380 protein-coding genes, 3 pseudogenes and 1 riboswitch (1 of these 384 running past the window's edge) are annotated in these 461,373 nt (G+C 49.7%); of the genes and pseudogenes, 70 read left to right on the forward strand and 313 right to left on the reverse strand.

The genetic code is table 11. From position 1 onward, the window contains the following. The 5 genes from V5J77_RS14725 to V5J77_RS14745 all read right to left on the reverse strand — a co-directional run. Positions 1–1,487: the 5' portion of a family 43 glycosylhydrolase gene (locus V5J77_RS14725; RefSeq protein WP_338551589.1), read on the reverse strand. 508 nt of this gene lie to the left of the window's left edge; 1,487 of the gene's 1,995 nt are visible here — the first part of the coding sequence; the start codon lies at positions 1,485–1,487; its stop codon lies off the left edge, out of view. 78 nt (positions 1,488–1,565) lie between these two features. Further along, positions 1,566–3,476, reverse strand: a complete 1,911-nt coding sequence (locus V5J77_RS14730) for a carbohydrate-binding protein (RefSeq protein WP_338556819.1) — start codon at positions 3,474–3,476, stop codon at positions 1,566–1,568. A 699-nt stretch (positions 3,477–4,175) separates the two neighbouring features. Next, positions 4,176–6,278, reverse strand: coding sequence for a hypothetical protein (locus tag V5J77_RS14735; protein WP_338551590.1), 2,103 nt, complete (start codon positions 6,276–6,278; stop codon positions 4,176–4,178). A 69-nt stretch (positions 6,279–6,347) separates the two neighbouring features. Further along, positions 6,348–9,476: an ATP-binding protein gene (locus V5J77_RS14740; protein ID WP_338551591.1), complete on the reverse strand. Its 3,129-nt coding sequence runs from the start codon at positions 9,474–9,476 to the stop codon at positions 6,348–6,350. 222 nt (positions 9,477–9,698) lie between these two features. Beyond that, positions 9,699–10,568 (reverse strand): AraC family transcriptional regulator, encoded by an 870-nt coding sequence (locus tag V5J77_RS14745; RefSeq protein WP_338551592.1) that lies wholly within the window; start codon positions 10,566–10,568, stop codon positions 9,699–9,701. Positions 10,569–10,785: 217 nt separating this feature from the next. On the opposite strand from V5J77_RS14745, the gene V5J77_RS14750 reads away from it, so the two are divergent. The 3 genes from V5J77_RS14750 (at position 10,786) to V5J77_RS14760 (ending at position 12,958) form a co-directional block, all read left to right on the forward strand. Next, positions 10,786–11,655, forward strand: a complete 870-nt coding sequence (locus V5J77_RS14750; protein WP_338551593.1) for a hypothetical protein — start codon at positions 10,786–10,788, stop codon at positions 11,653–11,655. A 57-nt stretch (positions 11,656–11,712) separates the two neighbouring features. After that, a complete protein-coding gene (locus V5J77_RS14755; RefSeq protein WP_338551594.1) occupies positions 11,713–12,744 on the forward strand; it encodes an aminoglycoside phosphotransferase family protein in 1,032 nt (343 codons plus the stop codon). Between the two features lie 79 nt (positions 12,745–12,823). Next, positions 12,824–12,958 carry a hypothetical protein gene (locus V5J77_RS14760; protein ID WP_338551595.1) on the forward strand — a complete coding sequence of 45 codons (135 nt, stop codon included), beginning with the start codon at positions 12,824–12,826 and terminating at the stop codon, positions 12,956–12,958. Between the two features lie 107 nt (positions 12,959–13,065). Here V5J77_RS14760 and V5J77_RS14765 read toward each other — a convergent pair whose 3' ends face one another. The 3 genes from V5J77_RS14765 to V5J77_RS14775 all read right to left on the reverse strand — a co-directional run bounded on the left by V5J77_RS14765 (position 13,066) and on the right by V5J77_RS14775 (position 16,541). After that, positions 13,066–14,043, reverse strand: coding sequence for a hypothetical protein (locus tag V5J77_RS14765; protein WP_338551597.1), 978 nt, complete (start codon positions 14,041–14,043; stop codon positions 13,066–13,068). A gap of 19 nt (positions 14,044–14,062) precedes the next feature. Beyond that, positions 14,063–14,794 carry an SMI1/KNR4 family protein gene (locus V5J77_RS14770; RefSeq protein WP_338551599.1) on the reverse strand — a complete coding sequence of 244 codons (732 nt, stop codon included), beginning with the start codon at positions 14,792–14,794 and terminating at the stop codon, positions 14,063–14,065. Between the two features lie 76 nt (positions 14,795–14,870). After that, positions 14,871–16,541: a DUF6138 family protein gene (locus V5J77_RS14775; protein WP_338551600.1), complete on the reverse strand. Its 1,671-nt coding sequence runs from the start codon at positions 16,539–16,541 to the stop codon at positions 14,871–14,873. Positions 16,542–16,940: 399 nt separating this feature from the next. Here V5J77_RS14775 and V5J77_RS14780 point away from each other — a divergent pair, with 399 nt between their 5' ends. Next, complete coding sequence (locus V5J77_RS14780) at positions 16,941–17,363, forward strand: VOC family protein (protein WP_338551601.1); 423 nt, start codon at positions 16,941–16,943, stop codon at positions 17,361–17,363. A gap of 97 nt (positions 17,364–17,460) precedes the next feature. Here the strand turns inward: V5J77_RS14780 and V5J77_RS14785 are convergent, their stop codons facing one another. Beyond that, positions 17,461–18,201, reverse strand: a complete 741-nt coding sequence (locus V5J77_RS14785) for an SDR family NAD(P)-dependent oxidoreductase (RefSeq protein WP_338551602.1) — start codon at positions 18,199–18,201, stop codon at positions 17,461–17,463. A gap of 122 nt (positions 18,202–18,323) precedes the next feature. Between V5J77_RS14785 and V5J77_RS14790 the strand changes: the two genes are divergently transcribed. Next, complete coding sequence (locus V5J77_RS14790; protein WP_338556821.1) at positions 18,324–19,223, forward strand: LysR family transcriptional regulator; 900 nt, start codon at positions 18,324–18,326, stop codon at positions 19,221–19,223. Positions 19,224–19,369: 146 nt separating this feature from the next. Here the strand turns inward: V5J77_RS14790 and V5J77_RS14795 are convergent, their stop codons facing one another. The 12 genes from V5J77_RS14795 to moaA all read right to left on the reverse strand — a co-directional run bounded on the left by V5J77_RS14795 (position 19,370) and on the right by moaA (position 36,036). Further along, positions 19,370–20,230 carry a hypothetical protein gene (locus V5J77_RS14795; protein ID WP_338551603.1) on the reverse strand — a complete coding sequence of 287 codons (861 nt, stop codon included), beginning with the start codon at positions 20,228–20,230 and terminating at the stop codon, positions 19,370–19,372. A 470-nt stretch (positions 20,231–20,700) separates the two neighbouring features. Then, positions 20,701–21,147: a GNAT family N-acetyltransferase gene (locus tag V5J77_RS14800; protein WP_338551604.1), complete on the reverse strand. Its 447-nt coding sequence runs from the start codon at positions 21,145–21,147 to the stop codon at positions 20,701–20,703. A gap of 220 nt (positions 21,148–21,367) precedes the next feature. Beyond that, positions 21,368–22,540, reverse strand: coding sequence for a sugar ABC transporter permease (locus V5J77_RS14805; RefSeq protein WP_338556823.1), 1,173 nt, complete (start codon positions 22,538–22,540; stop codon positions 21,368–21,370). A 2-nt stretch (positions 22,541–22,542) separates the two neighbouring features. Further along, positions 22,543–24,066: a xylose ABC transporter ATP-binding protein gene (locus V5J77_RS14810; protein WP_338551605.1), complete on the reverse strand. Its 1,524-nt coding sequence runs from the start codon at positions 24,064–24,066 to the stop codon at positions 22,543–22,545. A gap of 85 nt (positions 24,067–24,151) precedes the next feature. Next, positions 24,152–25,261, reverse strand: a complete 1,110-nt coding sequence (xylF, locus tag V5J77_RS14815; protein ID WP_338551606.1) for a D-xylose ABC transporter substrate-binding protein — start codon at positions 25,259–25,261, stop codon at positions 24,152–24,154. Between the two features lie 133 nt (positions 25,262–25,394). Beyond that, positions 25,395–26,939: a response regulator gene (locus V5J77_RS14820; RefSeq protein ID WP_338551607.1), complete on the reverse strand. Its 1,545-nt coding sequence runs from the start codon at positions 26,937–26,939 to the stop codon at positions 25,395–25,397. A gap of 1 nt (position 26,940) precedes the next feature. Continuing rightward, positions 26,941–28,383 carry a histidine kinase gene (locus V5J77_RS14825; RefSeq protein ID WP_338551608.1) on the reverse strand — a complete coding sequence of 481 codons (1,443 nt, stop codon included), beginning with the start codon at positions 28,381–28,383 and terminating at the stop codon, positions 26,941–26,943. Beyond that, a complete protein-coding gene (locus V5J77_RS14830) occupies positions 28,380–29,357 on the reverse strand; it encodes a substrate-binding domain-containing protein (protein WP_338551609.1) in 978 nt (325 codons plus the stop codon). The genes V5J77_RS14825 and V5J77_RS14830 overlap by 4 nt, the downstream gene beginning before the upstream one ends. Positions 29,358–29,653: 296 nt before the next feature. Next, entirely contained in the window at positions 29,654–30,742 is a 1,089-nt protein-coding gene (locus tag V5J77_RS14835) for a low temperature requirement protein A (RefSeq protein ID WP_338556825.1), read from the reverse strand. 229 nt (positions 30,743–30,971) lie between these two features. Then, positions 30,972–32,693 carry an assimilatory sulfite reductase (NADPH) hemoprotein subunit gene (gene cysI, locus V5J77_RS14840; RefSeq protein WP_338551610.1) on the reverse strand — a complete coding sequence of 574 codons (1,722 nt, stop codon included), beginning with the start codon at positions 32,691–32,693 and terminating at the stop codon, positions 30,972–30,974. A 36-nt stretch (positions 32,694–32,729) separates the two neighbouring features. After that, positions 32,730–34,592: an assimilatory sulfite reductase (NADPH) flavoprotein subunit gene (locus V5J77_RS14845; protein WP_338556827.1), complete on the reverse strand. Its 1,863-nt coding sequence runs from the start codon at positions 34,590–34,592 to the stop codon at positions 32,730–32,732. A 433-nt stretch (positions 34,593–35,025) separates the two neighbouring features. Next, positions 35,026–36,036: a GTP 3',8-cyclase MoaA gene (gene moaA / locus V5J77_RS14850; RefSeq protein WP_338551612.1), complete on the reverse strand. Its 1,011-nt coding sequence runs from the start codon at positions 36,034–36,036 to the stop codon at positions 35,026–35,028. A gap of 161 nt (positions 36,037–36,197) precedes the next feature. Between moaA and V5J77_RS14855 the strand changes: the two genes are divergently transcribed. Next, the gene (locus V5J77_RS14855; protein WP_338551613.1) at positions 36,198–36,797 is read left to right on the forward strand and encodes a molybdenum cofactor guanylyltransferase; all 600 of its coding nucleotides are present in this window, start codon (positions 36,198–36,200) and stop codon (positions 36,795–36,797) included. Between the two features lie 3 nt (positions 36,798–36,800). Here the strand turns inward: V5J77_RS14855 and V5J77_RS14860 are convergent, their stop codons facing one another. The 5 genes from V5J77_RS14860 to V5J77_RS14880 form a co-directional block, all read right to left on the reverse strand. Further along, positions 36,801–38,519: an ABC transporter ATP-binding protein gene (locus V5J77_RS14860; protein WP_338551614.1), complete on the reverse strand. Its 1,719-nt coding sequence runs from the start codon at positions 38,517–38,519 to the stop codon at positions 36,801–36,803. Positions 38,520–38,819: 300 nt separating this feature from the next. Beyond that, on the reverse strand, positions 38,820–38,996 hold the full coding sequence (locus tag V5J77_RS14865; RefSeq protein WP_338551615.1) for a hypothetical protein: 177 nt from the start codon (positions 38,994–38,996) through the stop codon (positions 38,820–38,822). 38 nt (positions 38,997–39,034) lie between these two features. Then, on the reverse strand, positions 39,035–39,346 hold the full coding sequence (locus tag V5J77_RS14870; protein WP_338551616.1) for a hypothetical protein: 312 nt from the start codon (positions 39,344–39,346) through the stop codon (positions 39,035–39,037). Next, entirely contained in the window at positions 39,324–39,599 is a 276-nt protein-coding gene (locus V5J77_RS14875; RefSeq protein ID WP_338551617.1) for a hypothetical protein, read from the reverse strand. The genes V5J77_RS14870 and V5J77_RS14875 overlap by 23 nt, the downstream gene beginning before the upstream one ends. 51 nt (positions 39,600–39,650) lie before the next feature. After that, complete coding sequence (locus V5J77_RS14880; protein ID WP_338551618.1) at positions 39,651–40,250, reverse strand: molybdenum cofactor guanylyltransferase; 600 nt, start codon at positions 40,248–40,250, stop codon at positions 39,651–39,653. 233 nt (positions 40,251–40,483) lie between these two features. On the opposite strand from V5J77_RS14880, the gene V5J77_RS14885 reads away from it, so the two are divergent. After that, on the forward strand, positions 40,484–41,200 hold the full coding sequence (locus V5J77_RS14885; RefSeq protein ID WP_338556829.1) for a Crp/Fnr family transcriptional regulator: 717 nt from the start codon (positions 40,484–40,486) through the stop codon (positions 41,198–41,200). 241 nt (positions 41,201–41,441) lie between these two features. On the opposite strand, the gene V5J77_RS14890 is transcribed toward V5J77_RS14885, so the two are convergent. Next, positions 41,442–42,041: a GNAT family N-acetyltransferase gene (locus V5J77_RS14890; protein WP_338551619.1), complete on the reverse strand. Its 600-nt coding sequence runs from the start codon at positions 42,039–42,041 to the stop codon at positions 41,442–41,444. A 58-nt stretch (positions 42,042–42,099) separates the two neighbouring features. Further along, positions 42,100–42,612 carry a molybdopterin-guanine dinucleotide biosynthesis protein B gene (gene mobB, locus V5J77_RS14895; RefSeq protein WP_338551620.1) on the reverse strand — a complete coding sequence of 171 codons (513 nt, stop codon included), beginning with the start codon at positions 42,610–42,612 and terminating at the stop codon, positions 42,100–42,102. Positions 42,613–42,733: 121 nt separating this feature from the next. Between mobB and V5J77_RS14900 the strand changes: the two genes are divergently transcribed. Together V5J77_RS14900 and nrdD are read left to right on the forward strand one after the other, a co-directional pair. Beyond that, complete coding sequence (locus tag V5J77_RS14900; RefSeq protein ID WP_338551621.1) at positions 42,734–43,402, forward strand: radical SAM protein; 669 nt, start codon at positions 42,734–42,736, stop codon at positions 43,400–43,402. A 14-nt stretch (positions 43,403–43,416) separates the two neighbouring features. Continuing rightward, complete coding sequence (gene nrdD / locus V5J77_RS14905) at positions 43,417–45,384, forward strand: anaerobic ribonucleoside-triphosphate reductase (RefSeq protein WP_338551622.1); 1,968 nt, start codon at positions 43,417–43,419, stop codon at positions 45,382–45,384. A 210-nt stretch (positions 45,385–45,594) separates the two neighbouring features. Here the strand turns inward: nrdD and glp are convergent, their stop codons facing one another. Beyond that, positions 45,595–46,866: a gephyrin-like molybdotransferase Glp gene (glp, locus tag V5J77_RS14910; RefSeq protein ID WP_338551623.1), complete on the reverse strand. Its 1,272-nt coding sequence runs from the start codon at positions 46,864–46,866 to the stop codon at positions 45,595–45,597. 211 nt (positions 46,867–47,077) lie between these two features. On the opposite strand from glp, the gene V5J77_RS14915 reads away from it, so the two are divergent. Then, the gene (locus V5J77_RS14915; RefSeq protein WP_338551624.1) at positions 47,078–47,605 is read left to right on the forward strand and encodes a Crp/Fnr family transcriptional regulator; all 528 of its coding nucleotides are present in this window, start codon (positions 47,078–47,080) and stop codon (positions 47,603–47,605) included. Between the two features lies 1 nt (position 47,606). On the opposite strand, the gene hmpA is transcribed toward V5J77_RS14915, so the two are convergent. The 3 genes from hmpA to V5J77_RS14930 all read right to left on the reverse strand — a co-directional run bounded on the left by hmpA (position 47,607) and on the right by V5J77_RS14930 (position 50,731). Next, a complete protein-coding gene (gene hmpA / locus V5J77_RS14920; RefSeq protein ID WP_338556831.1) occupies positions 47,607–48,863 on the reverse strand; it encodes an NO-inducible flavohemoprotein in 1,257 nt (418 codons plus the stop codon). Between the two features lie 383 nt (positions 48,864–49,246). After that, positions 49,247–50,263 (reverse strand): glycoside hydrolase family 43 protein, encoded by a 1,017-nt coding sequence (locus V5J77_RS14925; protein WP_338551625.1) that lies wholly within the window; start codon positions 50,261–50,263, stop codon positions 49,247–49,249. A gap of 42 nt (positions 50,264–50,305) precedes the next feature. Then, positions 50,306–50,731 (reverse strand): DoxX family protein, encoded by a 426-nt coding sequence (locus V5J77_RS14930; protein ID WP_338551626.1) that lies wholly within the window; start codon positions 50,729–50,731, stop codon positions 50,306–50,308. Positions 50,732–50,881: 150 nt separating this feature from the next. On the opposite strand from V5J77_RS14930, the gene V5J77_RS14935 reads away from it, so the two are divergent. Beyond that, positions 50,882–52,399 (forward strand): methyl-accepting chemotaxis protein, encoded by a 1,518-nt coding sequence (locus V5J77_RS14935; RefSeq protein WP_338551627.1) that lies wholly within the window; start codon positions 50,882–50,884, stop codon positions 52,397–52,399. On the opposite strand, the gene V5J77_RS14940 is transcribed toward V5J77_RS14935, so the two are convergent. Further along, positions 52,377–53,267 (reverse strand): LysR family transcriptional regulator, encoded by an 891-nt coding sequence (locus tag V5J77_RS14940; RefSeq protein WP_338551628.1) that lies wholly within the window; start codon positions 53,265–53,267, stop codon positions 52,377–52,379. The two genes, V5J77_RS14935 and V5J77_RS14940, sit on opposite strands and share 23 nt — an antisense overlap. Before the next feature lie 121 nt (positions 53,268–53,388). Here V5J77_RS14940 and V5J77_RS14945 point away from each other — a divergent pair, with 121 nt between their 5' ends. Further along, positions 53,389–54,486: a branched-chain amino acid aminotransferase gene (locus V5J77_RS14945; RefSeq protein WP_338551629.1), complete on the forward strand. Its 1,098-nt coding sequence runs from the start codon at positions 53,389–53,391 to the stop codon at positions 54,484–54,486. Between the two features lie 162 nt (positions 54,487–54,648). Here V5J77_RS14945 and pdaA read toward each other — a convergent pair whose 3' ends face one another. The 4 genes from pdaA to V5J77_RS14965 form a co-directional block, all read right to left on the reverse strand. Then, on the reverse strand, positions 54,649–55,434 hold the full coding sequence (gene pdaA / locus V5J77_RS14950; RefSeq protein ID WP_338556833.1) for a delta-lactam-biosynthetic de-N-acetylase: 786 nt from the start codon (positions 55,432–55,434) through the stop codon (positions 54,649–54,651). An 83-nt stretch (positions 55,435–55,517) separates the two neighbouring features. Then, positions 55,518–56,423 carry a sigma-70 family RNA polymerase sigma factor gene (locus V5J77_RS14955; protein WP_338551630.1) on the reverse strand — a complete coding sequence of 302 codons (906 nt, stop codon included), beginning with the start codon at positions 56,421–56,423 and terminating at the stop codon, positions 55,518–55,520. Positions 56,424–56,488: 65 nt separating this feature from the next. Next, positions 56,489–56,935, reverse strand: a complete 447-nt coding sequence (locus V5J77_RS14960) for a carboxymuconolactone decarboxylase family protein (RefSeq protein WP_338551631.1) — start codon at positions 56,933–56,935, stop codon at positions 56,489–56,491. Between the two features lie 147 nt (positions 56,936–57,082). Beyond that, on the reverse strand, positions 57,083–57,271 hold the full coding sequence (locus tag V5J77_RS14965; protein ID WP_338551633.1) for a hypothetical protein: 189 nt from the start codon (positions 57,269–57,271) through the stop codon (positions 57,083–57,085). 133 nt (positions 57,272–57,404) lie between these two features. On the opposite strand from V5J77_RS14965, the gene V5J77_RS14970 reads away from it, so the two are divergent. Then, positions 57,405–57,734, forward strand: a complete 330-nt coding sequence (locus V5J77_RS14970) for a helix-turn-helix transcriptional regulator (protein ID WP_338551634.1) — start codon at positions 57,405–57,407, stop codon at positions 57,732–57,734. Between the two features lie 35 nt (positions 57,735–57,769). Here V5J77_RS14970 and V5J77_RS14975 read toward each other — a convergent pair whose 3' ends face one another. Further along, positions 57,770–58,345: a phosphatase PAP2 family protein gene (locus V5J77_RS14975; RefSeq protein WP_338551635.1), complete on the reverse strand. Its 576-nt coding sequence runs from the start codon at positions 58,343–58,345 to the stop codon at positions 57,770–57,772. A 148-nt stretch (positions 58,346–58,493) separates the two neighbouring features. Between V5J77_RS14975 and V5J77_RS14980 the strand changes: the two genes are divergently transcribed. The 3 genes from V5J77_RS14980 to V5J77_RS14990 are packed head-to-tail and all read left to right on the forward strand — an operon-like array spanning position 58,494 to position 61,439. Next, positions 58,494–59,360: a class I SAM-dependent methyltransferase gene (locus V5J77_RS14980; protein WP_338551636.1), complete on the forward strand. Its 867-nt coding sequence runs from the start codon at positions 58,494–58,496 to the stop codon at positions 59,358–59,360. Further along, positions 59,360–60,127, forward strand: coding sequence for an RluA family pseudouridine synthase (locus V5J77_RS14985; RefSeq protein ID WP_338551637.1), 768 nt, complete (start codon positions 59,360–59,362; stop codon positions 60,125–60,127). The genes V5J77_RS14980 and V5J77_RS14985 overlap by 1 nt, the downstream gene beginning before the upstream one ends. Beyond that, positions 60,111–61,439: a CapA family protein gene (locus V5J77_RS14990; protein ID WP_338551638.1), complete on the forward strand. Its 1,329-nt coding sequence runs from the start codon at positions 60,111–60,113 to the stop codon at positions 61,437–61,439. The genes V5J77_RS14985 and V5J77_RS14990 overlap by 17 nt, the downstream gene beginning before the upstream one ends. Positions 61,440–61,602: 163 nt before the next feature. Here the strand turns inward: V5J77_RS14990 and V5J77_RS14995 are convergent, their stop codons facing one another. Continuing rightward, positions 61,603–62,007, reverse strand: coding sequence for a MarR family transcriptional regulator (locus tag V5J77_RS14995; protein WP_338551639.1), 405 nt, complete (start codon positions 62,005–62,007; stop codon positions 61,603–61,605). Between the two features lie 204 nt (positions 62,008–62,211). On the opposite strand from V5J77_RS14995, the gene V5J77_RS15000 reads away from it, so the two are divergent. Continuing rightward, positions 62,212–62,379, forward strand: coding sequence for a hypothetical protein (locus V5J77_RS15000; protein WP_172455590.1), 168 nt, complete (start codon positions 62,212–62,214; stop codon positions 62,377–62,379). On the opposite strand, the gene gyrA is transcribed toward V5J77_RS15000, so the two are convergent. From gyrA to V5J77_RS15025, 5 genes are read right to left on the reverse strand one after another with little or no spacing between them, the layout of a single operon-like run. Then, positions 62,370–64,823: a DNA gyrase subunit A gene (gyrA, locus tag V5J77_RS15005; protein WP_338551640.1), complete on the reverse strand. Its 2,454-nt coding sequence runs from the start codon at positions 64,821–64,823 to the stop codon at positions 62,370–62,372. The two genes, V5J77_RS15000 and gyrA, sit on opposite strands and share 10 nt — an antisense overlap. 12 nt (positions 64,824–64,835) lie before the next feature. Further along, on the reverse strand, positions 64,836–66,806 hold the full coding sequence (parE, locus tag V5J77_RS15010) for a DNA topoisomerase IV subunit B (RefSeq protein WP_338551641.1): 1,971 nt from the start codon (positions 66,804–66,806) through the stop codon (positions 64,836–64,838). A gap of 57 nt (positions 66,807–66,863) precedes the next feature. Further along, the gene (locus tag V5J77_RS15015) at positions 66,864–67,850 is read right to left on the reverse strand and encodes an ABC transporter permease (RefSeq protein ID WP_338551643.1); all 987 of its coding nucleotides are present in this window, start codon (positions 67,848–67,850) and stop codon (positions 66,864–66,866) included. Further along, positions 67,843–68,802: an ABC transporter ATP-binding protein gene (locus V5J77_RS15020; protein ID WP_338551645.1), complete on the reverse strand. Its 960-nt coding sequence runs from the start codon at positions 68,800–68,802 to the stop codon at positions 67,843–67,845. Before V5J77_RS15020 ends, V5J77_RS15015 begins: the two co-directional genes overlap by 8 nt. A 14-nt stretch (positions 68,803–68,816) precedes the next feature. Further along, a complete protein-coding gene (locus V5J77_RS15025; protein WP_338551646.1) occupies positions 68,817–69,629 on the reverse strand; it encodes a GDSL-type esterase/lipase family protein in 813 nt (270 codons plus the stop codon). Positions 69,630–69,771: 142 nt separating this feature from the next. On the opposite strand from V5J77_RS15025, the gene V5J77_RS15030 reads away from it, so the two are divergent. Continuing rightward, complete coding sequence (locus V5J77_RS15030; protein WP_338551647.1) at positions 69,772–70,500, forward strand: TylF/MycF family methyltransferase; 729 nt, start codon at positions 69,772–69,774, stop codon at positions 70,498–70,500. Positions 70,501–70,809: 309 nt separating this feature from the next. Here V5J77_RS15030 and purT read toward each other — a convergent pair whose 3' ends face one another. The 11 genes from purT to leuC form a co-directional block, all read right to left on the reverse strand. After that, positions 70,810–71,991 (reverse strand): formate-dependent phosphoribosylglycinamide formyltransferase, encoded by a 1,182-nt coding sequence (purT, locus tag V5J77_RS15035; protein WP_338551648.1) that lies wholly within the window; start codon positions 71,989–71,991, stop codon positions 70,810–70,812. A 145-nt stretch (positions 71,992–72,136) separates the two neighbouring features. Next, positions 72,137–73,966 carry an ABC transporter ATP-binding protein gene (locus V5J77_RS15040; protein ID WP_338551649.1) on the reverse strand — a complete coding sequence of 610 codons (1,830 nt, stop codon included), beginning with the start codon at positions 73,964–73,966 and terminating at the stop codon, positions 72,137–72,139. Then, on the reverse strand, positions 73,966–75,747 hold the full coding sequence (locus tag V5J77_RS15045) for an ABC transporter ATP-binding protein (protein WP_338551651.1): 1,782 nt from the start codon (positions 75,745–75,747) through the stop codon (positions 73,966–73,968). The genes V5J77_RS15040 and V5J77_RS15045 overlap by 1 nt, the downstream gene beginning before the upstream one ends. Positions 75,748–76,055: 308 nt before the next feature. Continuing rightward, a complete protein-coding gene (locus V5J77_RS15050; protein ID WP_338551652.1) occupies positions 76,056–79,784 on the reverse strand; it encodes a dynamin family protein in 3,729 nt (1,242 codons plus the stop codon). Between the two features lie 3 nt (positions 79,785–79,787). Further along, on the reverse strand, positions 79,788–80,060 hold the full coding sequence (locus V5J77_RS15055; RefSeq protein WP_338551653.1) for an NAD/NADP transhydrogenase alpha subunit: 273 nt from the start codon (positions 80,058–80,060) through the stop codon (positions 79,788–79,790). Between the two features lie 43 nt (positions 80,061–80,103). Then, positions 80,104–80,784 carry an endonuclease III gene (gene nth / locus V5J77_RS15060; RefSeq protein ID WP_338551654.1) on the reverse strand — a complete coding sequence of 227 codons (681 nt, stop codon included), beginning with the start codon at positions 80,782–80,784 and terminating at the stop codon, positions 80,104–80,106. Positions 80,785–80,923: 139 nt separating this feature from the next. Further along, positions 80,924–83,398 (reverse strand): S-layer homology domain-containing protein, encoded by a 2,475-nt coding sequence (locus V5J77_RS15065; protein WP_338551655.1) that lies wholly within the window; start codon positions 83,396–83,398, stop codon positions 80,924–80,926. Positions 83,399–83,566: 168 nt separating this feature from the next. After that, positions 83,567–84,127, reverse strand: a complete 561-nt coding sequence (locus V5J77_RS15070; RefSeq protein WP_338551657.1) for a GerMN domain-containing protein — start codon at positions 84,125–84,127, stop codon at positions 83,567–83,569. A gap of 122 nt (positions 84,128–84,249) precedes the next feature. Next, on the reverse strand, positions 84,250–85,698 hold the full coding sequence (locus V5J77_RS15075) for an N-acetylmuramoyl-L-alanine amidase family protein (RefSeq protein ID WP_338551658.1): 1,449 nt from the start codon (positions 85,696–85,698) through the stop codon (positions 84,250–84,252). Between the two features lie 209 nt (positions 85,699–85,907). After that, positions 85,908–86,510, reverse strand: a complete 603-nt coding sequence (leuD, locus tag V5J77_RS15080; protein ID WP_338551659.1) for a 3-isopropylmalate dehydratase small subunit — start codon at positions 86,508–86,510, stop codon at positions 85,908–85,910. Positions 86,511–86,539: 29 nt separating this feature from the next. Then, positions 86,540–87,955, reverse strand: coding sequence for a 3-isopropylmalate dehydratase large subunit (gene leuC, locus V5J77_RS15085; RefSeq protein ID WP_338551660.1), 1,416 nt, complete (start codon positions 87,953–87,955; stop codon positions 86,540–86,542). Between the two features lie 160 nt (positions 87,956–88,115). Here leuC and V5J77_RS15090 point away from each other — a divergent pair, with 160 nt between their 5' ends. Further along, positions 88,116–89,009 carry a LysR family transcriptional regulator gene (locus V5J77_RS15090; protein ID WP_338551661.1) on the forward strand — a complete coding sequence of 298 codons (894 nt, stop codon included), beginning with the start codon at positions 88,116–88,118 and terminating at the stop codon, positions 89,007–89,009. Positions 89,010–89,066: 57 nt separating this feature from the next. Here the strand turns inward: V5J77_RS15090 and V5J77_RS15095 are convergent, their stop codons facing one another. Further along, on the reverse strand, positions 89,067–89,864 hold the full coding sequence (locus V5J77_RS15095; RefSeq protein WP_338551662.1) for a carbon-nitrogen family hydrolase: 798 nt from the start codon (positions 89,862–89,864) through the stop codon (positions 89,067–89,069). Positions 89,865–89,996: 132 nt separating this feature from the next. Here V5J77_RS15095 and V5J77_RS15100 point away from each other — a divergent pair, with 132 nt between their 5' ends. The 8 genes from V5J77_RS15100 (at position 89,997) to mtnB (ending at position 97,943) form a co-directional block, all read left to right on the forward strand. After that, complete coding sequence (locus V5J77_RS15100; RefSeq protein WP_338551663.1) at positions 89,997–90,449, forward strand: hypothetical protein; 453 nt, start codon at positions 89,997–89,999, stop codon at positions 90,447–90,449. A gap of 108 nt (positions 90,450–90,557) precedes the next feature. After that, positions 90,558–91,754 carry a pyridoxal phosphate-dependent aminotransferase gene (locus tag V5J77_RS15105; protein WP_338551664.1) on the forward strand — a complete coding sequence of 399 codons (1,197 nt, stop codon included), beginning with the start codon at positions 90,558–90,560 and terminating at the stop codon, positions 91,752–91,754. Between the two features lie 337 nt (positions 91,755–92,091). Continuing rightward, the gene (gene proB, locus V5J77_RS15110) at positions 92,092–93,192 is read left to right on the forward strand and encodes a glutamate 5-kinase (RefSeq protein ID WP_338551665.1); all 1,101 of its coding nucleotides are present in this window, start codon (positions 92,092–92,094) and stop codon (positions 93,190–93,192) included. A 39-nt stretch (positions 93,193–93,231) separates the two neighbouring features. Next, a complete protein-coding gene (locus V5J77_RS15115) occupies positions 93,232–94,482 on the forward strand; it encodes a glutamate-5-semialdehyde dehydrogenase (RefSeq protein WP_338551667.1) in 1,251 nt (416 codons plus the stop codon). Positions 94,483–94,526: 44 nt separating this feature from the next. Continuing rightward, positions 94,527–95,408 (forward strand): pyrroline-5-carboxylate reductase, encoded by an 882-nt coding sequence (gene proC, locus V5J77_RS15120; RefSeq protein WP_338551668.1) that lies wholly within the window; start codon positions 94,527–94,529, stop codon positions 95,406–95,408. After that, positions 95,405–96,625 (forward strand): 2,3-diketo-5-methylthiopentyl-1-phosphate enolase, encoded by a 1,221-nt coding sequence (locus V5J77_RS15125; protein ID WP_338551669.1) that lies wholly within the window; start codon positions 95,405–95,407, stop codon positions 96,623–96,625. Before proC ends, V5J77_RS15125 begins: the two co-directional genes overlap by 4 nt. Continuing rightward, positions 96,622–97,293 (forward strand): 2-hydroxy-3-keto-5-methylthiopentenyl-1-phosphate phosphatase, encoded by a 672-nt coding sequence (locus V5J77_RS15130; RefSeq protein WP_338551670.1) that lies wholly within the window; start codon positions 96,622–96,624, stop codon positions 97,291–97,293. The genes V5J77_RS15125 and V5J77_RS15130 overlap by 4 nt, the downstream gene beginning before the upstream one ends. Then, positions 97,293–97,943 (forward strand): methylthioribulose 1-phosphate dehydratase, encoded by a 651-nt coding sequence (gene mtnB, locus V5J77_RS15135; RefSeq protein ID WP_338551671.1) that lies wholly within the window; start codon positions 97,293–97,295, stop codon positions 97,941–97,943. Before V5J77_RS15130 ends, mtnB begins: the two co-directional genes overlap by 1 nt. Before the next feature lie 118 nt (positions 97,944–98,061). Here the strand turns inward: mtnB and argC are convergent, their stop codons facing one another. From argC to V5J77_RS15250, 23 genes are all read right to left on the reverse strand, one after another. After that, entirely contained in the window at positions 98,062–99,015 is a 954-nt protein-coding gene (gene argC, locus V5J77_RS15140; RefSeq protein ID WP_338551673.1) for an N-acetyl-gamma-glutamyl-phosphate reductase, read from the reverse strand. 239 nt (positions 99,016–99,254) lie between these two features. Continuing rightward, positions 99,255–100,130, reverse strand: coding sequence for a sugar phosphate isomerase/epimerase family protein (locus tag V5J77_RS15145; protein WP_338556836.1), 876 nt, complete (start codon positions 100,128–100,130; stop codon positions 99,255–99,257). Between the two features lie 329 nt (positions 100,131–100,459). Beyond that, positions 100,460–101,149, reverse strand: a complete 690-nt coding sequence (locus V5J77_RS15150; RefSeq protein WP_338551674.1) for a DnaD domain protein — start codon at positions 101,147–101,149, stop codon at positions 100,460–100,462. A gap of 36 nt (positions 101,150–101,185) precedes the next feature. Beyond that, the gene (locus V5J77_RS15155) at positions 101,186–102,409 is read right to left on the reverse strand and encodes an acetate kinase (protein WP_338551675.1); all 1,224 of its coding nucleotides are present in this window, start codon (positions 102,407–102,409) and stop codon (positions 101,186–101,188) included. After that, complete coding sequence (locus tag V5J77_RS15160; RefSeq protein WP_338551677.1) at positions 102,409–103,281, reverse strand: 3-hydroxyacyl-CoA dehydrogenase NAD-binding domain-containing protein; 873 nt, start codon at positions 103,279–103,281, stop codon at positions 102,409–102,411. Before V5J77_RS15160 ends, V5J77_RS15155 begins: the two co-directional genes overlap by 1 nt. Before the next feature lie 155 nt (positions 103,282–103,436). After that, complete coding sequence (locus tag V5J77_RS15165) at positions 103,437–104,936, reverse strand: AAA family ATPase (RefSeq protein ID WP_338551678.1); 1,500 nt, start codon at positions 104,934–104,936, stop codon at positions 103,437–103,439. Next, complete coding sequence (locus tag V5J77_RS15170) at positions 104,929–105,471, reverse strand: hypothetical protein (protein WP_338551679.1); 543 nt, start codon at positions 105,469–105,471, stop codon at positions 104,929–104,931. The genes V5J77_RS15165 and V5J77_RS15170 overlap by 8 nt, the downstream gene beginning before the upstream one ends. Positions 105,472–105,616: 145 nt before the next feature. After that, positions 105,617–106,144 carry a DUF5590 domain-containing protein gene (locus V5J77_RS15175; RefSeq protein WP_338551680.1) on the reverse strand — a complete coding sequence of 176 codons (528 nt, stop codon included), beginning with the start codon at positions 106,142–106,144 and terminating at the stop codon, positions 105,617–105,619. Continuing rightward, on the reverse strand, positions 106,144–107,454 hold the full coding sequence (locus tag V5J77_RS15180; RefSeq protein WP_338551681.1) for an amidohydrolase: 1,311 nt from the start codon (positions 107,452–107,454) through the stop codon (positions 106,144–106,146). Before V5J77_RS15180 ends, V5J77_RS15175 begins: the two co-directional genes overlap by 1 nt. Then, entirely contained in the window at positions 107,426–108,082 is a 657-nt protein-coding gene (locus V5J77_RS15185; RefSeq protein WP_338551682.1) for a redox-sensing transcriptional repressor Rex, read from the reverse strand. The genes V5J77_RS15180 and V5J77_RS15185 overlap by 29 nt, the downstream gene beginning before the upstream one ends. Next, the gene (dinG, locus tag V5J77_RS15190; protein WP_338551683.1) at positions 108,079–110,943 is read right to left on the reverse strand and encodes an ATP-dependent DNA helicase DinG; all 2,865 of its coding nucleotides are present in this window, start codon (positions 110,941–110,943) and stop codon (positions 108,079–108,081) included. Before dinG ends, V5J77_RS15185 begins: the two co-directional genes overlap by 4 nt. A gap of 18 nt (positions 110,944–110,961) precedes the next feature. Further along, a complete protein-coding gene (locus V5J77_RS15195) occupies positions 110,962–111,702 on the reverse strand; it encodes a hypothetical protein (RefSeq protein ID WP_338551684.1) in 741 nt (246 codons plus the stop codon). 113 nt (positions 111,703–111,815) lie between these two features. Continuing rightward, a complete protein-coding gene (gene panD / locus V5J77_RS15200) occupies positions 111,816–112,199 on the reverse strand; it encodes an aspartate 1-decarboxylase (RefSeq protein WP_338551685.1) in 384 nt (127 codons plus the stop codon). Then, positions 112,192–113,082, reverse strand: coding sequence for a pantoate--beta-alanine ligase (panC, locus tag V5J77_RS15205; RefSeq protein WP_338551686.1), 891 nt, complete (start codon positions 113,080–113,082; stop codon positions 112,192–112,194). The genes panD and panC overlap by 8 nt, the downstream gene beginning before the upstream one ends. Next, complete coding sequence (gene panB, locus V5J77_RS15210; RefSeq protein ID WP_338551687.1) at positions 113,057–114,001, reverse strand: 3-methyl-2-oxobutanoate hydroxymethyltransferase; 945 nt, start codon at positions 113,999–114,001, stop codon at positions 113,057–113,059. Before panB ends, panC begins: the two co-directional genes overlap by 26 nt. 376 nt (positions 114,002–114,377) lie before the next feature. Continuing rightward, a complete protein-coding gene (locus V5J77_RS15215) occupies positions 114,378–115,358 on the reverse strand; it encodes a biotin--[acetyl-CoA-carboxylase] ligase (RefSeq protein WP_338551688.1) in 981 nt (326 codons plus the stop codon). Next, positions 115,348–116,631, reverse strand: coding sequence for a CCA tRNA nucleotidyltransferase (locus V5J77_RS15220; protein ID WP_338551689.1), 1,284 nt, complete (start codon positions 116,629–116,631; stop codon positions 115,348–115,350). The genes V5J77_RS15215 and V5J77_RS15220 overlap by 11 nt, the downstream gene beginning before the upstream one ends. Positions 116,632–116,650: 19 nt before the next feature. Continuing rightward, positions 116,651–117,817, reverse strand: coding sequence for an N-acetyl-alpha-D-glucosaminyl L-malate synthase BshA (bshA, locus tag V5J77_RS15225; protein ID WP_338551690.1), 1,167 nt, complete (start codon positions 117,815–117,817; stop codon positions 116,651–116,653). Between the two features lie 88 nt (positions 117,818–117,905). Continuing rightward, a complete protein-coding gene (gene bshB1 / locus V5J77_RS15230) occupies positions 117,906–118,604 on the reverse strand; it encodes a bacillithiol biosynthesis deacetylase BshB1 (RefSeq protein ID WP_338551691.1) in 699 nt (232 codons plus the stop codon). Continuing rightward, positions 118,601–119,020, reverse strand: coding sequence for a methylglyoxal synthase (gene mgsA / locus V5J77_RS15235; RefSeq protein WP_338551692.1), 420 nt, complete (start codon positions 119,018–119,020; stop codon positions 118,601–118,603). The genes bshB1 and mgsA overlap by 4 nt, the downstream gene beginning before the upstream one ends. A 40-nt stretch (positions 119,021–119,060) precedes the next feature. Beyond that, on the reverse strand, positions 119,061–119,819 hold the full coding sequence (gene dapB, locus V5J77_RS15240; RefSeq protein WP_338556838.1) for a 4-hydroxy-tetrahydrodipicolinate reductase: 759 nt from the start codon (positions 119,817–119,819) through the stop codon (positions 119,061–119,063). A 49-nt stretch (positions 119,820–119,868) separates the two neighbouring features. Continuing rightward, positions 119,869–120,414, reverse strand: a complete 546-nt coding sequence (locus tag V5J77_RS15245) for a tetratricopeptide repeat protein (protein ID WP_338551693.1) — start codon at positions 120,412–120,414, stop codon at positions 119,869–119,871. Between the two features lie 56 nt (positions 120,415–120,470). Continuing rightward, entirely contained in the window at positions 120,471–120,806 is a 336-nt protein-coding gene (locus V5J77_RS15250; RefSeq protein WP_338551694.1) for a nucleotide pyrophosphohydrolase, read from the reverse strand. A 299-nt stretch (positions 120,807–121,105) separates the two neighbouring features. Here V5J77_RS15250 and V5J77_RS15255 point away from each other — a divergent pair, with 299 nt between their 5' ends. After that, positions 121,106–121,975, forward strand: coding sequence for a YitT family protein (locus V5J77_RS15255; protein WP_338551695.1), 870 nt, complete (start codon positions 121,106–121,108; stop codon positions 121,973–121,975). A gap of 19 nt (positions 121,976–121,994) precedes the next feature. On the opposite strand, the gene V5J77_RS15260 is transcribed toward V5J77_RS15255, so the two are convergent. From V5J77_RS15260 to V5J77_RS15585, 66 genes are all read right to left on the reverse strand, one after another. Next, complete coding sequence (locus tag V5J77_RS15260; RefSeq protein ID WP_338551696.1) at positions 121,995–122,897, reverse strand: sporulation protein YpjB; 903 nt, start codon at positions 122,895–122,897, stop codon at positions 121,995–121,997. Between the two features lie 52 nt (positions 122,898–122,949). Further along, positions 122,950–123,585: a DUF1405 domain-containing protein gene (locus tag V5J77_RS15265; protein WP_338551697.1), complete on the reverse strand. Its 636-nt coding sequence runs from the start codon at positions 123,583–123,585 to the stop codon at positions 122,950–122,952. 114 nt (positions 123,586–123,699) lie between these two features. Further along, positions 123,700–124,578 carry a c-type cytochrome gene (locus V5J77_RS15270; RefSeq protein ID WP_338556840.1) on the reverse strand — a complete coding sequence of 293 codons (879 nt, stop codon included), beginning with the start codon at positions 124,576–124,578 and terminating at the stop codon, positions 123,700–123,702. A 19-nt stretch (positions 124,579–124,597) separates the two neighbouring features. Beyond that, on the reverse strand, positions 124,598–125,269 hold the full coding sequence (locus V5J77_RS15275; RefSeq protein WP_338551698.1) for a cytochrome b6: 672 nt from the start codon (positions 125,267–125,269) through the stop codon (positions 124,598–124,600). Between the two features lie 16 nt (positions 125,270–125,285). Next, positions 125,286–125,819 (reverse strand): ubiquinol-cytochrome c reductase iron-sulfur subunit, encoded by a 534-nt coding sequence (locus tag V5J77_RS15280; RefSeq protein WP_046232066.1) that lies wholly within the window; start codon positions 125,817–125,819, stop codon positions 125,286–125,288. 322 nt (positions 125,820–126,141) lie between these two features. Then, on the reverse strand, positions 126,142–126,576 hold the full coding sequence (locus tag V5J77_RS15285) for a DUF2487 family protein (protein ID WP_338551699.1): 435 nt from the start codon (positions 126,574–126,576) through the stop codon (positions 126,142–126,144). A 256-nt stretch (positions 126,577–126,832) separates the two neighbouring features. Then, entirely contained in the window at positions 126,833–127,012 is a 180-nt protein-coding gene (locus V5J77_RS15290; RefSeq protein ID WP_056028751.1) for an IDEAL domain-containing protein, read from the reverse strand. A gap of 22 nt (positions 127,013–127,034) precedes the next feature. Then, positions 127,035–127,541 carry a gamma carbonic anhydrase family protein gene (locus V5J77_RS15295; RefSeq protein WP_338551700.1) on the reverse strand — a complete coding sequence of 169 codons (507 nt, stop codon included), beginning with the start codon at positions 127,539–127,541 and terminating at the stop codon, positions 127,035–127,037. A 106-nt stretch (positions 127,542–127,647) separates the two neighbouring features. After that, a complete protein-coding gene (locus V5J77_RS15300; protein WP_338551701.1) occupies positions 127,648–128,889 on the reverse strand; it encodes a hypothetical protein in 1,242 nt (413 codons plus the stop codon). Positions 128,890–129,136: 247 nt separating this feature from the next. Then, on the reverse strand, positions 129,137–129,733 hold the full coding sequence (locus V5J77_RS15305; RefSeq protein ID WP_338551702.1) for a histidine phosphatase family protein: 597 nt from the start codon (positions 129,731–129,733) through the stop codon (positions 129,137–129,139). Positions 129,734–129,813: 80 nt separating this feature from the next. Continuing rightward, complete coding sequence (locus V5J77_RS15310) at positions 129,814–130,416, reverse strand: hypothetical protein (RefSeq protein ID WP_338551703.1); 603 nt, start codon at positions 130,414–130,416, stop codon at positions 129,814–129,816. Then, positions 130,413–131,009, reverse strand: a complete 597-nt coding sequence (locus tag V5J77_RS15315) for a sigma-70 family RNA polymerase sigma factor (protein WP_338551704.1) — start codon at positions 131,007–131,009, stop codon at positions 130,413–130,415. Before V5J77_RS15315 ends, V5J77_RS15310 begins: the two co-directional genes overlap by 4 nt. Before the next feature lie 1,061 nt (positions 131,010–132,070). Then, complete coding sequence (locus V5J77_RS15320) at positions 132,071–133,165, reverse strand: prephenate dehydrogenase (RefSeq protein WP_338551705.1); 1,095 nt, start codon at positions 133,163–133,165, stop codon at positions 132,071–132,073. 4 nt (positions 133,166–133,169) lie between these two features. Then, positions 133,170–134,267 (reverse strand): histidinol-phosphate transaminase, encoded by a 1,098-nt coding sequence (hisC, locus tag V5J77_RS15325; RefSeq protein WP_338551706.1) that lies wholly within the window; start codon positions 134,265–134,267, stop codon positions 133,170–133,172. 138 nt (positions 134,268–134,405) lie between these two features. Continuing rightward, entirely contained in the window at positions 134,406–135,188 is a 783-nt protein-coding gene (locus V5J77_RS15330) for an ABC transporter ATP-binding protein (RefSeq protein ID WP_338551707.1), read from the reverse strand. Positions 135,189–135,210: 22 nt separating this feature from the next. After that, the gene (locus tag V5J77_RS15335; RefSeq protein WP_338551709.1) at positions 135,211–137,550 is read right to left on the reverse strand and encodes an ABC transporter permease; all 2,340 of its coding nucleotides are present in this window, start codon (positions 137,548–137,550) and stop codon (positions 135,211–135,213) included. Continuing rightward, positions 137,540–138,814, reverse strand: coding sequence for an MFS transporter (locus V5J77_RS15340; RefSeq protein WP_338551710.1), 1,275 nt, complete (start codon positions 138,812–138,814; stop codon positions 137,540–137,542). Before V5J77_RS15340 ends, V5J77_RS15335 begins: the two co-directional genes overlap by 11 nt. A 203-nt stretch (positions 138,815–139,017) precedes the next feature. Beyond that, positions 139,018–139,653 (reverse strand): TetR/AcrR family transcriptional regulator, encoded by a 636-nt coding sequence (locus tag V5J77_RS15345; RefSeq protein ID WP_338551711.1) that lies wholly within the window; start codon positions 139,651–139,653, stop codon positions 139,018–139,020. A gap of 264 nt (positions 139,654–139,917) precedes the next feature. Continuing rightward, positions 139,918–140,724, reverse strand: a complete 807-nt coding sequence (gene trpA / locus V5J77_RS15350) for a tryptophan synthase subunit alpha (RefSeq protein WP_338551713.1) — start codon at positions 140,722–140,724, stop codon at positions 139,918–139,920. Next, positions 140,711–141,916 carry a tryptophan synthase subunit beta gene (gene trpB / locus V5J77_RS15355; protein WP_338551714.1) on the reverse strand — a complete coding sequence of 402 codons (1,206 nt, stop codon included), beginning with the start codon at positions 141,914–141,916 and terminating at the stop codon, positions 140,711–140,713. Before trpB ends, trpA begins: the two co-directional genes overlap by 14 nt. Next, on the reverse strand, positions 141,913–142,671 hold the full coding sequence (locus V5J77_RS15360; protein WP_338551715.1) for a phosphoribosylanthranilate isomerase: 759 nt from the start codon (positions 142,669–142,671) through the stop codon (positions 141,913–141,915). The genes trpB and V5J77_RS15360 overlap by 4 nt, the downstream gene beginning before the upstream one ends. After that, positions 142,671–143,465, reverse strand: a complete 795-nt coding sequence (gene trpC / locus V5J77_RS15365; RefSeq protein ID WP_338551717.1) for an indole-3-glycerol phosphate synthase TrpC — start codon at positions 143,463–143,465, stop codon at positions 142,671–142,673. The genes V5J77_RS15360 and trpC overlap by 1 nt, the downstream gene beginning before the upstream one ends. Beyond that, the gene (trpD, locus tag V5J77_RS15370) at positions 143,452–144,507 is read right to left on the reverse strand and encodes an anthranilate phosphoribosyltransferase (RefSeq protein WP_338551719.1); all 1,056 of its coding nucleotides are present in this window, start codon (positions 144,505–144,507) and stop codon (positions 143,452–143,454) included. Before trpD ends, trpC begins: the two co-directional genes overlap by 14 nt. Further along, positions 144,504–146,096 carry an anthranilate synthase component I gene (gene trpE, locus V5J77_RS15375; RefSeq protein ID WP_338551720.1) on the reverse strand — a complete coding sequence of 531 codons (1,593 nt, stop codon included), beginning with the start codon at positions 146,094–146,096 and terminating at the stop codon, positions 144,504–144,506. Before trpE ends, trpD begins: the two co-directional genes overlap by 4 nt. A gap of 408 nt (positions 146,097–146,504) precedes the next feature. Further along, positions 146,505–146,873: a chorismate mutase gene (gene aroH, locus V5J77_RS15380; protein WP_338551721.1), complete on the reverse strand. Its 369-nt coding sequence runs from the start codon at positions 146,871–146,873 to the stop codon at positions 146,505–146,507. Position 146,874: 1 nt separating this feature from the next. Beyond that, on the reverse strand, positions 146,875–147,972 hold the full coding sequence (aroB, locus tag V5J77_RS15385; RefSeq protein ID WP_338551722.1) for a 3-dehydroquinate synthase: 1,098 nt from the start codon (positions 147,970–147,972) through the stop codon (positions 146,875–146,877). Between the two features lie 3 nt (positions 147,973–147,975). Next, positions 147,976–149,145 (reverse strand): chorismate synthase, encoded by a 1,170-nt coding sequence (aroC, locus tag V5J77_RS15390; RefSeq protein ID WP_338551723.1) that lies wholly within the window; start codon positions 149,143–149,145, stop codon positions 147,976–147,978. 368 nt (positions 149,146–149,513) lie between these two features. After that, positions 149,514–149,681, reverse strand: a complete 168-nt coding sequence (locus tag V5J77_RS15395; RefSeq protein WP_338551724.1) for a hypothetical protein — start codon at positions 149,679–149,681, stop codon at positions 149,514–149,516. 68 nt (positions 149,682–149,749) lie between these two features. Continuing rightward, the gene (locus V5J77_RS15400) at positions 149,750–150,535 is read right to left on the reverse strand and encodes a protein-glutamate O-methyltransferase CheR (protein WP_338551725.1); all 786 of its coding nucleotides are present in this window, start codon (positions 150,533–150,535) and stop codon (positions 149,750–149,752) included. A gap of 33 nt (positions 150,536–150,568) precedes the next feature. Continuing rightward, the gene (ndk, locus tag V5J77_RS15405) at positions 150,569–151,012 is read right to left on the reverse strand and encodes a nucleoside-diphosphate kinase (protein ID WP_338551726.1); all 444 of its coding nucleotides are present in this window, start codon (positions 151,010–151,012) and stop codon (positions 150,569–150,571) included. Between the two features lie 28 nt (positions 151,013–151,040). Further along, positions 151,041–152,015, reverse strand: coding sequence for a polyprenyl synthetase family protein (locus V5J77_RS15410; RefSeq protein WP_338551727.1), 975 nt, complete (start codon positions 152,013–152,015; stop codon positions 151,041–151,043). An 8-nt stretch (positions 152,016–152,023) separates the two neighbouring features. Then, positions 152,024–152,878 (reverse strand): menaquinone biosynthesis protein, encoded by an 855-nt coding sequence (locus V5J77_RS15415; RefSeq protein WP_338551728.1) that lies wholly within the window; start codon positions 152,876–152,878, stop codon positions 152,024–152,026. Continuing rightward, positions 152,868–153,503, reverse strand: coding sequence for a UbiX family flavin prenyltransferase (locus V5J77_RS15420; protein ID WP_338551729.1), 636 nt, complete (start codon positions 153,501–153,503; stop codon positions 152,868–152,870). The genes V5J77_RS15415 and V5J77_RS15420 overlap by 11 nt, the downstream gene beginning before the upstream one ends. Next, complete coding sequence (locus V5J77_RS15425) at positions 153,497–154,372, reverse strand: UbiA-like polyprenyltransferase (protein ID WP_338551730.1); 876 nt, start codon at positions 154,370–154,372, stop codon at positions 153,497–153,499. The genes V5J77_RS15420 and V5J77_RS15425 overlap by 7 nt, the downstream gene beginning before the upstream one ends. Continuing rightward, positions 154,369–155,085: a demethylmenaquinone methyltransferase gene (locus tag V5J77_RS15430; protein ID WP_338551732.1), complete on the reverse strand. Its 717-nt coding sequence runs from the start codon at positions 155,083–155,085 to the stop codon at positions 154,369–154,371. The genes V5J77_RS15425 and V5J77_RS15430 overlap by 4 nt, the downstream gene beginning before the upstream one ends. A 10-nt stretch (positions 155,086–155,095) precedes the next feature. Beyond that, positions 155,096–155,965, reverse strand: a complete 870-nt coding sequence (locus tag V5J77_RS15435; protein WP_338551733.1) for a heptaprenyl diphosphate synthase component 1 — start codon at positions 155,963–155,965, stop codon at positions 155,096–155,098. A 142-nt stretch (positions 155,966–156,107) separates the two neighbouring features. After that, the gene (locus V5J77_RS15440) at positions 156,108–156,731 is read right to left on the reverse strand and encodes a hypothetical protein (RefSeq protein ID WP_338551734.1); all 624 of its coding nucleotides are present in this window, start codon (positions 156,729–156,731) and stop codon (positions 156,108–156,110) included. A gap of 495 nt (positions 156,732–157,226) precedes the next feature. Beyond that, positions 157,227–157,448, reverse strand: coding sequence for a trp RNA-binding attenuation protein MtrB (mtrB, locus tag V5J77_RS15445; protein ID WP_046232031.1), 222 nt, complete (start codon positions 157,446–157,448; stop codon positions 157,227–157,229). Between the two features lie 127 nt (positions 157,449–157,575). Further along, a complete protein-coding gene (locus tag V5J77_RS15450) occupies positions 157,576–157,851 on the reverse strand; it encodes an HU family DNA-binding protein (protein ID WP_046232030.1) in 276 nt (91 codons plus the stop codon). 183 nt (positions 157,852–158,034) lie between these two features. After that, the gene (locus V5J77_RS15455) at positions 158,035–159,021 is read right to left on the reverse strand and encodes an ABC transporter permease (RefSeq protein ID WP_338551735.1); all 987 of its coding nucleotides are present in this window, start codon (positions 159,019–159,021) and stop codon (positions 158,035–158,037) included. Next, the gene (locus V5J77_RS15460; protein WP_338551736.1) at positions 159,021–160,535 is read right to left on the reverse strand and encodes a sugar ABC transporter ATP-binding protein; all 1,515 of its coding nucleotides are present in this window, start codon (positions 160,533–160,535) and stop codon (positions 159,021–159,023) included. Before V5J77_RS15460 ends, V5J77_RS15455 begins: the two co-directional genes overlap by 1 nt. Before the next feature lie 49 nt (positions 160,536–160,584). Next, positions 160,585–161,709 (reverse strand): sugar ABC transporter substrate-binding protein, encoded by a 1,125-nt coding sequence (locus V5J77_RS15465; RefSeq protein WP_338551737.1) that lies wholly within the window; start codon positions 161,707–161,709, stop codon positions 160,585–160,587. A gap of 282 nt (positions 161,710–161,991) precedes the next feature. Continuing rightward, on the reverse strand, positions 161,992–163,470 hold the full coding sequence (gene spoIVA / locus V5J77_RS15470) for a stage IV sporulation protein A (RefSeq protein WP_099519926.1): 1,479 nt from the start codon (positions 163,468–163,470) through the stop codon (positions 161,992–161,994). Between the two features lie 305 nt (positions 163,471–163,775). Then, positions 163,776–164,534: a hypothetical protein gene (locus tag V5J77_RS15475; RefSeq protein WP_338551738.1), complete on the reverse strand. Its 759-nt coding sequence runs from the start codon at positions 164,532–164,534 to the stop codon at positions 163,776–163,778. A gap of 29 nt (positions 164,535–164,563) precedes the next feature. Next, complete coding sequence (locus V5J77_RS15480) at positions 164,564–164,908, reverse strand: 2Fe-2S iron-sulfur cluster-binding protein (RefSeq protein WP_338551739.1); 345 nt, start codon at positions 164,906–164,908, stop codon at positions 164,564–164,566. After that, entirely contained in the window at positions 164,905–165,519 is a 615-nt protein-coding gene (locus V5J77_RS15485; protein ID WP_338551740.1) for a hypothetical protein, read from the reverse strand. The genes V5J77_RS15480 and V5J77_RS15485 overlap by 4 nt, the downstream gene beginning before the upstream one ends. A gap of 63 nt (positions 165,520–165,582) precedes the next feature. Then, positions 165,583–165,879, reverse strand: coding sequence for a 2Fe-2S iron-sulfur cluster-binding protein (locus tag V5J77_RS15490; protein WP_338551741.1), 297 nt, complete (start codon positions 165,877–165,879; stop codon positions 165,583–165,585). A 54-nt stretch (positions 165,880–165,933) separates the two neighbouring features. Beyond that, positions 165,934–166,113: a DUF2768 family protein gene (locus V5J77_RS15495; protein WP_046232021.1), complete on the reverse strand. Its 180-nt coding sequence runs from the start codon at positions 166,111–166,113 to the stop codon at positions 165,934–165,936. Between the two features lie 152 nt (positions 166,114–166,265). After that, positions 166,266–166,541 carry a stage VI sporulation protein F gene (locus tag V5J77_RS15500; protein WP_338551742.1) on the reverse strand — a complete coding sequence of 92 codons (276 nt, stop codon included), beginning with the start codon at positions 166,539–166,541 and terminating at the stop codon, positions 166,266–166,268. Positions 166,542–166,644: 103 nt separating this feature from the next. Then, the gene (locus V5J77_RS15505) at positions 166,645–167,679 is read right to left on the reverse strand and encodes an NAD(P)H-dependent glycerol-3-phosphate dehydrogenase (RefSeq protein ID WP_338551743.1); all 1,035 of its coding nucleotides are present in this window, start codon (positions 167,677–167,679) and stop codon (positions 166,645–166,647) included. A 7-nt stretch (positions 167,680–167,686) separates the two neighbouring features. Continuing rightward, a complete protein-coding gene (gene plsY / locus V5J77_RS15510; RefSeq protein WP_338551744.1) occupies positions 167,687–168,295 on the reverse strand; it encodes a glycerol-3-phosphate 1-O-acyltransferase PlsY in 609 nt (202 codons plus the stop codon). A gap of 12 nt (positions 168,296–168,307) precedes the next feature. Beyond that, positions 168,308–169,630: a ribosome biogenesis GTPase Der gene (gene der / locus V5J77_RS15515; protein WP_338551745.1), complete on the reverse strand. Its 1,323-nt coding sequence runs from the start codon at positions 169,628–169,630 to the stop codon at positions 168,308–168,310. Between the two features lie 78 nt (positions 169,631–169,708). Then, positions 169,709–169,888 (reverse strand): hypothetical protein, encoded by a 180-nt coding sequence (locus tag V5J77_RS15520; RefSeq protein ID WP_338551746.1) that lies wholly within the window; start codon positions 169,886–169,888, stop codon positions 169,709–169,711. Positions 169,889–169,890: 2 nt separating this feature from the next. Then, entirely contained in the window at positions 169,891–170,796 is a 906-nt protein-coding gene (locus V5J77_RS15525; RefSeq protein ID WP_338551747.1) for a YIEGIA family protein, read from the reverse strand. After that, positions 170,793–171,425, reverse strand: coding sequence for a hypothetical protein (locus V5J77_RS15530; protein WP_338551748.1), 633 nt, complete (start codon positions 171,423–171,425; stop codon positions 170,793–170,795). The genes V5J77_RS15525 and V5J77_RS15530 overlap by 4 nt, the downstream gene beginning before the upstream one ends. 332 nt (positions 171,426–171,757) lie before the next feature. Beyond that, complete coding sequence (locus V5J77_RS15535) at positions 171,758–171,988, reverse strand: hypothetical protein (protein WP_338551749.1); 231 nt, start codon at positions 171,986–171,988, stop codon at positions 171,758–171,760. A gap of 93 nt (positions 171,989–172,081) precedes the next feature. Beyond that, the gene (rpsA, locus tag V5J77_RS15540; protein ID WP_338551750.1) at positions 172,082–173,311 is read right to left on the reverse strand and encodes a 30S ribosomal protein S1; all 1,230 of its coding nucleotides are present in this window, start codon (positions 173,309–173,311) and stop codon (positions 172,082–172,084) included. Positions 173,312–173,417: 106 nt separating this feature from the next. Continuing rightward, entirely contained in the window at positions 173,418–173,996 is a 579-nt protein-coding gene (locus V5J77_RS15545) for a lysophospholipid acyltransferase family protein (RefSeq protein WP_338551751.1), read from the reverse strand. 3 nt (positions 173,997–173,999) lie between these two features. Continuing rightward, positions 174,000–174,695 (reverse strand): (d)CMP kinase, encoded by a 696-nt coding sequence (cmk, locus tag V5J77_RS15550; protein WP_338556842.1) that lies wholly within the window; start codon positions 174,693–174,695, stop codon positions 174,000–174,002. 173 nt (positions 174,696–174,868) lie between these two features. Continuing rightward, the gene (locus V5J77_RS15555) at positions 174,869–175,099 is read right to left on the reverse strand and encodes a hypothetical protein (RefSeq protein WP_338551752.1); all 231 of its coding nucleotides are present in this window, start codon (positions 175,097–175,099) and stop codon (positions 174,869–174,871) included. Between the two features lie 59 nt (positions 175,100–175,158). Next, positions 175,159–175,812, reverse strand: a complete 654-nt coding sequence (locus tag V5J77_RS15560) for a PilZ domain-containing protein (protein ID WP_338551753.1) — start codon at positions 175,810–175,812, stop codon at positions 175,159–175,161. A gap of 59 nt (positions 175,813–175,871) precedes the next feature. Then, positions 175,872–177,239, reverse strand: a complete 1,368-nt coding sequence (gene ypeB / locus V5J77_RS15565) for a germination protein YpeB (protein WP_338551754.1) — start codon at positions 177,237–177,239, stop codon at positions 175,872–175,874. Positions 177,240–177,313: 74 nt separating this feature from the next. Then, the gene (locus V5J77_RS15570) at positions 177,314–177,472 is read right to left on the reverse strand and encodes a hypothetical protein (protein WP_338551755.1); all 159 of its coding nucleotides are present in this window, start codon (positions 177,470–177,472) and stop codon (positions 177,314–177,316) included. 56 nt (positions 177,473–177,528) lie between these two features. Beyond that, positions 177,529–178,227 (reverse strand): glutamic-type intramembrane protease PrsW, encoded by a 699-nt coding sequence (gene prsW, locus V5J77_RS15575; RefSeq protein WP_338551756.1) that lies wholly within the window; start codon positions 178,225–178,227, stop codon positions 177,529–177,531. A 306-nt stretch (positions 178,228–178,533) separates the two neighbouring features. Next, a complete protein-coding gene (locus V5J77_RS15580) occupies positions 178,534–179,148 on the reverse strand; it encodes a genetic competence negative regulator (RefSeq protein ID WP_046232007.1) in 615 nt (204 codons plus the stop codon). A gap of 198 nt (positions 179,149–179,346) precedes the next feature. Beyond that, the gene (locus V5J77_RS15585; protein ID WP_338551757.1) at positions 179,347–179,667 is read right to left on the reverse strand and encodes a hypothetical protein; all 321 of its coding nucleotides are present in this window, start codon (positions 179,665–179,667) and stop codon (positions 179,347–179,349) included. A gap of 192 nt (positions 179,668–179,859) precedes the next feature. On the opposite strand from V5J77_RS15585, the gene V5J77_RS15590 reads away from it, so the two are divergent. Further along, entirely contained in the window at positions 179,860–180,738 is an 879-nt protein-coding gene (locus V5J77_RS15590; RefSeq protein ID WP_338551758.1) for a polysaccharide deacetylase family protein, read from the forward strand. Between the two features lie 253 nt (positions 180,739–180,991). On the opposite strand, the gene V5J77_RS15595 is transcribed toward V5J77_RS15590, so the two are convergent. Further along, on the reverse strand, positions 180,992–181,597 hold the full coding sequence (locus tag V5J77_RS15595) for a CPBP family intramembrane glutamic endopeptidase (protein WP_338551759.1): 606 nt from the start codon (positions 181,595–181,597) through the stop codon (positions 180,992–180,994). A gap of 108 nt (positions 181,598–181,705) precedes the next feature. Here V5J77_RS15595 and V5J77_RS15600 point away from each other — a divergent pair, with 108 nt between their 5' ends. Beyond that, positions 181,706–182,623 (forward strand): hypothetical protein, encoded by a 918-nt coding sequence (locus V5J77_RS15600; protein WP_338551760.1) that lies wholly within the window; start codon positions 181,706–181,708, stop codon positions 182,621–182,623. A 14-nt stretch (positions 182,624–182,637) separates the two neighbouring features. Here the strand turns inward: V5J77_RS15600 and V5J77_RS15605 are convergent, their stop codons facing one another. Beyond that, complete coding sequence (locus V5J77_RS15605) at positions 182,638–182,964, reverse strand: rhodanese-like domain-containing protein (RefSeq protein ID WP_338551761.1); 327 nt, start codon at positions 182,962–182,964, stop codon at positions 182,638–182,640. Between the two features lie 285 nt (positions 182,965–183,249). Between V5J77_RS15605 and serA the strand changes: the two genes are divergently transcribed. Beyond that, positions 183,250–184,839: a phosphoglycerate dehydrogenase gene (serA, locus tag V5J77_RS15610; protein WP_338551762.1), complete on the forward strand. Its 1,590-nt coding sequence runs from the start codon at positions 183,250–183,252 to the stop codon at positions 184,837–184,839. 168 nt (positions 184,840–185,007) lie between these two features. Here serA and V5J77_RS15615 read toward each other — a convergent pair whose 3' ends face one another. The 22 genes from V5J77_RS15615 to V5J77_RS15720 all read right to left on the reverse strand — a co-directional run bounded on the left by V5J77_RS15615 (position 185,008) and on the right by V5J77_RS15720 (position 206,249). Beyond that, positions 185,008–186,474, reverse strand: coding sequence for an ATP-binding protein (locus tag V5J77_RS15615; protein WP_338551763.1), 1,467 nt, complete (start codon positions 186,472–186,474; stop codon positions 185,008–185,010). After that, on the reverse strand, positions 186,474–187,190 hold the full coding sequence (locus V5J77_RS15620; protein ID WP_338551764.1) for a response regulator transcription factor: 717 nt from the start codon (positions 187,188–187,190) through the stop codon (positions 186,474–186,476). The genes V5J77_RS15615 and V5J77_RS15620 overlap by 1 nt, the downstream gene beginning before the upstream one ends. A 27-nt stretch (positions 187,191–187,217) precedes the next feature. Next, on the reverse strand, positions 187,218–188,480 hold the full coding sequence (gene ccsA / locus V5J77_RS15625; protein WP_338551765.1) for a cytochrome c biogenesis protein CcsA: 1,263 nt from the start codon (positions 188,478–188,480) through the stop codon (positions 187,218–187,220). Beyond that, complete coding sequence (locus V5J77_RS15630; RefSeq protein ID WP_338551766.1) at positions 188,477–190,138, reverse strand: cytochrome c biogenesis protein ResB; 1,662 nt, start codon at positions 190,136–190,138, stop codon at positions 188,477–188,479. The genes ccsA and V5J77_RS15630 overlap by 4 nt, the downstream gene beginning before the upstream one ends. A 12-nt stretch (positions 190,139–190,150) precedes the next feature. Beyond that, entirely contained in the window at positions 190,151–190,684 is a 534-nt protein-coding gene (locus tag V5J77_RS15635; RefSeq protein ID WP_338551767.1) for a redoxin domain-containing protein, read from the reverse strand. 90 nt (positions 190,685–190,774) lie between these two features. Beyond that, positions 190,775–191,518, reverse strand: a complete 744-nt coding sequence (locus V5J77_RS15640) for a pseudouridine synthase (RefSeq protein WP_338551768.1) — start codon at positions 191,516–191,518, stop codon at positions 190,775–190,777. Positions 191,519–191,572: 54 nt separating this feature from the next. Continuing rightward, a complete protein-coding gene (locus V5J77_RS15645) occupies positions 191,573–192,106 on the reverse strand; it encodes a spore maturation protein (RefSeq protein ID WP_338551769.1) in 534 nt (177 codons plus the stop codon). Then, on the reverse strand, positions 192,099–192,767 hold the full coding sequence (locus V5J77_RS15650; RefSeq protein WP_338551770.1) for a nucleoside recognition domain-containing protein: 669 nt from the start codon (positions 192,765–192,767) through the stop codon (positions 192,099–192,101). Before V5J77_RS15650 ends, V5J77_RS15645 begins: the two co-directional genes overlap by 8 nt. Positions 192,768–192,868: 101 nt before the next feature. Continuing rightward, entirely contained in the window at positions 192,869–194,047 is a 1,179-nt protein-coding gene (locus V5J77_RS15655) for a D-alanyl-D-alanine carboxypeptidase family protein (RefSeq protein WP_338551771.1), read from the reverse strand. 250 nt (positions 194,048–194,297) lie between these two features. Then, positions 194,298–194,786, reverse strand: coding sequence for a GerW family sporulation protein (ytfJ, locus tag V5J77_RS15660; RefSeq protein WP_338551772.1), 489 nt, complete (start codon positions 194,784–194,786; stop codon positions 194,298–194,300). 115 nt (positions 194,787–194,901) lie between these two features. Then, on the reverse strand, positions 194,902–195,588 hold the full coding sequence (locus V5J77_RS15665; RefSeq protein ID WP_338551773.1) for a DUF2953 domain-containing protein: 687 nt from the start codon (positions 195,586–195,588) through the stop codon (positions 194,902–194,904). Between the two features lie 77 nt (positions 195,589–195,665). Continuing rightward, complete coding sequence (gene scpB / locus V5J77_RS15670; protein ID WP_338551774.1) at positions 195,666–196,271, reverse strand: SMC-Scp complex subunit ScpB; 606 nt, start codon at positions 196,269–196,271, stop codon at positions 195,666–195,668. After that, positions 196,240–197,019 carry a segregation/condensation protein A gene (locus V5J77_RS15675; RefSeq protein ID WP_338551775.1) on the reverse strand — a complete coding sequence of 260 codons (780 nt, stop codon included), beginning with the start codon at positions 197,017–197,019 and terminating at the stop codon, positions 196,240–196,242. The genes scpB and V5J77_RS15675 overlap by 32 nt, the downstream gene beginning before the upstream one ends. Before the next feature lie 150 nt (positions 197,020–197,169). Beyond that, positions 197,170–197,640 carry a 6,7-dimethyl-8-ribityllumazine synthase gene (ribE, locus tag V5J77_RS15680; RefSeq protein WP_046231986.1) on the reverse strand — a complete coding sequence of 157 codons (471 nt, stop codon included), beginning with the start codon at positions 197,638–197,640 and terminating at the stop codon, positions 197,170–197,172. 41 nt (positions 197,641–197,681) lie between these two features. Further along, positions 197,682–198,932 (reverse strand): bifunctional 3,4-dihydroxy-2-butanone-4-phosphate synthase/GTP cyclohydrolase II, encoded by a 1,251-nt coding sequence (locus V5J77_RS15685; RefSeq protein WP_338551776.1) that lies wholly within the window; start codon positions 198,930–198,932, stop codon positions 197,682–197,684. A gap of 53 nt (positions 198,933–198,985) precedes the next feature. Further along, on the reverse strand, positions 198,986–199,675 hold the full coding sequence (ribE, locus tag V5J77_RS15690; protein WP_338551777.1) for a riboflavin synthase: 690 nt from the start codon (positions 199,673–199,675) through the stop codon (positions 198,986–198,988). Between the two features lie 15 nt (positions 199,676–199,690). Next, positions 199,691–200,797 carry a bifunctional diaminohydroxyphosphoribosylaminopyrimidine deaminase/5-amino-6-(5-phosphoribosylamino)uracil reductase RibD gene (gene ribD, locus V5J77_RS15695; protein WP_338556844.1) on the reverse strand — a complete coding sequence of 369 codons (1,107 nt, stop codon included), beginning with the start codon at positions 200,795–200,797 and terminating at the stop codon, positions 199,691–199,693. Positions 200,798–200,952: 155 nt separating this feature from the next. Next, positions 200,953–201,162, reverse strand: a riboswitch (FMN riboswitch). 194 nt (positions 201,163–201,356) lie between these two features. Further along, complete coding sequence (locus V5J77_RS15700; protein ID WP_338551778.1) at positions 201,357–201,788, reverse strand: peptidylprolyl isomerase; 432 nt, start codon at positions 201,786–201,788, stop codon at positions 201,357–201,359. A gap of 56 nt (positions 201,789–201,844) precedes the next feature. Further along, positions 201,845–203,176: a diaminopimelate decarboxylase gene (lysA, locus tag V5J77_RS15705; RefSeq protein WP_338551779.1), complete on the reverse strand. Its 1,332-nt coding sequence runs from the start codon at positions 203,174–203,176 to the stop codon at positions 201,845–201,847. Positions 203,177–203,292: 116 nt separating this feature from the next. After that, positions 203,293–205,122 (reverse strand): spore germination protein, encoded by a 1,830-nt coding sequence (locus V5J77_RS15710; protein ID WP_338551780.1) that lies wholly within the window; start codon positions 205,120–205,122, stop codon positions 203,293–203,295. Positions 205,123–205,177: 55 nt separating this feature from the next. Next, a complete protein-coding gene (locus V5J77_RS15715; protein ID WP_338551781.1) occupies positions 205,178–205,606 on the reverse strand; it encodes a stage V sporulation protein AB in 429 nt (142 codons plus the stop codon). Beyond that, positions 205,599–206,249 (reverse strand): stage V sporulation protein AA, encoded by a 651-nt coding sequence (locus tag V5J77_RS15720; RefSeq protein ID WP_338551782.1) that lies wholly within the window; start codon positions 206,247–206,249, stop codon positions 205,599–205,601. The genes V5J77_RS15715 and V5J77_RS15720 overlap by 8 nt, the downstream gene beginning before the upstream one ends. A gap of 305 nt (positions 206,250–206,554) precedes the next feature. On the opposite strand from V5J77_RS15720, the gene fabZ reads away from it, so the two are divergent. Then, entirely contained in the window at positions 206,555–206,980 is a 426-nt protein-coding gene (fabZ, locus tag V5J77_RS15725) for a 3-hydroxyacyl-ACP dehydratase FabZ (protein WP_338551783.1), read from the forward strand. A gap of 219 nt (positions 206,981–207,199) precedes the next feature. On the opposite strand, the gene V5J77_RS15730 is transcribed toward fabZ, so the two are convergent. The 13 genes from V5J77_RS15730 to V5J77_RS15790 form a co-directional block, all read right to left on the reverse strand. Further along, on the reverse strand, positions 207,200–215,014 hold the full coding sequence (locus V5J77_RS15730; protein WP_338551784.1) for an SDR family NAD(P)-dependent oxidoreductase: 7,815 nt from the start codon (positions 215,012–215,014) through the stop codon (positions 207,200–207,202). Positions 215,015–215,028: 14 nt separating this feature from the next. Continuing rightward, positions 215,029–227,472, reverse strand: a complete 12,444-nt coding sequence (locus V5J77_RS15735; RefSeq protein ID WP_338551786.1) for a PfaD family polyunsaturated fatty acid/polyketide biosynthesis protein — start codon at positions 227,470–227,472, stop codon at positions 215,029–215,031. A gap of 53 nt (positions 227,473–227,525) precedes the next feature. Continuing rightward, positions 227,526–228,275, reverse strand: a complete 750-nt coding sequence (locus V5J77_RS15740) for a polyketide synthase (protein WP_338551787.1) — start codon at positions 228,273–228,275, stop codon at positions 227,526–227,528. A 22-nt stretch (positions 228,276–228,297) separates the two neighbouring features. Then, positions 228,298–229,071 (reverse strand): enoyl-CoA hydratase/isomerase, encoded by a 774-nt coding sequence (locus V5J77_RS15745; RefSeq protein WP_338551788.1) that lies wholly within the window; start codon positions 229,069–229,071, stop codon positions 228,298–228,300. Continuing rightward, on the reverse strand, positions 229,071–230,330 hold the full coding sequence (locus V5J77_RS15750) for a hydroxymethylglutaryl-CoA synthase family protein (RefSeq protein WP_338551789.1): 1,260 nt from the start codon (positions 230,328–230,330) through the stop codon (positions 229,071–229,073). The genes V5J77_RS15745 and V5J77_RS15750 overlap by 1 nt, the downstream gene beginning before the upstream one ends. A gap of 11 nt (positions 230,331–230,341) precedes the next feature. Then, positions 230,342–231,568 carry a beta-ketoacyl synthase N-terminal-like domain-containing protein gene (locus tag V5J77_RS15755; protein WP_338551790.1) on the reverse strand — a complete coding sequence of 409 codons (1,227 nt, stop codon included), beginning with the start codon at positions 231,566–231,568 and terminating at the stop codon, positions 230,342–230,344. Next, positions 231,546–231,794 carry an acyl carrier protein gene (locus tag V5J77_RS15760; protein WP_338551791.1) on the reverse strand — a complete coding sequence of 83 codons (249 nt, stop codon included), beginning with the start codon at positions 231,792–231,794 and terminating at the stop codon, positions 231,546–231,548. The genes V5J77_RS15755 and V5J77_RS15760 overlap by 23 nt, the downstream gene beginning before the upstream one ends. Next, complete coding sequence (locus V5J77_RS15765; RefSeq protein ID WP_338551792.1) at positions 231,791–247,888, reverse strand: SDR family NAD(P)-dependent oxidoreductase; 16,098 nt, start codon at positions 247,886–247,888, stop codon at positions 231,791–231,793. Before V5J77_RS15765 ends, V5J77_RS15760 begins: the two co-directional genes overlap by 4 nt. A 295-nt stretch (positions 247,889–248,183) precedes the next feature. Further along, positions 248,184–256,508, reverse strand: coding sequence for an SDR family NAD(P)-dependent oxidoreductase (locus V5J77_RS15770; RefSeq protein WP_338551793.1), 8,325 nt, complete (start codon positions 256,506–256,508; stop codon positions 248,184–248,186). A gap of 93 nt (positions 256,509–256,601) precedes the next feature. Then, positions 256,602–272,144 (reverse strand): SDR family NAD(P)-dependent oxidoreductase, encoded by a 15,543-nt coding sequence (locus V5J77_RS15775; protein ID WP_338551794.1) that lies wholly within the window; start codon positions 272,142–272,144, stop codon positions 256,602–256,604. Between the two features lies 1 nt (position 272,145). Next, a complete protein-coding gene (locus V5J77_RS15780) occupies positions 272,146–283,668 on the reverse strand; it encodes an SDR family NAD(P)-dependent oxidoreductase (protein ID WP_338551795.1) in 11,523 nt (3,840 codons plus the stop codon). Positions 283,669–283,787: 119 nt separating this feature from the next. Continuing rightward, complete coding sequence (gene fabD / locus V5J77_RS15785) at positions 283,788–287,177, reverse strand: ACP S-malonyltransferase (RefSeq protein WP_338551796.1); 3,390 nt, start codon at positions 287,175–287,177, stop codon at positions 283,788–283,790. A gap of 36 nt (positions 287,178–287,213) precedes the next feature. Then, a complete protein-coding gene (locus V5J77_RS15790) occupies positions 287,214–287,894 on the reverse strand; it encodes an MBL fold metallo-hydrolase (protein WP_338551797.1) in 681 nt (226 codons plus the stop codon). A 736-nt stretch (positions 287,895–288,630) separates the two neighbouring features. On the opposite strand from V5J77_RS15790, the gene loaP reads away from it, so the two are divergent. Continuing rightward, positions 288,631–289,185: an antiterminator LoaP gene (gene loaP / locus V5J77_RS15795; protein ID WP_338551798.1), complete on the forward strand. Its 555-nt coding sequence runs from the start codon at positions 288,631–288,633 to the stop codon at positions 289,183–289,185. 80 nt (positions 289,186–289,265) lie between these two features. On the opposite strand, the gene sigF is transcribed toward loaP, so the two are convergent. The 10 genes from sigF to ald all read right to left on the reverse strand — a co-directional run bounded on the left by sigF (position 289,266) and on the right by ald (position 297,644). Further along, the gene (gene sigF / locus V5J77_RS15800) at positions 289,266–290,021 is read right to left on the reverse strand and encodes an RNA polymerase sporulation sigma factor SigF (RefSeq protein ID WP_046231980.1); all 756 of its coding nucleotides are present in this window, start codon (positions 290,019–290,021) and stop codon (positions 289,266–289,268) included. A gap of 19 nt (positions 290,022–290,040) precedes the next feature. Further along, positions 290,041–290,469 carry an anti-sigma F factor gene (gene spoIIAB, locus V5J77_RS15805; protein ID WP_338556846.1) on the reverse strand — a complete coding sequence of 143 codons (429 nt, stop codon included), beginning with the start codon at positions 290,467–290,469 and terminating at the stop codon, positions 290,041–290,043. A gap of 14 nt (positions 290,470–290,483) precedes the next feature. Beyond that, a complete protein-coding gene (gene spoIIAA / locus V5J77_RS15810; RefSeq protein ID WP_338551799.1) occupies positions 290,484–290,837 on the reverse strand; it encodes an anti-sigma F factor antagonist in 354 nt (117 codons plus the stop codon). A 170-nt stretch (positions 290,838–291,007) separates the two neighbouring features. Beyond that, positions 291,008–292,213, reverse strand: a complete 1,206-nt coding sequence (locus V5J77_RS15815; protein ID WP_338551800.1) for a D-alanyl-D-alanine carboxypeptidase family protein — start codon at positions 292,211–292,213, stop codon at positions 291,008–291,010. A 380-nt stretch (positions 292,214–292,593) separates the two neighbouring features. Next, on the reverse strand, positions 292,594–292,764 hold the full coding sequence (locus V5J77_RS15820; RefSeq protein ID WP_338551801.1) for an aspartyl-phosphate phosphatase Spo0E family protein: 171 nt from the start codon (positions 292,762–292,764) through the stop codon (positions 292,594–292,596). Positions 292,765–292,929: 165 nt separating this feature from the next. Continuing rightward, complete coding sequence (locus V5J77_RS15825; RefSeq protein ID WP_338551802.1) at positions 292,930–293,754, reverse strand: purine-nucleoside phosphorylase; 825 nt, start codon at positions 293,752–293,754, stop codon at positions 292,930–292,932. Between the two features lie 50 nt (positions 293,755–293,804). Beyond that, on the reverse strand, positions 293,805–294,989 hold the full coding sequence (gene deoB / locus V5J77_RS15830; protein WP_338551803.1) for a phosphopentomutase: 1,185 nt from the start codon (positions 294,987–294,989) through the stop codon (positions 293,805–293,807). A gap of 136 nt (positions 294,990–295,125) precedes the next feature. Next, positions 295,126–296,016, reverse strand: a complete 891-nt coding sequence (gene xerD, locus V5J77_RS15835; protein WP_338551804.1) for a site-specific tyrosine recombinase XerD — start codon at positions 296,014–296,016, stop codon at positions 295,126–295,128. A 107-nt stretch (positions 296,017–296,123) separates the two neighbouring features. Then, positions 296,124–296,357 carry a DUF4227 family protein gene (locus V5J77_RS15840; protein WP_338551805.1) on the reverse strand — a complete coding sequence of 78 codons (234 nt, stop codon included), beginning with the start codon at positions 296,355–296,357 and terminating at the stop codon, positions 296,124–296,126. A gap of 171 nt (positions 296,358–296,528) precedes the next feature. Further along, a complete protein-coding gene (ald, locus tag V5J77_RS15845) occupies positions 296,529–297,644 on the reverse strand; it encodes an alanine dehydrogenase (protein ID WP_338551806.1) in 1,116 nt (371 codons plus the stop codon). 192 nt (positions 297,645–297,836) lie between these two features. Between ald and V5J77_RS15850 the strand changes: the two genes are divergently transcribed. Beyond that, positions 297,837–298,997, forward strand: a complete 1,161-nt coding sequence (locus V5J77_RS15850; protein WP_338551807.1) for a S8 family peptidase — start codon at positions 297,837–297,839, stop codon at positions 298,995–298,997. A gap of 93 nt (positions 298,998–299,090) precedes the next feature. Here V5J77_RS15850 and V5J77_RS15855 read toward each other — a convergent pair whose 3' ends face one another. The 3 genes from V5J77_RS15855 to V5J77_RS15865 form a co-directional block, all read right to left on the reverse strand. Continuing rightward, positions 299,091–299,558, reverse strand: a complete 468-nt coding sequence (locus V5J77_RS15855; protein ID WP_046231973.1) for a Fur family transcriptional regulator — start codon at positions 299,556–299,558, stop codon at positions 299,091–299,093. Positions 299,559–299,663: 105 nt separating this feature from the next. Further along, positions 299,664–300,308 (reverse strand): stage II sporulation protein M, encoded by a 645-nt coding sequence (spoIIM, locus tag V5J77_RS15860; protein ID WP_338551808.1) that lies wholly within the window; start codon positions 300,306–300,308, stop codon positions 299,664–299,666. A gap of 90 nt (positions 300,309–300,398) precedes the next feature. Continuing rightward, on the reverse strand, positions 300,399–300,962 hold the full coding sequence (locus tag V5J77_RS15865) for an NUDIX hydrolase (RefSeq protein ID WP_338551809.1): 564 nt from the start codon (positions 300,960–300,962) through the stop codon (positions 300,399–300,401). 111 nt (positions 300,963–301,073) lie between these two features. Here V5J77_RS15865 and mciZ point away from each other — a divergent pair, with 111 nt between their 5' ends. Then, positions 301,074–301,214 (forward strand): Z-ring formation inhibitor MciZ, encoded by a 141-nt coding sequence (gene mciZ, locus V5J77_RS15870; protein WP_338551810.1) that lies wholly within the window; start codon positions 301,074–301,076, stop codon positions 301,212–301,214. Between the two features lie 133 nt (positions 301,215–301,347). Here the strand turns inward: mciZ and V5J77_RS15875 are convergent, their stop codons facing one another. Then, on the reverse strand, positions 301,348–302,475 hold the full coding sequence (locus V5J77_RS15875; RefSeq protein WP_338551811.1) for a M20/M25/M40 family metallo-hydrolase: 1,128 nt from the start codon (positions 302,473–302,475) through the stop codon (positions 301,348–301,350). Positions 302,476–302,523: 48 nt separating this feature from the next. Between V5J77_RS15875 and prli42 the strand changes: the two genes are divergently transcribed. Beyond that, a complete protein-coding gene (gene prli42, locus V5J77_RS15880; protein WP_150131586.1) occupies positions 302,524–302,649 on the forward strand; it encodes a stressosome-associated protein Prli42 in 126 nt (41 codons plus the stop codon). Here prli42 and lipB read toward each other — a convergent pair. The 5 genes from lipB to lpdA form a co-directional block, all read right to left on the reverse strand. Then, entirely contained in the window at positions 302,605–303,351 is a 747-nt protein-coding gene (lipB, locus tag V5J77_RS15885; protein WP_338551812.1) for a lipoyl(octanoyl) transferase LipB, read from the reverse strand. The genes prli42 and lipB overlap by 45 nt on opposite strands. Before the next feature lie 17 nt (positions 303,352–303,368). Then, positions 303,369–304,715, reverse strand: coding sequence for a dihydrolipoamide acetyltransferase family protein (locus V5J77_RS15890; protein ID WP_338551813.1), 1,347 nt, complete (start codon positions 304,713–304,715; stop codon positions 303,369–303,371). Between the two features lie 91 nt (positions 304,716–304,806). Next, on the reverse strand, positions 304,807–305,790 hold the full coding sequence (locus V5J77_RS15895) for an alpha-ketoacid dehydrogenase subunit beta (protein WP_338551814.1): 984 nt from the start codon (positions 305,788–305,790) through the stop codon (positions 304,807–304,809). Then, positions 305,790–306,824: a thiamine pyrophosphate-dependent dehydrogenase E1 component subunit alpha gene (locus tag V5J77_RS15900; protein ID WP_338551815.1), complete on the reverse strand. Its 1,035-nt coding sequence runs from the start codon at positions 306,822–306,824 to the stop codon at positions 305,790–305,792. The genes V5J77_RS15895 and V5J77_RS15900 overlap by 1 nt, the downstream gene beginning before the upstream one ends. Positions 306,825–307,041: 217 nt before the next feature. After that, positions 307,042–308,469 (reverse strand): dihydrolipoyl dehydrogenase, encoded by a 1,428-nt coding sequence (gene lpdA / locus V5J77_RS15905; protein WP_338551816.1) that lies wholly within the window; start codon positions 308,467–308,469, stop codon positions 307,042–307,044. A gap of 189 nt (positions 308,470–308,658) precedes the next feature. On the opposite strand from lpdA, the gene V5J77_RS15910 reads away from it, so the two are divergent. Together V5J77_RS15910 and V5J77_RS15915 are read left to right on the forward strand one after the other, a co-directional pair. Continuing rightward, complete coding sequence (locus V5J77_RS15910; protein ID WP_338551817.1) at positions 308,659–308,952, forward strand: DUF2627 family protein; 294 nt, start codon at positions 308,659–308,661, stop codon at positions 308,950–308,952. A gap of 373 nt (positions 308,953–309,325) precedes the next feature. Beyond that, positions 309,326–310,024 (forward strand): hypothetical protein, encoded by a 699-nt coding sequence (locus V5J77_RS15915; protein ID WP_338551818.1) that lies wholly within the window; start codon positions 309,326–309,328, stop codon positions 310,022–310,024. Positions 310,025–310,172: 148 nt separating this feature from the next. On the opposite strand, the gene V5J77_RS15920 is transcribed toward V5J77_RS15915, so the two are convergent. Together V5J77_RS15920 and V5J77_RS15925 are read right to left on the reverse strand one after the other, a co-directional pair. Beyond that, positions 310,173–311,939, reverse strand: coding sequence for a SulP family inorganic anion transporter (locus V5J77_RS15920; protein WP_338551819.1), 1,767 nt, complete (start codon positions 311,937–311,939; stop codon positions 310,173–310,175). 175 nt (positions 311,940–312,114) lie between these two features. Further along, a complete protein-coding gene (locus V5J77_RS15925; protein WP_338551820.1) occupies positions 312,115–312,444 on the reverse strand; it encodes a metalloregulator ArsR/SmtB family transcription factor in 330 nt (109 codons plus the stop codon). A 177-nt stretch (positions 312,445–312,621) separates the two neighbouring features. On the opposite strand from V5J77_RS15925, the gene V5J77_RS15930 reads away from it, so the two are divergent. Further along, on the forward strand, positions 312,622–313,260 hold the full coding sequence (locus tag V5J77_RS15930) for a hypothetical protein (protein ID WP_338551821.1): 639 nt from the start codon (positions 312,622–312,624) through the stop codon (positions 313,258–313,260). A gap of 239 nt (positions 313,261–313,499) precedes the next feature. Here the strand turns inward: V5J77_RS15930 and V5J77_RS15935 are convergent, their stop codons facing one another. From V5J77_RS15935 to V5J77_RS16070, 28 genes are all read right to left on the reverse strand, one after another. Then, positions 313,500–314,117 (reverse strand): DUF2185 domain-containing protein, encoded by a 618-nt coding sequence (locus V5J77_RS15935; RefSeq protein ID WP_338551822.1) that lies wholly within the window; start codon positions 314,115–314,117, stop codon positions 313,500–313,502. A 24-nt stretch (positions 314,118–314,141) separates the two neighbouring features. Further along, positions 314,142–314,381 (reverse strand): hypothetical protein, encoded by a 240-nt coding sequence (locus V5J77_RS15940; protein ID WP_338551823.1) that lies wholly within the window; start codon positions 314,379–314,381, stop codon positions 314,142–314,144. A 554-nt stretch (positions 314,382–314,935) separates the two neighbouring features. After that, complete coding sequence (spo0A, locus tag V5J77_RS15945; RefSeq protein ID WP_338551824.1) at positions 314,936–315,748, reverse strand: sporulation transcription factor Spo0A; 813 nt, start codon at positions 315,746–315,748, stop codon at positions 314,936–314,938. 259 nt (positions 315,749–316,007) lie between these two features. Further along, positions 316,008–317,339 (reverse strand): SpoIVB peptidase, encoded by a 1,332-nt coding sequence (gene spoIVB, locus V5J77_RS15950; protein WP_338551825.1) that lies wholly within the window; start codon positions 317,337–317,339, stop codon positions 316,008–316,010. A gap of 123 nt (positions 317,340–317,462) precedes the next feature. Further along, on the reverse strand, positions 317,463–319,175 hold the full coding sequence (recN, locus tag V5J77_RS15955) for a DNA repair protein RecN (RefSeq protein WP_338551826.1): 1,713 nt from the start codon (positions 319,173–319,175) through the stop codon (positions 317,463–317,465). 27 nt (positions 319,176–319,202) lie between these two features. After that, positions 319,203–319,655: a transcriptional regulator ArgR gene (argR, locus tag V5J77_RS15960; RefSeq protein ID WP_046231955.1), complete on the reverse strand. Its 453-nt coding sequence runs from the start codon at positions 319,653–319,655 to the stop codon at positions 319,203–319,205. Positions 319,656–319,683: 28 nt separating this feature from the next. Next, positions 319,684–320,136 (reverse strand): hypothetical protein, encoded by a 453-nt coding sequence (locus V5J77_RS15965; RefSeq protein WP_338551827.1) that lies wholly within the window; start codon positions 320,134–320,136, stop codon positions 319,684–319,686. Between the two features lie 191 nt (positions 320,137–320,327). Then, on the reverse strand, positions 320,328–321,158 hold the full coding sequence (locus V5J77_RS15970; RefSeq protein ID WP_338551828.1) for a TlyA family RNA methyltransferase: 831 nt from the start codon (positions 321,156–321,158) through the stop codon (positions 320,328–320,330). Between the two features lie 16 nt (positions 321,159–321,174). Continuing rightward, positions 321,175–323,073, reverse strand: a complete 1,899-nt coding sequence (gene dxs, locus V5J77_RS15975) for a 1-deoxy-D-xylulose-5-phosphate synthase (RefSeq protein WP_338551829.1) — start codon at positions 323,071–323,073, stop codon at positions 321,175–321,177. A 115-nt stretch (positions 323,074–323,188) separates the two neighbouring features. Further along, on the reverse strand, positions 323,189–324,103 hold the full coding sequence (locus tag V5J77_RS15980; RefSeq protein ID WP_338551830.1) for a polyprenyl synthetase family protein: 915 nt from the start codon (positions 324,101–324,103) through the stop codon (positions 323,189–323,191). 3 nt (positions 324,104–324,106) lie between these two features. Beyond that, positions 324,107–324,319 (reverse strand): exodeoxyribonuclease VII small subunit, encoded by a 213-nt coding sequence (gene xseB, locus V5J77_RS15985; protein WP_338556849.1) that lies wholly within the window; start codon positions 324,317–324,319, stop codon positions 324,107–324,109. 13 nt (positions 324,320–324,332) lie between these two features. Next, positions 324,333–325,715: an exodeoxyribonuclease VII large subunit gene (xseA, locus tag V5J77_RS15990; protein WP_338551831.1), complete on the reverse strand. Its 1,383-nt coding sequence runs from the start codon at positions 325,713–325,715 to the stop codon at positions 324,333–324,335. Positions 325,716–325,719: 4 nt separating this feature from the next. Beyond that, positions 325,720–326,580 (reverse strand): bifunctional methylenetetrahydrofolate dehydrogenase/methenyltetrahydrofolate cyclohydrolase FolD, encoded by an 861-nt coding sequence (gene folD, locus V5J77_RS15995; protein WP_338551832.1) that lies wholly within the window; start codon positions 326,578–326,580, stop codon positions 325,720–325,722. Positions 326,581–326,642: 62 nt separating this feature from the next. After that, positions 326,643–327,095, reverse strand: coding sequence for a transcription antitermination factor NusB (nusB, locus tag V5J77_RS16000; protein ID WP_338551833.1), 453 nt, complete (start codon positions 327,093–327,095; stop codon positions 326,643–326,645). Between the two features lie 282 nt (positions 327,096–327,377). Then, the gene (locus tag V5J77_RS16005; RefSeq protein WP_338551834.1) at positions 327,378–327,608 is read right to left on the reverse strand and encodes a DUF2273 domain-containing protein; all 231 of its coding nucleotides are present in this window, start codon (positions 327,606–327,608) and stop codon (positions 327,378–327,380) included. A 14-nt stretch (positions 327,609–327,622) separates the two neighbouring features. After that, the gene (gene amaP, locus V5J77_RS16010; RefSeq protein WP_338551835.1) at positions 327,623–328,180 is read right to left on the reverse strand and encodes an alkaline shock response membrane anchor protein AmaP; all 558 of its coding nucleotides are present in this window, start codon (positions 328,178–328,180) and stop codon (positions 327,623–327,625) included. Between the two features lie 99 nt (positions 328,181–328,279). After that, entirely contained in the window at positions 328,280–328,687 is a 408-nt protein-coding gene (locus tag V5J77_RS16015; protein WP_338551836.1) for an Asp23/Gls24 family envelope stress response protein, read from the reverse strand. Positions 328,688–328,796: 109 nt separating this feature from the next. Beyond that, positions 328,797–330,182, reverse strand: a complete 1,386-nt coding sequence (gene accC / locus V5J77_RS16020) for an acetyl-CoA carboxylase biotin carboxylase subunit (protein ID WP_338551837.1) — start codon at positions 330,180–330,182, stop codon at positions 328,797–328,799. A 48-nt stretch (positions 330,183–330,230) separates the two neighbouring features. Then, positions 330,231–330,731: an acetyl-CoA carboxylase biotin carboxyl carrier protein gene (accB, locus tag V5J77_RS16025; RefSeq protein ID WP_338551838.1), complete on the reverse strand. Its 501-nt coding sequence runs from the start codon at positions 330,729–330,731 to the stop codon at positions 330,231–330,233. Between the two features lie 498 nt (positions 330,732–331,229). Beyond that, a complete protein-coding gene (locus V5J77_RS16030) occupies positions 331,230–331,838 on the reverse strand; it encodes a SpoIIIAH-like family protein (protein ID WP_338551839.1) in 609 nt (202 codons plus the stop codon). Positions 331,839–331,873: 35 nt separating this feature from the next. Then, positions 331,874–332,524 (reverse strand): stage III sporulation protein AG, encoded by a 651-nt coding sequence (spoIIIAG, locus tag V5J77_RS16035; protein WP_338551840.1) that lies wholly within the window; start codon positions 332,522–332,524, stop codon positions 331,874–331,876. A 24-nt stretch (positions 332,525–332,548) separates the two neighbouring features. Beyond that, complete coding sequence (gene spoIIIAF, locus V5J77_RS16040) at positions 332,549–333,331, reverse strand: stage III sporulation protein AF (protein ID WP_338551841.1); 783 nt, start codon at positions 333,329–333,331, stop codon at positions 332,549–332,551. A gap of 38 nt (positions 333,332–333,369) precedes the next feature. Beyond that, positions 333,370–334,728 (reverse strand): stage III sporulation protein AE, encoded by a 1,359-nt coding sequence (spoIIIAE, locus tag V5J77_RS16045; protein ID WP_338551842.1) that lies wholly within the window; start codon positions 334,726–334,728, stop codon positions 333,370–333,372. Continuing rightward, positions 334,725–335,129 (reverse strand): stage III sporulation protein AD, encoded by a 405-nt coding sequence (gene spoIIIAD / locus V5J77_RS16050; protein WP_046231941.1) that lies wholly within the window; start codon positions 335,127–335,129, stop codon positions 334,725–334,727. Before spoIIIAD ends, spoIIIAE begins: the two co-directional genes overlap by 4 nt. A 36-nt stretch (positions 335,130–335,165) precedes the next feature. Beyond that, entirely contained in the window at positions 335,166–335,369 is a 204-nt protein-coding gene (spoIIIAC, locus tag V5J77_RS16055; RefSeq protein WP_046231940.1) for a stage III sporulation protein AC, read from the reverse strand. 15 nt (positions 335,370–335,384) lie between these two features. After that, complete coding sequence (gene spoIIIAB / locus V5J77_RS16060; protein ID WP_338551843.1) at positions 335,385–335,903, reverse strand: stage III sporulation protein SpoIIIAB; 519 nt, start codon at positions 335,901–335,903, stop codon at positions 335,385–335,387. Continuing rightward, complete coding sequence (gene spoIIIAA, locus V5J77_RS16065) at positions 335,897–336,952, reverse strand: stage III sporulation protein AA (RefSeq protein WP_338551844.1); 1,056 nt, start codon at positions 336,950–336,952, stop codon at positions 335,897–335,899. The genes spoIIIAB and spoIIIAA overlap by 7 nt, the downstream gene beginning before the upstream one ends. Positions 336,953–337,138: 186 nt before the next feature. After that, a complete protein-coding gene (locus tag V5J77_RS16070) occupies positions 337,139–337,405 on the reverse strand; it encodes a YqhV family protein (RefSeq protein WP_338551845.1) in 267 nt (88 codons plus the stop codon). Between the two features lie 162 nt (positions 337,406–337,567). Here V5J77_RS16070 and V5J77_RS16075 point away from each other — a divergent pair, with 162 nt between their 5' ends. Continuing rightward, a complete protein-coding gene (locus tag V5J77_RS16075; protein ID WP_338551846.1) occupies positions 337,568–338,284 on the forward strand; it encodes a 2-phosphosulfolactate phosphatase in 717 nt (238 codons plus the stop codon). A 70-nt stretch (positions 338,285–338,354) separates the two neighbouring features. On the opposite strand, the gene V5J77_RS16080 is transcribed toward V5J77_RS16075, so the two are convergent. From V5J77_RS16080 to V5J77_RS16110, 7 genes are all read right to left on the reverse strand, one after another. Further along, complete coding sequence (locus tag V5J77_RS16080; RefSeq protein WP_338551847.1) at positions 338,355–339,242, reverse strand: aminoglycoside phosphotransferase family protein; 888 nt, start codon at positions 339,240–339,242, stop codon at positions 338,355–338,357. 114 nt (positions 339,243–339,356) lie between these two features. Beyond that, complete coding sequence (locus tag V5J77_RS16085; protein WP_338551848.1) at positions 339,357–340,610, reverse strand: aspartate kinase; 1,254 nt, start codon at positions 340,608–340,610, stop codon at positions 339,357–339,359. Between the two features lie 116 nt (positions 340,611–340,726). Beyond that, positions 340,727–341,560 carry an amino acid ABC transporter substrate-binding protein gene (locus tag V5J77_RS16090; protein WP_338551849.1) on the reverse strand — a complete coding sequence of 278 codons (834 nt, stop codon included), beginning with the start codon at positions 341,558–341,560 and terminating at the stop codon, positions 340,727–340,729. Between the two features lie 157 nt (positions 341,561–341,717). Beyond that, entirely contained in the window at positions 341,718–342,275 is a 558-nt protein-coding gene (gene efp, locus V5J77_RS16095; protein WP_338551850.1) for an elongation factor P, read from the reverse strand. A 68-nt stretch (positions 342,276–342,343) separates the two neighbouring features. Continuing rightward, complete coding sequence (locus V5J77_RS16100; RefSeq protein ID WP_338551851.1) at positions 342,344–343,417, reverse strand: Xaa-Pro peptidase family protein; 1,074 nt, start codon at positions 343,415–343,417, stop codon at positions 342,344–342,346. Positions 343,418–343,440: 23 nt separating this feature from the next. Further along, a complete protein-coding gene (gene aroQ / locus V5J77_RS16105) occupies positions 343,441–343,881 on the reverse strand; it encodes a type II 3-dehydroquinate dehydratase (protein WP_338551852.1) in 441 nt (146 codons plus the stop codon). 92 nt (positions 343,882–343,973) lie between these two features. Next, positions 343,974–344,519 carry a YqhR family membrane protein gene (locus V5J77_RS16110; protein WP_338551853.1) on the reverse strand — a complete coding sequence of 182 codons (546 nt, stop codon included), beginning with the start codon at positions 344,517–344,519 and terminating at the stop codon, positions 343,974–343,976. Positions 344,520–344,747: 228 nt separating this feature from the next. Here V5J77_RS16110 and V5J77_RS16115 point away from each other — a divergent pair, with 228 nt between their 5' ends. Then, entirely contained in the window at positions 344,748–345,719 is a 972-nt protein-coding gene (locus V5J77_RS16115; RefSeq protein ID WP_338551854.1) for a DUF1385 domain-containing protein, read from the forward strand. Positions 345,720–345,732: 13 nt separating this feature from the next. Beyond that, positions 345,733–346,038, forward strand: coding sequence for a hypothetical protein (locus tag V5J77_RS16120; protein WP_338551855.1), 306 nt, complete (start codon positions 345,733–345,735; stop codon positions 346,036–346,038). 130 nt (positions 346,039–346,168) lie between these two features. Here the strand turns inward: V5J77_RS16120 and mntR are convergent, their stop codons facing one another. Then, positions 346,169–346,591 carry a transcriptional regulator MntR gene (gene mntR, locus V5J77_RS16125; protein ID WP_338551856.1) on the reverse strand — a complete coding sequence of 141 codons (423 nt, stop codon included), beginning with the start codon at positions 346,589–346,591 and terminating at the stop codon, positions 346,169–346,171. A 303-nt stretch (positions 346,592–346,894) separates the two neighbouring features. On the opposite strand from mntR, the gene splB reads away from it, so the two are divergent. Further along, positions 346,895–347,965 carry a spore photoproduct lyase gene (gene splB / locus V5J77_RS16130; protein WP_338551857.1) on the forward strand — a complete coding sequence of 357 codons (1,071 nt, stop codon included), beginning with the start codon at positions 346,895–346,897 and terminating at the stop codon, positions 347,963–347,965. A 10-nt stretch (positions 347,966–347,975) separates the two neighbouring features. Here the strand turns inward: splB and V5J77_RS16135 are convergent, their stop codons facing one another. From V5J77_RS16135 to V5J77_RS16180, 10 genes are all read right to left on the reverse strand, one after another. Continuing rightward, the gene (locus V5J77_RS16135) at positions 347,976–348,695 is read right to left on the reverse strand and encodes a cytochrome c biogenesis protein CcdA (protein WP_338551858.1); all 720 of its coding nucleotides are present in this window, start codon (positions 348,693–348,695) and stop codon (positions 347,976–347,978) included. Between the two features lie 21 nt (positions 348,696–348,716). Continuing rightward, complete coding sequence (locus V5J77_RS16140) at positions 348,717–349,526, reverse strand: metal ABC transporter permease (RefSeq protein ID WP_338551859.1); 810 nt, start codon at positions 349,524–349,526, stop codon at positions 348,717–348,719. After that, positions 349,510–350,355 carry a metal ABC transporter ATP-binding protein gene (locus tag V5J77_RS16145; RefSeq protein WP_338551860.1) on the reverse strand — a complete coding sequence of 282 codons (846 nt, stop codon included), beginning with the start codon at positions 350,353–350,355 and terminating at the stop codon, positions 349,510–349,512. The genes V5J77_RS16140 and V5J77_RS16145 overlap by 17 nt, the downstream gene beginning before the upstream one ends. 56 nt (positions 350,356–350,411) lie before the next feature. Then, positions 350,412–351,443 carry a zinc ABC transporter substrate-binding protein gene (locus V5J77_RS16150; protein WP_338551861.1) on the reverse strand — a complete coding sequence of 344 codons (1,032 nt, stop codon included), beginning with the start codon at positions 351,441–351,443 and terminating at the stop codon, positions 350,412–350,414. Positions 351,444–351,809: 366 nt separating this feature from the next. Then, positions 351,810–353,825 carry a methionine--tRNA ligase gene (metG, locus tag V5J77_RS16155; protein WP_338551862.1) on the reverse strand — a complete coding sequence of 672 codons (2,016 nt, stop codon included), beginning with the start codon at positions 353,823–353,825 and terminating at the stop codon, positions 351,810–351,812. 83 nt (positions 353,826–353,908) lie between these two features. Further along, positions 353,909–354,172: a hypothetical protein gene (locus V5J77_RS16160; RefSeq protein WP_338551863.1), complete on the reverse strand. Its 264-nt coding sequence runs from the start codon at positions 354,170–354,172 to the stop codon at positions 353,909–353,911. A gap of 48 nt (positions 354,173–354,220) precedes the next feature. Then, entirely contained in the window at positions 354,221–354,490 is a 270-nt protein-coding gene (gene yidD, locus V5J77_RS16165; protein WP_338551864.1) for a membrane protein insertion efficiency factor YidD, read from the reverse strand. Then, positions 354,490–354,951 (reverse strand): Fur family transcriptional regulator, encoded by a 462-nt coding sequence (locus V5J77_RS16170; protein ID WP_338551865.1) that lies wholly within the window; start codon positions 354,949–354,951, stop codon positions 354,490–354,492. The genes yidD and V5J77_RS16170 overlap by 1 nt, the downstream gene beginning before the upstream one ends. 92 nt (positions 354,952–355,043) lie before the next feature. Beyond that, positions 355,044–355,268 (reverse strand): hypothetical protein, encoded by a 225-nt coding sequence (locus tag V5J77_RS16175; protein WP_338551866.1) that lies wholly within the window; start codon positions 355,266–355,268, stop codon positions 355,044–355,046. A gap of 33 nt (positions 355,269–355,301) precedes the next feature. Then, positions 355,302–355,502 (reverse strand): hypothetical protein, encoded by a 201-nt coding sequence (locus V5J77_RS16180; RefSeq protein ID WP_338551867.1) that lies wholly within the window; start codon positions 355,500–355,502, stop codon positions 355,302–355,304. Between the two features lie 326 nt (positions 355,503–355,828). On the opposite strand from V5J77_RS16180, the gene V5J77_RS16185 reads away from it, so the two are divergent. From V5J77_RS16185 to V5J77_RS16195, 3 genes are all read left to right on the forward strand, one after another. Beyond that, positions 355,829–356,611: an aminoglycoside adenylyltransferase domain-containing protein gene (locus V5J77_RS16185; RefSeq protein ID WP_338551868.1), complete on the forward strand. Its 783-nt coding sequence runs from the start codon at positions 355,829–355,831 to the stop codon at positions 356,609–356,611. Between the two features lie 243 nt (positions 356,612–356,854). Continuing rightward, positions 356,855–357,541: a response regulator transcription factor gene (locus tag V5J77_RS16190; RefSeq protein ID WP_338551869.1), complete on the forward strand. Its 687-nt coding sequence runs from the start codon at positions 356,855–356,857 to the stop codon at positions 357,539–357,541. Then, positions 357,525–358,940: a HAMP domain-containing sensor histidine kinase gene (locus V5J77_RS16195; protein WP_338551870.1), complete on the forward strand. Its 1,416-nt coding sequence runs from the start codon at positions 357,525–357,527 to the stop codon at positions 358,938–358,940. The genes V5J77_RS16190 and V5J77_RS16195 overlap by 17 nt, the downstream gene beginning before the upstream one ends. Before the next feature lie 471 nt (positions 358,941–359,411). Here V5J77_RS16195 and V5J77_RS16200 read toward each other — a convergent pair whose 3' ends face one another. Then, on the reverse strand, positions 359,412–359,753 hold the full coding sequence (locus tag V5J77_RS16200; RefSeq protein ID WP_338551871.1) for a helix-turn-helix domain-containing protein: 342 nt from the start codon (positions 359,751–359,753) through the stop codon (positions 359,412–359,414). Positions 359,754–359,857: 104 nt separating this feature from the next. Here V5J77_RS16200 and V5J77_RS16205 point away from each other — a divergent pair. Both V5J77_RS16205 and V5J77_RS16210 read left to right on the forward strand, forming a co-directional pair. Next, a pseudogene (locus V5J77_RS16205) lies at positions 359,858–360,773 on the forward strand (arginase family protein). Between the two features lie 241 nt (positions 360,774–361,014). Next, positions 361,015–361,722: a hypothetical protein gene (locus V5J77_RS16210; protein ID WP_338551872.1), complete on the forward strand. Its 708-nt coding sequence runs from the start codon at positions 361,015–361,017 to the stop codon at positions 361,720–361,722. Between the two features lie 165 nt (positions 361,723–361,887). On the opposite strand, the gene V5J77_RS16215 is transcribed toward V5J77_RS16210, so the two are convergent. Together V5J77_RS16215 and V5J77_RS16220 are read right to left on the reverse strand one after the other, a co-directional pair. Further along, entirely contained in the window at positions 361,888–362,679 is a 792-nt protein-coding gene (locus V5J77_RS16215) for an IucA/IucC family C-terminal-domain containing protein (protein WP_338551873.1), read from the reverse strand. After that, on the reverse strand, positions 362,666–364,621 hold the full coding sequence (locus V5J77_RS16220; RefSeq protein ID WP_338551874.1) for an AraC family transcriptional regulator: 1,956 nt from the start codon (positions 364,619–364,621) through the stop codon (positions 362,666–362,668). The genes V5J77_RS16215 and V5J77_RS16220 overlap by 14 nt, the downstream gene beginning before the upstream one ends. Before the next feature lie 289 nt (positions 364,622–364,910). Between V5J77_RS16220 and V5J77_RS16225 the strand changes: the two are divergent. Then, a pseudogene (locus tag V5J77_RS16225) lies at positions 364,911–365,864 on the forward strand (endo-1,4-beta-xylanase); the annotation flags it as partial. A 24-nt stretch (positions 365,865–365,888) separates the two neighbouring features. After that, positions 365,889–366,338, forward strand: a complete 450-nt coding sequence (locus tag V5J77_RS16230) for a hypothetical protein (protein ID WP_338556851.1) — start codon at positions 365,889–365,891, stop codon at positions 366,336–366,338. A gap of 134 nt (positions 366,339–366,472) precedes the next feature. Here the strand turns inward: V5J77_RS16230 and V5J77_RS16235 are convergent, their stop codons facing one another. The 4 genes from V5J77_RS16235 to V5J77_RS16250 all read right to left on the reverse strand — a co-directional run bounded on the left by V5J77_RS16235 (position 366,473) and on the right by V5J77_RS16250 (position 369,376). Next, positions 366,473–366,922: a DoxX family protein gene (locus tag V5J77_RS16235; protein ID WP_338551875.1), complete on the reverse strand. Its 450-nt coding sequence runs from the start codon at positions 366,920–366,922 to the stop codon at positions 366,473–366,475. A 90-nt stretch (positions 366,923–367,012) separates the two neighbouring features. Continuing rightward, the gene (locus V5J77_RS16240) at positions 367,013–367,609 is read right to left on the reverse strand and encodes a TetR/AcrR family transcriptional regulator (protein ID WP_338551876.1); all 597 of its coding nucleotides are present in this window, start codon (positions 367,607–367,609) and stop codon (positions 367,013–367,015) included. 230 nt (positions 367,610–367,839) lie between these two features. Beyond that, on the reverse strand, positions 367,840–368,403 hold the full coding sequence (locus tag V5J77_RS16245; RefSeq protein ID WP_338551877.1) for an NAD(P)H-dependent oxidoreductase: 564 nt from the start codon (positions 368,401–368,403) through the stop codon (positions 367,840–367,842). Between the two features lie 136 nt (positions 368,404–368,539). Continuing rightward, entirely contained in the window at positions 368,540–369,376 is an 837-nt protein-coding gene (locus V5J77_RS16250) for an AraC family transcriptional regulator (protein ID WP_338551878.1), read from the reverse strand. 150 nt (positions 369,377–369,526) lie between these two features. Between V5J77_RS16250 and V5J77_RS16255 the strand changes: the two genes are divergently transcribed. Then, the gene (locus tag V5J77_RS16255) at positions 369,527–370,624 is read left to right on the forward strand and encodes a glycoside hydrolase family 88 protein (RefSeq protein WP_338551879.1); all 1,098 of its coding nucleotides are present in this window, start codon (positions 369,527–369,529) and stop codon (positions 370,622–370,624) included. A gap of 133 nt (positions 370,625–370,757) precedes the next feature. Here V5J77_RS16255 and uxaC read toward each other — a convergent pair whose 3' ends face one another. From uxaC to V5J77_RS16290, 7 genes and pseudogenes are all read right to left on the reverse strand, one after another. After that, positions 370,758–372,164: a glucuronate isomerase gene (gene uxaC / locus V5J77_RS16260; RefSeq protein WP_338551880.1), complete on the reverse strand. Its 1,407-nt coding sequence runs from the start codon at positions 372,162–372,164 to the stop codon at positions 370,758–370,760. Positions 372,165–372,242: 78 nt separating this feature from the next. Continuing rightward, positions 372,243–373,703: pseudogene (gene larC / locus V5J77_RS16265) on the reverse strand (nickel pincer cofactor biosynthesis protein LarC). Position 373,704: 1 nt separating this feature from the next. Then, positions 373,705–374,457 (reverse strand): nickel pincer cofactor biosynthesis protein LarB, encoded by a 753-nt coding sequence (larB, locus tag V5J77_RS16270; RefSeq protein ID WP_338551881.1) that lies wholly within the window; start codon positions 374,455–374,457, stop codon positions 373,705–373,707. A gap of 34 nt (positions 374,458–374,491) precedes the next feature. Next, positions 374,492–375,961, reverse strand: a complete 1,470-nt coding sequence (locus V5J77_RS16275; RefSeq protein ID WP_338551882.1) for a gluconokinase — start codon at positions 375,959–375,961, stop codon at positions 374,492–374,494. Between the two features lie 16 nt (positions 375,962–375,977). Further along, the gene (gene larE, locus V5J77_RS16280; protein WP_338551883.1) at positions 375,978–376,805 is read right to left on the reverse strand and encodes an ATP-dependent sacrificial sulfur transferase LarE; all 828 of its coding nucleotides are present in this window, start codon (positions 376,803–376,805) and stop codon (positions 375,978–375,980) included. 15 nt (positions 376,806–376,820) lie between these two features. Then, the gene (locus V5J77_RS16285; protein ID WP_338551884.1) at positions 376,821–377,591 is read right to left on the reverse strand and encodes an SDR family oxidoreductase; all 771 of its coding nucleotides are present in this window, start codon (positions 377,589–377,591) and stop codon (positions 376,821–376,823) included. Positions 377,592–377,624: 33 nt separating this feature from the next. After that, positions 377,625–378,893 carry a lactate racemase domain-containing protein gene (locus V5J77_RS16290; RefSeq protein WP_338551885.1) on the reverse strand — a complete coding sequence of 423 codons (1,269 nt, stop codon included), beginning with the start codon at positions 378,891–378,893 and terminating at the stop codon, positions 377,625–377,627. A gap of 240 nt (positions 378,894–379,133) precedes the next feature. Here V5J77_RS16290 and V5J77_RS16295 point away from each other — a divergent pair, with 240 nt between their 5' ends. Continuing rightward, complete coding sequence (locus V5J77_RS16295; protein WP_338551886.1) at positions 379,134–380,294, forward strand: ROK family protein; 1,161 nt, start codon at positions 379,134–379,136, stop codon at positions 380,292–380,294. A gap of 275 nt (positions 380,295–380,569) precedes the next feature. On the opposite strand, the gene V5J77_RS16300 is transcribed toward V5J77_RS16295, so the two are convergent. Both V5J77_RS16300 and V5J77_RS16305 read right to left on the reverse strand, forming a co-directional pair. Continuing rightward, positions 380,570–381,262 (reverse strand): DUF4367 domain-containing protein, encoded by a 693-nt coding sequence (locus V5J77_RS16300; RefSeq protein ID WP_338551887.1) that lies wholly within the window; start codon positions 381,260–381,262, stop codon positions 380,570–380,572. Then, a complete protein-coding gene (locus V5J77_RS16305; protein ID WP_338556853.1) occupies positions 381,243–381,803 on the reverse strand; it encodes a sigma-70 family RNA polymerase sigma factor in 561 nt (186 codons plus the stop codon). Before V5J77_RS16305 ends, V5J77_RS16300 begins: the two co-directional genes overlap by 20 nt. 138 nt (positions 381,804–381,941) lie before the next feature. On the opposite strand from V5J77_RS16305, the gene V5J77_RS16310 reads away from it, so the two are divergent. Further along, positions 381,942–382,556, forward strand: coding sequence for an Rpn family recombination-promoting nuclease/putative transposase (locus tag V5J77_RS16310; RefSeq protein ID WP_338551888.1), 615 nt, complete (start codon positions 381,942–381,944; stop codon positions 382,554–382,556). 408 nt (positions 382,557–382,964) lie between these two features. Here the strand turns inward: V5J77_RS16310 and V5J77_RS16315 are convergent, their stop codons facing one another. The 4 genes from V5J77_RS16315 to V5J77_RS16330 are packed head-to-tail and all read right to left on the reverse strand — an operon-like array spanning position 382,965 to position 386,646. Continuing rightward, positions 382,965–383,888 (reverse strand): DUF4435 domain-containing protein, encoded by a 924-nt coding sequence (locus V5J77_RS16315; protein WP_338551889.1) that lies wholly within the window; start codon positions 383,886–383,888, stop codon positions 382,965–382,967. Position 383,889: 1 nt separating this feature from the next. Continuing rightward, positions 383,890–385,239: an AAA family ATPase gene (locus tag V5J77_RS16320; RefSeq protein ID WP_338551890.1), complete on the reverse strand. Its 1,350-nt coding sequence runs from the start codon at positions 385,237–385,239 to the stop codon at positions 383,890–383,892. A gap of 19 nt (positions 385,240–385,258) precedes the next feature. Beyond that, positions 385,259–385,687, reverse strand: a complete 429-nt coding sequence (locus V5J77_RS16325; protein WP_338551891.1) for a hypothetical protein — start codon at positions 385,685–385,687, stop codon at positions 385,259–385,261. A gap of 20 nt (positions 385,688–385,707) precedes the next feature. After that, complete coding sequence (locus V5J77_RS16330; RefSeq protein ID WP_338551892.1) at positions 385,708–386,646, reverse strand: AAA family ATPase; 939 nt, start codon at positions 386,644–386,646, stop codon at positions 385,708–385,710. 429 nt (positions 386,647–387,075) lie between these two features. Between V5J77_RS16330 and V5J77_RS16335 the strand changes: the two genes are divergently transcribed. Both V5J77_RS16335 and V5J77_RS16340 read left to right on the forward strand, forming a co-directional pair. Next, positions 387,076–387,375, forward strand: a complete 300-nt coding sequence (locus tag V5J77_RS16335; RefSeq protein WP_338551893.1) for a hypothetical protein — start codon at positions 387,076–387,078, stop codon at positions 387,373–387,375. Beyond that, positions 387,335–388,455, forward strand: a protein-coding gene (locus V5J77_RS16340; protein ID WP_338551894.1) for an IS3 family transposase whose coding sequence is annotated in 2 segments (ribosomal slippage) — positions 387,335–387,584 and positions 387,584–388,455 — 1,122 coding nt in all. Because the reading frame shifts where the segments join, the coding sequence is not laid out codon by codon here. Before V5J77_RS16335 ends, V5J77_RS16340 begins: the two co-directional genes overlap by 41 nt. Before the next feature lie 62 nt (positions 388,456–388,517). Here V5J77_RS16340 and V5J77_RS16345 read toward each other — a convergent pair. Continuing rightward, complete coding sequence (locus V5J77_RS16345; RefSeq protein ID WP_338551895.1) at positions 388,518–389,744, reverse strand: MFS transporter; 1,227 nt, start codon at positions 389,742–389,744, stop codon at positions 388,518–388,520. A gap of 126 nt (positions 389,745–389,870) precedes the next feature. Between V5J77_RS16345 and V5J77_RS16350 the strand changes: the two genes are divergently transcribed. The 4 genes from V5J77_RS16350 to abc-f all read left to right on the forward strand — a co-directional run bounded on the left by V5J77_RS16350 (position 389,871) and on the right by abc-f (position 395,858). Next, positions 389,871–390,758, forward strand: coding sequence for a LysR family transcriptional regulator (locus tag V5J77_RS16350; protein ID WP_338551896.1), 888 nt, complete (start codon positions 389,871–389,873; stop codon positions 390,756–390,758). A gap of 221 nt (positions 390,759–390,979) precedes the next feature. Next, positions 390,980–391,597 (forward strand): TetR/AcrR family transcriptional regulator, encoded by a 618-nt coding sequence (locus tag V5J77_RS16355; protein WP_338551897.1) that lies wholly within the window; start codon positions 390,980–390,982, stop codon positions 391,595–391,597. 118 nt (positions 391,598–391,715) lie between these two features. Continuing rightward, positions 391,716–394,052 (forward strand): MMPL family transporter, encoded by a 2,337-nt coding sequence (locus tag V5J77_RS16360; RefSeq protein WP_338551898.1) that lies wholly within the window; start codon positions 391,716–391,718, stop codon positions 394,050–394,052. 321 nt (positions 394,053–394,373) lie between these two features. After that, complete coding sequence (gene abc-f, locus V5J77_RS16365) at positions 394,374–395,858, forward strand: ABC-F type ribosomal protection protein (RefSeq protein WP_338551899.1); 1,485 nt, start codon at positions 394,374–394,376, stop codon at positions 395,856–395,858. A gap of 141 nt (positions 395,859–395,999) precedes the next feature. Here abc-f and V5J77_RS16370 read toward each other — a convergent pair whose 3' ends face one another. The 12 genes from V5J77_RS16370 to V5J77_RS16425 form a co-directional block, all read right to left on the reverse strand. Next, entirely contained in the window at positions 396,000–396,533 is a 534-nt protein-coding gene (locus V5J77_RS16370; RefSeq protein WP_338551900.1) for a MarR family winged helix-turn-helix transcriptional regulator, read from the reverse strand. 32 nt (positions 396,534–396,565) lie between these two features. Continuing rightward, the gene (locus V5J77_RS16375; protein ID WP_338551901.1) at positions 396,566–397,375 is read right to left on the reverse strand and encodes a lysophospholipase; all 810 of its coding nucleotides are present in this window, start codon (positions 397,373–397,375) and stop codon (positions 396,566–396,568) included. A 176-nt stretch (positions 397,376–397,551) separates the two neighbouring features. Then, complete coding sequence (locus V5J77_RS16380; RefSeq protein WP_338551902.1) at positions 397,552–398,340, reverse strand: metallophosphoesterase; 789 nt, start codon at positions 398,338–398,340, stop codon at positions 397,552–397,554. A gap of 133 nt (positions 398,341–398,473) precedes the next feature. Further along, complete coding sequence (locus tag V5J77_RS16385) at positions 398,474–399,421, reverse strand: carbohydrate ABC transporter permease (protein WP_338556855.1); 948 nt, start codon at positions 399,419–399,421, stop codon at positions 398,474–398,476. A gap of 16 nt (positions 399,422–399,437) precedes the next feature. After that, a complete protein-coding gene (locus V5J77_RS16390) occupies positions 399,438–400,349 on the reverse strand; it encodes a sugar ABC transporter permease (protein WP_338551903.1) in 912 nt (303 codons plus the stop codon). Next, positions 400,346–402,898 (reverse strand): DUF5696 domain-containing protein, encoded by a 2,553-nt coding sequence (locus V5J77_RS16395; RefSeq protein ID WP_338551904.1) that lies wholly within the window; start codon positions 402,896–402,898, stop codon positions 400,346–400,348. Before V5J77_RS16395 ends, V5J77_RS16390 begins: the two co-directional genes overlap by 4 nt. Before the next feature lie 16 nt (positions 402,899–402,914). Next, positions 402,915–403,541, reverse strand: coding sequence for a YIP1 family protein (locus V5J77_RS16400; RefSeq protein WP_338556857.1), 627 nt, complete (start codon positions 403,539–403,541; stop codon positions 402,915–402,917). Further along, complete coding sequence (locus V5J77_RS16405; RefSeq protein WP_338551905.1) at positions 403,531–404,994, reverse strand: hypothetical protein; 1,464 nt, start codon at positions 404,992–404,994, stop codon at positions 403,531–403,533. Before V5J77_RS16405 ends, V5J77_RS16400 begins: the two co-directional genes overlap by 11 nt. Positions 404,995–405,010: 16 nt before the next feature. Continuing rightward, entirely contained in the window at positions 405,011–405,880 is an 870-nt protein-coding gene (locus tag V5J77_RS16410; protein WP_338556860.1) for a carbohydrate ABC transporter permease, read from the reverse strand. Between the two features lie 8 nt (positions 405,881–405,888). After that, positions 405,889–406,848 carry a sugar ABC transporter permease gene (locus tag V5J77_RS16415; protein WP_338551906.1) on the reverse strand — a complete coding sequence of 320 codons (960 nt, stop codon included), beginning with the start codon at positions 406,846–406,848 and terminating at the stop codon, positions 405,889–405,891. Positions 406,849–406,864: 16 nt separating this feature from the next. Then, positions 406,865–409,762 carry an extracellular solute-binding protein gene (locus V5J77_RS16420; protein ID WP_338551907.1) on the reverse strand — a complete coding sequence of 966 codons (2,898 nt, stop codon included), beginning with the start codon at positions 409,760–409,762 and terminating at the stop codon, positions 406,865–406,867. A 95-nt stretch (positions 409,763–409,857) separates the two neighbouring features. Continuing rightward, positions 409,858–411,279, reverse strand: coding sequence for an extracellular solute-binding protein (locus tag V5J77_RS16425; RefSeq protein ID WP_338551908.1), 1,422 nt, complete (start codon positions 411,277–411,279; stop codon positions 409,858–409,860). Between the two features lie 340 nt (positions 411,280–411,619). Between V5J77_RS16425 and V5J77_RS16430 the strand changes: the two genes are divergently transcribed. Further along, on the forward strand, positions 411,620–412,315 hold the full coding sequence (locus V5J77_RS16430) for a helix-turn-helix domain-containing protein (protein ID WP_338556862.1): 696 nt from the start codon (positions 411,620–411,622) through the stop codon (positions 412,313–412,315). A gap of 120 nt (positions 412,316–412,435) precedes the next feature. Here the strand turns inward: V5J77_RS16430 and V5J77_RS16435 are convergent, their stop codons facing one another. The 7 genes from V5J77_RS16435 to V5J77_RS16465 all read right to left on the reverse strand — a co-directional run bounded on the left by V5J77_RS16435 (position 412,436) and on the right by V5J77_RS16465 (position 423,328). After that, entirely contained in the window at positions 412,436–413,467 is a 1,032-nt protein-coding gene (locus V5J77_RS16435; RefSeq protein WP_338551909.1) for an endo-1,4-beta-xylanase, read from the reverse strand. Between the two features lie 34 nt (positions 413,468–413,501). Beyond that, the gene (locus V5J77_RS16440; protein ID WP_338551910.1) at positions 413,502–416,201 is read right to left on the reverse strand and encodes an endo-1,4-beta-xylanase; all 2,700 of its coding nucleotides are present in this window, start codon (positions 416,199–416,201) and stop codon (positions 413,502–413,504) included. A gap of 285 nt (positions 416,202–416,486) precedes the next feature. Continuing rightward, positions 416,487–417,476, reverse strand: coding sequence for a glycoside hydrolase family 43 protein (locus V5J77_RS16445; RefSeq protein ID WP_338551911.1), 990 nt, complete (start codon positions 417,474–417,476; stop codon positions 416,487–416,489). 113 nt (positions 417,477–417,589) lie between these two features. Continuing rightward, positions 417,590–419,233 carry a helix-turn-helix domain-containing protein gene (locus V5J77_RS16450; RefSeq protein WP_338551912.1) on the reverse strand — a complete coding sequence of 548 codons (1,644 nt, stop codon included), beginning with the start codon at positions 419,231–419,233 and terminating at the stop codon, positions 417,590–417,592. After that, on the reverse strand, positions 419,226–420,968 hold the full coding sequence (locus V5J77_RS16455; RefSeq protein ID WP_338551913.1) for a histidine kinase: 1,743 nt from the start codon (positions 420,966–420,968) through the stop codon (positions 419,226–419,228). The genes V5J77_RS16450 and V5J77_RS16455 overlap by 8 nt, the downstream gene beginning before the upstream one ends. Positions 420,969–421,049: 81 nt before the next feature. After that, complete coding sequence (locus V5J77_RS16460; RefSeq protein ID WP_338551914.1) at positions 421,050–422,723, reverse strand: extracellular solute-binding protein; 1,674 nt, start codon at positions 422,721–422,723, stop codon at positions 421,050–421,052. Positions 422,724–422,893: 170 nt separating this feature from the next. Continuing rightward, complete coding sequence (locus V5J77_RS16465) at positions 422,894–423,328, reverse strand: Hsp20/alpha crystallin family protein (protein WP_338551915.1); 435 nt, start codon at positions 423,326–423,328, stop codon at positions 422,894–422,896. A 210-nt stretch (positions 423,329–423,538) separates the two neighbouring features. On the opposite strand from V5J77_RS16465, the gene V5J77_RS16470 reads away from it, so the two are divergent. From V5J77_RS16470 to V5J77_RS16495, 6 genes are all read left to right on the forward strand, one after another. Then, positions 423,539–423,778: a spore germination protein gene (locus V5J77_RS16470; RefSeq protein WP_046229873.1), complete on the forward strand. Its 240-nt coding sequence runs from the start codon at positions 423,539–423,541 to the stop codon at positions 423,776–423,778. Continuing rightward, on the forward strand, positions 423,775–423,978 hold the full coding sequence (locus V5J77_RS16475; RefSeq protein WP_046229874.1) for a spore germination protein GerPB: 204 nt from the start codon (positions 423,775–423,777) through the stop codon (positions 423,976–423,978). Before V5J77_RS16470 ends, V5J77_RS16475 begins: the two co-directional genes overlap by 4 nt. 17 nt (positions 423,979–423,995) lie before the next feature. After that, a complete protein-coding gene (gerPC, locus tag V5J77_RS16480; protein ID WP_338551916.1) occupies positions 423,996–424,661 on the forward strand; it encodes a spore germination protein GerPC in 666 nt (221 codons plus the stop codon). Beyond that, complete coding sequence (locus V5J77_RS16485) at positions 424,654–424,869, forward strand: hypothetical protein (protein WP_338551917.1); 216 nt, start codon at positions 424,654–424,656, stop codon at positions 424,867–424,869. Before gerPC ends, V5J77_RS16485 begins: the two co-directional genes overlap by 8 nt. Further along, positions 424,866–425,393 (forward strand): spore germination protein GerPE, encoded by a 528-nt coding sequence (locus tag V5J77_RS16490; protein WP_338551918.1) that lies wholly within the window; start codon positions 424,866–424,868, stop codon positions 425,391–425,393. Before V5J77_RS16485 ends, V5J77_RS16490 begins: the two co-directional genes overlap by 4 nt. A gap of 245 nt (positions 425,394–425,638) precedes the next feature. Continuing rightward, entirely contained in the window at positions 425,639–425,731 is a 93-nt protein-coding gene (locus V5J77_RS16495; protein WP_099521728.1) for a dihydroorotate dehydrogenase, read from the forward strand. A 168-nt stretch (positions 425,732–425,899) separates the two neighbouring features. Here V5J77_RS16495 and V5J77_RS16500 read toward each other — a convergent pair whose 3' ends face one another. The 18 genes from V5J77_RS16500 to V5J77_RS16585 form a co-directional block, all read right to left on the reverse strand. Further along, entirely contained in the window at positions 425,900–427,576 is a 1,677-nt protein-coding gene (locus V5J77_RS16500) for an extracellular solute-binding protein (RefSeq protein WP_338551919.1), read from the reverse strand. Positions 427,577–427,611: 35 nt separating this feature from the next. Then, positions 427,612–429,027, reverse strand: a complete 1,416-nt coding sequence (locus V5J77_RS16505) for a response regulator (RefSeq protein ID WP_338551920.1) — start codon at positions 429,025–429,027, stop codon at positions 427,612–427,614. Beyond that, positions 429,020–430,774 carry a histidine kinase gene (locus V5J77_RS16510; RefSeq protein ID WP_338551921.1) on the reverse strand — a complete coding sequence of 585 codons (1,755 nt, stop codon included), beginning with the start codon at positions 430,772–430,774 and terminating at the stop codon, positions 429,020–429,022. The genes V5J77_RS16505 and V5J77_RS16510 overlap by 8 nt, the downstream gene beginning before the upstream one ends. Before the next feature lie 218 nt (positions 430,775–430,992). Beyond that, the gene (locus V5J77_RS16515; protein WP_338551922.1) at positions 430,993–431,136 is read right to left on the reverse strand and encodes a hypothetical protein; all 144 of its coding nucleotides are present in this window, start codon (positions 431,134–431,136) and stop codon (positions 430,993–430,995) included. A gap of 12 nt (positions 431,137–431,148) precedes the next feature. Next, positions 431,149–432,936: an ABC transporter substrate-binding protein gene (locus V5J77_RS16520; RefSeq protein ID WP_338551923.1), complete on the reverse strand. Its 1,788-nt coding sequence runs from the start codon at positions 432,934–432,936 to the stop codon at positions 431,149–431,151. 119 nt (positions 432,937–433,055) lie between these two features. Beyond that, complete coding sequence (locus V5J77_RS16525; RefSeq protein WP_338551924.1) at positions 433,056–433,955, reverse strand: carbohydrate ABC transporter permease; 900 nt, start codon at positions 433,953–433,955, stop codon at positions 433,056–433,058. A 27-nt stretch (positions 433,956–433,982) separates the two neighbouring features. Next, positions 433,983–434,936 carry an ABC transporter permease subunit gene (locus V5J77_RS16530; RefSeq protein WP_338551925.1) on the reverse strand — a complete coding sequence of 318 codons (954 nt, stop codon included), beginning with the start codon at positions 434,934–434,936 and terminating at the stop codon, positions 433,983–433,985. Positions 434,937–435,218: 282 nt separating this feature from the next. Further along, complete coding sequence (locus V5J77_RS16535; protein ID WP_338551926.1) at positions 435,219–436,013, reverse strand: Cof-type HAD-IIB family hydrolase; 795 nt, start codon at positions 436,011–436,013, stop codon at positions 435,219–435,221. Between the two features lie 131 nt (positions 436,014–436,144). Further along, on the reverse strand, positions 436,145–437,338 hold the full coding sequence (locus V5J77_RS16540) for an MFS transporter (protein ID WP_338551927.1): 1,194 nt from the start codon (positions 437,336–437,338) through the stop codon (positions 436,145–436,147). Positions 437,339–437,428: 90 nt separating this feature from the next. Further along, a complete protein-coding gene (gene pyrE, locus V5J77_RS16545) occupies positions 437,429–438,085 on the reverse strand; it encodes an orotate phosphoribosyltransferase (RefSeq protein WP_338551928.1) in 657 nt (218 codons plus the stop codon). Between the two features lie 19 nt (positions 438,086–438,104). Then, on the reverse strand, positions 438,105–439,124 hold the full coding sequence (locus V5J77_RS16550) for a cysteine synthase family protein (protein ID WP_338551929.1): 1,020 nt from the start codon (positions 439,122–439,124) through the stop codon (positions 438,105–438,107). Positions 439,125–439,128: 4 nt separating this feature from the next. Continuing rightward, entirely contained in the window at positions 439,129–440,325 is a 1,197-nt protein-coding gene (locus V5J77_RS16555; RefSeq protein WP_338551930.1) for a Xaa-Pro peptidase family protein, read from the reverse strand. A gap of 15 nt (positions 440,326–440,340) precedes the next feature. Further along, the gene (locus tag V5J77_RS16560) at positions 440,341–440,721 is read right to left on the reverse strand and encodes an NUDIX domain-containing protein (protein ID WP_338551931.1); all 381 of its coding nucleotides are present in this window, start codon (positions 440,719–440,721) and stop codon (positions 440,341–440,343) included. Continuing rightward, entirely contained in the window at positions 440,708–442,108 is a 1,401-nt protein-coding gene (locus tag V5J77_RS16565; RefSeq protein WP_338556866.1) for a 4-hydroxyphenylacetate 3-hydroxylase N-terminal domain-containing protein, read from the reverse strand. Before V5J77_RS16565 ends, V5J77_RS16560 begins: the two co-directional genes overlap by 14 nt. Before the next feature lie 586 nt (positions 442,109–442,694). Continuing rightward, positions 442,695–444,656: a glycoside hydrolase family 15 protein gene (locus tag V5J77_RS16570; protein ID WP_338551932.1), complete on the reverse strand. Its 1,962-nt coding sequence runs from the start codon at positions 444,654–444,656 to the stop codon at positions 442,695–442,697. Then, positions 444,638–446,095, reverse strand: coding sequence for a glycogen synthase GlgA (gene glgA / locus V5J77_RS16575; protein WP_338551933.1), 1,458 nt, complete (start codon positions 446,093–446,095; stop codon positions 444,638–444,640). The genes V5J77_RS16570 and glgA overlap by 19 nt, the downstream gene beginning before the upstream one ends. Positions 446,096–446,194: 99 nt before the next feature. Continuing rightward, complete coding sequence (glgD, locus tag V5J77_RS16580) at positions 446,195–447,304, reverse strand: glucose-1-phosphate adenylyltransferase subunit GlgD (protein ID WP_338551934.1); 1,110 nt, start codon at positions 447,302–447,304, stop codon at positions 446,195–446,197. After that, positions 447,301–448,467 (reverse strand): glucose-1-phosphate adenylyltransferase, encoded by a 1,167-nt coding sequence (locus tag V5J77_RS16585; protein WP_338556868.1) that lies wholly within the window; start codon positions 448,465–448,467, stop codon positions 447,301–447,303. The genes glgD and V5J77_RS16585 overlap by 4 nt, the downstream gene beginning before the upstream one ends. Before the next feature lie 1,145 nt (positions 448,468–449,612). On the opposite strand from V5J77_RS16585, the gene V5J77_RS16590 reads away from it, so the two are divergent. Next, entirely contained in the window at positions 449,613–450,509 is an 897-nt protein-coding gene (locus V5J77_RS16590) for a PAS domain-containing protein (protein WP_338551935.1), read from the forward strand. A gap of 37 nt (positions 450,510–450,546) precedes the next feature. On the opposite strand, the gene helD is transcribed toward V5J77_RS16590, so the two are convergent. Then, positions 450,547–452,889 carry an RNA polymerase recycling motor HelD gene (gene helD, locus V5J77_RS16595; RefSeq protein WP_338551936.1) on the reverse strand — a complete coding sequence of 781 codons (2,343 nt, stop codon included), beginning with the start codon at positions 452,887–452,889 and terminating at the stop codon, positions 450,547–450,549. A 179-nt stretch (positions 452,890–453,068) separates the two neighbouring features. Between helD and V5J77_RS16600 the strand changes: the two genes are divergently transcribed. Continuing rightward, entirely contained in the window at positions 453,069–453,770 is a 702-nt protein-coding gene (locus V5J77_RS16600; protein WP_338551937.1) for a queuosine precursor transporter, read from the forward strand. 207 nt (positions 453,771–453,977) lie between these two features. Here the strand turns inward: V5J77_RS16600 and V5J77_RS16605 are convergent, their stop codons facing one another. Together V5J77_RS16605 and V5J77_RS16610 are read right to left on the reverse strand one after the other, a co-directional pair. Further along, positions 453,978–456,296 (reverse strand): alpha/beta hydrolase, encoded by a 2,319-nt coding sequence (locus tag V5J77_RS16605; protein WP_338551938.1) that lies wholly within the window; start codon positions 456,294–456,296, stop codon positions 453,978–453,980. Further along, positions 456,293–457,081, reverse strand: a complete 789-nt coding sequence (locus tag V5J77_RS16610; protein ID WP_338551939.1) for an ABC transporter ATP-binding protein — start codon at positions 457,079–457,081, stop codon at positions 456,293–456,295. Before V5J77_RS16610 ends, V5J77_RS16605 begins: the two co-directional genes overlap by 4 nt. Positions 457,082–457,265: 184 nt before the next feature. Here V5J77_RS16610 and V5J77_RS16615 point away from each other — a divergent pair, with 184 nt between their 5' ends. Beyond that, positions 457,266–457,895, forward strand: a complete 630-nt coding sequence (locus V5J77_RS16615) for a GTP pyrophosphokinase family protein (protein ID WP_338551940.1) — start codon at positions 457,266–457,268, stop codon at positions 457,893–457,895. Between the two features lie 58 nt (positions 457,896–457,953). Here V5J77_RS16615 and V5J77_RS16620 read toward each other — a convergent pair whose 3' ends face one another. From V5J77_RS16620 to V5J77_RS16630, 3 genes are all read right to left on the reverse strand, one after another. Beyond that, complete coding sequence (locus tag V5J77_RS16620) at positions 457,954–458,409, reverse strand: hypothetical protein (protein WP_338551941.1); 456 nt, start codon at positions 458,407–458,409, stop codon at positions 457,954–457,956. 88 nt (positions 458,410–458,497) lie between these two features. After that, a complete protein-coding gene (locus tag V5J77_RS16625; protein WP_338551942.1) occupies positions 458,498–458,707 on the reverse strand; it encodes a DUF1540 domain-containing protein in 210 nt (69 codons plus the stop codon). 54 nt (positions 458,708–458,761) lie between these two features. After that, a complete protein-coding gene (locus tag V5J77_RS16630; RefSeq protein WP_338551943.1) occupies positions 458,762–459,262 on the reverse strand; it encodes a YpuI family protein in 501 nt (166 codons plus the stop codon). Between the two features lie 207 nt (positions 459,263–459,469). Between V5J77_RS16630 and V5J77_RS16635 the strand changes: the two genes are divergently transcribed. After that, positions 459,470–461,350: a S8 family peptidase gene (locus V5J77_RS16635; RefSeq protein ID WP_338551944.1), complete on the forward strand. Its 1,881-nt coding sequence runs from the start codon at positions 459,470–459,472 to the stop codon at positions 461,348–461,350. Positions 461,351–461,373 lie beyond the last annotated feature (23 nt).

The following is a 461,373-nucleotide window of genomic DNA, read 5'->3' on the forward strand; positions in this document are numbered from 1 at the left end:
CATTTTGTAGGGTCAGGATTGTGATTCCACTGCCACACCTTTGCAAGAGTCGCCCCTGACGAAGCCATTCCTGTAAACGAAACATCGTCTACATAGAAATTCATTAGGTCATTTGCCTGATTTGGGGTTGAATTGTAAGGTGTCTCAATAAAAATAAACGTTTGCGAGAGATCGGCGCCAGCCGGAAGCGTATAGGTTCCTTGAATCGTGCCCCACTGGCCTTTGGTTAGCGTACTAGAGCCAAGAATGGATATCCCCGTGTAGCTTGGACCGTTTTGGATATTAAAGTTGAAGGTTTTAGTGGCGGGTCCGTCGGTATATTTAACTTTTGCGGAAAATTGATAGACGCCGCCTGCCGTCACTTTACCCGTAATGACTTGCTTTAGGCCCGCAGCTGTTTGCTGCCTGCCGCTAACAAATAGGCTTTTTGATCCGCTGACATAGTCTGTCGTCGTTGCTGCAACCGTTGCCGTATTGTTATTCGTCCAAGGGCTTATGGTTGCATCCTCAAATCCTCCGTTTACAATGAGCTGACTCGGGGCTTGAGCCGAAGAAAACTCATCTGATGCATAAACCTTCTTCACCGGATATCCCTCAACAGGAAGATTCATCGTTAGAGGCGCCTTGCCATTAACTCCGAATACCGGCCAATTATTTGCCCAGGTAACCGGAACAAGATACGGCATACGTCCGATTGCCCCACTGTCTTTAAACAACATAGCGTACCAAGCGCCAGAAGCCGTATCCACAATCCCTCCCTGTGCTATGCCTGAATCCTTTAATGAAACCTGTCCTGTATAGGCTCCGGTCAAGCTGCTTGCACGATAGGTTAGTTGTGTACGCCCGCTTCCCGATGGCCAGCATATCAGGAATACATAGTACATTCCATTAATCTTTTGTATGTGTGCGCCTTCAGCCTTGACTATGAAGTTGGAGCCTGCAATGTTACTTGAACTCGGAATGATGATCTGATTGAGTCCACCCGATTTGATAGACTTTGCATCGGAGGAAAGCTCGATAATTCTAATATCATCACTGCCATAAACCAAAAATACACGATTATTATCAAAAAGCAGCGATGCGTCATGATAATAGCTGCCAAGCACGGATGAGGTCCAAGGCCCCGTTTCTATGTTGCTGGTCTGATAAATATAAGTTTTGCCGGTAGAATTAGAGCCGAAGGACACATAATAGATTCCGTTGTTATAGCGAAGACTGCTTGCCCATGAGCCTCTTCCATATTCGTTTTGTCCATTGTTAAGATTTTGCGCATCATTATTGGCGTAAGTATCGTAAACATAATTTACGATTTCCCAGTTCACAAGGTCATATGATTTCATAATGGGAACGCCGGGATTCATGTGCATAGTCGTGCTGGTCATATAAAAAGTATTGCCTACCCTGATCACATCGTTATCTGGCGCATCAGCATATATAAACGGATTTGTAAAAGTAGCCGCTGAGGCTAGCGGGATGCTTGACATCATACTCATGAGTAAAAGTAAGGCCGATAAAAAAAGGGATATTCGCTTATACATATTAAAGTCCTCTCCGAGTTAAAATGGTCATTGAGTAATTTCCAAATAATCGACGTAAGCATCCCACGTCCCATTATCAGTCGTTACAAGCAGGCTGATCTCTTGATTTCCCGTTCCATGCGTAATATTGGACAAGGTTTGGACGGTTGGCGTCGTTCCAGTAAAGTAAAAGGAACCCACTGTCGTTCCACCTATTTTCAAATCGACTCTGGCAGTGCCCGAGTTATTTGAAGCGCCCCTAACCGAAAAATGATGAGTAGGATTAGCAAAATACTGTGTGTACGTACTGCTGTCATCATTGGCGTATAGCGCAACGCCATTGAAAGGTGAACTTATAACCCCGGCATAAGTGCCGCTGAGCGTCATATTCTCAGCTTCAACCCTTGTTCCAGTAGGCGTAGTAGGGTTAGTAGGTGTAGTAGACGTATTAGGCGTAAACTGCCAGTAATCAATATTAAATAAGTTGCTAGCACCCGATCCGGTAAATACTAGAAACAAATTGTGCACTCCCGTTGCATTGCTCACGGTCGTTTCGATTTCCTGCCAGTTTTGCACGCCTCCAGTAGAACTGACATTAAGAGTCCCCACTAGCGTACCCGTTGCACTATCCAGACGTATTTCTATTTTACCTCCTACATTTGACGCCACATTCGCTTTAAACGTCTTTGCTCCGCTCGTACCAAAATCAGCTTTTCCTACAGCAATCCAATCCCCATTGTTCACGTTTGTCACATTCAGATTATTTGTAGGTCCGCCAGTTGCTTGACTCCGCTCGGTTGTAATGCCCGCATTCCACCCGATTGTTTCCGCTTCCGTTCTAATGTAGGGATTAAGGTTGGCAATCTGGGGTACGCCTGCCATATTTCCCTGTACCTCTTGGATCGTTCCATCCGCATTATGCGTAAGCTTATTAATATGAGGAGAGCGATAGCCTTTTCCGTCTCCCAGCAGAGCCTTGCTGACCGTTTGGGCATGATAGACAACATACCATTGGTTGTTAAAGTTAAATACAGCATGATGGTTATTTCCGCCAACTCCGAAGAAGGTATATGGATTTTTCAAGAAATGCCCCGTATAAGTAAAGGGACCCATCGGGCTGTTGCTCACCATATAACCAATCTCGCCTGCCGGGTAATTTGCTGGATGTGTGCCGGAGAAATTAATACAGTACGAATAATAATATTTGCCGTTATACTTATGAATACCTGAATCCTCAAACAAAAAAGGAGCATCAATCGTTACCGCACTTCCAACAACACTAGTCATATCAGCGCCTAATTTTAAAACTCTGGCTGTTTTGGGATTCGCAATTGAAGCTTGACTAGAGGTATTGGGTATGCCTCCACCTACATATAAATATCCTGTGCCGTCATCATCCACTAATACAGCAGGGTCAAACAGCCATGTAACGCCAGCCACGCCAGGTGTACTATGTGTCACTAGTGCTTTTCCGAGCGGGTCTGACCACGGTCCAATTGGAGTGTTTGCAGTTAACACGCCAATACCTGAAGCACCGTTCGAGAAATAAAGGAAAAATTTATCCTGACCATTTATATTTTTCTTTGCAACGGCGGGTGCCCACGAGAGTGAGGCCCATTTGGCAACTCCAGCTCCATTATTTGCATTGTTGAAGCCTGCAACTGGAATGGCGCCATGATCTGTCCAATTCACCATATCCGCAGAGGATATGACGTTTATTTTATTCAGCTCACTAAAATCATTTTCTTTAACGGTTCCGTTGCTGTTATATACATACGCATCGCTTGACATATAAACATACACTCTGCCATTATGAACCAACACATAGGGATCTGCTCCCAATTTATGATCCATAAGTGGATTCGAGTTCCCCGGCAGTTTTGCAGTTGCATTGTTAGCAGCATGAGCAGACATCATCGGCAGACCACCTAGCAATAGTATAAATGCTAGTAAAAACATAAATAAACTTCTAAACATATAACAATACCTCCATTTAAATTTTCAAACATTAAAAATTCCATTTAAAAACATTTTACAAAATTCTTCTTGAACGTAGAATTCATCGTCCTTTAGCTGTATCATTTTCCCCATTGCTTAACCCTCATCGCTCCCCCTCCTTCTTCGTCATTTTTATACACTCCAATTTTCCCAACATTATATTAATCCGAAACCGAACCAATCGTAATAGGTGTCGCAGAAGCCTATATAGAGGTCCGTGCTCCGATTGTTGGCGTTAATACATGATCCAGCAGAAATCTGTTCACCACAAATTGAAAGCGCTTGCATATTTCTGAAATAAAACATTTCATGGGAAGCAACGGAGATGGACAACGAATGTGCACCCCTACTCTAGAGGACTTTATTTGATAATTTTTCTAAATTTTGAAAACGGTTACTTCTAAATACTACCATATTTTCTCTATGGTTTAGTTGTACTTTTTTTGGAATTTGTTGTATTTTTTTGTTCGACATTAGGGGGGATTAGATTCATATTCGATCTGGAGGGTTAAAAAAAAGCCCATAGTAGATCCAAGTATAATGAAGTCACCTTAGCAACCATTACACCGAAGAATCAAACCATAGGCTATAATACGTATTCCATAATCCAATGCCGCGATTTTCTCTCTCTGCTAAGCTTATCGCCCCAGTCTCTAAAGCTTATTCCTTTGTTCCGGCCATAAAGCCGCGCCCGTTCGTGCCAATATATACTTTTCCGTATTCCTGACGGTCTGCCACCATAACCTGAGGCTCATTTCCGATTTGCATTTGCGGCGAATTAATTTGAATCCATGTGCTACCCCTATCATCCGAACGGAATATTCCCTTTATCCCGCCAACCTCTCCATATATATAAGCTGCCGGCTGTGTCTGTCCCGGAGCCGCTTTGCCGAATGCAAACAATTTAGCCTCCTTGATCTGATCGAGCTTGGTAAAAGAGGCTCCTGAATTGTCTGAGACATACACACCATTAGCACCTAAGCTAATCCAGAGCACGCCTTCCATTCCGGGAGCTGCCTCAACCTTCACGGGGCTTCCCCCTGGCAGCGGCGTTTGGTTAGCGATGGACCAGCTTTGTCCTGCATCCGAGCTCACATGCAAATAGCCCGATTTATAGGCATAAAATTTGCTTCCGTCCACCCGATCAGCAGCTATCGGATGATTGTATGAAAATATCATACTCCCGCCCACCGTGCCCGTCGGCGCCCCTGTCATGCTCTCCCATGTAGCGCCCCTGTCTGTTGTCCTCACTGGACTGCCGGATTGGGGGAACCATACAATCGTATTAGGATCTGTAGCGGAATAAGCCAGTCTGCCCAGCTTAGAGCCTGCAGGTACGGGGCGTGCTTCCATTGTCAGCCCATTATCTGATGAAACGAACATGCGGGTAACTGTTCCATACCAGTCATCACTCCCGATAAAGGCCATATATTGTGGATTAGCTTCGTGATAGTCAACACTAACCATCTCCCGCATCGAGCTCATCTCCAGCCTCGCAGCAGGCGAAGCAAACACATCCATATGACGAAAGCCAATAACATCAGCTACACCCGTAAATAGCGGTGCTCCTCCTGGCGGCGCAGCTGCTGTGAGGGCAACCACCTCTTCATGACCATTAGATAAGGTCTCCCACTTTGTCCATAACGTTCCGATGTCCTTTGTTCGGTAGACGCCGAACCAGTCTGCGGAATAAACGCTTCCGGCATGATGCGGGTCAAACACGACAGTAGACGTGGCTGAAAAGAACATATTAGGCTGCCACCAGCCGGGCTTTGTGGTTTGAGCCTTGTTCACTAGCGTCCAGCTCTCTCCCCTGTTGATAGAACGATACAGCGGAAGCTGGGCTCCGCCTGTCCTGACCGCGGCCAACAGATGGCTGTCATTATGAGGATCAATATCAATGCCGTAATAGGATGTATAGGCTGCATTAGGCGTAATATTGCTCCAGCTTTCATCCTTATACCTATGTACTCCGTTATTTGGCGTAGTTACATACAAAGACCCATCCTGTCCTGCGGCCAAACGAGCCGGATGTGCAGGGCTTCCCGGAATCAAATTCCAAGTAGACCCCTCATCTCGTGTCTCATATATTCCAATTCCCATTACACCGACATAAAGTGCTGTCTCAAAGTTAGCTGCCCCGGGAACGCTACCGAAGATCAAGCTGCGAATCCCTTTGCCGCTTGTCCCGGCGGGAACCTCATTTACTTTGGACCAGGTTTGTCCTGCATCCTGACTTCTATACAAGCCATCATAACGGGTACCCGCATACACCATGTTAGATAGATGAGGGTGAACGGCAATACTCTCCCCCATGGCCCGCTCCACATTGCCGTTAGCCTCATTGCGCTTGTTTAAATTTGTTCTGGACCACGTATTCCCGCGGTCGGTCGATTTCAGAATATCGCTGGGAGATGCGCTCCCTGTTTTTCCAGCGGATACATAGACGATATCTGGGTTTTGTGCATCAAGCGCTATTCCATCAATTCCATACAAATTACTCTGCTCTGGACCCAGTCCGTCCATTAGCGGAATCCAGCTTGAATCATCCGGGTCCAGACGGTATGCCCCGCCAACATCAGTACGGATATACACCAGATCCGGCTCAGAAGGATGAATCACAATTCCTGTCACGTATCCTCCTCCCCCGATAGATACATTTTTCCACGTATAGCTTTCCGATGATACCGCAAACGCTGTATTACCGGGCAGAAGCACAACAACAACGGTCAATAACACACCAAGCATTTTTCTCCAGTTCAAATCTGTTCCCTCCATTTTACGAGATTAGAACGCCATCATATTCCCAGCCCATCACATTTTGCGAAACTTCTATTCCTCAAGTCTTGAAATCTCAAACCCTACAACGGTTCCCTCCCCTACTTTACTCTCCAAATTCAACCCTCGGCCATAAAGCCGAGTCAAGCGGCTATGCGTATTCAGCAGCCCAATTCCGCGATGTTCTCTTTCCGCTGGTTTCAACAACCGGCTAATCTGCTCCTCATTCATACCAATCCCCGTATCCCTCACATAAAATTGCACCGAGTCCGCTTGCTGCTCAATACGAATGCCCAGCGTCCCGCCCTTGCGCCGGCTTAGCAGTCCATGCCTGACCGCATTTTCTACTAACGGCTGAATGGTAAGCGGAGGAATCGGCATATTCTTATCAACATCCTCCTGTACATCCCACTCGACCTTAAGCCGCTCGCCAAAACGCTGCTGCTCAATATATAAATAATTTTTCACCAGCTCAAGCTCCCGCGACAGCGGTACCAGCTTGCCTGCGGTGAGAAAGTCAAAGCTAATACGCAGATAAGCTGTAAACGCTTCTGCTAGATTTCTCATCTTATCCGCATCAATCTCGCTTAACGCCAAAATCGAATTCAAGGCATTAAATAAAAAATGCGGCTGGATTTGCGCCTGCAAATAAGCGGCCTCCATGCTTAATCGTTCATTAACCGCCTGCTTGAGCGAGGAAAGCGATCCCGCCCGATACCTCAGCTCCAGTGCATCAACGGGCTTGGTAACATAATCATTCGCTCCCGCCACAAAACCAGCATAAATATCTTCCGGCTCGCTGCGCGCGGTCAGCAAAATAATCGGCAGCTCATACAGCGTAAACCGCTCGCGAATGAACCGCGTTAATGCATACCCTGACATACCCGGCATCATAACGTCTGCAATAACAAGATCCCACTGCCCGCGATGGAGCTTGTCCACTGCTTCTTGCGCGGAAAACGCCATTTCAATATCGTACATATCCGCTGACAAAATATGAGCCAGCACCTTTAAATTGACGGGATCATCATCAACAGCCAGCACACGAATCCGATCTGTAGCTCCACCAGACTTCGAGGCAGGCAGAGCGACTTCGGTTAAATCATAACGGGCTGCTGCCATCGCGTCCGCTCCTGCTGCAAGCTGTGCGCCGACAGAAGCCAGTGATTCCGACTCTTTTTTCTCAAAAATCATCGGTTGAGTCGGTGCGTCTTCCACACTTTCATCAAACACGGACAAGTTAAAGCTGAACATACTGCCCTTGCCCGGCTGAGATTGAACGAGCAGCTCGCCGCCATGCAATTCGACCAAGTCCTTGCATATACTTAGCCCGAGCCCAATTCCCCCTCTGCCAGAAGCGCCTTGCTCGTAGCGCTGGAAAGCACGCTTTTGCATCAGCTCATCCATACCTACTCCTGTATCCGTCACACGTATTTGCACTTGTCCGTTTATGAGCTCAGCAGCCAGCTCCACGCTTCCTTCTTGGGTGTATTTCAATGCATTGTGCACCAAATTAATAATAATCTGCACGAGTCGTTCCTCATCGGCATAGACACACGGCAAATTTTCCTTCATATCCATCCGCAGCTTAACCCGCGTGCCCTCGGTCAAAAACCGCAGCATATCCAGCACACCAGCAGCTACTGACTGAACTTTTACCGCGGTCATCCGTACTTGAATCCTTTTATCCTGAAGCCTGACGACGTCCAGCAAATCATTCAGCATAAGCGACATCCTGCGGCTGATCATAATGAGCAGCTCCATATCGCGCTGGCTTTGCCCATCAAGCACATGTTTTTTTCTTGTCAGCACGCTTTGGGCAATGTTCATAATGCCGTGCAGCGGCGTGCGCAGCTCATGCGACGTATTAGCAAGAAAACGATCCTTCAAGCGATTCGACTCCGCCAATTGGGCGCTCAGTGAAACATTTTCATGCCAATTATGATAATATCTTTTAAACCAATGGGCCGAGAAGCTGGTAAGCGCTGCAATTAAATCGACCGGATAAAACATATATTGCGACGTTCCAGCGTAATACACCGATCCCCACAACATATTATTAATGACACATACGACGGAAAATAAGAGAAATAATGCACCTTCTGCCTGATTTAACACCATTTTTATAAAATAATAGGCTGTCCAGAACACGGGGAGGTAATATAGCAGCATGTATAGATTCGATTCAATCGAATACAGCACCAGCTCTAGCGGGCCGCATGCGACAAAAATCGTATACGCCGCTAATACGCAGACGTAGCTATAAAACAATAGGCCTTTGCGAGTAACCCCAATAAAAGCCCTGCCCATCATGAGGAGAAAAAAAGCGAACCATACATACGAAAAAACCTTCAGCTTCAGCGTCCATGCAAATTCAGCAGGGATTAGCTGGAATAAAAGCCCATGGTGATAGGTCGCAATCGTCATCGCCGCTGAAACCATCATGAGAAAAAACATAATAAATTCTGTTTTTCGAACATTAATGAAATAAATAATCAGCGCATATATCGCATGCAGTAGGAAAATGACAATGACGATTAGCTGAAAAGAACTGGAATAGGTATAGCTTCGGTCAATGCCTTCTTCTGTTCCCATTTGTACTGAACGAATAATGCCGCCATTCAGCGGCGCTTCATAATTGGATACTCGAACAAACAAATCCAGCTCCACTTGATTATCACCGTCATAGCTCACCTTGAATGACTTATTGTCAGAAACATGATCTTCCTGCCCCTCGGCAAGCTCGCCGTGCTTCGCAAGCAGCTCCCCGTTAATCTCCACCTCCGAAGCAGTATAAATAGATTGAAACCACACGCTAAATGGCTCCACCGATGGCCGATCAAGCAAAATTCGTACATAATACGTTCCAAATCCGTATGCCTCCTGAGCAGCATGGTCAAAGGCCGCATTCCATTTGCCTGGCACCTGAAGCAACTGTCCCTTAACAGTGCTTTCAACATTAGATGCGCCAACCCATTGCCCCGCATAAAACAACCATTGTCCGTCCAGCAGAAACGGCTTGGATTCATCCAAATCTACACCGCGTAAATCCAGCACGCCTTGCTTCACCATTGGCGGGTTCTCTACAGTGAGCTGATTTTGCCAGCTCCAGCGCACAGTAATCAGCAGTAAAACAAAAAATACTACGTAAATCACATGGCTTAATTTAATCTGTTTTCTCAAAATGATTATAAACCCCTCATTTACCTTTACATTCTATTTCTCTCAAATATAGCGCATGCCGCTAAAAATGAATATAGCGGGTATTATAGCTGCTGACTGAAGCGCTGCCCCTAGCTATGATTCAGCAATCTCAATGAATGAAGAAGGAGAAGCTCGGCTCCTCCCGGCTTCCCCTTCTTCTTCTTCTTCTTCTTCTTCTACGCTGCATCAATCGCTACTAACTTACAGCCGCTTCCTAACCGGAATCCATATCTCGCTTCTAAACGTCGCAGATGTGATGTCCTTGTGCTCATTCCACAATAGCTCCGGCCCCTCCACTTGCTCATAGCTGGAAGACGGAAACCACTCCGAATAAATGCGGCCCCAAATTTCTTGAAGCGTACCCGGGAATGGCCCGACTGCTTCAAATACAGCCCAGGAAGATGCTGCAACCTCCAATTGTGAAAATGGCTCGACACACGCGAGCGTCGTGGCCACGCCAATATAATGGTCCAGCTCGCCCTTCTCCTCCATCCGACCTTCCGAGAAATTCGCTGAGCCGCTAATCATGCCATACGGCTCCATATTGGATAGCTGCTTGAGCGCTGTTATTTTTTGCTCGTCCAAGCTTTGCCACATTGCTGCGATTTCCGGATTAACCCCGTTAAATTGGATGGGCACCCGCTTGTGAATGCCGACGATGCGAAAACCCGTTTTTTCCTCGATACGATAATTCATTTCGACTCCTCCTCTAACGATTAACTGGAAGGACATGCGAGGGCAAACCTTTAATGAGTGTCCGCTGCTTCTTGCTTCAGATGGCGTAACCCCATGGTAGAGCTGAAACGCCTTCGTAAATGCATCCGGTGATTGATAGCCATATTTCATCGCAACGTCGATGACTTTAATCTGACTTTGCTGTAGCTCAAAGGCAGCCAGCGTTAGACGACGGCGGCGAATGTATTCAGACATCGTAAGCCCGGCAAGGAATGAGAACATTCGCTTAAAATGATATTCCGAGCATAACGCTCGCCTTGCGGCCTCTGTAAAATCTATCTCCTCCGTCAAATGTTCTTCAATATAGGCCAATGCCCGGTTCATATGCTCAAGCATCTTTAGTCGCCCTCCCTTCCACTTCTGTAGAGTATCAAATTCTCCTCGAAGGAGTCCGACAGTTCATGCACCAAATTGACGGGTTCGTTTAATTGTACCAAACTATTAGCGTATTCTCCCAATTCTCCCTTCCCGATTTGCATTAGCGATGCGTTCCTATTAAGCTTATATTTGAGGGTCATTCCTGTTCATTTCTAATAAACAAGGAGTCTGCATAATGGATAAAAAATTGTTGAAAGCGCTCAAAAAGCTGTATAAATATAACAATTACCAATACGATTCCGTTCGCAGCATCAGTCTATATAACACGGATATTTTGGAGCCAAGTGAGCGTGAACTGCTGGACGAGTTTCATTGGGAGGCTAATAAAATCGAGCTGCTTACCCATGACGAGCTGAACCGCAAGCTCATTGCGCTTCAATCTATCCAAGCCTTTTCGTGGGTTAGCATGGCTGGCGTATTCATTGCTGGTGTCGGGGGCAGCTTTCCCGCAGGAATTTCTTCTTTAATTAATTATAAACAAATGATCCATATGCGGGAGCATCCTTATGAGCAGGCAGAGCGATTCATGTGCTGCAAATATTGCGGCTTCACTAATGACCAGTACGAGCATTTAGCCTATATTCGGTACGTCGTTCATTTAGGTAATGCCTATGATTCAACTGTTGGCGCTTATGCCCATTTGACTGAATTAGCTGAGCTGACAGCGCATCGCCCGATTGTGCCAACAGCCGAGGATATTCAGAAATTCAACCAGCTGTTGCACTTCATTGATCAGGCCGAAGATGATGAAACACCCGGCAAATTGGAGAAGCGCCTCACCGCAGCGAAGCTTCTGAAAGGAACGCCGGGCATGCGCCGAAGCATTCTGCAATCTCTAACATTGGTAGGTGTACTTCCCAATACGGTTCTCCCCCTGTCTCCTGATTTTTGGACGAACACAGAGGACGTATTAAAAAGCTATCTTCAAATGAAAAATACGAATGGACGCTCCGATTTGGAGATGCCATGGGCGGGCTGGAAGGGCGAGCTCGGCGTAGACTGGGATAAAGCGCGGCAGCTGTTCGGGGAATATATTTCTGGCTAATCCTATGCACAACGATTCGGAATGGACCAAAATATGCTGTGAAAGCAGGGTGTACATATGCAGGTACAACTAGTCGAAAAAATAATTGCGGAATGGGCTTCATCAAATGCCAATACCCTTGGTTTAGATCCTAAACCTATCAAGGCATCCTATATCTTTAACCCTGGAGGCTTCGGCAACTTGTCTGTCCGGCTGACGGACGGCCGCACCCAGCTTCATGTCAAGCTAGCCCCGCGTAGCAATGCCGCGCGTCTTCAGCAGTGGGCGAGCGTCAGTGATTATCTTGCCGAGAACTACACCGCGCCCAAGCTCGTTCATATCATTGAGGACGAAATCGTGCCGGAGTATGCCTATGGACTAGTTTTTGAATACATTGAGCAAGCGACCCCACTTATGGAAGCACCGAATCCCGAATTTGCGCTAACGGGAGTCATAGAGACCATTGCTAAGCTCCACCGCGACGAGCGTCTTAGCGGAATGCTGCCCAAGGCTGAGACCCGCACTTATGCGGAGGCGTTCGAGGACGAGTATATTACCCGGTTTACGGAGGATCTCGAAGAAATCCGAAGTTCGCGCGAGCTGCTCCGTGATTTTGTATCGGACGAGACGATTGTGTGGTTTGGGGACGAGATTCAAAGGCTGCGGGACATCGTTCGGCACACCCCTGCCTTTCTACATCCTGCAAGTGATGTTGTTCATAACGATCTGAACAGCAACAACGTATTGACATGCGACAATTACAGCTTCCGGATAATCGACTGGGACGACTTGACTGGTCAGGGCGATGCGGCGATGGACTACTCGGTGCTGCTTTGGCCACTAACGAAGTATCCTTCGTGGTCGGTATGGAGAGATAAAGTTCGGGCAGAAGCGGGGACTGCGACCCTCGAACGGTTGGAGCTTTATTTTCGGGCGAAGCTGCTTGATGACGTCATCGACGTGCTGGCTGATTATGTAGAGGCTGAGAAGGTTCCCGAACATCGAGAGGAAGCTCAGCGCACGGCAAGGGCTGTGCATCTTCATTCGTATCCGCAGTATCTCGCCAAATACGGTTTTGATAGTGGACAGCACTTCGGAACAAAAAAGTGAGGCTCCGAATTCTAGCTTCCTTCCTCACGTATTACTTTTCAACGGAAAAGCCGGTATATCGCACAATGCACAATGCACAATGGAAAACATTGATCCTAATGCCGCTGAGAAGCTGCTGCTCCAACTCGTAAGCTGTCTCAAATTTGGCGAAAGTGCTCTTCTGCCTGCCGAGCAGCATCATTCGCTGCGTTATTCCGAGCGAATGATGCGCTGAATTGAGAAGCAGTGCCATGATGAAACCCAGTTGGAGCAGTTGTTTCGAGCCTCTCTTTCGCTTAAATCCGAATCCGAGCCTAGCTAATCCACGCTCTGCCCTGCCTCTTACAACCGGATGATCCGTCTAAAACGCAAATTGCCGACTATATCCTCGAAGTCCAGCTCAAATACATGAGGATCGCGATAATAGACCGCTGTCGCTGGCAAGTAGCCTACAACGGGTCCTGTTCCCCCGCATACTAAGCTGCCGCCGTCTCCGCCCTTCGGAAAAAACGCCTCATCCTTCAGCGTCATTTCGTACTGATAAGGATCTCCTGAGAAGCAAATACCGAACGCATTCGGCAGCTCCAAATCATAAGGTCTGCTCTCGCCTTCGGCCAGCTCCTCAAAATGCCTGAGCTTCAGTCCATAATCAAAGCTGTCGCCCCAAGGATACAACGTTCGGCAGCCGCCGCCGTAAAGATATTCCCACTCATCCTCCGTAGGCAGGCTAAAGCCGGATTGCTCAATTTGCTCTGCGACGATATCCGCGTCCAGCTCATCATTAAACAAATAAGCGAGGATGTGCTCCCCTTCGCGTACGAAGCGAAAATTTTGATGACGCTCGTATTCGGAATAGGTGCTGAGCTTGAATTTTTCTAATTCCTCCTGAAAATCCTCATCCTCGGCCAAATCCTCGTCATCGAGCTCTACCCTGTACCAGCCTAACGAATGCGTCTCGCATTCCACGAGCATAGCGCCTATTTCCACCTCGCGAACCGGAGACATTTGATCACGGATAAACGCATCACGATCCTCAACGCCAAATTCGTTCATCGTCTCCTGAAAATCTGCGGCTGTTGCGGCATCCAAGCCTTGCTCCCAACGCTCCCAGCCTAGCGTTACCTTATCTCCCGGCACATAAACGAACTTATAGCCCTTATACACATAAACACCTGTTTCGAGTCCGCTGCCATAACGCTGAAACGCTTTCAGACCTTGATATTCAAACCCTTCCGGCAGCTTGTCCAGCAGTATTTTCAATACAATTTCCTTCTCTTGGCTCGGCAGACTGTTCCAGACGAATCGACTTAATGTTTCCATCTTATTTCCACCTTTTCGATTAGATTAACGATTTACAATTATGATTTTCCAAAAAAGCGGTTATTTGCTGCAAGAGCGGCTCCTGCCCCTCCTCATAGAAAATGGCAACCTCCAGCCGGTAAGCATAATTGAAACGAATATACCCGCCCAGACCCTGCAAAAACAATAGGCATGTATGGGCATTTTCGATCTGCAAATTCGGCTCAAAGCTTTTCTTGCACTCACGTGCCAGCTCAGGCAGCTCGAATCCGGCCTTATCCGGGTCAAAATGAAAAAATTGATGCTTCCGCATTTGTGTCCACGGCTCAAAATAAGCCGGAGCCGCCGCTTGCTGAGCAAGCTTTTCGCCATAAATCTGATTAAGAAATGCCGTATAGTCCTCATGCTCCATCCCATCCTCGGCATACAGCTCAATAATCTCCGAATGCCGCGGCAGCCAGATGATGCCCTTGACAGCCGGATGAACCGCGAGAAAGTCGCCATCAATCGTCGTGCCAATCGACACGCATTCGGCGATTTGCTGCTGCGTAATCGGGCTGGCAGCATCATGCTCCCAAAACTCCTCCTCCGCGAACGACTTCAGCACATGAGGATCAGGCGCTTCAATATTAAACCAGCCGCGATAAGTGCCTGGGCCGTGTACAACCAAGAAGCGGACATACGCTTCAGGCAGCGTCAACCGCTGCTCTTGTTCCAGCTGCCGCAGCTTTTCGGCTGATATAGGCGAACCATTATTTGATACGATATACATGGTCAGGCCCCCTTTTATAAAAAAAGCTTCACGCTGCCTATTGCTCATTTGCTCCTGCCTGCGCTCCTGCTCAAGCCTATGTATAAGCGGCTTGCAGCAGCTGCTCCATAAGCGGCTGGCGCGCGTCCTTCGTTTTGCGAGCTGCTGCCTTCAGCTTGTCTGTCCCGCCCCAGATCAAATAGAGGAGATGCTCCACTTCATAATCCTGCCGCCCCTCCACTTGCTCCAGCAGCAGCGCCAAATTGTTTTCCTCTTCGAAAGTCGGCTTGATTTTGAGCTTCAGCTCTTCCGTACTATGCAGCATGCATACAACAAGTGTTGCAATAGAATCGGCATTAACGCCGTAACGAGCCACAAACTCGGCGGTAAATTTATTTTGGACTGATTGATGCTCCACATCTACCAGCTTCATATATTGCTGAGCAAGCGGAAAATAACGGGGATCGGCTAAGCCTAGACCGAAAACAGCATAGCTTCCCGGCATGCAGCTTTTTTCATCCTCCGTATCGCTGTACCATTCGAACTCCTCCATTGCCTCGCGCGCATATTGCTCCAGCAGCGGATGCAGCTCTTCAAAAGCAAGCACATTCGCAAAGAAGCGGTGCGTATCCGATTTGGTTAGACCTTTCAGCGGTAAATATTGTTTAACGCTCGATTTGAGCTTGATCTTATAGCTTTTAGGGAACCCCTGCTGAAGCAACCGAATGATGAACGCCAACGCCTGTGTGTAGCTCTGCTGCTCCTCCTGCTTAATGACGATTGTTATCGTCGAAAAAACATCATTCGCCTTGCAGTGAACATAAGCATCGCTATAGTCGCTATCTTCCTTCGGATAAGCACCGCTGCCTTCTTCAAGCAGTTGCGCTGCTTTATCGCTTCCAAGCTGACGGGCACAGTCGATAAAGGCGAGTCCCCTCTGCTTGCTGTAGCTCGGCTCAAAGCGAAGAATAGCGACAGCCGTATAAAGCAGCAGCGAAATTAGCCCCGGTTGTACAGACTCGGCGGCAGCACCAGACTTCAATTTATACTGCTTCCGTCCGTCCTCGCCCTCCTCTATCGTAAAAAACGGCGGCAGCAATTGGTTTTCCACCCAGTCCTTCAGCCTGATAATGATGTTGCTGCGATGCTCCTGAAGCGCTTCTCTACGAGATTTATTGAGCTCTAAAATTTTCTCGAATTTGGCAATGATCCATTCGCCGTCCAGCTGTGGAAAAAGCTGCTCACTAAGCAAGTGGCGTGCTAGAAAAAACGTATCCAGCGGCTTCGTCGGAAACTTGCCCGCATCCAGCTTTTGCGCCACATAAGCTTGTAAATGTCCCAGCAGCTCTTGCTTTTTCGCCTCATTCACGTATGTCACAAGCGGGAGTTCTACGACGCTTTCCACAGCCCGGAACTTTCCGCAAAAAGTAAAGCGGTAATCCGTAACGGGTGATGCTTCCAGCCGTTTCAGTCGCTCCCCAATCTCCTCCGCAAGCTGCGGCTTAACAAGCGTCTCGATCTGCCCCGCTGTAAACAGCGCATGCGGGTCAGGCTGCTCATCCTTTTCATCCGGCCAGCCGATGCCCAGATCATGGTCGATAATGTCAATCTTTTGAGCGGTGCAGTCTATTTGTGCATAATCAAAGACCCCTACCTGCAGCTTGGTTCGCTTGATCACATCTGCTACATCCTGCTTCTCCAATTGGTCGAACCACTGGTGAATCTCTCGTTTCATCTCATCTATTGCCGCTATTTGTGCTGCTTCCATCGTCTATACTCACCTTTCCACTTTGCTTTTTTAAAAGTAAAGCAATAACCGTTATGTATCCCAACATTTAATACCCGATTTCATTAACCCTGAACACATCCGCTTTGAAAAAAATGAAAGGGCACCCGCTATGGGTGCCCGGCTTTGAGGTAAGCTATGGAGTGCTTCAGGCTATAAGCTCTCAGTGTCGACTGCTTTCGAAGCTTATTCTCTCATTTTATCCGTGGCGGGTGCTGAGAACAATAAGTCTTATGGACGGTTTAATTGCTTATTTTTGGTAAAAAAAGCCCTCAGCTTCCCTTCTCGGGTCGCAGTTTGAACAAGCTCGAATTCATGATACAATTGGAACGTAAATGACCATGCTTAACCCCAACACAACCTTATGAAGGAGTGACGTAAGTGGCTGTTCAGGCGTATTTGAATTTTAATGGCAACTGTCGTGAAGCGGTTTTGTTTTATGCAGAGGTTTTCGGAACGGACAAGCCTGAAATTATGACCTTCGGAGATTCTCCTCCAAATCCAGATTTTGAGATGCCAGAAGCAGTAAAGCCTCTGGTCATGCATACACGCCTGAAAATTATGGGCAGCACGGTTATGTTCTCCGACGTGTTCCCGGATATGCCTTTCGTTGAAGGCACAAACATCAGCCTCTCCATCGTCAGCAAGGATCTTGAAGAGCTGCGGGCAATCTTCAACAAGCTCAAAGAAGGCGGCACCGTCGAGATGGAGCTTGCGGAAACCTTTTGGTCTAAAGGGTATGGCAGCCTGAAGGACAAATTCGGCATTCACTGGCTCATCAACCAATCCGACGAGGAGCTTTAATCGAATCACATCCCTAAGGCTAAGGCTTTGGCTATTAATACCCGCCTGCCCTGTTTGGAATTCGACCGAGCAGCGGCAGGTTATCACATTCGTTACCCTACAACGTTTGACCGCTATCCACAGTAATGATTTGCCCCGTCATCGCTTCTTGCTCTAAGGTTGCACAGATCATGGAGGCAATATCTTCGGGTGTCGAAATGCGCTGCAGCAGCAGATTCGGGGCTAATCTCTGCATTTGTTCTTCTCTTCCAGACCACCATCTTGTTGCGACAGCTCCCGGTACGATGCAGTTGACCCGAATATCGGGAGCTAAAGCTCGCGCTAGTGATTTTGTTAAGCCATGAACGGCCGCCTTCGATACGGCGTAGGGAAGAGAAGAGCCTAATCCAGTTTGCCCGGCAATGCTGCCTAAGTTGACGATGGCTCCCTGTTTATTGTTCTTCATGTAAGGTGCGACAGCTCGCGCACAGTAAAACATGCCTTTTACATTCACATCGAACAATTCATCCCATATTTCTCCGGTAACTTCCTCCAGGTTGTACATTGGAATATGACTTGTCATACTGGCGTTGTTGACGAGCAAATCCACGGTCCCGAATTGCTGGATGATAGCTTCGACCATGCTCCGGACTTCCTTGTCCTTCGATACATCTGCTTGTACCCCTATAGCTTGGCCGCCCTCTTTGTTGATCGATCGAACGGTTTCTTCCGCATCGGCTTGCGAACGAGAATAGTTAACGATAACGGTCGCCCCTCGCTTGGCCAGCATGAGACTGGTTGATCTGCCAATCCCTGTACCGCCACCCGTAACAAGAACTACTTTGTTATATATCTGCATAACGGGTACACTCCTTATATTCTAATTTAATCTTTTCATTGTAAGTCCTCAGATCGCATTTGTATAATTGAACTATTTGAAGGAGTTGTTCAAATAGTTTGAACTATAAAGGAAGGTGTATCATGGATTTTAAGACGTTAAAAACGTTCCAAATGATCGTAAAATACGGCAGTTTTGCCCGTGCGGCTAAAGAAATGAACTATGTTCAATCTACCGTTACGATGCAAATACAAAAGCTTGAATTGGATTTAGGCGTTCAGTTGATCGAACGAGGACATGGAAAGGAGTTTCGGTTGACGGAAGCCGGGAGGTTATTTCATGACCAAAGCATGCAGATTGTAAAAAATATGGAGCAATTACAAACAAGCTTGTCGAATCTACAGTTAGGGGAGACGGGCCATATTCGCATCGGCGTCACGGAGCCAACAGGGAGCTATCGGTTGCCTGGCATTTTAAAGGAGTTTATGTCTATGTATCCGAACATCCGGATTTCTTTGGAATTTGCGAGCACTCCGACACTGACCGAGCGAATCCTCAGAGGAGAGCTTGATTTTTCATTATGCTCAGCACCGAATAGAGGGAACGATCTTTATTTTGAACGGCTATTTCAGGAAGAATTTGTGGCATTAATGCCTAAAGACCATCCGCTAGCGCTGAAAGCGGTTCTCGCACCGGAAGATATTCGAGGGTATCGACTGCTCATCACAGCTGAAACCTGTCCATATCGCAGAAGGCTGGAGATGGTTATGCAGGAAATGGGAAATCTGTCGCTTGATACTATGGAGATAGGAAGTATGACGGCCTTGAAGTTTTTCGTCGAGAATGGGTTAGGCATCGCACTGATCCCGAAGATTCTAGTGGAGCCCACTGCTGCGGGAACAACCATTCGAACGCTCAGTGGAAACCTTATATATATGACTGTTGGAATCCTGTGCAAAGCATCGGCCTACCCGTTGCAATTTGCTAGTCAAAGGCTTTATCAATTTCTCAAGCTCCACTTGAGCGAGCAATCTACTTTCTAGGAAATTAAACTTGCTGTTACAGACAGCGTGGATAACCGTAACCCAATTGTCAGGCAATAAAAAAAGGCTGTCCATATTCATAGTGCCTGCTCTGCCTGAAGTTCATCCAAGCAGCGGCAGGCTGATATTTTTTTCACTCGATACTATTAAGACTGAGAAGTTCTCGCGTTTTCCAACGTTCGTATAAAAGCCTCTATATTGTCTTTAATGTACCCCTTATTTTCATAACCGGCACTGGCTGCAATGTCCTTGATATCTTGGACAAATGCAGTCAAGCTGGCAGTTGAGGCCTTCTCGAATCTGTTCTCACCGACATTATCCCCGATCGGCTTGGCTGTCTCCTCTCTGTATGCCTTTATCCAATCCGTATTTTTCGCTGCTTTCTTAGCGAAGGATTGCAAGATGCCGCTCCAGTCTTTACCGTTCACAATAGCTTCTTGCAGCTTGTCCAGCGTATTCGGCTCGAATTTTTTCATCATATAGTTCAAATCAACATAATCATCTGGAGCTCCAACAGGCCTTTGCGGCGGGGTTTCGTAACGGAATCCTTTCGTTTCAGGGTCTACCGTTCTTGTTTTGGAGATGGCGCCGATTTGACGAATCGTATTCATAAATTCGACCGCTTCATCATCCTTCATATAGGTGTCCGCAATATACTTAGCTTGAGTAAGTCCCAATTCTAATAAAGCTGATCTTTCCTCATCTCCAGTTATGTCTGTAATGATATTGGATTGAATAATGCCGTAAACAGCTTCCTTTACCTTGGGCGGCTGGTCTGAGAGAAGGCGGTTCAGCGAATCATTAATTTGAACAGTTCCAAAGTATTTAGCCGAATGGTTCACAATATCGGATTGCGCCAGCTGTCTGGCGGCCGGGCTGATCTCTACTGTTTCGGTGTCATGTGAAAGCCCGGGTATCGTGCCTGTAACTAAAGCCGGCTTATCAGCCTGTTGTTTAGAGTTGGTATATAAATTCAAATCGTACTGGGCTGAGCTGTAAATCTTCATTTTTAACGCACCCCTATTCCATTCATTTATTTCGGTTATTCACTTCTATTTATAGTATCGGTATATTCTATTGTATTTTTTATATTAATTTACAAAAAAGGAGGCGAAGAGCAGGTAAAATGAGGATTCAATTTGTTAAATTATAATAAAATGAATGGAATCAATATTGAGCGGTGAGAGGAAAGAAATAGACAAAATTAAAATAGCGGAGTTTATAAACTGCCGCTTATGAAGCATAATATAAATTGATGATGAACAGCAAATAGGCTGCAATCGCTTAATGCGGCTGCAGCCTATTTTTTCACTATTTAAAGCTGCGCCAACAAACGATCTCCTTCAAACCACTCAGAGCCTCGTAATTTGCTTAAAGCATCAAGTACATAAAGTCCTTCATCGCTTTCTAGCGATGCTGCTCCCCATGATGCCATCGTATTACGCACCCTTCTATTAGTTTTTGAGAGACAAAAATCTCACACACAATAAGCCAAAATAATATCCCCATTTCCTTCTAACTCTCCCGTTTCTATAAACCCTAAGTGCTTATAAAGTTTATTTGCGGCCATATTATGTGGGATATGTGATACCCTAATTTGTTTACAGTCCACCCTGGCACTGAGCATCTTAATTACCTCTTCAATTGCTGCTTTTCCATAACCCATTCTCTGATATCTCTCGTCAATCATAAATCTCAGAATCCAATAATAACCGTCTTTATATATTTCATTATCAAAAAGTATAAACCCGACCATCTTTCCTTCAGAAAAAATACCGTATGGAACAGATGTAGGTTCATTTGCTGCATGTAACAGTGATTCTTCATTACTTGCGACCAAGTCAAGCTGTTGGCTGCTCACTTTTAATTGAGTACACTCGCTTTCAAACTCTTTTGTAATCTTATGTAATTTAATAATAGTCACAGAGTACACGACCTCCATTATGAAATGAATATTCAGTTGAGTTGTAATAGAATTATACTAATTAAATGATCCCCTCTCTGCAAGTACATTGCCTAATTGAACCTTAATTTCCTCTTCTTCGATCCATTTCAATACAAGCTCTTTTATCAAAATGAAAAGGGAGGTGCATGTTCCAAATGCGCCCCCCGTTCATCCAGCCTCCTGCTGCATGGCTGCAAGCTTAAACCTTCTTCCGCTGCCTCGTATAAATGTCCACATACACCGCGAGAATGAGAATGCCTCCTTTGACGATATACTGCCAAAAGGACTCTAAATTCATTAAGCTCATGCCGTTGTCCAAGCTCGCCATGACGAGCGCGCCAATAATAGCTCCTACGACGGTTCCGGTACCGCCCATTAGGCTTGTTCCCCCGATTACGCATGCCGCAATGGCATCCAGCTCGTAGTTTTGCCCAGAGCTCATCGTTGCCGCATTCAGTCGGGCTGTCAGAACAAGCGCAGCGATCGCAGCTAACGTATTACAGAGAACGAATACTAGCAAAATGCGCCGCTTGATATTGATGCCTGATAGACGCGCAGCCTCGGCATTTCCGCCAATCGCATAGACTTGACGTCCAAACGTCGTATTCTTCGAAATGAAAGTGAAAATGAGTGCCAGCACGATGACCATTACGAAGGGAACAGGAATGCCCTTATAGCTGTTCATCAAATACACGAAGCCGATGACAAGTGCGCCCATGACACCTAAACGCAGCACGCTTACCGCAAAAGGCTCGACATCGAACCCGAATTTCGCTCTAGCCGACCGTTTGCGCATGACCAAATAACCAGCCACCGCCAAAGCGGCAATGCCAAAAATCCAGCCCATTAAATCGCCTACATAAGATTGTCCAATCGCTTTCATGGAAGGCGTCAGCGGAGCAATCGTCACACTTCCTGTCGTTCCAAACAAAATGCCCCGGAAGATAAGCATCCCGCCTAAGGTGACAATAAACGCCGGAACAGCCCGGTAAGCAATGATCCAGCCCTGGATGAAGCCGATGGCAGCGCCAATAGCCATAGTGGCTATAATGACCGGAACTGTATTCCATTCGTACCACACATTCAGAATCGCTGCAATACCCCCAGTCAATCCTACAAGTGAGCCAACTGACAAATCAATCTGACCGGCAACGATAACGAGAACCATCCCGATAGCCAAAATAGACGTTACCGACATTTGCAAAAATAAATTCGAAATATTCGTTGGCGACAAGAAGCGCTCATGCAGCAATGAAAACAACACCCATATGGACAATAGCGCTCCAATCATCGTATAGGCACGGGCATCAAATTTAAACCAATTTGGACGCCGCTTTGTTTTCGTTTGGTTGAATACGGTTTCTTGATTCATGCTCATCGTCCTTTTCCTCCTGTGGCAGCCGTCATGATCATTTCCTGTGTCGCTTCCTCAGCGGTAAATTCCCCCATATGCTTGCCCTCCGCAATAACCATAATTCGGTGGCTCATGCCAAGCAGCTCCGGCAGCTCCGAGGATACCATAATGATGGAAACGCCCTGCGCAATCAATTCATTCATAATGTTGTATATTTCGAATTTGGCGCCTACGTCAATGCCGCGTGTTGGCTCATCCAAAATCAATATTTTCGGAACCGTCATCAGCCATTTGCCGAGCACCACTTTTTGTTGATTACCTCCGCTTAATGTGCCTACAATCGTCTCCACCGAGTTCGCCTTCACGCGCAGCGAGCGCAAATATTGATTGCCTGCCGCTATTTCTTCATTCGGGCGAAGAATGCCGCCAGAGGAAATCGCGCCAAGACTCGCTAAGCTCACATTGCTCTTGATATCCATGCCAAGCACAAGACCATATTTTTTCCGGTCCTCCGATACAAGCGCCAAGCCTGCCTTGATCGCTTGCTGCGTATTTTTGAGCTTGACTGGCTTTCCCTCAATTTCGATCAGCCCTTGGTTTTGCCCGCCATAGGAGCCAAACAAGCTCATAACAAGCTCCGTTCTGCCCGCTCCCATCAACCCGGCAATACCTAGAATCTCACCCTTCCGCAGCTCAAAGCTTACATTGTCAATGACCTTCTTCCCCTGACGCTCGGGATTCATAACCGTATAGTCTGTTACCTTCAACACAACCTCGCCTGGAATCGCTGCGATTCTAGGAAAGCGCTCCTTCAGCTCTCGTCCTACCATAAGCGAGATCACTTTATCCTCGTTGACTTCCGAGATCGGATAGGTGCCCACCGTCTGCCCGTCACGGAGCACCGTTACCGTATCCGCGATTGCAAACACCTCATTAAGCTTATGGGAAATATAAATACAGGTAACGTCTCGTTTCTTGAACTCCTGCAAAATGCCGAGCAGTATTTCGACCTCCTGCTCCGTCAATGCTGCTGTCGGCTCATCTAAAATCAGGATGTTTGCCCGCTTGGACAGGGCCTTGGCGATCTCAATCTGCTGCTGCTTTCCGATCCCGAGCGCACCAATCGGATGCTCTGGATTGACGTCATGCAGGCCAACCTCTTTCAGCCACCGCTCGCTTTCTTTGAACACCCGCTCCCAGTTGATGATGCCAAAGACTGCTGGCTCCTTGCCGAGGAACAAGTTTTCGCCAATCGACAGCTCCTTCACAAGGGCAAGCTCTTGATAGATGATAGCGATGCCCGCTTCCTCCGCATCTTTAATTTTGCCGAAGCGCTTCTCTTCGCCGTTGATTATGATTTGCCCATCGTAGGTGCCATGCGGATAAAGCCCGCTAAGCACCTTCATCAAAGTGGACTTGCCAGCGCCGTTCTCGCCGCATAACGCATGCACCTCGCCTTTTTTCACCAAAAAGGTTACGTCGTTCAACGCTTTAACGCCTGGAAATTGTTTTGTAATGTTGCGCATCTCTAATGCAGCCGTCATCCCTTAAACACCTCCGAAAATAACAAAGAGGGGAGGCGCGTCATGTTGCCCATCGCTTCATCCCCTCTTTCTTCGTCGCAAGTCTCTATTTCGCGTTTTTGTATACATCCTCTTTGGAATGGAAGCCGTCCGCAATCACTGTCGCATCAATATTCGATTTGTCGACAGCAACAGGATCAAGCAAGACCGAAGGCACATCGATTTTACCGTTATTGACCGATTTATCCGCGCCAACGTCTTCGCCTTTGGCAAGCTTCACCGCTAGCTCGGCCGCTTTCTCAGCTAAATCCTTGATCGGCTTGTAAACCGTCATCGTTTGGGTGCCTTCAACGATACGCTGCGCTGCCGCAAGCTCCGCGTCTTGGCCGGATACTGGAATTTTGCCAGAGATCCCTTGAGCGGCCAGCGCTTGAATAACTCCGCCTGCCGTACCGTCATTTGCGGCAACAACGGCGTCGATTTTATTATCGTTTGCCGTAAGCGCATTCTCCATATTCGTAAGTGCATTCGCCGGATTCCAATCCTTCGTCCATTGGTCGAAGACAACCTGAATGTCACCGCTGTCAATAAGCGGCTGCAAAATATTAAACGCGCCTTTTTTGAACAAATGAGCATTATTGTCGGTTTCCGAGCCGCCAATGTAAACGAATTTCCCTTTTGGCGCTAGCTTCACGATAGCCTCAGCCTGCATTTCGCCTACTTTTTCGTTATCAAATGAAATATACAGATCGAGGTCGGAGTTTTTGATCAAGCGGTCATACGCTAGCACTTTAATGCCTGCAGCATGGGCTTTTTCTACGATAGCAGCGGTAGCCTCCGCATTATGAGGAACAACGACCAGCACGTCTACGCCCTGGCTGATCAAATTTTCCGCTTGCGAGATTTGCTTCGCATCATCGCTATTCGCTGCCTGTACTTCTACTTTGGCGCCCAGTGCCTCGGCCGCTGCAATGAACAAATCGCGGTCACGCTGCCAGCGTTCCTCTTGCAGCGTATCCAGCGAGAAGCCAATGACCAGCTTATCATCCCCTGACTTGGCATTGCTTTCCTTCTCAGTCGTTTCTTGCGCGCCTGATCCAGAGCCTTCTTTTCCGTTGCCGTTACCGTTGCTGTTGCCGCCCGAGCAAGCTGACAGAACAAGAATCAAAGCTAATACAATGGATACAACCCCGCCTCTTGTCAAACGTTTCCCCATTTTCTTCGCTCCCTTATCTTACAAAATGTAACTGCTTACATTTTAAAATATAGCATACATCTGGAAGTGTTGAGCGACCCACTTCCAGCACTCTTTTGCGATCATCTGCATTTTTTTAAGATGGGCTGCCCTCTCATCGCTTACTGCTTATAATTGCCCGTCGGTAATCGGTGGGAGATGCGCCGCACACCTTTTTGAACACCTTGCTGAAATAATTGGGATCGTTATAGCCCACTTCAAACGTGATCTCCTTTAAGCTGCGCTGCGGGTCAGCCATCAGCTTCTTCGCTTTCTCAATTCTGCACTCGGTGAGAAAATCTATATAGTTGATGCCCTCCTGATCCTTGAACATTTTACTCATATAGAAGGGACTCAGCCCAATACGATTCGCCATCATCTCCAGTGAAATCTCTTTCTCGGAATGTTCTATAATGTACTGCTTCATTCGACCTACCGCATCGGGCTGTACATTTGCTTGATGGATTTCAAGCGTACATATCATCTTGCTGAGCAAACCCTCGGTTTCGGCGCGCAGCTGCTGATACTGACGTACTTGAAAGGAAAATAACGGCTTCTCAATCTCAATTCCCATTTCCATAGCTACACGGGCGATGAGCCATAACCGCTCCAATACATATTGGCCCGCTTCCGTCAGGGATGCCTGATTCTGGTCACAGCGGTCAATTAAGCCCATAATCATTTTCCGCACCTCCGCCCACTGCCCTAAACGAATTCGGTCGATGAACAGCCTCTCTGTTTCTTTATCCTGATAACCGCTTCCGAAGGTGTCTTCCCTATCCATCTCTCCATAAAATTGATGCTTGGCGGGCTGCTCCGTATTGGCGCTTGCAAGCAGCGCCTCCTGATAGGAAAACCGAATATTTCCAAGTCCCGCGTAGCAGCTGCCTATGCCTATGAAAAAGTCTCCTCCGGCGAAACGCTGCAGCAGCAGAAGCTCCTGCACGAGCGATGCCGCCTGCGCACGGAACGTTTTGGCAGCCTCGCGGAACACAATAATCGGAATTTGACGGCCCGACATGGCTCCTACCCAGCCTTTTCCTCCTTCCCTCACCTTTACTTTCAATGTGCTATAAAGCGGTTCTACCGCTCCTTCGCTTGGCAGTATCAAGAGCAAGACGAATGCCTCACTTGTCACTTCTCCACCTAGAAGCTGAAGCATGTCATCAATATGTACTTCATGGATATGGTCGAACAGCAGCTGCATGACAACATCCGATTCCACTAGCGGCAGCATCTTCCTCAGCTTCTCCTCGTCAAGCAAACGCTGCTCCAGTATAGCTTTTTCCTGTAAAATTTCTTCAATAACCTTGCCGATGACGGCTATAATTTCACTCGCCTTACTAGGCTTGAGCAAATAATCCTTAACCCCCAGCTTAAGCGCCTTACGGGCATAATCAAATGTGTCGTAAGCCGTTACCATAATAAATTTTGCAGCTGGCAAAAAGACCGATATCCGCTCAATGGCTTCAATTCCGTTTACGCCTGGCATTTTAATATCCATGAGAATAAGGTCCGGCTGCCACTCGCTTGCCAGCTCAATCGCTTTTGCGCCATTTCTCGCTTGCTTAAATTCACAGGTGGGAAAGCCCTTGTGCAAAATCGCCTGCAAGCCTTCGCGTTCTATCTGTTCGTCATCCACAATTAATAGTTTAAGCATGCTAGCCCTCGCTCCCCGCCAATGGTATTTTTATCGTTACCTTGGTTCCGCAGCCGGGCTGACTGTCAATGGAAATGACATCCTCAGCGCCGACGAACAGCCGCAGCCGTTTAACGACGTTGCTGAAGCCGATTCCCGTAGAGTGACCCAAACTATCGGCGTTGCCGCCCTCCATCAAAATATGGTTCACCTTCTCAGCCGTCATGCCAGCTCCGTCATCTTTAATTTCAATCCAGACGCAATGCTCTCTTTCATAAATCCGAAGCGTTATGCTCCCCCCATCCTCAAGCGGCTCCACGGCATGAATGACCGCATTTTCAATAATGGGCTGAAGCGTAAGGCAGGGAAGCTTGAGCTGAAGGCAGCTCTCATCGACCTCCTGCTCAAATCGAAGCCGATCGGTGAAGCGTGCACCTTGAATCTCAATATATTTCAAAGCAACCGACAGTTCTTCCTCAAGCGTTACCGCTCGATCCAGTCGGCGCAAATTATAGCGCAGCAAGCCAGCGACGCTTGCAATTAAATCGCTTGTTTCTTCGGAACCATCGAGATAAGCTTTCTTGGAGAGGGTATCTAGGGTGTTAAACAAGAAGTGGGGGGTAATCTGGCTTTGCAGGCTGATCAACTGGCTTTCCTTCAGGAGCAGCTTGCTTTGTTGCAGCTCACTTTCAAGCTGAGCCTTCTGTTGAATCTCGGAGATTAAATTGTTGATATTTACGCGCATACGGTCAAACGTCTTTGCGAGGAATGAAATTTCGTCGTTGGAGTGTACTTCAATCGGTTTGTCGAAGCGCCCGCGCGATAGCTCCTTGGCGGCCACCGTCAGCTTCTGAATCGGCCTAGTAATGCTGAGGGAAAACCAGTAGGTAAACAGTAATAGTATAATCGTAATCAAGGAGAGCAGCCAAGCGCCAAGCCGTTTGAGCTCCGCGCTTTGCTCAATAATACTGCGGTAAAACGCATCGTACGTCCGCACCTCTTTGTCTATAAGGGTAACCGTCGTCTCGGCAATATATTTATCAATGCGGGTTGCCTCCTCGAACTTCTCAGTCGATTGCTCCGCGTTTCCTTGTTCAAGAAACATAACCGTCAAATCCGCTGAAGCGATCAGGCTATCCATCATATTGATATAGCTCGTCAAGGTAAAAGCGTTGTCTTTATTACGCAGCGTGACCGCCCTCAGCTTTGCCATCAGCATGTTTTTTTTGTTCTGGTCAAGCTTGCTCAGCTTATACGCAGATGGCTTTTGCATATAGTCATTTAAAGCAATAATCGTCTGGTGGCTGTGATCAGTCACTTCATTCATGCGCAAATAACGCTGAAGTATATCATTATATTGCGCTTGTGTTTTCTGATTATAGTAAGTGAGCACGACCCAAATCAAAACCATAATGGACAGGACAACAATCGACATTGTCAAAATTTTTCTCTGTATGCTGTTCATCGTGTTTCCCCCGCCCGCAATACCTTGATGTCCGTAAAATAACCATCAGGGTTTAGCGGCACCTGCTCGCCAGTCAGCCACTTGATCATATGGGTGACGCTTTCCTCTCCCATCGCCTCCGGGGACTGTGCGATTAACGCATCAATTTTGCCCTGCTGCATCAAGGTCAACGTTTCTGGCGAATCGTCGAAAGAATAGATGTAAAATGGCTCGACCTGCATCCGTTTGCTAATTTCCTGAATAATAGAGCCTGCATGATTCGCGGATACGGCAACAAAGGCATCCACGTCAGGAGCCTCGTTCAACAGCTTATTCGTAGCGCTGGCTACATCCACACGCGAATCGCCTGCCGCAACGATCAGCGTTTCGATCTGGCGATACGGCTTTAGCACATTTAAAATGCCCAATAGGCGCGAGCGCTGGAAATATTCCTGACGATCCGAGACGATCAGCACCACTCTGCCCGCGAAGCCCATATCCGACAAAAGCTGGCGCGCGATCATACTGCCTGCCTCCAAATGATCAGAGCCGACATAGGTCCGGCGCAGGCTCTCATTCATCGGAACATCGTTTGCAACGGTAATAATCGGAATGCCGCTGCCTGCGGCCTTCACCTTGGTCAAGCTTTTGAATTCATCCGTATCGAGTCCCTGCACAATAATGCCATCTACCTTCGATACAATTGCAACCTCAATATTTTTCAGAAAATCATCGCGATTCGAGCCGTAGGTGCCCCATACCTCCAAGCTTGCACCATAGCGCTCGGCTGCTGCCATAGCCCCATTTTCCACCTTCGCCCAAAACGGAGTATCCAGCTCGCTTGTAATGAGTACGAGCCGGTAGCTGCTATGCTGCTCCGATGTAAGCGCCGGCTCGATTAATTTGGAGGAGAACACCTTTATCATCGAGGTTAGCGTGAAAAACAAAATAATCAAGCATCCAGCAAATAAGCTGACGAACATCCATTTGCGCAAGCCCCTGACCCCCTGCCCGCATAATAACGCATCCATTTTGATAACGTTTTCATATTTAAATCATATTGAATGCCGCGCTTGCTGTCCAGCTGTGCCACCTTCTTTGGTGACACTTATTCGTTCCAATTAGGTGAAATCCGTTCTTCTGCACAAGGGCACAAGCGATTTTTGAAGGTCGAAAAACAGTTCACATAATAGTCTGCGAACGAGCTACGATAGTTAAACATAAGGGCTCTACATATGAGATATGACAAATAAATAGAACCCTCAGCCGCTTAGCGTTCATCCTTCGAATGTTAAGCCGTTGTTTTGGCAAATACGATAAAAAACAGCACAAGCTCCACAAGCACAACCGTCGGCGGCACTACTACAAGCAAGTTCACGCTGAACAAAGCAATTAAAAGCAGCAAGAGCAGCGATATATGCTTCACGGTCGGGCGCAAATGCTCAAAGCGGTAGCTGTATAACACGCACATAACCGATAGAAAATAAATAAACACGGAGCCAAAAACAAACCCCAGCATAAAGCCATATTCCAGTTTGTCCAAAAACACCAGCTGGATCGAAGCAGCGATCATACAAAGCGACAAATAAATAAACAAATGGCCGTAAATAATCGTCTGCCCCGCCGTTCGCTTCGTTTTATCCACATTTTTCTCCATGTTCTCGAAATATTGCCACCAAATTGCAATGACGAGAATAAAGGAGAGTGCAACGAATGCGATGGAAGTAAAGCTCATATCTCCAGCATCCAAAATCGAAAGCAGGCTAACGACCGATTCCCCCAGCAAAATTAGTGTAAACAGCGAAAATCGCTCCAGTAAATGAGGGGTATGGATCGGCGTGACAACGAGATGCTTGCGGCCTATTAATGGAACGATGATGTCCAAAATAATGCCCGCATACAAAATCGCGTAACGCAGCCACGAATCAAAAAACAAGGAGCATGACGATATCGCTATCCCCAGCCAAAAATAAGTGCCGAAAAATCGTGCGGTTTGCAGCTTGTGCAGCACCTCTGAACGTGCCGTCAGCAAATATTGCACGGTCGTTATTATACGAAGCCCTATATATCCAATAAAAAAGGGTACATAATAGGCGTCAAAATCCACATTCAAGCTTGCGGTCATAATCAGGACGAAAAACATTTGCATTACGATAAATAACCGGTGCTTCAGCGTGTCCTGTCCAAAACGATTATTATACATCGTCTGTCCAACCCATGCCCACCAAATCGGCACAAAAATCAAGATGAATTTGGATAAATGCTCCCAAGTAATGCTGCTATGCTCTACATGAAGCAGTACATGTGTGGCCTTGGAGACGGCCGCGACAAACAATAAATCATAAAACAGCTCCAGCCACGTTACTTTTTTCTCCGGCATCATCGCTTTGACGTGCTCCTCTCTTTGCATACGTCCAATAGTATTCTCTATCTCTACATCGACTCAATTATTATAAGCATCGGCCGCTCAATAGGCAATATGCGAAATAAGGCCTGGAGCCAATGCCCCAGACCTTATTTCCTATCTATCGTTTTGAGAAAATAGAGCAAACGGCAAGCGCATCATTCGCTTCTCCTAAGCTTGCCTGCTATAGCCCGCAGCGGAGCCTCTAGTCGTGGAAATTAAGCCCCGAAGTCGTAGCCTTCACATAACCGCTTCGAATGACGAAATCGCCGAAATGCTCGCCCTGCTCGCGCTCTTTCGCGAAGCGGTTAATAATAGGCGTCAGCGTGCTGATAATTTCCGTTTCATCAATATTTTCCTTGTACATCTTGTTAAGGCGGTCGCCGTTGAAGCTTGCGCCCAAGTACATATTGTATTTGCCCGGCGATTTTCCGATAAATGAAATTTCGCCCAGCGCTGGGCGGCCACAGCCGTTCGGGCAGCCTGTCATGCGAATAACGATGGACTCGTCACGCAGACCAGCCTCATCCATGACCACATCCAGCTTGTCGATCAAAGTCGGCAAATACCGTTCCGCTTCCGCCATCGCAAGGCCGCAGGTAGGCAGCGCTACGCAGGAAATCGAGCTGCGGCGCAAAGCCGAATAATGCGAGCCGTCTGTCAGCTTATATTGCTCAATCAGCTCCAAAATTTTGCGTTTTTTCTGCGTCGTAATATTGGCAATAACGAGATTCTGGTTCGGCGAAAGGCGGAAGTCTCCGGTATGGATCTTCGCAATTTCACGGAGGCCCGTCATCAGCTTGTAGTCGCCGTCATCTTGAATCCGCCCGCTTTGAATGTACAGCGTCAGGTTCCATTTGCCGTTTGTGCCTTTAAGCCAGCCATAGCGGTCGCCATTGCTGTCAAAGTGGAAATCGCGCGGCGCTTCCAGCTTCCAGCCCATTCTTTTGTGCAGCTCGTCAACAAACCAGTCCAGACCGTGGCGGTCAATCGTGTATTTGAAACGGGCATTTTTACGTACAGAGCGATTGCCATAATCGCGTTGAATCATAACCGTTTTCTCGGCAACGTCAATCGTTTGCTCAGGCGTACAGAAGCCAATAACGCGGCCAAGCTGCGGATAGGTTGCCGTATCGCCATGCGTCATGCCCATGCCGCCGCCAACGGTTACGTTGAAGCCGACGAGCTTGCCCTTTTCCAAAATCGCGATGTAGCCCAGATCCTGAGAGTAAACATCTACATCGTTGGATGGCGGTACGGCCATCCCGATTTTGAACTTACGCGGCAAGTAAACCGGTCCATAGATCGGCTCCACTTCGCCAGCCGCCTCCGAGCTTTCTACCTTCTCGCCATCCAGCCAAATTTCATGATAGGCAGGCGTGCGCGGCGCGAGGTGATTGTTAATGCGTCTTGCCCATTCATTCACTTGCTCATGAGCCTCAGATAGATGCGGGTTAGGATTGCTCATCACATTACGATTAACATCGCCACAAGCAGCAAGCGTCGTCATGAGCTTGTCGTTGATCGTACGGATCGTCTTCTTCAAATTCCATTTCAACACGCCGTGCATTTGGAAAGCCTGACGAGTCGTCAGACGCAGCGTTCCGTTGCCATACTTATGAGCCAGTTCGTCCATCGCCAGCCATTGCTCGGATGTCGCTACACCGCCAGGCACAACGACGCGGAGCATGAACTGGTACGCAGCCTCCAGCTTCTGCTTCTCGCGCTCATTGCGCAAATCCCGATCATCCTGCATATAGCTGCCGTGGAATTTCATCAAGCGGTTGTCGTCCTCCGGCAAGCTTCCTGTAATCGGATTGCGAAGCGTCTCTACGAGCGCTCCGCGCAAGTAATTGCTCTCTATTTTTATAATTTCAACGTCGCTCGGCGGTCCGCCGATCGGCTTTACGATTTGATCATTTGCCATTGCTGCTTGCTCCTCTCGCACTCGCTTTAAGTCGGTTTAATACACGTCACGCTGGTAGCGCTGCTGCTGCTGCATGTCAGCGAGATAAGCCTCGGCTTTCTCGCGGCTGATGCCGCCTTCCTGCTCAATGACCGTAAGGAGTGCGGCATGCACATCATGTGCCATATGCTTCTCATCACCGCATACATATACATGAGCGCCGGCTTGCAGCCAATTATACAGCTCCTTGCCTTGCTCCAGAATACGGTGCTGTACGTACACCTTCTCTTCAGAATCGCGTGAGAACGCGACGTCAAGCTTCGTCAATACGCCGTCCTTCAGCATGCGCTGCCAGTCCGTTTGGTACAGGAAGTCCGTTACGAAATGACGGTCGCCATAAAATAACCAAGATTTCCCTTCCGCACCGGATTCCTCGCGCTCCTCCATAAATGCCCGGAATGGCGCCACGCCTGTTCCCGGACCAATCATAATAATCGGAGTTTCGGCGCTTGCCGGAAGCTTGAAATTCGGGTTGTTCTGAATGTAGATCGGAACCGTATCGCCTGGCTCCAGACGCTCTGCCGTATGAATGGAGCATACGCCGTAACGCTCACGGCCATTTGCTTCATAGCGCACAGCACGAATCGTCAGATGCACCTCGTCTGGATTAGCTTGGAAGCTGCTTGCAATGGAATAAAGACGTGCTGGCAGCTTACGCAAAATACCGACAAATGCAGCAGGCGACCAGTTCCAAGGTGCGAAATCCTGCACCAGATCAAGCAAATCGCGGCCGTTCGTATATTCCTTCAGCTCTTTCTCCTTGCCTGGCGCTGTAAGCTCTTGCAGCCCGGTATTTGCACAAAGCTTCGCAGCCTGCTCCAGCAGCGGCTTCGTTAATACGGTAATTTCATAATGCTTCAGCAGCGCTTCACGCAGCGAGCCCTCTTCGCCTTTTTTATTAAATGGAACCTTCTCATCCGCGCTCCAGCCCAAAACCTGAATCAGCTCGTCTACAAGCCTCGGATGATTTTCTGGGAAAAGACCTAGACAATCGCCCGGCTCATATTGCAGGCCCGATCCGTCAAGCGACAGCTCCAGATGACGCGTCTCGCGGTCTGAACCGCGGCCGTTCAAGTTAATGTTCGCGAGTACTTCCGCATGAAATGGATTTGTCCGCGAATATTCGGATTCAGTCGAGCTAACCGAGGCGGTTGTTGATACTGCTGCTGGCTGTGCTGCTGCCGATCCATTCAAGCGCTCGTTTAGCGCTGCCGTAACTTGATTGAACCACTCTGCTGCCGGCTCATCATAATCCAAGTCGCAATCGACACGCGGTGTCAGGCGCTTGCCTCCTAGCTCCTCAAGACGAACGTCGAAATCTTTACCCGTCTGGCAGAAAAATTCATACGAAGTATCACCGAGCGACAGAACGGAGAAATACAATTCATCTAGCTGCGGTGCTCTTTTGCTATAAAGAAACTCATGGAAGGAGATTGCATTATCCGGCGGTTCGCCTTCTCCATGGGTACTTGCAATAATCAATAAATTTTCAATCTTCTTCAAGCCATTAGGCTTGAATTTGTTCATAGCGGCCAACGTAACCTGGAAGCCGTCTGCCTCAAGCTTGCTTGCAAGCTTGCCGGAAAGCCGTTGACTGTTGCCTGTCTGTGATCCAAATAAAATGGTCACTTCGCGGGAGCCTGCTGGCAGAGCGGGTGCAGACAGCGCTTGCCCTTCTACAGCAAGCGCCGCGCTTAATTGCGGCTCTGCACTAATAGGTGCAAAAGCTGCTGTACTCTGAACTGCGGACAAATATCCGCATAACCATATATGCTGCGATTCCGTCAAAGTTGGAAGAAGACGGTTAAGAAGCTCCACCTGCTCCTGATTAAAAGGACTGTTCGTCACCTGAAGTTGCAACAAAATCCACCTCTCATAAACATGAAATCATACTGTTTTTAAAATATAGGAAAGGATATCATTCACTCATCCTTGCTCTATATTTCTCGGACTGAAACGCACCGCGCCGCCAAAGGACGGCTTTCGGCCGTTTCACCTTGAAACTGCGCTTACACACTTTAGTCCATCATTAATATTCAAACTAACATATTAAGTGCAATCGGGCAATGCGTGCATTACCCCCTAATTTTTCCCAAATATCCGATTCTGAAGCAAAATGTGGCTGAACCCGAGTGAAATGGGGGCATTTCACCCTAATTTAGCCTTATAAATTAACAATTATGATGATTTCCATTAGAAAAAGTGATAGACGATTATGATGTTTTTTTGTGAAAAAAACCACGCTTCTCGCAGAAGCGTGGTGGGATGGCCTTAGCGGTCATTCTTAAATAGATTAGCCGCCGATATGAGACATTTCAATTTTCGCTGGCGACTGGGTGCGGGTAGCCCGTTCCTCCGAATAACGATCATCACGCTTTGTCCATATGCGGGTAATGGATTCGCGAATCGACTCATCTGTTTCGTCACCGCGCAGCAGCTCCATTAAATTATAGCCCTTCGAGGCAAACAGACATGTGTACAGCTTGCCTTCCGCAGAAATGCGTGCCCGTGTACAGGTGCTGCAAAACGCATCGCTTACGGAGGAAATAAAACCGATTTCCCCCGATCCATCCAGGTAGCGATAGCGTGAAGCAACCTCGCCTATATAATGAGCCTCCACCGGCTCAAGCGGCAGATGCTCTTTCAGAAGCTGCAAAATCTGCTTGCTTGAAAAAACGTGATCCCACTTCCAGCCATTCGAATTACCCACATCCATATATTCAATGAACCGAAGAATATGTCCCTTTTCACGAAAATAAGCTGCCATTGGCCATATATCCTGATCATTGACGCCCTTCTGGACCACCATATTGACTTTGACTGGCATGCCTGCAGCAGATGCCGCTTCAATGCCATCCAGCACGGCCTGTACGCCGCTGCGGTTGCCGTTCATTAGCCGGAACCGCTCGTCATTCAGCGAATCCAGACTGACCGTTACCCGCCGCATTCCAGCTTCCGCAAGTGCAGCAGCCGATTTGGGCAGCAGAACCCCATTGGTCGTAAGCGCAATATCCTCAACGCCCGGAATGGCATTCAAGCGCTTGATCAGCGTTGGCAAATCCTTTCTAAGCAACGGCTCTCCGCCAGTAATTCTAAGCTTCTTCACGCCGAGTGATACAAAAATCGTTACGAGCCGTTCTATCTCATCAAAGCTGAGCACCTTGTCCTCAGGCAAAAACGGATAGTCCTTGCCAAAAATTTCGGCCGGCATGCAATAACGGCAGCGGAAATTACAACGGTCAGTAACAGATATACGCAGGTCCCGCAGACCACGGTTCAATTGATCCTTTATTGAATGCTCCAAGCTCCTCACCTCAGGTTATGCAAAAGAGAATGTTGTTTAATGATAGCCTCATCCTTTACACTAGGGTAAATAGCGAACAAGTTCCTTACATTATGAATAGAGGTCAAGTATTTGTCAATGTTCCTGACATCAACGAATGATGGAAAGCAAGGTGAACGAGAATGAACCTGGAAGCTATTGTACTTGCCGGAGGAGAAAGCCGCCGCATGCAGCAGCGCAAAGAATTGCTCCTTATTAATGACAAGCCTGTTATTCAAATGATAACCGAGCAGCTAAGTGTTCTAACAGACCGTATTTCTATCATTACGAATGAGCCTGAATTATATCCCTTCCTTGCTCCCTCTATTACCATTAAGCCTGATATCTTTCCAAGTCTTGGCCCGATTGCCGGACTGCATGCCGGAATGAGCGATCAGGAACCGGACACCCTTTACATTGTCGCGGCCTGTGACTATCCACTGCTCACCGCTGCGCCTTTTATTGAAATGCTGGCGCTGCTTGGCAGCCATCCAGCCAAGGATGCTGTCGTTCCCATCATCGAGGAGCGAAGCCATCCCTTGTTTGCCATCTTCCATGGACGAACGCTGGGCAAATGGGCGGCCGCGCTGTACAGCCGCAATCTGAAGGTCATGGATGTGCTGCCGCAGTTGTCCGTCATTTCCTACAAGCCTGACAATCCAGCCATAATAGAGCAATTCATTAATATGAACACGCCAGAGGATTATCAAGCCATTTTATTAAAGAAGCAGCTCGCGCCTTAACGGTTAGACCGTGCTGTATTGGGCTTGATGCAGCTTGCTGTAAATACCCCCTGCCGCAACCAGCTCTTGATGCCTTCCTTGCTCGGCTATGCCGCTCTCGTCGACGACAATGATGCGATCCGCATTTTTAATCGTCGTCAGGCGGTGGGCAATGACTAGCGTTGTTCTGCCTACGGACAGGTCGGACAGCGATTTTTGAATGGCGACTTCCGTCTCCGTATCCAGTGCCGAGGTCGCTTCATCGAGGATGAGAATCGGCGGATTTTTCAAAAACATGCGAGCAATCGACAGGCGCTGCTTCTGTCCGCCCGAAAGCTTGACGCCGCGCTCTCCAATAATGGTATCTAGCCCTTCAGGCATTTTTCGGATTAAATCTTCGAGCGATGCCCGGCGCGCCGCCTCCCAAATTTCGTCCTCTGTTGCGAGCAAGTTGCCATAAGCAATATTTTCACGAATGGTGCCTGAGAACAGGAACACATCCTGCTGCACGATTCCAATATTTTTGCGCAGCGATGCCAGCTTAATGTCCCGAATATCTTTGCCGTCTACCGTAATACTGCCCGCAAGCACATCATAAAACCTTGGCAATAAACTGCAAATCGTCGTTTTCCCTGCGCCAGACGGCCCGACGAAGGCCACCGTCTCTCCAGCGTTAATATCCAAATTGATTTTCTGTAAAATCATATTGTTCGTTTCGTAACCGAAGCTCACGTCATGAAAACGGACATTGCCGACGACTTTTTTGAGCTCTGTCGCATTTGGCCGATCTTCAATGTCAGGATCTGTATCAATGATTTCCGTGTAACGCCTAAAGCCGGCGATGCCTTTTGGATAGCTTTCGATAACCGCATTAATTTTCTCAATCGGGCGGAAGAAAATGTTCGATAGCAGGATGAACGCCATAAATTCACCCATATCCAGCTTGCCCTGAATAAAGAAATAAGCGCCGCAAATCATAACAAAAATCGTAACGAGACGCATCATCATGTAGCTGACGGAAATGCTTTTCGCCATCGTTTTGTAAGCGAGCAGCTTCGTCAGGCGGAAATTTTGGTTGTCTACCGAAAACAGCTTTTTCTCATGCTCTTCGTTTGCAAACGATTGAACGACACGAATGCCGCCGACATTGTCTTCAATACGGGCGTTAAAATTGCCGACATCGCCGAACAAGCGACGGTACGTTTTGCTCATTTTGCCGCCGAAGACGATAATCAGCCAAGCCATGACTGGAATGATGATGAAGGTTATAAGTGCAAGCTCGAGGTTTATGTAGGCCATTAAAGAGAAGGAGCCAATAAGCGTCATAACCGCAATAAATATATCCTCTGGTCCGTGATGCGCTACTTCGCCAATATCATTCAGGTCATTCGTAATGCGGCCGATCAAATGCCCTGTCTTGTGATTATCGAAGAAGCGAAAGCTGAGCTTTTGGATATGGTCGAACATTTTGCGCCGCATATCCGTTTCAATGTTAATGCCTAGCATATGCCCCCAGTAGGTAACTACATAATTTAAAGCCGTATTGAGCGCATAAACGGCAAGCAGCCCCGCACATGCGGCTAAAATTAACGGCCAGTTCTGGCTCGGCAGCAAGTCGTTAATAAATTGACTAACTGCCAGCGGGAAGGCCAGCTCCAGCAATCCAGCAACAATAGCGCAGCCGAAATCAAGAAAGAACAGCCCCTTATAGGGACGATAATACGAAAAAAATCGACGCAGCATTTTAAAATCACTCTCTCATCTGTAGATTAGGTTCACAAGCGTATTCCGGCTAATCCGAATCATCCCCAGCAACCCATTTCTCAATTATAGCATGATTGCTGCGGACTGGCGTGCGAATCCCCCTATAGATTCCCAAATTGATCGCGCCCTGCTGCCTCTTCTTAATTCTTTTCTAGTTCTTGTCTAGCTCTGTTCTAGTGCTTAATTCTGTTTCTCGTTCTAAAAACCGATATTATAAAAACAAGCCCCGCCGTCGCGAACCCAGCGACGTCGGAGCTTTATAGTAAAGACTGTACTCACCTATAAAAAATACACCCAATCATGCAGCTGCATTCCGTCACTCGCCGCCTTTCCCTTAAACAGCGTGTATGGCTTCGGCAAAGTTTGCTTTTCCGCCGAACGATCCTCCATCCATACCTTAATACTGCTGCCTGCATACGACATCAGCTCATCCACCAAGCGCTGCAGCTCCATCATGAGGCTGCACCTGCTCCCGTATTTGAACTGGCCGCTTTCTAACCGCAGTGCTTGCATTCCACGGGACGCTTCAAATCCAGCTCAAGCCTGTATCCATGAATCCAATCCCAAAATTCCGGCGGTGCCTGCTCCTCAATAAACAACAGCACCTCCTCATCCTTCTCCCAGTCACTGTAGCCCTTCACCGCCGCATTGACGACCTCAAGCTCCCCCTCCTGCTTCTCTTCCAGAAACCAGGAGAATTTCTTGGCGAACAGCTGCTGGAGCAGCCCTTCAATGGATTTTGCAAATGAGCTTCTCGGCTCCTGCTTGCGGATGAAGCATAAATCAAGCATAAATTCCGATTTCATCGTCAATTCCTCCCAGTGCATCTATGGTAAATGTCTGTTCCGCCTTCACCTGAGTCAAATTGATACCGAAGGCGACGACGGTGTACAGACCATTTTCTCCCATCGTAAAATACATCCAGCCGAACACGAGCGGAAACGAAACGCAGCTGGATAAAATACTTCCCCGGCCAAGCAGCACGTGCTGTGCCCAGCGGTTAACGCCACGCTTGAAGATGAAGCGATAGGTCGCCAAATGCTCAACCGATGTTTGCATGGTTGAACCATCGGGTGCCGACGCACACGAGAATCGGCAGCGCTACTACGGTCATTCATACAAGCGGATGATGCGCTCGTATTCCTCAGGCGTGTTCACATTCGTCACACAGCTAAGCGGCTCGGCGGGCGCTTCAAGCTGCTGCAAATCAACTCCGTTATAGCAAATTCCGTTCAAAAACGTCATCACCCGATATTCTTTTATTTCGAGCAGCTTCTCTATTTCGACAGCGCTGCGCTTGTCATAGACGCCATGCAGCGGATGCAGCTTGCCAGCCGCAAACGGAATGGCCGCCGCAGAGCGATGTTCCCGCTTCACCTTCCACAGCTGCTCGGCAACCGTGCTTGAAATAAGCGGCATGTCGCAGCCCACGACCCAAATGTCCGAATGTGTCGCTAGGGTCAAGGCGGCATGCATGCCGCTCAGCGGCCCTTTGTCTGGAATGTAGTCTGTAATGATGCGAATGCTGCTCCCCAAAATCGGCAAAAAACTTCGCGGGTCATTCGTTACTAAAATGACTTCAGCGCAAAGCTGCTGCATCGTGCGGATCTGCCGCTCAACGATGCTTTCGTTTACAAAAGGAAGCAGACCTTTATGGCGACCGCCCATTCTGCGGCTTTGCCCGCCGGCCAATATGGCTCCCGTCAGCATATATGTCCCTCCGTTCTGTAGTGGACACCCTTTTCTGGCTACATTATAGAAGGTTTTATAAGGCGATACTGTTACAAATATCACTCTCTTAGGCTTTATTTACAATTAATATGGCCAAAGTGTGATTTTAGTCACCTTGGCGATGATGGACTTCTGTTACATTGGGAATAAGTTATTTCAAGCGGATAGTCCCGCTATACTAGCAGCAAAGGCGGTAATTGGGGATGAAACAAATGACAGTAGCGAGACCTTACACACAAACCGTATACAATACATTTTGTTTTTCAGAGACAAGCTTTGAGAAGCTCAATGAAATTATGTATACCCATCATATTCCGGCCGGCAGCCATATTTTCTGGGAGGGCGATGCCGACGACAAGCTCTATTACATTATGGAAGGCCGCGTTAAGCTCATTAAAAACAACACCGAGGGCAAGGAGTTTGTTTTCTCGCAATATCAAACAGGTGATATGCTGGGCCAGTTCGATCCTTTTAACCCTACTTGCCACAGCTCAAGCGCAAAAGCCGTGCTGGACTGCACTATCGGCATTATTCAAAAAAGCGATTTGGAAATTTTATTGTGGCAGCATGGCGATTTGGCAATTGAATTTATGAAGTGGATGGGGCTTATGCATCGTCTCACCCAATCCAAATTTCGCGACCTCGTCATTTATGGGAAGCAGGGAGCTTTAGCCTCAACACTTATTCGGCTAGCGAATTCTTTCGGGAAGCAAACGGAGGATGGCGTGCTGATTTCAGAGAAAATAACAAACACCGAGCTTTCCGACTATATTGGCGCTGCCAGGGAAAGCGTCAACCGCATGCTCGGCGAGCTAAAAAAACAAGAGGCATTGTCATTCGATCACGGCTATATCGTGCTGAAGGACATGGAGCATCTGAAAGCGATTTGCAATTGCGAGCAATGTCCGAAGGAGGTTTGCCGCATTTAATTAAGCCTTCCTGCAAGGGTTCAGCCTGTAGGAAGGCTTTTTTCCGTATGATTTATTTGGTTTATACAATTTGTTCTATATTACCTATTCTCTACATAAGTGAAGCTATGCGCTATACGTACGACATGCCCCTTCTGGAAGCTTGAAATGATGCTCAAGCTTCATTTCGTGGAAGAAACTATGCAGGCTTATTGATTATATTCCAAGCGTAAACGGCTTTGCTCGCCCTCAGGCGGCAAAGCTAACGTTTGCCGGCCCAATCCTTTTTATCAAGCTTATAATAGTTGTATTTTTCGTTATCCATTTCAATAATACTGTGAAAGCTAAAACCAGATTTTTGTATGACCTTATTGGACGGAACGTTATCTAGAAGCGCAATTGCACTAAGCACCTTAACGTTCGTACTCTCAAACAAATAATGGATCAGTCCTTGTGACGCTTGGGTTGTAAATCCCTTACCTCTATGATCCTTAGAAATGGCATACATGATTTCTCGATTTGGCGATGGCAATTCATCTTTCATTCCTGAACAGCACCAACCGATAAATTCTCCTGTCTCTTTCAATATTATTCCTAATCGGAGACGGAGCTCACCAATGTCTCCAGTTGTTGATACAGCATTCAAAAACTGTTTGTTTTCTGGAAGCTCATAGTTGATAAACCAATCTTCCCGTTGCTCTTTCGATACGTTCCAGCCTGGCAAAAATTCATGTATTTCGGGTTGCCAGGTGAGTGAATGAAAATCATCTAAATCAGCAACTAAAAATTCTCGTAAAATGATATCCTTGCATTCTATCGTAAAAATGTTTTCTAATGAATCGAAACGAGCATTTGTGTTCATAATGAATCTCCTTCATTTACTTTAATTTACTTTAATTCACTTTACCCCGCTTATACGCTTACGTTGGCTCCCCCAGCTCGAATGCTCCCTTGCCGCGCCCCTCCTGCATCCAAGCCGCCATACCCGCGCTGTCCTGCACAGCGAATACCGGAAGCCCTTCAAAGCGTACCGGATACCACGCTGCAACCGCAACGACCTGCTCTAATTGCTTAACGAGCGCCTCGTCCTCCTCCTCGCGAATCAAGACAATTTTCGGATAGCACTCTTGTTTAAAGCCCTCGACAATGACCCAGTCCATGTCACTAAACTGCTGAAGCAGCTCCTTCAGCGGTGTCGGCCGCTGCTCCATAATCGCCGTGCGATGCGGCGAGGTGATGGCGATTTTATGCGCACCCGCCTCGCGATGCTGCCATGTATCGGTGCCCGGATGATCTATGTCAAAATGATGTCCGTCATGCTTAATCGTGCCGACGCGGAAGCCGGCTTCGGCGAGCTGCTTGACCAGCGCGGCAGTCAATGTCGTTTTTCCGGTGTTTTTAAAGCCGACAATTTGAATAATGGAAGTTGACAATGGTCCCTCTCCTTCTTTTTCTCACGCCGCTGTGATCCCTATCACTTCACGACTACCACATGTTGTATTATCATTAACTCCTGAAACTAAATGTAGTTATTTCAGTAGGAAGGAGACTATAATGCTGACCTTCTACCCCCGGTTCATCCGTACCTTTACAGATTTGCCCGGGCATCTCTCTCTGCTGATTCACGCCTGGAACGGCTGTAATATGCGCTGCTATGGCTGCCATAATGATGCGGAATTAATCGCGCAGAAGCCGGTTCCGCATTTGCTGTTAACCCCAGAGCAGACGCTTGAGCGGCTAAGCGGCAGCGATGGGCTGTTCGACGCCGTGCTGTTCAGCGGGGGCGAATTTTTAATCAGCAGCGCGGCCGAGCTGGAAAGCTTCCTGCGGCGTGTGCGCCTTATTTTCAGCGGGAAAATCATTGTGATGACGAATGGCACGTTCCCTGGCAAGCTGAAGCATCTGCTTGAACTTGCGCTAATCGACGGCGTTCATATTGATATGAAGCTGCCCTTTCACCTGCTGAACCCAGCGGAGGATGCCGAGGTGTTCAAAGCGATTATCGGCGCTAAGCCTACCGTCCGCTTCTGTGAGGACATCCTCGACTCCGTCGATCTCGTCATTCGCCACAACAGCATTCTTAGCCAAGTAAGGACGGTTCGTTATCCGCTGCTGAGCGAGGAGTTTTTCGTCCAGATTGCCTCCTATATTGAGCAGTTGAAGGACAAGTATGACAGTATTGTACCTTATTACCTGAATCCCTACCATCCACCGCAAAAATAGAACGGAGGCCGATAATGTTTACCCAATCTACCGATATTATCCGCACGTTTACTTCTAGGTCCGAGACGAAGCAAGCCGACTACTTAAAAAGAGAAAACAGCAACTTTGTCTACTCGCTGCCGCTGCTGCGCCATAATTTAAATAATTTTGCCGAGGAGGAATATTTGCTGGAGCATATTTTGCCGCCTGCGCTTACCGAGCTCTATTGGGACGGCGTTGTGTACATTCACGACAAGCAACTGAGCCCTTATTGCCTAAGTGTAGGCTGCAAGGATATTGCGGCGAATGGCATCCCAACACTGGCGAAAAATATGATGTCCTCGCACCCGACGAAAAAGCTCGACACGCTGCTGCGTCATTTCAGCAATCTGGTCGTTCTTATGTCGCAGCAGGTATCCGGCGCTGTCATGCTTTCGCAAATGACGACGGTATCCGCCTCCTATCTCTATTATGAGGAGACGGTCAGAGGGCATAGCTTCACCGCCGAGGAGCTTGAGCAGCTGTTCCAAAGCTTGATCTGGGAAATGAATATGCCGCTGCGCGGCGGCTCGCAATCTGCCTTCACCAACATTACGCTGGAATTTGGCAAGCCTTCTGACGAAATCAAGGATGATTTTGTCATCATTGGCGGCTCGCCGCTGGACATGCGCTACAAGGAAATTCCATCCGCCTACTTTGACCGGATTAACGAGGCGGTTATTGCGGTGATGAAGCAAGGTACAGGCAATGGCATCCCGTTCACCTTTCCGCTAATGACAGTACCGATCGACGATCATTTTGACTACAGCAATCCGTTGTTTCTAGAGCTGCTTGATGGCATGTACCAATGGGGCGGCGTTTATTTCGAAAACTTCCGCAGCAAGCCGTTCGAAAGCGAGCATTATCGCCGTCTGAACCCTTATATAAAACCGCGTGATCCCGAGGTCAGCCGCAGCTTGTGCTGCCGCCTGCAAATCGACTTAACGATATTGTCACGTCTCGGAAGCGGGATTTTTGGCAGCTCCACTGGCTCTACAGGTGCCGTACAAGTTCTTAATTTAAACATGAACCGCGTCCTCATGGAATACGGCGGACATGAAGCTGCGCTGCTTGCGAAAATCAAGGAGCTGTTGAACATTATGCAGGAAGGCCATATGGCCAAGCGCAAGTGGATTGAGCAAAATAAAGAGCTATATCCAACCTTTTTTGCCTTAAACCGTGATTTGTCCAATTATTTTAATGTGTTTGCCGTTACTGGCATGCATGAGGGGCTCATCAATATCGGCTTTGAGGGCGGGATGAACAATGAGGCAGGCAAGCAGCTCGCCCACCGAATCATGCAGTTCATGACAGAGACGATCCATGCATTTATCGTTCGCGATCAGGTTGCCTGCGGCATTGAATATGCTCCGGGTGAAAATGCCGCAATCAAGCTGGCCCGTCATGATGTGAAATGGGCAAAAAAACATGACCGCACAATTTTCGTACAGGGTACAGGGGATAATGTTTATTTAACCTCAGGCTGCATGCTGCCGTTCAGCGAGGATGATTTTCTGCAACAGGTGGAGAACAGCGCTGAATTTCAGGCTTATGCGACCTCTGGCAGCATTTTGCATCATTTCCTTGAAACGAAGCTGGCTCCAGAGAGGCTGGCCGAATATTTAAGAAAAATTTTCGAGAAGCCGATTCAATATATTACACTCACTCCGACTCTGACAAGCTGTCTGACTTGCAGCCAGCAAATTGTCGCTGAGGATGGAAAAAACATCTATTCCTGTCCTGTATGCGGCAGCGACGATATCGCCACCTTCAGCCGCGTCATTGGTTATGTAAAAATGATTGCCCGCAAAAAGCTTGAGGTAGATGAACAAGGCTACTATACAGGAGATTATAATTTTTGGAGCAATGCGCGGCGTTTTGACTGGAATACACGCAAACGTATGAAGGAGGACGCTATTGACCGCGTCAGCACTGCCGCTGCCGTCTCCGTAGCGGACTCTTGATTTAAACTAAAACGTCAGGACGACCAAGTAGGCGGCTGCACAATAATCCATGCACATCAACCACTCATTATGCTGAGCCGCACAACGCCGCCCTTCTTCCTTTCCGAATGTATTTCGGGATGTGTATGGGCGGTGCTTTTTCCTTTCATACGCTATAGGGCAAATTTGTGCATTACATTACAGTGCAGTGTATTGCAGCACTGCCCAATCTTATAAAGTAGAGGCGGCAAGAGGAATGACACTAACCAGCGTCCCCGCCTTGATGCTCGTCTTCGCAGGCGGAATGACGATTAGGCAGTTGGCATCCTTTAACGTAACGAGCGCGCTCGACATATCCACTCCCTCTTGCTTTACGTACACCAGTCCGTTGTTGAAATATCGGATGCCCCGTACATAGCGGGGATAGGCATTAACCTTGTTATAATCGGCAGCAAGAAAGGCATCATGCCGCTGAGCATCAGCTGACTTGCGCTCCCCCTGCATAGCGAGCAATACGGGACGCACCAATAATTCACAGCCGATAAAGCACGCTGCTGGGTTGCCGGACAGCCCCAAGAACAGCTTGTTTTTCCACACGCCTGCGCTCGTTGGGCTGCCTGGGCGCATCGCAATTTTATTAAACAGCGTTTCCCCTTCCCACTGCTGGAAGAAATCAGCGATAATATCATAATCCCCGACAGACACGCCACCCGTTGCAATTACAATATCCACATCGCTTGCGAGCAGCTTGTACAGCATGCCTTCAGCGATTGCATAATCATCCGCAATGTGCTCCACGAAAAGCGGCTCAGCGCCGCATGCCCGCACTTGGGTCGCAAGCATATAAATGTTGCTGTTTCTGATCTTGGCGCCTTCCAGCGGCTCATGAATAGACAATAGCTCGCTCCCGGTTGAAATGATGGCAACGAGCGGCTTGCGGTACACAAGAACCTCCGCGCAGCCGAGTGCGCTCAGCAAAGCCATCTGCCCCGGCCCGATCCGTTCGCCCGCCTCCACCATCCTTTCACCAGCAAATGCTTCTTCGCCTATTGGCGATATATTCGCTCCGGCAGGCACTGCTTTGCGCAGCATGACATAGGGCTGGCCAGCCTTTTCGGCCTCCTCGGTCATTTCCAGCATCATGACGGCATCGGCACCGTCCGGCACCATCCCGCCAGTCATAATACGCGCCGCCGTGCCAGGCACAATCGCTTTTGTCGGCACAGTACCGCTTGGCAGCTGTTCTATAACTTCAAGCATAACAGGTAGCTGCTGCAAATCAGCCGTTCTAATGGCGTAGCCATCCATACCGGAGCGGCGAAAATGCGGAATCGCTTCGCGTGCGTGAATAGTTTCGGCCAAGCAGTAGCCTGCGGCATCGGCCAGAGCTATTTTGACCGTACCGGCCTGATGAACCCGAGCGAGCAAGGCCTGCTGCGCATCGCCAAGTGACACTGCTTTTCTCTGATGCTTGCTATCGTTCTTCTCCTTGAATATGTTCATTAAGAAGGTCATCCTTTCACAAGCTGTTCTTATTTATTTGAATGTACCAGTATAATGTGCCAAACTACTGTGAGATAGATCACTAAAGAATAGCTTATGCATGTCTATATTACAAAAAAAAAGACCAATCAGCCTGACACTGATTGATCCCGACTAGGAAATGCCGCTATCATTTATATAATAAGAAATACTAGAAAGGATGATACTCGTTATGCTGCTTCATAAAGGAGAAACACTATTCCGTCAAGGAGAGCTAGGACCGCTCTACCACATTAAAAGCGGGATGCTCAAAATTATTCGCTTGCATGAGGATGGCAATCCGATTCTAATGAATATTATTACCGCTGGAGAAATAATTCCTCATCATTCGCTCATAACCCAGCAGGCATATCACGGAACAGCTGTAGCGCTGGTCACCAGCAATATTGAGGTGTTGCCGCCCCAAGAATGGTACCAAACGCTGGAGACCGAGCCGGAAAAATGCCGCGATATTGCGCTGCTGCTGCAAAACAAGCTGCGCATGATGCAGCAGCGCATTGATCAATTGACACAGGCCGCACCGATTGATAAGCTTCGCAAGCTGGAGCAATGGTTCGACCAGTATATTTCACCTGCTACTCTTTGCGATGTGCTGACGCAGGATGAAATTGGACAACTGATCGGGCTGCGCCGCGAAACCGTCAATCGTCTACTGCGCGCAAAGGTACACGAGAGCGCAGTGAACAAAGCATCCTTCTAAATTAAATGGTATCGGTTGTTTCCTGCTCCTCGCCCTGCCCATCGTTCAAGCTTTCAGCCGGACCAAAAAACTCAAAATGAATATCGGAATCCTGAACGTCAAACACCCGCAGTGCTCGATTGATCATTTTCATAAACGGCTGTGGTCCGCAAAAATAAAAGCTGGCATCCGTCGTCGGAATAGCTGTGCGAAGCCATGGAAAATTGATCAGCCCTTCCTTGTGGTAATCTCTAAGCGCCTTGTCATGTGCCGTTGGCTGCGTATAACAGAAGAAGACGGACAATTGCGGGTGACGGCCAGCCAGCGCGATTACCTGCTCCTTCATCGCGTGCGTGTCTCCATTCGTGGTCGCATGGATAAAGGTAACCTGTCGCTCTGGATTAGCTTCTACTACAGCATGCAGCATACTCATCATCGGTGTCAGCCCAACGCCGCCGCTAATGAGCACGACAGGCCGCGTATCCTCCAAATCCACGGTGAAATCGCCAGCCGGTGCTGACAAATGAACGATATCTCCCTCGCGCAGTTGCTCGTGCAAAGACACGGACACCTTGCCGGCAGGCTGGCCATCCCGCCCGTCCTCGCGTTTGACTGAAATGCGGTAATAAGGCTTGCTTGGCGAGTCCGATAAGCTATATTGGCGAATATGGGTATATTCATCATTCGGCAGTTCCCTCTTCATGCTCACATATTGCCCAGCTTTAAAGCCTGCAATTGCACCGCCGTCCTCCGGCAGAAGGTAGAAGGATGTAATGTTGTCGCTCTCCTGAACCTTTTTATTGACCACAAAAGCCCGGAACCCTTCCCAGCCGCCATGCTGCTGCTTTGCCTGCTTATACATTTCCTTCTCCACGCCGATAAACGCATCAGCAATGACACCGTATGCTTCAGCCCATGCCTGCAAAATATCATCCGTAGCCGCATCGCCCAGCACATCCTTGATTGCAGCTAATAAATATTTTCCAACGATCGGATAATGCTCGGGCATAATGCCCAAGCTTCTATGCTTATGAGCAATTTGCTTCACGACTGGCAAAATAGCAGCCAAATGATCAATATGAACAGCGGCGGCGTAAACCGCATTTGCAAGAGCATTTTGTTGCTTGCCTTGTTTTTGATTGGCATGGTTAAAAATATGAAGCAGCTCCGGATGAGCCGCAAACATCGTTTCATAGAAACGCTTCGTAATGGTCGTGCCGTGGACTTCCAATACAGGAACAGTAGATTTAATTGTAGCAATGGTTTTCTCGCTCAGCATCATCGCACTCTCCTCACAGGTTTCAGTATCCTTCAAACTTGATCTTCACCAGTATAAACAAGGAATGCGTTTTTGATTGTGATTGAAATCACAATCAAAAATGCTGAATTGTGACCGTTTCCCTATGGGTTAGTCGGGCAGCGGCTGGATTCGAGCCATTTTTCAACCATATAGCGTTTTTTGTCACATTTGACGTCAATCATTCACGTTTTAGACAATCGTTAGACAAAGTTCTTTAAGGTTCGACTAAGGTTTTGTTTATATAATAATAACTATCAACCCCACAGTTGATCATATAACTAGGACAGGCCCACAGCGATGTGGGCCGCTTTTTTTTGAAAATATAATATAGGAAAGGCTATATATAACGCTGCCATCCTTTCTCACACCTGAAAATCTGGTTTGCCATCCTCTGACCAATGCAGCTGCTTAATGAACGTATGACGATTCGGATCATTGAGCGGGTCGCCCTCAATCTCCTTATAAATGCGGGCATGATACACGAATACATCCGTCTCGCCATCCTCCGCTACAGTGAAGCTGTTATGGCCTGGTCCATATTGCCCGCGCTCCTCATCCGTCTTAAATACCGGCTCCGGCGATTTTGTCCACGAAGCAGCAGCAAGCAGGTCGCTTTCCTCCGATGCCGTTAGCAAGCCAACGCAATAATTAAAATCGGTAGCGCTTGCCGAATAGCTGATGAAAATACGCCCGCCCCGCTTGATGACCGCTGGTCCCTCATTCACCAAATAACCGATTTTTTCCCAATCGTATTCCGGGGTTGAAATCATAATCTGAGTCCCGCGAATCGTCCAAGGATTTTCCATCGCCGCGATGTACAGGTTTGTATTGCCTTTAATCGCCGGATCATTTTGCGCCCAAACCAGATAACGCTCTCCCTTATGCTCAAACGTCGTAGCATCCAGGTTAAAGGACTCCCAGTTCATTATGATTTTGCCCTTCTCCGTCCATGCGCCCTCCAGCGGATTAGCGCTTTCATTTTCAAGGACATAGGTACGATGAGCAAAGCTTGCATCCGTCCTGCCCGAAGCAAAATAAATGTACCAGCGGCCGTCGATAAAATGAATTTCCGGCGCCCAAATTTTCTCGCTCATCTCGCCGCTCTCATGCTTGTGCCAGATCGCAACAGGCTCCGCATCAGCAAGCCCTGCAATCGTCTGCGAACGACGCAGCTCAATATAATGATAATCCGGCTCTGTCGCCGTAAAATAATACCAGCCATCTACATGCTTATAAATCCACGGATCCGCGCGCTGTAGAACGATTGCTTTACCTTCATTTTGCTTCAATTGCGTTGAAATTGGTTGTAAACTCTTCGATAAATTTGTCTCTTCCGTCTTTTCTCCATTTGGCAACTGCATCAATCCAACCTTTCTCATCAAGTTCACCCATATGTATTTGGTCACACAAATCGTAAAAGCTTAGGCTTCCTCTGACTGGACCCTTCTTCTGCCGCCGTGAAACACATTGTCGAGCGATAGCCAGCTGCTGCCATTCATCATCAAATGGACACAGCAGGCAAAGAGCAGCAAATCGATTTCAAAGCCATTAATTAAGCCGCTTCCACTCGTTACATACAAGAACGCTACAATCATTTGAATGGCGAATAGGGCCGCAAAAATTTTAGTTTCAAGGCCGAGAATCAATGCTGCTCCGCCTACTACCTCAAGTGTTGCTATCACATAGGCGAAAAATCCCGAAATGCCAAAGGTATTGAACATCGTCGAGACGCTATCCATCCCCATAACAAACTTGTCAACACCGTGAAATAAGAAAATAATCCCCATTACGATTCTTAATACAAAAGATCCAATTTCAAGCCTTTTCAAATGCTTTTGTTGATACACGCCTTCAGCTCCTTAGTCCTTAAGAATCACAAAAATAGTATTAACGGTACAAAATGATTATATTGTACAATAACATTAACTGACAACAATAGTTATTTTACGACAAGAAACTGCCGAGAAATCATTCTATACCTATCAGGAGGAACTGCGGTGTACGACTTTAAATCTGAATTCAATCAGTTGCTAACCTTTACGCTTCGCAAAAAAATCATGGCCGGATTTTCAATCATTCTCGTCTTGATTATCGGTTTGTCAGGCCTCTCCTATTTTGAGCTTAATGTCAAGGATAAGGATTATGCCGCATTGAAGCAAAGCATCGTTAATACAGAGAGACAACAGCTTCTGGCCGATGCGGCTGCCGCAGCCACAAATTCTGGAGCATCCGATAAAGTCACCGAATGGCTTGATTATGAGCAGCAACAGCTGAACACCCTTCTTCAGGACGACCGTTCGGAGAAAAACGCTAGCGCTGCCGAACTGCTTTTTCCACTTCTAACATGTCTCATTATATTACTTGGCTTAATTGTGGCAAGAGCCATTAGTCATTACATAGCAGAGCCTGTCGTTCGTATATCGCGAAATATTGAACAAATCGCCGACGGCAACTTACTCGTTTCTGAGCTGACCTTGAAGCAAAATGACGAAATTGGTGAAACGGCCAGGGCCATCAACCGCATGAAGCAATATTTATTGCAGCTCATCGGACAAATCAACCAAGGGGCTGAGCAAGTAGCTGCCTCTTCCCTGCTTTTACATGACGGCTCGGAGAAAAATACAGCAGCCGCGAAGCAGCTAACGGCTCATATCATTACGATATCTGGGCAAGTCCAGCAGCAGCATGAGGGCATGCTGGGTGCACGTCATAAAGCTGAAAGCAACTTCGAACGGGCTGAAAGGATAAAGCAGTCCGCGGACATCAGCCTTAATGCTTCTTCCCTAGTCGTTCAAGAGGTAAATTATGGCGGCTCCGTTATTGAGCAAACCGTCATACAAATGGAGAAAATAAAACATTCGACGGAGGAGACCTTCGCGATTATTCATCAGCTCTCGGCAAGATCGCAGGAGATTGGCGCCATTGCCGATGTGATTACCGCAATTGCCAGCCAGACGCATCTGCTCGCTTTGAATGCATCAATAGAAGCGGCCCATGCTGGCGAGCAAGGCAAAGGTTTTGCCATCGTTGCAAGCGAAGTGCGCAAGCTCGCAGAGGAAGCTCGCGTATCCGCAGAACAAATCTTCGAGCTGATCGCCAATATTCAAAAGGATACGAATACCGCCTCCCATTCGATTGGCGTAGGAATTGAAGAAACGGATGCGGGCATGAAGGTTGTCCAGCAGGCCGGCCAGTCGTTCCGTAATATCGACGCTTCCGTACAGGAGGCGACGCTTCATATTGGAGAAATTACAGCGGCCGTCAGCCATTTTGGCGATGACTCGCGCACGATGGCTGATTTGTCGGAACGCCTGGCTACGATGTCGCAAAGCATTGCCGAGGACATTCGCAACATTTCCTCCTTCTCGGAGGAGCAAATGGCGACCGTTCAGCAAATGAGCGCTTCATCAGAAGCGTTAACCTCGCTCTCTACTGAGCTGCGGGAGGAAACGCGCAAATTCAAAATAACGCCTAAAGAGCCCGAAGCGGCGGCTATTGCTGAAACATTTGAATAAAATGACGAGAGGCATTGGAAAGATAACGATTTTTAAGCCAAACGATACCGACATCAGATTGAAAATCTGTGTCCGTGATCGCCAGCATGCGAATCGCTGGCAGCGGGAAAGAGGCCATGACCGATTTTGGAAAGACGGTAACGCCGATTCCAGCTGCCACAAGCGCCATTATAATGGCAACGCTGGAGCATTCGCATATAATTTTTGGCTCAAAGCCGTGAGCGCGGCATTCAATCATCACCTTCTCATGCATCGCCGTTGTCCGCTCTGTCTTGAGGGCAAGAAACGGCAAATCCTTTAGCTCGCTCATCTGCATGGATTGCTTGCGTGGATCTGTGCTCCACTTCGAAGGCAGTACGGCAACGAACGGATCGGATGGCAGCGGCAAAATCGAGTAAGGCAAGGAATCAGACGCCGACTCAAACGGAAGTCTGGCAACGACAAGCTCAATGCTGCGCTTCTCGAGCTGGCTGCCGAGCAAATAATGATCGCCCTCCCAAATTTTAAACGTCACCTCGGGATGCTTGTCTCGAAACCGCTCAATGACAGGCGGCAGCAGCGAAATGCAGGAAACGACCGAGCCAATGGGCAGCACGCCCTGTATGCCCGCATCGAGCTCTCTCACCTCCTGCATCGTTTCATTAAATTGGTTGACTAGGCTTTCCGCCTTATCGCGCAGCAGCTCTCCCGCGTGGGTCAGCACTAGACTTTTGCCATTGCGGTCAAATAAAGTGACGTTCAGCTCCTGCTCCATTTGCTTTAGTTGTCGACTCAGCGGAGGCTGCTCCATATTCAGCAGCTTGGCGGCGCGCGTAATTTGCCCCTCCTTGGCAATCGCCAGAAAGTATTTGAGCTGACGTATGTCCATATGCATTCTCCTATACCTAAAAAGTATGATGATCCGACAAAACAGATATTATCAATATACTTGGTTAAGTGGTACGATTCAACTAAACGATTATCACGTATATATGTGGGAGGATTCTAAAATGAGCAAACCGATTGCCATTGAATTAACTGCTACCAAAAAAACAAAGCCCCAAACCGATCAATTAGGGTTTGGAAAACATTATACCGATCATATGTTCATAATGGACTATGAAGCATCGAAGGGCTGGCATAGCCCAAGAATCGTTCCTTACCAGCCGATTACGCTCGACCCTGCCTCCAAGGTGTTCCATTACGGACAAACGGTGTTCGAAGGTTTGAAAGCGTATCGCACAGATAACGGCAACATATTGCTATTCCGTCCAGAAGAAAACTTTAAACGGCTAAACCGCTCTAACGAACGTCTGAGCATTCCGCATCTTGACGAGGAAATTGCACTGGAAGCTTTGAAGCAGCTCATTATTGTTGATCAGGACTGGATTCCTAATGAGGATAAAACATCTCTATACGTCCGCCCGTTCATTATTGCGAATGAACCATCACTTGGTGTAGCCCCGTCGCAAAACTACATGTTTATGATTATCCTTTCGCCAGTCGGCTCGTATTACGCGGAAGGCATTCATCCGGTGAAGATTTTTGTAGAATCCGAATATGTACGTGCGGTTAAAGGCGGCGTCGGCAATGCCAAAACAGCCGGCAACTATGCCGCAGGCCTGAAGGCTCAGGAAGAGGCAGCAGCTAAAGGCTGTACGCAGGTTTTGTGGCTGGACGGTGTTGAGCGTAAATACGTAGAGGAAGTTGGCAGCATGAATGTCTTTTTCAGCATCAATGGCACTATTGTAACCCCGGCGCTGAACGGCAGCATTCTCGACGGCATTACGCGCAAATCCATTATTGAGCTGCTTCAATCGTGGAACATTCCCGTTGAGGAGCGCAAGCTGTCCATTGAGGAGCTTGTCGAGGCTTATCATAACGATACGCTGGAGGAGGCTTTCGGTACGGGTACGGCCGCGGTTATTTCTCCAATTGGAGAGCTGCATTACCTCGATGAGCAGCTGCTGCTGCGCGGCGGTAAGACAGGACCGTTGTCACGCAAGCTGTATGAGACGTTAACAGGCATCCAAACGGGCGTCATTGCCGACCCATTTGGCTGGACCGTTGAACTTCCAAGTGCCCAATATACCGCTGGAACAAAATAACATTTATCGGCGCTCTTCTTGCGCACAGCATGCCTTTTATACAAATAAAACCAACCCCGTGCTGCACTAACTAAGCACGGGGTTGGTTTTATTTGTATGTCTTCCATTTTTACTCATCGTATTCGGCTGCCGCCCTTCCACTTGCAATGCAGCCAGCAGCTATTAATAGCTGCGACTCGTCAGCTGATCCAAGCTTTTGAACGTATAGCCTTGTGCCCTCGCACCGTCTATAATGGCTCCTAAAGCCCCCGCATTGTCGGAGGAAACCGAATGCAGCAATATAACGGCTCCGGGATGAAGCTGGCGCATCACTTGGTCCTGAGCGTATGCCACGCCCTTCTGGCTGTTAATGTCCCAATCCTTGTAGGCAACCGACCAGAATACGCTTGTATATCCAGCTTGCTTGCTTACTGCAAGCACCTGATTGCTGAAAATGCCTCTTGGCGGTCGCAAATACGCCATTTGCTGCTGGCCCGTCAGCAGTGCCGACTGCTCCTCCACCTTTTGGAGCTCGCTCTGGATTTGTTCTGAGCTTAACTGTGTCATATCCGGGTGGCTCCAGGAATGGTTGCCCACGATATGCCCTTCCGACGCCATACGCTTAATTAGCTCCGGCTGATCTTTAATGAAATGACCCGTTACAAAAAAAGCGGCAGGAACACGCTTGGCCTTGAGCGTATCCAATACTTTGGCTGTATAGCCATTTTCATAGCCATTATCGAAGGTTAGATAGAGCTCCTTTTGCTTCGTATCGCCGAGGAAAATCGCCCCATTTTGCTGGACGATGCCTTTAAAGCCCTCCTCATTAATGGAAGGCAGCTGTCCTCCTGCGCTTTTCTTAAACCCAAAATGATAAACCCCCGGCTGCGCCAGCGCACTGCCCATGCCAAGGCAGCCTAGCCATACAGCCAAGCACAGGCTTAGCAGTCGGAGTGTTATACGCTTCATCATGCTGTTCCTCCTCATTCATTTGCTGCTTACTAAGCTTTATGTTCTGCATCCAGCAAGCAAATTATGAGTAGAGCCCCACATTAAATAAGCGATAGCTTATCTGGATTATACATCGTATAAATACGCTTGATACGGCTGCCGGCCTCCGTATGAACCCATTCCAGACATATTACCGCCTGTACAGCCTTTTCACGGCGAAATACGAGCGCTGGCTGCCCATTTATAATGGAGATAGATAGGCTCGCAGCGTGCAGGCTGTGCGTAGACATTCTCCGCAGCAGGATGACAGCGCGGCGTGCGCTAATAACGGGCCGTCTCACAGCAGTAACTTTGCCCCCGCCGTCGGTGATCAGCACAGCATCTTGCCGCATCAACGCAAGCAGCTTTCCAATATCAGCCTGTTCAAATGCGGCAACAAACGGCTCCAATGCAGCTGCGTCCACCATCAGCTCTCGCTCGTCAGCATGCGATTGTGGAAGCTGGCGGTACAGATCAAGCGCCTGCTTGGCACGACTCAAAATTTTGCGGCAGTTTGCCTCTGACTTGCCTACCAGCTCCGCAAGCTCCTCGTAGCCAAAGCCATAGCCTTCACGCAGCACAAATACGGCACGCTCTAATGGGGATAAATGCTCCAGCATGACGAGCATCGCATAGCTGATCGTTTCCCTGCGCGCAAGCTGCTCCAGAGGCTCATCGTCATAATCGCCGCTCCATGGCTCTGGCAGCCATTCACCGACATAAGCTTCTCGCTTGCTGCGGGCAGATTGCAGCACATTCATGCAGCGATTGACCGTCATTTTGCACAAATAGGCTTTGACATTACTCAGCGGATAAGGCTCCGCTGACTGAAGCTTCACAAAAACATCCTGAACGACATCGTCCGCCTCCTGACGTGATCCAAGCAGCTTGTATGCAAGCGAGCTAAGCAGCGACTTATAATCCGCATACCACTCTGCGACTTTCCACAATATCTGTGTATCCGCCATCTCGCTTCCCATTCCTCCTTTCCCTAATCAAAAAAAACCAAATATAGCATTTCTATACTATTCCTTTAATCAAAGCAGCCAGGAAACATGCTGGTTGAAATGGCCATTCGATTCCAGCTGTTAATCGTAATAATGGCTAAAATTAATGCAGCATATTCCGCTTCATCATAATAGTCTCTCACCCGATTGTACAGCTCATCCGGCACTCCTGCTTCCGAAACCTGAGTCACATGCTCGGTCAATTCCAGAACGGCACATTCCTTCTCCGTATAAATGGGCGCTTCTCGCCATACGCTTAGCAGCAAAATGCGCTGCATGCTTTCACCCTTGTTCATAAGATCCTCACTATGCATATCCAGACAAAAAGCACAGCCGTTAATTTGCGATGCCCGAAGCTTAATAAGCTCATAGGTGATAGGATCAATGCCAGAGCTTGATGCTGCTTTCTCCAATTCCATCAACGCCTTAAATACAGCTGGGTTCGCCGTGCGATAGTTTATTCTTAATTTCATTTTTAATTCCTCCTGGAAGATAGGTGTTTTTCGGTTCTCATAAGATAAGACAATCCAGTCTCCGTTTTTGTGACAATCAAAAGCAAAAAAAACCGAGCTTTACGCGTAAAGCGTAAAATCCGGTTTCTTCTTGCCTCTCCCGACAAGCTATTGCTTCTCTAATCGGTACGTATGACCGCAGAAGGAGCATTTGAACAATATACCGTTCTCGCCCATGATCCAGCTGATGCGATCATCGTCCTCCGCTTCCAAATATTCTCGTCCCTGATCATCTCGATCTCCGGTTGCGAACAGTCCGGTCTGATTGCCGCAAACACATTCAAAGGTTAGTACCACTGTTTTTCGCCCTCCCTAAATACAAATATTCCCTGCTAATTTCGCTAAAACTATTGACAATGATACATTTTGTATCATAAATTAATAGTTAAGCTTGTATTATTATTTCAGCTTTTTTGAAGGAGCCACTAAAATGACGATGGGAGACCGATTGAAGGAACTCCGCCTGCAAAAAAATCTTTCGCAAGAAGCCGTTGCCCGTGCAATCGGGATCACTCGCTCAGCTTACAGTCATTACGAAATTAACAATCGCCAGCCTGTATATGAGACGCTAATTAAGCTCGCCTTCTATTTTCATGTGACGACGGATTATATTATTGAAGGTGAAACCCGCCAGCAAGAGGCTGGGCTAGCCAGAGAAGAAACGCAAGAGCTGCTGCGGCTGCTGAATCATATGGATGAAGATAAGCGCAAAGCATCCATTGACAAGATGCTTAGTGTACTACGCGAATCGGAATCATGATTAGCCGTCTGGTCTGAATGCCCTTGCCGCCTGCTTTAGCGGCGAGCCGTCAGAATAGCCATCATAAGTGCGAGGATAGCAAAGCTGGCTGCGAACCCGCCAATAATGTCGGTTGCATAATGGACGCTGAAATAGAGCCTCGAGGCGCCCATCAATAAAATAAGCAATGCTGCGATTACATAGCTGATCCGCTTCGTCGTTTGACTGAGCCAGACATCCCTTCCAATCCATATAGCTGCCAGCCCGTAAAGCGAAAGCGCCAGCATCGCATTTCCGCTTGGGAAGCTTGCGCCAGCTGCCTCTATACCCCAAGCCTCCTCTGGCCGGCCTCGGCCAAAGGCCATTTTGGCCAACGTATTCGTTATGTATACAAGTCCAGTGCCCATTATAATGGGTGCTGCTTTCAGCCAGCCGCTGCGCCAGCCGAACCATGCAAAAAGCGCAAAAGTCGCTGCAATAATAAATAACGAAGAACCTAAATAAGATACCGCTTTGAAAAAAGCTGTCCAGCCTTCTCCCCGCATTTGCTCAGCGAATGCGGCTATTTCTTTGTCGAGCTGTGACGGCTCTGTACGTGAAGCCAGCTGTGCTGTTATTGCAAATAGAAGCACACTTGCGGCAAATCCAGCAACCCATCCCCAAAATCCCTTTCGAATAAATATCCTCTCCTAATTGCTTCAACTTGTTAGCTTCGCTATAATAAGCGTTGACCTTAATATTATAATACAAATTTTAAAATTGGGAAGGAATACTAAAATCATGTACGTATCAGATAAATGGAGAGATTACGAGGTTATAGATACAGGAAATGGAGATAAGCTGGAGCGCTGGGGCTCCTATATTTTGCGCAGACCAGACCCGCAAATTATTTGGCCGATAGCGAAGGAGAATGGCCTGTGGAAAAAAACCGATGGCCACTACCATCGCAGCTCCTCAGGCGGCGGCGAATGGCAGTTCAATTCCCAGCTGCCTGAGCGCTGGACAATTTCATATGGAGAGCTGTCCTTTCATATTAAGCCGACAAGCTTCAAGCATACGGGGCTATTTCCTGAGCAAGCGGTAAACTGGAGCTGGATGATGGACAAAATTCGCACGGCAAACCGTCCGATTCGCGTGCTGAATCTTTTTGCCTATTCCGGTGGAGCTACGGTTGCCGCTGCGGCAGCCGGTGCAGAGGTTGTTCATGTGGATGCCTCCAAGGGCATGGTGCAGTGGGCAAAAGAAAACGCTCAGCTTTCCGGGCTTTCCGATAAGCCGATTCGTTTCATTACCGATGATGTATTCAAGTTTGTGCAACGCGAGCAGCGTCGTGGCCGGCAATATGATGCTATTATTATGGACCCGCCATCCTATGGACGCGGCCCGAATGGCGAGACATGGAAGCTGGAAGAGAACCTGTTCCCGTTCCTTGAGTTTTGCACGACGATTTTATCCGATAATCCATTATTTATGCTCATTAATTCGTACACGACGGGATTATCCCCTTCCGTGCTTCATAATCTGCTCCATATGACGATGGCGAAACGCTTTGGCGGAGCTATTCATTGCGGCGAAATCGGCCTGCCGATTACCGCATCCGGGCTTAATCTGCCTTGCGGCATATTGGGCCGCTGGGAGTCTGTCTAATGGCAGGCTCCTCTGGGGACAGCATTGGCGAAATTCCAGTGCTGTTTGAGGACAATCATATATTGGCCGTTGTAAAGCAGCCGGGCATTCCCTCCCAAGAGGATCACACCGGTACGCCGGATATGCTCACGCTGCTCAAACGCGATTTAAAAAAACGCCACAATAAGCCGGGAAATGTATTTCTCGGCCTTATTCACCGGCTTGATCAGCCTGTAGGCGGCGCCATGCTGTTCGCCAAAACCTCCAAAGCGGCCTCGCGGCTCTCCGAAGCTGTACGCAGCCGAAATTTTGGCAAAACCTATGTGTGCGTCGTACATGGCAAGCCTCATGCCGCAAGCGGCAAGCTTCGCCACTTTATACGCAAGGATGCGAAGCTGAATCAAGTGACCGTATTCAAGCAGGAAGCGCCTGAGGCGAAGGAGGCTGTGCTGGAGTATACTGTTATATCCAGTACAGACCGTTATTCTTTGATAGCGGTCATGCTGCATACGGGTCGGCCTCATCAAATTCGCGCGCAAATGGCCTTTATTGGCTGCCCGCTTGTAGCTGACCGCAAATATGGAGCGCCGCAAACGAGCGGCGTTGCCGATATCGCGCTGTGGTCTACTTCCGTTTCGGTTTCCCATCCTATAACGAAGGAGCACGTCTGCTTCCGTTCCATCCCTTATGGCTCGAAAGCTTGGGGCTGGTGGCCGCAAGCTGAGCTCAAAGCCGCAGCAGACGTTTACTTGGCTGAAGGAGATTCCGCATATGCGCCGAAGGACTAAAATTCATCTTGCCGTCAATTTGCTCCTGCTGCTGCTCGCAGCAGCAGGACTCCTTATAATTTTTTACCCGACGCTAGCAAGCTCATTACCGTTTACCGCTCATTTTACTGCTAACAGCGGCGATTCCTCGCTGGAAGTGGCGTCGGAAGCAGGCGCCGGCGCACAACAGTCAGCAGCTCCTAGTGCAACAACCTCCCCTGTGCCTTCATCTGATCCATCACCAGTACCTACAACAACGAAGGAAGCCGCCTCTCCCCTACCCAGCCCTTCTAATAGCTATCAGGAAGCGCTATGGGTCGCAGTTGGCGATATTATGATGCACTCCCCGGAGCTGCCTGGCGCTTATAATAAGAAGACGAAAAGCTATAACTTCGATCCTTTCTTTCAAGATGTAGAGCCGATATTGAAGGAAGGCGACTGGGTTTTGGCGAATTTAGAAACGCCTGTTGCCGGATCAGCATTCGCTTATACGGGTTACCCGACGTTTAATGCGCCTGTTGCCCTGCTTGATGCGCTGCAAAACGCCGGCTTCAACATATTGACCAATGCCAACAACCATGTGCTCGACAAAGGCGAGAAAGGGCTGCTGCTGACGCTTAAGCATATGAAGGAGAAGGGCTTTATTACAAAAGGCTCCGCCGCCACACAAAAGGAAGCGGATACAAATATGATCGTCGAAAAAAACGGGATTCGCATGGGGCTGCTCGCATACACATACGGTACGAACGGCATTGCTATTCCTAAAGGAAAACCTTATATGGTTCCGCTAATTGACGAGCCAAAAATGATAGGTGACATTAAGAAGCTGAAAAAAGCAGGCGCTGATTTCGTTACGGTGGCGCTCCATTTTGGAACGGAGTATCAGACGAAGCCAAATGAGGAGCAGAAGAGGCTTGCCCGCAAGCTGATTGCGGAGGGCGCCGATATTATCGCCGGCTCGCATACGCATGTTATTCAGCCCTATGAGGTGCTGGAGGCTACGGATGACAACGGGCGCGAGCGCCAAGGACTTATTATTTATTCGATGGGCAATTTTATTTCCAATCAACGTGGAGACACGAAGGATTATGGCGTTATTTATCAAGTGCTTATCCGCAAAAATAACGGGGACGGCAGCATCCAGCTTGCCGATATTGAAGCGATTCCGACTTGGGTTTACCGCTACAAGCCAGATCATCATTATCGCTATCGCATATTGCCTGTCGAGCAAACGCTTGCGGAGCAGTCAAGCAAGCTGCTCACCCCGGATTTATATGCTTCTCTGAAAAAAAATCTCACCCTGCTGCGAACTCGGCTCGAGTCCATGTCCTAAGCGTCGCTGCTGCAACGGGCAGGCAAAGAAGCTGACGGAAGGATGAGCATGAATAGGCGTTGCTGTCCTAAGACGGCAACGCCCGTTTCATGTACAGAATATAGTCCCGACGTCTTCCTTTACTCGCCTGTTCACTTGCCTTCTGCAATGGCCAAACTATCTATTATCTATTCGCTACCTTGCCTAATAAGTAAACAAGCAGCTGCTGATTATGAGAGGAAATCCGATCCAGCGCTTCAGAAATGAGCTTTGTGCGTACTTCCTTGCCACGCTGTGCCTCTGATTTCCCTTTGCTGGAAACAGATATCCATACAATTCGTCTATCAGCTGTATCTCTTGTACGTACAATTAGTTCATTACGCTCCATACGATCGAGCAAAGTAGTAATCGCTGCCGGTGTCGTGGCCAAATGCTGCAATAGATCAGATGGCTTCATCGGTTGGTTCTGCAGCAATAAATCCAGCACATTTAGCTGACCTTCAGTGAGCGGCGCCAGCCCCTCTTCCAGACCTGTCCTCCATTCTCTGCTTAGCTTCGTCCACAATCGAGTAAATTCATCAGAAACCATTTATGCACCCGCTTCCTGTCCCATTTCTCTTTAATTCCAATTATACCATCCGAGATTGTCGAATAAAAGGTTAACCCAATTAATAATTTCCCTCACAAACTGCGATATACCCGAACGTTTTGACAAGAGTAGACATACAATGAATCTGGGCGCTTTCCCTATTTCGCCATCCACAATCCACAGCCTCATAAGGAGTGAACCTCAATGGACAACGAGAAAGCCGAAATTATTCGCAAAATTAAAGCTTACGGCATAATAAAAAACCCACAATGGCTCGATCGCCCGGATGAGCTCGTACCATTGTGGGTTATGCTGGATGCGATGATCCAGTTAATTGAACGCTTTGATCCGCCTAATCGCCCTTATGATTGAATGATATCAGATGGACGGACGATGACCGCTGATATGGCATCATTTTTCTCAAGTGGAACGATCGCTCGACCAATCGATCTGCGATCATCAATTGGCGATTTCTCCGTCGTTAGCGGCAGCTTAGCGCCGGATGACGTGAGCGCTACGAGATCAATCGCTTCCTTGCAATAAACAGCATACACAATTGCCGAGCCATTCGGCTTCACGCGCTTGCCTTCTTTAAATTCAAATGTCTGAACGCCTTTGCCGCCTCTGCCCTGAACAGGGTAATCCAGCAGCAGCGAGCGCTTGGCATATCCAAGATCGGAGACGACGAATAATTCTCCTTCGTCCTCGGAGACCCATTCCGCTGCGATCAGTTCATCGTCTTCCTTCAGCTGCATGCCGCGTACGCCTCCAGCGACACGGCCCATCGTGTTCACTTCGCTTTCGGAGAAGCGAATGCTCCAGCCCTGCTTGCTCACAAGCATTAGCTGCTTCGTGCCATCGCTTGGCATAATTTTAATGACCTCGTCGCCCTCAGCTACCTTGCAGGCCGCAATCGCAGTTGAGCGCGTTGACATATAATCCTTGAGTTCAGTCCGCTTCACCTGTCCACGCTTCGTTACAAAGACGAGAGAAGCGCCTGGAACATTAAAATCCTTCACGGGAATGACGCTAATAATCGCATCATCCTTCGGTATAGGAACAATATTGACGATTGCAGTCCCTGTATCCTTCCATTTAAACTCTGGAATTTGATGAACCGGCAGCGTGTAATATTGCCCTTTTTTCGTGAAGAGCAGCAAATTATCTATCGTGTTGACGGCGTACAAGCCGCGGATAATATCGCCTTCCTTAACGCCGGCATTGCTAACCTCTCCGCCGGAACGCGTGAAGGACAGCATGCTTGTCCGCTTCATGTAGCCTTCATTGCTCAAGGTGACGAGCACTTCCTCAGGCGTAACCATTACCTCAAGGTTAACCTTAAGCTCCTCAACCTCTCCTTGAATATCGGAACGACGGTCCATTCCGAACTTCGTATGAATTTCCATCATCTCGTCACGAATGACTCCGATCAGCTTCTTATCGCTGTTCAGAATACTGCGCAAATAGGCAATGCGCTTCATGACTTCCTTATGCTCTTTCTCCAGCGACGTAATTTCCAAATTCGTCAGACGATACAGCTGCAACGTCAAAATCGCATCCGCCTGGCGCTCGCTGAACGCAAACTTCTGCACGAGATTTTGCTGGGCATCGGCACGGTTTTTCGACGCTTTAATCGCAGCGATCACTTCATCAAGCAAATTTAGCGCCTTCACAAGCCCTTCCAGCACATGAGCACGATCCTCGGCCTTTTCCAGATCATATTGCGTACGGAAGGTTACAACTTCCTTCTGATGGGCAATATACGCATCAAGCATTTGGCGAATGCCAAGCTGCTGCGGCGTTTTATTCACGATAGCGACCATATTAAAGCTATAAGCAACCTGCAAATCGGTCTTTTTCAGCAAATAGGCCAAAATGCCGTTTGCATCCGTATCCTTCTTCAGCTCAATTACGATTCGCAGGCCGTTCCGTCCACTCTCATCGCGAACCTCCGCAATGCCTTCGACCTTTTTCTCCAGACGAATATTTTCCATTGCCGTCACAAGACGTGATTTGACGACCTGATAAGGAATTTCAGTGATCACGATTTGCTGGCGTCCGCCACGCATATCCTCAATCGCTGTTTTGGCGCGCAAATAAATGCGGCCTTTGCCGGTCGCATATGCATCGCGTATGCCTTCCTCACCCATAATGAGTCCGCCCGTTGGGAAATCAGGCCCCTTAATAATATGCATCAGCTCTTCGAGCGTCGTCTCAGGGCGGTTCATAACCGCGATACAGCCATCAATGACCTCACGCAAGTTATGGGGCGGGATTTCAGTCGCAAAGCCGGCAGAGATGCCGCTGGCCCCATTTACGAGCAAATTGGGATAGCGTGACGGCAGCACAACCGGCTCTTTCGTCGTATTATCAAAGTTATCCTTGAACATAACCGTACGCTTATCAATATCTCTCAGCAGCTCAATAGCCAGCGGAGATAAACGAGCTTCCGTATAACGCATCGCCGCTGCGGGATCATCATCCATAGAGCCCCAGTTGCCGTGACCGTCAACGAGGATATGCCCCATTTTCCAAGGCTGCGCCATCCGCACCATGCCTTCATAAATTGACGAGTCGCCGTGTGGATGATAGTTGCCCATTACATCTCCGACTGTTTTGGCAGACTTGCGATATGGCTTGTCCGGCGTATTGCCGGAATCGTACATCGCGTACAAAATACGCCGCTGTACCGGCTTCAAGCCATCGCGCACATCGGGAATCGCGCGGTCCTGAATAATATATTTAGAGTAGCGGCCGAAGCGGTCGCCCACGATTTCTTCAAGAAAAGCTGGAAGAAACTGTTCCAAAATGCTCATGCTGCTTGCCTCCTATTCCTCATATTCCGCAAAATCAACATTTTCCAAAATCCAGCGCTTGCGTGGATCAACCTTGTCGCCCATCAGCGCAGACACACGGCGCTCCGCCTTCGCAGCATCCTCGATCTGCACTTGCAGCATCGTCCGCGTCTCCGGATTCATCGTCGTTTCCCACAGCTGCTCCGGATTCATCTCGCCAAGTCCTTTATAGCGCTGAAGCTCAAAGTTTTTGCCGAATTCCTTTAAATAATTTTGCAGTTGCTCATCCGTCCACGCATAACGCACCGTCTCCAGCTTGCCGGATTTCCGCGTCAGCTTGTAAAGCGGCGGCTGAGCAATATATACGCGTCCGCTGTCGATGAGCGGCTTCATATAACGATAGAAGAACGTCAGAAGCAGCACCTGAATATGGGCACCGTCCGTATCGGCATCCGTCATAATAATAATTTTGTGATAGTTGCATTCCTCGGAATCAAATTCCGGGCCTACGCCTGCGCCAATCGCGGCGATGATCATTTTATACTCGTCGTTTTTCAAAATATCATGCAGCTTGGCCTTCTCCGGATTCATCGGCTTACCCTTAAGCGGCAAAATCGCCTGATGCTTCGAATCACGCCCCTGCTTGGCCGAGCCGCCCGCCGAGTCGCCTTCGACGATAAACAGCTCATTGCGCGTCACATCCTTCGACTGCGCCGGCGTCAGCTTGCCGCCAAGATTGGAGCTTTCGCTCTTCTTCTTGCCGCTGCGCATATCCTCGCGCGCCTTGCGCGCCGCTTCCCGCGCCTTCGAAGCCTGAACAGCCTTCTTGAGCAGCAGCTGCGCTACCTGCGGATTTTCTTCGAGAAACACTTGCATTTTCTCCGTTACAATGGCATCAACGACGCCACGAGCAGACGCGCTCCCAAGCTGATCCTTCGTCTGCCCGACGAATTCCACCTCAGACATCTTGATGTTGATGACCGCCATCATGCCTTCTCGCAGGTCATTGCCTTCCAGGTTTTTGTCCTTCTCCTTGAGCATCGCGGTTTTGCGCGCATAATCGTTCATGACGCGCGTATACGCAGTCTTGAAGCCCGTTTCATGCGTACCGCCGCCGCGTGTAGGAATGGCATTAACGAATGAAGCCAGCGTTTCCGTATAGCCATCATTGTATTGAAGCGCCACCTCAACCTCAATTTCCTCACGCTCGCCAGCAAAATGAATGACTTCATGCAGCACCGACTTATCCTCGTTGAGAAACTCAACAAATTGACGCGCCCCGCCTTCATAATGGAAAACATCGTTTTTGCCGCTGCGGTCATCCTTAATCGTCACCTTTAGCCCTGAGTTGAGGAAGGCGATTTCCTGCAGCCGTTCCGCCAAAGTATCGTAATTCAGCGTAGTTCCAGCCTGAAAGACGCGTCCATCCGGTTTAAAAGTAACCTTCGTTCCCGTGCGTGACGTCGTTCCCGTTACAACAAGTCCCGTTGTCGGCTCACCAACATGCTCCTTGCCATCCTCATCTACCCAATATTCGAACCGAAGCTTATGTATTTTTCCATCACGGAAAATTTCCACTTCCAGCCATTCGGATAGCGCATTTGTGACCGATGCGCCGACGCCGTGCAGGCCGCCTGATTTTTTATATCCCCCGCCGCCGAACTTTCCGCCTGCGTGAAGGATCGTAAATACAACCTGAGGCGTTGGAATTCCGCTTTTGTGCATCCCTGTCGGAATGCCTCGTCCATTGTCATAGACCGTAATGGAGCCGTTTTTGTGCAAAGTTACCTCAATGGCGGAACAAAACTTTGCCAAATGCTCGTCGACAGCATTGTCGACGATTTCCCAAACGAGATGATGCAGCCCTGAGCTGCTCGTAGAGCCTATATACATTCCCGGACGTTTCCGTACGGCTGTCAAGCCTTCAAGAATCTGTATATCATCGGCTTCATAATTTCGATCCGCAGCCGGTGCTTGTGTAAAAACATCTGTATGCTCTGCCATATGCGCCCCCCTTATCTGCAGCACTTGTTACTACGGTTACCGTATCTTCAAGCTATTTTAATTCAAGATGTCCTGTTTAGTAAAGACGCTGAACGAGACAATAAGCCCCGCAATCGCCCAAATCGCAAGCACGATAAGGGAAAAAGAAAATGACATTCCCTCAATCGGCGGCGGCGACCCTTCCAAATATGCCGGTAAATTGAGGTTCACGGCGAATAAATATTTGGCATTTTCCCATGAGGAGGACATGCTCGAAAGGATGGTTCCTGCAATAACGGAAGCCATCATAATGACCATGCTTGCCGCTGTGCTTCTTACAAGAACCGACACCATCAAGGCGAGAATCGCTACCGTCATGGCGGACAGCCATACGAGTCCCGTCTGCATGAGCATATACAACCACTGGGGCACAACATGCACAAAGCTTGTGTCAACCTCGCTGCCATTGATTATAAAACCGGTAAAGATTGGCAAGCCCCAGCCTCCATAGCCGAAAAACATGCCCGATATCAAATAACAAAGCAGCACCATCACGCCGACAAGCAGCGATACATAAAGCGTAAGCGCCGCAAGCTTGCTAAACAGCACCTTCCATCTGCGAACCGGCTTGGTCAGCAGCATTTTGATCGTTCCGGTGCCGCGTTCGCCGGATACGAGATCAGAGGCAATGGTCAAGACAAGCAGCGGAATAAACAGCCCAACCGCATTATTCATAAACTCCCGCGTGAACGTCACGCCGTTCGGGCTGCTCGGATTGACATCATGATCTAAATAATATTGGAGCTGCTGTACGGCTATACGCTGCTGTTTTTTCCACTCCTCAGGAATCCGATTGCTCGACAGCCTGTTTTGCATATCCGTAATTTGCTGCAGCACCTCGTTGCGCCAGTCAGCAAACTTGTCTTTATTGTTCTGGGCTACGGTTAACTGAGCATACGTGAACATTGGAATAATAACAAGGAGTACGAGGATAATGACGAGAAACCTTCTTTTTTTCCACATCTTCAAGGTTTCATTCTCGGTCAGAAGCAGTAGTTTATGCAAGGCTTTTCCCCTCCGTCATGTTCAAAAACAATTCTTCCAGTGTAGGAGCGGCTTTGTGCACCCCTTCTACGCTAATGCCCGCTGCCACGAGCCTCTTCACGGTACCTGCAATATCCTCCAGCGGCATCGTTGTCACGACGGCACCCGGCATGCTGGCAAGCACGCTTTCATCAATACGGTGCTCCTCCTCCGAGACGATGGCTGCCTTGCCGCCTTGCAGCAGCAAAGCAATCCCTTGCTCCCGAGGCTCCAGCTGCCATAATACATACGTTCCAGCCTGCTGCACCAGCTCGTCCACCGAGCCAACGGCAAGCACTCGGCCTTTGTTGATAATGGCTACTCTATCGCACATCAGTTGAATTTCACTTAGCAAATGACTTGAAATAAACAGGCTGATGCCTTCGCCGGCAAGCATTCGCACAAAAGCTCTCAGCTCCTTGATACCTAGAGGATCAAGCCCATTTGTCGGTTCATCAAGTATAAGCAGCTTCGGACGTCCTAGCAACGCTTGGGCAATGCCTAAACGCTGCTTCATGCCGAGCGAGTATGTTTTGACTTTTTCATGAATACGCTCTGTCAAACTGACGATTTCAACAACCTCGCTAATTCTCGCCTCATCCACATCATTAAGCATATTGGCAAAATACTGCAAATTGTCCCAGCCCGTCATAAATCCATACATTTCAGGGTTTTCTACAATGCTCCCGATATGGCGAAGCGCCAGCTCCGGCTGCTTCTGGACATCATGCCCGCAAATTCGTATTTGCCCGGAGGTCGGCTTAATCAGATCGACCAGCATGCGAATCGTCGTCGTTTTGCCAGAGCCATTCGGCCCAAGGAAGCCAAAAATTTCACCCGCTCGCACCTCGAAGCTGACATCGTGAATAATTTGCTTGCCGCGAATTTTTTTGCTTAGATTTGTCACTTGCAGCACTACATTTGTCTGTTCCATAGCGACTCCTTCTGCTACAACGCCTGCACGAACCGCTGCGCAATTTGTTTGTAACCTTCATGATTCGGGTGAAAATGATCGGAGGACAAGTAGCTGCCAATCCGTTCCTCAAATAAATCAAATGTCGGTACCATCGTCATATTCGAATAGCCGTGCAGCATTTCATAAGCTCGTTCATTCCACTTCTGCACCTGCAAGCTGCCATCCCGCAGCTCTTTCACATCAAAAAACGGATTATAGAGGCCCATATAAATGACGCGGGCGTCCGGATTAATCCTGTGCAGCTCCGACAGGACATCATTCAGCCGCTTCAAGCCCTCCTCAAGCCCCTTCTCTACCTGCTCCAGCGACATGCTTTGATCGGCTCCGGCAGAAGTGTTGGACTCACCAGCTCCCTGAAGCGATTGAAACAGGTCATTGCCGCCAATCGTCAGCAAAATGACATTGGCCTGCTGAAGCGCATAGGCAATGCCCTTATCCGTCTTTAAATTTTCTGCTAGCTGGTCGGCTCTCAGGCCGCTAATGCCCAAATTGTTGACGAGCTCCGCTTGCTTGTCCGGTTCAGCAGCCAAGCTATCTACGACCTGCTTAACATAGCCCCCGCCTGTAGAATCACCAACACCCTTGGTCAGAGAATCGCCAATCGCTACAATGCGAAGCTGATTTTTCTCAGGCGTCTGGTCTGGAAGCACCGTACCCTGCGGCTGTGCGGAAACAGAGGGAAACAACTGATCCTTAATCGAATAACCAATGCCTGCAAGCATTAATATCGTGATTAACAGGGAGCAGCTTCCAATTATAATGCCTAATCTTTGAGATGAACGCATCGCTTGTTTCTCTCCTTTTCACAATCATTTACAAATGATGGGCGATGTATAAGTTTTTCGCGCCAATGGTCGTACACACAAGCCATTTTCAACCTTGATTCATATTCATACGTTAACCATAAAAAAGAAAAGGACTGTGATTATGAGCAATAATACACCAAAAGAGATGTATTTGGAAATGTTGAAAAAAGCAATATTATTTGAAATTTGGCTGGAGCATGAGCCTGGCGCGACGAAGGAAAATCGCTTGCAAGGTCTTGATTGGCCTCTCATTGCACATAGTATGATTGGACGTATTCGCATGAATCATCTGCATCAGCTTATGAATGCCGTCATTACCAACAACATCGAGGGCGATTTTATTGAAACCGGCGTATGGCGCGGCGGGACCTGTATTTTCATGCGCGGCTTCCTGAAGGTGCACGGCATAACGAACCGGAAAGTCATCGTCGCCGATTCCTTTGAAGGACTGCCCAAACCGGAGGCTCGCTGTCCCATTGACGAAACCTCGAAATTTCATGAACAGGACTTTTTACGCGTTTCCCTGCCCGAAGTCGTCAGCAATTTTCAAAAATACGATTTGTATGACAATGGCATAATCTTTCTTAAAGGCTGGTTCAAGGATACGCTGCCGTCGGCGCCAACGAATAAAATAGCAATTGCCCGCCTCGATGGCGACATGTATTCCTCGACAATGGATGCGCTGACCCATCTGTATCCCAAAGTAACCATCGGAGGCTTTATCGTCATTGACGATTATTCCATCGGCTATTGCTCCGCAGCTGTAACCGATTTCCGCAACGCCCATCATATTACCGATCCGCTCGTCACAATAGATTCTACAGGCGTGTATTGGAAAAAAACAAAGTAGGGCAAGGTGAAACGGCTATTGCCGACCTTTGGCGGCAAGGCGCGTTTCAATCCGAGAAATATAAGCCTAATGATAAGTGGGAAACTTGTAAATGCTTATATTTCAAGCAAAAACGACTTCGTAGCCCTTCTAGGGCGAACGAAGAGCTTTGACGGAGAATTCTAAGTGAATATAAGAATAAAACTTATACAGTCTTAGAATTCAAGGTGAAACGGCTATTGCCGACCTTGGCGGCAAGGCGCGTTTCAATCCGAGAAAGAAGGGCTGCTGCGCCCATACGATAACTGGACGCGGCAGCCCTTCTGCATTTTATTCTCCGTATGTGACGTGCAGCAGCTCCGCCGCTTGCCGCGCCGTTTCACGTGCTTGCTCCACATCTGCAGCCGTGCTGAGCGCAACAGCCATCCGGCGCCCAACCTTCGTCTCCGGCTTGCCAAATATACGCACCTGCGTATGCGGCAGCGCCAGCGCTTCCTTCACACCGCCAATACGGAACTCGCTGCTTTCGCGATCCGCTTTGAGCGTGTGAGAAGCACCTGGAGACAGCAATCTAATCGTTGGAATCGGGAAGCCTAATATAGCGCGAACATGCAACGCAAACTCCGATAAATCCTGCGTTGCCATCGTAACCATACCTGTATCATGAGGACGCGGAGAAACCTCGCTAAACAGCACGCCATCCTTTGTTAGGAACAATTCAACGCCGTAGAGGCCGTAGCCGCCCAGCTCTTCCGTCACCTTGCGGGCAATTTCCTCTGCCTGCTCGATTTGCTTCACGCTCATGGCATGAGGCTGCCACGATTCGATGTAATCGCCATCCTTCTGCACATGACCAATCGGCGCACAGAAGCTTGTCCCTGATACAGAGCGAATCGTAAGCAGCGTAATTTCCGATTCAAACGTAATAAAGCCCTCAACGATAATCCGCTGCTTCTTCGCACGACCGCCTTCCATGGCATAGTTCCAGCAGGCTTCAATTTCTGCCTCGCTGCGGCAGACGCTTTGCCCTTTGCCAGATGAGCTCATAATTGGCTTAATTACACATGGAAAACCTAGCGCTGCTGTCGCTTCACGCAGCTCCTCCAGCGTATCGGCAAAACGGTAGGCGGCCGTCGGCAGGCCAAGCTGCTCGGCAGCAAGGCGGCGAATGCCTTCCCGGTCCATCGTCAGCCATGCAGCCCGAGCTGTTGGAATGACGCGGAAGCCCTCCTGTTCAAGCTCCAGCAGCGTTTCGGTTGCAATCGCTTCAATTTCCGGCACAATATAGTCTGGGCGTTCCTCTTCAATGATACGTCTAAGTGCTGCTCCATCCAGCATATCAACCACATAAGAGCGATGAGCAACCTGCATCGCCGGCGCGTTCTCATAGCGATCAACTGCAATCGTCTCAGCTCCGAGCCGCTGCGCCTCAAGCGCAACCTCCTTGCCAAGCTCTCCTGATCCCAACAGCATTAGCTTACGCGAAGCCCCGGACAATGGTGATCCATACATAATAAAAAGAACCTCCTGGAAGCAAACCGGATAATTGTCGGCGGCTGCCCCTTCAGGGCAACGATTCCGATTCCGAATTGTTTTTTCTTCCATTGTGGAGGTTCCTGCAGTAAAAATCAAGACCTTGACCGCGCTTCGATTCGACTTAAGCTGACAAGAAGCGATATTGGGCTTCTATCAGTCCATTGTATACGCCCTTTTTGGCTATAAGCGTTTCATGCTTGCCCTGCTCGACGATGCGGCCGTGATCCAGCACGATAATTTCATCGGCATTGCGAATCGTTGACAGACGATGGGCAATCATGAAGGAGGTCCGTCCAGCAAGCAGCGTCTTAAGTGCCTCCTGAATTTTCAGCTCCGTATCGGTATCAATGCTTGCTGTCGCTTCATCGAGAATGAGAATGCGCGGATTGGCGAGCAAGGCTCTGGCAAAGGAGAGCAGCTGGCGCTGACCCATCGACAAAATGTTGCCGCGCTCCTCTACTTCCGTATCATAGCCATCCGGCAAATTCATAATGAAATCATGGGCATGTACCGCTTTAGCTGCTTCCACAATATCTGCATCCGCTGCATCCAGCTTGCCATAACGAATATTGTCGCGGATCGTGCCCGAAAATATGAACGTGTCCTGCATCACGATGCCTACCTGGGAGCGCAAGCTTTCGATTGTGACATCGCGAATATCCTTCCCGTCAATTTTCACGCTGCCGCTAACTGGATCGTAAAATCGGCAAAGCAGATTGATGATCGTGCTTTTGCCCGAGCCTGTATGTCCAACGAGAGCGATGGATTGACCAGCCTTTGCCTCCAGACTAATGCCCTTGAGCGCTTGGCGTCCTTTTTCATATTCAAAAATAATGTTGTCAAACACAACGTCGCCGCGAATATTCGGCAGCGCCTTCGCTGCATTCTTTTCGCTTACGTTTGGCTCCTCATCAATAAATTCAAAAATTCGCTCGGAGGATGCCATCGCAATCAGAAGCTGGGAGTACATTTGGCCGAGCCGATTAATCGGGTCCCAGAAGTTGCCGATATAGTTGGCAAAGCCGACGAGCAAGCCGATTGTAATCGCGCCTTGTTGAATCAAATGTGCGCCATACCAGAACAAAATAAAGGTACCGAGCGCTGAGGTGATTTCAATGACTGGACCAAACGCTTGGTTGAGCGCCGATGCTTTATTCCATGATTTCACATTTACCGTATTCATATAGTCGAAAAAACGCATATTGTCTTTTTCCTGAACATAAGCTTGCGTTACTTTCATCCCCTGAATGCTTTCGTTCAAGTGAGCATTAATGCGTGATTGCTTCATCCGAACGTCCTGCCAGGCAAAGCGAATCCGTTTGCGCAGCGCAGTCGAAACGATAAACATCAGCGGCACCGTCACCATAATGGCAAGCCCCAGCTTGAAGTTCCAGACCAGCAAAATGACAACGATTCCGAGCAACTGCACGCAGTCCATCAGCAAATTGACGACACCGTTCGTGAACAAGTCCTGAAGGGCGTTTACATCATTCGTAATCCGCACAAGCACGGAGCCTGCCGGACGCTTGTCGAAGAAGCGGAAGCTGAGCTTCTGGATATGCTTGAATAGATCATGGCGCAGATCATAAATAACCTTTTGTCCAATAATGTTTGTATATTTGATTCGGTAGCTGTTGGCAGCCCATTGGATGACATACAGCAGCAGCATCAGGCCCGCGTAAAGGTAAAGCTTGGGCATGCTTGCCGCGCCTTCCGCTGGCTGAATCGCCTCGTCAATCGCGAGGATGACGAGTGCCGGAGTCGCCAGGCGTGTCAATGTACCAACAAACATCATGAAAATGGCTGGAATCAGCTGACGCTTGTAAGGCTTCATGTATACAAACAGTCTGCTCACCTGCGCCCAGTTAAACGGCTTCTCGATGGCATCATCATCTTTGTAAATAAATCGTTCCTTCTTATCATATTTATCTGTCCCGGATGTACTGCTCATTAGAACGCCCCCTCCTTCCGCTGCACGTCCGCCTGCTGAAGCTCTTCGAGCGGGAAGTCGGCGTATTGAATTTTGTAAGTATCGCGATACGGGCCGTGCTGTGCCAACAGCTGCTGATGCGTGCCGCGCTGCACGACTACGCCTTGATCCAGAACGATAATTTCATCCGCATGGCGCAGCGAGGAAATACGGTGGGCAATAATGAAAGTCGTGCGCCCCGCCATGAGCTCCTTGAAGCCCGCCTGAATTTCATGCTCCGTCTCCATATCTACAGCGCTCGTCGCATCATCAAGAATGAGAATATGCGGATTTTTAATGAGGGCGCGGGCAATCGCGATTCGCTGCTTCTGTCCGCCAGACAGCCCCATTCCTCTTTCACCGACAATGGTGTCATAGCCTTCTGGCATTTCCATAATAAAGTCATGTGCCTTCGCCAGCTTCGCAGCGCGTTCAATCTGCTCATCCGTTACGTCCTGCATGCCGTAAGCCAGATTGGTGCGGATGGAAGCGGAGAACAGAAACGTTTCCTGAAAAACGGGAGCCATCTGTCTGCGGAGACTGGACACGTCAATGTCGCGAATATCCATGCCATCAAGCGTAATGCTGCCCTCTTTCACATTGTAGGCGCGCATGAGGAGCTGGATGACCGTCGATTTTCCAGAGCCTGTAGCTCCCAGAAAACCAATGACCGAGCCTGCCGGCGCATCAATAGAGAGATTGCTTAACGCCGGAGCCTTATCAGGATATTGAAAGGTTACATCGTTGAAGCGGACATGCCCTTTAACCAATTGATCGTCCAGCACAATAGCATGCTCAAGGTTTTTCACATGGACATGCTCATTCAGCAGATTCAGCACCCGCTCGCCGGAGGCTTTGGATTGCGTATAGTTGTTAATATGGAACCCAATGCCCCACATGGGGCCGATAATGTACCAAGTTAAGCTGAAAAAGGCCACCAGCTCGCCTAGCTTGAGCTCTCCTCTAATGACGAGCATTCCGCCTGCTAGAAGCAGAATGACTGCGCTTATGTTGGCGCACAACTCCATAATAGGGAAATAATGCGCCCATATTTTCGCTGCACCGATCTGGTTCGTCTGATAGGCTTCGTTTTTCACTGAAAATTTGTTCACTTCATGCGGCTCGCGGGCAAAGGATTTCACCGTGCGAACACCCGTAATGTTTTCTTGCACGGCTGTCGTCAGGCTGCTGAGCGCGCGGCGCATTTCCTGAAAGGCCGGGTGGATTTTGCGCTCGAAGCGCAAAGCTGTAAACACCAGCAGCGGGATCGTAACCAAGGTAATGAGTGTCAGCTGCCAGTGGATGGACAGCATCATCGCTCCGCCAAACACGACCATCAGCACTACGTTCAAAATTTGGGCGAAGCCAAAGCCGATAAAATTGCGGATCGCTTCCAAATCCGCGGTCAAGCGCGACATGAGATCGCCTGTTTTCGCTTTGTCATAATATTGAAAAGATAGCGATTGCAACTTGTCATAACAAGCATTGCGAAGTCTAAAAGCTACTCGGTTGCCGATCCTTCCCCCAAAAAAACCATGTAAAAATTGCATGAAGCCCTTTAACGTCACAACCCCCACAACGGTTAGCGCTAACGCCGGCACCTTGCCATACTGCTCTTCTTTAATGACATCGTCGATTAAAATGCGAAGCAAATTCGGATATACGAGTCCGAGCGCCGTCGCAAACATCAGGCAGACGATGGAGGTCAGAAGGAATTTTCGTTCGACCCAGTAAAATCGTTTCAGTTGCCTAAAGACGTCCAAGCAAATACCCACTCCCTGTTCTTTTTTGTAAGCATGAATGAATATTATCAGCATCCCATGACAGGAGCAATCTGAGTAAATTTCCGTATATTACATTTAAACAGCCGATTATGGCAATTTGGAAACACTAACTAACCTATGCTCAAGTATCGTCTTAAATCATCCCTAAAGTGTGGGTCTTACGCCATTTTTGCACAAAAACACACAAAACAAGCCCAAACAATTTCACTTGGCTTGGCCAAATAAAAAATGCTTTCAGCAACTTTTATCAGTCGCTGAAAGCATTCAGATTATTATTAGATGAAAGCTTATGCAATTGTTGCGCTATGAAGATGAATTAATTGCTGATGCAGCTCACGCAATTGGCCCACATCGGCATTGTCCGCCAGCGAGACGCGCTTGCCCTCTACATAGTTGACAACGTCCTGCTGTAGCTGCTCGCCTGACTGCTCAGCGTACTTTTTCCAAAGCGCGCTGTAGCGCTCGGTCCACTGCCTGTTCTCAGCAGCCATCCACTGCTGGAGCGATGGAATGAGCAGCGCTTCAAGCTCCTTGCGCAGCTGTCCTTTACCGTCGCCCTCGAAAAAATGCCGCGGCGATTTAAAGCGACTCCACAGCCACTTGCTTGTAATATCCGTTGTCGTCCAATCAACGTCGATTTCCGGAGTAGGAATGGCCGCATTTTCATAAGGGATAGATTGGTAGCCGGTTAGCAGAGCGGCAAGCTCGGAAGCGCAGCTGTCATATTGCTTACGCAAAAGGCCATTCAAAATTCTCTCCAGACGCAGCGAGGTCGCTTGCAGCTCCTGCGCCAGCTCCATCTGAATTTGCCGCTGCAAATCAAGCCAAGCCGTCCAAATCATCTTCTTCAAATCGCGACCATCATCCTGCAAGGCAGAAGGATTAAACGCATAGTTGTAAAATTCACCGAATCGAAGCTGCTGGCGCTGCACGACGTAATAAAGCAGCTCGCTTAGCTCCTGTGCCTGCTGAGGCGGCGCCTCGCTGGAGCGGTAGGAGGCAAGCAGCAGCTCTGCCTGCTGTTGCAGGGCAGCCAGCCCTCTGCGCTCCTGCTCTCTCGTGGCCGCATCGCCTGCGGCACTGTTCAGCCAGCCATTTACGGTAGCTGCCGCCCTCACAATTTCCTGCTCAGCTGCGTCAATCGCAAGCCGGCCTAAATCCTCGCTAACGAAATGCAGGAAGGAGCGCTCAAACGCGTCAATGCCAGAGCGTGCCAGCAGCTCGCTATCGCCATTTTGCTTCGCGTCGAGACCATCCAGACTTGAAACCGGATAGAGACGCGGCGAACGAATGCCATGCTGGAGCAAATTATGCTCCACATGCTTCAGGACACCCGCAAGCTCCTCCTGGTCCGCAGCCAAATCAGCCGCATTGACGAGGAAAAACATTTTGTCGAGCTCGAACTGGTCCTTGACCCGTCCAAGCTGCATAAGAAACTGACGGTCTGCCTGTGAGAAAGCATGGTTGTAATAGGTGACGAACAGGACAGCGTCGGCATTTTTAATGTAATTGAACGCAACGCCCGTATGACGGGCGTTCACGGAATCGGCTCCCGGCGTATCTACGAGAACGATGCCCTGCCGCGTCAGCTCGCAATCGTAATAAAGCTCGATTTCGCTGACATAGCAGGAACGCGATTCCTCCGCTACGAAGCGCTCGTACTCCGCCTGAGAGACGGTGAGGCGCTGGTCAAGCAGCGCCTCATGCGCTTCCCAGCCCGCGCGTGCTGCACGCAGGAAGCTGTAGTGCGGACGTCCGCCAGCGTGAATCGCATCTGGCGACAGGCGGTCGATTGCGCGCATGAGAGCGGCAGCGTCCGGCAGCGCAGTGTCCGTTGCGTCTTCGCCGAGCAAAGCGAGCGAATAGCGCAGGTCTTCAAGGACGGCGCCCAGAGATTTCATGACGACGCCCGCCGTGCCATGCTCGCAGCCGTCCGATGGCGGCATGAGACGGTTGATCGCCGCCGTCGTCGGATTCGGCGACACCGGCAGTACCGGCTCGCCAATAAGCGCATTGGCGAGCGAGGATTTGCCCGCGCTGAACGCTCCGAACAGCGCGATTGTGAACCGGCTGCTGCGGAGCCGGTTCGCCTTGTCCTGCATCGCCTGCGCGGCCGCGGCTAGCGGCGCGTGCGGCATCAGCAGCGCGGCTGCGCTGAGCAAGCGCGCTGCTGCGCCATGCTGCTGCGACAGCGCTTCACCGCTGCCGAGCGCAGCCTGCGCTCGCGGCGCGCGGGTGCCCGCGCCGCCTGCCCTTGCGGCAGCAGCGTCGCCCGCTGCCGCCCCGTCGCCGCGCGGCGAAGCTTCGCTCGCGCGGCCACCCCCGGCGGCGCCCGCTGCCGCGCCGCCGTCTACACCAGCGTGCGCGCGCACATCCGCCGCTGCACGCTGCGGCGCAGGCAGCGCCGGCCGCGCCACCGGTTGCGGCAGCGTCCCCGCAACCTGCGCCGCATGCTGCGCGGCGCGCTCCGCGAGCGCCTCAAGCCGCCCTAGCGCTCCAGCTTGCGCATCAAGCGCCGCAAGCCGTCCGCGAACGTCTGCAGCGGCCGTCTCGCTCGCTGCCGCCACATGCGCCGTCAGCGCGTCTATCAGCTCATTGCCGCGCTTCCGGTAAAGCTCCTTCACCTCTGCGGCTAATTCGCGCGTATACGTCATCGTATATTCGTTGCCGAATACCGCTCCCGTATTTACGCGCTGAATGAGCCATGACGTATCCGGCTTCCAGCTAAACTGCTCGGCAAGCTGCTGCTCCAGCGTTTCCGCTGCGTAGCTAACTTTCTCAGCGGCACGGCGCAGCAAATCCTTTACATGCCAATCAACTGCCGCATTCACTTGGCCAGCGAAATCATGACAGAACAGCTCCGCACGGCGCTCCTGCTCAGCAGCCGTCTTCGCTCCAGCGAACAGCAGCCCCGTCTTGAAGCCAGGCCTTCTGCTTTCCAGAAACGCATGAGCCAAGTCGCGCACCGGAGCTGGCGTAATGATTGCATTGTCTACCAGCGCCTGCAAATCCCGGCGCAGCTCCAGACGCAGCCTTTCCGGCTCTGCTTCAAGCTGCTTCGTTTGCAGCGTCAGCTCGCCTTGCTCTGCCTTGACCCGCTGCGCTTCCTCTTCTCCGCCTGCCTCGTCAAGCAGCCGCTCCTTCTCCGGTTCATCCTGCATCTCGCACCATTTCAAATGCTCCGCTGCAAGATGGCGCAGCGAAGCATCGACGCTATAAGCTGCGAGCGGCTCGCGCAGTTCCTTCAGCTCGTCAAGCAGCCGCGTAAGCGCCTCCCACTCCTGATGCGGATGATCCGGCTCGCGCAACGACAAATAAACGATTCCCGCTGGCTCCAAATGCCAAGCTTGAAACGCCTCTTCTACGCTTTTGCGATACTCAGCAAACGTTAGCTCGCGTTCCCTGTGCTTATCAATCTGATTCACAATAAAATATAACGGCTTGCCCCAATCCTTAAGCTGCTTGGCAAATGCAAAATTAATTTCCGATTGCACATGATTATAATCCATGACATAAAACACGACATCCGCCAAATGCAGCGCTGATTCGGTTGCCATCCGGTGGGCATCATCCGTAGAGTCAATGCCCGGCGTATCCAGAAGCACCGTATGATTGCCTAATCTTTCAGTTGGATACGTAATCGAGACCGATTGGAACTGCTCACCGTCTACGCAATAGCGGTCCAACTCCTCCAAAGGGACACTGAGGCTAGACGCCTTGCCATCCTTCTCCGTGATGATGCTTGCCCGCGCCTCTGCTCCGCCTCTTATGGACACTACGTTCGCACTGGTCGGAATCGGACTCGAGGGCAGAAGCTGAGCCCCGCACAGCCGATTGATCAGCGTGGACTTGCCTGCGGAAAAATGACCGCAAAAAGCAACAGTAAGCCGACCCTCGGCCAGCTTACTGTGTACCTCCATAACTTGTTTGGCGTGCAGCGCATCACCTGCGTCCGTCATTTTGCGGGCTGCCAGGATTGTTGCCTCTTCAATGCGTTGTACCGTCATTTCAGCCATAATCTATGCAATTTCCTCATCATCGGAAGGCATGCAAATTTCGAATACATTGCCATGCTGCAAAATCATAATGTTACGCTCTTTTTCACGCATAACAACGACTTCCGGTTTTTGACGCATACGCTCGATGTATTGGTCAGGCACGTCGCCAGAGCCGCTAACGGTTACGCCTTCCACTACGATATCCTCGTTTTCTTCTGGCGGGGAGCTAAGCACTTGCTCATAAATATCAGAGAAAAGCTCAAAACTATTTGTATACACGGAAATACACTTCACTGTCATCATCCTTCATTTTAAAAGTATTGGTTATTAGCCAACCTTATTTAGCCACTCTCTTAACAGTTTTCTTGTTTAAGCCTGGCTTCATACGTTGTTTTCCTTCTTTGCACAAATCCAGCAGCGGACAAACCTCGCATTGTGGATTTTGCGCCTTGCAATGATAGCGGCCGAAAAATATGAGCCGATGATGGGTAAGGGTCCATTCGTCTTTGGGAACAAGCTTCATGAGCTTCTTCTCAACTTCCAGCACAGAATCATCAGGCTTCGCTACACTAAGGCGCTTGGATACACGTTCAACATGGGTATCGACTGCAATAGCCGGCACATTAAACGCATTAGACATGACGACATTCGCCGTCTTGCGTCCAACACCCGGCAGCTCGACCAGCTGCTCATGCGTGGAAGGAGTTTCTCCATCGTATTTATCAATGAGAATGCGGCACAATTTTTGAATATTGGAAGCTTTGCTTCGGAATAAACCGATCCTTCGAATATCCTGCTCCAGCTCTTCCAGCGGAACCGCCACATAGTCCTCCGGCTGCTTATACTTTTGAAATAGGCTCTCGGTTACCTTATTCACCATCTCATCGGTACATTGCGCAGACATTAAGACGGCAATCGTCAGCTCAAACGGATTAGAATGGTTCAGCTCGCAATGTGCGTCTGGAAACATCTCCGCAAGAGTATCCAATATGTGCCGCATCTTCTGCTTCGCATTCATCGTCCTCTCTCCCATTCCAACACTATCGTTCAAAGTGTAGCGAAAATCGTCTCTCCATGCAACTATAATCCACCATAAATATTGAAAAAACAATAAAAAAACTGCCCCGCAGGGCAGTTTGTCACATAACCTTACCAATTTACACTTTTACGATTTCCACCGCTTTATTTTTGAAGGCATAAACGATGATCTGATCGCCGTATATGATGTCCTGTAGCGAAATCGCTTTTCCATCCTTCAACAGCTTCGTTGTACCTGTCACATAAAAATAATTGCCATTGTCCGCATCGGTCGTTTTGAGTGTCCACAGCTGTCCAGCCGTAGCGTCATACTGCCAAAACGTTCTTGTCTGGCCAACGGCTACGGTGACCAGCACCACATCATTTTCATTTTTGCTCAGTTGGACCCGATCTCCCGTTGCGAGCGTCGATGTAGTTGCAGAAGTAGATGTGCCCTTCGTAATGAAAAATGTTTGACCAAGCGCAGCCGTTGTTGTCTGACCGTTCTCATTCGTCAGCGTAATGCTGTTTGTGCCTACCGATTGAACGGTTCCATAAGATACAACGATGGATTTCACGGCAGTTATTTGCTTGCCAATGTAGCTGACATTAATCAAAGTACCCGGAACAAGTGTATCAATCGCCACCTTGCTTCCTGTCTCATTCGTAATATCGATTCCCGACAGCACTAGATCTGTCTGTACATTTTGCGCATTAACGACCGTAACCTTTTTGGTGCCAGTGTTTACTGCGCGCACTTCATATTGGATTGGACGATGAACCTGAATGAGCGTTGCCCGATCCTGATTCACATTCATAACCGTTGTAATCGTATCGCCAACTTTAAGATCAGTCAGAGATGCTGCTGAAATGCCTGGAACCTCCACCGTTGGTGCCGAATAAGCAACCGTAACATCTACGCCGCCAGGCACGCTTAGTGTAACGGAGTTGCTGGAGGCATTAATGGAAACGAGTTTGCCCGTGTATTTGCTTGCGATCGACAAGGACACAACCTTGTCTCCACTGTAAGTAATCGTCAGCTTGCGGTTTTTAGTCAGCCAAGTGCCGATATCCTCCAGCTTGATTGCGTTACCGTTGTTGTCAATTCTCGTCTTGTCTGTCAAATAAAGCGGGTAAGCTTTATTCCCGGCAGAGTCAAAAACGACAAGGAATTTTTTGTCCGCGTTGTAGCTTTCCACCTGAGCGCCAACAAGCGTCTGAACGTTGCGGTTTATGACTTCGATTTTTGTAATCTGATCCTGATCATTCGTTGTAATTTGCAGTTGATCCACATCTTTAATCAAATCGCCAATCGTTGGCCCTACGATGCCTTCGATTATAATTTCAACCGTGCTGCCCAAAAATTTAGAGTTCAGCTTGCCTGCGCTGTCTTCATACGTAAGGACGCTTGCATCGCCAGAAATAAACGTACCTTTCAGCACGGCTGCTCCTGTCTGCTGATCAACTGTAATTTTCAGCGCCTTAGGGGACGCACGGAACGTATCCTGCGTCACTGTAATTGCGCTGTTTTCCTTCAAGTCGCTAATGGCAATCGTCTTGCCAGACGTTTCGGTTACGATAAGCGAGTCGTCGTAATAAACCTCTACCGGCTTATTATCAATCCACACGTATAGCAGCTTCTGATCCGGCAGCACGCGGCCAACCGTGCCTGTTAGCGTCTTTATTTGCGGCTTGTCATCCTGAAGCTCCACGTACGCAGCCGTACCCGATTTCGTAATAACCGTTACATTCGCATATTGTACAAGATCCTTAGCTGCAATAGGCGTTTCCGAGTCATAACGATAAATGGCCGTATTTGCGCTGAGCGTGTATACAGCCGACTGCTCCTTGCTGTAAATCGTAATGCCCGTGTCGCTGGCTTGCAGCAGCACACCCGTTGCTTGTCCTGCATATTCAACCGGGTACAGCTTCTCAGCACGGCTGAACAGTGTTGCAAGGCTTGCACGGTTTACATTCGCTTTAGGATCGAACTTGACGGCTGTTACGCCTTTAACCAAATCTAGTGAAACAGCAGCATTGACATAGCCGCGGTAGCTGCTGGCAATTTGGTCTGCATCATTAAACGATGAAACGGCATTTTGCAGGCTGTCCGCTGTACTCTTCTGATTAATAGCACGAATGAGCAGCTTCGTTACCCATTCCCGTGTAGCTGGGCGTTGTCCCCAGCCTACAGCTTGATCGCCGGAAGCGGCAAGCGCATATTCTTCAGCCTGATCCAGCAAGCCTTTATCGAAAGCAAGCTTCACTTCGCCCTTAAAATCGCTCTTAATGACAAATGTTTCCGGAAACGCAACCGTATCATCAGCCGGCGCTTCATTTGCTGCACCAATAAAACGCAAAGCCATAAGAACGGCTTCCTGCTGCGTCACATTGTCAGCCGGACGAAATAAACCGTTTGAGCCATTAATGATGCCTTGAAACGAAAGCTTTGTAATATGCTTTTGCGCCCAGTGATTCGATGCTACATCGTTAAACGGATTGGAGCTTACTGTCGCCGCATACGAAATAGGCGCGGGAACTACAAACGGCCCCGCCAAAACGGAAAATGCAATCGTACCTGCAATAATAGATTTTGATGATCGTGACAATGCCATAATTATCGTTCCCCTCGAATAGTTTCATAACGTCAAGCGTAAACGGCTGATAGCCTCCTCTGGCGGTAAAGCTTCCGTTTCGCGTAGAAATATAGAGAATGAATCAAAAATCAAGTTCTTTCCTATATTTCAAGCGCAAACGGCTGATAGCCTCCTCTGGCGGTAAAGCTAGGGCCTGAATGTTGGATGCTCAAGCTCAACATGGCCCATCAGCGTATCAGCGCTGTCTCCATCGACGAGCAAATCATAGGCTTTTACAAAATCGAACTGGAACAATGTTTTCTGGAGCGTCTCCAGCACTAATACTTCGCCTGGCGAACCGAGCCGGGATTCATCAGACAGATGGAGATCAATCGTCACCTGGCCATCGCTTCCCAGCAGCACCGATTTAACCTCGATCAGCTTCCACAGTGATACAGCGCCTTCGCCCTCCACATGCTGCAGTGCTGTTATTGCGTTTTGAACAAGCTCCAGCTCTGAGCTATAGGCAACCTGAACCTGCTGCTCCACTAAACCGTCCAGCTCTTCATTTCCCCCGTATACCTTTATTTCCGCTGTCTGTTTTTCAGGCTCAATTGACGGCTCGGCTGTCGGAGCAGCAGATGGCTGAATAGAAGGCGACGGGCTGCTGCCCGCGCCTGATTCAGTCGGCTTATTTACCGCACCGCAGCCCGCTACAAGTCCAACTATACATAAAGTTACCATGAACTGGCTTACTGTTCGCAGCATCTGTTATCCCCCCGTCTCTACGATAGCTCAAGCGTAAACGGTTGAAGCTTGTCTTTGGCTGCCAAGCTTCCGTTTCGCAGGTGAAATATAAGTCTATGAATAAATGTAAAACTTATAGATGCTTATATTTTTAAATAATCCTTGATTCCTGCGACAATTCCAGCAGCTATGTTATTTTGCACCGCTTCATCAAACAGCTTCTTGTAATCGTCGGCATTAGACAAAAATCCTGCTTCGAGCAAAATCGCCGGCATCGTCGTTTCTCTCGTTACATGCAGGCTTTGCTGCTTGACCCCGCGGTCCTTAAGACCTGTTGCTTTAGCAAACTGCTTATGCACCGCATCGGCAAATGCCTTGCTGCTAGCTCTTGTGTAATAGGTTTCCGTACCTGTTGCGGCACTGCTTGGATTGCTATTGGCATGAACAGACAAAAATAAATTGGCTTTAAGATTTTCAGCAAACTTTACCCGATCCTCTAGCTTCACGTAATTGTCATCCGGGCGGGATAAATAAGCTTTTATTTTCGATTCCTTATCCAGCAAGGCCTTCACTTTCAAAGAAATACTGAGATTAAATTCTTTCTCCCATCTGCCGTTAATTCCTTTGGCACCTGGATCAGAGCCGCCATGCCCCGCGTCAATTACGATCGAATAAACACCGTTTGCTGGCAGTGTTGGACCCGCAGTTGGCGTTGGCGTTGCAGAAGGCATTGGAGTTGGCGTTGGTGACGGTGTAGCTTCCACAGGCAGCGGATCAATGACATTCACGCGAATTTCGCCTAACGCGCTGTTTATGATATCCACATCGGCATCTGCTTTCAGATCAAGCACAATGCGGACGGTTGCCGGGCTAGTCGAGAACAACGAATAGCGTATGCCATTCAAGTAAGGATGCTCGCCTACTTCAAGATTGATCTGCCCTGAGCTCAGCTGTGCCAAAAGCGTATCCGAGTAAGAGGCCTTTGGAATGTCCATTACGATCCGTTTCGGGTTTTCTAGCTTAAAGGGCTGATTGTAGACTGCGCTTCCCTCGTAATGAATAATAATTGCATTTTCATTGTCATAGGAAATACCTGTTACAATGCCATCAGGCTGTGTGACAACCGGATCTGCTGTTGGAGTTGGAGTGGGCGTTGGATCTGGTTCTTTAAACAATTGGACGGATTTTGTCGATTGATCCCAATTGACCTTCATCCCGAGAGATTCACCAACAAACCGCAGCGGAATAAGGGTTGTCCCTTTTTGCAGCAGAGCTGGGGTATCGAGCTTCACCTGCTCATTGTTAATAAAGGCGACATCCTGGTTAATCGTAAGTACGATGGAATCAGAACCATTATGTACAGTAACTGTCTGTGTAGCTGACGACCAGCCTACATTGTAGCCGATACTCTCCGACACAAGCCGAATCGGCACAAGCGTATACTTGTTGTCGACGATTTGCGGCGCTACCTTCGAATCTAATAAAGCCCCATTCAAATAAAGCTTTGGCACAACCTCGGCAGCATGTCCTGCACTGGAAAACAGTGTAAATAACAACGACATGAGCAACAGAATCGGTACAAATTTCTTCATTTTCCACCTCGATGACTGAAATTGCCCTCATCGAATGGGGTGCATTCGACTTAAACAGACTAAAATATTAGACGCATAGCGTAAGAAAAAGTTGCGTATAGAGGAAAAAAGAGGACAAATTTTCCGACAGGAAATTGCCCTCTTTTTTAAAAGGTAGAAACGTATATCGTTTTTCCATCCTTCTCTATACGTTTCACCTTATTTGCAGCTTATGCTTGCGCTTTTGCAGCGCGTTTTTGCTCGTAAGCTGTAATTTTATCTTCGTGCTGAAGCGTCAGACCGATATCATCAAGACCTTGCAGCAAAAACTGGCGACGGTGCTCATCAAGCTCAAAGTTGATTTCCAATCCGTAATCATCAGTCAGACGATTGTTTTCCAAATCAACATTCAGCATGTAGCCATCATGCTTCGCTGTGCGCTGGAACAAGTCTTCAACCTGCTCTTCGCTCAGCTTAAGCGGCAAAATGCCGTTTTTGAAGCAATTGTTGTAGAAAATGTCCGCATAAGATGGTGCGATAACGACTTTGTAGCCATAGTCGAGAATCGCCCATGGCGCATGCTCACGGGAGGAGCCGCAGCCAAAGTTAGCGCGAGAAATGAGAACGGAAGCACCTTGATAGCGTGGCTTATTCGGCTCAAACTCCGGGTTTACTTCGCCGTTTTCAAAAAAGCGCCATTCGTAAAACAAAAACTGTCCAAAGCCGCTGCGCTCAATACGCTTCAAAAATTGTTTAGGAATAATCGCATCTGTATCTACGTTGACACGATCGACTGGAGCAACGATGCCCTTAAACTGTTTAAATGGTTCCATATCGGTAATACCCCTCTCGCACGTTCTGATTAGTTCAACACTTCTGTTTTGACATTCCAATCACGCACATCTGTAAAGCGGCCCATAACAGCTGCAGCAACAGCCATTGCTGGAGATACGAGATGCGTACGGCCTCCGCGGCCTTGGCGGCCTTCGAAGTTGCGGTTCGATGTCGAAGCGCAGCGTTGTCCTGGCTCCAGAACGTCCGGGTTCATCGCCAGACACATCGAGCAGCCTGCTTCACGCCATTCGAAGCCTGCATCTATAAATACTTTATCAAGGCCTTCTTTTTCAGCCTGAATTTTAACGCGGCCCGAGCCTGGAACTACGATTGCCGTAACTCTATCGCTAACTTTGTAGCCGCGAGCGATTTCAGCAGCAGCGCGAAGATCCTCAATCCGTCCATTTGTACAAGAACCGATAAACACGTAATCAATCTCGATTTCGTTCATAGGCGTGCCTGGCTTCAAATCCATATATTCAAGTGCCTTCTCAGCAGCTTTACGCTCGTTTTCTGTAGGCAGCTGATCCGGGAAAGGAACCGAAGATGTAATATCTGTACCCATACCAGGGCTTGTACCCCAAGTTACTTGCGGGATCAGAGAATCTACATCAAACTCAACAACCGTATCATAAGTTGCGCCTTCATCAGTGGAAAGCAATTTCCACTCTTCTACTGCTGCATCATAATCGGCTGGAGCATATTCGCGTCCACGAAGATAGTTGAACGTCGTTTCGTCAGGAGCGATCAGACCTGCGCGAGCGCCGCCTTCGATCGACATGTTGCAAACTGTCATGCGCTCTTCCATCGTCAGCGAGCGAATCGCTTCGCCTGTGTACTCGATAACGTAGCCAGTAGCGAAGTCCGTACCGTATTTTGCGATAACGCCCAAAATCATATCTTTTGCCGTTACGCCCGGTTTACGGCTGCCCGTGAAGCGAACTTCCATCGTTTTTGCTTTCGATTGCTGCAAGCATTGTGTTGCCATTACATGCTCAACCTCGGAAGTTCCAATACCAAATGCCAGCGCGCCAAACGCACCATGCGTGGAAGTATGGCTGTCGCCGCAAACGATCGTTTTGCCCGGATGCGTAAGACCAATTTCTGGACCCATAACGTGTACAACGCCTTGGTCGATATTATCAAGATCAAACAGCTTTACACCGAAATCTTTACAGTTTTGCGTCAGTGTATCAATTTGCTGCTTGGAAATTGGATCTTTAATGTTGAAGCGGTCTTTCGTAGGAACGTTGTGATCCATCGTTGCGAATGTCAAATCTGGACGACGTACTTTACGACCAGACATGCGAAGACCTTCGAATGCTTGCGGCGAAGTTACTTCGTGCACTAATTGAAGATCAATATAAATAATGCTTGGCTTACCTTCTTCTTGATAAATGACATGATTGTCCCAAATTTTCTCAAACATCGTTCTTTTAGCCATTACATTCACCCCATTGTTCGACTTCTGTTCAAAAATGATGCTCTAAGCATACCATCTGGCACTTGATTGATCCAAGATATAATATCTATAATGTCTATAGGTAACAACTATAACGGTAAATGAAGAAGGTCTTCCCAGACAAAAAGAAAGCAGGTTGCCAATGGAGCTCAGACAACTGCAGTACGTGCTGCAAATCGCAATTGAAAAAAATTTCTCCCGTGCAGCGGAAAAGCTGCATATCGCCCAGCCCTCGCTCAGCCAGCAGCTGTCGAAGCTGGAGCAGGAGCTTGGCGTGCTGCTGTTTCGGCGCACGACCAATTCCGTTGAATTGACGCAGGCCGGGCAAGTTTTTGTCGACAAATCCCAAACGATCCTTGATGCAATCGAGCAGCTCAAGCAGGAAATGGACGATATGGCACAAATGCGGCGCGGACGCCTCGTCGTCGGAACGCTGCCGATTACGGGCTCGCATATATTGCCGCTTGTCCTTCCGGTATTCGGCGCCCAGTATCCTCAAATTGAAGTTGTGCTCGTGGAGGATACTTCAGCAAAGCTGGAGCAGCTAACAGCAAGCGGCGGCACCGATCTCAGCTTGTTGTCTCTTCCGTTAGCTGACACCTCGCTTGCATGGGAGCCATTAATGGAAGAAGAAATTTGCCTCGCGATCCCGCCGCAGCATCCGCTTGCGGAAAGCACGGAGCCTGTGCCGATTAGCCTATTGCGCAACGAACCCTTTATCGGATTAAAAAAAGGCCAGGGCTTCAGGCAAATTACAGTCGAGTTGTGTCAGGCTTCAGGCTTTACGCCGCAAATCGTATTTGAAAGCAGCAATATTGAAACCGTCCAATCGCTCGTCGCGGGCGGCATGGGCATCGCTTTCGTCCCGAAAATGCTGACACGCCAAAGAGGGAGCGAATTCGCTCCCATCTATTTGCCGCTATCGCCCAAAGCATCTCGGACGCTGGTCATCGCCAGCCGCAAAGGCCGTTACCTGTCTAAAGCTACAGAAGCTTTCATTAGGACGATGAACAAAACCATTGTCCACTATAAATAATAAATGTACTGGGGAGCATGATGAAATAGGCAGCGGAGCTGATTTTTCATCATGCTTCTAATAGAGTCCAGGCCTGCGGTCTTCGAAAACGGGAATTTTGCCTCGAACGGCATCAACTAGCGACAAATCGATTTCCGCATAAATAATCGCTTCTTCCTCCCCACCCTCAGCAATCGTTTCCCCCCACGGATCAAGCACGAGTGAATGGCCGAAAAAGCTCGTTTCGCCGCTTTGCCCCACCCGATTGCAGGCAATGACGAACATTTGATTTTCAATCGCTCTTGCGGTCAGCAGCGTTTTCCAGTGATGCAGGCGCGGATTAGGCCATTCGGCTGGAACAAATAACAGCTTGGCGCCTCCAAGCGCCAGCTTGCGAGCAAGCTCAGGGAAACGGATATCATAACAGATCATCATGCCGGCTTCCTGACCGCCGAGCTGGAAGAAGCCTAGCTTATCGCCAGCCTGCAAATATTTTTCCTCGTCCATTAAACGAAACAAATGAATTTTAGAATAATCCGCAATCGTTTCCCCCGCACGGTCGAAAGCAAAGATCGTATTATAAATCCCATCCGCCCTGCTTTCCGCGATTGAGCCCGCAACAATATTCACTTGATGCTTGGCCGAGAAGGCTGACAATAACTGCTTCGTACGTTCTCCATTCACATCGGCTAGCGTTTCAATTTCCGTCAGCGCGTAGCCCGTGTTCCACATTTCGGGAAAAATAATAACATCCAGCTTTCGCTCACCGCTAACCGCTTTCTCAAGCATTTGCTCCAGCTTGGCAAAGTTAGCCTCTGGATTACCTGCATCTATATCCATTTGCAGCAGCGCAACGTTTAATTTCTCAGTATTCATATTCATCGAGCCTCCTATTATCATGCAACCATTCATTTTCCCTAATGATACCTTCACATGGTTCTGTGTCAAGATGGGGATAATAATTCAAGTACAATTACTAAGCCATATACAGATAAGGAGCATGCCAACATGAAGCTGCAAAAATGGATAGCTGCCCTGTGCGCAGCTTGCTCACTATTTATTTTCGCCTCCACTGGCTTTGCTGAGGAGAAAGCGAAAGAGCATTCAACCGTAGGACCGGTTCAAGTTTTTGATGTAAAGGCCGGTAAAGTCGTTCTGACCGTACCGAATGACAAGAACTACCAAAAAATGGCAAAAAGCTGGCTAGGCTCTGTTACAGGTCTCGCCCCTCAATTGACGAATGACAATACCTGTACCTATGTGTATCGCGTTCCACTCGCAGAGCCCTACAAGCTAAGCACAAACAATCTTTCACTCCAAGTAAAAGAAGTTTTTTTATTCGTATGTGCCGGCAAGGCGCCACAGCTGTTAGTTTTTGATGATCAGCGCAGGCCGCTGCTTCTATTGTTTAAGGAGGATATCGCCGCATTTATTAAAAAAGTTGGCATTCCGGCCACTTAAAAATTCATTCCAACTGAATCACTCGACATAAATGGTTTTTGCGTGCTACAGTAATGCTTAACGGCTTATTGTTCATGAGCAACTATTGGATGTGGAGTGTGAATAAAAATGGAAACAAAGCTGGAACAGCATATCATTAAACCAGCAGATCGTATGACGGGCTTGCCTACGCAATTTTTTGCTAAATTGGTTGCGAAGGCTAATGCCCAAGTCGCCAAAGGCCGCGACGTTATTAACCTTGGACAAGGCAATCCCGATCAGCCGACACCGCCGCATATTGTGGCAAAGCTTCAGGAAGCTGCTACTAACCCTATGTATCACCGTTATCCGCCTTTTAGCGGCTACCCTTTTCTCAAGGAAGCCGTCGCAAAACGTTATAAGGAAGATTATAACGTTGATATAGACCCAACCACGGAAGTCGCCATTTTGTTCGGCGGGAAAACAGGCCTGGTGGAAATTAGCCAGTGCCTGCTCAATCCCGGCGATGTCTGTCTCGTGCCTGATCCGGGCTATCCCGATTATTGGTCAGGCGTGGCACTCGCTGGAGCGGATATGCACTTTATGCCGCTAACGGCGGAAAACCGCTTTTTGCCCGATTATAGCGCCATTGACGAAGCTGCGCTCGAGCGGGCCAAGCTGATGTTTATGAACTATCCGAATAATCCGACTGGAGCGGTCGCTAACGCACAATTTTATGCACAGACGGTTGAATTCGCCCGCCGCACAGGTGTCGTTGTTGCCAGTGACTTTGCTTATGGCGCGATTGGCTTTGATAACGAGCGCCCGATCAGCTTCCTCCAAACGCCGGGAGCAAAAGAAGTCGGCATTGAGTTTTATACATTGTCCAAGTCCTATAACATGGCGGGCTGGCGCGTAGGCTTTGCACTAGGCAACTCACAGATCATTTCCTTAATTAATCTTATGCAGGATCATTATTATTGCAGCCTGTTTGGCGGCATTCAAGAAGCGGCTGCCGAAGCGCTGACTGGACCGCAGCAATGTGTAACGGAGCTCGGTGCCATGTATGAGCGCAGACGCGAAGCTTTGTTCGGCGCCCTTGACCGCATCGGCTGGAAAGCAGAGCGCCCTGGAGGCTCCTTCTTCTGCTGGCTGCCTGTTCCGGAAGGCTACACGTCTGAGTCTTTCGCGGATCTTTTATTGCAGGAAGCGGATGTCGTTGTCGCGCCGGGTGTCGGCTTCGGGTCCTTCGGCGAAGGCTATGTGCGGCTTGGTTTGCTTACGAGCGAAGCTCGGCTGGAGGAAGCGGTTGAACGTATTGGCAAGCTTGGCATTTTCAAAGCCTAGCCGCCTGCGAATGCCTCTCTTTACAGCAGCCAGTCGATCATGATATGCTTGCATCAACTGAACATGAAACGTGATGACGGGATTAGTAAGCTTGACTAGGTCGTGCCCAGAGAGTGAATTCCAGAGGCTGCAAGAATTCACCTCGACTGCTCGCTGAACCTGCCCCTGAACGGCCGATGATGAATCGGACAGCACCTCCTGTTACGAGGCCCAAGCAGGATTGTTTGCCTTAAGCGGCATACAGTCAATTAAGGTGGTACCGCGGAAGCTTATAAGACTTTCGTCCTTTACGGACGGGAGTCTTTTTTATTTTGTCAGGAAATGGGATGATGGATAAATGGCGGAACGAATCATAGTAAAAATCGGCAGCAGTTCGCTAACCTCCGAGGAAGGCGGACTGAATAAGGAACGCATCGCTTATTTTGTATCCGAGCTTGCCGCGCTGCACGAAGCAGGCCGTTCGGTCATATTAGTTACCTCTGGCGCGGTAGCCGCTGGCTTTCGCCAAATTGGCTATGAGTCTCGCCCCAAAGCCGTGCATGAGAAGCAAGCGGCCGCCGCAGTTGGGCAAGCGCTGCTTATGCAGGCTTATCAGGAGGCTTTTAGCAAGTTCAATATCGGGGCTGCACAAATTTTGCTGACTCGGGCCGACTTCTCGAACCGCAAGCGAATCCAGAACGCTTTGATGACCATTGAAGAGCTGCTCAGGCTGCGTACGATTCCGATTATTAATGAGAACGATACTGTTGCAACCGATGAGCTGAAATTTGGGGATAATGATAATTTGTCAGCGCTGGTTGCAACGATGACTAAAGCCGGTCAGCTCATTATTATTACAGATATGGACGGCTTGTATACCGAGGATCCACGCAAAAATCCTTTAGCAGTCAAAATCGAGCGTGTCGACAGCATTTCCGCAGACATTATGAAGTTCGCTGGCGGTGCTGGCTCGGCAGTCGGAACAGGCGGCATGCGCTCCAAAATTGAAGCGGCCCGCATTGCCATGCGCGGCGGCGTGCCCGCTTTTATCGGGAAAGTACAGCAGCCCGGGGATCTGTCGCTTGCTACAAGCGGTTCCGGCAAAGGTACGTATTTCGATACGGAAATGCATAGCCTGCCGATGAAGAAGCAATGGCTCGGCTTCCACTCCATGCCGCAAGGCACGATTACAGTTGATGCAGGAGCAGAGCTTGCCCTGCTTACAGGAGGAAAAAGCCTCCTTCCCGCCGGCATTACAGACAGCAGCGGAGATTTTCATTCTGGCGATATCGTTGAAGTGCTCAGCGCCAGCGGCGATACGATTGGACGCGGGGTTGTCAATTACGAGGCCTGGCAAACTAAGGCAGCAGCTGGACTTGGCAGCGAGGAAGTGAAGCGCAGAATTGACGTAAGTCGAATCGAAGTAATCCACAGGGATGAATGGGTTTCGTTAAAATAAGCTCGCCGTTTCATTAATTATATTTAGGAGGAACAAACTATGACAAGCGAAGTCGTCCAAAAAGCCACATTGGCAAAACGTGCCGCCAGCATCATGAATACCGTTACGACTGATCAGAAAAATGAGGCGCTGTACACGATCGCTGACGCTTTAATCGCGCATACAGCTGACATTATTGAAGCGAATAAGCTCGATTTGCTAAGCGGAGAAGCAGCAGGCACTAGCCGCTCCCTCCTCGACCGTCTTGCTCTCGATGAGGGAAGAATCGAAGCGATTGCCCAAGCGCTCCGTGAAATTGCTCAGCTGCCTGACCCTGTTGGCGAGCTGCTGGAGCAGTTCGACCGTCCGAATGGACTGCATATCGAGAAATCTCGTGTTCCGCTCGGCGTGATTGGCATCATCTATGAAGCACGTCCGAATGTGACGGTCGATGCAGCTGGATTATGCCTCAAAACAAGCAACTGCGTCGTGCTCCGCGGCGGCTCGGCTGCACTTGAATCCAATCGTAAAATTATCGAGGTGCTGCGCAATGCGCTTGAAGCGACGGCGCTGCCAGCCGACGCCCTCCAGCTCATTGAAGATTCCAATCGCGCATCGGTTAATGAAATGCTCAAGCTAAACGGACTGATTGATGTCATTATTCCACGCGGCGGTTCGGCGCTTATTCGTACCGTCGTCGAAAATGCTACCGTCCCTGTTATTGAAACTGGCGCAGGCATTTGCCATACTTATATTGATGCAAGTGCGGATTTCGATATGGCGGCAAACATTTCTCTCAATGCAAAAGCACAGCGCCCTTCCGTATGCAATTCCATGGAAACGCTGCTCGTTCACGAGTCTTTTGCCCGCGAATCGCTCACTGCTCTTGCCAAGCAGTTTACAGCAGCAAAGGTAGAGCTTCGCGGCTGCGAACGCGTTATGCAATTGATTTCAGAAGCCAAGCCAGTAACCGAAGAAGATTATGCGACAGAGTACAATGACTACATTTTGAACGTAAAAATAGTAAATAGCCTAGATGAGGCCATTTCCCATATAAGCACCTACGGCACGCAGCATTCCGAATGCATCGTGACCGAAGACGCGAGCCATGCTGCACGCTTTATGCAGGAGGTTGATGCGGCCGCTGTCTATCACAATGCTTCGACTCGCTTTACGGATGGGTTTGAATTTGGCTTTGGCGCAGAAATCGGCATTAGCACGCAGAAGCTCCACGCGCGCGGGCCAATGGGCTTGCCTGCTCTCACATCAACCAAATACCGGATTAAGGGCTCAGGACAAATTCGCGGCTAATGCCGCATTCCCTTTACGATTTCAAAATACTGGAGGAAACCGTTATGCCACTAGATACAGACACCAAGACGATTGATCGTATTCAATCCCTGCAAATCGCGTTCTACGGCGCTGGCTCCATGGCAGAAGCCATCGCCCGCGGCATGATTAATCAGAAGCTGACCCAGCCGGGACATATTGCGATGCTCAATCGGCAAAATGCCGATCGCCTCACCGAGCTTAACAGCCAGTATGGCGTTCAAACGATTTTGCAAGGCTCCTCGAACGAAGCGTTTCTGAAGGAAGCCGACATTATTTTTCTCGCCATGAAGCCTAAGGATGCTGTTGAAGCGATCACGAGCATTAAACCGTTTATTTCAGAGCATCAGCTTATTATATCGGTTATAGCCGGACTATCCATTGCTTCAATTGAACTGCTGCTTGGTCATAAGCTTTCGATTGTACGCACAATGCCGAATACCTCCTGCACGATCGGGCTTGGCGTTACTGGCATCAGTTATTCCGCAGCGGTCACGAAGGAGCAGCAGCAGCTGGCGGAAGCTATTTTCCAATCCGTTGGCATCACCTCAGTCGTTGAGGAAAACGCTCAGGATGTTATTACTGGCGTATCGGGCAGCGGCCCAGCTTATGTTTATTATTTTATGGAATCCATGATTGATGCAGCGAAGGCCATGGGTCTTAGCGAAACGGCGGCCAAGGAGCTTGTTACGCAGACCGTGCTCGGTGCTGCCGAAATGGTTCGTGCAACTGGCGAGGAGCCTGCCGAATTGCGCCGCAAGGTGACGTCCCCGAACGGTACGACGCAAGCAGCCCTTGAGGTGATGAGCCAGAAAGGCTTAGCCGAGGCCATTGCCAGCGGCATGAAGCGTTCCGCCGAGCGCGCAGGCGAAATTGGTGCCGATATTGAGAGGAGCTTGAAATCATGAGTGAATATTGCATTGCTACTTACCGCAGCTTTGATGACAAAGCGGATTTTAATAAAAAAGCGTTATCCATCGCCGTCGGCCTGACGGTTGGAAGCTGGACCGACCTGCCGGAAGCCCGCAAATCCGAAATGGAGAAGCATCTCGGCAAAGTATTGTCCGTTGAGGTTCATGAAGGCGGAGAAGGCAATCGCTACGCAGATATTCGCATTGCTTATCCAGATATTAATTTCAGCCGCGACATCCCTGCCCTGCTCGTTACGATTTTCGGCAAGCTGTCGATGGACGGTCGCATTAAGCTGATTGATATTGAGGTTTCACAATCGTTCGGCTCTGCTTTCCCGGGTCCGAAGTTTGGCTTGCAGGGTGTTCGAAATCTGCTCGGTGTTCAGGAGCGTCCGCTGCTGATGAGCATTTTCAAATCCGTTGTCGGACATGATCTGGCGAACCTGCAGGAGCAATTTTATAAGCAGGCGCTTGGCGGCGTGGATCTGATTAAAGATGATGAGATTTTGTTTGAAAATCCGCTGACTCCGCTGGAAAAACGCGTTGAGGCTTGTATGGAGGCTGCCGAGCGCGCCCAGCAGGAAACAGGCCAAAAGCTGCTTTATGCCGTCAATTTGACTGGACCTACTTCGCAGCTAGCTTCTCAGGCGCGCAAAGCTATTGCTGCTGGCGCTAACGCCCTGCTCTTTAATGTGCTGGCATACGGCTACGATGTGCTGCATGAGCTGAGCAAGGATGCATCAATCAATGTGCCTATTGCTGCCCATCCGGCTATGGCGGGCGCGATGTATCCATCGCCGCACTATGGCATTGGTGCTTCTGTGCTGCTAGGCAAGCTCATGCGCCTTGCGGGAGCTGATCTCGTATTGTTCCCTTCTCCTTACGGCTCGGTCGTCATGCCGAAGGAAGAAAATCTCGCCGTCAAGGATGCGCTGCTGGCACCATCTAGCGGTCTGCTTACTAGCTTCCCGGTTCCATCCGCAGGCATTCATCCGGGCCTTGTTCCGCTTATTTTGCGCGACTTCGGCACCGAGGTAGTTGTTAATGCGGGCGGCGGCATTCACGGTCATCCAATGGGCACCGCTGCTGGGGGACAAGCCTTCCGTCTGGCGATTGATGCGGCGATGAACGGCGTTCATCTGCGCGAGGCTGCCGCGGCTCCTGGCGGCGAAGCATTACAGGCTGCCATTGATGCTTGGGGGATTAAAGAATGACAGCATCAAAAAAACGCATCATTTTCTGCGACTTCGACGGGACTATTACGATAAACGATAATATTATTGCGATTATCCGCCATTTTAACCCGCCAGGCTGGGAGCCTATTGTGGAGCAGACGATATCACAGCAAATTTCGATTCGTGATGGAGTTGGCCAGCTGTTTCGCCTCCTCCCTTCCTCAATGATGAGCGAGGTTGTTCATTTTGGCATTACGAATGCGCGCATTCGCGAAGGCTTTGGAGAGCTCCTCTCCTACTGCCGGAAAAAGGATATTGAATTTTACGTAACAAGCGGAGGCATTGACTTTTTCGTCTACCCAGTGCTTGAGCCCTTCGATATTCCGCAGGATCATATTTATTGCAATGGCCACGATTTTAGCGGCCCTAATATTGAAATTACATGGCCGCATCCTTGTGACGGACAGTGCAGCAACGCATGCGGCATGTGCAAAACGACCATTATGCGACGCTTCCCCGCTGAGCAATATGAACGTATTGTCATTGGCGACAGCGTGACGGACTTTGAAGGCGCAAAGCTGGCGGATACGGTATTTTCCCGCTCGCATCTGACGACGAAATGCCAAGAGCTTGGCCTGCCTCATTCCGAATATGAGACATTCCATGATATTATTCGCGTGCTTGACAAGGGAAAGGATGAATCGTAATGACATTTGAGCAAATTACAACGGAGCAGAAGCAGAAGGCGCTGGCTGATCTGCGTGAAGTGAAGGAGCTGTTCGCCTCGCGCGGCTGGTTCCCTGGCACGAGCGGCAATCTGTCGGTACGCGTCGGCGATTTCGACCCCGAGCAGTTCCATTTTGCCATTACGGCAAGCGGCAAGGATAAAACGGCTCATACACCAGAAGACTACTTGTTCGTCGATAAGGAAGGCAAAGCTGTCGAAGCGACGAAGCTGAAGCCTTCAGCGGAAACGCTGATTCACTGCGAAATTTATCGGCAGACGGGCGCAGGCGCTATTTTTCATGTGCATACCGTCTTTAACAGCGTCATCTCGGAATGGTTCTGGGATCGCAAATCTGTGCCGGTTGACGGTGTAGAGCTGATTAAGGCGTTCAATATTTGGGATGAGGAGGCACATATCGACATTCCAATTGTGTCCAACTTCGCCAACATACCGCAAATCGTTCCTGAAGTAACTCAGCGGCTGCAGCCGGAAATTCCCGGCATTTTGCTGCGCAAGCATGGTATTTACGCTTGGGGAGCAAATCCGTTTGAAGCGAAGCGCCATTTGGAGGCGTTTGAGTTCATATTTGAATATGTATATCGCTGGGAGCTGTTGAACGGCCGCAAATAACATGCCGCTTCAAGCGCGTACTGTATAAAGATGAAGACGAATAAGAGCTGTCTCGATGCATAAAAGTGCAGAGGCGGCTCTTTTTTTTATCGTCTTGGAGCATTTGTTATAAAATAATTTAGTTCACCAAGCTGTTACCTTCATCCCATCCAAGCATGATATTCATGTTTTGTACAGCAGCACCCGACGCACCCTTGCCTAAATTATCGTATCTGGACATTATATTTACGTTGCCCTCTTGTCCAAAAACAAATATCTCCATTCGATTCGTGTTATTACACTCAGAAATCATGAAGCAGCCTTCATCCAGATATGCGTCTGAATCGTATGGCATCACATGAACGAAACGCTCCGCTTCAAAATACGCTGATAATACGTCGTGTACATCTTTTGCAGAAGCATTTTTGGACAACATCCTACTCACTAAAGGAACTGACATAGCTATCCCTTGTGCATAATTCGCTTTTATGGGCGTAAATAATGGCTCAAAGGAAAGTCCTGAATACATCAGCATCTCGGGTATGTGCTTATGCTTATGTTGAAGCGCATAATGCCTTGGAACATGGAGCTTTCTTTCAGCCATTAACGCTGAATTTTCATATTCCTCTATCCCGCTTTTGCCAGCTCCAGAGTAGCCTGTCACAGAATAACATGTAACAGGATAATCCTTTGGGAGAATGCCTGCTTCAATTAGCGGTTTAATGGTCAGAATAAAGCCAGTTGCATGACAGCCAGGAACGGACACTCTTGATGCGGACTGTAGGAGCTCTCTTTGATTTTTCAACTCAGGCAGTCCATAAACCCAGTCTTTATCCGTTCTAAAGGCAGTGCTGGTATTTATAATTTTTGTTTTTTCATTTTTTACAAGCTCAGTGGCTTCTTTTGCAGCTGCATCGGGCAGACAAAGAAAAACGATATCTGCATCATTAAGGAATTTTCTTCGTTCTTCAGCATCTTTTCTTTTGGCGGAATCAATCCGGAGAAATTCAATGTCTGATCGTTTTGATAAATACTCAAAAATCTTCAAGCCTGTCGATCCTGCTTGTCCATCAACAAAAACTTTGTATGGCATAAAGCTCCCCCTTGATATGAATATTAATACTTAACAATGAATAATTATACATAATTTCATGACTATAATCAAATTTCATTTACAGGTTCAAGGCAAGGGAAACGGCCTGCATTAGGCCATGGACTTACACACAGCCCAAATAACCTCTCCACGACCTAATGGAGAGGTTGCTCGGGCTAATGAAGAGGTAAGGGGATGCTTGGCAAACTGTGTGTACATTCAGACTTAAGTTCAAGTTGCTAGCGGTATCGTTTAATAAACTCGACAGCTTTGCGAATATCCGCCTCTGGCTGCGAGCCGACCTCTCGCTCAATTGTCAAATAGCCCTTGTACCCAATCGTTTGAATCATGTTAAAATATGCAGTGAAATTTACACTGCCCTCGCCAAGCGGCAGCTCTGAAAAATCTGGACCTTCGGACGCCATTCGCGCGATTTGTCCATGATCCATTTTGTCATAGCCTAACGCTCCATAGACTTGGCGGGGGTCCACCATTCGGTGGCGGACGCCATCCTTCACATGTGTATGTACAACGTAATCCCTCAGTATATACAGCCCATTAACAGGATCATCCCCCGTGACCATGACCATATTCGCCGGATCAAAATTAACCGATACGCCACGCGAGCCTAACGTATCCAGAAATGCCTTCAAATGCGCTGCTGTTTCCGGCCCCGTCTCAATTGCAAAAAAAGCCTGCTGACTAGTTGCATAGTTCGCCAGCTCCTCACATGCCTGCTGCATGGAGGCGTAAATTTCACTGTTCGGATCATCCGGCACAATGCCAATATGGGTCGTCACAATGTTTGTACCAAGCTCAACCGCCAAATCCAAAATGCGCTTGGATTTTTCGATTTTCAACGGATTGGCCCGTTTATCTTGAAAGCCATGCCCACCTAAGTCGCCGCATAGCGCCGAAATTTCAAGACCAAGCTGAGCGATCTCCTCCTTGAGCTGCTTACGCCTGGCTCCTGTCAGTACAGCAGGCTCCATCTCCCCATCTACTGCATATATTTGCACGCCCTCCGCACCAACATCCTTCGCCAAACGCAGACCTTCGCTTACGCCAACGCCAAAGCTATCGACGATGACGCCAATTTTGTTTGTAAGCCGCATGCTCTGCTCATCTCCTTTCATTATGCTCCCCCTTACATTCGCTTTCTGCCATCCCTGTTCCTACCACTTTATAAAAAATGGATACAGTTACACGCCAACAGCGGCCCGCAGCCAGGAAGCAAGCAAAAACGACCTTGTCGTCCTTCCATGACGATGAAGAGCTTTGCCTTAGAAATATAAGCCCATTTATAAGTGTGAAACTTATAAATGCTTATATTTTCAAAAAAAACGGCCGCCACCCTATTAAGGCTGACGGCCGCTGCTATATTAACCCCTAATACTCATTATCTCACTGACTTATAGACAAAAATAACAAGCCGTTCGTGCCCTTATCCCCTGCCGCCGCGAAAACGCTGCGCATGGGCGCGGGCTTCATCCTCGTTCGTCACACGATTGCGGCTCCACTCAATTAAGATGCGGTCAATGTAGCGGAAGCTCAGCTTCCCAGCAAATACTGCTTCCTTAAGCGCAAAGCGAATAAGCTCTTCCGCATATTTATCCTCATCCATCCAGCCGCTGATGGTTTCGCATTCGATTGGCGACAGCAGCCGGCCAAACTCCTGCTCAAAAATATGAAACAGATTGACCGGATTTGCTGCGCGCTGCACCGGCTGGCGCTGCGCCTTCTCGGCTTTTTTCGACTCGCGTTTTTCCAGAGCCGCCCACTCCGCTGCCTTAAGCAGCCAGCCGCTCCAGTTATACTGCTCGGATTGGATGCCTGTTTGGGAGTCCAGATGCTCATCAATCGCTAGAAAGCCTTCTTTCATCAGCTTTCCAAGCTGCTCGACGATACTATGCTCGCTTGCGTCCATACGCTCTGCCAGCTCATCTGGCGTCGGGAAGCCATTTCCCTCCACATCCCGAAATGCCTTAAGCTGCAGCAGCAGCAGCAGCTCGCTATCCGTTAGCCCAAGCTGCCGATAAGAACGAAGCAGCACGGCGTAAATGTGCACACCGCCCTCCTCCATTACAGCCGCCATACCGCGCGAATAAGCTTTCCAGATGTCATCATTGCTCACTGCTTGCCCGCCTTTCCCTTAAAACCTGCTTTAAAATTAAACGTTTGCTGCACCCGCTGCCTGAGCCTGCACCAGCGTGTAAGTATCACGAGCGATCAGCAGCTCTTCATTTGTAGGAACAACCAGCACCTTCACACGAGAAGCGTCTGTCGAAATAACCCGCGCATCCTTGCTGCGCTTTGCATTTTTCTCTTCATCCAGCTCAATGCCCAGGAAGGTAATGCCATCGCATACCGCTTTGCGCAATGCCGAAGAATTTTCGCCAACGCCAGCCGTAAACAACAGCACATCAATGCCGTTCATCGCCGCCGCATAGGCGCCAATATATTTACGAACACGATACGTATACATATCAAAAGCAAGCTTCGCATTGCGGTCGCCTTCCTCCATCGCCTCCGTTACTTCGCGCATGTCGCTGCTGATTCCAGAAATCGCCAGCATGCCGCTATGCTTATTCAGCATGGAATTGACTTCACTGAGCGTCAGTTCTTCTTTATTCATGACAAAAGGAACGATCGCCGGGTCAAGATCACCACTGCGTGTACCCATCATCAAACCTTCAAGCGGGGTCATGCCCATGCTTGTATCGAATGATTTGCCATTCAAAATCGCCGTACAGCTTGCGCCGTTGCCAATATGTGCCGTAACCATTTTAAGCGACTCCAGCGGCTGTCCAAGCAGCTCTGCGCCTTGCTGGCTCACATACTGGTGCGATGTGCCGTGGAAGCCGTAGCGGCGCACCTTGTGGCGACGGTAAAGCACCTGAGGAATTGGGTACAGATAAGAAGTGTTCGGCATCGACTGGTGGAAGGCTGTATCGAATACAACAGCCTGTGGAACACCCGGCATATTCGCTTCAACCGCAGTAATCCCCATCATATGGGCTGGATTATGCAGCGGCGCTAGATCAAACAAGCGGCGAATTTCAAGCTTAACTTCCGTTGTCACAAGCGTCGAGCTGTTGAATACTTCGCCGCCATGCACGACGCGGTGGCCGACCGCCTCTATTTCATCCATTGTCGCGACTGCTCCATATTCCGGATGCGTCAGCATGTCGATAACCTTTTTAACTGCCGTCACATGGTCCAAAATTTCGCTCACATCGCGCACTTCCGGCTTGTTCGCTGGTTCATGCGTCACGATGGAGGAGTCCATCCCGATTCGTTCAACCCGGCCGCTGGCCAGCACCGATTCATCACGCATGTCGTATAGCTGATACTTCAGAGAAGAGCTTCCTGCGTTAATAACGAGTACTTTCATTAGATCCGATCTCCTTCCTTGTCATATTTGAAGAAGCCAACGCCCGTTTTTGCTCCCAGTTGACCAGCACGCACCATTTTTTTCAATACGATGGAAGGACGATATTTAAGCTCGCCATATTCACGGAACATCCGGTCCAGTGCCGCAAGGACGGAATCGAGGCCAAAGCGATCCGCCATTTCGAAAGGACCATGCTGGAAGGAATAGCCGACACGCATCGCGCTGTCGATGTCTTCAGCAGAAGCGACGCCTTCCTCCAATACGTGCAGAGCTTCGTTTATGAACAAGCAAATAAGGCGGGAGGTTACGAATCCAGGGGATTCAAATACCATGACGCCTTTTTTATGAATAATTTCTTCAACGAAATGCTTGGTGCTTGCGAAGGTATCTTCGCTCGTTTTAAGACCACGGACAATTTCCACCAAATCGATTTTGAGTACCGGATAGATGAAATGAAGCCCGATAACCCGCTCCGGATGTGCAGAGGCGCTAGCAAGCTCCGTCAAGCTAAGTGTGGACGTATTGCTCGCCAAAATAATTTCAGCGCCGCAAATGTCATCAATTTGGCTAATGACAGCCTTCTTGCTTTCCAAATCCTCCGTAATCGTCTCAATGACCAGCTCGCATTCAGCCAGCGCATCATAAGACAGGGTCATATGAATACGATTCATAATCAATTTCTTCTCGGCCTGCGTCAAAGCCCATTTCTCAATTTGCTTATCCAGACTAAGCTCAATCATTTGCCTGCCATATGTCAATCTTTCTTCCGAAATCTCGATTAAATGAACGTCCAGCCCTTTCGAGGCCAACATTTCGGCAATGCCCTGGCCCATTGTACCTGCTCCAACTACGCCAACTTTTTTAATAGACATGATTCTCTCCTTGTCGTTTCCCTACACCATGTAAATGAGAAACATTCTCTTTGTAGTTATGTTCAATGTTAATTATAACGGTTTTCTGAAAAAAAAGAAGACAGACATGTCGTCTGCCTTCAAATTGTAATAAATGGAGGGGTTTTCATGCTTTATTATGATGCGCTATGTGACAACTTCTTAAGCAATTCACGAAACTCAGCGCCGCTGAGTGTTTCTTCACGAATCAGGACATCTAGCGCGTCCAGAAAAACCTGGCGCTTAGTTGCCAGCATTGCAATCGTCTTGCCCATTAAATCGTCAAGGATGGAGCGATTAATTTTCGCCCACGCATCAGGCGTCATCATTTCGGGATGAATAATGCCTAGCTCCGTTAAGCCCGACTCAACAAGTGTGCGGACAATGTTCATCGCCTGGTCAAAGTCGCCACGCGACCCTGTGCTGCGATTGCCGTAGAAGATTTCCTCAGCCGCCGCCCCGCCAAGCGCAATCATAATTTGCCCATTTAGAAAATCCCTTGTGTACAAGTAACGGTCCTGCTCAGGATTATGGCGTACGTAGCCTAAAGCTTGTCCTCGTGGTGACAAAGCAACCTGAGATACGCTGCCCGGGCGGAGCAGCTCTGCTGAAATCGCATGGCCTAGCTCATGCAGCGCCACACGCTCGCGCTCCTCCTTCGTCGCCTCGCGGTCCGTCTTCTCGCCCATCATCACCTTGTCAATCGCCATAGCCAGATGCTGCTCATCAATGACCTCGCTTTGCTCCCGCATCGCGTAAATCGCACCTTCGTTCATGACGCTCTCAAGCTGCGCACCGGAAAAGCCAAATGACTCGGCCGCTATCTTCCCAAGCTCCACCGTATCGGCAAGCGGTTTATTAGCCGCATGGATATTCAATATTTGAAGGCGCGCTTTTTTGTCTGGCAGTTCTACCCCAATATGGCGGTCGAACCGACCGGGCCTAAGCAGGGCGCTGTCGAGCATTTCTTTCCGGTTCGTTGCTGCAATAATGAGCAGCCGCGGCGCTGTATCGGCATGAATACCGTCCATTTCCGTGAGCAGCTGATTGAGCGTTTGATCATATTCTCGATGCTGCCCGCCGTCGCGTTTGCCCCCGATTACCTCGATCTCATCAATAAAAATAACGGCGTTTTCCTTACCCGCTTTTTTCGCCTTCGTCCGGGCTTCTTTGAATAAATCGCGTATCCGGCCAGCGCCAACGCCGACGTACATTTCTACAAATTCACTGCCGGAGGCAGCCAGATAAATCGAATCGGTATATTGAGCTGCGGCTTTCGCCATTAGCGTCTTCCCGGTTCCCGGCGGTCCCGTAAGCAAAATCCCCTTCAAGGGCCGAATGCCAAGCTTGCTCAGTTCCTCATGACGGACGAGAAAATCAAGCGCCTCGATCAACTCCTGCTTGGCACGCTCCTGTCCGCCGATTTGCTCAAAGGAGAAGGGTATGCTGTCAGACACCTTCCGCCGCTTCGTTCCGGAAGCATGCGCGAGCTTTCCTCTGCCCGTCGCTAAATACGCGACAGCAGCGGCGATCAGCACAAGCAGTACGAAAGGCATTAAATTCACATTTACAAATATAAGAAAAGCAATCAATACCGGGACAAAGCCAATCGCCATCTCGATGCTGTATTTACGCATAACTGGACACCTCCAGCTGCGGGGCAACCCGCGGAAGGATGATATACTTCGTAGCATTGCCATCTTTCAGCGTAATATAGACATTGCTATCATCAATATCGGTAATAGCCTCCACACCAGAATGTGCGTCTGCCAAAGCTTTAAGTGTATCTGGAATAGCAGAATAGTTTTTGTGCTCCATCGCTTCGGCCACTTTGAATAAGGACGACGACCACAGCTGATCCAGCTTCGCATTCGAATCGGTATTCGCTATATCGAGCTGAATGTCGCGGCTCTTGGCGACAGCTTTGCTTTGCTCGACTATCGTTTCATATACATGCTTTAAATCCGCTCCGGCTGTAAGCGTCAGCGGAAAAGTAATACGGTCCGTATCCATAATAGGTGTACCCGATGATTTAATGCCTTCTATTTGATCAACCGCCTTGGCAAGCGGAGCTGCAAAGGCAACCTGATGATAAATGAGCCAGCCTCCAAACAAAACGAGGGCAGACGCAGCAGCTGTTAGCAAAATCGGCATAAACCTGAGTTTGAACATCGAAAAATCCCCCTCTCAAAATGACGGTGATATACTTCGCGTATATCAACTCCGATACACGAAAGTATATCACATCGTCTTCTGAATGAGGGGGTGTAATAATAGCCAGCAATTCCAACTGTTACAGCTAAAGCAGCATTTACAGCTAGGACGCTTTGTCACCGACTAAACGATATTGCTTCACAAATACGCCGTCACGGAATGAATAAAAAGCGTAATAATATTTCGTTATCGCTTCATCACGGCTATAAAAAATTTCCCAAACGGGCTCGCCATTCAGCAATCCCGGCTGTGTCCTTTTTATAGCCGCATCCGGCTCGCTGCTCTGTAAAGCCGCTTCCGCCTGTTCTGCTGTAATATGTTCCGTTGGTTTCAGTGTAAGGACAGGACCTTCGGCTGCTGTCAGAAATACGTAAACTTCTTGTTCATCCGCGGTTTTCCCTTGTACGACCCAGGAAATGCCATCCCACACCTGCTTCGTTATGCCTGTAACTTCCGTTAACTTTGCAGCCTCTATAGCATACGCCTTAATTGGAGCTTCCTCTGCCCATAATTCCTTATGCACATCGCGGTAATAAACAATCGTAACGGTCAACAAGGCGATAACAAAAACAAATGAAATAAAGACAGCCCGTTTTACCGTCCAAAACGGCTTTCTCGTTCTCGCCCGCATTATGCCTTCAACAACCTCTCGAAGCTCGCCTGGGCATCATGACGAATTTTCTCCTCATCGAGCAATGTGCATTCGCCATCCCGTACAACCTGACGCCCGTCTACCCATACATGCTTAACGTCGCGGCCAGAGCCTGCATATACCAAATGGGATACAATATCCGTCTGTGGATAAAAATGCGGCTGTTCAATATCAATAGCGATGAAATCAGCCTTCATGCCTACACGCAGGCGGCCAATGGAATCCTCTTGCCATATCGAACGAGCGCCGTATACGGTACCCATACGCAAAGCTTCAATCGCTGGCACAACCGTCGGATCTCCAGAAACGCCTTTATGCAGCAGAGCCGCAAGGTTGATCTCCTTGAACAGGTCAAGATTGTTGTTGCTCGCCGCACTGTCCGTACCTAGAGATACGGTTACACCTGCGCGGAGCAAATCTGGAACGCGAGCAATGCCGCTTGCCAGCTTGAGATTGCTGACTGGATTATGCGATACAGCTACATTGCGTTCAGCCAGCAGCGCAATTTCCTCGTCATTCAAATGAACAGCATGAGCAACGAGGGCAGGACGCGAGAAGAAGCCTAAATTGTCGAGATGCTGAACAGGACGAACGCCATAGTCGCGAACGTTTTGCTCAACCTCAGCGATTGATTCTGACATATGCGTATGCAGCGGCAAATTATAATCATGAGCAGCCTGCACAAATTTTTCAATATAATCTGGTGGGCAAGTATAAGGGGCATGCGGCGATATCATCGTCGTGATACGGCCATTTGCCTTGCCATTCCAATCGCGTGCAAAAGCAATCGCTTCCGCCAGCTTCGCCTGCTGCACATCCTCTGGGCAGAGGCCAATAACGCCGCGCGTCAGACAGCCGCGAATGCCGGACTGTTCCACAACTTCAGCTAGCTGATCCATACGGTCATACATATCCACGAAAGCCGTTGTACCGGATTTCAGCATTTCTACTACGGCCAGCGCGCTGCCCGCACGTGTATCAAGGTCGATGTATTTCCCCTCCATCGGCCACATTTTTTGCTCCAGCCAGACTTGCAGGTTTTGATCATCGGAGTAGCCGCGCAGCAAGGTCATAGCTGCATGCCCATGCGTGTTTATGAGGCCAGGCATAAAAGCAAGCTTGCTGCCGTCCAGCTTCTGAACATCGGCTTGCAGCCCAGTTGGAACCTCTGCTCCAATATATGTAATGCGATCATCGGTCACAACCATATGCCCTTGAAGCACATGCTCGCCGTCCTCCATCGTTACAAAACGTCCATTTTCAATCCAAATTTGGCTCATTATCGTCATCCCTTTCCCTCTCCAAGTAATACGCCAGACTTAGCAGCTCTTTCGTAAAGTCGGCATGATGAATGCGAATTTCCTCTGGTACCTTCAATATTGCAGGGGCAAAATTGAGCAAGCCTTCAATGCCCGCGTCAATAAATTGATTAGCAACGTTTTGCGCTTCAAACCCGGGAACGGTAATAATGCCGATTCGGATATTGTTTTCTTCGACGGTCTGTTTCAGCATATCCATCGGCATGACGGTCAAATTATTAATTTGCGAGCCTATTTTAGATGGATGCACATCAAACACAGCAATAATTTTCATATTGTCTTTAGAATATTTATTATAATTGCATAGAGCATGACCCAAGTTACCCGCACCGACAAGCGCCACATTAATCGTCTGATCAAGCTTGAGTATTTGGCGAATCTTTTCGATCAAATACGTCACGTCATAGCCGATGCCCTTGCGGCCAAAATCGCCGAAATACGCCAAGTCCTTGCGGATTTGCGCCGGATTTAAATCCAGCTTGACGCCAAGCTCCTGGGACGAAACGGTCTGCACCTCCCGGTTGTTCAGTTCGTTCAGCACTTGCAGGTAAATGGGGAGGCGTCTTACGACGGCCTCCGATATTTTCGTCTGCTTCACCCGTTCTCCTCCTCCTTCTCAGCACCAAGCCATTCTCTCATTCTCGGGACAATTTGTTCGATATGCATATGCTCAATTTTCGGTCCAGGCAAAGAATAGAGAAAATGCTTGCCATAATACGTTTCAATAACCCGCGTATCATAAATTATAACAATCCCTTTATCCTTCGCGGTTCGCACGAGCCTGCCAAACCCTTGCTTGAAGCGAATAACCGCTTGCGGGATGGACAGCTTCATGAATGGATTTTGCTTCTGGCGCTGGAGCAATTCCGACTTCGCCTCCAGCAGCGGGTGATTCGGCGGTTGGAACGGCAGTCTGACGATAGCAAGGCAGGTTAAGGCTTCGCCAGGAATATCAACGCCTTCCCAAAAACTGCTTGTACCAAGCAGCACAGACTCTGGCTGCTGTAAAAACCGCCGCGTCAGCTTCGTACGATTACCGCTGTCAATGCCTTGACCCAGCACTTGAATGCTGGTGGCTGCAAGCGCCGCCTTAAGCGGATCGTATACCTGCTTGAGCATTCGGTAAGAGGTAAACAGCACTAGCATTCGGCCATTTGTCTGCTGCACCGCATCTGCCAAGGAAGAGACGAGCATGGAAATAAATGCAGGCTCTCCCGCTGAGCCTTTAAGTACAGGGAAATTGCGCGGAATAATAACGAGCGCTTGTTCACGATAATTAAAGGGCGATGCCAACTGCACGGTACGCAGCCTGCCCGCTTCTTCAAAGCCGCCAAGTCCAAGCTGCTCTTGAGCGAACTGGAATGATTTTTGCACCGATAGAGTGGCGGACGTTAAAATAATGCTGTCCTTCACATCAAATAAATACTGCTGAAGCTGGCTGCTCACATCAATAGGCACCGCATAAAGATGCAGCGAGCGATGCTTATAGGTCATATTAGCCTCCAGCCAGAACACGTCCGTCGTCTGATCGACCTTCATAAAGCTGCGCAGATCATCCTTGACTCTCGTCAAATCGCGCAAGGCGCCATTCAAGTCCGTTACAAGCGCCTGCACAGCCAGCTCATCTATACGATCTTTAATTTCCTCGGACATTTTCTCAGCCGTCTTCAGCACGCGAATGAGCTCCGTATGAATATTGGTCTCTTCAGCGAGCACTTCCGACCAGCCTTCCGGGAGGCTATCGCCTCGCAACCGGTAGACCGATTGATTGTTTTCCCCCGTCGCATCAGGAGAAGCTTGAACAAAGCTGAATAGCATTTCAAACAGCCTCTCCCAATGCTCCTTCACTTCCGTAAAGGCGGGAATAATCGTATCAATCGTTTCCAGCCAGCCTTGCACCCGCTCATCGCTTTCCTGCTGGAGATGAATGCGCAGCGATGGCAGCAGCCCGGAACGAGTGTCCTTAAACATACGTGTAAACGCATTGGTTATCGTATAGTAGCCTAGCTGCATGCCCAGATGCTTGCTTGCTACTTCCTCCACATGATGCGCCTCATCGACAATCAAATGGCTGTAGGTCGGCAGCAGCCGATGATCGGCCTGAATGTCTGTAAACAGCATGGAATGATTCGTAATACATACATCCGCAATATTGGCTTCATGCTTAGCGCGATGATAATAACAGCGTTTAAACCAAGGACATGCCCGGTTCAGGCAGGAATCTGCATCGCTGGCTACGGTAGACCAGAAGTCGGTTCCCTTGTTGCTAAAATTCAGCTCCTCCTGATCGCCCGTTTCCGTCTCGCCTAGCCACACGACCATTTGCGAGGCTGTAATCGCATCGTCAACAGGAGACATCATATCCCTTGTATTTATTTTACTTTCAAACTTGCGCAGGCACAAATAATTCCCTCTGCCCTTGAAGATTGAAGCCCGAAACGGTATCGGCAAAATCTGCTTAAGCAGCGGTACATCACGATGCCTCAGCTGCTCCTGCAAATTAATGGTATGCGTGCTAACGACTATCTTCTCATCCTGGCGGATACCATAATAGAGCGCGGGAATTAAATAGCCGAGAGACTTTCCTGTCCCCGTTCCTGCTTCAATAAGCAAATGGCGTTTGCTCTCCAGCGAGTCAAACACTTCACGGAACATGGCCGTCTGCGCTTCGCGTTCTTCATAATTAGGAAACAGCTCCATAAAGCGGTGCTTGATTTCATCCAAATATTGCTCGAATGACATCTCCTGTAAATGCGAGGCTCCCTCTTCGCCGCGTGCGGGCTTTTCCTCTGTCCATTCTCTAGCTTTCAGTGCAAACTGGTTGAAAAAATCATAATCAGGGACGCCCATTACGATGTTTTGTTCTACCTGCTTCAGCGTAACCGTAATAAACCAGCTTAAATCGCTGCCATTGTCCACAAGCGAAGATAGCCGCTGCAAAGTCAGCAGCGGCAGGCTCCGAAGCTTTTGTACAGATTTGGCGAATATAATGGCGGTCGCCATTGCATCGCTATCAGCGCGATGGTGATGCTCATGCGTAATGCCGAACTGCTCAGAAACAGCACCAAGCTGGTAAGAAGTAATTGATGGAAAAAGAATGCGGAGCAGCTCAATCGTATCGAGCCTGCGCCCTGCAAACGTATGATAGCCGCTGCGATCGAGCGCTTGGTTTAGAAAACCAGCGTCAAAATTGACATTATGCGCCACAAGCACCGCATCATCAAGCAGCGGAATCATATCCATCAGCACATCAGAAAGCTCCGGCGCATCCGCCACCATCGCCTCGTCAATGCCGGTAAGCTGCGTAATAAACGGCGGTATGGCAATCGTTGGCTTTACAAAGGAATTATACGTATGAATAACTTCAAGATCATCATCAAGGAGGACCAGCCCCACCTGTAAAATATCATCGGAGGCGCTGTGTCCAGTCGTTTCCAAATCAAGCACTGCATATTTCATAAAATAAATCCGATCCTCTCACAAGCAGCATAGCTCCGTACTGCCGAACAATAATGACAACTGCTGCGGACGTTCCCGGCAGCTCTGCAAATTATTCAGCGGGTCCTTAAAGCTTGGGTCCAGCTCATAGGCTTTAAGGAAAAATTGCTCTGCCTGCTCCAAGTTTAAATGAACCGCTTGAATGCACCCAAGGGCATTATAGCTTAAAGCGAGCCATTTCGGATAGTCCGTAAGTTCAATTAGCAGTTGAAAATGACGCTGCGCCTCACTCCAATTTTGCAGGTGCATATTCGTCATAGCCAAAAACAGCCTTGCCAAATTACATTCCGGCAGATGGTTTACAGCAAGCTGGAACTGCTTTGCAGCATGGGAAAACATAAATAATTGATAATAGCCCTGTCCTTTGGAAATGAGCTCCGCTTGCTCGACAGTCATGCCAGATATTGGCTGCTGCGATACGCTTGGTTTTTCTGCCTTCTGTGGTGACGACATAGGCTGTAGCCCCATTAATGCTTGACCTTGACCATCCGCTGCTGCTGTAAGCAGAGATGGATGGGATTGCTTTGCTTCATCCTCAGTAAAACCGGCAAACTTTTCTTCAAAATCAATCCATTGCTCAATTAAAGCGTCGCTGATCTGCTTTAAAGCGTTAAGCTGCTCATCATAATATTGCTTCTGTTCCTCCGCCGCCAGAGGGTAGGAATCAATAATGCTGTCGAGCATTTCGTTCATGGTCGCAAACATATGCTGGAACATCATGCATCCCGCCTTCACCAAAGAATTGAGGAGTGATAACCTCATTCTTTGTTAAGCGGGTGCTTTTCATACTTGGAACCAGCCTTTACATAACGGAGGAATTGACAACTGCCTGTTTACAAAATCGTCGCATGTATTTCTTCTGTCAATTGCGAAACTGGCCGGTTCGCCTCATCCAAAATAACGACTCGCGGCTTGTAATTTCTAGCCTCTTCCTCCGTCATCGAAGCATATGAAATGATAATGACCGTATCGCCTGGCTGTACGAGGCGGGCGGCTGCGCCATTCAGGCAAATAACACCAGAGCCTCGTTCCCCTTTTATAACGTACGTTTCAAGTCGGGCACCATTGTTATTGTTAACGATTTGTACCTTTTCATTGGCCCAAACATCAGCCGCATCCATTAAATTCTCGTCAATGGTAATGCTCCCGACGTAATTGAGGTTTGCCTCCGTTACCGTCGCGCGGTGCAGCTTTGATTTCATCATTGTTCTAAACATTGCCATTCACCTCCAAAGGTTCAAACAGCTCATTATCAATTAAACGGGTCGTCCCGAATTTTACGGCTAAAGCCAAAATATAACGCTGTTGGGCGCTTTGAAAAGGAACGTCAGCAGCAGGTGCAGCAAGCGCTGGGTATTCCAGCACTTCGACATAATCAATATTTGCAAGCGGCGCTTCGTTAATTGCAGCACGAACTTTATTCACAAGCGCTGCTGGCGTTATCGAGGCGTCCTTCATCCATTCCCGCGCTTTTGCAAGCGATGAAGAAAGGACAGCAGCCTGTGCCCGCTGCTCCGAATTCAAATACACATTGCGCGAGCTGAGCGCAAGGCCATCCGGCTCCCTTACAATCGGGCAGGGCACGATCGTTATCGGAAAATTTAAGTCATCGGTCATTTGGGCAATGACCGCGACCTGCTGAGCATCCTTCATGCCAAAGTATGCCCGTTGTGGCTGCACCAGATGAAACAGCTTGCTGACAACCGTCCCAACGCCGTCAAAATGTCCCGGGCGCGATGCACCGCACAAGCGGTCTGTCACCTCGCTGACGAGCACCTTCGTCAGCACCTTGCGCGGATACATTTCGCTGACGGCTGGCATAAATACCAGATCGACACCATTTTCAGCAGCAATGGAAAGATCGCGCTGCTCATTGCGCGGGTACGTTTCAAAATCCTCGTTTGGCCCAAATTGCAGCGGATTGACGAAAATTGAAAGCACGGTGATATCATTTTCCGCTGCTGACTGCCTCATTAAACTGGCATGTCCTTCATGCAAATAACCCATCGTCGGCACAAAACCGATACTTGGCTTGCTGCCTCCGTTCCACATTTTCTTTTGCTGCTCTTTTAGCTCATCTATGGTTCGGCACAAAATCACGCCGCTCAGCCTCCTCTACAGCTTGCTTCATTCCACCCGCACTTTGATCATCACTTGCATGCTCACGGGTCGCTGATCCGCCATAGAGGCTGTCTACAGCGTTCTCAGACCTTTTGCCGAAAACATGCTCCTCCGCTGGAAACGCACCGGATTTGACTTCACCTACAAAAGCGCCGATAGCATCGCGTATCGTCGAGCCGATATCGGCGTAAACCTTCACCATTTTTTTCTTAATGACGGGTGATGAATATTGCAGGATGTCGTGATACACCAGCACCTGTCCATCACAGCCACGGCCAGCCCCGATTCCAATCGTCGGAATGGACAGCTCGCGGCTAATACGGTCCGCTATCGTCTCCGTGACCAACTCCAATACAATAGCGTAAGCACCCGCCTGTTCAAGCGCCTTGGCATCCCGCAGCAGTTGCTCTGCCTCCGCCTCCTGTTTTCCTTGCACCTTAAAGCCGCCATGCGTATGAATCGACTGCGGCTTCAGCCCAATATGCCCCATCACAGGTATACCCGCTTTAACAAGCGCTGCGACCTCGTCTGCAATTTCTTCTCCGCCCTCAAGCTTAAGCGACTGGCCGCCGCCCTCCTGCATCATTCTAGCTGCATTGCGCAGCGTAGCTTCACGCCCGATGCCGTAAGTCATAAATGGCATATCTGTCACAATAAACGTATTGCGCGCTCCGCGTGCTACCGCCTTCGTATGATAGATCATATCGTCTAACGTGACCGGAAGCGTCGTCTCATAACCGAGCACCACATTGCCGAGCGAATCCCCTACAAGAATAATATCGACGCCCGCCTCCTCCGAAAGCATAGCTGAAGGGTAATCATAAGCGGTCATGACCGTAAGCTTATTGCTCTCCACTTTCATTTGCTGCAAGTTCGTTATCGTTAAACGTTTCCTCATCTTGGCCTCATCCCTTCTTCACTTCTGTTTTAGGATAAACACAAAAAAACCTTTTAGCCGTCGCTAAAAAGGTCCCAAAACAAGGTGAAACGGCTGTTCCCGTCCTTTGGCGGCACGGCGCATTTCAGCCCGAGAAATATAAGCCTATTTATAGGTGTGAAACTTATAAATAGTTATATTTCGAGAAAGGAAACGTATATCACTTTGCTGCTTCCTTCTGTCTCGGTCCTTTCGGCTCAGAGCAGACTACCTTTACTACATTCCATTCCTTCTTGCAAATCCATACCGATGCTGGCATGAGGTATAGCACAGTGCAGCTCTTTTCAGATACCGCCTGTTAACCCCATACTAGCAAAAATATGTTGATTCGTAAATATTACTTGCTCCGGGGCTCGCCCATTTCTGCTGAAAAAATAAGCGACCGGCTGCCGTCCGGCTTTTCCACAATAAGCGCTCCGCTGGCATCAAGCCCCCTCGGCGTGCCTTCAACGACGCCTTGCGGGGTTATGAGCGTTGCTGGCTTATGAAGCGATATCGAAAGCGATTCCCATAGCGTCACAATCGGGGCAAAGCCCTCGCTTTGATACAGCTCATAAAGCTGCTCCCACTCCAGCAAAAAATCGGCGATTATCGCTTCACGCACCTGCTTCTCGCCGCTTGCCAAACGCAGGGAGGTCGCTTTCTCCAAAAGCTCCTCGGGATAATCGGCCTGCTGCAAATTCACGCTGATGCCAATTCCAGCGATGACATAGCGCAGCCGTTCATCCTCTGCGGCGGATTCCAGTAATATGCCGCTAATTTTTTTTCCATGAATGAGCAGATCGTTTGGCCATTTGATGCCAATGTCAAGCTTCGTCAGCCGCTTTAGGCTGCGGCATAACGCGACTGCCGTAAGCAGGGTAAGCTGCGGGGCAAAATAAATCGGCACCGTCGGGCGCATGACCATACTCATCCATATCCCTTTGCCCAGAGGCGAGATCCAGCCACGCCCCATTCGGCCACGCCCGCTTAGCTGCTGCTCAGCAACAACGAGCGTACCTTCTTCTGCACCATCTTCTGCGAGCATTTGTGCAATATTTTGCGTCGATTCAACCGATTCCAGCACCTGCAGCTTTTGGCCGAAGCTTCTGGTTTTAAGACTGGTTAGCAAAGCTGCCATATTGAGCTTGTCCGGCATCGAAAGCAGACGATAGCCGAGCCTGCGTGAAGCTTCAAATTCATATCCTTGGGACTCCAGCTTGCGTATTTGCTTCCACACTGCTGTACGGCTTACATTCAGCTCACGGCTAATATGTTCGCCTGATACATATTCGCCTTCACGATCCGCAAACAAACGCAGCAAGTTTTCATGGCTCATCCGTCTCTTCCTTCCATCTGTCAACTTGATTCTGCAGCTGTTCCTGCGAATTAGAGAGCTCGCCAAGCGCAACTAACAGCAGCAGCCGTTTCAGCGTCTCGCCCATCCAGACGCCCGGTTTGCGATCCAAGTAGGCTGCAAGCTGATTACCGTTTATCGCCAGCTCCTTGAGCGAGGTAATTTCCAGCTCCGACAACCAATGCTTCATACTCGGTACATCAGCGGAAAAAGGGTGCTCTTGCCCATTGGCTTCCGCAATATGCAGCCAGCTTTCGGCTGCATCTCGCCCATAGCGCAGCACGGCTTCAATCCAGCTTGTCCGAAGCTTCTCTCCGGTCAGTCCTCGGTCTGCGAGCAGCTCATGATGAAGCGTTACAATCGCCATTATAACGCTGCTGCGGCTTCCTGACATGCGCAGTGCCTGCAGCGTCGCCTTGGCCTCCGCTTGTGTTACGCCTGGCCGCGTCATCAATGCGGCATAACGAATGTCCGTACCTCTAAGCGTGGTCAAATAATCCAGCTGCACACGCTCCATCTTCGCAGCCTCAGCTAGCAAGGCGCGAGCTCCCGGCAAAGGCTCAAGCGTGTAAGCAAGCAGCCCGCTGCCAGCGAGCAGCGCTGCAGCATAATGAGGAGCGGGGCCGCCAATCATTTTATCGAGCTCAGCCTGCACACGCTCCATCGCTACGTAGCGCAGCAGCTCGCGATGCTTAATCAGCGCCCGCCAAGTGCGATACACGATCCGAAAGCGAAACTGCGAAGCGAAGCGAAGGGCACGCAGCATACGAAGCGCATCCTCTTGAAACCTTGCTTCCGCGTCGCCTACACAGCGCACCTGCTTGAGCTCAATGTCGCCCATGCCGCCATAAGGATCGAAATAATCGCCGTTTACGCGCATCGCCATCGCATTAATCGTTAAATCCCGCCGCAGCAAATCTTCCTTCAGCTCCGAAATAAAAGCCACGCTTTCCGGCCTGCGATGCTTCTCATATACCGATTCCTTGCGATACGTCGTCACCTCATAACCGGTTCCATCCTGCATCACTGTCACCGTCCCATGCTGTAGGCCGGTTGGAATACAATACGCAAATAAGGCAACTACCTGCTCTGGTGTCGCCGACGTCGCAATATCTACATCTTTAAGCGCGAGGCCCATTACGGTATCCCTCACGCAGCCTCCAACGAACACAGCTTCATAGCCGTGCTCGTTCAAGGTTGCGAGAATGGGCAGCGCCTCTCGCATCGCATTTGGAATCGAGGTGCAGCGCTCCATCTTCTCACCCTCTATCCACTTATTCGCAAACGACCGCAGAGGCAGGAAGCTCAGCTTCTAGGCCTAGCACGCGATAATAAATTTCTTCATATTCAGCCGTAATGCGATCATTGCAGAAAGCATGACAGGAGCGGTAGATGCATGCTTCTTTAAACTTCGCATGCAGCTCTTCATCTGTTAGCAAACGAATGGCATTGGCCGCCATGCTGTCCACATCGCCAATCGGGCTAAGGAAGCCCGTTTCACCATGCGTCACCAGCTCAGGGATACCGCCTGCTGTCGAGCCAATTGTCGGTACGCCGCAAGCCATGGCCTCCAGCGCTACCAGACCGAAGCTCTCCTTCTCTGACGGGAGCAGCAGCACATCAGCGAGCGATATCACTTGCGCCACATCCTCCTGCTTGCCCAGAAACACGACGCGATCCTCCAGTCCCATTTCACGGATTTTGCACTGAATTTTTGATAGCTCTGGTCCTTCTCCGACTAATAGCAGCTTCGAAGGTACCGTCTTAGCAACCTGCTGGAAAATTTCAATGACATCTGATACCCGCTTTACAGGACGGAAATTGGAAATATGCATTAATATTTTTTCATTCGGGCTGGCGTAATCCAGTCGCAGCGAGGCGACGTCCCGCGGATAATAAATGCGCTTGTCAACAAAATTATAGGTGAGATCAATCGGCTTCGTAATATCAAGCAGCTTTCTTGTCTCCTGAATCAAATCTTGGGAAACCGCCGTTACAGCATCACTTTTATTAATGGCAAGTCTGATCAAGTCCTTAAGCGACTCATCCTGCGCGAGCACTGTAATATCTGTTCCATGCAGCGTTGTAACCGTCTTGAGCTCCTCGCCAATCATCTGCTTGGCAAGATGAGCACAGACGGCGTGCGGAACCGCATAATGCACATGAAGCAAATCCAGCTTCTCCATCTTGGCAACCTGTGCCATCTTGCTTGCCAGTGATAAATCGTAAGGCGGAAAACGAAACACATAATAATCATTGACTTCAACTTCATGAAAAAAAATGTTTTTATTAAAATGGCCTAGCCGGAACGGAATGCTGTGCGTTATAAAATGAATTTCATGTCCTCGCTCTGCAAGCAGCTTGCCGAGCTCAGTCGCAACGACACCAGAGCCGCCAAGCGTAGGATAACAGGTTATCCCAATTTTCAACTTACGTGCCATGTCCTGCTCACTCCTGCCGTCTCTAGCTTTTATAATCCATTCTATTCCTAATGGTTTGTATATCTTGTCAAATTTGTTGCCTGACCTTCTAAAACATCTTCACTTCATGGGGCCGTTTCAAAGCAAAGCCTTCCGCATATTTCCAGGAGCGTGCTTGACCAAGCAGCATATCTCTCGCTTCCACCCGTTCCACATAGCGGTCGGTGAGCGGCGTCGACACGCGGTCTTCCTCCCCGGAAATGGCCTCAAACTGCGAGCGATAAGCAAGCAGCGATTGGCGCTTCGTTTCGTATTGCTCACTGATGTCTACAACGAGTGAAACCTGCTCCATGTCATTTATGTAATAATATATGAGCTGCTGCACCTGAACAGGCGGCAGTTCCGGCATATATTTTCGCAGCTTGGCATTAAATACAGCCTCCTCGACCAGCTTGCTGCATGCAATATGATCAGGATGCCGATCAACCCAATACGGCGCAAATACGATGCGCGGGCGGCTGCGGCGGATTTCAGCCACAATGCTGTCGATGTTGCTGCGGGTAAGCTCAAGTCCGCGATCCGGCAGCTGCAAATTGGTCCGTGAATAAAGACCAAGCACCGCAGCGGCGTTATCGGCCTCTCGCCTTCGCTGCTCTACGGTGCCGTTCGAAGACATTTCCGCTTCCGTTAAATCACAAATACCAACCAGCATGCCTGCCATCGTATGTTTGGCAATGGTACCGCCCATTCCAATCTCAGCATCATCTGCATGTGCGCCAAATACGAGAATATCTAACGGCTCACTCATAGCGGCAATTCAGGCTTGTACTTATGAACAAGCTCTCTCCAGGCAAAATCTCCGCGTTCCAGCGCCTTGACCAGCAATTCGGCTGTCGCTACGTTTGTCGCAACCGGAATGCCCTGCACATCGCAAAGACGAAGCAGTGCAATAATATCTGGCTCATGCGGCTGCGCCATAAGCGGGTCACGCAGGAATATAATCAGATCCATTTCGTTTTGAGCAACAAGGGCGCCGATTTGCTGGTCGCCGCCAAGCGGGCCCGACATGAAGCGGTGGATGCTCAAATCCGTCTGCTCCATAATTCTCGTGCCGGTCGTACCTGTTGAATAGAGCTCATGCCCTACAAAAACCTTCTCGTAAGCAATAACAAAGTTGACGATCTCTTCTTTCTTTCGGTCGTGCGCGATGAATGCTATTTTCATAGGTGAGGCCCCTCTTCCACTGTCTAATTCAATCCTTCTACTAATCCATCAAATGCTCGAAACCGTATATTAATCCACTGTAACCCATCACTTTCTTGATTGCGACATTAACGCCCGGCATATAGCCCGCACGGTCATAGGAGTCATGGCGAATTTTGAGCGATTGGCCATAACCGCCAAATACAACTTCCTGCTGCGCAAATACGCCAGGCAGTCTCACACTATGTATACGGAAGCCATTATAGTAGCCGCCTCTTGCTCCTTCGATCGTTTCCTTCTCGTTAGGATTGCCTTGGCGCAGCTCTTGGCGAGCCTCTGCAATGAGCTCTGCCGTCTTGATCGAGGTGCCAGAAGGGGCATCAAGCTTGTGATCGCCATGATATTCGATAATTTCAACATGCGGCAAATATTTGGATGCCTGTGCTGCAAACTTCATCATCAGAATAGCGCCAATTGAAAAGTTAGGCGCAATGAGCCCGCCAAGCTGCTTCTCGATACAACGCTGGTTAAGCTCTTCAATTTGCTCAGGCGTAAAACCCGTCGTTCCCATTATAGGACGAACGCCGAATTCAATGGCTGTTTTTGTATGTTCATAGGCAGCATGCGGAGCCGTAAAATCTACCATAACATCGGCCTTTGCGCTGCTAAGCGCCTCTTCAATCGTCTTGCAAGCGATAATTCCCGTATTAGGCTTATTCGCAAAGCTTCCTGCATCTACAGCGCCTGCTGAAGGCGCGACGGCGGATACGAGCTCCAGCGCCTCATCCTCCAGCACCATTTTTACCACTTCACGGCCCATAAGACCGCCTGCTCCGATAACTGCTACTTTAATTGTATCCACTTATCCATCACCTGTTCCTTCGTCTATGTTGTCCGTTAATCCGGTAGCGCATCAAGCGCCGCCGACGGCTCACATCAGCAAATAGCCTCCTGGCGGCTGAATGCCCCGGGTCAAGCCGAATCGCTTCGCGCGCATGCTCAGCAGCTTCATCCAGTTGCCCAAGCTCAGCATACGTCATTGCGATCCAATAAAAAGCGTCAAAGCACAGCGGATCAAGCTCTACTGCCTGCTTCAGCATCAACAGAGCCTCTTCCAATGCCGGCGGTTGTTGTGTCAGCAACTGCTGCGCATTCGAAAGCTGCAGCCTTGCTTTAATCGTCTGAAAATGATAAATATATTCCGGTTCATCCTCCGCAAGCTCAAGCGCCCTATGGGCATGCTCATAAGCCTTCGACCATTTCCCGCTTCGCGCGCATGAAATAGCGCACTTATGATAATAACTGGCATTGTCAGGCTCTGCGGCAATCGCTTGCTCAAACCAGACAATAGCCTGTTCAAAATCGCTGTTCAAAATGAAAGCATACGCCTTTTTGATACAAGCATCCCCATTCATTACCGCCCATCCTCCTTGTACACAGGTTGATGGTACAGCATATGTGAGGAGCGGTATTACTGTTCAGCGTTTTTTAAAGTCCAGCGGTTTTTATCACGTGTATTGAATTTATCCATGACTTTATTGTGTGCTTCCGTTAAATCAATATCGAGCGAATTGGCAAAGCAGGATAAAAGAAATAAAATATCGCCAAGCTCCATTTCAATGGAGTTGTCAGCTTCATCCGCCTTTTTGCGTTTCTCGCCGTAGGAATGGTTCACTTCACGCGCAAGCTCGCCGACTTCCTCACTCATTCTTGCCATCAGTGCCAGTGGACTAAAGTAGCCTTCTTTAAATTGAGAAATATAATCATCCACTTCTTGCTGGATATCTGCTAACGTTTTTTGAGCCATACGTGCAATTCCCTTCTTTCAAGACTATCTTTTTCCACAGCTATGGAAGCCCGAAAAGCAAGTCAAAACTAATTGTTGTCAATAATTCATATGTTAACGCAAAGAGACGATGAAAACAATGTTTTTGAACGATGAAAATTGCGCTATACTACAGAATGGAAACCGCCATCGGATCATCATCGCCGTTTTTCGGCTCCCTACTCTACAGGATTATCGCCAGCAGTAGACAGCGAAGCGAATAAGTGAAATAATGGATTTTTTATGCTTATATGCTTATATTTTAAAAAAGGGGATTTTTAATGATGCTTCGTAAAGCAACTAAGCAATTGCAAATTATTTTGCCCATTCTGCTAGGCACAGCGATATATGCTTTTGGGCTGCACTATTTTCTTATACCGAATATGCTTATGGAGGGCGGTGTAACGGGTATAGCGGTTCTTCTCAATTACGCAGCCGGATGGCCGCTGTCCATTACAACGCTTGTCCTCAACATTCCTTTGTTTCTACTGGGCTGGAGGACGCTTGGCCGTACCGAAATGCTTTATACGCTCGCTGGCATCGTTTCACTTTCCTTTTTCCTTGGCGTCATGGAGCAGCTTATTGCCAAAGGCTGGGTCGTAACGTTTCACACTTCAACCGATTACATACTTGCTGCTTTATATGCGGGGGTAACGCTCGGCGCAGGGCTTGGCATCGTCTTTCGTTTTGGAGGGACGACGGGCGGTGTCGATATTATAGCCCGAATCGTATCACGCCGCAAAACGCTTAGCATGGGACAAATTATTCTCATTCTCGATATTGTAATAATCGGAGGCTCGCTCTTTTTTATTCCTATCGAAAAAGTGCTGTACACGCTCGTAACGGTATTTGTTGCCGCCAAGCTCATTGATTTTATTCAGGATGGCGCCTATGCCGCCAAATCCTTCTCCATTATTACTGACAAAGGGACCCCGATGGCGCAGCGCATTACGATTGAGATGGAACGCGGTGTGACGCTAATGCCGGCAAAAGGCGCTTTTTCCGGTCAGCAAAAGGAAATCGTATATTGCGTCGTTCAGCGGCAGGAGCTGCGACGCCTTAAAGCAATCGTTCGCAGTGTAGATCCTCGTGCATTCGTCATCATAAATGATGTCCATGATGTGCTGGGTGAAGGCTTCAATGAGGAATAGATGCATAAAGCCGCTCCCATCAAGGGAGCGGCTTTATGCCGTAAGGCTGCTGCTTGTATTTACGCCAGCTTTTATAGGCAAGCACCGCCATAATAATAGCTCCGAGCAGCAGCGTCCAGCTTACCGGGTTAGCCGATGCGGGTGGCGCAAGCGCAGGCTCATCCGTAACTGATTGCGGCTTGTCCGTGAACAATCTGCTTACGGCTGCTCCAAGCTGCGTCAGCGCCTCGTCGACTCGTCCCGCTTGAGCCTGATCCTTAGGCCCCGCAGATAACAGCACATTCGTATAACGAATCCGCTCATGCAGCTCTGCTGTCCGTCCTTCAGGACGCAGCATAAAGGCGGGACCTTCAACGAGTGCCAAATGCGCGCTTAAGTTGTCCATCGCCGCCCTTGCAGCAGCCGCCCGCTCTTCATACGGGCGCTTCCATGCTTTACTCACCCGGCTTACATCCTCGAGCATAACTCGCTCATATTGCATCCATAACCCACTGGCTGGTCTAAGCATTGCATCCGCAGTTAGATGAATGCGAGCAGAGGCAGCCAGCCACCCTGCGGGCTGCCTTTTGCTCAGAAGCTCATCCGAGACAGCCTCTATGCTTTGCTGCAGCCTTGTCCAACCAGTTGGGCGACCTTCTATACCTGTCTCCAGCTGCGGAAGCAGGCGCTCCAGCTGCTGGACATATTTATAGCCAGCTTGGCGGTTGTCTGCATAAGAAGCTTTATATAATGAATTAGCCGCTTCCTCGAAACGAGCCAAAAGCACCCTAGCCTCTGTACCCTCTGTTGCCTCTGTTGCCTCTGTTGCCTCTGCATATCTGGCGCCAAGCGGCTCTTTGCCTGCATAAGCCCAAGTCGCAGAAACGGAACCAAGCAGCATGGCGATACTTAATACAATGGGTATTGCAATGCGTAATCTCATGGACATCCCCCCATAATAAAGCTTATGAGGGGATGTCCATCGTTATGCTTTTTTATACTTGTTTTCTTGCCCGGAGCGCAAGCCAGCCCACTACAAAGCTAAAGATGGATAAGCCGTAGGTAAACAAGCGAACTTGCGGCAAATCGTCCATCAGCTCATCAGCGAGCCAAGGGAATACGCCGAACGTATAATCAATGGTGTCATTAAGCAGCAGCCAAGCAGTTGCGACAACGACCGCCTTGAAACCAGCTTTCATAAAACGGGCATACAGCAGCACCTCTACAGCCATGCCAAGATGAGAAAGCACGAGCATGCCGTGCTGCCAATTCAGCTCCCCACCCTGTGCTCCTGTTGCCACAATCATGGACACCGCCCACAAGCCATATTTTACCGACGTAACGACTGCAAGTCCTTCAATTGCCATTCTAGTCATCTGAACAAATCTGGATGCCGATTCGGGCGGCGGGAACAGCAAGTAAAGCAGCGTAAGCGTAAAAAACAAGCTAGCCGTCGGACTGTCCGGCACAAATACAAGCAGCCAGGACGGAAACCGTTCGTATGTATAAACCAATTGATTCCAATACCATATGTAACCGTAAACGGTCCCTAGAAAATTAACGATGAACAGCAGCCACAAGATCGTGCGATTCATCCACAGCATGCGGCTCCATAACCATGACAATCCCATTGTTTTCAACCCCTATTTCCCTAACCTTGTTGTGCCGTCCGAGCAGTGACTTGCCTAATAAGTTTGAAAAGAACCTGATTGCAATGAAGCAATCAGGTTCTTGCTGTTACTTTTTTATTCAGTTGCAGCTTTCTGTTTGGAGAGCCACGTTGCAATTTGATCAATCTGCTCAGCGCTCAGGCTGTCTTTGAAGGAAGGCATACCGCCATTACCGTTTGTAACGGTAGCAACAATCTCTTCCTTGGACAACACATCACCTATACCGCGAAGCGCAGGAATTTGCGGTGGATTACCCTTCATATCTGCTGCATGACAAGTTAAACATTTGGATTGCTCAAGCAGCTTATGTGCAGGATCGTCCGCTTCTACAATTGCAATGGATGCGGTCTCAGGCTTCTTCGTCGTACTAGGAGCCTCTTCACCTTTAGCTGCTGCTTCTCTTGCTTTCTCTTCACGAACGTGATGCTCAGGTATTGTATTGGTAATTTCCAGTTGATGCTGGTAATGATCCCAAGATATAACCGTTAAATACACCGTCGCGATCAATGATAAAATCATGAGCGAGGAAGCAATTGGACGACGATAAAATCTACGCTCTTTGCCTGTATCAAGGAAAGGAGCAAGCAGCAAACCGCCGAACATAACGCCAGGAACACCCATCGTACCGAGTACGATATAATCCTGTGAAACATATGGATATTTCAAAAATTGATACAAAAACAAGAAATACCAGTCCGGCATCGGAATAAACGCCGCATTTGTCGGATCTGCCGGATAGCCAAGCGGAGCTGGCTCTGCAATCGTCCATACGAGAAACCCGACGAGTACGACGCAGCCAACCATCCACTCTTTCAGAAGGAAGTTAGGAATAAACGCCTCTGACTTCCCTGGAAAAGACGTATAGTCCGGCGGAATATTCGGATGATTGTTTTTCTTCACCCGAGAGTCGCCAACGTATACGACCTTCTCGTCTGATTTGTGACCATGTGCCATCATAAAGTCCTCCCTTCGCTTAAAGTGGTCCCGAAATACCTTGTTTCCGAATCATCAGGAAGTGAGCTGCAAGCATAGCAAGCAATGCGCCAGGCAGGAAGAAGACGTGAATCGCGAAGAAGCGAGTCAGCGTTTGTGCACCTACGATGTCGCCGCCATACAGGAACTTCCCGATGTAAGGTCCGATGTACGGAACGGATTCCGCGATTTGAACGCCGACCTTAGTTGCGAAGTAAGCTTTGTTATCCCATGGAAGAAGGTAGCCCGTGAATCCAAGGCCCAACATAATGAAGAAAATAAGCATACCTACTACCCAGTTCATTTCGCGCGGCGCTTTATAAGAGCCGGTGAAGAATACGCGCAGCGTATGTAAAAACATCATAACAATAACGAGACTCGCACCAAAGTGATGCATACCGCGAACGATGCCGCCGAATGCGACCTTATGGTTCAAATAGTCAACGCTTGCATAAGCATTCAGAATGTCCGGAACATAATACATCGTCAGGAACATGCCGGACAAAATTTGAATGACGGTAATAAAAAACGTCAAGCCGCCAAAGCAATAGACGAACGCCGAGAAGTGATGTGCAGGGTTAACGTGCTCTGGAACCTCATGGTCCGCAACGTCCCTCCACAACGGCGTAATGTCAAGACGTTCATCGATCCAATTGTATACACTTTTAAACATCTGATCATTCGCCTCCTTAGCCTACCCGTGAATTTGGCTTAACTGGACCCAAGTAAACAAATCCATTCTCAATCTTCACTTCGTATTCATCCAATGGATTTGGTGCTACGGTAATGTTCTTGCCGTCTTTCGTATAACGTGCGTCGTGACACGGGCAGTCATACTCATCTTTACCCTTCGCATTCCAGGCAATCGTACAACCCAGATGTTTGCAGATTGGTGAAAGCGCAAATATTTTGTTATTTGCGTCCTTGGACACCCAAGCAGACAGCTCTGGATCACTGACGTACCATCCATCAACTTGGTGAATTTGGAACTTAAATTCTTGCGGATCTGTTGTAATTTTGCTCTCTTCTACTACTTTAACAAAGGTGCCTTCGGTTTTTTTCTCTAATAATGGGTCTACCGCAAAACGCACCATTGGAAGCACGGCTCCGCCCATCATAAAAGCGGTTGTTCCACCGAGCGTATACGACAAAAACTGCCGTCTGGACATCTCTTTGCGTTGAAGCGGCTTGTGCGCCGATTCTTGATGTTCGTGGTTACTCATCTTCTGTTCTACCCCCTTTGCCAACCATTTCTTGTGTTTTAGCGCATAGCAAAACACATGACGAACTAGGACATACTTATAATAGCCTAGGTGCTTAGGAGCGTCAAGAATATGGCTGGTGATTGACTGCCTAATAAAATGTTGATTTTTAATTTGTAATTAATTTGTCACATTTAACCTTGCATGGCATTTGTTTTCCCCAGAAAATCGTTTAATTATGCAAATCAAGCGTAAACGGCTTTGCCTTCCTTTGACGGCAAAGTTTTCGTTTCGAAGGTGAAATGTAGAGAAGGGATAACGAATTCATATCCCTTCCTATATTTTAAGGTGAAACGGCTGTCGCCGGCTTCGGATTCCACATAAGCGAAACGCGCTCCTTTACGTCCGCAGCATGAGGAAGTTCGCCCGTCTGATCCGGTCTCAGCAGCAAATCGGCTTGAACGCCTGCCAAATCAAGCTTGCCGGATGCCGTCGCTACAATTATATATCGGAAGCCTGCGCCTCTAAGTGAAGCGCATACATCATTAATCTTATCAACAGCCGCGTGCGAACCTACATAATGAAGCGCTGGATAAGTGACAACTCGCCCTTTAAAAGGCATTTCAATCAAATCCATAACATCACGCAGACGCTCCAGGGCAGCAGTTGCCTCATAAGGCTGCTCTTCGCCGCTCATGCCCGTGACAGGCAGCATACAAGTGTCCAAATATGGCCGCAGCTCTTCCCACTGATCTTCTTGTACATCGCTAAACTTCATTGCCAATATCTCCTTCCGCTTGCAGCTACAGCCGGCTTATCGCAGCTTGCGAAAGCCTGCGCGCTTCCATTTTATATACCGAGCCTTTGTCTATGTTAACGTTTTATTCCCTATTTGCCAATGGGTTTTCCCCTCTGCTGCCGATTCTTTTTGATGCACAGCAAAATAAGCTTCTACCTTAGCCCGCGAGCTTTCTCGCCGAAGCCTCTGATGGAAGCTTATTTTGCCCTTCATGCTTACTTTCCACGTTATGCCTTCACTTCATTTCGTTCAATTCTTTAGCTAAGCGATAAAACGTATCCTCATCGCCAGCCGCAAGCGACTGGTCAATTTCGCGGTATATACGCTCCGCACGGAATTTTCGCACCGCTTCATCCAAAGCCATTTCTGCTGCAAGCGACAGCATCGCTTCGTACGTTACCTTCATTTTATCCATAGGATACACCTCCACACCGGCGTTAAGAGATCCTATATTCTTCGCCTTTCTTCACGTAGCTTTCCATCGTTCGTTTCATTCGCAGCAAATCGTCCTCTGTAAGCTCTCTAACGACTTTAGCAGGTGAACCAAGAGAAAGCGTATAGGGTGGTATCTTCTTATTCTCCGTAACAATCGAACCGGCTCCTACTAAAGCATATTCACCAAGCTGCGCGCCGTTAAGTACGATTGCCCCCATTCCAATTAATGTGCCTTTGCCTATCGTACAGCCATGGATAATCGCCGCGTGCCCGATGGAAACTTCATCTTCCAATATGAGCGGTTGGTTCAAATTCACATGCCCGACAACTCCATCCTGTATATTGCAGCTTTCTCCAATATGTATCTTTGCCAAATCTCCGCGAAGCACAGCATTAAACCATACGGTGCTATTGCAGCCAATGGTTACATCTCCAATCAGCTTCGCTCCTTCTCCGATATAAACACTGGAATGAATCGTTGGTCTTACTCCCAAATAAGGCAGCAGCATCTCGTAAATTCCCCTCTCATTTGCAATGGACGTTCAGCATAGAGCTGCTAGACATCCATTCCTTATCATTAGCGTGGGGTGATTCTATCAACTGCCGCTGCCATTGTCAATACATGAACAATCGGTTTTGCTCCTCCAGGCTAATGCCCAACATGACCGCTTTGCCCGCCTTCGTCGTTTTGATGACCGTGCCGTGCTTTTCATGCTCCCCTAGCCGTATAAGACCCAGATGGACGAGCATACCGAGCAATCTGTGCTGAAAAATCCGCTCCGCATCGTCATAATAGAAAGGCTTAATGAGCGGAACAAGTACCTGGCTGAGCGATTGCACCGTTACCCATTGATCCGCTAGTCCGCCAATCCATTGGACGAGCGCTAAAATGTTCGGAATCGGCCCCTTATACTGCTTAAGCCAGCATTTGTACAACTGCTGCAATTCATTAGCCGGTGCTGTAAGCAGCCTTTCTTGCCCACCTAGCGTAAGCTTTATGCCAAGAGGCTCCTCTACAAAATAGTTCATTTGCACGCAATAATCATAAAGCAGTGACATTCGATTCGGATAATGGTGAAAATATTTGCCGTAGCCGAATCGCCACTCTCCCTTGCCCGGCAGTTCCTCCTTGATTGAAAACAATTCAAGCAGCTGCAAGCTGAAGCGCTTGTATAACGAACCATCGGCAGCCATTGTCACCTCGTTGTGATGGATGTAATGCAGCAGCCCGCGAATATCGGCCTGCAGCAGCTCCTGCTCATCCCGGTACACATGAGGCTCGTCCGTATACACAAGCTGTGCTGCAAATTTGCGCTTCAACGTTTCACGGAACCGCTGCTTCAAATCCTCCGGAACTTGAAACAAATAACGATTCGCACCGGTAAAGCCATTGAACAGCCAGCCCTGATGCTTGAATTTAACGATGATATCCCTTGGGCTGGTTTCCTTTAAAACAGGCATTTTTTTGGAACGACGCTTCGGCGCAGACGTATTCGCTTTCGCCGGCTGCTGATTAGTGGAGCTTTTCTCTCCAGAAGCCTGCTGCTGTTCCTTTATTTCCTTTTGAACAGCGCTTGCTGCCTCAGGGCCGTTAAACCTGCTCTGCTGTGCGCGAGCTAGAAGCTCCTCCAAGCTGAAAGCATCTCTCGTCTCAAACAGCAGCGAGTTTAAAAAACGTAAATCCTCAATCGCCATGCGGCTGATTTGTTGCTCGAAAACATCATTTCGGCTTACAGCGCCGAGAATCGACTGAATCAATTCATTTTTGGAGTTGCTATTGCACTCGCATTGATAGACGGAGGCAATGCGGCTGAGCTGCCCGATATCTGCACAGCCGAGCATATCCGATAAATTCATAGTCTCTCCTCCTTCGCGCTTAACTGCTGCTTTAAGGAACAGCATTGCTTGCACTCATGATTGTAGAGCAGCCTTTTTTTATTACCATTATGGGAAAAAACTCAGATTTTATAACCGCAGATTCAGAAAAAATAGTTTTTATGCTCTTTTTTCAAAAAAAACGCCATCCCTCCGCTTAGAGGAATGGCGCTGCCATCGTTAGAACTCAACTGCTGCTGGAAATAATAAAGCAGCTTTCACTATTATTTTAAACGCCGATCTGATCAAGCTGCTGCAAATGCCGGCTGCAATTGTAGAGGATGGACTGCCAATCATTTTCCTTAAACTGCAAGATGGAATAGGACATGTTATCGAGAAACTGCCGATCTAGTCCTGTGCACAGCTCATCCAGCAGCTGCGCTAGAAAGCTTCCATGCGTAACGACGAGCAAGCGCATCTCAGGATTGCTTTGCCGCCATTCCTCTACGAAAGAACGCCCACGCAGGCGCACAGTCTCATCAGACTCCTGCCCAACTTCAGCTTGGCGCCACTTCTCACCCCATCGTGCTATCCGCTCCTGCTCCGTCGTTCCTTCAATATCGCCATAAAAACGTTCACGCAGCCGATCATCCGGTGCCAGCAGCGGAATGTCCAGCTTATCCGCGACAATTCGGGCTGTCTCACGGGCACGCAGCAAATCACTGGAAATAACTGCATCCCATAGCTTCTGATCTTCGCTTAGACGGCCTGCGAGTGCTCTCGCTTGAGCAACTCCCCGCTCATTTAAGGGAATATCGGTTTGCCCTTGAATTTTTCCAAGCTTATTCCAATCCGTATTGCCGTGACGTACCAGACCTAATATCATTCCGCAGCCTCCCCAGCTTAATTGCACTCTATTACCGCAAGTTAACGCAAGCAAGGGCCCCTGTCAAGGAGCCCTTCGCGTTAGCTGCGCGTTCTTGATAACCAGTTCAGCATAAGCAGCGTCATAACCATGCCAAGCAGCGACAGCGCTACCCAATACTGTGGAAAGGCCGGAACAACCTTAAGAACAAAAGGGTCGCTAATACTTGCAACCGGCACTTCATATTCAGCGCTTATAACGAGCCCGCTGCCCGAAGCATTAGCTGTATCCATAAAACCTGTTAATTGGGCTAACTGATCCGGACTTGTATTCGTTTCGTTGCCTACGACAAAAAAGACGAGCGCACAAACGAACATCGCCATGCAGCCAGCCACAACAAGGGCTACATTGCGACGAAAAGAGGCAGAAAACTGATAGCTTTTGTGGGTAACCGGCATGAGCCAAGATTCCTCTGCATAAATACGATCCATGACACCGCGCGTCACATGATCCATTGGCGGCAGTTCAATCGAATCATCCTCGGCAATGCAGCGAATCAGCTCCTCGCTCTCTTCCCACAAACGGAGCTGCTCCATGCAATACTCGCAATCAAGCAGATGGGCCTCCATCTCCTGCCGCTGCGGATCCTCCTCCGGCAGCTCCCAGCACATATGGAGTTTGTGTTGAACGTCTTCGCATTTCATCGCGTGTTCATCCCTTCAAATTCATCCACTCCAAGAGCTTCGCCAAAATAAGGCTCCAATTGAACCTTTACACTGGCTCTGGCTCTGAATAACAAGGATTTCACAGAACTGACCGTTTGCCCTAAAATGCTGGCAATTTCCTGGTAGTCCATCTGGTCATATTCTCTAAGAATAAGTGCAGAGCGTTGTTTTTCAGGCAAATTATTAATCGCTTCGCGAACCATCGCCATGCGTTCATTGCGAAGCACAAGCTGCTCTGGACCTGCATCGGGGGCCGTAACTGGCACAATGCCCGATTCATCCAGCGACAAATTCGCTGCTTTCTGCTTGCGAAGCTCACTAAGCACAGTGTTGCGGGCGATCGTGTAAAGCCACGTGGAAAAAGTAGCATCCACCTCACGGAACGAGTGCAGGCTGCGATAGGCTTTATAAAACGTTTCCGAGCATAAATCCTCTGCAAGCAGCTCAAGCTTCGCGCTTTTGAGCATATGAAAAATAAAAGATAATATTTTGCGCTGATAACGGCTCATTAGCTCTGAATAAAGCTCAATGTTGCCATCTTTAATTTCCCTTATTAATTGGGAATCAGTCATGACAGGCGAACCTCCCCACCTGCGAATTCTTCTTCCCGGCCCTGTTATCATTAAATTGTACTAAGCCGGAAGCAAAAAGTTGCGGTATGTATAATAAAAATTACGAATCGCTGGTCTAACAACATAGATTCGCGCCGCACAATCAAAATCCTGCTTATTTCGACAAAAGGATAAATGAGGAATTTTTTAGAAAAAAGAGCTTGCCTTTGAAATTCTCCCCTACTTAATCCTATTGAACATAAGAAAAGTGGTTAAGCAGGCAACTCATCCTGCTCAGCCACTATCGCATTCGCCTATCTACCTTACAAATAATACTCACATGAGTGAAAATAACGTATAACGACGGCTGTTCAAGGTTATGATACTTATGTTTCATCGGCTTAATTATGACGCTTGCGAATGCAATGCTCATTCCCGTCCTTACCCTCATGCAAAAAAATTATCTCTTCACTTCAATCAAGCCTCATTATTACAGTCTACGCCGCGATATCAATCTTATGTATCCCTTTCGCCGGGTAATCACATTGTTGTTTTATATTTTGTAGCTATAGCTTGTGGATGCAGCTTCACTAACTTTGTTTTTTATAAAATCGAGTCAAATTAATATATAGACAACAGAGATTACAAGTATGTTACTTACAAGCATCAAGCTAGAAATATTCATTTGTAGTTTCCGTTTTCTTGTTATCGACGAGCAAATATTGTCGCTCCAAGAGAAGCGTTTTCAAAATAAATAAAGAAAAATGAAAACGCTTATTGACATATTGGAAGCGTATACATATAATAAAAGTACAGTATGGTTTCTCTCCACTCCTATCCAAAACTTATGTTCTGAGAATGAACATGGACCGCCTCAATGGCGGTCTTTTTTTGTTCCTTTTTGGGTGTATCTGCAAACCCACTTAGAAACCCTTTCACCTCTTTTTCGCCCGCTGCTTCTTTATGGTTGCTTGACGCCCCAGATATGCCTTCTATTTATTTTGCTACGTAAGTTCAACTAATAGCCATAAACAAAAAAAGCCCCGCAAAGCTCAAAAGCTGCTGCGGAGCCCATTTCCTATTTACTGATGAACTGCAAAGCCCGCATCTGCAAGCACAAGCTGGGCCTGATCCAAATCCTCCTGCGTGCGGAAGGACAGCCTTAGAATGCCCGGAACGTCCTCTCTGCTCTCAATAATATGAATGTTGCTCAAATTGATGCGCTCCTTGCCAAGGTCGCTGGCGATTTTACCGATAATGCCGGGATGATCGGGTACGTCTACATAACAATCATAGATCGAATGCAGCATGCCCTTGCGACGCTCAGGAAGCTTGCTGCGGAATTCACCGGCTGTGCGGAACGCTTCCTCTATGCCTTCGCCATCCTCTCGCTCGAGCAGGTCTGCGAATGTGGCGATTTCGGCATTCCAATCCCTCAGCAGCTTAAGCAGCACACTTTTGTTATTGACCAAAATATCGCGCCATATGACAGGGTCGCCTGAAGCGATACGGGTAATATCGCGGAAGCCTCCCGCTGCAAGCGAGGCATAAAGCTGATCCTGCTCATTGTAGCCGCGAATCTGGTTGACCAGCGCCACTGCAATCATATGCGGCAGATGGCTGATCGCGCCCACGATTTCATCATGCGAATTTGCGTCTACACTGACAATATTCGCTTTCGTCAGCGCAAGCAGCTCAGTGAGCTTGTCCAGCTGACTCTGCGGTGTCGACGCATCAGGCGTGAGGACGTAAAAAGCATTTTCAAACAAATGGGTCGATGCCGCTTCAACGCCGGAGCGCTCCGAGCCTGCCATCGGATGCCCGCCGATAAACGATACGCCGGGCTGGCTCTCCAGCCTCCGTCCACATAATGCCACGGAAGCTTTCGTGCTGCCGACATCCGTCACAATACAGCCCGGCTTCAGCGGCAGCTGGCTCAGCTCATCTACATACTCCTCTAGCTTGCCTACAGGAACACAGAGGAATATAAAGTCAGCGTCTGAAGCCGCCTCACGAACAGATGTCGTTGCCGAATCAACGACGCCACGATTGACATATTTTTCTGCGGAGGAAGGACGGTTGGAATAGCCGACAACCGTTACGTCCGGCTTGCCCTTAAAACATAGAGCAAGCGATCCGCCAATTAATCCAACGCCAAATATCGCTATTTTTACCATAACCTTATGACTGCACCGCCACTTCCTGCAAAACCTGCTCCAAAGCAGCTATAAACTGCTCATTTTGCTCCTTCGTGCCAACGCTGACCCGAATATAGGTCGGGTAATACGTCCAGCGGGAACGAATAATAAAGCCTTTGCGCAGCAGCGCATTAAATACTTCCGGAGATGGACGCTTTACATCGACCATAATAAAATTGCCATGCGCCGGATAATAAACAAGGCCCAGCCGGTCAAACTGAGCAGCAAAATAAGCGATGCCCGCTGCATTTTGCCCCACAACATGCTGAATAAAAGCCTGATCAGTCAAGGCCGCTTTAGCCGCTGCCTGCGCGATTCTCGTTGTATTAAAGGGCTCCCTCACCTGATTAATGAAGCGCAGCACCTCCGGGTCGCCAACGCCGTAACCAATGCGAAGCGCCGCTAATCCATACACCTTCGAGAATGTGCGAAGTACGACCAAATTCCGGTAGCTGCTAAGCAGTTCAATACCATCGGGGAATTCCGGATCGGTTACGAGCTCGCAATACGCCTCATCCAGCACAACGAGCACATGGCTCGGAACCTGCTGCAAAAAAGCAGTCAGCTCAGCCTTCGTCACAATCGTGCCGGTCGGATTGTTCGGATTACAAATCCAGATGATTTTCGTTCGCTCCGTTACCTTCGCCAGCATCGCAGGAAGATCGTGCTTGCCATCCTTGAGCGGCACCTCAATGATGCGAGCGTTCTCAATTTCAGCGTTGTGCTTGTACTGCGGGAATGTCTCGTCCGCCATAATCGTTTCGTCTCCTGCAACGAGAAACGCACGAGCCAGCATTAAAATAATTTCACTAGAGCCTGTGCCGAAAATCAGCTGCTCCGGCTTTACGTTAAGATGGCCCGCAAGTGCTGCTGCAAGCTCAATGCTCGCACCATCAGGATAAATATTCGTTTGGTTTAATTCTTCCATGATTGCCGCTTTAGCCTGCTCCGAACAACCATAAGGATTTTCATTGGAAGCCAGCTTCGTAACTTCAGTTAGGCCTAGCTCTCTCTTCACATCTTCAACCGGCTTGCCAGGCTGATAGACAGGGAGATGTAAAATATTATTTTTTGGCTGCATACTGCCGATCACCTCTTCTTATATATCTACAGATTAATTGATATATAAATATCAATTGCATAAGGCTTATTGTCTCACATCTTGCCCCGCTTTAAAAGATATTCTGCTGCAATTGATGGTGACCGCCATAAGAATAGTCTAAAATCCCATATCTGCAAGCCAGGAGGACAGATTTGCTTCCCTCTCCTTCAAATCAGCCTGTCCAAGCTGTCCGCGCTGCCCAAGCCGCCCCATTACCCGCTCACCGACAATGCAGCCATCTAGCATAAATAAGACGCGCTGTGTTTTGGCAGCCACCTTCGCATCATGGGTCACCAGCATGATCGTCGTCCCCGCCGCCTGATTTAATTCGGTTAAAATAGCCATAACCTCATCGCTTGATTTGGAATTAAGAGCTCCTGTCGGTTCATCGCCAAACAAGATATCCGGCTGATTAATAAGCGCCCGGCAAATAGCTGCCCGCTGGAGCTGTCCACCGGACACCTCCGACTTGTCAGCAGCGGCAAGCTCCGCAATTCCAGTCCGCTGCATCAGATCGCTGGCCCGCCGAACAATAGCGGCGCGACTCTCTCTTTTCGCCCTATAAGCGGGCAAAATAATATTGTCGAGCAGACTGAGATTTTTCAAAAATCCGCTTTGTTGAAAAACAAATCCCATTTTGCTCAAGCGAAGCTGAGCCAGCTGCTCTTCAGATAACCCCCCAAGCTCTTGCCCTTGTATGGCAACACTGCCAGACGTCATTTTGTCCATCCCGCTAATCGTGTACAGCAAGGTAGACTTGCCGCAGCCAGAAGGGCCCATTATAGACACGAACTCCCCTGCCTGTACTTGCAGATTCACATTTTTCAGCACAGCCTGTTCATTATTTTTGCCTGCGAAATAGCTTTTGTTCACATTTTTTGCCTCTAACACGATAGTCATCAAAATGCCCTCTTTTCAAAAATTATTTTGTTGCGCCAGCACCTTTGACATTTGCTGTTATGGTTAAGCTGCTAAACAGCGTCGTTACCAGCCCTACAGCGAGGAATATCAAAGGAATAAGCACATAGGCCACAAGCGGATTAACGACAAATTCGACGCGGGCTGCGCCCACAAATGACATCAGCATACTGACTGCGCCCTGCCCAACACTTCCCGCTGCCGCGGTACCTAACACGATTCCAGCCAGCAATACCGCCAAGGAGCGGATGATGTATTGCTGGCGAATATTTTTCAAGGAAAACCCAAGACTCCTCATAATGACGATTTCAGAAGCGTCCTTCACGATCAGCATGTTGAAAAATAAAGCGGTAATCAGCAGCGCAATGGCGAGTGCTGCCGCTAACGTAAGCACCGTTATTTTTTGCAGCTGGTTTATCGTGGAGCCCAGTGTCTGAGATAAATAATCATCCATAAACGTCACCTTTGCCGGGTAGAAGGCAGCTGCGTATTCAGCCCTTTTTTCGCCAATTGCAACGCCCGGCTTTACATCCAAGCTGACCATATACCAAAGGACGGAATGTGGTTCATAAGGCAGCAGCGCTTTAGCTGTTTTGCCGCCATTGGTCACATCCTGATAAATGCCCGTCAGCTTCAGCACTCGTTTTTCCCCAGCAACGATGAGCGTCAGCGTGTCGCCGAGCTGCTTGCCGCGCTCCTTCGCATGCAAATAAGAAAGAGCGATCTCATCGTTTGCAGCGGGAGCAGCCCCGCTTAAATAAGCTAGCGGAAACAGCGAGAAATCGCCCGTTTGCACGCTCACATTTTCATAGACACCATCGTCGCTGCGCATCTTATAAGAGCTCGTTACGAGCGGCGAATAGCGTTCTACGTCGCTATCGTGTTGAATATAGGCGAGCATCTTGCTGTATCGCTGCGCTACATCGTCTGTTTGCCGCAAATCAATTTGAATATCGCTCTTCCCCGCTCCCATATAGGTCATAAAATCAGGCGATTTCATCGTATTTAAAAAATTGACAGGCACGATGATTAGGAAGAAGCAGAGCGTGAATACGAAGGTCAGCAAACCAAATGTTCTAAACCGGATGAACACATCCTGAATGCCGACAAATATATGAATAGGGATAAAACGGCTGCGATGGAGCCTCAGCCATTTTGTCATCCGCCCTTTAGCCGAAGTGCTGCCTGAGCGCATGGCTTCAACGGCTGATATTCGTTTAAATCCCCCCAAAACGAAGCGGCAGAACAACATTACGAATAGAAAAATACAACCTGCCCCCAGCAAGGGGATGATATAGCTTAGTGCATTTTTCTCAGCTATCCCTATGTAAAGGCTCCGATTCGCCATAAAAGCCCGTTCTGCAAATAAAGAAAGCACCCACCCCGCCATAGTCGCTGTTAAGGCGATCAGCCGATATTTCATTAAATAAAGCTGACGGATATCGCTCCCGGCTATCCCAATCGCCTTCATGACGCCAATTTCATAAACCTCCTCCTCAAGCGCAGCAAGCATCGTAAACCGCAGGCAGAGAAAGGCGATGACGATCAGCAGCACGCTGGCTAAAAGAACGACAACGGCGGCAACGCCATCCGTCAGCGCATTCAATAGCCGAAACCCAGCATATGTAATCGCAGTCCCTTGGTGCGGAAGGCCAGAAGCTAGGTAGAGCTGTTCAAATTCGCTCGTGCGCTCCCCATCATGCAGCAGAAATTCGATCAAATATTCTTTTTCGGCAAAATAGCCCTTAAGCTTCTCCCAATCCGCATCGCTTACAACGATACGCTTTGAGCTGACAATAGACGGATTCATCTGGGCATCCCTAACAAAATTTTTTATCGTAAAGGTTTTGCTGAAGGAGTCCGTCGCCAGTCGCACCGTATCTCCAAGCTCCAAGTCATGCTGCTGCATAAAATAAATCGGCACTGCTATTTCGCCCGGAAGCACATCCAGCCGCTCATTATTCAAATCAAGTAAAAAATCAAACGCTTTGTTTTGTTTCACAAAGCTCATTTCCATGACGCTGCCGGCCTCTGACACGCCGCTGGCGCCAAAATATACATCAGCAGGCTCAATAGAAAGCATCTCAACGGTTTGCTGATCCTTTACCAGCTTGCTTTGACTGGCAAAAGCATCAATCTCCTGCTGATTGATTTCCCCGACATGCATCTGTACAAAATGTGGGACAGCCGCTTTCTCAAACCAGTCATCCACCGAACGAAACAGCTCCAGCAGCATACTTGCGCTGCTTGCTACTAGCAACGACGACATACAAATGAACATAAATAAAATAGCGGTAATCAGCTTATTCCTTGCGATATCCTTTCTCCACACTCTATCTAGCAACTTCCTGCCCCTCCTCTATTTGATTGTGATAAAACCTTTTCGTTACCCAGGCCATCCCCAGCATGGCTGCGAACATGAGCAGCGCAGGGATATAAACCTGCTTGCTAAACGTTTCAAACAGCTTGCCATAGACGATTTGCCCAATAGGTGCTGCGATCTGTGCAACCGCCATAATGATGGCCATCACCTTTCCGAGCAAGTCATTTGGTGTCTGCCTTTGAACCCGGGTCAGCACAAAAATCGAAATGATCGTCAGTGACATCGCAATCGGAATAACACTTGCAATAAATAAAATATAGGCAGGATAATAACCAAGCCCCAGCATCCATGGTGTCAGCGACAGGGATAATGGCAATAGCAAAACGGCAATGATGAGCAGCCACCGAAATAAAGTGCTCATTTTCATTTTTTTCGCAAAGATGCCGATTGTTAGTGCACCCAAAATCGTGCTGCATTCCAAAATGCCCATGCCGACTCCGTAAAGTGTATCGCTGCTATGCATCGTAACCCGCAAAATAATCGGTCCGCCAACGACAAAAAACGGCGTTAAAATAAAATTGAGCAGCGCCGCTAGAATCATCGCCTTTAAAATCGAGCGCTGACGGGCTACATAGGCAAACCCTTCCTTCATATCTGCTGCAAGCGTTGCGACGATATTTTGCTTCTGCTCACGCTTTACAAACGGAATGTCCATAAATAGCTGCATGACGGCTGACAGGAAAAAAGCGATACCGCTTCCGATCAGTAACGTTTGCAGACCAAGAATGCCATACAGGATGCCGCCAAGCACTGGAGCAGCCATTTGGGCAAGAGCGCCGATGCCATTCACCATTCCATTGGCCTGCTCTAGCCGGCTCTCCTGCACCAGCAGCGGGATGCTCGCTTGTACAGCAGGCTGGTACATCGCACTGATTAGCGATAGCAATACCATCACCATACCAATAACAGCAACCGTTGCGTGTCCCCCTGTCAATAGGAACAAAAAGCCCAGAACAACCAAGCAGCTTGCAAAATCGAATATAACGATTAAATGACGGCGATTGAAACGATCAGCGATAGCCCCGCCAATTGGCGACAGCAGCAGCGGGATGCTGGATAACGCATAGAGCGTGCCAAAAATATCCGCCCGCCCTGTAAGATCCAGTGCATAAAGCGATAGGCCAAAGCGCAGCAGAGCGCTCCCTAAAATCGAAATAATTTGTCCTAACAGGAGCAGCTGGAAGTTTCTTCCGAACCACTCTTTTTTCGCTTGGCTTTGTATCATCAATTAGCTCCTCCTTAAAAAATAGGCTTGTTGTTTGTTGTTGTAGACTGACCGTCAGTCTATAATATTCAAAAAAATAAGCGGCCATACAAGCGTAACCAGCCATTGAACAGCCAGCAGCAAACTTAAATACGCTAACGGCCACGCCCAAGATGCGCAGCTTGAGTGCAGCGCTAATGCGGGGAATTCCAGATGATTTCGGGTTATTTCGGGTTAATCAGCATATCCAATATAAAATCAAAGCTGCCTTTTTTCGCTCCTAGCGTCGTTTCCATAACATGAATAAAGGCCTTCGCCTTCTGGAACATCTCCTCTGGCTGCCATTCGAATAAACCTTCATCGAACAGAAAAGTGGAAGCTACAATTAAAAATTCAACCGTCTCCTTCGGGTATTCAGTCTGAAAAATTTGCTCCTCTATGCCTTGCTCAATGACTGCTGTTAATACTGGCGCCAAGTGGATAATGGTCTGTACGAGGCTTTTCTGATGCATTTCGGCATTGCCGACCTGGTGAAATTGCTCCAGCAGCAGCTCCTTACGGTCACCATCCTTAGGCTTCTGAACCATCAATATTTGAAACAGCTTGATCAGGGTCGGCAGCTCCGAGCTTGCGGCTATGCTTTTTGCAGAAGCAACATCCGCCGCCACAATCCGCATAATGATTGCATCCATAACCTCCTCTTTGGATTTAAAGTAATAATAAAATGTCCCCTTCGCAATGCCAATCTCCTGAAGGATGTCATTAATCGTCGTTTTATTGTAGCCCTTCGTATAAAAAAGCATTTCTGCCGTATCTAAAATTTCATTTTTACGTTCTTCCGGATCTTTCAGTATACGCATCGTCCGCTTCGTCGCTCCTCTCTATAGACCGTCGGTCGGTCTAGTGCTAGTATAAGCCATAATTTGGGCAAAATCAATGTTATTTTGAGCTGCCATAAGCAAAAACGACTTCGTCGTCCTTCCATTAGACGCTATCGTTTTGGCGATAACGTATAGAGTACGGATAATAATATTCATATCCTGTCCAAGTAAAAAAGAGGCGCAGAATATGCTCCTATTCTGCGCCTCTTATATGATGCCTCCCGCAAAGAGGCTGAGTATGCTCTAGCCTTTCAGATCAGCTACAAACTCGCCGATCTGCTTTAAGCCCTCTGCACGGGTATTCTCCTTCTCAAGCAGTTGAATGGATTCTTCAATTTTGCGTACAATTGCACTGCCTACCACAACACCATCGCATTGCTTGGAGAAGCGCTCCACCTGCTCACGGCTCGAAATACCAAACCCAACGGCGATCGGCAGATCAGTCGCTTCCCGCACAGTAGCGAGAAAATCGTCGATTCCACTGTGGAATTCAGCACGCACGCCCGTTACGCCCAGCGAGGATACGCAGTAGACGAAGCCTTTCGCCTTTTGTGAAATACGTACGACCCGATCCTTGGAGGTCGGTGCGACAAGCGGAATAAGGTGAATGCCCGCGGCTTCCGCCAGCCGGCGAACCTCGGCATCCTCTTCAATCGGCAGATCGGGAATGATCAAGCCGCTGATTTCTTTATTTTTCACCAGCTCCATAAACGCTTCCAGACCGAACTGCAGCACCGGATTAAAGTAGGTGAACAGGATGAAAGGCAGCTTCACGCCGGCTTCACGCGCCTGCGCCGCAGCTTCAATGCAGTCGCGCAGCGTAATGCTGCTTCTCAAGGCACGCTCGGAAGCTCGCTGAATGACTGGACCATCCGCAAGCGGATCAGAATAAGGAACGCCCAGCTCGATTAGATCTGCACCGGATTCCTCCAGCTGCTTAATAATCGACAATGAGGTTGAAAGGTCAGGATCTCCTACCGTTATAAAAGGGATCAGCGCGGTACGCTTTTCCTCACGTAGCTTTGCAAATACCGTATCAATGAGATTCATCAACTGCGCCTCCCAGCTTGCTCATAATCGTCTCTACATCTTTATCGCCGCGGCCGGACAGGCTGACAACAATAATTTGATCTTTATCAAGCGTTGGTGCCAGCTTGACCGTCTGGGCAATCGCATGCGCCGACTCCAGCGCTGGAATGATGCCTTCTGTTCGCGACAGCAGCTGCAAGGCATCCATTGCTTCATCGTCCGTAATCGGAAAATATTCCGCGCGGCCCGAATCCTTCAAATACGAATGCTCAGGGCCAATGCCAGGATAATCGAGACCAGCCGAAATGGAATGTGCAGGCAGCACTTGTCCATTGTCATCCTGAAGCACATAGCTCAGCGAGCCTTGGAATACGCCATGACGGCCTTTCGTCATCGTTGCCGCATGCTCATCGGTCTCAACTCCGCGTCCCGCTGCTTCAACACCGATCAAACGCACAGCCGCATCTTCAATAAACGGGTAAAAAATACCGATCGCATTGCTGCCGCCGCCAACTGCTGCGACTACATAATCCGGCAGACGTCCTTCCTCTGCCACAATTTGCTTGCGCGCTTCGTCCCCGATAATCCGCTGAAAATCGCGGACGATCATCGGATATGGATGCGGCCCTGTCGCCGAGCCCAAAATATAATACGTATCGTCTACATGGCTAACCCAGTAGCGGAGCGTTTCATTACAGGCATCCTTAAGTGTGCGTGTTCCCGAAAGAACCGGCACGACTTCGGCTCCAAGCAGCTGCATGCGGAAAACATTGAGCTGCTGGCGCTTCATATCTTCCTCGCCCATAAATACTTTGCATTCCAGTCCAAGCAATGCCGCAATCGTTGCCGAAGCAACCCCATGCTGGCCAGCGCCCGTTTCGGCAATAATTTTCGTTTTGCCCATGCGCTTTGCAAGAACGCCCTGACCGATTGTATTATTGATTTTGTGGGCGCCCGTATGGTTTAAATCCTCACGCTTCAAATAAATTTTAGCACCGCCAAGCTGCTCGCTCAGGCGCTCTGCATAATAGAGCGAGGTAGGTCTGCCTGAATATTTATGCAGCAAATTGCGGATTTCCTCTTGGAAGGATTCATCCTTGGAATAGTGATTGTACGCTTCCTCCAGCTCAAGCAGTGCGTTCATCAATGTCTCGGGAACATAACGGCCGCCAAACTTGCCATAGCGACCATTTTCATCCGGTACTCGGTTCATCGTTGCATCACCTTTCTGACGAATAATTTAATTTTCTCAATATCTTTAACGCCGTCCGTCTCTACTCCGCTGGACACATCGAGGCCGTTCGGAGCATACGCAGCTAACAATTCCTGTACGTTGTCCGGGTTTAGACCACCCGCTACATAAAGCGGCACATTCAATTGCGCTGCCGCCGTTTGGTAGTCAGCGATAACCTCCCAGTTGAACGCTTTGCCCGTACCTCCCCCGGCAGTGTCGATCAGAACAGCATCGACCTTGCCACCATAAGGAGCGAGCCGAGCAGTTGCCGCCTCCACCCCAGCAAGAGCATCTCCGTCCTTATCAGCAGCTTTATCAGCATCTTGGTCAGCTCCATTGCCAGCAGCCTTCTCAGCCTGAACAATTGCTTCCTCGCGTATAGAAAATACCTTCCACACCTTAACAGCAAATTGCTCACGTACCGCTTCGCAAAAAGCCGGTGTTTCACTGCCATGCAGCTGTACCACGTCGAGCGGAGCAATAGCCAGCGTCTCGCGCAGCTCCGCAAGCGCTGGATTGACGAATACGCCGACGGTTTGGGGACGCTGCCCTGCTGCCGCCTTCAAGCCGTGTACTGCCGCAACCAGCTCTGCTGCTTGCGCAGGCAGCACTTGACGCTTGCTAGCCGCAAATACAAATCCAATATCATGGAACGGCAGCCCGTCCATTTGCTGAATCGTCTCTACCGTTTTCAGGCCGCAAATTTTAATCCGGGGAAGCGTCTGCGCCTGCACTAGCGTCTCACCGGACCCATCAAGTCTATAATAGCCTGACCTGCATCAGCCTGGCGCATGAAATGCTCGCCAATTAGAACCCCTTGCGCGCCAATACGTTGCAAATAATCCATATCTGCCGGACCGGCAATGCCGCTCTCGCTAATCACGGTCACCCCTTGCGGCATCAAGCCGATCAGCTGCTCCGTTGTACGCAGATCCGTGACAAAGCTTTTCAAATCGCGATTGTTGACTCCAATAAGCGTCGCTTTGTTCAGCTCAAGCACCGCCTCCAGCTCCTCGCGGTTGTGCACCTCGACCAGCACATCCATGCCAAGCGAAACAGCTGTATCATACAGCTCAGACATTTGCTGCTTCGTCAATATCGCCGCAATGAGCAAAATCGCATCCGCGCCAATGACTCTCGCCTCGTACACCTGACGATAATCAATCATAAAATCCTTGCGGAGCAGCGGAAGGCTAACCGTATCCCTCACGAGCGTCAAATACTCGTTTGCCCCTTGAAAATACTGCCTGTCTGTCAGCACGGAAATACAATCCGCGCCGGCCTGCTCATACGCAGCTGCCAGCTCCGCCGGGTGAAATTCAGGGCGAATCAGCCCTTTAGAAGGCGAAGCTTTTTTCACCTCGGCAATGAGTCCAACCGTGCGCTTGCGGCCCGTAGTCAATGCACGCTCAAAGCCGCGGCACGGAGCAAGCTCGGCAATCGTCCGCTCATATTCCGCCAAATGGAAGGTGGAGGATAGCGCTTCAACCTCTTCGCGCTTTGTTGCTACGATTTTATCCAAAAACATGGGTCAGCTCTCCTGTCGTTTGAATGAGGCCAAGCAGCTTTTGCTCGGCTAATCCGGAATCAATCATGTCCGCCGCGATTTTAACACCATCTGTCAAGCTCGCAGCAGCTCCGCCCACATAAATGCAAGCCCCTGCATTCGCAAGCACGATATCGCGATAGGCGCCGCGCTGCTCTCCGCTGAATATGCCGCGAATAATCGCCGCATTGGCTGCTGGATCGCCGCCGAGCACCTCGCTGATCGGGTAGCGGGTGAGGCCCAGCTCCTCCGGCGTAATTTCATACGTGCGAACCTCGCCGCCTCGCAGCTCCGATACTCGAGTTGGTGCCGAAATGCTAATTTCGTCCAGCCCGTCGTTGCTGCTCACGACCATTGCACGTTTGACGCCAAGCTCTGCCAGCACCGAAGCGACGGTATCCGTTTTCTTAGCATCATACAAGCCGATTAGCTGGCGATCAGCACCAGCAGGATTCGTCAGCGGGCCCAGCATATTAAATATCGTCCGTATGCCCAGCTCTTTACGTGGAACAGAAGCATGGCGAAGCGATGGATGGTACAGCTGCGCAAACATGAAGCAGATGCCGACCTGCTTCAGACATTCCTCCGCCTGCTCCGGCGTGAGCGTAATTTGCACGCCCAGCGCCTCCAACACATCAGCGCTGCCCGCTTTGCCTGACATCGCGCGGTTGCCATGCTTGGCTACGCGAATGCCGGCTGCCGCCGCAATAATCGCCGAGGACGTCGATATATTGAATTTATGAATACCGGAGCCGCCTGTACCGCAAGTATCAAGCAGCCCTTCCTGCTCAGTCTGCACATGGCTCGAATGCGCCCGCATCGCCTGAGCAAAGCCTGTAATTTCGTCCTTCGTCTCGCCCTTCATACGCAGCGCCGTCACGACACCTGCAATTTGAACCGGCGTCGCATCGCCATTCATAATAATATCCATAACGGAGCGGGCTTCTTCGCGTGACAAATGCTCGCTGCCGATTAATTTAGTTAACGCGCTTTGCATCGTAATCGGTGTTAGACTGTTTGTCATTGTCCGAAGCCCTCCCCTGCTTTAATGTAATAATCGCTATTAATGGCATTGAAGCTCTGAACACTTACGTCTCCAGGCTTGCCAAACAGCTGTTCAGCGGCCCGAATGGCCGTCAGCAGCGCCTTCGCTTTATTCACCGTTTCGGTATATTCGCTTTCCGGAACAGAATCCCAGACGATGCCTGCCCCGCTCTGCACGTAGGCTTTGCCATTTTTGAAAATGATCGTCCGAATCGTGATGCAGGTGTCGAGCGTACCGCCGAAGCCTAAATAACCAATCGCTCCAGCGTAAGCGCCGCGAGCTTCATTTTCAAGCTCAGCGATAATTTCCATCGCCCGCAGCTTCGGTGCGCCAGACACGGTGCCGGCAGGAAGACAGGAGAGAAACGCATCGTAAAAATCCTTGTCCTCCCGCAGCTTGCCCGTCACATTCGAAACGATATGCATAACGTGGGAGTAACGCTCGATTTCCATGAAGGAATCGCATTTCACCGAGCCGAACTCGGATACGCGGCCAATGTCGTTGCGACCTAAGTCAACAAGCATCAGATGCTCCGCGCGCTCCTTCTCGTCTGCCAGCAAATCCTGCTCCAGCGCCAGATCCTCCTCCGGCGTTTTGCCGCGAGGGCGCGTTCCGGCGATTGGGCGGGTTTCCACCTTGCTGCCATCTACCTTAACGAGCGCCTCCGGCGATGTGCCGACGATTACCTCTTCGCCCATTTTCAAATAATACATGTAAGGTGAAGGGTTCATCGTGCGAAGCACGCGGTACACATGCAGCGGATCAACGTCGGTCTCAATGCTGAAGCGCTGGGACAGCACCACCTGGAAAATATCGCCTGCGCGAATGTACTCCTTCGCTTTGTCGACATTGGCGATGAACTGCTCCTTCGTCAAATTAGACTGCACCTCGCCAACCTCAGGCATCGTAGGCACGCCTGCCCCAATTGGAACGGGGATTTTCACCTGCTGCTGCAAGCGCTCTACCGTCGCTTCGATTTTGGCAACTGCTGCGTTATACGCCTCTTCAACGCCATAGGACTGAACAATGCCAGTCTGCGTCGTCTCCTTCGGCACATGCACATTGCCGATAATTTGCAGCTGCTGCTTGAAGTGGTCGAACACGATGACTTGATCGCAGAACATAAACTGCAAATCGTTCATTTCTAAATCATCAACGCGGTGAGCTGGAAGCTTCTCATAATATTGCAGCAAATCGTAGCCGAAAAATCCGATCGCCCCGCCCGTAAAAGGAGGAAGATGGGACATCGCCGGGCTGCGATAGTAACGAAGATGATCCTTCAGCAAGCTTAGCGGCTTATCGTCGAAGCTGATTTTTTCACCATTTTTCTCAAAAATCATTTTGCCGTTTTTGCCGTACAGCATCATAAACGGATCGGTCCCAATGAAAGAATAACGCGCCCATTTCACGCCGCCCTCTACACTTTCAAGCAGAAATGCATGCTTTTCCTTGGCAAAATGCTGAAATAGCCGAATCGGCGTCTCCGTATCCGCCATCATATAACGAACGATCGGAATGAGATTGTATTCCTCCGAGAGCTTGACCACTTGCTGTAATTCACTATTCATCGTTACGTCCCCCTTCTCGCTATGTGTAGACACATTCAAAATAAAAAGCCCCTGCCAAGGCAGGGGCGTTGATTTAAGATGAGGACAAAAAAGTAAAGGCTAGCCTGCAAATAAACCTATAGCAGCATCTTGTGCAAACGTTTGTACGCAAACGTAAACAGCTGTCGCCATCTCCTACGATGGATAGACTCTTCTTACGTTGAAATAGAAATCGACTATAAGCGCTAAACTTATACATCCTCTATTCCATCATTACGCACTCTGCTCTACAGTCATTATATTCGCAACTTGGCTATACTCGTCTCTGCTCTGCTCATCTAATTTCAACTAAACCTGCTCACTTGCTACTCAACTAGTCTCATTTACTTCATCCAATATACAACATCTTGTGCCTGATCGTCAATTAGATTAGGATTGCGTTAAATCTGGACGAAGCACCTGGGCTCCTCCCAAGTACACATGCTTAATTTCGGCTTGCGTTTTATCCGTATTCACGGTGACCATAAGCCTTATACAGCGCGCAAGGCTCCCCTTGACAGGCACCTCCAGCGCGCACATAAGGGGAACTAGCTCCCAGCCGCTCATTTGGCGAATAGCCAATGCAGGGAACGCATCATCCAAATCATTCGTCACTGTAATAAATACGCTGCAAATATCATCAGGCTGAACGTCATTGTCTGCGACAATCGCATGCAGCATTTCTAGTGTTGCTTTTAAAATAGGCTCTTTCTCGTTTGTATCGACGGTAATTGCCCCGCGAATTCCCCTAACGCTCATATTACTCGGCCTCCTGTTTCAATTCCTCCACAATTTCCCGAACCCATGACGCCGGTACATCCTTCTTGATTTCCACTTCGCCCATAGCCGTAGGCACCACAAACACCATCGTGCTTTCACTGAACTTTTTGTCATGCATCATCGCTTCCATAATCGCGTCCACGTCGAAGTGCTCTGGCAGCTTCACCGGAAGCCCGCATTTGGCAAGCACGCGCTTCGTTGTAGTATAGACGTCCTCAGGCGCTCCGTAACGCAGGCCAAGCTTGGCCGAGCCAATCATGCCGATTGAGATTGCCTCACCATGAAGCAGCTCGCCATAACCGGCTACAGCCTCCAGCGCATGGCCAATCGTATGACCCAAGTTCAGAATGGCACGCAGATCATTTTCACGCTCATCCTTAGAGACGACAGCCGCTTTCACACTGCAGCCCATATATAAGGCATAGCCGAGCGCATCTGGATCAAGCGCCAGCAGACGCTCGGAGTTTTCATCGCACCACTGCACGAAAGCGTCATCCCAGATGAAGCCGTGTTTGACGACCTCCGACAAGCCTGCACTTACGTCGCGCGGCGGCAGCGTCTGGAGCGTAAACAAATCATAAAGCACCATTTCCGGTTGATGGAAAGCGCCGATAATATTTTTCGCCAGCGGGTGATTGACTGCCACTTTACCGCCAACGCTGCTGTCATGCGCCAAAATCGTCGTCGGAATTTGAATGAATTTCACGCCGCGCATATAGGACGCAGCTACGAAACCAGCCAAATCGCCAACTACGCCGCCGCCAAGGGCAACGATCGCCGACTTGCGGTCAAGCCCCGCCTTCAGCGCATGAGTGACCAATTCCTCCAGCATCGCCAAAGACTTCGAGCTTTCGCCCGACGGTACAATTGCTGTCGACGGCTGGAAGCCTGCTGCGCTTAGCGCATTTGCAAGCGGCTCCAAATAATGGGGTGCCACCTTATCATCCGAGATGATTAACAGCGGAGATTTTTTGCTAATGCCATGCTTTTCGAAAAAAGAGGGAGCCTCCTGCAAGAGACCCTCCCCGATATAAATTGGATATGAGCGCTCGCCTAAATCAACCGTTAGCTCTCTCATCCTTTAGTACCTGCCAATTTGCTCTAGGTATTGATTCAGGTTCGAGCGAATTTCCTCAATGGAGTCGCCGCCGAACTTCTCAAGAAAAGCTTTCGCTACTTCAAAAGCCACAACATGCTCCATTACAACGCTAGCTGCCGGAACCGCACAGCTGTCGGAACGTTCCACTTGCGCCGTGAATGGCTCCTTCGTGTCAATGTCTACGCTGCGAAGCGGCTTGTAAAGCGTTGGAATGGGCTTCATTACACCGCGGACAACGATTTGCTCGCCATTGGTCATGCCGCCCTCGAATCCGCCCAGACGGTTCGTCGCTCTCGTATAGCCTTCCTGTGCCGTATACAAAATCTCGTCATGCACCTGTGAGCCGCGCAGCTTCGCTGCTTCAAAGCCAATGCCGATTTCGCAGCCTTTGAAGGCATTAATCGAAACGACTGCGCCTGCAATGCGCGCATCCAGCTTGCGATCCCATTGCACATGGCTTCCCAGTCCAATTGGCACGCCTTCAATAATGCACTCGACCACGCCGCCGATGGAATCTCCTTCGGCTTTAATTTGGTCAATGTAAGCGGTCATTTTCTCTTCGGTTTCTTTATCAACGACGCGTACAGGCGATTCTTCCGTAAGGCGAATGAGCTCATCCAGCGGCAATTGGTTTGCCGGCGCTTCAATCTCGCCAATGCGGATAACCTGTCCACCTACTTTAATGCCGAATTCAGCAAGAAGCTGGCGCGCTACTGCGCCTACCGCTACGCGTGCTGCGGTCTCGCGGGCGCTGGAGCGCTCCAGTACGTTGCGAAGGTCCTTCAAATTATATTTCAAACCGCCGTTCAAATCCGCATGTCCAGGACGCGGACGGTGTACGCGGCGCTTCTCTTCATCTCCGCCTTCAATTGGGGCGATGTTCATTACACTTGTCCAATGCTTCCAGTCATTGTTCTCCACAATTAGAGCTACAGGAGCGCCAGTCGTCCGACCATGACGAACGCCGCCGACAATGTTTGCCGTATCCTTCTCAATTTGCATGCGACGACCGCGGCCATGGCCTTTCTGGCGACGGTGAAGCTGAAAATTAATTTCCTCAAAATCAATGGTTAAATTGCTAGGAAGACCCTCAATAATGGCGGTCAATTGGGGACCATGTGTTTCCCCCGCTGTCAAATAACGTAAACTCAACCTAAAGCTCCTCCTTCAACGCAAACAACCTAATATGGCCTGGGGCGCTGCAAGCGTGCGCATTGTGCCGATTATTAGGCGTTTGCTATCATCAGCTACCCTAAACATCTTTGCTCATTATAGTACAGCCTTGCGGGTTTGACAAGAAATGCGCGCCGCCGATCCGCGTCCAAGCGCCATTTTTATCTCAAGGCGAAACGGCTCCAGCCGTCCTTTGGCGGTGCGGCGCGTTTCAGTCCGAGACATATAGCGAAAGGATGGAAATATCCTATTCTTTCCTCAATGCTGAAAAAAGAGCAGAATCAGAAGCCTGATAGGGCACCTGATCCTGCTCTTTTTCATAGCGACGCCCCTCTATGGGTCTTCCGTCAGCTATTTACCGTGCGCTTGCTCTGCGAATCCGCATAATCGGAAGCGATCTGCTGGGCTTTCAATAATCCCGGCAATTGCCCGCTGTCCAATCCTAAAATTTGCGCGCACTCCTGAATCGATATAAAACCAAGCTTATAGGCTTGAATCACTTTGCGTTTATCCATCCTTCGTTCCGCCTCCAAAATGGTGCTTTACTACCACTAGTATAGGAGATTAAGGAAGACGCTATACATTAATTGCCCGTTTTTCTGTAAAAGAACGTATCTGCCGTATCAAAGCCATATTGGGCTGGGGAAAAAATCTGCTCCGTGCTGCCAACGAACAAAATGCCGCCCGGCTTCAAAGCTTTTGCAAACTTGTGGTACAAAACGCGCTTCGCATCCTCGGTAAAATAAATCATAACATTGCGGCAAACAATGAGGTCGAATCCGCTATCAAACGTATCATGCAGCATATTTTGCTGCTTGAACTGGATTGATTTTTTCAAATCATTCGATACGGCAAAGGCACCATGATCTGGAGAAAAATATTTTTGGCGGAATGCTGGCGGTACATCCTTAAGGGAGCGCTCTAAATAAATGCCTTCCTGCGCCTTCTGCAGCACGATACTATCCAGATCCGTTGCCAAAATCGACGATTTGTTAATCGCGCCAATCTCTGTCAAAATCATCGCCAGCGTATAAGGCTCCTCGCCCGTTGAGCACGCAGCGCTCCAAATTTTCAAGCGGCTGCTGCTTTGCAGCATTTCTGGAAAAAACTGATTTTTCAGCACTTCCCAACGATTCGGATTACGCCAAAACTCCGAGACGTTAATCGTCATGCGGTCGAGAAATTCATTCATTAACGTTCGATCATTTTCTAATTTCTTCCAATATTCATCAAAGGTCTGGAATCCATGCTTCATGCGCAGCGTCGTAAGCCTGCGTTTCATTTGCGCTTCCTTATATTGCGATAAATCAATATTGGTCTTATCTCTCATCTTCTGGATAAACGTTGCAAAATCGCGATCTTCCGTCATTATGCCTTCAGCCTCCGTTTGTATCGCAACTGGCTAAACCCAGCGCTGCATCGTTTGTTCGTATTCCACAAGCTGTTCAGGAGTGAAGAAAATAGAAATTTCCCGCACGGCATTTTCAGGTGAATCGGAGCCATGAATTAAATTAAAATTCGTATGTACAGCAAAATCAGAGCGAATGGTTCCTGGAAGCGCATCCACTGCGTTCGTCTTGCCAATTAAAGCACGGGTTAGCGCGATGACGTTATCGCCTTGCCAAACCATCGCAAACACGGGACCAGAAGTAATAAATGCCAGAAGCGGCTCATAAAAAGGCTTGCCTTCATGCTCCTCGTAATGCTTTTGAGCAAGCTCCTTACTTACGGTCATAAACTTCGCTGCAACCAATTGAAGCCCCTTACGCTCAAAGCGCGACATAATTTCACCAATAAGGCCACGCTGAACACCGTCAGGCTTAATCATTAAAAAAGTTCTTTCCACTTGTAGCAGCTCCTTTTTCGCATCTTGATTAATAATTGCGTTTGCCGACAAAATGTGCGATATCGGATAAGTTCTTCTTCGCCGGAATAGCGGGCAATTCCTTCAAAGCAGCCAGAGCTTTCTCGACATACTTTGCTGCAAGCTGCTCAGCGACATGAATGCCTTTGCTATTTTTGATCAAATCAATCGCTTCTCGCGTATCCACATTGCCATTATGCTCGCGAATACGGGCAATTTCCACAAGCAGACGCTCGCGGGTTGCTCCATCCTGCAGAGCCAAAATAACGGGCAAAGTAATGTTGCCCTGTCTAATGTCAGAGCCCGGCGGCTTGCCGATCTGCTTCTCGGTTCCGAACAAATCAAGCAAATCATCGCGAATTTGAAACGCCATGCCCACATTGTAGCCATATTCATACAGCCGGTTTGCCGTCTGTCTGTCCCCATCTGCTGCAATAGCTCCAAGCTGGCAGCTTACTGCAATGAGCAATGCGGTTTTGCGCCGGATGCGCAGCAAATAATGGCGTATGGTTTGGTCCGTATTGAAAAAATAACGGATTTGCTCCATTTCGCCAATGCCCATCTGTACAATCGCCTTGGACAGCACCTGATGAATTTGCGGGTTGCCGAGCTCCGTGGCAATAACGAGCGCTCTGCCGAAAATATAATCTCCCGTATACATCGCAACCCGATTATCCCATTTGGCCTTGACCGTAGGCTGGCCGCGTCTGGTAGCTGCGTCATCAATTACATCGTCATGGACAAGCGAGGCCATATGAATCAGCTCAAGAGGCACAGCAATTTTTTTCATAACCTCAAGATTATAGCGCCCAAACTTGCCCGCAAGCAGTACAAAAACAGGACGCAGCCTTTTGCCGCCTGCCTTGAGCAGATGAAGGGATGCCTCGCTCAACAGCTTATGCTCGAAAGTGACGCTGCGCTCAAGCTCCTTCTCTATTTGCGTGATATCGCCTTTTAATTTTGCGTACATATCTAATAGTTTCATTCTTTCACCTATTCGGCAGAATTGTCTTCGTAGAACGCCAGCTGAGCCTCATGGTCCAGCAGCCCTAATTGTGTCGCATAACGGAAATACAGCGCCAGTCCCTCGCGCAGCTTCTGTCCGAAATCATATTGCAGACATGTAAAATAGTCCATCCAATACGAGCGTTCGCCGCCAAGCTCGCTGCAAGCCTTGTCCACGAGTGGGGACAAGTTGGCAAGATTGTGACGCTTAGTCGCCAGCATCGCCTGATGTAAATCATGAATTTCCTGTGGAAAGGCTGCTGCCGCTTCCTTATGAACCGCCACAACCGCAAAGGTCATGCCGAGACCCGTCCAGCGGTGCCATAGCTCCCCAAGATCAATGATGTGCAGCCCTTCACTTCTCCAAGAAGCATGAATAGCCGGGTCGCCAATGATGAGCGCCCCATCCGCATCCTCTAGCATCTGGTCAAGCACTGGCTCAGCAGGAATATATTCCGCATCAAGATCGTAATAAAGCTTCATAACAATTTTGAGCAAATTAACGGAAGTGGCTGAAGCGGTTGTGACCGCAATTCGCCGTGGACGCACTCGCTCAATTGGCTGCTTTAGGAACAGCAGAACCGAATTAACCCGGCCCACCGATCCTACGCATAGGTCAGGGAGCAGCAAGTAGTCTTTGCTGTTTAAGCCGTAAGCATAGGAGGAGACGGCCGAAGCCTGAAGCTCTCCCTCTCGCAGCTTGCGGTTCAGCTCTGCCGGAATGCGAGAACACAGCCCGAGCTCAGAAGCATCGAGACGCTGGTCAAGACCAACAAAAAGCGGCCATGCGTTTGCGTAATCAATTTCTCCAATCATCAGGGGCAAGCTGTCTTTAATCAGCATCAGGCCCATCCCCCCATCTTGTAAACAATGCATGCTCAATCCCCATGCAATCTAATAATTTGCCAACCAAAAAATCAATCATGTCATCCATTGATTGCGGCTTATAATAAAAGGCCGGCATAGCTGGAACAATCGTTACGCCCAGTTTTGCAAGCTTAAGCATGTTTTCCAGATGAATCGCATGCAGCGGTGTCTCGCGTGGCAGCAGCAGCAGCTTGCGCCCTTCCTTGAGCATCACGTCTGCCGCCCTTGACAGCAAATCATCGGAAATGCCGTGAGCGATGGAGGCGAGCGTCCCCATGGAGCAAGGCGCAACGACCATCCCCTGTACCCGGAAGGAGCCGCTGGCAATGCTAGCCCCTATATCTGCATTCGGATGCAAAACAAGCCGCTTCGCCTGCACAGCCTCTGCAAAATGCAGCTCGACAGCAGCTTGTCTGCGGCTCGACACCCAGCCCAGCTCTTCCTTGAGCACTCTCCAGCCAGCCTCAGTTACAACGAGATGGACGTCAAAGCCCGCTTTGAGCAGCTCCTCTGCCAGCCGTATGCCGTAGATAGAGCCGCTCGCCCCGGTTATTCCGACTACCCATCTGCCTGCTGCGCCAGCAGCTCTGCCCCCTACCATTTGTGCAATACCATCAAATCAATAATAGCAAACAGAAACAAAACGACACTTAAAGTGCCATTCATTCCGAAAAACGAAAGCTGAACGCGGGAAAGATCGTTTGGACGCACCAGCCAATGCTGATAGAAAAGCATAATAATTGCAAGCACCGTTCCAAGCAAATAAAGCCAGCTCAAGTTTGTCATCAAAAACAAAGTAACAAAGCCTACTGCCGTCACTATGTGGAAGCTGCGGGCAATCCACAGCGCCTTCGCTACACCAAACCGGGCAGGAATGGAATTCAAGCCTTCCTTCCGGTCAAACTCATAATCCTGCGTTGCATAGACGATATCGAAGCCAGCAATCCATAGGGCAATCGTTACATAAAACACCCATGCTGCCGTGTTAAAGCCGCCCGTAACAGCTACCCAGCCGCCAAGCGGCGACAAACCGATCGTTAGTCCGAGAAAAACATGGCACAACCAAGTGAAACGCTTCGTATAAGAGTAGAGCACTAGCATTACGACCGCAATGGGAAGCAGCTTCATCGCAAGCGGAGCCAGATTAGCAGCAGCAATGAAGAGCAGCACGAAGGAAACAATCGTAAATAAAAGCACCTCCGCTGACTTCAGCAAGCCTGCCGGAATAGCCCGATTGCTTGTCCGAGGGTTGCGCAAATCAATCGCAGCATCAATGAGCCGATTAAGACACATTGCAGCGCTGCGGGCACCTACCATCGCAAGTGTAACCCAGCCGATTTCCGCCCAAGAAGGAAGACGCTGCTCCATGACAACAGCGCCCAGAATCGCCCCCATAAAAGCGAAGGGGAGCGCAAATATCGTATGCTCAAACTTTATCATTTCAAGAATAATGCGTATTTTGCGAATCATGTTGGCTTCTTCTCCTTTATGCCTATATGCAGCGCAGCAATGCCTCCAGTCAGCGGGTAGCCCTTCACCTGCTCAAGCCCTGCTTCTTCAAACAGTGCCGAAAGCTGCTTTAGGTCAGGAAAAAGCTTTAATGAATCCGGCAGCCACTTATATTCCTGGAATCGCTTGGCTACCAGCTTGCCGATCATCGGCAAAATTCGTTCAAAATATAAATAATATAAGGCCTTGAATGGCTGCCAGCTTGGTTTAGAAAGCTCCAGACATACGACCTGTCCGCCCGGCTTCACAACGCGGTGCATTTCCTTGAGCACCTGTAAATAATCAGGCACGTTGCGCAGGCCGAAACCAATCGTTACATAATCAAAAGAATTATCCTCATAAGGCAATTGCATCGCATTGCCCTGCACAAGCGTAATTTGCTTGTCGAGCGAAAGCTGCTTCACTTTCTCGTAACCGACATTCAGCATATTTTGGCTGAAATCAAGTCCGCTTATGGCCCCGCTCTCGCTAGCTTGGGCTAGCGATATCGTCCAATCGCAGGTACCGCAGCACAAGTCAAGCGCAGTCTGGCCGCGCTGTACATTCATTTTGCGCATCGTAAACTTCCGCCAAGCCTTATGACGTCGAAAGCTTAACAGGTCATTCATTAAATCGTATTTGGGAGCGATGTTTTCAAATACTGCATGCACATGCCCCTTGGAGTTTGCATCCATTCGTCTAAGGTCACCTCGTCTCGTTGAGAGCGGGAGCAAAACCCGCAATTTTGTAAAGCACTGCATCCAAAATGCGCTGCAGCTCTTGATTCAGCTTGTCTGATTCAAGCTTGCCCGCAATCATTCGGACATCTTCCACAGCCCGCTGTAGCAGCGCCGCAAGCTTAGCATGAATATCATATTTGTTAAACAAGCCGCTAACGTAACCGGCGTCCATCTGCGGACCTTCCAGCATTAGCTGCTCTTCATCCGTACCTACCTGCAAAACATGCCAGTAGGCCCAGCTCTGGTGAAAACGCGCCGGCACCTTGCAGCGAGCAAGCTCCTCCAGCACAATCTCGCAACAGCTTAAAGCGTGGAGCAGCTCCGTCCAATAAAGGGCTGCCGCACCTTCCAGTAAATCTTGAAAGGCAAGAAACAGGCCGCTTTTCAGCTGCACCATGCTGCTAAAATAATCATCAGCCTGAATGGCAGCTTGCTGCATGCGTAAATAAAGGGTAATCTTCAGCCCATTGACTTCGCATACCGCTTGGCTGATCTTGGCTATCATTGCAATCTCTCCGGCTTGTGCCAGCAGCTGGTAGAAACGGCCGCTGAAATAATCGCCGGCAAGCACCTTGAGCTGCCTTGATCGCATCTCGCGCTCCGAGCGGCTTCCATCCTCTACATCAATCTCATCATGCGTATCCAGTCCTAGCTGCACTAAAGACAGCACCAGTGCGAATAGCTCAGCCTTCTCCGCATAAAAGCGGGTTTCGCTAAGGAAAGCTTGAAGCAGGTGCAGACGCGAATCGGGAAAAGCAGGAAGCTGCGTATGGTTTTGAATCATGTCATAATCGACGTACTTCTTCGCTAATTGTGGTACACGATACGGTTTCATGGGGTAAGCCTCCGAACAGAGAAGCAGATATTGCCGCTCAATAATCTAAACTATTATAGCACAACTTTATGTAAGACGCATATGAAGCTGCCCTCAGGATTGGCATTTTTTCAAGCGGAAAGACGGAGCAGGCCATTAATCTTTATTCCGCAGCAGGTCTGGTAGAATAAGTTGGCACCGGCCCATCCCATTTCGTCCACTCTGATGTGTTGCTCATACGCAGCCTCTTCCGCCATAATTCATCATGCAGCGGATCAGCGCTGCCAAGCTCTCCAAGGCTTGCGAGCCAGCTGTCTGTACGCCGAATGTCCATCGCAAGCAGCAGCCGTGATTTCACCGTGCCGTCTGCTTGCCCTGTACGCTCTCCTCCCGCAGAACCTGCATTGCTTTGCAATGCTGCCTCTTCTGCTGGCACAGCGTAGCGGATCAGCACCCGGTTCACATTTTCCATTCTGGCAAATGACAACCGCAGCAATTGCTCAACATCGCGAGTCCATTGTGCTGGCAGCTCTCTTCCCGCCTTCACCTTAAACTCCACTGTCAGAAGTGAGCTCTCCCACTCCACCCGCCTAATCGGCGTAGCCAGCTTTAGGCCAATCATCATATCAACAAGATTGCTGTTCGTCAGCCTTGTTGCAGCAGTTGGCCGAAATACGGCTATCTCACTGCCCGACTCGGACTTTCTCATATGTGGCAGCAGGGAAAGCCCCGCCATTACAGCAAGCACAAAAACCAGCGACAGCAAATAAGGCCTGGCCACTCGCAATATAACCGCCCCTTTCAAGCGTAAACGGCTTTGTCCACTTAGTGACAAAAGCTCGTTTCGCGTAGAAATATAAGCCCTATGATGAGCTGCATGCCTCATTCATCCTTATATTTCAAGCGTAAACGGCTTTGTCCACTTAGTGACAAAAGCTCGTTTCGCGTAGAAATATAAGCCCTATGATGGGCTGCATGCCCCATTCATCCTTATATTTCAAGCGTAAACGGCTTTGTCCATTCTAATGGCAAAAGCTCGTTTCGCGTAAAAATATAAGCCTTATGATGAGCTGCATGCCCCATTCATTCTTATATTTCAAGCGTAAACGGCTTTGTCAATTTTGTGACAAAAGCTCGTTTCACCCTTTTATACCAAGTGTGTACGCGCGAATATGTCCTCATACCCATTGTACAAACATTTGGCCTTGCCTATGCCTGGAGCGGCTGTTTTTGCATAAAAAAACTCCCGCCCTGCATCAAGGCAGAAGGGAGCGGCAGGTCGCTATTGATCGGTCTCTATTTGGCCATGCTTCGTCATGATGACCGCTTTTCCCCGCACCTTAATGGCTGAAGTATGGTCTGTGAACTGCACGATCAGCACCTCGTTGCGGTCCAGCTTTTCGGTGTGATGAAACTTCGTATCTTGTCCGCGGGTCAGTCCAATAACCTGTACCCCTTGATCCTTCGCCTTAATGACGATAAAATCGCTGTTTGTCGGCTCCATTTTCCATCCCCCTTGTCGTTCCTCTCTGATAGACAGGTCGTTTATAAGTGTCACACTTATAAACGCATGTCTATCTAAAAAGCGCCCGAACGCTAACGTCCGGACGCCGATTTAACGAATGCTGCTACTAATTGGATACGAGATCCTTAAGCGATTTGCCTGGCTTAAAAGCCGGGATTTTGCTAGCCGGAATATCAATTTCCAAACCGGTTTGCGGATTGCGTCCTTTACGAGCTTGACGCTCGCGAACCTCGAAGTTGCCAAAGCCAACCAATTGGACTTTGTCACCGCCTTGAAGCGCATCAGAGATGGCATCAAATACAGCATCAACTGCTTTAGTCGCATCTTTCTTGGACAGATCGGATAATTCAGCAACCTTGTTGATCAAATCCGTTTTATTCATTCGTTTCACCTCCCTATTAGGCAAATGAAGAGTCATCTTATCCCTCTTATTAACGGAATCACCTAAAAATATACATGCCATAGTTTTCTATGCATTTACCAAACCTATAGTAATACAGCCGTTTGGCAATTTCAAGTATTTCAGCACGTTTCCGTATTTTTTCACGATTCTCATTAAAATAGGCTACCCATTTCGGCGTTTGTTCAGATGAATGAACGTAACGGCGAGTGCCAAAACGAGCACAACCCCTTTGATAATATCATTGGAATAATACTGCACCTTCATCATGGTCAATCCGTTAAGCAGCACCCCGATCAGCAGTGCGCCAAAAAAAGTACCGATCACATTCGGCTTGCCCGCGCCAAACACGGAATAGCCTACAAATACGGCCGCTACGGCCTCCATCATCATAGGCGCTCCAGCGTCAATTTGTCCCGTTCCAACACGTGCGGCGAACAATACCCCGCCAATCGCAGCGAAGACCCCTGAAGCCACATAGGCGGCTGTACGAATGCGGCGAACGCGAATGCCGGACAAGCGGGCTGCTTCTTCGTTTCCGCCTGTCGTTTGCATTTGACGTCCCCATTTGCTGTATTTGAAAAACAGATGAACGACTATAACAGCAATGACCATCAAAATAACAGGTACCGGAATTTGCCCGATTTTGCCTTGGCCCAGCCACAGGAAGGAGCTGTTGAAAACGCCAGGCGCAGTCGAGCCGTCAGGCATTGGCATATTGTTGTAAATCGAGTAGCCCTTCGTATACGTTTTGTGAATACCGGCTACAATGTACATCACGGCAAGCGTAGCGAGCAGATCCGGAATTCGGATGCGGACGATGAGCAGCGCGTTAAGCAGCCCTACCAAGGCGCCGATCGCGATTGCCACGATCAGTACAACGATAAGCGGCTGCTGAAACCACACCATCATAGCGGCGGTTACAACCGTTGTCAGTGACACCGTCGAACCGACCGACAAGTCAAAGCCGTCTACCGTCAGCGAAAAGGTTACGCCAATCGCAACAAAGGTCACAATGGAAATCGAACGCAAAATATCAGAAAGATTGGCATAAGTGAAAAAATGCTCATCCCATAATGAGAAAAATAAAATGACAATGGCAATAACGATAAGCGAGCCATATTTAAATAAAAAGCTTGAAAACTTCTCCATTACACCGTTTCATCCTTTCCACCGCTGGCATATAGCATCAGCTTCTCCTGCGTTGCTTCACCACGTCCAAACTGCTTGACGAGCTTCCCGTCGCACATCACCATAATGCGGTCGGCAATACCGATCGCCTCGGCAAATTCACAGGTCAAATACACAATTGCTTTTCCTTGAGTTGCGAGCGTACCGATAATTTTAAAAATATCGCTTTTGGCGCCGATGTCAACGCCCTTAGTTGGCTCATCAAACAAATACACGCTTGCGCCGGTAGGCAGCCATTTGCCAATGGACACCTTCTGTTGGTTCCCGCCGCTCAGATGTGCGACCTTTTGCTCAGGTGAGGAGGCTTTGACGCCAAGCCTCCCAATTATAGCTTCAGCATTATTCGTCTCACGCTTTCCTGACAAAAAGCCGAGCTTGGATAGCGCGCTCAAAATCGGCAAGCTGAGATTATTTTTCACCGACTCCTCTACCAAAATCCCCTGCTTGCGGCGCTCCTCCGGCACAAGTACAAGCCCGCCTTTAAAAGCATCTGCTGGCGAGGCCAAATTGACGGCCTGTCCATTTACGCTTACCGTACCTCCATCCGCTTTGTCTGCACCGAACAGCAGCCGGGATAACTCGGTTTTTCCCGCTCCTACAAGGCCGACTATCGCGACGATTTCACCGCTTTTCACATCAAAGCTGACATCCTTAACCTGATGTCCCCTATGAATACGTGTAACGTTCAGAAGCGGCTTCCCAATTGTAGCCTCAAGCTTTGGGTACTCCTCCTCGAATACTCGTCCGAGCATGGCGATCACGACGTCCTGCATCGTCATGGCCGATGCCGCCTCGGTGACGATTCTCTCCCCATCACGCATAACGGTTATTCGGTCGCAAATTTGAAATATTTCCGGCAAACGGTGGGAAATGAATACGATGCCGATACCTTCTGACTTTAGCTGGGCTATAACACGGAATAACCGCTCCGCTTCTTCCAAGCTCAAAGGGGCGGTCGGCTCATCAAAAATGACATATTTAGCTTTCTCGGTCAACAAACGAGCAATTAATACGAGCTGTTTCTCCGCAAGCGTCAGCTCTGCTGCCTTCCTCCGAACGGGAATACGCGCACCTAAACGAGCCAGAGTTTCCTCTGCCTCCTTCTCCAGCTTGCCCCAGTTCAACCACGCCTTGCTTCCATTTGCCGAAATGCGATCCAGCATGACATTCTCCACTACGCTTAGCTGTGCAACCAGTGCGGTATCAACCTCCTGATAAACACAATGGATGCCCAATGACTTGGCATCCCCTGGCGAACTGATATGAACTTGCTGTCCATCGATTACAATGGTTCCTTCATCCTGGCTGTAGGCTCCTGATAAAATTTTCATCAGCGTGCTTTTGCCCGCGCCATTGGCGCCAAGCAGCGCATGAACCTCACCGCTTTGCAAGATAAAATCAACATTCCGGAGAGCGGGAATGCCGGAAAAAGCTTTCCGGATTCCCTTCATTTGCAATTGTTTGTTTGCACTCATCGTTTGCATCTCTCCATCCCTGCATGTGCCTATTACTTAGGGTAAGCCCTTATTTCAATGCTTCCAAATCTTTCATCCAATCCTCATAGCCTTGTGTGCTGCTTCCCCAGCCTTCTACATGCTTGGAAAGGTCCGTCGTGCTAACTTTCTCTTCTGGCAACGCATCACGGTGAACGTATACCGGCTCCAGAACGACTAAAGGCTCATTCGCATCGCCTTTAAATTCTTTGTACAAAATACGAACTTGCACACGGCCGATATCTTTAGGATCAACAGCTGCTGAAGCGACCCATGGGCTCGTTTTGTCTTGAATCATTTGCAGATCCTCATCGCTCATGTCAATGCCATAAACTTTAATTTCTGTACGGCCAGCCTGCTGGATAGCACGGGAAGCACCTTTAGCAAACTCATCCCAAGCTGCCCATACTGCTGTAATATCGCCTTTATTCGGGTATTGGCGCAAAATCGCTTCCATCTGCGATTGTGTATCCAGTGCCGGGTTGTTGGCATTACCGAAAGCGGCAATTTCTTTGATGTCCGGATATTTCTCTTGGAACTGCTTGTAGGCCACTTGACGGCGCTCCATTGGCGCAAAGCCTGCTACCCATACTTTAACGATATTTCCTTTGCCGCCAGCATCTTTAGCAAGCTGCTCAAGCGTAATTTCAGCCATTTTCTGGTCATCCTGCTGCAATACAGGCACGCCATCCACCTTCACGTCTGCATCGAACACGACTACAGAAATGCCTTGCTCTTTCGCTCTTTTAATTCCCGCTTCGAGCGCCGCTGCTTGTCCATGGTCAATCAAAATGCCGTCAAAGCCTTGGTTGATTGCTGCATCAAGGTTTGAGGACATTTTCGCCAAATCATTGTCGGATGCGAAAACCGTTACTTCTCCGCCAAATTTTTCGGCTTGCTCCTTCACCCCTTCTACATATTGGGACGAGAAGGTTCCTGTATTAAATTGCATAACGAGCGCAAGTTTTTTACCTTTTAGAGCTGCCAAATCTGTGCTGCCGCCAGCTGCATTGTCAGCTGTAGCTTCCGCTGATGCTGTCGGCGAAACCGATGCCTCGCTTGCAGGCGCATTGTTTGTTGCTGCTCCGCAGGCCGAAATAACCAGTAATACCGCAGCTAGAAAAATTGTTAATGAAAGCTTACCCCATTGTTTCATGTTCTTTCCCTCTCCCCGTCTCATGTCTCTACCATCATCATTATATTGCTTCCTTGCAATCATATCATTTTATCCCACTATGTCAATCGGAATTTAATATTTTGTCGAAAAAACGCGTTTGACGCAACAATTGTCATTATAGTAACGCTTTTCAAAAATTGCAACCTCATTTTCAAAGCCCTCGCCGCCTGAGCACAAACGTCCGCAAATGCAGAACAGCCGTTGCTCGAAGACCTGATCGGCCTCTCAAGCAACGGCTGCATTTAACTAGGTTTAGATGCGTTACAAAATAATGGCGATGAGGCCGCCAGACCCCTCGTTAATAATGCGGCCCAGCGTTTCCTGCAACTTGTAGCGCGCGTTATCCGGCATCATCGCAATTTTGCCCTGAATACCTTCTCTTACAAGGGAATGCAGCGAGCGGCCGAAAATGTCGGACTCCCAAATTTTGATCGGGTCGCTCTCGAAATCCTGCATCAAATATCTTACAAGCTCTTCGGTCTGCTTCTCAGAGCCAATAATTGGCGCAAATTCCGATTCCACATCAACGCGGATCATATGGATAGATGGTGCAGTCGCTTTCAGCCTTACGCCGAATCTCGAGCCTTGACGAATGAGCTCCGGCTCCTCCAGCGCCATCTCAGCCAGCGTCGGAGCCGCAATGCCGTAGCCAGTAGCCTTGACCATTTCCAGCGCTTCGGCGAAGCGGTCGTATTCCCGCTTTGCATGGGAAAACTCCTGCATCAGCTGAAGCAAATGATCTTTGCCGCGAATTTCTACGCCCACCACTTCCATCAAAATCCGGTCATACAGCTCATCCGGCGCATACAGGTCGATCTCGGCTACACCCTGCCCCATGTTCATGCCGCTAAGTCCCGCTCTTGCGATAAAGTCGTAATCCATAAACTGCGCTACTACCCGGTCCACATCCCGCAAACGGCGAATATCCTTAACTGTATCGCGGACAGAGTTTTCATAGTTGCTGCGCAGCCAGTGATTTTCATTCAGCACCATCACCCAGCTTGGCAGATTTACGTTGACTTCATGAACAGGGAACTCGTAGAGCACCTCGCGCAATACCGAAATAACTTCCTCTTCCCCCATCGTTGCTACGCTGAGCGTAATGACCGGAATATCATATTTCGTTTGAAGCTCGGAGCGCAGCTGCAGCGCTTCCTCGCTGCGCGGACGCGTCGAGTTAATGATCAGCACAAAGGGCTTGCCTACTTCCTTCAGCTCACTGATGACCCGCTCCTCGGCCTCTACATAGGAGCTGCGCGGGATTTCAGCGATCGAGCCATCAGTCGTCACGACTACACCTAATGTAGAATGCTCCTGAATAACTTTACGTGTCCCGATTTCCGCGGCTTCTTGGAAGGGAATCGGATCATCAAACCACGGCGTTGTAATCATTCGCGGCCCATTTTCATCCTCATAGCCCTTCGCGCCTTCCACCGCATAGCCGACACAATCGACCAGCCGTATGTTTACTTCCAGCCCCTCGGCTACTTTCAATTGCACCGCTTGGTTTGGCACAAATTTCGGCTCAGTTGTCATAATGGTTTTGCCCGCGGCGCTTTGCGGCAGCTCGTCTACGGCACGTACACGATCAGCCTCACTCGTAATGTTAGGGAGCACCACCGTTTCCATGAACCGCTTAATGAACGTTGATTTACCCGTGCGGACAGCCCCTACAACACCGAGGTAAATATCCCCACCGGTACGTTCGGCTATGTCCTTGAAAATGTCTACTTTCTCCACTGAATATCCCCTCCCAATTGATTTCCCGGTTCGCCGCCTTCCACCGGACAAGAGGGCAGGCCAGCGACGCAACTCGTACAGCTTTTAGGACTAGTAATATCCTATTGTTCCAGCTCTCCAATTATGACGATTGTTATCAAATCTTTTAAAGCTTAAGTCACGCTCTTGCCCTTCCAAGATTGAGTTATATGAGAAATACAGCTACAGTATGCCAATACAGCAAAAAAACCTCCAAACCGATTCTCGAAGAATCAAGCTTGGAGGACGCCTCTATCACAATTTATGAAGATCAAATCTTTACAGATTTACGATATCGCCTTCGGCTGTCCATCTGCCCAATAATAGACGGGCGCCTTTACTGGCACAAAAACATCCCGCTCAACCAACAGCTGGCGCAAGTCATAATCGGCGTCGAAGGACGTTTTGCCCTCCTTCTGGATCGCCTGCATAAGATCAGGGCCATAATCCGCATAAACCTGACCTTTCTCGTCGAGCATTGCCGCCATCGTCAAGCCTGAGTAGCTGCTGACAATCGCGGGCGCTTTTTTGCCAAGCAGCTTGTAATCCACGTAATAAAAGCCCGGATAAGCCTCGTCGCCCTTCGGCAGCTTGCCCGCATTAGCCGTGGAGTACGCCTGCACCCAGCTCGAAATATCGTTGATCTGCTGATAAATACGCAAATCCATCAGCCGAACTTTAGGATCTGTTTCTTCATCCGTAATTAGAAAATAATAATTGCCGCCCTTCTCAAACGCCGCTGACGGAATATCGCTCAAATACCCTTTTCCTTGCAGCGGGATGAAATCCAGAATGAACTTCTCATATAACGGCGTTTCAGACGTGCTATTCTTAATAGGCAATACACCCGTATCTGCCATATACTCATCAATCGCCGCCTGTACATTACGAACGGCTTCTTTCGGAGCGCCTTGATTTTGCGATAGTCGATCATTCGGATACATGCAGCCGGATAACACCAATAGAGCCGCGGCAGTTGCCAGCAGCGCTGCCTTCCGAAGCCACAGCTCGCGGTTAATGAAATGCGCAAACATAAAATTAAACATTTTCATGCGTCCCCCTATCTTTCAAAGCCTTACCAAAGCTTATCATCTTCCTCAGCCTGCCTCGCCAGCTGCTTAAGCACCGCCGCGCGAAGCGGGTCCATCGGAATTTCAGCCTGCACTTTGCCCTTCACGCGCGCCTGGCAGGAAAGCCGCATGCCATCTTCCAAGCCTGCCAGCTTGCGCCGTTCCACATCGCCGATCGGCATCAGCTCGCTGCCCGGCTTTACTTCCATTTTGCACATAAAACAAGCAGCCTTGCCATCGCACCGCGTTCTTACCGCAATACCTGCTTGTCTTGCAGCGTCCAGCAGCGTCGTGCCAGGGCGCACCTTGATTGTTTTGCCAGCAGGCAGAAACGTCACCTCGGCGCTCATATCAGCTGCCCTACCCGCTGCTCCGCAATCCAGCGGCGCACTTGTGCTTTCAGCGCTGCGCTTAGCTGATTGCGGCTTTCCAGTTGCTCAAGCGCTGGTGAATGGCGGACTTCATCCTCGCAATACGCTTCAATGATCAGCTCATAACGATCCCGGCGATCACGCAGCACATTAAACCATAGCTCATGAGCGAGCGGTACAACCGTTACTGTAGCAGCGAGAGCAGAGCCTCCGCGAACCGTCATCTGCTCTGCGTAAGGCAGCAGCAGCGAACGCACCTGCGTTTCATAACAGCTATCATGTGCCCGCACAACGAACCCGCCTACAAGCTCAACGGTCACGCCGTCAATGAGATAGTGACTCAGCCTGGAACGGTATATACCCGTCTCATCCAATACTGGAATATCTGTAGCAAAAGGCTGAAGCAAGGCATGAAGACAATCGACGTCAGCCTCATCGGTGTATAAATCCAAATCTCTAGGTTCGCTGGTCAGCGCCGCGCCTCTCAGCATAAGCCCTGCGCTGCCCCCAACAACCCAAGGGGCGCCGCTTCCGGCTGTCAGCTGGGCAATGGAGGCCAGCGCTTGCTCGATTCGTCCTCTAATGCTCATCACTTGCACTTCCTTTATTAAACATAATGGCGGCGCTATTCTAACAACTAAACGGCATGTTTTTTAAAAATATGTTTTATTGATTGCTTTAATATTCACATCGACCGACTTTACAATCGCTTGGCAAGCAAGGCGATAGCCTTCTTCAAACTCCTCCGGGTCCATGCGATCCCATTCCTGATCCGTTATTCCTTCAAGCCCGCTAGCTCCTTCAATCACTTGACAGCGGCATCGGGCACAGGTGCCGCGCGTGCAGGAGAAAGCGAAATCCACATTATGCTTCATCGCTAAATCCAGCAGCGACAGTCCGTCCTCCGCTTCTACAATTGCCGTTCTCGTTCTCCCTGTAAGCTCAATCATAAGCGCAACCGTCCCCTTCTCTATCTGGATGTATGTATGCCTTTCGTATAACCGTTAAATAATGGAAATAACTCCGCAAATAAAACCAATGAGCAGCAAAACAAAAGCAATAAGCGATAAAATAAATTTAACAATCCCCTTCGTCTTGATTCGGGCAAATGTAATGATTACCGCCGAAATAGCCATTAAGCCGATGCCGATCAGCGAAACCCACATTTTCATCATAGCATCCATAGTCGACTCTTCTCCCACTCTTCACCAATGTAATAAATGCAACCCATATTATATCATTGACTGCAAAAAAGGACAAAAGGCGCAAAATGGCTGCATCGGGATCGCTCCGCTGCAGCAAAGCTTTGCGCTTTTGCCCTCATAAAAAAGATTTGTTACTTCTTAATCATCATTTTGATAAGCGATTCCATGCTGTTCATATTCATGCCGGTCGCCTTAACGGCTTTGACAATATCATTTATAGTCGATTCCGCCACAGGCACCTTCGCCATCTCAGACACTTGCTTGATCAGCTTGCGTAGCTCGGCTTCGTTCTGCATCGTCGAATCCGTTACACCGCTGGCCAGCTTCTTGACCGAGTTTTCAGAGATGTTTTTGCCTGTTTTTTTATTAATTGCGCCGAGCACGTCTTTTGAAATATTTTTCCCCATGCTTTTTACCTCCCATCGCAATCGCATCAGCTAGTTGATCTTAAGCTTCAGCTCCGATGGGATATCATATGAGCAGTGCAATCGTTTGGTGTAGGCGCCTGTCTTAGCCGATGCTTTCAATCTCATGGGTTTTTAGCCGACCCATCAGATGCTCAACGGCTGTTTTTGGCGGAAATTCCTCAAACAGCACCTTGTACAATTGCGCAGTAATCGGCATTTCAACCTCATAGCGCTTTGCCAGCTCATGCGCGGCACGCGTCGTACGAACGCCTTCGACGACCATGCCCATCTTCGTAAGCACCTCAGCGAGCGGCGTGCCGTCCGCCAGCATATGCCCAGCGCGCCAGTTACGGCTGTGCTGGCTCGTACAAGTAACAACCAAGTCGCCAACCCCCGCTAACCCTGCAAAGGTGAGCGGATTGGCGCCCATAGCTGCGCCAAGGCGTCCGATCTCTGCAAGCCCGCGCGTCAGCAGCGCCGCCTTGGCGTTATCGCCAAAGCCGAGCCCGTCTGATAAGCCGGCACCGAGCGCGATAATATTTTTAATCGCGCCAGCTACTTCAACGCCCACGACATCTGGATTCGTATAAACGCGAAAATCGGAGGTCATGAAAGCATCCTGTGCTTGCTCGGCTGCTTTCATATTTGCCGAAGCGACAACTACGGTTGTCGGCTGGCGATTAATCACTTCCTCCGCATGGCTCGGACCAGACAGCACAACAATTTGCTCAGGCGCACGACCCAGCTCTTCGGAAAGCACCGTCGTCATCCGCTTAAGCGTCTCGGCTTCAAACCCTTTCGTTGCATGCACGCAAAGCGTCTCGGCTGCAAGATAAGGAGCTGCCTGCTTCGCCACTTCCCGCATCGCTCCGGATGGAGCAACGAACAGCGCAAGCTCCGCTCCGTTGAGCGCTTTCTGCAAGTCGGTCGTTGCCTGAAGACCTTCCGGAAGCGTTACGCCCGGCAAATATTTAGCATTAGTGCGGCTTTCATTAATGCGGCTTGCCTGCTCCGCATTACGCGTCCACAGCAACACCTCATAGCCGTTGCGAGCCAGAACGGAAGCAAGCGCTGTGCCCCAGCTTCCTGCTACAAGCACCGCTGCGCGGCGCGCTTGCTCAGACTTTGCTTTTGCCATATTGGAATCACATTCCTTTCTTTGCGCCAAGCTTGTTCTCCGTTCCCTTCAGCAGCTTCATAATGTTCGTCTTGTGACGGACAAACGCGAATACGCATAATACAAGGCTTGCGCAAAGCAGCGGCAAGGAGTAAGTAAACAAAGCAATAAAGATCGGCGTCAATGCTGCGAACAGCAAAGAACCGAGCGATACGTAGCGTGTAATGGCAATCGCAAGTATAGCAACAATTCCTGCAAGCAGCGCTGGCAAAAACGCAAGCGTTAAAATAACGCCAACGGTTGTCGCTATGCCTTTGCCGCCTTTGAAACGGAACCAAATGGGCCAGTTGTGACCAATAATAGCAGCAAGACCGCATAATACAGGTGTCCAGCTTGCAGCGTCGCCCCCGCTAAGCCACTGGCCCAGCAGCACGGCGACTACCCCTTTTGCAATATCCAGCAAAAAGACCGTTATACCTGGCCCTTTACCAAGCACGCGAATCGTATTCGTCGCCCCGGCATTGCCGCTGCCATGCTCGCGAATGTCAATGCCTTTCAGCCATTTCGCGATGACGATGCTAAATGAAACGGAACCTAATAAATAACTGATAATAACTGCAATGGCTGAGTACAGCACGCCTCTTCTCCCCTAATCCTCGTCTGACTTGCGACGTGTAAATAAACGTAGCGGCGTGCCTTCAAAATTAAACGCTGCCCGTATTTTATTTTCCAAATAACGCTCGTATGAGAAATGCATCATCTCTGGCTCATTGACGAAAATGACAATCGTCGGCGGTTTTGTCGCCACTTGTGTTACATAGTTGATTTTCAGACGTTTGCCTTTGTCAGTCGGCGGCGGGTTGTAAGCAACCGCATCTCCAACAATATCATTCAGCAGATGCGTCTGAATCCGCAAGGCATGCTGCTCCGATACGTGATTCACGACAGGCAGCAGCTTATGCAGACGGGACTTCGTAAGCGCGGACAAATAAACAATTGGCGCATACGACATAAACAGGAAGTGGTCGCGGATCGTCTGCGAGAAAGCTTGCATCGTTTTCTCGTCCTTCTCGACGACATCCCATTTGTTGACGACAAAAATAGACGCCTTGCCCGCTTCATGCGCATAGCCTGCAATATGCTTGTCCTGCTCAATAATACCTTCCTCACCATTAATCAGGATGAGGGCAACGTCAGCGCGTTCAATCGCTTTCATCGCACGCATAACGCTGTATTTTTCCGTCGATTCATACACTTTGCCTCGCTTGCGCATACCAGCTGTGTCAATCAGCACGTACTTCTGTCCATCGCGCTCAAAAGGCGTATCAATGGCATCGCGAGTTGTACCTGCTACATTGCTGACGATAACGCGTTCTTCGCCAAGCAGCGCATTAACGAGCGAGGATTTTCCTACGTTTGGACGTCCAATTAAGGCAACGCGAATAACATCATCCTCATATTCGACATCTTCGATTTCTGGAAGCTTGGATACGGCAGCATCCAGCAAATCGCCAATACCCATACCATGGGAGCCGGAAATCGCAATTGGTTCGCCAAAGCCCAAGCCATAAAACTCATAAATCTCGTCCATGCGTCCCGCATTATCCACCTTATTAATCGCGAGTACGATAGGCTTGCGGGAGCGAAACAGCATTTGTCCCACTTCTTCATCCGAATGGGTGAGACCCGCTTTCGCATCTGCCATAAAAATAATGACATCCGCTTCTTCAATTGCCAGCTCGGCTTGCATCCGAACCGATTTCATAATTTCATCTTCACCATCAATTTCAATGCCGCCTGTATCTACAATATTAAAGGCTATGCCATTCCATTCTCCGGTGCCGTACAGCCGATCCCTCGTAACCCCCGGCTTATCTTCTACAATTGCCAGCCTGTCGCCGACTATCCGATTAAATATGGTAGACTTACCCACATTCGGGCGTCCAACGATGGCGATAATAGGTCTTGCCATAGTTTTTAATTCACTCCTTCAGTAATTCTCACGCTTACCATCATAGCAAAAAACAGCCGCCTTGGCTAACTTTTCATGCTAAAGGTGATTGACGAGGATAATGACGCCATTTTTCAAATTGTGGGCATTCGCATTCAAAATCTTCTCCAGAAGAAAAGCAGTCTGCTCCAGCTCCTGCTCACTGGCTGCAAAAAAGATCGGCGCACCGCCTCCTGTAACATCCCGATTGCTCGAAACGACTGCAACAATATTCGCCATCTTTAGCCCTCCTGCTTATTGACTTTTGCTTCTGTAGGCATTCGCACAGCCGATTCGAGAATCGGTACGCGACCGATCACCTTGAGCGCCTTGCTCTTGTCCTTGTCCTGCGGTAGCATAAATACGGCAAGTCTGCCATCCTTCATATCGAGCTTTGCCATAGGAATTAGGGAAGGCTCGCCATCATCCCGATATACCCCCAGCATCGTAGCCAGATCGTAAAGTATCGCTTGACGCTGGCCCAAATTGCCAATGGTAACCTTGCTGTTCGCATTGACAGGCGTCAATATAAAGCCCATTCCGCGCTCGCGAATCGTATCTTGATTAGACTTAAGCCCCACATTCATAATATATATATCGCCGACGAGCAAATCCGGTCCATCCACGCGCACCTCGGCTGTTTCAGCCGTAACAATGTGCGACAGCGTTTTGCCCGAACGAAAATGATGGACGATCAGCAGCGATATTCCTCCTGCCAGCAGGCCAACCCATAAATTGACCATTACAGCGAAAAGACTAGTAAGCAGAGATGACATAATGACGAGGTAATTGCGGCCTTCAAACACCATAGCGATACCCTCTATATAAGTTGCTCCACGGCTGACGAGCTCCAAGCTGTCAATCTTCGTCAGCGTCTCGCGCTCCATTTTTCTAACATCGCGAAATTGCTGTGCGGCTAGCGATAAAAAAGTAATGGCCGTATAGTCTTTACTGTATAGCGCCGGAACAGCAACTGCCCCAAGCGCCGCAGCAATAACGCCTAGCGAAATATGGATAATTCTGCCGTGAGGATAAGTCGGATATTGGCGATAATCGGTTTTCAGCATGAGCAGCCTTGCTATAATACCGAATGCCATTCCAAGCAATACTCCTAGCAGATGCTTATTTTCCATTAAATAGTGGCTCATTTCGGGGAGCTCCCTCCTTTATTTCTCCAGCCCGCTTCAGCCAGCTTGCTGTAAGAAGCGCGAAGCAAATAGAAAGCTATGCTGATGATTCGCGCACAAGCAAAAGCAAGCCAAAAGCTGTCCCACCATGCCAAGGAGCCAATTCTAGCCATGTAACCGCCGCTTGATAACAGCCCATTTGCCAATTCCGCCATTATGGCCGCGAGCAGCAATAGGCCAAATTGATGGCCCGCCTTCACCGAAAAAGCAGCTGCGAGCAGTCCGCCTAGCAGACCTCCATCAGCAACGGGAACAAGCCAATAGAACACCGGATCAAGCCGATACAGCTTCTGCGTGCCGCCCAAAATAATACCGGTCAAGCAAGCACATAACAGCAGGTAGCGCCTGGATTCTCCAGCTGCACTTCTGCGCAGCGCCCAGCAGACCGCAGCTGCCGTAACGATAACACTTCCATAAATCTCAATGGCTGTCCCATAAACAGTTGTCTGATAATGAAACGGCTGCACAAGTAGACATAAGGCAGCAACGATCAACTTGGAGCGCCCTGCTCCGACATATTCCGCCCAGCCTGTCATTATTAATATGAAAGCTATAATCATAATCCAGAACGACAAATATCCTTCGTTCACAGTCAAATCACCCCACGTGAAGCTATTATGCGCCAAAAAAAAGAGGCTATTCCTAATTATGAAACATTAGGAACAACCTCAATTTATAACAGATGAAGCGAAACGCCACCTCATCTGACTCTTGTGAAAATAACGCAACTAACTCCTGATTAAAGCGCTGATCTCCTTTTGGCATATACCAATGAATACACTGTATGGCACGCAAACGATTTTCAGCATGGCTGCTTGTGAGCTCCTGCCTAATGAAAATTTCCGCCTCAGCGACATTCATTTTTGCAAGCACCTGCATCGACAGGCTTCGCAGGCTATGGAAGTTCCCGCATTTACGCCTATTAAGAAGCTAATCGTTTCCTGCGAAATCTCCTTAGCACTAAAAAAGCTGAAAATTCCTCAGGCAAACTGACGCCCTTCGCTTGCTCAAACTGACGATGCTCATCGAGACTAAGCGGACTGTTCATTGTATAAGTATGAGCTTTCGCCCCAAATAGCTGATGGTCTGGATCGGTCTGGGCAGCAGTCTTCAGCTTTTGATTAATAAGATCCAATTGCTTATGTATAGTCATAATATCCCCCTTTGCATGAGGTATATAATTTCATATAAAAAAAACAAAAGGCCAAGCAGCTGCCTGGCCTTTCGAAAAATACCTGTAAAAGAATTATTTCAATTTATTCAGTTTGTCGCCGAAACGCTCAGCCAGCGAATAGCTCATGCTTTGGCTGTTCAAGCTAACATTAGGATTGTTCAGTTCCTCTTGTTTAGGAGCGCGCTCGCGTTGTTGTCTTTCTGGCTTTTGCGGTTGCTCAGGAGCTTCTTCTGTTTCCTTGATGCTCAGGCTAACGCGTTTTTCAGCAGGGTTGAAGTCAAGAACCTTCGCTTGAACTTCTTGCCCTTCTTGCAATACCTCAAATGGAGTTGCAATATGACGGTGAGCGATTTGGGAAATGTGAACCAAACCTTCAACGCCTGGAGCGATTTCAACGAATGCGCCGAAAGTAACAAGGCGGCGAACTGTACCTGTTACGATATCGCCAATGTTGAATTGGCTTCCAGCTGTTTCCCAAGGACCTGGTTGAGCAGCTTTAATGCTCAGGCTGATTTTACCAGCAGCAGGATCAACTTTAAGAACTTTAACCGTTACCGCTTGACCTTCAGCTACTACATCCTTAGGATGAGCAACGTGCTGCCATGAAAGCTCGGAAACGTGAACGAGACCGTCAACGCCGCCGATATCAATGAATGCACCAAATGGTGTCAAACGTTGAACCGTACCTTCAAGCTGTTGGCCTGGCTCAATAGCCGCGATCAATTTTTGTTTGTTTTCTTCGAATTCTGCGTCCAATACTTCTTTCGCAGACAAAATAACTTTGCCGTTTTCTTGGTCGATTTCTTTCACTTTTACGCGAAGTGTGCGGCCTTTGTAGTCGCTGAAATCTTCTACAAAATGACGCTCAACCATCGAAGCTGGAATAAAGCCGCGCACGCCAACATCAGCGACAAGGCCGCCTTTTACAACGTCAGCCACGACAACTTCAAATACTTCGCCGCTCTCAAAACGAGCTTGAAGCGCATCCCAAGCGCGCTCGCCATCTACGCTTTTCTTGGAAAGAACAAGCTTTTCTTTCTCGTCATCAATGCTGATAACTTTAAGCTCAACCTCTTGGCCTACTTGTACGGCATCGTTTGCATTATCCAATTGAACTGCGGACAGTTCGCGAATCGGGATAACACCGTCATATTTATATCCAAGGCTTACGTAAGCTTGGTTATCTTCGATTTTGACGATCGAACCTTTAACTGTATCCCCTTTTTTCAAGGATACGAAATTATCCATAGCCTCTTGATTTTCCGCTACTGCGGACTCTTGCACATTGGTTTCTTCTGACATTGAAATAACCTCCTCAATTCATCCAACAACTTTTCAACTTACAAATTTATTTAAATCCGCCAACGTTCTAAAGTAAAACATTAAGCAGCATTTAAAACAGCTATGTTTATTGGTTCGCTGCAATAAGAGCGCGAACGTCCTTCATAATCGCATCAGTCAGACGGTCCAGCTTATCCGGTGAGGAATCATCAATAAATGCGGTAAGATCAACCGGCTTGCCATAATAAACCGTTACTTTGCGAAACAAGGAATAATTACCCACAATTGCCACAGGAATAACAACCGCATTGCTGCGAAGCGCGATCATCGCGGCTCCCTTCTTCGCTTCTCCGCCTTGATTGCGGCGAGAGCCCTCCGGGAAAATTCCCATTACATTGCCTTCCTTCAGCAGGGTGATCGATGATTTGATCGCCTCTTTGCTGACGCCTCCGCGCTTGACAGGAAAAGCTCCAAATGCTCGAATGAGCGGTCCGAAAACTGGAATTTTAAACAATTCGGCTTTCGCCATATAATGGACTTTCCGTTTGACCTTGACACCTACTGTAGGCGGGTCAAAATTACTGACGTGGTTGGCGCATAGAATAACAGGCCCATCAGCAGGTATATTCTCAAGCCCTTTGGCTTCAAGACGGAATAGGCATATATAAAGCACACGGAGAAGAAATCGGAACAACAGGTATAACATAGTTTACTTCGCCCCCGCCAATTTGGTTCTGCTTAATTTGACAATAGCCTCGGCGACCTCTTCAATCGACATCGTCGTGCTGTCCAGCAGGATAGCATCTTCAGCGCGGACAAGCGGCGAAATCTCCCGCTGTTCATCCAGTTGGTCCCGCTGCGAAATTTCCTCCGCAAGCTGTTCCAGCGTAACCGGCTGCTTGCCTGCTAGCTCCTTATACCTGCGAAGCGCACGCTCTTCAACGGATGCCGTTAAAAAAACCTTCAGCTCAGCGTTCGGAAGCACATGGGAGCCAATGTCCCTGCCATCCATTACAACGCCTTTCTCCTCAGCCAGCCTACGCTGAGCAGCGCCAAGAAATTGCCTAACTGCATCATTCGCAGCATAATGAGACACACTGAGCGTCACATCACGTGAACGAATTTGCTCGGTGACATTTTCTCCATTCAAAAATACAGTCTGTCCATTGTTGCCTGCCTGGAGTTTAATGTCCAGATGCGTCACATGGTCAGCCAGCTTGCCAGCTTCCTGAGGCTCAATACCCGCCAGCTGCGAACTATAGGTCACGGCTCGATACATAGCACCTGTATCAATATATACATATCCTAGTTGTTCGGCAACTTTACGCGCTACTGTGCTCTTGCCTGCTCCAGCAGGTCCATCAATCGCAATGTTGATCCGCTCGCCGTCACCGTCTTGCTGCATCACTTAAAGTCAACCCCCCTTATGACGAGAAGGCTGGCTTAATACACCGTGACAGATGCGACGCTAACCTCTCAATAAAAAAGCAGGCTTTGCCTGCGGACGTGAAAATTATACCACACTATACGAGCGGATGCAAAAACCCCCTACGCCCTGCTGTCACTTATTTGTACGCATTATGAAGAAACCTGTCCTTTCAGACGGGTCCCTTCCATACGCTCGGCTCCTGATAGCAAGTGTCTTACCACGCTGCTTTGCAGCGCCGTTTGCGCAAGCAAGCAGGCGATAAGCAGAGCGGCAGCCACGATGCCGAGCCCTTTTCCTATTTGATCAAACCGAGCTGAAAAAGACCGGCTGGGAGCTTGTCCCCCCTGCTGTTTACGGCTTCGCCCACTCATTCGAACCATGAAATCAATCCCTTCTATCCCTATTAAAGGATAGCATGCCTAGAGGGTACAAGCCCTATTCAGCGGTTGCGGAATTCAAGCTGACGCTCAAAGCAATAACGAATAATCCGCTGGCGGTCAGAATCATTAATACCGGCAAATTTAATCATGGCTTGTTTGCGCCCTGTCTCAAGACTTTCCACCCGTACAATTTCAGCGGTAAAGGATGCATGCTCTATAGAGCCATTTTTATAAGGAACCAGCAACCAGCACTCCAGCACCTGACCTTGGGAAATTTGCCATTTGCCATCGCAAATGAACGAAATTCCGCCGCCGCCAACATCATCTGTAAGCGCCACGAAGCGCACGTGATCCGGCGTTTTCACTGCGATTTCAAGCTCCGCAGCTACCCGAAGAAAATTGCGCCGCTGCACCTTTGTAATCTGATCTAGCTCCGGCCTGCGGATTTTGACCAGCTTAACGACATCTTCCCGGAATCCAAGAACGTGGGAATTAAAAAAATGCTTGATTCCGTCCTCCGATACAAAATAGACCGAAAGCTCGTCGCCCAAAAACATCCTTTTCATTCTGCCATTTTGGATATTTATCGGGTTCTCAATCAAAAAGCCTTCATCCAGCACCTCGGCAATACGCGCCTTGTACTCAATCGCAGCTTCTGCTTCATCAGAAGAAGCAATTTGGAAAAATAGCGTTTGGTTAATTTTTGGCAACAAGTTAGCTCCCCCCTATAATGCTGTCATTATAACACGACATATAGAGAGGAGCCATAAGGTTATTTACCGGAACTTGCCACTTTATCAAGCGAAGACAAAACTTCAATGGATTCTTCCATGCCGCTATCGGCATTGATGTAAATACGGTAATCACTATCGTTGATCCGGCCCGTATATTCATAGCATAACACTTCATTGCCATCATCGTTTTTGATCAGCGCCATCTGCTCTTTCGACACTTTCATTTGTGGATTCAGCGCCTTGCGCGCGTCTGCTTTGGAGATGCCTGCCTTAGGCAGCGTCCGCTTATGATGCTCGAAAACATATTCATTCGCCTGCAAAGCCGCTATATCTCCATTATCAAGGGCAACCTTAATCGTCAGCTTGTCCGGGTAAATCAGCACATCGCCTTGATTGCCGACGAAGCTGAACGTTCCCGCATTATCATAGACGTCATAGCTGACCGCCTGCATGTCATTAAAGCCATGCTCTTTCAAAAATTTTTCGGCCGCAGCCCGGGCTTGCTCGGCACTTAGCTGCTTCTCTCCAATTTCGCGAGGATCCATATAAGCGATCAATTGACCACCCTTTTGTGAAAAATCCATATGAATCGCATTACCGGACTTATGCTCGGACAATACTGCGGAATACGAAGCATATTCCGTGCCTTTGCCATTCTCCTCTATGCGTACGCTTTTGCCCTCGCCTTTTTTGCCGGCAAACTTGATAGCGCGCTGCTTAATTTCATCCGGCGTTACCTGTTTGCCACTCAGCATACTAATTGTGCGCTTCTCGTACATGCTCGACACCGAAGGACCCCAGTTGATTTCCGGATACTCGCTTACCTTTTTATCGACTCCCTTGAAGCCGTCCACAATCGTCTGGTCGCCTTTGGCCTGCTGCGCAGCCAATGACAGCTCGACATCCATCCAGCGCAAATGATTCGAGAGCACTTTTTCCTGCATGCTCTGCAAATCTTGTGAAATATCCTTTGAGCTGGCATACAGCGTTTTGAGAGTTTTGAATTCATCCTCAGAAAGCGGCTGCTTAGTCAAATCGCGAACGGAAGTTTTATAAGCAAAATTGGATATCCGCGACAAAAAGTCCTCCGCCTTGTCAAATGGAAGCATCGAAAGCGGAAGCTGGTTGATTTCGTTCTGTGCCTGGCTTGTTAGCCGCCATACGTTAACGAGCCCTTTTCGATGATAAGCTTGTGATGTGGAATTAACGGCTAATGTATGACCAAGCTGCTCATGCAGCTTATCCACATGGTAGGTTAAATCATGGAACGCCCGTTGATACTGATTTTCCGCCTTCATCAAAACCGTGTTTTTCTCCTGATGCTCCTGATAGCCCCAATAGAGCGAACCGACCAGCAAAATCGCAGCAATCGGGAACAACACCGCGCTAATCCGTTTATAAACCATACAAAAAGCTCCTTTCTTGTGCAAACCTGGTGTTAGTTTGGTTTGCAGAAAGGAGCTTTATGCATTCAATTTGGTTAGAAAGTATGTTCTTCAATATCAAGATCGTCGATGTTGTTGCAGATGCATTGCTTGAAACCCGTATCCACGCCGCTGCTTTCGCGCTTGCCGCGCAAAACGAACTTCTCGCCACATACATTGCAGCGAATAGTCACCTTCACTCTGACTGCTTCCATCCTTACCTCCAGCTTATCAAAAAAATTTCCTCTAGCTGTCAGTATGGACGGCATCGTTACAATTTAACCTCTTCTTCCTTCTTCAAAAAACGAAACGGAGAGCGCGAATTGGCCCGCTGCATCTTTCGAAGCCCAACGACCCATAGCACGGCCATAAACGGAATGATGAACCAGATCCAGCTGGACCGCATCGTAATCATGATCAAGTCATAGCTGCCGTGCAGCACAATAGGCAGCAGAAACGATACAATGATATAATTTCTGCGTTTTTTGCCATCGCTTTCGAACTTTGCTTTGCCTACATAATAGCCCATCATAATGCCGAATAGGGCATGCCCCGATACCGGCAGCAGCGCTCTCATAATGAGCGATCCGAACGTGGCCGGTGTCAGGAAGGCATACATCACATTTTCGAGCGTCGCAAATCCGAGCGAGATGGAGGCGGCATAAACGATGCCGTCATAAGGCTCGTCAAACTCCGTATGATTATAAATAAAATGATAAAGCACAAACCATTTTATAAACTCTTCTACGCCAGCCGATTGCACAAAGGAAAAAACGACCGGATTGTCCCCCCACCACAGCTGTAAGCCACGCTGCACAACCATGATCGGCAGCACGATCAGCACACCCAGCAAAAACATCCGGACGACCATATGAATCGGCTCCGTATCGTATTTATCCTTTAAATATAAATAGGTCAGCAGCGCGATTCCCGGTGCCACTGCAGCTGTCAAGACAGAAATCCACGTCATCGTCGTTGTTCACCCCCATGTTGCACCCGCCCCCGATAAAGGGAGGCTTCCTCTATTTTAAGGCTAATCGCCACATAAGCGGCAACCCGCATATCCATTTCATATCTATTTCGAATTCATCACCAGCAGCATGCTGCTTGAATCCAGCTTGTCCAACAAATGAAGGACATTCAGCCCCTCTTCATTATACAACGCTCCGAGCGCATCCGATATACCTATTATCGTCACAAAAAGAAGAAGAGCATCAGCAGGCTCGACACTCCTGCAGATGCTCCGTACATGATTCCCTCTTCGCTCAAGCAAGGCCTAGTTGAAAAAATGAGTGCATATTTCCTTCACAGCCTCGGAAGGCATAATGACTTTCCCGTACTCCTCCAGCATCGCATAAGTGACCGATGTGGCTTCACCGTATTCAGCCAGCAAGGCAATAACGGCATTATGGCGGGACGTTTCAATCAAAGCCGGTTCCAGCGCCAGTATATATTTATTATTGTAAGCATACAGGCGCCCATCCTCTGTCAGGGCAGCGGCTTGCAGCTGTCTGCAAACCTGTATAACATCCTCGAAATCCCGAAAGGAATACATGACGATATCGCTTTGCTCAAGCGTCACTTCCATTTCGTAAATTTCGTCATCTGCGTCATCATCATCAGAAGTTCTCTCTTCAGAGCTCCCGTTCATTTTGCCGCGAGTGACAATCACGACCATACCTTGGGCCGGCAGGGCAAACACTTCGACCGCTAACGGTCCGCTGGCATCGAATCCAAGTTCACTGTATGCTTGATCCATCATTTCACTGAATAGTTCGTGCACCTTTGGAATTTCGCGCCACATGTCGTCCTTCTGGATCCCTCGTTCCAGCAGGTCGTCGAACGTCAGAAATATTTTTATCTTGTCCTGACTAAGTCGTTCGATCTTCATGACAGGATCCTCCTCTGCAGCATCTGTTGTAACAGCGTATGAAATTAATAAGAAGATGTGACCAAAATGGTCAAATCAAACTATGTAACTACTTTATCATGTTCATACTCGGATTGCACCTAAAATAGGCAAAAAGAATCGTTCGAATCTGCACTTTTTCAGTGCCTCGTTCAAACGATTCCTTCCAGAAACTGTTGGTTAATGTGTCTTGTTCGACGATTCCGCCATAATCTCCTCGGCTTGCTGTTTCAGCTTCGGATCACTGTTCATCATTGCTTCAATCTGAACCCAGCCGTCGCCGTATTTTCCGGCGGTATCGTCTGTACGCTTTGGGGCTGTATTTACAGCCTTTTGCGTCCAATTGTTGTTCCACAGAGACGTCGCCTTGTTGCTGATCGAGGAGCAGGCGCTTGCAAGCACGCCCGCTGCAAGTGCAGCTGTACCTGGACGCTTGCGGGCAACATAGAGAGCAGCCGCTGCTCCGGCAAGCCCTCCGAGAAGAAACCCTCTTAGCCTCATAGTAGGACAAAACCTCCTTGATTTAGGGCCTAAAAAATCCCCATTCCATATTCGATTTCACCTTTTATTGTGGCTTGCCTGACTTTAATTATCCTGCTTAATAAAGGAAATCCGGCAGGCTGCAAAACACAGCATTATTGATTATGCTACAATAATACCCATTGACAACTACAATATATATGGAGGTTCATTATGCTTAAACGAATGACCGCAGCGCTCACTGTTGTTCTGGGAGCCGCTTTAGTTGCTTCCGCTTGCAGCCAGCAGGCTGTCCCTACAGGCAGCAGCCTGCCGCAGGAAAGTGAGGCGGCGCTGGAAAGTCCAGCACCTGAGCAATTGCAGCCCGCTTCTCCAGCAATTCAGCAAAATGAGCAAGCAGGCTCGCCCAGTGCAGAAGCCGAGGCAACACCATTGCCAAGCGAAGCAGCAGCCAAGCTGTACAAAATGGACAGCGTATACCGCTTTAAACCATTAGAACAAGCAACGCCGGACAAAGTCGTACTGCTGACCTTTGATGATGGGCCGCACAACAAGGAGGTGCTGACCAGCCTGCTCGATACGCTCGATAAGCATAAGGCCAAAGCGATTTTTTTCGTAAACGGCTATCGGGTGAAAGCGAATCCTGAATTGCTTTCGCTCATTCATGAGCGCGGACAGACGATCGGCAACCATTCCTGGGACCATATCAATTTAAAAAAAGAATCTGCCGCTAAAGTGGAGCAGCAGGTTGCTGATGTTCAGGCTAGTGTCATGGAGCTAACTGGCGAAGCGCCGAAGTTTTTCCGCCCGCCTTACGGATCCGGCAACGATAGCGTCAAAGAAATCGTCAAAAACCACGGCATGCTGTACATGACGTGGTCCAACGGTTCGCTTGATTGGGAGCAGAAATCTCCCGGAGATCCTAATAAAGTTGTCGCGAATGTGATGGAGCAGCTCCATCCGGGCGCCAACATTTTAATGCATGAGCTGGCCTGGACCGCTGAAGCGCTTGACAAGCTGCTGACGCAGCTTGAAGACGAGGGCTATGGCTTCATTGATCCGGCAACAATTGATACGGGGCAAACGAATTAATGCGCTGGAGCAGCAACCGCTACAGCAGCTTAATTCGCATATTTCACTCCATACCAGAACAATAAGCCGACCAAGCTCACAAAGAGGAAAAACAAAACATTATAATACCATCTCGTTATTTTACTGGCGCCCGATGGGAACTTTTTCCGTCTAGGGGGAAGGATTTCCCTTCCCTCTTCATCCGTTCGGGGAGCTTCCGTTCTCTCGGGCGACGGTCCCTTGCGCGCGGCTTTCCCGAATTTTTGTACCCTGCTCATAATTGCCCTTTCGGTTCCCTCCTGAATCTTATAATAAAGCCCATAATCATATCTATCGCAAAGTGCGCAAGAATTGGGGCCCACAAGCTGCCGGTTTGGATATAAATCCATCCTAAGCCGTAGCTTATGGAAAATACAAGTCCAGTTGGTATCCAATGCTTTAAATACCGAACATGAATGGCTGCAAAAATAATGCTTGTCCAATACGGCCCAAACGCATGTTGCAGAGCCCCCCTAAAAAGCAGCTCTTCACATACTGAGACGACAAACGACAATACGATAATATGCCAAATTGGGCGTTCGCGGAAAATCCGGTCATTCACACCGCCATCATCGGTTGCTTCATCAGGGACAAAACGGGATATAGACAAATCTACAAGCAGTACAACCGCCGCCAAGCCTAGTCCAAACCATACGACAGCTAGCTCTTTCGGAAAATGAAATAAAGTAATTATGCTTTGACGCTGAAATAAAATCCATATCAAGCCGATAATAAAAGTAAGTGCTTGCGTCATGTACAAATTAATGAGCAGCATGCGATCGTCAAGCTCGTCAACGGTCACCTTGCGCACTCGTATTTTACGGATGTCGAATTTTTTCATAACTTCCCGCCCGTCCTGGAGGTTCGTATTTTTGAAGTAAATTCACCTGTACGCACAGGCTGCAAAAGAGAGCAATAATGAATACATACATAAAAAGGGAGTTTTGTTATGGAAAAGCAGCTAACCCGTTCCGCCATGTTTTACAGCATAGGTTTTATTTTCATGCTGGTTTGCGCAGTTGGCGCATTTTTCTACGGTGTACAGTACGGCAGTGAGCAGACAAAAAACAGCTACGAAATGAAACAGCTAAACAGTGAGGCAAAAGCCAAGTCGACTCCTTATCAGCAGCAAGATCTCGTCTCCTACTATCATACTGTATTTCTGCCCTACCGTGAATTCCAAAACGAATGGTTCAATGCGATGAAGAAGCTTGAGCAGGATGATTCTGCTGATGGCATTGCCCTTTTCAAGGATTTGTCCAAGCTAGCCAAGAAAACGGCAGCCGAGGTCGCCTCCTTCAATATGCAGCAATCGCCACTGCTCGGTGAAGCACAGGCGAGCGTCATTAAAAGCCTTGAATTGTTTGAGCAAACGTCTACTAAAGCAGCAAACAAAGCGAAGACGCTCAATTCTGCCAAGCTCATCGCAGCCGTTGATGACGATTCCATTTACCAAGCAGCCGTGAAGCAAACCCTGTCCTCGCAGCAATCGTATTACAGCGCGATGATGAAATGGGGGGCTGGTGTAAATAGTGATATTCCTAACGAATACAAATTCCCAAATATTTTGGAAATTAGCAAGTGGAACAAATTGCCCCTCATTGTGAAAAACAAACTAATGGCGGACCATTTGCTGTCACAAAAGCAGCTAACAAATTACTATCCACAGGATTTGGTTATCCGAATCGATGAATTCATTAAGACGGGGCAAGCGGAAAAAATGAAAATCCGCTCCATCGCTGCCATTGCTGAGCTGTTAATAAATACAGCCGCAGTACGCAGCGGCGACTACAGCAGCGGCTCAGAGCAAATGTACAGCAAGGAAGTGCTGCCGCTGCTGCCTTTCTTCACCAAGACCTCGTCTTAAGCGAACCGCTTGCGCTAATCGTATTGGAACCCTTGAAGCAGGGCAATGGCCGCCATTCCTCCCGTCACATTGAGGAGGCTGCCATAGCCCTGTTTTTCTAAATATCCGCATACATTTGCGCTGCGAACACCATGTGCGCATACGATATAAAGCGGCTTGTCATCCGCTAATTGTCCCAATTGCTGAGGGATTGTATTCATCGGTATAAGCGTGGACTGCTCCAGATGATAATAATCCCATTCAAATGACTCACGAACATCAATGACTTGCGCTGCCTCTATCTGCCCTTTCTCCAAAAGCTGCAAAAAAGCATTCGCTTCGATCTCTTCCCAATTGCTCATGTTTCGTCTCTCCCCTTTATCTATTTAAGCAGGCAATGCATGAATCATATCAAAAAATTTCACATTTGATCAAGTTTGAGGATTGCAATTGTCCATGTTAATGCTTTAAAATGATAAAGGCTATCCTTTCTGTTCGTTCGACATGATTCGAGCAGCCGTTTGATGATATGAAACTCTCGCCTCACATGCATCCGTGTGCAAGGGCGGTTTTTATTTTAGTATCACACCTGTTGTAGCTTACGAAATGATTTTACAATCGCAAAAATTTTAGGGGGCAATCTACTTATGTTTAAAGTGCTAGTATCCGATCCTATCAGCGATCTGGGCATCCAACAGCTTGTAGACGCGGAAGATATCATTGTCGATAAAAAACCAGGTTTAAGCGAGGACGAGCTCGTCGCCATTATTGGCGAATATGACGCTCTGCTCGTTCGCAGCCAAACGCGTGTAACAGCGCGCATTATGGAAGCTGGCAAGCTTCTGAAAGTCGTTGGACGCGCAGGCGTTGGCGTAGACAATATTGATCTGGAAGCTGCAACCCAGCGCGGAATCATCGTTATTAACGCACCTGACGGCAATACGATTACAACCTGCGAGCATACTTTTGCCATGATGATGGCTGTAGCCCGCCATATCCCTCAAGCGTATATGAAAACGGTCAATGGCGTTTGGGATCGCAAATCCTTCCTTGGCGTAGAGCTTCGCAACAAGGTACTTGGCGTTCTTGGCATGGGCCGTATTGGCAGCGAGGTTGCAAAACGTGCTAAAGCTTTCGGCATGGACATTCTCGGCTACGATCCGTTTATGACGGAGGAACGTGCAGAGAAGCTTGGCATTAAGCTCGCATCGGTGGAAGAAATTGTCCGTAACGCGGACTTTATGACCGTGCACACCCCGCTTACACCAGAGACTCATCATATGATTGGCAAAAACCAATTTGCTGTTATGAAGCCTGGTATGCGTATCGTTAACTGCGCTCGCGGCGGCATCATTGATGAAATTGCTTTGGTTGATGCAATTGATCAAGGCATCGTTGCTGGAGCCGCTTTCGACGTATTCGAAGTAGAGCCTCCTGCTGAGGACCACCCATTCCTGAAGCATCCGAAAATTATCGTAACGCCTCACCTTGGCGCATCGACAGTAGAGGCCCAAGAAAATGTTGCGATTGATGTTTCGGAGCAGGTGCTGCACATTTTGCGTGATGAGCCGTTCAGCAATGCAGTCAACATGCCGCCAATTCCGGCTGGCCTGCAAAGCAAGCTTCAACCGTATTTCATACTTGGAGAAAAGCTGGGCAGCTTTATTGCCCAAATGACAGACGGGCCTGTACAGGAAATCGTTGTCGGCTACTCGGGTGACCTTGCGGAAGTAGATACACAGCCATTGACTCGCTACGTTGTCAAAGGCATTCTGTCCCATCACCTTGGCACAGAGCAAGTTAATATTGTCAACTCTTTGCACCTTGCGAAAGAACGCGACGTCAACATTGTCGTTCAAAAATCGCATATTTCGAAGGACTTTACGAATCTCGTAACCGTATCGCTGCGCACGAAGAAGGAAGATCGCGTCGTTGGAGGTACACTTCTTACAGGTTACGGTCCTCGCATTGTGCAAATTGACAACTTCCCTGTCGATGTTACACCAGAAGGCAACCTGATTCTGATCTCGCATAACGATAAACCAGGTATTATCGGTCGCGTAGGTACGCTGCTGGGCACGAATGACGTGAACATCGCAACGATGCAGGTGGGTCGTCAGCTGGAGGGCGGCTCCGCGATTATGGTGCTGCGTGTTGACAAAGGAACACCGAAAGAGGTTCTTGAGCAGCTTACAAATTTAACTGAACTGAACACTGCAAAAGAAATCAAAATTTAATAAAGACTTTAAGCTTATGCAAGAAACCCCTACGTGTTCTTTATTGACCACTTAGGGGTTTTTGCTTTTCAATCAAGCTCTATTCATTTATGAAAATGTTTCACGAGCAACAAGATTTAATGCTTCTTTTCAACAAAAAATAGCGCTCCGACAGGAGCGCCTTGACAGCTAATGCTTCGTTTCGACAGGCAGCAACAGCGTAAAGGTCGTGCCTTTGCCGAGTATGCTGTCTACTTCGATTTGCCCATTATGCTGGGTTATAATATTTTTGACAATCGCAAGGCCGAGACCCGTTCCAACAGAGGTGCCTCGCTTGCGCGATTTGTCCGCTTTATAAAACCGTTCGAAAATATATGGCAAATCCTCGCTAGGAATGCCCTGACCCTCATCTTTAATTTGCATTTGAATAAAAGGGGTCTGATTAATCGTCATTTGGCTTGCCGCAATGGTCACGGACTTGCCCAGCGGCGTATGCCGCAGCGCATTATCCAGCAAATTGGTCAGCACCTGCTCTAGCCGATCTTCATCCGCCCCTAGCAGCAAGAGCGGTAGATCAGGCAGCTCTGTCTTAAACATGACTTCCCGTTCTTTGGCAAATACTTGGAACTTGCGATGCACACGCCTTATAATTTGCAGCAAATCGACCTGCCGCAAGTTCAACTCCACATGCCCAGCCTCCATGCGCGCCATATCCAGAAAATCATTGACTAGCCGGCCCATACGCAGTGATTCATCATATATGACCTGTACAAGCTCTTTACGCTCCTCTGGAGATGCCACAATATCATCAAGCAGCGCTTCGCTGTAGCCTTGCATCATCGAAAGAGGCGTTCTAATCTCATGCGAAACATTCGCCACAAAGTCCCGCCGCAGCTTCTCCAGCTTATGCTCCTCCGTCACGTTTCGAATAACGGCGACCGCTCCACGGGCAACGCCCTCGCGCAGCAGCGGAGCCATCACGACCGACCACATGCTGTTGTGCACGTATACTTTATTCGAAACATCGCGGCCTTCGTCCATAACCTTCTCGAATATATCAAGCAGCGGCCCAGGAACAGAAGAGTAGGGCTTTGTGCTATCGTAAAAAGCATCGCCCCACTCCTGATTAAGCTCAGCCCAGCGGTTTATAAGCAAATGTCCCGGCGGATTTGTTAAAATGATTTCGCCTTCAGCATCGAATGTTATTACACCGTCACCCATGCTGCGCAAAATGCTCGACAAATGCTCCTTCTCATGATTTAGATCATGAATGAGCTTATCGACCTGCTCAGTCATATGATTGAACGTATTCGCCAGCTCGCCAATTTCATCATTTGAGCGAATTTTCACCCGCATCTGATAATTCCCTTGCGAAATGGAATCAGCAGCCTCCTTCAGCTCCAATAACGGCTGCTGAATTTTGCGCGATAGAAAGAAGGCAAAAAACGTAGACATCAGAAAACCAATGACTGCAACGATGACGAACAGCAGCATTACTTCATGGCTGGCATCCTTTTCAAACAAATACCCAATGTAAGGAACAAGAAACACGCCAAGCGTCAGCAGTACAACCGCCACAAGCAAAATAATCGTCACCCATAGCTTGCCTACGACGCTATGCCACAATAGAAAAGGAGAATACTTCCTCCAGTTCATTACTTTGGCACCTCAAGCTTGTAGCCGACGCCCCACACCGTTGTAATCATGGCTGCTGCATCGCCCGAAACTTTGTTCAGCTTCTCGCGCAGACGCTTGACATGCGTATCTACGGTTCGGAGATCACCAAAAAACTCATAGTTCCATACATCCTTAAGCAGTTCCTCACGGGAAAACACCTTGTCTGGCGAAACAGCCAAATAGTGCAACAGCTCATATTCCTTTGGCGTCAAGCTTACTTCCTGCCCTGCCGCTGTTACACGGTGAGCATCATGCTCAATGACCAAATGCGGAAATACGATATTGTTGCTGGAATTGACCTCCTTCGTCAAAAAGGCAGTGGCTGAGGAGCGGCGCAATATCGCCTTAACCCGATAAATGACTTCGCGCGGGCTAAATGGCTTAACAACATAATCGTCAGCCCCCACCTCAAACCCTTGTACGCGATTCATTTCCTCGCCTTTCGCTGTCAGCATAATGACAGGCGTCGCCTTCACTTGACGAAGGCGGGAGCACATTTCCACGCCGTCAATGCCCGGAAGCATGACGTCGAGCAAAATCAGCGCGTAGTCCGTAGCTGTAGCCATTTGCAGAGCGGATTCCCCATCCTCCGCTTCATCAATGACATAGCCTTCCTTTTCTAAATACATTTTGAGCAAACGGCGAATCCGTTCTTCATCGTCAACAACCAAAATTCGGTTGGCGAAATTAGACATATCCACTAACCCCTTTCCCAATCGCGATTAATTCGTTCCCGCGTAAGAATGAAGACCCGCTATTACCAGATTTACACCAACAAGCGTAAACAGTATAACGACGAAGCCAATGACCGCGAGCCAGGAGGAACGCAATCCCTGCCAACCGCGCGACAATCTGAAATGCAAATAAGCACTGTAATAAAGCCAGGAAATAAGCGCCCAAACTTCCTTAGGGTCCCAGCCCCAGAACCGCCCCCATGCAATATTGGCCCAAATCATGGCAAAGATGAGCGCGCCGAGCGTGAAAATCGGAAAGCCAATCGCAATGGCGCGATAGCTGATTTCATCCAGATCATCCGGGTCTACCCCCTCCATGACCGGATGAATAACGGCTCCCAGCGGCTTGCGGAATACGAGGCGGAGCAAGCCGTACAGAATCGTTCCAGCAATAATCGACCAAATAACCGTATTGAGCTTGCGGCCTGCATTTACGCCGTTCATCCAAGATGGCGCCTCCAGCTTCGTGTCGGTCATGCCAAGGAAGCTATCAGCATGGACGACCTGGCTGTTATAAGGCTTCACAAGCGGAGGCAGGGTATAATTAACCGTTTCGACTTTAGACGACTCCATTCCCTTGGAATCAACTATCGACATCTCCTGTGAGAACTGCGCTTCATAACCTGCGGCGCGGAAACCAAATACCGCAACCAGAAAACCAATAATAACAACAATCGTATATAGCGAGAACTCTACCCAAAAACGCGATCTCCGCGCTTCCTTCGTCTCGCTATTGAAATCAACAACCCGCAGCAAATACATAAGTCCGGCAGCAAAACCGACGGCGAAAAAGGCTTCGCCAAGCGCAGCTGTCGTGACATGTACTTTGAGCCATATGGAGTTAAGCGCTGGAATTAGCGGCTGAACCTCCTGTGGAAAAACCGAGGCATAAGCTACGATAATAACGGTTAGCGGCAGGGAGAACATGCCCAGCAGCGCTTTACGATAAATGGCATATATAATCGTAAACGCAATCATGATCGCCATGCCGAGAAACGTCATAAATTCGTACATATTACTCGTTGGAATTTGGCCGCTTCCTGCCCATCTTGTGAAAAAGAAGGTCAGATGGGCTGCCAGCCCCAAGCTTGAGATGATAAACGCAATGCTTCCCCAGCGCTTCTCATGCTGAAACGGATCGCGATTGCTCCACTTTTTACCCGCAATCGCAATGACATAAAATAAAAAGGCAAAGCAATACAGAAAAAAAGCGGCTATAAAAGCATCACTGCTCAAATCAACTAAACTCACGCGTTATTCCCTCCGTTATCTAGCGACTTTGGATCTACGGTCACGCCAATCTTTTGAAGCGCGCCTGCCACATCCGACCGCATGCCATACCAGTTTTTATTCGTGTGTGCGCCAAGCGAAAGCTGACCATCGTCAATGCGCAGCCAAATTCTACGATGCTGCCAGTATGAGCCCATCAACAAGCCGATCATGGATATAGCTGCACCGACCCAGACAAAATCCAGCGCCTTGTCCACACGAACATTAAGCGAGGTAGAAGCTTCTGAGAAGTTGACATTTTGCATCCCGTCAACCTTGATCTCAAACTTGCTTGCTAATGCGCCATTAATTTGATCCTGCCCAAACTTCTCCTTGTCCTTCTGCATCGGAAAATACATATAAGGCTGTCCCGCTTCAGGGAGTCCCGGACCGGTAATCAGAAAGACGAATGCTGGTGCATTTGGTTCACGCCCGAGCGTCGTCGGTTCGCCGTTCTCGCCAACTGCAAAGTCCATGTAATTGGCAATAAGCCGCATTTTGTATGGGCCAAGCTCATAATTCAGCGCAGCATCCTTCATCGTCAACTCGAACGGCCCGTATTTCTCGCCCGTCTCTTTGTTGATCAGCATAGGCTTGACGCTTATGAGCCTCGGCGTCAGATCGAAGTCAAACTGATAAAGCTTCAAGCCTTTGTAATTCAGCGGGCTGTTGACGATAATATTATGCTTCGCTACTTCCTCCAGCACCGGCGTCTCGCCAGCCTCGCAGCCGCTTGTACACGTATAAAGCACAGCCGCCGTTTCATAAAGCTTCGCCCTAGCCTGTCCCTTCAGCTCCGGCGGAAGCTCGTCATCCGTATAAAAGTCAACGGTAAACTTTTCATTTTTAACATAATAGTTGGTGCCTTCTATTGGTACAGTCGCTCCATCAGCTATCGTTATATAGCTGTCCATTTGCCAGCCGGGCAGGCTGCGGGCGAGTATCGACAGCAGAAACAAAATAAGGCCGATATGATTAATATAAGGTCCCCATCTGCTAAATCGGTTTTTCTCCGCAAGCAGTGCGGAGCCGTCCATATGAACACGATAGCGCTTCCGCTTTAGCTGAGCCGCAAACTGCTCCACCCATGCCTCGGCAGGCTCATCCACCTTTGCGGAATAAACCGTCTTCTGCCGATTGATGAACTGTAGATGCTTGCGAATTTGCTGCTTGCTTAGCGCCCGATAAAGCGGCAAAATCCGATCCAGGCTGCAAATGACGAGTGACGTCCCAATCATTACAAGCAGCGTAATAAACCACCAGGACTCGTACGTGTGCGTCAAACCTAGCATATGATAGATTTTGCCTGGTGTGCCATATGTACTTTCATAATAAGCCGCTATATCAAAATTGTTAATAAACGTGTTTTCCTGCGGGTAAATCGTTCCAAGAGTAGCGCCGAGAAACGTCAGCACTATTAAATAAATCGCAATTTTTACGGAAGAAAAAAAACTCCAAATCCGGTCGATTGGATTTTGGTTTTTTTTCTGCGAACGCCGGGCAATGCCGTCATAACGCATTTCTAGCGGCTCGCTTTGCTGCTGGTCCTCCATCAGCGGCTTGCCGCAGCTTTCGCACAGCACCGTTCCAACCGCGTTCTGATGACCGCATTCACACTTGGTGTTATGTATAGCTAACACGGAAGAAACCTCCTAATACGTTAACAGCTTCTCTATTCGCTCATCAATATATGCCTCAGTCATTCCACCAACCGTAATATCCATAATTGTACCATCCGGTTTAACGAAAAAAGTCGTTGGATACGATCTTAGTCCGTACTCTCGCTCCGTCTTCCGGTCCACATCCCGCAATATCGGATAGTTCAGCTCAAACTGATGGACAAAATTGTTAACGGTGAGTGTATCCTCGCTCAAATTAATAGCCAGAATTTCGAGGCCATCCTTTTGCCATTTAGCAAATTGACGTTCGAATTCCGGCATTTCCTTCACGCATGGCGGGCAAAAGGTTCCCCAGAAATTAACGACAATCGCTTTGCCCTTATAATCCGACAGCTGGTGTACGTTGCCCTGTAAATCTACAAGCTTAAACTCAGGAGGTGTTCCCCCCACTTTCGGAACGCCCCCGCCTTGATCGGAAGCAAACAAAGTTGTTCCAATCGCATATCCCCCGATAATGAGTACGGCGGTCAATATGACAATTTGCATCATTTTGCGTGACGATTTCATAGAGCTTTCATCACCTGCATTTCAGTTAGTGTGTCTACATAGATAGATCCATTATAACGAAAAGCTGGCGGCAATTGCCGCTGCCGCCGTCTACTTTTTATGAACTTTATGTGACTTGCGGGCGGCCTCGCGCAGCTCCTTCACCTCGACAGGCGTCAGATGGCGAAATTGCCCCCTTGCCAAATTGTTCAGGCCCAACTCGCCGAACTTTACCCTTCTCAAGCGAACAACTGGATGGTTAATCGCTTCGAACATTCTTCTAACCTGACGATTGCGGCCCTCATAGATCGTAATACGGACAGTTGATGTGTTTTCTTCCGTATTCACGTCCTGATACTCCACCTCAGCAGGAGCAGTCATGCCGTCCTCCAGCTTAACGCCCTTCTTCAATTGATCCAGCAGCGTTCCGTGCGGCACGCCCTTTACTGTCGCATAATAGGTTTTCGGTACATGATGGCTCGGGTGGGTCAGAAGATTGGCGAACTCGCCGTCATTCGTGAGCAGCAGCAGCCCTTCCGTATCGTAGTCCAAGCGACCTACCGGATAGACGCGCTCCCTGATGCCTGGCAAATAATCGGAGACGATTTTGCGGCCTTGCGGATCGCTCGCGCTCGTAATAACGCCCTTCGGCTTATTCAGCATCACATATACTTTTTTCTCATTTCGGATTGGCTTGCCATTCACAAGTATGACATCAACAGCAGGGTCTGCTTTCACACCGAGCTCAGTCACTTTCTCGCCATTAACTTCAACCACTCCAGCCAAAATCATTTCCTCGCATTTTCTCCGGGATGCGATGCCCGCTTGCGCTAATATTTTCTGTAAACGTTCCAATACTTTCACCTCAAACTTTATCATAACGATATGAGGCGCAAAGCACAAGCGCTGTTAACCGAATATGTACATGCAAATGAAAATTGCTGCTAAAAAACCGACCAGATCGGAAAACAAGCCCACTTTAAGGGCATATTTGGTTTTTCGGATTCCAATCGCTCCAAAATAAACGGTCAGCACATAAAGCGTCGTATCTGTGCTTCCTTGAATCGTAGAAGCAATTCGCCCAATCATTGAATCCGGCCCATAGGTTTGAATCAGATCTGCGGTAAAAGCAAGAGACCCTGCTCCAGTTAACGGCCTAAGCACTGCAAGCGGCAATACCTCGCTAGGTATGCTGAGCCAATCGAACAGCGGGCGAACGACGCCACTCATAAAATCCATCGCGCCCGAAGCACGAAACATGCTGATTGCGACCATCATTCCGACGAGATGGGGAATAATTGCAATGGCTGTACCGAAGCCATCCTTGGCCCCTTCAGTAAATGTCTCATAGACGGGAACTTTGCGAAAAGCCGCATAAAGTGGAATAAATACAATAATAGCAGGTATGAGCCATGCCGATGCTCTTGTAAAAGCGTCAAGCAACGCCGCCACCTCCTCCCGATGCTGCCGCTGCTCCCGGTTTGACTGCTGGGGCAAGAGGCTGGGACGGACCTTTGACAATAGGCGGCTTTTGCCTGCTCCGGCACCAGCGATCAGCCACAATCGCCGCAGTGGTAGCTATACACGTAGCGGCGAGCGTCGTTCCGACGATTTCCGCAGGATTCGCCGAGCCGTAATTCATGCGAATGGCAATTAATGTAGTCGGAATCAGCGTAATGCTGGATGTATTTAACGCGAGCAGCGTGCACATGGCTGGAGTGGCGACAGCCGGATCAGGGTTCAGCTTTTGCAGCTCCTGCATCGCCTTAATGCCCATAGGCGTTGCCGCGTTGCCTAATCCGAAAAGGTTGGCGCTCAGGTTGCTCATAATATAACCGAGTGCCGGGTGGTTTTTGGGCACATCCGGAAATAACAAACGAACGATGGGGCCGAGCAGCTTTGCCATTTTTTTCAACAGGCCTGCATCCTCCGCTATTCGCATCATTCCTAGCCAGAACACCATAATGCTGATCAGACCGAAGCTGATCGTCACGCCAGCCTGCGCTCCTGTGAACGCTGCCCCCGCTACTGCATCAATTTTGCCATTGAAAGCACCAACGACGACGCTAATGACAATTAAAAACAGCCAAATAAAATTAACCATGCTTCCCGCCTCCCCAAGCAGTCAAGCGTAAACGGCGGCTTTGTGCATATTCAAGCAGCAGCCGTTTCAGATTCAATTAAGTTTGGTATAGCAAGCTTATATCATCTAAATAACGCCCGAATGGCTACGCCAGCCGCTGCCAAATAACTTTCTTTCCTAACCCCATCGTTGAAAAATACATCCGCTTCTGCCTTTTTGCGCTCAGGAAGCGTAAGTCTGCTGCTTCCCGTATCATAAATGGGCACAGCTCCTATTTTCGCCTCATTCATATACCACTCCAGCGTTCCTCTTTCGCCTAATGCATAACGCGTCGTTGCTTTATTTACCACGACAAGTCGTGAAGTCAGCTGGCCTTTTTCCTCCTCCGTTAGAGGGTAACTGAAGCTTTGCCCTACAGCGTAAGGATAGCCGGCAAGCGCTTGTCCTTTGCCCGCTAATTGAGCTAATGGATAATGCTTGAAGCCCCAATCAAGCATTTGGCGGTGATCCGCCCAATCATCTCCATCGCTCAGCGTGACAGCTGCCAGCTGCTGGCCGCCTCGGGTAGCGGAGCTGACAAGGCAACGCAGCGCCTGCTTCGTGTAGCCAGTTTTAACGCCATCTGCGCCCTCATACATTTGGAGCATTTTATTTTTGTTCACCCATTTATATTGCCACTGCTCATGCGGATTTGGCACCTGCTTGACGGGTGTGCTGACAATTTCGGCAAATACAGGATTGCGGAGCGCATATGCAGTCAGCTTAGCAAGATCGTTGGCTGAGGAATAATGCCCCTTCTCATCAAGGCCATGCGGGTTTTTAAATTGGGAGTTCGTCATTCCCAGAAAAGCAGCCTTTTCATTCATCAGCACAACGAACCCTTCCTCTGAACCGCCGACATGCTCGGCAATTGCGGTTGCTGCATCATTTCCCGAGCGCAGCATGAGGCCATAGAGCATGTCCTGCAATTTCATTTCCTCATTAAGCTGCAAATAAATCGAGGAGCCTTCCTTGCCTACCGCACGCTTGCCCGTCTTGACGGTGCCTGACAGGTTGCCATGCTCTATCGCTACAATAGCCGTCATAATTTTGGTTAGGCTGGCTATAAGCATCGGCTTGTCTCCGTCCTCGCTGTAGAGCAATCTGCCCGAGGTGACATCAATCAGCGCCGATGCTGATGCATGTGTGCTTAGCGGTTCTGGTTCAGCCGCGTAGCCTGACGCTGGCAGGCTTGTCCCTAACAAACAGAACGCCAAACCAAACAAGAGCGATATACGAGCTATTTTTACATTGCTAATCATTGTTCGCGGCCCCTTTCCTAATTTGTAAATTTACCAAACAAGGGAGTACACTTTCCTTACCCACAAACTTTTGAACACCTTGTACACTATATGCTTGTCTCGTAAAAATAAGACTGTAAAGTGTAGCTGACCTATGCCCTTCTCAGCAAAGCCACATCCCTCTCGTGTAAAAAAGAACGGTATTTTATTGACTCGGCTCATCGAATGTTATCCTTTAAACGAAAAACTGCCCTTGCGGGCAGCCTTGGCCTTAAATAATGGTTGTGTCTGTTGTGCTCATGTACCCTGAATTCATATTCGTGCCTGCTAATTGGCTCGTGCCACCAGACGAGCTGCGAATCATGGATTGCACCTTATCGAATACATAGGGTGTCGAATCAATAATTCGCTCCAGCAGATGCGTGTTATTATCGAGCGGCACGATTTTGACGCCTTGGGTGCCAACAACGAGAAAGGCAATTGGCGTGATCGATACGCCTCCCCCGCTTCCTCCGCCGAATGGCGCAGCTATTGTCGCCTTGTGGCTGTCATCGGAGCTGCTCGACGAAGCGGAACTGTCACCGCTGAACCGCATGTCACTGCCCCCGGCGACAAAGCCGAAGCCTACTTTGCTGATCGGCATAATGATGCTGCCATCCGGTGTCTGTACAGGGTCGCCAACAATGGTGTTGACGTCGACCATTTCTTTAATATTTTCCATTGCTGTTTGCATAAGGCCTTGTATTGGATGCTCGTGCACGACATCTCCTCCTAATTGTACAAATCAATTTAATGCAGGCTACGCTAATAATGTTTCCCGCAGCCCCGCATTGTATGTACGGAGGTGAAACGGCATATACAGCTATACTTATCCCTTATTTGAACAATATTTGGTGCCACATTTGGAGGCCATGCGAGCCTTTTTTGAGTCTGAATAGCAAGCTAAGGCCAGATTTTACCGCATGGAACATACTAAGCTTGGCCGTACATTGCCATTCCGTCTGAAAATAAGTCCCTTGGTACACCGGCTGCACTTGAAGCACCGGATCGGCTTTAAGCAAAACGAACTGTGATATGACACCCAGCATCGTCGTTTTAATCGACCATACAGCCCCAGTCGTCATGGCTGTCCACATCGCGTCCCCAACGCCTACCGTTGTCGACCATTTCCATTCGGTCAATTGCACCTTTTTCAGCAGCTGCCTGACCCAGCCTCGCAAATTTTCGGTTACCTCCAGCGCATGCTTCATTTTCTCAATAAATCGCTGTACATTTTCGGCGTCAATTTTCCCCTGCTGCTCCTTGGAATGCTCCACGCCTGCCTGCTTGGTGCTAATTTGCTCATGCAGCCGGATTGTAGCTCCCTGCAATTTCAATTGCGGGATCTTCACCTTATAATGCAGCAGTCCATAGAGCCCTACAATTCGCACATCAATATGGTCAAGCTCGCCCTTCCTTCTAAGCTTTCCATATACACGCACCGGCGAAGCAAGGGCAAGCAGCAATAAGAACAAAAAAAAGAGACCTGCCGCCGTCATCAAGCCGTAAAGGTTTCCGGGCATCGTGCTTCCTCCGTTTTCCTATTATGGGTTGAATATAGTATGACCCGGCGGTCAAATCTCATTCTCTGCAAGCCTGATTAATTCGGCGGAATCTCGTCAATCGTCATTTGCCGTTCGCCGATGCGTTCAAACAGCATTTGTGTCTGCTCTTCAAGGGCGTCCTCCACATCGACATGCTTCGGCTCTGGCAAAGCTTTAATACTTGGCAGTCCAAAATAATCCAGAAACGCTTTGGTCGTGCCATACAAAATAGGACGACCAATCGCTTCCGCGCGTCCAACCTCTTCAATTAAATCTTTGGAGACGAGCGACTGAATCGCTCTATCGGTTTTGACACCGCGAATTTCCTCAATATCAATACGGGTAATGGGCTGGCGGTAAGCCACGATAGATAATGTCTCCAGCGCTGCTTGCGACAGCTGCGAACGTGTAGGCGTGTAGGCCATTCGCTCAAAATAAGCGGCATGATCAGGATGAGTCGTCAGCCGATAAGCACCGGCAACCTCCGTCACCTGAACGCCTCGCTCCTCCCTGGCCAAATCCCGATGCAGCTCATATACCAAATCGGCAGCAAGCTCGGCATCAAACTGCATAATATCGGCAATTTGCCGCTTGGTCAGCCCTTCATCGCCTGCCATGAACAGCAGGCCCTCAATAATCGACTTCAATTTCTGATAATCCACTGTCCTCCGCATCCCCTCTCCAATGAATTACAATATCATCAAACAGCTGATGCTGAAAACAACGAATATGCTTCATCTTCATCAACTCCAAAATTGCCAAAAACGTAACGACGATTTCATGCCTGTCCATATTTTCACGAATCAGCTTTGAAAACTGCACCGTCTCAAACTGCCGCAGCACCTCTACAATGTCGCGAATCCGATCCTTTACGGATATTTCATCCCGCTGCACGGTCGCTACAAATTGGCGCCTTGCCGCCTTTTTGAGCGCACGCTGAAAAGCCGCCACCAGATCAGACACATGCAGCCCCTCAAGCGGGTTAATGTCCTGCTCCTGCAAGAAGGGGGTCATGTCCTCCGGCTCACGCGAAAAAACGAGGCTCCGCTGCATTTCCTTCTCCCGCAGCTGCTCGGCAATTTGCTTGAATTTGCGATATTCAACGAGCTTCTGAATGAGCTCATCGCGCGGGTCAAGGCCATCATCTGGCCAGTCCTCATATTCCTCCTCAAACACGGGCGGCTTCGGCAGCAGCTGCCTGCTCTTAATGGCTAGCAGCGTAGCCGCCATCACGAGAAACTCACTGGTCACCTCAAGCTCCATCTCCGTCATTGCATTCAAATAGTCCATATACTGATCTGTAATCTCGTTGATTGATACCTCATGAATATCAATTTCTGCTTTATCAATCAAATGCAGCAGCAAATCCAGAGGTCCTTCGAAAGATTCCAGCTTGTAAAGCACTGACACTGCCATTTCCTCCCGACTAATCTTCCGATAAAATCGCCGCGCTACTCGCAAGCGTAAACAACAGCTGCCAAAGAGCAGCATCTATCCTTTACGCTAAAAATAGAAGAGCCTCTTGTCAGAGGCCCTTCGCACGAGCTGCAAGCCTTAAGCTTAATTATGCAGCAATTTTGTCAAATTAGCCATCTCTATTGCACTGGCAGCAGCTTCGTACCCTTTATTTCCAGCTTTTGTTCCTGCGCGCTCAATCGCTTGCTCAATGGAATCAACCGTCAATACGCCAAAAATCGTCGGTACGCCCGTCTTCAAGCCAACAGCCGCCACTCCTTTGGCCGCCTCGTTGCACACGTAGTCAAAATGCGGTGTTGATCCCCGAATAACGGCACCCAGCGTAATAACCGCATCGTATTTGCCGCTCTCTGCCATCTTTTGCGCGATAAGTGGAATTTCAAAAGCTCCCGGTACCCAAGCCACCTCAACCTCGTTATCCAATGCGCCGTGGCGTTTAAACGCATCAAGCGCTCCGCTAAGCAGCTTGCTCGCAATAAATTCATTAAACCTTCCAACAACGATTCCGTAACGCAAGCCTTCTGATACTAAATGTCCCTCGTATACATGTGGCATAATTAAATTCCTCCCAATTCATTTTTATAATGAGTGTACGATTATTGTTGTTCTTGATTTTGATCCGTAAAATGAAACAGATGGCCGAGCTTCGCTTGCTTGGTCCGCAAATAACGGTCATTGTCCTTATTCGCTTCCATTTGAATCGGCACACGCTCAGTAACTTCCAGCCCATACCCTTCCAGCCCTTTAATTTTTCGCGGGTTGTTGGTGAGCAGGCGCATTTTGCGAATGCCGAGATCGCGCAAAATTTGTGCTCCAATGCCGTAGTCGCGCAAGTCCGGCGCAAACCCAAGCTGCAAATTAGCATCGACCGTATCGAGCCCCTGCTCCTGAAGCACATAAGCCTTGAGCTTGTTGATTAGGCCGATTCCGCGCCCTTCTTGGCGCATATAGAGCAGTACGCCATTGCCGGCCTCCTCAATCTGCATCAGCGCTGCCGCAAGCTGCGGTCCGCAATCACAGCGATGCGAATGGAATACATCACCCGTCAAGCATTCCGAGTGCACGCGCACTAGCAGCGGAATTTCTGGATCAATCTCGCCTTTTACAAAAGCGACATGCTCCTTGCCATCTACCTCATTCGTAAAACCAATCGCTTTAAAATTACCGAAATCCGTTGGCATATTAACCTCGACGACACGCTCAACGAGCTTTTCCTTCGCATTACGGTATACAATCAGCTCTTGAATCGTAATAAGCTTGAGATCATGCTCATGCTTAAACTCAACCAAATCCGGCAATCTTGCCATTGTGCCATCTTCATTAATAACTTCGCAAATGACCGCTGCTGGCTCTGAACCGCACATAAGAGCCAGATCAATCCCCGCCTCTGTATGGCCTGCCCGTCTGAGCACACCGCCATCCTTCGCAATTAGCGGAAAAATGTGACCCGGCTTGCGGAAATCCGTTGCCTTCGTATTCGGGTCAATGAGCGACTTGACCGTCTCGGAGCGCTCATGCGCAGAGATGCCGGTCGTTGTCGAAATATGGTCAACGGAAACGGTAAATGCCGTGCCATGAAAATCTGTATTGCGCGCTACCATCGGCGGCAGCTCAAGCTGCTCCGCCCGCTCTGCGGTAATCGGAACGCACACTAGCCCGCGCGCCTTCGTAATCATAAAATTGATCACTTCAGGCGTCGCCATTGAGGCCAGCGCAATGAGGTCGCCTTCATTTTCACGATCTTCATCATCTACAACGATAACGGGCTTGCCAAGCAGCAAATCCTCCAGTGCCTCCTCAATCGTATTAAACAATGATTTCTCCAAAGGCTGATCCTGCTGTCCCATAAAGCTTCCCTCCCTGATCGTTCACCACTTCAACTAAAAACATCTATTCTTATTTACATAAATCCATTTTCACTTAAAAAAGCATAGCTCAGCTTCGCTCCGTCTGCCTTGCCAGCTTTACTGCCGGAAGTCGCGCAAGCCTCGCGAGCTGGCTTGAAATGCAGCAAATGCTCCACATATTTGCCGATGATATCGCATTCGATATTTACGGAATCGCCTATGCGCTTATCCAGCAAAGCCGTTTCGCCAAGCGTATGCGGAATGACCGACACTGAGAAGCCAGCATCATTCGTGTCGACAACGGTTAGGCTGATGCCGTCAATTGTGATGGAGCCTTTAGGAATGACATATTTCAGTGTTGCCGCATCGTTCAGCTTAATGCTGAATATAACGGCATTGGCGTCGGTTGCCCTTTTTGTGATCGTACCTGTGCCGTCAATATGTCCTTGCACCATATGGCCGCCAAAACGCCCTCCAGCCAGCATCGCACGCTCCAGGTTGACCTGTTCACCGGGCTTTAGCTGGTGAAGATTAGAGCGCCGATATGTCTCCGGCATCACATCCGCGTCAAAGGTGCTCCCTGTAAAGGAGATGACCGTCAGACACACGCCGTTTACGGCTATGCTGTCGCCCAGCGCCACACCCTCAAGCACGCGGGAGGCGGCAATTGTCAATACCATAGCCTCGCCCTGCTGGACCACTCGCTTCAGCTTGCCGACTTCTTCAATCAGACCCGTAAACACGGCTAACCCTCCTCTCTAAACAGGACGGTAGACCGGGTAGCCGCTTATGCAAATATCAGCTCCCGCTTGCTCGACCTGTGTGCGCTCAAGCTCAATAGCCTGCGCCATTTTTTCAAAGCCTTCAAAATCAAAGGTGCCGGGAGCCGCTGCTCCGCCAATGATTTTGGTTGCCATATAAATCATGATTTTGTCGATGAGTCCTGCTGTTAGCATGGCGCCATTGAGCTTGCCTCCGCCCTCCAGCAAAATTGACCCTATTTCCAGCTCGCCAAGCTTTCTCATCGCCTCCGCCAAATCAACCTGCTCTCCCGTGCCTGCCCGAATGAGCTCGACGCCAGCAGCCAGCAGCTCTTGCGCTTTGACGTCATCCGCCTGCTCAGTTGCAATAACAATCGTTCTTGCCGTCCGATCCGTAACTACGCGCGCGGTGAGCGGCAGCTTGAGACTGCTGTCGATGACAATCCGCACCGGATGCAGCGCTGGAACGTCCGCTCTTGTTGTGAGCTGCGGATCATCAGCTAGCACTGTGCCGATACCGACCATGATGCCCATATGCTGATGGCGCAGCGTATGCACCTGCTCCCTTGCAGCACTGCCCGTTACCCATCTGCTGTCGCCGGTGCGGGAAGCGATTTTCCCATCGAGTGTACTCGCTGTCTTAAGGGTGACAAACGGCAGCTTCGTAGTAATATATTTATTAAACTTTTCATTCATTTGGTTGGAGCGTTCCCCTAGAAGCCCCACCTCAACCTCTATGCCGCATTCCTTCAGCCGTTCAAGACCCCGCCCGGCTACCTGCGGATTCGGATCTGTCGTGGCTACGACTACCCTTGCCACCTTGGCATCAATAAGGCGCTCGCAGCAAGGCGGCGTCTTGCCAAAATGACTGCAAGGCTCAAGCGTCACGTAGGCTGTAGCGCCCTCCGCCTCTTCGCCCGCCATTTGCAAGGCATGTACCTCAGCGTGCCCCGTTCCCCGCTTGAGATGCGTTCCAATGCCGATAATGCGGCCGTCTTTTACAACGACGCAGCCAACGATTGGATTAATATCCGTCTGTCCAGCCGCCTTCTCTGCCATATCCAGCGCTAAGCTCATATAATAGCTGTCATTCAAAATATCCATCAACGCAAAAAACCTCCATTAGCAACATAGCCAACGGAGATGAGAGTTTATCTTAGAGACCCGCTTTCAAGTACACAAATAATCGTTTTTAACAGACCTAATTACCCAGCGAAAAAAAAGCGCAGGCAAATAAGCATGAAATCACGCCTTGAAAGTGTCTCCTTCTCCCATCCAGACTGTACTGTCGGTCCCGGAATTGCACCAGGTCAGCCGCATACAACAGCTCATGCGCTCACACGCTCTGAAATCATTGTATACGGGTCACGGACTGACAGGCAGCACATCTGTCGCTTCATCGTTCCAAGCGCTTAGACAGCCTCCTGATCACCGCCGGTTGGGAATTTCACCCGACCCCGAAGGAAAGCCACTGTATTATATTTTTTAAAAATGTTCACTTACTTTTAAAATGTAACTCTGAAGAAATGTTACCACCGCAAAATTGAAAAAGCAAGAGCTTTCGATTCTGCTTCTCAATTAGCAGCTGTTAGGGTGTATTTTTTATAAAAAAACCGTTTATTTTTCCGACGAATCGAAAAAACAAACGGCCCTCCCGCAACGATTAAACCGTTACGACTTCAACTTTTTCCATTTTTTCGCCTTGGCGGAACGTATCAACATGCTCCATGCCTTTAGCTACCTTGCCAAATACCGTGTGTCCGCCATCCAAATGCGGCTGTGGCGCATAGCCGATATAGAACTGGCTTCCACCTGTGTTGCGTCCAGCATGTGCCATTGCAAGCGATCCGCGCTCATGCTTGTTCGGGTTGATTTCACAATTAATGGTGTAACCAGGACCGCCTGTACCATTTCCAGTAGGACAACCGCCTTGAGCAACGAAGCCCGGAATTACGCGGTGGAAAGTCAAACCATTATAAAAACCATCGTTTGCAAGCTTCTCGAAGTTTGCAACTGTGTTAGGCGCATCTTGATCAAAAAGGTCAATAATAACCTCTGCTCCGTTTGCCATTGTAATTTTCGCTTGTTTTGCCATCTATTAAACATCTACCTTTCTATATCCGAATAAGACTACGTTACCAAATTTAACCCTTATTTCGCAAGGGCTGTTTTGCGAAGTCTTGCCGGAAGCAAGTCATTGCCGACAATATTGTCCAAAGATTCACGCTGAACGACAAGATCAGACTGACCATCTTTGACAAATACGACAGCTGGACGGCGGAAACGGTTATAGTTGCTCGCCATCGAATAATTATAAGCGCCTGTGCAAAATACTGCAAGCAGATCGCCGCTGTTTGCTTTAGGCAATTCCAGATCAATAATGAGCTTGTCGCCGCTTTCGCAAGCTTTGCCCGCTACGGTAACCGTCTCTTCGTTTGCCTCGTTCGCACGATTTGCAAGCACCGCTTCATATACAGATTGATAAAGCGCAGGGCGCGGGTTATCCATCATGCCGCCATCAACCGCAATATATTTGCGTACGCCTGGAATTTCCTTGCTCGTTCCAACTGTATAAAGCGTTGTGCCTGCATCGCCAACGATGCTGCGGCCCGGCTCAACCCAAATTTCAGGAAGCGGGAATTCCGCTGCCGTAAAGCTGGAAATGAGCGTATCCGTAATCGCTGCCACGTATTGAGCAACTGGAAGCGGGGAATCTCCATCTACATAACGGATGCCGAAGCCGCCGCCAAGGTTGATCACCTTGAACGTCAAGCCAAGGTCCTGGCGAATTTCAATGGCAAACGCCGACATTTTTTCAACAGCCATCTTAAAGCCGTCTACTTCAAAAATTTGCGAGCCGATGTGGGAATGAACGCCAAGCACTTCCAGATTGGACAGCTCCATCGCTTCCTTAATCGCCAGTTTAGCCGCGCCATTCGTCAAGTCGAAGCCGAACTTGGAATCTTGTTGCCCTGTGGAAATATAGTCATGCGTATGCGCCTCAACACCCGGCGTAATCCGCAGCAAAATTTTAACCGTCAAGCCTTTGTCCTTCGCCAGCGCATTAAGCACTTTAAGCTCAGTAGAATTATCTACTACGAAGCAGCCGATGCCTGCATCAAGCGCCATATTAATTTCATCCGGCGATTTATTGTTGCCGTGGAAATGAATACGCGCTGCTGGGAAGCCCGCTTTCAGCGCTGTATGAAGCTCTCCGTCGGAAACGACGTCCAGCGACAGGTTTTCCTGTTCGGCAAGCGCACACATTGCCATTGTGCTGAATGCTTTGCTTGCGTAGGCCACTTGAAATTGCAGGCCGGATTTTTGAAAAGCGGTCACGTATTCATTTGCACGCTGACGCACAAGCGCCTCATCTACAATATATAGCGGCGTACCATATTCTTTTGCCAGCTCCGTTACGTCACAGCCGCCGATTTCCAAATGCCCCTGAGCATTAACTTTGCTCGTTCCATGCAAGTACATTGTTATTATTCCTCCATATGTGAATAGATTCGATTTACACCAATAGCAACAGTATATCGCAATCTACCCGCAAGCGTAATGGATAATTTAACAAGTCATTTGCATTATTTACGGCTTTACTCCGTTTCGGGCATTTTATCTAGCTGCTGGGGCCGCAGCAGATTGGGCCGCTTGCGGTTTTGCAGCACCGGTGTCCGGAAAATGATATTCATCATCGCCCGGAAATCAAACGGAATGAACGGCCACATGTAAGGACGATTGAACGAACGCTCCATGCACAAAAACAGCAGGATAACCGTCGTTCCGACAATGAAGCCCGGCACCTGAAAGGCAGCAACAAGCGTAATTAGCACAAGCCTGACAATGCGGTTCGCCAGCCCCAGCTCATAGCTCGGCGTCGCAAACATTCCAATGGCCGCAACCGACATATACAAAATGACCTCATTGACGAAAATGCCCGTCTGAACCGCAATATCGCCAATGAGAATAGCTGATACGAGCGACATTGCCGTCGCCAGCGAAGTTGGCGTATGCACGGAGGCGAGCCGCAGCAGATCGACGCCGACCTCCGCCAATAAAAATTGTACGAGCAGCGGCAGCTTGCCTGTTTTCGATGGTCCGAGAAACTCCAGCGCCTGCGGCTTCAGCTCTGGATGGATAACGAACAGCAGCCAGAGCGGCAGCAGAAAAAGCGAGGCGAAAATGCCAATAAACCGCACCCAGCGCAAATAGGTGCCGATAAACGGCGTCTGGCGATTTTCCTCGGCATGCTGTACGAGATCGAAATACGTCGTCGGCAAAATCATGACGCTGGGCGAGGTATCCACGAAGACGACAACTGCCCCTTCAAGCAAATGTGAGGCTACGACGTCTGGTCGCTCCGAATAACGGACGAGCGGAAATGGGCTCCAGCCTCGTTTGACGGTCGCCTCCTCCAGCTGCTTGTCGGCAAGCGGAATGCCGTCAACCTTGACCATCGAAATTTTTTCCTTAATGGATTTAAGCAATTCCTTATCTACCAAATCAGCAACATAGGCGATACATACATCCGTCTGTGTTCGCTCGCCGATCTGCATCAGCTCGTATCGCAGCTGCGGATCACGCAGCCTTCGTCTGACCAGTGAAACATTCATCATCAGCGTTTCGACGAAGCCGTCGCGGCTGCCTCGGACGACCCGCTCCAGGCTTGGCTCGTCAGGCGAACGTGCCGGGAAGTTTTTGGCGTCAATAAGCAGCGCCGTCGCCTCCTTGTCGATGAACAGCGCCGTTCCGCCAGAGAGGATGCCCGTCAGCAGCTTATTCCAATCCTGCTCGGACTTGACCTGAGAGGCTGGCACATACATATCGAGAAAGGCATGCAACGCATCGGAGGACAAATCATCCGGCTGCAAGTAGGTCAGCCGCTTCAGCACTTCTGTTTGCAGCGTATCCTTTGCCAGACCATTCATAAACACGAACGCGACCCGCCGCTCGCCGAATATCATTTCCCGTACGACAACATCGAAGCTGCTGCCGTAGCCAAGCTCATTTTTTAGCCGCTCCAATACATCATCCAATTCCGAAGGAATACGCTCCTCGCGACCATCCTGCCCTCGCTCTTTGCCTTGCGACTTCCCTCCTCCCTGCGATTGCCGCTGTCCCTGCCTGCTGCCTTGCGCTTTAGAACGGGCATGCAGCGGCTGATCGTGGCCATTCTGCCCTTCCTCCCTTTTTTGCTGGTGATCGCTTCTACTCTCCGCGTGCGGGTTCTCCTTATTTCCGTCAACAAGCTGCTTGGCATGAATAAATCCCTTCACCTGCCGCCAGCCTCGCTCACTTTTACCGGAAGAATGCTTCTCCCTGCCCGCTTCGGTGTCCTGCTCATTTTCCAGCTTCATCATGCCAGGAATGCTCGCCTGCCTATAATCTTGACCCGGTTCATTGTGCTGCTCCTGATCCTTATCCATCTTCTTCCCTCACCTCAGTTCTCCAGCATAACCCTGCTCATTCCCTACCATTTCCCTACCATTGATACCAAAGCCAGTCCAGCAGCGAACCAAGTGTCTTCCCAAGCACCATCGCCATCACAAGGCCAACTAAATAGTCCGATAGATGGATGCGTTTGGCGAGAATGGGAAACACATTCAATACTTCCGTCAGCGCCGCCGCAAGCAAGCCGACGAATATGCCATTGAGCAGCCCGACAGCGATTTGTGACGTAATGCCCGCAAGCGAAAGCTTCCAATTAAAAAAATCTGCAAATGTCCAATAAACCGCACCGCTTATTACCGCCGTTTCAAACCAAATGGACATGCTGTAGGCATAGGCAATTTGGGCTAATCGCGGAATAAGATCCAGCACGGTTAGCAGCGCCACCAGTCCGCTGCCTACCGCAAGCCCTCCCGATAAGCCCAGCATAACAATAAAAGCATGAATCGGAAGGTCAAGCATCGTCCTCACTCCGAGCGGTTTGGCGATCATTTTTTTTACGCATCTCGTCAGCGATCACATAGGCGTTCACATTTTCCTGGTAGGTGAACAGCTCTACTTCAAGCGGATTCGGCTCTTCATTGAATCTTTTTCGGAACAGATGGTTGAAAAACAGCACCATGCCAAGCCCAATGCCGAAGGAATATGGAATTTGAAACCAAAGCGGATGCTCATTATGCTCTCCGGTAATCAGCTCGACGATTCGAATATGGACCTCCTTCATGCTGACATCCGTATGGAAGTTCATAATCGCCAGTCCTGCGCCGAAAAACAGCAGCAGCCATGAAAAAATAAGCAGCGGAATGCGCGGCTTTGGCGGCTTATCCGCAATCATAACCAGCACTTGGGGATCACCATAGGCTTCAATAGTCAAACTAGGCTCCAGCTCGCGCAGCCGGCTGACAATTTGCAGCAGATCGATGACGACGCGGTTGCCGTCCGGCTTGCTGTGACGATATAGAACGATTTGGCCCAGACGCCGTTCCTGCTCTTCGGACTCGCCAAGCAGCCTCGCCGCCTGCCCAAGCGTCACTTCCTTCTCGGGACGTATCCCAATTCGCTTGCGCAAACGCAAATAGAGAGGCTGCCGCTGCGTCGTATCCATCCGTCATCAGTCCTTTATCTGTACTTTGGGTTCGTTTCCCTTTTAGTATGAGAAAAACAGGAATCAGATAGTCACGCCGCAGCAGGTAAAAACAAGAAAAAAGGGGCGATCCCAAAAGTAGTTTTTAACTACCTTGTGATGCCCCTGCCGCTTTGAATTTTCAATGTGATAAAAAAAAGCGAGAGCCACCCGCTGTCGGGCGTGAACGCGGGCCTGTCCTCACTGATGCCTTCTTTTCTCCTCTTGTGAATGCTATAATACTTATATACATTACCAAATATGGTAAAAAAGGAGGGTGTCTGTTCATGAACGCGAGCCAAATTCTCGAAACGCTGCCGCATCGTTATCCGTTCCTGCTTGTCGATCGAATTGAATCGGTAGAAGAAGGTCACAAGGCAGTGGGGATCAAAAATGTCAGCATCAACGAAATGTTTTTCCAAGGACATTTCCCAGAATTTCCGGTGATGCCGGGGGTGCTGATCATCGAGGCGATGGCACAGGTTGGGGGCGTCGCGATGTTGAGCGTGCCGGACTTTAAAGGAAAGATCGCCTTCTTGGCAGGGATTGACGGTGCTCGCTTCCGCCGCCAAGTCTTTCCAGGCGACCAACTGCGCATCGAGGTCTCCATTACGAAGCTCAAAGGCGTCATCGGCAAAGGACAGGCCGTTGTTTATGTCGAAGGCGAGCTGGCCGCTGAAGCGGAATTGACCTTCGCGATCAAAAAAGACTAGGACGTGTCTGCGAAGGCTGAGAAAAGCAAATTTTGCCGAATTACCGTTCCATGAAGGCGCGCTTGTGAAGGCGTACCTAGGGAACGCCCCATCCCAAACGAAACGAAGCAGAGGACAAACAGGCGGTGAATAGAGCCACTAAACGGAAATTCAGACCCATCTTCATTTTGAAGACAAAAAAGGGATGCTCACGCGGGTCGTGAGAATCCCTTTTTGGCGTTATGAAGTGGTTCCGACGCAGCTGCGATGCTCGTGGGCAAACGATACAAGAAACGTCGCGTCCGGCCCGGATGCGGAGTAGAGCTCTTGGCAGAAGGCAAGGATCGAAGCAGCTGCTTTTGGTTCCGATAGCAGCATCATGTGGTTCGACGAGTCAATGTCGTATAGGTGGAAATCTTCAATCTGACGTTCAAATTCGGACCAATAATCCCCTTGATCGAACACGGGGCTCGTCTTGACTTTAAAGTACGGTTCCAGTGCCCCGAGGAACGTACCGCTTTTGTTGCGGAAGAAATAGGCGCTGACCTCTTGCGGATTGGTCATCGGCAAAATAGTAAATCCGCTGCGGTCGATCGCTTCCTGCACATCAGAACTACTCTGAATCATCGTGAACAGGTAGTCATCCGTGCGCTTGTAGCCGCGCTCGCGAGCCAGGGTCAGCAACTGCTGGGAATATTCCTCATCCGAGAGCGTCGGGTCCAGATCATCACGGTGAATCAATGTAGTCGGTATCTTCTCCGGCTCGTGCTGAATCTCGGTAAGCAAGGACATGTTGACCGATTGCAAGATCGCGGTTTTTCTATTAAACATCGCTTCCGGCAAAATGGTCTTGGTGTAGATTTTGTCCGAATACAAGGTGTCGAGGAACACGATGGAGTTTACCTTCTGCCCCAGCTCCTGCAACTGACGAGCCACTTCGTAGGCGAGGAGTCCGCCGAGCGAATAGCCGCCGAGATCATACGGCCCTTCTGGCTGCACGCTTTGAATGATGTGCACGTAGTACGCGGACATCGCGTATATGCCTCGAATCGGGGCACGGTTGCTCATCCACCCACGCGCTTTAATGCCGTAGAAGGGTCTGCTGCTCACTTTGGCGATCATCGAGTAAATGCCGACGCCGCCTGCCGTCCCGTGCATCCAGAAAATCGGACAGCCTTCCGTAGCTTGGTTCAGCAGGACAAGCTCCGGGAACTGCGACAAGCTGGTCTGCACAGGCTTGTGGGCCGGCGGTGCTGCAAGCGGTGCTTGCGTCGTTGCAATAGTCTGGCTCACAATTTCCGCTTTCGGCTGCGCCTTGGTCACCCCATTGGGGACCAGCTCCCGCATCAGATCTTCCATTGATTTGCATTCGCTCAGCTTGACGAAGGAGAAGGACGGGTCGATTTGCGTTTGTATTTGCTGCAGCAACTGCATGAACAGAATCGAGTCGAACCCGTAGTGGTCGAGCGGCTTGTCCACCTTAAGCTCCGCAGGCGTGAGCCCCACGAGTTCGGAAATTATGCCGATGACTCGCTCCCGCAGATCCTCCGCAATGGCGGGGGCCTGTTCCTCCGAGCCGGGAACCGCCCCGGAAGCAGAAGCTGCAGCAACTGCTGGCAGACTCTGCGTTGTCAGCGCTCTTCTTGCTATTGCCGGGGCGGTCAGCCAGCAGCGGCGGCGCTCAAACGGATAGGTTGGCAAGGAGATGCGACGGGCGGACGCTCTGCCTTGCAGCGCCTCCCAAGGAATTTTGCCACCTTTCGCCCAGAACAGAGCTAGCTTTCCAAGATTACCCTCTGCCAGCAAGGCTCGAAGAACGCTCTCTCCATTGATCACGGCCAAAATATCATGGAGCTCGGAATGAGACTCGTTCAGGTCGCCGAGATAGAGCGCGATAGGAGCGTCGCCTTTTTTCAAATAGCCTCGCAAACCTTGCATCATCTCGTCGCAGCTTTGTGCCACCATCGCAAGTCGCGCCTCCATCTCGTCTCGGCCGACTTGCAGCGTGTGCGCGATGTCATGCAGCTTCAAGCTGTCATCGGCTTCGAGGAACGCCAGCAGTTGTGCGGCAACGTCGGCAAGACGCTCGCGATTTTTCGCGGAGAGGACGATGATCTGCGGCGCATCTGTCGGTTCGTGATCGACCCCCTCTGGCTTTGCCGGGATGTATTCTTCGACCACAAGATGCGCGTTTGTGCCGCTGATGCCAGTTGTGCTGACTGCACCGAGGCGCGGGCGCTCATCGGCCGTGGTCCATGATCTGTTCTTGGTATAAATCACAAACGGGGTGTCTGTCAGGTTGATGTAGTCGTTGCTTGACTCATAGTTGTGCAAAGCCGGAATTATCTTCTCTTTCATCGCCATCAGCATAGAGATCAAGCTGACGACGCCGGATGCAGCGAATGTATGCCCGATCAACGGCTTGATCGAGCCGAGCGCACAATATTGCGATTGATCGGTGTGTCTGCGAAAAGCGTTAATGAGCGCCTGTACCTCTAAGGGGTCTCCCAATCGGGAACCGACGCTGTGAGAGAGCACATATTGGATGTCAGCCGGGTTGATGCCGAAGCGCTTGTAGACTTGATGAAGCAGCTCAGCTTGGCTCGCAGGGCTCGGCGCGGTGATGCCGTTCGTCTGGCCATCATAATTGACAGCGCTGCCCTTAATGCAGCCGTAGATTTGATCACCATCCTCCAGCGCTTTGCTCAGCGGTTTGAGTACGACGACAGCTACCGCTTCGCTCGGCACCAGACCATTTGCACGCCCGTCAAACACAAAGCAGGTGCCATCCGGGGAGAGCATGTCGAGCTTGCCCATGCCGTTGTGGATCACTGGCGAGATCAACAGGCTGACACCGCCGGCTAGCGCCATGTCGCATTCGCCTTGGCGCAGAGCTTGGCAGGCTTGGTGAATCGCGACGAGTCCGGACGAGCAGGCGGCGGTGATCGCCATGTTCGGGCCCTTGAGGTTGAGCGCATAGGAGATGCGGGCCGCGAGCGTGGCGTTCTGGTTACTGTTCAGCGGACTGTCCTCTCCGGCCAAAAACCCGTACTCGCCCTCTTCCACCCCGACATAGACGCCGCAGGCGGCTCCACGAATGCACTCACCCATATAGCCGGCATCCTCCAGTGCATGCCATGCTTCCTGCAGGAACATGCGCTGCTTCGGATCAATGTACTCCGCCTCTTTGGGCGAGATTTTAAAAAACAAGGGATCGAAGCGGTCAACGTCCGGGACAAATCCGCCCCATTTGCCCGTCCCCTTCTCTTCCCGCCAGTCCCAGCGTTCAGACGGGACAACCGTGATTGCTTCCTTCCCATCTCGGATGTTTTTCCATAGCTCCTGCACGTTGCTCGCCTGCGGGAATTTGCCGCTGATCCCGACAATCGCAATCGGTTCCTGCCCACTGCACACGGCTGCTCCGGCGGCGAATCGAGCCTTGTCGATCTTATTGCGCGAAGGGCGCTTGGACAGGCTGCTGACGATTGGAGTGACAGGTGCTGCCGCAATCGCTACTGCGGATTCGACTTGCTCTTGATAGAAGTCGCGCAGGGCCTCCCCATGCGTGGCCGCATAAAACTGGGTTATAGCTCTGATTGTGGAATGATCAAAGAACAAGGCGGGTGTCACGGCAATGCTGTAGCGTTGCGACAGAAAACCGGCAAACTCGGCCAAGCTGATTGAATCAAATCCAAAATCGGCCAATATTTCATCGACATTCAATTTGGTGGGCGGAATTTTGAGAACGGAGCTGATCTGCTCCTTGAGATCCCACTCCACACACTGTTCAAGCGTCAATCCCTTCATCTCCGGACGTCTTCCCTTGCCTGAAGAGGTGCTGCTGCCGGAATGCACTGGCACCGGAGTGGGCACCGCCGACTTCGCGAGGCCCAGCATGTGTTCGATGCGACTAGGCTGACCGACCATCACAAGATGCTGAGTGCGGTTCTGCGACACAATGCGGTCAAAAATCGCAAGGCCCTCTTCCACTTCCAAGAAGCGTTGACCGCTGGTCTTGAAGTAGGCTTCCGTGTTTTCCTTCTTCTCAAAATGCATCCCCCCCGCTTTCCAAAGCGGCCAGTTGATGACGAATGTTGTCCCTTTGCGCAGCTCGCCATAGGACATTTGGAAGCGGTTGGAAATTGAATAGTCGCAAGAGCCAAAGTCTCCGATGATCGCCGACGAAGAGGAGAAGTAGCAGGTAAAATCAAGTTCCGGCTCTCCTTGCAGCAGCTCGTCGAGCAGAAGCGTTCCTCTAACCTTCGGGTCGAGCACTTGCTGGAACCTGCGGTCATCCTTGTCGAGAATGCTCTCGGCTCCGACGAGGCCGGCAGCATGCAGGACGCCGTGAATACGGCCGAACCTTGACCGGGCTTCTGCAAGCCCCTCCTCCATACGCGTGCGATCACAGACATCTGCTTGCAGATAGAAGACGTGGCTGTCTCGTTTTTCAAGCGCTTCAATCTTCGCCTGTTTGGCAGCATCAAGCGCAGAGCGCCCGGTCAAAATCAGATTGACCGGGTGCTTGCCAGCCAGATGCTCGGCGAACAGGTAGCCCAGACCGCCCAGACCGCCGGTGATCAGGTAAGTGCCGCCCGATTTTAGCAAGGTGGATGAGCCTGCTTGAATGCGGGTCGGCTGCACCTTGCAAACGTGACGCTTGCCGTTTTGGTAGAGGACGCTTTCGATTTTGGAAGCACGGAGCTCGTTTAGAAGAAGATGCATGTTCTCCTGCAAAGAAACGGCCTCCGCTTCTTGTATCACGACAGCCGCTCGGGTATCTGGAAGCACCAAGCCCAAGGAGCGCTCAAAACCGATCCATGATTCAAGGAACGCACGCTCGGTCGCATTTCGGTGCTGACCGACGAGCAGCAGCCTCTTGGCTTTAAGCTTCGTCGTCGCTAGAGCCTGTACGATGTCGAGGATCGGCTTCATGTCCTCTACGAGCGACGCGTCTTCAAGCGGCCAAAGGTATAGCAAGGCATCAACTTCCCCCTGCTGTTCTTGAACGCTGCGAAGTGCCTGCTGGCATGAAGTTCCCTGCGCGCAGAAAAGAACCTGCGTCTGCGGGCTTAGCGCCCGCACCGCTTCCATGACCACACGCTGAGCCTCCACATTCGAGAGGAAGCAGAGCAGCGTGTTTAAGCTGGACGGTGCGTGGCTGTTGCTGAGTTGTTCTTGCCAGATCTCCTCAAAGGTCATCAAAACAAACGGCTCGGTGGATGTAATAACCGCTTGAGGACGGTTATTTTGCGTTAACATACCGCTGATTTGTAAACAAATAATGCCTTGTTCGTCGCAAAACGTGAAGTTGCCTTCGTCTGCCACAACCCACATGGAAGCCGGACAAGGGGCATAGATTACGACTTCTTGCAAGGTGACAGGCAAACTGCCTTGCAGCACGCCATCCAGCAAGTGCGGATGGAGCAGAAACTCCGAAGGCACCATCGGCAGCGTGACGCGTGCGCCTCGCTCCCGCAAGGTGAACGCATCGAGGAGCGGCGCTTCGTCCTCTATCAGCACGGCGCTTCCTGATGCGTACAGCTCTTCCTCGTCATTGTAAATCTCAAAGGGGATCTCGCCATTAGCGGCCATGTACAGTGCAATATGCACCTGCAGCCCGTCTGCACCTACTGTGAGCGGCGACCCCCAGACGATTTTTTGCAAACGAAGGCGGGTACAGCCTTCGTTCTCAGCGCAGGAAGCCTGTTCCACAGCTGCTCGCGCCATCTCCAATTGGACGAATTCCGGCACCAACTGATCGCGAAGAAAGGTCTCCTCGCCGGACAAGAAGGTGCTGTAGCGCATTTCGTTCAGGTTTGACGTGTTGCGATGAAGCAGCGGATGCAAGGCATTGACGGCAGATTTCCCCTTCCTGCCGAAGCCTATCTGCACGCTTTCATACGCAGGCAACGGGTAGCGCTCTTTCGCAAACGAATAGGTCGGCAGTCCAGTCAGTCGCTTGACCGCCCCCGCCGGGTAGAGCCCTTCCCAGTCGATCCGATTGCCATTGACCCACAGTTCTGCTACCGTCGTGAGCTTGCAGTTGTGCAGCAGGCTGAGCAGGAACGCTTGCCCCTCTTCGGTGTCGGCCAGATTGATCCCGTTGACGCTGCCGTTTTTACTGACGGTGCCCACGAAGACTTCCCCAGACTTGCCAGACCCTGCTAGGTAGCGTTCAAGCTGGCCGATCAACTGGCCCCGGTCTTTGACAACGATAGCAAGCCGTTGTGACATGCTCTCTCTCGCCACTTGGTAGGTATACAGGAAGTCGGAAAGCGAGACGTCCTGGTGAGAGCGGAGGTAGCGAAGTGCGGCATCGGCATTGGCTTGCAGAGATTCTGCACTGTGGGCCGACAGTACAAACAGACCAGGCATCGCTTCGTTGATCGCCGGTGAAACCGCACGCGACGCATGGGGATAGTCCTCGATTACTACATGCGCATTCGTGCCGCTGTAGCCGAACGAGTTGACGGCAGCCAGTCGCTTGCCTTTTCGGTTTGGCGTCCACTCGCGACGAGCTGTGTTGACATAGACCGGGCTGTTGGCAAAGTCGATATGCTTGTTGCCCTGTGCATACTGGATGGAGGGCGGCATCTCTCCATGCTTCATGCTCATTAAGACTTTAATTATGCCCAGCACGCCTGCAGCAGCCGTCGTGTGACCAATGTTTGCCTTGAGCGAACCGATTCCGCAGAAGCCTTTCTGAGTCGTGAACTTGCGGAAGGTGTTGTTGAGGGCGTGAATCTCAATGGGATCGCCCAGCTTGGTGCCTGTGCCATGCGCTTCGATGTATTGAATGTCTTCCACGTCGATCTCATACTTGCGGTAGATCGTTTCTTGCAGCTGGCTCTGCGCAAGGAAGCTCGGCGCGGTGATGCCGGAGGTCTGGCCGTCTTGGTTGGTGCCACTGCCTCGGATGAGACCATAAATGTGGTCGTTATCCCGCTCGGCATCGCGTAGACGCTTGAGAATCAAGACCCCGACGCCGTCGCCGACGACGATGCCGTTCGCTCCATCATCAAACGGACGGCACTCGCCACTGGGTGACAGCATCCCGGCGTTGTGCATGGAGATGAACGAGCCTGGATGGCTGTAGACCGTAATTCCGCCCGCGATGGCGAGATTGATCTCCCCGCTCTTTAACTGCTGGCAGGCAAGGTCGACCGCCACCATCGAAGAGGAGCAAGCCGTGTTCACCGCCAGCGCCGGCCCTTTCAGATCCAAATAGTACGCCATACGGGCTGCTAGAATGCTGATGTCATATCCGAGCATGGAATAATGGGAAAAATCTTGAGCGAGCGCCGACGAACCCGCCGTTCCAATAAAGGTCCCGACGGGCTGCCCGCGCAGCTGCGTCGGAGTATAGCCGGCATCTTCTAAAGATTTGTACGCTTCTTCCAGCAAAATACGCTGGGTGACATCCATCTTCTCAGCTTCGATGGCCGAGATGTTAAAAAAGAGCGGGTCAAAGCAGTCGATGTCGGCCATCATGCCATAGTTGATCGGAAACGGATTGGACGAATGCTCTTGGATGTACTCCAGCTGCTTCGGATCGCTCATTTCGCTAATGCATTTTTTTCCGTCGCGAATCAGGTTCCAGAATTCTTCTTGATTGCTCGCCCCTGCACTTCGAACGGACAGACCAATGATGGCGATCTCATCAGACTTGGCCCGTGCATCGCTAACTAGCGGAGTAGTTGCTGATTTCGTTGCTAGTGTAGGTGCTGGTGCTGGTGTCGGTGATAGCGTCGGCATTGGTCCCGATATCGTCGGCTGTGCTTGTTTTGCAGGTTGTACGAGGGTATGGAGCTGCTTTTCCATGTAAACCGCCAGTGACTCAAGTTCTGCACATTCAAATACGATGCTGGTCGGCAGGCTGAGGTCGAACCGGATGTTGATTGCTTCGAGCAGTTCAACGGCATTGAGTGATCCGATCCCCAGTTCCTTTAATGTATCCGTTTGCTCCAGTTCGGTACGTTCCAAACCCAAGGTCTGTTCGAATATCTCGAATAGGATCTCTTTGATCTCCGTTCTGGTCATCCCGTAACTCATGCTCCCTCACTCCTTTAGATTTGTTGCAGCATGTGGCGCCGAGCTTCCGGATACGGCGTCCTGTTGGACATCTGCTTTGCGTTGAGCTCTCGCAGCTCTGCCGAGCTGAAAGCTGAATTTTTGCTAATGACGAACAAACAGTAGCTGATCCAGCCTTTCTCAAGCGCGATCGAGCTATTCGCAAAGTTCCGAATGGAATTTTGTACGACTTCGGGCAAACCTTTCGTATTCTCCTCGTGCTCAAGATCATGCAAAGAGTTGGCAACCTGCTTGGAGACATCAATCACTTCGTCAAGAACGAGGTGATGCTCCGCCAGCAGGTCGATCCAGTCTTGAACTGTCGGGATGTAGATGTCGATGCTCGGATCGGCAATGGCTCCGCACAGGTTCGCGACGAAGTCCATCATCAGCACCTGCCCCCCTTCGTTGAGGGCCGAGGACATGTTCTTGAATAGCCCTTGCTTGCCAGGGACATGGCAGCTGACTTCAATCCCTATTATTATGTCGTAGCGACCTGGAAATCGGTCTTTCGAGCTGTCGCCATGGAAGATGACTGCTTGTTTGTCCAAATCCAGCTCTTGAATTCTCCGATTGCCAAGATCCGCCTGCGCCTCCGTAATCGTAAAGCCTTGGGTTTTCAGATGCGGGTAGCGCTTGGCCAACTGAATCACGTCTGTCCCATGACCGCATCCGATGTCGAGCAGAGCCTGCGCGCGCTGAAAATCGCCTCGGCTGAACAGCACGCGGCGCATCTCGATCTGCTTGCTGCGCACCATCTCTAGTTCGGCGGGATATTGTTCCGGGTTCAGGTAAACGCGGCTGATCGAGAAGCCAGGGATTTTTTCCTCAAACGGGCAGAAGGTCAGATACTCTTCTTGGAAGCCGGAGTCTCCGTTTTCGACGATGCGCGTATAAAACTCGGCCGCCTTGTTGGAGATGGCAAATTTCTTTACTTGCGGTTTCGCCCCATCCAACCAGCATCTACGCTTCACAAATGGATAAGTCGGCAACGAGACGCGCTGCACATTCTTACCATCATGTAGTCGCTGCCACGGCACTTTGCAGCCGGAGAGCCAGAGAGCGGCCAACTGCTCAAGATTGTGCTCTTGCAGCGCGGCTTCCACAAGGGCTCTGGCTTGGTGGCGATCCGGTGCAGGACGTGTCTCGTCCACAACAGACGAGGTGATATATTTCTGCAAGCGCTGCAGCAGTTCTTCTTTGGAAGAGACGATGAAGACTGCGCGCTTTTTCATCGGCTCGCGACCGACTTGGAGCGTGTAGGCGATCTGAGCGAGCGTCAGGAATTGGCCTGCTTCGCTCGCGAGATGCTCGGACAGACGAGCCGCCAGTTGCTGAAGGCGGTCGTGGTTTCGAGCCGAGAGAATTACTAGTTGCTGTGCCGCGTCCGGTCGTACTATCTGCACAGCCATCGCGGTCGGAATGTATTCTTCGATCACGGCATGAGCATTCGTGCCGCTGATTCCTGTCGTGCTAATCGCTCCGACTCGCGGGCGGCCTTCCTGTGTCGTCCACGCTCGGTTCGCGGTACTGACGACGAACGGACTTTCCTCAAAGCGGATGTACTCGCTGCTCGATTCGAAGCCGTGCAAGCCCAGCAGTGTGCGTTCGCGCATCGCCATCAGCATGCTGATCAGGCTGACGATGCCCGATGCAGCAAATGTGTGCCCGATGAGCGGCTTGATTGAGGAGAGCGCACAGTTCCGGGCTTGAGCGCCAGGCTTGCGGAAGGCACTGGTCAGCGCTTGAATTTCCACTGGATCGCCTAGCTTCGAGCCGGTGCTGTGCGACATGACGAACTGGACATCAGACGAATCGATTTCATAACGGTCATACACGCTGCGGATCAGTTCGGCTTGAGCGTCCGGGTTCGGCGATGTAATACCATTCGATTGGCCGTTGTAATTGACTCCGGTCGCTGTGATGCAGCCGTAGATCTGGTCGTGATCAGCGATCGCTTTGGACAGAGGCTTGAGCACGACTACGGCAACGGCTTCGCTCGGGACCAATCCGTTCGCACGCGAATCAAACACATACGAGTGTCCGTCCGGGGACAGCATATCGATCTTGCTCATCCCCTTGTAGATCATCGGGGAAATCAAGAGATTGACACCGCCGGCCAGCGCCACGTCGCAGTCCCCTGCTCGCAAGGCTTGGCAGGCTTGATGGAGCGCCACGAGCCCGGAGGAGCAAGCAGCGGTCAACGCCAGATTCGGCCCCTTTAAGTCGAGGGCGTAGGCGATGCGAGCGGCCAATGTCGCATTTTGATTGCCGTTGAGCGAGCCGCCATCCCCTGTGAGGAAGCCATATTCGCCCTCTTCGACACCAACGTAGACGCCGCACAACTTGCCGCGAATCTGATCGCCCATGTAGCTGGCATCCTCGAGCGCATGCCATGCTTCCTCCAAGAACAGGCGCTGTTTGGGGTCCATATACGCTGCTTCTCTCGGCGATATTTCGAAAAAAAGCGGATCGAAGCAGTCGATGTCTTTTACGAATCCGCCCCATTTGGACGTGATTTTGCCTTCTTCATAATCACTTTGCCAGTCCCAGCGATCCGTAGGAATCTCGGTTATGACGTTTTTGCCCGCTTTGAGGTTCTGCCAAAAGTCCTGCACATTGTCCGCTTGCGGGAAGCGTCCGCTCATCCCGATCACGGCGATCGGCTCGTGAACGCTTGATGTCGCCGGCGGCACAAAAATCTCTTTTGTCACTGCGACTTCTTGCCGGGCCGGAGCGACATCCGTTCCGATTGTCGCTTCTGAGGCTGGTTCGGCAGTCGGTTCAAGGTAGTGCTCTGTCATCAACGCCTCGTGTTCGCGCAGGAAGTGCAGGGTCAATTTTTCCATCGTTGAGTGGCTGAAGAACATAGTCGGCGTCACTTCGAGACCATAGCTTTTGGAAAGACGGTTACCAAGCTCGGCCAAGCTGATCGAGTCAAACCCGAAGTCGACCAGATTTTCCTCGACATCGAGTTCGTCGCGGGAGATTTTCAGGATTTGGCTGACCTGTTCTTTGAGATCCCACTCGATGCATTGCTCAAGCGAAAATCCTTGCAACTCTGGACGCATCGCTGTGCCTGACGATAAGCTGACAGTCGGCGATGCAGTGGGTTGAACCGCTGTCGACGCTTGTTCAGCTATTCCGAGGAAGCGTTTGACTCGGCTTGGCTGCCCGACGAGCACAAGCTGCTGCACATCGTTCTGGGAGAGGATCAGGTCAAAGAGCTCCACTCCCTCTTTCGCTTCTAAGAAGCGCTGTCCGCTCGACTTCAGATAGTTCGCCGTAATCTCTCCTTCATCAAGAGCCATTCCGCCTTCTCTCCAAAGCGGCCAGTTGATCACTAGCGTCTGACCCGGCAACCGCTGTTCATGACGGTGCTGCGCGTAGGCCATCTGGAAGCGATTGCCGATCGCGTAGTCACAGGAACCGAAATCGCCCAGCACGGCGGATGTCGAGGAGAAGTAGCAGACAAAATCAAGATCGGTCTCCTCCGCCAGCAATTCGCCGAGCAGCAGGGTTCCTGCAATCTTTGGGCTCAAAACCTGTTCAAACGCCTTAATGTCCTTGGCAAAAAGGCTCTCGTCCCCGGACAAGCCTGCTGCGTGCAGCACGCCGTGCAGAGGTCCGAAGCGATCGCGTGCACGGACCAGCCCGGCTCGCATCTGCTCTTCGTCACATACGTCCGCTTGCAGGTAGAAAACTTGGCTGCCCAGCATTTCCAACTCGCTCAGCTTGCTGCGCTTCTCTTCATCTAGCTCGGAGCGGCCGGTAAGGATGAGGTTCACGGGCTGTTTTTGGGCTAGATGCTCTGCGAACAGGTAGCCGAGCGCACCAAGGCCGCCGGTGATCAGGTAGGTACCGCCTACTCGCACCTTGCGCCCGCCTGCTTCAAGGCGGGTCGGATGGACAGCGCAGATGTGCCGTTTGCCTGATTCGTAAAGGATGCTTTGCGCTTGCGGGGCATGAAGTTCACGCCAGAGCAGCAGCATCCAGTCTTGAAGCGAGAAAGAGCCCGCGTGCAAAACCGCCATCACCTTCGTGTTAGGCAGCACTAGACCCAAAGATCTTTCAAAGCCGATCCATGATTCGCAGTAGCTTCGCTCCACTCCGTTCTCGAATTGCCCAGCCAGCAGCAGGCGTTCGGGCTTCAGGCCAGAGTCGTCGAGGGACTTCAGAATGTTCACAATAATGGAATACTCTCTGATTAGAGCCTTGTCTTCAAGCGGCCACAGGTACAGCATCCCGAAGACGTCTCGATGCTCCTCCTGCATGCGTTGGAAGGACTCTGGAATTGAGCTACCCTGGGCGATGAACTCGACTTGCAGGCTCGGGCTCAGGGACTTGAGCGTCTCCCGTACCGTCCGCTGCAATGCCGGATCGGACAGGAAGCAGACAAGTGTTCCAGCGTTCCGGGCTGTGACAGAAGGCAGGGATTGCTCTTGCCAGATTTCGCGGAAGGTCATCAACTCAAAGCATTCCAACTGCTTCTTGGCGTTTGCAGGTTTCGCTTGTACAGGTTTCGCTTGTACGGGCTCGGCCTGCAGTCCAGTCAGGCGAACGCAAATGTTCCCTTGGGCGTCGCACAGTTCGATGTTGAGCATGCCATCGCTTACCTCCTGCACCCTTGCTTGCAGATTCGTCGAGACTGGGGCCAGCACTTCAAGGTTTTCCACGACGCTCGAAGACATCAGAGCTCGTGCTGCCCCCATCATTCCTTTCGGCACCCAGTAGCGCTGTTTGGCAAATGGATAGGTCGGAAGGCTGATGCGACGCGGCTTGTGTTCGCCATAGAGCTTGTTCCAGTCCAGCTCCAATCCTTTCACCCATAGGTCAACGAGCTTGACGTGCTTGCGGCGCTGAATCCATTTTTCAATGGCTTCCTGAAGCTCTTCATCGGCAAGAAAAAGCGTGAGGGTGTCTCGATTGGCTTTGACATGACCACGATAGAGGGCTGGGACATCCTCTTGGCCGGACACACAGGCGCGCAACTTGGTCGCGAGGTCTTGAAGCGAGTCAACGAGCAGCGCCATGCGCGCATCATGCGCTTCTCGACCGATTTGCAAGGTATAGGCGATATCGGCTAGGTCCGCATCTGTGAACGGCTGTGTCTCGATCGCGTGAAGCAGCTGTGCGGCCAGCTCCTGCAACCGTTCTTCGTTTTTGGCCGACAACACAATCACAGCCGGATTCTGAGGCGTCACCTCGACAAACGTGCGCAGCGACTCTGCCGGCACGTACTCTTCGATAATCACATGCGCGTTGGAACCGCCCGCCCCGAACGACGAGATGCCCGCGATGCGCGGCACCTCGCGAACTTGACCGCCGATCTCCACCAGCGGACGCTTCCATTCTCCCAGCTCCTGCTGCACGACGAACGGAGTCGCCTCAAAGTCGATGTTCGGGTTGAGCACCTTGGCATGCAGCGAAGGCGCAAGCTGGCCATGCTTCATCTGCAGCAGTACCTTTGTTACCCCGGCGATGCCCGCTGCGCTCTCGCAGTGACCGATGTTCGATTTGGCCGAACCGATGGCACAGCTTGGCTGCTTGCCGTCTGCCTTGGCCTGGAAGGCCTTGCTCAAGCCAGCGATCTCGATTGGATCGCCAAGCGAGGTGCCGGTTCCGTGCGCTTCAATGTAGGAGACCATGCTCGGGTCAAGTCCTGCCTGCCGCAGCGCCTGCTCGATCACATTCGCCTGCGCATTCGGGTTCGGGACAGTGTACCCGTTGGTTTTGCCCCCGTGGTTGATCGCGCTGGCCTTAATCACGCCGTGGATCTGATCGCCATCTTCAATCGCTTTGGACAACGGCTTGAGCAGCACCGCTCCAACCCCTTCGCCCGGCACGTACCCGTCGCCCCCTTCGCCAAAGCTCTCGCATCTGCCCTTGCTCGATGCGAACTTGCCTTGGCCGAGCAAAATATACTTATTCGGGTGAATCGAAACGTTGACACCGCCGGCGATCGCCAGCTCACAGCCGCCTTGCTGCAAGCTCTGACAAGCCAGATGAATCGACGTCAGCGAGGACGAGCACATCGTATCAACGGCTAGGCTCGGTCCATGCAGGTTGAAGAAATACGACACCCGGTTGGCGATCGACGACGGATTGCCAGACAGGGCAAGCGGTCGGCCGAGGAGCGTTTCCTGTGCGCCGTACAGCTGATACTCCTCGTACATCACGCCGACATAGACCCCAACATTGCCGTCAAGCCCGAGCCCGCGATGCTTGGCGAGCGTCTCGCGCGTATAACCCGCATCTTCCAGCGCCTCGTAGACGGTCTGCATGAACAAGCGCTCCTGCGGGTCCATAATCTCCGCCTCGCGCGGAGAGATGTTGAAGAACAGCGGATCGAATTGATCCACGCCGTCGATAAATCCGCCCCATTTGCTGTTCGTCTTCCCCGGCTTGCTTTTGTCCGGGTCAAAATAGAGGCTATGATCCCAGCGTTCTGGAGGAATCTCCGTAATCGAATCCTTGCCTTCCCGCAGATTGTCCCAATATTCTTGAAGGTTGCGCGCCCCCGGATAACGGCCGGAGACGCCAATGATTGCGACGTCCTGTTCTCCCTTGGCCGCCTTAGCAGGTCGCGCGATCGGTGCTGCATGCACAGCCGTCGAGCTCGCGGCCAGCCTCGAACGACTGCGGATGCTGACAGCCGGCAGCTCAGGAGCGGTCGCGGCCGTTACCGAAGCGGGAACCGCAGCTCGCTCCTGCTGTCCGATACCCAGGAGCTGCTGCATGAGAACACGATGGGCGTTCAGGAAGTATCCAGTCAGCTCGCGAAGGTTTTGATATTCAAAGAACAGCGTTTTCGGCAAGGAGCCAAACGCCTTTTCCAGTTGGTTGGTCAGCTGCATGATCAGAATCGAATCGATGCCGTATTTTTCAAAAGGCGCATGAGCATCAAGCCGGCTGGCTGGCAGCTTTAGGACAGAAGAGAGCAACGTCTTGAAATACTCGATCGCTTTCACTTCAAAATCGCTTGGAAGGAGAGTCGGATCTTCCTCCAGCCTAGACATTGGCTCAATTGCTGCTGTCGGCGATATGTTTGCAAAAACAGCGCGGATGCGATCCAGATCGCCTTCCAAGACAACAATTTGCGCTTGCTCGGAAGCCATACCCAGATACAAGGCGCTAATCCCCGTTGCCGTCTGCATCGGGATCATGCCGAGTGTCTCTCGCAGCGTCTGCTCCGTCTCTTTCCCTACATGCATTCCGCCAGCTTGCCAGAGCGGCCAGTTGATCGACAGCGTCCGGCCAGAGCGTTTGCCGCTTGCGACCCGTTCATTGCGATACACTGCAAAAGCATCGAGGAAGGCATTGGCCGTCGCATAGTCCGCTTGCCCAGGGTTGCCGATAGCTCCAGCCACCGAGGAGAACGTTACGAAGAAGTCGAGCGGCAAATGTTGCGTCGCCTCATCGAGATAAACGGTACCGACCACCTTGGGGGCCAGCACCTCCTGCCACTCCGCTGACGTCTTCTTAAGGATCAAGTTATCGCGAATTACGCCTGCGCTGTGCAGAATGCCGTGCAGAGCGCCATGCTCAGCTTGAATGCTCTCGATCAGCTGCACGACCCCCGCGAAGTCGGTCACGTCCACTTGCCTGTAAACAACTATTGCGTCCAAGGACCGAAGCTCTGCCTGTTTCTCAGCGCTCAGCGGTCCCCGTCCCGTCAGGATGAGCTTCGCCCCTTTCACTTGCCGTGCGATTTCGCCAGCAAAAATGCGGCCTAGGCCCCCTGCGCCCCCTGTGAGCAGGTAGACGCCTTGGTTCTTCCACGGCATGCGCAGCACTTCTTCGCTCGGCTCAACTTCACTCCAACCTCTTCCCCAGCGCTTGCCGCCTTGATAACGGACGTGTCCGTCGCCTGCACAGCGAGCATTTACTCGCAAGGTCTCCTTAAGGTTGCTCGCATCTTCAACCTCGATCAGTTGCCCGACAAGGTTTGGATTCTCCAGTTGAGCGGTCTTCAGCAGTGTAGAGAGGCTGGCGAAAACCTGCCCGTCCCCTTGCGCCGGAACGACGAGCTGCACGAGCGTCTTCCCTTTACGTCTTTCTTGCAAAATCGACCTGATTGCCTCAAACGCATGTGCTGCATAGGCCTCGAAGCGTTCTGCAAGCCCTATTTCCTCTGTTTGCAAGACCATGCTGCGCATCCCGCTCTGTTCAATCTCAGCGTTTACTTCGCAAAGCATTACCAGATGGTCGGCAAACACCGTCTGCACAGCTTGCAGATTGATAGGGCGCTCTGTCCAGTCCGGCCTGAGCATCAGCGTCCCCGCCTCTGCTACTTGCTCGCGTCCAACTATGCGGTAGGAATAGCCCTTCATCCGCACGCGGACGCTTCCGCTTTCGTCGCACAGGTCGAGATCGAGCTTGTGTGCCTTATCCCCTTGCTTGTTACCTTCACTGGGGCGCACGAAGGCCCACATCGAAGTGGTGCAAGGCCCGAAAATTTCCAGCTTCTCCAGCGCGAATGGCAGTACCGGCTGGAGCGTCATTTCGTCATTCAGGAAGCCGATGGCCGATTGCAGAGCCGAGTCCAGCAGGCTCGGGTGCAGGATGAACTGACGAGCGGTACCCGCGACGGCGGCTGGCAGCGTCAAGCGGGTCAAGATCATCTCCTGCCCAACATAGAGGTGCTTCATCCCTTGGAAGGCTGGACCGTACTCAAAGCCCGCTCGGCGGTACAAGTCATAGCATTCCGCCGCGCCTCTTTCGCGCTGCCCGCACTGCGCTTGCAGAGAAGCAAGATCGAGTACTGGAGCCTCGACGTCCGACAATGCTGGTGCAGCGCGCCCTTGGCTGTGTACGATCTCGCCATCCAAGCCGCTGTACACTTCAAATCCGATCTCGCCGTTCTCTTCCGGGAACAGTCCGATCTGCACCGACACCGCATCGTTTTGCGCGATGATCGGACGGGCCCAGACTACATTTTTCAAAGAGATCGACGGCATGTCGGATGCCTGCTCCAGCGCGGCGCGAGCCATTTCCAGATAGGCGACACCCGGCAGCACCCTCCGTCCTTGCACCTGATGATCGGCCAGGAAAAATTCTCGTCCGGTAAACGTTGAGCAGAAGCGTTGCTCTTTCAGATTGGAGGTATTGCTGTGCAGCAGCGGATGCAGGCCGGCTGTCAGTATCGAAGCCTCTCCTTCCTCCATCTCCGGCACCCAGAAGCGTTCTCTGGCAAACGGATAGGTCGGCAGATGAGCACGGCGCGGTTTCAAATCGGCATAGAGCTCCGACCAGTCAAGTCGCTTTCCCTGCACCCAAAGTTCGGCGATCTCTTGCAGCGGCTTGTTTGCAATGCCCTGCGCCTCCTCCTGCCCGGCTCCCAACTGCGACGACAAGAGACCGGGGAGTGTCCGCCCCTCTGCATAGGCCTCAAAATTCTGACGCGCTTCGTCTATCGAACAGGCCACAAACGCCAGCCGCATCTCTCTTGCATCGCGTCCTGCCTGTAGGGTGTAAGCGATGCTAGCAAGGCTCAGGTTCCGCTCCCGTTCGAGGAAGACCGCCATCGTGGCTGCATACGTCCGCAGTTGTTCCTCCGTCATGGCAGACAGCACAAAGAGCAGCGGCGTATCCACTTCTCCCGCTGCCGAAGCCAGACTTTCTTTTTCCAAATGCTCTTCGATGACAACATGCGCGTTCGTCCCGCTGAATCCGAAAGAGCTCACTCCGGCACGGAGCGGCATCCCGGCTGGCACCTCCCATGGAATCAGATCCGTATTAATGAAAAAAGGACTCTTCGCGAGCCGAATGTGCTCGTTCAATTCGCTAAAATGCACCGTCGGCGGCATCTGTCGATGCTTCATAGCCAGCAGTACCTTGATTACCCCCGCCACTCCGGCTGCCGTCAGCAGGTGTCCGATGTTGCTTTTCACCGAACCGAGAGCGCAATAGCTGGTTTTTTCCGTGAAGTGCCTGAAGGACTCGGTCAGCGCCTCTACTTCAATCGGATCACCCAGCTTCGTGCCCGTCCCATGCGCTTCGATCAGGGAGATCGTCTCCGGGTCGATGCCAAATCGCTTATACACGTCCTGCTCCAGTTGGATCTGCGAATTGACGCTCGGCGCGGTGATCCCGTTCGTCTTGCCGTCCTGGTTGACGCCCCAGCCGCGAATCACGCCATAGATCGGATCTTCGTCCCGCACAGCATCTGCAAGGCGCTTGAGCACCAAAACGCCGACACCCTCCCCCGGCACAAAGCCGTTGGCGCGCGTATCAAACGAATAGCAGCGTCCGTCGGGCGACAACATGCCCGCCTTGCTCGTCATGATATGTAAGGAAGGCCCCGCAGCCGCATATACCCCGCCGCTCAATGCCAAGTCGCTCGTGCCGAGCAGCAGGCTGTTGCAGGCTTCGGCCATTGCCACCAGCGAGGAAGAGCATGCGGTGTCGATTGCAAGACAAGGGCCTTTGAGGTTGAGCAGATACGAAATCCGGGCGCTGAGTATGGAGGAAGCCGCTCCCATCAGCCCTTGAGCGTTCAAGCCTTGATGATTCAGCGCCTGTCCGTAGTCGTTCGTGCCGCAGCCGACGAACACGCCAGTTCGGCTGCCCGACAGAGTGGACGGCGCGATGCCGGCGTCTTCGATGGCCAGCCATGCGCTCTCCAAGAACAGCCGCTGCTGCGGGTCCATCAACTCCGCTTCGGCAGGCGAGATGTTGAAGAACAGCGGGTCGAACTTGTCCGCATCCTCCAGAACGCCCATCCACTTGGAGTAGGTTTTGCCCGGTGTGCTCGGGTCCGGTGAGTAGTGCTCGTCGAGCGACCAACGCGTCCCCGGAATTTCGGAGATGCAGTCGCGGCCTTGTGCGAGATTGTTCCAGAACTCGCCTGCATTTTTGGACTTAGGGAATTGACCGCTCAGCCCAATGATCGCAATCGCCGCCCCTTCAAAGCTCGGCACCGCTTGTGCACCAGCTGCCGAAACGGACGCGGACTGACGGGATTCCAGATGCTCACACGCCTTGCGCATCAGCAATTCTGCCACAGTGCTCACATGTCGCTGCTGCCAAGACTCATACGGTGTGCCCTGCACCCACCTGTTGAACGCCCCCATCGCCGGACCGCAGAATATCTGAAAATTATCCCGCTCCTGCTCATCCCCTTGCAGAGTCGCCTGTGCGGAATGGGCAAAATACCACTTAAAGATCAGCCCCATCTTGAAACGCGAGTTCTCGGCCGCCTCTTCAAGCTGCTCCGGATGTTTGGTGCGCTTGTAAGCGCAGACGAGATCCCAGACTTCCCCAAGCGTCTTCTTAAAATATTTCGTTTCGATCTCATGGCGGATCGACAGCGGAATTTCGTCGATCGAGTTGTATTGGTGGAACAGCTGGTGCAGCTTGTTGGCGCGGGCGGCAAACTGGGTATTTTTCTTCAACACCTGCACCTTTGCGCCGATCTCAAACATATCGCCTGCAACCGTGATCGCTGTGTCGTGGATCGAAACGGACTGCAGCAGATCCTTGACGACTGGATGGGCCCCGCTCTCCACCGTGCATTGATTGATCGATCCTGTGAAAATAAAATCAGCCCCGAGCATGAAGGCAGACGCGACCGCTTCCGGCGTGCCGATCCCTCCGCCGCAGCCGATGAGAATCTCCTCTTGGTAACAGTACTGATGCTGGAGCTGATCTTTGAGCGCACGGATGGCGGGCAGGAGAGAGAACGATACGCCTTGGTTCGTGTGACCGCCCGAGTCTGCTTCGATCGCGAGGTCGTCGACCAGCGGAATCGTTCGTGACAAGGCGGCTTCTTCCTCGCTGATCAGGCCGTAGCGCAGCAGTTGCTGGACGAACGGCTCCGGCGGCGGCGAGAGAAACACACGCGCCGTGTCCAGATGTGAGCATTTGGCGATCAGTCGGCGCGGAAAGATCAGACGTCCGTTTTGACGAGACAGACCCTTAAGGCGCAGATAGACCAGCGGGAGCGTTGGAGCGGAGAAGGCGGACACTTCGATCGCCTTTACCCTATACGCGACGTACAATTCCGCGGTACGCCGCTCTTCGTCCGGGTCGTTCAGGTTGGCGATCAGGCACATGCCATACGGCTTGTCCGAGCCTAGCCGTGCCTGAAGGCGCTGTAGAACGGGTTCCAGTTCCTGCACCTGAAAACCGGCGCTGCCAAAAAAAGCAAGCAGTCTGGCCTGCCCCATGCGCACCACCATCTCCTCTGATGCGATCCCTCGATACATTGAGCCGGAAAAGTAACTCCAAATGGTGCGGTATCTCGTTTGGAACAACGGATGGCCTAGAGATTGCGGCTGCAAGCGAACCGCCGGATCAACAAACAGTTCGCGCACAGCATTCGCAGGGGGGGCGGACATTTGCAACTCGTGGGACCGAGCCTGTGCAAGGGCTTGTTTGGCCTCTTCAGGGCTGATCTCTTTGGCTTCAAGCGCACGTAATATGTCTTGTATCTTCATTTGAACCCCTCTTTTACAGCAAAATGTATGGTCGCAAGCACGGCGAGTGCTTGTTAATTTCCGAACAGAGAGATGATTCTGTCCTTCACTTCCGGTTCATGGAATGTTTTTTCATGCATGGCCATCTCTTGCTCAATCACGCGAGGCAGTTCCTCTCGAATCGGTCGGACCAGATGGTCCTTCAAGGTGATCAGCGACACTTTCGGTTTTTCCGCCAGTTGACGCGCCAGCTGCAACGCTCGGTTCATCACATCTTCACGCGGAACGATGGGGAACGGGACGCCCCGTTTTTCCAAATCGGCGCCTCTGTAATTGTTGGCGCTCATCAGCATCTCTTCTCCGAGGGGGAAGCCCAACTTCCTCGGCACGATGTAGGTAGCTCCCATGCCGGGTGTAAATCCAAAACGCATAAAATTGGTCGTGTACACGCTCTCGCGGCTCAAGATCACAAAGTCAGCAAACAGCCCTACGACAAACCCACCGCCGATTGCGTGCCCTTGCATCGCGGCAATCACCGGAACCTTGCACTCCAAGGCGAGCGCGTAGACGTTCACATCGGTGAACCTGCCTCTTCCTTCATGAATCGCCAGCAGCCCCTCCATCGTGCCGCCGGAGCAAAAGTAATTGCCATAGCCGGTGAGGATGACCGCCTTGCAGCGTTCATTCGCGGCAATATCCTCGAACGCTTCGATCAGGCCGCGTACCAACCCCTCGGTAAAAGTATTTTTCTGATCCCGATCCTGCAAGGTCACCTGCACGATACCCTTCTCGATCTCTCTGCACTCTACCACTGGATTCGTCATGTTCTCCTCCACTTTGCATTGATCAGCTATCCCACGGGAATTGCCCCGTTTCGATAAAACGGAAAATCAGCTCTTGGTTGCGCGGATCAGCAAACACTTCCCGGTTCGCTTCAAGCGCCAACGGCTTGGCGCGTTGCAGATCGTCTGGCAAGCTGTTCATCAAGCGCTTGTATCGCTCGATACCGCGCCTCGGCACATAGCGCAGCCGCATGAGATGCTTGCGAAGCAAGGTCTCGCTCTCAGCATCGCAGGCATCGACTAGCCCCCACTCCACGGCTTTTCGGACGTTGATTGGCTGCGTCATCAGCGTCAAATAGTTTGCCTTCTGGAAACCGATTCGCCGGATCAAAAACGGCAGCACGCAAGCTGGAAGAAGTCCGAAGAGCAATTCGGACAAGGAGAACTCCGCCGTTTCATCCGCCAGCACGATATCGCAGGCAGCAACAAACCCAACGCCACCTGCATTAACCTTGCCGCGGACATGCGATATGGTGATAAACGGGCCCGTCGCCAGATCGAGCCACAGGCCATACAGCGGCTCCGGTGACGGATTGAGGCTCTGTCCGCTCGCTTTTTTCTCATACAGCTCTTGAAAATCAGCCCCGTAGCAAAACACGTCCGGCAACCCCTCCAGCACGAGGATTGATGCCTGCTCCCTACAGTGATCAATCACCTGGCGACACTCATACACCAAGCGCTCATTGATTGTGTTCTTCGCCTCGGGACGGTTGAACTGCAAAAAGCACACCGGGCCTTGTATCCGCACCTGGATCGTCTCGTAGGCAGCCGTATTCATCAGCACCACCGGTATTCTCGATGGAATTCTGATATTTCTTCCATGTACAGGCGCTGTCCGGCTTGCCCGGAAGCGAGGGCGCCTGGAATCAGGTTCAAGTCCAGCTTGACATTACGGGTGCCGAATTTAACTTTGCTGCTGCTGCGGAGAACCTTTTCATATTCGTCCATCGACAGTCGATAACGGTTGTTCAGTTGCTCTTGAAGCTTGAAGCCGCGCAGGACCTCTTGACTGCGCGGGGTGACAACGCCGCTGTAAAATTCGGAGCAGCAGCCCGAGCCATAGGAGAAAATCCCGATGCGCTTGTTCCCTTCGATCTGCCCGTTGTCGATCGTGCTCGCCAAGGAGAGCAGAACAGTTGCCCCCATAATGTTTCCTACGCGCTGGCAGTAGGTCAGTCCCGGCACCACGCGCTGCTGGAAATCGGCTTCGATCTCTGGTCCTTTGACCTTGGCGATCTTGCGCATCATCGTGCGGTGCGCGCCTTTGACCATGCCGCCAAACGGCGTGTGGAAGGACAGGTACTGGAACGTGTTGCAATAATCGATATCGGCAACGCGGCGCTGATATTCCAGAAACGCATTTTCGCAGCAATCCAGATACGAGAGCAATGAGAGGTCCGCGTCGCCCGCTTCGCTGTCGGCCACCGGGCGGCAGGTGTCCATCACCTCGTAGCCGTAATACCCGTTGGCTCCGACATCAACTTGGAACATGTGCGGCTTGTCGCTGACCAGAAGCGCCACCGCACCTGCGCCGCCGCTCGGTTCGGCGAACGACCAGTCTTCGCTGAGCGCATCTCCTCCTTCAACGGCCAGAAATCGGGAGATGTCCGTGGCGACGACTAGTGCTTTGGCTCCGGGCGAAACTTGGGCGAGGATGAAGTTGATTGCCATCTGGAATCCAGCTGTGCCCGAATAGCAGGCTTGCTTGATCTCGAACAGACGGCAAGTACGGCTCAGTCCCAAATGATGATGCACGTAGGTGCTGAGCGACTTGCCAAAGTCTATCCCTGATTCCGTGCAGGTGATCAGCAGTTCAATGCGGTTTTTTTCTTCCTCGGACAGCGCATCGACCACCGGCTTGGCCGCGTTGACTGCAAATGTCACAGGGTCTTCAAACGGCAAGGCGACCGCCTTTTGCTTCATCAGCAAATTTTCAAATCTGGGGATGTCCAGGTTCCGATGTCTGGCTAGATCCATGACATCGAGATACGTGGTCCCCCCGAACATATTCATCGCTTCGATACCGACGGCAACCATAGTTGTCCTCCTCATACTCGTTGTAAACAGATGGCGGTGTTAACCCCGCCAAATCCCATGCTCAGACTTAAGGCTCTGTGCATGTCATGCGGCTCCGCTTTTCCACGAACCCAGTTGAACTCGTCGTCCATCGGGCTATCCAGGTTGCGGGTCGGATGCAGCTGAGATGCTCTCATCTGCATAAGCGTGGCGACGATCTCCACAGCGCCTGCCGCCGACAATCCATGACCCGTGATCGACTTGGTCGCGTTGATGCGCGCTGCGAGCAGCCCGCATTCGCGAAAAGCCTGCAATTCAGTCTCATCCCCGATCCCCGATCCCGTTCCATGCGGATTGATGTAGTCGACCTCCTCGGGTGACAGGCCCGCTCGTTCCAGCGCTAGTCGAATCACTCGAGCCTCCCCCTCGCAAGAGGGGTTCGGATTGCGGTTGGCATCCATCGCCAAACCCCATCCAACCACGCTCGCGTAGGGTCGGACCTGCCGCTGGATCGCATGTTCGGCTCGTTCGATCACGATAACGCCGCATCCTTCCCCGTAAATGAACCCGTCGCGCTCCTTGTCAAACGGACGGCATGCCCGTGCTGGGTCATCCGCATAGCGGTCACTTCCCATCGCGCCGAGTGCTCGTAATCCCTGAAGCTCCATGTAGGACAGATCCATCAAGCCTCCCATCGCGAGGCAGACATCAACTTGTCCCGAAAGAACCGCTTCGGCGGCCTGCAAGACCGCCAATTGTCCGCTGGCCGAAGCCCCGCCGAGCGTGTAACCGAACCCGCGTATGCCGAACTGTTCGGTACACAAGCCGCTCAGGTCGCTGTCCAAAAAAGAGAGGCCGTAGGTCGGACGCAAAAAGTCGAGCTGGTCCCGGTAGGATTCATATGTTTGCAGCAATTCACGCTGCTGCAGGTTGGAGCCGCCTACGACAAGACCGATGCGGGATGGGTCGACCGTGCTTAGCAGCGCTTCGTCCCACGCCTCTTGCAAGGTGGCCAGCGCCACTTGCCCGGAAAAAGAAAGTGTGCGCAACAGCCGTTTGGTAAAACGCTCCGGAAGAGACAAGAAAGGAACCTCCGCTCCGAGGAAGGAGGTTCCTTTTTGTCTGCCCGGGCGTTGCATCACGCTGAACGCATGACGACCTGCCAGCAGAGCGGAAGTAAAATCCGACTTGCCCTGCCCGATGGCCGAGGTGACGCCAAGGCCCGTGATGAGCAACTCAGGCGGTCTGGAGCTTACCATAGAGGACCTCGACCAGTTCACCGATGTTTTTCGCCGTGGACAACTCAACGAGCGGGACCCTCAGGTTCAGCTCCTCGATGATCATCATGACGATCTCTGCGCGATCCACTGAATTCGCCCCAAGATTGACCAATTGGTCCGTCGGCTGGAAGGAATGATCCTCCAGTTCCGGGAGCACTTCACGGACATTGCTAACGACGACTTCAAAAATCTCTTGTTTGGTCATTTTACTTCCTCCTTGATTTTGAACTGCTGAAGCAATTGATCAGCTTGCTCGCTGCCGAGATTTCCTTCATACACCTGCAAGAGCAGATCGTCGACGGAGAGCTCCGTTGCCGGTTGTTCCGCGATCGGATGCTCTTGCAGTTGCTTGCTCAAGTAAGCGGCAAACTCGCGAAGGGTTGGGTAGTCGTAGACTTTGGTCGCCGGGATGTCGGTGCCATGTTGCTGGTTGATTACGCGAATCCATTCCACCCCAACGATGGAATCCAGCCCCATGTCGACGAACTTTTTGTCGAGATCGATGTCGGCCGCTTGCAGGAACAACGCGTCTGCGAGACTTTCGCGCAATTGTTCGTGCGGCGCGGCCGCCGTGACGGAAGGAGCTATCTTGGAAGCTTTGATTTGCGATGCAGGCTCCGTCCCTGATGTCGATGCTGCTTTTGGTGCGTTTTTGCTCAACACGTTTGCGATATAGCTGGCAAACTCGCGGATGGTCGGGTAGTCATACACTTTGGTTGCCGAAATATCCGTTCCGTACTGTTGATTGATCACGCGAACCCATTCCACACTGACGATGGAGTCCAGCCCCATGTCCACGAATGCCTTGTTCACGTCGACGTCACTTGGCTGCAAGAACAGCGCTTCAGCCAGGGTCGCTTGCAGCTCTTTTTGTAAAGATTCTGCCGGGATAGAAGCCGGAACAGACGATGCTGGCACCGTCACTTTGATCTGCGCAGGAGCAGCAGCCGGAGCCGTCGTCGCTTGACCTACAGGTGACAGTTGGATCGGTTGACGAGTTGCTGATCGTTCCGAGAACGGCTCACGGACCGCCGACAGCGGCTGCAGCGCGATTCCGTTCGTTCGGGCGGAAAGGTTCGACGACATTTTGGCCGAGCCGATTGACTTGATTTCGCCCTCCGATGCGACTGCCGATGCAGGTGCTACTGGTGCTACCAGTGTTACCGGTTCTGCTGGTGCTACTGGTGCCACTGGTGCCACTGGTACTACTGGTGCTACTGGTTCTACTGGTTCTGCCTGCGCCGCTGCCGATGCTACACGGATCGACGGGAGCCAGATGCGTTGTTTGGCAAATGGGTACGACGGCAGACTGATCAGGCGCGGCTGGTGTGCACCGTGCAGCTTTTTCCAATCTAAGGTCAATCCCTTGACCCACAAGGATAGGAGTTTGCTGAACTTGCGCTTTGAAATCCACGCTTCAATCGTCAGCGCCATGTCTTCATCGGCGGCAAACAGCATCAGATCCTCATTGTTGCGTCTGAATTGCCCGCGATACAGGTCTTCTACGTCCGTCTTGCCAGCCGCATAGCGCGTCAGCTTGTCAGTCATCTCTTGCACAGAGCCAACAATCAGCGCCAGCCGCTCTTCCATAGGCTCGCGTCCCACCTGTAGCGTATAGGCTGCATCGGACAGATTGGCCTCCGTGATTCGCCCGTCCTCGATGGCTTCCAGCAACTGCTGAGCCTGCTCGCGAAGCTGCTCTTCCTGCCGAGCCGACAACACGATCACAGCCGGGTTCTGTGGCGTGACCCGCGCCTGCGTCTCAGACACATGCTCAGGTCTGTACTCTTCGATGAGAATATGCGCATTGGCACCGCCTGCGCCAAACGAGGACAGACCTGCGATGCGCGGACCTTCCTGTTCTTTGCCGTCGATCTCTACCATTGGACGCTTCCAATCGGACAACTCCTGCTGCACCACAAACGGCGTTTTCCCAAACTGAATATTTGGATTCAACTGTTGCGTATGCAGGCTCGGCACGAGTTGGCCATGCTTCATCTGCATAACAATCTTTGCAAGTCCCGCAATGCCGGCTGCCGCTTCCAGATGTCCGATGTTCGACTTCACCGAGCCGATCGCGCAAAATCCGGTGTCCTTCGTATGGCGTCGGAAAGCTTGTGTTAACCCGGTTATCTCGATCGGATCGCCAAGCTCTGTGCCCGTGCCGTGCGCTTCGATGTAGCTGACTTGGCGCGCGTTGAGTCCGGCTCGTTCCAAGGTCTCAAAGATCAGGTCGCCTTGTGCAGTCGGGTTGGGCACCGTATACCCGTTGGTCTTGCCGCCGTGGTTCACTCGGGCGGCCCGGATCAGCGCATGAATCTGGTCGCCGTCCGCGAGCGCTTGAGACAACGGCTTGAGCAATACTGCTCCTACACCTTCGCCCGGCACGAATCCGTTGCCGTTCAGCCCGAAGCTCTTGCACTGCCCGTCCGTCGAGAGCATCCGCTGCGCACTGAGGAACACGTAGGTAGAAGGATGCAGGTACAGGTTCACGCCGCCTGCGATCGCCAACTCGCAGTCCCCGCGATACAAGTGCTCGCAGGCCTCATAAATCGCGCTCAGCGAAGAGGAGCACATCGTATCCACCGGCATGCTCGGCCCGTTAAGGTTGAGGAAATACGACACGCGGTTCGCAACGGAAGCAAAAGATGTGCGCGGGAAGATCTTCTCCCCTTGCTTCCACAGATCCGGCCCATACAGCTCAAAGCCGGTTTTGGTCACGCCGACAAACACCCCGACTCGGCCTTCGTGCTGGCTTGCGATGCGCTCCTTGGTATATCCGGCATCCTCCAGCGCCTTCCAGCTCTCTTCCAAGAAAAGGCGCTCCTGTGGGTCAATGTTGATCGTCTCCCGGGGCGACAGGTTGAAAAACTGCGGATCAAAGTCTGCGAATCCGTCTATAAAACCACCCCATTTGCTGTAGCTTTTGCCTTGTCTCATCGCCTCGTCTTGGTTCGGATGGTGAAAATCATCCAGCGACCAGCGTTCGCTCGGAACCTCAGAGACGCAGTCTCGGCCCGCTTTCAAATTCTCCCAATAGTGCTGTAGCGAAGGCGATTTAGGATATCGGCCGGAGAATCCGATGATCGCAATTGGTTCGCGCTCGTTCGGTTTAGTCGGCAATGGCGCATAATGGGCGATCCGTTCAACATGTCTTATCTGCGCCTGAACAACAGATGCATCCGCTACGACGGGAGCTTCATACCCTGTCCACCGCTGGCAGGCCGTCCGTTCCTCCTCGACAAAATAGTCGGTCATCGCGCCCAGCGTGCGGTATTCAAAGAAGAGCGTTTTCGACAGATTGCCAAAAATCACGTCGAGCTTCTGGTTGAGCTTGGAGATCATCAGAGAATCGATCCCGTATCTCTCCAGCAGCTCTTCTGCATCCAAATGGTTCATGCGGATGCCAGTGGTCTCGCTGAAGAGAGCTTTTAGCGCATGCAAGGTTTTTGCGCGCAGTGCTGCGTCTTGCTCCTTTACAGGCTTGACGACCACTGCCGCTTTGGTTTTGGCTGCATGTGCCTCGATGCGCTCAATTACTTGATATAGCGTGGTCTCATAGAGTGAAGCCGGAGTGAGCTCCAGCCCGTATTGACGGTTGATCTTCTGCGCCAGCTTGCTAATCAGGTACGGATCGAAGCCGTATTCCTTCATTTGGGCATTCGGATCGATCTCGCTTCCCTTCACGTTGAGCAGCTCGGAAACCATGTGCAGCAGAGCTGCTTCCAGCGACGGCAGGAGCACCGTAGAGGAAGCGGACGTTGCGTGAACCGGTTCTGAGTGCAAGGTCTGCTTAATTTGTGTACGTTTGCCTTCCAACACCATCACCTGATCTTTGCCGGTTGCAAGAGCGCGATAAAGGGCCTGCAACCCGGTTTGAGTTCGCAGAGGGATCATCCCTATACGTTGTAGCAGCAGCTTTTCCGTCTCTTCGTCAACGCGTATTCCGCCCTCTTGCCAGAGCGGCCAGTTGATGGACAAGATGCGTCCGCCGCGAGAGTTCGCAAAGGCATCCAGAAATGCGTTCGCAGCCGCGTAGTCGGCCTGTCCGAGGTTCCCGAGGACGGCTGCGACGGAGGAGAAGAGCACAAAGAAGTCGAGGCTGAGGCCTTTGCTAGCCGCATCCAGATGCACCACGCCTGCAACCTTGGGAGCCAGTACCTCTACCAGCTCCTCTTGCGTTTTCTTGAAAATGAACTGATCCCGATTGACGCCCGCGCCATGCAAGATCCCGTGCAAGGTACCGTATTTTTCACAGATGCCTTCGATCAGGCGTTTCACCTCAGGAGCAAAGCTTACGTCAACTTGCCGGTATTCCACACAGGCGCCCATGCCCCGCAGTTTCCGCAGACGGGCCTGACCAGCGCCCGACAGTTGGGATCGACCCACGAGAATCAAGGTCGGGTTAGCGGCCTGACGTGCGATCTCCTCGGCGACGATCATCCCGATCCCGCCGACGCCGCCCGTAAGCAGGTAGATGCCTTCTGAGCGCCACGGAACCGGGGCGCTCTCTTGATCCATCTCCACTTCGCGCCACCCGGCAACTAGACGCTTGCCGTTTTGATAGCGGACGTGGTCATCTTGCAGGGCATGCAAATTCTCTAGCAGTCTCGCTTCAAGCCCTGCGCCCGACTTCACTTCAATCACTTGCCCGATGAAGTTCGGGTTCTCCAACTGTGCCGTTCGCAACAGGCCGGAAAGCGCAGTGAACAACTGCGAATCTGCCTGCGACGACACCGCGATCTGCATCAGCACGTTGCCCTTCGGCTTGTTCTGCAGAAGGGTCTGAATCTCCGTGAACACCTGCGCCGCATACGCTTGGAAGCGTTCTACAAGCGCAGCGGAGCCAGCTTGCAGAATGCGATACTGCAACGAATCAAGCTTCACATCTACCTCGCAAAGCAGCACAAGATGCTGCGCGATAGATGGTGATAAAGTTTGCGAGACCACATCCTGCTCGGTCCAGATCGGTTCAAACAGCAGCGCTTCATAGCCATCCTGCGCTTGCGAAATCCAGTGGCGCTCCTTCGCGAACGGATAGGTCGGCAGGCTAAGACGGAGCGGGCGCTTCTCGCCGTAGAGTCGGTTCCAGTCAGAAAAGTAGCCCTTTACCCAGAGTTCGGCGATCTGCTCCGCCTCTCGCGCTTCCGGATGAGCGGCCGCTTCGGCTAAGCTGATCTTGCCGCGCTTGACCTGCCCTCTCCAGACTTCGCTCAGCCCGGTCTGCCCTTGCAAGATCACCTTCAATTTTCGCTCCAACTCTTCAACCGACGTAACGACCAGCGCCAGACGCTCTTCCATCGCATCGCGCCCAACTTGCAGCGTGTAGGCGATGGATGCAAGGTCTTCTTCGGCAAACTTCTGCGCGACGAGGGCGCTGCACAGTTGCCGCACCTGCTCCTTCAGCCGATGTTCATTTTTGGCTGACAGCGCGATGATGTACGGATTCTTGGTGGAATTATCCGTCTTCAAGCTCGGTCGCTCCTTCGGCACATACTCCTCGATTATGGCATGCGCGTTAACGCCGCCAAAGCCGAAGGAACTGACGCCCGCGCGGCGCGGCAGGTCTTGGCCGGCTGCATCATGCAGAGCCTCCCATCGCTTCACCTCCCGCACGAGATAGAACGGGCTGCCCTCCAGTTGGATGTAAGGGTTGACCTTTTCGCAATGCAGTGTAGGTGCCAGCGTCCGGTGCCGGAGCTGTAGCAGCACTTTAATCACACCTGCAATGCCCGCCGCAAGCTCAAGGTGGCCGATGTTCGTTTTCACCGAACCTAGCCCGCAATGAACGCTCTCAACCTCTTGCGTACCTGTTCTTCTATACAACTCATGGAACGCGCTCTTCAATCCATTGATCTCAATGGGGTCGCCCAATTCGGTACCCGTTCCGTGCGCCTCGATGTAGGTGATGGTACGCGGGTCAATGCCGGCTTTCACGTACGCGTTGATTAGCAGGTCCGCTTGAGCCTTCGGGTTGGGAGCCGTCAGCGAGTTCGCGCGTCCCCCATGGTTGACCGCAGTCGAGCGAATCAAGCCGTAAATATGATCTCCGTCACGCTCAGCAACCGATAGCTTTTTCAAAACGAGCATGCCGACCCCTTCGCCGCGCACATAACCATTAGCAGCGTCCGAGAACGTCTTGCAGCGTCCGTCTTCCGATAGCATGCCGGCCTTATTGAAGCTGATGTGCGCCTCTGGAGTTACAATCGTGTTCACACCGCCGACAACCGCCATATCGCAGTCGCCATTTTGCATGGCGCTGGCAGCGCGGTGAATGGCAACCAGCGAGCTTGAACAAGCGGTCTCCACCGGCTCGCTCGGGCCGTGAAGGTTCAGAGCATAGCTCATGCGGTTCGGGCCGACCGACGGCACGACGCCCGTGGACGAGTACCCTTCAATCGGGAAGTTCGCGTTCGTGATCAGTCCGCTGTACCCGCTGCTTCCCGTTCCGACGAAAATCCCCGTCTTGCTGCCCGACAGGCTCTGTGCCGAATAGCCCGCATCCTCGATCGCCTTCCACACATAGGTCATCAAAAGACGCTGTTGAGGGTCCATCAGCTTGGCTTCAAGCGGCGAGATGCCGAAGAATAGCGAATCGAACTTGTCAGTCTCGTCGAGGAAGCCGCCCCACTTGATGTTCGTTTTGTTTACTTCTGTATTCGGATCGCCAAAATACGCTCTCCAATCCCAGCGTTCTGGAGGAATCTCGGAAATGCAGTCGATGCCTTCCACGAGGTTATGCCAGAACTCCTGCATGTCGCGGGATTGCGGGAAGGCCCCGCTCATCCCCACGATGGCGATCGGCTCGGTCACCGCCGATTGTGCCTGCTGCACCCCAGCGGTACGCAGGCGGCGCTTTTGTCTCACCGCCCGGGTCGAAGGAGCTTCTTGCAGCAGGGACCCTGCGACTTCCGCCCGTGCCGTTTCCGCTTGCACGGCGGCAGCCGGGGTAGACGGGGCTGTCAAGCGCGAGGCGAACACATCTCGGCATTCATCGGTCAAATAACCGGCAAACTCATGCAGCGTCGGATGCTCGAAGAAGATCGTCGGCATCAGGTCAAGCTTGTACGCCTCGTTCAGATCGTTGGCAAACTCGGTCAGCGTAATCGAATCAAAGCCGTACTCGCTCAGCTCTGCATCCGCATCCAGTTCTTCTGCATCGACCTTGAGCAGACGGGAAACCGTCTGGGTCAGCAGACCCAGCACACGCTCTCGCAGGTTCATGCTGTCCGCCTTGACATCGACAGAGCCAGAGACAGAGGACGACGAGACGGAGGCAGCGGCTGGCAGCAGTTTCTTTTTGATGCGCTCCGCTTTTCCTTCGATCACCAGCACTTGGTTCTGAGCCGATGCCAAGCCTTCATAAAAGGCGCGAAGTCCGCTCTTGGTGCGCAGCGGGATCATGCCGAGGCTCTGCATCATCCACTTCTCGGTTTCTGGATCAACATGCATGCCGCCCTCTTTCCAGAGCGGCCAGTTGATCGACAGCGTCCGACCAAGGCGATCCCCGACGGCCACCCGTCTGTTGCGATGCGCCGCAAACTGATCCATGAACGCATTAGCCGCCGCATAATCGGCCTGCCCCGGATTGCCAAGGCCGCCGGACAGCGAAGAGAACAAAACAAAGAAGTCCAAGGCCATATCTCGGCTGGCAACATCAAGATTCACAAGCCCGCGCACCTTCGGTGCCAGCACTTGCGTCAGTTCCGCCGCTGTTTTCTTAATGATGAAGCTGTCTCGGATCACCCCGGCGCTGTGCAGGATGCCATTCAGGGTGCCATAATCCACCTGCAGCTCTGCAAACAGCTTCTCGACTGCCGCTCGATCGGTCACATCCACCTGCTTGTACACCACGCGCGCGCCGATAGACTCCAGTTCGGACAGCGCCTCAAGTTGCGACTCGCCCAGTACGGAGCGACCTGTGAGCACGAGCGTTGCACCCGGCGCCTGTGTGGCGATCTCCTTGGCAAATACCAGTCCAAGACCGCCTGCACCGCCTGTGAGGAGATAAATTCCACCCTCTTTCCACGGTTTCAAAAAGGCATCTGCATCTACTGATGCGGGAACCTCGAGCCAGCCTGCCACTTGTCGCGAGCCTCCCTGATAGCGAATGCGGGCTTCCTTTCCGCTGTCGCGTTCTGCCAGCAGTTTTTCCTCAACCTCTTCGAGCTTATCAACTTCGATCAGTTGCCCGATCAAGCTCGGATTTTCCAGCTGGGCGGTTTTCAGCAGGCCTGACAGCCCGGCAAGCAGAAGTTGCTCGGCATGGGCATGCACGACGATCTGCACCAGCACCTTGCCCTTGGGCTTGCCTCGCAAGATGCGCTGAGTCTCCTCCAGCGCCTGCATCGCATACGCTTCAAAACGCACCCCGATATCCTTCTCATCCTCTTGCAAGGTCAGGCAGCGCGCCCCTTTCACGTCAACCTCGAACTCGCAGGACAGCACGAGATGCTCCGCATAGGCCGTCGCCTCTTGCTGTTCGCACGCCTGTTCCATCCAATGCGGTGCCAGCATGAGCGTTTCACACGCCTCCGAGTCGGACTGATTTTCCAGCACGCGAGAGGAAAAGCCCTTCATGTACGCACATACGTTGCCTAGCTCGTCACAAAGGCGAATGTCGAGCTTCTGCACGCTATCCCCCGGCTTGCACCCCTCGCTGTAGCAAACGTGCGCCCACATCAAAGACGTGCAGGGAGCGTAGATGTCGAGCTCCTCCAGCGCAAACGGAAGCGCCGGCTTCAATGGCGCCTCGCCGAGCTGGAACCCAATCGCCGCCTGCAAGGCCGCGTCCATCAGGCTCGGGTGCAGGACATATTGCGAATCAGTTCCCATCACGCACGGCGGAAGGGTCAAACGAGCCAAAATCTGCCCGTCGCCGACCTGCAACAAATTGAGCGCACGCTGCGCCGGACCGTACTCCAAGCCCATCGCAGCAAAGCTCTCATAGCAATCCGACGCGCTGATCTCACGCTTGGTGCAAGCTGTCTTCAACTCCTCAACAGGCAACTGCTCCACCTGCTTCTTGCCTAGAATGACAGCACGCCCTTGGCTGTGTATGTTCGCGTCAACGCCGCTGAAGATCTCGTAGGCGATTATGCCATCATCCTCTTCGCTCAGTCCGATGTGTACCTCGACAGGCCGCTCGCTAACTGTGACAGGGTGTGTCCAAACCACATTTTGTAGACGAAGGAATTGCATATCCTCGTCGGGAGCTCCGCCCGCCTGTTCGACCGCGGCGCGCGCCATCTCCAAATAGGCGACGCCCGGCAGAACGCGCTGTCCCTTCACCAGATGATCCGAAAGGAAAAACTCCTGCCCCGTCAAGCTCGTGCTGTATCTCTGCTCGGAAAAATCGGACGTGTTCCGATGCAAAAGCGGATGAAGCGCATCCGTCGGCAAGCCTGCTCGAACGACGGACGGCCGCTCAAACTGCGGTGCCCAGAAACGCTGCTTGGCAAACGGATAGGTCGGCAGGCTGATGCGGCGCGGCAATTCCTCGCCCCACAGCTTGCTCCAATCAAGCGCTAGCCCCTTGACCCACAGGTCGGCCAGCTTGGACAGCTTGCGGCGCTGAATCCATTTTTCAATCGCTTCCTGTAGCTCTTCATCGGCGGCAAAGAGCGAGAAGGTGTCTCGGTTGCCCTTGACCTGCCCTCGGAACAGTTTACTGATCTCTTCCTGTCCGCTTATAAACGCCTCCAGCTTGCGAATCAGCTGCTCCACCGAACCTGCAACTACGGCAAGACGCTCTTCCATCGCTTCCCTTCCCACCTGCAAGGTATAGGCCATATCCGCGAAATTTCCGTTGGCGAATCGTCCCTCCTGCAGGACGGCGAGCAGGTTCTCCGCCTGTTGATGCAGGCGCTGTTCATTTTTGGCTGACAGCACGAACACGGCCGGATTCTGAGGCGTCACCTCGACAAACGTGCGCAGCGACTCTGCCGGCACGTACTCTTCGATGATCACATGCGCGTTGGAACCGCCCGCCCCGAACGACGAGATGCCCGCGATGCGCGGCACCTCGCGAACTTGACCGCCGATCTCCACCAGCGGACGCTTCCATTCCCCCAGCTCCTGCTGCACGACGAACGGAGTCGCCTCAAAGTCGATGTTCGGGTTGAGCACCTTGGCATGCAGCGAAGGCGCAAGCTGGCCATGCTTCATCTGCAGCAGTACCTTTGTTACCCCGGCGATGCCCGCTGCGCTCTCGCAGTGACCGATGTTCGATTTGGCCGAACCGATGGCACAGCTTGGCTGCTTGCCGTCTGCCTTGGCCTGGAAGGCCTTGCTCAAGCCAGCGATCTCGATTGGATCGCCAAGCGAGGTGCCGGTTCCGTGCGCTTCAATGTAGGAGACCATGCTCGGGTCAAGTCCTGCCTGCCGCAGCGCCTGCTCGATCACATTCGCCTGCGCATTCGGGTTCGGGACAGTGTACCCGTTGGTTTTGCCCCCGTGGTTGATCGCGCTGGCCTTAATCACGCCGTGGATCTGATCGCCATCTTCAATCGCTTTGGACAACGGCTTGAGCAGCACCGCTCCAACCCCTTCGCCCGGCACGTACCCGTCGCCCCCTTCGCCAAAGCTCTCGCATCTGCCCTTGCTCGATGCGAACTTGCCTTGGCCGAGCAAAATATACTTATTCGGGTGAATCGAAACGTTGACACCGCCGGCGATCGCCAGCTCACAGCCGCCTTGCTGCAAGCTCTGGCAAGCCAGATGAATCGACGTCAGCGAGGACGAGCACATCGTATCAACGGCTAGGCTCGGTCCATGCAGGTTGAAGAAATACGACACCCGGTTGGCGATCGAAGCCGGACTTCCCGCCAACGCGATCGGTCGGCCAAGCAACGTCTCCTGTGCGCCGTACAGCTGATACTCCTCGTACATCACGCCGACATAGACCCCAACGTTGCCGTCAAGCCCGAGCCCGCGATGCTTGGCGAGCGTCTCGCGCGTATAACCCGCATCTTCCAGCGCCTCGTAGACGGTCTGCATGAACAAGCGCTCCTGCGGGTCCATAATCTCCGCCTCGCGCGGAGAAATGTTGAAGAACAGCGGATCGAATTGATCCACGCCGTCGATAAATCCGCCCCATTTGCTGTTCGTCTTCCCCGGCTTGCTTTTGTCCGGGTCAAAATAGAGGCTATGATCCCAGCGTTCTGAAGGAATCTCCGTAATCGAATCCTTGCCTTCCCGAAGATTGTCCCAATATTCCTGAAGGTTGCGCGCCCCCGGATAGCGGCCGGAGACGCCAATGATTGCGACGTCCTGTCGGCTGTTCGCACCCCTTTCTTGTACATGCGTCATCGAAGCGAATCGCTGGCGTCGACGGCTGGTGAGCTCTTTCTGTCCCTGCGTCTCCTTGACCACAGGCTTGCGGACCGGCGCGGCGTCTTGCGCCTGCTCCTCGTCCCCTGTCAACCGCACCAGTTGCGCTCGATGCGATTCGAGGAAGTAGCCAGCCAGGTCTCGAAGGTTCTGGTACTCAAAAAAGAGCGTCTTCGGCAGAGAGCCAAATGTTTTTTCCAACTCGTTGGTCAGCTTCATCACTAGCACGGAATCAATCCCGTACTGTTCGAGCGGCGCAACCGCATCAAGGCGGCTCACCGGCCACTTCAATACGGTGGACACCTGCTCCTTGAGATACGCGATCGCTCTCTCCTGCAAAGGGTTCGCGTTCGAGGCAGCTACCTCCATCTGGCTCGTTTCCACAAGCTTCTCCGACACAGCAGCCCGCTTGCCTTGCGCAACCTCTCCAGCCTCCAACACACGGGAGATACACCCTTTAAGACGGATGCGAACCCTTCCCTCCTTGTCGCAGAGGTCGACGTCAAGCTTTTGCACCCTGTCTTCCGGTCGGCTGCCCGCGCTGTATCGAACGAGCGCCCACATTTCGGCCTCACACGGCCCAAAGACATCCAGCTCTTGCAGTGCAAAAGGAAGTGCCGTTTTGAATATATTTTGCCCGATTAAAAACCCGACGGCCGATTGCAGCGATGCATCTGCAAGGCTCGGATGCAGAAGGTAGTCGGCTAGTGACTCGTTGACAACAGAGGGCAGCCTCAATTCGGCCAGCACGCCTCCTTCGCCCACCTGCACCTGCCGGATGCCTTGAAAGGCCAGCCCATACTCCATTCCCATCGCACGGAAAAATGCATAGCAGTCCGTTGCCCCGTACTGCTCCTGCATGAAGGATGCTTGCAATTCCTTCAAATCCCACTTCGGCGCATCTTCCGCCGACGCATTATGCACGGCGCGTCCCTGGCTGTGCACGATTTCCTCACCGTTTTGCACGGTGTACACCTCATATCCAACCTCTCCGCCCGTCTCCGGGAAAAGAGCGATGTGCACCTCAACGGGTTGTTCGCCGACGAGAATCGGCCGCGCCCAGACCACATTGCACAGGCGAATATTCTTTAGGTCAGCCGTCTGCTCGACCGCCTTGCGGGCCATCTCTAGATAGGCCACGCCGGGCAGCACCTTCTGCCCCTTAACCACATGATCGGCCAAAAAGAACTCCGCTCCCGTGAACGTCGAGGAAAAGCGCTGTTCCGCAAAATCAGATGTGTTCCGATGAAGAAGCGGATGCAACTGCGACGCTGTCAGATGAGCGCTGGCCTCCGCCTTGAGTGCAGCCCAGTATTCTTCCCGCGCGAACGGATAGGTCGGCAAATTCGTGCGCACAGGTCTTTCTGAGCCGAACAGCGCGTCTCCCGCGATCTCGCCGCCCTGGCAGTACAGACCGGCAAGTTTCCGCAGATGCTCCTGATAGACCGCAGGATTCGTCGCCAATTTGCCGTTCTTTCCTGCCAGCTCTAGCACCTGCTCCTGTAGGGCTGACTCTCCGGCCCTCTCGCTCGCCACCTTGCCGCGGAACACATTAGTATTTTGCACACCTTCCCGTGCCTGCTTCAGAATGCGCAGCAGTTCCTGCACATCCTGCACCACGACCGCCAAACGATGGGCAAAATGCTGACGCCCCTCCAGCAACGTGTAGCTAATTTGCGCGAGACTGCCTGCAACGCCCGAATCACTCTCCAGCATCGCGATCATGTCGTGTAGTTTCTCTTGCAGCACCTCGTCCGTTTTCGCCGAAAATGCGAGCAAGTAATGCGAATGCCGGAGACCGGTATTTCCTCTCTTTTCAAAACTGCGGACGACCATGTGCGCGTTGGTGCCGCTCATCCCAAACGAGCTCAACGCTCCCACACGGCTAGCGCCCGCCCGCTTCGTCCACGGCTTGCTCGTCTTATTCACATAAAAAGCACTGTTTTCCCAATGGATGTACTCGTTCTCCGTCTCACAATGCAGACTGGCCGGAATGGTCTCATGCCGCATCGCCTGAACCAAGCTGATCAGGTTGACCAAGCCTGACGCCGCAAACGTATGGCCCAGATTGGTCTTGGTCGAAGTCAGCGCACAATACCCGCGCTTTTGCGTGCGGCGCTTGAAGACGTCCTGTAGTGCATGAACCTCGACCGGGTCCCCGAGCTTCGTCCCGGTGCCATGCGTCACGATGTAGTCGATCTCTTCCGGGTCTATCTTGTGCTGCTCGTACACATCCTGTATGAGATTCGCCTGTGCGACGGTGCTTGGCGCCGTAATGCCGTTCGTCTTGCCGTCATAGTTCACGCCGCTTCCTTGGATGACCGCGTAGATCGGGTCACCGTCAGCCAGTGCTTGCGAGAGCCGCTTGAGCACAACGACCGCCACGGCTTCCCCCGGCACCAAACCATTCGCCCCGTTGTCAAACGCCTTGCATTTTCCATCCTCCGACAGCATGCCTGCCTCCGTCATGCCTATGTAAGCGGTCGGAGTCAGCAGCAAGCTCACACCGGCGACCACCGCTGCGTCACACTCCCCATTTCGCAGACTCAAGCACGCCTGATGGGCTACTACTAGCCCAGAGGAGCAGGCGGTATTGATCGCCATCACCGGGCCGCTAAAGTTCAAGAAATACGGCAGTCGCGCTGCAAGAATCGCGTTATGGTTCGACGTGATGCTGGTGTTCTCACCTTGAGACAGTATCTGATAGTCGCCTTCTTCCACGCCGACGAACATGCCGATCTTGTTTTCGTTCAGATGTCGCTTGCCCAATCCCGCATCTTCCAGCGCCCGCCACGCCTCTTGCAGGAGCAGGCGCTGTTTCGGGTCCATCGCTTCGGCTTCCAGCGGCGAGATTTCAAAGAACAGCGGGTCAAACTCACGAACGCCCGGCATTGCACCCAGCCATTTGCTACAGCTTCGTTCGCCATAATACTCCCGCCAGTCATAGCGGTCTTCTGGAATTTCGGTAACCGCATCCCGCCCTTCGGCTAGAATGTCCCACAGTTCATCGATGTTGCGTGCTTGCGGGAATCGACCACTCATCCCGATAATCGCAATTGGCTCCGGCCCCGCTCCCGAGGTCTCGGCCGCCGTTGCCGCAATAGTGTCCTCAAGAGACGCTTCCCGCTGCTTCTCTACACGCTCAGGCCGCGCTCTCTCCGTCGCGTAGAAAGCGCGCACGACTTCACCATGCTCGCTCTCCAGATGGGAGACCAGCGCCTGAATCGTCGAATGCCCGAAAAATACCGCCGGGGATATCCCCACGCCAAAATGCTTCGTCATTGCAGCGGCCAGCTCGGCCAAGCTGATCGACTCAAACCCAAAATCGGCCAGATTCGTCCCTACGTCCAGCTTGTCCCGCGAAACCTTGAGAATTCCGCCAATCAGTTCTTGCAAATCCCACTTCAAGCACTGTGCTATCGTGAATCCCTTCATCTCCGGAAGTCTTCCGGTTCCGAAAGGGGGGATCGCCTGCAAGGTAGGGGTCTTTGAAGGAGCTGACTGCGACTGAATCAGAAAGTGCTCGATCTGTCGTCGCTCTCCGGCCATGACCAGATGCTGCGTCCGCTCCTGCGAGAGAAGGAGGTCAAACAACGCCAGCCCTTCTTCCACTTCCAAAAAGCGCTGACCACTCGTTTTCAGGTAGATTTTTGCGCTCTCCTCATCTTTCAGCCCCATGCCTCCGTCTCTCCAGAGCGGCCAGTTGATCACCAGCGTCTTACCGGGACGTCCCTGTTCGTTTCGCATAGCTGCATAGGCCATCTGGAACCGATTCGCCAGCGCATAGTCACCCGAACCAAAGTCGCCGAGAATCGCCGAAGACGACGAGAAATAGCAGACGAACTCCAACGCCTCTTCATCTGCTAGCAGCTCGTCAAGCACCTCAGTGCCCCTGATTTTCGGGTCAAGGATGCGCCTGAAGGTCTCCTCATCCTTCTCAAGGATGCTTCGGTCGCTCGCGGCACCCGCCGCATGCACAACGCCATGAATCGCGCCAAACTGCTCACTCGCTTGAGCAAGCCCTTCCCGCATCGCATCCGCATCACATACATCCGCTTCCACATACAGCACTTGGCTGCCCCGCTGCTCCAGAGCACGGAGCTTGGCCAGCTTCTCATCGTCAAGCGCAGAGCGGCCAGTCAGGATCAGCTTGACCCGACCTTTTTTCGCAAAATGTTCCGAAAATATATACCCAAGCCCGCCGCATCCTCCGGTGATTAAATAAGTGCCTCCTGCTCTCACCTTCAAGTCTCCCTCCTGCAAGTCGGTCGGCTGCACGGAGCAGACATACCGCTTGCCGAATCGGTAGAGAACGCTGGAGAGAGACGGCGCTTGCAGCTCCGTCAAAATATTCGGCAGGCACGCAGCGAGCGAAACCTCCCCCTCTTGAATGTACATGGCTGCCTGCGTCTGTGGCAGCACGAGCCGAAGCGAGCGAGTCAGCCCGATCCACGACTCCAGATGACAGCGCTCCAATTCGTTGACATAAGAACCGAGGAGCAGCAGTCGCTTGGCTTGCACGTTCGACTTCGCCAGATTTTGGACAAGAGCAACGAGCGCAGCCGGGTTCTGACGGTAGCTCGCATCCTCCATCGGACAGAGGTACAATAAGGCGTCCACCTCCTGCCAGTCCTGACGTTCGTCGCCGAGCACATCCTGAAGGCTCTCCCCGCTGGTGACGAACGCAACCTGTGCGCGATCATCAACAGCCTGCACCGCTTCCACGACCGCTTGCTGATGCTCCGGCTCTGTCAGAAAGCAGATCAGCTTGCTCGCACGAAGCGGCGTACCCTCGACCACCGTCTCCTCCTTCCAAACTTCTTCATAGGTCAACAATTCAGAAGCCGGTTTAGTAACGGACTTGTTTCTGCTTGCCGCCTGTGCATTTCGAATCATATGTGTCGCTTCGGATTTGGACAAACGATTGTGTTTCACTTCAGACAATAATTGCTGCAGGAAATCTTTCATATGTACCTCCTCAAGCTTCGGCGTTTCTTTGTGAATATCTCTTATATAAATAGAAAAAAGGGAGGATTACTCCCCCCTTTTCTTGCGTTCGGCTATGAAAATATGTCATGCGGACATACTCTTCCCATGTCATCTGCCCACATGCACACGACACCATGCAATTGGATGTGCTTCTTACACCCGCCAACGCGCCGCAACATCGATTGGAGAGCGAACAAGAAGTTTGTTTCAAACATGCCATCATTTACCATCTTATATCTAATACTAATCTCGCAACATTCATTTAGTCAAGAGATCAATTCGGAATTAGGGCGCTGCTGATTTTCAGAAGGGCTTCTTCGAGGGTGATCGCTTCGTCCATCATCTCGTCCAGAATCTGCTCATAGAACCCTTCGTCAAAACTTGACCCCTCCACCGCCCAGCATCTCTCACGGGCAAACGGATAAGTCGGTAGCGAGAGGCGATGCGGTCTCTCCGCACCATACAAAGAACCGTACTCCACACGAAGGCCCTTGACCCAGAGGTCGGCCAGCTTGGCAAGCTGGCCGCTCTGCCACCATTTCATCACGAGCTCCTGCATATCTTGATCCGCCGCGAACGATTGCGAGCTGTCTGTCGATCCTTTGACTTGACCGCGGAAAACCGCGCCAAGCGCCGGACGACCTTGCAGATAATCGGACAGCTTCTGCTGCAGGTTCTGTGCGGAGGTTGCCACCACGGCGAGCCGCTCTTCCATCACTTCGCGCCCCACCTGCAAAGTATAGGCCGTATCGACGAGCGTGTCATCCGTCACGACCTGTCTGTCGATCACCGCCTGCAGGCGCAGCACCTGCTCGTGCAAACGCTGCTCGTCTTTGGCTGACAGTACGAGCAGCGCCGGTCGGTGCTCCGCAATACGAGCAGCCGCTCGCGGTGCTGCATTCGGCACATGCTCCTCAATCACAAGATGAGCATTGGAACCTCCCGCTCCGAACGAGGAAATGCCAGCGATGCGCGGCACCTCGCGAAGCTCGCCGTCCACCTCCAGCAGCGGGCGCTTCCACTCCGTCAGCTCCCGCTGCACAAAGAACGGTGTCTGACCAAAGTCGATGTTCGGATTCAGCATGTCTGCGTGCAAAGAAGGCACTAGCTGGCGATGCTTCATCTGCAGCAGCACTTTGGTAAGGCCCGCGATGCCAGCCGCACTCTCGCAGTGCCCGATGTTCGATTTGACTGATCCGATCGCGCAAAATTGCGTGTCTGTCGTGTCTTCTTCGAAGGCTCTCATCAATCCGGCGATCTCGATCGGGTCGCCCAGCGTCGTTCCCGTGCCGTGCGCTTCCAAGTAAGAGAGGGAGCGCGGGTGAATGCCTGCCTTTTTGAACGCGCGCCCGATCACTCGAGCTTGCAGATTCGGATTCGGTACGGAGTAGCCATTGGTTTTTCCGCCGTGATTGACCGCCGTTCCCTTGATCACACCGTAGATTTGGTCACCATCCTCTAGCGCCGTGGCGAGCGGTTTGAGCAGTACAGCTCCGACGCCTTCACCCGGCACGTACCCGTCGCCCCCTTCACCAAAGCTTTCACAGCGTCCTTTGCTCGACGCGAACTTGCCTTGGCCGAGCATCAGGTACTTGTTCGGATGCAAGGACAGATTGACCCCGCCAGCGACAGCAAGCTTGCAATCGCCTTGCTCCAGACTCTGGCAGGCCAGATGAATGGCCGTGAGCGACGAGGAGCACATCGTATCAACCGCAAGACTCGGGCCATGCAAGTTGAAGAAATAGGACACGCGGTTGGCGATCGACGACGGGTTGCCGGACAAGGCCATCGGACGGCCCCGCAGCGTCTCCTCCGCTCCATAGAGCTGATACTCCGAGTACATCACCCCGACGTAGACTCCGACATTGCGCTCCTCGGCCGATTCCCCGCCCGACACGAGTGTGTCGCGAGTGTAGCCCGCATCCTCCATCGCCTCATACACGGACTGTAGGAACAAACGCTCTTGCGGGTCCATAATCTCAGCTTCCCGAGGTGCAATGTTGAAAAACAGCGGGTCGAACTTGTCGACATCGCACAAGAACCCGCCCCACTTGCTGTACGTGCTGCCACGCTTGCTGCGATCCGGGTCATAATACAGGCTGTGATCCCAGCGCTCCTTCGGAATCTCGGTAATCGAGTCCCGACCCTCGCGCAGGTTGTTCCAAAATGCCTCCAGATCATCTGCTTGCGGATAGCGCCCGGACAGCCCGATGATCGCGATGTCAAGCGCGCCGCTTTGCTTGACCTGCTCGTTGACCGCCGCGCGAACAGGCGTTAAAGCCTTCCGCACAGGCGCTGCCACCGAAACCGATGCACGCTCTGTCGGTCGCTCCTCAATCCCGAGCAGGTCGATTAGATGCGTACGGTGATTTTTCAAAAAGTACCCGGTCAGATCGCGAATGTTTTGGTACTCGAAAAACAGCGTCTTCGGCAACATACCGAAGGTTTTTTCCAATTGTTGGTTTAACTGCATCACCATGATTGAGTCAATGCCGTACACTTCCAGCGGCCTAGACGCTTCGATGCTCTCAGCCGGAACTCCCAGAACGGAGGACAGCTGCTTTTTGAAAAAATCGGCCGCTGCTCTCGCCAGATCCCCCTCTTCCTTGGCAGTCGGGCTCAGTGCTGTGGGAACCTGCTTGTCGGTCTCGCCTCTCAGCAGCTCAATCACCTGCTGAATCGTCGGCAGCTCCGAGAAGGTGCTCGGCGGCAGAACAAGACCGAACTCCTCGCTCAGACGATTGGCCAGCTCAATTACCAGAAACGCATCAATCCCGAAGTCGAACCACTCGGCCTCGACATCCAGTTCATCAGCTCTGACCTGTAGCAAGTCCGAGGCGATCTGCAGCACTCTGTCCTCCACATGGCTAGCCACGCTGTTAACCGGGCGGGCAGCAGGGGCGGCGAACAGCGGATGCAGCTTTTCCGTAATTCGGGCGAGGTCGCCTTGCACCACCATCACCTGATCGCACCCGCTGGCCAAGCCCTGATAGAGAGCCCGAATCCCGTTCTGGCTCTCCAGCGGGACCAGCTCCGTATGCTCTCTCATCCACTGTGCCGTCTCTGCATCCACCTGCATTCCGCCGTCTTGCCAAAGCGGCCAGTCGATTGCAAGCGTACGGCCTTGGCGTTGCCCGCGAGCGACCAGACGATTGCGCTCGGCAGCATAAGCATCCAAAAATCCGTTGGCCGCCGCATAATCGGCCTGCCCCGGATTGCCGAGGCAGCCGGCCACAGCGGAAAACAGCACGAAGAAGTCCAGCGGCAGCCCAATGCTCGAATGGTCGAGGTGGACCAAACCGCTCACTTTGGGAGCCAGCACCTCCTGCATCTCCTGCCCGGTTTTGCGGATGATGAAGTTGTCGCGGATCACGCCCGCTCCGTGCAGGATGCCTTGGAGGGTGCCATAGTGCACGCGGATCTCCTCAAACAGGCTGGCGACTTCCTTTTCCCGCGTCACATCGACCTGTCGGTACTCGATAAGCGCGCCGAGGTTTTTCAGCTCTTGCAGAGCCGCTTGCTGCCGCAGGCCCAAGGGGGAGCGGCCGATGAGGATTAGTCTCGGAGCCTTGACTTTGCTCGCAATCTCTTTGGCAAAAATCAGGCCGAGCCCTCCCGCACCTCCGGTCAGAAGGTAGACGCCGCCATCTCGCCACGGGATGTGGAACGTCTGCTGCGAGACTTCCGCCACGTCCCAATAAGCAACCCAGCGCTGGTCGTATCGGTAGCGGATGCAATCATCTTGCAGAGAATGACAATTTTCCAAAAGCTTACTTTCCAAATCGGTCGTGTTCTCAACCTCGATCAGTTGTGCAATCAGGTTCGGGTTCTCGCGGCGGGCGGTGCGAAGCAGTCCGACAAGGCCGCTGAAGACTTGACCTTCTCCGTCGGCGGGCACCACGACTTGCACCAGCACCTTGCCTTGTGGCTTGCTGCGCAAAAGGGTCTGGATCTCTTCGAACACGCGCACCGCATACGCTTGGTAGCGGCTTGCGATGTCTTGAAGATCCGATTGCAGCGCCTTAATCTGCCCACCGAGCACGAGAGGTGCAGTCAGCTCGCAGAGCAGCACCAGATGCTGCGACAGGGCAGGAGGGAGCGTCTTGTGAGCGATGCCCTGCTGCTTCCAGGCCGGCTGCAGCAAGTGTGCCCCCGGCTCGTGTCCCCCGGCTTCCTCTTCCAACACACGTGAGGTGTAGCCTTTCAAGCGCACGCGCACCTGACCATTTTCGTCACAAGCGTCCACGTCGAACTTCTGCACCTTGTCTTCCGCTCTGCTGCCTTCGCTGCGGCGCACCACGGCCCACATCGAGGGTGTACACGGGCCGTATATCTCGACTTCCTCCAACGCGAAGGGCACTTGCGGCTTGAATGATGCAGTGCCGAGCATTAGGCCAATCGCGGCCTGCAGCGCTGCGTCCATGAGGCTCGGATGCAAGACGTAGCGGCTCTCTGTGTCGGCCACACAATCGGGCAGCGACAACCTCGCCAGCACCTGCCCCTCCGCAATCGACAGGCTCTCGACCCCTCGGTGTGCCGGCCCATAGTTCAGCCCGGCTTGGCGGAAAAGCTCATACAACTCGGAAGCGCTGATTCGGTTCTGCGAGCAGACCGTCTGTAAAGTGGTGAGATCGACGGCAGGAGCATCTACCTTACCCAAGCGTCTCGCCCGGCCTTGGCTGTGTACGACAGTCCCTCGCCCGTCTCTGACTTCATAGGAAATCGCCTCGGCCTCCTCTGCCCGCAGCCCTACCTGAACCTCAACCGGCCCGTTCCCTGCGAGGATCGGGCTTACGAAGCCCACATGCTGCAAGCGCCATGAGCTGCCTTCTTCGCTCGCTCCTGCCGCCAGCTCTAGAGCTGCGCGGACCATTTCAAGATGGACCACGCCCGGCAAAATCCGCTGTCCGTTGATCACATGATCGGCAAGGAAGAATTCTTTTCCTGTAAAAATAGACGTATAACGCTGCTCTTCCAGCACCGAAATGTTTTCGTGAAGCAACGGATGGAGCATGCGAAAATTTATACCGCCTGCTTTCGCGACAGACTGTGCCGAATCCTCCGGCTTCCAATACCGCTCCTTGGCAAACGGATAGGTCGGCAGCGGGATGCGCGCATAAGGCAGCCCTTCAAACAGGCGTCCGTACTCCAGAGCATAGCCTTGTGCGTACATATCGGCCACGGCCGCGAGCTGTTCGAGCTGGTCTGCCCCTTGGGCACCATGGCAAAAGTTTTCGATGCACTGGCCGCCGTAGCGTTTGAGCGAGGGCTGCTCCCGAAGTTCATTCTCAAGCAATTCGCCATAAAACACCCCTGCGACTGTTCTCGTCTCCAGCCATTTTTGCAGCGACTTGACGAGTTCCGGCACATCGCGTACAACACAGGCCAAGCGGTGAGGCAGATGCCTGCGCCCGACGAGCAAAGTGTAGCTGATGTTGCCGCATTCCGCATTCGGTTCCTGCTCGCAGAAGGCGATCAGATTCTGCACCTGCTTGCGAAGCTGTTCGGCGGTGCGAGCGGACAGCACGATTAGATGCCCGGCTCTGTCAATCGGCTGCCGAACAGGCTCCGGCGGTTCCTCGATCACCATATGTGCGTTGGTGCCGCTGAACCCGAAGGCGCTGATTGCCGCTCGGCGCCTGCTCCCCGGCTCGATGCTCCAGTCCCGAAGCTTAGTATTCACATAAAACGGGCTGCCTTGATGCTCGATGTTTGCATTCCACGCATCAAAATGAAGCGAGGGCGGCAGCTGCTTGTGCTCCAGCGCAAGCAGAATTTTGAGCAACCCGGCGACCCCGGCCGCCGCAGCTGCGTGTCCGATGTTCGTTTTGATCGAACCGAGCGCGCAATATTCCTTGCGATTCGTGTAGGCGCGGAAGGCGCGAGTCAAGGCTTCGAACTCGATCGGATCGCCGAGCTTCGTTCCGGTGCCATGCGCTTCGACCAGTTGAATCTCCCCCGGGTTGATCCCATTCTTCTCGTAGACTTCGCGCTCTAGGCGCTCTTGCGAATTGGCGCTGGGAGCGGTGATCCCGTTCGTTGTGCCGTCCTGGTTGAGCGCCGAGCCTCGAATTATGCCATATATATGATCCCGGTCGGCGAGCGCGTCCTTCAGTCGTTTGAGGACGACGACCCCCACGCCTTCTCCCGGTACGAATCCGTTCGCTTGATCATCGAACGTATGACAGCGCCCTGTCGACGAGAGCATGCTCGCACGCTCTGCCGTCAAGTAGAAACGCGGCGAGCTCTGGATGAAAACGCCGCCGGCCAACGCCATGTCCGTTTCCCCCGACCGCAACCCTTGGCAAGCTAAGTGGATGGAGACAAGCGAGCTCGAACAAGCCGTATCGACCGCGACCGCCGGACCTTGAAGGTCTAGGAAATATGAAATACGCGCCGGGATCACTGAGGCGGCATTGCCCCACATTGCTTGTGCTGGCGCCTGTTCAACCATCGACTGCTGGTAGTCGCCTCCGTTGATCCCGACATACACCCCGCAGGAGGCCCCTTTCACCGCGTCGCCGGCATAACCAGCTACCTCGAGCGCTTTCCAACACTCTTCAAGGAAAATGCGCTGCTGCGGGTCCATGTACATCGCTTCAACGCCCGAGATGTGGAAGAACAGCGGATCGAAGCTATGTATGTCATCAAGGAATCCACCTTCGTTGCAGAAGCGTGTTCCCTCCGCATAATAAGAGCGAAGATCCCATCGCGTTACCGGTCCCACGAGATCGTCTCCGTTCGCCAGATGCTCCCACAGCTCTCCGAGGTCCCCCGACTTCGAAAAACGCCCGCTCATACCGACGATTGCAATCGCATTAATATTTCCGCCTTGTTCGGGGATCTTTTCCCCCGTATCTTCTCGACCGCCTTCTTGAGCACTTTCTCGATCACTTTCGCGATCCCCTTCTCTAGCCCCTTCTCTAGCGCCTTGCCAAACGACAGCTTGAGCTCTTGCCGTTTGCCCCCATGTTGCCGCCGATGCCATTGTATTTGCAATTGAAGGCTCATTTACGATTGCAGTCGCTAAGGTCGCCGACGATAGTTGAGGCTTGGCGGGAGCAAACGCTGCAGCAAGCGCTTCTTTGTATTGCCTGAGCATGTAAGTAGCGAGTTGGTTGACCGAGCTGTAATCGAACAGGTGCGTCGTCTTCAACCCGACCGACAGCTTGTCGTTCAAAGCTTGAACCAGATGAACACCCGTAATCGAATCCAGACCATAATCGGCAAACGATTTGTCGGAATCAATCCGATACCTGTCCACTTTTAACGAAGAGAAGAGCTGGTCCTTAATCGCATTCTTCACCTGTTCCTCGATCAGCGCTTCCATCACCTCGGATGCTGGAGCCGCGCCTGCTTCTCTCGACACAACGGGGACCTCCGTATTTGGCAACTTCGCTGCGGCGGGAGCCGCCACCTGCCCTTGCCTCTGTTTCTGTCGCACCACCCCGTCGCTTTCCGCCACGATGATCTGCTGACCGAAATCGTGCGCCTTTTGCGCTAGATGATTGATCGCGCGAAACCCTTCCGCTTTCAGCACCGAGGACCAGGCCTCCGAAGACAAGCCCGGGCAACCCGGCATGCGCAGCTCCGCATCCTCATACCGCCACCATCCATCGAGCAGGCCGAAGGTCAAGTGCGTGAACAGCGAATTGCGGTTCATCTCGTTGAGCAGCAAGAGGCCGTTTTTTGCTAGAACCGCCTTGGCATTACGCAAGGTCTGGCGAATGTTCTTGGTGGCATGCAGGCAGTTGGTCGCCAATACGAGGTCATACGCTCCCGCGTCCAGTTTCTGACCGGAGATCGGCTCCTCCACATTGAACACTCGATAGGTGAGATACGGAGCCTTCGGAGCATACTCTCGTTCGGCATGGAGCAAAAAAGCTTTGGAAATATCCGTGTAGCAATATTCTTCGACGTGCTGCTGATAAGGTTGCAGTTTGTCAAACACCATTGCGCTCGTCCCGCCGGTTCCGGCTCCGATCTCCAAGATGCGGATGCGCGCCGCCGGATCGTTTTTCAAACATTCCTGTAGGTAGAGGACCACCATGTCGGCCAATACTTCGTTGTAGCCGTCGGAGATTGCGTTTAATTTATACACGCCTTCCACCAGCTTCATCGAGGCATCAGGGAACAGAATGTCTGTCGCCGCCTGCTTGCCCGTAAGAATGTCCGGCAGTGCGCGCATCGTCGTCTCGACCAACACGACCTGCGCCTTGAGCTCCGCTTTTTCCAGCCAACGACATTTTCTAGTCTCCCACTCCTGCCAGAGCGTTTCCAACGATGCGTCGAAGCTAAGATACCCATAACGGGTCAAGAAGGCTAGGCTTTCTTCGTACCACTTGTTATATAAGTCGGCTACGAACATGCGAGCCGGGCTCTTGGCCGGATGCAGTCCCATTTCGCGCAGCTGCGCCCCGAGCAGACGACATAGGAGTTCATTCAGCTCCTCGCGATCACGGCTGCCTTCCCCCCAGACGCGAAGGAGGGTGGCATCATCAAACACGAACTCCTTGCGGATCTGTTTCACAATGGAGGGATGCTTATGCGGGTAGACGGTGATGATGTCTCCTGCTCTTTTGCCTAGATACCGGTTCATGATTTTGCCCCCTCAAGTCAGGTGATTTGCTTTCCTATCTTTTGCATAATAGAGAGCGCCCCCCTTCCAAAGCAGGAAGAGGGACGCTTTCATCTAATTCAAAATCTTCATCAGCGCCATCTGATCCATCGGACCTGCCAGCAGCGCCTCCAGCGCCTGCATGCCCTCAGGCGGCTCGATCGAGCCGATCCCCGCCTGAGTCATGCGTTCCTTATAGGCCGGAGCTGCGACGACCCCGACCGAGCCCCAGTAGCCCCAGTTCATCACTTTCACGGCACAAGGCCATTCCTGTGCGAGCCGATGCGCGAACGCATCGGTAAAGGTGCAGCCGGCCACATAGTTGCTTTGGCCTGCCGCTTTGAGAAATGCGTTCACCGAGGAGAAGATCAGCACGAAGTCGAGCGGTTCTTCGCCAAACACCTGCGCCATGCGGATACTGATATCTACCTTGGCTGCGAGCGAGGCGCGGAACTGATCCTCCACCATGTTGGCTAGGCTGCTGTCCGCCAGCACGATCGCGGAGTGTACGATCCCGTCTACCTGTCCGTAGCGGGCCTTGATCTCCTCATAGGCGCGCCCCAGCGACTGTCGATCCGTCGCATCCGCCGCGATGTAGTGAGGTGCAGGCCCCAGCTTGGACAGGGCGAACCGCTTGGCTTCAATGGCGGCATCCTGCAAGCGCCGGCCGATCCAGACGATCTGCGCCGCGTAAGTGTGGATCATGTACTCGCTCCAGACTTCGCCGATGCCGCCAGCTCCGCCGATCACCACATATACGCCGCCAGGCTTATAGATCGTCTGATCCGGCTGTGGGCAACTCAGCTCCACCAATTGCTGGCGATGCCATTGCCGACCTCGATAGACCCATGCATCCCCTTGCGGGTCTGCCGGGATTGTGAGCATGTCGGGCAGCGGCCATGCCTCCTCTACGTCCAGATCAACCAAGCGAATGTTCCAGTTTGGATACTCCTTGGCCATCGAGCCGATCAGGCCATGCAAGCCTGCGTGAACCGGGCTGACCGTCTCTTCCCGGTACAGAGCCTGCGTCTGCGTCGTCAGCACCGTCCAGCCAAGACTTCGAGCTCCGTACCCGAGCTCAAGCACCGCTTTGATTAGGCGGAAGGCAAACATAACCCCTTCATGCTGTCTGGTGATAACCTCCTCCAGCTCCAGCCCGTCAGAAGAACGGTCGGGCGCGATCCAGAAAATGTGATCAAGCGCACCGCGCGCCTGCAGCTTGCTGGCGATGTCCTCCACGCTCTCCCCCGGCTTGATGTCAAGCTCGCGCGCGTTCGGCAAATATTGCTGGATCGCTTGCTGCTGCTCCGGCGTGCCGCCTACGATGGCGATCTGATCGAGCGGGGATGGGTACAAGGGGCCTTGCTCCAAGGGAAGCGCATCCCAAACAGGCACCAGTGACAGTACCTCACCTTGCTCATCGTGTAGAACATTTGCTTCTGCACTCGAAGTTTGCGGTGCAAAGGAAGCCACTCCCTGATTCTCGATCAGCGGCTCCACCCAGCAGCGCTGCTTAGCGAACGGGTAGGTCGGCAGGGAGATGCGCCGCGGCCTGTTTTCTTCGTAGAGCTGGCTCCAGTTAAACGCCAATCCTTTGACCCACAGGTCGAGCAGCTTCGCATACTTGCGCTTGCTCACCCACGCCTCGATCGCCGCCTGCAAGTCTTCATCGGCCGCAAACAAGGACAGGGTTTCTTTGTTGCCTTTGAGCTGACCACGGTACAAGCCGTCAATATCATCCTCCCCATTCAGGAAGCCCGTCAGCTTTTCCACCAACTCCCCAACGCTCGAAGCCGTCAGGGCCAACCGCTCCTCCATCGCTTCTCGCCCGACCTGCAAGGTGTAGGCGATATCGACAAGGTCGGCTTCGGTGAACGCTTCCTCTTGCAAAACGGTCAGGAGATGCTTTGCCTTCTCGATAAGGCGAGGCTCTTCTTTGGCCGACAGCACAACGACCGCCGGGTTCTCTGCGGTCACCTTCCGCTGCACGTGAATCTCCGCTTTGGGAACGTATTCCTCCAGCAAGAGGCAGGCATTGGAACCACCCGCGCCAAAGCTGCTTACAGTTGCTCTCCTTGGCACTTCCCGCCCGTCGATCACAGGCCGCTTCCATTCCGCCAGCTCCTGCTGGACGATAAACGGCGTACGGTCAAAGTCGATGTGCGGGTTGAGCACGGCTGAATGCAGAGAAGGCACGAGCTGACGATGTTTCATTTGCAGCAGCACCTTCGTCAGACCGGCGATGCCCGCAGCGCTCTCCGAATGCCCGATGTTCGATTTCACCGAACCGATCGCGCATTTCTGGCCGCTGATACGTGATTGTTGGAACACCTTGGTAAGACCAGCGATCTCAATCGGGTCGCCTAGCGACGTTCCGGTGCCATGCGCTTCCACATAGGACAGCGTGCCCGGATCTATGCCGGCCTCTTTAAAGGCACGGCCGACCACGCTCGCCTGCGCGTTCGGATTCGGGACTGTATAGCCGTTGGTCTTGCCGCCGTGGTTGATGGCGGACGCTTTCAGCACGCCGTAGATCTGGTCTCCGTCTTCCAGCGCTTTGCCCAGCGGCTTGAGCAGCACAGCGCCCACGCCTTCGCCCGGCACATATCCGTCTCCGCCTTCGCCAAAGCTCTCGCAGCGCCCTTTGCTCGACGCGAAGTTGTTCTGCCCGAGCAGCAGGTACTTGTTCGGATGCAACGACACGTTGACGCCGCCGGCAATCGCCACCTCGCACCCACCATGCAGCAAGCTCTGGCATGCGAGATGAATCGCAGTCAAGGACGAAGAGCACATCGTATCGACCGCCAGGCTCGGCCCGTGCAGGTTCAAGAAGTAGGACACGCGATTGGCGATCGAAGACGGGTTGCCTGCAAGCGCCATCGGCTTGCCTAGCAGCGTCTGCTGCGCCCCGTACAGCTGATACTCTTCATACATTACGCCAACGAACACCCCGACATCGCCATCAAGCCCGTAGGAGCGGTGCTTGGCGAGCGCATCGCGGGTGTAGCCCGCATCGTCCATCGCTTCATAGACGGTCTGCAGGAACAACCGCTCTTGCGGGTCCATGAACTCCGCATCGCGAGGGGAGATGTTGAAGAACAGCGGATCGAATTTGTCTACATCTTGGAGGAAGCCGCCCCACTTGCTGTTCGTTTTGCCCGGTTTGCGCTTATCTGCGTCGTAATATAGGCTGTGATCCCAGCGATCAGCCGGAATCTCCGTAATCGAGTTCCGACCGTCGCGCAGGTTTTTCCAAAACTCGCTCAGGTTCTGCGCCTCCGGATAGCGGCCGGATACGCCGATGATCGCGATATCCAGCGGTTTTTCATTAGAAGTTCCTTCATCTGTAGGCTCGTTTGCACGCACCTTTAAAGCAGCTTGTACGAAACGGTCTCTCCCTCGCTTGCTGTGCACAGGCGCTTCCCGCTCTGCCATCGGCTCGGACGAGGCGAATGGCTCAGCGGCTGCCAAAGCAGACTGTTCTGTCGGCATCTCGACACCGAGCAGCTTTTTCAACGGCTCCAGATAGGTGTCGATGAAGTACCCGGTCAGATCTTCGATATTTTGATATTCGAAGAACAAGGTTTTCGGTAGCGAACCGAACGTTTTTTCCAGCTGGTTGGTCATCTGCATGACCATAATCGAATCGATGCCATAGTCCTCAAGCGGCGCATCCGCTTCGATGCGGGCCGTCGGCATCTTCAGGACGGTCGATAGCATTTTTTTGAAAAAGAGAATCGACTTGTCCCGCAGAATCTCTTCCGACACCGAAGACGTGCTCAGCGCAGAAGCCGATGCAGTCGGAACTGCCTTCTCTTGCGGCTGCTCCAGCAGGGAGGCCCGCAGCAGTCTCATGTCGCCGTGAAACACGACAACCTGATCATGTTCCACCGCAAGGCTCTGATACAGCGCCTGTACGCCGCTTAAGCTCGGCATCGCGGTCATGCCTAGCTGCTCTTGCAAGGCTCGCTTCGTCTCGGCATCCAAGCGCATACCTCCGTCCTGCCAGAGCGGCCAGTTGATCGACAGCGTGCAACCTTGGCGCTGCTTGGCTGCCACCAGCCCATTGCGATACTTCGCATATGCATCCAAGAAGGCATTCGCCATGCTGTAGTCCGCTTGGCCTGGATTGCCGAGCACACCGGCGATCGACGAGAAGGTGACGAAGAAATCGAGAGGCATGTCGCTGCTCGCTTGATCCAGATTAACCAAACCCGCCACTTTGGGAGCCAGCACTTCAGCCAGTTCGGCTTCCGTTTTCTTTAGAATGAAGTTGTCGCGAAGCACGCCGGCGCTATGAACGAGGCCGTCCAGCTTGCCGGAGTCGGCGCGGATGGCGTCAAAAAGGCGCACAACCTGCGCTCTGTCGGTCACATCCACACACTTGTACTCGATGCGAGCACCTGTCGCTTGCAGCTCCTGCATCGCGGCCTGCTGTGCCGTTCCAAGAACAGAACGACCAGTGAGATACAAGGTTGCGCCGCTGACTTGCTGCGCGATCTCCCGGGCCACAATCAGGCCGAGACCACCTGCACCGCCCGTGATTAAGTAAGTTCCACCATCTTTCCACGGGATGTGCGCCTCCTGCGAGGAGACCTTCGCTTCACTCCAGCCTGCCACCCAGCGCTTGCCATCTTGATAGCGAACGTGACGGTCTTCCAAGCGGTAGAGATTCTCTTGCAGGCGAGTGACCACTTCCCTCGCATCGGACGTACGCTCCAGCTCGATTAACTGCCCAAGCAGGTTCGGATTTTCTAGCGATGCCGTTCGCAGCAAAGCGGAAAGTCCTGCGCTCAAGCGATGCTCCGGCTCGGTGCTGACTGCGATTTGCACGAGCACTTGGCCTTTGGGCTTCTGCTGGAGCAGAGCTTTGATCTCTCGGAACGCTTGGGTCGCATGCGCTTCATAACGCGCCGCCGGATCGGATGTATCCGAGCGTAAAGCTTTGCAGCGAGCGTCGTGCACGTCTGCCTCCATGTCGCAGAGGAGCACCAAGCGCTGGCTGTAGCTCGGCTGTTGTGTCAGCTCGCCGACCGGCTGCTCCGTCCAGCTTGGCAGCAGCATCAGCGTTCCTTCCCGGCCGCGCCCATCCTCCAGTTGCCGTGCGGAATAGCCCTTGATGCGAACGCGGACTTCGCCTTCTGTGGTGCTGAGGGCAAGGTCGAATTTCTGCACTTTGTCCCCCGGACGACTGCTAGCATTGCGGCGCACGAGCACCCACATCTCCTCTGTGCACGAACCGAGGATGTCCACTTCCTCCAACGCGAACGGCAGAGCCGGACGCTTGATGTCGGCACTTCCGGACAGCAGAGCCAGCGTAACCTGCAAGGCCGAATCCATCAGACTCGGATGCAGCACAAACGAGGTTGCTTGCTCGACGGAAGCCGGCAGCACAAGACGGGCGAGCGCTTGATCCGTGCCCAGATCCACGCGCTCAACGCAGCGATGTGCCAGCCCGTATTCGATGCCAAGCGACTCAAACATCAAGTAGAACGAAGAGGCATCGAGCGTCTTAAGGGAGCACTGGGACTGCAAAGTTTCGAGGTCAAGGCTTTGTATGGCTTCAAATGACTTCCAAACCGCACGCCCTTGCGAGTGAATAATCGGCTCCTGACCTGCCTCCTCCTCGCGATAGACCTCAAACCCGATTTCGCCATCCGCTTCTGGGAACAGGCTCAGATGCACATCCAGCGGCCGCTCCCCGAGGAGAAGCGGGCTTGCCCAGATAATATGCTTCAGGCGCAGGCCGTCTTTTCCATCTTTCACAGAAGCGGCCGCCCGTTCAACAGCTTCGCGTGCCATCTCCAGATAAGCAACGCCTGGCAGCATGCGCTGGCCTTGCACAATATGGTCGGCCAAGAAGAACTCCTCCCCTGTGAAGGTCGAAGTAAATCGCTGCTCGGTCAGGTCGGACGTGTTGCGGTGAAGCATCGGGTGAAGCGCCATGTTCCTCGCGTGGGACGAACGGCGCCCGCTGTCTGCCATCTCCTTCTCCTTGGACATCCAGTAGCGCTCTTTGGCGAACGGATAGGCAGGCAGGCTAATGCGCTGCGGAGCGGGTTGATACAGCTTGTCCCAATCAATGCTGCCACCAAGAACCCAATGTTCGGCGAGCTTGGCGTGCTGATGATTCTGGATCCAATTGCTCGTATCAGATGCAAGGTTACCGAGGCTCGATTTGTCCTTGCCGCGCCTGACCTGACCACGGTAAAGACCGGAGATGCTTTCCTGCCCTTGCACGTACGCTTCCAAACGATCTGTCAGCTCCTGCAAGGATCGGACCACGAGAGCCATCCGCTCCTCCATCTTGTCGCGTCCCACCTGCAACGTATAGGCCGCGGACGCCAGATCGGCGTCCGTGATGCGTCCTTCCGCCACGAAGGCTAGCAGCTGGCGGATCTTTTCCTGCAGACGCTCCTCATTTTTCGCAGACAACACAACGATTACCGGCTGCTCCGGCTCTGTATCTTTGGTCTGACGTGCTCCGCTCGGGATATATTCCTCAATCACCAAATGCGCGTTCGATCCGCCAGCGCCAAATGACGAGATCCCGGCGATGCGCGGATATTCTCGACGAACCCCATCCAGTTCCAGAACCGGACGCGGCCACTCTCCCAATTCCTGCTGCACGACAAACGGCGTCTTGCCGAAATTGATGTTCGGGTTCAGCGTCTTGGCGTGCAGGGTCGGCGCGATCTGTCCATGCATCATCTGCAGCAACACTTTTGTCACCCCTGCGATGCCTGAAGCACTCTCGCAATGGCCGATGTTCGACTTGACCGAGCCGATTGCGCAGAACTGCTTGTCCTCCGTTCCTTTTTCAAATGCTTTGGTCAGGCCAGTAATCTCGATCGGGTCTCCCAGCGACGTGCCGGTTCCATGTGCTTCGAGATACGATATCGTCCGCGGGTGAACGCCCGCACGCTGCAAAGCATCTGCGATGACGCGAGACTGCGCGTTCGGGTTCGGCACCGTGTAGCCGTTGGTTTTGCCGCCAGCGTTAACCATGCTGCCTTTGATGACGCCATAAATATGGTCGCCGTCTGCTATCGCCTTGTGCAGCGGCTTCAGTAAGATCGCCCCAACACCCTCTCCGTCGACAAAGCCGTCTGCCCCATCGCCGAACGCCTTGCACGCATCTGTCGCCGAGAGCATCGTCATCGCCGAGAGCCGCACATAGTGCGCCGGATCAGAGATCAGGTTGACCCCGCCTGCGATTGCACTATCGCTCGTGCCGCTGTACAAGCTCTCCAAGGCGAGATGAATCGCCGTCAAAGAGGACGAGCAAGCCGTATCCACATTGATGCTCGGCCCTTGGAAGTTAAAGAGATAGGAGACGTGGTTCGCCAGCGACCAGAAGTTTGCACCCGTCGGGTAAAAAGCGTTCATGATCCCGGCGAACACCCCGACCTTGCCACTCTCCGCCAGATTGCCCGGTGTATACCCCGCGTCTTCGATACTCGCGTATACCGTCTCTATGAACAGCCGCTCCTGCGGGTCCATCTTCTCCGCTTCGGCAGGGGAGATCTGGAAGAACAAGGGATCGAACTTGTCGATGTCCTTCAGGAACGCTCCCCATCGGGTATACATCGTCCCCGCTTTTCCTTTTTCCGGGTCAAAATAGTCCTGCCAGTTCCAGCGTTCTTGCGGAATCTCGCCCACGCTGCTGCGGCCTTGCTTCAGATTGTTCCAGAAGCTGTTCACATCATCAGCGCCCGGATAGCGTCCCGCCAGACCTACGATCGCAATGTCATGCAGGCGCATCGGCGCCTCTTCAGCTCTAACTTCGCGGAAGACAGGCGCCTCTACCTGCCGCTGTAGATAGCGCTTGGAGGACGTGCGAAAGGTCAGGTTCGTGCGTGTTTGCTCCGCCTGTGCAAACACGGATGCCTCCATATGCGGCGTCTGCTGCACCTCCGTCTGCCCGGCCAGCCCGAGCTTTGCAACAAGCACCTCGTGCTGCGTATCGACCAGATAATTGGCCAGCGAGTCTAAAGTTTGGTATTCAAAAAACAGCGTACTGTTGAAATGCTCCCCGATCCCTTCGCGCAACGCATTGGTCAGCTGCACGACAATAATCGAATCGATGCCATACTCCTCCAGCGATTCGGCTGGGTCGATCTGGTCACTCGGAATTTTCAGCGTGTCACCGACCACATTTTGCAGGTAAGCGATGACGTTTTCACGCAGGCGTTCTTTCGTAACCGGAGCCTTCGTGGCAAGAGCCCGCGCGAGCGGCGCGACGAATGCCGACTCCGTAGCCGCAATCGGTTCTGCTTTCAACGGTTCGGGGTCGAAGCCGATCGCCTTCTGCAATACATCCTTATGCGCCTTAACAAAGTAGTCGGCCAACTCACCGAGCGTCTGATATTCAAAGAACAAGGTGCTGCTGATCTCCCCAAACAACTCGCGCAGAGCATTGGTCAGTTGCACGACGAGTATCGAGTCGATGCCGTACTCCTCCAACGCTTCCGTCTCGTCGATTTTGCACACCGGAATCTTCAACGTGTCGCTGACGAGCTCTTTCAGATACGTCACGCTCTTCTCGCGCAGAGATTGAGGAGAAGGCGCGTCGTTTGTAGCCTGCACAGGGGATGGCTTAATCGCTACCGCTTGCGATTTTGCTGCTTGCGGCTTAGTCGCTTGCTTAGCCACCGACTTGCTTTTCCTCGCTGCCTGCTTCTGGCGAACGACGCCGTCGCTCATGGCGACGACAATTTGCTGGCCAAGCTCATGCGCCTGCTCTGCCGGATGAAGCACGCTGGAGAAGCCTTCGCTCACCAGCACCTTGCCCCAGACCTCCGGGAACAGTCCCGGGTTGCCCGGAATACGCAGCTGTGCATCTTCGTAGAGCCACCAGCCTTCGAGCAGGCCGAATGTCAGATGCGTGAACAGCGCATTTTGCGAAATCTCGTTCAGAAAAAGAAGACCGTTCGGTCGAAGCACGGCTTTGGCGTTGCGAATGGTCTGCCGGATGTTCTTGGTCGCATGCAGAACATTGGTCGCGATGACAAGGTCGTAGGTCCCCGCTTCAATATCCTGTCCGGCGAGCGGGGCTTCGACGTTGAAGATCCTCGTTGCGAGATAAGGAGTGTCAGCCCTGTACTCACGCTCTGCATGGAGCAGAAACGCACGCGAGATGTCGGTGTAGCAGTACTCCGCAATGCGCTCCTGATACGGCCGCAGCTTGCGGAAGACCATCGCACTCGTGCCTCCCGTGCCGGCTCCGATCTCCAGAATGCGCAGCGAGACGGCCGGATCGTCTGTCATTCGTTCTTGTAGATAGGTCACCACCGAGTCGGCTAGCACTTCGTTGAAATAGTCGGAAATCTGGTTGTTCTTATAGACCCCCTCCACCAGCGCCATCGAGGAGTTGGGGAATATGATCTCCGTCGCCGGCACGCGGCCGGTCAAAATATCCGGCAAGGCGCGCAAGGTGGCCTCAACGAGCAGCACCTGTGCTTTCAGGTTCGGGTTGGCGAGCCAGTACGGCTTATTCGCTTCCCATTCCTGCCAGAGTGCCTGCGCCGATGTATCGAACTTGAGCGCAGGATCGCGCTCCAGAACAGCAACGCTCTCCGTCAGCCATTTGTGGTAAAATCCACGCACCGCATTTCCATCCTGCAATTGCGGCGCTTGAAGCTGCGCACCGAGCAAACGAACTAGCAGCTTCTCCATGTCCGACTTGTCCAAGCTCTCGTCCACCTTCATGCGCTCCACGCGACTGTTCTGATTTGGCAGCCGCTTTTGCAGCGAATCTGCAAGCGCAGACAGAACGTCCGTCCCGATCTGTATCGTCTCGGTCGCGTTCACCCCTTCGACCTGTACAGCCTTGGTGGTTTTCATCAGCCCAAATTGGGCGATCGGGCGTGTTAACAACGTCTCCAGAGCTTCCATCGCTTCCTTCGGTTCGACAAATCCGATACCGACCTGCGACAACAGCTCCCCTTCTTTGGAATGCACGATCTCCTCGGCGTTCCAGTAGCCCCAGTTCATCACCTTTACGCGGCAAGACATCTCGTTGGCCATCTGGTGGGCAAAGGCATCCATGAACGTGCAACCAGCCGCATAGTGGCTCTGGCTCGCGTTTTTGATGAACGAGATAATTGAAGAGAAGAACAGGACAAAATCAAGCGGCTCGTCGCGGAACACCTGAGCCATGCGTAAAGAGACATCCGCCTTCGCCGAAAATCCGGTGCGGAATTGCTCCTCCTCCATGCGATCCAGCGCTGCGTCCTGCAACACCATCGCCGAGTGGATAATCCCGTCAATTCGGCCATACCGATGCTTGATCTCGTCACGCGCCTGCTGAAGCGAAGCCGCATCGCTCGCATCGGCGGCCACATAGTGCGGGGCCTTGCCATGCCGTCCAAGGGCTTCGAGCTTAGCTCGAATGGAGGCATCGGGTTGACGGCGACCGATCCAGACGACCTGCGCCTCGTAGCGGCGGATCATGTACTCAGTCCATGCTTCTCCGATCCGTCCGGCCCCACCAATTATCAAATACACGCCGCCCTGTCGGTATAGCGTGCCGTCAGCACGCCCCGCTTGGAGCGAGACGAGCTGCTGGCGATACCATTCACCGCCTCGATAGACCCAAGAGCGACCGCGGCGATCCGGCGGAAGCTGCAGCAATTCAACCAACGGCCAGACGCCCGCTTCGAGATCGACGAGGCGAATTTTCCAGCGCGGGTACTCCTTCGCCAGAGAACCGACGAAGCCATGTAAGCTGGCGTGAGTTGGGTTGACCTGCTCCTGTGCGTGTAGAGGCTGGACCTGCGTCGTGAGTACCGTTAAGCCCAGCGGGCGGGATTCGTATCCCGCTTGCAAAAGAGCTTTAATCGTGCGGAAAAGCAGCAGCACGCCTTCTTCTTGCTCCATGACCAGCGCCTCGCTAGTCACCGAGGAGATAGCGCGCTGCGGAGCGATCCAGAAAATGTGGTCGAAGCTGCCTAGACGCTGCAGTTTGCCTCCAATCTCTGCGATGGAATCGCTCGGACGCAGGTCAAGCGATTCCACTTTCGAAAGGAGCAAGCACACGGAACGCTGCTGCTCCGAAGTACCTCCGACTACCAGCACGCGTTCCGCTGAAGCCGGGAAAGGCGGCACGCGTTCCGGCGTGACGACATCCCATACTGGTGCCAAGGCCAAGTTGCCGACCAACGGGTCGTTTGTGCCAGCCTGGTCGGACGGCGTTGTCGCATCCAGCGCACGGTATGTAAAGCCTTCGAATCGAACCGAAACGCGGCCTGCCTCGTCGCAAAGATCGATGTCGAGCTTCTCCACCGCGCCGCCTGCATGGCTGCCTTCACTGTAGCGAAGCACTGCCCACATCTCAGAGGTGCAGGCTTGGTAGACCTTCAGCTTTTGCAGCACGAACGGCAAAATCGGATTCGGCGAGAGGTCTCCGCCTGCGCCGAGCAGAAAGCCTACCGACGCCTGCAGCGCAGAATCCATCAGGCTCGGATGCAGAACATATCGGCGGGCGGATGCTGTAAGCGCGGACGGCAGAGCAAGTCGAGCCAGTACGAGACCTGCGCCGACATAGAGCTCTTGAATACCCCGATGACCTTCCCCGTACTCGATGCCCATCAACGAGAAGGCTTCATAGCAGGCTACCGATGTCAGCACCTGTGCGGACGCTTGCTTCTGGAACGAGACAAGATCGACCGTCGGAGGAGCCGTGAGAGAAGCGAGGAACGCGCGGCCTTCGCTATGCACCACAGGTTCTGAGTCCTGCCCCACTGTGTAGATCTCATACGCGACCTCGCCATTCTCTTCCGGGAACAATCCAATGTGCACCTGCACAGGCTGCTCTCCTAACGTAATCGGGCGAACCCATGCAACATTGTGCAGTTGCACCTCGCTCGACCCTTCGACCAGCCTGCCGACCGCATGCTCGACTGCGGCCCGCGCCATCTCCAAATATGCCACGCCCGGCAGGACTCGATTGCCCTGCACCCGATGATCGTTCAAGAAGAACTCCTCTCCAGTAAAGGTCGACGTGAAGCGCTGTTCGGCAAAATCGGACGTGTTCTGATGCAGCAGCGGGTGAAGCGCGCTCGGCGCATCCGCCTTTTCGAACACGACCTTTTCCGTCGCTCTGTTCGGAGCTTTGGGAATCCAATAGCGCTCCTTGGCAAACGGGTAGGTCGGCAGACTGATGCGCTGCGGACGCCCTTGACGGTAGAGGCGATTCCAGTCGATCTCCACGCCTTTAACCCAGAGATCTGCCAGCTTGTCAAGCTTGCCTTTGGCGATCCAACGGTTCAGGAGCTCCCGGGAGTCCTCGTCTGTGCTGAAAAGCGCAACCGTCTCTTTACTGTGCTTGACGGAGCCGCGATGCACGCCCGCCTGCCTGTCCGGGTCTGCCAGATACGCATCAAGCTTTTGTGTCAGCTCCGAGAGGTCGCTGACGACAAAGGCCATGCGCTCCTCCATCGCCTCCCGACCGACTTGCAGCGTATAGGCAAGGTTGATCAGGTTGAGCGGTTGAAGAGCCTCCTCTGCCAGTGTGACAGACTCTTGATGCAGGTCGGCCGCAGCCGTTTCCCGAATCGCTCCCTCAGACCCAGCCATGTAGGCCACCGCCGCCGCGATCGAATCTTGCTCCAGCAGCTCTTTAGGATCGACCTCCAGTTGGAATTCCGTTTGCAGACGCTCGCTCAGTTTGGCGAGGTGAATCGGTTCAATCCCATATTCGCTCCACTCGACATCCGCTTCCAACGCGTCTGCCCTCACGTGAATCAGATCCGCGAGCATCTCCCGGATCACCGCCTCCAATCGCAGTTCCATCCCTTGCACTTGCACAGGCTCCATAGCTTGCACAGCCACCCGCACCGGATTCTGACGCTGCGCTTGCTCGTTCTTGTTCAGAGCCGCTAGCAAGCGGCCCGCATAGGCGACCAGGCGCTCTTTGTTTTTCGCGGACAGGAGAACTAGCGCAGCACCCTGACCCTCCGTGCTCGTCACCGATTGCGACGGGATGTATTCCTCCAAAATCACGTGTGCGTTCGAGCCGTACGCCCCGAACGAGCTCAGCCCGGCACGACGCGGGTATTCGACCCGCTCACCGTTTTCGATAAGCGTCGGACGCTGCCACTCTTCCGTCACATGCTGGACGTAAAAAGGTGAATTTTCCAGATCAATATATTGGTTGAGCTCCACCGAATGCAGCGACGGCACAAGCTTTTTGTGATGCAGCTGCAGGGCAACTTTGTGCAAACCGCTGATGCCAGCCGCCGATTCGCCGTGGCCGATATTAGACTTGACCGAACCAATCGAGCAGTATTGCTTGCCTGGCGTAAAGTGTCGGAACGCCTTGACCAGCCCCTGAATCTCGATCGGGTCGCCAAGCGATGTGCCGGTGCCGTGCGCTTCCATATACGAGATCGTACGTGGATTGATACCCGTTTTTTCCAAACATGCCTGAATCATGTCCGCCTGCGCCACCGGGCTCGGGACGGTAATCCCGCTCACCGCACCCACATGGTTGGTCGTGCTACCTTTGACCACCGCATAAATGTGGTCATTGTCTGCAATCGCCTTGCTCAGCGGCTTAAGCAGCACCGCTCCGACGCCTTCGCCCGACACATACCCGTCGCCGCCCTTGCCGAACGTGTGGCAGTACCCGTCGCTGGAATGCATGTCCATCATGCCATACGTCATGTACTTGTTCGGATGCAGGGACAGGTTTACCCCGCCGGCCAGCGCCACTTCACACTCGCCGCGCTTGATGCTCTCCAGCGCCAGATGAACGGCAATCAGCGAAGACGAGCAGACGGTGTCGATCGCCATGCTCGGTCCGTGAAAATTGCAAAAATACGACACGCGGTTCGCGATCGACGCATAGCTAAGCGACAAAGGCTGCGGCTGTCCGTCGCGCACCGCTTCGGCTTGAATCAACGTGTAATCCTTGTGCATCACCCCGACGAACACGCCGACATTACGACGCTTGTTCGGTCCTTTTGGCGTCACCACTGTCTTCGGGGTGTAGCCGGCGTCTTCCACCGCTTCCCAGCAGGTTTCCAGGAACAAGCGCTCCTGCGGGTCAATCGTCTCCGCTTCCCGTGGCGAAATGCGGAAGAATTGCGGGTCGAAGCGATCCGGATCATGGATAAAACCGCCCCACCGCGACATCGACTTACCGGACGGAGACTTGACGCCCTCCAGCCGCTCCCGCTCCCAGCGCGACTGCGGAACCTCCGTGATACAGTCTTTTCCAGCCAGAAGATTTTCCCAGAACTCGTGAAGGTCGCGCGATTGCGGATACTTGCCGGACATCCCGATGATCGCAATGTCCTCTCCCGCATCCGGCACGCTATAGCTGTTGGTCACTGGCAGTTCGCGCTCCGCTTCGTACAGCTCGTCCGCAGTCCCGCTCCACCCTGTCTGATTCGCTCCGCTTGCACTGCTGCCAAAGCGATCCGCATGATGCTCAGCAAGGTACTCGGCCAGCTCCATGATCGTCGTGTACTCAAACAGCAGCGTCGGCATGAGCTGCGTTTCGAGCTTGCCGCCAATCGCCGTCACGACCTCCAGCAGCATCGAAGAGTCAAGGCCAATCTCGTAGTATCCGACGTCTGTCGCCACTTGCTCTTCCGGGCTTCGCAGCTTTTCTGCGATCAAACGGCGCAGGAATGAGGATGCCTCCTCGGCCCCCGAAACGCCTCCCGAGGCATGAGTAGGAGCTGAGACTAGTACGGAAGGTCGGGAATGTGGTTTCGATTTTGGCTTTGGCATCGGCTTCGGCTGTTCTTCCACAGCTGCCTCCGCCTTGCGGGCCGATTTGATCAGCCCCTCCCCACGCACAAGCTTGCCCTTGTAATTGAGCAGTTCTGCGATCTTCTTTCCGTTCGTGTCAAAAAACTCCATCGTCAGACAATTGAGCTCTTTCCTCCGCTCAACCGGCTTGGCGATACGCGTCCAGCATTTCGCTCCGAGGAGTGCGGCGGCGCGAAATTTTTCATAAAATAGCGGCAGGAACAGCCGCTGCTCCTCCTCGTTCGTGTTGTCGAACAAAACACCGGTGCCAACTCCGCTGCCATCAATCAGCGTCGGGTGGAACATGAAGCCCTCAGCACTGCGGAGCGCCTCGTCCCCCAGCGCGATCTCGATGTAAGACGCCCCTTTCTCACCCTCATAGACCACGCCGTCCGCCAGCATGAACCCGGTATGCACGAGCTCTTGGCGGCGGCACTTGGCATAAAACGAATCAAGCGTTGCCAAGCTCGCGGCCGTCTGTTTAATTCGGTTAATATTAATAACCTCGTCGAACGTCAGCGTATCGACCAGATGCATCTCCGCCGTGATGTGCAGCTTGCGCTCCGAGGACAAAACCCCCTTGCGCTGCTCCCGCCCTTCCACGCGAATGTGCCAGCGGCCCGCTTCCGTCTCGTCGCACTGAATGCGGAGCAGGACGTTCAGATCCTGCCCCACGACCAGCGGGTTATAAATGGAAAGATTGAGAAGCTCCAGCTGTGCGAAATCATAGCCCCTCTCTCGAAACAGCTGATAGAGCAGATCGATGTACGCAAATCCAGGAAACAGCTCTTGACCGTAGGCCTTGTGATGCTTGACGACCGGATGATCCTTGCCGATTATAATTTGATCTTCCATGCTACACCTCAACTCCAATTTGCTTCCAGATATTCATCGCGCTCTCTGCCCGTTCACCCTGTCCGCACCCTCTCACATTACGGCGCTGCATGGCAGGAAGCGGAATCGGCTTGCGAAGGATTGAACGCTCCTCAGACTCTTCCCAGCCTTCAAGGATCACATGCGCGTTGGTGCCGCCGTCGGCAAAGCAGTTGATCGCCGCGATGCGAGCCATGTCTGTCCAAGGCATGAGTTGACGAGCCATCTCAAACGGCGACGCCTGCAAATCATAATGCGCCATCGCCTCTTCGCCTGACAGGAACGGCACTATCTGCCGGCGCTGCAGCATCAAGACGACTTTGATAAATCCGGCAATTCCTTCCGCGCACAACGGATGTCCGATGTTCGGCTTCATCGACCCTAATCCCAGCGGAAGGTTCGATGAAGCTCGATACACCGATTTCATCGTTTTCAGTTCCATGAGGTCGGTCACCTCCGTACCCGAACCGTTTGTTTCGATATAGCGAACCGCTTCAGGCGATACCCCCCCTTTTCGGAGCGCTGCCTGCAGCACTTGTTTCTGTGCCTCAAGGCTTGGGGTGGCCGGTCCAGCGGTTCGGCCGTTGTTGTTGACAGCGACCGCTTTGATGACAGCGTAGATCGCATCGCCATCTCGCAAAGCCTGCTCCACCGTCTTAAGCAAGACCATACCGCACCCTTCCCCGACCACAATGCCGTCCGCTCGACGGTCAAAAAGGTGGAACGCCCCTTCTCGGTTCAGGATATTGCGCTGTTCAAAGATGCGATGCGTCTCATCGGTGGTCAGCAGAGAGACTCCGCCGACGATTGCCGACTCGATCTCCCCGCTCTGAAGCGCCTGTGCTGCTATGTTCATTCCCACCAGAGCCGAGGAGCAAGCAGTATCCACTACGACACATGGGCCACGCAAGTCAAAATACTGCGAGATGTTCGCCGCCAAATAGTTCTGTCCGACAGCCAAAATCGGGTTGCGCGTCTGGCTCAGATCCGCCGTGCTCGGCGCGTGCTTGCTGCGCGCCCCGAGGTAGACGCCGACTGAGCGGCCTTTGACCTCCTGCTGGGTATAGCCAGCATGGCACAAGAGCTTGAGGCTCTCTTCCAGCACCAGAAGGGCTTGTGGGTCCATCGCTTGGGCATCTTCCTCCGAGAGATGGAAGAACGACGGGTCATATTGCGTGATGTCGTCGAGCAATCCGGCATAGAAGCCGCTCGAATACCCCCAGCGCCCCTGCGGCACCTCGCGAATAGCGGAACGGCCCTCGGACAGCAACTGCCAATACTGTTCCAAAGAAGCCGCCCCCGGCAGTCGGCAGGACAAGCCGACGACGGCCAGATCAGCGGCCCCAGAGGCCGGAGCCGCTTTGCCCACGGCTGCTTCTCCTTGCTTCGCAGCACGCGGCTTGACAGGACGACTCGGCACACGATAAGAAGGTGACGCCTTGGCTTCTGGCCGAACCTGCGTGACCCCCGCTGCGCTGGCGAGGGCTGACCCATGCAGAGACTCCAAATGCTTCGCCAGCGATTCGATTGTCGGGAACTCCAGCAGAAGAGACGGGTCAAGCTTCACCTGCAACGCCTGCGCGATCTGACGCAGCACTTGGGTTTGCAAAATGGAATCGACCCCGTAGTCTGCAATCTGCGCATCAATCTCGATTTTGCCTGCCTCCATTTTCAACTCTTTTTCAAAAATTGACCGAACCCAAGCCTCCGCTGTCTGCCCTTGACCGCCTGCTACTACGCTTGCTTTCTGCGCTGGGACCGCCGGACGCTGCGCCGGAAACGCAGGGGAGGGCGTGAGCGCCGCGGTTTGCTTGTTGCATTGCATCAGCGTTTGCGGATTCCAGAGCGCTGGGTTGACCACCGCGGACATGACGACCGGGCCGAGTTTTCTCGCCAGCACATAATCGAGGAACTCCAGCCCCTCTGCGTTAGTCATCGTCAGAAGACCTGTCTGCTCATAAGCTCTGCTCTTGACTTCGCCCATGCCCGCCTCTTTCCAGCTCGGCCACTGTATGCTGACGATCGGACATTCCTGACGCTTCGCTTCCGCCAGATAATCCATGTAGGCATTGGCTACCGCATAGTCGCTCAGCCCCGCAGCAAGCGAAGGAATCGTGGCCGACACAGACGAGAATGCGACGAAGAACTGCAGCGGCTCTGCGCGGAGACTACGGTACAGCACATCAAGTCCCGCCACTTTCGGCTCAAGCACCTGCTCGATGCCTTCAACCGTCTTGCGAATGAAGGCCGAGTTCTCTTCATCGAGCAGGCCCGCCGCATGCAGCACCCCTCCAATCGGGCCGAAGCTGCGGCGAACCGACTGTACGCTCTCTTCGACGGCATGAACATCAGACAGCGGCACAGACAGAACCATCACCTGCGCCCCTTCTCTCTCCAGAGCTTGGATGCCCTGAATTTTTCGGGAAACAGGGGTTTGCTCCCGTAGATGCGCCGTCCATGTCTCGCGCGGCGGCAAGGTTTCCCGTCCGGTCAGCACCAGGCGCTTGACGCCATAGTGTTTGACAAAATGCTGCGCGCATAGATACCCAAGGCCCCTCGTGCCCCCGCTGATCCAGAGCACTTGCTCTTCCGGGAACGGCGTTCGCGCCTGCTGCTCGCCTTTTTCCCATTCCTTGAGCCATGCGCGATAACGCGACCCGTTTCGCCAGCACGCTTCCGTCTGCTCATCCTCGGCAAGGAACTCAGCAGCCATCTGCTCGGCCAGCCTTGTCTCATCAGAGATCGGCTCCAGATCGAGATGGCGGGATTGCACATGGCCATATTCGCTCTGCAACATGCGATAGAGCGCCGCACGGGCGGCACCTGCGAGATTGACCGTTGCATTCTGATACCCTTCCAGCCCCTTGGTGACACCCAAAAGCATCATCCCATCACGGCTGCCATGTTCGATCAGCATTTGAAGCCAGCTCATCCATTCCGCCGAATCGTTGCGCTCCTGACCGCAGCCAACCAGATCGATCAGTCCTTCATACGCCTTCCAATCCAGCTCTTGCGGCTGTTGTGCCACATCGAACAGGCGGCTTTGCGGCAGTCTCTTCGCCAGCTCGTTTGCCAGGCTGCTCGTCTCCGGCGTGGTCAGAATCGCCACTGCCCGATTAATGCTGCGGCTTGGAGCTGCCGAACATGGCTCCCATACTTTTTTCAAAAAATACATCTTGCGCTCTGCCGCCGTACTGTTTCCTTGCCACTCGCCTTCGACTGGCTCCAGCACCAGCCCGCGCATCTGCACGCATACCTCGCCCGTTTCGTCGCAGAGGTCGAGGTCATAGCCAGCCTCGCCGCTTCGAATTAGCGCCCACATTGCCGACGGGCAAGGACGGAGGATGTCCAGCGACTTCAGGGAGACCGGCCGGGTCGGCTTGCGGTCGGTCTGGTTCAGCTTAAAAACGTTCTCGGCCTGAATCGCAGCTTCCAGTAAGGTAGGGTACAGCACATAGTCCGTTTCCGTGGCAAGGGCTGCTGACGGCAGGACGAGCTTGGCCAGCACATGGCTCTCTCCCAGATAGAGCGTCTCGATTCCTTGCAGGCTCGGCCCATAGGCTGTCCCCATCACGCGGAAGGCATCGTAGCATTGCTCGGCTGTCAGAACGGCGAGTCCCGACTGCACCTGCAAGGCGTGGAGATTGAGCGGCGGTGACGGATCGAACGAGCAAATCTCAACTTCGCCATAGCTATACAGCGTCGGAGCCTCCTCCCCTTGTGAGATATCACCGCTGATCTCATAGGCGATCTCGCCATCCTCCAGCGGAAGGAGTCCGACATGCAGACGTATAGATTCGCCTGCTGCGACGATTGGTTGCGGCCAGATGACATTTTTCAAACGCATGGAGGTCGGAACGTTCGCTTCATGCCCCGTCGCCAGCAGTGCAGCCGCTCGTGCCAGCTCCAGCTCTGCGACACCCGGCAGTACCGGGTTGCCATACACAATGTGATCGCGGAGGAGTAATTCGCGGCTTGGCAGCGTCGAACGAAACCGCACGCCGTTCAGGTCGGACGTATTCTCGTGCACCAGCGGATGCAGCAGCGAGGCCCAGCCTGCGCTCGTCCCGCTATGCCCAGCTCCGTCGATCGGAAGCCAGTAGCGCTCCTTGGCAAACGGATAGCCCGGCAGCGAGATGCGGCCTGGCTTGCCTGTTGCATATTGCCGGCTCCAGTCGATCAACAGTCCTTTAGCCCACAGGTCGAGCAGCTTGCCGAACTTGCCCTTTGCCTGCCATGCCTCGATCACCGCATTCATATCCTCATCCTGTGCGAAGAGAGCGAGCATGTCCTTATAGTGCTTGACATGTCCGTGAAACAGGCCGTCGATGCCTCGTTTTCCGGACAGGTAATCTTGCAGCTTGGCACTCAGTTCCTTGAGCGACGAGGCCAGCACGGCCAGACGCTCCTCCATTGTCTCGCGGCCCAGTTGCAAGGTGTAGGCGATCGCTGGCATGTCCGCGTCGCTGTATGCACCGCTCTCGACTGCCAGCAGCAAGCGCTGTGCCTGCTCTTGCAGACGGTCTGCGTTTTTGGCCGAGAGCACGATGACATGCGGAGCCGTTCCGAGCAGAGCACGCTGCTGCTCTACCGCTTCGTATTCCTCGATAATCACATGCGCGTTCGCACCGCCGGCTCCGAACGACGAGAGGCCCGCAAGACGCGGGAACTCCCTTGTCTGGCCGTCGATCTCTACCAAAGGGCGCTTCCATTCCATCAGCTCTTGCGGCACAACAAACGGGCTGTTCCGGAAGTCGATGTTTGCGTTAAGCTGTTGAGAGTGCAAGGACGGAGCGATTTTGCGATGCTTGAGCTGGAGAAGCACCTTGGTCAGGCCCGCGATGCCTGCGCTCGCTTCCAAATGCCCGATGTTTGATTTGACAGAGCCGATCGCGCAAAACTGCTTGTCTCGCGTGTACTTTCCAAACGCGCGGGAGAGCCCGGTAATCTCGATCGGGTCGCCCAGCGCAGTGCCGGTGCCGTGCGCCTCGATGTAGCTAATCGCACGCGGGTTGATCCTCGCCCGCTCCAGCGTTTTCAGAATCATGTCCGACTGCGCCGTCGGGTTAGGCACCGTATACCCGTTGGTCTTGCCTCCGTGATTGACAGCAGTCGCCTTGATGACGCCGTAGATGTGGTCGCCGTTCTTCACCGCTTGATCGAGCGGCTTGAGCAGCACGGCGCCAATGCCTTCGCCAGGCACGTACCCGTCGCCATCCGCGCCAAAACTTTTGCATCTGCCATCCGTCGCCAGAAACTTGTATTGACTCAAAAACAGGTATTTCCCCGCGCCGATCGACAGGTTGACGCCGCCCGCGATGGCGACGCTGCTCTCTCCATTCAAAAGGCTCTGGCAGGCGAGATGCAGCGCGGTCAGAGACGAAGAGCATGCGGTATCCACCGTCAGGCTCGGCCCGTTGAAGTTGCAGAAATACGAAACGCGGTTGGCGATGCTATAGAGCAGCGTGCTTGGGCTGAGCACATGGCCCTGCGCCTGTGCAAGCGCACCAAGCTCTTGATAAGGCTGCCACAGCGCCCCGACGAACACCCCGACCGACTGATCGCTGAGACCCTGCCTCGTATAGCCGGCATCTTCGAGCGCATGCCAGACCACCTCAAGGAACAAGCGCTCCTGCGGGTCCATTAGCTCCGCTTCACGCGGCGGGATGTTGAAAAACATCGGGTCGAACTTGTCCACATCATCGAGGAAGCTCCCCCATTTGCTGTATAGCTTGTCGTTTTGCTTGTTCGGATCATAGTAGCGTAAATAATCAAATCGATTCGGTCGAATCTCTTCGATGCAGTCCTTGCCCGCTTCGATGTTTGCCCAAAATTCCGCCAGCGATCCGGCCTGCGGATAACGCCCGGCAAGGCCGATGATCGCGATATCCCGCACAGCCGGAGCGTGCGGCGTCATCGTGACCGTCTCGACCACATCTGCGGAACACGCGGCTTCTCGAGCACTCGCCACGGCCGCTACTGTCGATTTAACCGAACCTTCTAACACCTCATTCATTTCAACCGTTTCTGGCAATTGCAGCAGCAAGCGCAGCGTCGCTTCATGCTCCTCCAGGAAATAACCCGTCAGGTCTTCCAAGTTGCGGTATTCAAAGAACAGAGTTTTGGACAGCTCGGACCCGAACGCATCCTCGAACAGCTTGTTCAGCTCCAAGATCATCACCGAATTGATGCCATACGCTTCGAACGCTTCCTCCGCCTGAATCATCGACGGCTCCAGCCCGATCGCCTCAGACAGCAGACCGCCTACCAATTCCTGTGCGCGAGATCTCAGCACCGCCACTCCGCGGTCGCTAGCCTCCTGGGCTTGGGCTGTTGCCACTGGTGCCGCCTCTTGCACCAAGGCCGATTTTCCATAATTCGTCGCCTTGATCGAGAAATTGATGAGCCGCGCCACCATGCGCCCCTCCTCGTCGCAAACAGTCAGGTTAAACTTCTTGATGTCTGGGTTATTCTTCGTCTTCGGGCTGACTTCGCTGTAGACATGGCATCTGCGCGGCACGGTCCCCCACATCTCCAAGCTTTCGATCGCAATCGGGATAAAATCGCGCTCGTCATCCCCGTGGAAGCGGTTGTTGATCAGCGCCGTCTGGAACACGCCTGTCAGCATCGTCGGGTGAAGCAGATACTCCTCATATGTGTTTGCAATCATATCCGGCAGTTCCAGCGTTGCCAGCGCCTCCCTCTCATTGAGCACCAACTCCTGCATCGGCATGAAGCTCTCTCCGACGATCAAGCCCTCCGCATGAATCTGCCGATAGACCTGCTCCCGTGTCCAGCTCGCCGTGCAGCGCTCGCGAATTGCCGCGAGATCGAGCGTTTCCATCTCGCTCTGCGTCAACTGCCACGGAGCATATTGTAGCGCCCCGGTCGCATGCACAATGCGCTCGCTCCCTTCCATGCTGTAAATCTCGTAGTCGGTGCGTTCCCCTTTTGGCAGCAGTTGAATGAATACATCAAACGGCTCTCCGCTCGAAGATAGTTGCTTCGCCCAGTAGCAGTTGAGCAGCTTGCTCACTCGCTGGCCCGGAAGAGCGAGTACGCCGGCCTGTCTAGCCATCTCGGCATAACACGCGCCTGGCACGTTGTATTTGTCGTCCACCACATGATCGACCTGATAAAACTCTGTATTGTCATAACGTCTCTGGTACAGCCCCTGCTCGTTATCGACCTTATTAAGTTCGATCAGCCCTGAGCTGCGATACAGCGGAGCCATAGCCCCCAGCTTGGCATAGTGCGCCTCGATGACCACGCGCTGCTTGTCTTGCAGCAAATAGTCCAAAATCTGCTGCGAGGTTCCGTGCTCAAACAGCAACGGCGGTTTGAAATCGACGCCAAAATACTGCGAAATCAGGTTCGCGATCTGCAGCAGCGACAGCGACGCCACCCCGAGCTGCTGCAGAGGCTGGCTGGCACCGATCTCCGCCGGAGCCAGCTGCAGCGCTTGTGCGAGTATGCTGTAGAGATCACGACGGATCGTCGCCACCACATCCAGCTCCTGCACAGTTTCCGCTTTCTTGGGGATGCCAAAGTGCTGGTTGATTTTCATCTGGTCACCTTCGATTCCTACGATGTGAGCGAAACCTTCCTGACTTGCCAAATGCAGCGCTTCCCGGAGCAGGACCAAGCCCTGCGGCGTTTCCAGCGGCTGCATCCCGAACACCTTCCAGAGGTGCTCCTTCTCCTCCGGCTCCACGCTCATTCCGCCATTCGCCCAGAGCGGCCAGTTAATTGCCAGCGACAGACCGCTGCGCCTGCCCTCGTCGACGAGTTGCTGTCGGTGCGACGCATACGCGTCCATGAAGCTGTTGGCCGAAGAATAGTCGCATTGCCCTTGATTAGGCATCAGCGCTGCAATCGACGAGAACATGACAAAGAAGTCCAATTCGTCGCCGGCCGTCGCGTCGTCCAGATGGAGCGTCCCGGCAAGCTTGGGCCGAAGCACTTTTTCAAAAGACTCGGTTGATTTGCGTAGGATAAAGCTGTCTTCAATCAACCCGCTTCCCTGCAAAACGCCGTGGATGCTGCCATAGTTCGCACGCGCTTGCTCCACCGCCGCACGCACTTGCGTGGCATCGCCGAGATCCGCCCGAATGTACAGGCCGGAGCCGCCCAAACTTGTCAGCCTGGCAAGCTGTGCCGTGATTTTCTCATCCTGCTCTCTTCGCCCAAGCAGCACGACCTTCGCCTGATGCTCCTTGGCCAGATAGTCGGAGAAAATTTGCCCCAGGCCGCCCGTTCCGCCTGCGATCAGATACACCCCGCCTTGACGCAGCGCATAAGCCTGCTTCTGCAACCCGCCTGCCACGGTCACCATCTCGCGCTGCTGCCTTGTCCTGCCTACATATCTCACTTCATGCAGCGGGGCCGGAGCACTCGCAAACAGCTCCTCCAGAAGCAACCGGCCGCAGCTTTCAAATTGATCCGTGAACGACGCCACCTCCAGTTGAAGGCGCGGGTACTCATACTTCAGCGTGCGAGCCAGCCCGCCGCCCGCATACAGGGCGGACAGCGCCTCAGGCGACATGCTATCGCCAGCGTAGAGAATTTTGATCGGTTCTTTAAAACGACTCTTAATCAGAGCTCCTGCCAGCACGAGCAGCCCCCGCAGGTCTTCCACGCCGGGATGTGCGGCCGGCACGAAAATTTGCCGCACGACAAACCCGCTCGCCTTGACCTCCTGTAGCGCTTCCAGATAACGATCCGGGTTCTGCTCGGCAATCGTCAAGCGCCTGAACGGCACCTCCTCGCCCAATTCGCCGCGTATCCAGTCGCCCAACGACTCCGAACCGTTGAGGAGGAGCAAGCCCTTCTCCTCCGCTTCCGAACCGCCGGCTTCCTCCCGCCACTTCGAGGTGTAATAGAGCAGCCCCCGTTTGCTCAGCGTTTCTTTTCTTGTTTCCTCGTTCCTTGCTTCTTCTTTTCTCGCCAATGCACGCTTCGTAAAACGCTTCACCGAAGCCAGCACACGACCTTCTCCGTCGCAGAGATACAGGTCGAACTGGAGCGAACCGCTCTGCTGCACCTGATGCCGCTTAACATAGTAATAGCGCACCGCTTCCAAGCTTCCCGCAACCGTGAAGCTCTCCGCATAATAAGGTACATACTGCGATTCGCTCGCCGTGCCGTTTCGAACGCTCAAGCATACCGCGGTCTGCAGCGCCCCGTCCAGAATTCCGACTGAAATGCGCACTTGATTCCCAACGTCCACCTCCGCAATCGCCTCGTCAGCCGAGCAGTGCAGCGTCTCAATGACCTGGAACGAAGGTCCGTATACCAGACCATTTTCGGAAAAGAGACCGTACAGTTCGGCCTTTGATGCCCTCGTCTCGCAGCGCATGCGAATCTCCTCCACCTCAATCCGCTCCTCCGCGCGCTTCACCTGCTTGAGCAGGCGGCCTTGGCAGTGCAAATCCGCACCCGAACGGATGCGCACAGTACGGTCGCCCCCTTCCTCCTTCACGTTCAAAAGGAGGGTACGCGACTCGTTGAGAACGGCCAGCGGCTTCATCCAGTACACATCTTGGAACGTCACACCAACTGTCCACTCTTCCTTAAGCTCTCCAACGATCAGCTCCAGATAGCCTACGCCAGGCAGCACTTTCTTCTTCTGAACAAGATGGTCTAGCAGCATCCGCTCTGTAGCGAGAAGCACAATCTGCTTGTCGCCGGAAGCCGCATCTGCACCCGTATCCGCCTTCACCGTCTTCGATTCAAACCAGCAGCGCAACCGCTCAAACGGATACCCCGGCACCTCGATGCGAGAACCTTGGAAGCTCGCCTGCTCCCATTCTATCTCCTTGCCCTTCACCCAACCCTCGGCGAGCTGGAACAGATCATCCGTCGACACAGCGACCTGCACAGACGCGTCAGGCGTTGTCACCGCGACGCCTTGGAACAGCGACAGGGAGGCCTGCTCGCTCACATACCGTTCCAATTCCTCCACCACCTGCTCCACTGACGAAGCGACCATCGCCAGACGCTCCTCGAACTCCTCGCGCCCAAACATTAGCGTGAACGCGAGATCGTCCACATGCACAGACTGTCCAGCTTCGCTTTGCAAAAATGTGAGCAGCCGCTTAGCCGATGCCCGCAACTTTCCTTTTTTCGCAGACAAAAGCACCAACCGCTTCTGCGACGCGCTCTTGGCGCGAGGCTTGTTGCTGCGCGGCGGCTCTTCCAAGATTACATGCGCATTGACACCGCCCATGCCAAACCCGCTGACCCCCGCCTGTCTCGGCAGCAGCTTGCCCTCAATACGCCGCTTCTTCCACGCGGTCCGAGCCGTGACAAGGCCAAACGGCGACCCCTCAAACGAGATGTATGGATTAATCGCTGTAAAATTAAGAAGCTCCGGCAGCACGCCATGCTTCATCGCCAGCAGCACCTTGATGATCGAAGCCATCCCGGCCGCGCTCTCCAGATGGCCGATGTTCGTCTTGACCGAGCCAAGCAAGCAAGAGTTTTCGCGCGGCTGCAGGCCCCGCTCCTCATAATACTGTCCGTATGCCTTCTTTAGCGCATTGACCTCGATCGGGTCACCCAGAGGCGTGCCTGTGCCGTGCGCCTCGATGTAGGAAATGTTGCGCGGGTCCGCTTCGGAGCGTTGCAGCGCCGTGTAGACTACTTCAGACTGTGCGGTTACGTTCGGGGCCGTCAGGAAATTCGAGCGCCCGCCATGATTGATCGCCGTCGACTTGATGATGCCCAAGATATTGTCACGGTCTTCCACCGCCTTGTCCAGCGGCTTGAGGAACAGAGCCGCCACGCCTTCACCGCGTACATAGCCGTTAGCAGACTCATCGAACGTTTTGCATTGCCCATCCACCGACAGCATGCCGGACTTGGCATGAGAAATGTACATCCGCGGGCTGAGCAGCGCATTGACGCCCCCGACGATTGCCGCCTCGCACTCCCCTTCCCAAATATCGCGCACGGCGTTGTGCAGGGCGACCAGAGAACTAGAGCACGCGGTGTCCACGGCTTCACTCGGCCCTCTGAAGTTAAAAAAATACGACACGCGGTTTGCAAGGATCGAATGCACCGTTCCCGTGGAAACAAATGCGTTAATGTTCTGCCCCATAAGCTCGGCATAATCGTTTTTTGATACGCCCGCATAGACGCCGATCTTTCGGCCTGATAGACTCTTCGGGCTGTAGCCAGCGTTTTCAATCACCTGCCAGACCGTTTCTAGGAACAGGCGGTGCTGAGGGTCAATATAATTCGCCTCTTTGGGCGAAATTCCAAAAAACAACGGGTCGAATAGATCAACCTCCTCGATGAAACCGCCCCACTTGCTGTTCGTCTTGTTCTCTTCCTTTTGCGGATCGCCGTACACGTCCTCCCACTTCCAGCGGTCTTGTGGAATGACAGAGATGCTGTTGAGCCCTGCATTGAGGTTGTTCCAAAATTGCTGCGTGTTTTTCGCCCCTGGAAAACGACCGGCGATTCCAACGATGGCAACGTCTCGCTTTGGCGTTTGAGTCATCCAGATCCGCTCCTCGTATAAAATTTCTTGAATTTATTTCTCATATCTACAAACAAAGCCTGCTTCTCCGGTACGAGTCTGAGCTTTTGACTCGCTGGACTACTCGCTGGACTTTTTGCTTACAATCCGACCAATTCAGAGATGCGCCGATTTAGCAGCTCTGCCGTTTCGCGCATCAGTTTTTCACCGATCACATCGACATGGCGCGCTCTCCAGCCTTCCAGCGACGTGCCTTTCACCCAGCGGTTGAACGCCCCCAAGGCCGGGCCGCAATGCACCTGATAATCCACCGTGTGCTCGGCATCCCCGCTGAGCGCCATGCGCGACGAATAGCCAAAATACCATTTGAAGATCAGCGCCATCTTGTGCTTGGGATTGCGCTCCGCCTTCTCAAGCTCCTGCGAGGACACATAGGCTTGCACTTCGCGGTAGACCTCGTCGAAACTGCGCTTGAAGTAGCGCTCTTGCAAAATGCGACGGGTCTTCTCATCAATCTCCTCCAGCGAGTTGAACTGGCGGTAGAGATCATACAGCTTGTTTGCACGAGCCGGGAAAAAGACGCCTTTTTTCAAAACCTGCACGCGAGCGCCGATCTCAAACATGTCGCCCGCCGGCGCATAGGCCGTGTCCTGCACGTTCATATCCTGCAGCAGATCCTTCACCGACTCGGAAGTCTGCGCTTCCACCGTGCATTGGTTGATCGAGCCGGTCACGAGATAATCCGCCCCGAGCACAAGCGCCGCCACCGCCGCTTCCGGGGTTCCGATGCCTCCGGCCGCCCCGATTCGAATCTTCTTCTTGTATCCGTATTTGGCCATAACCTCATCACGCAGGCGAACGATCGACGGAAGCAGCACGGAAGACACCCCCTGATCGGTATGTCCGCCGGAATCAGCCTCGACGGTGATGTCATCCGCCAACGGAACTTCGCGGAGCATATCTGCTTCCTCGCGCGTGATCCTCTGCTCCAGCAACAGCTTGTCGACGATGCGCTCCGGTGCAGGACTCAGAAACGCCTCGGCAACCTCCGGGCGAGAGACTTTGGCGAGGATGCGGTTTTCGATAATCACAACGCCCTCTGCCGAGCGTTTCAACCCTTTCGCCCGGTAGTGAACCAATGCGGAATTTACCGCCATGTAGGCGCTTGCCTCCACGTTCCGCACTCCGGATCGAAGGAAGAGCTCGACCGTCTTCTCCTCCATCAATGGGTTGCTCTGGTTATGGAGCAGGTTCATGCCATACGACTCACCGCGCGTCAGCGCCTGTTGAATCGTGCGGATCGCCTGTTCGATTTGCTCCAGCTTCAAGCCGCCAGTCCCGTAAAAACCCAGCATGCCCGCCTTGCCGACCTGAATGACCAGGCGCTCGGAAGCCACTCCGCGATACATCGAGCCCGTGACATAGGCGTACTTCAAGTTATAGTCCTTCTTGAACTCCTCATTGCCTAGCGATTCTGCCATGCTCGCCCTTCTCGACATACGCATGTTCGGCTCGTTCACAGGTTCCCTCATCGGTACGAACTCCGCCTGAGCGGGAGCAGGCGACTGAGCAGCGACTGCCATCTCTGCCTCCGTGATAGACGACGATATCAATACCTCAGGCACAGTCACAGACGCCGCCACCAGCACCGCCTCTTCCACGTCATCTGCCTCCTGCTCGATGACGAGCGGTTCGGCTTTGCGGCGAATCGTGGTGACGAGCTTGGTCAGGACATTGCCCGGCCCGACTTCTTCGATTTCGATCTCGCCAAGGCCCATCAGGTAGCGCACACTGTCCGTCCACTTGACCAGAGACACGATCTGCTGTGCCAAATTATCCTTCACCTGCCGCTGCTTGTACGGACGCGCATAAACGTTCGAAATGACTGGAATTTCAAGTTCCGAAAATTCAAATAATTCCAAATACGCTTCAAAGCTCCGCTTGCTCTCCACCATATACCGGGAATGAAAAGCCCCGCTCACATTAAGCGGAATGTACACGCGCACGCCCGCCTGCTCAAAAAATGACTGCGCGCGCAAAATGTCCGTCTTCAAGCCTGCAATGACGATCTGGTCCGGCGAATTATGGTTGGCGATGTCGATTCCGTCCAGGCCGTTCTCCATCAGCACGCGGTCGATCTGCTCCACCGTAAACCCAATTACCGCCGCCATTCCCCCACCGCTCGCAAGGCTCATCAGTTCGCCCCGTTTTTTGACCATCCGCAGACCGGTAGCAAAATCATACGCCCCTGCAGCAAACAGCGCATTGTACTCACCCAAGCTGTGCCCGGCCACATAATCCGGCTTGCATCCTGTCTCCTGCACCTTCTTGAGGAAACTCAGTGCGTTGACCACATACAGAGCAGGCTGCGTGTACTGCGTCTGGCCCAGCTGATTGTCCGGGTCCTCCAAGCACAGCCTTTTGATCGAATAGCCCAAAATCTCATCCGCTTGCGCGATCAGATCTGCAAACTCGTCAAACAGCGTACCTCCCATGCCTTTGTGCTGAGAGCCTTGCCCAGGAAACACATATGCTTTCATAGGTTGTCCTCCCTTTCTGATGGACGATGAAATGAGTTGCTCCATTTGCTCGCAAGCCTTATATAAGTTTTTGAGATCCTGCTGATACGGTGTAAGAACCGCATAGCTTTGCGAGAGCGAATTCTGTTTAAAATTCCGCTTGACCAGATTGGCGAGCGTTCCAGAAGGACCCAAATCCACGTAAAGACAATCGCCTTCCCGCTCCAGCGCCTGCACCGCTTCAGCAAAGCGAATCGGCTGTCGGGCCACCTCCCAGAAATACTCGCTCCTCAGCGCTGTTTCCCGCCGCCCGGTTACCCCGGAATAAAATCGCACCCGCGGCTGACGATACGACAGACCGCGCAGCCGCGCTTCATAGGAAGCCGCTGCCGGATCAATCCAAGAGGAATGATACGCAAAGGAGGTCGGCAAAATCTGATAGGCGATGCCGTTCTTCCGCAGCGCCTCCGCGATGCTCGGCAGTTTCGCCGCCGGACCGGCCACCACAAAATGCGCGTCCGAATTAATCGACACCAGCTCCGTGTTCTCACGCAAGAGCAGCATTCTGTCATAGAGGCTCGGCTCCTGTAGAATCCCGATCATCCCGCCGGGGAGGCAGGTAGCCTCAAACGTCTTGGCCTGCTCCACCACCAGTTCCAACGCTGCCTCCACATCGAGCACACCTGCCACAGCCGCCGCCGCGAACTCGCCCATGCTGCTGCCAAGGACCGCATCTGGCTGGACACCGCGAGCCATCAGCACCTGCGCCAGCGCATATTCCACCATGAAGATCGCGGGGTGACTCAGCAGCGTCCGTTCAAACGGCTCATCTCGGCGCTTGTCCTCCGCATACAGACGCGCCAGCACCGATTCCCCGATGAGCGGCGTCACCATCTCGTCTAGCTTGTTCATCCATTTGCGAAACTCAGATACTTCCTCATAGAGCCCCCGACCCATCTGGTAAAATTGAGAGCCCTGCCCAGAGAAAAGAAACACTATCGGCTTGCCCATCCATGTCCCTCCTGAACGCGGCTCGTCTGCCTTGATTTATTTAAAATGAAACAAATGCCCCTGATTCTTGCGCATCCGAAACCGCACAAAATGCTCTTTTTGCTCCATTTGAAAATAAATGTTGTGCTCCAGCACATCCTGAAAAGCCATGCCCGGCTCCTTGCCAAAGCTATGACCCGGATACACCCGCACATGAGGGGGAGTGGACCTGCGAATTTTCTGAAAACTGTCATACATCTGCTCCGGGGAACCTCCTGCCCCATTGCAGACGCCGCAGCCTTCAATAAATACCGTATCCCCGGTAATCAGATCGTCTGCTAGCCGAAAACAAGCCCCGCCAGCCGTGTGCCCTGGCGTCAGCATGCAGGTAATTGACGTTTCTCCCAGCCTGATCGTCTCTCCCTCCTCAAATGGATACAGATTCCGACATGCGAACCCGTAAGCATGGATCTCCTTAACCGACATATACGCCCGTGCCGCCGGGTAAAGCTTAAGCAGCGGCTCCACCTTGTTGACATGATCGTGGTGAGAATGTGTAAGCAGAATACAAGTCAACTCCACCTCCAATGATCGAAGCATCCCGTCAAGCAACTCCAAGTCCCAAGCCGGGTCCACCACAGCCGCATGCCGGGTGGCTTTGTCTACGAGTATGTACGCATAATTTTTCATGAACAAAAACTCAACCTTCAACGGGTGCAGCTCATAGCTCCGCCTCATCCTTCCTCCCCTCTCTCTTCAGATTCTAAAAAGCAAGCACAAAAAAGCAGAGGAACGATCTCCTCTACTTTTTTGTGCTTGCTTTGACTATCTTATATATCTACTTCCACCTTGTAAAACAGCTTCAGCAAGGCTTTCCGATCAAGACGAACCTACTCGGCAACCAGCCCTATCGGCTGCACTTCTGGAAAACACGAGCATCGCAATGTATGATGCTTACCTGCAAGTTGAGAGCAGCAGAATGTACGATCAGCGGCTTGTGAACAATCTCGCAATCAATCCAGATGTTCATCCCGCACACAAGTCACCGTCGATTGCGCACAGCAAACTGCACCAAGCGCTGTACGGGTTCACTCGCATGTCAAGTCCCAGGGAGAAGCTCCCGGAGGGCATACCTCTCCCATGCTCCTTACCCTCAACACGCAACAATATGATACCCTAAGTGCCTTTAACGTGCCTAAACAACGATTAAATAAGCTTAGGGATTTTGTTAGATTCAACCAATATACGATTAACGAACCTACGAAATGCACAACAGAACCTATAACACGAATACAGCTTAATACTACCCTCATTCAACTTTGTTCGTCAAGGATTACTTACTAGAAACCTATTTTCTCTATTCCCAGCCCTTAATATGATATGGTAAAATAAGACATGGTATATTGTTGTAAAATATACTATTTTTTGCTCGTTTGCTTATTAAACAAAATACAAAAGTTGGGGGATGACTATTTTGAATTGGTACGTGCTATTCGTAGAAACCGGTCAAGAAGAGGTTGTGCAAAAGTTTCTGAACCTGTACTTTGATGAAGCTTCCCTGCACTCTGTCATACCGAAACGCAGAGTCCCCGAGAAGAAGGCAGGCGCTGTCAAGCATGTGCTGAAGAAAATATTCCCCGGCTACGTATTAATCAAGACTCGCATGACCGATGAAGTTTTTCACACCTTGAAAAAAGTCCCCAAGTGCTACAAGCTGCTCAACCAAGGCACGCTCTACTCCAAAGATGAAGGAACCTATTACTCCAAAATTGACGAACGCGAGATATCGCTAATCTTGCGACTGATCGGAGACGGAGAGATCGTTGGCATTTCGGGTATTTACATAGAAAATTCACGTGTCTCCGTAACCTCCGGCCCGCTGAAGGGCATGGAAGGCATCATCGCCAAAATAGACCGTCACAAAAAACGGGCCAAGATCCACCTCAGCTTCATGGGTGCCGAGAAGCTCATTGACGTAGGCGTGGAGATCCTCTCCCCATGCATCCCTCAGCTACAAGAGACTACATAAAAAATATCCCCTTTCCAGTAAGGTAATGGGATGTACAGGTTGGCGAGATTTTCTCGACAACCAAAAAGATCAAACCGCCCCTATAAGGCGATTTGATCTTTTATGGACTGCAATATTTTTTTCTCCAGACGCGACACCTGAACTTGTGAAATGCCTAGACGGCTCGCTACCTCTGACTGCGTCTTATCCCGGTAATAACGCAAATATACGATGAGCCGCTCCCGCTCGCTGAGGCCTTCAATGGCCTCGGTCAGCGCAAGCTTGTCGAACCAGCGCTCCTGCGAATCATCAGCAATTTGATCCATCAACGTAATCGGATCGCCGTCATTTTCAAACACCGTCTCATGAATGGAGGTTGGCGGCTTATTCGCTTCCTGGGCAAATACGACATCCTCCGGCGTAATACCCAATCGTTCTGCCACCTCGCTAATGGTCGGCAGCCTTCCAAGCACCTTGGACAGCTCGTCTTTCATTTTACGCACCTTATTGGCTGTTTCCTTGAGCGAGCGGCTAACCTTAAGCGTACCGTCATCGCGCAAAAATCGCTGAATTTCACCGATAATCATCGGCACGGCATAAGTAGAAAATTTCACATCATAGGAAAGATCGAATTTGTCAACCGACTTGAGCAGGCCGATACAGCCGATCTGAAACAGATCATCAGGCTCATAGCCGCGGTTGATGAAGCGCTGAACGACTGACCATACCAACCGAATATTGCATCCTACAAGCGTGTCCCTTGCCAACGTGTCGCCAGACTGGCTTAATGCAATAAGCCGCTTTACTTCCGCATCATCCAAATACGGCTGAGCCGTTTGTTTCAACCCGGAATCCATGAGGTTCAACCCCTATGCGCTAGTTGTATAGCGCTTTTTTCGATTCAATTCGTTTCAGCATGCTGACGCGCGTACCGCCGCCAAGCTCGCTTGCAACCTCGAATCGGTCCATAAAATTTTCCATAATCGTAAAGCCCATACCCGAGCGCTCAAGCTCCGGCTTGGAAGTGTAAAGCGGCTGGCGAGCCAAGTCCAAATCCTCAATACCGCGCCCCTGATCAATAACCGTCAAGGAAACCGCGTCTCCTTCAATATAACCCTCTATCGTCACTTTGCCGGCTGCATCGCTATCATAGCCGTGAATAATCGCATTGGTTACCGCTTCCGAGATGGCTGTCTTTAAATCATTCAGCTCCCCCAAAGTCGGATCGAGCTGAGAGACGAAGGATGACACCGCTACGCGGGCAAAAGCTTCGTTCTCTGAGCGGGCGCTGAAGGTTAACGTCATTTCATTGCGTCCATTCACGATACCACCTCCAGACTTGAAATCGCCATCCGTTCATTATCATGAATCTCCAAGATTTTGAACAAGCCCGACATTTCAAAAAGTCGGTGAACGCTTGGACTAACGGCGCATACAATCATTTTCCCGCCTCTTGCCTTAACCTGCTTATACCTGCCCAGAATGACGCCAAGCCCCGAGCTGTCCATGAATTGCAAATCCTTCAAGCTGAGAATGATGTGGTCGCTGCTTCCGCGTAAAATCGCATCCTCCATCTTGACCTTGACGACATCGGCTGTATGATGATCCAGCTCTCCGCGCAGACGTACAATAAGCACATTGCGATAATGCTCCAGTTCAGCTTGCAAATTCATAATTGCTGTTCATCTCCTTTAAGCTGTGCATTTGGATAGAACTAGCATTTCTCCAGCGGGACACCTGTTTCCTGCACGGCGACAAAACTAGAAGCAGGGCCCTAAGAGGTGACAAAATATTCAGCCTAAGCTCGCTATTTTCCGGCAAAACCTTTCTACGTTAACCCGCTTTAAGCGAACAATCCGCCAAACGAGCGCTTCAGCATTTTCCACCAGCCAGCCCGCTCTATCGTCTGCGGCGCATTTACGGGGAATTCCTTAAGCAGCTTATCTCCCTGATACACGAGCAGCTTGCCGATCGGCGCACCAATTGCAATAGGCGCTTTAAGCGAGCCGTCGATTTTCAGCTCGTAGCGGATATCGCTTGTGTTTGCCCCTTTTTTGAGCAGTATGCTGTAAGCATGGGGAGCAACCAATTCAAGCTCGGACACAACGCCCTTCTCTACATGCACCTTACCCATAGCATCGCCCTCTTTAAAAATCGGATGCGTCGTATATTGGGCAAACGCATAATCAAACATTTGCGATACTTCCGTGTTGCGCGTCTTCGTATTCGGTTCACCCATTACGACCGCAATGACGCGAAGCCCATCTCGCCTTGCTGTTGCCGATAAACAAAACTTGGCTTCATTCGTAAATCCGGTTTTAAGTCCGTCAGCACCGCTATAGAACCGTACAAGCTTATTCGTGTTGACGAGCCAGAAGGGCTTTTCTGACGTTTTGCGCAAATAATCCTGATACATGCCGGTATACTTCGTAATATCCGTATGCCTCAGCAGCTCACGTGACATAACCGCAATGTCATGAGCTGACGAATAATGATCCTTCGAAGGCAGGCCATTGCAATTGGAAAAATGAGTTTCCTTCAGCCCAAGCTGCTTCGCCTTCTCATTCATCATTGCCACGAATTGCTCCTCGGTGCCTCCGAGCTTTTCTGCCATCGCAACAGAAGCATCATTGCCAGAAGCTAGAGCAATTCCTTTAATCATGTCATCCACGCTCATTTCCTCTCCAGGCTCCAGAAAAATTTGCGAGCCGCCCATAGAGGAAGCGTATTCGCTCGTCTGCACCTTATCGGTCAGCTTGAGCTTGCCGTCAGCCAGTGCTTCCATAATAAGCAGCATGGTCATAATTTTAGTGATGCTTGCCGGAGGAAGCTGATCGTGGCTGTTTTTCTCATAAATAATCGTTCCGCTGTCCGCGTCCATAAGAATGGCAGACCGGGCTGATGGCGCCAGATGAGGCTCCACGCCTCCGGTCTGCTCCGCTGTTGGCAGCGAGGGTATCTCAGCCGCTTCTTCGGCGAATACGAACGTTGGCAAAGAGACAACGAGCGCAAGGATGCATAAGCAAAGTTTATTCCGTAATTTTTTCAAGAACAGATTCCCTCCTATGAAGCTGCGGCAGCCCGGATTTCGCAAAAATGCTCCGTTCACGGGAATTAGCCGCAATTCGGCTATATTTAAATATAAGAATTTATAAGCCTCGCACTTATAAATCGGCTTATATTCCACCTGCGAAACGGCAGCTTTGTCGCCAAAAGGACGGCTTCAGTCGTTTACGCTTGTCCTCCACAGTGTCGCCTGTTTTTATGTAAATTATTCCAAGGTTTTTATATTCACAAAAAAACCGTGCTTGCAGAAGCTTTCGCTTCCGCAAGCACGGTTTTCGAATTTTTTCACTGTAATGCGACTCTCGCCATCGCTCAAGCATCATTTGACTGTTCTTATCATACGTTTCATGCCATTTGCTCTGTTTATTTATGGCTCGAAACGGTCCGTCGCTCTTCCTGCGCACGCACGATTAGAACGTCTAGCGATTGGCTAAGCCGCAGTACCTCCCGGTTCAGAAAAGTTTGCTTGATGAGCGCCGTTTCAACCATTTTATCGCGCAACTTCTCCATCTCCAAGAGCAATTGGTTGTCCATTTCACTCCACTCCATTTTTCTATAATTACGGACATTATACGACGATGGCGTTTTAAAATACTGTCACAATGAGTCGAGCCAAATATTACAATTGTGTTACAAATATGCGGACAAAATAACACGAATTTTTTACTTTTTTCATCTACTTTAGCATTAAACTGTTCTTTAAATGAGTGGAACCAAACCTTTTACGAGGTCCAAAAACTCAGATCTCACGCGCTCTGCCGTCTCCATAACCTCCTCGTGGTTAAGCGGTTGGTCCAGAATGCCCGCAGCCATATTCGTAATACAAGAAATGCCAAGCACTTCAATTCCCGCATGTCTTGCGGTAATTACTTCCGCAACCGTCGACATTCCGACAGCATCTGCCCCTAAAATGCGCAGCATGCGAATTTCCGCTGGCGTTTCATACGTTGGTCCGAGCAGTCCGGCATATACCCCTTCGGCAAGTACAAGCCCTTGGCTTGCCGCAAGTTCGCGGGCAATACCGCGCAGACGCTTGCTATAAGCCTCCGACATATCAGGAAAACGAACACCCAGCTCGTTATCATTAGGGCCAATTAGCGGGTTTTTGCCTGTCATGTTCAGGTGGTCGGAAATCAGCATCAGATTGCCGGATTGAAAAGCAAGGTTGACGCCGCCAGCTGCATTGGTCACAAGCAGTGTCGATACGCCAAGCGCCTTCATTACGCGCACCGGAAATGCTGTCAGCTCAGGGCCGTAGCCCTCATACATATGGAAGCGGCCCCGCATCAATAGCACTGGCCGGTCCGACAGGGTGCCGATAAGCAGCTCGCCTGCATGGCCTTCCACTGTGGACACTGGGAAATGGGGAATATCCTTGTACGCAATCGTCACTGGATTTTCCAAATGATCGCCGAGAACGCCAAGACCGGAACCCATAATAAGGCCGACCTCTGGCAATAAATTCGTACGTCCGGCAATGTAAGCTGCCGCTTCTTTAATTTGTGCTGCTGTAATTACGCTCATAGTGATAGCCTCCAAGTCGTTAATTCATTCATTTGTTCATAGTTATTTAATTAAACTTCAAGCAAGTCGAGAAAGCTTGTGCCGTTTGGCGGAGCTTGAACATTAAAGTTGTCAGCAATCGTCGCTCCCAAATCGGAGAAGGTTGTTCTTGTTTCTAGCTGCCTTGGTTGCTTGAAAGCCGGGCTGTAAAGCAACAGCGGCACATATTCCCGCGTGTGATCCGTGCCCGGATGAACGGGATCATTGCCGTGATCCGCAGTAATGACCAGTAAATCGCGCGGTCCAATGGTTTGGATAAGCTCAGGCAATGCGCGATCAAACTCTTCGAGTGCAGCGGCGTAGCCTTCTGGATCTCTGCGATGCCCGTACAGGGAATCAAAATCCACGAGATTCGTAAACAGCAGTCCCTTGAACGGCTCCTTCAAAGCAGCAATCGTACGAGCGATGCCATCGGCGTTGCTCTTCGTCGGTGTAGAAGCATTAATGCCCTCTCCGTCAAAAATATCGTTGATTTTACCAATGGAAATCGTGTCGAGTCCTCCATCCTGAAGCGCATTTAGCACCGTAGGCTCTGGCGGCTTGACTGCATAATCATGGCGGTTAGGCGTACGCTTGAACGCGCCTGGCTCCCCTTCATATGGTCTTGCAATGACCCGGCCAACTGTATAACGCTCATCCATCGTAAGCTCGCGCGCAATTTCACAAGCACGATACAGCTCATCAAGCGGGATGATGCCTTCATGCGCTGCAATTTGAAAAACGCTATCCGCAGAAGTATAGACGATCCATGCCCCGGTCTCCATTTGCTCCGCGCCCAGCTCGTCTAAAATTTCCGTACCGCTTGCCGGTTTATTGCCAATTACCTTGCGCCCAGTGCGCTCCTCGAATAAAGTGATTAGCTCCTCCGGAAATCCATCCGGAAATGTCTGGAATGGAACCGTCAGCTTCAGCCCCATTAGCTCCCAATGCCCGGTCATCGTATCCTTGCCGACCGATACCTCCTGCATTTTTCCATAGTAGGCGCCAGAAGGGCCATCTGCTGGCTTCCAATCACCTAACGGAGCAATTCGATCGAGACCAAGCTGACGCAAATTCGGCAGGCTTGTCCCCTTTACTCTTTCCACGATATGGCCAAGCGTGTGCGATCCGAGGTCACCGAACGCCTCAGCATCCGGCTGCTCGCCAATTCCAACACTGTCAAGCACAATAACGGCAATACGTTCAAATTTACTCATATAGTCCCAACCTTTCTAATGTTATATCTGGTGAAAAAACAATAGGCGTATGTGAAAGGTTTGGCTTTCCACCAAAATTCGGTGCGCATCCGCTCTGCCTGACCTAGTCTTAAGCAACTGGCTATTTCGCTATTTATCAAGCGCGTGGATGCGCGCTGTTATATACGTCTTTCATTTTCACCTTTGTCAGCTTGGAGTATTTCTGGGTTGTAGCAACGTCGGCGTGGCCAAGCAAAGCTTGTACCGTACGCACATCTGCGCCGTTTTCCAGCAAATGGGCGGCAAACGAATGACGCAGCGTATGCGGTGTTATATCTGCTTCAATGCCGGCCTCTTTTGCGTACTTTTTGACCGTTTTCCAGAAGCCCTGCCGCGTCATCCGCGTGCCCAAATGATTCAAAAACAACGCATCCTCCTGCTTGCCGAGCCGCAGCAGTCCAATTCGCCCATGCTCCAAATAGTCATTCAGCGCCTCAGCAGCTTTTCTCCCAAATGGAACGATGCGCTCCTTGCGATTGCTGCCTACACACTGGATAAAACCGAGCTGCCGATTGACGCTTGACACATCCAGTGAAATGAGCTCCGACACACGCATGCCTGTCGCATACAGCAGCTCAAGCATCGCCTTATCCCGCTTGCCAGCTGTCGTTACGCATAACGGCGTTTCCAGCAGCAAACTCGTATGCTCAATTGATAAAATTTGCGGCGGCTTCGCTTCCTGCTTCGGCGATTCAATATAGATGGAAGGGTCGCGATCAATGAAGCCTTCAACGAGCAAATAATGAAAGAAAGCGCGTATTGACACGATGTGCCGCGATAATGTGGACGGCTTGCGCCCTTCCTCCTTCAACTGCAGCAAATAATGCGCCAAATGATGCTTTTGAACGTCCGCTGCTGCTTCGATTTTCTGGCTTTCCATATAATCCAGCAGATGCAGCAAATCCCGCCCGTACGACTCCAATGTATTTTTCGACAAGGAGCGTTCTACGCTTAAAAAACGAATAAAAGAGTTCACCAAAGATTTCATCCTGTTTCCTTTCATGCTTCCAGCCTCTGCACGCCATTCATGCGTACTTCGGTATTTCCACACTCAGGATCATAAATCCTGCTTGGCAAGCTTTTTATCCCGCCCCGCTATTCGCCGTACCAATAGAAAAAACGCAGCCTATCCGCTATATTACCATTATCCCACTCATATGTACTATGCCAAATAACCTTTACGGCCTCGCCCTGTGGTACTTCATATGGATTGCTTGGCAACACGACATCAACGAGCCACTCATAGCCGCCAGTAGCAACTACGAACAAGCCGATGAACAGCACAATAAATACGAATCGGCTGAACCATTTGCGTGCAGACAATACCATTTGCCCCTCGCCCCTCTCTATACATGAAGGCAGGTTTGTCCTGCCCACTTTACCATATGATGAGAGAGGGGCTTATATGCGGAAGGAAAGAGCCTTGCGCACCGACTTGCGGCGGAGTGTATGCCCATTCAAAAGCAGCCATGTATTTGCAGCCATCTTCGCAGCGTTTGCTCACGACAGCAGCGTTTGGAGCGGTGTAAATGGCAGGTCCAGTGAGGCAGCAACCTGCTCATAAGTTAATTTGCCGCTATGCGTATTAACGCCTTTCTGCAAAGGCTCGCTTAGCTTTATAGCTGCCAGCCCGTCATTTGCAAGCAGCAGCGCATAAGGCATCGTAACATTCGTCAGCGCAAAGGTCGAGGTGCGCGGTACAGCACCTGGAATATTCGCTACCGCATAATGGATAACGCCATGCTTGAGGTAAATCGGGTCCTTATGCGTAGTAGCTCGGTCAACTGTAGCAATAGAGCCTCCTTGGTCTACAGCGACATCGACAATGACCGCGCCTTTTTTCATCGTTTTGACCATATCCTCCGTTACCAAATGAGGCGCTTTAGCTCCCGGAATCAGTACGGCGCCAATGAGCAGGTCCGCCTTCGCCACCGCCTCGGCAATATGATACGTACTTGACATCACGGTCTGAATACGGCCGCCAAATACATCGTCAAGATAGCGCATTCGATCAAGACTCCGCTCAAGCACCGCGACTCTTGCTCCCATGCCGAGCGCAACCTTCGCAGCATTCGTTCCGACGATGCCGCCCCCGATAATGACGACCTCTGCCGGTGCTACTCCAGGCACACCGCCTAGCAGAACGCCACGTCCCCCGTTAAACGCCTCCAAAAACTGTGCGCCAACTTGTACGGCCATTCGCCCTGCAACCTCGCTCATCGGCGTCAGCAGCGGCAGGCTCCCATTTTGAAGCTGAATCGTTTCATAAGCAATGGCGGTTACCTCGCTGTCCATTAAAGCTTTGGCGAGCCCCGGAGCAGCCGCAAGATGCAAATAAGTGAACAACAGCTGCCCTTTGCGAAAATAACCATATTCCTCCGGGAGAGGCTCCTTTACTTTCATAATCATTTCTGCGCGTTCCCATACTTGAGCAGCCGAGTCCACAATTACGGCACCCTCGCTTGCATAATCGCCGTCCTGAAAGCCGCTGCCATCTCCTGCCCCTGCCTGTACAAGCACTTGATGTCCCGCCGCCTTGAGCATAATGACGCCTGCTGGCGTCAATGCCACCCGGTATTCACTCGTTTTTATTTCTGTAGGAACGCCAATGATCATGAAAAAACCTCCTAAAGAAAATAATGGGGATATAGCCATATTGTACGTCAACTGATTGTCCTAAGCGATACATTTTCCAACTGCTGCAAAAAATATGTACATGGGGACGAATACCCAGTCCACTCCTGCCCCTCCTCCATACACTACACAAGTAGTCTCATGTCTGCTTAAAACATGGAGGAGGAGCCCGTCATGCCTCGATTAGATAACCTGATTGCTTCCTGTTCTGCCTATAAACCTTCTAAACATACAGAAAGACAGCTCATCAGCTTTACTACGCACAGCTCTTATAATCGCTGCTTGCGCCTGCTTGAATCACGCGGTATTCATCCATTCAAAGCGATGCCAGGCTGCAAAATGATTGGCTTTCTGCTAGATCGGCGCAGCTCTTGGCAAAAAATTATGCGGCATCCTGATGTCAAGGTGATGGAGCGAGATGTGAAAATCCGCAAGCATGATACCACTCCCCGTATGACAACCCATACTTTCAAACCAAATCTCCCTATTATAAAAACGGCCGTAGACGCAGGCAGGGTGCCTTGGAATATTAAAAGAGTACAGGCGCCGCTTGCTTGGAAACGCACTCTGGGCAAACCTGTCAAGCTTGCCATTATTGATACTGGCATTGCCAAGCATCCCGATCTGCGCATAGCGGGCGGTGTCAATACGATGGGGGGGGCAAGCTATTACGATGACAATGGCCATGGTACGCATGTTGCTGGCATTGCAGCAGGCAGAGGCTCAACAGGCTTGTATGGCGTAGCTCCCAATGTAAAGCTGTATGCCGTAAAGGCACTCGACCGTTACGGTTCTGGCTATGTGTCAGATATTGTAGATGCCATTGAATGGTGTATCCGCAACAAAATGAACGTTATTAACATGAGCTTTGGCATCGTCAGCGGCCAGCATAGCGATTTGCTGCGCCAGGCGATTAAGCGGGCAGCGAAGCAGGGCATCATCATCTCGGCCTCTGCCGGCAACGAGGGACCAAATACGACGACGATCGACGAGCCTGCCTCCTTTCCGGAGACGATCGCAGTCGCTGCCACCAATCGACTGAATCAAATTGCCGATTACAGCAATCGAGGAATGGGCATTGATGTTGCCGCGCCGGGAACAGAAATTGTCTCAACTTGGCTAAATGGCAAATACGCCATCATGTCAGGAACGAGCATGTCCTCTCCCCATGTGGCCGGCGGTGCTGCTTTATTGCTCTCCGTAAGGCCAAAGCTGAGCTCCGCCCGCGTAACAACTGTTTTCCGAAAATGGTCTGTACCTTTGAAGGGCTATTTGCCCATTGCACAGGGCTCCGGCTTGCTGCGACTCGGACGCATTGGCAATCTAAAATCCTGAGGCGGAAAATATCTGCTTTATAGCATAAAACGTCTAGCCATGCGAAATGCCAAAACGGCTTCGCCGTCCAGAAGCACTGGGCAGCAAAGCCGTTTATGATTCATCCTTCTTCGCATTCGCATTCTTCTCATTGCATTTACGACAAATGCCCTGGAAGTCCAAACGATGGTCGAGAACCGAAAAGCCAAATTCCTCTTCCAATCGCTCTTCAAGTGGCAGCAGCCAATCGTCCTTAATCTCATCCATCGATCCGCATTGTACACAAATAAGATGATGATGATGATGCTTGCTGCTGTCCGTTCTCAAATCGTATCTGGCAACCCCGTCACCAAAATTTAGCTTCTCCACTACATGCATTTCGCTTAATAACTCAAGTGTCCGATACACGGTTGCAAGGCCAATTTCGGGTGCCTTGTCCTTCACAAGCATGAACACATCTTCAGCGCTCAAGTGATCTTCCTCATTCTCAAGCAATACACGTACTGTTGCTTCACGCTGCGGGGTTAATTTGTAGCCCTGCGACTGCAACTGTTGTTTAATCTTATCAATCCGGGCTTCCATGATTTCCCCCCTACCACACATGTCTGCGCCAACATCAGAAAACGTTTGCTTTCATTATAGATTCAAACCCTTGTGAAAGTCAAACATTTTGGCATAGAATGGGCATCAGTTGGCCGCGGCAGAAGCGTCTAAAATCGGTGCTGCCCAGCTCATTAACAGTGGGGAGACATAAGCTTCAAGCAATGCGGCACCGATCAAAACCATCAGCATCATAAGCGCTGTTGTCGTAAAGCTGAGCATTTGCGGGGCAAGCGTGCCATTTTGCCGCAGCAGCCTATTTTTCACCACATAAATCGAAAAAGAAAGCGCAGAAGCACTTGCCATCAAAATGGCCGGCACAATAATTAAATTAGGCGGCGCAATCGAGACGAGTGAAAACAACACGCCCTTCCATGAATATTGCGTAATAAGCGTTCCCAGCGCAAAGCCGACGAGCACACCCTTTAGAAAATCCATGGCCAGCACCAGCGGTATTCCGACAACGGTAATCCCAAGAAACCACAGCACCAGCAGCCATTTTCCATGAAAAAAAACACGCTCCCAAAACATAGCCTCGCTGCCCGCCGCCGTCCCGCCATGTATGAGCTGCACATATTGCCCTATATCCGATGCCAAGTCCTGCTGCTGCTCAAAGGTCAGAGCATTCACCATTAACGCGCCAAAAATAACGCCCACGACAAACAGCACACCCACAAATACATACAGCGTCAGGTGGCTCCCTGCGGGTTCCTTCCCCATTCGCGAACGCATAGCCCTCCCCCCCTTGTCCCATGTGCTAAAGTGTATGTTCCTTTAAGCACACCTATGACGGGAGAGATGACCCCGATGTCATTCTTCCTTCTAAATAGGCAGCTTGCCCGTTAGCAAATACAGCTTCCAAACATAAACAGCCATAATGGTCTTAGCATCACTGATGCGGCCTTCGGAGATGAAGGCTTCCGCTTCCTCAAGCGTAATCGCCATCACCTCCAGAAACTCATCCTCATCCGTCTGCTGCTTGCCAGGCACAATCTGATCCGTGAAATAAACATACAGCTTCTCATCCGCAAAACCCGGCGACGTGTAAAAAGCGCTCACAAGCTGCATCGACTCCGCTTTGTAGCCCGTCTCCTCCTCCAGCTCGCGCATCGCCGCCTCAAGTGGATCTTCACCAGCATCCAGCTTGCCAGCCGGAAGCTCGATCTGGAATTTCTCAAGCGGCTTGCGGTACTGCTCAACGACGAGCAGCTTGCCATTTAAAAGAGCGATAACCGCCGCAGCCCCCGGATGCTTGACGATTTCTCTTGTCGCTGTAGTGCCATCTGGCAAGGAAACCGTGTCCACCTGCAGTGAAATGATTTTGCCAGAAAAAATCGGTTCGGTGTGGGTCGTTTCTTCTTTCCAGCGATTAATTTCCTGATTCATGAATGAATATTCCCCTTTGCGTGTAACAATGTGGTAACAGGCATAACTTGTCCGATATCCGCATACCTATCCTTATTCAAGTATTTTGATCGAGAAGGAGCTTAGGTAACGATGAAAACTTATAAAAGCGTCAGCCATCTTCGCCTTGTCGGCAAAGCATGGGAGATTCGCCATCAACTGCGCATGATGTCCTGCAAGGCAGCGAATGGAGCCTCCGAGCCATTAGCAAGCTTTTTAAAAGCACGCCAATAGTCAATAGCCAGCAGCCAGCAGCTTGCCGTCTTGACTAAATGGAAAACAAGCGATACGCCCGGGAAAACGCTCTTTTCCTGACCTATCGCTTGTTTGGTGCCTCTGCAGTTTTGCTATTATGTCGCAGAGCCTATTAAGCTTTTGCAGCCTGCTTCATAATTTCTACAACCAATTCTGTCGTTTTGACCAAATCGGCTACTTTAATTTGTTCCTTCGTCGTATGAATATGCTCATAGCCAACAGCCAGGTTCACCGTCGGCAAGCCGAGTCCGTTGAACACATTCGCATCGCTGCCGCCGCCGGAATGAAACGTTTTTGGTGTCAGGCCAATCGCTTTAATTGCCGTTTGGGCAAGCTGCACGACTGCATCGCTCTCATCGTACGAATACGACGGGTAAATGACCTCGCTGCTCAACACGCCTTTGGCGCCAAACTCCGCTGCCGCACTCTCCACCGCTTCGCGCATAGCGTCCAATTGAGCATCCAGCTTATGCTGAACGATACTGCGCGCTTCCGCGTTCAGCTTCACATAGTCCACTACAATATTCGTAGCGCCACCGCCCTCAAAAGATCCAATATTGGCCGTCGTTTCTTTATCAATACGCCCAAGCGGCATTCTAGCAATCGCTTTGCCTGCCACTTGAATTGCGCTGATTCCCGCCTCTGGATTAACGCCCGCATGAGCCGATTTGCCATGGAACTCAATCGTTACTCTTGCCTGTGTTGGTGCAGCAACCGCAATTTCGCCTACCGAGCCGTTTGAATCGAGCGCGTAGCCGAACTTCGCCTTCAGCTTAGACGCATCCAGCGCGCGTGCTCCAAGCAATCCCGACTCCTCGCCAACGGTAATGACAAATTGAATAGGTCCATGCGGAATCGCTTGCTCCTTAAGAACGCGAATCGCCTCAAGCATCGCGGCAAGACCGGCTTTGTCATCCGCTCCAAGAATTGTCGTACCATCGCTGCGTATGTAGCCATCTGCATCAATTTGCGGCTTAATGCCAACGCCAGGCGTTACCGTATCCATATGGGAGGTAAAAAAGATAGTCGGAGCATTCTCCACACCGGATGCCTCAAGAAAGGCAAAAAGATTATTTGCGCCATGACCTGTTTTAGCTGCCGCATCATCCTCTTCCAGCGAAAGTCCCAGCTCTCCGAATTTCTTCTTGAGCTCACTGCTTATAAGCTGCTCATGCTTCGTTTCACTATCAATTTTCACCAATTGTACAAATTCATCAACTAACCGTTGCTCATTAATCATTAACGTTTCCTCCGTTCGTCATTTTCGACTATAATAGGGCTTATAGAAATGTTTAGAAAGGAGATCTGCCTTGTGAATCCTTCCAAGTATGTTCGAATTGTTGCCATCGTTGTTATTGCCGCCATGCTGTTATCCAGCTTGGTTGCCGGTATCGGGATGCTGTTCTCTTATTAGAACAGCATCTGGCGCAAAGCCAAATACATTGCAGAAATGCGGCAGCAGTTGCTGCGCCGCTTCGCTTACCGACAGCTCGCGACCCGTCAGCGTATTAAATGAAGTGACTCCAAACTGTTCAATGCCGCACGGCACGATGCCGCTAAAGCCACTCTCCGCTATGCCCGCTTCTATATTCAGTGCAAATCCATGACTCGTCACAAATCCGCCGCGCCTCCGCGCCCGATTAAATTTCACACCGATAGCCGCAATTTTCTCATCCCCTACCCACACTCCGGTGTATTCGGGCTTTCTGCCTGATTCGATACCATAATCCTTCAACCAATTGATGATGACCTGTTCAACATTGCGCAAATAAGCATGCAGATCGAGACCCACCGCATCGAGATATAGAAGCGGATAGCCGACAAGCTGCCCGGGTCCATGATAGGTAATATCCCCGCCACGGTCAATTTCAAATACAGAAATGCCCTTCTCCGCAAGCTCCGCCTCACCGAGCAGCAAATGCTCGGGATGACGGTCTGAGCCGAGCGTGTAGGTCGGCGGATGTTGAAGAAGGAGAAGCGTCTCTGGACGCTCCTCCTGATCAATTTGCTTCACCATCGTTTTTTGCAGCTCCCATGCCTCCGCATAGCCAAGCATGGAAATATAACGGGCTTCTAGCGGTTTCTTCCCATTAGATACATGAGTAGAGTCAGTCATAGCGGCGTTCCTCATTTCTAATACAATTTCGTATCGTTGTTGAAGCTCTCCAAATTTTCCTTCACCTTCTGCATAAAGCGGCCGCAAATAATACCATCCAAAATACGGTGATCGAGCGACAAACAGAGGTTTGCCATCGAGCGAATGGCGAGCATATCATTAATGACAACCGGACGCTTCACGATTGATTCAAACGTCATAATAGCCGCTTGAGGATAGTTAATAATCGGATGCGTAATAATTGAGCCGAAGGAGCCCGTATTGTTGACGGTAAACGTACCGCCTTGCATGTCAGCAAGCGTCAGGCGTCCTTCGCGTCCGCGGCGTGCCAAGTCATCAATTTCTTTGGCCAGACCGGCGATCGTTTTGTGGTCGGCGTTTTTGATGACGGGGGTTGCAACCGACTCCTCGGTGCCTACGGCAAGCGAAATGTTAATGTCGCGCTTCACGATGATTTTATCGACCGCCCACATGGAGTTCATAATTGGGAACTCCTTGATCGCATTAACGACTGCCTTCAATACGAAAGCGAGATAAGTCAAATTAATGCCCTCGCGCTTCATAAATTCATCCTTCACCTTGTTGCGCAGCACGACGAGATTCGTGACATCAACCTCAATCATCATCCAGCCATGCGGGATTTCGGTGACGCTCTGTTTCATATTACGTGCAATTGCGCCGCGAATCGGCGTAACCTCAATATAATCTTCACCCCGCCCTGGCACCCCGGTAATAGGAGAATCATATTGCTGAATCGTTGGCAAGCGAGGTGTTTCTGTCAAATGCAAGCCAGTCGAACGAACCTGCTCATTACTTGGCTCCCGGCCAGCCTGCGGGCTCGCTTGGCTAGCGGAACTGCCTGCCGCTCCGCCCGACTGTGCGAAGGCAAGCACGTCTTTACGGGTAATACGCCCGCCCAGACCCGTACCTTGAACGTCGCTCAAACGAATATTATGCTCGGCTGCCAGCTTCTGAACAGCTGGAGAGAAGCGATTGCGCATCGACATATCGCCTTCGGCCACCTGTGCACCACCTTGCATGGTCGCCGCTAATCCTGCGCCTTGCCCTGCTGCGCTATAACCAGACTGAGTCCCGCCAGCAGTCTGCGCTTCTTCTGCGCCTTCCGTTTCGATTAGGCAAACAGGCGTCCCAACAGGAACTGTTTCACCATTGCCAACCAAAATTTTAACCAGCTTTCCCGCTACCGTTGAAGGCAGCTCCGCGCTTACCTTGTCCGTAATAAGCTCACAAATAGGCTCATACATGTCAATGTGGTCACCAGGCTGCTTAAGCCACTTATCGATTGTTGCCGATACGAGCGATTCCGCCAGCTGCGGAATAACAATCTCCGTCACCGATTTCATCTATTATCCATCTCCCTAAAGGCTTGTGCTACATCGACTGGCTTTCTTCCAAATTAACGCATTGCGGCGAAAGGTCTCCTTCGGGCAAGCTTTAATACAAAGCCAAATTGCGCATAGCCTCTTTCACTTTTTCTTTATTCAACAGGAAAAACTTCTCACCAGGCGGATTAATAGGCATCGCCGGAACGTCCGGGCCGCACAAACGCATAATAGGAGCGTCCAGCTCATAAAGCAGCTGTTCTGCAATAATCGCCGACACTTCGGCGCCTACGCCGCCCGTCTTGTTGTCCTCGTGAATAATTAAAACCTTGCCCGTCTTGCGCACCGACTCCAAAATAGCCTCTTGATCAAGCGGCTGCAGCGTCCGTAAATCTAGAATATGAGTGCTGATGCCTTCCTGAGCTAGCTCCTGTGCTGCCTGTTCAACGAACAGCAGCGGCATGCTGTAGCTGATGACGGTAATATCATCGCCTTCTCGCAATACATTCGCTTTGCCAATCGGCACAATATAATCGTCCTCCGGTACTTCGCCTGTAATCAGCTTGTAGCATTTTTTGTTTTCAAAAAAGAGAACCGGGTCCGGATCGCGCACAGCTGCCTTAAGCAGTCCTTTGGCATCATAGGCCCGATAAGGCGCTACAATTTTCAGACCAGGCGTTCCAAAAAATACGGATTCTGGACACTGAGAATGATAAAGACCGCCAAAAATCCCCCCGCCAATTGGGGCGCGAATGACAATCGGACAGCTCCAGTCATTGTTGGAGCGGTAACGAATTTTAGCCGCTTCGCTAATAATCTGATTCGTTGCCGGAAACATAAAATCCGAATATTGCATTTCTGCAATGGGCTTCATTCCGTACATAGCCGCACCGATAGCCACACCAGCAATAGCCGATTCCGCAAGGGGCGTATCCATGACGCGCTGCTCTCCGAACTGGTCAATTAAACCTTTCGTCGTTGTAAAAACGCCGCCCTTGACGCCGACGTCCTCGCCAAGCACGAACACGTCTTCATCTCGCTCAAGCTCTTCCTTCATGCCCATTCTAATCGCTTCAATATATTCGATAACCGCCACTAGATGTCCCCTCCTTGCCCAGCATCTCCTGCATACACATGGTCAAGCACCGATTCCGGCGTAGGGAATGCCGCCTTATCGCCGTATTCAGTCGCTTCGTCGATTTGCTTCTTAATGCCGGCAAGCAGCTCGGCATCCTTCTCCTCCGTCAGGAGCCCACAGTCCATCAAATACTGCCTATATTTCGGAAGCCCATCCTTCGCACGGTTCTCGTCGACTTCTTCCTTTGTCCGATAAGCCAAATCATTATCTGACGTCGAATGCGGAGACAAGCGATAAACCATCGCCTCAATTAGCGTGGGTCCCTCGCCAGCAATCGCGCGCTCGCGCGCTTCCTTTACAGTGCGGAACACTTCCAGCGCATCATTGCCGTCAATTTGCACGCCTGTGAAGCCATAGCCAAGCGCCCGATCCGCAACGCGGCCTGCTAACTGCTTGTGAACGGGGACCGAAATCGCATATTGATTATTTTCACACATAAAAATGACCGGAAGCTTATGAACACCAGCAAAATTGCAGCCTTCATGAAAATCGCCCTGATTGCTTGAGCCTTCGCCAAAGGTTACAAAGCTTACCAGCTCCTGCTTCTTCATCTTCGCTGCCAGTGCAATGCCTACTGCGTGCGGAACTTGAGTCGTTACAGGACTTGAGCCTGTGACAATGCGCAATCTTTTGCTGCCAAAGTGCCCTGGCATCTGCCTGCCGCCGCTATTTGGATCCTCCGCCTTCGCAAAAACGGACAGCATCAGCTCTTTCACCGTCATTCCGACGGACAATACAAAACCGTAATCCCGATAATAAGGCAAGTAATAATCGACTGAGCGATCAAGAGCAAATGCCGCAGCAACCTGTGCGACCTCTTGACCCACACCCGATACGTGGAAGTTGATTTTCCCTGCCCGCTGCAGCAGCAAATTGCGCTCATCAAACTTGCGCGCCAGCTGCATCATGACATACATTTCGACAGCTTGCTCATCCGACAAGCCAACTGCGCCATGACGGGATTGCTGATCAATTGAACCGGATTTCCCCATGAGAATTCGGCCTCCTTTAAAAATGCAAGAGTGGTTAAGCTACGCGCTTATACTCGGCTTATCATTCACTGCGTAGCGAGCCTGTGCCGCCTAAGTAAAAGGGCTGCCCTTTACGCCTAAACAAAATTAAAACCAGGTACTAATACTTGATATTACCCATTATAACCTCTTTTTACGGAAAAAGAAAACCCATGCTTGAAGCAAGCATGGGCAGCTGCTACAACGCAGTCGCCTTTCCGTCTATCGCCAGCATGGCCTCACCGAGCGCTTCGGACAGCGTTGGATGCGGATGAATCAATTGCCCAACTTCCCAAGGCGTTGCATTGAGGAAGCCAGCAAGCGCAGCCTCCGAAATAAGATCGGTCGCATGCGGGCCTATCATATGAACACCCAAAATATCGCCGGTCGCCCGATCGGCTATCACCTTCACGAAGCCGTCCGCATCTCCAAGCACGAGCGCTTTAGCAATCGCTTGAAATGGGACTTTACTCGTCTTAATGTCATGACCCTTCGTTCTGGCGCCATCCTCCGTCAACCCGTAAGAGGCAATTTCCGGACGCGAGTATACGCAGCGGGTTATAAGATGCGGCTCTATCGCCGTATGACCCTGGCCGCCAATATGCTCCACTGCCGCAATTCCTTCATGTGCCGCTGCATGAGCCAGCTGAACACCGCCGATGCAATCGCCGATCGCATAAATATGCGGCTCACTCGTCTGACCGAATTCATTGATTTGAATAAAACCGTCCTTCGTGCGAATATCGGTATTTTCAAGCCCAATTGCTTCCACATTCGCTTGACGGCCAACGGCCAGCAGAAGCTTGCTTGCACTTAGCAGCACATCGCCATCGGCAGTCGCAGCAGGAATGGAAACTTCACCATCTCCTACGCTAAGCTCAGCCGTGTTCAATTGTACACTTGTTAGTATACGAACGCCGCGGCGCTTAAGCACCCGCGCAAGCTCTGCCGACACCTCAGCATCCTCGCCAGGGAGCAGCCTCGCTCCCGCTTCGACGAGCGTCACCTGCACGCCAAAGTCCTGCAGCATGGATGCCCATTCTACGCCAATTACGCCGCCGCCTACGATCAGAATCGAAGCCGGAAGCTCCTCTAAAACAAGCGCATCATCACTTGTTAAAATATACTCGCCATCCGGCGTTAAGCCAGGCAAAGCACGCGGTCTAGAGCCTGTTGCTATAATCAGGTTTTTGGAAACGACCTGCTCCATTTCTCCATCGGCCAGCTCAACAGCGAGCGAACCGCTGCGAGGCGAGAAAATCGACGGACCAATGACGCGTCCTCTGCCCTTTATAACTTGAATGTTATGCTTCTTCATCAAATATTGCAGTCCTTTATAAAGCTGTTCAACCGTCTGCTCCTTGCGGCTCTGCACTTTGTCAAATTGCAGCGAGACCGCTCCTTCAGCTACTGAAATGCCATAGGCATCTGACTCCAGCAAAGTGGCATATACTTCCGCACTTCTAAGCAGCGATTTGCTAGGAATACAACCTCTATGCAGGCATGTTCCGCCAAGGCTGTCCGCTTCCACAATCGCTACGCTTTTTCCCATTTGGGCAGCGCGGATCGCCGCCGTATAACCGCCTGGGCCCCCACCGAGCACAGCAACATCTACTTCTACCGCCATCTATTTTAACCTCCACCTGTATTCCATATGTATGCTCTATGTATGAGCGTCGTTTGATTGCATCATTGTTATTGTAACCTTTTTAGCAGCGGTTTTCATCGTAAACTTTTCTGAAATAGACACTTTTCGCTGAAAAGGGTATCATATTAACAAAAGCCCATCTCACTATTATTAAGGAGTTACTCAATTATGAAGCTAGTTACAGCAAGGCTAATTGCTATTTTGCTGCTTGTCATTCCAGGCATACTTGCCTGTATCGGATTTTTAAAAATGAAAAATGCCGTCTACAACTATTTTGTCTCCTTCGGCTATGATGACATGCAGCCTAACTTTGAATGGTTGCCCTTCCTGCTGGGTCTGCTGCTGTTTGCCATTGGTGTCGGCTTTATCGGGGGCTGGACTTTTTTCCGCGACCGCAAGCGCAATTATGTAGCCCCTCGCTTCCGTCCGAAGCGTCCTAAGCCGCCAAAGCCAACCGCCTAGCTCCTTACTTCGCTCCAATGTTCGCTACCTTGCATCAAGCTCCTGCCGAAGCGCCACACTTCATTTAAGTGGCCCGTGGGGGCTTTTTCTTTTGCGGAATATCGGGATCTACCAATCCACAATATGTAAACTCGAATGAAGCAAGCATCTGGATTGTAAAAATCTATAATAATTTATCTTTTTGCTGAAACGTATATTAATTTCGCTTCCATTATTTCCGATAAAACCATTAGACAGTCATCATAATGAATAAAAGGGGGAGCTTGCCATTTCTGCTATATCATCTGCCTCATCAGCAGCACGCCCAACGTCTGCTGCTTCGAGGGAAGGCGCTGCTTCCGCTTCGCCACGCGAAAAAGAAATTCAGGCGCTCATGAAGCAAAAAGCTAGATTAAACGAAGAAATGCAATCCGTCAAAACGAATGAAAAGCTCGACACAAAGCTGAAAATGGAGCGTGTAAAAGCATTAACCGCTTCTATCTCCCAAATTGACGCACAAATCTCACAGATTCGTTCAGAAGAAATTCAAGAAAAAACTAAAATTGGCGAATCTAAAAACGACCAGCCTAAAAAAACCACTTCGGACAATCCCGAGAAAAATATGGATCAGGCTGTAAAAAGCAGCATGACCTATGACCATCTTGGCAAGCTCGCAGGCGTTCGTGACAAGTTGCAGGGCTCCAACGTCACATTGGAAAGCGGTATCCGCTTCGACCGTATGGTCATTGAATCAAACCCACACACAGACGCTGGGAAATACGCTATGCTTGAAAATGCCGAGCAAACCGTATTTAAGCTGAAACGCGAAATGATGGCGAAAAACACGAGCCAAATTCACGCGGTCGATCAAAAAATGGGCGAGCTTGTCAATGACATCAACACTACGGATGACAGCTCTTCAGAAAGTGATGAGAAAGCCGCTCACAGCAAAGTACTTACAGGTGAAGTAGCAAATAGTGACAAGGTAAGAGCACGCAGCAATAAGCAGACAGAGGCAGAGCATGTGACTTCTGTTCAGAAAGCGAACGTGCAGTCAGCAACTGCCGCGCAATCCATTGACATTCGGATATAACAATAGGCTTGACTAGGCGTCCATATAGTTAATGGATCATTCCGCTCCTTTATTGGTTCATCGTAACCAATAAAGGAGCGTTTTTTAGATACCATCATTTCCGGCGCTCCAACTCTATCTGAAACAATACCTCAAATGTATCCTTTTCTTAAAAAGAAGAATGATGCCCGCTACGTTCTAGACCTCGATTTGTTACGCTTAGCGTTTCTCCACTGGATAACGCACGGCATTCGCGGAATACAAAATGCTTGCAGCCCAAGCATTTATTTGTATTCAGATGGAGCAAGGCATAGCCGACCGCTTCACCAGTATGCTCAAAGAAGTGATGAGTGCCCATGCGCTCATATAAACCTGTTTTTTTCAGCATCAGCTGTGGCTGCGGTTGGGCTCCTGAAAGCAATACGATTCCGCCGAGCTGCTGGAATGATTGGACTAAAGCAGATAGATTTGCCGCTCCCGTCGTATCCATAAAAGGCACTTTTCCAAGGCGCAGCAGCAAAATTTCAGACCTCTGCTGTACCGTATCCTTCATACCCCGTTCAAACTTATTCGCCGCTCCAAAAAACAGAGGCCCATCAATCGTAAGTATACTAATCTGAGGACAATCATGTCCCTCGTATACCATATTTGCTCTGACTTTTTCATGCTTATGATTTGGATCTGGCAGCATCTTCTCAACCGTTAAGGATTGGCTCATTCGTTTCACAAATAAAAGCAGTGCCAGCAATAATCCCACTTCTACTGCCGTTGTTAAATTTGTAAATACCGTAAGTATAAAAGTGATGACAAGTAAAATGGAATCACTTGTTTTCGTTTTTAATACCTGAATAAATGCGCTTCGTTCACTCATGTTCAACGCAACTACCATTAAGATGGGAGCCATGCTGGCAAGCGGAATATGAGACGCATAAGGGGCAAACAGTATAAGCACCAGCAGGACGACGAGGCTGTGAACGATGCCGGAAACCGGCGAGGCTGCCCCGCTTTTAATATTGGCAGCTGTGCGTGCAATGGCTCCCGTTGCAGGTATTCCGCCAAACAGCGGAGTGATCATATTGGCGATCCCCTGTCCAATAAGCTCGCGGTTGCTATTGTGACGATTGCCAGTCATACCGTCAGCAACTACAGCGGACAGCAGCGATTCAATTCCGCCCAACATAGCAATAATAAAAGCGGGCTGAAGCACATTCAATATCCGCTCCCAAGTCATGTCGGGAATGCGTAATTCAGGCAGCGTGCTCGGAATCGTCCCATAAGCAGATCCTATAGTTGCCACCTCTCCCTTAAAAAACAAAGCCGCGATGACGCTCGATACAATAAGCCCCAGCAGTGCCCCAGGCAGCTTAGGCACGAATTTCGGCGCTAATAAAATAATGATCAGACAAATACCAGCCGTCATTAGGCTGTAGCTATTTACAGTAGAAGCATGAAGCCCAAGCTCTTGCATATTAGACCAAAAATCTTCATGTCTTTCAATCCCATTCAAGCCCAAAAAGTTAGCGATTTGTCCGCTGAATATTATTACGGCAATTCCCGCAGTAAACCCGATTGTAACAGGTCGAGGAATAAAGGTAATCAACGAGCCAAGCTTAAAAAGACCCATGACAACAAGCATAATCCCCGCGAGGAAACCAGCAAGCAATAAATTTTCGTACCCATATTGCAGCACGATAGCGAAAAGAATAGGAATAAATGCGCCGGTTGGGCCGCCAATTTGAAATTTTGAACCTCCGAATACGGAAATAAGAATGCCCGCTATTATGGTCGAATAGAGGCCATATTCAGGCCTGACGCCTGAAGCAATAGCAAACGCCATTCCAAGTGGAATGGCGATAATACCGACAATGAGACCCGAAACCATATCCTTGCGAAGCGCAGATAATTGATACCCATCAAATCTCCCTGTCCCTTTCATTTCCCATAACCTTCTTTTCTTCATATATTTGATTATTTGAATATAAAGAAAAGATACTCCTACGCTTCCTTTATGTCAAACACAATAATCGGTCGAGTTTTCGACTAAATCCATATAAAAAGCAAAAAAACAAGGTTTTCCTAAATCTTACTCACGGATTCCCTTGTTTTTGCAATTATGGCTCTTTGCGAATATCTTCTAGCAGGGTAATAGCATCAACAAGATGGTTGTCAAAAATCTGTTTCGTTACCGACAATAAGTCCTTTATTAAGGGGTCTCGCAAGGAATAAATGACGGAGGTGCCTTCTTTGACACTGTGGACAACGTTTTTATTGCGTAAAACAGCCAGCTGCTGCGATACGGCTGAACCCTCCGATCCTAAAATGCTTTGCAGCTCATTTACATTCTTCTCCCCTTCGCTTAACACTTCAAGAATGCGAATCCGCATGGGATGAGCCAATGCTTTGTAAAAATCGGCTTTAAACTGTTGAATGTGCTGATTCATAAACGTTAAACTTCCCCTTACTATTAAACTTTTGAATATATGAATATCATAACACACTTCCAGAAATGATTGAAAACGATCCGTGAGCTTGTTGAATAATTTTTTAGCGGGTATAATACTCCTTATATTCATACTTTTGAATATTTGATTTTAAATTGATTCAAAGGAAAGGTAAGGATGCGAATGCCTGAATTTACGATTGACCACCCATCAAGAGAATATTCGCTACTCCTTGATGAACGACCGCATGAAATGAGCAAGCAAGTGGTCATTGACCTTGGAATGGCCTCTCTGCAATCTATAGGATCAGAGCATATTTGCAAAGTTTGCATTTCAAATAGCGGTTCCTGCTGCAGCGGCTGCCGACATCTTTCAGATCGGGTTGGATGCCAGCGTCGCAATACAAGCTGTACCGCATGGTTATGTGGATTTATTAAATACGTGCTTTATGAGACGGGATATTTGCAACAATGGAACGATTTTTGGGAGCAAGTGCCTGGGCAGGACTTCCGCGTAGATTACACGCCAGATTCGTTTTTCATTCAAAAATCTTTAAATATTCCGAACATGCGGAGCTTAAGCGAAGCACTTGCTGCTGACTTGCAGGAGCTGGCTCAAACGCATATCGCGATCGGTTTTATTTTAACACTTAGAGAGAAGCTGGATAAAAATATAGATCAATTCATGTTTTATCATGATGATATTGGAAAGCAATCCCGTATTAGAAAACGAATCCAATTTTTATCGCTGCCGTTTGAACGCTTCCATCTCGCCTTAGACGATTTTATGAATAAGATGGATGATCGTGGTAAGTAAAAAACTTTGCAAGTGACAAGCCGACGGAACGAGGCAGGGGCGAAAAAGAGGTGAAAAGGGCCGCTGAATGGGTTTTCAGACACGCCCTAGTTAAGCATATTGGATTCACTTAGATGGGGGCAGCTCATGCAGAATTCTACTAATGCCTGTTTGTTGCAGGGCAGCTTACGTTCTGTTCGAAACTGCATGGGCGTTTTTCTCCCATTAAGCGCTGTAACAATACTGATTCAATTTGCTAATCAACCCCAATCATAATCAATAACTTTATTAAGCTTTCCCGTTTTACTATCTCTTTCATAGGCAGAAAACGGCTCGTCATCTACAAATGCCAAAAAAGAATCGTCCATATTCAGCGCCGCTCCAAGAGAGACGACTTGGTAGTTTTCAATATGTCCAGTGTATCCCTCAGGCTCAGAGCCACTAAAAAAGATCCACCCTAAATGATTTTCCTCATTCGGCTCATCTTTCAGCATGAGATTGAAGCTTCTTTTTTCTAAAGCATCTCGGGTCATTACGATTTGTGTATCCATATAATAATTCCATTTGCTCGCTTCTGGATCTTCCCGCTTCGTATCGCATATATGCTCATAAGTAAATTGAATTTCTTGCCCATAGCTCAGCTCCGTTATGTAAGATGGTATATTTCTGAGCAAGCCCTTGAAGTTGTCCCCCTTTCGCTCCACAATTTCAACCCACATTCTTTCGCCAATAAATTGCTCGTTCTCCTCATCAAACAAAAAAATCAATTTTACAAACTCTCCAGCCTGTAACAGCTCTAGCATTTGATGATTAGGCAAATAAAAAGTATACGGCGCTTCTTTATTTCGGTCATATACACTGTCCAGCATCCAAGTCATCCATTATTCCTCCCTTTCCCTTGTTCACTCGTAGTATTTAGCAGCCATTAAAATGGAAGCGAAAAGCTGCCAGGATGCCTCTGCCGGTGTTTCTTTGTTTTGGTTTTGATAATAACCATCCATATCCTGCATCCAGCCTTCCATTGCATCAAAATAATCGGCTAATGCTCTATTCTCCCATTCTTCCGGCTTATGAGCGAGATTGTCTCTAAGTAAAGAAACAAATTGGATAAAATCGTCTTTTGTCTTTATATGATCTAGCAAATCGTTTGGCCTCACGATTACAGCACAACCTCTCGCAGGCACAATTGGCCTAAATGACCGCACTGTCATTATAACAATGGCGGGATAGCATGACCACTAGCAAGGTGGATTTGAAAAATATAATAGCATTTGTCATTAGTTATCTCGTATACTTCCGGATTCCCAAACAGAATCTTAGAATACGCGACTATCGAGCCACTTGCTTTCCTGACAAAATCTTTTTCATCTGCAAGTTTTCCCGGTTTAACCGTAATCGCTATGGATTGTCCTCTATCATCGAAACTAGACATGAAATGACGGAAAGTTTTGTCCTCTGCCGGAATAGCAAATGAAAACGGCCACATTACGGGATAAGTCCCATAAGTGACCGTTGTTACTGTAAGTATCTATATTGCAATTTATCATGTTAAATATGTCTACGTTGACTATTTCGAACTGAGCGAGTTTATCGCATTGGTAACGAAAATGTTTATTGGAACAATTACGCGGATTTGTTCCCAAATACAACGAATCAGTGGCCGTACAAATGGCGAAATCCCCCGCCCAGCCTACATCTACGACACCTTATGCTCAATCCTCAGCTTGTCAGCAACCATCGCGATGAACTCGCTATTCGTAGGTTTCGACTTGCTGATGTTGATCGTATAGCCGAACAGGTGACTGATGCTGTCGATGTTGCCGCGTGTCCAAGCGACTTCGATAGCGTGGCGAATCGCACGTTCGACCCGGGACGGCGTTGTTTTGAATTTTTCGGCGATTGCTGGATATAGCGTTTTTGTAATTGCACCCAAAATTTCGATATTGTTATACACCATTGTGATCGCTTCGCGTAAATACTGGTAGCCTTTAATATGAGCAGGCACACCGATTTCATGAATGATGCTCGTAATATTGGCATCCAGGTTTTTGCCTTTAGCAAGCGGCACGACATTCGATTTCACTGTTGATGAATTCGAGTTGTAAGAAGAAGAAGCCGAGTACGAAGAATTCCCAAATAGCTGACGAATCCGGTTTGCCAAGATATCCATATCAAAAGGCTTGAGAATATAATAAGAAGCACCCAATTGAACTGCTTTTTGTGTGATGTTTTCTTGACCGAAAGCTGTCAGCATAATGATTTTAGGCATTGGAGAAATATTCATTTCCCTTAAGCGCTCCAAAACGCCAAGTCCGTCCAAATGAGGCATAATAATATCTAGAATGAGTACATCAGGTACTTTACGGGATTCCTCCAAATGCCTCAGCACTTCTTCACCGTTATAAGCAACACCGCTCACATTCATATCACTTTGATCGGATATGTACTCCGATAACAAATTAGTAAATTCTCTGTTGTCATCAGCTAATAATACATCAATTTTTTGCAAGATATTATCCTCCCTCAAATGATCCTCCAATTTTCACTCCTGAACCTTCCCCTAGTTGTCTTGAGTAACATTTTCGACACGTCGATATAAATTCCTTCTGTCGAAAATTATTTTTCTTTATTTTTTTTCTCAATACCGTTATACTATTTATTTATTTACAATTAGCGCTTCATTTCGCTGAGTTTCGACAAAAGAAGGCCATCTCCAAAAATAAAACAATCGCCTGCAGCGTATAGCTCTCTGCCGCTGGCGATTGTTTTTAAGCTGCTGTTTGACTGCCCGGCTGCATTGTAGATTTCAATAAAACCCCTGCATCTTGAAGCATCCATTCGATGAAACATCCATAACCCGATGTAGGATCATTTACAAACACATGGGTAACCGCACCAACCAGCTTGCCATTTTGGATAATTGGGCTTCCTGACATACCTTGTACAATGCCACCCGTTTTATCAAGCAAGCGCTTATCCGTTATTTTGATAACCATTCCTTTAGTTGCCGGACTGCTCTGCTTCATAACATGGGAAATTTCAATATCGAATTTCTCAACCTTTTGTCCGTTTACTACGGTGTAAATTTGAGCAGGACCTTCAGCTACCTCCTCGGCAAAAGCAACCGGCACAGCACTGCTGTTATAGCTATGGGTAGGGTTTTCATTCATTTTTCCGAAAATGCCAAATGATGTATTTCGCTCCACATTACCCAGCACTTTACTTTCCTTCACAAAATGAGCCCTTTTTTCGCCCGGTTCACCATTTTGGCTTTTGTTAATCGACGTTACACTGGATTGGAGAATTTGACCATCACCAACCTCAATAGCCGTTTGCGTGTCCATATCCGTAATGACATGTCCAAGTGCTCCGTAAACGCCCTGATCAGGAGCATAAAACGTCAGTGTGCCTACACCAGCTGCAGAGTCCCGTATATAAAGACCTAGCCGCCACGTGCGATCCTCAGCATCATAAGAAGGATTCAAAACGGTTTTGCTTAATTGTCCGCCGCGCTTATAAACAATATCAAGCGCTTTCTTGTTGTTGCCCGCCTGACCAACGAGCTCAGCTACTTTCCTCACCTCGGTAACCTTTTGCCCATTGATCTTGACAATCAAATCGCCAAGACGCAAACCTGCAAGCTCACCTGGAGACTGTTTGCTGCCATTTTGACTAGTCACTTGATGATGACCGACGACTAAAATCCCCGCTGACTTCACCTTAACCCCAATGGTTTGACCACCAGGAATGACCTTTAAATCAGGTACAACATTGACTTTAACCGTCTTGAAAGGAATTTTACCGAATAATTTCACTTTCATCCTCGTTTCGCCGCTTTGCTGCGAATGCAAGGATAGCGGTTCATTCAAATTGACTGATAAAGACCGGGTCGATGAGCCATTCACTTGAAGCATACGCGGGTCCACCGTAACTTGAGCATGAACAGGAACTCCATATTGTAATCGTTTCGATTGGCCTGTGAACAAACGCAGTTCATTCGGGATTGAGGCTAAGTGCTGAAACGGTGTGGAGAATCCTACCATGCAAATCAAAATCACGAGAACCAGACCGAACCATCTCTTCCTCTTGCTGGAGTTCAATGATTTCACGCTCCCTGTAATTCCATCGCATGACGATAAAGGTTTAATCGCCATTGGCGTACCTTTAACTTACCCCGCCTCCACCGTTTTATGACCACAAAAAACTTCCCTGAATGCCCTCCATTAGGCTCCTTTCTGTCGCAATGCCAAATCAAGCATTTCTTGTGCATGATGTCGCGTCTTCTCTGTGACTTCAACACCACCCAGCATACGCGCCAGCTCCTCTATTCGAGTACTGCTCATAATTTCTTTAATGGAGGTCGCTGTACGCTGATTAACGACTTGCTTGCGGATCTCATAATGATGATCGGCCATACAAGCTACTTGCGGCAAATGCGTAATAGAGAAAATTTGGCAGCGACGCGATAATTGGGAGAGCTTCTCTGCAATTGACTGTGCTGCGCGTCCGCTTACACCAGTATCCACTTCATCAAATATGAGTACTGGTATTTGATCATGCTCAGCAAATATCGCTTTCAAAGCAAGCATCACACGCGACATCTCGCCGCCTGAAGCAATTTTATTTAATGGTTTAAGCGGCTCTCCAGGGTTTGGGGCCAGCATAAATACCGCTTCGTCACAGCCATTGCTATTAAGCACAACAGCTGATTCCTTTTGTTCATGCTGCTTGATTCTGTCCATCTGAACAGAAAAAATCGTATTAGGCATTTGTAATTGACGAAGCTCACGCTCAATTGACTCGGCCAAACGTGTTGAAGCATGATTCCGAAGCTGTGACAGCTCCTCAGCAAGCTCAAGTGCCGATTTATACAGTGTTGCTTCGCTATTACGCAGCTTTTCTAAGTAGTCATCGCGGTTTTCGATCTTGTCGCGCTCCACGACGATGCTTTTATAATAAACGAGAATATCCTCAATGCTCTCGCCATATTTGCGTTTCAAACCATGAATAAGGTTAAGACGATCTTCGATAGTAGCAAGCTGCTCTGGATCTGATTCAATGGTATCTCTGTAATCTCTAAGTTGAAAAGCGGCATCCTCAGCTTGATAATAAGCCGATTGGAGCTGTTCAAGCAACGGCCCGACAATATTAGGATCATACGTCTGAATATCCGTTAGCTTAATAATCGCTTTATTTAAAGCATCTAAGCCAGCATCGCCATACAATAAAGAATAAGCTTCTGTAACATTATCCATCCGTTTACTTGCGTATTGCAGCTTGCGCTTCTCTTCAGCCAAGCTTTCATCTTCTCCAACTTTGAGCTGGGCGTTCGAAATTTCTTTGATTTGAAAACGATACAAATCCAGCATTTGCACATTATGGCGTGCAGAATCCTCTAGCTCACGCAGCGCAGCTCTTGCCTGCTGTAGCTCTTTATATACCGCTTTATAAGCCTGCTTGCGTTCAATCAATAAGTCTCCTGCGAACATGTCAAGCCACTCCAGATGCCTCTCTGTACGCAGCAAAGATTGATGCTCATGCTGACCATGAATATTAACTAAACATTCCCCAATTTCACGAAGCATCGTCATGGTGACGAGCTGTCCATTTACTCGGCTGCTGCTTTTTCCTTGGGAGGTGAGCTCACGACGAATGACGAGCATCTCGTCATGTGATGCCTCTACTCCTAGTCTCTCCAGCACATGCCATACAGGATGCATCCGCGGCAAATCAAACATCGCATCCATTTCCGCCTTCTGACAGCCATACCTGACCATATCTGCGGAGCCCCGTCCTCCAACAATTAAGCTAAGCGCGTCAATAATGATGGATTTACCCGCTCCCGTCTCCCCCGTCAAAACATGAAATCCATGGTGGAACGAAACCGTCACCTGCTCAACTACAGCTAAATTTCGAATGGACAGCTCTCGCAACATAAACTGATGCCTCCTAAAATTGGTATGTTAGTTCAATAGCTCCAGCAACCTCTCTACAACTTCATTGCTCTGAGCTTTCGTGCGGCAAATAATTAAAATCGTATCATCTCCGCAAATAGTTCCCATTACTTCCTGCCACTCCATATTGTCCAGCAGCGCGCAAATCGTATTGGCTGTGCCCGGCAAACACTTCATTACGACCAGATTGTCTGTGAAATCGATGTTTACGAAGTGATCAAGCAGTGCCCGCTTGAGCTTATGAATCGGATTGATTCGTTGTTTCTCCTGCGGCAACGAATATCTGTATCTGCCATCCTCTGCTGGAACCTTAATGAGCATAAGCTCCTTAATATCACGTGATACTGTCGCTTGCGTTACCTGCAATCCGGTATTGCGAAGTGCTTCAACTAGCTCCTCCTGCGTCTCCACAACCTGATTCGTAATAATTTCCTTAATTTTAAATTGACGTATTCCTTTCATAAATAAAGCGCCTCCCAAACATGCTATTCTATAACTGAAAAACAACTTTTCTAATGGAGCGTTCCTTCACATTAATAAACAGGATGCCCTGACATTTCGGCAGCATCAGTCCGTACACAAGCAGCCTATCCCTTATTCCGCTTCCTGTCCAATCCATCGGCATACGATCCCTTGCAGTCTTCACGATGTATAACTCTCCGTCAAGTTCTGCAATATAATCAATATACAAGCGGCTGTCAAGCTCTTGGCCATCCAAGTCAATCTGAATGGGAATCCGGTGCTTGCCTGAAACAACATGATATCCACTCTGCTCAAGAAACAGAACGTTCTCATCATTTGGATCAAGCGGTACACCCTTACCAAGCTTCAATCGGTTAAAGGAGGCCGGCTCGTGCAGCCAGCGATGAAACAATCGAAATAACCACAGGATTAACAAGGCGGAGGCAACTAGCATAATTAACCAGTCACCGTATTTGTCCATATGCGACCCTCCATCCAAAACATCCTTATATGTATTGGTTCGTGATGGACGACGCATATTCCTGTCAAAATCTATAAAGCGAACGCATGTTTGGTTGAGTCCAGTGTATCAAAAAAGACCCAACTCTGTAAAGTAAAAAATAGGGGAACGCCTGATCGCCTTAGCGATGCAGGCATTCCCCTCGCAGCTTGCTACTGTTTATCAGCGGAAAAGGTACCGCTCGCCTGCTTGACGAGCTCCATAATTGCCGCATCATCGGGAACCTGCTGATTAGGCTGGTTATCCCAAATCCAGTAAGCTAAAAATTCAATATTGCCCTCTCCGCCTGTAATAGGTGAAAAGGATAGATCACGCAGCGTATAACCCATCTCAGCAGCGGCCTGCGTTACATTGCGCAGTACCTCTGCATGTACCTTAATGTCCCTTATCACACCAGATTTCCCTACTTTGTCACGGCCTGCCTCAAATTGCGGCTTGATTAAAGCCATCACGCCTGAGCCCGGATCCATTAATCCAGCAAGCGCAGGCAAAATGAGCTTCAATGAGATAAATGAAACATCAATAGTGGCAAATGTAGGCTTAGGCCCCAGCAGCTCTTCAGGCTTTATATAACGGAAGTTAACGCGCTCCATGACGTTCACACGTGGATCTTGACGCAGTGACCAATCCAGCTGATTATAGCCAACGTCAATAGCGTAAACGTATTTCGCTCCATTTTGCAAAGCACAATCCGTAAAACCACCAGTCGAAGCTCCAATATCCAGCATTGTACGTCCAGTTAGATCCAGCTCAAAAGTGCGAATGGCCTTCTCCAGCTTTAGACCCCCGCGGCTCACATAAGCGTGAATAGCCCCTTTTACTTTAATATCCGCCGTGCGGGCAACTTTCATTCCGCTCTTATCAATCGGTTCGTTATCCACCAGAACAAGGCCAGCCATTAGTGCTTTCTTTGCCTTCTCCCTGCTTTCATAAAAACCACGCTCGACGAGCAGTACATCTATTCGTTCTTTAGGTGTCGTCATTCTTTTACCTAGCCTTCTAATGCTGTCCAGTAATGCGCATTTTACTGCGAGGATGCATGTTTTTGAGCTCAGCCGCTATCCGTTCGCCTGTCAGGCCCACTTCTGCGCGCTGCTCTTTAATGGAACCATGTTCAATAAATTGGTCTGGAATACCGACAATCCGAATTGGCAGGCCATAAATACCGCGCAGTGAATAAAATTCAAGAATCGCACTGCCTAGACCGCCAAGTTCTGCTCCTTCTTCCAGCACAATGATGTTTTTGCCTTCATTAGCAAGGGACAAAAGCATTTGCTCATCCATAGGCTTAATAAAACGAGCATTTACAATACGGACATTCATGCCATCACGCTTCAATAGATCTGCTGCTTCTTCCGCCACTTGCAGCATCGGTCCGATGGCAATAATAACAGCCGAATCACCTTCGCGCACCGTTTCCCATGAACCAATTGGCAGCGGCAGCAGCTCAGCATCAATTGCTACGCCAAGACCGTTAATCCGCGGATAACGAACAGCAATCGGACCCTCATTATAATCAACCGCCGTCTTCATCATCCGGCGCAGCTCATTTTCATCCTTTGGCATCATAATGACGAGATTTGGCACATGACGCAAAAATGGAATATCATACACACCATGATGAGTTTCCCCATCGGGTCCAACAAAGCCAGCACGGTCGATAGCAAAAATAACATTCAGGTTTTGGCGGCAAATATCATGAACAACCTGATCATAGGCTCTTTGTAGAAACGTAGAATAAACAGCAAATACCGGCTTCATTCCTTCAATTGCAAGTGCCGCAGACATCGTCGCCGCATGCTGCTCAGCGATGCCAACATCGACCATGCGCCCTGGAAAACGAGCTGCGAATTCCATTAGCCCTGATCCACTAGGCATAGCAGGCGTAACAGCAATAATCCGTTCATCCTTCTCGGCCAGCTCAATCAGTACATCGCCAAATACCTGCGTATACATTGGCGAGCCAACGGCCTTGACAACTTGGCCCGACTCGATCTTGTATGGAGATATGCCATGCCATTTGTGTGAATCTGCTTCCGCTGGCGAGTAGCCTTTACCTTTAACCGTCACCACATGCACAAGAACAGGTCCTGACACGGAATCTGCCTGACGGAAAATATCCAAAAGCTGCTCCATATCATGCCCGTCAACTGGTCCCAAATAAGTGAGACCAAATTGCTCAAACAGTATGCCCGTTACAAGCAAATATTTCAAGCTGTCTTTAAACTTTTCTGCCGTCTTGGCCAGCTTCCCGCCGACAGCAGGAATTTTGTTCAAGAAATGCTGCAGCTCTTCCTTCGCCTTCTGATAATGGCGATCAGAGCGGATTTTCCCTAGATATTGATGCATCGCACCAACATTCGGCGCAATGGACATCTCATTGTCGTTCAGTACGACGATCATTTTCTTCTTCTCATGACCGATATGATTAAGCGCCTCAAAGGCCATCCCGCCAGTCAAAGCACCATCGCCAATGACGGCAACAACCCGATTGTCCTCGCCTTTAAAGTCACGCGCCATCGCCATACCCATTGCTGCGGACAGCGACGTGCTGCTATGTCCAGCTTCCCAAACATCATGCACGCTTTCATCGCGTTTCACAAACCCGCACATGCCTTTATATTGACGCAGTGAATCGAAGCGATCCATGCGCCCTGTTAAAATTTTATGCACATAAGACTGATGACCTACATCAAAGACAAATTTATCCTTTGGGCTGTCAAATAAATAATGAAGAACGAGCGTCAGCTCCACAACTCCTAGATTGGAAGCAAGGTGACCACCCGTAACGGAAAGCTTCTCAATGAGAAACTGGCGCACTTCACCTGCAAGCTGCTCCAGCTCTTTCTTGGAAAACCCTTTTAAATCCTGAGGACCGTTTATATGTTCAAGCAGCACAGTACTTCCTCGCTTTCGCGAACAGCAGCCATCACTGTTCAATAGACGTCAAAATATTTAAACTATTATAACATAGGCTTTATTTTTTTCCCAATCCTTAAGACATTAGGGCGGATTAATGATCCCTCTGCACCAAATAATCAGCGATTTGCAAAAGCCTGTCAGGTGCTGCAAGTCCCGCACTCAGCACCGCTGACTTCGCGTCCTGCGTCAAATGCTCTACTTGAGCCTTGCTCTCCTCAAGCCCCATCAGAAAAGGATAGGTTACCTTTTGTTGTTCAACATCGCTGTTGGTCTTCTTGCCAAGCTTGCTCTCATCACCAATCAAATCCAGAATATCATCTTGAATTTGAAAAGCTAGACCGATATTGCGGCCGTACTGCTCCAGCAGTTTGATCTGCTCTTCCGTTGCTCCGCCAATACGTGCGCCGGCTGTAACAGAAAATACAACCAGATCTCCGGTTTTGTGCAAATGAATATATTCAAGCTCTGCAAGCGATGTGATGCCCTGCTCACCCAGCATATCTGCTACTTGCCCGCCGACCATGCCTCTTGCCCCGGCAAGCATCGCTAAATCCTCTACAATATCGAGTGCAACCTGCGCACTGACACCGCCAGCTTTAGCCGCTTTAGGAATTAAATGAAACGCATGGGTCAGCAGCGCGTCACCAGCCAAAATCGCCATAGCCTCTCCGTACACCTTATGGTTCGTCAGCTTGCCTCGGCGATAATCATCATTATCCATGGCTGGCAAATCATCATGAATTAAGGAATACGTATGTACGCATTCAATCGCGCAAGCTACAGGTAACGCTTTGCTCACCATATCTCCGTTACCGCTAATAGCCTCAGCTACAGCGAGCACAAGAGCGGGTCGCAAGCGTTTACCACCGGCCTCCAATGAATACATCATAGATTCACGGAGCTTATCCGGAACCTCCCACTGCGCAGGCAGCACCTCGGTAAGCGCCTGCTCTACGGTGGCGGCGCATTGCGCCAAATAAGTTTTTATCAAAACCGTGTCGCTCAAGCGTTATTCTCCTTTGTCTTCGCTCGGTGGAGCAAACGTTTTTTTCTGAAAGCCCTGCTCTGTTTCAATGAGCGTCTCGATCTTCTGCTCCACCTGCTCTAGCTTGCCGCTGCACAGCTTTGACAGACGCATGCCCTCTTGAAATAGATCAATCGCCGTCTCCAGCGGAACATCACCGTGTTCAAGCTTCTCTACAATTGTATCAAGCTGCTCCATCGCCTGTTCAAAGCTAAGCTCGGTTGCTTCCTTCTTTGCCACTGCTGCCCTCTCCCTCCAACGAAGATACCTCACAGGTCATCTGCCCATCGGCTAGCTTCACCTGTACGCTGTCCCCTACCTTCACATCTGCTACTGACTTGACCAAGCGCTGCTCCGACTCTTCATAAACTAATCCGTATCCCCGTGCCATCACCTTCAGCGGACTAAGCGCATCAAGCTGACGTATAGAGCTATGGAGCCTAAGCTGCTTCTCCTGAAGCGTTTGCTGGATGATCTGTTCAAGCCGTTTTGAAGCTCCTTTGAGTCTGCTTGCGGCAAAATGTACGCGTTGCCCCGGATGATGCCCGGCAAGCGTCGCTTGCAAGCGCTCTAGCCTGCTATGCCCGCGCTGCGCTGCTTTAAGTGTTCGCTGGCGCAAGCGTTCCTCCAGCAAATCAAGGCGCTGCGCTTGCTCCAGCAAATATTTACGAGGATAAAGGAAAAAAGGCGAACGGCGCACACGTGCAAGCTGCTCCTTGCGGCTGCGTATAAGCTGGCGCAGCGCTTGCTCCAGCTGCTGGCGCTGTCTGCTTAAATGCTTCTCCAGCTCGGCTGCATGCGGAACAGCCAGCTCAGCTGCTGCAGTAGGCGTCGCCGCCCGCAAATCTGCAACGAAATCAGCAATCGTGTAATCGGTCTCATGACCGACTGCGCTGATGATTGGAATAGCGGATGCGGCTATGCTGCGCGCTACCTGCTCTTCATTAAACGCCCAAAGCTCTTCAAGCGAGCCGCCGCCGCGTCCTACAATTAATACGTCGATTTCACCAAAACGATTCATTGCTTCTATCGCATGTGAAATGGAAGGCGCTGCTTGCGTTCCTTGCACCAGCACCGGATAAACATAAATACGCACAGCGGGATAGCGGCGCTGCAGCGTAATCATCATATCGCGAACCGCTGCCCCTGTCGGTGAAGTAATCAGCCCGATCGCTTTAGGATAGCGTGGAATCGGGCGCTTACGCTCAGCGGCAAACAGCCCTTCTTCCTCCAGCTTGCTCTTAAGCTGTTCGAAAGCGAGATACAAGCTTCCTATACCATCTGGCTGCATGGCGGCTACATAAAACTGATAGTTGCCATCCCGCTCATAGACAGAAATGTTTCCGCGCGCCATCACTTTAGCGCCTTCGCGAGGAATAAAAGGCAGCCGTTGGTTATGCGAAGCAAACATGACGCATTTCAGCCGACTGTCCTTATCCTTAAGCGTAAAATACATATGGCCACTGGAATGATGCGTAAAATTAGAAATCTCTCCGCGCAGCCACACATCGCCAAGCACAACGTCCGAGTCCATTTTCATCCGGATATATCGGTTAATGTCCTTTATCGAATAAACCCGCGGCTGTTCTTTCATCACCTTACGCTCCGATTCCGTTTGCGCGTTTAGCTGCTTTAATGGTGTTCTGGATCAGCATTGTGATCGTCATCGGACCCACGCCGCCCGGTACAGGCGTAATATAACCAGCAGTCTCCAAGCAATCCTCGTAATCCACATCACCTGCAAGCTTGCCATCAGGCAAACGGTTAATGCCCACATCTATAACGACTGCACCTGGCTTCACGAACTTGCTGTCAATCGCTTTCGCTTTGCCGATGGCTACGACAAGAATATCCGCCTGCTTGGCAATCTCTTCCATATTTGCTGTTTTGGAATGGCAGATCGTTACCGTAGCATGCTCTCTAAGCAGCAGCATTGCAACCGGCTTGCCCACAATATTGCTTCGACCGATAACAACCGCATGCTTGCCTGCAATAGCAACGCCACTACGTTTAATTAGCTCAATAACGCCGGCCGGCGTACATGGCAGCAAGCTGTCATCGCCTATTACCAGATTACCCACACTTTCAGGATGGAAACCGTCAACGTCCTTTTCCACACGAATCGCATCAATAACGGCTTTCTCGTTAATATGCTTAGGCAGCGGCAGCTGCACCAAAATACCATTAATGCTATCCTGCTCATTAAGCTTCGCAATCAGCGCCAGCACTTCCTCTTCCGTTGCCGATTCGGCCAAACGGTGAACCTCGGAATATAATCCAAGCTGCTGGCAGGCCTTTTCCTTGGAACCTACGTATACTTTAGAAGCGGGATCTTCACCAACCAATACAACTGCAAGGCCCGGAACAACACCCTGTTCTTTAAGCGAAGCCGTATCTGCCCCAATTTCCTCACGAATAAGATCCGAAATCTGTTTGCCTAAAATGATATGTGCGCTCATAATGTGTCGCTCCCCTTCTTGCCAACCGGCTCTTCACGCCGACGGTTTCCTAGTTTGTATGATCAATTCTCGGCTTTCAGCTGCTCAAGTCCGCTAATCAGCTTGCCTAACACGCCATTTACGAATTTGCCAGACTCTTCCGTGCCGAAATGCTTTGCTAGCTCAATTGCCTCATTAATAACGGCTTTCGGAGGCACATCGTCGCTGAATACCATCTCAAAGCATGCCAGACGCAAAACCTGACGGTCTACCCGAGACAGCCTGTCCACCTGCCATCCGGTCAAATGATCCTGCAGCATGTCGTCAATCGCCGCTTTCCGCTCCGCAACGCCCATGACGAGCTGTCTTACAAAATCATCTTCCGCCTTGCCAATATCTCCTGGCTCTGCACCGATCTCATTAGCGGAATGAGCCTCTTCAAGAAGCATGTCCACCGCTTCATCAGCTGTGACTTCATTCATTTCCATTTGGTACAAGCTTGATACTGCAATTTCTCTCGCTAATCTACGTTTCATGGGACCTCCACAGCAGTTGCACTGCTTACTGAAATTTATTATTCGTAAACGGCTGAAGCCGTCCTTTAGCGGCAAAGCTTCCGTCTCGCGGGTAAAACATAAGCCCATTCACAATGGTGAAGCTAACACATGCTTATGTTTTAATAAAAACGCTTGGCGACGTTCTTGCTATTAGGCGCCATCGCGATGATTATTTTCCCATATTTCAAAAAAACCTATGATCTCCTCCCTGCCTCGAACAACCGGCAATCCGGCTTCCGGAGAACGGAGGAGACCACAGGATTATCTAAACGGGCGAAACCTTTCCATTAGTACACTCCAAACTTGCTGCCATGGAGCAACCGGATCTTGCCGTAAATCTTTCTTTTTACCTATCCAATAACCGACTGAAATAAGCAGCATAAAAACCAGCATATCCCAAAAACCAGCAAACAAATACACGAAGCCGAAAAAGAGACCTGCTGCTGCGCCAATTGTCCGCTTTCCGTAATGAACCCAAAATTCCCTCCACATCCGCTAGCCCACCTCTATTCCACGCGACTCTTGTACATGCCTGTCTGAATGACATTCGCCACGAATACCGTCACATTGGAAACCGGTATGCCTGTAATATCCTCAATATGGCTTTTGACAGCAAGCTGAATCTCTTCCGTAAGTGTTGGGATAGAGCTTTCTCCATCAACAAACACGCGAAGCACAATGTCAAGGCCAGAGTCGGAAGTACGAATGCGCGCACGCAAATCTTTAACCCCACGGCGTTTGGAAGCTGCTTTAAGGGCTAAATTTTCAATCGTTTCAATGGAAATGCGAATATCGCCAAAATCTGTCCGTTGATCAATGGATGGCGGAGCGGCAGAGCCGCGATGCAAGGAAACAATAAAAAATCTCAAGCTGAGCAAAAACAATACAATCCCAACAATAATAACGGAAATCTGAAGCGATGGTTGCTCAAAAAGATGGTCAATAGCCATTAAAAGCGCTCGCTTCGAAATCCAATTAAAGCCAATACATGCGATCATAATGGAAGCGGCACCGATTACGATGCTATAAATAAACAATAGCAACTTGTCCACAATTCTAAACAATGCAAATGCCTCCTCCGGGCAGACCGAATGAAAACCCCCTTGCGCCGAGCGGCATGCCGATCACGAGGGGGTTATAGTCAATTCTCTTCCATGCAGTTATTACTTAACGCGCAGCAGTTGGTCTTCCTCTACCGGCTTCTCAGCAGCTTTGAAATGAACATCGTGAATATGTACGTTCACTTCAATAACATGCAGACCTGTCATCGTTTCAATCGAACGTTTCACATTGCGCTGAATTTCTGAAGCGATTTCTGGAATGCGGTTGCCGTATTCCACAATAATGGATACATCAATCGCCGCCTCACGCTGTCCAACATCAACCTTAACGCCTTTAGACAAGTTTTTACGCCCAAGCATCTCTGCGATTCCGCCTGCAAAACCGCCGCTCATGCCAGCTACACCAGACACCTCAACTGTAGCCAGCCCAGCAATGACTTCAATAACCTCGGGTGCGATCTGAATAACGCCAATGTCCGTTTTCTCATAATCCGTTGCTGTTGTACTCATGATAGCTTTACACCTCCCTAAAGTTGCGCGTCCCGCCCTGCATCAAGCGGGTAAAGCTTCCGCATCTTATTTCTATACTATATCATTCGCCATGAAATATGACAAACCATTACATATTGTCCGCAGCTACTGCCGCAGCCTTCTCCGGATGGAACACATCATATTCCTCAAGGAACTTGATATCAAAATTTCCTTCAATAAACTTTGGATGCTCCAGCAGTTTTTGATGGAAAGGAATCGTTGTTTTGATGCCTTCAATCGCGAATTCAGACAAAGCTCGCTTCATGCGGGCAATCGCTTCCTCACGAGTTCTTCCCCAAACGATCAGCTTGGCAATCATTGAGTCATAATGCGGTGAAATTGTGTAGCCCGGATAAACCGCGCTGTCGACCCGTACGCCTGTACCGCCTGGAGCCAGATAGAACGGAATATGTCCTGGCGACGGCATAAAATTACGCTCTGGATCCTCTGCGTTAATCCGGCATTCGATCGACCAGCCATTAATCGCAAGATCCTCTTGCTTAAAGGAAAGCGGATTGCCTTCTGCCACGGAAATCATCTCTTTAATCAGATCAACATTCGTAATCATTTCTGTAACGGGATGCTCAACCTGAATACGAGTATTCATTTCCATAAAATAAAATTGGCCGTCCGGTCCGAGCAAAAATTCAAGTGTTCCTGCCCCTGAATATTGAACAGCAAGCGCTGCGCGAACAGCTGCTTGTCCCATCGCTTCGCGAAGCTCAGGAGAGAGAATTGGACAAGGCGCCTCTTCTACCAACTTCTGGCGACGACGCTGAACGGAGCAATCGCGTTCAAAAAGATGTACAGCATTGCCATGCTTGTCCGCCATAATCTGAACCTCGACATGCTTCATGCCAGTCAAATATTTTTCTAAATAAACGCCTGCATTGCCGAAAGCTTTCTGTGCTTCCTGCTGTGCCGTCGTAATTTGCGAAACGAGCATTTCCTCGGTATCAGCAATACGGATGCCCTTGCCGCCTCCGCCCGCTGTCGCTTTAATAATGACGGGATATCCGATTTGACGAGCGATTTCGACCGCTTCTTCCATCGTCTCAATTAGACCTTCAGAGCCGGGAATAACCGGAACGTTAGCCTGCTGCATCGTTTGCTTGGCTACTGCCTTGTCGCCCATTTTGCTAATCGCTTCCGGTGAAGGACCGATAAACGTAATGTTGCAGGATTCGCAGATTTCCGCGAAATCCGCATTTTCAGCAAGGAAGCCATAGCCTGGATGAATCGCATCACATTCCGTAATGGTAGCTACGCTCATCAAATTCGTTAAATTCAAATAGCTGTCCTTCGACAAAGTAGGCCCGATGCAATAAGCTTCATCTGCTAGGCGCACATGCAGCGAATCGCGATCCGCCTCCGAATAAACGGCTACGCTTGTAATGCCTAGTTCGCGGCAAGCGCGAATAATACGCACGGCGATTTCGCCGCGGTTGGCAATAAGAATTTTTTGGAAATTCACATTATTACTCCTTTCAAATGGCTAGTTCTCCCAGAAGGAGCAATGCTGTTATTCCGGCTTCACCAAAAATAGCGGCTGCCCGTATTCCACCAATTGGCCATTCGATACAAGCACTTCGACGATTTCGCCGCGCACTTCCGCCTCCAGCTCGTTCATCAGCTTCATCGCTTCCAAGATGCAAACGACGCTTTTCTCGGATACACGGTCGCCCGGTTTTACGAATGCCGCAGCATCAGGGCTTGGCGAGCTGTAAAACGTGCCTACCATCGGGGAAGTAATTTGGTGCAAATTCTCACTTGCAGCGCGAGCTGCAGGCTTCTCTGCCGCTGCAGGCTGCGAGGCTGGCTCAGCAGCAGGTGCTGCTGTGTAAACAGGTGCAGGCTGCTGTGAATATGTATGCGTTAGCGGGGCTGCTTGCACATTGACGACTTCCGTTTTCCCGGGCTTGCGAATTAGCAGGCGAGTCCCTTCGTTTTCGATTTCCAGCTCATGAACGGAGGTTTGATCGACAAGCTTGATCAATTCTTTAATCTCGCTCAATTTGAACATGAATTTTTCACTCCTTAAAGTTTTGCGGTAGCAAAACCGCTTCGTAAGCATTTGCCTAGTTTTGCGGCAGCAAAACCGCTTCGTAAGCATTTGCCTAGTTTTGCGGTAGCAAAACCGCTTCGTAAGCATTTGCTTAGTTTTGCGGCAGCAAAACCGCATAGTAAGCTTAGCTTGCATTGTTCACTTTTATTAATTGGCACAATAACGTTTAACATTATATCATAAACGCTCAGGAACACGAATTTTTTTTTACAAATGCATAAAATACCCCATAATCAGCCGCATGGCCCCCTCTACAAAAAACGTCCTGCTCACCCTTAGCCTCGGCCACAATTGAACAGTTGTAAATAATAGCGATACATAGCGTATAGTTTGCTCCTTTATCCTTTTTTGCATTATATAGGCGAAATCCTATTCCTGTGCATCGTTGGACATGGGAAAATCCCGAAAACGCCAGCATAGCTGACGTCCGGGATTTTATGCTCTTGCAAGGCCTGATTAAGGTACAAATTGCACGGATACCTGATCGGCATTAATTTCCATTTTCTTCATGACGAGATCAACAATATCGGCTGCCTGATTTTTTTCAAGCTTCTCGCTGGCTACGACGACTTTATAAACATTGTTTTCTTCATCCACAATTGCTGATTCATAGTTTTGCATCAGCTGTTCTTCCAGCTCTGTCAGCTTTACATTTTTTTCTTCGAGCATGGAAAGCTGCTTAGCCGCTTCAGTAGACTTTTCTTTATCTACTTGTGTATTGGCGATATCCGCCATCAGCTTATCAAGCTCCTCGTTATTTTCCTGCGTCCGCTTCTGCTGAATATCTGCGAATACGCTCGTTGCCGCCCCTCCTTGCTCATACTGCTCCAGCACCTCTTTATCAGCAGCGCTTAGCCCATTGTCTGCACCATGCTGCACCTCATCCACGACGATGCCGCTGCCCGCCGCCTCCGTTGCTCCCTGCGTCACCGCCCGCTCCTGCTGTGTGTTGTCTGTGAGCAAATCTGGCGAGCTTGCGTCCTGCGTAAACAAGTAATAGGCGGACAGTACCACCATCAAGCTGAGCATTGATACGAGCCAAATCGTTTGTCTTTTCGTGTTCATGTGAACACCCTCCTCAAAATGGTATAAAAGCTGGATTATTGCTTCCTCGGTGCAACAGAAATGCGAGTTGCCGCAACATTTACGCCTTTTTCGACCGCATCTATAATTAAACGTCTGACGGTTGCATTTTCCGCGCCCTTGGCGACAATAAGGACGCCGCGAATGCGTGGGTTGATCGTCTTTTTGATAATCGGCTTCTGATCGCCGGACACCTCGACGAGTACAACCTCGCCATCCTTGTTAATCGCCGTAATATGCCGTTTGCCTCCGCTTTTGTCATTCTCGTCTGTCACCGACTGCGTCTCCTTCTCATTGCGTTCAACGACGATCTCCTCTGTCGAATCAATAGTGACCAGAACATCCACCTCGCCAACACCAACGATTTTCTCCAAAATCTCCTTAAGCCTCGCCTCCAGCGGCTGCTCCACTGTTTCGAATGAGGCTCCTTCCCGCGAGCTTGGGCTGGTCCAGGCCGTGTCATCTAATGACTGCAGATTTTGCTCCTGCCCCTGCCTTTGCCCTTGTAAGGAAGGCTCAACTTTGTTAAAGGTGAGGAATGAATTCATCAGCATCAGCATCGCTCCAACACATCCGATAATGAGCAGGAGGCGCAGCATTTTCACTCGATTCGGTCCACCAGGGCCTCCGCCCGCCATCGCTTCAAGCTTCTCCAGCCACTTCGCCACCTGTCATTATCCCCTCCTTTCTCTTTACTTTTCTCCGCGAATGCTTGCCGGTTGGCGAATTATGATAGCCTGAGCCGATAAGCCCCAGCCCTCGGTAAGCACAGCTCTGGTCTGCTTATCAAGCTCTGCGCTCACGGGCTGCCATAACGGTTCACCAGCCGTACTCCGTCCACTTGATGCTGGAAGCGGCCCGGACTCGACGATCTCAGGCACCATAACCTCCACGCTTACTGGCTCCACTTCTTCGATCTGTCTATTTTCCTGTTGGAAATCCTGCGTCGAATTCGCAGCCAAATTTGTAGGGGACCCTCTCGGCGGAGCAGCCTCTTCTTCAGGAAGCAGCTGCGGAAACGTCACGGTCACCGTATCCATTTCGACCATCTCAACATCTCCTTCCTTGATCCATTTCAGCTTGACTTCAACCGAGCTTGCCGTCTGCCCGGTATAGCGAACGATTGCAGCTTCCATCGCTGTGGAGAGCGTGCGGCCAGTAAGCTTAGCCGCCTGCTGCTGCTGCTTGCGTTTAAGCTCCTCCGACTGACGCTGTATGTCGGCAAGCGTCGGCATCTTCACTTGCTTCTGTGCCGTGCTCATCTCCCATTGCTGGATGCCTGCGCTCAGTCCCGCCGTTACGTCGCCTTGCAGCAGGCGAAGCAGCGGAGACAGCAGCGTCAGCAGCACGAGAAGGCCGATAACTAGTCTCGCATAGCGCAGCATCGCCTTGTTGGGCAACAGCAGCTCGGTGCATACAGCGAGCATAATGACGGCGATAATGTCGCGCAGCCAATCGCTCAGCCAAGCTACCATGCGTTTCGCCTCCCTTATTTTCAAACCGCGGGGCCAAGCTACCTGACCATCATTGCTGCGTTTCCTGCTGTCAGCACGATTGTGACGGCGAGAAAGAACATGAGGCTGACAGCGGCCAATGCGGCAAATACATAAATCAGTGTCTTGCCAATCGTTTGCAGGCAGGCTACAATCGGCGAATCTCCAAGGGGCTGCATGACAGCAGCGCATACGTTGTAAATAAGCGCCAGCGTCATAATTTTGATCGCGGGAAAAGCACTTATAAACAGCAGCATAATGACGCCTGCTAGCCCGATTGCATTTTTCGCCAGCATGGAAGCCGATATGACGGTATCCGCCGCATCCGAGAACATCCGACCGACGACAGGAACGAAGTTGCCCGTGACGAACTTGGCTGTTCGCATCGTTACACCATCCGTTACCGCCCCCGTCGCCCCCTGCACAGAAACGACACCGAGGAAAATCGTAACTAGCGCGCCCAAAATGGTAATGCTGATGCTGCGCAGCAGATTAGCCAGCTGGGTCACCTTGAAGCGTTCCGTCATGGCGCTGACGATGTGCAAGATAGCCGAGAAGAACAAGAGCGGGAATACGAGCGTATAAACAAGCGTGCCTACGACATGAATCATAAAAATAATAAGCGGATGCAGTACCGACACCGTCACAACATTGCCCATCGACGCCAGCAGCGCGAGCAGCAGCGGAAGCATCGCCAGCATGAATTGAATCATGCTTTCAATCGCTTCCTTGGCATAGCCGATCGCTACGTTAAAGCTGTTAACCGTGATGATAAGGATGACCATGAAGGTAATCGAGTAAGCTACCTTGCTGACTGCATTGCGCTCGAAGGCGTTTTGCAGCGTTTCCAGCATCATGCTGAACACGGTCAGCGTGACGATTGTGACCAGCAGTTTGCCATTGTACAGCACCTCATGCAAAAAATAAGACAATAGTCCTTTGAGCACCGTTTCCAGCTTGAGCCCTTCTCCGCCCGGCAGCAGCATTTGGGCAAAGCTAGGCAGCTTCTGCTCAGGGAAAAATCCGCCATATTCATTTTTAAGCTGATTCCAGTATTTCTCCACCGCGTCCGTATCCATATCGTTCAGCCCGCTGCCGGTCAGCTGCCCAAGTGCGGCTTGCGCCTGCTGTGTTTGCTGCTGCACAGACTGCGATTGCTGGCTTTGCGGAGTCTGCTGCGGCTGGAACTGAGGAGAAGATGCCACCTGTGAAGCTAGCTGCTGGTAGGAAGTCGGCTCCGATTGCCGCTCTGACGTCGACGCAGCACGCGCTGCCGCCTCGGAGCTTGGCACAAGCAGCAATACGTACAAAACGGCTGTAAGCACCGTGAGCCAAATAGCGTTCGGCGGATAGAAGCTGCCAGCAAGCTTTATTCTCAACTGGCTCCTCCCCCTGTCGGCAGCAGATTGATGACTGTTTCGATAATGACGCTAATAATCGGCACCGCCATGACGAGAATTAATATTTTTCCAGCGAATTCGATTTTCGACGCGATGCTTTCCTGTCCGGCATCTCTAACAATTTGAGCGCCAAATTCAGCAATGTAGGCGATACCTATTATTTTCAGCACCGTCTTCAAATAAATTGAGGGAATGCCGGAGCGATTCGCTAAATCAGAAAGCACCGCAATAACGGAATCAATTTTGCCAAGCAGGAACAGAAAAATAAAGAGGCCGGTAAATGCCGCAAGCAGGAAGGCGAACAGCGGCTTTTGCTCTCGAACGACAAGGATGAGGACTGTTGCAATCAGCCCAAGACCGACGATTTGAATGATTTCCACTTCGCTTCACCTACTTGCGGCTTCTCTTCAAGCTAGCTACTGGAACAGAAAAATCGTTTTAATTTCCTGAAACAGCTCGTTCAGCATACGTACAACCATAAACAACACAACAACAAAGCCGATTAGTGTTACCCAATGCGCCATATCTTCCTTCCCCATCTGCTTAAGCACCGTATGAATCATCGCAATGATAATTCCGATACCGGCTATTTGGAAAATGGCGCTCACATCCATATTCATTTCCGCGGCACCCCATTAAACCATCAAAATAACGAGCAGCACGGCAATTAAAACGCCGAGGCTTTTCCACATCGTCTCATACCTCGCCTGATCCTCCCGTGCCGATTCTTCCTCCTCCTTCAGTTGAATGAGCGCCAGCCTCAAATGCTTGAGCTGATCCTCACGATCGCTTAAACCGAGTGTCGAGCCAAGTCGGATCAGCACCGCCTGCTCGTTACTGCGCATGGCCGTTGCCCCCCAAATCTCTCGAATGGCTCGTTCCCAGCTCTCGCGAAAGGAAAGCCCTTCGTCGCTCGCAAGCCCTTCGGAGGCAAGCATCAGCATCCGGTTAAGTGGAAATGGAACAAATGCTGCGGTTCGGGATAGCGCCTCCGGCAGCGGTGTATGCCCGTAGCCAATTTCGGTTTCAAGCTTCTGCAGCGCATGAGCGGTCTGACGAAGCTGCCGAGGCCGTGCGGCAAAACGCGCTGCCTGCTGAAAGCCCAGCATCGTTCCGGCGAACAAAATCAGCAGCGCGCCAAGCAGCTTCAGCACATGGCATCGCCCCGCATCAGCCCGGAAAATAGCGGCGCAGCATCTTGGGCTAATCGCGGCACAGCTGTTGTTGGCTCGCGCGCTGCCCAGCCTCTTACACAAGCCTCTGCCGTAAGTACTCGGTGCATAATGCCCGAAGGAGTTCGGCGCAGCTCGACAATGAGGGAGAATGCCCCTTCCTCTAGCAGCGAGCGCAATACAGGCCGTCCTCTCGCATCCTCGGCATCATACGCATGGGCTGTCGCAATGACGCTGACTCCGGCATGGCTGGCTTCCCGAATCGCCTCGCCATCCTCAGGCCTGCCAATTTCATCCGCAATAATGACATCCGGCGACATCGAGCGCAGCAGCATCATCATTCCTTCCGCCTTCGGACAAGCATCCATGACGTCGCTGCGCGGCCCAATATCAAAGGTGGGAATTCCCCTCACACAAGCAGCTATTTCGGAGCGCTCGTCCACAATTGCCACTTTCTTGCCCGGCCAGCCAGCCGTCTCCCCGCCTCCCCATAAACCGTAGCTGACCGATCTTGCTATATCGCGAACGAGCGTCGTCTTGCCCTGCTGGGGCGGGGCGAGCACCAATGTGGAGCGAATCGTTTTGCGCGATCGGTCGAGCAGCTTCGGCATGAGCGGAGTTGCCGAGCCGGGAACCTCCCTGGCAATCCGAATATTAAAAGCGCCTATTTCACGAATGCCGCGTACGCTGCCGTTATCGAGAACGGTACGCCCTGCGAGTCCAACCCGATGTCCCCCTGCGACTGTAATGAAGCCCCGCCTGAGCTCCTCCTCCATCGCATACAAGGAATAATTGGTCATCCGCTCCAGCAGCTTGCGGCAAAGGTCAGCAGTAGGCTTGTACGCTCCGCCTGCTTGGGCCCCGAGCGTGCCATCAATTGCAGCGAAACGCGATTGGCCTGCCATGCCAATTTCCAGCGGGCGCCCTTCGCGAATCCGTATCTCTTCCAGCTGCTCCTGAACCTCCGCTGGCAGCCGTTCCAATATCGCTTTCAGCTCTAGCGGCAGCAAATGCGTAATGCGGCTAAGCATGCGTTCATCACTCCCGGATGTTTGTCCTTTGTCCTTTAATATGTATGCTTGGCCAGCTAAAATATGTCCACCTGGATCGAAATTGCTAGATTAGATTTATTTAACTAGGCGTAAAGCAGCTCCTTTTACGAGGCAAGCTGCACCATTTAGAATTAGCTCTCATGCTTGGCACGGCGCTATTTCTCGTTATTTTTTCAAAATACCAATCATTAGACATAGAATGCCCGCCGCTACCCAGAGAAATTTGCTATAGGACAGCTTGTCTGCGAGCCCTACCAAACCAATCGTCGTAGTCGCAATCAATATAAGCGGCCCGACCATCGCCAAAGAGGAATTAACGACCAGCGCCTTGTCGATCTGATTGAGCTTAAGCATAATAATTGCCGCGCAAATTTCGATGGTTCCCGAGGCAAGGCGCAAGGAGGCCATTGCCAGCACGATTTTATTCAGCATAAAAATCCACCTCCACCCTTGTCCGGCCGACCTGCTTCTAGCTTATGCAGCAGACCTCCGTATTCATAACCTCTGTGCACCGGGACACATGCCTAGAAGAAGGTGCATATATTGCAGGCATAAGGCTAGGAGAAGTTAACGTAAAGAAAGGCGGATAATGACATGCAGGTTGAGGTCATATCAAGCGTGAACGAAGCCAGCCAGACGCGCTTTCATCATAAAACAGCCATCGTTGTTGATGTATTGCGGGCTGGAAGCACGATTGTGACGGCGCTTGCCGCGGGGGCCGAAGCCATTATTCCAGCGGAAACGGTCATGGAGGCTAAAGCAGCACAGATGGCGGGGGACTTATTAGGGGGAGAACGATTTTGTCGAAAAATATCCGGCTTTGACCTTGGCAATTCGCCTGACGAATATGAAGCCGCAGCGGTTCGCTCCCGCCGTATTATATTAACGACAACGAACGGAACACGCGCGCTGCAAAAATCCGCCCGTGCCGATTATGTATTGACAGCAGCGCTAATGAACGCCACTGCCTGTGCCCGCGCAGCGCTAGCGCTGCGGCGCGATATCGTCATTTTATGCGCGGGCTATAATGATGCGTTTGCTGCCGAGGATGGCTTTGGCGCCGGGCTGCTGCTTGAACAGATGACGCAGGCAGGCATGAACGCTTTGGAGCTGGATGACTTCGCACTCGCCTTGCTGGGCTTCTATCGCAGCCGCAGTGCTTACGCACTTGAAACACTCGCCTCTGGCGCAACCGGCAAGCGGCTGCTTAAGCTTGGACTCCAGCAGGATATTGAGACATGCGCACAAGTTGATATTTATAAAGACGTTCCCATACTGCAAGGAGAGAAGCTTGTGCTGCTTAAGCCTTGATTACACCATAAATAAGGCAGACCCCGGCGAGAAAATCACCCGCTAGTCTGCCTTATTCACTTGTCGACTGCTACTCCAGTACAAGCGACTTATTGATATATTTATTTTCTATTATTTTGAAATTTATACGTTTGATCGTTGACTCGTCTTTAGGGACTGGCGCGAATCTATAGAGCAACAGCCATCTGAGACACGCAATAGCTTCAAAGATGAGCAATTCTTCCTTATTATATTCAATTTGTGCCAAATACGCATTTTGGAATAACGCAGCTAATTGCTCCCCATTGTATAAATAAATTAAAAAGCTCGTCCAGGCAAAATCATATCTGATATCCCCTAGTTGCCCATTGGTCCAGTCGATTATTGTGTATCTCCCTTGATTTTCCACTACGTTGCCTAAGTTGAAATCACCGTGGATAAAGTTATTTTGCTGCAAATCCGAGCCATTTATTAGCCTTATTAAATTCGTATAGATATCTGGATGCTCTTCAATTTGCGGGTAAAAATAACGAATAAAATCGTATTTTCTATGAAGCGGAGGCGCTAAGTCCTGATCGGATACTTTATGGATGTCCAACAATAAATGAGCCAAATTTTCTACTTGTTGATTTTTCATTTTAGAAAGCGGGCTGCCATCATAGCTGGTTAACAGCGCTTTATGCCCAGAAGCGGTATAGCCCCATCCGTAAGCAGTGGAAACAGAAATGCCCCTATTTCGAAGTGCTTGCAGCAGAATATATTGAAAATGCACATCAGGATCGGAATCCTTGTTCCATATTTTTAGAACGAAGCTGCCTGCATCAGACGAAAATTTCCACACATTAGCCTCCAGACCCCCCTGCATGCTGCTGCAAGCTAGTTCTTGCTTCAGCAGCTCATTCATGAAGCTCGTGCTGTCAGCCCAAATGATTTCCCTTAAGCACTCCAAACCAATCACCCCTTCCTTTTGCTTCATCATATCTGATTTTAGCTGATCCGTACTACTCTATATCCCCTCCGAGGTGCAAAAAAAAGGCAAAGAGCGTATGCTCCTTGCCTTTACCCTTATGTCGCTTGCGTTTATGAAAGTCGTCTAACGACGATCCTGCGGCCCGCCAACGAAAGCTTGCTCAGCTGTGTCCAAACCGTATGCCGTATGCAGCGCACGAACTACTTCTTGAAGTGGTTCAGCATCAATAACGCAGGAAAGTCTGATTTCAGACGTGCTAACCATCTTAATGCTGATGCCCAGACCCGAAATCGCTGCAAACATCGTAGCAGCAACGCCTGGATTGCTGACCATGCCAGCGCCAACGATTGACACTTTAACCAAATTGTCTTCGGAAGTTACCTTGCTGTACGGGAGCTCTCCGTGCAAATTTTCAATGACTGCAACCGCTTTGTCTTTATCATCGAGCGAGAGCGTGAAGGAGAAGTCGGCTGTGCCGTCCTGTACGCCGCTTTGCACAATAATATCTACATCCACGCCATTGTTTGCAAGCGCGCCAAATACTGTCGCGAGCACGCCTGGCAAATCTGGAACGCCCAGAATACTGATTCTAGCTACATTTTTATCGAATGCAATACCGCGAACGACAGCGCCTTGTTCCATCGTTACTTCCTCCTTTACACTTGTACCTTCGTTGTAGGTAAAGCTTGAACGAACGACCAGCTTTACATTGTAATGCTTCGCGTATTCAACTGCACGCGGATGAAGCACAGCCGCTCCCAGATGGGCAAGCTCCAGCATTTCATCATACGAAATTTCATCCAGCTTGCGAGCGCACTTCACAACGCGTGGATCGGTCGAATAAATACCATCCACATCGGTGTAAATCTCGCACACATCCGCATTAAGCGCAGCCGCCAGTGCAACCGCCGTCGTATCGGAGCCGCCGCGTCCCAACGTCGTAATATCGCCATCCTCGGACATGCCTTGAAAACCGGCTACGATAACAATATGACCAGCATCCACTTCCTTGAGCATGCGATCCGTACGAATATCTGTAATTTTCGCTTTGCTGTGTATAGCATCTGTACGAATTCCCGCCTGCCAGCCTGTTAACGAAACGGCATGGTGTCCCAGCTGGTGAATCGTCATCGACAAAAGCGCTACCGATATTTGCTCGCCTGTCGTAAGCAGCATATCCATCTCGCGCGCTGGCGGATTAGGATTAAGCAGCTTCGATTGGTCGATCAGATCGTCGGTTGTATCCCCCATTGCTGATACAACAACAACAACATCGTGTCCCGCCTGCCTATTTTCAATAATTCGTTTTGCTACCCGTTGCATCCGCTCCGGCGTTCCCACCGAGCTTCCGCCAAACTTCATCACTATAAACGACAAAGCTGACTCACTCCCAACCTTGACATATACATACAAGTTAATATTATAGCACAACCGCAGCACATCTGGGTATATCCCATCACAAAAATACAAGCAACCTTCACAGCTTAAGCACGCTACCTAGATACGTCGGTGTCGAAATATTTTTTTGAAATTTCCAAATAAGTACCGTCCTTTTTCATAGCTGCAAGCGCCCCATTGACGGCTAGAACAAGCTCATCATGCCCTTTCGTAAACAGAGCGCCGCTTGCAGTCGCCTCTGACATTTCATCCACAATTTTGATCGGCATCTCTGGCTGGCGATGCTTTAAATCCAAATACGTCAACGCATCATTTACCGTTGCATCGACTTCTCCTGTCAGCAGCAAAGATATTGCCTCATCAAAGCCAGTGGCAGGCACAATTTCTGCGCCGTACCGCTGTGCGATATCAAACAAATTGCTTCGCAGCGCTTGCGCCGCCTTTTTCCCGTTTAAGTCCGAAAGCCTCTTAACGTCCATATTATCCTGCTTTACAAGCAGCACAATATGAGAGTAAATATACGGATCGGAAAACTGATATTGCTCCAGTCGATCCTCTCGGATACTGACTTGATTAAAAACAACATCAAATGCATTCTCATCCAGTCCCGTAAAAATTTCATCCCATGGCGTTTCAATAAAATCAGGCTCCACGCCAATACGTTTGCATATTTCCTCTGCTATCTCTACATCGAATCCGACAAGCTTTCCGTTTTCGTCATGATAAGAAAAAGGGACATACGTTCCTTCCGTTCCAATTCGCAGCGTGCCCCTTGCTTGAACAGCCTCCAGCGCGTTTGGACCACTAGGGGCAGCAGACTCCGCACCTGCAGCGGGCTTAATCGTTTCTTGCCGCTCCGGTCCCGTGCTACATGCCACCACCAAAAACCAACAGGCCAGCAGCAAAAAAACAAAGCTATTTCTTGCCATTCCCTCTACTCCCCTACGTAATCCCCAGATGCATGAGCTTAACTATTATATTGAATGTTACAATAGCAGGCCTTTATTCATCAATGCTTTTTACGAGAAAATGAGAAAAAAGCTGCTTCAAGGGGTGTGGCCCCTTGAAGCAGCTGATCGCCATCTCCTATGCGCGGGAAATGTATTTTCCTTCGCGTGTATCAATCAACAGCACATCATCCTCATTGATAAACAATGGAACCTGTACGTTGTGTCCCGTTTGAAGCTTCGCATTTTTCGTTGCGCCGGTAGCCGTGTTGCCTTTAATGCCTGGCTCGGTCTCAACAACCTTCAGCTCAACGCTGTTCGGCATTTGAATACCGATAATTTCGCCTTGGTAGCTCGAAATGTTTACCGTCATGTTCTCGATCAGGAAGTTGATTTCCCATTTCAGCTGCGATTCGTTCAGTTCGAACTGATCGTAGGTTTCATTGTCCATGAACGTGTATTCGGAGCCGGAGTTGTACAAGTATTGAACCGCACGGTTTTCAATGATCGCACGAGCAAGCGACTCGCCTGCACGGAACGTTTTCTCTACAACGTTGCCGTTGCGGAGGTTTTTCAGCTTGGAGCGTACGAATGCCGCGCCTTTGCCTGGCTTAACGTGCTGGAAATCGGTTACGGAGAAAATGTCTCCATCTACTTCAATTGTTAACCCTGTTTTAAAATCATTTACTGAAATCACTGCTGATTACCTCCTGGGATTAGAAAAATAGCAAGCTTGGTCGTGCTTTTTACCGCTGTCACCGCGAATTAGCCTAAAGTAAGAAACTCTTTAGTCGATGCGGTTAATATTTTAATACCGGTGTCCGTAATTACGATGTCATCCTCGATCCGTACTCCGCCGAAACCGGGGAGATAGATGCCAGGCTCAACCGTTACCGTCATACCGGGGGTTAAAATCGTATCGCTAAGCTTGGACAAACGCGGAGCCTCGTGAACTTCCATCCCGAGTCCGTGTCCGGTACCGTGACCGAACTTGTCGCCATAGCCGTATTTCGTAATGACATCGCGTGTTAAAGCATCCGCTTCGCGACCCGTCATACCCGGACGGATATGAGCAAGAGCGTTCAACTGCGCTTCCAGCACAATGTCATAAATTTCGCGATGCTTGTCCGTTGGCGTACCAACGACAACCGTGCGCGTAATATCAGAGCAGTATCCTTTCAGATAAGCGCCGAAATCCAGCTTTACGAATTCATTGTTGCCAATGATTCGCTCGCTCGCCTTGCCATGCGGCAACGCCGAGCGCTCGCCAGACGCTACAATCGTCTCAAATGAGGACGAATGGGCACCGTGGCTGCGCATGAAAATTTCCATCTCCAGTGCAATATCGCTTTCCTTCACGCCAGGCTGAAGCAGCTTCTGAATATGCGTAAACGTCGCGTCTGCCAAATCGGCAGCCTCCTGCATTAATTGCAGCTCCGCTTCATCCTTGATCATTCGCAGGCCCTCAACAAGACCTGCTGCCGGATGAAGGGCGATATCGCCAAGCACAGCTGTCCATGCGGCGAATTCGCTGTAAACGACATGCTCCTGCTCAAAGCCCAGCTTGCTGATGTTTCTCGCTTTCAACAGCTCTTTCACCGTTTCCATCGCTTTAGGCGCATGCTCCACGATTTCGTAGCCAATCGCCTGCTCAGGAGCCTGCGTCATATAGCGGAAATCGGTCAGCAAAATGCTGTCGTTTAACGTAATGAGGACCATACCAGAGGAGCCTGTAAATCCGCTCATATAACGGCGATTGTACTCGCTGTTAATAAGAATAGCTTCCAGACCCAGCTCCGTAAGGACGCCGCGTAAGCGGTTCACTCTTTCCTTTGACATTATGCTCATCCCCTTTCCGTTTTTTAAATCATTTCCAGCTTTCGAACAAGAGCCGCAAGCCCAAGCTCGTAGCTCTGCGGACCGAAGCCGGCAATTTGTCCAACCGCTACAGGCGCAATAACCGACACATGCCGGAAGGCCTCGCGCGTGTGTATGTTGGACAAATGCACCTCTACAACAGGAAGTGCTACTGTACTGAGCGCATCGCGCAGCGCATAGCTGTAATGCGTAAGCGCCCCGGGATTAATAAGTATGCCATCCTCTGCGCCATAAGCGCTATGTATCCGATCAATAAGGGCGCCCTCGTGGTTGGATTGAAAAAAATCCAGCTGTACATTCAGACCCTTAGCCTGCTCCAGCAATTTAGCCTCAATATCAGCAAGCGTAGCCGATCCATAAATTCCTGGCTCCCGAACGCCAAGCATATTCAGATTCGGGCCATTAAGCACCAGAATGTTGAGCATTTGCACACCTCCTAACGGACAATTCAATACTTAAGACAAAGATCATTTGCCATTTTACCACATTTGCCCGCCGCTTGAGAAGAGACAACTATTCAGCTTGCCTGTACCGGCTCTCTGGATGCCTCATCCGTAAATTCAAAAGCAATCGTATAGCCGATAAAAACACCCCATAGCAAAAAGACGCAAAGCTCTGCGCTGAGCGTATTCCAGCCCGTTTTCCACACCGATCTGGTCACATGGAGAAGCGGCCCTAAAGCAAGAAAAATAATGGCCCACCACACAAGCCCATAGAGCACGCCAGGCCAAGGGCCTTTGAGCTTGCGCAATAGCAACCCGTATATAAGCGCCGCAATCATTGAAAAAACAATGTAGCTGCCAATGCCCACCACATAACCCCAGCCTGTTTTCAAAAAAGCGGAGCGGAAAAACGGGTCCGCCATTATGCCCGGAAGCTCCAGCGTAAATTTCATTTCATAAAAAAACCAGCGTAAAACGCCCCAAATCAATCCGGCAAAAAAGCCCGTCGATAAGCAATACGTCCAAATATTCGTATGATGCTTGCCTTCATATGGATTGCCTTCGTCTCCGGCGGTACGTTTATTTTGTTTATTTTCTGCCATCGTTTCCTTCGCCTCCAAGCTTGATATCCTCCTTCGCTTCCTAGGTAAAAGAAGCCTTGATTTAGTATGTGAAAAAAAGCATGGAAGTAACCGCCTCGCTTAGCAGCTGTTTATGGCTGCACCGTGCAGTTGAAACGTTGGCAATTGCCGCACTGATCAAGTACAATAGAACTATTCGAAGAAAATGAAACAAATTGATTCGTCACCTGATCGGGACGATACACTTTTAAGGAAGGTGACCAACACTTGTCGCAAAAATCCAAAAGCATCTATGGAGGACAAGCTGTCATTGAAGGCGTCATGTTCGCAGGAAGCCATGTCAATGTTACAGCCGTTCGCCGCAAAAATGACGAAATCATCTTTTATGAGGTTCCGCGGACGACGAAGCGCTGGATACAGCAGCTAAAGAAAATTCCAATTGTTCGTGGGGTTGTCGGCATAATAGATTCTAGCGCCAAAGGCTCGCAGCATTTGAACTTTTCCATGGAAAATTACGCGGAGGATGAGGCGAAGGAAGAAGCTGCTAAAAACCCCGAAGCACAGCCGAAGCCTGAAAAGGAGCAAAAATCCGGCTTCAGCCTCAGTATGATAGTCGGCGTTGCCGTCGCGGGCGTTCTGTCCTTTATATTCGGCAAGCTGATCTTCACTGCGGCTCCCGCTGCGCTGGAAGAACTATTGTTCAGCAATGTATTTGAAAGTAAGGTCGGTCATAACCTATTAGAAGGACTTATCAAGATCATTCTGCTGCTTACTTATTTGTACCTGATGTCGCTTACGCCGCTTATCAAACGACTGTTTCAATATCATGGCGCCGAGCATAAAGTCATTAGCGCCTATGAAGCAGGCGAGAAGCTAACGATTAGCAATGTGCAGAAGTACAGCCGCTTGCATTATCGCTGCGGCAGCAGCTTTATTATTTTCACCGTCATTGTCGGCGTTATTATTTATTCACTGCCAATCTTTACATGGGATTCCATATGGGAAAGAATTTACATTCGTATTTTGCTGCTTCCTATCGTGCTAGGCATTTCTTATGAGGTGCTTCGCATCACCAATGCACTGCGTGACATACCTGTGCTGCGCTACCTCGGCTACCCGGGTCTATGGCTGCAATTGCTGACAACGAAAGAACCGAAAGACGATCAGGTTGCCGTATCCATCGCTTCCTTCAACCGGATGCGCGAGCTTGATCAGCAAATGTCCAATATTAAAGCGTAAGGGCGGAATGATTATGGCAAACAGGCCTAAAAAATGGAGCGTGCCGACAATTATTATTATGTCGTTGCTCGGCATCGGAATTATTTATGGCGTTTTGACCGATATGCGTTCATTCCTTATCCCCATTATCGTATTCGGCCTCATTTATGTGCTTTACAAGTTTCCGCCTGACCGCTGGAGGGGCCGTTCCCGCCCTTCCTCGCCTCAGGTGCGCCCAGGCAACCGCTCACAGCCAGCCAAACGCCCGAAGTCGCAGCGCTCGCCGTTTCGCGTTATCGAAGGCGGCAAGGAAGATGATGATTTGCCGAAGTATCATTAATCCGTTCTAATGGGCATAGTAGCGAGCTAATAAGCAAGCAATTAAAAAGAGCGTGACCTCCTTTTTACGGGGGTCACGCTCTTTTTGCAGGTATCTGCATCAGCTTGCGCTTCACAACATAGTTGCATAATCACTCATTTTCGAGCTCAGCGCGAACCGCTTTAAGATCGTCTAATCGAGAAGGATCTCGCTCAAAGAACGCAACGAGCGTCTCAATGCATGTAATCGAATCCCAGCTCAAATGATGCTCAATGCCTTCAACATCTTGATAAATATTCTCATCTTGAACCCCGATAATGGTCAAAAATGATTCCAGCAGATGGTGGCGCTCCACAAGCCGCTTCCCCATCTTCTTCCCTTTTGTCGTTAATACAAGACCACGATATTTCTCATAAATTAAATAGTTATCTTTATCGAGCTTCTGAATCATCTTCGTTACTGACGAAGGATGAACCTCCAGCCCTTCCGCAATATCCGACACTCTCGCGTAACCTTTTTCGTCTATGAGCTTATAAATTCGTTCCAAGTAGTCTTCCATGCTCGGTGTCGGCATTGAAGAACCCCCTAACCCAACTTCTTTCACCTTGTTTCCTCGGCGTACTTTAGTATCATACACTGTTTTGAAACCTGTCTGCAACCTTAAGGACAATCCCGTCACACAATAATGAATGACATTAACCATTTCGGCAATTCTTCAAAATAAAATTGATAAGTTTCACATTTATCATTACGCGCTGCGCCGCCTGAGGGCGACAGCCGTTTCACCTTGCAACTCCCAGTTTGAAGTCCTTCCCTTTGTCGCACATTATACTTGAGCTTCTTATTGTTGAAGCATCTATGCACAGGAGGTGCAGTCATGGCTACCACCGTACAGGAACGTCCGAAAGCAGCGCTAAAAAGCTTATCCTTCGTTCCCGAGCTCGTCTATTTTGAGCCGGATGCGCTCCATTACCCTAAAGGCAAGCGCATTTATGAATGGGTACAAAAGGAAGGTATTCCTTTCCGCATGACAAGCTCACATAATCGAATAACTAACCTTCCCGGTGAAACTGAGCTTGAGAAATATCGGATTGCCAAGCGTACGCTCGTTGTAGGCCTTCGCAAAACGTTAACCTTCGATACGTCCAAGCCTTCAGCGGAATATGCGATTCCGATTGCCACCGGCTGCATGGCGCATTGCCATTATTGTTATTTGCAGACAACGCTTGGAGCCAAGCCCTATATTCGCGTTTACGTCAACATCGACGATATTATGGACGCGGCCAAGCAATACATCGACGAGCGAGCACCAGAAATCACCCGCTTCGAGGCGGCCTGTACGTCCGATCCAGTCGGGCTTGAGCCAATTACAGGAAGCCTTCGCGAGCTCATTGCATTTATGGCCGAGCAGCCGCTTGGCAGATTGCGCTTTGTCACCAAATTCCATCATGTCGATTCACTGCTCGATGTTAAGCATAATGGTCATACTCGCATTCGCTTCAGCGTCAACAGCAAATATGTGATCAAAAATTTCGAGCCAGCCACCTCGCGCTTTGAGCAGCGGATTGAAGCCGCAGCCAAAGTGGCCAAAGCCGGCTATCCGCTAGGCTTTATCATAGCGCCGATTATCTGGCATGACGGCTGGGAAGAGGGCTACGCCGAGCTGCTCGCATCACTAGCAGCAGCCCTTCCCGAGGAGGCAAAGCAAGCCGATCTGACCTTTGAGCTTATTCAGCACCGCTTCACCAAAACAGCGAAAAACGTCATTGAGCGTCGCTATCCACGCACGAAGCTGGAAATGGACATTGAGAAACGCAAATACAAATGGGGCCGCTGGGGACAAGGGAAATATGTCTATCCCACAGAACAAGCAGATGCGCTCCGATTGTTTATATCAGAGCGCATCTTTGAGCATTTCCCACAAGCCAAAATCGAATATTTCACTTGAATTTTAAAGCTTAAAATTTCAGCCAATCCGGCGTTATGAGGTTAAGCCACGACGTAATTTGCGTCATTTGATCGGTGAAGAGCATAATGCCGAGCACGATCATAATGGCTCCGCCCACCTTCATCACCGTATTCGTATATTTCAGCAGCCATCTCGCTGAGCCTAGGAAAAAGGCTAATACGAAAAAAGGAATGGCGAAACCTAAAGCATACGCTGTTGTAAGCTTAAACCAGGTGTTCGGCTCGGATGCCGCCAATGCCAGAATAGCCGTTAAGGCAGGACCTGTGCATGGCGACCACCCGGCCGAAAAACCGATTCCAAAAATAAAAGAGCCCAAATATCCTGTTTTTTTCGAAGGATCAAAAGGCAGCTTGCGCGTCTTCATAAGCAATTGCGGTTGAAATACGCCGAGCAGAAACAGCCCCATCAGCACAATCAATATCGCCGATAATTTGCGAATAAGCGGCTCATATTCGCTGAAGGTTTCCGCGAACACATTCGTGCCGTAGCCAAGCGTGTAATACACCGTACAGAAGCCAATAATGAAAAACAGCGTATGCAGCATCGTGCGAGAGCGCATATGCTTGCTTGTGTGCTCATTATTTTTGAGGTCGCTGACGGAAATACCGGTTATGTAAGACAAATAAGATGGATACAAGGGCAAGCAGCATGGAGAGATAAAGGAGGCAAAGCCAGCCCCGAGTGCGAGCCAAATATTAATATCGTTCAACGTACAGCACCTCGATTTTGATTAACTCCCTGTTCTTATTCCCCGCTTGAACAGCAAGAGGATCAGCAAAATAGCAATCAACAGAAGCACGATTGTGCCGCCAGGAGCCAAATTCCAAATGCCTGCAATCATTAAGCCGCAAATAACAGCCATTTCTCCAATTATGACGACGGTAATAATGCTCTGCCGAAAGCTGCGCGCAATAATAAGACTGCAAGCGGCTGGAATGGTCAGCAACGCAGATACAAGCAGCGCTCCAACAATTTTAATGGAAGCACTAATAACAAGCGCGGTTAGCACGCTAATCATAACATTATAAAAACGGACCGGCAACCCGCTTACCGCTGCTGCATCCTCATCAAACGTAAGTAAAAACAGCTCCTTTACCTGCAGCCTGATGGCTACAAGAACGACAACCGTTACTACGGCGATTGTAATTAAATCGACATTGCTCAGTGTATAAATGCTGCCAAATAAATAACCGGTGACATTGACGTTAAAGCCCTTGCCCATTGTAAACAATATCGAAGCCAGCGCTACGCCGCCTGACATAATGATCGCAATCGACAGCTCGGCATAGGACTTATAAGCTTTCCTCAGCTTTTCGATTGCGAATGAAGCCGCAACAGCGAACAGCAGGCCTACTGCAACCGGATATACCCCCATTAAGAAACCAAGCGCTACGCCCGCAATAGATACATGCGACAGCGTATCGCCAATCATGGACAAACGGCGCAGCACGAGAAAAATACCCATCAGCGGTGCTGTTACTCCGATAAGCAAGCCGCCAATCAGCGCCCTTTGAAAAAATTCGCTAGTAACGATCTCCAACCTGAACAACCTCTTCTCTGCTATCCATTTCCTGACGAAGCCCGCGCAGGCTGTGAGTCAGATCATCCTGCGCACAATTTTGCAAGTCATGCGAATGCTTTTTATAAAATTTCAGCTTGCCGCTTTGCGCCGCCTGTTGCAGCCCCAAATAAGTACGGATCATCTCCATATCATGGGACACCATGAGAAAGGTGATATTGTGATGCTGATGCATATGCTTAATCATATGGAAGAAGCTTTCCTGCGTCTCGGCGTCAATTCCCACTGTAGGCTCATCCAAAATGAGCAGCGACGGATTGTTAATGAGCGCCCGCGCCAAAAAAGCACGCTGCTGCTGTCCGCCGGATAGCTGGCCGATTCGCTTGTCCGCCAAATCCTCAATTTTCATCGCATGCAGCGCATCATCTGCCTTTAAGTGATCGCTCTTCGTAACGCGGCGAAATAGCTTATTGCGGCCGTAAAGGCCAGATAACACCACTTCACGAACCGTAGCTGGAAAAAGCGGATTAAAGGCATTTTTTTGCGGCACATAACCGATTTTCTCCCATGCCTTAAACTGGCCTACAGGCTCGCCGAATAAACGAATCATACCGCTCTCTGGCTTCAGCAGGCCGACAATCATTTTGAGCAGCGTCGTTTTTCCCGCGCCGTTCGAGCCAATGAGCCCGATAAAATCGCGCTCGCGAACGCTTAGATTAAGCTCGGTAATGACGCGCTGCTGCTGGTAGGAGAACGTAACGCCCTCCAGTGATATAATATCCTGATGGCACTCTCCTGCCAGGCTGGGCAGCACGTCCATTTCTGGGGGCCTCTCCGTCACTTGTTGCATTGATGTCTACCTCCTTGCTCTTTACTATAGGGTACCTTTCATTTCCTCGCCGGTCCTTATTGCAGTGCTTTCAAGAGATTTTGCAAATTCGCTTCCATCAGCGTAATGTAGGTATCACCGTTCTTCTCCTGCTCAGGCGTCAGCCCTTCAACCGGATTCAGCATCAAGGTGTCTACCTTCGCTTCACTCGCGAGCGTATCCGCAAGCGCTGGAGATACGAGTTCCTCGAAGAAAATATAACGAATGCCATTTTCCTTCACAAATTTAGCGATATTCAGCAAATCCTGCGCTCTAGGCTCGGCATCAGCTGATAATCCCATTATAGCCGTTTGTGTCAAGCCGTAGTCGCGGGCCAAATAACCAAACGCCTGATGGGACACGACAATATCCTTCATCGTCGTCTTGGACAGCTCCTGCTCGAACTTCGCATCGAGTGCCGCAAGCTTGCTGTGCAGCGCTTCATAGTTCGCCTCATATTCGGCTTTGTGGGCATTGTCCACTTGAATGAGGCTGTTTTTCACATTTTCAGCCATAATGATGGCCGATTTCGGGCTCACCCACGTATGCGGATCGACATCCAGAGCGTGCTCATGATCATGCTCGCCAGCAGCTTCGCCTTCTGCCTCATCGCTGTGCTCAGCATGATCTTCATGCTCCTCTGCCGTTTCACCGCTGTGGTCATGCTCTTCTTCAGGATTGCCTTGAATCAGCTCTACTCCCTTGCTCATTTCGGCCGTCATAATCGTTTGATCGTTTGGCAGCCCTTTTAGAAAGTTATCCGTCCAGCCCTCCAGCCCCGCGCCATTATACAGAAACAGCTGTGCTTTGGAGGCGGTGCTCAAATCCTGGCTTTTCGGCGTCCAGTCATGCGGCTCTACTCCGGCCGGAATGAGGTTGACGACATTGACATATTCGCCGCCAATTTCTGAGGCAAAATAATAGAGTGGATAAAAGCTCGTTACAACATTCGTCTTGCCTTCAACGATGGAAGACTGCGAGTTGCTGCCGCATGCGGACAGCACAAGTACAACAGACATCAATAAAACGGCCATAACCGTTAGCTTCTTGCTTGAAAATACATTTCTCATTTCATAATTGCTCCATTTCTGTAAAAACCATTTTCTTTTTAAAATATAAGCTTTTATAAATATTACACTTATTATTAGGCTTATATTTCTCGTAGTGAAACGCACTGCGCCGCCAAAGAATGACTTTCGGCCGCTTCACCTTGCTAATCGTTATGATTACGTTCAGATTATACGAGTGGTTGGCATTACTGTCAACTGCTATTCACAGGTAACGGTCTCTTCTATGCAGATTGCTCAGCGAGTATGGCGGTTATGTGTCTGCTTCACACCGCTGCGCTTCTCCGCCCCTCAGATGATAAAAAAAGAACCGCAGCGGATTAGCTCCGTACGGTTCTCTTCTATGCTGCTTGCCTTACAGCCTTCGCTTTATTTCACAACGGCGCCATTCGGCATATCATCCGGTACAGTCGCAAGCGTAAGCTGATCGCCGTGCGAAGCGGCAAGGATCATGCCCTGCGACAGCTCTCCGCGCAGCTTGACCGGCTTCAGATTCGTCACGCATATTACCTTGCGGCCGACGATCGTCTCCGGCGTATAAAATTTCGCGATGCCCGATACGACTTGGCGCTGCTCATATCCGAGATCGAGCTGCAGCTTCAGCAGCTTATCGGCCTTCTTCACAGGCTCGGCAGCGATGACCTGCGCCACTCGCAGCTCTACCTTGGCGAAATCGTCAATGCCGATTTCTTCCTTGCTCTCCACCGGAGCTGCGCCTGCTGCGGCTCCTTCCGTGCCAGCGCTCGCCGCCTGCGGCGATGCTTCCGGCTGCGCCTCCGCCTTGGCAGCATCGCCGCCCATTTCAGCTGCGATGAATGCAACCTCATCCGCCGTCTCCAGACGCGGAAACAGCGGACTGTCCTTCTGCACCCGCGTGCCTGCCGGCAGCTGTCCGAACGTGCGCATGCTCTCCCACGACGTCAGCTCGCCAGGCTGAATACCTAGCTGCTTCCACAGCTCGCGCGGCGCATGCGTAAGGAACGGCTGAAGCATAATCGACGTAATACGCAGCGCTTCCGCCAAATGCTGCATAACCGCCGCCAGCTCCGCGCGCTTCGCTTCATCCTTCGCCAGCGTCCAAGGCTGCGTCTCATCAATATATTTGTTCGTCCGGCTGACGAACTGCCAGATCGCTGCGAGCGCAACGGAAAACTCCATGTTCTCCATAGCTGCTTCCACAGCAGCAATCGTATCCTGCGCCAGCGCCTCGAGCGAAGCGTCGAATGGCGTGATTTGTCCAGTGTAAGCTGGAATTTCACCGTCGAAATATTTATCAATCATCGCAACGGTACGATTGAGCAAATTGCCGAGGTCATTCGCCAGATCAAAGTTAATGCGCTCGACGAAGTTTTCCGGCGTAAAGGTGCCATCCGCGCCGAAAGGCACCTCGCGCAGCAAGTAATAACGAACTGCATCGAGCCCATAACGGTCGATGAGCATTACAGGGTCTACGACATTGCCTTTGGATTTCGACATTTTGCCGTCCTTCATGAGCAGCCAGCCATGAGCAAATACCTTTTTTGGAATCGGCAGGTTGAGCGCCATGAGCATAATCGGCCAATAAATCGTATGGAAGCGAACGATTTCCTTGCCCACAAGATGAACATCTCCCGGCCAGAAGCGCTCATATTTAGCGACAGCCTCAGGGTCATCGCTGCCATAGCCTAATGCCGTAATATAATTGGACAAAGCATCAATCCACACATAAATGACATGCTTCGGATCGCCAGGCACTTTAACGCCCCAATCGAAGGTCGTCCGCGATACCGCGAGATCCTCCAAGCCCGGCTTAATGAAATTGTTAATCATTTCATTTTTGCGGGATTCCGGCTGAATAAAATGAGGGTTGTCCTCATAAAGCTTAAGCAGGCGATCCGCATATTTGCTCATCCGGAAAAAATAGCTCTCTTCCTTTACCAGCTCGACCGGACGTCCGCAATCTGGACAATTGCCATTTTCCAGCTGGCGCTCAAGGAAAAAGGATTCACACGGCGTACAGTACCAGCCTTCATACGTACCCTTGTAAATATCGTCCTGCTTCAGCAGCTGATCGAAAATTTTCTCGACAACCTTCTTGTGGCGTTCCTCCGTCGTGCGAATAAAATCATCATTGGAAATTTCCAGCTTTGACCACAGGCTTTTAATACCGACGACGATGTCATCGACGAATTGCTGAGGTGTTTTGCCTTGCTCCTGCGCCTTGCGCTCGATTTTCTGTCCATGCTCATCGGTTCCTGTCAAAAACCAGACGTCGTAGCCGCGCAGACGCTTGTATCTCGCCATTGCATCGCCCGCCACCGTTGTATATGCATGCCCAATGTGCAGCTTGTCGCTCGGATAATAAATCGGCGTAGTCAGATAAAACGTTTTGTTGTCATTCGCCATTATTGCAGCCTCCTAATTTTCAATTGTATCAACTTGTAAAAACGCAAAAAACTCCCGTCCAACATGGGACGAGAGTATAAAACTCACGTGGTACCACCCAAATTCCCCTTGCAGCCTTTCCTGATTAACAGAAAAAACGCAATGGCTTCGTGTGCCGCCGATTGAAGGCGGACTATACCGTTAACGCCGGTCAAACGCTGTCCTCTTACCCGCCGCCGACTGGTCAAGCCCAGCCGCCCGCGCTGCTCGAAGACAGATCCTCCAGGACCATATTCCAACTTTGCCCGTACCGGCTCGCACCTGATTGCCCGGCTCTCTGCGACGCAGCTTCCATTGTACTTATCCATTCATCAGACTCATATATGACAAAATATACCGAACCGCCAGCCCTTCTGTCAAGTAGGCCGCTCCCCGCCGCCTTGCTTTCCGCCTTTGGCAGGCGGAACCGGATCATAGCCGCCAGCGTGAAACGGGTGACAGCGGCTAATTCGCCGCGCTGCCAGCCAAGAGCCTCTTAGCACGCCATGCACTTCAATGGCCTCCAAGGCATAGGCGGAGCAGGTTGGTGCAAAGCGGCAAGAAGGCGGCAAATGCGGTGAAATCGCTTTGCGGTAAAAATGAATCGGCGCCTGAAATACACGTCTGGCTACAGGTCTTTTTTCCATTAGCTTTGCGCCGCTGCTGCTTCTTCCTGATCACAGTCTTTACAATAACCGAATACTTCAAACTTATGCTTGACGATTCGGAAGTCAGCAGGCGCCGTCGTCTGTTCCATCGGACAGCACATAATGGGGTACGTTTTGCCGCAGTTCAGACAAATCATATGATGGTGATGATCATGCTCGCGGCAATGAAGCTTAAACTTCACACCCTCCTCGAACACCACCTGCTCCAGTACACCCAGCTCCTCCATGACACGCAGGTTGCGGTATACCGTATCAAAGCTAAGCCCGGAGTAGGACTTGCCCATGTATTCATATACGTCCTTAGGAGCCAAATAGCCGGGTGATTCCGCAAATAGCTTGGCAAGCGTCTTGCGCTGGTCGGTAATGCGCAGACCTTGGCTCGACATGATTCTCACAATATCTTCAATCGTATTTGTATGTGAATGTGCATGTGTACTCATGCGACAAACCTCCTACTTCTGAAATTCTCTCTCTCCCAATAATGCCGAAAAAAAAGACTCTCGTCAATGAGAGCCTCCTTGTCACTGCTATTTTAACCGTTCAACCGCATATTAATAAGGAAGCTGGCGACCATCGCGACAAACAAAATCAGGCTGATAATTCCAAACGTCAGTCGCATGTTGTGCGCCTTGCGAAGCTTGTCACTGCTGCCCGCTTCCAGCTTAGCGAGCGTATAAGAGCGCTGCATAAAGAGAAATAAGATTAATGAAGCTACAAAAAACATGTTCACAATAAACCATACTGCTGTCCAAAACATATCGACGCCTCCTCTAACCGCAAAATTCCTGAGCTACAGGAACCATCGATTTAATATCCACATAAATACAACGAAGCTTACAACCGCCCCACCGATGCACATCCAACCGGAACGGAATCGCTGCCCGAACATACGCATAATGCCAAAGCTCAGCAATCCGAAAATGAGCAGCAAAAAAACTACGCCCAATATAAATAATGTTGCCGAGACATTGCTGACATCAACTAAACTCACGCGATACACTCCCCCATATTATTTCTATCTAGCATTATAAGGGATTTGCCCTGCATAAAGCCAGTGTTAACGATAGACGTGCCGCCATTTTCCTTCGATAAGTAACGAATTTGTCACGTTTTGCAGGAAAGCGCCTAAAGCTTTAACCAAATAAAGCAGCACGCTCTTGACAAAAAAACGCGGGTTGATTGAGATTGATGATTGAATCGTGAACGAGCAGCTGAATCCGTCTTCCTATGACAGCACATAATGACAGCTAAATTGACAGCCAACCTGAAAACGGATACAATTTTTGGATTATGTATTTATTAAAAGGTGGGTTTCAAATGGACACTGCATATTATTTAGATAGAGCGGTAGAGCTGTTTAAAGAAGAACTGGGCGATCAATTAATTGGAATATATTTACACGGTTCATTAGCAATGGGATGCTTTAACCCAAATAAAAGTGATATTGACTTATTAATCGTTGTACAAGAAGCGTTAACGACTGAAACAAATAAACGTATTGCAAAAAGAGTTTTAAAGCTCCACGAAACTATGCCTAATGATCGCGGGATTGAATTAAGCATTGTTTTGGAAAATGTATTGCAGCATTTTGTTTATCCAACTCCATTCGAATTCCATTATTCTGATTTTCACCGAAAAAGCTATCAAGCTGATGACGATTATATTTGTGGCGGATATGACGATGCAGATTTAGCGGCTCATTTTGTAGTAGCCTATTATCGCGGAATTGCTCTATATGGCAAAGCGTTTCGCGAAGCTTTCCAGCCTATTGACGAGCTGTTTTATATCAAGTCCATTCTATATGATATTCAAAATGCAGCAACGGATATTATTGACACACCGATGTATATCACCTTAAATCTTTGCCGGGTTCTGTTTTTCTTAAGAGAAGGTGCCGTAGCTTCTAAAAAAGAAGGTGGAGACTGGGGCATGCATGCCCTGCCCTCCAAATATCACCCGATGATAGAGCGCTCCCTGAATGAATACAGCGGCATCGAAGATCAGTCAGCATATAATCGTGAAATGTTGACGGCGTTTGCCTCCTATATGCTAAGCGAAATAAATAAAGACAGTCGGATCATGCAAATACATACGAATTAGGCGGCATTCTAAACGGCATTTCAGAAGCTTTTATCTGAAATGCCGTTTTTCTCAATGATGCGTTTTATATGAGCCATTATGCTGCGCACCCTTGCTCCTCCCCTCGCCCGACATCGCCCTGACTCAATAATCATTCATAATATGTGTCAGTATGAAGTGCAGCGTATAGTCATTCCTTAGCACAGGCGGTATACTTTTTTCAGAGATGACTGTATGTTAGACCGCCACATCGGAGGATTACTTATGAATACGATTATGATTGTCGAAGACGAAGAAGCCATCTCAAGGGTGCTGGCTGCTTATATACGCAAGGCGGGCTTCAATTGCCACATATATCGAAATGGCTTGGAGGCCATTAAAGCCTTTGATGCGGCAACGCCCACGCTCATTCTTCTCGATGTCATGCTGCCGGGAATGAATGGCTGGGAAATTTTGCACCATATTCGCCACAAAAGCGCTTGTCCCGTCATTATGCTGACGGCCAGGGGCGATGTCAGCGACCGGATTCTAGGGCTTAATGAAGGAGCCGATGATTATATGACAAAGCCCATTGAGCCAGAAGAGGTTGTTGCCCGCATCCATGCAGTGCTCAGACGGCCGCCCCGCTCACTCGTCAGCTCAGAGCAGGTCACTTTTGGCAGCATTCGCATTGATTTTAAATCACATGCGGTTTATTTGAATGGCGCCAGCCTAGCGGTCACGCCCCGTGATTTGTCGCTGCTCATGTTCCTCGCCGAGCATCCGAACCAGATTTTTTACCGCGAGCAGTTAATAGATAAAGTATGGGGCATGGATTATGAGGGCAGCGACCGCGCGGTAGATTTGGCCATTAAACGGTTACGCAAGCTGCTGCTGCATTGGCCGCCAGAGGAAGGAGAGATCCGCACCTTGCGGGGGACGGGGTATATGCTTTATGTCAACCTCCAATAATCGTCGCCAAACGCTGCTCAGCCGCTGGACCTTTCGTTATGTACTCACCTTATTCATTGGATTGCTTGCCATCGGATTGGTATCCATCTTCTGGATTCGCCAGCAAACGCTGCATGAGCGGAAGCAAAATCTCCAAGCCTTCGCAGTTGTCGCCTCACAATATGTAAGCTATGAGAACGGGAAAATCGTCATTCCAGGCAATTTCTATGAATGGATCGACCGCACCCAGCGCCGTTACTCGCTGCCAGGGCAATTTTCGCTGCACGTATTTGACCAAAGCGGGAACGTTGTTTTTCTTAAAAAGGGGCCCCGAGACAAAGATGTGGCTCCGGCTCCGGCTGCGCCTTCACTTTCGAGTGAGCTTAGCGTCGTCATATCGAATGATCAGTATACGCTGACAACTCCAATAAGAGGCGAAAATATGGAGGAGGCCGTCGGATCGGTTGTCCTTTCCTATGCCTATAAGGAGCTAGTCCAGGTTAATCAGAACTACCGCCTCATTGCTGCCCTGCTCCTTGGCTCAGGCTTGCTTGGCTGGCTCATCATCTTCTTTCTATCTCGAAATTTAAGAAGGCCGATCCAGCAGCTCGCTGAGGCACTCCATCAGATGGAGGCTGGCAATTATCAGGTCATCGTTCCCAACCAAGTGAAGGAAAAGGAAATACACGATTTGCTAGTGTCCTTCCAGACGATGGCTGCACGCCTCGGCACATTGGAAGAGCTGCGTACAGAGCTGCTTGCTGGCGTGACCCATGAGCTGAAAACACCGATTTCCTCCATCCATGGCCTTATTCATGCCGTTCGTGACCAAGTAGTTGCGGAGGAGGAGGCTGAAGAATTTCTCGACATCTCCTTGCAGCAGACTCGCCGACTTCAGCATATGGTCACCGACCTGCTGGATTTCCATGCCTTTGCTTCCGGCAAAATCAGCGTCCGGCAGGACTCGCTTGATCTCGGCAAGCTAGTTGGAGAAATTGTGTATCAGTGGGGCTTGCTTGATCCTGTAGAGGGGCTCGAGCTAACAACCGATATTCCGAGCGGAGCTTTCCCAGCTGCAGGTGACGCCAGCCGCATACAGCAAATTATTGTCAATTTGCTGAACAATAGCAGACAAGCGCTGCAAGGCCGCGGCCGCATCCATGTAGCCTTGTCGCCATCATCAGCTGGCAGCTATGAAGTGATTGTGCAGGATAACGGTCCCGGTATACCGGATGAGGAGCAGAAAAATATTTTTGAGCGCTACTTTCGCGGTGAGCGCAACAAGCTTTCTGTCGGTGGCCTTGGTCTCGGCCTTACCTACAGCCGGATGCTGGCCACAGCCATGGGAGGCCAGCTGAATTTGAAGCACAGTACCCCTCAGGGAACGACATTCCAGCTATTGCTCCCTAAGCAGCCATAATTGCTCGTGAGGCCGCTTCGTGTCTCGCTCTATAATAGGTGTTAAACCAACTTAGTGTCTAACCATTTAATCAAGGTCAGTCAGCAGCATTGGGCTGGCTTTTTTCTTTGCAGCCTTATGGCTATTCCGCTAATATCGAAAAGCCCGCGGCAGCATTCCTCATGCGCGGACTTTCAGGCGTTTCCCATTGCGCAAGGATCAACTTGACTGGGCGGACACAGCGGCAGCTATATCAACAAAAGGCATGGGATTTGGTACAGGCTGCGGACTCAGGAGACGCTAATGGGCTGGCGAAAGCCATTTTGAGGTGATGATATGGGCAATAGCGAATTCCCTGTCCGCATAATTCCAGAAATGGGGTTAAAAGCTAGAATAGCGGAACCTCAGTCCTTCTAAAAAAGTAAGCGCTCAGCAAGGCACAGCAGACCGGCTCCGGTTTGCAAATACACCTAGTTAGCAGTTGAAGCGGATCTAACTATTTTGATTTTTTTCTCCCCACTCACATAACTGTTCTAAGACAGGCAATAGCGTTTCCGCTTTATCTGTGAGACTGTATTCGACTTTAGGGGGAACCTGAGGGTACTCCTTCCGATTCACCAAACCATCCGCTTCCAATTCTTTGAGATGCGAACTCAATGTTTTATAAGTGATCGTTCCTATCTGTCTTTTCAGATCATTAAAGCGAACCGGCTGATTTTCTGCCAAGATATAAATAATAACCATTTTCCATTTACCACCAATAACGGACACGGTGTAACCAAAGGGCGTATCTTGAATATTTTTAACTTTACCTTTATATTCAGCCATACTCATATTTACACTATCCTCTCGGGTAGTACCTATCAATAAAGTGCGTACTACGTTTTAATTTGCGTTCAGTTTATACTGTCCTTACTTTGATGTAAGGGAGAGAAAACATGACTAATAAAACAATACGCCTGTTAATGCCGCAATGGCAAGGGGGAGATAACCCTAACTACTCTTTGGGAGCTGAATTGCTTGCTTGGTTAGCTCCAGGCAATGATCAACCTCTTATCCATGTGCCAGTGCAAGCTTATGACGGCACTCCACTTAAACACGAGAACGGGCATGAATGGGAGACAACAGCTGCTTGAACAATTAGAGGCTGCTCAGCATATTATTAAGGCGCATAAGCCAGACCGCATCATTATGTTTGGTGGCGACTGCTTAGTCGAGCAAGCCCCATTTGCCTATTTAAACGAGCGCTACGGTGGTGAATTAGGCTTAATTTGGATTGATGCTCACAGTGATTTAGTTAGATATGCGGGCTATGATAACGGACATACCTTGCCGCTCGGAAATCTGCTCGGAGAAGGAGATGCGGATTTTGCAAAACATGTAAAAATCCCTTTAAAGCCTGAAAATATCTTTATTGCGGGACTTGCAGCTCCTACAGCACAAGAAATAGAAGTGATTTCAGAAGCATTTCAAAGACTAGGCATTGCTACTACAGAACCAGATTCCGAAGTCATTCAAAGATTAGGAATTAGAACGGCAGGGACTGAAGAGCTAGCAAGCAGCACGGAATCTATAAAAAAGTGGATTAAAGAAAGCAAAATTAAGCACCTAGCTATTCATCTTGATTTAGATGTGCTCGATCCAAAAGCATTTCGTTCCCTATTGTTCGCGAACCCTGAAGCACCCTATACTTATTCTCCTGCGGGAACGATGCAAATGCCTCAGCTACTTCATCTGATTAAAGAACTGTCAGAAGAAACAGATGTGGTTGGATTAGGCATAACGGAGCATATGCCATGGGATGCAATTAACTTGAAGAAGCTGCTCGGCGAAATACCTATCTTAAATAAGTAAAGCTGGCATCCGAAATATAATCGAACACACTGTTCTGCTTAATCATAAAATACACGTTCGCGCTTTATGTCTGCGAGGGTGTATTTTTATGTGGAAGCGAATAGAAATCAGGAGCTGGCTCGCTCACGTTTGCATGCATATGCTAGTTCCCCGCCATGCTCCCTCAACATCTTCCTGACACAAAGATATATTAATCTAGCTCTAGAACAACATCCCCCCCATTTGAGAGGAGCTTCCCCCTATGAAAGCAAAAAAAACGATTGTCACTCTGCTGATTCTGCTTGCGGTAAGTGCAGGCGCCGTTCAAGTAACTACGGCCAACGAAACAGTCCCACCTCAATGCCATAAGCAAAAAAAACCGGGCAAAAATCCCCCCTCCTCTCCGGTTTCTGTAAATTCTAAGCCAGCTCCACATGCGGGGCCTAAATCAGGAGCCAGCACCAGCATAACCGACCAGAACGGTTATACAATTTCGATCACAGGCGGCTTTGACACCGATTTCGTGGATCATGGCAGACCTGTCGTACTCATTGCGGCCGCGCTTGACGTATCCGCCGAAGTATTCAGAGATGCCTTCAGCGGTGTAGCACCAGCAGGCGCTGGAAGCGATGGACCAACCTCTGAGCAGGCACAATCTAATAAAGCAGCTCTGCTAAAGGTGCTTGCTCCCTATGGCATTACTAACGACCGTCTCGATGAGGTTTCAAACTACTATCGTTACAATGGCAGCAAGGGCGAGTTTTGGACACATACGGCGGCGACCGCTTCAACCGTATTAACGAACGGCAAAGTGACCGGAATTAAAATTATAAATGCAGGTGCAGGTTATTCCTCCGCTCCCACGATATCTATAACAGGACCCTCTGGCACCTACTCCGCCACAGCTACCGTTTCCTATACAACGGATTTTAAAACAAATGGCAGTCTTACAGAGATTAAGTTGAAGTGAGCAATTAAATGGAATTAGAAAAAGGAAAAGCAGCTATCGGCATCCTACCGATAGCTGTTTTTCTGCTGAAACTGATGATCGTATTCATAGCTTACATGCAGGCCTCTTAAACGTTTGAATTTACAAGCGTCCAGGGCGTGTCTCCCTCCCTTATTGCGATGACAGCTAGAGAGGCTTCGGACAAGCTCTGCAATATTCGGAGGACATTTCGTAATAAAAGCAGCAGGTTTGCCGAATGGAAGCGATCATTTCCCCGGCAATGCCAGCGTGGCTGGGTTTGATAAACCTTGCAAGCGGGTTGCGGCGTTCTCCAAACAGCTCCGCTGATGCAGGCTCTGTCATAAACTTGAAATCAGCATGAAGACGCTGTATAACGGATGAATCGCCCTCCGCCTCCTCCAGACCATCCTCATACAGAGGAACAATGCGGACAAAGGCATTTTCCCACAAAATCGCCAGCGGAACCTTGCCAGCCTCGGATAATGAACGAAATAAGGGCGAAAGATGCTCCGCAAATAGCTGACGCAGCAAATGCTCCCGCCATTCCCGCCGTTTTCCCGCCTCCGGCTCGGTAATCTCTAGTCCATCTACGCTTAAATTAGGAAACTTGGAGCCGCTCGCCTTGCTTTCGCTTTCATCAGGCGAAGTCAGCCGGCAGTTATTTAACGTTAACGATAAGCCCTTGTTGTACACGGTCATCGCATACAAGACAGGTGCAACGAATAAAAAGGCATATCGCTTCGCGAGCATGGACGCTGCCACCCTTCTTGATGGCGCCCCTATCTCGTTTGCTAATTGATCCAAATAAGACTCGCAGTTCTCTCGATTCAGCAAATCCTGAGCTATAATGGCGAGACCAGCGGGTAGATCCTTTTTTTCAGGCATAAACTTGAATCTGGCTTCAAGCTCTTTCCACTGTGCAGGTGAAAGATTAATCGACATATTATCGCGTTCCAAGGAAAATTTCTGCCGTTCTATCCACAATCATATTAATCGCGATCGGCCCATAATAAGCAATCCAGATGTTTGAATCTACTTCATATACTCGATTGTTTTTCACGGCTTCAATACTTTTCCACGTCTCAGTCTGCTGAAACTCCTCAACGACCTCCTTGAACATGTCGTCATGCACGAGGAAATAATGGTCTGCCCCTACTTCAGGAAATGCCTCAAACGAAATTTGATAAGCGGTATCCTGCTCATCCAGCACCTGCTGTGGAGCCGACAAGCCTAAATCATTATATAAAATGTCTCCTGTGCGGTGGCTTGGCGTATGAATGCGAATGCCTTCATCACGTGGGCGAATCAGCGCAACGGTTTGGTCTCCAAGCTTAGCCTTAAGCTCTTGCTTCAGCTTAGCTGTTTTCTCGTTATATGCGTCCAGAACAGCACTCGCTTCTTCCGATTTCCCTGTAATTTTGCCGAAGGTCGTTAAGGTATCGCGCCAATTTTCATCAAAATCGAGCATGATGGTAGGCGCAATTTTAGACAAGCTATCATAGACCTTTTCCTGAAACTCTGTACAAATGATTAAATCGGGCTCCATGGCAGCAATAGCTTCCAAATTCGGCTCATCCCTCGTACCGAGCAATTTAACATCCGTCAGCTTCTCGGACAAATACTCCGGGAAATCGGTTTTATCTGCCGCCGCTTTCACACTGCCCGCTGGCTGCTCGCTTAGCGTTACCAATTGGTCTACAAATTTAGTATCAAGCACTGCAATTTTCGTAGGATGCTGCTCCAGCGTTATTTCTCCCTTTGCATGTTTAATAACGACCGGATAAGCTTGTTGTGCCGTTTGCGTTGCATTTGTTTGAGAGGAGACGGTGCTCGTTGGGCTGGCTCCTCCTGTATTGTTCCCCGAACCATTGCCGGGCGCAGTTGCACATGCACCGAGCAACAAGATTAAGCTCAACATTAAACTTACCGCTAAAATAGACCCCTTACTCCTATTCATTCCTAAAACTCCCCCGTTAATGTGTTGATAATGATTATCACCTTCATTATTATAGGAGAGATTAGAACGAGAGCCAATGGAATATCCCGACACATAGGATGAACTTATACGACGGTTTTGCCTATAATAAAGCGGAGAAACGCCAAAATGCTTCTTAAAAGCTCGGCTAAAATAATAACTATCCCCATAACCTACCGATTCCGCGATTTCCTTTAGCGGTAAATGCGTATTTAATAACATCGCTTGCGCATGATCCATACGAATTCGGATTAAATATTCCAGCGGTCCAATGCCCAGCTTCGCCTTAAATAATCGCTGCAGCTGCCTTTCGCTGCAATGAAGGGTACTTGCTATATCCTGTAGGCTGATCGGCTCGGCATAGCGCTCCTCCATAAACCGAATTGTCTGGCTGACGTAGTTTGGCTGAGCCATTGGCGTTCCCTCATGCGCATGGAGCTGCAGCAGAAGGTCGTACACCAACTGGTGAAAAATAGCTCTCACATGGAATTTCTCCAATGGAGCATCCAGCAGCCAATAGGTGTGCATTTGCTCAACTTTCGCAAGGACACCAAGGGCATAATTAGGAGCGAAGCCATATTGCATTTGGAAGGGATTGTTGTCCCTGTACGCATTTAGCAGCTCCTTGCGGCTAGGCAAAGCGAGAACGGCTTTATAAAAAATCATGAAATAATCAAGCGGCTCAACAACTCGATTTATGTCAATCGTTGCTCCTTTTCCAGCGTGGCATACATAACAATGGTCAACGATATGCTCGGTACCATCAATGAGAACTCTCGCCTCTCCAGCAACAGCTACCAAAAAGGCACTCGCAGGCAAACGAAAGCCTCGCACCCCGTCACCCAATCGCAGCATAGACCGCCGAACATCAAGCACCCGTATTGCCGCATGATTCCATAAGGGCAATTGTTCCTGCAATTTCATTTTGTTCACCTTCCATGTCTGTTTACCGCATCTGTTTAGCGCCTCCAACTCCTCCATTATAGTAAGAATCATTCTCATTATCAAAGCTATTTTTCGCAGCCCAAGCCGCATATTCCAAATTCTCTCAATCTAAATTTTACTATTTTTTGATTTTTAATACATTTGTTGCTATAATGAAAATGTAAGCGCTTTATACTTAGAAGAAAAAGGAGGAGGCTGTAGAGTCCCAAGAGGCTGATAGAGAGATGAGAGGATACTGAAATTAATCATTGTAAAGGAGCTATCATTTATGCTAAGGTCAAAACTCATTATTTGGTGTACCGTGTTTGCATTTGTCGTATCGTTAGTACCATCTGCATGGAGTAATCCGGCTTCGGCTGGACTAGCCTCGGGTAACAAGTTTTTGGGAAATATTATTGCGGGCAGTACTCCATCAAATTTCGGCACCTATTGGAACCAAGTGACGCCAGAAAACTCCACCAAGTGGGGCGCTGTAGAATCAACAAGAAACAGCATGAACTGGGGCTCGGCAGATATGGCCTACAATTATGCGAAAAACAACAACTTCCCCTTTAAATTCCATACACTGGTGTGGGGCAGCCAGGAGCCTTCATGGGTAAGCGGACTTTCCGCAGCTAATCAGCGTGCTGAGGTTCTTCAATGGATTCAGGCAGCTGCCCAGCGTTATCCAAATGCGGAGTATATTGATGTGGTCAATGAGCCCTTGCATGCCAAACCATCCTACCGCAACGCGATTGGCGGAGATGGCGCAACTGGATGGGATTGGGTAATCTGGTCGTTCGAGCAAGCGCGTATTGCTTTTCCAAATGCGAAGCTGCTGATAAATGAATATGGCATCATCGGTGATCCTAGCAAAGCCGCACAATACGTTCAAATTATTAATCTTCTCAAAACCAGAGGTTTAGTCGACGGGATCGGCATTCAATCCCACTACTTTAATATGGACACGGTGTCCGTAAACACAATGAACTCGGTTCTGAATACATTGGGAGCAACTGGACTTCCCATTTATGTGTCAGAGCTTGACATGACGGGGGATGATGCCACTCAATTGGCCAGATATCAGCAGAAGTTCCCGGTATTGTGGGAGCATCCATCGGTCAAAGGCGTTACGCTGTGGGGATATATCCAGAACCAGACTTGGGTAACTGGAAGTCATCTCATTACAAGCTCTGGCGTTGAGCGTCCCGCCTTGCAATGGCTGCGGCAATATTTGAGCAGCAATGGCGGCAATAGCGGAGGCAGCGTGCTCGCTACCTTTGAAACGGGAACAGAGGGTTGGAGCAGCACTTCATTAGTTGGAGGACCTTGGTCAACTACCGCTTGGAGCTCGCAGGGCTCTCGTTCGCTACAAGGCGATATTACCATGTCCGCTGGCAGCACGCATTATTTATTTAAAAGCGGCAACACCAATTTTACAGGAAACACGAAGCTTAGAGCTACAGTAAAAGGTGCGAGCTGGGGCAACTACGGCTCTGGGCTCGGTGTAAAGCTATACGTCAAGCATGGCAGCAGCTATACTTGGAAGGATAGCGGATCGGCCACTATTACTGCAGGCGGCTTGGTGAATTTGACATTGGATTTGTCAGGTGTTAATTTGGCCGATATTAGAGAATATGGCATTCAATTTTACGGTGGCAGCAACGCTTCCGGAACTACTGCCGTTTATGTAGACAATGTAGTGCTTGGAAATTAATTGAATGTGGCTTAAAGAACAGTAAATGAAAGGCGGCCTATGCCTATAAGCTATCCTACTAAATGGCTTGTAGGCTTAGTAAGCCCTATATAAGATATCACAGCACTTAATCACTATTCCGTCTTTAGTCAAGCTCACTGTCCGAATAACGGAGAGGTTAGCAGAATCGCTGCAATAAAGATAAGCTGCAGCAAGGCGCGGAAAGGCAGATTTGGTACAGGCCTGCCGCCGATCGTCAATTTTTCGTGTGCCGCATAAATATTTGCCGGAAACATGGCGACGAGCATCAATGTCAAGCCAATAGCAGCAGCTAGTGAAAAGGGTGGCAGGCATATAGCGATTGCTCCGGCAATTTCCAGACATCCGGTCACCGTCACGATCCATTCTTTTTTTGGAAAAGCAGGCGGAACCATACGTATGAGATCCACTCTCCGTTTCCCCCAATGTGCAGAGGCGGTCAGCAGAAACATAATGGCTACTGCACCCTGTAAGGCTGTATGCCAATTATCGAAATAGGATAAACCAAGCAAACCGATGATCCTAAATAACAAAAAAGATGAGATAAGGGCTATTAATGGTGCCATGATGACTCCTCCGTACATTTAGAATTTTTTTCGCAAGCATGATATAAGCAATTATAAATAGTTATAATACTACCTTTTTTTATCAAGTATTTACCGTTTCTTGAGAATGCCTGTCATGAAGTCTGATATCTCTTTCACAGCAAGCGAGACTGACGATATGGGGAAGGACGCCCGGACACGCAGTCCTAACGACAGCAGAACGAACAATTCAGCCGTTATATCTGGATTCACTGCCTCTTCAATCACCCCATGCTCTTGACCCGCTACAATCCATTGCTTAGATAAAAACACCGATCGCTCATAAAAATGCTGGAGCACTTCCGCAATAGCGGGCTCATCCTCCCTGCCCAGCAAATACAAAAGTACTTTGTTCGTCACTTCATCACTGTCTTCCAACCCCGCAAGATTTCTGGAAATAATGTGCATGGGTCCTTCAAACGATTGGCCCGTTGTTTTGGCAACCTCGGCGATAAAATGTTCATTGATGCTTTCGAGTCGATCCTGCAACACCCAGGCAAAAATCTCATCCCTGCTGCTCACGTAATGAAAAATAGCACCCTTGGATAATTGCGATTGCTCCATAATATCCTTCAAAGTAATTGCATGACAGCTTTTGTCCCGCAGCAGTTCCTTGGTTGCATGCAGCAATTGCCCAATGGTTTGTTTCCGGCGTTCTTCATTCTTCATCGTTTGCCTCCATTCTAATGTCAGTGAATGATAGTTATATTCCGATTATACAAACCGACCATCGGTTTGTAAATACATAAAAACAAAACAAGCAGCCGGTACGCTGGAGCCTTTAAAAAGGCTTTTGTTTACCAGCTGCTTGTTGGGTAAAGGATTCCTAAGCAGATTAGCAGACGGCTACTACAACGCCAATTTAACGATTCAACGATAATAACGAATGGTTGACTTCGTTACAGGCTGTCAACAAAATTCAAATAAGCTAATGCGCTTGCTTCTAGCTTGCTTGCAGACGTTGAGACGGCTGCACCCGGTTCATTTTCACCCGGCTCCGCTTCTGTACCATAAAAAGCAAAATAGGAGCGATAATCGGCGTCGCAATAGTGGAAGGTCGTTTCGAAGGGGGCTAACAATTGCTGAAGCGTATAGCGGTACCTTCCCTCTTCCCGATAATTCTTTTCTGTTGCTCCTGCGGATACAGCTAACGCCACTTTGCGATTTTTCAATTTGTCCCCACCGTTGGAGCCGTAAGCCCATCCATAGGCTAAAACCTCATCTAACCATTTTTTAAGGAGAGGCGGACAATTAAACCAGTAAATAGGAAACTGAAAAATCAGCTTGCCATGCGCTTCAACCAATTGCTGCTCCTTCTCCACGTCGATGTTTCCATCAGGGTAAGCTTTATGCAATTCGTGTATCGTATACTTTTCTGGATATTTCGCAAGCTCTTCTGTCCAGCGCTTATTGATGACCGAGGTTTCTAAGCTGGGATGTGTGACAATAATGAGTGTTTTCATTGAGGGCTCCTCCTAAAGTGTAATTGGCCTCTTGAGTATAAAGCGCAAGCTGCAATTATATAAGTACGCACTTTAAGTATAGCTACTTACCCAGTAGATAGTGTCACATCCATTTTTAACCCGGCGAAACGATCGCTCACTTCCCCTTTCTATAAAATAATGGTTTATGGCCCGTTGTTGACTTGAATACCCTGCCAAAGTGTGTCACGCTACCGAAGCCTACCTTCCTCGCAATGAGATTGACCTTCATCGACGATTGCTCCAGAAGCTTTTTCGCCTCCTTGATCCTGACGCTGTTCAAATACTCCACGAACGTAAAGCCTGTTGCCTCTTTAAAAAAACGGCTTAAATAATAGGGGCTGACATAAAATCGCTCTGCCAGCGGATGAAGCGACAGCTCCTGCATATAATGGCTGTTAATGTATTGGACAACCTCCGAAATTCTTTCATGCATCGGACTTGGCGATTCCAGAGGCTCGCTGCTGTTTTGTCTAATATGCCGGCAGCAAACGAGCAGCAGCTGTAAAACCAAAGTTTGCGCATACATCTCAAAGCCTGCTTTTTTGTCCTGTATCTCCTCGATGATCCGCTTGGATAACTCCTCGATGGATAGCCTGTCCTGCAAGGAGCATTTAATAATAATGTACTCCTGTTCAAACAGCGGCTGCAGCGTGTCTATATAGGAGCCATTAGCCGAAGCCATATTGCTCTCATGAATATTAATAATGAGCCGCTCATGCTGCGGCGTTTCCGTGTTAGTTGTCCGGTGCAAAATATTGGGAGAGATAATAATGACATCCCCTTCATTGATCACCATGGTTCTGTCTTTAATAAAAAACTCCCGTTTACCCGACATTAAATAGAAGATTTCATACGTGCTGTGAAAATGGCTGGCTGGCATATTGTGGCTTAGCGCCTTCCGGTGGGAAACCAGTAAAGTCCCGTCCTTATTTTCATATTGAAAATCTCCCATCTGTAGGCTCCGCCCCTCATCTGTTATGTCATTTTATTATACGCCTCCGCTTATTTTCTGCAAGATATAAGAAGAATAAAGATATTTTCGCAAAAAATGTACATGATACTCTGCTAAACTAAGCTTAATACAAGAAGGAGGAATGTACACATGCAAGACAACCTTTCCCCCATTGAGTGGGCAGAGAAGGCCTGCGAGGCGTTAATGGATAAATTTGAGCCGGAATTGCTTCCCCCAGACCGGTTTCACTATCATCAGGGCGTATTTCTGTCGGGTATGGAGAAATGCTGGCAGGAAACGAAGAAGGACAAATACAATGATTATATTAAACGCTGGGTAGATAGCCAGATTCTCGCGGACGGAAGCATTCTGAGCTACAATTCGAATGAGCTGGATGATATACAGCCTGGTGTTCTTCTGTTTAGATTGTATGAGCAAACGGGCGACGAGCGGTATAAAAAAGCGCTGCATACCCTTGTTCCGCTGTTAAAGTCATGGAAAACAAATCCTTCGGGTGGCTTCTGGCATAAGGAGCGTTACCCGAATCAAATGTGGCTGGACGGCTTGTATATGGCGGGCCCTATTGCCGTGCAGTTCGGCCGAACATTCGGTGAAAGCGATTATTTTGACATGATGACGTTCCAAGCGCTTATGATGGCCAAACATACGAAGGACCCGAAAACCGGCCTATTGTACCACGGGTGGGACGAAACGAGGGAAGCCGCTTGGGCTGACCCGGAAACGGGGCTTGCTCCAGAGTTTTGGGGAAGAGCGATCGGCTGGTACCCGGTCGCCTTGCTGGAAATGTTCGAATACCTGCCAGAGGATCATAAGGATAAAGCAGCGCTAGTCCGTATTTTACAGGACCTGCTCCTTTCGCTAATTAATTTCCAAGATGCTGCGACTGGTTTATGGTATCAGGTTGTAGACAAGCCAGAGCAGCCGGATAATTGGCTGGAAAATTCCTGTACTGCCCTGTTCGTTCATGCTATTGCCAAAGCGGTAAGATTCGGTTATCTGGATGCCAAGTATTTGCAATATGCTTGGAAGGGCTATCAGGGCGTTATTGATACGCTGAAGCTTGATGAGAATGGCCATGTCATCATTGGCCAAATCTGTATCGGCACCGGAATTGGCGACTACGCCCACTATATCGCTCGTCCTACCAGCGAAAATGATCTGCACGGCGCAGGCGCTTTTATTCTCATGTGCGTGGAAATGAGCTTGGCTGAAAAGCTAGGTAATTAAGGCAAAAACCCTTTAAGCAGCAAGCCGGCCTGATCATATCCCCTTAAGGAAGACAGTTGAAAAAGAATCCAAGCTATAATGGATTGAATACTGTTGACCGGAGGGGATTTTTTGCTGTGTGTACAGGAGATGTTTATTCGAATGAGAAATACTGTTGGGCATTGTAGTAACATATTTGTTGGACAATCGCGCCCAGCTGTTCCTTATCATTCGGGTATTCACCTTTTGTTACCCATTCACCAATCAGGTTGCACAAAATCCGTCGGAAATACTCATGTCGCGTAAAGGATAGAAAGCTGCGCGAATCTGTCAGCATGCCTACGAAGCGACCCAGAAGTCCAAGCTCAGCTAATGATTTAAGCTGGGCGATCATCCCCTCTTTCGTATCATTAAACCACCAGCCCGATCCGAACTGTATTTTCCCAGCAATGCCTCCTCCTTGAAAATTACCGATCATGGAGCCAATCACTTGATTCTGTGATGGATTAAGTGAATACAGAATTGTTTTTGGGAGACCGCCTTCGCTCTCTATCGCATCCAACAATTGGGACAATGGTCTAGCTATTATGCCATCATTAACTGAATCGTAACCAGCATCAGGACCTAGTCGCTTGAATGCCGGCGTATTATTGTTTCGAAGAACATTCATATGATATTGCATCGCCCAACCACGAGCGGAGTACAGCTTTCCCAAATACACGAGTAACGCTGTTTTATAAAGCTTCTCTTCATTTGGATCTATTTCACCCCCAACAAGTGCTTTGGCAAACACCGCCGACACCTCAGCCTCAGTGCCATCGACAAAGTGAATATCATTCAGCCCATGATCGGAAACTCGACAACCGACTGAGTGGAAAAAGTCGACTCGGTTTTCAAGCGCCTGCAATAGACCGTCATAATCTGAGACGGTAAGTCCAGTAGCACGCTCCAGCTTGCTAATCCATTCCAAGAAATGATTGCCCTTAATATCAAGCCCCTTATCCGGACGGAATGTTGGCAATATCTTCACATCAAAGGCAGGGTCCTGTTGAATCAGAGCGTGATATTCAAGTGTGTCAGTAGGATCATCCGTTGTGCATATGACTTCAACATTAGACTTCATAATGAAATCTCTTGCACCCAGTTCCCCCTCTGTAAGCAGCGTGTTCACTTTCTCCCAGATGATAGGAGCAGTATTACGATTGAGCACTTCGTCGATATCGAAATAACGTTTCAGCTCCAAATGTGTCCAGTGGTACATCGGATTACCGATCATTAAGGGTACGGTTTCGGCAAAAGCAAGAAACTTGTCATAATCGCTGGCGTCGCCCGTTATCCGTTGCTCCTCAATGCCATTAGCCCGCATTAAGCGCCACTTGTAATGATCCCCAGATAACCAAACCTCCGTAACATTACGATATTTCTTATTCTCATATATTTCTTGTGGACTCAAATGACAGTGATAATCAATAATGGGCATCTGTTTCGCGTATTCATGATACAAAGAAACAGCAATCGGACTATCCAACAAAAAGCTTTCATCCATAAATACTTTCTCCACAATCCATCGACTCCTTTTTAGTGAATAATCATAAATAAGTTTCAAGGCAGTCTCCTGCTGCAAAACTGATGAACGCTTTCAATCTAAATACTCACCATTTCTTTCCGCCTTGCGAACGGCGTCATACACGTTCTTGAGCGGAACGCCATGTGTCCTCGCTACTTGCTTGCAATCCTCATATTCCGGTGCCCATTGGACAACTTTATCACCGTGTATCCCTTTTTTCACCGTTATCGGTCCCCATTCGGTCTGCACAGTTATAAAGACTCGCTTTAGGCGATGAACGGACAGTGGATAATATCGGATACCCAATGTCGTGGTCTCTCTGAATAAAATGCTTTTCATTTCATCCAAGTTGCATTCAGAGCAGAGCAGTTGCAGAAGCGTGCCTGGCCTGTTTTTTTTCATATAGATTGGTGTGTAATAGACATCATTTGCTCCATGCTCGAAGAGGAGCTCCATCACGTAGCCCAATTGTTCTCCCGACATGTCATCCAAGTTCACTTCTATTTTCACCATTTCACAATCAATATGCTCGTCTGGCGGCGGCAATTGCTTTCCCATTAGGAATACTCCTCTTCACTGTTGATCTAATTATTCGCCAATCATCACGCGCAGTACGTTAGGCTGTTCATGGAATGTCTTTGTTCCGGCCCCATAACCGATAGAGGCTATCTTAAGCGAAGGCATTGGGCCGAAGCTTTCTGCCAGAACCGAAACAATCCCGGCTCCGGTAGGTGTTGTTAGCTCGGCTCTTATATGCGACTGCTCAATTGGAATACCTTTTAGCATTTCGAGCGTAGCAGGTGCTGGCACAGGATATAATCCGTGATCAATACGAATTTTGCCAATGCCGACTGGTACTGCAGAGCATGTAATTTTTGAAATATGCAGCTGATTAATCAGAATAGCCGCCCCAACAATATCGACTATTGAATCTACAGCCCCCACCTCATGGAAGTGAACCCGCTCTAACGGAATGCCGTGAATATTAGCCTCAGCTTCTCCTATTTTACGGAAAATCGACAGTGCCATTTGCTTAACCTTTTCATCCAGTGTGGAATCCTCAATTAGACGAGTAATTTCCTTATATGCCCGATGTTCATGATGATGGTCGTGAGGGTGATTATGGTCATGATGATGTTCATGATGGTGGTCGTGATGGCGACTATGGTCATGACTATGATGGTGTTGGTCATGGCTGTGATTATGAGAATGGCCATGATCGTGGGTATGGCTATGCTCATGGGAATGACTATGGGAATGGGTATGCTCTTGGCTATGCTCATGGGAATGACTGTGGGAATGGGTATGCTCATGTGCATCCTCGTTTGATAAAGGCTGGAGCACGACATCGAATTTCACAGCCGTAATACCGTTTTTGACAACCGTTTCCCGCTTGAGCTCATACTCACCGTTAATGGGAAGCTTACTTAATTCCTCCTTGAGCAGCTGCAGATCGCCGCCTGCATCAAGTAAAGCTCCAATGAACATATCTCCGCTGATACCGGAGAAGCAGTCAATGTATAATGTTTTCATGTCAGCGTTCCCCTTTGTGTATGAGTTGATGGATAAGCGCAGCGTTGTAGCCGCCACCGAAGCCGTTATCAATATTGACGACACTAATGCCTGAAGCACAAGAATTGAGCATAGTAAGCAATGCCGACAAACCGTTAAAGCTTGCTCCGTACCCAACGCTTGTTGGAACGGCAATGACGGGATGCGATACTAAGCCGCCTACTACACTCGCAAGCGCACCCTCCATTCCGGCTACAACAACAGAAACCGTCGCTTGCTGAATTTCCTCAGCATGATGAAGAAGACGATGAATTCCGGCAACTCCAACGTCATAAATACGATGCACCTTACTCCCAAGCACCTCTGCTGTAACTGCCGCCTCCTCCGCAACGCTTATATCGGAAGTTCCAGCTGCGATTACGGCTATATACCCTTGTCGTTCGATGCGTAATGGCTCGTCGCGTTTCCAATACAGAAGGCGAGACGTACCGTCATAGATAAAATCTGGACGTATACTTCTAATCGCATCGGCTTTCTCCTCAGTAATTCGTGTCACAAGCACCTCATTGTTTTGCTCTTGCAGCGATTGAGCAATGCCAATAATGTGGTCTACAGACTTGTTCTCGCCATATATAATTTCGGGGAACCCTTGTCGTTTTTTCCTATGATGGTCAACCTTGGCAAAGCCGAGATTTTCGAACGGTGCCATTTGCTTCAGAGCGTCCTCAATACTCATGCTTCCATCCTGTACCTGCTTTAGAATGCTTTCTAGCATACTTGCTGTCTACCTCCTAGCAGCCCTGAGCCGCTCAGAATAAAGGCACGATACGTGCTGCCAATTCTGCATACCGCTCATAAATCTCTTCATATTTCATGGCGTTCTTGCGAATGGGGAGCACAGCATCGCTCATTGGAATATTGTTTTTAATATCTTCAAAACGCTTCTCTTCTTTCATTCCAACCAAAGCAGTCCATGCTGCTCCCCATGCTGCGCTGTGATGGTTCTCTGATACACAAATCGACGTATCGAATACATCAGCCATCATTTGAAGCCAAATGGGAGATCGAGCCAAACCACCACTTACATAAATTTGCTTAGGAGGACCCGCTAGCTTCTCAAGCGCTTGGGAGATTTGAAATAAATTGAACGTAATGCCTTCCAACACGGCTCTTACATAATGAGCTTTCGTATGCGACATCGTCATGCCGTAGAAGTTGCCTCTAGCTCGCTGATTCCAAAGCGGAGCCCGCTCACCGTTAATAAAAGGCAGGAATAAAAGCCCCTCAGCCCCGGGGGGAGCTTGATCCGCTTCTTCCAAGAAGCTTTCGTAGCTGCCTGTATCGTTCAGCAATTGCTTTAGCCATTGCAGCGCAATGCCGCCATTGTTCGTTGGCCCGCCAATAATATAAGAATCGCTAGTGAAGGAATAACAGAACGTCTCCCCGCCTGGACTGACCTTCGCTTCATTCGTAAATTGCCGAATTGCTCCACTCGTTCCAACGGTTACAGCCACCTCGCCTGCCAATAGCGCTCCAGTTCCCAGATTGGACAATTGACCGTCAGCAGCTCCGATAACAAAGGATACAGATGGAGCTAATCCCATTCGCTCCGCGAGATCATCCATCGGCTCTCCCAATACGGTCGTTGGAGGTACAAGCTCGGACAGCTGCTCTGTCTGGACACCTGCAAGCTTCAATAGCTCCTTATCCCATTCTAAAGTCGTTGGATTAAACAAGCCTGTAGCAGAAGCCATCGAATAGTCGATTAAGCGCTTCCCAAACCAGCAATAAATAATATATTCCTTAATCGACATGAAGTACGAAGCTTGCTGATAGGCTTCATCTTGTACTTCCCTCATCCACAGCAGCTTCAGGAAAGGTGTCATCGGATGAATAGGTGTTCCGGTCTTCGCATACAACCGGTTTCGTGTCTCTACCGTCATCTGGTCAGCTTGCTCTGTTCCTCTGCCATCCGCCCAAATGAATGCGGCAGAAAGCGGCTTTCCCTCCTCACTTACAGGCAATAATGAATGCATGGCAGCAGAGAAGCCGACTGCAATGATCTGCTCTTTAGCAAGCTTCGCCTTGGTCACAGCCTCCCTTACAGCTTGAACAGCTAACCGTTCAATCGCAGCGGCGTCCTGCTGCGCCCAGCCCTGCTGAGGATAATCCGTAACGATCATCAATTCCGCTTCAGTAATGATATTTCCGATTCGGTCGAATAGGCATGCCTTCACGCTTGTTGTTCCGATATCCAGTCCCATTACATAGTTAGACATGCGCATCCCTTCCTTTTCACAAATCGAGTGAAGCTTCAGCTTCCAGATTAAGAGACTTGTTCATACTTCCACTCTGATAGCCAAGCAAATCCAAAGTAACAAATTTATAGCCATATGACTGTAGGCGCTCAACGATTGTTTGATGATTGAGCAGTACCGCTGCCATATCACTGGCTTCGACTTCAATTCGAGCAATATCCTTATGTGTCCTTACACGAACCTGACGAATATGAAGCGATTTCAAATAGGCTTCAGCACGCTCCACCTTTTGCAGCTTCTCATTCGTAATCGTCTCCCCGTACGCAATTCTAGACGATAGGCATGCGAAGGAAGGCTTATCCCATGTCGGCAATCCAAAGGAGCTGGAAAGCTCGCGAATCTCAGCCTTGAACAAGCCCGCTTCCAATAAGGGCCCACGGACGCCTCTTTCCTTGGCAGCCTGCATACCCGGACGATGCTCATTCATATCGTCTGCGATTACGCCATATACAATATTGGCGAATCCTCTCTCCTCAAGAAGAGGAAGCAGGTGGTCGAATAGACTGCTCTTACAGAAATAACAACGGTTTTTATTATTTTCGGAATAGCCGGGAATCGCGAGCTCAGAGGTTGATATAATCTCGTGACGTACCCCAATAAGCGCCGCTAACTGCTGAGCTTCCTTTAACTCGCTTGTCGGATACGTTTCAGAATCGGCCGTAACGGCGAGTACATGCTGCTCACCCAACGTATCTACGGCAGCCTTAAGTAAAAATGTGCTATCAACGCCTCCTGAGAATGCTACGACAACCGATCCCATCTCTTGCAATATACTTTGCAGGACAACATATTTATCCATAGCCACCTTCTAGCCCCCTCACTAAATCGTCATGCTGCCAAAGCCTCCGTCCACACGCAAGAGCGTTCCAGTAACAAATCCGGATGCTTTTTCTGAAGCGAGCCAAACAGCTGCCCCTTGAAGCTCCTCTGGTTTACCGAAACGATTCATCGGTGTATGCCTCATAATGGAGGCGACACGCTCCTCGCTTAATATTTTCCGGTTCTGTTCCGCAGGGAAAAACCCTGGAATAATCGCGTTTACCCGAATTCCTTGCTCGGCGAACTCACGAGCGAGAAATTGCGTTACGCTATTTAAGCCAGCTTTAGACACGGAATATGTGAAAACCTTCGATAATGGGGTTATAGACGATACAGACGAGATGTTCACAATACTGCCTTGCCGTCCTTGCTCAATCATCCGTTTCGCGAATACTTGACACGTAAGCACGATGCCCTTCAAATTCACATCCATAATGTCATCCCATTCCTCCATTTCCAGCTCAAAGAATGGGGTAGGACTGTTCTTGCCTGGCGCGTTAAATAAAATGTCACAGCCACCTGACCATGCTTCAATTTCGGCTGACAATTGGAGAAGCGACTCCTTGGACCCGACATCAGCTTGAAATGCTTTCACGCTTCCTCCGCTCTTGGCCATTTCTTCTGCTATTGATTGCGCTTTCTCAAAATTCCGTCCAACGATTGCAACCTGTGCCCCATGATCGGCTAACCCAGCTGCTATAGCCGATCCAAGCACCCCATTGCCTCCAATGACTACAGCTGTCTTTCCCGTCAAATCAAACAAGTTTGCCATTTCTGCTTTCCCCCGCTAATTTAATAGTTACTTTTATAGTAAGTTGCCTTCTTTATCGAAAGGCAGTTCGTATAAATCCTCGACGATTTTCATTTTGGGATGACGCTGCACTTCCTCCAGCAAGCTTTCAGATACTTCAATCACACCAAGCTCCAGTGTATTTTTTATTCGAACCATCCTTACTTTTTCAAAGTGTAAAATATTGCAGGTTTTAATCGACGCTTGAATCGTTTCTTTATCATTTGGCAATGTCGTTGCGATCTTCGTAGGCGCGACAACCGTGGACGTCAAGCCGTTCGCATACGTCTTTTCTTTGTCCATTTTGTCGACGAGCCTCTGTGTCGTGAAATCGGCTGTCCCGACGCCATTTGCATTTCCCTCACTCTGAATGGTGACATCCAGCACGGCCATTTTGTTCACATCTGGCCCGCCATGAGCATATGGCGTTGGGTAGCGACCTGTAATATTGGGGTCCATACCGTCTCCACTAATATTTTTACCAATCTCATCAATAATGAGAACATCCAACTGCTCAAAGTACAGCTTAGGAAGCAATGCTTTCGCCCTAACGAGCAACGCAGGCTCGTGCTCCACAATTTCTTCCGCAGTCATCGTTTCAATAAACGCTACTTTATCGAAAGCATTCTCAACCGAAGCGACCCCGAACAAAAACGGCTTATGCTCCATAATCATCTTAGCCATAGCTGGCACGTTCTCGGCCATATATTTGAATCCAAGCTGATGGCAGGCCTCCGCTCCTTTTTGCTTGCCTAGCCCAATGCTGATCATCTTCATCATACCGCTCTCGACCTCGCCTCGGAACGCAGTATGAGGCTTGATTCGATTAATAACAACCATCCCGTCCGCAGAAGCAGCATATTGATCCACGTAGACAGGTAATCCATTAGGCAGCTCGCCGATTTGAACGACCTCCATCGACGATCTGATTTCACAGCCAACGCTCTCTTTGGTGATCCCTAAATGTGCGAGCACTTCACGTTGCCCTTCCGCCGTCGCCCCGCCATGACTGCCCATACTAGGGACGATGAACGGTTTTGCTCCAACATCTTGCAGAAACTTCACGGTCACTGCTGTTATCTCCACGAGCCGATCAAGACCTCTGCTGCCGACTGCGATTGCGATTTCCATGCCTGGCTTTACTTTCTCCACAATCGCTTCGCGTTGCAGCTTTTGCAATAACACACTCCCCAAATCATCAATTTTTGTCTCGTCGAAATCCACTTTAACTTTCGCCATTTTGGGTATCGGAATATCTTTTAAAAGCTCTTGAAGAATGCCCATTATAATCACTCGCTCCTTTTTGATCGGCTCAATTTGTCACTTCATTTATTCATATTGACTACTGTTCATTAATCACCCATAATTAATTTGTTTAGTAAACGAATCAATTATATTAATAATGTATCAAGCCTCAATTTCCTTGTCAATTCTATCTTGAAGGTTAGTCGCGGACTTTTCAACCACCATGCTATAATAAACGCTTATGAATTTATTCGTTAGAATTTGGAGGACTGCATATTGATGGTAACTGGCGATGCAGCATATATCAAAAAAATGAATCGTTCCTTAATCATGAAATATATTTTACAAGAGGGCATGATCTCCCGCGCCCAACTGTCCAAAGCAACCGCCTTAACTCGAGCTACGATATCGGCCCAAGTGTCCGATCTCATTGATGAAGAGCTCGTTATTGAAAATGATACAGCTTACAACTTAGTTGGACGCAAGCCGATCATGATTTCTATTCATGCCGAAGCGGGTTATGCACTTGGTATTGATTTGGAATTAGGGAAAATTTCGTTTGCAGTTGCCAATCTTCAGGGCACAATCGTCGAAACAGAAACGATTTCAATAAATACGACATTGTATTCGGACATTTTGAGCTTGCTTCTGACGTCGATTCGAGCCTTTCAAGAACGATATGCCTCCTGCAGGTATGGTATTGTTGGCGTCGTTATCGGCATTCATGGTCTTGTATCGACAGATGAGATCATTCACTACATTCCTTCCTTCGATTGGCATAACGTTTCGTTAAAAGCGGATCTGGAGAAGTCACTGGGTTTAACGGTACACCTGGAGAACAATGCCAATCTATGCGCATTCGCTGAACGCACTTTCTTCCATCACGAATCGGACAATCTGCTGTGTGTCACTCTGTATACCGGCATAGGGTTAGGCATGATGATTAAGCACTCCTTCTTCCGAGGTCAAAATGGCTTCGCTGGCGAGATCGGTCACATGATAGTAGTACCTGATGGCATTAGCTGCAATTGTGGTAATAAAGGCTGCTGGGAGAAATATGCCTCCGAAGCAAGTGTTTTTCAACAATTAAAAAAAGATAGAGCCGCTACTCCTCTGACCTATGAACAAATACAGCGTTTGCTTGCAGAAGGCGATCCTGAAGTTCAAGCAGCTATGAAACACTTTATATATTATTTATCTATTGGGTTAAATAACATTATCAACATTTATAATCCTGAGATCATTGTGCTCGATAGTGAGCTTCTGCGAATTTACCCAAATGCCTTAAATGAAATCCAGAGTCATATGCACTCCCGTATCAGCCATTATCGTGAAATTAAAATATCCTCAACTGGCAAGCAATCTTGTGTCCTTGGCGCAAGCGCGCTCGCCATTCAAAAATTCCTTCAAGTTCCCACTTTGAATTTGCGTAGAGGGTAGTGCAAGCCGTTCTATTCAAATGAATACAAATTGTATCTCATACAAAATTTCTACTTCCTGCCTGTACTTGCTCGAAAATGTAAAAACCCTTGATTCCTCAAGGGCTTTTACATTTATATTATGGTGGAGCTTACGGGGACCCTCACCCATGAGCACATCACTGCCAGTGATATGCTCTCCCGTATTGAGATATTACACTACCTCCATTTATCTAGCATTCGATGGGTCGGGCGTTCCATTCATTCACACTATACTCGCATCAACTCATTAACTCATTAAGGCTCCAACGACTCGGCTACCTTCATGGCCTCGTCGCCCGAAATCGGACCGGACACGCCATACTGAATACCGTCAACCACCCAGAACAGCTCCGTGAACTCGGCTTGCTCGAAAATAAAGCCGTCCGCTCCACCCACTTTAGTCTGTGTGAACAAATCCATTGGGAACGCCGCCGGCATGCGGCTCGCGCTAAACGTCACCGTCTTGTCACCTAAGCCGTATGTGAAATTTAAATCTCTTAGCGGTTGGTCCTTCATTCCCACGCCAACGATCTCAGCCAGCTTGAAGCCTTCCGGGGCGACTTGAGGAACAAGCACACCAGTACCGAAAGCCGCTTTCGCTGCCTCCACCGTCCCGAATGGAGTTGTAATCAATTGGGACAGCTCCGAGCCTGCGGGTCCTCCGCTTCCGGGCAGCGAGATTCCGGGCGAATGATCCGTTGGCGTTGGAACTGCGGCGGGCTCTTGCAGCATCGGCAATCCCGTTACTATGACGACTGCCGCGACCAGCGCTGCCGCTCCTGCAAGCCAGGCTTTCGGAAGTGCAATTCGGCGGCGGCTTCTCTGCTCCGAGGCGGCTTGCTTCCTGATCTTCTGTTTAACGCTATCGCTCAATTCCACTTTAGAAAACAACATATCATCAGACTCCTTTTGCAAATGTTGACGTAAATTACGATCTATATCCGTCATCGTTTGTCTCCTCCTTGCGTATTTCCCGAGCCAACGCCTCGCGCGCCCGGTGCAGTCTGTTTCTCACGGTACCCTCGGGCGACGACGTTGCTTTCGCAATTTCCCGTGTGTCCAAGTCCAGATAATAATATAAATACAAGGCCTCCTGATACGGCAGAGGCAGACGCAGCATATGCCGCAAAATCTCGCTTTTCTGCAATCTTTTAAGCGCTTCTTCTTCCACGTTGAATGTCCGTCCCCGCTCCATCAGACTCGGATCGGTCGGCTGTTCCGTAAACATCCGCACGCCCATCTTGTCCCGGCAAACGTTGATAGCAATCGTCGTCAACCAGGTTTTAACCGCACTATCTCCACGAAACGAGTTCCAGTTGCGATAAGCGCGAAGAAATACCTCCTGACTGATATCCTCGGCAAAATGCTGATCTCCAGTATAAAAATAAGCGGTGCGCATAATCGTCGAGCCAAAGCTATCCATCAGCTGCTCTAAAGCTTGAGTGGGATCTTTCGGGAAATTTTCCTTGCTATTCGAGCCGGCCGGCATCACTGAACTATCACCTCCACCTATTAGACGGCATGAGCGCATTTTTCGCTGCAATTCGTTTTAAATCTGACAGTCCAAATGCCTCACTAGCATTCCATGATAAACAAACATATTCAAGCAAAGACCACGGAAAGCAAATTGATTAATACCGAAATGCAGTTATTTAACCGATATGACAATGAGAAGCGTACCTTGTATTATTGGAGTAAACAGTACGCTAGCCAGCTTGAAGAAGGGCTGCCTTACAAGAAGCTAATGAAGTGTGTCACGATCAATATTTTGAATTTTTCCATTTTACCCAATGACCGTTATCATAATGTATTTCATCTGCGTGAGGATTCGAGCGACATTCGGTTAACGGATGATCTGGAAATTCATTTTCTGGAGCTCTCGAAGCTGAATCAGCTAAGGCTAACTCCATCAAACGGATTAATGAATGGGTTACTTTTTCTGAAATGTGACAATACTGATAGTTGGGAGGTGCTGAAAATGCAGGAGCCCGAGCTAGGTAAAGCAATAACTGTGCTGGAATTTTTGAGTCAGGATGAAGAAGCTCGGCGTCAATATGAAATGCGCCAGAAGGCTTTACATGATGAAGCTTCATCCATGGAAGGCGCAAGAGAAGAAGAAGAACGTCGGGGTGAGCTTAAGGTCGCAGCAAAAATGCTCGCTAAAGGTATGGATATCAAGACTGTATCCGATATTACCGGCATATCCATTGATGACTTAAAAAAATTACCGCAAACCCATTAATATAGGCTGTCAGGGACAATCGCCCTGGCGGCTTTTTCTTTGTTATATTGCGTAATTTCTAATTATGTGAGGTATGTTTTTTATCCCGCGGCAACAAGCCGAGTAAACATGTAAACCACAGACATTTTTATTCATGTCTCATTCAATGTCTGGCCTCACTTTTTAGGCGAAAATAAATACCCTCCGAAGAGGGCGTAATGTGCGGTATTGGTGGAGGATAGGGGGATCGAACCCCTGACCTCATCGCTGCCAGTGGAGAGATGGGGGTTTGTACGTTAAGAGAAAAGCGGAAGAAAGCCTTATGGGGCAAGGCTTTCTCGAGTTTTTTATTTCTACGTTCGAATGCGCCGCGGCCCTCGGAAATGAAAAAGTGTGACCAGAAATGTGACCAACCTTTTCTATCTGCATCTATGCTATTACAGCATTACATCTAGCCAAAACATAATTTTTAAGACAAGGCGGTGTATCTGCAAAACCCGATAAATCTGACAGAATATTAATTTTTGTTATAAACAACTTTACATTTATTCGATCTTTAAAATACTCATTATTACCTTGTTTCGCTATGTGAATAAGTTTATCTAAAAAAATACGATAGAATTCAATTTCAAATTTCCCTCTGAAAAACTTTTGATAATCTATGTTGATATATTCCTTTTGCTTTTGAATTAATAATTCTTCTGGTATAGGATGCGACTTCTTAAAATATGAATAAAGAGTATCTAAATCATACTTAGCTTTAACCTCTGATAGATTAATTTCAAAAAAATCAGTCAACTTAATATCTGATAAATTTAATTTAGCTAATTTACTATCTGATTCTCTTTCAATTTCTCGCTGACAAGCAATAAATACATTCAATAGTGTACTCTCTGTATGGAATTCTCTTTGTCTTGCATATAATAAATTCATACACTTTTGGTATGCATCATCTGTTCTTACTAAACCGAATTCAGTTAATAAAGTTCTCTCAAAAGCACTAGAAGTTGTATAAAGATTTTCAACCGAATAGCAAGGTGTTTCGTAAATCGCCTCATCTTTTAAGGGCAAATCAAAGTCTTTGTCTACAAAAAACAAAGAAGTCAGTTTGCTAAAATCGTCGCTTTCCTCTAACTTCCTTCTAAATTTAATAACCCCTTTCTTACCTCCTGAATCTACAAAGTTCGCAACTCCTACCAGATTTTCAATACGAGATCCATAATATTTGATATCTTCACCTTCCACAAAACAGATAGGATATTCTTTATATTTATTATATAATTTAATAAACTTTGCCCAATGAACAGAAAAACTATTTCTTTTACTTCTTTCTTTTTCTACTTTTCCGTTCATTTCAACCTTCCTTTTCTGTAACTTCTGTAATGTACATTTCTAATGATCTGGCATAAGAATCTAAACTATTATCAAAAATAAAGGGCGAATGTGTGACAGCAAACAAAAAAGAACATTTTTGAGAAGCCAGTATATCTGGTAGCAATTCGCTTTGCCACTCAGTAGAAAGGGAAAGTTCTGGTTCATCAAAAATAATTATAAACTTGGAGTTTGTAGTATCTAAGTATAAACGTGAAAATAAGGATACTATTTGTTTTTCGCCTGATGAAAGTGTACTCAGAGTTATCTTCTCTTTAACTTGTTTTCTATTCCTGTAAAGTGTTAATTCAACATTACTTTCATCATAAATAAATTCTTTCTTGCTGACCTTTAAATATTTATTACAAGCTGCTACAAAACCCTTAATTGCATTATCAAGTTCCTTTTGTTGGTCATATATCTTTACTAGATTTGATAAAAAATACAATAACGGAGCATACTTCTCGCTATTATAAAATTCATCTGATGCAACGAGTTCAGAAATTTGCTCCTTATTTTCCTGTTTTAAGTTGGTACCTATCCTGCCCAAAACAATTTTTAATGCCTCTTGATTATTTAAGCTTTCTTTCATCTCTTCATTGACACTAATACCAGTAATAAGTTGAGATAACATTTCACCATTCACTTTAGAAAACCATTTAATAGAAATTTCCTTTATTTTACTTTTCAATTCTTCTATTAGTCTTTCAACATCATTCAAACCAAATTTAATTAACAACTCATCATTAATATTCATTCTTTTAAAACCTAGGTTATTTAAATCCTCTTCGATCCTTCGATAAGTTGGAAAATACAAAATTTCATCATGTACATTTTCTTTAACGATATCCTGATCAAATTTTGATTCCTTAGTTACTACAGGCATTTCACTAAGTTCCCTGTATACAACTCTTGCTGGTATCTCTACAGAATCATGATTCTCAGAAAAGTACTTATAAAAATCCTCCATACTTTTTGTACGTACTACTCTTATTAATTGGAATAACTCTTTTTTAGTAAGACTAGAGGAAAGACGATTAAAAGCATAACTCTCCCTATCAGGTATTAAATATGAATCCAATTCATTCCTTACAATATGTAAAATTGCTCCTGAAGAGAAAATCAACTCAACGCTGTTAAAGGGTAAATTTATCAACCTAGAGTAATTAAGGGTCAATGTGTAATACAAAATATTCAATATAGTCGTTTTACCGGTACCGTTTTCACCCATTAAGATTTTTACATTTCCATCAAAGGGAATTAGCACCTCCTCATTTCCAAATAATCCCGTTATCCTTAAAGACATAATTGAGTTTTCATTTTCAAGTTCCATTAATTAAACCCTCTCTTTTTTAATAATAATTTTCCTGATTTTTATTTTTTATTTTGGTATCTTTTATTGCCTGTGATCGTACTCTAGCCCCCACTGTTTCTTCCACAATTTTTTCTATTATCCTTTCTTTACTTATACTGCTACTTACGTATATATTAAAATAAGTGCTTAATTGAATTAAGTCACTTTTCTTTAAATTACTTTGGATAATGATCATTTCCGCTTCACTTCGGTCATCTAAAACATCTAGTTTCTTAATAATATCATTTAAATATATATTATCATTTTTACTATGAAGTTTTTTATTTTTGTTTTTTTCATTATCCTTTGATCTATATAATAATTTTCCATTCCCATTCAATAACTCTTCATATTCAGTGTCAGTAAGTTCTGTTAAAAAGTTCGAAAAGACTTTTAACAGTGTGGCTAACTCAGATCTAGTATTCAAAATGTTAACCTCCCAAAGTATTATATCCCTAACCTTTCACGAACTTCTTGAGTAAATGCTTCTAATTCTTCTCTTACATTTTGATAAGTTTCTAAACTTACATCTTCAAGTACAACAGGTACTCCGGTTTGAGGAGCATCAGAAAATAATGTTTTATTTTCTCTAATGATAGTATTAAAAACAGGAATGTTTAATCTTCTTACGGTTGAAATAAACTGTTGTTGTGCTTTATATGGTGTTCCAGAACGAATACCAACCATTGTAAATACAACACCTTCAAATTTTGGATTAACTTCACTGAACTCATTGTTATATTCATCATTTCGAGCTTTCTCGTTATACTCCTCAACTAATTCATCCACATTTTTTTTCAGTTGTTCCATTCCTATCGTTGACAAGTAATCTGACTTAGCTGGAATAATTAATATATCGCTTGCTATAATAGCCGTTTTAGTTACGATATTAAAATTGGGGGGACAATCAATTAATATTACATCGTATCCTTCATCATCAAGTTGCTGTAATCCTTCCTTCAGCCGAGAATGTACTTTAAGAAAGTTATATAAATTCGTTCGTTTGCTTCCTCCCCATAATTTTGCACTTAATTCTAAATCAGCTTCAATTAATCCTAAATGAGAGGCAATTAAATCTATCTCCCCCTTGGATTTAAGTTCGGCTAGTCTCAGATTGACTCTATTAGGACTAATTATTATTTCATCTAGATTAAATTCATGGTCATCATAGATAAATGCATCAAACCAATTTTTAATTGTCTTATTTTGAAAATTCTTTTCCCAGTCTTCAACTCTTAAAAAGGAAAAAGTCAAGTTGGTTTGAGGGTCTAAATCAATCATTAGAACTTTGAAGCCCTGAAACGCTAATTCACCAGCTAGATTTGAAGTTACGGTTGTTTTCCCAACTCCACCCTTATAATTAATTATTGAAATTACTTTAGTCATCTGGATCCTAACACCTCTCTATTACTTATTGAGCGTTGATTTACTACAAAATCATACATCTATTAAATATTAATTACATCTTTCAAGCAGAAAAAATCCAGCATTGAATCACACACAACAAAAAGTCCAGATGATTCCTACACATTCTGTCATTAAAGATGCCTGTTCAATAATACGTTGCTATCTAACATTATACACATATGTATAGTTCACTAGAAGATGTCCAGATTCCTTCATTTGTAACTAAATTTACAGCCAGTACATGAATGACTGCTATAATAGTACAATATGTAAACTTAAATATATATTATACCCTGATACCTATGCATGATAGGTAGTCCTCGCAAGAGACTAATCATGCAGGAGCCGGACACAATCAAATGTGTTCGGCTCTTTCTTTTCCAATTTCAATTATCAGGAGGAGTCAAAATGAACTCACAACAAAATGAAAGCTTGAAGTCGCTTCTGTCCCAATCTCTGAGAGAGCGGCAGGACAGCTATACCATTCAGCGGATATTTGAACAGTTTCCTACTACCTCGGAACTATTAGATGCTACTGAACAGCAACTGACTGAGATTAAAGGAATTGGCAAGAGCAAAGCGCGTCATGGATCGGCTACACTTAGTTGGACAATAAAAATAAGGGCTTGTAGAATGGATCTATCATACGAAGGAGCGGATCTCTACCATGTCCAAACAACAACGAAGAACGTTTACAGCCGAGTTTAAAAAACAGATGGTGCAACTCTATGAAAATGGGAAGTCCAGGGCAGCCCTTGTGGAGGAATACGACCTCACAGCTTCGGCTCTAGACCGCTGGATCAAGCAATCGAAGGCAACGGGTTCCTTCAAAGAAAAGGACAATCGTTCGCCTGAAGAAAACGAATTAATCGCTTTACGAAAAGAAAACCAGCGTCTCCTGATGGAGAACGACATTTTAAAGCAAGCCGCACTGATCATGGGACGAAAGTAGTTATCATCCAGAATAACCGTGATAAATACTCGGTATCAGCAATGTGTGACGTCCTCGAAATCGCCAAAAGCACGTTCTACTATGAAGCCAAGGAACAGCCCACAGAAGAGGAATGTACGAAAGCTATCGTGGAGATCTTCCACAAGAATCGAAAGGCCTACGGTACGCGAAAGTTGAAGGCGACGCTTCAGGAACGGGGGCTCATCGTCTCCAGACGACGTATAGGCCGAATTATGCGAGAGCAGGGCCTTGTCTCTACGTATACCATTGCCCAATTCAAGCCCCACAAAACGGCTTGTAATGAGGCAAAGACAGCATATGTATTGGATCGTGAGTTTGAACAAACGGAAAGCAGACGCTTCGTTGTCAGCGATCTGACCTATGTGAAGGTAGGGCACCGGTGGCACTACGTTTGTGCTCTCATCGATCTGTTCAATCGAGAGATTATTGGTCATAGTGCAGGCCCGGCGAAGGACGCTGCTCTGATTTCCCGTGCCTTTGCAACGGTTGAGGGCGATCTCAGCCAGATTCAGTGGTTTCATACGGATCGCGGTAGCGAGTTTAACAACCACACAATGGACCAGCTTCTTAAAACCTTTGGCATCGGCCGGTCACTCAGCAAGAAAGGATGTCCCTACGATAACGCCGTGGCTGAAGCCACCTACATGGTCATGAAAACGGAGTTTATCTACCAGATGGAATTCCGAAGCCTTCATCATCTGGAATTGGAACTATACGATTACATCAACTGGTTTAACAAGCATCGCATTCACGGATCACTGGGTTACATGACACCTGTTCAGTATCGTCAAGCAGCCCTTAAAAAAGTTGTCTGATTTAATGTTGACAATCCAAGCTAAGACCCCTTGATAAATCTTTATGCTGGTATCCAGCACACCTATACACTTGCCTCCCCCTCACTCTTCCCCCCAGTAATAACCACCTGCACCCCAATCATCACCACAATAGCAGCAAGCATCGCAACAAGCGCAGCCATAAAGCTCCCACTACTATCATAAATCGCCCCAATTAATAAGGGTCCCATAGCACCTATAATGTAGCCGCCGCACTGAGACATCGCCGACCATGCTCCTGCTTCCTCTGGCGTATCTGTCTCGACAATTGGCAGCATAAGCGCCAGTGGAAACAACCCTCCTGCCCCAATGCCTAACATGATTACTGCTGGCAGCATCGGCAGATGCAAAAGCAGCATAACAATCCCGATTAGCTCGGACACACTGCAAAGAACCAGATAAAACCTCCGTTTCCCCGACCTGGCAACAAGGAAGGGAATCGTCAACGATACAGGAATTTGAATAATCGTAAAAACGGTTAGGAGCATAGCCGCGCTTGCTGCGCTGTACCCGAAGCTCAGGGCAATCGGTGAAATCCACGCCGTAACCGAATAAAATATACTGGCCATTAATCCAAAAAATAAGGTCAACAGCACCGCCTTTTTATTGCGAATCGGCAGCCTTGAAGGAAGTTTGGAACTAGCTCCTACCAACCCTCCCTTTTTGACCTTGTTGATCTTGTTGACCTTGTTGCCCTTGATCCTCTCGATCCCCTTACTCCCCCTGCTCCCCAGAAAAGCTGACCAAACGATTAAAGCAATCACGCCGAAAATAGCCCAAATGGACAAAGTCAGCGATAAGCTATGATTGCTGCGATTGTATAGAGGTATAGCAAAAGCAGAGGCAATGGCTGCTCCTACAGTCATCGAGGCGGAATAAACACTGACAATTCCGGGCTTCGTGGGAAAATACTTTTTAATAAAGCCCGACAGCAGCGGCCCTGCTAAGCTAATCCCGATACCGCCAACTAACGCAGTTATAATCAGTATAAAAACGGAGCTAACGCCCCCCCGCAAAGCGGTTGCCCCTGTAATAAGAAATAATGCGATAAAAATAGTACGCTCAAGCCCTACCCGATCACGTAATGCGGTTGCCGCTGGAGCAAAAATCCCCATGCATAATACAGGCAAGGTCGTTAGCAGACTTGCGGTCAGCCCACTCATTGCTAGATCATTTTGCATCGTGCGAAGCAATGGAGCAACCGATGTAATAATCGGTCTTAAATTTAAAGCTGCAATAAATATGGCTAACAATAAAAAATATTTTTTCATAGCGGCTGCCTCTCTCTTTTTAGCTGTGTAACTCTTCATCAAGTATATGGCGCCACCTTTCATTGATCAATCCTATAATATCTATTATTATGATAGTAAAATACTATCATAATAAGGAGCCGCAACATGGACAATAGAAATATACAATACTTTATGGCTGTATTTGAGCTGCTTCATTTTACGAAGGCTGCCGAAAGGCTTGGCATCTCACAGCCTACTTTAAGCCAGCAAATTCGCATCCTTGAAGCCGAGCTTGGTACGCCGCTTTTTGACCGCATCGGTAAAAAGGTAGTAGCAACGGAAGCAGGCAAGCTCCTCTGGCATTATGGAGGCAAGATGCTGCAAGCAGAACGTGATGCCAAAAATGCGATAAAGGAGCAGCTATCTGGAGAAGGCGGCAACGTCCGTCTAGCCGTACTGCCCTCGGATTTGGATTTTCAGCTCGTCCCGCTGTTCGTTGCATTTAAGGCGAAATATCCGCAAATCCAGCTGCAGGTTTTCTCCACTATACATGTTCATGAAGAGGTGCTTAACCATAAAGTCGATATCGGCATTAGCTTGCGGGGCCCTGCGGATAAAAGATTAGTCCAAGTCCCGCTTGGCTCGGAGCCCTATCATCTCTTCGTTCATGCAGCAAGCGAGCTTGCTCACCGGAAGGAAATTTCGCTGCAAGAGCTGGAGCAGCATGCTTTAGTGATGTATCCGAAAGGCTTTCTCGGACGTGATTTAGTGGATGAGGTTTGCAGCAAGGAGGGATTCGAATTAGCTACCGTTATGGAAACCAGTTCAGCCCATTCCTTGCTGCAATTAGTTTCTGCTGGGGTAGGCGCTACTATACAGCCGAAAGGCTTGCTTCGTCAATTCCCCGAACGGCTGGACATTGTAGCTATACCCTTTACAGGGCCTACGCCTTTCCGCCATATGGAGCTGATGTACTGTACAGATCGCTTCATTAGCCGCTCGCATCAACAATTAACGGATGGGCTGATTGATTTTTTTCGCTGGGAAAAATAGGACATAAGCTTCAACAAGGCGATTAGCCGTCTTCCAAGAAACCCGAGCCTTATCAAGACCTCGGGTTTCTTTTTTCATTTCATGTACACCTTGCATCGTAACGTTCACAATTTCGAAAAACTTGCCCATTGTGCATTTTTGCATTTTGGGCAATAATATTCAAGAGTGTTGTATAAAATAAGCTTTGCCCATTTATAAAGCTCACAAAGGAGGTATCGTCATTGATTACTAAACAAACCTTGCGAGATAGGAAAAAAGAAGTTACAGCCGCTGCTCTGGCTGAAGCCGCCTTCGAGCTCGCGCTTGAAAAAGGCTTGGACGGCTTCGTAGTCGACGACGTTGTGCAGCAGGCTGGATATTCCAGACGAACGTTCGCCAACTATTTCTCCTGTAAAGAAGAAGCCGTTGCGGCCGTCGCTGTCCCTATTACAAGTGTAGAGGAATATGAGAACTTACTTGCGGGCTTGCCACAAGCAGCAACACCGCTTGATGTTTTGTACAGCCTATTGCAGATGCAGTTTACCGCTGAGTTTCTGCTTAAATTGCGTCAATTCATCTCCCTTTCCAAGCAGTACCCAACACTTGAACCGTATATCCTTGGTGTATTCCGCCGTTTGCAAATGGCTGCTCAGGAAGCATTGGAGCCCTTCGCCCGCGGACGCTATAAAGACGGGTATACCCATCTTCTCGTCGGCGCCGTTTATGGAGCGTTTGTACCCATACTTGACGGCAGCTTGAACGTCCTGCTTCCGGGTGAGACAGAAGCTGAGCCGACAGCTTCGATCCCCTTTGATCAATATTTGAACTCCATGTTCGATTATTTGCGAAACGGCTTCTAGCTACTATTGCTACTATTGCTACCATTGCTACCATTTCCGCTATTGCCGCTATTGCCGCTATTGCCGTTATTTCCACCTTTGCCACCATTCATCATGATATAAAGGAGATTAACCTCACATGTCAACATTTTTGTACAAGCTAGGGAAAACCGCTTTCGACAGGCCGTGGCAGTTCCTCATTGGCTGGATCGCCATTGTTGGAGTCGTAATTGCCTTGCTCGCAGTCAATGGCATTCATTCCACCTCTGAAATGAAAATTGCCGGTACAGAATCGCAGAAGGTACTCGATCAACTAACGAAAGAGCTTCCTGAAGCTTCTGGCGGACAAGCCAGCATTGCTTTTACCGTTCCAGAAGGTGAACGTTTAGATACGCCGGAACGGTTAGCTTTAATCCAAAAGGCCGTTAATGACGTTTATCAAGTAGACTATGTCATTAATCCTGCCAAATTGGCTGCGGAAGCTGGCCTTTCGGCTGCTGACAGCAGCCAAATGGGCGCTGCATCCGCACAAGCAGAACAAGGAACGCAAGCGAGCCAGCCAAGCACCGCTGAAATACCTCCCTATGGCCCGTTGATCATAGATGGCGTTCCCGTATTTGGCGTCATGCTCTCATCTGACGGCAGTCTCGCCCTGTTCCAGTTCCAATTCACCGAGCAGCAGGCTTCATTGCCTAAATCCGTACCTGATGCTGTAATCAGCGCCGCCGCTGCCGCCCAGCAGAACAACTCCGGCATTACAGCTATACCTAGCGATTCGCTTAAGAGCACGCCGGCCATCGGTTCGACAGAAGCAATCGGGCTTCTCATTGCAGCCGTTGTACTCATTATTACACTTGGCTCTGTTGTTGCTGCGGGTCTGCCGCTGCTTACCGCTATTTTTGGCGTAGCGATCAGTATTGGAGGCGCATTTGCCCTTTCGAAATTTATTCCGATCAATGACATTACGCCTATTTTGGCGATCATGATCGGTCTTGCTGTCGGCATCGACTATTCCCTGTTTATTGTAAATCGTCAGCGCCGCATGATTTTAGATCAGGGACTAAGTGCTCGCGAAGCTGCAAGCAGAGCGGTTGGTACCGCTGGCAGCGCCGTATTTTTTGCAGGCTTAACCGTTATTATTGCTTTGTTCGGCATGCTTGTCATTGGCATTGAGTTCTTGTCTACGATGGCAATCGTCGCTGGAGTGACGGTTTTCATCACTGTGCTGCTAGCACTGACTCTGCTCCCTGCCCTGCTTGGCCTCGTAGGCGAACGTATTTGCTCAACTAAAGTCCGCATGAAAAACAGCAGCACAGGCGATAAAGCTCAGCACGGGTTCTCCATTCGCTGGGTTAAAGGAACGGTGAAATTCCGCTGGCTAATAATTATCGGAGTGATCATCGTTCTAGGCACGGCAGCGATTCCAGTTGCGAAAATGGAGCTTGGCATTCCCTCTGGCGCCTCGGCAAACCTGGATACGTCTGCTAGACAAAGCTATGACGCGATTTCCAAAGGCTTCGGAGAAGGCTTCAACGGTCCTCTGCTACTGGTGGGAGAGACGAAAAATGCCTCCGAGCCATTCACTCCTGAAAAACTCGGCATGCTCGTTCAGGAGCTGCAAATGCATGACAATGTTTCACTCGTCACACTAATGGGTGTGAACAAAACGGGCGATATGGCGATTATTAGCCTGATTCCAAAAACAGGACCAACGGACTTAGCAACGAAGGAGCTAGTCAACGATCTGCGCGCCCCACAATCAAGCATTGCGCAAAATACGGATGTGAAGCTGGGCGTTACCGGGTTCACCGCTATTAATATTGATATGTCGTCTAAGCTGTCGGAGGCGTTCCCTCTGTATGTCGGCATTATCGTCATCCTGTCCATTATTATTCTGCTCTTGGTGTTTCGCTCAATCATCGTTCCCATTAAAGCGACGGTCGGTTTTATACTCAGCATACTTGCAACGTTCGGCCTTACCACAGCGGTTTACCAGTGGGGATGGCTGCATTCACTTTTCGGCTTTGACACAGGAGGCCCGCTGCTAAGCTTTATGCCTATCCTTGTCACCGGCATTCTTTACGGATTAGCGATGGATTACCAGGTTTTCCTAGTAAGCTCTATGCGTGAATCTTACGTGCATGGTCATAGAGGAACCGACAGTGTCGTACACGGCTATGATCTAGCAAGCCGCATTGTTCTTGCCGCCGCTGTCATCATGGTATCCGTCTTTGCCGGATTCATATTCGCACCTGATGCCATGATTAAACAGATCGGCTTCGCTTTGGCGATAGGCATACTTATTGATGCCTTTATCGTCCGTATGACGCTGGTTCCAGCCGTCATGGCCATTTTCGGAGATAAAGCATGGTGGCTCCCAAAATGGTTAGACCGTTTGCTGCCGAACCTTGATGTCGAGGGCGATAAGCTGATTACCGCACTGAATGCTCAGGCCAGCAGTAATAGCAAGACGTAGATGAACAAGTCCGCTTCACGAGCGACCTTTACTGTATTTATTTTGAAGCCAGTGAAGGTTGCAACCAAACAACGGATATGGTAGAATTCACTAAACTATGCGATAGGAGCTGAAGAGGATAATGTAGACTTTCTTGCGGAACGTTTGAAGAATAAAACGCTATGTTTTGTTCTTTGCGTGCAAGAAAGTTACTTATTCTTTTCACTCAAATAGATTGGCTTATTTGGCCCGCAGCGGGCTAAATTTGCTGTATTTTTTGAGCTACAAGAAGGGTAACTTTCTTGTAGCTCTTTTTATTTTTTACAAAAGGGGGAATTTGTCATGGCCTTGATTAAAGTGACGAACCTTACATTTGCCTATGAAGGCAGCTACGATAACATCTTCAATCAGGTTACCTTTCAAATGGATACCAACTGGAGGCTGGGCTTTACGGGGAGGAATGGCCGGGGGAAAACGACGTTTCTGCAACTGCTGCTCGGCAACTATGAATACAATGGCACCATTTCTGCCGATGTCGGCTTTGAATATTTTCCATTCGCTATCGAAAATAAACAATACAATACGCTCGATATCATCGACCATATATGTCCGGACTATCAGCATTGGGAGCTCCTTCGCGAGCTTTCCCTGCTAAAGGTGTCGGAGGACGTTTTATACAGGCCGTTCGATACTTTGTCGAATGGGGAGCAGACGAAGGTGCAGCTTGCTGCCTTGTTTCTTAAAGAGAACCGCTTTCTGCTCATAGACGAGCCGACGAACCATTTGGACATTCATGCCAGAAAGCTGGTCAGCCACTATCTGAATGCCAAAAAAGGCTTTATTCTGGTGTCTCATGACCGTGCATTTCTGGATAACTGCGTCGATCATACTCTGTCGATTAACAAAACTGGCATTGAAATTCAGAGAGGAAATTTCTCCGATTGGTGGGAAAATAAACAACGGCAGGACCAGTTCGAGATGGCCGAGAACGAAAAGCTGCGCAAGGACGTCAAGCGGCTGAATGAAGCAGCACAACGAACAAGCAGTTGGTCACATGAGGTAGAGAAAACGAAAAACGGCACCCGAAACTCCGGCTCCAAGGTAGATAAAGGGTACATCGGTCACAAGGCCGCGAAAATGATGAAGCGCTCCAAGACGCTTGAGCATAGACAGCAGTCGGCGATTGACGAAAAAGCCCAGCTTCTGAAAAATGTCGAAAGCTCAGAAAGCCTCAAAATTTCGCAATTGGCCTACCATAAGAATCAGCTGGCTGAGCTTGACCACGTCTCCATTCAGTACGGCGAAAAGACGGCTTGCCGCGACGTCAGCTTCACGATCGAGCAAGGAGATCGCATTGCGCTTGCTGGCCCGAATGGCTCTGGAAAATCAAGTCTGCTCAAGCTGATTTATGGCGAGGAAATCCCCTTCTCTGGAACGCTGCGCAAAGGAAGCCAGTTGAAAATTTCCTATGTATCGCAGGACACAGCGCATTTGCAAGGCCATTTGTCAGCTTATGCCGCAAGCCATGGCATCGACGAAAGCTTGTTCAAAGCGATTTTAAGGAAGCTGGATTTTTCGCGTATTCAATTCGAAAAGGACATAGCCTCCTTCAGCGGCGGCCAGAAGAAGAAGGTGCTGATCGCTAAAAGTCTTTGCGAGCCCGCCCATCTGCATATTTGGGATGAGCCGCTCAATTTTATAGATGTCATCTCCCGGATGCAAATGGAGGAGCTGCTGCTGGAGCATGCGCCAACGATCCTTTTTGTAGAGCATGACAGCGAGTTTTGCAAGCATGTCGCGACCAAGGTCGTGGAATTGGAAGGCTAGCTGATAACGCGCGCAAGCTGTTCAGATAAATCAGGCTCCAATAAATAAAAAAAGAACTTCCCCTCAAGCCATTTTGCAGCCTGAGGGGAAATTCCTTTTGAATAGGGATGAATAACCCAACATTCACATGTAGCAGCGAATTTACTCCTTTATTTCATCCACTATCGTATCCATTTTTATTAGCTTGCGCGGCACTTGTTCTTTTTCACCATACCATAGCAGCACATCAGCTAATAAATCTAAAATGCGAATGAAGTTATCCTTGTCTGCCTTTGACACCTTGTCAGCATACTGAAAAATCTCATCGAAGCAAATTTGGCGGACAAATGCCGTGTATTTTGTATACACCTCGCGCCCTTCGGCAGAAGGCTTTACATATATATCTTTGCGGTTGCCGCTTAAACGATATTTCTCCAATAAGCCTTTTTCCTCTAAATTTTTAACGTTTTTGGAAAAGGTGCTGCGGCTAACGCCAAGACGTGCTGCCATCTCCGACATTTTCTCGTCCTTGTCCTCAGCCTCCAAAATATATTCCAGCGTCTGAATTTGCGAGGCAGAGAACATCACATCTGTTCCATAGCTGCGCTGTAGCTTATAGGTGTTTGAGTAAGCATTCCCGTACTTAATGATCTTCTCAATAAGGGCTCGATGGTTGCCCATCCATTCTAATTTCATCGGTAGCCCCTTTCATCTTACAGGTACAAAAATCAGATTCGTTGCTCCAGCCAAGCGATGGCTTCTTCAATGACCTCGTCGCGACTTGGTTCGTTGAATATTTCATGCATGAGATGCGCATAAATTTTCAACGTTTTATCTGTAGAAGCAATATCCCCGTAAAAATCACGGGAATCCTGTTCGCTTACGAGCCCGTCATTCGCTCCGTGTAGCACTAAAACGGGATCAACAAATTTCTCTGCATGCTGCTTCAGCCACTCTACTCCATCCCCTAGGCAATTGAATAGATCTACAGAAATTTGCTTTTCTACTAGCGGATCATTGGCGTAAGCGGATACAACCTCTGGATCACTGCACACTCCGCTGCCAAGCTCATTTGGAAAATACGTGCCCAATGGAAGCGCTAGCGGCAGTTCTCCGGCAACCTTCGTATGATAACGCGTAAGCGCTCCAGATAAAACGATGCCTTTTACTTTGCCTGGATATTTGGTTCCAAAGGAAGAGGAAGCAAAGCCTCCCATACTATGTCCGATTACAAAAAGAGGGATATCGCCGGACTCTTGCAAAGCCGCCTCAACAATGACATTTATATCGTCAATCATGTGATGAAAATCGTTGTAGAGGGTACGCGGACCTTCTGAGCGGGCATGGCCGCGATGATCAAAACGATAGACATTGAATCCACGCTTATTTAATTTTTCCGTCACATAATCGTAGCGTCCAGCATGCTCGCATAAACCATGAACGATGACAACTGCGGCCTTTGCATCACTGACCTTATTTTTACTGAAATAAAGCTTTGTACCGTCAAAGGAGGTGATCGTCGTTTCAATAATGCTCATAATCATTCCCATTCCTTTCGCTGCGCCCAAGCACATAACAGATAAAACCTACCAGTACTGAGCGTTTTTTAGTGTGCGTAATGTTTAAAAGCCATAAAATTAATATTCTATTAAAATAATATTGTTTCTTACAGAAACAATATTATCACCATCACCGCTTTTTGTCCACGCAAAATTTAAGCGCTTTCAAAAAAACGACCTACTTTGCCATTGACCAGCTCCAGGCAATTGAGCTGTCCTCCAAAGGAGCAACCACCGTCAATACCTATTTTGTCGCCGCCAAGCCAAATCGCATAGGAGCCGTGAATATCCTTTGTAACCGTATGACCAAAGACAACTACCTTTTCCATACGAGTTTTGTTCCTATAAAACTGCTCCTTGATATACAGCAAGTCATGAGTACTCTGCTCACATAATTGGGCTACTGAAGGGTTTAGACCTGCATGGACGTAGATGTAATCGTTATCCTCGTAATAGAAAGGAAGCTTTTTCAAAAAGGCTAAATGAGAAGCAAACTCCCCCAGCATCACATCTCGCGCTTCCTTCAAATGCTCTAAACGATTGCTTCTAGTTGTCCTACAGTAGCTATGTAACGTTTCGCTGCCGCCATGCTCAAAAAAACGGGTTATATCTTGCTCACTCGCCCGATTCTCCATCACCCTAACAAAACGATGGTCATGATTGCCTTGCAATGCAATTGCCCCCTGCTCTTGGACTAAATGCATAACTAATTCAACGACCTCTTTGCTTTTCGGGCCTCTACTTACATAATCCCCTAGAAGAATCAGTCTATCCTGCAAGGAACGATATTCGATTTTTTCCAAGAGCTCTATAAATTCGCGGTAACAGCCGTGGATATCGCTAATGACCAATGTTCGTTCCACATTCATAAGATTTAGTTGTCTCCCTTGTATGCATTTTTCTCTTTTCAAGCCATTTTCAACAAGTCTTGTATATAATACCACGTAAAACCTTTCTTCAAAACATCATGAACTATTGTGCTTACTTTAAAAATATAAGAATAGAAAAAGCACCTAGCGGGATCGCCAGCATGGAGCTGATCCCGCTAGATGCTTGCCTTTCATTTGTTCGTATTATTTAGCCAACAAGTCCTGTCCGCTCAATACTTTCGACAAAGTAGCGCTGCACAAACAAATAAAGAATAATGAGCGGCAAAATCGCGAGCAGTATTCCCGTATCCTGCACCATGCTCAAGTAAAACGGGTCTGCTTTGGAGGAGGCACCGTCTTGGAGGAAGATGGCTAAATTATAGGGCAAAGAGGACAATTGGGTAGACATCACCTTGCTCGATGTCAAGTAGGTTGTCGTAAAGAAGCTGTCGTTCCACTGCCATACGAAGGAGAAGAGCAACACGGTTACGATTGCCGGCATCGCATTTGGCAGCATAATTCGTAAAAACGTCTGCCCGACACCCGCACCATCCATATAAGCGGCCTCCTCAACCTCCTTGGGCACGCCTCTAAAAAATTGGCGAAAAATAAAAATATACAGCCCTGCTCGCAAGGAATTGGCTGTTATGGAGGTTAAAATAAACGGCCAATACGTGTTAAGCAAATTAACAGATTTCCCAGTCAATAAAGGAATCAAGCCCATTAAGGTAAAGTCCTTCAGGTTCAAATACACGGGAATAAGGATAGTCGTAGGCGGTACCATGATCGTTAAAATGACGCCGCCAAAAAGCAGCTTGCTCCCTTTAAACTTAAGTCTTGCAAATGCATAGCCCGCGAGCGCACAGGAGGCAGCCGTCAGCAGCGTCGTTGTCGATGACAGCGCAAGCGTGTTCAGCAGCGTCTGCCAATAATCCATAATGGCTATAGCCTGCTTCATATTATCCAGCGTATAATTTTGTGGAATCCATATGACAATCGGTGAGTAAAGATCTGTCTTTGACTTTATCGCTGTTGAAATCTTTTGCAAAATGGGATAGAGGATAACGAAGGATAAGCCTGCGATTAAAGTTAAACGAACGATGGACCACAGCCATCGCTTCCAGCTTTCTAACGATAATAATCGGGCCATTATCAAGGCATTCACGCTCCTTTTAGTCTTGGTAGAATACCCTTTTAGATACAAAATACGAGCTGATCAGCAAAATAATCATAATTGCCAGAAAGTAGAGCCAGGCCATCGCTGAGCTGAGGCCAAAGTTAAAGGTGGTAAAGCCCGTCTCCCGAATCAATTCCGTCATATTGTTCCTTGAGAACGAGTCGATAATCGTGTAGATCATATTGACTAGAATGAGCGGGCTGACCATCGGGAACGTAATTTTCCAAAAGGCTTCATAGCCGGTAGCCCCCTCCATCTTGGACGCCTCATAGAGCTGAGGAGATATCGTCTGGATGCCCGCCAAGAAGATCAAGAGCTGCACGCCCGACTGACTGACAATTTGATAAATACGGTCAACTGCCCCCGTAAGATATAGGACAATATCTTCATGAACTCCTGCATCCAGCATTAATCCGGCAAGCTCATAGGCGCCAAACGCATTGATGATGCTGGAGCCCGCATTTTGGTCATTGACGGCTTGAATCAAGCTTGTGCTCTCCAGCGTCATAATAACTCCCGAGGCCAAAATAACAGGCAGAAAAAAGATCGACCTTGCAATAGCTCTGCCGAAAAACTTCTGATTCAGCAATACAGCTAAAAACAAACTGAATATAACGATCAACGGTACGTTTACGACCATGTCCACAATCGCTTCTGTCAATATGCGATTAAAGCTCGTATTAATCGTCAACGCCTCTACAAAGTTTGAAAATCCGATAAATTGGATGCTCAAGCCCTCCGAGTTAGCTGTTATAGAGCTAAAGCTGTAGCGTAAGGAGGAGAGCAGCGGAATGAAGAAGAAAAAGACAAATCCGAGCACCCAGGGCAGTACAAAAATAAAGCCTAGAAAAGCCTTCTGCTGTGCATATGTCCGCTGCTTCAATCCGAGCTTCATTATAAGCTTCAAGAGCGCTCACCACCCGTAATATAGCTCTCGGCTTCTACCGTCCTGCCCTCAACCGTCACTTGAGTACGGTTATAATTTACAATGACGTATATTCCATTCTCATAAACCGTCTTAAAAACACCTTCATCCAGCTTGTCATGCGCGGTAATCCGCTCGTTTCGAACGCTCCTCAGCACGGCGTTCACTTCGTGATAGATGTCCGAGGCTTTATCTAGCCATAGCTTGTAATTGACAGCATAGAGATAATCGTATTCACTATCCTTTACCTTATAGTTCGGCTCGTAAATCCATTCGAAGTAAACACCCGCTCCATATTCCAAATTTTTCAGCACATATTGCTTTTCATTCGTATAAGCGGAAAGATTATACGGCGCCCCGGCGTATTCTATAAATCCACGAATGACCATCTGATAGAAGGGGATTTCTTCATCCTCAAGCTTAAATCCGCTGCCAGACAGCGGTGCATTCGTAATGTCGGACAAATACGCCAGCGCATAGGCATTTCCGCCGTTAGCCATCATGAGCAAATTTCCATCTCGAATTTTGCCCAGCGCCTCGCCCGATATAGTTTCGGACACCGTTCGATCAATTTGTCTATTTTTACGAAAATCGCTATTCAATTGATCGGCCAAATCCTGCAGCGCGAGGCCTCCAAGCTGAAAATTACGAATGCCTTTGAGCATGGAATCCGTATAGCCCGGTACGAGCCGTGGGGATATGACATAGGATGGCGATTTGGTTCCATCCCGTCGATTGAGTGCCCGATCAAGCGGATATAGCGTGGCAGGAACCTCTCTTAGCGTTCTTGAAGCTTCATCGGACTCATTGAATCCTTCTCCTGTAAGCGCAGTCAAAACGGCAACCTCCGGGTACAGAGAAATCCCCTTGCTTTGAGCAAACGCCACAAATTGCTGCAATCCCTTGCTCCCCCCGATTTCCTCATCGACCTTCATATGATCCATGACCTTATGATCAAGACCGTTATTGAACCAGCCAGCATACTTGAGCTTAATATCGTTTATCTCACGCTGCTGCAATTGCTCGACAATGATCTGCGCTTGCTCGAATGTCGTAAGCGGTTCAAGGGCCCGGTAGGGAATGCCCACGAAGTGCTTCTGCTTCGATATGCTTCCTACTAGCTGCAAATAGAAGGGCGTATTTACTTTCGAATCGTCAGCCTCGCGCTTAAGTAACCCATTATTTTTCTCCAAATATTGCTGATAATAATGGGCCATTCCTTGGTAAGAGGCTTGCTTGCCACTTAGAAAAGCATAACGGATCGTATAATCGCTTTTCATCGGATTTTCTTGAAATTTTGGGAGAGAACGCTGCTGCCCATTCCCATCCAGATAAACGGTTCCCTTATTGATCACATAAAAATTCGGATAAACATAGTTGTAGCTGTTCAACCTGCCTCCAATGTCCGCGTGGATAGTAGCAGCAGCAGCCCCCTGCTCAATGATCCCAAGAAAAGCTCCGCTTTCCCGAATGATCCCAAACACGGGGAGTCTCACCTTTTGTTCTCTAGCTGCATTTTCTGTCCTGTCTATCGTTTGATCCGACCCGTAGACAGGCTGCTGATAGGCCGGATATTTGGTTTTTCCATTGTTAAAGTGGATAAGGGCACCGGAACCGTCCGGAACGAACAGGGAACCGCCCTCATCCTTACCCCCTGCACCAAAAAAGCTGAGGAGCGAAATCGTGTTCACGGGATATTCCTCGGGATAGCGGATGCTGGAAACGGGAATTTTGGCAACTAAGCTGTCCTCATCCAGCGTATATTCAATCGTTGCTTGAAAAATGCGCGCGGCGGGCTTCTCCTGCGTAAATTGAAGCTCGGTCATGTCCTCCTGCAGCTCCGCTTCTGTATAACCCGATTTCTCCAATGCGGCGAGCGCCCGCTCCAATTGAAGCCCGTTTAATGCGCTGTCATTTCTTCTATAGACCGCTTTTTCCGCATCCTCCTTATAGGCAATGAGAAATGCTCTTTTTCCTGATTTGTCCAGCCTGCTCGATAATTGCTCGAAGCGGGCCTTGCTTAGCATTTGAGGTAAATCCTCTGCTGTTTTTGCGCTCGTGCCAAATTGATAAGAAACGCTGATCCCACTCGGAATCTCTGTGACATTGATCTGTTTATGGGCAACACTGTCTGTGTAGGAATTAATAGAGTTGATCTGGCCGAAGCTGTTATAAAAATCAATTTTTATTTGAGAGGACAATAAATCCTTGTTTACTCCCGTAGCAAGTGAATCCGAGTCTCGATCAAGCGGGTTGCTGTTCCATATTTCACCCGTATGTTTAATAAGAACCGCTATCGCCCCAGTCTGATCCTCTACGAATAACCGCAGTTGCTCGTTTTCAGCTACTCCCTTCATACCGGCGACACGAGAATCCGTGAAAGCAGCGCTTAAGGTCTTGCCTTGGGTAAAAACCGGCAAAGCCTGATTACCATCCTCCCTATGCTCGCCAGATGGCGTAGCGGAGCAGCCTGCAAGGATCATCCCGCTCAGGAAGCATGTGATCAACAGGGCTTTTTTGGCTATATTCATCTCTATGCCTCCTCCCTTAACTTCTCAAAACCATTTCTTGATAGATAACGGATATAAAAGCCAGCATCTGTTGGATTAAGCTAAAGAACAATAAGCTTAAGAAGGCCATAAACCCCATAGCTGCAATCGTCAAAATGATAGTTCCAATTGTTTTGGACGGGGTATATTGATGAACTGTCATATTGCCGACAAAGAGCAGAAACACGCACCAAATCATGGCGATGCTGCTGGAAAAATGATAAAACGCCGTCTCCTGCAGCGAAATGAAATTGCTCAACAAAATCCAAGGTAGATGGATTATAACGAACGGTATTAATGCAAAGCATGTTGAAGTAAAGATGTCGACAAACTTCCCTTCCCCATCCATTAAGGTCGTCAGCGACCAATTGGCCACACACCAAAACAATACAGGAACAACGACATACAAAATCTCCATAAAGCTGTTCAAACCATTTGGATTAACGAGGTTGACTACAAACCCGCTGTACTGGCTCTGCATAATATTGGTCACAGCAAGCAAAAACAAAATCACAAAAGAAATGACGATATTCGCCTTTTGATTGCGGTCATATTTTAGCTCCCAATAGCCATTAAAGGGATGCATAATGAGATAGAAAGGGTATTTGTACAGCTCACTGTTCAATGGAGGCAATCTGGCGTCCCCCTTTCTTTTTTCGATACTTTTTAATCAACAAGGCAACGATCACAAGTCCAAGCATCCCCGTCATAATCGCAGTAAAATGCTCCCGCAGCACTTGCTTGCGATAAAGCAGGAACGCCTTCGAATAGCCTTTCTGATCCATACTTTGTTTAAAATATTGCATAGCCTCGCCATAATCTCCCTGCCGAATCAGCGCTTTGCCAATTCCCGCGTAGGCGAATTCCAAATTTGCATTCATATTGATCGTCTGTTGAAACAACTTATGGGCCTGCTCTTCATCGCCTTTATAATAAGCCCTAACCGCCTCATTTAAGGTGCGACCGTATTCCGTTGATTGAAATACCGTGATTTCACCAAGCGCCTTATCTAATATAAGGTAATCATCACCAACACGCTCAAGTGCCACTGGCGTATGGAATTCACCCAATTGATTGCCTAGCCCGCCGAAAACATACATAAGATGTCCGTCGCCATTGTAGGTGAAAATTCGGCCTCTATTGGCATCCAAAATGGCGTATATCTCGCTGCCTGCGACATCAATATCGACCAATCGGGTTGGACCATCAGCCGTCATAAAACGAATATCTCCTTGTGGAGGAAAATAACCTTCCTCCCTTAAAATATCGCCGCCCCGTGCATTTAATTTTCTGACGTTATTTTGCATTTGACTATTTGTCGCATAGAGGAAGCCTTCATCATTAATATCCAAATTGGAAAACTCCGTCGGCGTGAACATGACCATCTGGCTCCGCTGCGCTTGGGTGGACAGCATTTTCCAAAAATACTCAACTGGGCTGAAAGACACACGGTTTGCGCCAATAAATGATGTGAATTCGCCATTTGCATTAAATTCCATAAATCCGTCGAAAACACCAATTGCCATCACATAGACTCGCTGCGCCTTATCCACGACAACTCTTACCGGCTCAAATTTAAAGGAATCTTGCAGCAGCTCCGACTCGGGCGACTCGATAACCTTCACCAGCCTGTCGTTTTGATCAAGATGAACGACTCTTTGATTTCCTGTATCAGCTACGAACAGCTGCTTCTCATCCGTTACGAATAAACCTTGAGGACTTTGGAACGTTTCCTCCTTGCCCTCATGGACGTATGAAGTAATTACTCGCACCAGCTCAAATTGCTGATTCAGAATGACGACACGATTATTGCCTGTATCAAGCAAATAAATCTGCTTATCAGCTGTAACATGCAAATCGCTCGGCTCCTTTAACGCTCCAATCCCCATGCTCTCGCCGTGCCATAAGCTTGTTGCTTTGTAGGCTGCTGGAGCGGCTACCGTATTCCCCCAAAAGGAATAATTGTAAGCGCTATCATCCTCCGCCGCCTTGGCGATCGTTCCTCCCATGCCCATGCTTATGAGGCAACAAAGCACAATGAAAAGGTATACCTTCGTCTCTAATCCGCCTTTCAACATCCTGCACGACTCCCTTCTACTCTTTCATTCCGGAAGTTGCCATCGTCTGAATGACGCTGCTCTGGGAAATGATAAACAGTGTGATCGGAACTACCATCAAAATTAGCGCGACTGCCGCACCGACGCCAGCTCTGGCAATTCCCCCTTGCGTAATTTGACCCAAAGCATAATGCAGCGTCTTTAAATTTTCACTATAGATAAAGCTGCCCCCATCGGTTCCCCATAACATAGGAAACTGTAAGATCATAAGCGTTAACCATGCAGGCTTCACATTCGGCATGACTATGCTCCAAAAAATCCGGTATTCATTAGCACCATCTATTTTTGCCGCCTCCAGCAAAGCATCCGGTATTTGCTCCATGAATTGCTTCATGAGGAATAGTCCTAACGGAAAGGCAAGTGACGGTATAATAATCGACGCATGCGTGTTAATCCATCCAAGCCAGGACATCACCATATAGTTGGGAATTGCCGTTACATGCCCAGAAAACATTAAGGACAGCACCACTATGGAGAAAAGCGTCTTTGATCCCAAAAATCGGTATTTCGCCAGCGGATATGCTGCGGCCGAGGCAAGAAAAATATGGCCGGCCGTACCTATAATGGTAATGATTATCGTATTTGCAATATATCGCGTGAGCGGTACCCACGAATTGCCCATGATCGCCACCAGGTCAAAAAAGTTATCCAGCGTCGGATTGTTCACAAATATACGTGGCGGGAAAATAAACAGCTCATCGAGCGGCTTAAATGCATTGTTCACGGCATAAATCAAGGGCATAGCCATAAAAGCGCCGAATAAGGCCAGTAGCGCGAATAGCAAAAAGCTGACGAGAAAGGAGCGATTAAGCTTTTTGGGCGTCCGAAGAACCGCAATCATTTTCATGGCCAACGTCACTCACCAACCTTTCGCAGCATTTTCTGTGTCAGCATATTCGTGCCTATCATAATGATAAAAAGTACCGTTGCAATGGCCGAAGCATAGCCCATCTCAAAGCGAATCGAGCCATAGTCCATCAGGTGAGTAACTACCGTATGCGCAGCATAGTTAACGCTTGGAAAACCAGCCAGCGCAATCGAGATGTCCGCAACCGCGAAGGCACCGGTAATTTGCAGGACGGCCCCGAATAATAGCTGCGGCCTCATAGAAGGCAGCGTAATAAACCACAATTCCTGCCAACGATTGTTAATGCCATCAACGGCGCCCGCCTCGATCAACGTCTGATCAATCGTTTGCAGGCCCGCGATAAAGGCGAGAAAGCTCGTGCCCAGGCTCAGCCATAGCTGGACGAGAATGACGATCGGCAAAATATATTTCTCATTGGTCAGCCATAAAATCGGTTCCAGCATAAATCCATATTTGATTAGAAATCCATTTAAATAGCCGTAGCTATCTCCAGAAAATACGATCAACCAAATAAAAAACACATTGCCAGAAATGGATGGCGCATAGAAAATCAAGGTCATGACTGCACGAATCTTCGGTGACAGCTCATTGATGATCCATGCAAATAGAAAACAAGCGATATAGCTGACAGGGCCGGTAATGACCGCGAACATAAAAGTATTTTTCAAGGCAATCATGAATACATCGTCGTTAAGAAACAGTCTTGAATAGTTTTGCCAGCCAACAAAACGCGGAAATTCGAGCACATTAAAATAAAAGAAGCTCAGGCCTAAAGAGAATACGACTGGAATGACCGTAAATGAAAAGAAAATAAGCATATATGGACTCATCAAAATATAGTGATGCTTGTTTCTTTTCAGCTCCTTTAACGTATGTGCCCATTTGGATGTTTTCGTTGGCTGGATGAGCTTAGGAATGGTTTTACCTGTTGCTGTTTTAGCCTGCATCGGCTTTCACCCCAATCTAGTACGGTAAGTTGAATTCCTTTCGCTTAATAGCAATTTCATCATTAATGTACAAAATATAATCAGATAACGCCTCGCGTGGATTCTCATTTCCATTGACGACTTTTCGGAAGGCATTATCCAGATGCCTGCCCGTGAAATAGCCGCCTGGAACCTGCGGAATTCCTCTCACCCACTGCCATTGGCTCTCTAAATTTTGGTAGTCCTTTATCGGCCAAGGCAATTGCCCCAGCGCCTCCATATTTGCTGTCGGATAACGTGCAGCTTCACCCATCAGCCCTTCCATCTCGCGTCCGTAAGCCACTTGGGTGTCCTTGTCCGTCCACCACTTCATAAATTCCCATGCCGATTCCTTGTCTTTCGCATTCTCCAGCATCATCACTGCGGTTGTATGGCTTGCAACCTCATGATTGATCGAGCCGTTCTGCTGCTCCATGCCGGGCACGATTGTAAAGTCCCATAGTCCTTTAATTTCCGGCGCCATAACCGTCAGTGCATTGTAGGTCGTATAGTCCGCAATGCCAACGGGCATCTCTCCCGTCCGAAAGCGATTAGGGAAGTCCGCCTGCAAAGGGAACTTGTAGTTCGTATAAAACTGCGACCATCTCTTGAAGGCCTCCATCGCTATCTCGGAATCCAATGCGCTTTTTTTGTCCTCATCCCGATAGAACGCTCCGCCATTTTGGTACAGCAGCATCGCGAAAGTCGCGTTCGGAACGAGGTTCGCGTTATTCGTTACTGCCTCAATAGGCAAATAAATCTCCATATTATGCTTTTGAAGAACAGAGATCATGCTGTATAATTGCTGCCAGGTTTTAGGGGGCTTCAATTCCAGCTCCTCCAATATATCCTTGCGATAAAACAGCATGGGAAATGTCTGCTGCTCCGGAAGAGCATACACCCCGTTGCTGTACGCATACGGTTCCAGTGCGCTGTCGCGGAATCGAGAGGCTACCTCTGTAAAATCAGCGAAGCTCGATAAGTCCGCCGCGGCGTTCCGCATCGCATAGTTGACGGGGACCTCTTCGCCAATTTGCATGGCAACGTCCGGCCCCTCTTCAGCTAACGTGGCTGGTAGAAGAATGTTGCCCGGAACGAGCCTGAGCTTCACTGAAATATTCGATGCTGATGTAAAGGAATCGTCAATCAAGCTTTTCAGCACTTGCGCCTGATCCCGCCCTGTCGTAATCCAGACGGTTATGGAATGCTGATTTTCTCCTGTATTTCCAATGCTGTCATAGTCTTCGGTATAAGAGGCTATATAGCCACCAAGCTCGTGCTTGAGTCGACCAAGCGCCGTCGCCTCCGCCTGAGGGAGCTCTCGATCTGGCGAGGAGACAACCAAATAATCAAGCGTCAGCGGTTGTTCACGTACGGTCAAAATCCATGTTCCAAGACCGCCGACATTAATTTTGAATGCATTCAAGCGCCTCGCGACGGTTTCCGGTTTATCCACCATTTCTTCCAATTGACGAACCATCGTATGCAGAACCGCTACTTTGTCGCTGCGCTCCCCCGTTGCTTGCTCCAAGTAATTAGCCACGCGTTGTATCGTTGCCGCTTGCTCCTGAAACACCTTCGTCATCTCCGGTATTCGCTTCTCCAATTGATAATCGCGGTACGGGTCCGGTGTATTCGAGGTAATCATCAATATTTTCCGAAACATTTCATTAAGCTGCAAAACGCTGGACTCAATCGTTCGCAGCAGCGGCGCAATTTCCCCAAGCGAAACCTCCATCCGAATTCGATGCGTACCTTTCGTCAGATGGAATAAATAAGGCTCTGCTCCTCCGAGTACGTTCATCTGCCAGTTCATATCGAATTTAAACGGGATTCGCTTCATTTCCGTAAACGGGTATTGCCCGTCAATCATCAGGCTGCGTGTGCTGTATACGCCCCGAAGCTGATCCTGCTTCCTCTTAAGGGCAATTTGATACAGACCCTCCTCCTCCACCTCAACTTCCCACTCTATCCATTGCCCTGGCAGCTTCCAATTCAACCCGCCAATTGTATTGACTCTAAGCTTGGAAACATCGTACGGAACAACCGACGAGCTTGATCTGTCGATAAGCGGGCTTAAGGTTGGAGACGACTTCAACACCGCCTCTTCCGCCTGGATCATCACGTATTGCTCTTTAACAGGCGCTAAGCCTGCGGCTTCATATTCTTTTTTGACCTCCGCATACGCTTTGGCCGCTTTCTCCTGATACAGCTCGATATAATCAATAGCCATCGGCTCCCGTGATGACGTCAGCGACAAGGTTTGCTGCCCTTGGTCAAAATAGAATAAATACGGCTCGTCATAATAACCGCCGCTGTCCGTTAAAGTCTTGAGCTGCCATGCCGGCTTCTCGACCTGTCTTGGGCGCAGATCGTTTCCTCTGTCGTCCCTTCTTATAGCTTCATCCAGATTGCCCCATAGTCGGTTGAACAATAGCATTTCCGCACCCTTGAACGGTACTTTATCATTAATGGCAAGCTGCCTTTCAATCGCTGAGCTTTTCCCCTCTATGGGGTAATAATGAATTCTAATGTTATACAGCCCCGATTCTGCCATCTCCATATTCCAGCTAATGGTTCCAGCCTCCGGCGTAATGACCGCTTTGCCATCCAGCCCTTCAAACCGATCTGCCATTTCAAAGCCTTCGCCAACCGTTTTCGAGAAGCTTTCTCCTTCGATTCGAATAACCTGAGCCGGGCGCTGGGCAGTCGAATAGCTTTTCAAATAGTCGTCATAGCCTCCCTTGACATAGGTATGTTCTCCCATCTCAAAAGCACTCATAGCTTGAACCGTACCCCTATCAGCTTGATTTTGAGGATTAAAGCCCCAAATGGACAAAAAAAATAAAACTAGAGCAAGTATAGCGATTGCATATTTCTTCGCTTTGCTGTTCAATTCTTCTCCCCTCCTGCTGCTAGAGATCAAATATTTCGAACAGCCCCCATTAAAAAATCGCTCAATAGGGACTGTTCAACCTTCGTCAGGAATCGCTATTTTTTATACACTTCGTCAATCGCAGCTTGAACATTCGCTTTATATTTGCTTATCACGGTAGATACCGAGTTTCCAGCCATAAGGTCGCCTATTATTTCGTAATATGGCAATTTCGGGAATGTATTGTGATCGAGAACCAGCATGCCTTTTCCGGAAATAATGGCGTTCTCGATATCATCCTCATTCGTAAAGTTGCTCTCCAGCGTAGCTTGGTCCGGATAATCATAAAGCGAATCGACATCGTTTATTTTTTCCCAAATGTACATGAGCTGCTCTGGATTCTCGACTTTTTTGGGAATCGCCAGAGACTGGAAGAGAGCTTCTCCAGCATGATAGGCGGAAGCACTCGGGCCTTTAGGGAAGGGAACGAAGCCAATGTCAAAATCCTTCATATCATTGTTGAGTCCTCCTATTTCCCAAATGGCGCCCGCATACATCAGCGTGTTGCCTTGACGGAAAAATTGGCCAGGCTCTGTCCAATCTCCGCCTTCCGTCGCTCTTGCAACCTTCTCGGTTGCCAAACGGGAAATGAATTGAAAGGCTTCAACCGTTTTGGGATCTTCTAAATTTTGCTTATCTCCTAGAGTAAGACTTGCTTCATTGGAGTACAGTGCTTGAACCATCAGCGAGCCTTGTGCAAGTCCCCATCTATCCAGCTTCCCATCGTTATTCGTATCCTTGTTGGCGTCCTTGGCCACTTGAATGAATGTGTCCCAATTCCAATTATCTTCATTTACATATTCCTGAAGCGGCTTAAGTCCCAGCTGATTCAGCAGCGTGCGATTATAAAAAACGCCACTCATAAAATCAGACTGATTTTCCGTAAAGCCATAGCCTCTCCCCTCATACTGCATAAACTCATTTGTAACCTTCTGATTGAATACCTTCGCATTTTTCGTATACTCATCAATCGGCCAAATTAAATCTTGCTGGACCAATGCCGGAATCATATAGGCTTTACCCAGTCTGACGATATCGCCAAGTGGCTCGCCCGCCACCAAAGATGCGACCACTTTCTGCTGATACTCACCGTAGTCAACAGCGACATATTCCACTTTAAAATTATGCTTCTTCATTAGATCATCCAGGTTTTTCTTGCGCTGAATGTTGTCCGGGTTGTCCTCGGGTATCGTCATATCCCACCACGATACGATTTTGATCACTCGTCCGCCCATGTCAAAATCCATCTCTGGCGTCGACTGTTCATCTCCAGCTGACTCACCAGCCTCATTACCCTCGGCAGGGTCAGCGGGATCAGTCGTTTCCGAGCCCTCGTTAACGCTTGCCTCTGCCGTTTCCTTATTGCTGTTACCATTACTGCTTCCAGTGGCATTACTTGCTGCATTCCCGCTGCATGCTGCTAGTGTAAATATCAACATTAAGCTTAATAAAAAGATTGACAGTTTTCTTACTGGCATATAGATCCCCCCTAAAAATGGATTACACAAAAAGTGTAGCGCTTACATTTATAGGCAACAACCTGCCTTTATTTAGATGAATCACCCTATAAGTTATAGATTTAAATGAATCCGCTTACTTGTTGTACCACCACTTCTTACAAATGGTAAACAAATGGTTGAGGGATAAAGAAATGCACGTTGTGAAGAAGCCGTACGTTGAACATAATGGAAACATAATTACTTCATTCGTATGACCATACATCCGAAGCCTATTATCAAAAATGAAAGTGAGGTTCTAACCGTGTATAAGGTATTGCTTGTTGATCCAATGATTCATTCGAGGCAGAAGACGCAGAACATGCTGGACTGGAGACATTTAGGTTTTATCATACAAGCGTATGCGGGCAATTCCTCGGACGCTCTGGCTTTAATGGATAGGGAGTCCTTTTCTCTTATTCTCATCAATATTAAAAACGCCCAAGCAGATGGTATGCTGCTTTGCGAGCATATCCGCCGGCAAAGCCGCGTTTCGATTATTCTTTTGGAGGGGAGCGATGATTTCCAGTTGGCTAGGAAAGCTTTGTCCTTTCAGGTAAGCGATTACATTTCACAGCCTGTTCAAGCAAGCGATTTAACGGCAAGCTTACTTGCTGTAAAAAAAGAACTGGAAGCCCTCGCTAATGATCATCAACCGTTACATGAATCGCCTGGCCCCTTTAAGCGAAGCAAGCAGGGCAAGTCGATTATTGATATCGTAAAAAAATGCGTGGAAGAAGAATTGCACCTTAACATTACACTTAAAAAAATATCGACCTTATTGCATTTCAACTGCGCTTATCTGGGTCAAAAGTTCAAAGATCACGAAAACATGTCGTTTAATGAATACCTCCTTCAGCAACGAATGGAAAAAGCAAAGCTGCTGCTCGAAAAAACGGATATGCGTATCTATGAAATTGCGAATGAGGTTGGTTACACTGAAATAGATTGGTTCTACAAAAAATTTAAAGCGTATACAGGAGCCAGTGCGAACGAATATAGAAAGCAAATTTCTTAAATTGATAGCTGTCATTGCGAGCACAAACGTACAGGCCAGCTTCCCTTACATGAGGAAGCTGGCCTGCTGCATGTCTATTAACCTTGTATATTCATTACCTGTAAAAATTACTAAGTACTACTACTCTGTTGCACTTCTTGCAGACAAATTGACAACCTCGTAATAAGCACCTTTCGGCTGCTGCTCCGTATCAAACAATAGCGGCCAATTTTTACGGCCTCTTACCGGGAAATAATCCAGCCAAGTATAGTCGTCTGCCGCTCCCCAAAACGTAACCCCTGTCAGCACATCCCTATACTCGCGGAACAGCTCAAAAAACTGGCGGTAACGTTGTTCCTGCTGATGCAGCATTTCAGCTGTCGGTATCGCGATATCCGTACGTCGGTCTTCAAAGGCGAAGACCGACACATCCATCTCAGTAATTTGCAGCTTCAAGCCAAGCGATGCATAACGCTCGATTGCCGCGCGGATATCATCCAGAGATGGTTCTGTTAAATTCCAATGTCCCTGCAGCCCAATACCGTGTATCGGAGCTCCCTGTTCAAGAAGCGTCTTGACGAGCCGATAAATTTTCTCGCGCTTCGCCGGATTGCACTCATTGTAATCGTTGTAGAACAACAGCGCCGCCGGGTCAGCTTCATGGGCAAATTGGAAGGCTTTCACCATGTAATCGTCGCCAATGCCCTCTAGCCACCTCGAAGGCCTCAGCCATTCATCCCCTTCGTCGCTGACCGCTTCGTTGACGACATCCCAGCAATAGCTGGTATCTTGGTAACGCTGCATAACCGCCATAATATGCGCCTTCATCCGGGCAAGCAGCGTTTCCCGTTCAGCTGTACCGCCGTTCCCATCGTCGAACACCCAATCCGGTGTCTGATTATGCCACACGAGCGTATGTCCGCGCAGCTTCATGCCATGCTCTCTGGCAAACTGAGCAATCCGATCAGCCGCCTCGAATGTATACGTGTCTTCTGTAGGGTGAAGGCTCTCAAATTTCATTTCGTTTTCCGCCGTCAAGCTGTTGTAGTGCTTGACCAGCAATTCACGTTGACTAACGATGGTGTGATCATTAACCGCTGCACCGATCAGAAAATCATTTTTGAAGCTTCCCGCCAGACTATCCGCTGAATTCAAATGCTGCTTCTCTGTCATTTTTCTGCCGCCTCTCGTTTTTTCTATGACGATGCTATTTTCCCTTCGCGCCCGTCAGCTGCAATACCCCAAAGCCGAATGCGTTCTGGTACGACTGTCCAGACCGATCATTCCACATGGCCACGCTATCGCGGCTTCCATCGCCATCCTCGTCATTATTGATTTGTACGTCAAAACCGATCAATTCCCCGGCTTTTGGCGCCTTGCCAATCCATGCGATAGATGCTTCCACTACATAACCATTCGCCGTCCGCTTCGTAGCCGAGATTAGATTTTTACTTAGTGAAGCCGGGTTGACACTTTGTTCATTATCGAAGTTGATTCGATACTGTCCGTCATCGGAATCATAGCTGCTGCTCGCCGCATTATTCTGGTCGATGAAAATTTCCACCGAATCCTGCTCCCACGCATTCGCGCTCTTTTTCGACAGCAGCGAGTCAGTCACCTCGGCCAGCACATACAAACGTTGACCGTCCCATAACGTTCTGACCTTAGCCTTCGATCCGCTTGATCCATTGACCCAGCGCTCGGTCATGATTGATTTTGCATTTGCCCATACCGCATCAATGCTGCCATCAATGACTGGCGTACCTTTTACAGCTTTAGTGTGCTGAGGTCCTTCAACCAGCTTCAAAATACCGAATTTGGACGTATCTGTATCCTGCGAATTCGTCTTGTCATTCCAGGATGCCTTCGTCACTGTGCTGCCAGACTTATCGACCATTCGCACATCGAACCCAAGCTCCTTTCCTAGCAGCCCTTTAATAGGAAGCGCAGCTTCAATGCGGTAGCCGCCTTCTGTCTTGACCGCTTTATAATTCACGGTTTTATCCTTATTCTCTCCACTGCGCTTGAATGTATATTTTTTATCATCCGCCTCGTAAGTCGTAGTCTTGCCATTGTTACTGTCTATATAGAGCTCGATTGCATCACTGCCATTCGCCGTTTTATCCAGCACATCAACCGATACATAAAGCTGCTTCTTATCCCAAAGCGTCTTCACCTTGGCAATTGCACTGCCATCCTTCGAGATGGATACGAGCGGCGCTCTATTCCAAACCTCTTCCAGTTTGCCGTCGATCTTCGCCGTTCCCTCCGCTGCCGTTGCTTGCATCGTTTCGACGGGCACCTTGCTCGGATCGACGAGCGCCCAGTACGCGAATTTCGCCTGAAGCCGCTCATCGAACAATAGCGGCCAATTATTGCGCGTGACAGGGAAAGTACGGAGCCATGAATTAAGATCGTCCTTGCCCCAGAAGATTACGGCATTGAGCTGATCCTTATGCTTTTTAAACACATCGAAAACTTCCTTGTAACGATTTGCCTGCTTAATTTGCAGCTCAAGCGGAAATACATCATAGGAGTCACTGTCATTCGTATAAGCACTCATATCAAGCTCCGTGACCTGCTGCTCAATGCCAAGATCCCGGAACGCCTGAAGCATATCATCAAGTGACTGAACGGACGGGGACGCAATGCCAATATGTGTCTGATGGCCGACGCCGTCCACAGGGATACCCTTGTCTTGCAGACGCTTGATTAAATCATGCAAATCTTGTCGCTTTTGAGGAATATCCGTGTTGTAGTCGTTAATAAACAGCTTGGCCTGTGGATCTGCAGCATGTGCATATTCGAACGCCTTCTCGATAAACTCCTCGCCTGCAATTTGGTACCATAGGCTGTTGCGCAAACCATTCGGCTTCTGGTCACCGGAATCAAGAACCTCATTCACAACGTCCCAAGCATAGATTTTGCCCTTGTATCTGCCTACTACCGTCTCAATATGCCGCTTCATTCTTGCATACAGCAATTCCTTACTGGCAAGATTGCCTTTCTCATCGTAGAACACCCAATTGGGCGTTTGGGAATGCCAGACGAGCGTATGACCGCGTACAGCAATGTCATTGTTTACAGCGAAATCAACGATTTTATCCGAGCGTGTAAAATCAAATTGACCTTCCTTCGGCTCGGTAGCATCCCATTTCAGCTCATTGCCTGCGGTTAGACTGTTAAAATGCTTCTGTAGCAGCTGTGCATCTGGGCCGGTGGCATCTTCGATTTCATTTACGAGCAAGGAAGTGCCCAGTAAAAAATCATCGGCAAACACATCTTTTAGAGCTGGAATATCCTTTTCAATTTCAATAGGCAACGCATCTGGAACGAGCGCAATAACAACATCGTCCACATTGAAGTCAAGCTTCGCATGATCTATGGACTCCAAATAAACACCTATAGTCTCAAACGGATGGAGCAAGCTGTACGCGCCCGTTAGCTTCACCCAACCGCTTTCTGTTACTGTCTTGGCAGCAACGGACTCATAAAACATATCCCCATTCGTTTTCCGCTCGATCAGTATGGAGACGGACGCATCAGGCGTTCCCGCAGGCAGGCGAACCCAAGCTGATAGCTCATAGGATTTGCCGACCTCCATAAACGAGGCTAGATTGAGCATTGGGCCGTTCCAGCCCTCCGTTCTTCCTGTAACCTGAAGACCAAATTTTCCCGAATGGGCAGCCGAGGCAGCAGCCGTCAGGCTCTCTTTGCCGCCGCGTCCATACCACCCTTGTGTAGTGCCGTCTTCGAAATCCGTCGTCAGCTGTTTAACTTCACTTGGCTGCGCTGTGCTAGCTTCCGCATTCGTCTGCTTTGGCAGCACGCCAATCGATAAGGACGTTACCATCAAAATAGCAGCCAGTAACAACGAAATAGAGTGTTTCAGTCGATTCTTCTTCATTTAAAACACCTTGCCCTTCAACTTATATTCCATTAAGCTCCCTATTGGGGCGTGTCATGGCAGCATTTGCATTCTTTGCAAGTATAGCGTTTTCATTTTGAGCCAACTACCCGTTGATCTTTGTGAATTTACCTGTCAAATTATAGGTTTAGTCTTATCTATCTATGTCGAAAGCTGCGCTCTAAATAACAAAAAGACCGCAAATCCCAACCAAATGGCAGGGGTTGCAATCTTTTTGCTTCTTTATACCTACTTACTCGTTATTATTTAATCCTTGCGGTCTAGCTAGCTTTCCGTCGCATAAGGATCAATGGTTTGAATCGTACCATCCTCATTGTAATGCAATTCCGTAAATTTAACACAGCGTTTATGATTGACGCCTTCGGAAAGGGAGCTGTCGTGATAGAACAAATACCATTTGTCTTCAAACTGAACGATAGAATGATGAGTTGTCCAGCCGATTACCGGTGTAAGAATCGTCCCTTTAAACGTATAGGGCCCCATCGGGTTACGGCTGACCGCGTAAACCAGCTTATGCGTAGTCCCTGTTGAGTACGACAAATAGTACCAGCCATTATATTTATGCACCCAAGGTCCCTCGAAATATCTTCGCTCCTCATCACCAGCTAGAATCGGGCTTCCGTTTTCATCCAAAATCGAGATTTCATGCAGCTCGCCTTGAAAAGACAGCATATCCTCGCTCAGCAATGCGACACGCGGACCGAGCGCTGCCTCCTCTGCCTTCGGACCTTCTGCGTCCGGCTCAAAGACGCCGTTTTGCCATTTTTCCAGCTGTCCTCCCCAAAGGCCTCCAAAGTAGATGTAGGACTTATCGTCGTCATCCACAAATACAGCCGGATCAATGCTGAAGCTGCCCGGGATGTAATCTGGCTCTGGAGTAAAGGTCCCCGCAGGTGTCGCGCTTGTGGCTACGCCAATCCGAAATATTCCTTCATGATCCCGAGCGGGGAAAAACAAATAATACGTATTGTTCTTATAGGCAGCATCCGGCGCCCAAAGCTGCTTAGAGGCCCAACGGACATCCTTTAGATGCAATACCTCGCCATGGTCTACGACAGCAGCTTCAAAATGGTCTAGGGACAACACATGGTAATCCTCCATTGCGTATTGATCCCCATTATCGTTGTCAGGACCATCATGGTCGAGATCATGTGACGGGTAAATATAGATTTTGCCTTCAAATACGTGTGCAGAAGGATCTGCTGTAAAAATATGAGTAACCATTGGTTGATTTGGTACTGGTGCATTAGACATATATATTTTCCTCCCAGTTAAGCTCATTTTAAAGTCATAACAAAGTCATTTCGAAGTCATCTCAAGTTACATGGCATCATAACGAAAGCGGAGAAGCAGCACGTGAATTAATTTTACCGATTCCCTCCGTTTACAAGGAAGCTGTCGCGGTATTCTTGCGGCGTTATTCCCGTCGCCTTCTTAAAAAAGCGCGTAAAGGAATGAGCCGCCTCATAACCGACAGCAAAGGATACTTCTCGAATTTTAAGCTCCCCGTTTCTTAGCAGCTCTCTCGCTTTTTTCAAGCGGCAGCTATCTATGTACTCGGATAAATTCACCCCTCGCTCCTGTTTAAAAAACCGGGATAAGTAAGATGGGTTAAAATAGTTGATTTCTGCCAGCCGCACTAAGGATAAGTCCTCACTTAAATGTTCTTCAATATAACGACAAATACGGTCGATTACACTGGTTGTCTGCTCTAGCTCGCCGTTATATTTAACTTTGAATAGGCGGTCGGCAATGACATGCAAATAGGCAATCCCCTCCTTCATAGATGAATGCTCATCAAGACGCATCAGTTTTCCATAATCACCAAGCTGGTGGTAAAGCCCCCAGCGATTAATGGAAGAAAGCAGAACAAGCGCGATAGAATAATAGCTCTCTATTGCTCGGTGGACATTGCATGTTGGATGCAGCATGCCCGCCGTCATTTCCTCCACTACCTCGTAAAACTTCTCTCTTCTCCCAGCTTCAAGATAGGCTTCCATCAGCTCTGTTTTTTGAGCAATCATACTGTCTTCTTTCCTGTTTGCAGGCTCAAGCTGCTCCATGCGATCTGTTAAAATAATGGACAAGCCGTCGGTAATGGTCATTTGATGCAGCTGACGCAGTCTTTCATATTGCTGCGATACCGCTTCCCATTCACAAGAAGCACCACTTATAGTGAAGGCAATCGTTAAGCCTAGCGATTCCAAGCATGTCTCCTGAATGAGCTCAAGCGTGCCTTCCAAATAGCGAATTAAATGACTATAAAACCTTTCCTCGACATGCTCAGACGGCTGAAGCAGCCATAACAAGTTGCCATGCTTATCAACAATCCCAATATGTCGCGTCAGCTCTGACAAGTAGGAATGTCCGATCATTCTGGCGGAATTTACAATCTCGCTTCTATCGGAGTAAGGAGTCTCAGCTGGATATGACAAATGACCAACTACCATCACAACCGGAATTAACGGACTCAAGTCGATGTTCAGTTTGCCAAATTCCTTAACCAACACCTCTGGATCATGGCAAAGAAGATGGCTCTTTTGCAAAAGATGTCTAATATACTCTCCTTGTGCCATAAATTCAAGCGCATACATCTGTTCACGGGATCGCTCGACTAATGCACTCAATTGATTGTTTTGATGGATCTCTTGCATCACTTCTTGCACAACTTCCGTAACCTTCTTATAGCCTTCCGTCTTCAATAAATACCGGACATTCGACATTTGAATCGCCTTATAGGCATACTGAAATTCACTATAGCCCGTTAGGAAGATGATTTTGCACCGTGGCCAATACATCTGGATTTCATCAGACAGTTCCAGGCCGCTCATGCCTGGCATGCTAATGTCAGTAATAACGATGTCGATTCGGGTACGTTGCAGCCAATTAAGCGCTTCTTTACCAGAGTATGCTTTACAGACATCCAGCCTATCTGGCATCCATCGCTGAAATACTTCATATAACCCATCCGTAATGATATCCTCATCATCCACAACTAACAGTCTAAGCAATCTCATTCTCCTCCTTCAGCTTGATGCGAATGACGACCTTGAGACTATTCAGCTCGCCTTTAGACAGAAGCAAGCCGCTATTTCTTCCATACGTTAAAATAATACGCCTGTGAATGTTCATCATGCCCGTCATTTCGTAAGACTCTGTCGTACTGTCTAGCCGATTTTGCAAGGCTTCGATCTCGGCATCGCTCAATCTATTCCCATTATTCTCCACTATAATCCGGGCCTCATTCTGATCCAGCTCAAAAGCAACACGAAGCAGCCCATCTTCCGTCATTTTCTCCAAGCTATGCTCATATGCGTTTTCGATAATAGGCTGAATGATGAGCCTCGGCACTCGGATATGCTCCATTTCCTTTGGCAGCTCATCAAACTCCACGCGAATCCGTCTTGAGAACCGGAGCTTCTGAATTTCGGTGTACATGCGAGAGTGTCTCGTTTCCTCAGTCAGCAGCACATTATCCTCCCCATTACGGGTAATGAATCTAAAATATTCCCCTAGCATATTCGTAAATTCTTCAATACGCTCGGTATCTCCCGTTCTGGCTAATGAATTGAGGATGAAAAAGCTGTTATAAAGAAAATGGGGATTGATTTGAGATTGAAGCTGCTTGAGCTCCGCCCGCTGCATCATCAGCTTTTGCTTAAAATCCTGATCAATGAGTGCCTGCAATTTATTCAGCATTTGGTTAAACCGATTATACAAATAGCCGAACTCATCCTTCTCTTCGTGCTCAATATGAATATCCAATGCACCTCCTTCCATTCGCCTAAAGCTCTGAACGAGAAGCAGCAATGGTTTATGAACGAATTTATAAGTTGAATAAGAATAAATAGCGATGGCAATGAAGGTCATGATCGCAAATAGCCATGCCCAGATTACGAATTTGCCCAGCGGCTTGCGCACCGTTTCCTCGGGCAAATACGAAGCAACGGTAACGCCCAATTTATCAGAATGTGCTTTATCTATATGATACTTTTCCCCATCAATAACCAGCCTGGTTGTGCTGGCCTCTTCTACTTCTCTTATATCGCCTTGAAGCCTTTCACTTAATTCCTCGTCGCTCATCAATACAAATCCCGTCGCATCCGAAATAAGAAAAGATCCGCTTTCTGGATATATATTGACTTGGTCCAGCGCGTATCTCAGCTTTTCCCTATCCAATTCAATTTGTATGACGAATAGCGGCTCCTCTCCCTTCTTACCGCTATATTTGGAGGTGCTAAGATGCAGGGTGTTCTCCCACTTTACAAGTCGCTGCTCGCTCCTGCCCATACTGAAGCGAAAGTAATTGTACTTATCAGCGTCAAGATCAGAGATCGCATTGCTAAACGAGATTGTTTTGTTAATAGGACGGATATGTACATAAACATCCTTAATATATACACTGCTATTTTTAAGAGAAGTTAAGCGCCGGATCAAATAATTTAAGCTCGCTTTTTTTTCAACATTGTTCATCATCTCCCACGTAACCACGAGCCTATTCAATTCATTATCTTCCAGCAAGTCGAACTCCTGCAGCTCCATCCATTCGATTTCCCGATTAAGAGCTTCCAAATAATTGGTCAATTGTGCTTCAGAAGTCCTCGACAGGCCTTCGCTGGCATTTTTATAGCTCCAATTATACAAATATACGCCTAACAGGATAATAGGAAGAATGACAATGAGATAAATAATGACCTGTCGCATGAATATCGTATTACGCCAAGAATGAGCGGGAAATTTAAGCAAACTAAATCCTCCGATGCTGCTTTTATAAGTCGTGAGCAAGTGTTGTATCTTCCAGCAGACAAAAGTCGAAGAAGCCTCTCCCTACTTCAGATTACTGCCTCTTTCTGCATACCACTGGTTTACCTCCGCTGTGGCGCTGTCTCCGCCCAATTTCTTCCAATCTTTAACAAACCGGTCGAATTCGTCAATGGGACTGCCAAGTATAATATTAACGAAGGTGTCGATTTGAAGATTATACAAAATCGATTGCTTCACAAGCATCGTTTCCGTTGGTGGTCCTACAAAGCTTTCATATAACAGCTGGTCTTTTTTCATATATTCGTCAAGAATGGAAAAAGCGCCAGATGACCCATAAGTCCGCTCCCAGCCCCAGCCTGACTCTTTATTCGCATTTCCAGAACGGGAGATTTCGATATTTTTATAGATGAAACTAGCTTCATCCTTTAAGACCGAATGATCGCCGTTTCCGCCAGCCTCAGCTATTTGGCGATACGCCTCAAGATTTTTCATTGCCGGGAACGGCGTAACTGGAGAAAGCTTCCAGACCGGAAACGGGGAGCTGTAATAGGTTTCATATTCCGCTGTCCCACCCCAGTTCTTCTCCAGATGCAAATTAAAAAGCTTAACAATGGCTTCAGGATGCGGATACCCTTTCCTGACGGCAAAAAAATGGCTCGTGTTGAACCGCAGCGGAACCTTTGGCGCTTCCCCTGATGCAGAAACGATCGGAAATGCCTGCCACTCCGCATTTGGTTCATTAGCACGGCTTAATTGAACCGTAAAAGACCCCCATTGCTCGCCATAAAGCATGCCCACTTTACCGTCAGCAATTAGCTTTTCCTCTTTCAAGCCATCCTTTAGAGCAAATTCGCTATCAAGTTGACCATCCCGATACATATTTTGCAAAACCTTTAACGCCTCTTTCACTTCTGGTTGAATTCCACCATATAAGAGTTTTCCCGACGCATCCTTCATCCATATATTGGGATATGCTTTATAACCAGCCATAAAGCCCGTCAGGCTCATAACGGGATCAAATAAATACTGAGTCACTGCTAGGCCAAACGTATCATTGATGCCATTTTGGTCAGGGTCATTTTCTGTAAACGCTTTCGAAATAGCTAGCACATCGTCCATCGTTTTCGGCGGTTCCAAGCCCAAATTGTTTAGCCAATCTGTACGCAGCCATATAAACATCGCCCCTTCAATAGAGGAGCTTGTCTCTGGTATTCCCATTAGCTTCCCTTCAACCGTTGCTGCTTCAAAGGGGCCCGTTCCCTCTTGGCTTAAAATTTTCTTCGTAAACGTTGAACCATATTGCTCATACGCTTCAGATAAATCCTGAATCAGTCCTGCGTTGCTGAGCATCCTCAGCTCTTGTGCATTGACTTTGACGACATCGGGAATTTTTCCAGAAGCAAAGGCCCCGCTTAGCTTTTGATGATAAAGGTCACCCTTGGCGATCCATTCATATTTGATTTTAATGCCAAGCACCTGTTCATATAAACGAATCCATCTATTATTCTCCAATGTTTCTCCCGGCAATTGACTGATTAAAGCCTCTAAGCCATCGCTACTTTCTCTTGCAAAGGATAGTTCAATAGCTGGATGATAGGGGCTCAGCGCGGGCTCTTCATAGATAGTCCCTCCTTCATGCCTGTTCGAGCTTTCTTTATTAGTGCTGCTGCTATAATCGCATGACGTTAGGAGTTGAACAGACAATAATGCAGCAAGCAAAAGCTTGACCTTGTTCATTATTGGTAACCTCAACAGATGTGCCCCATTTCACATTAGAAAATAACGCCCCAGTCTATGACTCTAATTATCCAAATTACGAGAAGAAACACAATACCCATCTCTTTATTTTGTTACCAATCCTTTACTTTAAAAGCAAATAAAACTTCCGCCCACCCCATGCTTCTACGCTATTCCCGCCACCGAATATCCGCCTCGTAATATTTCCGGCTCACCGGACGCTTGCGCAGCTTCACACGAAGCTCGCCATCCTTCACAATTGCTCTGCACACACGGGCGCGCACCCCAACAGGCAGCTTTATGATTTCTTTCCTATTGCCGGGCAGCCCTTCCACGCGCAGGCGGTCTTCCTTTACCCATAAACGGAGCTCCTCTGAGCGCACATGTGCGGGAAGCGGGTATTTCACGATGATAAATTGCTCACTCTGGGAAAAAGAGTACGGCGAAGCCTGCTCCGCAATAGCTCCGGCAGCTTCAGGCAGCGCTTTGGTCATCATTTTGCGCACAAATTGCTCCACCCAATCTGGCTCACGCAGCACATCAAACCCTTTAGGCAGCTTCTGCCCCTCTACCCAGCGTTCGAGCTCATCCCATTTAGAATCCATCGCTTACCTCCCGCCTCCCAGCCTCTCTCCACTATATGCGTCACCCAGCTAGGCGGATACTTCTTAGCTGCTTCTGCTGCAAAGCAAAAGCAAGAAGACAGGGCATTTCCGTTTGCGCAAGGCTTCAACACCCTATATGCAAGGGAACCTCTGGGCGAATGCCGCATACGATATTACAACCATACACTTAGCAGCAAGGAGGTCTTTGCTATGCCCGCTATAGTCGGCTTTGTAAAAATCGTTAGCGTCGGCTCCAGCTCCATCGTCCAGTTTGGCGACGCCGTGCAAATGTCGCCCTCCAGCACTTCCAAAACCTATGCTGGCTCGGGCTCCTTCCTTACCGGAAGCCTGACGAATTCCAACAACGCCGTAAGCGCCACAAATACGCTTGATCCAGACGTACAGGACGGCACGCAAAATGAAGTAGCAAATGGGGTCAATATCGTATGAATTGGACCGTTCATCAGACGATTACGATTCATCAGCTCCGCGTGGACAGCGTATCGAACAGCTCTGTCCTGCAAATTGGCAGCGCAGGCTCCATTCGCTCCTTGTCCCAGTTGTATAATACGGGCGGCTTCACCGGTCCGGCCGCCCAGCTGGGTGGAGAAAATCCGCTCTCCTTCGTTCCGCTGCCTAATCCGACCTAAGATAGGAGGTTTCAACGATGCAGCAGCAGCAGCAGCCGAATCAACTGTCTCCATGGCAAGCCTGGTCGCTTGACGTCGCAAGGCAGCTCCAATCTCAGCAGGAAAGCATCGCTTCACTTGAGCAGCAGCTTATCGCCATCTGCGAGCAGCTCAAAAGGCTTGAAGCGAAGCCTACTTATAATGTGGAACATTTGCAGTATCATTTTGACCAATTGAAGGTAGAAAAGCTTGAAGGCACGCTCAATATCGGCATGACGCCGCAGGGATCGCCGGATATGAATGGCGATATTGAGCAGATGGCTGTATCCAAGCCGCTCGTCTATCCTGCTCCGCCTAATGGCGCTGCTCAGCCACCCGACCCTTATGCCCCCATACAAAATGATTTGAACCAATATATTGATAACGAAGGCGCTCAGAAGCTCATGCAGATGGAAAAGCAATTTTGCATGCCGCTCGACCCCCATCACCGCAGACTCATTCTGTCCGATATCCGCAGCCAAATGCCTACTCGCATCCAATATTATGCAAGGTCGCTGCCGCGCCAGGAAGGTGTTAGCGAGGAAGCTGCTGCCCTTCAGAACAGAGCTGAGGTATTCGCCAAAACAGCTCGCGATGCCGATGCCGCCATGCTTCAATATATGCAGCAATTACAGAAGGGGGGCGTAAGGGAAACCGATGATTAAATTTATTGTTCACAATGATTGCCTGAGTGTTGGCAAGGTAGACATACTCGGCGTATCCAGCGCATCGCATTTCCAGATCGGCGACAGCGACTATGTTACGCTTTATTCGATTTTTGATACGCCGCCGGAATCTGTTATTGTTGGTCCGCTTGCCCCTTTCCCGGAGCCAGGCAGTGCCAGCAGCGCTATTGGAGAAGACGGGGAATGAAGGTAGACGAAAATCCGAATGACGCATATATTTATAGCTCTGGTTTTACAGCTTCCCCTGCATACGAGCCATTTCCGCTCGATTATCCTATTCGTACAGCTGAGGTTGGCGGATTGACGATTGTCAGCGCCTCAGGGGCGACCATCGTCCAGCTTGGAGATCGCGGGCAATCGACGCCAAAGCTGCGCGCACTAGCCCTGCAGAGGGAAATAGATCATACACGGGCCGGCGATGTTTATTTTGAATCGTATGATCTATTCACCCAGTCGTTTCCGAGCTTCGATGATTTCGACGGCCCTGCTACAGACATCATCCATACAAAGCGCACCAATCATTGTCCGCGCATCATCGTTGGCTGCGTATATATTATTGCTATTGGCTCATCAGCGAGCGTGCAAGCGGGCAATGCGATGGAAACGACCGCCGAATCGCGGATTAAACATATTCGCCAGTTTAAGCGTCCCATTCCAGTGCCAGGGGTCGGCTGTCCGCTTCCTCCTCTCAAGCCTGCGCTGTATAGGTGAATGGCAGCATATTCAACAGCTGTGCGGAACGAATGACTCGCAAGGCAAAATGCCCTTGCCAAGCCTCTGTTCTCTTAGCTAGGCATTAGCTGAAAAGCAGATGTGACGGTACAAACGTCCAATTTTCCCACACGCCTCCGGCATATATTAACCTTGTGAACGAAAGCTTCACGCTAACTAAAACATTCAGGAGGTTGTTAATAGTGGGATACCCTGTAGCAGGCGCTAACGTAGGTTGCGGTCCAATCGCGGGTGCCAACAGCTGTTGGACAAATACGGGCACAATTCTCGTTCTCTTCATTTTGCTTGTTATCATCTTGCGTACCTTCTGCTTCTAAGCCTATTCACACCCTTGCACATTAGCGCATCATGAAACGGCTTGCTTGTATGCCTTAAATCCAGCTTCATCTCAGCAGCATTCGCAAGTAAAAGGGTAGGCGGATACAGACACAGCAATAACCGGCGGGGGGCATGGGGCCCTGCCGGTTATTGCCGTGCGTGTCTAACTATTGCTCCGAAGCAAGCTTCGCTATTTCCTTCGTAATCGTATCCCCGCCCTGCATGCGCCACTGCTTGACGAATTCGTCAAAGCTGTCCAAGCTTTGATCGCCAACAATTATTTTCAAATAGGTCTCATTCTCCAACTGCTCAAGTGTCGCCCATTTTGCCCCCATTGCCGGGGTGGAGCCGTAAAAAACACTATTCACTTTAATCATCGGCGTTTTGCGGATGACACCGACGCCATATTCATAAGCCGCCGCGGGCTTCCATGCATCTAAATTCCCCTTCGGGTTTTGATGCTCCGTCTCCGTCATTTCATACAGCTGGTAAGTATCAGGATCAAGCGTCGCAGGATCACGACGGCCCTCCAGCACGCTCTGCAAATTGTCATACCGTTTGTGTACCGCATCCGAATAATCAAGCAGCAGATCAAAAGGATAATAATGGCGCAGCTGCACACCGGACTGGGACGCATATTCATCCAGCCACTGGGTTTCCTGAATGTTCGGGTCCAGCCTCCGCTCCAGTCGGGTAAATACATTGAGCAGCTTAACGACCGCCTCCGGATATTCGTACCCTTTACGCACGACGAGATAACGATCCGTTACCGGTGCGGTATGTGTTACATACTCGCCATTCGCATCCAGCGGAGCCGCATAAGCGCGCCATTCTGCTTTCGCATCCTGTGCTACTGCCTCTGAGAGCGGCCAATAAGGCACCCACCACGGTCCAAAAAACATCCCTGCCCTGCCGTTCACAATTGGCTGCTCCGACTGTTTGTATAGCACAAACTGATTATCTATCAGTCCCTGCTTATACCAATCTGCCAGCTGGCCGAGCGCGGCTTTGCTCTCCGGCGTAATGGAACCGTATACGACATTGCCGCCTGCATCCCGCGTCCAATTTTTCGGAAAGGCATGGAACGCATGAAAAATAGAATCAAAGCCGCTGGAATTCGGCTTCTGTCCGAATACGACCATTTTGTCACCGGCTATTCCAACCGTATTCGCCTTGCCGTCGCCATCAGGATCACGCTCTACGAAGGCCCGGGCAATTCCCTCAATATCACGCAGCGTCTTCGGCGGCTCCAGCCCCAGACGATCAAGCCAATCCTGGCGAACCCAGAGCAGGGTAACGGCGTCCGTCTCAATCGCCACATTAGGCAAACCGTAAAGCTTACCATCACGCGAAGCCTCCTCCAGCGCCTTACCTCCCGAAGAGGCGTAAATATCGCGCACCAGCTTGGAGCTGTAAGCCTCGTACGTACCCGTTAAATCCTGAATCATATCATTGTCGATCAGCTTCCGCAGCTGCGTGCGGTCAACGACCATCGCATCAGGCATATCATTGCTCCCAATGGCAAAGTTGATTTTCTGCTCAAAGGCCTCTTCGCCCTTCGCTTCCCAAGCATGAATCACCTTAATATTCGTCAGTTGATCCAAGTAGCGGGAAATGGGGTTGTTGTCATTGGTGTCGCTGCCAGACAAACGGGATTCGGGAATTTTGAATCCTACCCGAACGCTGACTCGCTCTGGCATGCTCCCATATGCCAGCGGCTCCGCGCTGCTGTCCGCCAGCGCTTCTCCCTGCAAGCCAGCTGTCTGCGCTGGGCTATTATTACCTGTACAGGCTCCTGTCAGCAGCAGCACCGTCATTATAAGCAAGGCTGCTCTCGCTCTCATTGATCCCCCTCCATTCCCCCTGGATTGCCGCTTGCTCAACCGCCCGTGCGCACTCGCTCGGCTCGAAACTCGCTAGGCAAGCTGCCGACCAGCTCCCGAAACAACTTGCTGAAATATTTATCATCCTCAAAGCCTACCGCGCAAGCAATTTCGTAGACTGGCATTTCTGTCGTGAGCAGCAGCTCCTTCGCGCGCTCCATTCTTATGCCGCGAAGCATGACGCCAAAGGGCATACCCGCAAAACGAGCAAAGCAGCCGCTAAAATAGCTCCGGCTCATTTTCACATAATCCGCCACATCCACCTGATTAAGCTTGCCGGCCGCTTCACGACGAATGTAGACCGTCGCCCGCAGCATGCACTGAAACACCTCTTTGGAAAACGACAGCGCAAGCATTCTGCGCTGGGCATAATCCGAGAAGCGGCGCAGCCAGCTTTTAAAGTCCTGCCAGCAGCGCGTACGAATGAGCTCTGCGCGAAGCCCTTCCGCCTCGCTTGGGTGCATCAGCAGCGAGGACCAGCTCTGGCATAAGCTTATACCAAACTGCTGGAGCTGCTCCGCGCTCGCCCGCAGCTGCTCCAAGCGGCATATGAGCATTTCCCAAGCATCAGGGTAAAGTGCCCAGCGTACATCAGCCATGTCGGCATCAAGCAGTTGAAGCTGCTCCTCCTGATCAGCTGATGCCGTAAACCGCTGCAGCTCGGTAAAGCTCAATTGAATGGTGTCATGCTGGTCGGTCGCCATATAAAACATCGCAATAGCAAAGTGCTCCTCAAGCGAACGCTTCACCTCTGCCAGCTCCTTCTCTTGAAGCCCAGTCACGATAGCATAATGAAACCTGCCCTTTAACAGCTGGGTCAGCTCCCGCTGCCAGTCCGGCTCTGAGGTTAGATGCAGCAGCGGGAACAGCCATAGTCCATGCAGCTCAACCAGCGAAAAATTTTTCAAGGCCGGATGCCGACACAGCTCGTCTTTCCCTGCGCCTTCCGTTAAGGGACAGCACACCAGCGCAGCATCCGCCTTCAGCCGTTCCGATGCGCCGCTTGGCTCCGCTCCTGCTCGAAAGCTGCTTTCCCACCGAAAGCGCTGGGCAATTCTGTGCATCACTTCATCCGCTTTATCAGGCTCAAGCAACGTCTTCACAATGTAATCAATGGCGCCAAGCCGAAGCGCCTCTTGGACATAATCAAACTCATGATGGCAGGTCAGCACAACGCTGCGAATAGCGGGAAAACGCTGCTTGATTTGCTCGATAAGCTCAAAGCCGGATAGCTGCGGCATCGTTATATCGGTGAATACAAGATCGACCTCCGTATGCGTGAGCAGCTCCAGCGCTGCTTTTCCATCCGCCGCCTCGCCTACGATGGATAGGCCAAACTTCGACCAGTCAAATAACGATATAAAGCCTTTGCGAACCAGCCGCTCATCATCGACTACAATCGCTTTAATCATCGAACTCCTCCTTCGCTTTACGCGGAATCACGATGGTTACTACCGTTCCTTGCCCCAGCTCGCTCTCGATGCAAAACTGCATTTGCTCATTATAAAATTGCCTCAGCATTCGGTTCACATAGGACAGTCCGATGCCAAGACCACGCTTCTCCTTGCTGTCATCACCGGACAGCAGCTTTGCAATTGTCTCCGGCTTAATACCGGAGCCATTGTCCTCTACGCGAAGCAGCAGCTCCGCAACGCCGACAGGCTCTATCGTAATTACGATGCGCCCTGTACGGTCGCTCATTCCATGGTAAATGGCATTTTCAACGAGCGGCTGCAGTAGAAAACGCGGAACCGCAACCTTCAGCACCTCATCAGCAACGTTAAGCTCAAATTCGAATTCATAATCATAACGAATGCGCTGCAACTCCATATAATTCGTCATCGCTTCTATCTCTTCATTAACGGTTACAATCAGGCTTTGCTTGCCCAAATTATAATGCAGCACCTTGACGAGCAGCGTGACCAGCTTATCAATTTCCTTCTGCCCATTCATCCGGGCCAGCCACTGCACGGTATTAAGCGTATTATGCAAAAAATGCGGATTGATTTGGCTCAGCAGCTTTTCAACTTCAAATTGCCCTTTTTGCTTTTCCTTGTAGGCAACCTCGGCGATTAAATCATTAACCGTCGTTTTCATATTTTGAAAATTGTTAAGCACGAAGTCAAACTCCTCGACATTGGTAAAAGAAACGGGGCTTGTGCGGTTTTCCGCCATACGCACAATTTCTACATTGACCTTGCGCAGTGGACGATAAATTTGCTTCAAAATAAACAGCGCCAGCAACAGCGCGAAGACGAGCGTGGAGCAACCTAGCACAAGCATTTTACTAAGCCAGGCATTCCTTTCGCTGTTGAAAGCTGATTTGCTGACAACGGCGATAAGCTGCCAGCCTTGGGCGCTCGGATAACGGAACAAATGATAGTCCGCTACCTCCATATGCAGCTCGGGAAACCCGGAGGCTACCGCTTCGCGCACCTGAGCCGGCATGCTTTCATCCTCCATATACGTCATGCTGCCCTGCTCATTGACAAGCACATGCGTAACCTTCATGCCGTAGGTTTGCTGCTGCAAAATGCTGCGAAATAAATTGTAATTCGTTTCCAAGTAAATATACAGCTTTTGCCCGCCGTCTACACGAACGATCCGCTGCTCAGAAAACACCATATTGCTGCTGGAGCTGTACTGCGTTTGATGCGGCCCATAATAATCCGCACCATTATAATGAATAAACAAGGGCAGCACGCTGCTGTCAAAGTTCGGATTCATGGCTAAATTGGAAAACAGCACTGGATTTTCTTCGTCTGGCATAATGTAAGCCGTCAAGCCCAAATAGGGATTTGTAAAATTAACGAGATTGATTTTCTGATCAATGGCGGTCATCATTTGTGATTTTCGGGAAATTTGCCGCTCCTGCAAAAAATCGGAAACCTCATCCACAATTTGACCATCGAGCGCAAATTGCTTGGAAGCAAAATCAAGATTGTTGATAGCGTTTTCAAGGTTAACCGCCTCTTGGCCAAGGCTGGCGCTAATTCCGCTTTGAATTTTGTTTGAGAAAATCGCATAGATGGAGGAATACGTCAGAAAGCCGACCAGAACGAGCGGCAGCAGGCAGCCCAGCATCACATAAAATATTAATGTGCGCCGCAAGGAACGTGCTGCAAAGCGGTTGTGAAGCACAGGATGATGTGCTGACATCGCGGGCTGATCCCTCTCTTTCAGGCCTATCGCTGACAGACTTGTATGATTGACGATTATTTACTAAGGCTAGAAAATCTTGTTTTTATCTTACGATTGGGTTGCCATTAATGCAAGGGGGGGAATGGACGCTTTTTGCGCTTTCCCTTGATGCAGGACGTAATTAGCCCCGCCAATGGCGGGGCTATAAAAGAAGCAACGATTAGTTGCTAAAGCCTTCAGATCCTATGCTGCTTGCTGCCTGCTGCCTGCTGCCTGCTGCCTGCTGCCTGCTGCCTGCTGCCTGCTGCCTGCTGCCTGCTGCCTGCTGCCTGCTGCCTGCTGCCTGCTGCCTGCTGCCTGCTGCCTGCTGCCTGCTGCATATAGTACACTGCTTACTGCTTGCGGTAGCCGAATACTTTTTTATTTTGCTCGACGTTCCACGCCAGCACCTCATCATACCCAAGACCCTTCGCCTTATCGAGCATTTCCTGACGCAGCTTGTTGAACTCAGCTTCGTTTTTCGCATAAACCATTTTCCACGAAAATTGCCTAATTACCTGTGCCACTTGGCCGCGCTTCTGCTCCAGCTCATCGCTGATGACAGCAGGTGGCGTGCCAGTGAACAGCGGACGCATAATCGTCAGCTGATTATTTTTCTCCAAATAATCCTTAGCTGTCAGAGCGCCACCCATCGCAGCTCTCCAGTTCTGATCCAGCTTCGTAGGTGCCTTCTCAAGCGTTGACTGCCATAGATTGTAATCGTAAGGCTCGCCATTGTCTGGGTTAATGTTTGTCATTTTAAAGGTCGTATTGTTCAGCTGGCTCATGCCGTCCTTCCACGTCCCGCCGCCAAACTCTTCCGGCAAGGCTGTGTCGTTTGCTGGAAGCACCTGCTCGCCAAAAGCAGTCAATACCGGCTTGCCATCCTTCAGCTCCCAGTTCAGTCCCTCTGGCCCGTTGTTAGCAATCATATTGCCTTCAGGGCTATAAAGCCAATCAATGAACTCGAGCACGCGATCAGGGTGCTTCGTTTTTGAACCGATCGCCCAAACGCGGTTGCCTCCATAAGGGTCATAGCCATAAGAGAATGTCCGTTCTTCCTTGAACGGAACGAGTGCAAAGCCTTTCCCTTCTGCCATATGCTCAGCTGTATTGTACGTGTCATCGAGCCATGGGAAGAAGGTGAACAACAGCTGACCATCCTTCATTTTATTTACAACATCCTCAAACTTCTGCGTCATGGAATCTGGATCAACCAGCCCCATTTGATTCGCGTCAAAATAAAGCTTGAGTCCGCGCATGTAATAGCCATCTTCATCCAGCACACCCTGATATTCGTCCTTGTCCCCCGAAACGAGCGTGAAGCCGCCAGGATTAAAGCCGTCGCCTTCATCAAAGCCATGAAGACCAGCCCATGCTTTCGTCAGCACCATCATATTGCCATCCCAATCTGCCCACATTGAGAATGCATAGGTCGGACGGCCGGATTCACTCTTCGGCTCCAGCTCCTGCATTTGCTTGAGCACCGGCAAATAATCCTCCATCGTATTGATTTCCGGCCTGCCTAGCTTCTCATACAAATCCCAGCGCAAATTCGGGTTGTAGGTCAAATCCTTCGCTTCGGACGGACCAGGCTTGTCGTCGCCAACATCGAAGCCGATGCCGTAGACGCTGGAGCCGCCGCCAAAGTTCGCTTTGTTTTTCTCAATCGCCTTCGGCGCATATTTTAAAATATTTTGGCCCTTGCTTTCCAGCAAACCATCCTTCGTCCAATCTACAAGCATGCCTGCTTTAATCGAATCCAAATACTTCTGGCCGTCATCGCCAAAAATAATCAAATCGCCAAGATTGCCTGCCGCCATCATCGTAGCGAATTTGACATCCCCGCCGCCTTCGAGATTGGAAGCAATAATATTCAACTTAATATTGAATTTATCTTTAATGACTTTTGCAAACCAGCCCGTCTGCTCCCCCGAGAAATTGGACAGCATCGAGAACACATCAAGTGTAATTTCTTCTCGCTGGTTGCCGCCTGCCGCCTCGGTCCCGCCGCCCGCAGATGGCGCCGTGCTATTCGTGCTGCCCGGTCCATTATTTGTGTTCGACGTGCAGGCTGCTGTAGATACGATTAACAGCGTCGCCGCTATGAGCAAGGAAAAAGTTTTACGAAATGATTTCAATGCAGTTGCCTCCCTTTTTTATTATGCTGGTACCCGACCTCGAACTCGACTTTGGCAGGCCACCCCCTTTCAATGCCTGTTCATAATGGATGACCGATTGCTAAAGATCCATCTCGCCCTTACCCTTTAACCGCACCAATCATAATGCCTTTGACAAAATATCGCTGGAAAAACGGATATACGAACAAAATCGGCAGCACGACAATCATCGAAACCGTCGTTCGTATAGAGGTAGCCGTCTGCTGATTCGTCAGGTCGATATTGCCTACCGCGCCCTGGGAATTGCGAATTATCGCAGCGAGCGAGGTCGATTCGTTCAAATACTTGTAGAGCACAAATTGCAGCGTAAACAGCTTGCTGTTCGTCATGAGGAACACGGTGTCAATAAAGGAGTTCCACTGGCTGACGGCCGAAAAAATCGCGATGGTTGCCGCAATCGGCGTAATGAGCGGCATAATGATTTTGCTGAAAATAACGATGTAGCCCGCCCCATCCATTTCCGCCGACTCCTCCAGCACATCCGGAATGGATTCCACGAACGTTTTGACGAGAATGACATAAAACGGCGAGACGACTGCTGGCAAAATATACGCCCAGAAGTTGTTCGTCATATTCAGCTTCATCATAATGATGTACCACGGAATGATGCCCGCATTAAAATACATCGTAATGATGACAAATCGGTACCAGAAGCTTCTGGCCCACATTTTGCGCTTCGTAAATAAATAGCCAAGAAAGGCCGAAGCCGCGACGGTGAGCAGCGTGCCAATAATCGTTCTCCCGCCCGAGACAAGCGCCGCTTGCGCCAGTCCCTTTAATTGCAGCACCTGAATGTAGTTGTCAAAATGAATCATTTTCGGATATAAGGTAACGAGCCCTCGGGCGCTGAGATCGTTGCTGCTGATCGTATTAATAAACAGATAATAAAAGGGAAACAAGCAAAGCAGCGTAAACAAGGTGAAAAATCCATAATTGCAAATATGGAACAGAAAGTCCCCAAGCCGGCGTTGCGTGTGCATGCGCCTCCTCCTTTCCTCTCGCTTAAGTTAGATGATTGATTCCCCGCGAACGATTTTGGATAGCTGATTAGCGAAAAATAGCAGCACAATGCTTATGATTGATTTGAGCATGCTGATCGCCGTTGCAAACGAGAAGTTGAAGCCGAGCATTCCCGTGTTATACACATATAGGTCGAGCACCTCAATATGATCCTTGTTGATTGCATTTTGGAAGACGAAAAATTGCTCCATGCCATTATTAATGAAATTCGCGATGGAGAGCAGCAGCAGGACAAAATACGTCGGCATCAGCCCCGGCACCGTAATATGCCAGATCATTCGAAAACGGCCCGCGCCATCTACCTTTGCCGCATCATATTGCTCTTGATCAATAGAGGAAATGGCTGCGATATACATAATGGCTCCCCAGCCTAGCCCCTTCCATAAGCCCCACAGCGTCATCGCCAGCCAGGTGTGGTCGTCCTGCGCCAAATAGTTGATGCCCGTTTCCTGAAAGCCAAGAGCAATCATCCATTTATTGACGACACCGCTATCTACTGAAAACATCATGAAGGCTATCGAATAAACAAGCACCCAGCTAATGAAATTAGGCAGCGTTGTGAGCACCTGTACCGTTTTCTTATACCAGGTTGTGCGAATTTCAGTGAGCATGATGGCGAAAATAACCGGGAACACGGATGTTAAAATGCCGAGTGTACTCATCGCAAGCGTATTGCGCATTACCCGCATAACCTCTTGCGTCTGGGTCGGATTGGAGAATATCGCCTTGAACCACTGCAGGCCGACGAACGGCGTCTCCGAAAGCGGAAACCCGGGGCGATAATTGTAGAAGGAATATAACCAGCCGTACAGCGGAAAGTAGCTAAACAATAAAATCAGCACGAGGAACGGAGAAGCAAATAAAAACAAACGGAATTTGTCCGGTATGAAGCTGCCGCTGCGCCGAGACATCGAGCTTTGCGGACGGATAGCCGCCTTCATGTAATCCCTCCTGTAAAGATGTCGCAACCGCCTGCCGGGCTTTCATTTCCAGTAAGCGCTTACCGAAAAAGAATTCACTAGCACCTCGCGGTTGATCTTGCCTTTAGTTTAGCCTGAATAGCCCTGCACCAGAGAGTGACAGCTGTTTCCGCTCAAGAGAATGTCGTTTGGTATATTTAAACGAAATTCTCCCTTTAGTGAACCAAATTCCTACCTTCTCCTTCTTGCCTGCTAACAAAATAAAAGCCGCATGGCGTTTACACCCCATGCGGCTTGGAAATTTTAAAAGCAATATTTTTGCAAGGCGTGGTACACGCCATCCTCATTATTTGACAATGTAATATCGTCTGCCAAACGCTTTAACTCCTCCGGAGAATTATCCATCGCAATGCCTAGCCCAGCAAACTCCAGCATCGTTATATCATTATAGTAGTTTCCAATCGCTAAAATTTCCGCTTTCTTTACGCCTCTCTGCTCGGCAAGGTTTTTCAAGGCATTTCCCTTATCCGCTTGAATATTCAATACATCTATAAAGGTATCCGCCGACCTTGTAATATTCAGCTCCTGGCCCAGGACGCTTAAATCAATTTGCAATTGATTTAATTGTTCACTTGTCCCAATACAGGTGAATTTAATTAATGGATCGGCAAGACGATCCATTTGCGGGAGCGATCTAGGGTGAATATAAAAACTGGCGTATATATCACCTATTTCTTTACTCATCTGCTCCACCTTATCCACATAAAGATCAAACGGCGTGTTTATATCAAAATGAATTTGGTGTGTTCGGCAATAGCTCATAAAGCTTTCAAGTTGAGGAGCGTTTATCGCATATTGATTTATAATCTGATTATTTGCAAAATCGATCGTAATCGCTCCATTGAACGTTATGCCGACACCATTTATGCCAATGATGTCTGTATAAAATTTTGTGCTTGTCGGTCCTCTGCCGGTACATAATACGACCTCAGAGCCTAATGAGGATAGTTCCTTAATAATAGCTATACTTTTATCTGAAATAATATGATTATCATTTAATAAGGTACCGTCCATATCAATTGCGATCAACTTATACATTGCTGTAAAATTCCCTCCAGTTAGTCCTTATTTCCAATATCTGCATGTTCTACTTCCAAATGCAAGCTGCACTATCCATTTACGCTTGACCATTATATATAAAAGTTTCATAAATTTCCACTATTATTAAGTCAACCCGCATATTTCTTCTTCCCCTCTACTTCTGAGGTTACGTCAGTTGAAGCCGCTTGTTGTTTTTTTAAAGCGAAAAATCCTAGCAAAGCGATAAACACGGACAATGCAGCAAACACATACATATAGCTTCCGCCATAATTTTGCTGAACCGCACCGCCTATAGACCCTCCCAAAATGCCCGATACGCCTAAAAATATCATAGCCAGCAGCGATTGGGCCGTTGTTCTAAACTGCTTTGGCACCACCAATACCATATAATTTACGGCTGATGCCCAGAACAGGCTGTAGGTTATCGCTTGAAACAGCTGCAAAACTAAAATAATAGAGGGCTCGGTCGTAAATACATAGCAAGCCCATCGAATGATATAAAACAAAGACGCCGCAATTATCAGCTTTAAGGGATGAAACCATTTCAATAGTTTAGCTGACATAGAAAAACCAATAATTTCACTCATACCAATGATGGCCCATGCCCAGGAAATCATAGCATCAGTTGCGCCCATTTCTTTAAAATAAATAGAGAATAACGCATCATTCATGCGATGGGGAACCGCTAAAAACAATAAAAAAATCAAAAACATAAATATGCTTTTATTCCCTATTAACTGTACAATATCTCTCCAATTAAAACGACTATTCTCCTGTCCATCCACTTCATTTAAATTTATTAAAATAAGGACGGCGGCAAACCAAATGGGAAAATAGATTTTGATTAGAGCATCTAGTCCTCCAATAAGCTCAAAATAGGCGCCAAGGAATACAGCGACTATACAAAAGCCAATCGAGCCCCACAAACGGATCGTACTATATGTACTTTTAAAGCTTTCGGCTATTTTTACAGTGAGCGTGTCCACCAGTGGAATGGCGGAAAGGAAAAACATAAACAAAGACACGACGAAAACAACCGAAAACAGCTTGCTGCTAATATAAAACAAACCAACTGCACTAGCTCCTGTCAAGCACCATAGAAGCAATAAAATTCTCTTGCCTGCATGCCATTTATCGCTAATAAAACCTACTATTGGTTGAAGAAAAATCGCAAAAAATGGCCCTACCATCAGCACCAGCCCAATTTGAGCTATGCTGAAGCCCCTCTCTGAAAGCAGTAACGGAAGGTAGGGAAGCAGAATAGCAAATGTTGAAAACACTAAAAAATTTAAAGCTTTAATTTGTATCATTACTTTACCCATAGTCATCCCCTATCCTATGCTAGTTTGACTTTCCTATATTTAAAAAAGAAGCCCATTTCAAGCTGAAATGACTTCTTTTCATTTGATTTCTTATTTTCCGTACACCTTTAGGTAGTCCTTGATTTTTTCTACATTTTGCTCTATATCCGCAGCCTCGGACATGTAGGCTACAACATCGGTTATACGAGCTACGACATATATTTTCACACTGTAGGCTTTGCTCGCCTCCTCCAATGCGGATAATGCCGTTTCAGAGCCTTTTTCTTCTCTGTCTAATGCCACCAGAAATGCCGTTAATATTCCACCCTCATTTTCAACTAGCTGCTTCGTCTCTTTAATGGTTCTGCCTGATGTAAGCACATCATCTACCGCAAGTATCCTTTTGCCCGCAAGCGTTGCTCCGATTATATTTCCGCCCTCTCCGTATTGCTTCTGCAGCTTGCGATTGAAGGCAAAACCTACATTGCCCGCATCATTATTATGCAAGGCCAGTGCAGTAGTTAACGCTATCGGTATCCCTTTATAGGCAGGCCCAAAAATGATATCGAAATCAATCTTTTCCTTCACAATCGTGTCTGCATAAAAGCTTCCCAGACGCGCTAGCATCGCAGAGTCATTGAAGGAGCCAAAATTAAAAAAATAGGGACTCACTCTTCCTGATTTCAATGTGAACTCACCAAATTTAATAATGCCATCATCGACTATAAATTTTGCAAAGTCTTCACTAATATTTCGAATCTCTTTCACCTTCCATTCCTACAGACGTTTAGGATAAAACATTCGATTTCATTTCCAAGGAATCAAACACTTTATTTTGAATCGTATTTTGCAGCTCAGAACGGTCAAGCAGCGTTATATTTTTTTCAATCAGCCAATTGTCATCGTAAAACTGATCCAAATAATTGATTCCTGTATCAGGTATAATCGCAACAGCCGTTTTTGAATCACTTTGATTCAGCCAAGCTAGAGCCGCTACTACCGTCAAGCCGCCAGACCCCCCCATTAAAATGCCGTGATGCCGGGCTAATAAACGACACATCGAAATCGCTTCCTGGTCACTGGCAATGCACACCTGATCCAGCACAGAAATATCTGTATTATCGCTTCTCCAGCTTAGCCCTACACCATTAATCAAATAAGGAGAAAATTTTTCTCGGAACACAGCCGAACCCGCTACATCACAAGCAACGATTTTCACATCCGGCCTCCGCTCCTTCACGTATTTCCCAATTCCACAAAGATGCCCGCCTGTGCTGACTGCGCCAATAACAGCATCTACCGGCAAGTCTACGATTTCCAAGGCTGTTGTTTGGGAATGGTATTGCGGATTTTGTGGATTATCATATTGATTTGTCCAGTATGCGTTAGGAAATTTTTGGAGCAGCTCCTGAACGCGGTTTAGTCGAGCCCGTTGATAGCCTCCGTCCGCTGCCGGTGAAGTCACCATGCTGATTTCTGCCCCATAGGCCTGATACCACTTCAGCAAGCTTTCGCTTACTTTAGGATCAACGACAATAATGACGCGAAACCCATAAACGGCTCCCAGCATAGCGAGGGATTTCCCAAGATTGCCTGAGGTTGATTCTACCAATATACTGTCATGATTTAATTGCCCTGAAGCAAGCGCCGCTTTTACTAAACCAAGAGCTGTTCGATCCTTAATGCTAAAGTTAGGATTAAAGTAATCCAGCTTTAAATATAGGCTTTTACCGTTGGGAACTAAATCGTCATTTAGAGCTAAAACCGGCGTGTTTCCAATACATTCCGTAATATTGTCGTATATCATTGCCTCACCCCACAATTTTAATTAAGCTATCGCCCTTAGTCAGTACTTTATTGCCGCTCTGCAAAACAACGATAGGATCTTCTACATGCAAGGCCCCAAGACCAAATTCATAATACGGGGTCTCTATGGAAAGGACCATTCCTTCTTCAATCACATCTTCGCTCGCCGGAGATAAAATAGGCAGTTCATAAGGCTCTAAACCAATGCCATGTCCAACATGATGCCTTCTATAGCTTTCAAAGCCTGCTTCATGAACGGCATTCATCGTTAAATGGAACACATCCTTGCCCTTCATGCCTGGCTTAACCCTTTTTATCGCCTCTTGTTGGCCTTTATGCAGCGCATTATATTTCAAGTATTCGGCTTTAAGCTCCTTGTAGGCGAAAACTCTGGCAATATCTGCCCAATAACCATTACATACAATGTCGCAATCAAACCATAGAATATCCCCTGCCATTAAACGGTTATCAGCACTAGGCCTTCTTTGGCCGCCAACCGCATGTCTGCCCACTTTAATCATCGGCAACGTAGCTATGGCGCCCTGCTCGGCAATGGAACAAGCGAAAATTTTGACAATCTCCTGTTCGTTTATGCCCTCATATAACTGATCTATAACGGTTTTTATCGCCTTCTCAATACAAATGGAGGAATGAGCAAGCGCCTCGATTTCAAAGCTTGTTTTGACCGCCCTAACACTGCGAATAACCGCCGAGCTTTCAACAAACTCAACATGCGGGAGCCTGCCTTTAATCAATGATAAGCGGCTCCCTCTCATGCCATCCTCATCTATGCCCACTCGTTCATTAGCGAGATTAAGCTTGTTTAATAACGCAATAAGACCTTCCTCGGCATTTGAATTTCCATTATCATTATTTGATAAAGCGTTCAAACGCTGCTCTTCTTCCGTTAAGGGGGCGCCTGCTGTATACTCCCGATAAAAGGTTCCATAGGTTACGACATGGCCAATTGGCGAGCGGGCATCCAAAATCTGATCAATTTCTCCTACGGAATGCACCACATGAACCTTATCGGGAAAACAGCTTGTCATGACGGCAAAGCATTGTCCAAAATAAGGATTCAACGTTTTGACTACAGGCTCAAATCCAGTAAAATAGTTAATATTTTCTTTCGTAGCCGCAACAATGGCCGACAGATTATGTTCTTTCATTTTTGATAATAAGCGCTTCGTATTAAACAGCATCCTTCACCTCGTGTTTTATTCGAATTTCAATTGCTCAACTAGCTTAATAACGGCAGGGGCGAGCAAGCTATAATTACTTGCATCTATCCAATCCACTTCGCTAATTTCGGAACACGGCACAATATCTCCGGCCCATGCTGCCGTATAACAGATTAATTCAACGTTGGCATTCTCTTTATAAGCCGGCCCTACTACCGTTCTCAAATGTTGAATGCTATCCCTCTGAACGTCTATGTTCAGCTCTTCTTTTAATTCCCTTACTAAAGCTTCTCGCGGGTCCTCGCCTGGCTCTATTTTCCCTCCCGGCAAATACCACAGCTCATTGTCTCTAACCCTAACCAAAAGCAGCTTATTGTTGTCCTGTTTTACAAGGCAGGCACAGCTAATCATTGTCATGCAGCAACACCCTATCTACCATATTTATCATATTGCGTGTATCATAATTCAAAAAATGTCCAGCGGCAATTCTCATCGGATCTCCAGCATGAAAAAATTCATACACTAACTGTCTTTGGCCAAAGCCATCGCCCGACGCATCCCAAGCAAGATTCAATAACTTTGTGCGGGATAAAGCATCCGTTTCACCTGTAGTAAGAGAGCTTGCCAAGTCGCTTAAATCCGAATTAAGAAAATCCTGATAATGCGGGGTGGACAGCATGGAGCCTGCGGCAAGCGATTGCAGCGTTTTAACCATCGTTTCATACATTTTCGGAAAATGATATCGAATCGCTTGAATAGCGCTAATGCTTGGGGTCATAACCCCTTCTTCGCTTAACGTTGCATCTGCCTCACTCCATGCAATACTCGCCTTTACAAGCTCGACACTCGAGGTCAGTTCTCCTAATTTTTCTTGAACATTTATAAATCCATCGAGCTTCAGCATTTTCGCCAGTTGAATGGAAATGCCTGTGAGTAGCTCCGCTTTAGATAATCCTCTTACAATACCCTGATGCCCCGTGTGATTTCGAGCAAAGGTTTTATCATAGAACAAATTCGATTTTTCAACATCTCTGAATACAAATACCTTTTCCCATGGAATAAAAACTTTATTTAAAATCAAATAAGCATCAATTTCATCAAAAGCATTCGCTAAGGGATGATCAAATGAATGATACACGGGCTTCACCATCGGTTTTCTGCAAATCACTTTCACGCCTGCATAATCGACAGGCAAAGCAAAAGAAACCGCGTAATCCTCGTCACCCGGCTTTAATCCTGGCATATTAAAAATAAGCAATTCATCTGCAATTGGCGCCAATGTTACAATCATTTTGGCACCTGTAACAACGATTCCTTTTTGATCATGGCTTACGATTCTTACTGCTGCATATTCATTAGCTTGGGAGCCTAGAGGCAAAGATCGGTCAATTTGCGGATTAATGGCTCCGTGGCCTATAAATAAGTTATGCTCTTTCACATATTGATAGTAAGCTCTCATATTTTCAGAGAAATTAGCGTAGCTATTGCTGCCTAACTGCTTGGAATGAGCATATAACGTAGCTAAAGCGGCATTAATAAAATCTGGCGTTCTGCCCAGCATACCGAAAGAAATATCTGCTACCGCCTTATAGGATGCTCTTTTCCGCTGCAAATCCTCGACTGTTGAAGGGACTAGCAAACTCATAGCGGCATTGTGATTGCCATCTTTAAAACAATGAATATCCGATTGAGCTTCCTGCAAATCATAGTACTTCTCCATACATTCAATGGCTCCTGAAAATGCCGGGCTAGTCGCTACGTCAACCTGAACTCCGTTTAAATAAACAGAATTTCTGCCTTTCATTCGTTTCAAATAGGCACTTTTAGCTGAAAATTCATAGGTTTGCACGCTGTTCAACACCTCTTACATTATTTTTTACCATAAAATCCTTGCTAATAAAATTTCCAAACATTTAAAGCAAACGAACTATAAAATATATAAATTTTAACAATTTACATATGTAATGGTAAATTACTTCCATGAAAAAGTCTGTCGAAATTAGCTGTCGAATGAAGACTTTTTTTGTCGTAAATCCTTTTAAAATCGAATCAATATACTAAAAATCAGCGTTTTCCTCAATGGAAGCTGCTGCTTTTTATCATATTATCGCGAAAGCAAAAGCAATACAATTTTATGTAAGCGTTTTAATAATTGTAAATATACGACATTTATACTTGTGCTACAGACAACCTTTTTTGTATATAACAGCAGCGTATCCCGCCCATTTTTTCCGTAATCAGGTTCCCCTTATTGAAGCTATTTTTGGCCGAGCATGCTGCGATTATTGCAAAAAAATAGCAGGGGAAGGAACGCTTGCTGCGTTCTTTCTCCTGCTGGAGCTTCTTTATGAATAATACTTAATACGGCCATTATCAAATAAATGCTTGAATTAGCTCTTGAGCTGCTTATATTTCTCTGCATATTTGCTTACGCTCTGAATGAATGTCGCATGCGACCAAGTGAGCGGTGCGACCGAGAGCGGGCTGCCGTCAAACGGATTGAGCTGCTCCGCCAGCAGTCCACTGGATAATGCATGGTCTACGACCCATTGCAGCGTCTGCTTCGGTCCCTCCAGATCGCCCAGCTTCTGTGCAGAAGCAATTTGGTAATTGGCGACCCACAGCGTACAAATAATCCATGGATTGCCCGGAATTTTGTCAATGTCGCCGGTTTGCTGGAAATAATAATCGTTTGTATACCGCGCATGTCCGCCAACATCGGTCTGGATTTTTAGACCGTCCCTAATCGCACTCATCGTCCGGACGACTTTATCATCATCGACTGGCAGCACGCCAAACTCCCAAATGCCGAATACGCTGCTCTCCAGCGTCATATCCTTCACCCAACCATTGTCCTTCTGAATGAGACCGCGCGCAAACCGTCCGCTTTCCTCATCCCACAGCTGTGTCAGCATACCATGCTTGATCGTCTGGGCTGTATTGCGATAATGGTCGCTGCGCTCATAATCCCCGAACAGCTCGGTGAAGAAGGCTGCTGCCATTAAGCCGCCATATACAGAAGCGACGGTATAGGTCCAGATTCCATAGCGCTCCTCCCATAGGTCATAGCTTGGCTTGGGCAAAGATAGCTCAGGCTCTATATAGCTGCTGAGGAACGTAGCCGCCTTGCGAATTAAGTTGCTGTATAAGGACTGAGGCAGCTCAATGACTTGATTCCGCATATAATCCTGCCATAGTGCGAACAGGACGAGCGCTGTCTCGTCTTCCTGAATCGGAAGCCTTTGGCTGCCCTGCACGATGTAGGGATGCCAGCTGGAGCCAACCGTTCCGTCCGGATTGTATTTGTGATACAAATAGCCGTCTGGTGCAAGCGCTGCTGCGCAAAAGTTGAAAAATGGGGCGATTACGCTCTGGTATCCAGCAAGCGACATCGATTCGGCAATCAATGCGCCATCACGCGGCCACATATAGCTATAATGGTCACGATTGTATTGCAAAATATCGGTGTCATTAGCTGCCAATATCGCGCCGCGCTCATCCACCTGTGTGCGGACTATGAGCAGGCTGTGACGGAACATCCGGCTGATGCTCTCATTTAAATCGCCCAGATCGCTCTCCGCTCTTCTCAGCCAATGATTCCAATAAATAACGACACGGCTAAGCAGCTTTTCTGGACTATTATCAAGGACGTATTGATTAAGCTCCTTGACCTCCTCCAGGTTTTTACCAATTGACATCCAATAATAAAAGGTTTTATCGCCGCCCCCCGGCACATTGGCGCTAAGGCCAATCGTGCTGTCCACGGAGCCTTGGGCAATCGTATTTCCCATCAGCACGCCATCCTCTGCATCACGCCAGGTACCCTCCGCAGAGTGGAACCGCTTGATGCCCGTCGAATACTGCGTTAAGCCGCCTTCATCGCTCGAGCCGCTGAACATAAAATAATTCGAGCGCTTGTAATGAAACAGCGTATTATTTTCTGGGTAATAAGCAGCTGTATCGCCAACCTCCGAGCCGTCGATCATCAAATCCTGATGAAAAAACAGTCTTGCCTCGCGGGCATCATTTCGTAAATTACGTACGACAACCCGTTTAATATAAATGCATTCGCGCTGATGAATGCCGTCATTTATTTGCAGTTCAACGCCAAGCCCCTCGTGCCTTGCTATAATATTCGTAACGAGCGAATCGTCAATATAACCAAGCTCGATGTTCCACTCAGGTTCATCTAGCCAGGAGAAGACGCCGCCAATCCAAATGCCAAAGCGGCAATAGTGGCCGCCCACATGATTGAGCTGTCCCACATAAGGATAATAAATATCTCGAATGTAGCAGGTTTGATCCAAATTCACTAGCAGCTTGCCATTGCCAATTACAAGGTGACGGGGCATTGTTTGTTCTCCTCTCGCTGTAACAAAAGTTGATGATATACGGCTACATAGGCTTTGGCGGAGCGATTCCAGCTATAGTTCTCCTTGGAGACATTGTCTATTATTTGTTTCCAGTCCTCTGGATGCCGGTATAGGCGAAGCGCTCTGCTAACCGTACTCCAATATTCATCGGCATTATAGCCTATAAAACTGAAGCCATTTCCTTCTCCAGTATATTCATCATAAGACTGGACGGTATCCTTTAACCCCCCGGTCTCTCTAACGATCGGGACAGCGCGGTAGCGCAGCGCAATGAGCTGGCTGATTCCGCAAGGCTCGAAGCGTGAAGGCAGCAAATATATATCAGCTCCTGCGTAGATGCGGCGGGCAAGCCTCTCATCATAGCCAAGCCTTACCGCCATTTTGTCAGGGTAACGCTGTGCATAATGCTGCAGCAGCTGCTCATAATGCCGCTCGCCCGAACCAAGAATAACGAACTGGATATCTTGCTGAAGCAGCTCCTCAAGCTTGGCCGTGATGAGATCCAGCCCTTTCTGCTCTACGAGCCGGTTAACCATGCCAATGAGCGGAATTTCCTCCGATTCCGGCAATCCAAGCTCCTGCTGCAAATGGAGCTTGTTTTTCCTTTTTCGGCCAATGGAATTACGATATGGCGTATGCAGCAAGGAATCCTTCATTGGATCATAGGACTCATCATCAATGCCGTTTACAATGCCCAGAAGATCGCCTTCACGATGCCGCAGCAGCTCTTCCAGACGCTCGCCATGTTCACTGCCCTTGATTTCTTCCGCATAAGTATGGCTGACTGTCGTCAGCTTGTCTGCGTACACGAGGCCGCCCTTCAAACAGCTGGCTGCGCCATGAAACTCCAGCCCCTCTGGGCCAAAAGCCTCATCATCCGCACCCGTTAAATCCTGAAGCTGCTTAATGCCTAGTACGCCCTGATATTTCAGGTTATGGATCGTAAAAACGGTGCGGATATCCGCCCATTCTGCCGCGTATTTCGTCTTTAGCAGAAACGGAATGAGCGCGGTTTGCCAATCATGGCAATGGATGACATCAGGAAGCACATCAACAAAGCTGAGTGCAGCCAGCACTGCAAAGCTAAAAAACACAAAGCGCTCGGGATCATCTCCGTACCCATATAATCCTTTGCGCTTAAAATAAAACTCGTTATCGATCAAATAATAGCAAACGCCAGCAATTTCTCCACGGAATAGCCCGCAGTATTGGTTGCGCCAGCTAAAGGATACATTGAAGGATGCAATTTGTTCGAAATATTCCAAATATTGTACTGGAATGTCCTCATATTTTGGTAAAATAACGCTTGTGCGAATTTGACGTTTAACCAATGCTTTGGGAAGAGCGCCTGCAACGTCGCCCAAGCCGCCGGTTTTTGCGAGTGGCGCGGCCTCCGAAGTTGCAAACAAAATATTCATTTTTTTCTCCTCCTGTTTCGCTCAAAAATGTAACCAGCATAGGCTGCGGGATAAGTCCCAGCTTAGCCCCCAGCCTTATGCCTGCTACTATTGATTTAGTTAGATCGTCTTGCGCTTGCCCGCCAGAAAGGGCAGCTTCTCTGCACCTCTTATATCCCGGTTGCAATCGACTCGTACATCCTTATCCAAAATACTATGCTGAATCAGGCTATTTTCACCAATAATGCCATTTTGCATAATGATGCTATTGCGTATAATTGCCCCTTTGCCAATATGGACACCCCGGAACAAAACACTGTTTTCCACGGTTCCTTCAATGCGGCAGCCATTGGCGATCAATGAATTATTAACCTTGGAGGATTCTAAATATCGTGCAGGCGGTTCATCCTTGACCTTCGTAAAGATCGTGCCAGGCTGAAAAAACAGCTCCTTCCATACTTCAGGACAGAGCAAATTCATGCTATTGGTAAAATAGCTTTCAAGCGTATTGACTACGCCCAAATAGCCATCGTATACATGTCCATAAACCCGCAGCTTGTTCAAACGAGAGAAAATCGCATGGCGTACGAGATGATCCTGCCCCTGAGCGAGCGAGGTTTCTACGAGCTCCATGAGCAGCTCCTTCTTCATCACGTACATTTCCATTGAGGAAATATCGCTTAGCATTCGCCCATAGTTTTCCTGAATGGATGTAATTCGACCATCGCTGCTCATCTCGACTTTGCGCGCCTTGCCAGGCAGATCATGCTGCTTCTTGCATACGATTGTAATATCCGCCCCGCGTGCCTCATGTTCTTCAATAATCGGATTAAAATCAATGTTGCAAACCATATGGCTGCGCGTAATGACAACATACTCGGCCGTTGATCGGTTGAAATAATCGCGATTTTGATAGAAATGGTATAAATCGCCACGGCTAATTTCCTGTAAATCATCCGTAGCCGGCGGCAAAATAAACAAGCCGCTCTGGCGATTATTCAAATCCCAATATTTACCTGATCCAAGATGGTCCATTAGCGAGCGATATTTCGTATGCGCAAACACCGCTACCTTGCTAATGCCAGAATTCACCATGCTGGACAAAATAAAATCTATGAGCCTGTAGCGCGCTCCAAACGGCACGGTTGCAAGGCAGCGGCTCTGCGTCAAATGCTCCAACTCATCCGTCTCGTGGATTAAATTGATAACGCCCATTATCCGGTTGCTCATGATGGCTCCACCTCCAGCAATACATGATCATTCGCAACAAACTGCCCGACAGCTACGACGGTAATCGCATCATCCTCCGGATCGCCAATTTGCACGCCGTCTTCGATTACAGCACCTTCACCGATAATGGCTCGGTAAACGCGCGCCCCTTCGCCAATCCGCACATTCGGCATAATGACGGACTCGCTAACCTCGCTATCCTTCTCCATCTGTACGCCATAGAAGAGAACAGAGCGATCTACCTTCCCTTCCAAAACGCAGCCCTCCGTCACCATAGAGGATATCACCTCGGCGCCCGCCGCTACGTATTGTGCCGGTCGATTAGGGTTGACAGAGTATATGCGCCAGTCTTTATTCGATAAATCCAGCGAAGGCTCCTCTGCAAGCAAATCCATATTCGCCTCCCACAGGCTTTCAATCGTGCCGACGTCTTTCCAATAGCCTCGGAACGAATAAGCGCTGACGTTGAGGCCATCCCGCATCATAGCCGGAATAATGTCCTTGCCAAAATCATTGCTGGAATGGCGGTTCGCCTCGTCATAAATTAAATATTTTTGCAATACCGACCATGTGAAAATGTACACGCCCATCGAAGCGATATTGCTCGTAGGCTTTGCAGGCTTTTCTTCAAATGCCGTTATGCGGTCTTCATCATCAACATGCATGACACCAAAGCGGCTAGCTTCCTTCCAATCTACTTCTATACCTGCTATCGTTACATCCGCTCCGCACCGTTTATGATGCTGAAGCATCAGATCGTAGTCCATCGTATAAATATGATCGCCGGAAATGACCAAGACATAGCTTGGATTATATCGCTCAATAAACTCCATATTTTGATAAATCGCGTTGGCTGTGCCTTTGTACCAGACGCCACCCTTCTGCTTCACATGCGGAGGAAGAATAGCCATGCCTCCATCGCTGCGATCCAGTCCCCAAGGCGTTCCAATGCCCAAATAACGATTGAGCTCAAACGGCTGATACTGCGTCAGTACACCTACTGTATCGATACCTGAATGTGTGCAATTGCTTAATGTAAAATCAATAATCCGATATTTCCCGCCAAAATAAACGGCAGGCTTGGCCAAATCCTTCGTCAGTACTCCAAGACGTTTTCCTTCACCCCCTGCAAGCAGCATTGCCAACATTTCTTTACGAGCCATGGACACCAACTCCTTATTCATGAGTGTCCCCCATATTCTTAGATGAGAGAGCAAGGCGATAGCGGGGGAAAATGTGATGAGATGCAACATTTGTAGCCGTGCCCAGCAATCGTATCGCTGACGGAATAAGACATCTGCCCTATCCCCGAGTCCCGGGTTAAATGATTTGTCGTTTATGAAAGAGCGATAATCCCCCCCGTCTCTGCACTCTGATTTGATAGATAGAGCAGCATTTTGGAATAGTTGGTATTAACAACAAACCTTTGCCACATCATAATCATGCTATGACAGATTGTCCGGCAATATGAATATATGCCAGAATAGAACTGGAAAAGAGCTTCCGTCCGTAAGCAGAAAACTATGGAGCTAAAATGAAGGTGAAGCACAAAGCAGCTTAATTGTGATAAATTCGTATTCGAGAGTTCAAAACTAGCGGTGTTCTTGTCATTGCGTGAAAAACAGTTGTAGTGGGGATAATCATCCTGCAAGCTTGGAAAGCTACGATTGACAAGGTCTGCTCCTTCCTTCTAAATTGGACAAAAGCGACGATTGCCTGATTATTTTTTGAGGTAAATGGGGCCATCGGCCCCATCATGCAGCTAGTTATATTATACATCTTTCATAGCCAAATGAAACCTTAATTTACTGATTTACTGACTGATAGAAGATGAATATGTATTTATTTTTATACTGTACGTGTTACTCGATGAATGTAATAATGTTTAGAGCAGTATCCCTTCGTGCTGGCATTTTTTGTGCAATTAATCCATGTACAGTTCGTTACAATTTTTGTTCTACGGGGCCGAATCGTAAGAGGGTCGCCATGGCGCATAAGACGTTGATGGTGCATGGAGCATAATTCTCTGGCTTTGACGGGTTTGGTGCAGTTCTCAATGATGCATTCATTATTCATGGTGTATCTCCTCCGAAATCAAGCCTTTTAAAATATATCCCTATTTATTGATTATTTTAACAAGGAAAGCGGTCAGTTAGAAAGTGCGCTGAGCGTCCAATAAGCTATGAAAATCGAAAGGATATCCTTTCATCCGCTAGCTGTATGCCTGCTAGGCTTTCAAGTTTAATTAATTAAACCTTAATATACTTACTTAAAATGAAGCAAAGCTGACTCAAAGGAGCGAAAACGATTGACGGTTTTTGAAAGAGTGTTTCAAATGATGGACAGCCCTGCTGCTATTATCCGATCTGTAAAGCATTATGGCTTCATCATGGATGCTAATGAATCTTTTATTCGTCTAACCGGTCTGGAATATGAAAATTTGATCGACAAGCCGATAGGCGAGCTGATTGCGAACTGGTCGCTCAAGCACTACAAGACCAGCACTAAGCGGGAAGGACTGCTTCTATCCCGCAAGCCCGGAGGAACGCCTGTCATGATCGAGCATAATAATTTAAGTATGCTTAATGAAGAGCGTCAGGCCTTGTCTCTCATTGTATTGAGTGATTTGAGCTCCCATCATTGGATTGAGAAGCAATTTGAGACCAATACAGTGTTGTTTAGCGGCATTCTTGATGCCAACTATCAGGTGCAATTATTGAAGGATCCCTTCCCAAGCTATTTGATGGCCGACGGGCATTTGAATGGAGAATCTTTTCTGGAAATCGTGGCTGAAAGCGAGCATCTTCGCCTGCTTCATATTTTGGAGGAAACACGGAAATTCAAGAAAACAAACCATATTACTGTAAAAACAGCCAAAATGAACGGCGCAGAGCTTGAAGTAAAAATAACGTTCACGCCCATTTTTGACGGATTTGGACGAATTAAGGAATACGCCTTTATCGTCCTTGATTTGCAGCCTATTAACACGCATGAGTATATTGATTCTAGCATGAGGCTAAAAATTTGGATGGCCAAGCGCGACATAAGCGCAAGCCAGCTCGCGGCTGCTACCGGCATTTCCATCCAGACGATATCCAAGCTTCGCAATGGAAAAATCATAATGCCTCAGCGGCTTACGGCTGAACTAATTGCCTCAGAGCTTAAGGTCGACTGTTTGGAAATTTGGCAAAAAATTCGCAAATAAGAGATGGCCTGTTTCAGCACCATCCCTTATTTGCATTTTATATATTTTTATGAGGCTCAGCTAACTGCACATTGTTCAGAAAGCATGTAGGCTCGCCCATGTAATACAGATGCAGCTCATGCATAGCTCTCGTACAGGCTGTATAAAACAGCTTGCGCTCGTCTTCACGTCCGTATACCAGGCTCGAAGCATTATACAAAATCACAGCGTCAAACTCCACGCCCTTTGCCAAATAGGATGGAATGACGACAACTCCCTGCTCAAAAGTCGACGTTTCTTTGGCAATCAAATGAATTTCTGGCACGATGGCGGACAAGGCTTCAAAGGCAAGCTTGCTCTCCTCTGCTGTCTTGCCTATAACGGCGATTGAGCTATTCCCCTCCTGCTTAAGCCTTTCAATCCGCTGGGCAATTTGCTGCTTCAGCTCTTCCTCGCCAGCTACAGCTGTAATCGTCGGCCATGGACCGCTGCGATTAAATGGAATAATTCGCTCTCCGCCCGCGATAAAGCTGCTTGTAAACTCGGAAATTTGGCGGGTAGAGCGATAGCTGCGCTCCAATATGACGCGCTCGGTTTCCCGCTCCTCGTACATGCCCGCTAATGCATGAAAGCTGTCACCGACTACGGCATGGGCGAAAATCGACTGGTTCAAATCGCCAAGCGCCGTAATTTTGGAGCTCGGGAATATTTTCTTTAAATAATGGAATTGGAACGGCGAATAATCCTGCGCTTCATCGACGAACAAATACTTTACCGATGTATTTGTCTGGAAGCCCTCCAGCAGCTCCTTCAAATACAAATAAGGCGTGGCATCCTCATAAAATAATTCCTTTTGAGCGAGCTTTGCAGCCGTGCCCTCGCAGATCGCAGCCCAAAGCTGCGGGTATTCGCTCTCCTGCTCGTTTGCTTGATGAAACAGCTGGCGATACACCTCTGGCATATCCAGAAACTTAAGCCGCTTAACTCGGCTGCGCAGGCGTTTAAAACGCTCCTGTACAATAATCGCTGCCAGGCGGTCGCTCTCCCGCTTATGATCATCGAAGGAATTTTGCGTAAACCCTTCCTTTTCCAGCAGCTCGCTGTAAACCGTATTATACGTTTCGTTATCAAGCAGCTCCATCTCTTCTTCTACCCAGCGCTTGCCACGCTCCTCGCGCCCAAGGCGAGTCAGCTCCTTGAGCAGCCACTCGGCAGTCATGCGCAGACGGTTTGGAATCGGATGAGACCGGTTTTGACTGTAAAAATGCTCATGTATCGCCTCGGCAGTAATTAAGGTGCGGCCGCGGAATTTCAACGCACGGAAGCGCAATCCCTTCTCACTGAGAGAAGCCGCATACCGATCAATAAGCCCAATAAAAGCAAGGCTTGATTTATAGCGAATCCCTTCAATGCGAGCATCGTATTCGCTGCCATGGGCGGCAGAGAGCGTATACTCCAATTGGGAAAAAGGGTCCTCCAGCTCAAAGGTTTGAACAAGGCGATGCTCCAAATACTGCTGATACGTCGTCTGCTGCATATTTTGCTCGCCAAGCTCTGGCAATACGGTTGCGACGTAGCTGTTAAACATCGGGTTTGGTGAAAAAAGGACGATTTGATCGGCATTCAATGTACCGCGATAACGATAAAGCAAATACGCCACCCGCTGCAAGGCGGCTGAAGTTTTGCCGCTTCCCGCCGCTCCCTGAACGAGCAGCAGTCGCGCCCGCTCATTGCGGATAATTAGATTTTGCTCACGCTGGATCGTCGCCACAATGCTTTTCATTTGCGAATCCGACTGCTTGCCCAGTACCGCTTGCAAAATTTCATCGCCAATCGTTACTCCTGTGTCGAACATCCCTTCAATTTCACCCTGGCGAATGATATATTGACGCTTCAGCGTCATTTCTCCAGCAATTTGTCCACTAGGCGTCTCATACTTGGCAGGACCCGGAGAATAATCGTAATACAGGCCGGAAATAGGCGCACGCCAGTCATAAATTAAATAGTTGGCCCCGCTTTCGTCGAGCAGCGAGCCTACTCCCAAATAAATCGGTTCAATTGCCTCGCGGCTTTCCCCATCCTCTACAAAATCAATGCGCCCGAAATAGGGCGATTGCGCCAGCTTCTTCAGCAGTCCCAGCTGCTCCATCGCTACGCGGCGTGTCCGCTCCCGCTCCGACAGCAATTCCGCCTGCTGCTTCAAGCTGGCATGCGTCTCCGCAGATTCGGCGGAATCCTCAAAGTTGACGGTTACGTCGTCCCAGAAGTTTTTGCGGATGTCTACAATGTCCTCGCGCAGCTCTCCAGCCTGATCCTGCAAGCCTTCCATTTGCTCCTTGACCCACTTCGTTACCCGATTAACTCGCAGCTGTTCTCGTTCAAGCTCAGCATTCGGCATCATAGGTCACGCTCCTTGTATATAAAAGTAGTACTTCCCCATATTTCAAATAAACATTGCTCGACCTAAATCAAGCGATTATAATGGCAAAGGCAGAAATATAATCATACATGCTGCTTCGCAGCAAAGCAAGCCGCGGTTCGTAAACTCCCGCGTTATCAAAACTAGGAGGTTTTTTTCACATGTTCAACTTGTGGTTCGGCGTTCTATTTATGCTCGCCCACTTCACGCTGTTTCTTATTTCCTACCGTTTATTCGGCAAGGTTGGCGTCTATGCCTGGATTGGCATGGCAACCGTTATCGCCAATATTCAAGTTGTCAAAACCGTTGATTTGCAAATTGGAACACTAGCGATCGTCATTACGCTTGGCAATACGATGTATGGCACCATTTATTTGGCTTCCGACCTGCTCAATGAGAAATATGGCGAAGCCGATGCCAAGAAAGCCGTATGGTTCGGGTTTTTCACCTTAATTGCCTCAACTATTATTATGCAGATGGCGCTTCTATTTCAACCAGCCGAGCCCGGTCTGAATGCGCAAGCAGCGCTTCAAAGCATCTTCGGCATGCTGCCGCAAATTGCACTGGGCAGCCTGTGTGCCTATTTTGTAAGCCAATTTCTTGATGTGAAAATTTACACGCTGCTCAAGCGACTGTTTCCAGCCCGCAATCAGCTGTGGATTCGCAATAACGGCAGCACGATTGTCAGCCAATTCGTCGACACGCTCATTTTTTGTACGATCGCCTTTGCGACCGAATATGAGTTCGATGTATGGATGTCGATCTTCCTGTCTACCTATGTCATTAAGTTTCTGGTGTCCATCTGCTCGACGCCGTTTCTATATGCAGCGCGAAGCTTCACGTTCAAAAAAGAATCAATCTAAATGCATATCCCCAGCAAAAACGACTTCGTCGTCCTTCTGGGACGTGTGAAGAGCTTTGCCATAGAAATATAAGCCTATTTATAGGGGCAAAACTTATAAATTCTTATATTTCAAGGTGAAACGGCTTTCGCAGCGAAAGGAAAGCCTTACCTATAAGTGTGCAAATAACCTCCCTTCTGCCGGGAGGTTACTTGTTTACAGCCGTATTTATTGATAAAAGCCGATGTCATCGAGCATCACCCGGCCAGCCGTACCGGAAAAATAAAACGTTATCCGGGTAATTTTTGTTCCGGATGGCCAGCCGCCTGCTTCCGCAAACCGTGCTAGCGGCAAGCTGTAGGTTTGAAACACCGATTCAACGCTTTCTTTATATTTCCCCTTTTTAATTCGCTTCTCCAGCCAGGGAGCAATAGTAAACTGCGTTTCGAAGGGCAGCGGAATATCGTTAAAGCTGGATAAGGGCAAGCGCACCGCCTTCCCCTGTGCAGGCACAAGCTCCAGCTCAATTTGCGGCGCAGCTTCCGCATCATGCTTATTTTCCACTCCCCTATTTTCCATTGAAAAGCTGAAAGTATCCAGTCCTTTGGAAACGACGGCCTCGCTATACGTCCCTGAAAGCTCCAAGGTGTAGGACGCAGCAGCCTCCCATTCCAGCACAGCTCCGCGCGAGCCTTTATTGCGATTGTCCCGGTCCTTCGCCTCCGACTCCTCCCAAACCTTGAAGCCTTTGGCGCTCAGCTTGCCTCCGCTCGGCAGCGTCAGCTTATTCACGTCTTCTTCATAACGCGCGGCCGCGAGGAAGGAAGCATTCTCATATCTGCTTACATAATGGCTGGTGGAGGGGAGCCAAGCCAGCGCCGTTTTGTTATTTTCGAACAAGGGCTTATAAGCATCGTTGCCATGCAGAGTAGCTTCCAGAAAAGCCGAGACATACACCTTAGCCGCCTGCTGCTGTTCCGCCTGCGTCATCATGTTCTGCTGATTAAGAAAAAGGCCGCCGGGAACCCGTTCATCCATCATGCCCCAGTCCGAATTAAAGCGGCTGTGGTTCGCATTGGACATATAGAGCGACGCTTTAAAATACGGTGAGCCTAGCGTAAAGCTCGTGCGAATGTACTGCCTGTCTCCATAAAAGCTGTTGACGTCGCCATCCCTTGCACCTTGCAGCGTCAAATAGCTCACATCTTTAATCCGCGCCGATGCATCATCCACTTGCTTGTCCGTCGGGGCCAATGCCACAATGGAAGCAAAATGGACCTGACCGATGCTGGCAAGCCCTTCATCCTCAGCAAACCATCGTTTGTAATCCACGACCATCGCGACCGCTTGACCGCCGCGTGAATGCCCGATTAAAGATATTTTGGAAAAATCAACTTTGCTGTAAAAGGGATTATCCGTCAGCGTGCTGAACGACTGGATTTGTTGAATGTGCTTGAGCATCATCCATGCCCGCATTTTCATATCCTGCTCGGGGATGCCCGACCAGACTGAATAATTAAGGAAGTTTTCATCTATCGAAATCGCGATAAAGCCCCGGCTCGCAAGCAGCTCGCCCAAGTAGGCATAGCCTGCGTCCGAAAACTCCTCCATTAAATGATTGCCATGCACCATGAGCACCAGCGGGAACGCTCCATCGCCCTCCGGCATCCACACTCTCGCGTTTAACGGAAGCTCGCGTTGATCAAAGCCCCAAAATTTCTGCTTGAGCCACGCCCACTTCTTAATATATGCCGATGCGTCTACGGAGGTCGCAAGCAGCTCCGCCTGCTCGCCGTATTCGATGCGATGCTTGTCGCTCCCGCTGCCATAGGTAAAGGCCTTATAGCTGTAATCGCCAGGCAAGGCCGGATTGTCAGCTCCGATGGAAGCAACCGGCACGCCGTCTCCTAGACTCATATCCGATGCCCCATTTGCAGAAAAAAAGCTGGAATCCATATCGGCTGCTGGTGCTGCCTCATCAGATGCTCCGCTCCATTGATTCGCCGCAAAGTTTACTAATAGCGCACCTGCCACAATCATACCTGCTACGGCGAGCCCTTTGACGGGCAGCTTCACAATTTGACCGAGTAGCATGCCTGCTATCGCGCCGCAAATTGCATATGCCGCAGCAAGCAGCGCCGCCATGAGTATGCCAAATTCCGAATAATACAAAATGAAATAAGCTTCAAATGCTACGTACAAGAAAAACCCGGCAAACAAGCGAGGAACGGGCACATACATCAGTGTCAGCAGCGCCGAGCACAGCTGTGCAGCTGCATACAATACCACCGTATTTAGCGACACAAAACCGCCGATATCCACAAGCATCCCTAATCCCGTCGGCATGCCTAGCGCAACCAGCACCATCGCCAGCGTTCCCACGATCAGCAAGCCCGCCGAGCCATGGTAAAACAGCGTACTATCATAGGCGAGCCGCTGCCGCATCCTCGCCTTTAACCAGTGGATTATTCGCTGCCGTCTAGGAAGCTTTGGAGGGGGCACAATACGTAAAGGCTCCAAACGTGCTGGCCCCAATTCGATACTCATTTGCTCTCAGCTGCCTTTATAAAGAGCCAATTGCGGTTCTCACGCTGTTCGATCACTACAGGAACGCCAAAAAAATCGCTCATGTGTGCAGAGGAGAGCACCTTGCTTGTGTCACCTGCTTCGAACACCCGGCCATCCTTTATAAGCAGCGTTTGATTAAAGCAAGGCAAAATTTCCTCCACATGATGAGTTACATAAATAATTGTAGGCGCATCTGGCTGCTGTGCCACCTGATTGATCATCGCGAGCAGCTGTTCTCTTGCGAACACATCGAGCCCGGTACAAGGCTCGTCCAGGATGAGCAGCTTAGGCGCAGCCATCAGCGCTCTGGCAATGAGCACCCGCTGGCGCTCGCCCTGCGAGAGCGTGCTGTACGTCCGGTTCAGCAACACTTCGCAGCCGAGCTTGCGCATCAGCGAAATCGCCTGCTCCTCATCCTCCTCTAGCGCTTGATCGTAAAGCCCAATCGTAGCGAATTTTCCGCTTAAGACAATTTTGAAGGCGGTATCCTGACCATGCAGCTTCTGCTGAAGCGATGTGCTGACCCAGCCTATGCTTTTGCGCAGCTCCCGCAAATCGTATTCACCAAATGGATGCCCCAGCACCGATACAGACCCGGTCGTTGGCCAAATATAGCCGTTAATCATATTTAAAAGAGTCGTCTTCCCAGAGCCGTTAAGCCCTAGCAAACACCAGTGCTGACCCGCTTCAACCTGCCAATCTATTCCGTGAAGGACGACCTTCTCCTCCCGTTCCCAGGTGACATTATGAATATCTATAATCATTGCGCTCATCCTCCCATGCTGTTTAAATTATATGTAAATTGGCTGTAACATTCAATCCTGCCGCCGCAGCTGTCAGACGGGCTTAGCGCTAAGCCACGTCCCCCTCGACCTCCGAAATGAGCAATGTGGGCTGGAACATGGTACAATAATAGCAGCAAGAATGATATTAGGAGTGATGGATCGCATGCAGCGAGATATGATGAAGCAATGGGCGCACTTTTTCTTAACGTATAAATTTGCCTTGGATGAAGTGGAGACGAAGCTGAATATTTTAAACGAGGAATTTCAATTTATTCATGACTACAACCCGATTGAGCATGTCAAAACGCGGATTAAAAATCCCGAAAGCGTCATGGACAAGCTCCGCCGCAAAAATTTGGATATCAATTTGGAAAATGCAAAAGAACATATTCGCGATATCGCGGGCGTCCGGGTCATCTGCTCATTTTCCACTGATATTTATCAAATATTGGAAATGATCAGCCAGCAAACCGACGTTAAAGTGATTGAAGTGAAGGATTACGTCCTCAATCCGAAGCCAAACGGCTATAAGAGCCTGCATCTCATCGTAGAAATCCCTGTTTTCCTAACGAACCGCATTGAAAATGTGCTTGTCGAAATTCAAATTCGCACGAGTGCGATGGATTTCTGGGCCAGTCTGGAGCATAAAATTTATTACAAATATAATGAAGGTATTCCGCCGGAAATTCAACAGCAGCTGAAGGAATCCGCCGATATGATAAACTTACTCGATAAACGAATGCTCGCTCTGAATCAAGAGGTCATTAAGCACCGCGAATTCGCGATAGAATAACGGCAAAAAGCCTCCGGCACCGCTGTATAAGCGGATGGTCGGAGGCTTTTTTTCAGGTTCAGGTTATTGCGCGGTACAGCGGAATAATGACAACAGCGAGCACGAAGGCAATAAGGCCAATAGTGGCTGCCCATGCTCCAAGCCCCTTCGCCCCTTGTCGATACGCGACAAAGCCAAGTACTGCTGCGGCTGCCCCCATCAGGGCAGGCCATAAAAACCATGAAGCAATTGCAAACACCAAGCCAACCCAGCCCAGCGCGGTGCCTCCGGCACTTTCCCTTACCGAATCCTCGCGTTCACTTCTGCCTTCGCTTTCGCTGCGCGGTACATAAGATACGGGAATGGGTACACCAGCGGCAAATTCTCCCGCCATTTCTTCATTGATATTACGGCTTGCACCGTTTATTTCTTCATCGGATAACAATGCTCTATGATGACGCTCCTCTAACGCTGCTTCGTCGTATTGCTCCTTCTCCCCATGACTTGCACCCTTTGTTTCATCCCAGCGTTCCATTTGGGCTCACCTCCACTTCATAAACTTTGCCTTTCGATTCAAGCGTTTCTAGCCCATCCTTGTCCACCAGACAGCCATGCCTTAGCGCTTAACGCGCATTAAAGGTATGACAGCATGTTGCAGACGACTTCGCCGCCTGATCCTGATGCTGCAAGCCAAGCTCTTCAGCAGCAAATTCTGATCCATAATCGGCACCTGCATGCTGATCAATATCAATCGCAATGGAATCGGCGCCACAGTTATTACCTTCTGACCAAAATGTGCAATTCGATACGCTGCATGATACGCCCTTTGGCATAAAAAAATCACCTCCGCTATCAAGTTTCCCTGAACGGAGGTGATTCATTCTGCCTTATTTTTGCCCCTGCATCCGGCGCTGGGTCATGTAGTCTGTTTCGTAGTAGGCAAGCTCATCGCGCAGCTCTTCGTAAATTTTGGATAAAGACAAAACGATATCGCGGGCTTCACGAACAGGCTTGAACAAGAAGCGAATCGCGTCTTGGCCTGTGTATGCATAGCGGCCATCTTCCGAATAACATTCATTTTTAGGATAGAAGAAGGCATTTACACATTGATGATACACTTCGTACAAGGCACGTTCTGCAAAATCGTTATCAAAATTGGGGCGTCTGAGCAATACTCCCAGCTTTTCAACCGAGACCTCAGAAAACACCAACAAATGTCTCAAATCGGATAGCAGGCCTTTGTAAAAATTTTGCGCCTCATCACTGCTTTGCTCCCCATTCAATTGTACGAGCGAATAGTGATTCAAAAATGGCTCCAATTGATTCACAGCTTCTTTTAGTTTAATACGGGTTGTCTCACTAAGTGGTTTGACATTAGTCGCTGGCATAGGTAGTTCCCCTTTCTTCAATCCAAACAAGCTTAAACGTTGCAAGCTCATAAAACTCTAGGCATCAACATAGTACCACAAATTACTTGCAGATGGTACTGGAGAAACGCTGATTGTGCCGCATATTTTCTGGATTTTAAAGCGAACCTATACATCAAACAGGCTCATGCTGTTATTCCAGCTGTCATTTAATGGAGGTTTGTACAAATGAAAAAGAAATGGATCGGCGTTTTTACCGTTCTTGTTGCGGCGACGCTGCTAATTCCTACTGCACCTTTGTTTCTTCCTCAAGGGGAAAAACCCGCTGCACCTGTCAAAAGCTTGTCTGCCGATCAGGAGAAGCAGCACAAGCTTCGTACGCTGGGTCGGGATATGGAGGCCACTTCTTTTCTGTGCGTCTCTGAATGCACCAAACAATTTTACAAGCTAATGGACACGAGCCAGGCCGGGAAAACTCGGACAACAGGAAACGCAGTAGCGACCAAGCACGTTACCAGCATGATGAACATGCATAAGCACATGTCCTACATTCGCTTGATGAACGGAGAGCGAAGCGTACAGCGCGGTGCCATACCTTCTAACTCCGGCAAAAGTGAGGTAGAAGCAGCTGTGGCAGCTGTCAAGCAGGGCAAAACGTACGAATCAAGGCCCTTTGTAAATGAGAGTGGCAGCCGCTTCATCGTGCTCGGGGTTCCCCATCAGAAATATCGCGGCATGGGCGTCGTCGGCGTCATTAAGCAGGATATTGTCACTCAGGTGGAGCGACATCAGAAGCGCAATTTGCGGCTTGTCCCCTATCCGAACGAGGGCAACTACCGAATTGAGTCGGTTATTCCAAATACGAACCGTGATACAACGGTGAAGACTGGGGAAGACAATGGCAATGCCAGCCACTATCATGTGAAGGATGTTGTCGTTCATTTTGCCGAGAAGGTAACCGATGAGCAGCTTGAAAAAATGAAGCAATCCGTTAACGCGGTTTCCGTCAACCAAATTAATCAGATCGACAATACGTATGTGTTCCGTTCCCGGAATATGGAGGCGAAGCAAATGAAGGAATATTTCAGCCGCTCCTGGAAAACGGAATATGTCGAGCCTCACTATTTATATATGACGAATGAAACAAATAATGACGGCGACAGCGGAGACGTCATTCCCAATGACGCGCTGTATGCCAAATATCAGTGGAATCTGCCCTCCATCGAAACGGAGAAAGGCTGGAAGCTGTCAAAGGGCAGTGATCAGGTCATTGTAGCAGTACTGGACACTGGCGTCCAATTGGATCATCCTGATTTGCAGGGCAAGCTGCTGGAGGGCACCAACATCGTCGACAGTGAGGCAAAGCCCGATGATGATGTCGGTCACGGTACGCATGTAGCTGGCATCATTGGTGCGTCCGTCAACAATGGCGAGGGTGTTGCCGGCTTATCCTGGTACAACAAGGTGATGCCGGTCAAGGTGCTCGACAGCAGCGGTGCTGGCTCAACCTACTCGGTCGCTCAAGGGCTGATCTGGGCAACTGATCACGGCGCCAAGGTTATTAATATGAGCCTCGGCAATTATGCACAGGCTGATTTCCTGCATGATGCCATTAAATATGCGTACGATCATGACGTTGTACTGATTGCAGCCAGCGGCAATGACAATACGGATCGCCCGGGCTATCCAGCCGCTTATCCCGAAGTATTCGCTGTTGCGGCAACAGATTCCGCGCAGAAAAAAGCCTCTTTCTCCAACTACGGTGACTATATTGATGTCGCCGCACCGGGAGACAGCATTGCCAGCACGTATCCTGGAGGCCAATATGCGGCGCTCTCCGGCACCTCAATGGCAAGTCCGCATGTAGCGGCGCTAGCTGGCCTCATTCGGTCTGTCAATCCAGATCTGACGAATGAGGAAGTGATGGAAATTATGCGCAAATCAGCTGTTGATTTAGGCGACCCTGGTAAGGATGTTTATTTTGGCTACGGAGAAATAGACATTGACCGTGCTCTCAAAGCTGCAATGAACTTTAATACGGCACTCCAGACGTACCCAGACAAAACGAAAAACCGCCTCAATGCCGTCACGCGCAAATATGAAAAATAAGCTGCTAGGAGACTGCGCTGGCA

Source organism: Paenibacillus sp. KS-LC4 (assembly GCF_036894955.1).
In the GTDB taxonomy this organism is placed as follows: domain Bacteria; phylum Bacillota; class Bacilli; order Paenibacillales; family Paenibacillaceae; genus Pristimantibacillus.

Coding starts and splice junctions, on each gene's coding strand:
- V5J77_RS14730 (WP_338556819.1), bottom strand. CDS start 3,476: ATGTTTTTACTAGCATTTATACTATTGCTAGGTGGTCTGCCGATGATG.
- V5J77_RS14745 (WP_338551592.1), bottom strand. CDS start 10,568: ATGCTTGAGCATATGAACCGGGCATTGGCCTATATTGAAGAACATTTG.
- V5J77_RS14750 (WP_338551593.1), top strand. CDS start 10,786: ATGGATAAAAAATTGTTGAAAGCGCTCAAAAAGCTGTATAAATATAAC.
- V5J77_RS14755 (WP_338551594.1), top strand. CDS start 11,713: ATGCAGGTACAACTAGTCGAAAAAATAATTGCGGAATGGGCTTCATCA.
- V5J77_RS14760 (WP_338551595.1), top strand. CDS start 12,824: ATGGAAAACATTGATCCTAATGCCGCTGAGAAGCTGCTGCTCCAACTC.
- V5J77_RS14765 (WP_338551597.1), bottom strand. CDS start 14,043: ATGGAAACATTAAGTCGATTCGTCTGGAACAGTCTGCCGAGCCAAGAG.
- V5J77_RS14770 (WP_338551599.1), bottom strand. CDS start 14,794: ATGTATATCGTATCAAATAATGGTTCGCCTATATCAGCCGAAAAGCTG.
- V5J77_RS14775 (WP_338551600.1), bottom strand. CDS start 16,541: ATGGAAGCAGCACAAATAGCGGCAATAGATGAGATGAAACGAGAGATT.
- V5J77_RS14785 (WP_338551602.1), bottom strand. CDS start 18,201: ATGCAGATATATAACAAAGTAGTTCTTGTTACGGGTGGCGGTACAGGG.
- V5J77_RS14790 (WP_338556821.1), top strand. CDS start 18,324: ATGGATTTTAAGACGTTAAAAACGTTCCAAATGATCGTAAAATACGGC.
- V5J77_RS14795 (WP_338551603.1), bottom strand. CDS start 20,230: ATGAAGATTTACAGCTCAGCCCAGTACGATTTGAATTTATATACCAAC.
- V5J77_RS14805 (WP_338556823.1), bottom strand. CDS start 22,540: ATGAATCAAGAAACCGTATTCAACCAAACGAAAACAAAGCGGCGTCCA.
- V5J77_RS14810 (WP_338551605.1), bottom strand. CDS start 24,066: ATGACGGCTGCATTAGAGATGCGCAACATTACAAAACAATTTCCAGGC.
- xylF (WP_338551606.1), bottom strand. CDS start 25,261: ATGGGGAAACGTTTGACAAGAGGCGGGGTTGTATCCATTGTATTAGCT.
- V5J77_RS14820 (WP_338551607.1), bottom strand. CDS start 26,939: ATGCTTAAACTATTAATTGTGGATGACGAACAGATAGAACGCGAAGGC.
- V5J77_RS14825 (WP_338551608.1), bottom strand. CDS start 28,383: ATGAACAGCATACAGAGAAAAATTTTGACAATGTCGATTGTTGTCCTG.
- V5J77_RS14835 (WP_338556825.1), bottom strand. CDS start 30,742: ATGCCGGAGAAAAAAGTAACGTGGCTGGAGCTGTTTTATGATTTATTG.
- cysI (WP_338551610.1), bottom strand. CDS start 32,693: ATGGCAAATGATCAAATCGTAAAGCCGATCGGCGGACCGCCGAGCGAC.
- V5J77_RS14855 (WP_338551613.1), top strand. CDS start 36,198: ATGAACCTGGAAGCTATTGTACTTGCCGGAGGAGAAAGCCGCCGCATG.
- V5J77_RS14860 (WP_338551614.1), bottom strand. CDS start 38,519: ATGCTGCGTCGATTTTTTTCGTATTATCGTCCCTATAAGGGGCTGTTC.
- V5J77_RS14865 (WP_338551615.1), bottom strand. CDS start 38,996: ATGATGGAGCTGCAGCGCTTGGTGGATGAGCTGATGTCGTATGCAGGC.
- V5J77_RS14870 (WP_338551616.1), bottom strand. CDS start 39,346: ATGAAATCGGAATTTATGCTTGATTTATGCTTCATCCGCAAGCAGGAG.
- V5J77_RS14875 (WP_338551617.1), bottom strand. CDS start 39,599: ATGCAAACATCGGTTGAGCATTTGGCGACCTATCGCTTCATCTTCAAG.
- V5J77_RS14880 (WP_338551618.1), bottom strand. CDS start 40,250: ATGCTGACGGGAGCCATATTGGCCGGCGGGCAAAGCCGCAGAATGGGC.
- V5J77_RS14885 (WP_338556829.1), top strand. CDS start 40,484: ATGACAGTAGCGAGACCTTACACACAAACCGTATACAATACATTTTGT.
- V5J77_RS14890 (WP_338551619.1), bottom strand. CDS start 42,041: ATGAACACAAATGCTCGTTTCGATTCATTAGAAAACATTTTTACGATA.
- V5J77_RS14900 (WP_338551621.1), top strand. CDS start 42,734: ATGCTGACCTTCTACCCCCGGTTCATCCGTACCTTTACAGATTTGCCC.
- nrdD (WP_338551622.1), top strand. CDS start 43,417: ATGTTTACCCAATCTACCGATATTATCCGCACGTTTACTTCTAGGTCC.
- glp (WP_338551623.1), bottom strand. CDS start 46,866: ATGAACATATTCAAGGAGAAGAACGATAGCAAGCATCAGAGAAAAGCA.
- V5J77_RS14915 (WP_338551624.1), top strand. CDS start 47,078: ATGCTGCTTCATAAAGGAGAAACACTATTCCGTCAAGGAGAGCTAGGA.
- hmpA (WP_338556831.1), bottom strand. CDS start 48,863: ATGCTGAGCGAGAAAACCATTGCTACAATTAAATCTACTGTTCCTGTA.
- V5J77_RS14925 (WP_338551625.1), bottom strand. CDS start 50,263: ATGAGAAAGGTTGGATTGATGCAGTTGCCAAATGGAGAAAAGACGGAA.
- V5J77_RS14940 (WP_338551628.1), bottom strand. CDS start 53,267: ATGGACATACGTCAGCTCAAATACTTTCTGGCGATTGCCAAGGAGGGG.
- V5J77_RS14945 (WP_338551629.1), top strand. CDS start 53,389: ATGAGCAAACCGATTGCCATTGAATTAACTGCTACCAAAAAAACAAAG.
- pdaA (WP_338556833.1), bottom strand. CDS start 55,434: ATGAAGCGTATAACACTCCGACTGCTAAGCCTGTGCTTGGCTGTATGG.
- V5J77_RS14955 (WP_338551630.1), bottom strand. CDS start 56,423: ATGGCGGATACACAGATATTGTGGAAAGTCGCAGAGTGGTATGCGGAT.
- V5J77_RS14960 (WP_338551631.1), bottom strand. CDS start 56,935: ATGAAATTAAGAATAAACTATCGCACGGCGAACCCAGCTGTATTTAAG.
- V5J77_RS14970 (WP_338551634.1), top strand. CDS start 57,405: ATGACGATGGGAGACCGATTGAAGGAACTCCGCCTGCAAAAAAATCTT.
- V5J77_RS14980 (WP_338551636.1), top strand. CDS start 58,494: ATGTACGTATCAGATAAATGGAGAGATTACGAGGTTATAGATACAGGA.
- V5J77_RS14985 (WP_338551637.1), top strand. CDS start 59,360: ATGGCAGGCTCCTCTGGGGACAGCATTGGCGAAATTCCAGTGCTGTTT.
- V5J77_RS14990 (WP_338551638.1), top strand. CDS start 60,111: ATGCGCCGAAGGACTAAAATTCATCTTGCCGTCAATTTGCTCCTGCTG.
- V5J77_RS14995 (WP_338551639.1), bottom strand. CDS start 62,007: ATGGTTTCTGATGAATTTACTCGATTGTGGACGAAGCTAAGCAGAGAA.
- V5J77_RS15000 (WP_172455590.1), top strand. CDS start 62,212: ATGGACAACGAGAAAGCCGAAATTATTCGCAAAATTAAAGCTTACGGC.
- gyrA (WP_338551640.1), bottom strand. CDS start 64,823: ATGAGCATTTTGGAACAGTTTCTTCCAGCTTTTCTTGAAGAAATCGTG.
- parE (WP_338551641.1), bottom strand. CDS start 66,806: ATGGCAGAGCATACAGATGTTTTTACACAAGCACCGGCTGCGGATCGA.
- V5J77_RS15020 (WP_338551645.1), bottom strand. CDS start 68,802: ATGGAACAGACAAATGTAGTGCTGCAAGTGACAAATCTAAGCAAAAAA.
- V5J77_RS15025 (WP_338551646.1), bottom strand. CDS start 69,629: ATGCGTTCATCTCAAAGATTAGGCATTATAATTGGAAGCTGCTCCCTG.
- V5J77_RS15030 (WP_338551647.1), top strand. CDS start 69,772: ATGAGCAATAATACACCAAAAGAGATGTATTTGGAAATGTTGAAAAAA.
- purT (WP_338551648.1), bottom strand. CDS start 71,991: ATGTATGGATCACCATTGTCCGGGGCTTCGCGTAAGCTAATGCTGTTG.
- V5J77_RS15040 (WP_338551649.1), bottom strand. CDS start 73,966: ATGAGCAGTACATCCGGGACAGATAAATATGATAAGAAGGAACGATTT.
- V5J77_RS15050 (WP_338551652.1), bottom strand. CDS start 79,784: ATGGCTGAAATGACGGTACAACGCATTGAAGAGGCAACAATCCTGGCA.
- nth (WP_338551654.1), bottom strand. CDS start 80,784: ATGAATGCGAAGCAGAAGATGCGGCACATATTGGATACTCTTGCGGAG.
- V5J77_RS15065 (WP_338551655.1), bottom strand. CDS start 83,398: ATGGCATTGTCACGATCATCAAAATCTATTATTGCAGGTACGATTGCA.
- V5J77_RS15070 (WP_338551657.1), bottom strand. CDS start 84,127: ATGCTGCGAACAGTAAGCCAGTTCATGGTAACTTTATGTATAGTTGGA.
- V5J77_RS15075 (WP_338551658.1), bottom strand. CDS start 85,698: ATGAAGAAATTTGTACCGATTCTGTTGCTCATGTCGTTGTTATTTACA.
- leuD (WP_338551659.1), bottom strand. CDS start 86,510: ATGGAACCATTTAAACAGTTTAAGGGCATCGTTGCTCCAGTCGATCGT.
- leuC (WP_338551660.1), bottom strand. CDS start 87,955: ATGGCTAAAAGAACGATGTTTGAGAAAATTTGGGACAATCATGTCATT.
- V5J77_RS15090 (WP_338551661.1), top strand. CDS start 88,116: ATGGAGCTCAGACAACTGCAGTACGTGCTGCAAATCGCAATTGAAAAA.
- V5J77_RS15095 (WP_338551662.1), bottom strand. CDS start 89,864: ATGAATACTGAGAAATTAAACGTTGCGCTGCTGCAAATGGATATAGAT.
- V5J77_RS15100 (WP_338551663.1), top strand. CDS start 89,997: ATGAAGCTGCAAAAATGGATAGCTGCCCTGTGCGCAGCTTGCTCACTA.
- V5J77_RS15105 (WP_338551664.1), top strand. CDS start 90,558: ATGGAAACAAAGCTGGAACAGCATATCATTAAACCAGCAGATCGTATG.
- proB (WP_338551665.1), top strand. CDS start 92,092: ATGGCGGAACGAATCATAGTAAAAATCGGCAGCAGTTCGCTAACCTCC.
- V5J77_RS15115 (WP_338551667.1), top strand. CDS start 93,232: ATGACAAGCGAAGTCGTCCAAAAAGCCACATTGGCAAAACGTGCCGCC.
- proC (WP_338551668.1), top strand. CDS start 94,527: ATGCCACTAGATACAGACACCAAGACGATTGATCGTATTCAATCCCTG.
- V5J77_RS15125 (WP_338551669.1), top strand. CDS start 95,405: ATGAGTGAATATTGCATTGCTACTTACCGCAGCTTTGATGACAAAGCG.
- V5J77_RS15130 (WP_338551670.1), top strand. CDS start 96,622: ATGACAGCATCAAAAAAACGCATCATTTTCTGCGACTTCGACGGGACT.
- mtnB (WP_338551671.1), top strand. CDS start 97,293: ATGACATTTGAGCAAATTACAACGGAGCAGAAGCAGAAGGCGCTGGCT.
- argC (WP_338551673.1), bottom strand. CDS start 99,015: ATGCCATACAAAGTTTTTGTTGATGGACAAGCAGGATCGACAGGCTTG.
- V5J77_RS15145 (WP_338556836.1), bottom strand. CDS start 100,130: ATGCGGCTTACAAACAAAATTGGCGTCATCGTCGATAGCTTTGGCGTT.
- V5J77_RS15155 (WP_338551675.1), bottom strand. CDS start 102,409: ATGAAAGTACTCGTTATTAACGCAGGAAGCTCTTCTCTGAAGTATCAG.
- V5J77_RS15160 (WP_338551677.1), bottom strand. CDS start 103,281: ATGTCTATTAAAAAAGTTGGCGTAGTTGGAGCAGGTACAATGGGCCAG.
- V5J77_RS15165 (WP_338551678.1), bottom strand. CDS start 104,936: ATGCGTAAATACAGCATCGAGATGGCGATTGGCTTTGTCCCGGTATTG.
- V5J77_RS15170 (WP_338551679.1), bottom strand. CDS start 105,471: ATGTTCAAACTCAGGTTTATGCCGATTTTGCTAACAGCTGCTGCGTCT.
- V5J77_RS15175 (WP_338551680.1), bottom strand. CDS start 106,144: ATGCGGGCGAGAACGAGAAAGCCGTTTTGGACGGTAAAACGGGCTGTC.
- V5J77_RS15180 (WP_338551681.1), bottom strand. CDS start 107,454: ATGACGATAATGAGCCAAATTTGGATTGAAAATGGACGTTTTGTAACG.
- dinG (WP_338551683.1), bottom strand. CDS start 110,943: ATGAAATATGCAGTGCTTGATTTGGAAACGACTGGACACAGCGCCTCC.
- V5J77_RS15195 (WP_338551684.1), bottom strand. CDS start 111,702: ATGATGTTCCAGCATATGTTTGCGACCATGAACGAAATGCTCGACAGC.
- panD (WP_338551685.1), bottom strand. CDS start 112,199: ATGTTTAGAACAATGATGAAATCAAAGCTGCACCGCGCGACGGTAACG.
- panB (WP_338551687.1), bottom strand. CDS start 114,001: ATGAGGAAACGTTTAACGATAACGAACTTGCAGCAAATGAAAGTGGAG.
- V5J77_RS15215 (WP_338551688.1), bottom strand. CDS start 115,358: ATGAGCCATGAAAACTTGCTGCGTTTGTTTGCGGATCGTGAAGGCGAA.
- V5J77_RS15220 (WP_338551689.1), bottom strand. CDS start 116,631: ATGGAGCGCTGCACCTCGATTCCAAATGCGATGCGAGAGGCGCTGCCC.
- bshA (WP_338551690.1), bottom strand. CDS start 117,817: ATGGCACGTAAGTTGAAAATTGGGATAACCTGTTATCCTACGCTTGGC.
- bshB1 (WP_338551691.1), bottom strand. CDS start 118,604: ATGAGTGAGCCGTTAGATATTCTCGTATTTGGCGCACATGCAGATGAT.
- mgsA (WP_338551692.1), bottom strand. CDS start 119,020: ATGAAAATAGCATTCATCGCGCACGACCGAAAGAAAGAAGAGATCGTC.
- dapB (WP_338556838.1), bottom strand. CDS start 119,819: ATGGGCCGTGAAGTGGTAAAAATGGTGCTGGAGGATGAGGCGCTGGAG.
- V5J77_RS15245 (WP_338551693.1), bottom strand. CDS start 120,414: ATGAATGGGGATGCTTGTATCAAAAAGGCGTATGCTTTCATTTTGAAC.
- V5J77_RS15250 (WP_338551694.1), bottom strand. CDS start 120,806: ATGGCTCAAAAAACGTTAGCAGATATCCAGCAAGAAGTGGATGATTAT.
- V5J77_RS15255 (WP_338551695.1), top strand. CDS start 121,106: ATGATGCTTCGTAAAGCAACTAAGCAATTGCAAATTATTTTGCCCATT.
- V5J77_RS15260 (WP_338551696.1), bottom strand. CDS start 122,897: ATGAGATTACGCATTGCAATACCCATTGTATTAAGTATCGCCATGCTG.
- V5J77_RS15265 (WP_338551697.1), bottom strand. CDS start 123,585: ATGGGATTGTCATGGTTATGGAGCCGCATGCTGTGGATGAATCGCACG.
- V5J77_RS15270 (WP_338556840.1), bottom strand. CDS start 124,578: ATGGCACATGGTCACAAATCAGACGAGAAGGTCGTATACGTTGGCGAC.
- V5J77_RS15275 (WP_338551698.1), bottom strand. CDS start 125,269: ATGTTTAAAAGTGTATACAATTGGATCGATGAACGTCTTGACATTACG.
- V5J77_RS15280 (WP_046232066.1), bottom strand. CDS start 125,819: ATGAGTAACCACGAACATCAAGAATCGGCGCACAAGCCGCTTCAACGC.
- V5J77_RS15285 (WP_338551699.1), bottom strand. CDS start 126,576: ATGAAGTTTAGCGATGTACAAGAAGATCAGTGGGAAGAGCTGCGGCCA.
- V5J77_RS15290 (WP_056028751.1), bottom strand. CDS start 127,012: ATGGATAAAATGAAGGTAACGTACGAAGCGATGCTGTCGCTTGCAGCA.
- V5J77_RS15295 (WP_338551700.1), bottom strand. CDS start 127,541: ATGCTGCTGCCTTATTTGGGAGTAAGACCAACGATTCATTCCAGTGTT.
- V5J77_RS15300 (WP_338551701.1), bottom strand. CDS start 128,889: ATGAATTTATCGGATATGCTCGGCTGTGCAGATATCGGGCAGCTCAGC.
- V5J77_RS15305 (WP_338551702.1), bottom strand. CDS start 129,733: ATGATATTAGGTCTGGTACGTCACGGCAATACGGATTGGAATAAGCTT.
- V5J77_RS15310 (WP_338551703.1), bottom strand. CDS start 130,416: ATGAAATGCGAAGACGTTCAACACAAACTCCATATGTGCTGGGAGCTG.
- V5J77_RS15315 (WP_338551704.1), bottom strand. CDS start 131,009: ATGACTGATTCCCAATTAATAAGGGAAATTAAAGATGGCAACATTGAG.
- V5J77_RS15320 (WP_338551705.1), bottom strand. CDS start 133,165: ATGGTAAAAATAGCGATATTTGGCGTTGGATTAATTGGCGGATCGCTT.
- hisC (WP_338551706.1), bottom strand. CDS start 134,267: ATGCAGCCAAAAAATAATATTTTACATCTCCCTGTCTATCAGCCTGGC.
- V5J77_RS15330 (WP_338551707.1), bottom strand. CDS start 135,188: ATGACTATCGTGTTAGAGGCAAAAAATGTGAACAAAAGCTATTTCGCA.
- V5J77_RS15340 (WP_338551710.1), bottom strand. CDS start 138,814: ATGATACAAAGCCAAGCGAAAAAAGAGTGGTTCGGAAGAAACTTCCAG.
- V5J77_RS15345 (WP_338551711.1), bottom strand. CDS start 139,653: ATGCGTATACTGAAAGATCCGGAAGAACGTAAAAATGAAATTTTAGAT.
- trpA (WP_338551713.1), bottom strand. CDS start 140,724: ATGAATCTCATTGATACGGTATTTGCAAAGCTACGTGAGGAAAAGCGT.
- trpB (WP_338551714.1), bottom strand. CDS start 141,916: ATGAACCGAGTACCGGATGAAAATGGTCGCTATGGCAAGTTTGGCGGC.
- trpC (WP_338551717.1), bottom strand. CDS start 143,465: ATGTTTTTGGATAAAATCGTAGCAACAAAGCGCGAAGAGGTTGAAGCG.
- trpD (WP_338551719.1), bottom strand. CDS start 144,507: ATGACAAACAGTCTAACACCGATTACGATGCAAAGCGCGTTAACTAAA.
- trpE (WP_338551720.1), bottom strand. CDS start 146,096: ATGAATAGTGAATTACAGCAAGTGGTCAAGCTCTCGGAGGAATACAAT.
- aroH (WP_338551721.1), bottom strand. CDS start 146,873: ATGAGCGTTAGGGGAATTCGCGGGGCAATTACCGTCGATACAAACGAG.
- aroB (WP_338551722.1), bottom strand. CDS start 147,972: ATGAGAGAGCTAACGGTTGATTTAGGCGAGCGCTCATATCCAATTTAT.
- V5J77_RS15395 (WP_338551724.1), bottom strand. CDS start 149,681: ATGGATAAACGCAAAGTGATTCAAGCCTATAAGCTTGGTTTTATATCG.
- V5J77_RS15400 (WP_338551725.1), bottom strand. CDS start 150,535: ATGACGGAAGATCGCGATTTTGCAACGTTTATCCAGAAGATGAGAGAT.
- V5J77_RS15410 (WP_338551727.1), bottom strand. CDS start 152,015: ATGAAACTATTAGATATGTACGCAAAATTAAAAGGCGATATCACGCAA.
- V5J77_RS15415 (WP_338551728.1), bottom strand. CDS start 152,878: ATGCTGATTAAAGACAGCTTGCCCCTGATGATTGGAGAAATTGATTAC.
- V5J77_RS15420 (WP_338551729.1), bottom strand. CDS start 153,503: ATGGTAGGGGGCAGAGCTGCTGGCGCAGCAGGCAGATGGGTAGTCGGA.
- V5J77_RS15425 (WP_338551730.1), bottom strand. CDS start 154,372: ATGATTCGCAAAATACGCATTATTCTTGAAATGATAAAGTTTGAGCAT.
- V5J77_RS15430 (WP_338551732.1), bottom strand. CDS start 155,085: ATGGATGCAAACTCCAAGGGGCATGTGCATGCAGTATTTGAAAACATC.
- V5J77_RS15435 (WP_338551733.1), bottom strand. CDS start 155,965: ATGAAACCGTATCGTGTACCACAATTAGCGAAGAAGTACGTCGATTAT.
- mtrB (WP_046232031.1), bottom strand. CDS start 157,448: ATGGAGCCGACAAACAGCGATTTTATCGTCATTAAGGCGAAGGATCAA.
- V5J77_RS15450 (WP_046232030.1), bottom strand. CDS start 157,851: ATGAATAAAACGGATTTGATCAACAAGGTTGCTGAATTATCCGATCTG.
- V5J77_RS15455 (WP_338551735.1), bottom strand. CDS start 159,021: ATGGAGAAGTTTTCAAGCTTTTTATTTAAATATGGCTCGCTTATCGTT.
- V5J77_RS15460 (WP_338551736.1), bottom strand. CDS start 160,535: ATGAGTGCAAACAAACAATTGCAAATGAAGGGAATCCGGAAAGCTTTT.
- V5J77_RS15465 (WP_338551737.1), bottom strand. CDS start 161,709: ATGAAACAATGGGGTAAGCTTTCATTAACAATTTTTCTAGCTGCGGTA.
- V5J77_RS15475 (WP_338551738.1), bottom strand. CDS start 164,534: ATGTTTAATTTTATGTTTGCGCATTTCATTAACCGCGAGCTGTGGCTT.
- V5J77_RS15480 (WP_338551739.1), bottom strand. CDS start 164,908: ATGAGCGCCGAGGTGACGTTTCTGCCTGCTGGCAAAACAATCAAGGTG.
- V5J77_RS15485 (WP_338551740.1), bottom strand. CDS start 165,519: ATGAGCATTAGAGGACGAATCGAGCAAGCGCTGGCCTCCATTGCCCAG.
- V5J77_RS15490 (WP_338551741.1), bottom strand. CDS start 165,879: ATGATTGAGCTTACAGGGAGAACGAGAACGGCAATTGTAGAAGCGGAG.
- V5J77_RS15495 (WP_046232021.1), bottom strand. CDS start 166,113: ATGGATGCTATGATGAAAATGTGGGTTTCGCTGATCGGCATCGGCTTA.
- V5J77_RS15500 (WP_338551742.1), bottom strand. CDS start 166,541: ATGGGGAAAAATATTTCAAAAGACGTGCTCGGCGCAATTAATAAAAAA.
- V5J77_RS15505 (WP_338551743.1), bottom strand. CDS start 167,679: ATGGCAAAAGCAAAGTCTGAGCAAGCGCGCCGCGCAGCGGTGCTTGTA.
- der (WP_338551745.1), bottom strand. CDS start 169,630: ATGGCAAGACCTATTATCGCCATCGTTGGACGCCCGAATGTGGGTAAG.
- V5J77_RS15520 (WP_338551746.1), bottom strand. CDS start 169,888: ATGGCGAATATTGTTGCAGTCGTTTCGAGCAATCGGGATGTTACAGGA.
- V5J77_RS15525 (WP_338551747.1), bottom strand. CDS start 170,796: ATGAGCCACTATTTAATGGAAAATAAGCATCTGCTAGGAGTATTGCTT.
- V5J77_RS15535 (WP_338551749.1), bottom strand. CDS start 171,988: ATGACTATACATAAGCAATTGGATCTTATTAATCAAAAGCTGAAGACT.
- rpsA (WP_338551750.1), bottom strand. CDS start 173,311: ATGTCAGAAGAAACCAATGTGCAAGAGTCCGCAGTAGCGGAAAATCAA.
- V5J77_RS15545 (WP_338551751.1), bottom strand. CDS start 173,996: ATGTTATACCTGTTGTTCCGATTTCTTCTCCGTGTGCTTTATATATGC.
- cmk (WP_338556842.1), bottom strand. CDS start 174,695: ATGCAGCAAGACGGTGACGGCGAGCGGATCAACATTGCGATTGATGGA.
- V5J77_RS15555 (WP_338551752.1), bottom strand. CDS start 175,099: ATGGTTCGAATGAGTGGGCGAAGCCGTAAACAGCAGGGGGGACAAGCT.
- ypeB (WP_338551754.1), bottom strand. CDS start 177,239: ATGGTTTATAAACGGATTAGCGCGGTGTTGTTCCCGATTGCTGCGATT.
- V5J77_RS15570 (WP_338551755.1), bottom strand. CDS start 177,472: ATGGAAGCAGTCAGAGTGAAGGTGACTATTCGCTGCAATGTATGTGGC.
- prsW (WP_338551756.1), bottom strand. CDS start 178,227: ATGACGTGGATTTCTGTCTTGACAGCTGCAGTGGCACCGGGAATCGCG.
- V5J77_RS15580 (WP_046232007.1), bottom strand. CDS start 179,148: ATGAAGATCGAACGACTTAGTCAGGACAAGATAAAAATATTTCTGACG.
- V5J77_RS15585 (WP_338551757.1), bottom strand. CDS start 179,667: ATGAGGCTAAGAGGGTTTCTTCTCGGAGGGCTTGCCGGAGCAGCGGCT.
- V5J77_RS15590 (WP_338551758.1), top strand. CDS start 179,860: ATGCTTAAACGAATGACCGCAGCGCTCACTGTTGTTCTGGGAGCCGCT.
- V5J77_RS15595 (WP_338551759.1), bottom strand. CDS start 181,597: ATGAAAAAATTCGACATCCGTAAAATACGAGTGCGCAAGGTGACCGTT.
- V5J77_RS15600 (WP_338551760.1), top strand. CDS start 181,706: ATGGAAAAGCAGCTAACCCGTTCCGCCATGTTTTACAGCATAGGTTTT.
- V5J77_RS15605 (WP_338551761.1), bottom strand. CDS start 182,964: ATGAGCAATTGGGAAGAGATCGAAGCGAATGCTTTTTTGCAGCTTTTG.
- serA (WP_338551762.1), top strand. CDS start 183,250: ATGTTTAAAGTGCTAGTATCCGATCCTATCAGCGATCTGGGCATCCAA.
- V5J77_RS15615 (WP_338551763.1), bottom strand. CDS start 186,474: ATGAACTGGAGGAAGTATTCTCCTTTTCTATTGTGGCATAGCGTCGTA.
- V5J77_RS15620 (WP_338551764.1), bottom strand. CDS start 187,190: ATGTCTAATTTCGCCAACCGAATTTTGGTTGTTGACGATGAAGAACGG.
- V5J77_RS15635 (WP_338551767.1), bottom strand. CDS start 190,684: ATGAAATCGTCACGCAAAATGATGCAAATTGTCATATTGACCGCCGTA.
- V5J77_RS15650 (WP_338551770.1), bottom strand. CDS start 192,767: ATGGTTAATTTTATTTGGCTGTTTTTAATTGTCATTAGCGTCGTCGTT.
- V5J77_RS15655 (WP_338551771.1), bottom strand. CDS start 194,047: ATGATTAGCAATGTAAAAATAGCTCGTATATCGCTCTTGTTTGGTTTG.
- V5J77_RS15665 (WP_338551773.1), bottom strand. CDS start 195,588: ATGCCCGGAAACCTTTACGGCTTGATGACGGCGGCAGGTCTCTTTTTT.
- ribE (WP_046231986.1), bottom strand. CDS start 197,640: ATGCCACATGTATACGAGGGACATTTAGTATCAGAAGGCTTGCGTTAC.
- V5J77_RS15685 (WP_338551776.1), bottom strand. CDS start 198,932: ATGGGACAGCAGGATCAGCCTTTGGAGAAATCATTGTTTAATACGATT.
- ribD (WP_338556844.1), bottom strand. CDS start 200,797: ATGGATATTTTGAATGACAGCTATTATATGAGCTTAGCGCTGGATATG.
- V5J77_RS15700 (WP_338551778.1), bottom strand. CDS start 201,788: ATGGCAAAACAAGCGAAAATTACAATGGCAAACGGAGCAGAGGTTATT.
- lysA (WP_338551779.1), bottom strand. CDS start 203,176: ATGTACTTGCATGGAACGAGCAAAGTTAATGCTCAGGGGCATTTGGAA.
- V5J77_RS15710 (WP_338551780.1), bottom strand. CDS start 205,122: ATGGATAAGGATCAGGAGCAGCACAATGAACCGGGTCAAGATTATAGG.
- V5J77_RS15715 (WP_338551781.1), bottom strand. CDS start 205,606: ATGCTTGACCTTCCGATTCATGCTTTTATTGTTATGCTGGGCTTATCG.
- V5J77_RS15720 (WP_338551782.1), bottom strand. CDS start 206,249: ATGGATACGACGCAGCGGCAGCCTCTCTATTTGCGTTTGCGCAAGCGA.
- fabZ (WP_338551783.1), top strand. CDS start 206,555: ATGAACGCGAGCCAAATTCTCGAAACGCTGCCGCATCGTTATCCGTTC.
- V5J77_RS15730 (WP_338551784.1), bottom strand. CDS start 215,014: ATGAGTTACGGGATGACCAGAACGGAGATCAAAGAGATCCTATTCGAG.
- V5J77_RS15735 (WP_338551786.1), bottom strand. CDS start 227,472: ATGAAGATACAAGACATATTACGTGCGCTTGAAGCCAAAGAGATCAGC.
- V5J77_RS15740 (WP_338551787.1), bottom strand. CDS start 228,275: ATGACGAATCCAGTGGTAGAGTGCAGAGAGATCGAGAAGGGTATCGTG.
- V5J77_RS15745 (WP_338551788.1), bottom strand. CDS start 229,071: ATGAATACGGCTGCCTACGAGACGATCCAGGTGCGGATACAAGGCCCG.
- V5J77_RS15750 (WP_338551789.1), bottom strand. CDS start 230,330: ATGGTTGCCGTCGGTATCGAAGCGATGAATATGTTCGGGGGGACCACG.
- V5J77_RS15755 (WP_338551790.1), bottom strand. CDS start 231,568: ATGGTAAGCTCCAGACCGCCTGAGTTGCTCATCACGGGCCTTGGCGTC.
- V5J77_RS15760 (WP_338551791.1), bottom strand. CDS start 231,794: ATGACCAAACAAGAGATTTTTGAAGTCGTCGTTAGCAATGTCCGTGAA.
- V5J77_RS15765 (WP_338551792.1), bottom strand. CDS start 247,888: ATGAAAGATTTCCTGCAGCAATTATTGTCTGAAGTGAAACACAATCGT.
- V5J77_RS15770 (WP_338551793.1), bottom strand. CDS start 256,508: ATGAACCGGTATCTAGGCAAAAGAGCAGGAGACATCATCACCGTCTAC.
- V5J77_RS15775 (WP_338551794.1), bottom strand. CDS start 272,144: ATGGAAGATCAAATTATAATCGGCAAGGATCATCCGGTCGTCAAGCAT.
- V5J77_RS15780 (WP_338551795.1), bottom strand. CDS start 283,668: ATGACTCAAACGCCAAAGCGAGACGTTGCCATCGTTGGAATCGCCGGT.
- fabD (WP_338551796.1), bottom strand. CDS start 287,177: ATGGGCAAGCCGATAGTGTTTCTTTTCTCTGGGCAGGGCTCTCAATTT.
- V5J77_RS15790 (WP_338551797.1), bottom strand. CDS start 287,894: ATGAGGCGGAGCTATGAGCTGCACCCGTTGAAGGTTGAGTTTTTGTTC.
- sigF (WP_046231980.1), bottom strand. CDS start 290,021: ATGGATTCCGGGTTGAAACAAACGGCTCAGCCGTATTTGGATGATGCG.
- spoIIAB (WP_338556846.1), bottom strand. CDS start 290,469: ATGACGTTAACCTTCAGCGCCCGCTCAGAGAACGAAGCTTTTGCCCGC.
- spoIIAA (WP_338551799.1), bottom strand. CDS start 290,837: ATGAATTTGCAAGCTGAACTGGAGCATTATCGCAATGTGCTTATTGTA.
- V5J77_RS15820 (WP_338551801.1), bottom strand. CDS start 292,764: ATGGACAACCAATTGCTCTTGGAGATGGAGAAGTTGCGCGATAAAATG.
- V5J77_RS15825 (WP_338551802.1), bottom strand. CDS start 293,754: ATGAGCGTAATTACAGCAGCACAAATTAAAGAAGCGGCAGCTTACATT.
- deoB (WP_338551803.1), bottom strand. CDS start 294,989: ATGAGTAAATTTGAACGTATTGCCGTTATTGTGCTTGACAGTGTTGGA.
- xerD (WP_338551804.1), bottom strand. CDS start 296,016: ATGAAATCTTTGGTGAACTCTTTTATTCGTTTTTTAAGCGTAGAACGC.
- V5J77_RS15840 (WP_338551805.1), bottom strand. CDS start 296,357: ATGGTATTGTCTGCACGCAAATGGTTCAGCCGATTCGTATTTATTGTG.
- ald (WP_338551806.1), bottom strand. CDS start 297,644: ATGATCATTGGCGTTCCTACAGAAATAAAAACGAGTGAATACCGGGTG.
- V5J77_RS15850 (WP_338551807.1), top strand. CDS start 297,837: ATGCCTCGATTAGATAACCTGATTGCTTCCTGTTCTGCCTATAAACCT.
- V5J77_RS15855 (WP_046231973.1), bottom strand. CDS start 299,558: ATGGAAGCCCGGATTGATAAGATTAAACAACAGTTGCAGTCGCAGGGC.
- spoIIM (WP_338551808.1), bottom strand. CDS start 300,308: ATGCGTTCGCGAATGGGGAAGGAACCCGCAGGGAGCCACCTGACGCTG.
- V5J77_RS15865 (WP_338551809.1), bottom strand. CDS start 300,962: ATGAATCAGGAAATTAATCGCTGGAAAGAAGAAACGACCCACACCGAA.
- mciZ (WP_338551810.1), top strand. CDS start 301,074: ATGAAAACTTATAAAAGCGTCAGCCATCTTCGCCTTGTCGGCAAAGCA.
- V5J77_RS15875 (WP_338551811.1), bottom strand. CDS start 302,475: ATGATTAATGAGCAACGGTTAGTTGATGAATTTGTACAATTGGTGAAA.
- prli42 (WP_150131586.1), top strand. CDS start 302,524: ATGTTTAGAAAGGAGATCTGCCTTGTGAATCCTTCCAAGTATGTTCGA.
- lipB (WP_338551812.1), bottom strand. CDS start 303,351: ATGACTGACTCTACTCATGTATCTAATGGGAAGAAACCGCTAGAAGCC.
- V5J77_RS15890 (WP_338551813.1), bottom strand. CDS start 304,715: ATGAAATCGGTGACGGAGATTGTTATTCCGCAGCTGGCGGAATCGCTC.
- V5J77_RS15900 (WP_338551815.1), bottom strand. CDS start 306,824: ATGGGGAAATCCGGTTCAATTGATCAGCAATCCCGTCATGGCGCAGTT.
- lpdA (WP_338551816.1), bottom strand. CDS start 308,469: ATGGCGGTAGAAGTAGATGTTGCTGTGCTCGGTGGGGGCCCAGGCGGT.
- V5J77_RS15910 (WP_338551817.1), top strand. CDS start 308,659: ATGAAGCTAGTTACAGCAAGGCTAATTGCTATTTTGCTGCTTGTCATT.
- V5J77_RS15915 (WP_338551818.1), top strand. CDS start 309,326: ATGAAGCAAAAAGCTAGATTAAACGAAGAAATGCAATCCGTCAAAACG.
- V5J77_RS15920 (WP_338551819.1), bottom strand. CDS start 311,939: ATGAAAGGGACAGGGAGATTTGATGGGTATCAATTATCTGCGCTTCGC.
- V5J77_RS15925 (WP_338551820.1), bottom strand. CDS start 312,444: ATGAATCAGCACATTCAACAGTTTAAAGCCGATTTTTACAAAGCATTG.
- V5J77_RS15930 (WP_338551821.1), top strand. CDS start 312,622: ATGCGAATGCCTGAATTTACGATTGACCACCCATCAAGAGAATATTCG.
- V5J77_RS15935 (WP_338551822.1), bottom strand. CDS start 314,117: ATGACTTGGATGCTGGACAGTGTATATGACCGAAATAAAGAAGCGCCG.
- recN (WP_338551826.1), bottom strand. CDS start 319,175: ATGTTGCGAGAGCTGTCCATTCGAAATTTAGCTGTAGTTGAGCAGGTG.
- argR (WP_046231955.1), bottom strand. CDS start 319,655: ATGAAAGGAATACGTCAATTTAAAATTAAGGAAATTATTACGAATCAG.
- V5J77_RS15965 (WP_338551827.1), bottom strand. CDS start 320,136: ATGGACAAATACGGTGACTGGTTAATTATGCTAGTTGCCTCCGCCTTG.
- V5J77_RS15970 (WP_338551828.1), bottom strand. CDS start 321,158: ATGACGACACCTAAAGAACGAATAGATGTACTGCTCGTCGAGCGTGGT.
- xseB (WP_338556849.1), bottom strand. CDS start 324,319: ATGGAGCAGCTTGATACAATTGTAGAGAAGCTTGAACACGGTGATGTT.
- xseA (WP_338551831.1), bottom strand. CDS start 325,715: ATGAAAGAACAGCCGCGGGTTTATTCGATAAAGGACATTAACCGATAT.
- folD (WP_338551832.1), bottom strand. CDS start 326,580: ATGAGCGCACATATCATTTTAGGCAAACAGATTTCGGATCTTATTCGT.
- nusB (WP_338551833.1), bottom strand. CDS start 327,095: ATGAAACGTAGATTAGCGAGAGAAATTGCAGTATCAAGCTTGTACCAA.
- V5J77_RS16005 (WP_338551834.1), bottom strand. CDS start 327,608: ATGTGGAGGGAATTTTGGGTTCATTACGGAAAGCGGACAATTGGCGCA.
- V5J77_RS16015 (WP_338551836.1), bottom strand. CDS start 328,687: ATGAGTACAACAGCAACGGATTATGAGAAAACGGACATTGGCGTTATT.
- accB (WP_338551838.1), bottom strand. CDS start 330,731: ATGTTCAAATTGAGCGAGATTAAAGAATTGATCAAGCTTGTCGATCAA.
- V5J77_RS16030 (WP_338551839.1), bottom strand. CDS start 331,838: ATGAACACGAAAAGACAAACGATTTGGCTCGTATCAATGCTCAGCTTG.
- spoIIIAF (WP_338551841.1), bottom strand. CDS start 333,331: ATGGTAGCTTGGCTGAGCGATTGGCTGCGCGACATTATCGCCGTCATT.
- spoIIIAC (WP_046231940.1), bottom strand. CDS start 335,369: ATGAATATGGATGTGAGCGCCATTTTCCAAATAGCCGGTATCGGAATT.
- spoIIIAA (WP_338551844.1), bottom strand. CDS start 336,952: ATGCTTAGCCGCATTACGCATTTGCTGCCGCTAGAGCTGAAAGCGATA.
- V5J77_RS16070 (WP_338551845.1), bottom strand. CDS start 337,405: ATGCTGAATAAAATCGTGCTGGCAATGGCCTCCTTGCGCCTTGCCTCG.
- V5J77_RS16075 (WP_338551846.1), top strand. CDS start 337,568: ATGCAGGTTGAGGTCATATCAAGCGTGAACGAAGCCAGCCAGACGCGC.
- V5J77_RS16080 (WP_338551847.1), bottom strand. CDS start 339,242: ATGATGAAGCAAAAGGAAGGGGTGATTGGTTTGGAGTGCTTAAGGGAA.
- V5J77_RS16090 (WP_338551849.1), bottom strand. CDS start 341,560: ATGGCAAGAAATAGCTTTGTTTTTTTGCTGCTGGCCTGTTGGTTTTTG.
- V5J77_RS16100 (WP_338551851.1), bottom strand. CDS start 343,417: ATGTCAAAGGAAAGAGTGAACCGCTTACGCGGCGTCCTTACGGAGCTG.
- aroQ (WP_338551852.1), bottom strand. CDS start 343,881: ATGCTCAACATTCTGGTGCTTAATGGCCCGAATCTGAATATGCTTGGC.
- V5J77_RS16120 (WP_338551855.1), top strand. CDS start 345,733: ATGGCAAACAGGCCTAAAAAATGGAGCGTGCCGACAATTATTATTATG.
- mntR (WP_338551856.1), bottom strand. CDS start 346,591: ATGCCGACACCGAGCATGGAAGACTACTTGGAACGAATTTATAAGCTC.
- splB (WP_338551857.1), top strand. CDS start 346,895: ATGGCTACCACCGTACAGGAACGTCCGAAAGCAGCGCTAAAAAGCTTA.
- V5J77_RS16145 (WP_338551860.1), bottom strand. CDS start 350,355: ATGCAACAAGTGACGGAGAGGCCCCCAGAAATGGACGTGCTGCCCAGC.
- V5J77_RS16150 (WP_338551861.1), bottom strand. CDS start 351,443: ATGAGAAATGTATTTTCAAGCAAGAAGCTAACGGTTATGGCCGTTTTA.
- metG (WP_338551862.1), bottom strand. CDS start 353,825: ATGGCGAATGACAACAAAACGTTTTATCTGACTACGCCGATTTATTAT.
- V5J77_RS16160 (WP_338551863.1), bottom strand. CDS start 354,172: ATGGATAAGTACAATGGAAGCTGCGTCGCAGAGAGCCGGGCAATCAGG.
- yidD (WP_338551864.1), bottom strand. CDS start 354,490: ATGGAAAAAAGACCTGTAGCCAGACGTGTATTTCAGGCGCCGATTCAT.
- V5J77_RS16170 (WP_338551865.1), bottom strand. CDS start 354,951: ATGAGTACACATGCACATTCACATACAAATACGATTGAAGATATTGTG.
- V5J77_RS16175 (WP_338551866.1), bottom strand. CDS start 355,268: ATGTTTTGGACAGCAGTATGGTTTATTGTGAACATGTTTTTTGTAGCT.
- V5J77_RS16185 (WP_338551868.1), top strand. CDS start 355,829: ATGGACACTGCATATTATTTAGATAGAGCGGTAGAGCTGTTTAAAGAA.
- V5J77_RS16190 (WP_338551869.1), top strand. CDS start 356,855: ATGAATACGATTATGATTGTCGAAGACGAAGAAGCCATCTCAAGGGTG.
- V5J77_RS16195 (WP_338551870.1), top strand. CDS start 357,525: ATGTCAACCTCCAATAATCGTCGCCAAACGCTGCTCAGCCGCTGGACC.
- V5J77_RS16200 (WP_338551871.1), bottom strand. CDS start 359,753: ATGAGTATGGCTGAATATAAAGGTAAAGTTAAAAATATTCAAGATACG.
- V5J77_RS16210 (WP_338551872.1), top strand. CDS start 361,015: ATGAAAGCAAAAAAAACGATTGTCACTCTGCTGATTCTGCTTGCGGTA.
- V5J77_RS16220 (WP_338551874.1), bottom strand. CDS start 364,621: ATGAAATTGCAGGAACAATTGCCCTTATGGAATCATGCGGCAATACGG.
- V5J77_RS16235 (WP_338551875.1), bottom strand. CDS start 366,922: ATGGCACCATTAATAGCCCTTATCTCATCTTTTTTGTTATTTAGGATC.
- V5J77_RS16240 (WP_338551876.1), bottom strand. CDS start 367,609: ATGAAGAATGAAGAACGCCGGAAACAAACCATTGGGCAATTGCTGCAT.
- V5J77_RS16245 (WP_338551877.1), bottom strand. CDS start 368,403: ATGAAAACACTCATTATTGTCACACATCCCAGCTTAGAAACCTCGGTC.
- V5J77_RS16250 (WP_338551878.1), bottom strand. CDS start 369,376: ATGGGAGATTTTCAATATGAAAATAAGGACGGGACTTTACTGGTTTCC.
- V5J77_RS16255 (WP_338551879.1), top strand. CDS start 369,527: ATGCAAGACAACCTTTCCCCCATTGAGTGGGCAGAGAAGGCCTGCGAG.
- larB (WP_338551881.1), bottom strand. CDS start 374,457: ATGCTAGAAAGCATTCTAAAGCAGGTACAGGATGGAAGCATGAGTATT.
- V5J77_RS16275 (WP_338551882.1), bottom strand. CDS start 375,961: ATGTCTAACTATGTAATGGGACTGGATATCGGAACAACAAGCGTGAAG.
- V5J77_RS16285 (WP_338551884.1), bottom strand. CDS start 377,591: ATGGCAAACTTGTTTGATTTGACGGGAAAGACAGCTGTAGTCATTGGA.
- V5J77_RS16290 (WP_338551885.1), bottom strand. CDS start 378,893: ATGGGCATTCTTCAAGAGCTTTTAAAAGATATTCCGATACCCAAAATG.
- V5J77_RS16295 (WP_338551886.1), top strand. CDS start 379,134: ATGGTAACTGGCGATGCAGCATATATCAAAAAAATGAATCGTTCCTTA.
- V5J77_RS16300 (WP_338551887.1), bottom strand. CDS start 381,262: ATGACGGATATAGATCGTAATTTACGTCAACATTTGCAAAAGGAGTCT.
- V5J77_RS16305 (WP_338556853.1), bottom strand. CDS start 381,803: ATGCCGGCCGGCTCGAATAGCAAGGAAAATTTCCCGAAAGATCCCACT.
- V5J77_RS16315 (WP_338551889.1), bottom strand. CDS start 383,888: ATGAACGGAAAAGTAGAAAAAGAAAGAAGTAAAAGAAATAGTTTTTCT.
- V5J77_RS16320 (WP_338551890.1), bottom strand. CDS start 385,239: ATGGAACTTGAAAATGAAAACTCAATTATGTCTTTAAGGATAACGGGA.
- V5J77_RS16330 (WP_338551892.1), bottom strand. CDS start 386,646: ATGACTAAAGTAATTTCAATAATTAATTATAAGGGTGGAGTTGGGAAA.
- V5J77_RS16335 (WP_338551893.1), top strand. CDS start 387,076: ATGAACTCACAACAAAATGAAAGCTTGAAGTCGCTTCTGTCCCAATCT.
- V5J77_RS16345 (WP_338551895.1), bottom strand. CDS start 389,744: ATGAAAAAATATTTTTTATTGTTAGCCATATTTATTGCAGCTTTAAAT.
- V5J77_RS16350 (WP_338551896.1), top strand. CDS start 389,871: ATGGACAATAGAAATATACAATACTTTATGGCTGTATTTGAGCTGCTT.
- V5J77_RS16360 (WP_338551898.1), top strand. CDS start 391,716: ATGTCAACATTTTTGTACAAGCTAGGGAAAACCGCTTTCGACAGGCCG.
- abc-f (WP_338551899.1), top strand. CDS start 394,374: ATGGCCTTGATTAAAGTGACGAACCTTACATTTGCCTATGAAGGCAGC.
- V5J77_RS16370 (WP_338551900.1), bottom strand. CDS start 396,533: ATGAAATTAGAATGGATGGGCAACCATCGAGCCCTTATTGAGAAGATC.
- V5J77_RS16375 (WP_338551901.1), bottom strand. CDS start 397,375: ATGAGCATTATTGAAACGACGATCACCTCCTTTGACGGTACAAAGCTT.
- V5J77_RS16395 (WP_338551904.1), bottom strand. CDS start 402,898: ATGAATATAGCCAAAAAAGCCCTGTTGATCACATGCTTCCTGAGCGGG.
- V5J77_RS16405 (WP_338551905.1), bottom strand. CDS start 404,994: ATGTTGAAAGGCGGATTAGAGACGAAGGTATACCTTTTCATTGTGCTT.
- V5J77_RS16410 (WP_338556860.1), bottom strand. CDS start 405,880: ATGAAAATGATTGCGGTTCTTCGGACGCCCAAAAAGCTTAATCGCTCC.
- V5J77_RS16415 (WP_338551906.1), bottom strand. CDS start 406,848: ATGCAGGCTAAAACAGCAACAGGTAAAACCATTCCTAAGCTCATCCAG.
- V5J77_RS16425 (WP_338551908.1), bottom strand. CDS start 411,279: ATGCCAGTAAGAAAACTGTCAATCTTTTTATTAAGCTTAATGTTGATA.
- V5J77_RS16430 (WP_338556862.1), top strand. CDS start 411,620: ATGCTGGACTGGAGACATTTAGGTTTTATCATACAAGCGTATGCGGGC.
- V5J77_RS16435 (WP_338551909.1), bottom strand. CDS start 413,467: ATGACAGAGAAGCAGCATTTGAATTCAGCGGATAGTCTGGCGGGAAGC.
- V5J77_RS16440 (WP_338551910.1), bottom strand. CDS start 416,201: ATGAAGAAGAATCGACTGAAACACTCTATTTCGTTGTTACTGGCTGCT.
- V5J77_RS16445 (WP_338551911.1), bottom strand. CDS start 417,476: ATGTCTAATGCACCAGTACCAAATCAACCAATGGTTACTCATATTTTT.
- V5J77_RS16460 (WP_338551914.1), bottom strand. CDS start 422,723: ATGAACAAGGTCAAGCTTTTGCTTGCTGCATTATTGTCTGTTCAACTC.
- V5J77_RS16465 (WP_338551915.1), bottom strand. CDS start 423,328: ATGGATTCTAAATGGGATGAGCTCGAACGCTGGGTAGAGGGGCAGAAG.
- V5J77_RS16470 (WP_046229873.1), top strand. CDS start 423,539: ATGCCCGCTATAGTCGGCTTTGTAAAAATCGTTAGCGTCGGCTCCAGC.
- V5J77_RS16475 (WP_046229874.1), top strand. CDS start 423,775: ATGAATTGGACCGTTCATCAGACGATTACGATTCATCAGCTCCGCGTG.
- gerPC (WP_338551916.1), top strand. CDS start 423,996: ATGCAGCAGCAGCAGCAGCCGAATCAACTGTCTCCATGGCAAGCCTGG.
- V5J77_RS16485 (WP_338551917.1), top strand. CDS start 424,654: ATGATTAAATTTATTGTTCACAATGATTGCCTGAGTGTTGGCAAGGTA.
- V5J77_RS16490 (WP_338551918.1), top strand. CDS start 424,866: ATGAAGGTAGACGAAAATCCGAATGACGCATATATTTATAGCTCTGGT.
- V5J77_RS16500 (WP_338551919.1), bottom strand. CDS start 427,576: ATGAGAGCGAGAGCAGCCTTGCTTATAATGACGGTGCTGCTGCTGACA.
- V5J77_RS16505 (WP_338551920.1), bottom strand. CDS start 429,027: ATGATTAAAGCGATTGTAGTCGATGATGAGCGGCTGGTTCGCAAAGGC.
- V5J77_RS16510 (WP_338551921.1), bottom strand. CDS start 430,774: ATGTCAGCACATCATCCTGTGCTTCACAACCGCTTTGCAGCACGTTCC.
- V5J77_RS16515 (WP_338551922.1), bottom strand. CDS start 431,136: ATGCAGCAGGCAGCAGGCAGCAGGCAGCAGGCAGCAGGCAGCAGGCAG.
- V5J77_RS16525 (WP_338551924.1), bottom strand. CDS start 433,955: ATGCACACGCAACGCCGGCTTGGGGACTTTCTGTTCCATATTTGCAAT.
- V5J77_RS16530 (WP_338551925.1), bottom strand. CDS start 434,936: ATGAAGGCGGCTATCCGTCCGCAAAGCTCGATGTCTCGGCGCAGCGGC.
- V5J77_RS16535 (WP_338551926.1), bottom strand. CDS start 436,013: ATGTATAAGTTGATCGCAATTGATATGGACGGTACCTTATTAAATGAT.
- V5J77_RS16540 (WP_338551927.1), bottom strand. CDS start 437,338: ATGGGTAAAGTAATGATACAAATTAAAGCTTTAAATTTTTTAGTGTTT.
- V5J77_RS16550 (WP_338551929.1), bottom strand. CDS start 439,124: ATGATATACGACAATATTACGGAATGTATTGGAAACACGCCGGTTTTA.
- V5J77_RS16555 (WP_338551930.1), bottom strand. CDS start 440,325: ATGCTGTTTAATACGAAGCGCTTATTATCAAAAATGAAAGAACATAAT.
- V5J77_RS16560 (WP_338551931.1), bottom strand. CDS start 440,721: ATGACAATGATTAGCTGTGCCTGCCTTGTAAAACAGGACAACAATAAG.
- V5J77_RS16565 (WP_338556866.1), bottom strand. CDS start 442,108: ATGAAAGGCAGAAATTCTGTTTATTTAAACGGAGTTCAGGTTGACGTA.
- V5J77_RS16570 (WP_338551932.1), bottom strand. CDS start 444,656: ATGCCCCGTCACCTTGTAATTGGCAATGGCAAGCTGCTAGTGAATTTG.
- glgA (WP_338551933.1), bottom strand. CDS start 446,095: ATGAATATTTTGTTTGCAACTTCGGAGGCCGCGCCACTCGCAAAAACC.
- glgD (WP_338551934.1), bottom strand. CDS start 447,304: ATGAGCAACCGGATAATGGGCGTTATCAATTTAATCCACGAGACGGAT.
- V5J77_RS16585 (WP_338556868.1), bottom strand. CDS start 448,467: ATGGCTCGTAAAGAAATGTTGGCAATGCTGCTTGCAGGGGGTGAAGGA.
- helD (WP_338551936.1), bottom strand. CDS start 452,889: ATGATGCCGAATGCTGAGCTTGAACGAGAACAGCTGCGAGTTAATCGG.
- V5J77_RS16600 (WP_338551937.1), top strand. CDS start 453,069: ATGTTCAACTTGTGGTTCGGCGTTCTATTTATGCTCGCCCACTTCACG.
- V5J77_RS16605 (WP_338551938.1), bottom strand. CDS start 456,296: ATGAGTATCGAATTGGGGCCAGCACGTTTGGAGCCTTTACGTATTGTG.
- V5J77_RS16610 (WP_338551939.1), bottom strand. CDS start 457,081: ATGATTATAGATATTCATAATGTCACCTGGGAACGGGAGGAGAAGGTC.
- V5J77_RS16615 (WP_338551940.1), top strand. CDS start 457,266: ATGCAGCGAGATATGATGAAGCAATGGGCGCACTTTTTCTTAACGTAT.
- V5J77_RS16620 (WP_338551941.1), bottom strand. CDS start 458,409: ATGGAACGCTGGGATGAAACAAAGGGTGCAAGTCATGGGGAGAAGGAG.
- V5J77_RS16625 (WP_338551942.1), bottom strand. CDS start 458,707: ATGCCAAAGGGCGTATCATGCAGCGTATCGAATTGCACATTTTGGTCA.
- V5J77_RS16630 (WP_338551943.1), bottom strand. CDS start 459,262: ATGCCAGCGACTAATGTCAAACCACTTAGTGAGACAACCCGTATTAAA.
- V5J77_RS16635 (WP_338551944.1), top strand. CDS start 459,470: ATGAAAAAGAAATGGATCGGCGTTTTTACCGTTCTTGTTGCGGCGACG.